This window comes from Pseudoroseomonas sp. WGS1072, from assembly GCF_049340465.1.
Taxonomy (GTDB): Bacteria; Pseudomonadota; Alphaproteobacteria; order Acetobacterales; family Acetobacteraceae; genus Pseudoroseomonas.
In genome coordinates this window covers 1,268,043-1,714,275 of the sequence record NZ_JBMPSU010000001.1, presented here as the reverse complement: position 1 = coordinate 1,714,275, position 446,233 = coordinate 1,268,043, and the positions used below count along the sequence as shown (strand labels likewise).

At 72.7% G+C, this 446,233-nt stretch carries 417 protein-coding genes, 2 tRNA genes, 1 other RNA gene and 1 pseudogene (2 of these 421 only partly in view); 238 read left to right on the top strand and 183 right to left on the bottom strand.

Annotated features, from left to right (window positions below; translation table 11 throughout):
* The 4 genes from ACF3NH_RS08150 to ACF3NH_RS08135 all read right to left on the bottom strand — a co-directional run.
* Window positions 1-251: the 5' portion of an argininosuccinate synthase gene (locus ACF3NH_RS08150; protein ID WP_422922482.1), read on the bottom strand. The gene continues 985 nt to the left of window position 1, outside the view; only the first 251 of its 1,236 coding nucleotides appear in the window; it begins with the start codon at window positions 249-251; the stop codon falls past the left edge of the window.
* A gap of 72 nt (window positions 252-323) precedes the next feature.
* Window positions 324-890 (bottom strand): transposase, encoded by a 567-nt coding sequence (locus tag ACF3NH_RS08145; RefSeq protein WP_422922481.1) that lies wholly within the window; start codon window positions 888-890, stop codon window positions 324-326.
* A 99-nt stretch (window positions 891-989) separates the two neighbouring features.
* Window positions 990-2,621: a P-loop ATPase, Sll1717 family gene (locus ACF3NH_RS08140; RefSeq protein ID WP_422924741.1), complete on the bottom strand. Its 1,632-nt coding sequence runs from the start codon at window positions 2,619-2,621 to the stop codon at window positions 990-992.
* Between the two features lie 154 nt (window positions 2,622-2,775).
* The gene (locus ACF3NH_RS08135) at window positions 2,776-3,096 is read right to left on the bottom strand and encodes an NfeD family protein (RefSeq protein WP_422922480.1); all 321 of its coding nucleotides are present in this window, start codon (window positions 3,094-3,096) and stop codon (window positions 2,776-2,778) included.
* Here ACF3NH_RS08135 and ACF3NH_RS08130 point away from each other — a divergent pair.
* Window positions 3,095-3,760 carry an MBL fold metallo-hydrolase gene (locus tag ACF3NH_RS08130; RefSeq protein WP_198365155.1) on the top strand — a complete coding sequence of 222 codons (666 nt, stop codon included), beginning with the start codon at window positions 3,095-3,097 and terminating at the stop codon, window positions 3,758-3,760. The genes ACF3NH_RS08135 and ACF3NH_RS08130 overlap by 2 nt on opposite strands.
* 44 nt (window positions 3,761-3,804) lie before the next feature.
* On the opposite strand, the gene ACF3NH_RS08125 is transcribed toward ACF3NH_RS08130, so the two are convergent.
* Together ACF3NH_RS08125 and ACF3NH_RS08120 are read right to left on the bottom strand one after the other, a co-directional pair.
* The gene (locus tag ACF3NH_RS08125; RefSeq protein WP_422922479.1) at window positions 3,805-4,170 is read right to left on the bottom strand and encodes a bleomycin resistance protein; all 366 of its coding nucleotides are present in this window, start codon (window positions 4,168-4,170) and stop codon (window positions 3,805-3,807) included.
* 86 nt (window positions 4,171-4,256) lie between these two features.
* Window positions 4,257-4,691, bottom strand: a complete 435-nt coding sequence (locus ACF3NH_RS08120) for a cupin domain-containing protein (RefSeq protein WP_422922478.1) — start codon at window positions 4,689-4,691, stop codon at window positions 4,257-4,259.
* Between the two features lie 54 nt (window positions 4,692-4,745).
* On the opposite strand from ACF3NH_RS08120, the gene ACF3NH_RS08115 reads away from it, so the two are divergent.
* On the top strand, window positions 4,746-5,186 hold the full coding sequence (locus ACF3NH_RS08115) for a MarR family winged helix-turn-helix transcriptional regulator (protein ID WP_422922477.1): 441 nt from the start codon (window positions 4,746-4,748) through the stop codon (window positions 5,184-5,186).
* A gap of 37 nt (window positions 5,187-5,223) precedes the next feature.
* On the opposite strand, the gene ACF3NH_RS08110 is transcribed toward ACF3NH_RS08115, so the two are convergent.
* Window positions 5,224-5,940, bottom strand: a complete 717-nt coding sequence (locus ACF3NH_RS08110; RefSeq protein ID WP_198365151.1) for a response regulator transcription factor — start codon at window positions 5,938-5,940, stop codon at window positions 5,224-5,226.
* 265 nt (window positions 5,941-6,205) lie between these two features.
* Here ACF3NH_RS08110 and ribA point away from each other — a divergent pair, with 265 nt between their 5' ends.
* Genes ribA through ACF3NH_RS08090 form a run of 4 tightly spaced genes read left to right on the top strand, consistent with a single transcriptional unit; the run spans window position 6,206 to window position 9,648 of the window.
* Window positions 6,206-7,477 (top strand): GTP cyclohydrolase II RibA, encoded by a 1,272-nt coding sequence (gene ribA, locus ACF3NH_RS08105; protein WP_422922476.1) that lies wholly within the window; start codon window positions 6,206-6,208, stop codon window positions 7,475-7,477.
* 1 nt (window position 7,478) lies between these two features.
* Complete coding sequence (locus tag ACF3NH_RS08100; RefSeq protein WP_422922475.1) at window positions 7,479-8,003, top strand: L,D-transpeptidase family protein; 525 nt, start codon at window positions 7,479-7,481, stop codon at window positions 8,001-8,003.
* Between the two features lie 6 nt (window positions 8,004-8,009).
* Window positions 8,010-8,867, top strand: a complete 858-nt coding sequence (gene mutM, locus ACF3NH_RS08095; RefSeq protein ID WP_198365149.1) for a bifunctional DNA-formamidopyrimidine glycosylase/DNA-(apurinic or apyrimidinic site) lyase — start codon at window positions 8,010-8,012, stop codon at window positions 8,865-8,867.
* 13 nt (window positions 8,868-8,880) lie between these two features.
* A complete protein-coding gene (locus ACF3NH_RS08090) occupies window positions 8,881-9,648 on the top strand; it encodes an enoyl-CoA hydratase (RefSeq protein WP_422922474.1) in 768 nt (255 codons plus the stop codon).
* A 79-nt stretch (window positions 9,649-9,727) separates the two neighbouring features.
* Here ACF3NH_RS08090 and mgtE read toward each other — a convergent pair whose 3' ends face one another.
* The 6 genes from mgtE to ACF3NH_RS08060 all read right to left on the bottom strand — a co-directional run bounded on the left by mgtE (window position 9,728) and on the right by ACF3NH_RS08060 (window position 16,784).
* A complete protein-coding gene (gene mgtE / locus ACF3NH_RS08085) occupies window positions 9,728-11,113 on the bottom strand; it encodes a magnesium transporter (protein WP_422922473.1) in 1,386 nt (461 codons plus the stop codon).
* 576 nt (window positions 11,114-11,689) lie between these two features.
* Window positions 11,690-12,529, bottom strand: coding sequence for a metallophosphoesterase family protein (locus tag ACF3NH_RS08080; protein ID WP_422922472.1), 840 nt, complete (start codon window positions 12,527-12,529; stop codon window positions 11,690-11,692).
* A 3-nt stretch (window positions 12,530-12,532) separates the two neighbouring features.
* Window positions 12,533-13,816: an ABC transporter substrate-binding protein gene (locus ACF3NH_RS08075; protein WP_422922471.1), complete on the bottom strand. Its 1,284-nt coding sequence runs from the start codon at window positions 13,814-13,816 to the stop codon at window positions 12,533-12,535.
* 32 nt (window positions 13,817-13,848) lie between these two features.
* On the bottom strand, window positions 13,849-14,673 hold the full coding sequence (locus ACF3NH_RS08070) for a carbohydrate ABC transporter permease (RefSeq protein WP_422922470.1): 825 nt from the start codon (window positions 14,671-14,673) through the stop codon (window positions 13,849-13,851).
* 19 nt (window positions 14,674-14,692) lie between these two features.
* Entirely contained in the window at window positions 14,693-15,640 is a 948-nt protein-coding gene (locus ACF3NH_RS08065; protein ID WP_422922469.1) for a carbohydrate ABC transporter permease, read from the bottom strand.
* Window positions 15,633-16,784 carry an ABC transporter ATP-binding protein gene (locus ACF3NH_RS08060; RefSeq protein WP_198365143.1) on the bottom strand — a complete coding sequence of 384 codons (1,152 nt, stop codon included), beginning with the start codon at window positions 16,782-16,784 and terminating at the stop codon, window positions 15,633-15,635. Before ACF3NH_RS08060 ends, ACF3NH_RS08065 begins: the two co-directional genes overlap by 8 nt.
* Window positions 16,785-17,078: 294 nt before the next feature.
* Here ACF3NH_RS08060 and rpsT point away from each other — a divergent pair, with 294 nt between their 5' ends.
* Complete coding sequence (gene rpsT / locus ACF3NH_RS08055) at window positions 17,079-17,354, top strand: 30S ribosomal protein S20 (protein ID WP_198365142.1); 276 nt, start codon at window positions 17,079-17,081, stop codon at window positions 17,352-17,354.
* Window positions 17,355-17,715: 361 nt separating this feature from the next.
* Complete coding sequence (gene dnaA, locus ACF3NH_RS08050) at window positions 17,716-19,215, top strand: chromosomal replication initiator protein DnaA (RefSeq protein ID WP_422922468.1); 1,500 nt, start codon at window positions 17,716-17,718, stop codon at window positions 19,213-19,215.
* Window positions 19,216-19,284: 69 nt separating this feature from the next.
* Here dnaA and ACF3NH_RS08045 read toward each other — a convergent pair whose 3' ends face one another.
* Window positions 19,285-20,364, bottom strand: coding sequence for an MBL fold metallo-hydrolase (locus tag ACF3NH_RS08045; RefSeq protein WP_422922467.1), 1,080 nt, complete (start codon window positions 20,362-20,364; stop codon window positions 19,285-19,287).
* A 143-nt stretch (window positions 20,365-20,507) separates the two neighbouring features.
* Between ACF3NH_RS08045 and coaA the strand changes: the two genes are divergently transcribed.
* The gene (coaA, locus tag ACF3NH_RS08040) at window positions 20,508-21,494 is read left to right on the top strand and encodes a type I pantothenate kinase (RefSeq protein WP_198365140.1); all 987 of its coding nucleotides are present in this window, start codon (window positions 20,508-20,510) and stop codon (window positions 21,492-21,494) included.
* A 50-nt stretch (window positions 21,495-21,544) separates the two neighbouring features.
* Here coaA and ACF3NH_RS08035 read toward each other — a convergent pair whose 3' ends face one another.
* From ACF3NH_RS08035 to ACF3NH_RS08005, 7 genes are all read right to left on the bottom strand, one after another.
* A complete protein-coding gene (locus ACF3NH_RS08035) occupies window positions 21,545-22,552 on the bottom strand; it encodes a Bug family tripartite tricarboxylate transporter substrate binding protein (protein ID WP_422922466.1) in 1,008 nt (335 codons plus the stop codon).
* 55 nt (window positions 22,553-22,607) lie between these two features.
* Window positions 22,608-23,408, bottom strand: a complete 801-nt coding sequence (locus ACF3NH_RS08030; RefSeq protein WP_198365138.1) for an SDR family NAD(P)-dependent oxidoreductase — start codon at window positions 23,406-23,408, stop codon at window positions 22,608-22,610.
* A gap of 14 nt (window positions 23,409-23,422) precedes the next feature.
* On the bottom strand, window positions 23,423-24,232 hold the full coding sequence (locus ACF3NH_RS08025) for an SDR family NAD(P)-dependent oxidoreductase (protein ID WP_198365137.1): 810 nt from the start codon (window positions 24,230-24,232) through the stop codon (window positions 23,423-23,425).
* The gene (locus ACF3NH_RS08020; protein ID WP_198365136.1) at window positions 24,219-24,758 is read right to left on the bottom strand and encodes a carboxymuconolactone decarboxylase family protein; all 540 of its coding nucleotides are present in this window, start codon (window positions 24,756-24,758) and stop codon (window positions 24,219-24,221) included. Before ACF3NH_RS08020 ends, ACF3NH_RS08025 begins: the two co-directional genes overlap by 14 nt.
* Before the next feature lie 74 nt (window positions 24,759-24,832).
* A complete protein-coding gene (locus ACF3NH_RS08015; protein WP_198365135.1) occupies window positions 24,833-25,894 on the bottom strand; it encodes a phosphotransferase family protein in 1,062 nt (353 codons plus the stop codon).
* Window positions 25,895-25,897: 3 nt separating this feature from the next.
* Window positions 25,898-26,698 (bottom strand): SDR family NAD(P)-dependent oxidoreductase, encoded by an 801-nt coding sequence (locus ACF3NH_RS08010; RefSeq protein WP_422922465.1) that lies wholly within the window; start codon window positions 26,696-26,698, stop codon window positions 25,898-25,900.
* Complete coding sequence (locus ACF3NH_RS08005) at window positions 26,695-27,933, bottom strand: acyl-CoA dehydrogenase family protein (protein ID WP_422922464.1); 1,239 nt, start codon at window positions 27,931-27,933, stop codon at window positions 26,695-26,697. The genes ACF3NH_RS08010 and ACF3NH_RS08005 overlap by 4 nt, the downstream gene beginning before the upstream one ends.
* 98 nt (window positions 27,934-28,031) lie before the next feature.
* On the opposite strand from ACF3NH_RS08005, the gene ACF3NH_RS08000 reads away from it, so the two are divergent.
* Window positions 28,032-29,024, top strand: a complete 993-nt coding sequence (locus ACF3NH_RS08000) for an NADPH:quinone oxidoreductase family protein (protein ID WP_422922463.1) — start codon at window positions 28,032-28,034, stop codon at window positions 29,022-29,024.
* Here the strand turns inward: ACF3NH_RS08000 and ACF3NH_RS07995 are convergent.
* The 10 genes from ACF3NH_RS07995 to ACF3NH_RS07950 form a co-directional block, all read right to left on the bottom strand.
* Window positions 28,999-31,152 (bottom strand): acetate--CoA ligase family protein, encoded by a 2,154-nt coding sequence (locus ACF3NH_RS07995; protein WP_422922462.1) that lies wholly within the window; start codon window positions 31,150-31,152, stop codon window positions 28,999-29,001. The genes ACF3NH_RS08000 and ACF3NH_RS07995 overlap by 26 nt on opposite strands.
* Window positions 31,153-31,208: 56 nt before the next feature.
* Window positions 31,209-32,246 (bottom strand): branched-chain amino acid ABC transporter permease, encoded by a 1,038-nt coding sequence (locus ACF3NH_RS07990; RefSeq protein WP_422922461.1) that lies wholly within the window; start codon window positions 32,244-32,246, stop codon window positions 31,209-31,211.
* 8 nt (window positions 32,247-32,254) lie between these two features.
* Window positions 32,255-33,127 (bottom strand): branched-chain amino acid ABC transporter permease, encoded by an 873-nt coding sequence (locus ACF3NH_RS07985; RefSeq protein WP_198365129.1) that lies wholly within the window; start codon window positions 33,125-33,127, stop codon window positions 32,255-32,257.
* Window positions 33,124-33,849: an ABC transporter ATP-binding protein gene (locus tag ACF3NH_RS07980; protein ID WP_422922460.1), complete on the bottom strand. Its 726-nt coding sequence runs from the start codon at window positions 33,847-33,849 to the stop codon at window positions 33,124-33,126. The genes ACF3NH_RS07985 and ACF3NH_RS07980 overlap by 4 nt, the downstream gene beginning before the upstream one ends.
* The gene (locus ACF3NH_RS07975; RefSeq protein WP_422922459.1) at window positions 33,846-34,610 is read right to left on the bottom strand and encodes an ABC transporter ATP-binding protein; all 765 of its coding nucleotides are present in this window, start codon (window positions 34,608-34,610) and stop codon (window positions 33,846-33,848) included. Before ACF3NH_RS07975 ends, ACF3NH_RS07980 begins: the two co-directional genes overlap by 4 nt.
* Complete coding sequence (locus tag ACF3NH_RS07970; protein WP_198365127.1) at window positions 34,607-35,767, bottom strand: ABC transporter substrate-binding protein; 1,161 nt, start codon at window positions 35,765-35,767, stop codon at window positions 34,607-34,609. Before ACF3NH_RS07970 ends, ACF3NH_RS07975 begins: the two co-directional genes overlap by 4 nt.
* Before the next feature lie 112 nt (window positions 35,768-35,879).
* Window positions 35,880-36,941, bottom strand: coding sequence for an SDR family oxidoreductase (locus tag ACF3NH_RS07965; RefSeq protein WP_422922458.1), 1,062 nt, complete (start codon window positions 36,939-36,941; stop codon window positions 35,880-35,882).
* 4 nt (window positions 36,942-36,945) lie between these two features.
* Window positions 36,946-37,920 carry a tripartite tricarboxylate transporter substrate binding protein gene (locus tag ACF3NH_RS07960; RefSeq protein ID WP_422922457.1) on the bottom strand — a complete coding sequence of 325 codons (975 nt, stop codon included), beginning with the start codon at window positions 37,918-37,920 and terminating at the stop codon, window positions 36,946-36,948.
* A gap of 60 nt (window positions 37,921-37,980) precedes the next feature.
* Window positions 37,981-38,739: a tyrosine-protein phosphatase gene (locus ACF3NH_RS07955; RefSeq protein ID WP_422922456.1), complete on the bottom strand. Its 759-nt coding sequence runs from the start codon at window positions 38,737-38,739 to the stop codon at window positions 37,981-37,983.
* The gene (locus tag ACF3NH_RS07950) at window positions 38,736-39,998 is read right to left on the bottom strand and encodes a CaiB/BaiF CoA transferase family protein (RefSeq protein WP_422922455.1); all 1,263 of its coding nucleotides are present in this window, start codon (window positions 39,996-39,998) and stop codon (window positions 38,736-38,738) included. The genes ACF3NH_RS07955 and ACF3NH_RS07950 overlap by 4 nt, the downstream gene beginning before the upstream one ends.
* Before the next feature lie 199 nt (window positions 39,999-40,197).
* Here ACF3NH_RS07950 and ACF3NH_RS07945 point away from each other — a divergent pair, with 199 nt between their 5' ends.
* On the top strand, window positions 40,198-41,022 hold the full coding sequence (locus ACF3NH_RS07945) for an IclR family transcriptional regulator domain-containing protein (RefSeq protein WP_198365123.1): 825 nt from the start codon (window positions 40,198-40,200) through the stop codon (window positions 41,020-41,022).
* 77 nt (window positions 41,023-41,099) lie between these two features.
* On the opposite strand, the gene ACF3NH_RS07940 is transcribed toward ACF3NH_RS07945, so the two are convergent.
* Window positions 41,100-41,175, bottom strand: a tRNA-Ala gene (locus ACF3NH_RS07940).
* Window positions 41,176-41,282: 107 nt separating this feature from the next.
* Between ACF3NH_RS07940 and ACF3NH_RS07935 the strand changes: the two genes are divergently transcribed.
* The 4 genes from ACF3NH_RS07935 to ACF3NH_RS07920 all read left to right on the top strand — a co-directional run bounded on the left by ACF3NH_RS07935 (window position 41,283) and on the right by ACF3NH_RS07920 (window position 43,681).
* Window positions 41,283-41,576: a YggT family protein gene (locus ACF3NH_RS07935; protein ID WP_198365107.1), complete on the top strand. Its 294-nt coding sequence runs from the start codon at window positions 41,283-41,285 to the stop codon at window positions 41,574-41,576.
* Between the two features lie 68 nt (window positions 41,577-41,644).
* Entirely contained in the window at window positions 41,645-41,917 is a 273-nt protein-coding gene (locus ACF3NH_RS07930; protein ID WP_370591929.1) for a DUF167 domain-containing protein, read from the top strand.
* Window positions 41,914-42,756 carry a bifunctional methylenetetrahydrofolate dehydrogenase/methenyltetrahydrofolate cyclohydrolase FolD gene (gene folD, locus ACF3NH_RS07925; protein ID WP_422922454.1) on the top strand — a complete coding sequence of 281 codons (843 nt, stop codon included), beginning with the start codon at window positions 41,914-41,916 and terminating at the stop codon, window positions 42,754-42,756. The genes ACF3NH_RS07930 and folD overlap by 4 nt, the downstream gene beginning before the upstream one ends.
* 100 nt (window positions 42,757-42,856) lie before the next feature.
* Window positions 42,857-43,681: a sugar phosphate isomerase/epimerase family protein gene (locus ACF3NH_RS07920; protein ID WP_198365104.1), complete on the top strand. Its 825-nt coding sequence runs from the start codon at window positions 42,857-42,859 to the stop codon at window positions 43,679-43,681.
* 116 nt (window positions 43,682-43,797) lie between these two features.
* On the opposite strand, the gene ACF3NH_RS07915 is transcribed toward ACF3NH_RS07920, so the two are convergent.
* Complete coding sequence (locus ACF3NH_RS07915; RefSeq protein WP_198365103.1) at window positions 43,798-46,095, bottom strand: NADP-dependent malic enzyme; 2,298 nt, start codon at window positions 46,093-46,095, stop codon at window positions 43,798-43,800.
* Window positions 46,096-46,303: 208 nt separating this feature from the next.
* Window positions 46,304-47,908, bottom strand: a complete 1,605-nt coding sequence (locus ACF3NH_RS07910; protein WP_422924739.1) for an ABC transporter substrate-binding protein — start codon at window positions 47,906-47,908, stop codon at window positions 46,304-46,306.
* Window positions 47,909-48,049: 141 nt separating this feature from the next.
* Between ACF3NH_RS07910 and mutS the strand changes: the two genes are divergently transcribed.
* The 6 genes from mutS (at window position 48,050) to ACF3NH_RS07880 (ending at window position 55,760) form a co-directional block, all read left to right on the top strand.
* Complete coding sequence (gene mutS, locus ACF3NH_RS07905; protein WP_422922453.1) at window positions 48,050-50,797, top strand: DNA mismatch repair protein MutS; 2,748 nt, start codon at window positions 48,050-48,052, stop codon at window positions 50,795-50,797.
* Window positions 50,794-53,616, top strand: coding sequence for a [protein-PII] uridylyltransferase (locus tag ACF3NH_RS07900; protein ID WP_422922452.1), 2,823 nt, complete (start codon window positions 50,794-50,796; stop codon window positions 53,614-53,616). Before mutS ends, ACF3NH_RS07900 begins: the two co-directional genes overlap by 4 nt.
* A 139-nt stretch (window positions 53,617-53,755) precedes the next feature.
* Window positions 53,756-54,151, top strand: coding sequence for a hypothetical protein (locus ACF3NH_RS07895; RefSeq protein WP_422922451.1), 396 nt, complete (start codon window positions 53,756-53,758; stop codon window positions 54,149-54,151).
* Window positions 54,152-54,398: 247 nt separating this feature from the next.
* Window positions 54,399-54,719: a hypothetical protein gene (locus tag ACF3NH_RS07890; protein WP_198365099.1), complete on the top strand. Its 321-nt coding sequence runs from the start codon at window positions 54,399-54,401 to the stop codon at window positions 54,717-54,719.
* 112 nt (window positions 54,720-54,831) lie between these two features.
* Window positions 54,832-55,365, top strand: coding sequence for a Smr/MutS family protein (locus ACF3NH_RS07885; protein WP_422922450.1), 534 nt, complete (start codon window positions 54,832-54,834; stop codon window positions 55,363-55,365).
* Window positions 55,362-55,760, top strand: coding sequence for a helix-turn-helix domain-containing protein (locus ACF3NH_RS07880; RefSeq protein ID WP_198365097.1), 399 nt, complete (start codon window positions 55,362-55,364; stop codon window positions 55,758-55,760). Before ACF3NH_RS07885 ends, ACF3NH_RS07880 begins: the two co-directional genes overlap by 4 nt.
* Here ACF3NH_RS07880 and mltA read toward each other — a convergent pair.
* Together mltA and ACF3NH_RS07870 are read right to left on the bottom strand one after the other, a co-directional pair.
* Complete coding sequence (mltA, locus tag ACF3NH_RS07875) at window positions 55,718-56,812, bottom strand: murein transglycosylase A (RefSeq protein WP_232476895.1); 1,095 nt, start codon at window positions 56,810-56,812, stop codon at window positions 55,718-55,720. The two genes, ACF3NH_RS07880 and mltA, sit on opposite strands and share 43 nt — an antisense overlap.
* 8 nt (window positions 56,813-56,820) lie before the next feature.
* Window positions 56,821-57,486 carry a Tim44/TimA family putative adaptor protein gene (locus ACF3NH_RS07870; protein ID WP_422922449.1) on the bottom strand — a complete coding sequence of 222 codons (666 nt, stop codon included), beginning with the start codon at window positions 57,484-57,486 and terminating at the stop codon, window positions 56,821-56,823.
* Between the two features lie 175 nt (window positions 57,487-57,661).
* On the opposite strand from ACF3NH_RS07870, the gene ACF3NH_RS07865 reads away from it, so the two are divergent.
* The 5 genes from ACF3NH_RS07865 (at window position 57,662) to ACF3NH_RS07845 (ending at window position 62,911) form a co-directional block, all read left to right on the top strand.
* Window positions 57,662-58,219 (top strand): histidine phosphatase family protein, encoded by a 558-nt coding sequence (locus tag ACF3NH_RS07865; RefSeq protein WP_198365095.1) that lies wholly within the window; start codon window positions 57,662-57,664, stop codon window positions 58,217-58,219.
* Between the two features lie 97 nt (window positions 58,220-58,316).
* Window positions 58,317-58,853, top strand: a complete 537-nt coding sequence (gene secB, locus ACF3NH_RS07860) for a protein-export chaperone SecB (protein WP_198365094.1) — start codon at window positions 58,317-58,319, stop codon at window positions 58,851-58,853.
* Window positions 58,854-58,929: 76 nt separating this feature from the next.
* Complete coding sequence (gene murJ / locus ACF3NH_RS07855) at window positions 58,930-60,465, top strand: murein biosynthesis integral membrane protein MurJ (RefSeq protein WP_198365093.1); 1,536 nt, start codon at window positions 58,930-58,932, stop codon at window positions 60,463-60,465.
* 86 nt (window positions 60,466-60,551) lie between these two features.
* Window positions 60,552-61,289, top strand: coding sequence for a class I SAM-dependent methyltransferase (locus ACF3NH_RS07850; RefSeq protein WP_422922448.1), 738 nt, complete (start codon window positions 60,552-60,554; stop codon window positions 61,287-61,289).
* Between the two features lie 14 nt (window positions 61,290-61,303).
* Complete coding sequence (locus tag ACF3NH_RS07845; RefSeq protein ID WP_422922447.1) at window positions 61,304-62,911, top strand: ABC transporter substrate-binding protein; 1,608 nt, start codon at window positions 61,304-61,306, stop codon at window positions 62,909-62,911.
* On the opposite strand, the gene ACF3NH_RS07840 is transcribed toward ACF3NH_RS07845, so the two are convergent.
* Both ACF3NH_RS07840 and ACF3NH_RS07835 read right to left on the bottom strand, forming a co-directional pair.
* The gene (locus ACF3NH_RS07840) at window positions 62,868-63,080 is read right to left on the bottom strand and encodes a pentapeptide repeat-containing protein (RefSeq protein WP_422922446.1); all 213 of its coding nucleotides are present in this window, start codon (window positions 63,078-63,080) and stop codon (window positions 62,868-62,870) included. The genes ACF3NH_RS07845 and ACF3NH_RS07840 overlap by 44 nt on opposite strands.
* The gene (locus ACF3NH_RS07835) at window positions 63,028-63,342 is read right to left on the bottom strand and encodes a hypothetical protein (RefSeq protein ID WP_198365090.1); all 315 of its coding nucleotides are present in this window, start codon (window positions 63,340-63,342) and stop codon (window positions 63,028-63,030) included. The genes ACF3NH_RS07840 and ACF3NH_RS07835 overlap by 53 nt, the downstream gene beginning before the upstream one ends.
* 209 nt (window positions 63,343-63,551) lie before the next feature.
* On the opposite strand from ACF3NH_RS07835, the gene coaBC reads away from it, so the two are divergent.
* The 6 genes from coaBC to ACF3NH_RS07805 all read left to right on the top strand — a co-directional run bounded on the left by coaBC (window position 63,552) and on the right by ACF3NH_RS07805 (window position 71,370).
* Window positions 63,552-64,781 (top strand): bifunctional phosphopantothenoylcysteine decarboxylase/phosphopantothenate--cysteine ligase CoaBC, encoded by a 1,230-nt coding sequence (coaBC, locus tag ACF3NH_RS07830; RefSeq protein WP_422922445.1) that lies wholly within the window; start codon window positions 63,552-63,554, stop codon window positions 64,779-64,781.
* Window positions 64,778-65,227 carry a dUTP diphosphatase gene (gene dut, locus ACF3NH_RS07825; RefSeq protein ID WP_422922444.1) on the top strand — a complete coding sequence of 150 codons (450 nt, stop codon included), beginning with the start codon at window positions 64,778-64,780 and terminating at the stop codon, window positions 65,225-65,227. The genes coaBC and dut overlap by 4 nt, the downstream gene beginning before the upstream one ends.
* Window positions 65,228-65,538: 311 nt before the next feature.
* Window positions 65,539-68,874, top strand: a complete 3,336-nt coding sequence (locus ACF3NH_RS07820; RefSeq protein WP_422922443.1) for an Ig-like domain-containing protein — start codon at window positions 65,539-65,541, stop codon at window positions 68,872-68,874.
* 217 nt (window positions 68,875-69,091) lie between these two features.
* Window positions 69,092-69,922, top strand: a complete 831-nt coding sequence (locus ACF3NH_RS07815; protein ID WP_422922442.1) for a HesA/MoeB/ThiF family protein — start codon at window positions 69,092-69,094, stop codon at window positions 69,920-69,922.
* Entirely contained in the window at window positions 69,919-70,296 is a 378-nt protein-coding gene (locus ACF3NH_RS07810) for a DsrE family protein (RefSeq protein ID WP_422922441.1), read from the top strand. The genes ACF3NH_RS07815 and ACF3NH_RS07810 overlap by 4 nt, the downstream gene beginning before the upstream one ends.
* Before the next feature lie 141 nt (window positions 70,297-70,437).
* On the top strand, window positions 70,438-71,370 hold the full coding sequence (locus tag ACF3NH_RS07805) for an SH3 domain-containing protein (RefSeq protein WP_422922440.1): 933 nt from the start codon (window positions 70,438-70,440) through the stop codon (window positions 71,368-71,370).
* Window positions 71,371-71,402: 32 nt separating this feature from the next.
* Here ACF3NH_RS07805 and ACF3NH_RS07800 read toward each other — a convergent pair whose 3' ends face one another.
* From ACF3NH_RS07800 to ACF3NH_RS07765, 8 genes are all read right to left on the bottom strand, one after another.
* A complete protein-coding gene (locus ACF3NH_RS07800; RefSeq protein WP_422922439.1) occupies window positions 71,403-72,257 on the bottom strand; it encodes a SirB1 family protein in 855 nt (284 codons plus the stop codon).
* A 41-nt stretch (window positions 72,258-72,298) separates the two neighbouring features.
* A complete protein-coding gene (locus tag ACF3NH_RS07795) occupies window positions 72,299-72,688 on the bottom strand; it encodes a histidine triad nucleotide-binding protein (RefSeq protein WP_422922438.1) in 390 nt (129 codons plus the stop codon).
* Window positions 72,689-72,723: 35 nt separating this feature from the next.
* Window positions 72,724-73,275 (bottom strand): phosphoribosyl-ATP diphosphatase, encoded by a 552-nt coding sequence (locus ACF3NH_RS07790; RefSeq protein ID WP_422922437.1) that lies wholly within the window; start codon window positions 73,273-73,275, stop codon window positions 72,724-72,726.
* Window positions 73,276-73,279: 4 nt separating this feature from the next.
* Complete coding sequence (gene hisF / locus ACF3NH_RS07785; protein ID WP_198365080.1) at window positions 73,280-74,056, bottom strand: imidazole glycerol phosphate synthase subunit HisF; 777 nt, start codon at window positions 74,054-74,056, stop codon at window positions 73,280-73,282.
* Window positions 74,057-74,154: 98 nt separating this feature from the next.
* Window positions 74,155-75,063, bottom strand: a complete 909-nt coding sequence (locus tag ACF3NH_RS07780; protein WP_198365079.1) for a 2-keto-4-pentenoate hydratase — start codon at window positions 75,061-75,063, stop codon at window positions 74,155-74,157.
* Window positions 75,064-75,152: 89 nt separating this feature from the next.
* Window positions 75,153-76,154, bottom strand: a complete 1,002-nt coding sequence (locus ACF3NH_RS07775; protein WP_198365078.1) for a Bug family tripartite tricarboxylate transporter substrate binding protein — start codon at window positions 76,152-76,154, stop codon at window positions 75,153-75,155.
* 79 nt (window positions 76,155-76,233) lie between these two features.
* Complete coding sequence (locus ACF3NH_RS07770; protein WP_422922436.1) at window positions 76,234-77,244, bottom strand: Bug family tripartite tricarboxylate transporter substrate binding protein; 1,011 nt, start codon at window positions 77,242-77,244, stop codon at window positions 76,234-76,236.
* Between the two features lie 96 nt (window positions 77,245-77,340).
* Entirely contained in the window at window positions 77,341-78,111 is a 771-nt protein-coding gene (locus ACF3NH_RS07765; protein WP_422922435.1) for a TrmH family RNA methyltransferase, read from the bottom strand.
* 110 nt (window positions 78,112-78,221) lie between these two features.
* Between ACF3NH_RS07765 and cuyA the strand changes: the two genes are divergently transcribed.
* The 4 genes from cuyA to ACF3NH_RS07745 all read left to right on the top strand — a co-directional run bounded on the left by cuyA (window position 78,222) and on the right by ACF3NH_RS07745 (window position 82,747).
* The gene (gene cuyA, locus ACF3NH_RS07760) at window positions 78,222-79,229 is read left to right on the top strand and encodes a D-cysteate sulfo-lyase (protein WP_422922434.1); all 1,008 of its coding nucleotides are present in this window, start codon (window positions 78,222-78,224) and stop codon (window positions 79,227-79,229) included.
* An 81-nt stretch (window positions 79,230-79,310) separates the two neighbouring features.
* Entirely contained in the window at window positions 79,311-80,180 is an 870-nt protein-coding gene (locus ACF3NH_RS07755) for a branched-chain amino acid aminotransferase (protein ID WP_198365075.1), read from the top strand.
* A 105-nt stretch (window positions 80,181-80,285) separates the two neighbouring features.
* Window positions 80,286-80,981, top strand: coding sequence for an RluA family pseudouridine synthase (locus ACF3NH_RS07750; protein WP_422922433.1), 696 nt, complete (start codon window positions 80,286-80,288; stop codon window positions 80,979-80,981).
* Window positions 80,978-82,747, top strand: a complete 1,770-nt coding sequence (locus ACF3NH_RS07745; protein WP_370591928.1) for a chloride channel protein — start codon at window positions 80,978-80,980, stop codon at window positions 82,745-82,747. The genes ACF3NH_RS07750 and ACF3NH_RS07745 overlap by 4 nt, the downstream gene beginning before the upstream one ends.
* A gap of 18 nt (window positions 82,748-82,765) precedes the next feature.
* On the opposite strand, the gene ACF3NH_RS07740 is transcribed toward ACF3NH_RS07745, so the two are convergent.
* Together ACF3NH_RS07740 and ACF3NH_RS07735 are read right to left on the bottom strand one after the other, a co-directional pair.
* Complete coding sequence (locus tag ACF3NH_RS07740; protein ID WP_198365073.1) at window positions 82,766-83,884, bottom strand: 2-aminoethylphosphonate--pyruvate transaminase; 1,119 nt, start codon at window positions 83,882-83,884, stop codon at window positions 82,766-82,768.
* A gap of 206 nt (window positions 83,885-84,090) precedes the next feature.
* Window positions 84,091-84,705 carry a DUF1194 domain-containing protein gene (locus tag ACF3NH_RS07735; protein WP_232476891.1) on the bottom strand — a complete coding sequence of 205 codons (615 nt, stop codon included), beginning with the start codon at window positions 84,703-84,705 and terminating at the stop codon, window positions 84,091-84,093.
* A 204-nt stretch (window positions 84,706-84,909) separates the two neighbouring features.
* Between ACF3NH_RS07735 and ACF3NH_RS07730 the strand changes: the two genes are divergently transcribed.
* The 3 genes from ACF3NH_RS07730 to ACF3NH_RS07720 all read left to right on the top strand — a co-directional run bounded on the left by ACF3NH_RS07730 (window position 84,910) and on the right by ACF3NH_RS07720 (window position 86,842).
* The gene (locus tag ACF3NH_RS07730) at window positions 84,910-85,428 is read left to right on the top strand and encodes a DUF421 domain-containing protein (RefSeq protein ID WP_422922432.1); all 519 of its coding nucleotides are present in this window, start codon (window positions 84,910-84,912) and stop codon (window positions 85,426-85,428) included.
* Between the two features lie 220 nt (window positions 85,429-85,648).
* Entirely contained in the window at window positions 85,649-86,341 is a 693-nt protein-coding gene (locus ACF3NH_RS07725) for an exopolysaccharide biosynthesis protein (RefSeq protein WP_422922431.1), read from the top strand.
* A gap of 102 nt (window positions 86,342-86,443) precedes the next feature.
* Window positions 86,444-86,842, top strand: a complete 399-nt coding sequence (locus ACF3NH_RS07720; RefSeq protein ID WP_422922430.1) for a TonB family protein — start codon at window positions 86,444-86,446, stop codon at window positions 86,840-86,842.
* 38 nt (window positions 86,843-86,880) lie between these two features.
* Here the strand turns inward: ACF3NH_RS07720 and ACF3NH_RS07715 are convergent, their stop codons facing one another.
* The 7 genes and pseudogenes from ACF3NH_RS07715 to ACF3NH_RS07685 all read right to left on the bottom strand — a co-directional run.
* Window positions 86,881-87,411, bottom strand: coding sequence for a chromate transporter (locus tag ACF3NH_RS07715; RefSeq protein WP_198365069.1), 531 nt, complete (start codon window positions 87,409-87,411; stop codon window positions 86,881-86,883).
* Complete coding sequence (locus tag ACF3NH_RS07710; protein ID WP_422922429.1) at window positions 87,408-87,965, bottom strand: chromate transporter; 558 nt, start codon at window positions 87,963-87,965, stop codon at window positions 87,408-87,410. The genes ACF3NH_RS07715 and ACF3NH_RS07710 overlap by 4 nt, the downstream gene beginning before the upstream one ends.
* A gap of 105 nt (window positions 87,966-88,070) precedes the next feature.
* Complete coding sequence (locus tag ACF3NH_RS07705; RefSeq protein WP_422922428.1) at window positions 88,071-88,670, bottom strand: cob(I)yrinic acid a,c-diamide adenosyltransferase; 600 nt, start codon at window positions 88,668-88,670, stop codon at window positions 88,071-88,073.
* Window positions 88,671-88,695: 25 nt separating this feature from the next.
* Complete coding sequence (locus ACF3NH_RS07700; protein WP_422922427.1) at window positions 88,696-89,583, bottom strand: cation diffusion facilitator family transporter; 888 nt, start codon at window positions 89,581-89,583, stop codon at window positions 88,696-88,698.
* A 210-nt stretch (window positions 89,584-89,793) separates the two neighbouring features.
* Entirely contained in the window at window positions 89,794-93,309 is a 3,516-nt protein-coding gene (gene metH, locus ACF3NH_RS07695; protein WP_422922426.1) for a methionine synthase, read from the bottom strand.
* Between the two features lie 15 nt (window positions 93,310-93,324).
* Window positions 93,325-94,326 (bottom strand): ArsR/SmtB family transcription factor, encoded by a 1,002-nt coding sequence (locus ACF3NH_RS07690; RefSeq protein ID WP_422922425.1) that lies wholly within the window; start codon window positions 94,324-94,326, stop codon window positions 93,325-93,327.
* A 68-nt stretch (window positions 94,327-94,394) separates the two neighbouring features.
* A pseudogene (locus tag ACF3NH_RS07685) lies at window positions 94,395-94,559 on the bottom strand (ABC transporter substrate-binding protein); the annotation flags it as partial.
* Window positions 94,560-95,113: 554 nt separating this feature from the next.
* Between ACF3NH_RS07685 and ACF3NH_RS07680 the strand changes: the two are divergent.
* The gene (locus ACF3NH_RS07680; protein ID WP_198365063.1) at window positions 95,114-95,479 is read left to right on the top strand and encodes a hypothetical protein; all 366 of its coding nucleotides are present in this window, start codon (window positions 95,114-95,116) and stop codon (window positions 95,477-95,479) included.
* A gap of 19 nt (window positions 95,480-95,498) precedes the next feature.
* Window positions 95,499-97,343, top strand: a complete 1,845-nt coding sequence (locus tag ACF3NH_RS07675) for an AsmA family protein (RefSeq protein ID WP_422922424.1) — start codon at window positions 95,499-95,501, stop codon at window positions 97,341-97,343.
* Between the two features lie 50 nt (window positions 97,344-97,393).
* Here the strand turns inward: ACF3NH_RS07675 and ACF3NH_RS07670 are convergent, their stop codons facing one another.
* The 6 genes from ACF3NH_RS07670 to ACF3NH_RS07645 form a co-directional block, all read right to left on the bottom strand.
* Window positions 97,394-98,365, bottom strand: coding sequence for an SMP-30/gluconolactonase/LRE family protein (locus ACF3NH_RS07670; RefSeq protein WP_422922423.1), 972 nt, complete (start codon window positions 98,363-98,365; stop codon window positions 97,394-97,396).
* Between the two features lie 263 nt (window positions 98,366-98,628).
* Window positions 98,629-99,762 (bottom strand): mechanosensitive ion channel family protein, encoded by a 1,134-nt coding sequence (locus tag ACF3NH_RS07665; RefSeq protein WP_422922422.1) that lies wholly within the window; start codon window positions 99,760-99,762, stop codon window positions 98,629-98,631.
* A 97-nt stretch (window positions 99,763-99,859) separates the two neighbouring features.
* A complete protein-coding gene (locus ACF3NH_RS07660; protein ID WP_198365059.1) occupies window positions 99,860-100,375 on the bottom strand; it encodes a GNAT family N-acetyltransferase in 516 nt (171 codons plus the stop codon).
* Between the two features lie 99 nt (window positions 100,376-100,474).
* Window positions 100,475-101,932, bottom strand: coding sequence for an esterase-like activity of phytase family protein (locus ACF3NH_RS07655; RefSeq protein WP_422922421.1), 1,458 nt, complete (start codon window positions 101,930-101,932; stop codon window positions 100,475-100,477).
* 123 nt (window positions 101,933-102,055) lie between these two features.
* A complete protein-coding gene (locus ACF3NH_RS07650; protein WP_198365057.1) occupies window positions 102,056-103,087 on the bottom strand; it encodes a YihY/virulence factor BrkB family protein in 1,032 nt (343 codons plus the stop codon).
* A 122-nt stretch (window positions 103,088-103,209) separates the two neighbouring features.
* Window positions 103,210-103,971 carry a GNAT family N-acetyltransferase gene (locus tag ACF3NH_RS07645; RefSeq protein ID WP_422922420.1) on the bottom strand — a complete coding sequence of 254 codons (762 nt, stop codon included), beginning with the start codon at window positions 103,969-103,971 and terminating at the stop codon, window positions 103,210-103,212.
* 123 nt (window positions 103,972-104,094) lie between these two features.
* Between ACF3NH_RS07645 and ACF3NH_RS07640 the strand changes: the two genes are divergently transcribed.
* Window positions 104,095-104,901 carry a ferredoxin--NADP reductase gene (locus ACF3NH_RS07640; RefSeq protein ID WP_422922419.1) on the top strand — a complete coding sequence of 269 codons (807 nt, stop codon included), beginning with the start codon at window positions 104,095-104,097 and terminating at the stop codon, window positions 104,899-104,901.
* Window positions 104,902-104,920: 19 nt separating this feature from the next.
* On the opposite strand, the gene ACF3NH_RS07635 is transcribed toward ACF3NH_RS07640, so the two are convergent.
* Window positions 104,921-105,889, bottom strand: coding sequence for a DMT family transporter (locus tag ACF3NH_RS07635; protein WP_422922418.1), 969 nt, complete (start codon window positions 105,887-105,889; stop codon window positions 104,921-104,923).
* Window positions 105,890-106,195: 306 nt separating this feature from the next.
* Here ACF3NH_RS07635 and ACF3NH_RS07630 point away from each other — a divergent pair, with 306 nt between their 5' ends.
* The 3 genes from ACF3NH_RS07630 to ACF3NH_RS07620 all read left to right on the top strand — a co-directional run bounded on the left by ACF3NH_RS07630 (window position 106,196) and on the right by ACF3NH_RS07620 (window position 108,293).
* A complete protein-coding gene (locus ACF3NH_RS07630) occupies window positions 106,196-106,579 on the top strand; it encodes a hypothetical protein (RefSeq protein ID WP_198365053.1) in 384 nt (127 codons plus the stop codon).
* Between the two features lie 118 nt (window positions 106,580-106,697).
* A complete protein-coding gene (locus tag ACF3NH_RS07625; RefSeq protein ID WP_198365052.1) occupies window positions 106,698-107,723 on the top strand; it encodes an NADP-dependent oxidoreductase in 1,026 nt (341 codons plus the stop codon).
* Between the two features lie 135 nt (window positions 107,724-107,858).
* Window positions 107,859-108,293, top strand: a complete 435-nt coding sequence (locus ACF3NH_RS07620; protein WP_422922417.1) for a pyridoxamine 5'-phosphate oxidase family protein — start codon at window positions 107,859-107,861, stop codon at window positions 108,291-108,293.
* A gap of 73 nt (window positions 108,294-108,366) precedes the next feature.
* Here ACF3NH_RS07620 and ACF3NH_RS07615 read toward each other — a convergent pair whose 3' ends face one another.
* A complete protein-coding gene (locus ACF3NH_RS07615) occupies window positions 108,367-109,800 on the bottom strand; it encodes a chlorohydrolase family protein (RefSeq protein ID WP_422922416.1) in 1,434 nt (477 codons plus the stop codon).
* A gap of 208 nt (window positions 109,801-110,008) precedes the next feature.
* Window positions 110,009-110,518: a nucleoside deaminase gene (locus tag ACF3NH_RS07610; protein ID WP_304621595.1), complete on the bottom strand. Its 510-nt coding sequence runs from the start codon at window positions 110,516-110,518 to the stop codon at window positions 110,009-110,011.
* 225 nt (window positions 110,519-110,743) lie between these two features.
* On the opposite strand from ACF3NH_RS07610, the gene ACF3NH_RS07605 reads away from it, so the two are divergent.
* The 3 genes from ACF3NH_RS07605 to purH all read left to right on the top strand — a co-directional run bounded on the left by ACF3NH_RS07605 (window position 110,744) and on the right by purH (window position 115,548).
* Complete coding sequence (locus tag ACF3NH_RS07605) at window positions 110,744-110,968, top strand: zinc-finger domain-containing protein (protein ID WP_198365049.1); 225 nt, start codon at window positions 110,744-110,746, stop codon at window positions 110,966-110,968.
* Complete coding sequence (gene polA / locus ACF3NH_RS07600; RefSeq protein ID WP_198365048.1) at window positions 110,968-113,838, top strand: DNA polymerase I; 2,871 nt, start codon at window positions 110,968-110,970, stop codon at window positions 113,836-113,838. The genes ACF3NH_RS07605 and polA overlap by 1 nt, the downstream gene beginning before the upstream one ends.
* Window positions 113,839-113,970: 132 nt before the next feature.
* A complete protein-coding gene (purH, locus tag ACF3NH_RS07595; RefSeq protein ID WP_198365047.1) occupies window positions 113,971-115,548 on the top strand; it encodes a bifunctional phosphoribosylaminoimidazolecarboxamide formyltransferase/IMP cyclohydrolase in 1,578 nt (525 codons plus the stop codon).
* Window positions 115,549-115,606: 58 nt separating this feature from the next.
* On the opposite strand, the gene ACF3NH_RS07590 is transcribed toward purH, so the two are convergent.
* From ACF3NH_RS07590 to ACF3NH_RS07580, 3 genes are all read right to left on the bottom strand, one after another.
* On the bottom strand, window positions 115,607-115,963 hold the full coding sequence (locus tag ACF3NH_RS07590; protein WP_198365046.1) for a PRC-barrel domain-containing protein: 357 nt from the start codon (window positions 115,961-115,963) through the stop codon (window positions 115,607-115,609).
* Window positions 115,964-116,030: 67 nt separating this feature from the next.
* Entirely contained in the window at window positions 116,031-116,579 is a 549-nt protein-coding gene (locus ACF3NH_RS07585) for a GNAT family N-acetyltransferase (protein WP_422922415.1), read from the bottom strand.
* Between the two features lie 13 nt (window positions 116,580-116,592).
* A complete protein-coding gene (locus tag ACF3NH_RS07580) occupies window positions 116,593-117,171 on the bottom strand; it encodes a helix-turn-helix domain-containing protein (protein WP_422922414.1) in 579 nt (192 codons plus the stop codon).
* Between the two features lie 153 nt (window positions 117,172-117,324).
* On the opposite strand from ACF3NH_RS07580, the gene ACF3NH_RS07575 reads away from it, so the two are divergent.
* The 4 genes from ACF3NH_RS07575 to ACF3NH_RS07560 all read left to right on the top strand — a co-directional run bounded on the left by ACF3NH_RS07575 (window position 117,325) and on the right by ACF3NH_RS07560 (window position 125,184).
* Window positions 117,325-118,536: a DNA recombination protein RmuC gene (locus ACF3NH_RS07575; protein ID WP_422922413.1), complete on the top strand. Its 1,212-nt coding sequence runs from the start codon at window positions 117,325-117,327 to the stop codon at window positions 118,534-118,536.
* Window positions 118,533-119,798, top strand: coding sequence for a NupC/NupG family nucleoside CNT transporter (locus ACF3NH_RS07570; protein WP_422922412.1), 1,266 nt, complete (start codon window positions 118,533-118,535; stop codon window positions 119,796-119,798). Before ACF3NH_RS07575 ends, ACF3NH_RS07570 begins: the two co-directional genes overlap by 4 nt.
* Window positions 119,799-120,004: 206 nt before the next feature.
* On the top strand, window positions 120,005-123,349 hold the full coding sequence (locus ACF3NH_RS07565) for a glycosyltransferase (protein ID WP_422922411.1): 3,345 nt from the start codon (window positions 120,005-120,007) through the stop codon (window positions 123,347-123,349).
* Complete coding sequence (locus ACF3NH_RS07560) at window positions 123,346-125,184, top strand: hydrolase (protein WP_422922410.1); 1,839 nt, start codon at window positions 123,346-123,348, stop codon at window positions 125,182-125,184. The genes ACF3NH_RS07565 and ACF3NH_RS07560 overlap by 4 nt, the downstream gene beginning before the upstream one ends.
* Window positions 125,185-125,266: 82 nt before the next feature.
* Here the strand turns inward: ACF3NH_RS07560 and ACF3NH_RS07555 are convergent, their stop codons facing one another.
* The 4 genes from ACF3NH_RS07555 to ACF3NH_RS07540 form a co-directional block, all read right to left on the bottom strand.
* Window positions 125,267-126,667, bottom strand: coding sequence for an NAD(P)H-dependent flavin oxidoreductase (locus tag ACF3NH_RS07555; protein WP_198365039.1), 1,401 nt, complete (start codon window positions 126,665-126,667; stop codon window positions 125,267-125,269).
* A 158-nt stretch (window positions 126,668-126,825) separates the two neighbouring features.
* Complete coding sequence (pnp, locus tag ACF3NH_RS07550) at window positions 126,826-129,048, bottom strand: polyribonucleotide nucleotidyltransferase (protein ID WP_422922409.1); 2,223 nt, start codon at window positions 129,046-129,048, stop codon at window positions 126,826-126,828.
* A 464-nt stretch (window positions 129,049-129,512) separates the two neighbouring features.
* Complete coding sequence (locus ACF3NH_RS07545) at window positions 129,513-131,123, bottom strand: phosphoenolpyruvate carboxykinase (RefSeq protein ID WP_422922408.1); 1,611 nt, start codon at window positions 131,121-131,123, stop codon at window positions 129,513-129,515.
* A 269-nt stretch (window positions 131,124-131,392) separates the two neighbouring features.
* Window positions 131,393-132,103, bottom strand: a complete 711-nt coding sequence (locus ACF3NH_RS07540; protein WP_422922407.1) for a HugZ family pyridoxamine 5'-phosphate oxidase — start codon at window positions 132,101-132,103, stop codon at window positions 131,393-131,395.
* A 175-nt stretch (window positions 132,104-132,278) separates the two neighbouring features.
* Here ACF3NH_RS07540 and ACF3NH_RS07535 point away from each other — a divergent pair, with 175 nt between their 5' ends.
* Together ACF3NH_RS07535 and ACF3NH_RS07530 are read left to right on the top strand one after the other, a co-directional pair.
* Window positions 132,279-132,980, top strand: coding sequence for a response regulator transcription factor (locus tag ACF3NH_RS07535; protein WP_198365035.1), 702 nt, complete (start codon window positions 132,279-132,281; stop codon window positions 132,978-132,980).
* Window positions 132,980-134,677 (top strand): stimulus-sensing domain-containing protein, encoded by a 1,698-nt coding sequence (locus ACF3NH_RS07530; RefSeq protein WP_422922406.1) that lies wholly within the window; start codon window positions 132,980-132,982, stop codon window positions 134,675-134,677. Before ACF3NH_RS07535 ends, ACF3NH_RS07530 begins: the two co-directional genes overlap by 1 nt.
* A 22-nt stretch (window positions 134,678-134,699) precedes the next feature.
* Here ACF3NH_RS07530 and ACF3NH_RS07525 read toward each other — a convergent pair whose 3' ends face one another.
* Entirely contained in the window at window positions 134,700-135,293 is a 594-nt protein-coding gene (locus ACF3NH_RS07525) for a DinB family protein (protein ID WP_422922405.1), read from the bottom strand.
* A 16-nt stretch (window positions 135,294-135,309) separates the two neighbouring features.
* Entirely contained in the window at window positions 135,310-136,311 is a 1,002-nt protein-coding gene (locus ACF3NH_RS07520; protein WP_422922404.1) for a threonine/serine dehydratase, read from the bottom strand.
* A gap of 121 nt (window positions 136,312-136,432) precedes the next feature.
* On the opposite strand from ACF3NH_RS07520, the gene ACF3NH_RS07515 reads away from it, so the two are divergent.
* The 10 genes from ACF3NH_RS07515 (at window position 136,433) to ACF3NH_RS07470 (ending at window position 146,921) form a co-directional block, all read left to right on the top strand.
* Complete coding sequence (locus ACF3NH_RS07515; RefSeq protein WP_422922403.1) at window positions 136,433-136,897, top strand: HPr kinase/phosphorylase; 465 nt, start codon at window positions 136,433-136,435, stop codon at window positions 136,895-136,897.
* On the top strand, window positions 136,894-137,928 hold the full coding sequence (gene rapZ, locus ACF3NH_RS07510; protein ID WP_422922402.1) for an RNase adapter RapZ: 1,035 nt from the start codon (window positions 136,894-136,896) through the stop codon (window positions 137,926-137,928). The genes ACF3NH_RS07515 and rapZ overlap by 4 nt, the downstream gene beginning before the upstream one ends.
* Window positions 137,929-137,941: 13 nt before the next feature.
* The gene (locus ACF3NH_RS07505) at window positions 137,942-138,418 is read left to right on the top strand and encodes a PTS sugar transporter subunit IIA (protein WP_198365031.1); all 477 of its coding nucleotides are present in this window, start codon (window positions 137,942-137,944) and stop codon (window positions 138,416-138,418) included.
* Between the two features lie 95 nt (window positions 138,419-138,513).
* A complete protein-coding gene (locus ACF3NH_RS07500) occupies window positions 138,514-138,783 on the top strand; it encodes an HPr family phosphocarrier protein (protein ID WP_422924737.1) in 270 nt (89 codons plus the stop codon).
* Entirely contained in the window at window positions 138,773-140,596 is a 1,824-nt protein-coding gene (ptsP, locus tag ACF3NH_RS07495) for a phosphoenolpyruvate--protein phosphotransferase (protein ID WP_422922401.1), read from the top strand. The genes ACF3NH_RS07500 and ptsP overlap by 11 nt, the downstream gene beginning before the upstream one ends.
* Window positions 140,597-140,713: 117 nt before the next feature.
* Entirely contained in the window at window positions 140,714-142,018 is a 1,305-nt protein-coding gene (ahcY, locus tag ACF3NH_RS07490; protein WP_422922400.1) for an adenosylhomocysteinase, read from the top strand.
* 167 nt (window positions 142,019-142,185) lie between these two features.
* Window positions 142,186-143,271 carry a TRAP transporter substrate-binding protein gene (locus tag ACF3NH_RS07485; RefSeq protein ID WP_422922399.1) on the top strand — a complete coding sequence of 362 codons (1,086 nt, stop codon included), beginning with the start codon at window positions 142,186-142,188 and terminating at the stop codon, window positions 143,269-143,271.
* Window positions 143,272-143,425: 154 nt separating this feature from the next.
* Window positions 143,426-144,232, top strand: coding sequence for an undecaprenyl-diphosphate phosphatase (locus ACF3NH_RS07480; RefSeq protein ID WP_198365027.1), 807 nt, complete (start codon window positions 143,426-143,428; stop codon window positions 144,230-144,232).
* A 94-nt stretch (window positions 144,233-144,326) separates the two neighbouring features.
* On the top strand, window positions 144,327-144,608 hold the full coding sequence (locus ACF3NH_RS07475; protein ID WP_198365026.1) for a hypothetical protein: 282 nt from the start codon (window positions 144,327-144,329) through the stop codon (window positions 144,606-144,608).
* A 135-nt stretch (window positions 144,609-144,743) separates the two neighbouring features.
* Window positions 144,744-146,921, top strand: coding sequence for a TonB-dependent siderophore receptor (locus tag ACF3NH_RS07470; RefSeq protein WP_198365025.1), 2,178 nt, complete (start codon window positions 144,744-144,746; stop codon window positions 146,919-146,921).
* A gap of 55 nt (window positions 146,922-146,976) precedes the next feature.
* Here ACF3NH_RS07470 and ACF3NH_RS07465 read toward each other — a convergent pair whose 3' ends face one another.
* Together ACF3NH_RS07465 and ACF3NH_RS07460 are read right to left on the bottom strand one after the other, a co-directional pair.
* Window positions 146,977-147,624, bottom strand: coding sequence for a CoA transferase subunit B (locus ACF3NH_RS07465; protein WP_422922398.1), 648 nt, complete (start codon window positions 147,622-147,624; stop codon window positions 146,977-146,979).
* A 12-nt stretch (window positions 147,625-147,636) separates the two neighbouring features.
* Entirely contained in the window at window positions 147,637-148,374 is a 738-nt protein-coding gene (locus ACF3NH_RS07460) for a CoA transferase subunit A (RefSeq protein ID WP_198368398.1), read from the bottom strand.
* A 164-nt stretch (window positions 148,375-148,538) separates the two neighbouring features.
* On the opposite strand from ACF3NH_RS07460, the gene ACF3NH_RS07455 reads away from it, so the two are divergent.
* The 3 genes from ACF3NH_RS07455 (at window position 148,539) to ACF3NH_RS07445 (ending at window position 150,854) form a co-directional block, all read left to right on the top strand.
* Window positions 148,539-148,614 (top strand) — tRNA-Ala (locus ACF3NH_RS07455).
* Window positions 148,615-148,777: 163 nt separating this feature from the next.
* Entirely contained in the window at window positions 148,778-148,987 is a 210-nt protein-coding gene (locus tag ACF3NH_RS07450; RefSeq protein WP_422922397.1) for a PsiF family protein, read from the top strand.
* Between the two features lie 79 nt (window positions 148,988-149,066).
* Window positions 149,067-150,854 (top strand): adenine deaminase, encoded by a 1,788-nt coding sequence (locus tag ACF3NH_RS07445; RefSeq protein ID WP_422922396.1) that lies wholly within the window; start codon window positions 149,067-149,069, stop codon window positions 150,852-150,854.
* 5 nt (window positions 150,855-150,859) lie between these two features.
* Here ACF3NH_RS07445 and ACF3NH_RS07440 read toward each other — a convergent pair whose 3' ends face one another.
* Window positions 150,860-151,492, bottom strand: a complete 633-nt coding sequence (locus tag ACF3NH_RS07440) for a glutathione S-transferase family protein (RefSeq protein WP_422922395.1) — start codon at window positions 151,490-151,492, stop codon at window positions 150,860-150,862.
* 49 nt (window positions 151,493-151,541) lie between these two features.
* Complete coding sequence (locus ACF3NH_RS07435; protein ID WP_422922394.1) at window positions 151,542-152,300, bottom strand: DUF899 domain-containing protein; 759 nt, start codon at window positions 152,298-152,300, stop codon at window positions 151,542-151,544.
* 85 nt (window positions 152,301-152,385) lie between these two features.
* Here ACF3NH_RS07435 and ACF3NH_RS07430 point away from each other — a divergent pair, with 85 nt between their 5' ends.
* Window positions 152,386-152,832 carry a MarR family winged helix-turn-helix transcriptional regulator gene (locus ACF3NH_RS07430; protein WP_422922393.1) on the top strand — a complete coding sequence of 149 codons (447 nt, stop codon included), beginning with the start codon at window positions 152,386-152,388 and terminating at the stop codon, window positions 152,830-152,832.
* 14 nt (window positions 152,833-152,846) lie between these two features.
* Here ACF3NH_RS07430 and ACF3NH_RS07425 read toward each other — a convergent pair whose 3' ends face one another.
* Window positions 152,847-153,599 (bottom strand): SDR family NAD(P)-dependent oxidoreductase, encoded by a 753-nt coding sequence (locus ACF3NH_RS07425; protein WP_422922392.1) that lies wholly within the window; start codon window positions 153,597-153,599, stop codon window positions 152,847-152,849.
* Window positions 153,600-153,714: 115 nt separating this feature from the next.
* Between ACF3NH_RS07425 and ACF3NH_RS07420 the strand changes: the two genes are divergently transcribed.
* From ACF3NH_RS07420 to ACF3NH_RS07365, 12 genes are all read left to right on the top strand, one after another.
* A complete protein-coding gene (locus ACF3NH_RS07420) occupies window positions 153,715-154,722 on the top strand; it encodes a C-terminal binding protein (protein WP_198366943.1) in 1,008 nt (335 codons plus the stop codon).
* Window positions 154,723-154,955: 233 nt separating this feature from the next.
* Window positions 154,956-156,314 carry a glycosyltransferase family 4 protein gene (locus ACF3NH_RS07415; RefSeq protein ID WP_232477198.1) on the top strand — a complete coding sequence of 453 codons (1,359 nt, stop codon included), beginning with the start codon at window positions 154,956-154,958 and terminating at the stop codon, window positions 156,312-156,314.
* 28 nt (window positions 156,315-156,342) lie between these two features.
* Window positions 156,343-163,767: an SDR family NAD(P)-dependent oxidoreductase gene (locus tag ACF3NH_RS07410; RefSeq protein WP_422922391.1), complete on the top strand. Its 7,425-nt coding sequence runs from the start codon at window positions 156,343-156,345 to the stop codon at window positions 163,765-163,767.
* 66 nt (window positions 163,768-163,833) lie between these two features.
* Complete coding sequence (locus tag ACF3NH_RS07405) at window positions 163,834-165,168, top strand: aminotransferase class I/II-fold pyridoxal phosphate-dependent enzyme (protein ID WP_198366945.1); 1,335 nt, start codon at window positions 163,834-163,836, stop codon at window positions 165,166-165,168.
* Window positions 165,165-166,379 (top strand): dATP pyrophosphohydrolase, encoded by a 1,215-nt coding sequence (locus ACF3NH_RS07400; protein ID WP_422922390.1) that lies wholly within the window; start codon window positions 165,165-165,167, stop codon window positions 166,377-166,379. The genes ACF3NH_RS07405 and ACF3NH_RS07400 overlap by 4 nt, the downstream gene beginning before the upstream one ends.
* 35 nt (window positions 166,380-166,414) lie before the next feature.
* Entirely contained in the window at window positions 166,415-167,746 is a 1,332-nt protein-coding gene (locus ACF3NH_RS07395; RefSeq protein WP_198366947.1) for a capsule biosynthesis protein, read from the top strand.
* An 81-nt stretch (window positions 167,747-167,827) separates the two neighbouring features.
* Window positions 167,828-168,802 (top strand): cytochrome c oxidase subunit II, encoded by a 975-nt coding sequence (coxB, locus tag ACF3NH_RS07390; RefSeq protein ID WP_422922389.1) that lies wholly within the window; start codon window positions 167,828-167,830, stop codon window positions 168,800-168,802.
* A complete protein-coding gene (ctaD, locus tag ACF3NH_RS07385; protein ID WP_422922388.1) occupies window positions 168,799-171,324 on the top strand; it encodes a cytochrome c oxidase subunit I in 2,526 nt (841 codons plus the stop codon). Before coxB ends, ctaD begins: the two co-directional genes overlap by 4 nt.
* A gap of 10 nt (window positions 171,325-171,334) precedes the next feature.
* On the top strand, window positions 171,335-171,712 hold the full coding sequence (locus ACF3NH_RS07380; RefSeq protein WP_422922387.1) for a hypothetical protein: 378 nt from the start codon (window positions 171,335-171,337) through the stop codon (window positions 171,710-171,712).
* Window positions 171,712-172,386 (top strand): cytochrome c oxidase assembly protein, encoded by a 675-nt coding sequence (locus ACF3NH_RS07375; protein WP_422922386.1) that lies wholly within the window; start codon window positions 171,712-171,714, stop codon window positions 172,384-172,386. The genes ACF3NH_RS07380 and ACF3NH_RS07375 overlap by 1 nt, the downstream gene beginning before the upstream one ends.
* Entirely contained in the window at window positions 172,383-173,513 is a 1,131-nt protein-coding gene (locus ACF3NH_RS07370; RefSeq protein ID WP_422922385.1) for a c-type cytochrome, read from the top strand. Before ACF3NH_RS07375 ends, ACF3NH_RS07370 begins: the two co-directional genes overlap by 4 nt.
* 77 nt (window positions 173,514-173,590) lie before the next feature.
* Entirely contained in the window at window positions 173,591-175,279 is a 1,689-nt protein-coding gene (locus tag ACF3NH_RS07365) for a methyl-accepting chemotaxis protein (RefSeq protein ID WP_422922384.1), read from the top strand.
* Between the two features lie 21 nt (window positions 175,280-175,300).
* Here ACF3NH_RS07365 and pepN read toward each other — a convergent pair whose 3' ends face one another.
* Window positions 175,301-177,925, bottom strand: coding sequence for an aminopeptidase N (pepN, locus tag ACF3NH_RS07360; protein WP_422922383.1), 2,625 nt, complete (start codon window positions 177,923-177,925; stop codon window positions 175,301-175,303).
* A gap of 186 nt (window positions 177,926-178,111) precedes the next feature.
* Between pepN and ACF3NH_RS07355 the strand changes: the two genes are divergently transcribed.
* The 5 genes from ACF3NH_RS07355 (at window position 178,112) to ACF3NH_RS07335 (ending at window position 183,890) form a co-directional block, all read left to right on the top strand.
* Window positions 178,112-178,843 carry a haloacid dehalogenase type II gene (locus ACF3NH_RS07355; RefSeq protein WP_198366954.1) on the top strand — a complete coding sequence of 244 codons (732 nt, stop codon included), beginning with the start codon at window positions 178,112-178,114 and terminating at the stop codon, window positions 178,841-178,843.
* A gap of 111 nt (window positions 178,844-178,954) precedes the next feature.
* The gene (locus ACF3NH_RS07350; RefSeq protein WP_198366955.1) at window positions 178,955-181,012 is read left to right on the top strand and encodes a hydantoinase/oxoprolinase family protein; all 2,058 of its coding nucleotides are present in this window, start codon (window positions 178,955-178,957) and stop codon (window positions 181,010-181,012) included.
* A 16-nt stretch (window positions 181,013-181,028) separates the two neighbouring features.
* On the top strand, window positions 181,029-182,804 hold the full coding sequence (locus tag ACF3NH_RS07345; RefSeq protein ID WP_198366956.1) for a hydantoinase B/oxoprolinase family protein: 1,776 nt from the start codon (window positions 181,029-181,031) through the stop codon (window positions 182,802-182,804).
* A 119-nt stretch (window positions 182,805-182,923) separates the two neighbouring features.
* Window positions 182,924-183,490, top strand: coding sequence for a helix-turn-helix domain-containing protein (locus tag ACF3NH_RS07340; RefSeq protein ID WP_198366957.1), 567 nt, complete (start codon window positions 182,924-182,926; stop codon window positions 183,488-183,490).
* A gap of 97 nt (window positions 183,491-183,587) precedes the next feature.
* Window positions 183,588-183,890, top strand: coding sequence for a putative quinol monooxygenase (locus ACF3NH_RS07335; protein ID WP_198366958.1), 303 nt, complete (start codon window positions 183,588-183,590; stop codon window positions 183,888-183,890).
* A gap of 53 nt (window positions 183,891-183,943) precedes the next feature.
* Here the strand turns inward: ACF3NH_RS07335 and ACF3NH_RS07330 are convergent, their stop codons facing one another.
* Both ACF3NH_RS07330 and ACF3NH_RS07325 read right to left on the bottom strand, forming a co-directional pair.
* On the bottom strand, window positions 183,944-185,290 hold the full coding sequence (locus tag ACF3NH_RS07330; RefSeq protein ID WP_198366959.1) for an LLM class flavin-dependent oxidoreductase: 1,347 nt from the start codon (window positions 185,288-185,290) through the stop codon (window positions 183,944-183,946).
* A gap of 64 nt (window positions 185,291-185,354) precedes the next feature.
* Window positions 185,355-186,023, bottom strand: coding sequence for a YggS family pyridoxal phosphate-dependent enzyme (locus ACF3NH_RS07325; RefSeq protein WP_198366960.1), 669 nt, complete (start codon window positions 186,021-186,023; stop codon window positions 185,355-185,357).
* A gap of 3 nt (window positions 186,024-186,026) precedes the next feature.
* Here ACF3NH_RS07325 and ACF3NH_RS07320 point away from each other — a divergent pair, with 3 nt between their 5' ends.
* From ACF3NH_RS07320 to holA, 6 genes are all read left to right on the top strand, one after another.
* Entirely contained in the window at window positions 186,027-186,695 is a 669-nt protein-coding gene (locus ACF3NH_RS07320) for a thiamine phosphate synthase (RefSeq protein WP_422922382.1), read from the top strand.
* Between the two features lie 116 nt (window positions 186,696-186,811).
* Entirely contained in the window at window positions 186,812-188,044 is a 1,233-nt protein-coding gene (locus ACF3NH_RS07315; protein ID WP_422922381.1) for a porin, read from the top strand.
* 126 nt (window positions 188,045-188,170) lie between these two features.
* Window positions 188,171-188,689 (top strand): DUF3576 domain-containing protein, encoded by a 519-nt coding sequence (locus ACF3NH_RS07310; protein ID WP_198366963.1) that lies wholly within the window; start codon window positions 188,171-188,173, stop codon window positions 188,687-188,689.
* 157 nt (window positions 188,690-188,846) lie between these two features.
* Window positions 188,847-191,438: a leucine--tRNA ligase gene (leuS, locus tag ACF3NH_RS07305; RefSeq protein WP_422922380.1), complete on the top strand. Its 2,592-nt coding sequence runs from the start codon at window positions 188,847-188,849 to the stop codon at window positions 191,436-191,438.
* 46 nt (window positions 191,439-191,484) lie between these two features.
* Window positions 191,485-192,003, top strand: coding sequence for an LPS assembly lipoprotein LptE (gene lptE / locus ACF3NH_RS07300; RefSeq protein ID WP_422922379.1), 519 nt, complete (start codon window positions 191,485-191,487; stop codon window positions 192,001-192,003).
* A gap of 12 nt (window positions 192,004-192,015) precedes the next feature.
* Window positions 192,016-193,056, top strand: coding sequence for a DNA polymerase III subunit delta (holA, locus tag ACF3NH_RS07295; protein ID WP_198366966.1), 1,041 nt, complete (start codon window positions 192,016-192,018; stop codon window positions 193,054-193,056).
* A gap of 12 nt (window positions 193,057-193,068) precedes the next feature.
* On the opposite strand, the gene ACF3NH_RS07290 is transcribed toward holA, so the two are convergent.
* The 6 genes from ACF3NH_RS07290 to ACF3NH_RS07265 are packed head-to-tail and all read right to left on the bottom strand — an operon-like array spanning window position 193,069 to window position 198,971.
* Window positions 193,069-193,929, bottom strand: coding sequence for a ParB/RepB/Spo0J family partition protein (locus ACF3NH_RS07290; protein WP_198366967.1), 861 nt, complete (start codon window positions 193,927-193,929; stop codon window positions 193,069-193,071).
* Window positions 193,926-194,735: a ParA family protein gene (locus ACF3NH_RS07285; protein ID WP_198366968.1), complete on the bottom strand. Its 810-nt coding sequence runs from the start codon at window positions 194,733-194,735 to the stop codon at window positions 193,926-193,928. The genes ACF3NH_RS07290 and ACF3NH_RS07285 overlap by 4 nt, the downstream gene beginning before the upstream one ends.
* Entirely contained in the window at window positions 194,722-195,360 is a 639-nt protein-coding gene (rsmG, locus tag ACF3NH_RS07280; protein ID WP_422922378.1) for a 16S rRNA (guanine(527)-N(7))-methyltransferase RsmG, read from the bottom strand. Before rsmG ends, ACF3NH_RS07285 begins: the two co-directional genes overlap by 14 nt.
* Window positions 195,357-197,222 carry a tRNA uridine-5-carboxymethylaminomethyl(34) synthesis enzyme MnmG gene (mnmG, locus tag ACF3NH_RS07275; RefSeq protein ID WP_422922377.1) on the bottom strand — a complete coding sequence of 622 codons (1,866 nt, stop codon included), beginning with the start codon at window positions 197,220-197,222 and terminating at the stop codon, window positions 195,357-195,359. Before mnmG ends, rsmG begins: the two co-directional genes overlap by 4 nt.
* A 25-nt stretch (window positions 197,223-197,247) precedes the next feature.
* Entirely contained in the window at window positions 197,248-198,561 is a 1,314-nt protein-coding gene (mnmE, locus tag ACF3NH_RS07270) for a tRNA uridine-5-carboxymethylaminomethyl(34) synthesis GTPase MnmE (RefSeq protein WP_422922376.1), read from the bottom strand.
* A gap of 56 nt (window positions 198,562-198,617) precedes the next feature.
* The gene (locus ACF3NH_RS07265; protein WP_422922375.1) at window positions 198,618-198,971 is read right to left on the bottom strand and encodes a (2Fe-2S) ferredoxin domain-containing protein; all 354 of its coding nucleotides are present in this window, start codon (window positions 198,969-198,971) and stop codon (window positions 198,618-198,620) included.
* Between the two features lie 160 nt (window positions 198,972-199,131).
* Here ACF3NH_RS07265 and ACF3NH_RS07260 point away from each other — a divergent pair, with 160 nt between their 5' ends.
* Together ACF3NH_RS07260 and ACF3NH_RS07255 are read left to right on the top strand one after the other, a co-directional pair.
* Window positions 199,132-199,602: a methylated-DNA--[protein]-cysteine S-methyltransferase gene (locus ACF3NH_RS07260; RefSeq protein WP_422922374.1), complete on the top strand. Its 471-nt coding sequence runs from the start codon at window positions 199,132-199,134 to the stop codon at window positions 199,600-199,602.
* Entirely contained in the window at window positions 199,599-200,576 is a 978-nt protein-coding gene (locus tag ACF3NH_RS07255) for a quinone oxidoreductase family protein (protein ID WP_198366974.1), read from the top strand. The genes ACF3NH_RS07260 and ACF3NH_RS07255 overlap by 4 nt, the downstream gene beginning before the upstream one ends.
* Window positions 200,577-200,610: 34 nt before the next feature.
* Here ACF3NH_RS07255 and ACF3NH_RS07250 read toward each other — a convergent pair whose 3' ends face one another.
* The 5 genes from ACF3NH_RS07250 to hemH all read right to left on the bottom strand — a co-directional run bounded on the left by ACF3NH_RS07250 (window position 200,611) and on the right by hemH (window position 205,246).
* Entirely contained in the window at window positions 200,611-201,357 is a 747-nt protein-coding gene (locus ACF3NH_RS07250) for a GNAT family N-acetyltransferase (protein WP_422922373.1), read from the bottom strand.
* Window positions 201,358-201,485: 128 nt separating this feature from the next.
* Complete coding sequence (gene rho / locus ACF3NH_RS07245) at window positions 201,486-202,760, bottom strand: transcription termination factor Rho (RefSeq protein ID WP_198366976.1); 1,275 nt, start codon at window positions 202,758-202,760, stop codon at window positions 201,486-201,488.
* 269 nt (window positions 202,761-203,029) lie between these two features.
* Entirely contained in the window at window positions 203,030-203,482 is a 453-nt protein-coding gene (hemJ, locus tag ACF3NH_RS07240; RefSeq protein WP_198366977.1) for a protoporphyrinogen oxidase HemJ, read from the bottom strand.
* An 18-nt stretch (window positions 203,483-203,500) separates the two neighbouring features.
* Window positions 203,501-204,151, bottom strand: a complete 651-nt coding sequence (locus ACF3NH_RS07235; RefSeq protein ID WP_198366978.1) for an HAD family hydrolase — start codon at window positions 204,149-204,151, stop codon at window positions 203,501-203,503.
* Window positions 204,152-205,246, bottom strand: coding sequence for a ferrochelatase (gene hemH / locus ACF3NH_RS07230; protein WP_422922372.1), 1,095 nt, complete (start codon window positions 205,244-205,246; stop codon window positions 204,152-204,154).
* A gap of 146 nt (window positions 205,247-205,392) precedes the next feature.
* On the opposite strand from hemH, the gene ACF3NH_RS07225 reads away from it, so the two are divergent.
* From ACF3NH_RS07225 to dapB, 5 genes are all read left to right on the top strand, one after another.
* Window positions 205,393-205,980, top strand: coding sequence for a nucleotide exchange factor GrpE (locus tag ACF3NH_RS07225; RefSeq protein WP_422922371.1), 588 nt, complete (start codon window positions 205,393-205,395; stop codon window positions 205,978-205,980).
* Between the two features lie 16 nt (window positions 205,981-205,996).
* Window positions 205,997-206,563: a GNAT family N-acetyltransferase gene (locus ACF3NH_RS07220; protein WP_422922370.1), complete on the top strand. Its 567-nt coding sequence runs from the start codon at window positions 205,997-205,999 to the stop codon at window positions 206,561-206,563.
* Between the two features lie 123 nt (window positions 206,564-206,686).
* Entirely contained in the window at window positions 206,687-208,621 is a 1,935-nt protein-coding gene (gene dnaK, locus ACF3NH_RS07215; protein WP_422922369.1) for a molecular chaperone DnaK, read from the top strand.
* A gap of 86 nt (window positions 208,622-208,707) precedes the next feature.
* Window positions 208,708-209,871 (top strand): molecular chaperone DnaJ, encoded by a 1,164-nt coding sequence (gene dnaJ, locus ACF3NH_RS07210; RefSeq protein ID WP_198366983.1) that lies wholly within the window; start codon window positions 208,708-208,710, stop codon window positions 209,869-209,871.
* A 114-nt stretch (window positions 209,872-209,985) separates the two neighbouring features.
* On the top strand, window positions 209,986-210,726 hold the full coding sequence (gene dapB, locus ACF3NH_RS07205) for a 4-hydroxy-tetrahydrodipicolinate reductase (protein WP_198366984.1): 741 nt from the start codon (window positions 209,986-209,988) through the stop codon (window positions 210,724-210,726).
* A 6-nt stretch (window positions 210,727-210,732) separates the two neighbouring features.
* Here the strand turns inward: dapB and ACF3NH_RS07200 are convergent, their stop codons facing one another.
* Window positions 210,733-211,434, bottom strand: coding sequence for a hypothetical protein (locus tag ACF3NH_RS07200; protein WP_422922368.1), 702 nt, complete (start codon window positions 211,432-211,434; stop codon window positions 210,733-210,735).
* A 227-nt stretch (window positions 211,435-211,661) separates the two neighbouring features.
* Between ACF3NH_RS07200 and metK the strand changes: the two genes are divergently transcribed.
* The 11 genes from metK to rpsO all read left to right on the top strand — a co-directional run bounded on the left by metK (window position 211,662) and on the right by rpsO (window position 222,480).
* Window positions 211,662-212,849 carry a methionine adenosyltransferase gene (metK, locus tag ACF3NH_RS07195; RefSeq protein ID WP_198366986.1) on the top strand — a complete coding sequence of 396 codons (1,188 nt, stop codon included), beginning with the start codon at window positions 211,662-211,664 and terminating at the stop codon, window positions 212,847-212,849.
* Window positions 212,850-212,975: 126 nt separating this feature from the next.
* The gene (trmB, locus tag ACF3NH_RS07190; protein WP_198366987.1) at window positions 212,976-213,665 is read left to right on the top strand and encodes a tRNA (guanine(46)-N(7))-methyltransferase TrmB; all 690 of its coding nucleotides are present in this window, start codon (window positions 212,976-212,978) and stop codon (window positions 213,663-213,665) included.
* A gap of 61 nt (window positions 213,666-213,726) precedes the next feature.
* Window positions 213,727-214,248: a hypothetical protein gene (locus ACF3NH_RS07185; protein ID WP_198366988.1), complete on the top strand. Its 522-nt coding sequence runs from the start codon at window positions 213,727-213,729 to the stop codon at window positions 214,246-214,248.
* A 155-nt stretch (window positions 214,249-214,403) separates the two neighbouring features.
* The gene (rimP, locus tag ACF3NH_RS07180; RefSeq protein WP_422922367.1) at window positions 214,404-214,988 is read left to right on the top strand and encodes a ribosome maturation factor RimP; all 585 of its coding nucleotides are present in this window, start codon (window positions 214,404-214,406) and stop codon (window positions 214,986-214,988) included.
* Between the two features lie 2 nt (window positions 214,989-214,990).
* Entirely contained in the window at window positions 214,991-216,601 is a 1,611-nt protein-coding gene (nusA, locus tag ACF3NH_RS07175; protein ID WP_422922366.1) for a transcription termination factor NusA, read from the top strand.
* Between the two features lie 19 nt (window positions 216,602-216,620).
* Window positions 216,621-217,247, top strand: a complete 627-nt coding sequence (locus ACF3NH_RS07170) for an RNA-binding protein (protein ID WP_422924735.1) — start codon at window positions 216,621-216,623, stop codon at window positions 217,245-217,247.
* A gap of 60 nt (window positions 217,248-217,307) precedes the next feature.
* The gene (infB, locus tag ACF3NH_RS07165; protein ID WP_422922365.1) at window positions 217,308-220,043 is read left to right on the top strand and encodes a translation initiation factor IF-2; all 2,736 of its coding nucleotides are present in this window, start codon (window positions 217,308-217,310) and stop codon (window positions 220,041-220,043) included.
* Window positions 220,044-220,173: 130 nt separating this feature from the next.
* Window positions 220,174-220,608 (top strand): 30S ribosome-binding factor RbfA, encoded by a 435-nt coding sequence (gene rbfA / locus ACF3NH_RS07160; protein ID WP_198366993.1) that lies wholly within the window; start codon window positions 220,174-220,176, stop codon window positions 220,606-220,608.
* Between the two features lie 13 nt (window positions 220,609-220,621).
* Window positions 220,622-221,014, top strand: coding sequence for an acyl-CoA thioesterase (locus ACF3NH_RS07155; RefSeq protein ID WP_422922363.1), 393 nt, complete (start codon window positions 220,622-220,624; stop codon window positions 221,012-221,014).
* A 178-nt stretch (window positions 221,015-221,192) separates the two neighbouring features.
* A complete protein-coding gene (gene truB / locus ACF3NH_RS07150; protein ID WP_198366994.1) occupies window positions 221,193-222,194 on the top strand; it encodes a tRNA pseudouridine(55) synthase TruB in 1,002 nt (333 codons plus the stop codon).
* A 13-nt stretch (window positions 222,195-222,207) separates the two neighbouring features.
* Window positions 222,208-222,480 carry a 30S ribosomal protein S15 gene (gene rpsO / locus ACF3NH_RS07145; protein WP_198366995.1) on the top strand — a complete coding sequence of 91 codons (273 nt, stop codon included), beginning with the start codon at window positions 222,208-222,210 and terminating at the stop codon, window positions 222,478-222,480.
* Window positions 222,481-222,541: 61 nt separating this feature from the next.
* On the opposite strand, the gene lhpI is transcribed toward rpsO, so the two are convergent.
* Window positions 222,542-223,507 carry a bifunctional Delta(1)-pyrroline-2-carboxylate/Delta(1)-piperideine-2-carboxylate reductase gene (lhpI, locus tag ACF3NH_RS07140; RefSeq protein WP_422922362.1) on the bottom strand — a complete coding sequence of 322 codons (966 nt, stop codon included), beginning with the start codon at window positions 223,505-223,507 and terminating at the stop codon, window positions 222,542-222,544.
* Between the two features lie 318 nt (window positions 223,508-223,825).
* Here lhpI and ACF3NH_RS07135 point away from each other — a divergent pair, with 318 nt between their 5' ends.
* The 5 genes from ACF3NH_RS07135 to ACF3NH_RS07115 all read left to right on the top strand — a co-directional run bounded on the left by ACF3NH_RS07135 (window position 223,826) and on the right by ACF3NH_RS07115 (window position 230,392).
* Entirely contained in the window at window positions 223,826-224,869 is a 1,044-nt protein-coding gene (locus ACF3NH_RS07135; protein ID WP_198366997.1) for an amino acid ABC transporter substrate-binding protein, read from the top strand.
* Window positions 224,870-225,009: 140 nt separating this feature from the next.
* A complete protein-coding gene (locus tag ACF3NH_RS07130) occupies window positions 225,010-226,212 on the top strand; it encodes an amino acid ABC transporter permease (RefSeq protein ID WP_422922361.1) in 1,203 nt (400 codons plus the stop codon).
* A gap of 186 nt (window positions 226,213-226,398) precedes the next feature.
* Entirely contained in the window at window positions 226,399-227,553 is a 1,155-nt protein-coding gene (locus ACF3NH_RS07125; protein WP_422922360.1) for an amino acid ABC transporter permease, read from the top strand.
* 49 nt (window positions 227,554-227,602) lie between these two features.
* Window positions 227,603-228,403 carry an amino acid ABC transporter ATP-binding protein gene (locus tag ACF3NH_RS07120; protein WP_422922359.1) on the top strand — a complete coding sequence of 267 codons (801 nt, stop codon included), beginning with the start codon at window positions 227,603-227,605 and terminating at the stop codon, window positions 228,401-228,403.
* Window positions 228,404-228,505: 102 nt separating this feature from the next.
* Window positions 228,506-230,392 (top strand): potassium transporter Kup, encoded by a 1,887-nt coding sequence (locus ACF3NH_RS07115; protein WP_422922358.1) that lies wholly within the window; start codon window positions 228,506-228,508, stop codon window positions 230,390-230,392.
* Between the two features lie 40 nt (window positions 230,393-230,432).
* Here ACF3NH_RS07115 and recR read toward each other — a convergent pair whose 3' ends face one another.
* From recR to ffs, 4 genes are all read right to left on the bottom strand, one after another.
* Window positions 230,433-231,035 carry a recombination mediator RecR gene (recR, locus tag ACF3NH_RS07110; protein WP_198367001.1) on the bottom strand — a complete coding sequence of 201 codons (603 nt, stop codon included), beginning with the start codon at window positions 231,033-231,035 and terminating at the stop codon, window positions 230,433-230,435.
* A 66-nt stretch (window positions 231,036-231,101) separates the two neighbouring features.
* Complete coding sequence (locus ACF3NH_RS07105; RefSeq protein WP_198367002.1) at window positions 231,102-231,443, bottom strand: YbaB/EbfC family nucleoid-associated protein; 342 nt, start codon at window positions 231,441-231,443, stop codon at window positions 231,102-231,104.
* Window positions 231,440-233,380: a DNA polymerase III subunit gamma/tau gene (locus ACF3NH_RS07100; RefSeq protein ID WP_422922357.1), complete on the bottom strand. Its 1,941-nt coding sequence runs from the start codon at window positions 233,378-233,380 to the stop codon at window positions 231,440-231,442. The genes ACF3NH_RS07105 and ACF3NH_RS07100 overlap by 4 nt, the downstream gene beginning before the upstream one ends.
* A gap of 49 nt (window positions 233,381-233,429) precedes the next feature.
* Window positions 233,430-233,521, bottom strand: an RNA gene (ffs, locus tag ACF3NH_RS07095) — signal recognition particle sRNA small type.
* Window positions 233,522-233,632: 111 nt separating this feature from the next.
* On the opposite strand from ffs, the gene nudC reads away from it, so the two are divergent.
* Window positions 233,633-234,562 (top strand): NAD(+) diphosphatase, encoded by a 930-nt coding sequence (gene nudC / locus ACF3NH_RS07090; RefSeq protein WP_198367004.1) that lies wholly within the window; start codon window positions 233,633-233,635, stop codon window positions 234,560-234,562.
* On the top strand, window positions 234,559-234,864 hold the full coding sequence (locus ACF3NH_RS07085) for a phosphoribosylamine--glycine ligase (protein ID WP_422922356.1): 306 nt from the start codon (window positions 234,559-234,561) through the stop codon (window positions 234,862-234,864). The genes nudC and ACF3NH_RS07085 overlap by 4 nt, the downstream gene beginning before the upstream one ends.
* 60 nt (window positions 234,865-234,924) lie before the next feature.
* Here ACF3NH_RS07085 and ACF3NH_RS07080 read toward each other — a convergent pair whose 3' ends face one another.
* From ACF3NH_RS07080 to ACF3NH_RS07070, 3 genes are all read right to left on the bottom strand, one after another.
* Window positions 234,925-235,881 carry an SMP-30/gluconolactonase/LRE family protein gene (locus ACF3NH_RS07080; RefSeq protein WP_422922355.1) on the bottom strand — a complete coding sequence of 319 codons (957 nt, stop codon included), beginning with the start codon at window positions 235,879-235,881 and terminating at the stop codon, window positions 234,925-234,927.
* Window positions 235,882-235,979: 98 nt separating this feature from the next.
* Window positions 235,980-236,501: a YdcF family protein gene (locus ACF3NH_RS07075; RefSeq protein WP_422922353.1), complete on the bottom strand. Its 522-nt coding sequence runs from the start codon at window positions 236,499-236,501 to the stop codon at window positions 235,980-235,982.
* Window positions 236,498-237,739 carry a class I SAM-dependent methyltransferase gene (locus ACF3NH_RS07070; RefSeq protein WP_422922352.1) on the bottom strand — a complete coding sequence of 414 codons (1,242 nt, stop codon included), beginning with the start codon at window positions 237,737-237,739 and terminating at the stop codon, window positions 236,498-236,500. Before ACF3NH_RS07070 ends, ACF3NH_RS07075 begins: the two co-directional genes overlap by 4 nt.
* Window positions 237,740-238,013: 274 nt before the next feature.
* Between ACF3NH_RS07070 and ACF3NH_RS07065 the strand changes: the two genes are divergently transcribed.
* From ACF3NH_RS07065 to ACF3NH_RS07055, 3 genes are all read left to right on the top strand, one after another.
* Window positions 238,014-239,378 (top strand): GDSL-type esterase/lipase family protein, encoded by a 1,365-nt coding sequence (locus ACF3NH_RS07065; protein ID WP_422922351.1) that lies wholly within the window; start codon window positions 238,014-238,016, stop codon window positions 239,376-239,378.
* Window positions 239,379-239,421: 43 nt separating this feature from the next.
* Window positions 239,422-240,363: an NAD(P)-dependent oxidoreductase gene (locus tag ACF3NH_RS07060; RefSeq protein ID WP_422922350.1), complete on the top strand. Its 942-nt coding sequence runs from the start codon at window positions 239,422-239,424 to the stop codon at window positions 240,361-240,363.
* A 100-nt stretch (window positions 240,364-240,463) separates the two neighbouring features.
* Complete coding sequence (locus ACF3NH_RS07055; protein ID WP_422922349.1) at window positions 240,464-241,714, top strand: ABC transporter substrate-binding protein; 1,251 nt, start codon at window positions 240,464-240,466, stop codon at window positions 241,712-241,714.
* A gap of 6 nt (window positions 241,715-241,720) precedes the next feature.
* Here the strand turns inward: ACF3NH_RS07055 and ACF3NH_RS07050 are convergent, their stop codons facing one another.
* The 6 genes from ACF3NH_RS07050 to hslV form a co-directional block, all read right to left on the bottom strand.
* Complete coding sequence (locus ACF3NH_RS07050; RefSeq protein WP_422922348.1) at window positions 241,721-242,347, bottom strand: NeuD/PglB/VioB family sugar acetyltransferase; 627 nt, start codon at window positions 242,345-242,347, stop codon at window positions 241,721-241,723.
* A 122-nt stretch (window positions 242,348-242,469) separates the two neighbouring features.
* Window positions 242,470-243,453 carry a cyclase family protein gene (locus ACF3NH_RS07045; RefSeq protein WP_422922347.1) on the bottom strand — a complete coding sequence of 328 codons (984 nt, stop codon included), beginning with the start codon at window positions 243,451-243,453 and terminating at the stop codon, window positions 242,470-242,472.
* A 164-nt stretch (window positions 243,454-243,617) separates the two neighbouring features.
* Entirely contained in the window at window positions 243,618-245,303 is a 1,686-nt protein-coding gene (locus ACF3NH_RS07040; RefSeq protein ID WP_422922346.1) for a glycerophosphodiester phosphodiesterase family protein, read from the bottom strand.
* A gap of 229 nt (window positions 245,304-245,532) precedes the next feature.
* On the bottom strand, window positions 245,533-246,342 hold the full coding sequence (locus ACF3NH_RS07035; protein WP_422922345.1) for an EcsC family protein: 810 nt from the start codon (window positions 246,340-246,342) through the stop codon (window positions 245,533-245,535).
* A 13-nt stretch (window positions 246,343-246,355) separates the two neighbouring features.
* Window positions 246,356-247,675 (bottom strand): ATP-dependent protease ATPase subunit HslU, encoded by a 1,320-nt coding sequence (hslU, locus tag ACF3NH_RS07030; RefSeq protein WP_198367015.1) that lies wholly within the window; start codon window positions 247,673-247,675, stop codon window positions 246,356-246,358.
* 3 nt (window positions 247,676-247,678) lie between these two features.
* On the bottom strand, window positions 247,679-248,233 hold the full coding sequence (gene hslV / locus ACF3NH_RS07025) for an ATP-dependent protease subunit HslV (RefSeq protein ID WP_198367016.1): 555 nt from the start codon (window positions 248,231-248,233) through the stop codon (window positions 247,679-247,681).
* Window positions 248,234-248,354: 121 nt separating this feature from the next.
* Here hslV and hisB point away from each other — a divergent pair, with 121 nt between their 5' ends.
* The 5 genes from hisB to hisA are packed head-to-tail and all read left to right on the top strand — an operon-like array spanning window position 248,355 to window position 251,386.
* Window positions 248,355-248,960 (top strand): imidazoleglycerol-phosphate dehydratase HisB, encoded by a 606-nt coding sequence (gene hisB / locus ACF3NH_RS07020; protein WP_198367017.1) that lies wholly within the window; start codon window positions 248,355-248,357, stop codon window positions 248,958-248,960.
* Window positions 248,960-249,394 carry a DUF2628 domain-containing protein gene (locus ACF3NH_RS07015; RefSeq protein WP_422922344.1) on the top strand — a complete coding sequence of 145 codons (435 nt, stop codon included), beginning with the start codon at window positions 248,960-248,962 and terminating at the stop codon, window positions 249,392-249,394. Before hisB ends, ACF3NH_RS07015 begins: the two co-directional genes overlap by 1 nt.
* Complete coding sequence (hisH, locus tag ACF3NH_RS07010; RefSeq protein WP_198367019.1) at window positions 249,391-250,044, top strand: imidazole glycerol phosphate synthase subunit HisH; 654 nt, start codon at window positions 249,391-249,393, stop codon at window positions 250,042-250,044. Before ACF3NH_RS07015 ends, hisH begins: the two co-directional genes overlap by 4 nt.
* Window positions 250,044-250,625, top strand: coding sequence for a GNAT family N-acetyltransferase (locus ACF3NH_RS07005; protein ID WP_198367020.1), 582 nt, complete (start codon window positions 250,044-250,046; stop codon window positions 250,623-250,625). The genes hisH and ACF3NH_RS07005 overlap by 1 nt, the downstream gene beginning before the upstream one ends.
* Before the next feature lie 38 nt (window positions 250,626-250,663).
* Window positions 250,664-251,386, top strand: coding sequence for a 1-(5-phosphoribosyl)-5-[(5-phosphoribosylamino)methylideneamino]imidazole-4-carboxamide isomerase (gene hisA, locus ACF3NH_RS07000; protein ID WP_422922343.1), 723 nt, complete (start codon window positions 250,664-250,666; stop codon window positions 251,384-251,386).
* Between the two features lie 42 nt (window positions 251,387-251,428).
* Here the strand turns inward: hisA and ACF3NH_RS06995 are convergent, their stop codons facing one another.
* The 5 genes from ACF3NH_RS06995 to ACF3NH_RS06975 form a co-directional block, all read right to left on the bottom strand.
* Window positions 251,429-252,019 (bottom strand): malonic semialdehyde reductase, encoded by a 591-nt coding sequence (locus ACF3NH_RS06995; protein ID WP_198367022.1) that lies wholly within the window; start codon window positions 252,017-252,019, stop codon window positions 251,429-251,431.
* 107 nt (window positions 252,020-252,126) lie between these two features.
* The gene (locus tag ACF3NH_RS06990; protein WP_198367023.1) at window positions 252,127-252,690 is read right to left on the bottom strand and encodes a NifU family protein; all 564 of its coding nucleotides are present in this window, start codon (window positions 252,688-252,690) and stop codon (window positions 252,127-252,129) included.
* A 149-nt stretch (window positions 252,691-252,839) separates the two neighbouring features.
* A complete protein-coding gene (locus ACF3NH_RS06985) occupies window positions 252,840-253,319 on the bottom strand; it encodes a universal stress protein (protein ID WP_198367024.1) in 480 nt (159 codons plus the stop codon).
* A complete protein-coding gene (locus ACF3NH_RS06980; protein WP_422922342.1) occupies window positions 253,320-254,108 on the bottom strand; it encodes a TIGR02186 family protein in 789 nt (262 codons plus the stop codon).
* A 14-nt stretch (window positions 254,109-254,122) separates the two neighbouring features.
* Window positions 254,123-255,040, bottom strand: coding sequence for a sulfite exporter TauE/SafE family protein (locus ACF3NH_RS06975; protein ID WP_198367026.1), 918 nt, complete (start codon window positions 255,038-255,040; stop codon window positions 254,123-254,125).
* A 145-nt stretch (window positions 255,041-255,185) separates the two neighbouring features.
* Between ACF3NH_RS06975 and ACF3NH_RS06970 the strand changes: the two genes are divergently transcribed.
* From ACF3NH_RS06970 to ACF3NH_RS06955, 4 genes are all read left to right on the top strand, one after another.
* Window positions 255,186-256,832: a bifunctional metallophosphatase/5'-nucleotidase gene (locus ACF3NH_RS06970; RefSeq protein ID WP_422922341.1), complete on the top strand. Its 1,647-nt coding sequence runs from the start codon at window positions 255,186-255,188 to the stop codon at window positions 256,830-256,832.
* 95 nt (window positions 256,833-256,927) lie between these two features.
* Entirely contained in the window at window positions 256,928-257,686 is a 759-nt protein-coding gene (locus ACF3NH_RS06965; RefSeq protein ID WP_422922340.1) for an amino acid ABC transporter ATP-binding protein, read from the top strand.
* Between the two features lie 9 nt (window positions 257,687-257,695).
* Window positions 257,696-258,376, top strand: coding sequence for an amino acid ABC transporter permease (locus ACF3NH_RS06960; protein ID WP_422922339.1), 681 nt, complete (start codon window positions 257,696-257,698; stop codon window positions 258,374-258,376).
* Window positions 258,377-258,440: 64 nt separating this feature from the next.
* Window positions 258,441-259,112: an amino acid ABC transporter permease gene (locus ACF3NH_RS06955; protein WP_198367029.1), complete on the top strand. Its 672-nt coding sequence runs from the start codon at window positions 258,441-258,443 to the stop codon at window positions 259,110-259,112.
* Between the two features lie 8 nt (window positions 259,113-259,120).
* On the opposite strand, the gene ACF3NH_RS06950 is transcribed toward ACF3NH_RS06955, so the two are convergent.
* The gene (locus ACF3NH_RS06950) at window positions 259,121-259,471 is read right to left on the bottom strand and encodes a Rieske (2Fe-2S) protein (RefSeq protein ID WP_422922338.1); all 351 of its coding nucleotides are present in this window, start codon (window positions 259,469-259,471) and stop codon (window positions 259,121-259,123) included.
* A 65-nt stretch (window positions 259,472-259,536) separates the two neighbouring features.
* Here ACF3NH_RS06950 and ACF3NH_RS06945 point away from each other — a divergent pair, with 65 nt between their 5' ends.
* Window positions 259,537-260,022, top strand: a complete 486-nt coding sequence (locus ACF3NH_RS06945; RefSeq protein WP_422922337.1) for a hypothetical protein — start codon at window positions 259,537-259,539, stop codon at window positions 260,020-260,022.
* Window positions 260,023-260,043: 21 nt separating this feature from the next.
* Here the strand turns inward: ACF3NH_RS06945 and ACF3NH_RS06940 are convergent, their stop codons facing one another.
* Both ACF3NH_RS06940 and ACF3NH_RS06935 read right to left on the bottom strand, forming a co-directional pair.
* On the bottom strand, window positions 260,044-260,472 hold the full coding sequence (locus tag ACF3NH_RS06940) for an EVE domain-containing protein (protein WP_422922336.1): 429 nt from the start codon (window positions 260,470-260,472) through the stop codon (window positions 260,044-260,046).
* A 12-nt stretch (window positions 260,473-260,484) separates the two neighbouring features.
* Window positions 260,485-260,778, bottom strand: coding sequence for a YciI family protein (locus ACF3NH_RS06935; RefSeq protein WP_198367033.1), 294 nt, complete (start codon window positions 260,776-260,778; stop codon window positions 260,485-260,487).
* Window positions 260,779-260,996: 218 nt separating this feature from the next.
* On the opposite strand from ACF3NH_RS06935, the gene ACF3NH_RS06930 reads away from it, so the two are divergent.
* The 8 genes from ACF3NH_RS06930 (at window position 260,997) to ACF3NH_RS06895 (ending at window position 267,199) form a co-directional block, all read left to right on the top strand.
* The gene (locus ACF3NH_RS06930; protein ID WP_422922335.1) at window positions 260,997-261,794 is read left to right on the top strand and encodes a heme ABC transporter permease; all 798 of its coding nucleotides are present in this window, start codon (window positions 260,997-260,999) and stop codon (window positions 261,792-261,794) included.
* Window positions 261,791-261,937 (top strand): hypothetical protein, encoded by a 147-nt coding sequence (locus ACF3NH_RS06925; protein WP_198367035.1) that lies wholly within the window; start codon window positions 261,791-261,793, stop codon window positions 261,935-261,937. The genes ACF3NH_RS06930 and ACF3NH_RS06925 overlap by 4 nt, the downstream gene beginning before the upstream one ends.
* 47 nt (window positions 261,938-261,984) lie before the next feature.
* The gene (gene ccmE / locus ACF3NH_RS06920) at window positions 261,985-262,554 is read left to right on the top strand and encodes a cytochrome c maturation protein CcmE (RefSeq protein WP_422924733.1); all 570 of its coding nucleotides are present in this window, start codon (window positions 261,985-261,987) and stop codon (window positions 262,552-262,554) included.
* On the top strand, window positions 262,551-264,509 hold the full coding sequence (locus ACF3NH_RS06915; RefSeq protein ID WP_422922334.1) for a heme lyase CcmF/NrfE family subunit: 1,959 nt from the start codon (window positions 262,551-262,553) through the stop codon (window positions 264,507-264,509). Before ccmE ends, ACF3NH_RS06915 begins: the two co-directional genes overlap by 4 nt.
* Before the next feature lie 25 nt (window positions 264,510-264,534).
* Window positions 264,535-265,086 (top strand): DsbE family thiol:disulfide interchange protein, encoded by a 552-nt coding sequence (locus ACF3NH_RS06910; RefSeq protein ID WP_198367037.1) that lies wholly within the window; start codon window positions 264,535-264,537, stop codon window positions 265,084-265,086.
* Window positions 265,086-265,565 carry a cytochrome c-type biogenesis protein gene (locus ACF3NH_RS06905; RefSeq protein ID WP_422922333.1) on the top strand — a complete coding sequence of 160 codons (480 nt, stop codon included), beginning with the start codon at window positions 265,086-265,088 and terminating at the stop codon, window positions 265,563-265,565. Before ACF3NH_RS06910 ends, ACF3NH_RS06905 begins: the two co-directional genes overlap by 1 nt.
* On the top strand, window positions 265,562-266,356 hold the full coding sequence (gene ccmI / locus ACF3NH_RS06900; protein ID WP_422922332.1) for a c-type cytochrome biogenesis protein CcmI: 795 nt from the start codon (window positions 265,562-265,564) through the stop codon (window positions 266,354-266,356). Before ACF3NH_RS06905 ends, ccmI begins: the two co-directional genes overlap by 4 nt.
* A 114-nt stretch (window positions 266,357-266,470) precedes the next feature.
* Window positions 266,471-267,199: a DUF1194 domain-containing protein gene (locus ACF3NH_RS06895; RefSeq protein ID WP_232477206.1), complete on the top strand. Its 729-nt coding sequence runs from the start codon at window positions 266,471-266,473 to the stop codon at window positions 267,197-267,199.
* Window positions 267,200-267,248: 49 nt separating this feature from the next.
* On the opposite strand, the gene ACF3NH_RS06890 is transcribed toward ACF3NH_RS06895, so the two are convergent.
* Window positions 267,249-267,665 carry a DUF3775 domain-containing protein gene (locus ACF3NH_RS06890; protein WP_198367041.1) on the bottom strand — a complete coding sequence of 139 codons (417 nt, stop codon included), beginning with the start codon at window positions 267,663-267,665 and terminating at the stop codon, window positions 267,249-267,251.
* Between the two features lie 293 nt (window positions 267,666-267,958).
* Between ACF3NH_RS06890 and ACF3NH_RS06885 the strand changes: the two genes are divergently transcribed.
* Complete coding sequence (locus tag ACF3NH_RS06885) at window positions 267,959-268,195, top strand: hypothetical protein (protein ID WP_422922331.1); 237 nt, start codon at window positions 267,959-267,961, stop codon at window positions 268,193-268,195.
* Window positions 268,196-268,399: 204 nt separating this feature from the next.
* Window positions 268,400-270,229, top strand: coding sequence for a translational GTPase TypA (typA, locus tag ACF3NH_RS06880; protein WP_198367043.1), 1,830 nt, complete (start codon window positions 268,400-268,402; stop codon window positions 270,227-270,229).
* Between the two features lie 57 nt (window positions 270,230-270,286).
* Here the strand turns inward: typA and ACF3NH_RS06875 are convergent, their stop codons facing one another.
* Complete coding sequence (locus ACF3NH_RS06875; RefSeq protein WP_198367044.1) at window positions 270,287-270,919, bottom strand: cupin domain-containing protein; 633 nt, start codon at window positions 270,917-270,919, stop codon at window positions 270,287-270,289.
* A gap of 190 nt (window positions 270,920-271,109) precedes the next feature.
* Between ACF3NH_RS06875 and ACF3NH_RS06870 the strand changes: the two genes are divergently transcribed.
* Both ACF3NH_RS06870 and ACF3NH_RS06865 read left to right on the top strand, forming a co-directional pair.
* On the top strand, window positions 271,110-272,777 hold the full coding sequence (locus ACF3NH_RS06870) for a peptide ABC transporter substrate-binding protein (protein WP_422922330.1): 1,668 nt from the start codon (window positions 271,110-271,112) through the stop codon (window positions 272,775-272,777).
* Window positions 272,778-272,837: 60 nt separating this feature from the next.
* A complete protein-coding gene (locus tag ACF3NH_RS06865; RefSeq protein WP_422922329.1) occupies window positions 272,838-274,166 on the top strand; it encodes an NAD(P)/FAD-dependent oxidoreductase in 1,329 nt (442 codons plus the stop codon).
* 10 nt (window positions 274,167-274,176) lie between these two features.
* On the opposite strand, the gene hrcA is transcribed toward ACF3NH_RS06865, so the two are convergent.
* On the bottom strand, window positions 274,177-275,277 hold the full coding sequence (hrcA, locus tag ACF3NH_RS06860; RefSeq protein WP_422922328.1) for a heat-inducible transcriptional repressor HrcA: 1,101 nt from the start codon (window positions 275,275-275,277) through the stop codon (window positions 274,177-274,179).
* A 160-nt stretch (window positions 275,278-275,437) separates the two neighbouring features.
* On the opposite strand from hrcA, the gene ACF3NH_RS06855 reads away from it, so the two are divergent.
* Window positions 275,438-275,653 (top strand): hypothetical protein, encoded by a 216-nt coding sequence (locus ACF3NH_RS06855; RefSeq protein WP_198367048.1) that lies wholly within the window; start codon window positions 275,438-275,440, stop codon window positions 275,651-275,653.
* A complete protein-coding gene (locus ACF3NH_RS06850; protein WP_422922327.1) occupies window positions 275,650-275,826 on the top strand; it encodes a hypothetical protein in 177 nt (58 codons plus the stop codon). The genes ACF3NH_RS06855 and ACF3NH_RS06850 overlap by 4 nt, the downstream gene beginning before the upstream one ends.
* Before the next feature lie 3 nt (window positions 275,827-275,829).
* Here the strand turns inward: ACF3NH_RS06850 and ACF3NH_RS06845 are convergent, their stop codons facing one another.
* From ACF3NH_RS06845 to ACF3NH_RS06825, 5 genes are read right to left on the bottom strand one after another with little or no spacing between them, the layout of a single operon-like run.
* A complete protein-coding gene (locus ACF3NH_RS06845) occupies window positions 275,830-277,371 on the bottom strand; it encodes a TrkH family potassium uptake protein (RefSeq protein ID WP_422922326.1) in 1,542 nt (513 codons plus the stop codon).
* On the bottom strand, window positions 277,368-278,750 hold the full coding sequence (gene trkA, locus ACF3NH_RS06840) for a Trk system potassium transporter TrkA (RefSeq protein ID WP_422922325.1): 1,383 nt from the start codon (window positions 278,748-278,750) through the stop codon (window positions 277,368-277,370). The genes ACF3NH_RS06845 and trkA overlap by 4 nt, the downstream gene beginning before the upstream one ends.
* A 31-nt stretch (window positions 278,751-278,781) precedes the next feature.
* Window positions 278,782-279,897: an AGE family epimerase/isomerase gene (locus ACF3NH_RS06835; RefSeq protein WP_422922324.1), complete on the bottom strand. Its 1,116-nt coding sequence runs from the start codon at window positions 279,895-279,897 to the stop codon at window positions 278,782-278,784.
* A gap of 31 nt (window positions 279,898-279,928) precedes the next feature.
* Entirely contained in the window at window positions 279,929-280,522 is a 594-nt protein-coding gene (locus tag ACF3NH_RS06830) for a Maf family protein (RefSeq protein ID WP_422924731.1), read from the bottom strand.
* Window positions 280,522-281,379 carry a pyruvate, water dikinase regulatory protein gene (locus ACF3NH_RS06825; RefSeq protein ID WP_422922323.1) on the bottom strand — a complete coding sequence of 286 codons (858 nt, stop codon included), beginning with the start codon at window positions 281,377-281,379 and terminating at the stop codon, window positions 280,522-280,524. The genes ACF3NH_RS06830 and ACF3NH_RS06825 overlap by 1 nt, the downstream gene beginning before the upstream one ends.
* 361 nt (window positions 281,380-281,740) lie before the next feature.
* Here ACF3NH_RS06825 and hemE point away from each other — a divergent pair, with 361 nt between their 5' ends.
* The 3 genes from hemE to ACF3NH_RS06810 all read left to right on the top strand — a co-directional run bounded on the left by hemE (window position 281,741) and on the right by ACF3NH_RS06810 (window position 284,968).
* Window positions 281,741-282,784, top strand: a complete 1,044-nt coding sequence (gene hemE, locus ACF3NH_RS06820) for a uroporphyrinogen decarboxylase (protein WP_422922322.1) — start codon at window positions 281,741-281,743, stop codon at window positions 282,782-282,784.
* A gap of 95 nt (window positions 282,785-282,879) precedes the next feature.
* Window positions 282,880-283,941 carry a catalase family protein gene (locus tag ACF3NH_RS06815; RefSeq protein ID WP_422922321.1) on the top strand — a complete coding sequence of 354 codons (1,062 nt, stop codon included), beginning with the start codon at window positions 282,880-282,882 and terminating at the stop codon, window positions 283,939-283,941.
* Window positions 283,942-284,308: 367 nt separating this feature from the next.
* A complete protein-coding gene (locus ACF3NH_RS06810; RefSeq protein ID WP_422922320.1) occupies window positions 284,309-284,968 on the top strand; it encodes a type 1 glutamine amidotransferase in 660 nt (219 codons plus the stop codon).
* Window positions 284,969-284,991: 23 nt separating this feature from the next.
* Here ACF3NH_RS06810 and ACF3NH_RS06805 read toward each other — a convergent pair whose 3' ends face one another.
* The 4 genes from ACF3NH_RS06805 to rph all read right to left on the bottom strand — a co-directional run bounded on the left by ACF3NH_RS06805 (window position 284,992) and on the right by rph (window position 288,531).
* Window positions 284,992-286,044, bottom strand: a complete 1,053-nt coding sequence (locus ACF3NH_RS06805; RefSeq protein ID WP_422922319.1) for a WD40 repeat domain-containing protein — start codon at window positions 286,042-286,044, stop codon at window positions 284,992-284,994.
* On the bottom strand, window positions 286,041-287,018 hold the full coding sequence (locus tag ACF3NH_RS06800) for a CobW family GTP-binding protein (RefSeq protein WP_422922318.1): 978 nt from the start codon (window positions 287,016-287,018) through the stop codon (window positions 286,041-286,043). The genes ACF3NH_RS06805 and ACF3NH_RS06800 overlap by 4 nt, the downstream gene beginning before the upstream one ends.
* Before the next feature lie 168 nt (window positions 287,019-287,186).
* Window positions 287,187-287,807: a non-canonical purine NTP pyrophosphatase gene (locus ACF3NH_RS06795; RefSeq protein ID WP_422922317.1), complete on the bottom strand. Its 621-nt coding sequence runs from the start codon at window positions 287,805-287,807 to the stop codon at window positions 287,187-287,189.
* Between the two features lie 4 nt (window positions 287,808-287,811).
* The gene (rph, locus tag ACF3NH_RS06790) at window positions 287,812-288,531 is read right to left on the bottom strand and encodes a ribonuclease PH (protein ID WP_198367059.1); all 720 of its coding nucleotides are present in this window, start codon (window positions 288,529-288,531) and stop codon (window positions 287,812-287,814) included.
* 189 nt (window positions 288,532-288,720) lie between these two features.
* On the opposite strand from rph, the gene ACF3NH_RS06785 reads away from it, so the two are divergent.
* Window positions 288,721-288,966: a hypothetical protein gene (locus ACF3NH_RS06785; RefSeq protein ID WP_198367060.1), complete on the top strand. Its 246-nt coding sequence runs from the start codon at window positions 288,721-288,723 to the stop codon at window positions 288,964-288,966.
* Window positions 288,967-289,006: 40 nt separating this feature from the next.
* Here ACF3NH_RS06785 and ACF3NH_RS06780 read toward each other — a convergent pair whose 3' ends face one another.
* Together ACF3NH_RS06780 and ACF3NH_RS06775 are read right to left on the bottom strand one after the other, a co-directional pair.
* Entirely contained in the window at window positions 289,007-289,444 is a 438-nt protein-coding gene (locus ACF3NH_RS06780) for a hypothetical protein (RefSeq protein ID WP_422922316.1), read from the bottom strand.
* A 47-nt stretch (window positions 289,445-289,491) separates the two neighbouring features.
* On the bottom strand, window positions 289,492-290,175 hold the full coding sequence (locus ACF3NH_RS06775) for a bactofilin family protein (protein ID WP_198367062.1): 684 nt from the start codon (window positions 290,173-290,175) through the stop codon (window positions 289,492-289,494).
* Window positions 290,176-290,456: 281 nt separating this feature from the next.
* On the opposite strand from ACF3NH_RS06775, the gene ACF3NH_RS06770 reads away from it, so the two are divergent.
* The 5 genes from ACF3NH_RS06770 (at window position 290,457) to ACF3NH_RS06750 (ending at window position 296,219) form a co-directional block, all read left to right on the top strand.
* Window positions 290,457-291,440, top strand: coding sequence for an adenosine kinase (locus tag ACF3NH_RS06770; RefSeq protein ID WP_198367063.1), 984 nt, complete (start codon window positions 290,457-290,459; stop codon window positions 291,438-291,440).
* A gap of 32 nt (window positions 291,441-291,472) precedes the next feature.
* Window positions 291,473-292,384, top strand: coding sequence for an AEC family transporter (locus ACF3NH_RS06765; protein WP_198367064.1), 912 nt, complete (start codon window positions 291,473-291,475; stop codon window positions 292,382-292,384).
* A gap of 93 nt (window positions 292,385-292,477) precedes the next feature.
* Window positions 292,478-293,422, top strand: a complete 945-nt coding sequence (locus ACF3NH_RS06760) for a Bug family tripartite tricarboxylate transporter substrate binding protein (protein WP_232477208.1) — start codon at window positions 292,478-292,480, stop codon at window positions 293,420-293,422.
* Window positions 293,423-293,481: 59 nt separating this feature from the next.
* Window positions 293,482-295,050 (top strand): rhamnosyltransferase WsaF family glycosyltransferase, encoded by a 1,569-nt coding sequence (locus ACF3NH_RS06755; protein WP_422922315.1) that lies wholly within the window; start codon window positions 293,482-293,484, stop codon window positions 295,048-295,050.
* On the top strand, window positions 295,050-296,219 hold the full coding sequence (locus ACF3NH_RS06750; RefSeq protein ID WP_422922314.1) for a glycosyltransferase family protein: 1,170 nt from the start codon (window positions 295,050-295,052) through the stop codon (window positions 296,217-296,219). The genes ACF3NH_RS06755 and ACF3NH_RS06750 overlap by 1 nt, the downstream gene beginning before the upstream one ends.
* An 8-nt stretch (window positions 296,220-296,227) precedes the next feature.
* On the opposite strand, the gene ACF3NH_RS06745 is transcribed toward ACF3NH_RS06750, so the two are convergent.
* The 12 genes from ACF3NH_RS06745 to aroA form a co-directional block, all read right to left on the bottom strand.
* Entirely contained in the window at window positions 296,228-297,508 is a 1,281-nt protein-coding gene (locus tag ACF3NH_RS06745; protein ID WP_422922313.1) for a DUF2254 domain-containing protein, read from the bottom strand.
* 76 nt (window positions 297,509-297,584) lie between these two features.
* Window positions 297,585-298,415, bottom strand: a complete 831-nt coding sequence (gene trpA, locus ACF3NH_RS06740; RefSeq protein ID WP_198367069.1) for a tryptophan synthase subunit alpha — start codon at window positions 298,413-298,415, stop codon at window positions 297,585-297,587.
* Complete coding sequence (gene trpB / locus ACF3NH_RS06735) at window positions 298,412-299,656, bottom strand: tryptophan synthase subunit beta (protein ID WP_198367070.1); 1,245 nt, start codon at window positions 299,654-299,656, stop codon at window positions 298,412-298,414. The genes trpA and trpB overlap by 4 nt, the downstream gene beginning before the upstream one ends.
* 26 nt (window positions 299,657-299,682) lie before the next feature.
* The gene (locus ACF3NH_RS06730) at window positions 299,683-300,360 is read right to left on the bottom strand and encodes a phosphoribosylanthranilate isomerase (protein WP_422922312.1); all 678 of its coding nucleotides are present in this window, start codon (window positions 300,358-300,360) and stop codon (window positions 299,683-299,685) included.
* 1 nt (window position 300,361) lies between these two features.
* Window positions 300,362-301,078, bottom strand: a complete 717-nt coding sequence (gene pyrF / locus ACF3NH_RS06725) for an orotidine-5'-phosphate decarboxylase (RefSeq protein WP_422922311.1) — start codon at window positions 301,076-301,078, stop codon at window positions 300,362-300,364.
* Between the two features lies 1 nt (window position 301,079).
* On the bottom strand, window positions 301,080-301,436 hold the full coding sequence (locus ACF3NH_RS06720; RefSeq protein WP_198367073.1) for a lipopolysaccharide assembly protein LapA domain-containing protein: 357 nt from the start codon (window positions 301,434-301,436) through the stop codon (window positions 301,080-301,082).
* A complete protein-coding gene (gene ihfB / locus ACF3NH_RS06715; RefSeq protein WP_198367074.1) occupies window positions 301,433-301,762 on the bottom strand; it encodes an integration host factor subunit beta in 330 nt (109 codons plus the stop codon). Before ihfB ends, ACF3NH_RS06720 begins: the two co-directional genes overlap by 4 nt.
* Window positions 301,763-301,802: 40 nt before the next feature.
* Window positions 301,803-302,720 (bottom strand): signal peptide peptidase SppA, encoded by a 918-nt coding sequence (gene sppA, locus ACF3NH_RS06710; RefSeq protein WP_422922310.1) that lies wholly within the window; start codon window positions 302,718-302,720, stop codon window positions 301,803-301,805.
* Window positions 302,721-302,841: 121 nt separating this feature from the next.
* Window positions 302,842-304,959 (bottom strand): catalase, encoded by a 2,118-nt coding sequence (gene katE, locus ACF3NH_RS06705; RefSeq protein WP_422922309.1) that lies wholly within the window; start codon window positions 304,957-304,959, stop codon window positions 302,842-302,844.
* A 195-nt stretch (window positions 304,960-305,154) separates the two neighbouring features.
* Window positions 305,155-306,876, bottom strand: coding sequence for a 30S ribosomal protein S1 (rpsA, locus tag ACF3NH_RS06700; RefSeq protein WP_198367077.1), 1,722 nt, complete (start codon window positions 306,874-306,876; stop codon window positions 305,155-305,157).
* A gap of 393 nt (window positions 306,877-307,269) precedes the next feature.
* Window positions 307,270-307,902: a (d)CMP kinase gene (cmk, locus tag ACF3NH_RS06695; RefSeq protein ID WP_198367078.1), complete on the bottom strand. Its 633-nt coding sequence runs from the start codon at window positions 307,900-307,902 to the stop codon at window positions 307,270-307,272.
* On the bottom strand, window positions 307,899-309,260 hold the full coding sequence (gene aroA, locus ACF3NH_RS06690; RefSeq protein WP_422922308.1) for a 3-phosphoshikimate 1-carboxyvinyltransferase: 1,362 nt from the start codon (window positions 309,258-309,260) through the stop codon (window positions 307,899-307,901). Before aroA ends, cmk begins: the two co-directional genes overlap by 4 nt.
* A gap of 112 nt (window positions 309,261-309,372) precedes the next feature.
* On the opposite strand from aroA, the gene ACF3NH_RS06685 reads away from it, so the two are divergent.
* Window positions 309,373-309,696, top strand: a complete 324-nt coding sequence (locus ACF3NH_RS06685) for a TIGR02300 family protein (protein ID WP_198367080.1) — start codon at window positions 309,373-309,375, stop codon at window positions 309,694-309,696.
* Window positions 309,697-309,789: 93 nt separating this feature from the next.
* Here ACF3NH_RS06685 and ACF3NH_RS06680 read toward each other — a convergent pair whose 3' ends face one another.
* Window positions 309,790-310,830: a patatin-like phospholipase family protein gene (locus ACF3NH_RS06680; RefSeq protein ID WP_198367081.1), complete on the bottom strand. Its 1,041-nt coding sequence runs from the start codon at window positions 310,828-310,830 to the stop codon at window positions 309,790-309,792.
* Between the two features lie 198 nt (window positions 310,831-311,028).
* On the opposite strand from ACF3NH_RS06680, the gene acs reads away from it, so the two are divergent.
* The 4 genes from acs (at window position 311,029) to ACF3NH_RS06660 (ending at window position 315,544) form a co-directional block, all read left to right on the top strand.
* Complete coding sequence (acs, locus tag ACF3NH_RS06675; RefSeq protein WP_422922307.1) at window positions 311,029-312,963, top strand: acetate--CoA ligase; 1,935 nt, start codon at window positions 311,029-311,031, stop codon at window positions 312,961-312,963.
* Window positions 312,964-313,081: 118 nt separating this feature from the next.
* Window positions 313,082-313,963 (top strand): aldose 1-epimerase family protein, encoded by an 882-nt coding sequence (locus ACF3NH_RS06670; RefSeq protein ID WP_422922306.1) that lies wholly within the window; start codon window positions 313,082-313,084, stop codon window positions 313,961-313,963.
* A gap of 32 nt (window positions 313,964-313,995) precedes the next feature.
* Window positions 313,996-314,814 (top strand): MBL fold metallo-hydrolase, encoded by an 819-nt coding sequence (locus tag ACF3NH_RS06665; RefSeq protein WP_232477211.1) that lies wholly within the window; start codon window positions 313,996-313,998, stop codon window positions 314,812-314,814.
* Between the two features lie 4 nt (window positions 314,815-314,818).
* Entirely contained in the window at window positions 314,819-315,544 is a 726-nt protein-coding gene (locus tag ACF3NH_RS06660; protein WP_422922305.1) for a glutathione S-transferase family protein, read from the top strand.
* Here the strand turns inward: ACF3NH_RS06660 and ACF3NH_RS06655 are convergent.
* Window positions 315,534-316,775, bottom strand: a complete 1,242-nt coding sequence (locus ACF3NH_RS06655) for an ABC transporter substrate-binding protein (protein ID WP_422922303.1) — start codon at window positions 316,773-316,775, stop codon at window positions 315,534-315,536. The genes ACF3NH_RS06660 and ACF3NH_RS06655 overlap by 11 nt on opposite strands.
* Window positions 316,776-316,981: 206 nt before the next feature.
* Here ACF3NH_RS06655 and ACF3NH_RS06650 point away from each other — a divergent pair, with 206 nt between their 5' ends.
* Complete coding sequence (locus ACF3NH_RS06650) at window positions 316,982-317,881, top strand: DMT family transporter (RefSeq protein WP_422922302.1); 900 nt, start codon at window positions 316,982-316,984, stop codon at window positions 317,879-317,881.
* Between the two features lie 4 nt (window positions 317,882-317,885).
* On the opposite strand, the gene ACF3NH_RS06645 is transcribed toward ACF3NH_RS06650, so the two are convergent.
* A complete protein-coding gene (locus tag ACF3NH_RS06645) occupies window positions 317,886-320,618 on the bottom strand; it encodes an SLBB domain-containing protein (protein ID WP_422922301.1) in 2,733 nt (910 codons plus the stop codon).
* A gap of 215 nt (window positions 320,619-320,833) precedes the next feature.
* Here ACF3NH_RS06645 and ACF3NH_RS06640 point away from each other — a divergent pair, with 215 nt between their 5' ends.
* The 11 genes from ACF3NH_RS06640 to ACF3NH_RS06590 all read left to right on the top strand — a co-directional run bounded on the left by ACF3NH_RS06640 (window position 320,834) and on the right by ACF3NH_RS06590 (window position 335,091).
* Window positions 320,834-322,552, top strand: a complete 1,719-nt coding sequence (locus tag ACF3NH_RS06640; RefSeq protein ID WP_232477212.1) for a heparinase II/III domain-containing protein — start codon at window positions 320,834-320,836, stop codon at window positions 322,550-322,552.
* Between the two features lie 102 nt (window positions 322,553-322,654).
* Window positions 322,655-323,548, top strand: coding sequence for a hypothetical protein (locus ACF3NH_RS06635; RefSeq protein ID WP_198367089.1), 894 nt, complete (start codon window positions 322,655-322,657; stop codon window positions 323,546-323,548).
* Window positions 323,545-324,768, top strand: a complete 1,224-nt coding sequence (locus tag ACF3NH_RS06630; RefSeq protein WP_422922300.1) for an O-antigen ligase family protein — start codon at window positions 323,545-323,547, stop codon at window positions 324,766-324,768. Before ACF3NH_RS06635 ends, ACF3NH_RS06630 begins: the two co-directional genes overlap by 4 nt.
* Window positions 324,761-325,384 (top strand): sugar transferase, encoded by a 624-nt coding sequence (locus ACF3NH_RS06625; RefSeq protein ID WP_422922299.1) that lies wholly within the window; start codon window positions 324,761-324,763, stop codon window positions 325,382-325,384. Before ACF3NH_RS06630 ends, ACF3NH_RS06625 begins: the two co-directional genes overlap by 8 nt.
* A 71-nt stretch (window positions 325,385-325,455) precedes the next feature.
* On the top strand, window positions 325,456-326,682 hold the full coding sequence (locus ACF3NH_RS06620) for a DegT/DnrJ/EryC1/StrS family aminotransferase (protein WP_232477213.1): 1,227 nt from the start codon (window positions 325,456-325,458) through the stop codon (window positions 326,680-326,682).
* 4 nt (window positions 326,683-326,686) lie between these two features.
* Window positions 326,687-327,931: a glycosyltransferase family 4 protein gene (locus ACF3NH_RS06615; protein ID WP_422922298.1), complete on the top strand. Its 1,245-nt coding sequence runs from the start codon at window positions 326,687-326,689 to the stop codon at window positions 327,929-327,931.
* Window positions 327,928-329,061, top strand: coding sequence for a non-hydrolyzing UDP-N-acetylglucosamine 2-epimerase (wecB, locus tag ACF3NH_RS06610; RefSeq protein WP_422922297.1), 1,134 nt, complete (start codon window positions 327,928-327,930; stop codon window positions 329,059-329,061). Before ACF3NH_RS06615 ends, wecB begins: the two co-directional genes overlap by 4 nt.
* Entirely contained in the window at window positions 329,061-330,272 is a 1,212-nt protein-coding gene (locus ACF3NH_RS06605; RefSeq protein WP_198367092.1) for a glycosyltransferase, read from the top strand. The genes wecB and ACF3NH_RS06605 overlap by 1 nt, the downstream gene beginning before the upstream one ends.
* A gap of 161 nt (window positions 330,273-330,433) precedes the next feature.
* Entirely contained in the window at window positions 330,434-332,431 is a 1,998-nt protein-coding gene (locus ACF3NH_RS06600; protein WP_198367093.1) for a polysaccharide biosynthesis protein, read from the top strand.
* Window positions 332,432-332,474: 43 nt separating this feature from the next.
* Window positions 332,475-333,890, top strand: coding sequence for a nucleotide sugar dehydrogenase (locus ACF3NH_RS06595; RefSeq protein WP_422922296.1), 1,416 nt, complete (start codon window positions 332,475-332,477; stop codon window positions 333,888-333,890).
* A gap of 49 nt (window positions 333,891-333,939) precedes the next feature.
* On the top strand, window positions 333,940-335,091 hold the full coding sequence (locus ACF3NH_RS06590; protein ID WP_422922295.1) for a DegT/DnrJ/EryC1/StrS family aminotransferase: 1,152 nt from the start codon (window positions 333,940-333,942) through the stop codon (window positions 335,089-335,091).
* A gap of 54 nt (window positions 335,092-335,145) precedes the next feature.
* Here the strand turns inward: ACF3NH_RS06590 and ACF3NH_RS06585 are convergent, their stop codons facing one another.
* Entirely contained in the window at window positions 335,146-336,000 is an 855-nt protein-coding gene (locus ACF3NH_RS06585; protein ID WP_422922294.1) for a prephenate dehydratase, read from the bottom strand.
* A 197-nt stretch (window positions 336,001-336,197) separates the two neighbouring features.
* On the opposite strand from ACF3NH_RS06585, the gene ACF3NH_RS06580 reads away from it, so the two are divergent.
* The 7 genes from ACF3NH_RS06580 to ACF3NH_RS06550 all read left to right on the top strand — a co-directional run bounded on the left by ACF3NH_RS06580 (window position 336,198) and on the right by ACF3NH_RS06550 (window position 343,798).
* Window positions 336,198-336,731, top strand: a complete 534-nt coding sequence (locus ACF3NH_RS06580) for a c-type cytochrome (protein ID WP_198367097.1) — start codon at window positions 336,198-336,200, stop codon at window positions 336,729-336,731.
* Window positions 336,728-337,519 (top strand): inositol monophosphatase family protein, encoded by a 792-nt coding sequence (locus ACF3NH_RS06575; RefSeq protein WP_422922293.1) that lies wholly within the window; start codon window positions 336,728-336,730, stop codon window positions 337,517-337,519. Before ACF3NH_RS06580 ends, ACF3NH_RS06575 begins: the two co-directional genes overlap by 4 nt.
* A gap of 91 nt (window positions 337,520-337,610) precedes the next feature.
* Window positions 337,611-339,485 (top strand): extracellular solute-binding protein, encoded by a 1,875-nt coding sequence (locus ACF3NH_RS06570; protein WP_422922292.1) that lies wholly within the window; start codon window positions 337,611-337,613, stop codon window positions 339,483-339,485.
* 99 nt (window positions 339,486-339,584) lie between these two features.
* A complete protein-coding gene (locus ACF3NH_RS06565; protein ID WP_422922291.1) occupies window positions 339,585-340,697 on the top strand; it encodes a microcin C ABC transporter permease YejB in 1,113 nt (370 codons plus the stop codon).
* Window positions 340,697-341,737, top strand: a complete 1,041-nt coding sequence (locus ACF3NH_RS06560) for an ABC transporter permease (protein ID WP_422922290.1) — start codon at window positions 340,697-340,699, stop codon at window positions 341,735-341,737. The genes ACF3NH_RS06565 and ACF3NH_RS06560 overlap by 1 nt, the downstream gene beginning before the upstream one ends.
* A gap of 11 nt (window positions 341,738-341,748) precedes the next feature.
* On the top strand, window positions 341,749-343,362 hold the full coding sequence (locus ACF3NH_RS06555; RefSeq protein WP_370592027.1) for an ABC transporter ATP-binding protein: 1,614 nt from the start codon (window positions 341,749-341,751) through the stop codon (window positions 343,360-343,362).
* 13 nt (window positions 343,363-343,375) lie between these two features.
* Entirely contained in the window at window positions 343,376-343,798 is a 423-nt protein-coding gene (locus ACF3NH_RS06550) for a hypothetical protein (protein WP_198367102.1), read from the top strand.
* Between the two features lie 9 nt (window positions 343,799-343,807).
* Here ACF3NH_RS06550 and ACF3NH_RS06545 read toward each other — a convergent pair whose 3' ends face one another.
* On the bottom strand, window positions 343,808-344,593 hold the full coding sequence (locus ACF3NH_RS06545; protein WP_422922289.1) for an alpha/beta fold hydrolase: 786 nt from the start codon (window positions 344,591-344,593) through the stop codon (window positions 343,808-343,810).
* Between the two features lie 205 nt (window positions 344,594-344,798).
* Here ACF3NH_RS06545 and ACF3NH_RS06540 point away from each other — a divergent pair, with 205 nt between their 5' ends.
* The 4 genes from ACF3NH_RS06540 (at window position 344,799) to ACF3NH_RS06525 (ending at window position 350,556) form a co-directional block, all read left to right on the top strand.
* Window positions 344,799-347,387, top strand: coding sequence for a penicillin-binding protein 1A (locus tag ACF3NH_RS06540; protein ID WP_422922288.1), 2,589 nt, complete (start codon window positions 344,799-344,801; stop codon window positions 347,385-347,387).
* Window positions 347,388-347,639: 252 nt separating this feature from the next.
* On the top strand, window positions 347,640-348,584 hold the full coding sequence (locus ACF3NH_RS06535) for a calcium-binding protein (protein WP_198367105.1): 945 nt from the start codon (window positions 347,640-347,642) through the stop codon (window positions 348,582-348,584).
* Window positions 348,585-348,833: 249 nt separating this feature from the next.
* A complete protein-coding gene (gene prfB, locus ACF3NH_RS06530; protein ID WP_422922287.1) occupies window positions 348,834-349,964 on the top strand; it encodes a peptide chain release factor 2 in 1,131 nt (376 codons plus the stop codon).
* A 10-nt stretch (window positions 349,965-349,974) separates the two neighbouring features.
* On the top strand, window positions 349,975-350,556 hold the full coding sequence (locus ACF3NH_RS06525; protein ID WP_422922286.1) for a DUF1643 domain-containing protein: 582 nt from the start codon (window positions 349,975-349,977) through the stop codon (window positions 350,554-350,556).
* 65 nt (window positions 350,557-350,621) lie between these two features.
* Here ACF3NH_RS06525 and ACF3NH_RS06520 read toward each other — a convergent pair whose 3' ends face one another.
* Both ACF3NH_RS06520 and ACF3NH_RS06515 read right to left on the bottom strand, forming a co-directional pair.
* Entirely contained in the window at window positions 350,622-350,783 is a 162-nt protein-coding gene (locus ACF3NH_RS06520; protein WP_198367108.1) for a DUF1328 domain-containing protein, read from the bottom strand.
* Window positions 350,784-350,867: 84 nt separating this feature from the next.
* Window positions 350,868-351,593, bottom strand: coding sequence for a PhyR family response regulator anti-anti-sigma factor (locus tag ACF3NH_RS06515; RefSeq protein ID WP_198367109.1), 726 nt, complete (start codon window positions 351,591-351,593; stop codon window positions 350,868-350,870).
* Here ACF3NH_RS06515 and ACF3NH_RS06510 point away from each other — a divergent pair.
* From ACF3NH_RS06510 to ACF3NH_RS06480, 7 genes are all read left to right on the top strand, one after another.
* Window positions 351,581-352,165, top strand: coding sequence for a sigma-70 family RNA polymerase sigma factor (locus tag ACF3NH_RS06510; RefSeq protein ID WP_422922285.1), 585 nt, complete (start codon window positions 351,581-351,583; stop codon window positions 352,163-352,165). The genes ACF3NH_RS06515 and ACF3NH_RS06510 overlap by 13 nt on opposite strands.
* 211 nt (window positions 352,166-352,376) lie before the next feature.
* Window positions 352,377-353,021 (top strand): sigma-70 family RNA polymerase sigma factor, encoded by a 645-nt coding sequence (locus tag ACF3NH_RS06505; RefSeq protein ID WP_232477215.1) that lies wholly within the window; start codon window positions 352,377-352,379, stop codon window positions 353,019-353,021.
* On the top strand, window positions 353,021-353,239 hold the full coding sequence (locus tag ACF3NH_RS06500) for a hypothetical protein (protein ID WP_198367110.1): 219 nt from the start codon (window positions 353,021-353,023) through the stop codon (window positions 353,237-353,239). The genes ACF3NH_RS06505 and ACF3NH_RS06500 overlap by 1 nt, the downstream gene beginning before the upstream one ends.
* Before the next feature lie 62 nt (window positions 353,240-353,301).
* Window positions 353,302-355,026: a histidine kinase dimerization/phosphoacceptor domain -containing protein gene (locus tag ACF3NH_RS06495; protein ID WP_422922284.1), complete on the top strand. Its 1,725-nt coding sequence runs from the start codon at window positions 353,302-353,304 to the stop codon at window positions 355,024-355,026.
* A 41-nt stretch (window positions 355,027-355,067) separates the two neighbouring features.
* Window positions 355,068-355,259: a hypothetical protein gene (locus ACF3NH_RS06490; RefSeq protein ID WP_198367112.1), complete on the top strand. Its 192-nt coding sequence runs from the start codon at window positions 355,068-355,070 to the stop codon at window positions 355,257-355,259.
* Window positions 355,260-355,360: 101 nt separating this feature from the next.
* On the top strand, window positions 355,361-355,633 hold the full coding sequence (locus ACF3NH_RS06485; protein ID WP_422922283.1) for a glycine zipper domain-containing protein: 273 nt from the start codon (window positions 355,361-355,363) through the stop codon (window positions 355,631-355,633).
* 5 nt (window positions 355,634-355,638) lie between these two features.
* Complete coding sequence (locus tag ACF3NH_RS06480; RefSeq protein WP_198367114.1) at window positions 355,639-356,049, top strand: hypothetical protein; 411 nt, start codon at window positions 355,639-355,641, stop codon at window positions 356,047-356,049.
* Between the two features lie 40 nt (window positions 356,050-356,089).
* Here the strand turns inward: ACF3NH_RS06480 and ACF3NH_RS06475 are convergent, their stop codons facing one another.
* Both ACF3NH_RS06475 and ACF3NH_RS06470 read right to left on the bottom strand, forming a co-directional pair.
* Entirely contained in the window at window positions 356,090-356,539 is a 450-nt protein-coding gene (locus tag ACF3NH_RS06475; protein ID WP_198367115.1) for a MarR family winged helix-turn-helix transcriptional regulator, read from the bottom strand.
* 146 nt (window positions 356,540-356,685) lie between these two features.
* Window positions 356,686-357,078 carry a hypothetical protein gene (locus ACF3NH_RS06470; protein ID WP_198367116.1) on the bottom strand — a complete coding sequence of 131 codons (393 nt, stop codon included), beginning with the start codon at window positions 357,076-357,078 and terminating at the stop codon, window positions 356,686-356,688.
* 475 nt (window positions 357,079-357,553) lie between these two features.
* On the opposite strand from ACF3NH_RS06470, the gene ACF3NH_RS06465 reads away from it, so the two are divergent.
* Window positions 357,554-359,221: an MFS transporter gene (locus ACF3NH_RS06465; protein ID WP_422922282.1), complete on the top strand. Its 1,668-nt coding sequence runs from the start codon at window positions 357,554-357,556 to the stop codon at window positions 359,219-359,221.
* A 118-nt stretch (window positions 359,222-359,339) separates the two neighbouring features.
* Entirely contained in the window at window positions 359,340-361,235 is a 1,896-nt protein-coding gene (locus tag ACF3NH_RS06460; protein ID WP_422922281.1) for an AMP-binding protein, read from the top strand.
* A 54-nt stretch (window positions 361,236-361,289) separates the two neighbouring features.
* Here the strand turns inward: ACF3NH_RS06460 and ACF3NH_RS06455 are convergent, their stop codons facing one another.
* Window positions 361,290-361,640: a hypothetical protein gene (locus ACF3NH_RS06455; protein WP_198367119.1), complete on the bottom strand. Its 351-nt coding sequence runs from the start codon at window positions 361,638-361,640 to the stop codon at window positions 361,290-361,292.
* Between the two features lie 241 nt (window positions 361,641-361,881).
* Here ACF3NH_RS06455 and ACF3NH_RS06450 point away from each other — a divergent pair, with 241 nt between their 5' ends.
* Window positions 361,882-362,007 carry a hypothetical protein gene (locus ACF3NH_RS06450; protein ID WP_422922280.1) on the top strand — a complete coding sequence of 42 codons (126 nt, stop codon included), beginning with the start codon at window positions 361,882-361,884 and terminating at the stop codon, window positions 362,005-362,007.
* Between the two features lie 77 nt (window positions 362,008-362,084).
* On the opposite strand, the gene ACF3NH_RS06445 is transcribed toward ACF3NH_RS06450, so the two are convergent.
* Window positions 362,085-362,690 carry a DedA family protein gene (locus ACF3NH_RS06445; protein WP_198367120.1) on the bottom strand — a complete coding sequence of 202 codons (606 nt, stop codon included), beginning with the start codon at window positions 362,688-362,690 and terminating at the stop codon, window positions 362,085-362,087.
* Window positions 362,687-364,399 carry an ArnT family glycosyltransferase gene (locus ACF3NH_RS06440; protein ID WP_422922279.1) on the bottom strand — a complete coding sequence of 571 codons (1,713 nt, stop codon included), beginning with the start codon at window positions 364,397-364,399 and terminating at the stop codon, window positions 362,687-362,689. Before ACF3NH_RS06440 ends, ACF3NH_RS06445 begins: the two co-directional genes overlap by 4 nt.
* 71 nt (window positions 364,400-364,470) lie before the next feature.
* Between ACF3NH_RS06440 and ACF3NH_RS06435 the strand changes: the two genes are divergently transcribed.
* The 8 genes from ACF3NH_RS06435 (at window position 364,471) to ACF3NH_RS06400 (ending at window position 373,049) form a co-directional block, all read left to right on the top strand.
* Entirely contained in the window at window positions 364,471-365,088 is a 618-nt protein-coding gene (locus ACF3NH_RS06435; RefSeq protein WP_422922278.1) for a chromate transporter, read from the top strand.
* A gap of 14 nt (window positions 365,089-365,102) precedes the next feature.
* Window positions 365,103-365,651, top strand: coding sequence for a chromate transporter (locus tag ACF3NH_RS06430; protein WP_422922276.1), 549 nt, complete (start codon window positions 365,103-365,105; stop codon window positions 365,649-365,651).
* Between the two features lie 83 nt (window positions 365,652-365,734).
* The gene (locus tag ACF3NH_RS06425) at window positions 365,735-367,015 is read left to right on the top strand and encodes an RsmB/NOP family class I SAM-dependent RNA methyltransferase (protein ID WP_198367124.1); all 1,281 of its coding nucleotides are present in this window, start codon (window positions 365,735-365,737) and stop codon (window positions 367,013-367,015) included.
* 160 nt (window positions 367,016-367,175) lie between these two features.
* On the top strand, window positions 367,176-367,868 hold the full coding sequence (gene rpe, locus ACF3NH_RS06420; protein WP_422922275.1) for a ribulose-phosphate 3-epimerase: 693 nt from the start codon (window positions 367,176-367,178) through the stop codon (window positions 367,866-367,868).
* Complete coding sequence (locus ACF3NH_RS06415; RefSeq protein ID WP_198367126.1) at window positions 367,868-369,520, top strand: heparinase II/III family protein; 1,653 nt, start codon at window positions 367,868-367,870, stop codon at window positions 369,518-369,520. The genes rpe and ACF3NH_RS06415 overlap by 1 nt, the downstream gene beginning before the upstream one ends.
* A 10-nt stretch (window positions 369,521-369,530) precedes the next feature.
* A complete protein-coding gene (locus tag ACF3NH_RS06410; protein WP_422922274.1) occupies window positions 369,531-370,640 on the top strand; it encodes a glycosyltransferase family 4 protein in 1,110 nt (369 codons plus the stop codon).
* A gap of 135 nt (window positions 370,641-370,775) precedes the next feature.
* Window positions 370,776-371,801 carry an amino acid ABC transporter substrate-binding protein gene (locus tag ACF3NH_RS06405; protein WP_422922273.1) on the top strand — a complete coding sequence of 342 codons (1,026 nt, stop codon included), beginning with the start codon at window positions 370,776-370,778 and terminating at the stop codon, window positions 371,799-371,801.
* Between the two features lie 123 nt (window positions 371,802-371,924).
* Entirely contained in the window at window positions 371,925-373,049 is a 1,125-nt protein-coding gene (locus ACF3NH_RS06400) for an aminotransferase class V-fold PLP-dependent enzyme (RefSeq protein WP_422922272.1), read from the top strand.
* A 42-nt stretch (window positions 373,050-373,091) separates the two neighbouring features.
* Here ACF3NH_RS06400 and ACF3NH_RS06395 read toward each other — a convergent pair whose 3' ends face one another.
* On the bottom strand, window positions 373,092-374,456 hold the full coding sequence (locus tag ACF3NH_RS06395) for an aminotransferase-like domain-containing protein (protein ID WP_422922271.1): 1,365 nt from the start codon (window positions 374,454-374,456) through the stop codon (window positions 373,092-373,094).
* A gap of 93 nt (window positions 374,457-374,549) precedes the next feature.
* Between ACF3NH_RS06395 and ACF3NH_RS06390 the strand changes: the two genes are divergently transcribed.
* Both ACF3NH_RS06390 and ACF3NH_RS06385 read left to right on the top strand, forming a co-directional pair.
* The gene (locus ACF3NH_RS06390; protein ID WP_422922270.1) at window positions 374,550-374,768 is read left to right on the top strand and encodes a DUF1127 domain-containing protein; all 219 of its coding nucleotides are present in this window, start codon (window positions 374,550-374,552) and stop codon (window positions 374,766-374,768) included.
* Window positions 374,765-375,676, top strand: coding sequence for a PhzF family phenazine biosynthesis protein (locus tag ACF3NH_RS06385; protein ID WP_422922269.1), 912 nt, complete (start codon window positions 374,765-374,767; stop codon window positions 375,674-375,676). The genes ACF3NH_RS06390 and ACF3NH_RS06385 overlap by 4 nt, the downstream gene beginning before the upstream one ends.
* A gap of 23 nt (window positions 375,677-375,699) precedes the next feature.
* Here ACF3NH_RS06385 and ACF3NH_RS06380 read toward each other — a convergent pair whose 3' ends face one another.
* A complete protein-coding gene (locus ACF3NH_RS06380; protein ID WP_422922268.1) occupies window positions 375,700-377,028 on the bottom strand; it encodes an aspartate aminotransferase family protein in 1,329 nt (442 codons plus the stop codon).
* Between the two features lie 114 nt (window positions 377,029-377,142).
* Here ACF3NH_RS06380 and ACF3NH_RS06375 point away from each other — a divergent pair, with 114 nt between their 5' ends.
* Both ACF3NH_RS06375 and ACF3NH_RS06370 read left to right on the top strand, forming a co-directional pair.
* Window positions 377,143-378,957 (top strand): transglycosylase domain-containing protein, encoded by a 1,815-nt coding sequence (locus tag ACF3NH_RS06375; protein WP_422922267.1) that lies wholly within the window; start codon window positions 377,143-377,145, stop codon window positions 378,955-378,957.
* Window positions 378,954-379,499, top strand: a complete 546-nt coding sequence (locus ACF3NH_RS06370) for a hypothetical protein (RefSeq protein WP_422922266.1) — start codon at window positions 378,954-378,956, stop codon at window positions 379,497-379,499. Before ACF3NH_RS06375 ends, ACF3NH_RS06370 begins: the two co-directional genes overlap by 4 nt.
* Window positions 379,500-379,509: 10 nt before the next feature.
* Here ACF3NH_RS06370 and ACF3NH_RS06365 read toward each other — a convergent pair whose 3' ends face one another.
* Genes ACF3NH_RS06365 through ACF3NH_RS06335 form a run of 7 tightly spaced genes read right to left on the bottom strand, consistent with a single transcriptional unit; the run spans window position 379,510 to window position 386,485 of the window.
* A complete protein-coding gene (locus tag ACF3NH_RS06365; RefSeq protein WP_422922265.1) occupies window positions 379,510-380,991 on the bottom strand; it encodes an alpha/beta fold hydrolase in 1,482 nt (493 codons plus the stop codon).
* Window positions 380,991-381,833: an alpha/beta hydrolase gene (locus tag ACF3NH_RS06360; RefSeq protein WP_198367137.1), complete on the bottom strand. Its 843-nt coding sequence runs from the start codon at window positions 381,831-381,833 to the stop codon at window positions 380,991-380,993. The genes ACF3NH_RS06365 and ACF3NH_RS06360 overlap by 1 nt, the downstream gene beginning before the upstream one ends.
* A gap of 41 nt (window positions 381,834-381,874) precedes the next feature.
* Complete coding sequence (locus ACF3NH_RS06355) at window positions 381,875-382,576, bottom strand: ABC transporter ATP-binding protein (protein WP_422922264.1); 702 nt, start codon at window positions 382,574-382,576, stop codon at window positions 381,875-381,877.
* The gene (locus tag ACF3NH_RS06350; protein WP_198367139.1) at window positions 382,576-383,334 is read right to left on the bottom strand and encodes an ABC transporter ATP-binding protein; all 759 of its coding nucleotides are present in this window, start codon (window positions 383,332-383,334) and stop codon (window positions 382,576-382,578) included. Before ACF3NH_RS06350 ends, ACF3NH_RS06355 begins: the two co-directional genes overlap by 1 nt.
* Window positions 383,331-384,296: a branched-chain amino acid ABC transporter permease gene (locus ACF3NH_RS06345; protein WP_422922263.1), complete on the bottom strand. Its 966-nt coding sequence runs from the start codon at window positions 384,294-384,296 to the stop codon at window positions 383,331-383,333. Before ACF3NH_RS06345 ends, ACF3NH_RS06350 begins: the two co-directional genes overlap by 4 nt.
* Complete coding sequence (locus ACF3NH_RS06340) at window positions 384,289-385,203, bottom strand: branched-chain amino acid ABC transporter permease (protein WP_198367141.1); 915 nt, start codon at window positions 385,201-385,203, stop codon at window positions 384,289-384,291. The genes ACF3NH_RS06345 and ACF3NH_RS06340 overlap by 8 nt, the downstream gene beginning before the upstream one ends.
* Before the next feature lie 46 nt (window positions 385,204-385,249).
* Window positions 385,250-386,485, bottom strand: coding sequence for an ABC transporter substrate-binding protein (locus tag ACF3NH_RS06335; protein ID WP_198367142.1), 1,236 nt, complete (start codon window positions 386,483-386,485; stop codon window positions 385,250-385,252).
* 162 nt (window positions 386,486-386,647) lie between these two features.
* On the opposite strand from ACF3NH_RS06335, the gene ACF3NH_RS06330 reads away from it, so the two are divergent.
* Window positions 386,648-387,544 carry a polysaccharide deacetylase family protein gene (locus ACF3NH_RS06330; protein ID WP_422922262.1) on the top strand — a complete coding sequence of 299 codons (897 nt, stop codon included), beginning with the start codon at window positions 386,648-386,650 and terminating at the stop codon, window positions 387,542-387,544.
* Here ACF3NH_RS06330 and ACF3NH_RS06325 read toward each other — a convergent pair.
* Window positions 387,432-388,223 (bottom strand): glycosyltransferase family 2 protein, encoded by a 792-nt coding sequence (locus ACF3NH_RS06325; protein WP_198367144.1) that lies wholly within the window; start codon window positions 388,221-388,223, stop codon window positions 387,432-387,434. The two genes, ACF3NH_RS06330 and ACF3NH_RS06325, sit on opposite strands and share 113 nt — an antisense overlap.
* An 8-nt stretch (window positions 388,224-388,231) precedes the next feature.
* The gene (locus ACF3NH_RS06320; protein ID WP_422924729.1) at window positions 388,232-389,029 is read right to left on the bottom strand and encodes a lysophospholipid acyltransferase family protein; all 798 of its coding nucleotides are present in this window, start codon (window positions 389,027-389,029) and stop codon (window positions 388,232-388,234) included.
* 255 nt (window positions 389,030-389,284) lie between these two features.
* Here ACF3NH_RS06320 and ACF3NH_RS06315 point away from each other — a divergent pair, with 255 nt between their 5' ends.
* Window positions 389,285-390,073: a class I SAM-dependent methyltransferase gene (locus ACF3NH_RS06315; RefSeq protein ID WP_422922261.1), complete on the top strand. Its 789-nt coding sequence runs from the start codon at window positions 389,285-389,287 to the stop codon at window positions 390,071-390,073.
* Between the two features lie 3 nt (window positions 390,074-390,076).
* On the opposite strand, the gene ACF3NH_RS06310 is transcribed toward ACF3NH_RS06315, so the two are convergent.
* Complete coding sequence (locus ACF3NH_RS06310; RefSeq protein WP_422922260.1) at window positions 390,077-391,075, bottom strand: calcium-binding protein; 999 nt, start codon at window positions 391,073-391,075, stop codon at window positions 390,077-390,079.
* Window positions 391,076-391,417: 342 nt separating this feature from the next.
* Between ACF3NH_RS06310 and ACF3NH_RS06305 the strand changes: the two genes are divergently transcribed.
* The 12 genes from ACF3NH_RS06305 to fabG all read left to right on the top strand — a co-directional run bounded on the left by ACF3NH_RS06305 (window position 391,418) and on the right by fabG (window position 402,315).
* The gene (locus tag ACF3NH_RS06305) at window positions 391,418-392,344 is read left to right on the top strand and encodes a MipA/OmpV family protein (RefSeq protein WP_422922259.1); all 927 of its coding nucleotides are present in this window, start codon (window positions 391,418-391,420) and stop codon (window positions 392,342-392,344) included.
* A gap of 186 nt (window positions 392,345-392,530) precedes the next feature.
* Complete coding sequence (locus tag ACF3NH_RS06300) at window positions 392,531-392,827, top strand: phosphopantetheine-binding protein (protein WP_370592032.1); 297 nt, start codon at window positions 392,531-392,533, stop codon at window positions 392,825-392,827.
* 19 nt (window positions 392,828-392,846) lie between these two features.
* Window positions 392,847-393,509: a hypothetical protein gene (locus ACF3NH_RS06295; RefSeq protein WP_422922258.1), complete on the top strand. Its 663-nt coding sequence runs from the start codon at window positions 392,847-392,849 to the stop codon at window positions 393,507-393,509.
* Window positions 393,502-394,899, top strand: a complete 1,398-nt coding sequence (locus ACF3NH_RS06290; RefSeq protein ID WP_422922257.1) for an AMP-binding protein — start codon at window positions 393,502-393,504, stop codon at window positions 394,897-394,899. Before ACF3NH_RS06295 ends, ACF3NH_RS06290 begins: the two co-directional genes overlap by 8 nt.
* Window positions 394,896-395,210, top strand: a complete 315-nt coding sequence (locus ACF3NH_RS06285) for a hypothetical protein (RefSeq protein WP_198367151.1) — start codon at window positions 394,896-394,898, stop codon at window positions 395,208-395,210. The genes ACF3NH_RS06290 and ACF3NH_RS06285 overlap by 4 nt, the downstream gene beginning before the upstream one ends.
* The gene (locus tag ACF3NH_RS06280; protein WP_198367152.1) at window positions 395,207-396,100 is read left to right on the top strand and encodes an LpxL/LpxP family acyltransferase; all 894 of its coding nucleotides are present in this window, start codon (window positions 395,207-395,209) and stop codon (window positions 396,098-396,100) included. Before ACF3NH_RS06285 ends, ACF3NH_RS06280 begins: the two co-directional genes overlap by 4 nt.
* Entirely contained in the window at window positions 396,097-396,687 is a 591-nt protein-coding gene (locus tag ACF3NH_RS06275; RefSeq protein ID WP_422922256.1) for an outer membrane lipoprotein carrier protein LolA, read from the top strand. Before ACF3NH_RS06280 ends, ACF3NH_RS06275 begins: the two co-directional genes overlap by 4 nt.
* Window positions 396,688-396,724: 37 nt before the next feature.
* Entirely contained in the window at window positions 396,725-399,088 is a 2,364-nt protein-coding gene (locus ACF3NH_RS06270) for an MMPL family transporter (RefSeq protein ID WP_422922254.1), read from the top strand.
* 48 nt (window positions 399,089-399,136) lie between these two features.
* Window positions 399,137-400,363 (top strand): beta-ketoacyl-ACP synthase, encoded by a 1,227-nt coding sequence (locus ACF3NH_RS06265; protein WP_422922253.1) that lies wholly within the window; start codon window positions 399,137-399,139, stop codon window positions 400,361-400,363.
* A complete protein-coding gene (locus tag ACF3NH_RS06260) occupies window positions 400,363-401,166 on the top strand; it encodes a beta-ketoacyl synthase chain length factor (RefSeq protein ID WP_422922252.1) in 804 nt (267 codons plus the stop codon). Before ACF3NH_RS06265 ends, ACF3NH_RS06260 begins: the two co-directional genes overlap by 1 nt.
* Window positions 401,156-401,599 (top strand): phosphotransferase, encoded by a 444-nt coding sequence (locus tag ACF3NH_RS06255; protein WP_422922251.1) that lies wholly within the window; start codon window positions 401,156-401,158, stop codon window positions 401,597-401,599. Before ACF3NH_RS06260 ends, ACF3NH_RS06255 begins: the two co-directional genes overlap by 11 nt.
* Window positions 401,596-402,315, top strand: coding sequence for a 3-oxoacyl-ACP reductase FabG (fabG, locus tag ACF3NH_RS06250; RefSeq protein WP_198367158.1), 720 nt, complete (start codon window positions 401,596-401,598; stop codon window positions 402,313-402,315). The genes ACF3NH_RS06255 and fabG overlap by 4 nt, the downstream gene beginning before the upstream one ends.
* Window positions 402,316-402,519: 204 nt before the next feature.
* Here the strand turns inward: fabG and ACF3NH_RS06245 are convergent, their stop codons facing one another.
* A complete protein-coding gene (locus ACF3NH_RS06245; RefSeq protein ID WP_422922250.1) occupies window positions 402,520-403,959 on the bottom strand; it encodes a YncE family protein in 1,440 nt (479 codons plus the stop codon).
* 442 nt (window positions 403,960-404,401) lie between these two features.
* The gene (locus ACF3NH_RS06240) at window positions 404,402-405,628 is read right to left on the bottom strand and encodes a LysR family transcriptional regulator (RefSeq protein WP_422922249.1); all 1,227 of its coding nucleotides are present in this window, start codon (window positions 405,626-405,628) and stop codon (window positions 404,402-404,404) included.
* Between the two features lie 198 nt (window positions 405,629-405,826).
* On the opposite strand from ACF3NH_RS06240, the gene ACF3NH_RS06235 reads away from it, so the two are divergent.
* The 13 genes from ACF3NH_RS06235 to ACF3NH_RS06175 are packed head-to-tail and all read left to right on the top strand — an operon-like array spanning window position 405,827 to window position 418,149.
* Window positions 405,827-407,029: a pyridoxal phosphate-dependent aminotransferase gene (locus tag ACF3NH_RS06235; RefSeq protein WP_198367161.1), complete on the top strand. Its 1,203-nt coding sequence runs from the start codon at window positions 405,827-405,829 to the stop codon at window positions 407,027-407,029.
* 10 nt (window positions 407,030-407,039) lie between these two features.
* Window positions 407,040-407,498: an acetyl-CoA carboxylase biotin carboxyl carrier protein gene (locus tag ACF3NH_RS06230; protein WP_422922248.1), complete on the top strand. Its 459-nt coding sequence runs from the start codon at window positions 407,040-407,042 to the stop codon at window positions 407,496-407,498.
* Entirely contained in the window at window positions 407,495-408,196 is a 702-nt protein-coding gene (locus ACF3NH_RS06225) for a 5-oxoprolinase subunit B family protein (protein ID WP_198367163.1), read from the top strand. Before ACF3NH_RS06230 ends, ACF3NH_RS06225 begins: the two co-directional genes overlap by 4 nt.
* Complete coding sequence (locus ACF3NH_RS06220; protein WP_422922247.1) at window positions 408,193-409,197, top strand: 5-oxoprolinase subunit C family protein; 1,005 nt, start codon at window positions 408,193-408,195, stop codon at window positions 409,195-409,197. Before ACF3NH_RS06225 ends, ACF3NH_RS06220 begins: the two co-directional genes overlap by 4 nt.
* Complete coding sequence (locus tag ACF3NH_RS06215; RefSeq protein WP_422922246.1) at window positions 409,197-409,619, top strand: hypothetical protein; 423 nt, start codon at window positions 409,197-409,199, stop codon at window positions 409,617-409,619. Before ACF3NH_RS06220 ends, ACF3NH_RS06215 begins: the two co-directional genes overlap by 1 nt.
* 2 nt (window positions 409,620-409,621) lie before the next feature.
* Window positions 409,622-410,389, top strand: a complete 768-nt coding sequence (locus ACF3NH_RS06210; RefSeq protein ID WP_422922245.1) for a LamB/YcsF family protein — start codon at window positions 409,622-409,624, stop codon at window positions 410,387-410,389.
* 15 nt (window positions 410,390-410,404) lie between these two features.
* Entirely contained in the window at window positions 410,405-411,772 is a 1,368-nt protein-coding gene (accC, locus tag ACF3NH_RS06205; RefSeq protein WP_422922244.1) for an acetyl-CoA carboxylase biotin carboxylase subunit, read from the top strand.
* A complete protein-coding gene (locus ACF3NH_RS06200; protein ID WP_198367168.1) occupies window positions 411,769-412,704 on the top strand; it encodes an ABC transporter permease in 936 nt (311 codons plus the stop codon). Before accC ends, ACF3NH_RS06200 begins: the two co-directional genes overlap by 4 nt.
* The gene (locus tag ACF3NH_RS06195; protein WP_422922243.1) at window positions 412,701-413,507 is read left to right on the top strand and encodes an ABC transporter permease; all 807 of its coding nucleotides are present in this window, start codon (window positions 412,701-412,703) and stop codon (window positions 413,505-413,507) included. Before ACF3NH_RS06200 ends, ACF3NH_RS06195 begins: the two co-directional genes overlap by 4 nt.
* Before the next feature lie 40 nt (window positions 413,508-413,547).
* Window positions 413,548-414,630 carry an ABC transporter substrate-binding protein gene (locus tag ACF3NH_RS06190; RefSeq protein WP_198367170.1) on the top strand — a complete coding sequence of 361 codons (1,083 nt, stop codon included), beginning with the start codon at window positions 413,548-413,550 and terminating at the stop codon, window positions 414,628-414,630.
* Between the two features lie 4 nt (window positions 414,631-414,634).
* Complete coding sequence (locus ACF3NH_RS06185) at window positions 414,635-415,729, top strand: ABC transporter ATP-binding protein (RefSeq protein WP_422922242.1); 1,095 nt, start codon at window positions 414,635-414,637, stop codon at window positions 415,727-415,729.
* Window positions 415,730-415,762: 33 nt separating this feature from the next.
* Window positions 415,763-417,202 carry an MFS transporter gene (locus tag ACF3NH_RS06180; RefSeq protein WP_198367172.1) on the top strand — a complete coding sequence of 480 codons (1,440 nt, stop codon included), beginning with the start codon at window positions 415,763-415,765 and terminating at the stop codon, window positions 417,200-417,202.
* Window positions 417,202-418,149 (top strand): 2-hydroxyacid dehydrogenase, encoded by a 948-nt coding sequence (locus tag ACF3NH_RS06175; protein WP_422922241.1) that lies wholly within the window; start codon window positions 417,202-417,204, stop codon window positions 418,147-418,149. Before ACF3NH_RS06180 ends, ACF3NH_RS06175 begins: the two co-directional genes overlap by 1 nt.
* 129 nt (window positions 418,150-418,278) lie before the next feature.
* Here ACF3NH_RS06175 and ACF3NH_RS06170 read toward each other — a convergent pair whose 3' ends face one another.
* Window positions 418,279-419,190 carry a LysR substrate-binding domain-containing protein gene (locus ACF3NH_RS06170; RefSeq protein ID WP_198367174.1) on the bottom strand — a complete coding sequence of 304 codons (912 nt, stop codon included), beginning with the start codon at window positions 419,188-419,190 and terminating at the stop codon, window positions 418,279-418,281.
* A gap of 203 nt (window positions 419,191-419,393) precedes the next feature.
* On the opposite strand from ACF3NH_RS06170, the gene ACF3NH_RS06165 reads away from it, so the two are divergent.
* The 3 genes from ACF3NH_RS06165 to ACF3NH_RS06155 are packed head-to-tail and all read left to right on the top strand — an operon-like array spanning window position 419,394 to window position 424,126.
* The gene (locus ACF3NH_RS06165) at window positions 419,394-420,377 is read left to right on the top strand and encodes a Bug family tripartite tricarboxylate transporter substrate binding protein (protein ID WP_422922240.1); all 984 of its coding nucleotides are present in this window, start codon (window positions 419,394-419,396) and stop codon (window positions 420,375-420,377) included.
* A 36-nt stretch (window positions 420,378-420,413) separates the two neighbouring features.
* Entirely contained in the window at window positions 420,414-422,501 is a 2,088-nt protein-coding gene (locus tag ACF3NH_RS06160; protein WP_422922239.1) for a hydantoinase/oxoprolinase family protein, read from the top strand.
* A gap of 11 nt (window positions 422,502-422,512) precedes the next feature.
* Entirely contained in the window at window positions 422,513-424,126 is a 1,614-nt protein-coding gene (locus tag ACF3NH_RS06155; protein WP_198367177.1) for a hydantoinase B/oxoprolinase family protein, read from the top strand.
* Between the two features lie 334 nt (window positions 424,127-424,460).
* Here the strand turns inward: ACF3NH_RS06155 and ACF3NH_RS06150 are convergent, their stop codons facing one another.
* From ACF3NH_RS06150 to ACF3NH_RS06140, 3 genes are all read right to left on the bottom strand, one after another.
* Window positions 424,461-425,429, bottom strand: coding sequence for a Bug family tripartite tricarboxylate transporter substrate binding protein (locus ACF3NH_RS06150; RefSeq protein ID WP_198367178.1), 969 nt, complete (start codon window positions 425,427-425,429; stop codon window positions 424,461-424,463).
* Between the two features lie 38 nt (window positions 425,430-425,467).
* Window positions 425,468-427,864, bottom strand: a complete 2,397-nt coding sequence (locus tag ACF3NH_RS06145; protein ID WP_422922238.1) for a CaiB/BaiF CoA-transferase family protein — start codon at window positions 427,862-427,864, stop codon at window positions 425,468-425,470.
* A 79-nt stretch (window positions 427,865-427,943) separates the two neighbouring features.
* A complete protein-coding gene (locus ACF3NH_RS06140; protein ID WP_198367180.1) occupies window positions 427,944-428,639 on the bottom strand; it encodes a GntR family transcriptional regulator in 696 nt (231 codons plus the stop codon).
* A 96-nt stretch (window positions 428,640-428,735) separates the two neighbouring features.
* On the opposite strand from ACF3NH_RS06140, the gene ACF3NH_RS06135 reads away from it, so the two are divergent.
* The 6 genes from ACF3NH_RS06135 to ACF3NH_RS06110 all read left to right on the top strand — a co-directional run bounded on the left by ACF3NH_RS06135 (window position 428,736) and on the right by ACF3NH_RS06110 (window position 434,627).
* On the top strand, window positions 428,736-428,957 hold the full coding sequence (locus ACF3NH_RS06135) for a biotin/lipoyl-binding carrier protein (RefSeq protein WP_198367235.1): 222 nt from the start codon (window positions 428,736-428,738) through the stop codon (window positions 428,955-428,957).
* 1 nt (window position 428,958) lies between these two features.
* Window positions 428,959-430,434, top strand: a complete 1,476-nt coding sequence (locus ACF3NH_RS06130; protein WP_422922237.1) for an acetyl-CoA carboxylase biotin carboxylase subunit — start codon at window positions 428,959-428,961, stop codon at window positions 430,432-430,434.
* A gap of 14 nt (window positions 430,435-430,448) precedes the next feature.
* Window positions 430,449-431,009, top strand: a complete 561-nt coding sequence (locus tag ACF3NH_RS06125) for a biotin transporter BioY (RefSeq protein ID WP_198367182.1) — start codon at window positions 430,449-430,451, stop codon at window positions 431,007-431,009.
* Window positions 431,006-432,574: an acyl-CoA carboxylase subunit beta gene (locus tag ACF3NH_RS06120; protein WP_198367183.1), complete on the top strand. Its 1,569-nt coding sequence runs from the start codon at window positions 431,006-431,008 to the stop codon at window positions 432,572-432,574. Before ACF3NH_RS06125 ends, ACF3NH_RS06120 begins: the two co-directional genes overlap by 4 nt.
* 74 nt (window positions 432,575-432,648) lie before the next feature.
* Entirely contained in the window at window positions 432,649-433,614 is a 966-nt protein-coding gene (locus ACF3NH_RS06115; RefSeq protein WP_422922236.1) for a Bug family tripartite tricarboxylate transporter substrate binding protein, read from the top strand.
* Window positions 433,615-433,655: 41 nt separating this feature from the next.
* Window positions 433,656-434,627, top strand: coding sequence for a Bug family tripartite tricarboxylate transporter substrate binding protein (locus ACF3NH_RS06110; protein ID WP_422922235.1), 972 nt, complete (start codon window positions 433,656-433,658; stop codon window positions 434,625-434,627).
* Window positions 434,628-434,670: 43 nt separating this feature from the next.
* Here the strand turns inward: ACF3NH_RS06110 and ilvD are convergent, their stop codons facing one another.
* The 12 genes from ilvD to ltnD all read right to left on the bottom strand — a co-directional run.
* Window positions 434,671-436,527, bottom strand: coding sequence for a dihydroxy-acid dehydratase (ilvD, locus tag ACF3NH_RS06105; protein ID WP_422922234.1), 1,857 nt, complete (start codon window positions 436,525-436,527; stop codon window positions 434,671-434,673).
* 115 nt (window positions 436,528-436,642) lie between these two features.
* Window positions 436,643-437,683, bottom strand: a complete 1,041-nt coding sequence (locus tag ACF3NH_RS06100) for an alpha/beta fold hydrolase (protein WP_422922233.1) — start codon at window positions 437,681-437,683, stop codon at window positions 436,643-436,645.
* A 56-nt stretch (window positions 437,684-437,739) separates the two neighbouring features.
* Complete coding sequence (locus ACF3NH_RS06095) at window positions 437,740-438,750, bottom strand: NAD-dependent epimerase/dehydratase family protein (protein WP_232477216.1); 1,011 nt, start codon at window positions 438,748-438,750, stop codon at window positions 437,740-437,742.
* Window positions 438,751-438,914: 164 nt separating this feature from the next.
* Window positions 438,915-439,274, bottom strand: coding sequence for a YqaA family protein (locus tag ACF3NH_RS06090; RefSeq protein WP_422922232.1), 360 nt, complete (start codon window positions 439,272-439,274; stop codon window positions 438,915-438,917).
* A 98-nt stretch (window positions 439,275-439,372) separates the two neighbouring features.
* Window positions 439,373-439,903 (bottom strand): TIGR00645 family protein, encoded by a 531-nt coding sequence (locus ACF3NH_RS06085; RefSeq protein WP_232477217.1) that lies wholly within the window; start codon window positions 439,901-439,903, stop codon window positions 439,373-439,375.
* A 108-nt stretch (window positions 439,904-440,011) separates the two neighbouring features.
* Window positions 440,012-440,644 (bottom strand): 3-oxo-tetronate 4-phosphate decarboxylase, encoded by a 633-nt coding sequence (gene otnC, locus ACF3NH_RS06080; RefSeq protein WP_422922231.1) that lies wholly within the window; start codon window positions 440,642-440,644, stop codon window positions 440,012-440,014.
* A gap of 73 nt (window positions 440,645-440,717) precedes the next feature.
* Window positions 440,718-442,022 (bottom strand): MFS transporter, encoded by a 1,305-nt coding sequence (locus ACF3NH_RS06075; protein WP_422922230.1) that lies wholly within the window; start codon window positions 442,020-442,022, stop codon window positions 440,718-440,720.
* Between the two features lie 142 nt (window positions 442,023-442,164).
* Window positions 442,165-443,121 carry a D-erythronate dehydrogenase gene (gene denD / locus ACF3NH_RS06070; protein WP_198367191.1) on the bottom strand — a complete coding sequence of 319 codons (957 nt, stop codon included), beginning with the start codon at window positions 443,119-443,121 and terminating at the stop codon, window positions 442,165-442,167.
* A complete protein-coding gene (locus tag ACF3NH_RS06065; RefSeq protein ID WP_198367192.1) occupies window positions 443,118-443,912 on the bottom strand; it encodes a DeoR/GlpR family DNA-binding transcription regulator in 795 nt (264 codons plus the stop codon). Before ACF3NH_RS06065 ends, denD begins: the two co-directional genes overlap by 4 nt.
* A 10-nt stretch (window positions 443,913-443,922) precedes the next feature.
* Entirely contained in the window at window positions 443,923-444,702 is a 780-nt protein-coding gene (otnI, locus tag ACF3NH_RS06060) for a 2-oxo-tetronate isomerase (protein ID WP_198367193.1), read from the bottom strand.
* Window positions 444,703-444,720: 18 nt separating this feature from the next.
* Complete coding sequence (gene otnK, locus ACF3NH_RS06055; protein ID WP_459077142.1) at window positions 444,721-445,983, bottom strand: 3-oxo-tetronate kinase; 1,263 nt, start codon at window positions 445,981-445,983, stop codon at window positions 444,721-444,723.
* On the bottom strand, window positions 445,980-446,233 hold the final stretch of the coding sequence (ltnD, locus tag ACF3NH_RS06050; RefSeq protein WP_422922229.1) for an L-threonate dehydrogenase. It continues 655 nt past the right edge of the window; 254 of the gene's 909 nt are visible here — the last part of the coding sequence; the start codon falls outside the window, past its right edge — the gene reads right to left on this strand; it ends in the stop codon at window positions 445,980-445,982. Before ltnD ends, otnK begins: the two co-directional genes overlap by 4 nt.

Below are 446,233 nucleotides of genomic sequence, written 5' to 3'. Positions count from 1 at the left end.
GCGCGGAACATGGGGAAGACGAAGTCCCGCGTGAATTCTTCGCGCAGGTCGTCGATGAAGATGTTCTCTTCCTTGATGCCGAGCATCAGGGCCTTGTCCCGGGCCGGGCCGAGTTCCTCGCCCTGGCCGAGATCGGCGGTGAAGGTCACCACCTCACACTGATAGGTGGTCTGCAGCCACTTCAGGATGACGGAAGTGTCCAGCCCGCCGGAATAGGCGAGCACCACCTTTTTCACGTCCTTGACCGCCATTGCGTGGGTCCCTTTTTCCGAACGAGCGAAGTCCCGGGGGTTTGCCGCAGCGGCGCGGCGCGGGCAAGGCGGTCATGGCCAGCCGAGGCGGACGGAGCGCGGGATGGAGCGCCGCCCGGCGGCATCGCGCAGCAGGCGGGCCAGGGCGCGCAGCATCTCGCGGGTGGGGCGCGGGCCGAGCGGCCAGGCGAGCAGGGTTTCGGACAAAAGCGGATCGGGCAGCAGCCAGGGCGGGCCATTCAGCGCCGAACGCAGGCCGAGGCGGCGGATGAGCAGGAGGAGCGGCAGGCCCCCGAGGCGCGCGGCGCGGCGGCAGGCGCGGCAGATGCTGTATTCGATGGCGCGCAGCGGGTGGGTGGGGGACGCGGCGGCGAGGGTTTTCAGCAGGCGGTGCCAGAAGCCGGCATGGGTGAGGCGGCGGAAGAAGCGGGCGACGGTGTCGGGGCGGCCGTGCTGTGGCGCGAGGTCCTTCCACGCGGCGCCGCGGGCGTGGGCGAGGTGGAAGATGGCATCGAGCCGGGCGCGAAGGTCCGGCGTGCGGCGGCCCTGGGGCGCGAGGGGCGGGAGGTGGGGGCGGAGGGCGGCCCGGGCGGCGTCGGAGAGCGGGGTCCAGGGGGTTGGGGTGGTGAGGCGGGGCATGGGGGGGCCGCTCCGGAGGTGGGGAGTGGTGGAGGGTAGTAGGAATTTAGTCCTTTTGTCAAGGCAGAGACGTTCTACACTGATGCACCGTCTCTTCAATTACCGGAGATTGTAAGCTGCGTGAAGCATAGGGTGTATGCGGATTTTTGAAACTAGCGAAATAACTGAGGGAGCGATTAATGGCTGGTCTGCTTGCGCCCAGAGGAAGCGGTCCTGTGCCGTAAGCTTGATTCCGATAGCGCCAGTCCGATAAAGCGCTGCTAAGATTTCTTCAAGAACATCTTCCGGGCTTTTTTTCTGGTTATCGAGATAAGCAGAGCAGATATCATGAATAGGGTCAAAACCCTGACGTGTAGAACCAACGATATTTAAGCTAAAATCATCGATCTTATCTAATAGCTCAAGCGCATCGAGGTTCGGCCTCCTCTTAGAAACTTCTAGAGAAAGCATCATTTCCAGCGTTGGGAATGCGCTCCTCCATTCTTGTATAAGAGCATCCCTCCGCTTGCGTGCAAATTCCATTTCTGCTTTCCGCAAAGCAGTAACTGAGATAGTGCTATGTCCATCAGCGGCATCAATAGCTTCGTTAACGAACGAAATCATATCGCGAGGACGCATCATTGTTCGTTCGAGCATCCAGTCAAATGTATTCTTTCCACTTATATTATTAGGAAACAGATCATCAAACCCTATCGATTCACTAGTGTACTGCCGTTTCAGCAGGTTATTTAGCCTTGTTTCAACCAGACGACGCATATCTCCTTTCGACCAGACCAACCTCACCATCGCATCTTCAAACTTTTCTCTTTGGAAAGTAATGTCAGCCGTCTCTTGAACAACTCGCTCCAGAACATCCGATCTAAGAGCAACTAGTATTTTGAGGTTCGGGATTTTTCGAAATGACCTAAGAGATTCCAGGAGTGCTTTGATGAGTCTGAAACGGATGCCATCATCAACCCACTTCTCATCTAGCTTATCGACCATTATGTAGAAGGTCTTCATGCCATCCCCGTCAGGCACGGACAATAAATCAATAACAGAATGAAGATCTGTGAGCAGATCAGCGCTAATTATCTTGCGTGTTCTTGCAACAATTTCACTTTTCTTTTCACGACTCATTCTTCGATCATATTGACCTCCTGCTTTGAATTTATCAATCTCTCCGCCAACTTCTATTCTAAGCTTTTTCTCAACTGATTCTGTCATTTCCTTAATATTTTGGTCCATTGTAATCCAAAATTTACCCTGCCACGTCCTTAGATACTCGATCGCCTTGTTTTTCCGCTGGTCTCGCGAAAATCTGTCAATAATTCTACTAAAGATCCCAACAGATTTTTCTGAGTTCTCCACACCCCATCGAAGACGAATGAATTCAAGGCAGAGAACATGCTTCCAAAGTACTTGAAATAGGAGATCAAGATCGGCACCAATCGCCTGCAAAAAACGTAATGCGTCAGAATTAGAAACGTAGCTCATTGACATTTCGAAAGGGTCTACGACTGAAGTGTGCTCTCCTTCATTTTCAAGATAGCGAAGGATGGCTGTCTTCCCAGCCCCAGTTCGTCCGGCAATGACCATCGCAGGGGAACTTGGCCTGCGGCAAGTATCGACAGCTGGGTAACTGATAAAACATTCAAACAGAAAATCGTCGTCAGTTTCAGCGTTTCCTGATCCGATCCCGCTTCCGCGTCTTAAAATTACCGGATTACTCGACCCACTTCGCTGAATCATGTTCACCTCTAATATGAGGATACCGATAGAGACAGCGCCATCAAGATGATTCTTACTGACGCAACAGGTTCTCTAGTAAATAGGGTCAAGTACATATCTGTTCTCTGCTAACCCATCACATCGCTGCACATGGATCGATGCAGGTCCAGGAGGCTCAGCCTCCTGGCGGATGGGGGTTCCGGGGGAAGGCAGAGCCTTCACCCGAGGCGGCGGGCCGCACCAGCAGCGTCATGCCTTCCACCGCCACCACCTCCACGGCCGTTCCGGCCGCAGCCTCCCCTGCCCCGCGTGAGGGCCAGTCGGAATCGCCCACGCGGACGCGGCCGTTCTCCAGCAGGATGCCGGTTCGGCCGATGAGGCCGGAGCCCGGGGTGTTCAGCGCGCCGCCCCGGCAAACCGGACGGAAGACGCACAGGCCGAGGACACCCCCCTCCCCGTTGACCCACCCCCGCCCCCTGTGGCACGCGGGCGTCATGTCCCAGTTCCAGGCCGCCCAGATCCCGGTCACGCCCTTCCAGCAGAACTGCACCCTGATCTGGGATGCGGAGAGCGGGCGCGGGGTGGTGGTCGATCCGGGCGGGGATGTGCCGCGCATCCTGGCGGGGCTGGACCGGGCGGGCTTCACGGTGGAGCGCATCCTGCTCACCCATGGCCATCTGGATCATGCCGGGGGCGCCGCCGCGTTAAAGCGCGCGCTGGAGGCGCGGCAGGGCGGGCCGGTGCCGATCGAGGGGCCGGACCGGCGCGACGGCTTCCTGCTGGAGGGGCTGGCCGAGCAGGGCGCGCGCTTCGGCATCACGGATCTGGAGAGCGTCACGCCGGACCGCTGGCTGGCCGAGGGCGAGACGGTGTCCATCGCCGGGCAGGATTTCGCGGTGCTGCACTGCCCCGGCCACACGCCGGGCCATGTCGTCTTCGTCTCCACCGCGCTCGGGGTGGCGGTGGTGGGGGATGTGATCTTCCGCGGTTCGGTCGGGCGGACGGACTTCCCCTATGGCGACGGCGCGGCGCTGATCGCCGCGATCGAGCGGAAGCTGCTGCCGCTCGGGGACGAGATCCGCTTCCTCTGCGGCCACGGGCCGGGCTCCAGCTTCGGCGAGGAGCGCCGCTCCAACCCCTTCCTGGGCGGCCGGGGCTGAGCCGCCGGGGCTGAGGCGCCGGGGCTGAGGCGCGGATCGGGGGCTCAGCCGGGCTCCTGCACCAGGCGGAACAGGGTTCCATCCGGATCGACCAGGGCGCCCACCGTGCCGCCCCAGGCCTCCCGCCGGGGGCGGTGCGCGCGCGGCCAGCCGGTGTCGGCCTCCGGCACGCCGGCGGCGCACGCGGCCTGAAAGAAGGCCTCGGCGTCCTGCAGCCGGAGGCAGCAGCCGAAGCCGCTGCGGGCCGGGTCGAGCTCGGGCTGGAGGAAGAATTCGAGAACAAGGCCGCCGCGCCGCAGGATCATCCAGCCCGCGTCGCGCCAGGTTTCCCGGAAGCCGAGGCGCGCGAAGAATCGCGCGGTCGCCGTGAAATCGCGCGAGGGGAGGTTGGGCGTGGCCATCTCGGTCAAGGCAGGGTCTCCGCTCCGGCCGGCGCAGGGTCGGCCGGGCGGCCCAGGGGCGTCAAGGCGGGAAGCGGCAGGACGGGGCGATGTCCTCAGGCCGGCACCAGCCCATGCCGCAGCATGATCTCCCTCACCCGCGCGGGATCGGGCCTGTCCGGCCCGGCCACGGCCGCCGCCATCTCCTCGAAATAGGCGCGGCCGATGGAGCCCGGCGTCAGGAGCACCAGAGCGCGGGCGATCTCCTCGTGGCGGTTCTCGTGGTGGTGGACAGCGCCGCGCGGGATGAAGGCGACATCGCCGACGCGGATCTCGCGGGGGATGCCGTCCACCGTCACGGTCAGGATGCCGGCGAGGCCATAGACCGCCTCGTCCACCGCCGCGTGGTGATGCGGCGCGGGGACGCGGGCCTCGGGCGGCACGGTGAATTCGAAGAGGATCATCTCGCCCGCGCCGTGGTGCTCATCGACCAGGAAGCGCAGGTCCAGCGCGCCGATCCGCACGGTCACCGGCTCCATCGAGGTTTCCATTCCCGGCCTCCCTTCGTAAAGTCTCTTTACGGAAATTCGTAAAGAGACTTTACAATGACGTCAAGCGAGAAGGGGGCGGAGGGGCCGCCCTTCGTGGGCGCGCTGGCCCGGTTGTGCTTCCAGAAGGCGCGGCGGCGGGTGGAGGCGACCATCCGCGCCGCCGGCGGCACGGACGTGCACGAGACGCATCTGGCCGTCTTCTCCTATCCGCTGCCGGACGGGGCGCGGCCTTCGGAGCTGGCGCGGCGGCTCAACATGTCCCGGCAGGCGGCGCACCATGCCATCGCGCAGCTGGTGCGCCAGGGCTATCTGGAGCGGCGGGGGGCGCGGGGGTTGATCCACCTGACGCCGAAGGGCCGGCATATCGCGGAGGCGATCTGGGCCAGCATGCGGGGGTTCCAGGCGGAGTGGGCGGCGCGGATCGGGGCCGAGCGGTTCGGCGTGTTCCTGGAGGTGCTGCGGGAGCTGGCCCTGGCGCCGGAGGAGGGCGCATGAGGAAAGCCGGGCCTTCCGGCCCGGCTTTCGTTCCGCCTCAGGCGGCGATGCGGCCGGCCTGGGGATCGAGGCGGTAGCCGCCGCCCTCGGTCAGCAGCAGGGCGGCATTGGCCGGGTCGGGCTCGATCTTCTGCCGCAGGCGGTAGATGTGCGTCTCCAGCGTGTGCGTGGTGACGGCGGCGTTGTAGCCCCAGACCTCGTTCAGCAGCACCTGCCGCCCCACCGGCCGGCCGCCGGCGCGGTAGAGGAACTTCAGGATCGCGGCCTCCTTCTCGGTCAGCCGGATCTTGCGGCCCTTCAGCGGCTCCAGCAGGAGCTTGGCGGAGGGGCGGAAGGTGTAGGGCCCGATGACGAAGACCGCGTCCTCGGAATTGTCGAAGACCCGGAGCTGGGCGCGGAGCCGTGCCAGCAGTTCCGCGATGCGGAAGGGCTTCGCGATGTAGTCGTTGGCGCCGGCATCGAGCCCGCGCACGATATCCTGCTCGGCGTCGGCGCCGGTCAGCATGATGATGGGGATCTTGATCCCGTCCTGCCGCAACCGGGCGCAGAGTTCGCGCCCGTCGCCGTCCGGCAGGCCGATGTCCAGCAGCACGGCATCGCAACGCGAGTCGGGCGACATCAGGTGCCCGGAGGCCTCCGAGGCTGTCGCCGCCTCGACGGGCGCGAATTCGCCGTCCAGTGCCAGTTGTTCGGACAACGTCGCCCGCAGGGCGTCATCGTCGTCCACGATGAGGATCGGCCTCGGGCCGGTCATGCGCTCTCCCGAATTCGCCAGTAGGCGGGCCCGGGGGCCCGCGGATGCTTCCGGGGCAAGCGATTCGCTCCCGGAAGCCACCAAGCGGCCATCGTGGCCTCAGCCGCGCCCGGGGGCAAGCCCTGGCATGCGACAAGAAAATTGGGATTCCCCGCCCCGGCGTCCCAATCTAGAGGCTGGTCAACGCCGCACCGCCCCCAACATTCCCGCCAAGGCGGCGGTTGCCGGCTTCGGGACGGACGAGGAAACGAGGACAGGCACGGGCATGACAGGCAGGCAAGGCATGGCGATGCGGGGCGGGCACGATGCCGAAATCGGGCCCCTCGTGCCGGACGCCGCGGCCCTGGCGCTGCGGGCGGTGCATCGCGCCGTGAGCGAGCTGCGCCGCGGCACGCCGGTGCTGCTGGTCCCCTCCGGGCCGGGGGGCGCGGGACCAGGGGGCGGCGAGCGGCCGCTGCTGGTGGCCGCAGCCGAGACGGTGGGCGCGCGGGGCCTGGCCGAGATCGCCGCCGCCGGGCTGCCGCCGCCGGTGCTGCTGCTCTCTCCCGCACGGGCGGCGGTGGTGCTGCAGCGGCCGGTGCTGGCGGAGGAGCCCCCGGCGGACCTGTCGGCGGGTCCTTCCCCCGAGCGGCGCATGGAGGAGGGGGTGGCCGCCCTGCGCCTGCCGGACGGGTTGCTGGACCCGGCCTCGTTGCGGCGGCTGGCCGACCCGGTGGCCGAGCAGTTGCTGCCGGAGCGGCCGGAGCAGGTGTCGCCCCCGGGGCTGGCGGCCGCCGGCCTGGCGCTGGCCAAGCTGGGCCGCCTGCTGCCGGCCCTGGTGGCGGCTCCTCTCGGCCTGGCGGGCGGCACGGGGTTGGCGGCGGCGGAGCGGCTCGGCCTGCTCAGCGTGCCGGCCGGGGATGTGCTCGCCTATCCGGGCCGGGTGGCGGCGAGCCTGACGCGGGTGGCGGAGGCGCGGGTGCCGCTGGAGGAGGCGCGGGACGCGCGGATCGTGGCCTTCCGCGCCGCCGATGGCGGGATCGAGCATCTGGCCATCCTGATCGGCGCGCCGGAGGCCTTGCCCGCCGGCGGGCCGGCGCCCCTGGTGCGGGCGCATTCCGAATGCTTCACCGGGGATCTGCTGGGCAGCCTGCGCTGCGATTGCGGGCCGCAGCTGCGCGGCGCCATCGCCCGCATGGCGCAGGAGGGGGCGGGGGTGCTGCTCTACCTGGCGCAGGAGGGGCGCGGCATCGGGCTGGTCAACAAGCTGCGCGCCTATACCCTGCAGGACCAGGGGCTGGACACGCTGGATGCCAACCGGGCGCTGGGCTACGGCGCCGACGAGCGGGGGTTCCTGGTGGCCGCCACCATGCTGCGCGCGCTCGGGCTGGAGCGCATCCGGCTGCTGACCAACAACCCGGACAAGGTGGCGGGGCTGGCCGCCTGCGGCATCGCGGTCGAGGGCCGGGTGGCGCATGAATTCGCCGCCAATGGCGTGAACGACCGCTATCTCGAGACCAAGGCCGAGCGGTTCGGCCATCTGCTGGGGCTGAAGTGACATGTCGGCCGCCCTGACCGCGCGGGTTCATCCCGAGGGCCGCCTCGCCTGCCGCGGCGCCGTCTGGCGCTGCGCCCTCGGCAAGGGCGGCATCCACCCGGCGCGCGAGAAGCGCGAGGGGGATGGCGCCACCCCCGCCGGCTTCCTGCCGCTGCGCCGGGTGCTCTATCGCGCCGACCGGCTGCGGGCGCCGGACTGCGCCGTGCCGGTGGAGCCGATCGCGCCCGCGGATGGCTGGTGCGACGATGTGGCGCACCCCGCCTACAACACCCGCATCCGCCTGCCGCACGAGGCGCGGCACGAGGTGCTCTGGCGGCAGGATCCGGTCTACGACATCATCGGCATCCTGGGCTGGAACGACGCGCCGGTGGAGCGCGGCCGGGGCAGCGCCATCTTCCTGCACCTGGCGCGGCCGGGCTACCCGCCGACGGAGGGCTGCATCGCCCTGGCCGAGCCGGACCTGCGCGCCCTCCTGGCCATGGGGGTGGCGGGCATCGAGGTGCCAGGTTTCGAGGGAACGGGCTGAGCCGGCATGCCTGAGCTGCCCGAGGTCGAGACCGTGATGCGCGGCCTCTCCGGCCTGCTGCTCGGCCGGCGCATCGTCTTCGCCGCGACGCACCGCGCCGGCATGCGCTGGCCCTTCCCGCCGGGCCTCGCCGCGCGGCTGACCGGCGCGCGCGTGGAGAGCTTCCGACGGCGCGGCAAGTACATCCTGATGCGGCTCTCGGGCGGCGATTCGGCGCTGATCCATCTCGGCATGTCGGGGCGGATGGTGGCCCGGCCGGTGGGCGCCAACACCCCGCCCGCCGCGCATGAGCACCTGCTGCTCCGCACGGAGGGGGATGGGCCGGGGGACGGGCAGGAGATCGGCTTCGTCGATCCGCGCCGCTTCGGCAGCGTCGACCTGGTGCCGACGGCGGCGGAGGAGGGCCACAGGCTGCTGGCCGGGATGGGGCCGGAGCCGCTGGCGCCCGACTTCACCCCCGGCGTGCTGGGCGCGGCCCTCGCCGGCAGGCGGACGCCCATCAAGGCGGCGCTGCTCGACCAGCGGGTGGTGGCCGGGCTCGGCAACATCTATGTCGCCGAGGCGCTGTTCCGCGCCGGCCTCTCGCCGCGCCGGCTGGCGCAGACCATCCCCGGCGCCCGCGCCGCGCGGCTGGTGCCGGCGATCAGGGCCGTGCTGACCGAGGCGATCGAGGCCGGCGGCTCCAGCCTGCGCGACTATGTGCAGGCGGATGGCGAGCTGGGCCGTTTCCAGGACCGCTTCCAGGTCTATGACCGCGAGGGCGCCCCCTGCCCGCTCTGCCCCGGCCCGCCGGCTTGCGCGGGCGTCTCGCGCATCGTGCAATCGGGGCGCAGCAGCTTCTTCTGCGCCCGCACCCAACGCTGAGAGGAAACCCGCCATGGCCGAGATGATCCAGACCGAGACGAGAGGCCGCGCCGGCCTGATCCGCCTGAACCGCCCCGCCGCGCTGAACGCCCTGTGCGACCAGCTCATGCGCGAGCTGGCCGCGGCGCTGCGCGATCTCGACGCCGATCCGGCCATCGCCGCCATCATCCTCACCGGCAACGAGAAGGCCTTCGCCGCCGGGGCCGACATCAAGGAGATGCAGGAGCGCCGCTTCCCCGACACCTACCTGCATGACTTCATCGGCGAGAGCTGGGAGGCGGTGCTGACGGTGAGGAAGCCCGTCATCGCCGCCGTCTCCGGCTTCGCGCTCGGCGGCGGCTGCGAACTGGCGATGATGTGCGACCTGATCCTCGCCGCCGACACCGCCCGCTTCGGCCAGCCCGAGATCAACCTCGGCATCATCCCCGGCGCCGGCGGCAGCCAGCGGCTGACGCGGGCCATCGGCAAGTCCAAGGCCATGGAGATGGTGCTGACGGGCCGCATGATGACCGCGGAGGAGGCCGAGCGGGCCGGGCTGGTGGCGCGGGTGGTGCCGGCGGCGGAGCTGCTGGCCGAGGCGGAGAAGATCGCGGAGAAGATCGGCACCCTCTCCGCCCCCGCCGTCGCCATGGCCAAGGAGGCGGTGAACGCCGCCTTCGAGCTGCCGCTGCGCGAAGGGGTGCGGCTGGAGCGCCGCCTGTTCCTCGGCCTGTTCGGCACCGAGGGGCAGAAGGAGGGCATGGCGGCCTTCGTGGAGAAGCGGAAGCCGGCGTTCCGCTAGGCCGGATCAAGGGCGGGGGGGGAAGTCAATTCCTCCCCCTTCCGCCCGGCCCGGTGTCATGCGGCGCGGCGGGCGCGCCTCACAGCAGCGTCCCGCTCAGCACCAGCGCGGCGACGCTGAAGTAGATGACGAGTCCCGTCACATCGACCAGCGTGGCGACGAAGGGCGCCGAGGCGCTGGCCGGATCGAAGCCCAGCCGCTTCAGGCCGAAGGGCAGCAGCGATCCCGCCATCGAGCCGAAGAGCACGATGCCGAGCAGGCCGAGCCCCACCGTCAGCGCCACCAGCGCCCAGTGCGGACCGTAATCGTAGAAGCCGAGCTGCTGCCAGGCGACGATCCGCGCCATCCCCAGCAGGCCGAGGATGCCGCCCAGCGTCAGCCCCGTCGGCACCTCGCGCAGCGCCACCCGCCACCAGTCGCCGAGCCGGACCTGCCCCAGCGCCAGCGCCCGGATCAGCAGCGAGGTCGCCTGGCTGCCGGAATTGCCGCCCGAGCTCATGATCAGCGGGATGAAGAGCGTCAGCACGATGGCCTTCTCCAGCTCGTGCTCGAAATGCTGCATGGCGCTCGCCGTCAGCATCTCGCCCAGGAAGAACACGCAGAGCCAGCCGGCGCGCTTGCGGATCATCTCCAGGAAGCCGATGCGCAGATAGGGCTTGCCCAGGCTCTCGCGGTCCAGCGCCTCCATGCCGCCGAAGCGCTGCGCCGCCGCGCTGTCATCCTCCATGATGGCGTCGATCACGTCATCGACCGTGACGATGCCGAGCACCTGCCGCGCCGCGTCCACCACCGGCACCGCCAGCAGATCGTGCCGCGCGAAGAGCCGCGCGATGTCGTCGCGCGGCGTGCCGGCCGCCACCGTGACCGGCGCGCGGTCCGGCACCAGCTCGATGGCGCGCTGCTCCGGCCGGCCGGTGATCAGGCGCCGCAGCGGCACCGTGCGCAGCAGCGCGCCGCTGCGCGGATCGAGCAGGTAGAGGGCGTAGATGGTCTCGCGCGTGCGCTCCACCTCGCGGATGTGGCGCAGCGCCTCCTCCACCGTGGCGGTGGCCGGCAGGCTGACGAACTCGGTCGTCATCAGGCTGCCGGCGCTGCCCTCGGGATAGGCCAGCAGGCGGCGCAGCGTGCCGGCCGGCTCGGGCTCCAGCGGCGCCAGCAGCCGCGCGCGCTCGCCCGGCCGCACCTCGCGCAGCAGGTCGGCGGCGCGATCGGCCGACATGTCGGTGAGCAGGGGCGCGCGCAGCGGCTCCGGCAGGGCGAGCAGCAGCCGGCCGGCGCGGTGCAGCTCGGGCCGGTCGAAGGCCTCGACGCGGCGCTCGGGCGGGGCGAGGCGCAGCAGCTCGGCCGCCGTCTCGGCCGGCAGCGCGTTCAGTTCCTCGACGGCATCGGCGACATGGCCGCGCGTGACGCGGTCGAGGGCCGCCGCCGCCTGCGCCCCATAGGGGTGGGAGAGGGTTTGCAGCATGGCTCACCTTTACGGTCCGCGAGACGGGCGGCACCGCGGCGAGCCGGAGGGGGCTCAGGACGCGGCGGCCGTCCGGGGCGCGGACAATCGACTGGGACTGTCGCTGGGACTGTCGCTCGGCATGGTCCGGTTTGTTCCTGATGCGCGCCGTGCCGGAGCTTCCCCCGCGCCGCGGCGCTGGCGGGCCAATGGACCCGCGCAGCGGTGGCGTCAAGCGGCTTTCGGGGATGGGAGGGCGCGGGCGGACCGTGCCGATCCCGCGCGCCGGGGGGCCGGGAATCTGCTATCGCGGAGCGCCGCCAGACAGGGACCACGCCATGCCCCTCTGGCCAAGCCCGGGCTCCGCGCCGAAGGCGTCCTCCGGGTTGGCCGGGCGGTGTGACCGGCTCGCCGGCGATCCCGCTCCGGTGGCGGGCACCGAGATCGACCCGTGTCCATCACCCCCAGGACGCGGATCAGCCGGCCATTCAGGGCGAGGCCGTGGCGTCCGCCGCGGGAACCGGGCCGGGCACCCCCCGAAGGGACCGCCGGAGGGGCCGCCGGGGGGGGGCCGCCGGCCCCTCCCCGCCCTTCGCCTCAGGCCGCCACCGGCTGCTGCGGCCCGTAGATCTCCGGCAGCAGGCCGATATCGTGCGGCACCAGCCCTTCCGGGTGGATCACGCGGCTCTCGAAGCGGCCATCCGCGTGCAGCGCGTGCTCGACATAGCCCGGCGTCTTGTCGCCGATGCGGCGCTGCCAGGTGTCGCCCACCAGGAAGGCCACGGCCGGCGCCCAGATCTGCCGGATGCCCTCCGACACGCCGCGGTCGCGCGCCTGGTGCACATGGCCGGAGGCGACGAAGGCCACCGGGTGCCGCGCCAGCAATTCGAGCATGCGGCGGCGCGGCGCCGGCAGCACCGGCCAGTAGGTCAGCGCCGTCTCGTCCATCCGCTCCTCGCAGAGCGGCTTGTGCTGGAAGAGCGCGATGGACCGCCCCCCGGCGGTCGCCAGCGCCGCCTCCAGGACATCGAACTGCGCCGCCGCCTCGGGCAGGTCGGTGGCCATGATCAGCGTGTCGAGGCCGATCAGCCGCCAGCCCGGCACGTCGCGCAGGAAGCGGTCGGGGCCGAAGGCCTCGCGCCAATGGGCCAGCCGGGTGGCGTCGGCCGCCGTGGCGCCGCCGAGCGCCGGGTCGTTGCCGACATCATGGTTGCCCGGCACGGCCAGCCAGTCGAGGCCGAGCCCGTCCATCCGCCCGCGCGCGTAGCGCAGATCCTCGGGCCCCGTCTCGCCATGCGCCGAGACATCGCCGGTGTGGATGACGAGGTCAGGCCGGGTGGCGCGCAGATGCGCCGCCAGCACCTCGAAATTGACGCTGAACTCCGGATGCGCGGCGGAGAGATGGGTGTCGCTGATCTGGGCGATGCGGAAGGCCATGGCTCAGGACCTCCGCGGCAGCAGGCGGCGCACCTCGGCGGCCATGTCCTGCTGCACCTGCTCGGGCGTCGCGCGCTGCTCGACGATGCGGGCCAGGTTGTCCACCATGGTCTGCGTCACGCGCACGCTGTTGCTGCCGGGGAAGGCGTACCAGGGGATCGAGATGGGGAGCTGGCGCACCGCCGGGGTGAAGAGCGGGTTCTCGCGGTAGAAGGCGCCGAGGTGCTGCGGGTCGTCGATGGCGATCTGGTTGCAGGGCAGGTAGCCGGTGTTGCGCACCATCAGCGCCTGGCCCTCCGGACCGGTCGAGAAGCGCAGGAACTTCCAGGCCGCCTCGCGCTTCGCCGGGTCCTTGGCGGTCAGCATGCCGGCGGCGCCGCCGGTCGGCAGGCGGCCCTTCTGCGGGTCGATCACCGGCATCCCGGTGGTGCGCAGCGTGAAGTTCTCGCCGATGCTGGCCAGCGTGCCGCGCACCAGGGCGGTGGTCTGGAACAGCATGCCGACCTTGCCGGCGGCGAAGGCCTGGCGCGCGGCGGGGGCGGTCATGTTCGCCATGCCGCCCTCCTTCACCATGCGGTCGAGCAGGCGCAGCGCGCCGAGCCCCTCGGGCCCCGCGAAGCCGACATCGCGCTCGTCCTCGGTCAGCATGCGGCCGCCATGGCCGAAGAGCAGCGCCGAATACATCCAGTCGTCGCCGCTCCAGGTGAACCACATGCCCTCGGTGCCGCCGCCCAGCCGGTCGATCCGGCCGGCCAGCTCCAGCACGCCGTTCCAGTCCTGCGGGAAGTTGTCCGGGTCGCCCCCGGCGCGCTTCACCAGCTCGGCGTTGTAATAGGTGATGGGGTTGGAGGCGGCGTAGGCGAGGCCGGCCTGCATGCCGCCGAAATGCGCCAGCGCCAGCAGGTTCGGCGTGTAGCCGGCCCCGGCCGGGTCGCCGTCGCGGGCGAGCAGCGGCGCCAGATCCTGGGCGATGCCCCGCTCGGCGAAGATGCGCAGCCGGTTGAAGCCCTGGTAGGAGAGGTCGGGGAGCTGGCTGGTCGCGGCCTGGCGCAGCAGCAGCTGCGCGCCCTCCTCGTAGTTCGGCGTGGTGATGAAGTTCACCTTGATGCCCGGCTCGCGCTTCGCGAACTCGGCCAGGATGGCGTCGTAGCTCTCCTTGTAGATGAAGGGCTGCGCGTAATGCACCGTGATCTCGGCCTGGCCCTGGGCGCGCGACAGGCGGGGGGCGGCGAGCGGCGCCAGGGCGGCGGGAAGCGCCAGGGCGGCGCGGCGGGAGAGGATCGGCATGACGGTGGCTCCGGTTGCGCGGAAGAAGGGGGTCAGCCCTTGAGGCCGGTGGTGGCGATGCCCTCGACGAAGCGGCGTTGCGCCAGCAGGAAGGCGGCGACGAGGGGTGCGGTCATGATCACGGCGGCGGCCATCAGCGCGCCGAAATCGTCGTCGCCCTCGGTGGTGCGGAAGAACAGCACGCCGAGGGCGGGCGTCGCGTGCTCGGCCGTGCTGACGACGATCAGCGGCCAGAACAGGTCGTTCCAGTGCGCGACGACGGAGAAGATCGCGAAGGCGGTGGCGGCGGGCCAGGCATTGGGCAGCACGACGTGCCAGACGATCGCCATCTCGCCCATGCCGTCGAGCCGCGCGGCGTGGATCAGGTCGTCCGGCAGCGACTTGAAGAACTGGCGGAACAGGAAGATGGCGAAGACCGAGATGGTCGAGGGCGCGATCAGCGCCGTGTAGGTGTCGAGCAGGCCGAGGCTGCTGAAGCCCAGATAGAGCGGCAGGGCGGGCACGTGCGGCGGCACCAGCAGGCCGAGCATGACGGCGCCGAAGACCAGCTCACGGCCGCGGAAGTTCAGCTTGGCCAGCGCGTAGCCGGCGGGGATGGCGAAGAGCAGCTGGAAGACCAGGATGCCGCCGCAGACGATGACGCCGTTCCAGAGGTACTGCGCGACGGGCAGCAGGGAGAAGACGCGGCCGTAGTTCTGCGCCGCCGCCAGCCGCTCGGGCAGCAGGGCGAGGCTGGCGCGGAAGATCTCGTCCGCCGGCTTCAGGCTGGCCGAGACCATCCAGATATAGGGCATCAGCAGCAGCAGGCCGAGCAGCGTCAGCACGGCGAGGCGCGGCAGGTCGCGCCAAAGGGACATGTCGTGGGGGGCTTCGCGCTCAGCCATAATGCACCCGCTTGTCGAGGACCCGCGTCTGAAGCCACATCAGCGCCAACACGATGGCCAGGAAGACCAGGGTGATGGCGGCCGAGTAGCCGAGGCGGAAATAGGTGAAGCCCTCCTGGTACATGGTGTGCAGCAGCACCTCGGAGGCGCGGTCGGGGCCGCCCTGGGTCAGCACCTTCACCGTGTCGAAGACGCGCACGGCGCGGATCATGGTGATGGTCAGCACGAAGAGCGTGGTCGGCCCCAGCATCGGCCAGGTGACGAGGCGGAAGCGCGACCAGGCCGAGCAGGCGCCATCCACCTCGGCGGCGGCGTAGAGGTCGCGCGGGATGGCGGTCAGCCCGGCCAGGAAGAGCACCAGGTTGAAGCCGAGATTCTCCCAGATGCCGATGCCGGCGAGCGCCCACATCACCGTGCCCGAGGAGGAGAGCCAGGCCGGCCCCTCCACCCCCACCTGCCGCAGCACCGCGTTGAGCGGGCCGATGGTCGGGTGCAGCAGGTATTGCCAGGCCGAGGCCATGGCGACGGTGAGCGAGACCACGGGCAGGAAGAAGACGGCGCGGAAGAAGGTGCGGCCGCGCGTGCCGCCCTCGATCAGCAAGGCGAGGCCGAGGGCGCCGAGGATCGAGCCCGGCGTCACCACCGCGACATAGAAGAGGGTGTTGCGGAAGGCCTGGAGGAAGCCGCGGTCGGTCATCAGCTCGGCGAAGTTGCCGAGGCCGATCCAGGCGAAGCCGTCCATCCCCAGCTCGTAGTCGGTGAAGGCGAGCGCCACGGCGGCCAGCGTCGGCAGCAGCAGCAGGACCCAGTAGGCCAGCACCGCCGGCAGGCTGAGCATCCAGGCGGTCAGCGTCTCGCCGGCCCGCCAGCGCGGGCGGGGCGGGGCCAGGCCGGGGGAAAGGCCCGGGGAAAGGCGCGGGGGGAGAACGGCGTCAGACAAGGGCCGGCTCCGGCACCACGGCGATGTCGCGCAGCCGCTTGCCGCGGGCGTCGAACAGCAGGGCCCGGGCCGGGTCGAAGCCCAGCCGCACCGGGCTGCCGGGCGGCAGGTCGGGCACGTAGCTGGGCGGCAGGCGGCAGACCAGCGGCGTGCCGCCGGCCAGGCGGGCGTGCAGCAGCAGGCTCTCGCCCAGGAACTCCAGCCCCGCCGCCTCGGCCGGCAGGCCCCCGGTCTCGGAGAGGTAGAGGTCCTCGGGCCGCACGGCGAGCGTCACCGGCGCCGGCCCCGCCGCGGCGCCGCAGAGGCGCAGCCCGCTCGGATAGCCGCCGAGCCGGACCAGGCCGTGGCTGTCCGCCACGCCCTCCAGCGTGTTGATGCGCGGCGAGCCGATGAAGCAGGCGACGCGCAGGTCCTCGGGGTCGGCGTAGATGGCGCGCGGGCCGGCGACCTGCAGGATCTCGCCCCCCTGCATGACGGCGACCCGGTCGGCCATGGTCAGGGCCTCGGTCTGGTCGTGCGTCACATAGAGGGTGGCGGCGCCGACGCGGCGGTGGATCTCGACGATCTCGCGCCGGGTGTGCACGCGCAGCGCGGCGTCCAGGTTGGACAGCGGCTCGTCCATCAGGAAGGCGGCGGGGTGGCGGACGATGGCGCGGGCCAGCGCCACGCGCTGCCGCTGGCCGCCGGAAAGCTGACCGGGGCGGCGGTCCAGCAGGCTGCCGAGGCCGAGCGCCAGCGCGGCGCTGCCGACCTCCTCGTGGATGGCGCGCCGGGCGGCGCGGCTGCCCGGCCACCAGCGGCCGAGCAGCGGCAGGCGCTGCGGGGCGCTCAGCCGCCGCATGGCCAGCGGCACGGCGATGTTCTCCTCCACCGTCAGGTGCGGGTAGAGGGCATAGGACTGGAAGACCATGGCGACGTCGCGGTCGGCCGGGCGCAGCGCGGTGACGTCGCGGCCCTGGATCAGGATGCGGCCGGCATCGGGGCGGTCGATGCCGGCGATCAGCCGCATCAGGGTGGATTTGCCGCAGCCGGAGGGGCCGAGCAGGGCGACGAACTCGCCCGCCGCCACCTCGAGCGAGACCCCTTTCAACACCGCCGTGCCGCCATAGCGGCGCGCCACGCCTTCGATCCGGATGCCAGACACCTCACGCCCCTTTGCTCGCGTCGGGGGGCGCTCTATCCAAGCGGGATGACAGGGGCGTTCCGCTTCCGTGAAGCTTGCGTTGCAACGCAGCGACTCGGGCCGGGCAGCCTCACGGACCCGGGAGGGGCCGGGGGTATGCCCGGAAGGCTGCCCGGGGATGCCCTGGGGATATCCTGGGGATCATTGACTCCCGGCCGCCGCGAGGGCTAGAAACCGCGCCTTCCCGCGCCGGTCCCGGGCTCCGCCCAGGGGCCGCGCGTTCCTGAGACACAGACGACTGGTTCAAGAATCGCCATGGCGAATACGGCTTCCGCGCGCAAGCGCATCCGGCAGACGGCCACTCGCAACGAGCGCAACCGCGCCCGTCGCTCCCGCGTCGGCACCTTCCTGACCAAGGTCGAGAAGGCCATCGCCGGCGGCGACAAGTCCGCCGCGCAGGCGGCCTTCAAGGACGCGCAGCCCGAGCTGCAGCGCGCCGGCACCAAGGGCGTGATGCACGCCAACACCATCGCCCGCAAGCTGTCCCGCCTCTCGGCGCGGATCAAGGCCCTGGCCACCGCCCAGGCCTGAGCCGGGCTCATGGCATGACGGCGGCTTGACCGCCGTGGTCCGTGTTCTCGCTAAGAACCCGTTGCGCGGCCCGCGCGACGGGGGATAGCCTTCCGAGAACAATCCGCCGGACCGTTATTTCTGAATACATTCTGGCGTAGCCGTTCGTCCTTGGCGATGGGGTTCAATACTTGAATCCCGATGCATCAGGACGGATCGGTGATGTGCGTCCTTATTCCGGCGCACGTAATTGACTTGTCTGTGTCATGGTTCCCTGCTCCCGTGGCGGGAGCCTCGCGGAAGCGCTGCCCGGCCTTCCGCTCCGCCCCGCGAGGGGCCTCGATCAGCTTGGCCTCGGGCCGAAAGGTGGCAGGTGCTTCGTATGGAGAATGAGCTCGGCACTCCTTCCTCCGCCGCGCCGGATCAGGTCAGGGAAGCGCCCGCGGCGGAAGCCTGGGCCCGCATCCGCGGCCGCCTGCGCGAGGAAGTGGGCGAGGTGGAGTACCGGAGCTGGCTGCGGCAGATGACGCTCTCGGCGATCGAGGGCGAGGAGGCCGTGATCCAGCTGCCCACGCGCTTCCTGCGCGACTGGGTGCGCAACCATTACGGAGACCGCCTGCGCGCCCTCTGGAGCGCCGAGAGCCTGGGCGTGCGCCGCGTCGATATCCGCGTGGCGCCCGATTCCCGCCCCCCGGCTTCCGAGGAAGCCACGGCCGCCACGGGACTCGCCGGCGCCGCGCCGGTGGCGCGGGCGCATCAGGGCGCGCTCGCCCTGGCCGAGCCCCTCTCCTCCCTGCCGCGCGCCGAGGCTCAGGCCTCCGCCCCCGCCTCCCAGCGGGCCGAGTCGCGCGGCAATGACTGGGCCGCGCCGCTCGACCCGCGCTTCACCTTCGACAGCTTCGTCGTCGGCAAGCCGAACGAGTTCGCCCATGCCTGCGCCCGCCGGGTGGCGGAGAAGCCGGCAAGCCCGGGCTTCAACCCGCTGTTCCTGTATGGCGGCGTCGGCCTCGGCAAGACGCATCTGATGCATGCCATCGCCTGGGCGATCAGCTTCGGCGGGCAGCGCAACGTCGCCTACATGTCGGCCGAGAAGTTCATGTACCGCTTCATTGCCGCACTTCGCTCGCAGAGCACGATGGAGTTCAAGGAAAGCCTGCGCTCGGTCGACGTGCTGATGATCGACGACCTGCAATTCCTGATCGGCAAGGACAACACGCAGGAGGAGTTCTTCCACACCTTCAACGCGCTGGTGGATGCCGGCAAGCAGATCGTGGTCTCGGCCGACAAGTCGCCCTCCGACCTGTCGGGGCTGGAGGACCGGCTGCGAACGCGCCTGGGCTGCGGCATGGTGGCCGATATCCACGCCACCACCTATGAGCTGCGCATCTCCATCCTGCAGGCCAAGGCGGCCGGCGCGGAGGTGGACGTGCCGGCCCGGGTGCTGGAGTTCCTGGCGCACAAGATCACCTCCAACGTCCGCGAGCTGGAAGGCGCGCTGAACCGGCTGATCGCGCATGCCAACCTGTTCGGCCGCCCCGTCACGCTGGAATCGGCGCAGGAGGTGCTGCACGACATCCTGCGCGCGCATGACCGGCGGGTGACGATCGAGGAGATCCAGCGCAAGGTCGCCGAACACTACAACATCCGCCTGACCGACATGTCCTCCGCCCGCCGCGCGCGCAACGTGGCGCGGCCGCGCCAGGTGGCGATGTACCTGGCGAAGCAGCTCACCTCCCGCTCGCTGCCCGAGATCGGCCGCCGCTTCGGCAACCGCGATCACACGACGGTGATGCACGCCGTCTCCCGCGTGGCCGAGCTCATGCAGGCCGACAGCACCTTCGCCGAGGATGTCGAGCTGCTGCGGCGCATGCTGGAGACCTGAGGGCCCGCCCTCCGCGCGCCGGAGGGCGGTTCCCGAGACCCCATCGGGCCCCTCCGGCCCGGCGGCCGGCTAAGGCTCCGCCGCCTCCCCCTCCGCCCGGGCCCGGCGCCGGTAGCGCGGCACCTCGTCCCCGATCCGCTCCGCCCGGCCGCTTTCCACCAGGCGGTTGAGGTGCGCCAGGGTCTCGCCCACGGCGAAGCCGATCTGCCGATCCTCCGTCACGCGCGGGAAGAGGATGCGCGCGGCCTCGAAGGTGGTCAGTGGCGCCGCGAGGCCGGCCGCCAGGGTCTCCAGCCGCTCGGCGTGGTGCGCCGCCAGGGCGTCGATGCGGGCATGGAGGCCGGTGAAGGGCTCGCCGTGCGAGGGCAGCACCAGCGTCTCCGCCGGCAGGGCGCGCAGGCGCTCGTTGGAGGCCAGGAAATCCTCCAGCGGGTCGGCCAGCGGCTCGGCCGCGCCGACGCCGACATAGGGGGTGATGCGCGGCAGGATCTGGTCGGCCGAGATCAGCACGCCGAGCTCGGGGCAGTGCAGCGCCGCCATCTCCGGCGCATGGCCGCCGCCGGTGTGGACATGCCAGGCCCGGCCGCCGATCGTCAGCACGTCGCCCTGGGCGATGCGCCGGTAGCAGCGCGGCAGGGCGGTGACGGCGCGGGCATAGAGCGGCCCGCGTCCGGCGAGGAAGTCGAGATGCGCGGGCGGGCAGCCGGCGGCGGCGGCGAAGGCGAGCTGCCGCGCCGTCATGCCCTCGTCCGTGTCGAGGCTGAGGAAGCGCGCCATCAGGTACTCGGTGCGCGGCATCAGCAGCGGCACGTCATGCCGCTCGCAGAGCCAGCCGGCGAAGCCCACATGATCGGGATGGAAGTGCGTCACCAGCAGCCGCGTCAGTGGCCGGCCCGCCAGCCCCTCGTCCAGGATCCGGGTCCAGAGCGGCACGGAGTCCTCCGTGCGCGCCCCCGCATCCACCGCCAGCACGCCCTCGCCATCGTCGATCAGCCAGAGATTAACGTGCCGCGGCGGGAAGGGCAGCGGCATGCGGGCCCAGGCCAGGCCGGGCAGGATCCGCCGCAGCTCGCCGGGGCCCGGTGGGACGGGAGTTGGCTCCAGGGCCGGTTCCAGGGGCGGCATTCCGTGGTCTGGCGTGACGATCATCGGACGGCTTTCCTCTTTTTCCGGCGGCCATCCTCGACCCGGATAGCGAAATCCGCCAGCACAGGCTTCGCAACGCAGCATGGCGGTGCCAGGATCGCCCCCGCCTCTTCCCCCCGGGGGTGGCGGCGCAGGGAAACGCGACCATGAATCACGCCACGCTCCCGGCCGACGGGCCGAGGACCCCCGACATGGCGAACCAGCGGCCGATCGCCGGCCCCTCCGCCTACCGGCACTTCCGCCGCGACGAATGGGCCAGGCTGCGCTCCAACACGCCGCTCTCCCTCTCGGACGCCGATATCCGCGGGCTGCGCGGCCTGAACGACCGGCTCTCGCTGACAGAGGTGGCGGATATCTTCCTGCCGCTCTCGCGCCTGCTGAACCTGCAGGTGGCGGCGGCGCGCGGGCTCGGCGTGGTGCAGGACACCTTCCTCGGCCGCCCCGTGGTGCCGCCGCCCTATATCATCGGCGTCGCCGGCAGCGTGGCCGTGGGCAAGAGCACCTTCGCCCGCGTGCTGCAGGCGATCCTGGCGCGCTGGCCGGACCATCCCAAGGTCGAGCTGGTGACGACCGACGGCTTCCTCTACCCGACGCGGGTGCTGGAGCAGCGCGGGCTGATGCAGCGCAAGGGCTTCCCCGAGAGCTACGACCTGCGCCGCATGATCGGCTTCCTCTCGGCGGTGAAGGCGGGCGAGCCGGCGGTGGCGGCGCCGGTCTATTCCCACATGACCTACGACATCCTGCCCGATCAGACGCAGATCGTGCGCCGGCCCGACATCCTGATCTTCGAGGGGCTGAACGTGCTGCAGGCGGCGGCGGGCGCGCCGCTGCTGGCCTCCGACTTCTTCGACTTCTCCGTCTATGTCGACGCCGACGAGGCCGATATCGCCGCCTGGTACCTCGAGCGCTTCCTGCTGCTGCAGCGCACCGCCTTCCAGAAGCCGGCCTCCTACTTCCACCGCTACAAGGACCTGCCGCGCGACGAGGCCGTGTCGGTGGCGCAGCGGATCTGGCGCGAGATCAACCTCGTCAACCTGCACGAGAACATCCAGCCGACGCGCGAGCGCGCGCGCTTGGTGCTGCGCAAGATGGCCGACCACAGCGTGGGCGAGATCTGGATGCGGCGGATGTGATGGGCGCGGAAGCGGGGCCCGCCCTCCCCGCGCCCGCCCCGGCCCGCCTCTCAATCGGCGCGGATATTCGCCGCCTCGGCGATCTGCCGCCAGCCGCCGATCTCGCGGCGCAGGCGCTCCGCCACCACCTCCGGCCCCTCGAAGCGGACCAGCGACCCCGCCTCGAAGGCGCGGCGCTTCAGATCCTCCTGCGCCAGGGCCGTCCGCATCGCCTCGGTCAGCGCCGCCCGGATCGGGGCCGGCACGTTCCTGGGCGCGTAGAGCGCGAACCAGACATTGAGCGGCAGGTCCCGCATGCCGTTCTCGGCCAGGGAGGGAATGTCCGGCAGGCCCGGATGCCGCTCGTTCGAGCTGACGCAGAGCGCGCGCACGCGCCCGTCCCGCACCAGGCTGACCAGCGGCGGCGGCGAGTTCATGTAGAACTGGATGCGGCCGGCCAGGAGGTCGCTGATGGTCTCGCCCGTGCCGCGGTAGGGCACGTGCAGCATGTCGATGCCGGCGCGCGACTTCAGCAGCTCGGTGCCCAGGTGGTGCATCGAGCCGTTGCCGGCCGAGGCATAGTTGACCTGGCCCGGATTCGCCTTCGCATAGGCAACGAACTCCTGCAGCGTCTTCGCCGGCACCGAGGGATGCACGACAAAGAGCTGCGGCGTGTCGGACACCTGGCCGATGGGGACGAAATCGGCGACCGTGTCGATGGCGCCGAGCCCGCCGATGGCCGCCCGCCCCGCCATGGTGCCGCAATAGCCCATCAGCAGCGTGTAGCCGTCCTGCGGCGCGCGCAGCACGGAGGTGACGCCGACCACGTCATTGCCGCCCGGCCGGTTCTCCACCACCACGGGCTGGCCGAGCAGCACGCCCATCGGCTCGGCGATCAGCCGCGCCGCGTAGTCGGTGCCGCCGCCGGCCGGAATCGGCACGACGATGGTGATCGGCCGCGACGGGAACTTCCCCTGCGCCAGCGCCGGACGCGCCAGGGCCGTCGCGCCGAGGCCCGCCGTCATGGCCAGCGCGCCGCCCATCAGAGCGCGGCGGCCGAGCTTCGTATCCTGTTCCATGAACACCTCTCCCTGTGGCCGCGCACCTGTGCCGTGCGCCGGCCCTTTGTTGTGCCTACGGCATCGCCGCGGAGATTCCTCCGTCAACGAGCAATTCAGTGCCGGTGATGTGCCGCGCCTCGTCGGAGGCCAGGAACAGCACGGCGTGGGCGATGTCCCAGGCGTCGCCCATCTTTCCCATCGGCACCTGCGCGTCGCGCTTCGCGATCAGCGCGGCCGCGTCATTGGCGCCAAGCTGGCGCACCAGACGGTGCTCGACCAGCGGCGTGTGCATCAGCCCGGGGATGACGGTGTTGCAGCGGATGCCGAGCCTCGCATGCTCCATCGCGACCGACTTGGTCAGCGCCAGGATGCCGTACTTCGACGCGCTGTAGGCGACATGCGGGCGGTCCGCGCTCATCCGCAGCGCGGCGATGGAGGAAAGGTTGACGATGGCGCCGCGGCCCTGCGCCTTCATCACCGGCAGGGCGTACTTGCAGCCGAGGAAGGCGCTGCGCAGATTGAAGTCGAGCTGCCGGTCCCAGTCCGCCTCGGCCATGCTCTCGGCGCCGCCGGGGAAGGAGCCGCCGACATTGTTGACCAGGATGTCGAGCCGCCCGAAGCGCGCGACGCAGGCGGCCACGGCGGCCTCGACCTCGGCGGCGAGAGTGACATCGGCGATATGCCCCTCGGCCTCATGGCCCTCGCCGCGGATCAGGCCGAGGGTTTCCTCCACCGCCTCGGCGCGGTTGTCGAGGGCGAGGACGCGCGCGCCCTGGCGCGCCATCAGCACCGCCGTCGCCTTGCCGTTGCCCCAGCCGGGGCCCGCCGAGCCGGCGCCCGTGACGAGCGCGACCTTGCCATCCAGACGCAGCATGCGGCGTCCCTCCTTCAGCTACGCACGGCGGCGCAGAGCCCGCCATCGACCAGAAGCTCCGTGCCGGTGACGTACTTCGCGGCGTCCGAGGCCAGGAACAGCGCCGCCTCGGCGACGTCGAAGGCCTCGCCCATATGGCCCATCGGCACCTGGGCGTGGCGGCGGTTGTAGAAGGCGTCGCGGTCCAGCCCGGTCTCGTCGCTGGCGAACTGCTCGGCCAGCTTCTCGACCAAGGGCGTCTCGATCAGCCCGGGCAGCACGCAGTTGAGCCGGACGCCCCGCCGCGCGTAATCCACGGCGACGACGCGGCTGAACTGCACGAGGCCGGCCTTGGCGGCGGCATAGGCGGCCTGCGGCTTGCCGGTGTAGCGGATGGCGGCGGTGGAGGCGACGGAGACGATGGCACCCTTCCCCTGCGCCACCATGCAGGGCAGCACGGCCTTCGTGCAGAGGAAGGCGCTTTTCAGGTTGATGTCGATCTGGCTGTCCCAGACCTCCTCGCTCATCGCCACCGGATCGCCGGGCAGCGACAGGCCGACATTGTTGACCAGCACGTCGACGCGCCCGAAGCGCGCCAGGCAGTCGGCGACCATCGCCTCGACCTGATCGCGCCGGGTGACATCGGCCTCGGCGGTGAGGCAGGTGCCGCCCTCGGCCTCGATCCGCCGGCGCGTGTCCGCCGCCGCCGCCGGATCGCGGTCGATTCCATAGACCGTGGCGCCCTCGCGCGCGAAGAGCACCGAGATGGCGCGGCCATTGCCCCAGCCCGGCCCCTGCGAGCCGCAGCCGGTGACGATGGCGACCCTGCCGTCAAGCCGCGGCATCGGGGAGCGGATCGCCGGAGTGGATCTGCATCGCTTCCAGGAAGCGCGAGACCATGTTGTAGGCACCGATGGTCGCCGTCAGCTCGACCAGCTCGCGCGCGTCGAGCTCGGCCCGCACCGCCTCGAAGACCGGCTTCGGCACATGGATCTCGCGCGTCATGCTGTCGCAATAGGCGAGCACGGCCTGCTGGCGGGCATCGTAGAGGTCCTGCGCGCGCCAGTCGGCCAGGCCATCGACCTGCGCCTGGGTGAGCCCTTCCTTCAGCGCGATGGGCGCGTGCTGCTCGGCCTCGTAGGGCGCGCCGTTGAGATGGGCGATGCGCATGATGACCATCTCGCGCAGGCTGCCGGCGAGGCCGCAGTGATGGCGGATGGCGGTCAGGTAGCCGAGCCAGCCCTCCGCGACCGGCGGGCTGTGCAGCAGCATGGCGTAGAGATGCAGCAGGCTGCCGCGCTCGCGGACGATGCGCTCGACCAGCGGGCGCGCCTCAGGCTCGTTCGGGTCGGCATAGGGGATGCGGGCCAAGTCGGTTTCCTCATCTGCGGCGCCGTCGGAGCGGTGCCTCTTGTCCGACAGAGAACACGGCGCCGGGTCCGCGATCAAGCCTCCATGCGCTGCGCGATCGCCCAGGCGCGCTCGGCCATGACGCGGTAGCGCTCGCGGTAGCCGATGGCGCGCGGATCGGAGGCGTTGCCATCCAGCGCGCGCTTCCAGACGCCGGCGACGATGGAGGCCAGGCGGAACATGGAGAAGACCAGGAAGACATCGAAGCCGCGCGGCGCCGCGCGTCCCGCCGCCGCGCAATAGGTGGCGACGAAGCTCTCCTGGTCCGGGATGCCGGTCGCGCCGAAATCGACGCCCAGCAGGCCGGTGACACCGCTGGGCCCTGGCGGCATGTGGTAGGTCAGGCAGGCATAGGCCAGATCGGCCATGGGATGGCCCAGCGTGGCGAGTTCCCAGTCCAGCACTGCGACGACGCGCGGCTCCTCGGGATGGAGGATGACATTGCCGAGGCGGAAGTCGCCATGCGCGATGGTGGTCTCCTCATCCTCCGGCAGGTGGCGCGGCAGCCATTCGGCCAGCCGCTCCATCTCCGGCATCTCCTCGACCTTCACCGCCGCCCACTGCTTCGTCCAGCGCGCGACCTGCCGCTGCATGTAGTGGTCCGGCCGGCCGAAATCGGCGAGGCCGGCGGCGCGCCAGTCCACCGCGTGCAGCCGCGCCAGCACGCGCGCCAGGTCGTCATAGACGGCGCGGCGCTCCGCCGGCGTGCCGGAGGTCATCACCCGGTCGGGGAAGACGCGGCCCGGCACATGGTCCATCAGGAAGAAGGGCGTGCCGACGACCGTGTCATCCTCGCAGAGCAGGCGCATGCGCGGCACCGGCACGCCGCTGTCCTGCAAGGCCTCCATGGCGCGGTACTCCCGCTCCACCGCATGCGCGCTGGGCAGCAGCCGGCCCGGCGGCTTCTTGCGAAGGACATAGCTCCCCGCCGCCGTCGCCACATGGAAGGTCGGGTTCGACTGGCCGCCCTGGAACTGGCGGATGGTCACCGGTCCGTCGAAGCCGGGCAGCCGGCCGCGGAGCGCCGCGGCGAGCGCGGCCTCGTCGAAGCGGTGGTTCTCCAGCACCGGCACCAGCGCCGGCTCGCCCGCGCCCATGGCTCACTCCTCCCCGACCATCGGCGGACCGGCGCAGATGCCGCCGTCGATGACGATGGTCTGCCCGGTCATGAAGCTGCCGCCGCGCGAGGCCAGGAACACCGCCGCGCCGGCGATCTCGTCCGGCTCGCCGATGCGCTGCAGGGGCGTGTCGCGCGTGCGCTTGCGGTAGATCTCGGGATTCTCCCAGAGCGCGCGGGCGAAGTCGGTGCGCACCAGGCCAGGGGCGATGCAGTTGGCGCGCACGTTGCGCGGGCCCCATTCCACCGCGATGTTCCGCGCGAGCTGCATGTCGGCGGCCTTGGAGATGGCATAGGCGCCGAGCACCGGCGAGCCGCGCAGCCCGCCGATCGAGGAGATGATGACCACCGATCCGCCGCCACGCTCGGCCATGCCCGGCATCACCATATGGGCCAGCCAGAGGTTGGAGCGGACGTTGGAGGCCATGATCTTGTCGAAGGCCTCGTCCGGCATCTCGATCGCCGGGCCGAAATAGGGGTTCACCGCCGCGTTGCAGACCAGCGTGTCGATGCGGCCCCAGCGCGCCAGCGTGGCGTCCACCAGCGCCTGCAGCTCCGGCTTGCGGCCGATGTTGCAGGCCTGCGCGAAGGCCTCGCCGCCGCGCGCGACGATGCCGTCCACCACCTCCTGGCAGGCGTCGATCTTGCGCGAGGAGACGACGACCTTCGCCCCCTGCTGCGCCATGCGCTCGGCGATGGCGCGGCCGATGCCGCGCGAGGCGCCGGTGACGACCACGACCTGCCCGGTCAGGTCGAAGAGGGAGGTCTCCATGGGGGCGCTCACGCGGCGCCTCCCGGCGGGGCGTTGCGCGGCGGGCGGTACTTGTTCAGCTCCATGCGGCCGAGCTGGAACTTGTGCACCTCGTCCGGCCCGTCCACGATGCGCAGCGTGCGCGCGATCTTGTACATGTAGGCCAGCGGGAAGTCCTCGGTGACACCGCCGCCGCCATGCGCCTGGATCGCCCAGTCGATCACCTGGCAGGCCATGTCCGGCGCCGCCACCTTGATCTCGGCGATCTCGCTGCGCGCCACCTTGTTGCCCACCGTGTCCATCCGCCAGGCGGCGTGCAGCGTCAGCAGACGGCACTGGTCGATCAGGATGCGCGACTGCGCGATGCGGTCGATGATCACGCCCTGGTCGGCCAGCGGCTTGCCGAAGGGGCGGCGCTCCAGCGAGCGGCGGCACATCATCTCCAGCGCCCGCTCGGCCAGGCCGATGGCGCGCATGCAGTGATGGATGCGCCCCGGCCCGAGCCGCCCCTGCGCGATCTCGAAGCCGCGCCCCTCGCCGAGCAGGATGTTGGAGGCTGGCACGCGGACGTTCTCGAACAGCAGCTCGGCATGGCCATGCGGCGCGTCGTCGAAGCCGAAGACCGGCAGCATGCGCTTGATGGTCAGCCCCGGCGTGCCGCGCGGCACCAGGATCATCGACTGCTGCCGGTGCTTCTCCGCCCCGGGATCGGTCTTGCCCATGACGATGAAGATGGCGCAGCGCGGATCGCCGGCGCCCGAGGACCACCACTTGCGGCCGTTGATGACGTAGTCGTCGCCATCGCGCGTAATGCGGGTCTGGATGTTGGTCGCGTCCGATGAGGCGACATCGGGCTCGGTCATGGCGAAGCAGGAGCGGATCTCGCCCGCCAGCAGCGGCTTCAGCCAGCGCTCCTTGTGCTCCTCCGTGCCGTAGCGCTCGATGGTCTCCATGTTGCCGGTGTCGGGCGCCGAGCAGTTGAAGATCTCGCTGGCCCAGGGATAGCGGCCCATGATCTCGGCCAGCGGCGCGTATTCCAGGTTCGTCAGCCCCGCGCCGTGCCGCGACTCCGGCAGGAACAGGTTCCACAGCCCTGCCTCGCGCGCCTTCGGCTTGAGCTGCTCGGTGATCGGCACCGGCTGCCAGCGGTCGGCGGCGGATTCGAGCTGCGCGTGATGCAGATGGTCGTTCGGCGCGACATGCTCGTCGATGAAGGCCTGCAGCCGCTCGCGCAGCGCCATGACCTTGGGTGAGTAGCTGAAGTCCACTCCCGTCTCCTCTCGTCGTTCCAGCGATCTTGCCATCGGTTGCGGGCTTGCGCGACCCATCCGACGATGCCCAGGCTGGCCACCGGAGGAGACCCGCCATGAAAGCCATGCTCTGCCACGCCTATGGCCCGCCATCCGCGCTGCGGCCGGGCGAGCTGCCCGATCCGGTGCCCGGCCCGGGCGAGGTGCTGCTGCGCGTCGAGGCCTGCGGCGTGAACTTTCCCGACCTGCTGCTGATCGAGGGGCGATACCAGCAGAAGCCGCCGCTGCCCTTCGCGCCCGGCGGCGAGGTCTCCGGCCGCGTGGCGGCGCTGGGCGAGGGCGTCGATGGCTTCCGCCCCGGCGACCGTGTCGCCGCGCTGATGACGCATGGCGGCTTCGCCGAGGCTGTCGCCCTGCCGGCGGAGGCCGTGGTGCCGGTGCCGGAGGGCGTGGCGCCGGAGGTCGCCGCGGCCGTCTGCCTCGCCTATGGCACGGCGCTGCACGCGCTCCGCGACCGCGGCGCGCTGCAACCCGGCGAGACGCTGCTGGTGCTGGGCGCGGCCGGCGGCACCGGCCTCGCCGCCGTGCAACTCGGCAAGCTCATGGGCGCGCGGGTGATCGCCGCCGCGGGCTCGGCGGCGCGGCTCGAGGCCTGCCGCGCCGAGGGCGCCGATGCCGTCCTCGACTACAGCGCGCCCGACTGGCGCGATCAGCTGAAGGCGCTGACCGGCGGGCGCGGCGCCGATGTCGTCTTCGATCCCGTCGGTGGCGCCTATACCGAGACGGCGCTGCGCGGCACCGCATGGCGCGGCCGCTACCTCGTCGTCGGCTTCGCGGCCGGCGAGATCCCGCGCCCGCCGCTGAACCTGGCGCTGCTGAAGGGCTGCGCCATCACCGGCGTCTTCTTCGGCGAGTTCGCCCGGCGGGAGCGCGCGGCCTATCGCGCCCTGCTGGCCGATCTCTTCGGTTGGATCGCCGAGGGGAAGCTGCGGCCGCATGTCTCGCGCACCCTGCCGCTGGAGCGCGCGCCGGAGGCGCTGGAGGCGCTCGCCGCGCGGCAGGCCACCGGCAAGCTGGTGCTGCTCACCCATGCGGCGCCAGCGCGATGAGCGCGTCCACCGCCACCTGACGGCCGCCGGCGCAGATCACCGGGTTCACGTCGATCTCGGCGATGCGCCCGGCCTGGTCGGCGGCCAGTTCCGAGACGCGCTGCACGATGCCGGCGAGGACATCGAGATCCACCGCCGGCAGGTTGCGGAAGCCGTGCAGCAGCTTCGCGCCCTTCAGCCGCTCCAGCATGGCGCGCGCCTCGCCCTGCCCGACCGGGGCGAGGGCGAGCGCGGTGTCGCGCAGCAGCTCCACCAGGATGCCGCCGAGCCCGACGACCACGGTGGGGCCGAAGAGCGGATCATGCCGCGCCCCCACCACCATCTCGATCCCGGCCGGCACCATGGGCTGCACCAGCACGCCGTTGATGCGGGCCTGGGGCGCGGCGCGCGCGGCATTGGCCATGACCTCGGCGAAGCCGGCGCGCACGGCGGCGGCATCGGCGAGGTTGAGGCGGATGACGCCGGCCTCGGTCTTGTGCGGCAGGTCGGGCGATTCGACCTTCAGAACCACGGGGTAGCCGGCGGCCTCCGCCGCCGCGACGGCGGCCTCGGCCTCGGCGGCCAGCGTCTCGGCCACCACCGGGACGCCATAGGCGGCGAGCACCGCCTTGGCCTCGCGCTCCGTCAGCACCGGACCCCGCGCCTGGTCAAGCAGCGCCGCCGCCCGGGCCCTGGCCTCCGGCGGCGAGAGGCGCGTGCCAGCGGGAGTGCCAGTGGGCGTGCCGGCGGCGCGACGCGCCCCACGCGCCTGCCAGGCGGCGATGGCGGCCATGCAGCGGTCCATCGAGCGGAACAGCGCCACGCGCGGCTCGGCCTCCGCCTCGCGCGCGCCGGGGCCTTCCAGGAACTGCGTGGTCCAGACGACGCAGGCGATCTTGCCGTGCTGCTCCGCCAGCTCGCCCACCATGGCGAAGCGCGGCGTCGCCACGTCATAGGCATAGCCGTTGGGCAGGATCAGCGCGCCATAGGCCGGGTCCTCCAGCAGCGCGCCGGCGCAGGCGCGGAGCGAGTCCGGATCGTTCAGCACCTGCGCCGTGACGTCGCAGGGATTGCGCGCCGAGCCGAATTCCGGGATGCGCGCCTCCAGCACCGCCCGCGCCGCCTCGCCCGGCTGCGGCAGCGCGACGCCGCGCACCTCGGCGCGGTCCGCCGCCATGATCGCCGAGCCGCCCGAGGTGGAGACCACGGCGACGCCCGCGCCGCGCGGCGGCGGCGCCTTGGCCAGGAAGCTGGCCAGCTCCAGCAGCCCCTCGAACTGCTCGGCCAGGACCGCGCCGCTGCGCTCGAAGGCGGCGCGATAGGCGGCGTCCGACCCCGCCAGCGAGCCGGTGTGCGAGAGCGCCGCCGCCGCCCCGCTCTCGCCGGTGGCCAGCTTGTGCACCACCAGCGGCTTGTCATGCGCCCAGGCGATCTCGGCCGCCTCCAGCAGCCGGCGTGGCGCCGCCATGCCCTCGAAGAGCAGGGCGATGGCGGAACAGGCCGGATCCTCCGCCAGCGCCGCGACATAGTCGGCGACATCGACATCGGCCGAGTTGCCGCAGGTCAGCACGCGGCCGATATTCGCCCCCGCCTCCACCGCCTGGGCAAGGGCGAAGCCGAGATTGCCCGACTGGCTGACGATGCCGATGGCGGGCCGCGTCGGGACCGCCAGGGGCTGCGGCACGGTGATGAAGCTGATCTTCGCGCCGCTGGCATAGTCCACGAGGCCGATGCAGTTCGGCCCGACCAGCCGGATGCCGGCCGCCCGCGCGCGCGCCGCCAGGCGCTCCTGCAGCGCGATGCGCTCGGGCCGGCCGGTCTCGGAGAAGCCGGCGGCGTAGAGCACCAGCGCGCCGGCGCCGACCGCCGCGCAATCCTCCAGCACGCCCTCGGCAGCCTCCATCGGCGTCGCGGCGACGACCAGCTCCGGCACCTCGGGCAGGGCGGCGAGCGCGGCGTGGCAGGGCCGCTCTCCCAGCCTGTCGTAGCGCGCGTTCACCAGGTGCAGCCGGCCCCGGAAGCCATCGAGGTTGCGGACCGTGCGCTCGCCGAAGGAGCCGGCGCGGGCCGAGGCGCCCACCACCGCGATGCTCTGCGGCGAGAGCAGCGCGCGGAGGTCGGCGGCGCGGTAGAGCGGACGTTCGGACATGGCATTCCCCATGGCATTCCCCTGCGTGGTTCCCGTTCGGGCGGTTCCGTGTGGCGTCATGGCTGCGGCACGGAGCGGCCCTCGGCGGGCGGCGCGGCGGCGTCCGGCGCCCGCGGGCGCAGCCGCTCCAGGAGGCCGGCCAGGCCGCCGGCCAGCCCGCCCGTCCCGCCGCTCGTCCCGCCGCTGGGCAGCACCGCCAGCGAGAGGATCAGCGCGCCGCCGAGCAGGATGGCGTTGATGTCGCCACCGAAGGAGAGGAAGCGCTCCTGGCCGATGATCAGCGCCGTGCCGAGCAGCGGCCCCAGCAGCAGGCGGCGGCCGACCAGCACCACGGCGGTCAGCATCAGCACCAGGAAGTAGGTCTCGAACAGGTCCGGCCCGACATAGGCGCGCTGATAGGCATAGAGCCAGCCCGCCGCGGCGCTGAACGGCGCGGAGAGCAGGAAGACCCGCAGCCGGACGCGGCGCACGTCGATCCCCGACATGTTGGCGAGGCGCGGGTTGAGATGCACCATCATCGCCATGGCGCCGAGGCGCGAGCGGCGGAACTGGCGCACCGCGTAGAGCGTGACCAGCAGCAGCGCCAGGGCGAAGGGCCAGAGCTCGGCATCGTTGCGCGCCGCGAGCCGCAGCGGGCCGATGGAGAGGTCCAGCGTCGGGATGCCGGAGACGCCGTCCGAGCCGCCCAGCACGTTCCAGTTGTGCGCCACGGCGGCGGCGACGACGGAGGCGGCATAGGTGACGAGGGAGAAGACGAACTCCCGCAGCGAGAGCGTGATCAGCCCGAGCAGCAGGGCGATGGCGAGGCCGGCCAGCAGCGCCGCCGGCAGCGTCACCCAGCTGCCCGCGCCGGCGCGGGTGGCGAGCAGGCCGGTGGCATAGGCGCCGGCGGCGAAGAACACCGTGTGCGCCAGACTGACCTCGCCGAGATCGGAGACGACGATGTCGAGCCCGTAGGCGGCGACGGCCAGGATGGCGATGACGGCGAAGGCGCCGTGCACGCCGCCGATCCAGCCCGGCAGCGGGAGCAGCAGCAGCGCGCCGGCCACTGCCAGGAAGAGACGGGGCAGGAGGAGACGGGGCGCGCCGCTCATGCCCGGCCTCATGCCCGGCCCCCCTTGGCGCCGAGGGCGAGGCCGCCGGGCCGCAGCACCAGCACCAGGATCAGCACGCCGAAGGCGGCCGAGGTCGCGTAGGCCGGCGAGACGAAGCCGCCGAAGAGGGCGGTGAAGAGACCGAGGCCGATCCCCGCCAGATAGCTGCCGCCGATCGAGCCGATGCCGCCCAGCACGACGACGACGAAGGTGATGATCACCTCCTCGAAGCCGATGCTGGTCAGGATCGGGGTGCGCGGCGCGACCAGCGCGGCGGCCAGCGCCACCGCCGCGCCCTCGAAGGCGAAGACCGCGAGATAGACGCGGCGCACGTCGATGCCGCCGAGCTGCGCCAGCTTCGGGTCCTCCGCCACCATGCGCGCGGTGCGGCCGAGCGCGCCGCGCTCCAGCACCAGGCGCAGCAGCAGGAAGACGGCGATGGCGGCGACGACGATCAGCAGGTCCTGCGCCGTGACCCAGGCACCGGCGATCTCGAAGTCGATCCAGGAGAGCGGCGTCTCCAGCACCTGCGGATTGCCGCCGAAGAGCAGGCCGGCCAGGCCGCGCATGACATGGCCGAAGCCCAGCGTCACGATCATGATCGAGACCAGGTCCTGCGCGAAGGTCAGCCGCAGCATGGTGAGCTGCATGACGAGGCCGAGCAGCACGCCGCCCGCCATGGCCAGCAGGATGGCCAGCGGATAGGGCAGGCCGAGCCCGGCGACCCCCCACCAGGTGACGAAGGCGGCCAGCATGTACATCTGGCCGTGGCCGAAGTTCACCAGCCGCGCCACGCCGAGCAGCACGGTCCAGCCGATGGCGATCAGCGCGTAGGCATGGCCGATGATCAGCCCGTTGATCAGTTGCTGCACCAGGTTCATGCCACCGCCTCGCCCAGATAGGCATGCAGGATGCGGGGGTCGTCGCGCATCGCGGCGACCGGCCCCTCGGCCAGGATGCGGCCGCGCTCCAGCAGTACCAGCCGGTCGACCACCTCGATGGCGGCGCGCACGTTCTGCTCGACCAGCAGCACCGAGAGCCCCGGCCCGACCAGGCCGCGCACGCTGCGCAGCACATCGGTGACGAGGCGCGGGGCGAGGCCGATGGAAGGCTCGTCGAGCAGCAGCACGGCGGGGCCGAGGCGCAGCGCGCGGGCGATGGCCAGCATCTGCCGCTCGCCGCCCGAGAGCATCGAGGCGAGGTGATGCAGCCGCTCGCGCAGGCGCGGGAAGAGGGCATAGACCTCCTCCAGCCCGTGGCCGCGCCGGCCGCCCTCGGGCACGGCGGCGGCGAGGTTCTCCTCCACCGTCAGCCGCATGAAGACCGCCCCGCCCTCGGGCACCAGGGCGAGGCCGCGCCGCACCCGCTGGTGCGGCGGCAGGGCCGAGACGTCCTGCCCGGCGAGCCGCACCCGCCCCTCGACGCGCGGCGCGCCGCGCGACCAGCCGAGCAGCGCGTTGACCAGGGTGGACTTGCCCGCGCCATTGGCGCCCACCACGCCGACCAGCTCGCCCGGCCGCAGCGCCAGGTGCGGGATGTCGAGGGCGAGGTTGCCGCCATGGACGACCCGCAGCCCGCTCGCCTCCAGGATGGGCGCGCTCATGCCGCGCGCCCCAGATAGGCTTCCAGCACCCGCGCATCCTGCTGGATCTCGCGCGGCGTGCCGCTGGCCAGGGGTCGCCCCTGCTCCAGCACCAGGATGCGGTCGGCCACCGACATGATGAGGTCCATGTGGTGCTCGATGACGACCAGCGCCGTGCCGCGCCCGCGCAGCCGCTGCAGCAGGTCGCGCAGCCGCGCCATGTCGGGGCCGCCGAGCCCCGCCGCCGGCTCGTCCAGCATCAGCACCCGCGCGCCACGCCCCCAGGCGAGCACGATGGAGAGCATGCGCTGGCTGCCGTAGGGGATGTGGCCGGGGCGCAGCTCGTGCATCTCGCGCGGCACGCCGAACTCCTCCAGCAGCGCCGCCGCCTCGGCCCGCAGCGCCCGGCGCAGCCGCGCCTCGCGCCAGGGCAGGGCGAGGCTGGCGGCGAGGCCCGCGCCGCCCTCCCGCTGCAGCACGGCGACCATGTTCTCCAGCACGCTGAGCTGGGCGAAGAAGGCGTTCTGCTGGAAGGCCCGCTTCAGGCCGAGCGTCGCCAGGCCGTGCGGCGGCACCGCCGTCACCTCCCGCCCGTCCAGCCAGACCCGGCCGGTGCGGCGCGTCATGTGCGTGGCCGCGTCGTAGCAGGAGCTCTTGCCGGCGCCGTTCGGGCCGATGATGCCGAGCACCTCGCCCGCCGCCACCTCCCAGGAGACGCCGTCGAGGGCGACGAGGGCGCCGTAGCGCACCCCGAGGCCCTCGACCCGCAGCACCGCTGTCATGCGCGGACCTCGATCCTGCCGTCCTTCACGGTGAAGAGGTGGTGGCTGGAGGCGAGCTGGCCGTCGGCGCCGAAGGTGATGTCGCCCAGCACCGTGCCCTGGAAGGCGCCGCCGCGGATGCGCTTCGCGATGGCCTCGCGCTCCAGCGACTTCAGCTCGTTCGCCGCCATGGCCCAGACCTGCAGCGCCGCGGCGCCGAGCGCCATGAACTTGTCCGGCGTGTAGCGGATGGTCTCCTCGGCGCGGCGCACGAAGGTCCGGTTCGCCGGGTTGGAGGCGAAGGGCTCGACATTGGGGAAATAGATGTCGGCGCCGACGATGCCATTGGCCGCCTCGCCCGCCACCGCGATGACGCTCGGCGCCACGGTGCCGACGGCGGTGACCAGCTCGCCCCTGAGGCGCATCTGCCGCGCCTGGCGGATCAGCGCCGGCAGGCCGGACCCCTCATTGGCGTTGATCGCCACGATGGCGTCCGCGTTGCTGCCGCGCACATTGGTCAGCGCGACGCGGAAATCCGCCTGGGCGAAGGGGAAGCGCTCCTCCGCCACCTTGTCATAGGCATGGCCGATGGCCTTCAGCTCGCCCTCGATCGCCGCCTGGGCGCCGTTGCCGTAGGCGTCGTTCTGCGTCAGGAAGGCCAGCCGCTTCGCCCCCGTGGCCTTCAGGTGCTCGGCGATGATGCGGCCGTCCTGGGCGTTGGAGGAGTTGAGCCGGATCGCCAGCGGATTGCCGCCGCCGGTCAGGATCTGGTCGGCCTTGGAGATGGCGGTGATGTCGAGCACGCCGGCGCGCGCGATCACTGTCTGCGTCGCCAGCGTCACCGGGCTGTTCCAGCCCTCGATGATGACGGCCACGCCCTCGCCGATCAGCTCGTTGGCGCGGCTGACGCCGACGGCGGGCGTGGATTCGTCGTCGCGCCGGAGGATCTGCACCGGGCGGCCGAGCACGCCGCCCTGCTCGTTGACCAGCGCGGCGGCGATCTCGATCGCCTGGCTGACATGCTGGCCCTGCGGCGCGGCGCCGCCGCTCAGCGGGAACAGCGCGCCGACCTTCACCGGATCGGCGGCGCGCGCCAGGCGGGGCGCCGCGAGCGGCGCGGCCAGCGCCGCCGCGCCGAGCGCCGAAAGGCGCAGCATCGTCCTGCGGGACATCGTCATCTTCGGGACCTCCTCCATGGCCGGCGGTTCTGTGGTGCCGGTCCTCAGTTCCTGTGCCCGGATGGCGGCCGCCCCGGGCTGACGTTTCATGCGGGCGGGCCGGCGTGGCCGGTCAGGCGGGCAGGATGCGCGCCTCCTGCAGATGGCGCAGCCACCATTCCAGCATGGCGGCGCTGTCGACGCAGTCGCCGAAGCCGGCCTGGCGGATCTTGATGGTGCTGACCAGCGAGGCGGTCTGCTCCTCGCGGCTGAAGGCGAAGTCGGCGAACTGCCAGGAGGCGCCGACCAGCTCCGCGAGGGTTCCGGGCCGCAGCCCGTGGCGCGCGACGATGCGCTGCCAGACCGGCTCCTTGTCGACCATCAGCGCCGTCAGCGGCATCGGGTGCGGCGCGCCGATCTCCATGCCGAAGACGCGCGCCACCACCGGCCAGAGGCCGCGCCAGGTCAGCACGTCGCCATTCGCCACGTTGAAGATCTGGTCCCGCGCCGCCTCCGCCCCGGCCGCCCAGAGCAGGGCCGAGGCCAGCAGCCGGGCATCCGTCGCCTCGGTGATGCGGTCGCCCCGGCCGGGATAGACCAGTGGCAGGCCAAGCTCGCGGCTGATCGCGGCATAGGCGCCGATCGCCGCCAGCAGGTTCATGGCGCTGCCGCGCGCATGGCCGATCACCGCCTGCGGGCGCAGCACGGTCCAGTGCCAGCCGCCGCGCGCGGCCCGCTCGCGCAGCAGATCCTCCTGCGCCCAGTAGAAGTTCGGGTGCATGTGGCGGGGCGCGTCCTCCCGGCCGGGGATCGGCATCTGGCCGAGATGCACGCCATAGGCCTTGGTGCCCTGCAGCACCGCGACATGCCGCAGCGGCCCGCCCTCCAGCCCGGCCAGGGTATGGGCCAGCATGGCGCGGTTGGTCTCGATCTGCTCCGCGTCCAGCCAGCCGGCCCGCAGCGCCGGCTTCTCCTGCAGCGCCGCATAGACCAGGTGCGTGACGCCGAGGCCGGGCAGCGTGGCGCGGCAGGCCGCCGCGTCCATCAGGTCGAGCGCCAGGAAGCGCGCGCGCGTCCCGAAGTCGGGCGGCCGGCGGGACAGGCCGATGACCTCCCATCCGGCGGCCTCGAAGCGTTGCAGCGCCGCGCGCCCGACCAGCCCCAGCGCGCCGGCGACGAGAAGGGTGCCCGGCATGGGCTCAGCCCGCCCCGGTCAGGCGCCGAACGAGCGGGCGCCAGCGGTCCATCTCGCTCCGCAGGAAGGTGGCGAATTCCTCCGGCGTGCCACCGGCGGCATACTGCCCCTCGGACAGCAGCCGCTCCTGCAGCGCCGGGTTCTCCAGCCCCTTCTGCGCCGCCGCGTTCAGCTTCGCCACCACGCCCGCGGGCGTCTTCGCCGGCGCGAGCAGGCCGAACCAGGTCTGCGCCACCATGTCCGGCCCGTGTTCCGAGACGTTCGGGATGTCGGGGGTCACGGCGAGGCGCCGGTCGCCGGTCCAGGCGACGATATGGCCGCGGCCCGAGCGATGCGCGGCGAGGCCCGAGCTGCCGCCGACGACGATGACGTCGAGCGTGCCGGCCATCAGGTCGGTGAGCTGCTGCGCGTCGCCGCGATAGGTGATCTCGGTCAGCCTGATGCCGAGCCCCTCGAAGGCGACGATGGCGGCGATGTTGTTGAAGCTGGTCGGACCGTTGGAGCCGTAGTTCAGCTTGCCGGGCTGGGACTTCGCCAGCCTGATGAAACCGTCGAGGTCGCGCGGCAGGCCGTCGCGCACCACGATGGCGAAGGGCAGCTTGCTGCACAGCACGATGGGCGCGAAGTCCTCGAACCGGTAGGGCAGCTTGTCGGGCAGCAGCGGGTTGAGCGTCAGCGTCGTGCCCGAGGACATCAGCAGGGTGTGGCCATCGGCCGGGGCGCGCGCCACGGCATCGGCGCCGATCACCGTCTGCGCGCCGGGCTTGTTGTCGATCATCACCGGCTGGCCGAGCGCCGGCGCCATGCGGTCGGCCAGCGTCCGCGCCATGACATCGGTGGCGCCGCCGGGCGGAAAGGGCACGACGATGCTCACCGGCCGGCCCGGAAAGGCCTCCGCCGCGCGGGCCGGGGCCGCCGGCAGCAGGGTCGGCGCCGCGAGCAGGCCGGGCAGGCCCGCCAGGATGGTTCGTCTCAGCATCGGTCTTCTCCCCTGGACACGGCCGCTTCTGCCGGCGGCGCGTTGTCGTTCAGCGTTCGGTCATTCGAGCAGGCTGTCGCGCAGCGCGGCGAGGCGGCGCGCATCCAGGCCCAGCGCCGCCTCCAGGAAGGCGGCGGTATCGGCATGACCGGCGAGCGCGGTGTCGAGCGCGGCGTCGAGCAGCGGCGCGTGGGCGCGCATCAGCGCCTCGGCCACCGCCGGCGGCGTGGTCGGCGGCAGCAGGCCGCTGCCGGTCCAGAAGCGGTTGGTGGCGAGGTAGTCCTCCCGGATCACCTCGCGCGGCACGCCGAGCGCGGTCAGCAGCAGCGCCGCGCCGAAGCCGGTGCGGTCCTTGCCGGCGGTGCAGTGGAAGGCCAGCGGCAGCCGCCCCGGCTCCGCCACCAGGGCGAGCAGGGCGCGGTATTGCGGCAGCTTGTCGGTGGCATAGGCGCGATAGGCCTCGGCCAGCAGCGACACGACATCCTCGCCCGTCGCCTGGCCATGCTCCAGGATGTCGCGCAGCGAGGCGCCGACGGTGGGCTCGATCGGCAGCGAGACCACGTCGGGCGCCGGATCGGGCAGGCGGGAGGGCATGCGGGCGCGCTCGCGCTCGCCGCGCAGGTCGCAGACGGTGCGCAGGCCGAGGCGGCCGAGCGCCAGCAGGTCGGCCTCCGTCAGGGCACCGAGGGCGGAGGCGCGGAACACCAGCCCGAAGCGGACCCGCCGCCCGTCGACGGCGCGGTAGCCGCCGAGGTCGCGGAGGTTGGTGCAGCCCTCCAGCGCCAGCCGGCGCGGCAGCTCGGGAACCGCCCCGCTCATGCCGCCGCCTCCTCCGCCATCTGCACGATGCCGGCGGCGCGCAGCCGCTCCAGCTCGGCGGCATCGAGGCCGAGCCGCTCCGCCAGCACCGCGGCCGTGTCCTGGCCGAGGCGCGGCGGCGCCAGATCGTAGCGCGGCGGGGTGCGGCCGAACCGCACCGGGTAGCCGATGACGGTGACCGGCGTGCCGTCCTGGCGCCGCATCTCGCGCAGCAGGCCGCGCGCCGCCACCTGCGGATCGGCCAGCACCTGGTCGATGGTGTTGATCGGCCCGCCCGGCACGCCGGCCGCGTCCATCGCGGCCAGCAGGTCGGCCGCCTTCCAGGGCGCGATGGCATGCGCCAGCGTCACCTCCAGCTCGCGGCGGTGGCGGGCGCGGCCGGCATTGGTGGCGAAGCGCGCGTCGGCCGCCAGCGCCTCGAGCCCGAGCAGGCGGCACAGCGCCCGGAACTGCCCGTCATTGCCGCAGGCGACGATGATGTAGTCGTCCGCCGCGGCGAAGTCGCGATAGGGCACGACGTTCGGGTGGTCGTTGCCCAGGCGCCGGGGCGTGACGCCGCCGACCAGGTAGTTCATCGCCTGGTTGACCAGCACCGAGAGCTGGCTGTCGAGCAGGGCGCAGTCGAGATGCTGGCCGAGGCTGCTGCGGCCCCGCTCGTTCAGCGCGGCGAGGATGGAGACGGTGGCGTAGAGGCCGGTGAACAGGTCGCTGACCGGGATGCCCACCTTCATCGGGCCGCCGCCCGGCACGCCGTCCGGGCGGCCGGTGATGCTCATCAGCCCGCTCAGCCCCTGCACCAGGAAGTCGTAGCCGCCGCGCGCGGCATAGGGGCCGGTCTGCCCGAAGCCGGTGATGGAGCAATAGATCAGGCGCGGGTTTCCGGCGCGCAGGCTGGCGGCGTCCAGCCCGTACTTCGCCAGCCCGCCGGTGCGGAAGTTCTCCACCAGCACATCGGCCTCCGCCGCCAGGCGGCGCACCAGCGCGGCGCCCTCCGGCTGCGCGAAGTCGATGGCGAGCGAGCGCTTGTTGCGGTTGGCGCAGAGATAATAGGCGGCGTCCGGCCGGGCCGAGCCATCCTCCAGGAAGGGCGGGCCCCAGCCGCGCGTGTCGTCGCCGCGCCCCGGCTGCTCGACCTTCAGCACCTCGGCGCCGAGATCGCCCAGGATCTGGGTGGCCCAGGGCGCGGCGAGCACGCGCGACAGGTCGAGCACCTTCAGGCCCGCCAGCGGCGCGGCGCCGCTGTCCTCCACCCCGCTCACGCGTCCTCTCCCCGTCCTGTCCGCCGCGCTCCGCCCATGCGGGCCCTCCCCTCGCCGCCTCGCACCAAGGCACAAGGCATGAATTTCATTCGTTGAAATTGAATTTCAGAACAGTATGGCATAGGGAATGTGGGCCGTGAACGGCGAATCCGCGGCCGCCCGCCGGCCCGCCCGCTGTCCCAGGGAGCCTCGAGGCGCCATGCCATCCTACGATCCCGTCACGGCGTTGCTGCGCGGCCTCGACGTGCTGCGCCTGGTCAACCGCCTGCCCCGCGCCACGGTGCGCGAGATCCACCAGGCCACCGGCCTCAGCCAGCCCACGGTGGTGCGGATGCTGGAGACGCTGATCCATGCCGGCTTCGTCACGCGCCAGCCGGGCCAGCCCTTCTATCTGCCGACCGGCCGCACTCTGGAGCTCTCGGCCGGCTACGAGATGCAGCGCGAGGTCGGGATCGCCGCCACGCCGACGATGACCGCGCTGCGCCAGCGCATCGGCTGGCCCTCCGACATCGCGGTCTTCGACGGTGACGCCATGGTGGTGGTGCATACCAGCCGCGACGAGGGCGGCCGCTTCCTGTTCCAGCGCCGGCCCGGCTTCCGCGCCCCGATCCTGGCGACCTCGCTCGGCCTCGCCTTCCTGGCGCATTGCGGCCCGGCGGAGCGGGAGCGGGCGCTCGACCTCGCCGCCCGCTCGCGCGAGCCCTGGGACGCGGTGGCACGGCAGCCGGAGGCGCTGGCGGCGCTGCTGCAGGACATCCGCCGGCGCGGCTACGCGGTGATGAACGAGGCCTATTCCCGCCGCGACTACGGCGGCCTGGCCTGCTCCATCGGCGTGCCCGTCCTGGTGCGGGAGGAGGCGGTGGCGGCGCTGAACCTGATGTATCTGCGCGAGGCGATCGACGAGACGACCGTGGTGGCGCGCTTGCTGCCGGCGCTGCGCCAGGCGGCGGGCGAACTCGGCGGGATGCTGGCCGGGCTGTGGCACCCGGAGGGCGCGGCGGCGGACGACCACCCGCGGGCCTGAGGGGCGGTTCAGCCTTGCCGCCCGACCGGCTGCTTACGGACCATCTGATTGGAAGACGGAGGGGGAAACCTGCGCGGTGGTGGAGCTGAGGGGAATCGAACCCCTGACCTCCTCATTGCGAACGAGGCGCTCTCCCATCTGAGCTACAGCCCCACACGCGCGGTGGCGGGCTTATCGCGGAGGTCGCAGAACAAGTCAAGCGGCGCTTGCCGCCGCCCCCCGGGCTTCGTAGATGGAGGCCTCACCACAAGGGGATGGCGATGTACGCGGTGTTCTGGTTCCTCGATCAGGCGATCGGTCTCTATGTCTGGGCTTTGATCATCGCGGCGGTGTTCAGCCTCCTGGTGGCCTTCAACGTGCTCGACACCCGCAACCGCTTCGTCTGGGCGGTGGGCGACTTCCTCTACAAGATCACCGAGCCGGCGCTGCGGCCGATCCGGAACTTCCTGCCCAATCTCGGCGGCATCGACATCTCGCCGATGATCCTGATCCTGCTGCTCTATGCCTTCCGCATCTTCCTCTGGACCACCCTCTGGCCGCTGGTGGCCGCCTGACGGCCGCGGTGCCAGGGGCGGAGGCAGGGGCGGAACCGCCGAAGGGCTGGCGCGGCCTCCCCGGCGGAGTGGAGCTGCGGGTCAAGGCCCAGCCCAGGGCCCGGCGGGAGGGCATCCAGGGCTGGATGGAGGCCCTGGGCGGACCGCGCCTGCGGGTGGCGGTCAATGCCGCGCCGGAGGATGGCCGCGCCAACCGGGCGATCTGCGCCCTGCTCGCCGCCGCCCTGCATGTCCCCCCTTCCGCCATCGCGGTGGTGCACGGCGCGGCATCGCGCGAGAAGACCTGCCGGATCGAGGGCGACCCCCTCCGACTGGCCGAGCAACTGGAGAGAATCGAATGACCGCGCGCATCATCGACGGCAAGGCCGTGGCCGCGGCGCTGCGGGCGCGGATCGCCGCCCGGGTCGCCGCCCTGCCCTATGCTCCCGGCCTGCGGGTGGTCCGCGTGGGCGACGACCCGGCCAGCGGCGTCTATGTCCGCAACAAGGACCGCGCGGCGCAGCAGGCGGGGCTCGACAGCGCCACGATCCAGCTCCCGGAGGACACCAGCGAGGCGGCGCTGCTCGATGTCGTGCGGCGGCTCAACGCCGATCCGGCCGTGGACGGCATCCTGGTCCAGCTCCCGCTGCCGGCGCAGATCCGCGCCGCCACCGTGCTGGAGACGATCAACCCGGCCAAGGACGTGGACGGGTTCCACGCCGTCAATGCCGGCCGGCTGGCCACCGGGCAGAAGGGGCTGGTGCCCTGCACGCCCAAGGGGGTGATGCACCTGCTGGCCGCCGCCGGCACGCCGCTCGCGGGGGCGCGGGCGGTGGTGCTGGGGCGGTCCAACATCGTCGGCAAGCCGATGGCGGCGCTGCTGCTCGCCGCCGATGCCACCGTGACGGTGGTGCATTCCCGCACCCTGGACCTGGCCGGCGAATGCCGCCGGGCGCAGATCCTGGTCGCCGCCGCCGGCCGGCCGGAGATGGTGAAGGGCGACTGGATCGCCGAGGGCGCCACGGTGATCGATGTCGGCATCAACCGCCTGCCCGACGGCCGGCTGGTGGGCGATGTCGATTTCGCCGCGGCGCGCGGGCGGGCGGGCGCCATCACCCCGGTGCCCGGCGGCGTCGGCCCGATGACCATCGCCTGCCTGCTGGAGAACACGGTGGACGCGGCCGAGGCGCGGCGGGGGTAGGACACCAGAATCGTCATCCTCCCGCCTCCGAAGCGTCACCGGGGCGTAGCACGGCCGTTCTAGGCCCGGCTGCGCACAGCGTGATGCCAGGAGACCGCCGATGACATCCCCCACCCGCCCCCTGCTGGGCGCCGCCCTCAGCCTGAAGGGCATCGCCCTGCACCGCGACTGGCTGCTGGAGCGCCAGCGCGACATCGAGATCCAGGACCTGCACAGGGCCGAGGTGCTGGACGGCGACTGGCTCGAGGTCGCCCGGCGGGTGCGCGCGGCGCTCGACGGGCATACCGGCCGGCGCGGCCTGCACGGCCCCTTCTGGGGCTTCAAGATCGATTCCCACGACCCCGAGATCCGCGCCGTGGTCACCCGCCGGCTGCTGCAGGGCCTCTCCGCCTGCGAGGCGGTGGGCGCCGACCAGATGGTGCTGCACTCGCCCTTCACCACCTGGGACCACAACAACCTCGACGCCTTCGAGGGCGCCCGGGAGCAGCTCCTGGAGCGGGTGCGGCTGACGCTGCGCGAGGTGATCGCCCGCGCCGAATCCCAGGGCTGCACCCTGGTCATCGAGAATATCGAGGACAAGGACCCGCGCGACCGCATCGCCCTGGCGGCGGCGCTGGACAGCACGGCGGTGCGCGTCTCGCTCGACACCGGCCACGCGCATTACGCCCATTGCAGCACCGGCGGCCCGCCGGCGGATGTGCATGTGCGCCTGGCCGGCCAGGCGCTGCACCATGTGCACCTGCAGGACACCGAAGGGTATGCCGACCGCCACTGGCCGCCCGGGCGCGGCACCATCCGCTGGGGCGCGCTGTTCGAGGCGCTGGCCCAGTCCGCCCCGGCGGCGCGGCTGATCCTGGAACTGCGCGACCCGGCGACGCTGCGCGAGGGCGCGGCCTATCTGACGGGGCTCGGCCTAGCCGAGTGAGTTGCGGCCGGGCCCCAGGGGGCGCTCCCTTTGGGGCCCGGCCCATCCGAGGCCGGCGCGCTTCCCGTTCGCGCCGGCTCGCCCGATCCGGTGATGCCACCGGATCGGGATCTGCTCTAGCGCGTCACCGCGCCATGCGCCGCGAAGCAGGCCATGTCGAGGATCTGTGCGACGCTGCTGCCCAGGTTGATGAGCTGCACCGGCTGCGACAGCCCGACCATCAGGGGCCCGATGGTCGTCGCGCTGGTCAGGTGCGGCACCGCCTTGGTCAGGATATGGGCGGCGTGCAGCCCGGGCATGACCAGCACATTGGCCGGCCCGGTCAGGCGGCAGAAGGGATAGAGCGCGCGCAGCTGCGGGTTCAGCGCCACATCCGCCGCCAGCTCGCCGTCATACTCGAAGTCCGCCCCCTGCTGGTCGAGCAGCCGGACCGCCTCGCGCACCGGGCCGGTGATGGTGCCGCCGGGATCGCCGAAGGTGGAGAAGGAGAGGAAGGCGACGCGCGGCTCCAGCCCCAGCTTGCGCGCCTCCGTCGCCGATTGCCGGGCGATGCAGGCGAGGGTCGCGGCGCTCGGCCGCTCATGGACGGCGGTATCGGCGATCAGCACCGTGCCGGAGCGCCGCGCCAGCATCAGCGTCAGGCCGAAGAGCACCGTCTCCGGCGCCGGATCGATCGCCAGCATGACGTTCTCCAGCGTCGCGCCGGTCGAGCGGGTGACGCCGGAGACCATGGCGTCCGCATCGCCCATCGCCACCATGCAGGCGGCGAAGGCATTGCGGTCCTGGTTCACCAGCCGCTGGCAGTCGCGGAACAGGAAGCCCTGGCGCTGCTTGCGGGCATAGAGGAACTCCGCGTAGCGCCGGTTGCTGCCCGAAAGCCGCGCGTTGTGGATCTCGATCCCCTCCGGCAGCGGGATGCCGAGCGCGGCCACGGTCGCCGTGATGCGGTCCTCGCGCCCGACCAGGACCGGCGTGCCGTAGCCCGCGTTGCGGTAGGCGATGGCGGCGCGGATGATCTTCTCCTCCTCGCCCTCGGCGAAGACCACGCGCTTCGGGTTGGCCTTGACCCGCTCCGTGATGGTCTCCAGCGCGTTGATCCCGGCATCGAAGCGCCCGGCCAGCTCGCGCGCATAGCGCTGCGGGTCGATCAGCGGCTTGCGCGCCACGCCCGATTCCATCGCCGCCCTCGCCACCGCCGGCGAGACGCGGGCGATCAGGCGCGGGTCGAAGGCATGCGGGATGATGTAGTCCGGCCCGAAGCGCAGCCCCTTGCCGCCGCCCGCGCCCGCCACCTCCTCCGGCACGTCCTCGCGCGCCAGCATGGCCAGCGCCTCGGCCGCGGCGATCTTCATCGGCTCGTTGATCGTGCTGGCGCGCACGTCGAGCGCGCCGCGGAAGATGAAGGGGAAGCCGAGGACGTTGTTGACCTGGTTCGGATAGTCCGAGCGGCCGGTGGCGATGATGACGTCGGGGCGCACGGCGCGCGCCTCGTCCGGGGTGATCTCGGGGTCCGGATTGGCCATGGCGAAGATGATCGGGTCCTTCGCCATCGACCGCACCATCTCGGGCGTCACCGCGCCCTTGACGGACAGGCCGAAGAAGGCGTCCGCGCCCTCCAGCGCCTGGGCCAGCGTGCGGCGGTCCGTGGCGACGGCATGGGCCGACTTCCACTGGTTCATGCCCTCCGTGCGGCCGCGCCACAGCACGCCCTTGGTGTCGCACATCAGGATGTGCTCGGGCCGCATGCCCATCGCCTTGACCAGCTCGGCGCAGGCGATGGCGGCCGAGCCGGCGCCGTTGATGACGAGCTTCGTCTCCGACAGCGCCCGCCCGGTGAGGTGGCAGGCATTGATCAGCCCGGCGGCGGCGACGATCGCCGTGCCGTGCTGGTCGTCATGGAAGACCGGAATGTCCATCAGCTCGCGCAGGCGCTGCTCGATGACGAAGCACTCGGGGGCCTTGATGTCCTCGAGGTTGATGCCGCCGAAGGAGGGCCCGAGGTAGCGCACGGCGTTGACGAACTGGTCGACATCCTCGGTGTCGATGCAGAGATCGATGGAATCGACGTCGGCAAAGCGCTTGAACAGCGCCGCCTTGCCCTCCATCACCGGCTTGCCGGCCAGCGCGCCGAGATTGCCGAGGCCGAGCACCGCCGTGCCGTTGGAGATGACCGCCACCATGTTGCCCTTGGCCGTGTAGTCATAGGCCAGCGCCGGGTCGCGGTGGATGTGCAGGCAGGGCTCGGCGACGCCGGGCGAATAGGCCAGGCTGAGGTCGCGCGCCGTGGCGAGCGACTTGGTGAGGCGGATCTCCAGCTTGCCAGGCTTGCCCTCGGCATGCAGGGCGAGCGCCTCCTCGGCGGTGATGCGCGCCGTGCGCGTATCCCCCGGTGCAATCGATTTCGCGTCGTCCATAACCATTCCCCGGCTACCGCAGTGATCGCCTCTTTATGAGCGGGGAAGCAGGAAGTGGAAAGCCGGCCGCTTCGCGACTGCGAGATAAGGTCGCGCAGCTCTCGTTCGGTGAAAGGAAATTTCACCCTGTGAGACATCCGGCCGCGGCGCCGGCGGATGGGGGGCGGCGCGCGGCCCGGTCAGGGGCCGGCCGCGCGCCGCCGCCCGATCAGCTCCGCCGCACGTTCCAGGGATAGGGCGCGGTGCCTTCCAGGATGCCGGTCAGGTCGCTGCGGAAGGCGGTGCGGAGCGTGAACTGGCCGAGCGGCATGGTGGAGACCTCCTCCAGCCCCAGCCGCCCGAGCTCCAGCGCGGCCTTGCGCTGCGCCGCCTCATCCGCGGCGAAGAGCCATTCCTGGGTCAGCGCCTCGGCGCGGTCGTTCTTCCACCAGCCGAACCAGCCGGCCTCGCCCTGGCCCCGGATCAGCGGCGACATCGCCGGGCTGCCGTAGAAGTTGGCCGGGCCAGTGGTGTGGAAGATGCTCCAGCCGCCCTTCTCCACCGGCTCGCGCGAGTTGCGCCGCTGGATCACCGTGCCCCAGTCGCTTTCCGCCAGCTCGACATTCATGCCGATGCGCTGCAGCGCATCCGCCGTCACCTGGCCGAGCGGGCCGATGTCGGGGAAGTCCGTCGGGTTGATGATGACCGCCTTCTGGCCCGTGTAGCCCGCCTCCTTCAGCATGGCGCGGGCGTGGTCCAGGTCGCCCGGCATCAGGTCCGGGTGGTCCTGGTAATAGGGAGTGTGCTTCGGCCAGATGCTGCGCGTCCCGGTCCAGACGGAGGTATCGTCCCCCTGGGAGGCGCGCATGTAGTTCTCCTGGATGACCGAGGCCAGCACGGCGCGGCGCAGCCTCACGTCGCTGAAGGGCGCGTGCAGGCAGTTCAGCCGCGCCAGCGCCAGCCGCCCGGCCTTGTCCGTCACCTCGCGGCGGATCTGGCGGTTGCGCGCCAGCATCGGCTGCAGGTCGGCCATCGGCCGCTCCCACCAGTCCACCTCGCCGTTCATCAGCGCGCCGGCGGCGGTGGCGGCATCGGGGATGATCAGCCATTCGATGCGCCGGAAATGCGCCACCTTGCCGCCCGTGGCCCGCTCCGGCGCCTCCTGGCGCGGCACGTAGCCGTCGAACTTCTCGTAGACCACGCGGCTGCCGGAATTGTACTCGCCGTCCAGGAAGCGATAGGGGCCGGAGCCGGTCATCTCCGTCACCGCCTTGCCCGGATCGGTCTGCGCTAGGCGCTCGGGCATGATGAAGGGCACCGAGGCCTCGGTCTTGCCCAGCGCGGTCAGCAGCAGCGGGAAGGCCCGGTCGAGCCGGATCTCGAAGCTGCGGTCATCCACCACGCGCCAGTCGCGGATGATCGCCGCCACGAGCTGGCCGAAGGCGTCGCGCGCCATCCAGCGCTTCAGGCTGGCCACGCAGTCGCGTGCCCGCACCGGCTCGCCGTCGTGGAACCGCAGCCCCTCGCGCAGGCGGAAGCGCCAGAGCCGGCCATCCTCCAGCACCTCGTGGCCCTCGGCCATCTGCGGCTTCGGCTGCAGGGTGGCATCGAGCGAATACAGCGTGTCGAAGACGTAGTAGCCGTGGTTGCTGGTGACGGTGGCGGTGGTCCAGACCGGGTCGAGCGCCGAGAGATTGGCCTGCGGCACGAAGCGCAGCGTGGCCGCGCGGGCATCCTGCGCCAGGGCGGGGCGCGCCAGGGGAGACGCGACGGCGCCACCCAGCAGGGCGGCGCCACCCAGGGCCCCGGTCTTCAACAGGCTGCGGCGGTGCATCGACAATGAAGGCCTCCTCGGATCTTTCGGGCGGCGGACGTTGCGCGAGGCCGGCCGTCCGGGCAACCCCCTGCCCCCCGGGCGGCGCATGGCGGGCTTTCGGCCATACCGCCGTGCCGGATCCTGTTCTAGGAAGGCCCGATGAGCCGCCGCCCCGCCGCCCCGCCGCCCGCCGGAACCCTGCCCTCGGCCGAGGGCGCCACCCCAGCCCTGGCGCAATGGTTCGCCGCCAAGGCCGCGCATCCCGACGCCCTGGTCTTCTTCCGCATGGGGGATTTCTTCGAGCTGTTCTTCGAGGACGCCGTCACCGCCGGGGCGGCGCTCGGCCTCGCCGTCTCGCATCGCGGCGAGCATCAGGGGCGGCCGGTGCCGATGGCCGGCGTCCCCGCCCATGCGCAGGAGAACTACCTGGCCCGGCTGATCCGCCAGGGCTTCCGCGTCGCCATCTGCGACCAGCGCGAGACGCCGGAGCAGGCCCGGGCGCGGAAGGCGCCCACCCTGCGGCGCGAGGTGGTGCGCCTCGTCACCCCCGGCACGGTGACGGAGGAGGCGCTGCTGGAGGGCGGCCGCTCCGCCTGGCTGCTGGCGCTCGCCCCCGTGGGCGGCGAATGGGGCGCGGCCTGGGCCGATCTCACCACCGGCGCCTTCGCCTGCGAGGCGCTGCCGGAGGCCGAGCTGCCGGCGCTGCTGGCGCGGCTCGACCCCGCCGAGGTCGTCCTGCCCGAGGAGCTGCCCGAGGACCCGGCGGAGAGCGTTCCGCTGGCGGCGCTGCCCGGGCGGCCGAGCAGGGCCGTGCCGCCGCGCGATCCGGCGGGGCTGCTCGCCGGCTTCTTCGGCACCGCCGGGCTGGATGGCTTCGGCCGCTTCAGCCCGGCCGAATGCGCCGCCGCCGCGCTGGCGGTGGACTACATCCGGCGCACCCAGGGCGAGGCGGCGCCGCGCCTGCGCCCGCCCGAGCCGCAGGGCGGGCGCGGGACGCTGCGCATGGACGCCGCCACCCGGCGCAGCCTGGAGATCCTGCGGAGCGAGCATGGCGAGACGCGGCACTGCCTGCTCGCCGCCGTGGACCGCGGCCTGACCGCCGCCGGCTGTCGCGAACTGGCCGCCCGCCTGGCCGCCCCGCTGACCGAGGCCGCCGCCATCGCCGCCCGGCACGACGCGGTGGCCGCGCTGCTGGCGGCGCCGGCGCTCCGCGCGGCGCTGCGCGGCCGGCTGCGCGGCGCGCCCGACATGGCCCGCGCCCTGGCCCGGCTGGCGCTGGACCGCTTCGCGCCGCGCGACCTCGCCGCGCTGCGCGAGGGGCTCGGCCGCGCCGAGGCCATGGCGGCGGCGCTGGAGGCGGGCCGGCCGCTCCCCGCGCTGCTGGAGGCCGCAGGCGCCGCGCTGCGCCCGGCCGGCTCGCCGCGCGCCGAGCTGGAGCGCGCCCTGGCCGCCGACCTGCCGGCGCGGCTGGAGGACGGCAACCTGATCGCCCCCGGCTATGATGGCGAGCTGGACGCGCTGAAGCGGCTGCGCGACGACACGCGCGGCGCCATCGCCGCCCTGCAGATGGAGCTGGCCCAGGCCTGGGGCGTCGCCGCCCTGAAGATCCGCCACCACCAGCAGTTCGGCTTCCTGGCGGAGATGCCGGCGGCGGCGGGCGAGAGGCTGCTGCGCGAGCCGCCCGGCGGCCTCGAGGGCACGCCGCGGGCGCCGGTGCACCGGCAGACCATGGCCAATGCGCACCGCTTCACCTGCCCCGCCCTGGCGGAGCTGGACCGGCGGCTCGCCGCGGCCGGGGAGCAGGCGGCGCGGCGCGAGGCCATGGTGGTGCGGCACCTGCGCGGCCTCTGCCTGGCGGCGGCCCGGCCGATCGACGAGGCGGCCGCCGCCCTGGCCGAGATCGACCTGCAGGCCGGCGCCGCCGAGCTGGCCGCCGAGGGCGGCTGGTGCCGCCCGGAGATGGTCGAGCGGCCCGACTTCGTCGTCCGCCAGGGCCGCCATCCGGTGGTCGAGGCGGCGCTCGCCCGCGCCCATGGCCCCGCCTTCGTGCCGAACGACGCCGACCTCTCGCCCGGCCGCCGGCTCTGCCTGCTGACCGGGCCGAACATGGCCGGCAAATCCACCTTCCTGCGGCAGAACGCGCTGATGGTGGTGCTGGCCCAGGCCGGACTCTTCGTCCCGGCCGAGGCCGCCCGGCTCGGCCTGGTGGACCGGCTGTTCTCCCGCGTCGGCGCGGCGGACGACATTGCCGGCGGCCGCTCCACCTTCATGGTGGAGATGACCGAGACGGCGGCGATCCTGAACCAGGCGACGCCGCGTTCGCTGGTGGTGCTGGACGAGGTCGGCCGCGGCACCGCCACCTGGGACGGGCTGGCCATCGCCTGGAGCGTGCTGGAGGCGCTGCACGACCGCATCCGGGCCCGCGCCATCTTCGCCACGCATTTCCACGAGCTGACGGCGCTGGAGCCCAGGCTGCCGGAGCTGCAGCTCGCCACCATGCGGGTGCGCGAGCACCGGGGCGCGGTGGTGTTCCAGCACCTGGTCGGGCCGGGCGCCGCGGAGAAGTCCTGGGGGCTGCACGTGGCCCGGCTGGCGGGCGTGCCGCGCGAGGTGGTGGCGCGGGCGCAGGCGGTGCTCGGCGCGCTGGAGGAGCGGGCGCGGGGCCTCGACCCGCTGGCCGGCGAGCTGCCGCTGTTCCGCCCTCCGCCGGCGCGCCCGGCCCAACCGGACATGGAGGATCGCCACATCCTCTCAACGCTCGATGCGTTGGACCCGGATCGACTCACGCCACGCGAGGCTCTGGAGGCGCTTTATCGCCTCAAGTCCCTGCGCGATCAAAATGATGTCAACAAAACCCATGACGGCGCTGTTGCTGCGGCGCAGTGCGGGATAACATCGGTCGAATGAGAAGCTCCGGCGATCTGCCAGATGCCCCCATGGATGAAGCGGAACAGGCCCCGGTGCCTCAGGCACCGCTGCGCCCCCTTCCCGATGTCGCCCTCGACCTGATCCCCCGCCCCGGCGAACCGGTGCCCCGCGAGGTCGCGCTGACGCTGCTGCGCCGGCAGCTCGGCCGCATCCAGTCGCGCGTGCAGGAGGTTTTCGAGGCGCATGCCCTCTCCGGCCTGACCGCCGCCCGCATGCTGGGCGAGCTGACCGACGGGCTGATCTCCGCCATCCATGCCTATACCCTGGCCCAGGTGGCGCCGGAACAGGCCGAGGGTGGCGGCAACGCCTTCGCCGCCACCACCGAGCCGCCCTTCGCCCTGGCCGCCACCGGCGGCTACGGCCGCGGCGTGCTCGGGCCCTATTCCGATATCGACCTGCTGTTCCTGTCCGACCGGCCGCTCGGCCCGCGCGGGCGGCGGGCGGTGGAGTTCATGCTCTACCTGCTCTGGGACCTCGGGCTGAAGGTCGGCCACGCGACGCGCAGCATCCGCGAATGCCTGGAGGATGCGCGTGGCGACGCCACCATCCAGACCGCGCTGCTCGACGGCCGCTTCATCGCCGGCGATCTCGCGGTCTTCACCCGCTTCGAGGAGGAGTTCGCCCGCGCGCGGCAGGAATGGGGCGTCGGCCAGTTCCTGGCCGCCAAGCGCGCCGAGCGCGCGGCGCGCCACAAGCGCTATGGCGACAGCCCCTACCTGGTCGAGCCGCACCTGAAGGAGGGACGCGGCGGCCTGCGCGACGTGCAGACCATGTACTGGCTGGCGCGCTACGCCTTCGGGGCGCGCCGCATGCCCGAGCTGGTCGGCCCCGACAGCCCCGGCGGCGGCCTGCTGACGGCGCGCGAGGCGCGCGCCTTCCGCCGCGCCTGGGACTTCCTCTGGACCGTCCGCTTCCACCTGCACTACGTCACCGGCCGCGCCGAGGAGCGGCTCACCTTCGACCTGCAGCCCGTGGTGGGCGCCCGCATGGGCTACACCCGGCACGGCAAGCAGGACGGGGTGGAGCGCTTCATGAAGCACCTCTTCCTGACGGCGCGCGACGTGGTGCGCCTGTCGCGCCTGCTGGAGCCGGCGATCGAGCGCGCGACGCTCGGCCTGCCGGCGCTGAGTCGCGCCGCCGACCCGACGCTGACCGCCGCCGGCATCGCGGTGGCCGACGGCAAGCTGCTCTTCGCGCCCGACCGGCCGGTGGAGCGCGATCCGGTGATCATGCTGCGGCTGATCCGCGCCGCGCGCGACCGCGGCATGGAGCTGCACCCGCTGGCGCACCGGGCGCTGATCCGCAGCGCGCATCTGGCCCAGGCGCTGCGGGGCCAGGACGAGGCGAACACCCTGTTCCTCGACATCCTGACCGGGCGCGATTCGGCGCGCTGGATCCGGGTGCTGAACGAGGTCGGCTTCCTCTCGCGCTTCATTCCCGACTGGGCCCGCATCGTCGGGCTGATGCAGTTCGACACCTACCATGTCTTCACCGTGGAGGAGCACACGATCGAGGCGATCGAGGTGCTGAACCAGCTGGAGCGGGGCGAGCTGGAGGAGGCCGTGCCGGTCGCCAGCGAGGTGGTGGGCCAGCTGCATTCCCGCCGGGCCCTCTATGTCGCCGTGCTGCTGCACGACATCGCCAAGGGCCGGGGCGGCGACCATTCCGAGCTCGGCGCCGGCATCGCCCAGGAGATCTGCCCGCGCCTCGGCCTCTCGCCCGAGGAGACCGAGACCGTCTCCTGGCTGGTGCTGAACCATCTGCTGGTCAGCCAGACCGCCTTCAAGCGCGACATCGACGACCCCAAGACCATCCTCGACATCGCCGAGGTGGTGCAATCGCCCGAGCGGCTGCGGCTGCTGCTGGTGCTGACCGTGGCCGATATGCGCGCCGTCGGCCCCAAGGTCTGGAACGCCTGGAAGGCGACGCTGCTGCGCGAGCTGTACTGGCGCGTGGCCGAGGTGCTGGCCGGCGGCCTCTCCGTGCCGGAGCGGGACGTGCGCGTGGCCCGCGCCAAGCAGGCCGCCGCCGCCATGCTGGCCGACCAGCCGAGGGCGAGCGTCGAGCATTTCCTCAGCCTTGGCTATCCGGGCTACTGGCTCTCCTTCGATCCCGAGAGCCACGCCCGCCACGCCGCGATGATCCGCGAGGCCGAGGCGACCGGCGCGCCGCTCACCATCTCCACCCGCGTGCTGGAGGCCCGCGCGGTGACCGAGGTGACGGTCTACTGCTCCGACCATCCGGGCGTGTTCAGCCGCATCGCCGGCGCGCTGGCGGTCGCGGGTGCCACCATCGTCGATGCGCGCATCCACACCATGACCAACGGCATGGCGCTCGACACCCTCTGGGTGCAGGACGCGCAGGCGCACAATGTCGGCGGCGCCTTCGAGGCCGGGCACAAGCTGGCGAAGCTCTCGGTGCTGATCGAGCAGGCGCTCTCCGGCCGGCTGAACCTGCCGCAGGAGATCCGCAAGGTGCGCCGCGAGCCGGCGCGGCTGCGCGCCGTGCAGGTGCCGGGGCGCGTGGTGATCGACAATTTCGCCAGCAACACCCACACCGTCATCGAGCTGAACGGGCGCGACCGGCCGGGCCTGCTGCACGATGTCACGGCGGCGATCAGCGAGCAGGGGCTGCAGATCGCCTCGGCCCACATCACCACCTACGGCGTGCGGGCGGTGGATGTCTTCTACGTCAAGGACGTGTTCGGGCTGAAGATCGAGAACGAGCGCAAGCTGGCGGGGCTTCGCGCGGCGCTTCTGGCCGCCCTCACCCCCCCCGGCGCCGAGGACGCGAACTGAGCCGCCGTCCGACGGCAACTTCCGCCATGAGCTGATGGCCGCAAACCGCTGGCAACCTTCGCCTTGTCCATGCTTTTGAAATAGGCAGGGCGTTCCTCCGGGCGTCTCCGGTCCGCCCGCGAAGGAAGGACGTCCAAAGATGCGTAAATCCGTGACCGCCGTTGCCATCACCGGTCTGACCCTCGCCCTGGCGGCCTGCGGAGGTCCCGGTCAACGTCCCGCGCCGGTTCCGCCGGAGGCCAGGACCGATCCGCCGACCACCACCAGCCAGACCATCCGGGAATCCTCCAGCCTTCCCGGCAACGCCCCCACCGTCGGCACCGGAACGCGCCAGCGGGGGACCACGGACGACCCGACCAGCGCCACCCTGGCACCGAATACGCTGGCCCGCATCCCGGGCGTCCCCACTGCCGGCAGCGGAGCGCGCGAGCGCGGCTCGACCGATGCGCCGACCAGCGCGACGACCCTGCCCAACGCCCTGAGCCAAATGCCTGGCCGGCCGACCGCCGGCACCGGGCCGATGCAGGGCCGCTGAAACCTCTCCGATCCTGACATCCGCCGTGGAACCTTGCCGGGAGGCTCGGCCCACGGCGGAAAACACGCGATCCGAGGTGATCGACGACGTCGTGCCCGACGTTCCGCCATATCATTCCGGCATCATAAATTCCCGGAAAGAAAGCTCTGGCAACCTTTGGCTTGTCCGTGCTTTGTCATCGGCACGGCGCCGATCGGCCTTCCTGCCTGGCCGGCTCACGAGCGCCCGACAAGGAAAGGCATCGCCGATGCGTAAACCCATGGCCGCCGTTGCCATCACCGGTCTGACCCTCGCCCTCGCAGCCTGCGGCGGCCCCGGCCAGCGCCCCGCGCCGGTTCCGCCGGACGCCAGGACCGATCCGCCGACCAGCACCAGCCAGACCATCCGGGAGTCGAACACCCTGCAGGGCGATGTGCCGGCCGCCGGCAGCGGAGCGCGCGAGCGCGGCTCGACCGATGCGCCGACCAGTGCCGGCCTGCTGCCCTCCGTCACCGCCCGTCCCGGCGCGCCGACCGCCGGCTCGGGGCCGATGCAGGGCCGCGACCAGCCCGTGCCGCCGACCCGCTGAGCCCAGCCAGGCCCGGTCTCACCGGAGGCCGGGCCGCCCGCTCCGATCCGATCGTGAGTTCCCCGACAGTTCACCCTGGCCTTCCCTTCCGGCCGATGCCATCAGAACGGCCATGCCATCCCGCCGCGGCCGTTCGCTCACCCCCGCCGACGCAGCCCTCTGGCGCGCCTATGCCGCCACGGTGACGCCGCTGCCCGGGCATGAGCTCGCCCCCACCGCATCGCCGCCGGCCGAGGTGCCGCCCGCGCCGCGCGGTCCGGACCCTTCCCCGCCCGCGCCACGGGCGCCCCGCGCCGCGGCCTCCCTGCATGTCGGCCACCAGCCCGGCGGTCTCGACCACCGCCGCTGGAAGGAGCTGCGCCGGGGCCTGACCAGGCCCGAGCGGACGCTCGACCTGCACGGCCGCCGCGCGCAGGAGGCGTGGCTGGCCGTGCGCCGCTTCCTCCTCTCCGCCCATGCCGATGGGGTGCGCTGCGTCGCGGTGGTGACCGGCAAGGGCCCGGCGCCGGAGGGGGGGGTGCTGCGGCGGGAGCTGCCGCACTGGCTGAACGCGCCGGAGCTGCGCCCGCTGCTGCTGGGCGCCGCCCATCCGGCCCCCAACCAGGGCGTGGTGCATCTGCTGCTGCGCCGCCGCCGCGCCGCGTGACACCCTTCGGTGCGCGGCTGCGGGCCCTCCGCCGGGCGCGGGGCGTGACGCTGCGGCAGATGGCCGAGGCGCTGCACGTGTCCGCCGCCTATCTCTCCGCGCTGGAGCATGGCCGGCGCGGCCGCCCGACGGCCGGTCTGGTGCATCAGGTGAACGAGTATTTCGGGCTGATCTGGGACGATGCGGAGGAGATGGTCCGGCTGGCGCGCCTCTCGCATCCCCGGGTGATCCTCGACACCTCGGGCCTGTCCCCCGCCGCGACGGAGCTGGCCAATCTGCTGGCCACGCGCATCCGCCAGCTCCCGCCCGAAGCCGTCGCCCGGCTGCGCGCCGTGCTGGAGGAGGAGTCGCCTCAGGACGGGCCGCCGGCCTCCCGCAAGGGTTCCAGCACGTAGAGGTCGGCGCTCTCCTTCATGCGGCCGGCGGCCTCGGCGGCCTCCTCGCCCCAGCCCCAGAAGAGGTCGGCCCGCGCCTCGCCGCGGATGGCGCCGCCGGTGTCCTGGGCCAGCACCAGCCGGCGCAGCGGCACCCCGCTCACCGGATGGCGCGTGACGATCCAGACCGGGCTGCCCAGCGGGATGTGCTCCCGGTCCACGGCGATCGAGCGCAGCGGCGTCAGCGGCACGCCCTGCGAGCCGGTCGGCCCCTGCTCCGGCCGGGCCGGGGTTTCACGGAAGAAGACGTAGGAGGGGTTCTCCTCCATCAGCGCCGCGGCCCGCTCGGGGCCGGCGCGCTGGAGCCAGGCCAGGATGCTCTGCATCGAAACCTGCTCGCGCGGGATCTCGCCGCGCTCGGCCAGCAGGCGGCCGATCGGCACATAGGCGCGGCCGTTCTGGGCCGCGTAGCCCATCCGCCGCACCGAGCCGTCCGGCAGCACGACCCGCCCGGAACCCTGGATCTGCAGGAAGAACTTGCCCGCCGGATCATCCACCCAGAGCAGCACCGGGGCATCGCTGGCGCCGCCCTCGATGGCGGCGCGGTCGGGATAGGGAAGCAGCCGGCCCTCGCGCACCCGCCCGGCGATGCGCCGCCCGCGCAGCTCCTCGGAGAAGCGGCCGAGATCCACCTCCACCAGGTCCGAGGGCCGGCCCCGCAGCGGCGTGGCGAAATCCGGCGAGGGGGTCGTGGCGCCACGCAGCTCGGGCTCGAAATAGCCGGTCATCAGCCCCTCGCCGGCATGGCGCAGGCCGAAGCGGCGCTCGAAGAAGGCCCGCGCCGCGACGTCGTCATCCTCGGGCAGCGCGGCGGCCTCGGCGCAGAGAGGCTCGGGGAAGGCCGGCGGGCGGCAGCCGGCGACGAAGGGCGGAATCGCCTGCGACAGCCGGTCCTCGCCCCAGCCGGGCAGCTCGGCCGGCCGTTGCGGCGGTCCGCCGCAGCCGGCCAGGAGGGTGAGGGCGAGCAACGCGGCGCGACCGGCGCCCCGCCGGGTCCTGGCGGTGGATGGCAAGGCGGTGGTCAGGCCGAGCGGGTGCCAACAAGCTTCCAGGCCGGGTCGCCGCTGCTGAGGTCGCGCTGGAAGGTCCAGATGTCGTTCAGCTCGGTGACGGCCTCGGCTCCGGCCACGATCTCGCCGCCCGCGCCGCTGGTCACGTTCACCTGATCGGAGACGATGCGCACCGTGATGTCGGCCACCGTGCCGCGCAGATCGGCGCTCTCGATCCGCATCTCGTGGATGGCGCGGATCTCGGTGCGCTGCCGCTCGCCGGCGGCCTCGCGCGCGGTGATCGCCTGCTCGAAGCCGACATAGGTCTCCTCGGCCAGCAGGTCGCGCAGCGTCTGGCGGTCGCCCCGGGCGAAGGCTTCGACGATCATGCGGAAGGCCCCTTCCGCCCCGGCCAGGAAGCCGCGCGGGTCGAAGGCGGGATCCGCCTGCCGCATCCGCTCCAGCACCTGGCCCGTCGGCGTGCGCGAATCCGGCACCACCGGGCGGGCATGCTCCGGCGCGGGCCCCGGCTGCGGCTCGGCCTCCACCGGCCCGTGCGACGGCGGGGCGGCAGCCTGGCGCTCCTGCGGCGGCCGCTCGTAGCCCTGGCGGCGGCCCAGGACGCTGCGCAGCCGCAGCACCAGGAAGGCCGCGACCATGGCGAACAGGATCAGATCGACCGGAAAGCCGCCGGACATTGCATTCTCCTCATGTGCAACACTTAGGGGCGGCAGCCCGTCACCGCAATGCCATCGGGGACCGTCCCGCGGGCGGGCGCGGAGGGGGCCGGCGCCGCGGCGCCCTTGCCGCGACGGCGCGGCCTGCCGCAAAAGGCGGGGAGCGCGGCGCCGCCGCCCCGCCACGGAGTCCCCGATGATCCTGCTGCGCCACGGCCAGAGCGAGTTCAACCTGCATTTCACCGCCACCCGGCGCGACCCCGGCATCCACGACCCGAAGCTGACCATCCTCGGGCAGCACCAGGCGGAGGCCGCCGCCCAGGCCCTGGCCGGGGAGGACATCCGCCGCATCATCGCCAGCCCCTATACGCGGGCGCTGCAGACCGCGGCGCCGCTGGCCCGCCGCCTCGGCCTGCCGGTGCTGGTGCACCCGCTGGTGCGCGAGCGCTATGCCTTCAGCTGCGACATCGGCTCGCCCTGCACGACGCTGAAGCTGGAATGGCCCGACCTCGACCTCGCCCATGTCGAGGAGGTCTGGTGGCCTGCGGTCGAGGAGCCGGCGGACCAGGTGGAGGGCCGGGCGAGGCTGTTCCGCGCCGAGATGGCGGCGCTGGCGGACTGGCGCCACACGGTGGTGGTCTCGCACTGGGGCTTCATCCTGTCGATGACCGGCGAGTCGGTGGCGAACGGACAGTGGCTGCGCTGCGACCTGGAGGCGGCGGCGCCGGAGCGGATCAGCTGGAAGCACCGCTGAGGCGGCGATCGCCGGCCCGCCGCCGCCGGCGCGCTGTGACAGGCCGGGCCGGGCGTGCTACCCCGCGCCCAAACCGGAACCGCATCCAGGGGCCCGCATGTCCGACACCCTTCCGCCCGACGCCCTCCCGCCGCAGAACGGCGCCCCCAACGGGGCCGCGCCCCAGGGCCCGCTGCTGCTGAACCTGCAATACACCAAGGACCTCTCCTTCGAGGTGCCCGGCGCGCCGGAGATCTTCGCCACGCTGCGCGAGCAGCCGCGCATCGACCTGGCGCTCGACGTCCAGGCGCGGCCGCTGCCGCAGGGGCAGAACGTCTTCGAGGTGTCGCTGCAGATCCGCGCCGACGCCCAGGCGCCGACGCAGGACGGCGCCACCCAGACGGCCTTCATCGCCGAGCTGGTCTATTGCGGCATCTTCACGGTGAACGTGGAGCCGAACCTGCTGGAGCCGCTGCTGCTGGTCGAGTGCCCGCGGCTGCTCTTCCCCTTCGCCCGCAACATCCTGGCCGATGTGACGCGCGACGGCGGCTTCCCGCCCGTGCTGCTCTCGCCGATCGACTTCGTGGCGCTGTGGCAGAGCCGGCGCGGCGCCCAGGCCGCCGGCCAGCCGCAGCCCCCCGTGGCCAATGCCTGACTGACCGGCGCGGGGCCCCGGAGCCTTCCGGCCGCCCCGCGCCGCCCCTCCCCGCCGCCGTGATCAGGCCCCGAGCATGCTGCGCAACATCCTGACCATCGGCAGCTGGACCTTCGCCAGCCGCATCCTGGGCTTCCTGCGCGACATGCTGATCGCCGCCATGATCGGCGCCGGCCCGCTGGCGGATGCCTTCTTCATCGCGCTCCGCCTGCCCAACCTGTTCCGCCGCCTGTTCGGCGAGGGCGCCTTCAACGCCGCCTTCGTCCCCGCCTTCGCCGGCACGCTGGCGCTGGAGGGGCCGAGGAAGGCGCGCGAGCTGGCCGAGCACATGTCCACCCTGCTCGGCCTCTGGCTCACGCTGCTGGTGGTGCTGGGCATGGTCTTCATGCCGCAGGTCATGTCGGTGCTGACGCCCGGGCTGATCGACGAGCCGCTGCGCTTCGACCTCGTCGTCGAGCTGTCGCGCATCACCTTCCCCTACCTGCTGTTCATCTGCCTCACGGCGCTGGTCTCGGGCGTGCTGAACGCCATCGACAAGTTCGCCCTCGCCGCCGGCGCGCCCCTGCTGTTCAACCTCTTCGCCATCGTCTCGCTCTTCGCGCTGACGCCCTTCGTCGCGACGCCGGCGCATGCGCTGGCCTGGGGCAGCATGGCCTCGGGCCTCGCCCAGCTCGCCATGGTCACCCTCGCCTGCCACCGGGCCGGGATGGGCTTCCGCCTGTTCACCTGGCCGCGCCTGACGCCGGAGACGCGGCGGGTGGTGCGGACCATGCTGCCGGGCATCCTGGGCGCCAGCATCTCGCAGCTCAGCCTGGCGATCGACATGTTCATCGCGACACTGCTGCCGGCGGGCGCGGTGAGCTACCTGAACTATGCCGACCGGGTCGCGCAGCTGCCGCTCGGCGTGGTGGGCGCCGCCATCGGCACGGCGCTGCTGCCGGTGCTGTCGCGCCAGTTGCGGAGCGGCAAGGCGCTCTCGGCCCATCGCAGCATGAACCGGGCGGCGGAGCTGTCCCTGGCGCTGGCCCTGCCGGCGGCGGCGGCGCTGATGGTGCTGGCCGAGCCGATCGTCCTGGTGCTGTTCCAGCGGGGCGCGCTGACGGTGGCGCAGGCGCATGCGGTGGCGGATGCGCTGGTCGCCTATGCCGCCGGCCTGCCGGCCTTCGTGCTGATCAAGGCCTTCGCTCCCGGCTTCTTCGCCCGCGGCGACACGGCGACGCCGGTCAAGATCGGCATCGCGGTGGTGGCGCTGAACCTCGCCGCCAGCCTGACGCTGGTGCTGGGCCTGGGCTTCGGCCATGTCGGCATCGCCATGGCGACCTCGACCGCGGCCTGGGCCAATGCCCTGCTGCTGCTGGGCATCCTGGCGCGGCGCGGCCACTGGATCGCCGACCGGCGGCTGCGGCGCAACCTCTGGCGCCTGGCGGCGGCGACCCTGCTGATGGCGGCGGTGCTGGCGGTGCTGGCGCCGCTGCTCTTCCCGGCGCGCGGGCTGTGGCAGCTGCTGGCGCTCGGCCTGCTGGTGGGGGCCGGGCTCGTGACCTATTTCGGCGCCACCCAGGCGCTCGGCGCGCTGCGGCTGCAGGATCTGCGGCGGATGCGCCGCGGCTGAGAGCCGGGCGGCGCCTCTTCCCAGGGGCTCTTCAAGGCCTCTTCAAGGCCTCTTCCCGGAGGGCCGCAAGCCGCTATCCTGCGCGCATGACCCAGACCACGGATTTCGGCTTCCGCGAAGTGCCCCGCGACGCCAAGGCGTCGATGGTGCGGGAGGTCTTCGACAGCGTCGCGCCCAAGTACGACGTGATGAACGACCTGATGTCGCTCGGCCTGCACCGGGCCTGGAAGCAGGCCTTCGTCGCCGCCATCGGCGCCGGCCCGCGCGAGACGCTGCTCGACCTCGCCGCCGGCACCGGCGACGTCGCCTTCCTGGCGAAGCGGCGCGGCGCCGGCCGGGTCATCCTGGCCGATATCAACGCCGCCATGCTGGGCGTCGGCCAGGGCCGGGCCCTGCAGAAGGGGCTGGCCGAGGGCCTCGCCTATGTCTGCTGCGACGCCGAGCGCCTGCCCTTCCCCGACCGCAGCGTGGAGAAGGTCTCGATGGCCTTCGGCCTGCGCAACTGCACCGACAAGGACGCGGTGCTGCGCGAGGGCTTCCGCGTGCTGCGCCCCGGCGGGCGGATGCATGTGCTGGAATTCTCGCGCCTCGAGATCGACGCGCTGCGGCCGCTCTACGATGCCTGGTCCTTCAAGGCGCTGCCGGCGATCGGCGCGCGCATCGCCAAGGATTCCGAGAGCTACCAGTACCTGGCCGAGAGCATCCGCATGTTCCCCGACCAGCCGACGCTGGCCGGCATGATGGAGCGGGCCGGCTTCGAGCGGGTGAAGTGGCAGAACCTCTCGGGCGGGGTGGTGGCGATCCACACCGGCTGGAAACTCTGAGAAGGGAACCGGGCATGGCCTCTCGCCGGACGCTCCTGAGAACGGCCGCGGCCGGCACCGCCGCGGCCCTGGCGGCGGGCCGGATGGCCGCGCCGGCCCTGGCGCAGGGCGGCGCGGCGCGCACCCTGCGCTTCGTGCCGCAGGGCAACCTCGCCAGCATGGACCCGATCTGGGGCACCTCGGTCCTGTCCCGCAATGCCGGGTTGATGGTCTATGACACGCTCTTCGGCATCGGCTCCGACTTCCAGGTCCGGCCGCAGATGGCGGCGGCGCACGCGGTGTCGGCGGACGGGCTGACCCACACCGTCACCCTGCGTCCGGGCCTGCGCTTCCATGACGGCGAGCCGGTCCGGGCCCGCGACTGCATCGCCTCGATCCGCCGCTGGTCGAAGCGGGACGTCCTGGGCCAGCGCCTCGACCTGCTGTTGAACGAGATGGTGGCGGTCTCGGACGAGCGCTTCACCATCGCCCTCAAGCGGCCCTGGAGCGGGCTCACCTGGGCGCTCGGCAAGGCGGGCGCGAATATCTGCGCCATCATGCCCGAGCGCATCGCGCAGACGGACCCCTTCACCCAGATCACCGAGATCGTCGGCAGCGGCCCCTACCGCTTCCTGCGCGACGAGTGGGTGGCGGGGAGCCTCGCCGCCTTCGCGTGCAACGCCGCCTACCAGCCGCGCGAGGAGGCGCCGGATCTGCTGGCCGGCGGCAAGCCGGTGCATTTCGACCGTGTCGAATGGCGCGTGATGCCGGACGCGGCCACCGCCGCCGCCGCGCTCCAGAACAACGAGGCCGACTGGTGGGAGGCGCCGCTGCCCGACCTGCTGCCGGTTCTGCGCGGCAACCGGCAGATCGTGGTCGAGACGATCAACACCTTCGGCGCCTTCGGCGTGCTGCGCTTCAACCACCTCAACCCGCCCTTCGACAATCCGGCGGTCCGGCGCGCCCTGTTCCCGGCGGTGGACCAGGAAGCCTTCATGCAGGCGGCCATGGGCACCGATCCGGCGCTGTACCAGATCCCCGCCGGCGCCTTCACCCCCGGCACGCCGCTGGCCAATGACGCCGGGCTGGAGATCCTGTCCGGCCCACGGGATGTGGAGAAGGCGCGGCAACTGCTCCGCGCCTCCGGCTACCGCAACGAGCGGGTGGTCCTGCTCTCGGCCACCGACCTCCCCAACCTCCAGGCCATGACGGAGGTCGCCGCGGACGTCATGCGGCGCGTCGGCTTCAACGTCGATCTGGTGGCGATGGACTGGGGCACGCAGATCCAGCGCCGCACCAATCGCGGCCCCGTCGAGCAGGGCGGCTTCAGCGCCTTCTGCACCACCTGGGAAGGGCTCGACACCTCGGTCCCCGGCAGCCACCAGCCGCTGCGGGGCAACGGCGCCGGCGCCTGGTCCGGCTGGCCCACCAGCCCGCGGCGCGAGGCGCTGCGCGACGCGTGGTTCGAGGCCACGGACCCGGCGGCCGAGAAGCGGATCGCCGAGGCGCTGCAACAGGCGGTGTGGGAGGAGGCGCCCTTCATCCCCCTGGGACTTCAGCGCCCGCAGCAGGCCTACCGCCGCGGCATCACCGGCGTCCTCAAGGGCGGGCCGTCCCTGTTCTGGAACGTGCGGCGCGGCTGAGGCGCGCCGCCCCGCCCCAGCCCGTATTAGCCCAGCCCGTATTAGCCCAGCCCGTATTAGCCCAGCCCGTATTAGCCCAGCCCGTATTAGCCCAGCCCGTATTAGCCCAGCCCGTATTAGCCCTGGGGATGCGGGTTGGTGGCCATGTCGGTGCCGGGGGCGGGCACATAGACGATGGCGCCGCTCTCGCCCTGGCCCTGGAACTCGGCGTACCAGCCGCGCTGGGCCGGCGCGTCGGGGGCGTGCAGGTAGCGCGCGGTCTGGCCCCGGCCGATCACCTGCACCGGGCCGCCGCCCAGGATGTTGCCGCCGTCGTTCGAATACTCGACGTGGAAGTTCTCGCCCTCGGACGTCACGGTCAGCGGCGCCGCCATGGCAGTACCGGCCATCCCGGCGATGAGCATGCTGGAGAGCAGGATCTTGCGAAGCATTGTTCTTGTCCTTGTTGTCGACTGGCGGCTGGAATGGCCGTCTTTCCGGAGAGAGAGATGGCGGCCGCGGACCGGTTTGGCCAATTGTCTGGCCTGATGGCGGGTATCGATGCGGATGATGACGCTTCGGTGACAGCGCACACCCCGCTTCCGACCCCCGCTTCCGACCCTGCTTCCGGCTGGGCCCCGGCCGGTCTAGCCTGTCACCCATGCTCGCCGACAAGCGTATCCTCCTCGTCGTCTCCGGCAGCGTCTCGGCCTACAAGGCGCTGGAGCTGATCCGGCTGCTGCGCAAGGCGGGGGCGCGGGTGACACCCGTGCTGACCGCGGGCGGCGCCCGCTTCGTCACGCCGCACGCCCTGCAGGCCATCGCCGGCGAGGCGGTGCACCAGGATCTCTGGTCGCTGCAGGCGGAGGCCGAGATCGGCCATATCCGCCTCGCCCGCCTGCCGGACCTGGTGGCGGTGGTGCCGGCCTCGGCCGACCTGCTGGCGAAGATGGCGCATGGCCTGGCCGACGACCTCGCCACCACCCTGCTGCTCGCCACCGACCGCCCGGTGCTGGTGGCGCCGGCGATGAACTGGGCGATGTGGGGGCATCCGGCGACGGTGGCCAACATGGCGGCGCTGGCGGCGCGCGGCGTCCGGGTGGTCGGCCCCGCCGTGGGCGCCATGGCGGAGGCGGAAAGCGGCCCCGGCCGCCTCTCCGAGCCGGCGGAGATCCTGGCGGCGATCGAGGCCGCGCTGACGGCCGCCGGCGAGGGGCTTCTTCTGGCCCCTCCCCTGGCCCTCCCCCTGACCGGACGGCACGCCCTGGTGACCAGCGGCCCGACGCACGAGCCGATCGACCCCGTGCGCTACATCGCCAACCGCAGCAGCGGGCAGCAGGGCCACGCCATCGCCGGCGCCCTGGCGGCGCTGGGCGCGCGGGTGACGCTGGTCTCCGGCCCGGTGACGATCGCCGACCCGGCGGGGGTGGCGGTGGTGCGCGTCCAGAGCGCGCGCGAGATGCTCGCCGCCTGCGAGGCCGCCCTGCCGGCCGAGATCGCGGTCTGCGCCGCCGCCGTGGCCGATTGGCGCACCGCGCGGGAGGCGGGGCAGAAGCTGAAGAAGGTGCCGGGCGAGCCGCCGCCGCCGCTCGAGCTGGCGCTGAACCCGGACATCCTGGCCACCTTGTCGCGCCACGCGCGGCGGCCGGCGCTGGTGGTGGGCTTCGCGGCGGAGACGGAGACGGTGGTGGAGAACGCGATGGCGAAGCGGCAGCGCAAGGGCTGCGACTGGATCGTGGCGAACGACGTCTCGGGGGATGTGATGGGCGGGGCCGAGAACACGGTGCATCTGGTCAGCGCGGAGGGGGTGGAGGACTGGCCCCGCCTGCCCAAGGCCGAGGTGGCCCGGCGCCTGGCGGCGCGCATCGCCCGCGCGGTGACGGCGCCATGAGCCGGGAGATCGCGGTGCGGCGCCTGCCGCATGCCGAGGGGCTGCCGCTGCCGGCCTATGCCACCGCCGGCGCCGCCGGCTTCGACCTGCTGGCGGCGGTGACGGCGCCGCTGGAAATCCCCCCCGGCGGCCGCGCCCTGGTGCCGACCGGCCTTTGCATGGCCTTGCCGGAAGGCCACGAGCTGCAGGTCCGGCCGCGCTCGGGTCTGGCGCTGAAGCATGGCATCGTGCTGCCGAACAGCCCGGGGACGATCGACGAGGACTACCGGGGGGAGGTCCAGGTCATCCTGTTCAACACCGGCACGGCGCCCTTCACGGTGGAACGCGGCATGCGCATCGCCCAGGGCGTGCTGGCCCCCGTCACGCGCGGGCATTGGCGCGAGGTCGAAACCCTGCCCGAGACCGGACGGGGCGCCGGCGGCTTCGGCAGCACGGGCCAGCGCTAGGGCAGATCCCGATCCGGTAGGATTCACCGGATCGGGTGAGGATACTCGCGAAAACAAGCGGCCAGAGCGTTTGCAGTGCGCCGCTGCGAACGGAAAACGCCCTGGACGCCCGGCTGCGGCGCGACAGACTCTTTCCGGAATTCGATACGCGCGGGGCGCGCGGCCTATCGCGTCGCACGCCCTGCGCGTGTTCCAGTAACGCTTTCTTTACGTGGCAATTGTCTCTAAAATAACTCATGACTCGTTGACTGAAACGTCCTATTCAGACTTTATGGAGACGTCTTCACAACCGATAAATGAGGCAGCGGCCCATGCCCGCGACCGACGCCACAAACGCGCCCGAGACCCTCGCGTCATCCGAGCAGACTGCGGGGAACGCTCCCGCTGACGAGTCCGGGCAGGCGCCAGCCAATCCGGTCACGCCAACCGAGCCGGAAACGCCCATCGGGCCCGAGACGCCCACTGATCCGGTCACGCCCACCGAGCCCGAGACGCCCACCGGGCCGGAAGTGCCCACCGAGCCCGAGACGCCGGCGGTGCCGGTTGCGCCCGTCAATGACGACATCGCCCAGGCCCAGGCCCTCACGCCGGGCGTCGCCGTCACCGGCAGCACCACGGGCGCCGATGCCGAGGCGGGCGAGGTCGGCTGGTTCGGCGCGCGCACCGTCTGGTACCGCTATGCGCCGGCGGCCGATGGCGTGGTCACGCTGAAGACCGGCGCGAACACGACGCTGATCGTGCAATGGGCCGAGGCCGCGATTCCGGCGGGCGAGATCACCCATGCCGATCTGCGCAACGTCACCAACAACCAGGTCAGCGGCGACTTCCTGCCGGCGGTCTCCTTCCGGGCGGAGGAGGGCCGGGTCTACTACATCCAGGCCGCGCTGATGGACGAGGCCGAGGGCAGCTTCCCGCTCGAGATCGTGGCCGATCCGGAGGCCGACCTGACGCCGCCGCCGCTCTCCGGCCTCGCGAGCCGCCAGTCCGGCAGCCAGGCCAGCATCTCGGGCGTCTCCGAGGAAGGCGCGCGCATCCGCATCCTGGACGCCGAGGGCCAGACCATCGCCACCGCCACGGCGGGCGCGGACGGCAGTTGGACCGCGCCGCTCGCGGCCGGCCTCGCGGCGGGCGAGCACGCGCTCAGCATCGTCGCCCTCGACGCCCTCGGCAACCAGGTCACGGAGCCCTTCACGCTGACCGTCGCGCCGGTCGAGGGCGCGCATCCGGGCGGCCAGCCGGTCAGCTACATCACGGTCGATGGCAGCAAGGCCGAGTGGACCGGCACCACCCTCAACGATCATTTCCTCGGCCACGACGCCGAGACCGTGCTGGCCGGCGGCCTGGGCGACGACACCTATTCGATCGGCACCGGCGACACCGTCGTCGAGAAGGCCGGCGAGGGCATCGACACCGTCCGCACCTGGCTGCAGGACTATGTGCTGCCGGAGAATGTCGAGAATCTCGTGCTGGAGGGCGAAGGCTGGCTGCGCGCCACCGGCAACGACCTCGACAACATGATCACCGGCAATATCCGGTCGAACGTGATCGACGGCGGCAAGGGCGACGACATCCTGACCGGCGGCGGCTCGGACTACCAGGCCGGCCACCTCGCCCCGGTCGGCGACACCTTCGTCATCCGCAAGGGCGACGGCAATGACGTCATCACCGACTTCCGGCCCGGCGCCAACCTGAACGCCACCGGGGCGAATGGCGGCGACGTGATCCGCCTGGTGGGCTTCGGCGACAGCTTCCGCCAGCTTTCCGACGTGCTGGCGCGCGCCGAGGTGATCGACGGCAAGATCCGCATCGACCTGGGCGACGGCCAGACCCTGGTGCTGCGCTCCGGCCTGCAGGACGCCGACGGCCGGACCATCCCGCTCAGCCTCGCCGATCTCGACCACCACGACTTCGACTACGGCGCCGCCATCACCGGCGCCCGCCTGGCCACCGAGGGCGGCGCCACCCGCGTCCTGCTCAGCGGCACCGGCGAGATCTATCCGGACGCGGTCGATACCGCCGCGCGGAAGGATCTGGTCTTCGTCGCCATCCGCGACCTCTCCATCCCCGATCCGGAGATGCAGGGCGCCAACATCATCGGCTATGCCGAGGTGAAGGCCGATGGCAGCTGGACCTACGAGGTCACCGGCGTCACCGGCGACGGGCCGCACCGCTACGCCGTCTCCTCCACGCAGTCCAAGTGGAACGTCGCGGGCGAGAGCACGAACGTCCCGGCGGAGGATATCTGGCACCATGTCGCCCTCTCCACCTCCGAGGCGGTGACCGCCACGGCGGAGGCGCCCGCCGCGCCGCTGATCGGCTTCGCCGAGGGCCAGGACAGCGGCGTCAGCGCGACCGACGGCATCACCAGCCATGCCGACCTGTCCCTGACCGGCACGGCGGCAGCCGGCAGCACCGTCTCGCTCTACCTGGACGGCACGCTGCTGGCGCAGGGGATCGCCGTCACCGACGGCCACTGGAGCTACACCGCCAGCGCGCTGGCCGAGGGCGAGCACCGCTTCACCGCCGAGGCGGTTGGCCCGCACGGCCTGGTCTCCGCCCGCTCCGGGGCGGCGGTGATGACGGTGGACACCGTCGCGCCGGAGATGACGCTGCGGCTCGACCCGTCGAGCGACGCGCCCTCCCCGGGCAATGGCGCCACGCGCGACACCACGCCGATGCTGAGCGGCACCGCCGAGGCCGGCAGCAGCATCACGCTGCACCTGGAGGGCGAGGCGCTTGGCACCGTGGCGGCGGATGCGGAGGGCCACTGGTCCTTCACGCTGCAGCAGGCGCTCGAGGCCCGCAGCCACACCGTCACGGCCCTGGCCACCGACCGCGCCGGCAATGTCTCGGAGGCGGTGGCGCTGGACTTCACCGTGACCGCGCCGCGCGACCTGGCGGACTTCGCCGCCGCCATGCCGCTGTTCGACAGCGCCTTCTACCTCAGCACCTACCAGGACGTGGCGCGGGCCGGGGTGGACGCCTTCACCCACTTCATGCAGTTCGGCCTGCAGGAACAGCGCGACCCGAACGCCTTCTTCCACACGACCTACTACCTGAACCAGAACACCGATGTGGCGGCGGCCGGCATCAATCCGCTCCTGCATTACCTGCAGAACGGCGGCGGTGAGGGCCGCGCCGCCAGCCTCGACTTCGACAGCAAGGCGTATCTGGCGCTCAACGGGGATGTGGCCGAGGTCGGCATGAACCCCCTGCTCCATTACCTGCTCTACGGACAGGGCGAGGACCGCGCCATCGCCGCCGCCACACCGCATGCGACAAGCACGGCGAATCCGCTGGTCGATGCCGGGTTCTACTACGCCGCCAATGCGGATGTGGCGCGGACCGGCATGGACGCCGGCCAGCATTATGCCGCCTCCGGCTGGCAGGAAGGGCGCGACCCCAACGCCTTCTTCGACGTCAGCTACTATCTCGCGCGGTATGACGACGTGAGGAAGGCCGACATCGACCCGCTGCTGCACTACATGGAGTTCGGCTGGCAGGAGGGCCGCGACCCGAGCGCCGCCTTCTCCACCGCCAAGTACCTGCAGGCCCATGCGGATGTCGCCGAGGCCGGCATCGACCCCCTGCTGCATTACCTGCAGTTCGGGCGCTTCGACGGGCACGACGCCTTCCCCGTCGGCTGACGAGACGCCGGGACTGGCCGGCCGCCGCCTCCTCCCCCGGGGCCGCGGCCGCCTCCTTCCCCCCAGGAGAAACCGGTCCCAGCCATGGGCCGTGGCAGTCCCCCGCCACGGCCCATTTTCCTGCCTGCCGCCAAGCCGCCATTGGACCGTCGTTGGGCCGCCGCCCGCCGCGCCGGGGCATTGCGCCGCCCCCCTCGCCGCGCCCATATGTCGGCCCATGGACCTCGACTTCACCGATGACGAGTTGCACCGCTACTCGCGCCACATCCTGCTGCAGGAGGTGGGGGCGGTGGGCCAGGCGAAGCTGCGCGCGGCGAAGGTGCTGCTGGTCGGCGCCGGCGGGCTGGGTTCGCCGCTGGCGCTCTACCTCGCCGGCGCCGGCATCGGCACCATCGGCCTGGTCGACGACGACCGGCTCGAGCTGTCCAACCTGCAGCGGCAGGTGGCGCACGACACGGCGCGCCTCGGCCGCAACAAGGCGGAGAGCGCGGCCGAGACCATCCGGCGCCTCAACCCGGAGGTGCGGGTGGAGGTCCATCCGCACCGGCTCGACGCCGGCAGCGCCGCCGCGCTGATCCCGCGCTACGACCTGGTCTGCGACGGCACCGACAATTTCCCGACGCGCTTCCTGCTCGGCGATGCCTGCCACCTGCTCGGCCGCCCCCTGGTCTCGGCCGCCGTGCTGCGCTTCGAGGGGCAGCTCGCGGTCTTCAAGTCGCATCTCGGCCCCCATTTCCCCTGCCATCGCTGCCTGCATCCGGAGCCGCCGCCGCCCGGCCTGGTGCCGAGCTGCTCGGAGGCGGGGGTGCTCGGCGCCATCACCGGCGTGATGGGCACCCTGCAGGCGACCGAGGTGCTGAAGGAGATCCTGGGCATCGGCGAGAGCATGGCCGGGCGCCTGCTGCTCTGGGACGCGCTGGACAGCCGCTTCCGCACCGTGCGGCTGAAACGCGACCCTGCCTGCGCGCTCTGCGGCGACGCGCCGCGCATCCATGACCTCGCGGCCCATGCCGCCGCCGCGCCCGCCCCCGCCTGCGCGCTGCCATGAGCGGAAGGCCCCTTGGTATCCTGCTGCGCTCCGGCGGGCATGAGGCGGCGCACTACGCGCTGGTGCTGGCGACCGGTGCCGCCGCCATCGGCCGCCCGGTGCTGCTCTTCGCCACCAATGCGGGCTGCGCCCTGCTGCTGCGCGACACGCCGCTCAGGGCCGACCCGCGCGAGGCGCTGCTGGACCGGCGCGGCGTCGCCGGCCTGGATTCGCTGCTGGCCGCGGCCGGCGATCTCGGCATCCGCCGCATGGCCTGCGAGGCCGGGCTCCGGGCCGAGGGCATCGCGCCGGAGGCCCTGGCGCCCGATGTCGAGGTGGCCGGGGTGGTCAGTTTCCTGTCCGCCGTGGCGGAGGGGCAGATGCTCGCCCTCTGAGGCCCGCTTCCGGCGCCGCTCCCCGCCCCGGCGGCGGAGGCCACCGCCATGACAACGCGCATGAGGACGACCGCAGGAGGCGATGCTGCGATGCAAAGCGGGTGCTTGACCAGGGGCAGGGAATACGGGCCAGATCGACGCATGATCCGGCTTCGCCCCGCTGCCTCCGCCCTGCTTCTTCTTCTCGTCTCGACACCCCTTGCCGCCCAGTCCAGCCTCGGCGGCGCCCAGGGTACGGGCGGCGGTTCCGGCGGGCAGGGCACGCTGCAGCCGCCGCGCCCGGCGCAGCCCGCGCCGCTCCGGCCGGCACCGGATCAGGTCCTGCGGCCGCCGGCCGGCGCGGCGCCCCAAGGGTCCGCCACACGGCCCGCCACGCCGCCGGCCACGCGGCCGGCGCCGGCCCGCCCCGTCCCGGAGGCCCGCCCGGCCCAGCCGAACCGTCCGCAGGCCACCCCGACCCCGCGACGCGCCCCGCCGACCCAGGCCGCGCCGCCGACCCCGGTGAAACGTCCGCCCGCCGCCCGGGCCGCCGGCGCGGCGGCGGGTGTCGCGGCCGGCGCCGCCGCCACGGGCGCGGCGGGAAGCGCGCCGCCGCCGCCCGCCTCCCCCGCTCCCAGCCCGCAGGAGCTGCAGCAGCCCAGCGTGGGCAGCGCCACCGGCCTGCCGATCCCGCGCTTCGTCTCGCTGCGCAGCGACGAGGTGAACCTGCGCATCGGCCCCGACACGCGCTTCCCGATCGAGTGGACCTACCAGCGCCGCGACCTGCCGGTGGAGATCCTGCGCGAATACAACCAGTGGCGCCGCATCCGCGACATGGACGGCACCGAGGGCTGGGTGCACCAGTCCACCCTGGCCGGCCGCCGCACCTTCCTGGTGCGCGGCGAGGAGCGCAGCCTCCACAGCGCCGAGGGCGAGGCGAGCGCGGTCGTGGCGCGGCTGATGCCGGGCGTGGTCGGGCGCATCCGCAGCTGCAAGGCGAGCAGCAGCTGGTGCGAGGTGCAGGTGGAAGGGCACCGCGGCTACATCCAGCGCAGCGCGATCTGGGGCCTCCAGGCGGGCGAGGACGTGAACTGAGCCGGCCGCTCCCGGCCCAGCCTCAGTTCAGCTCAGTTCAGCCGCTGACGCAGCTCCACCGCCAGGGCGCGGGCGCGCTGGGCGGCCTCGCCGCGTGGCACCAGGGCAAGGAAGCGGTCGATGCAGGCCAGGGCGGCGCCGATGCGGTCCAGCCGCTGGTTCATCACCGCCGCCTCGCGCCACAGGATGGCGGCCTCCGGCGCCATGCGCAGCATGTCCTCGGTGCAGGTCAGGGCGGCCGGCAGGTCGCCGGCCTGCAGCCGGCGCAGCTTGATGTTGTTCTGCAGCCGCAGCAACACGGCGCGGCGTGACACCGGCTCCAGCACGGCGGGGCGCAGCTCGGCGGCCTCGCCCTCCATCCGCTTCAGCAGAGCGCGCAACTCCGGCGCCTCCAGCAGCCGCCCGCCATGGAAGGGATCGACCACCGCCATGCCGCGGGCGCCCTCGAGGCCGATCAGGAAATGGCCGGGGAAGTCCAGCCCATGCGCCGGCCAGCCCGCCGCGCCTGCGGCATGCAGCCAGAGCAGGCCGAGCGCCACCGGCAAGCCCCGGCGGCGGCGGATCACCTCGATCAGATTGGCATTGGCGGGGGAATCGTAGGTCTCGCCGTCGCCCGCATAACCGAAGCGCTCATGCAGCAGCGCCGCGAGCAGGGCGACGCGGCGCGCCACCTCGCCGCCATCGGCCGCCGGATCGGCCGCGGCGGCGGCCACCGCGGCGCGGGCGAGCTCCGAGAGATGGCGCTCCGCGGCGCGCCAGTCGGCCGCCGGGGCGTCGATCCGGGCGAATTGCAGCGCCACCCCCGCGAGATCGAGCTCGGCATCCGGCAGGGCGCCGGCGGCCTCCAGGGCGGTGCGTGCCTCAGCGGCGGATGAGAGGTCCTCCATGGGATGAAGGCATGGCGAGCGGCTCCCGCCGGGTCAAGCGCTCACTGCGCGTCGGGCCGGGCCAGCATCGGGCCGAGGCGCCGCCCACCGAAGATGTGAACGTGGAAATGCGGCACTTCCTGCCCGGCATCGCCGCCCATGTTGGTCAGCACCCGGTAGCCCTGGTCCTCCAGCCCGAGCAGCCGGGCGGTCAGCCCGACGGCTCGCCAGAAGCCGGCCACCTCCTCCGGGCTGGCGGCGGCGGAGAAATCCGCCACCGAGACATAGGCCCCCTTCGGGATCACCAGCACATGCACCGGCGCCTGCGGCGCGATGTCGTGGAAGGCCAGGGCATGCTCGTCCTCATGCACCTTCTTGGCCGGGATCTCGCCCCGCAGGATGCGGGCGAAGATATTGCCGTTGTCGTAGGGCGGCATGCCGGACACGGGCATGGTGCTTCCTCTCCTGCTGCTGCGCGGCCCCGCTCTCAGGGCAGCTTGGTGGTCTCCGCGGCGCGGACGATGCCCTTCGGCCGGGACGCCTTCTCGACGATGCCGGAGATGCCCTCGCGGCGCTCCAGCTCGGCCCAGACCTCCTCCGGCGCGATGCCCGCATCCACCCAGACGACGATCAGGTGATAGAGCAGGTCGGCGCTTTCCAGGACGGTCGCGGCGCGGTTGCCCTGGATCGCCTCGATGACGCATTCCACCGCCTCCTCGCCGAGCTTCTGCGCCACCTTGGGCGTGCCGCGGGCGAGCAGGCGGGCCGAGTGCGACTGGGCGGCGTCGCCCGATTGCCGGCGCGCCTCCACCGTGTCCCACAACCGCCGCAGCACCGCCACATCGCCCTTGGCCGCGACATGCAGGGGCTCCAGGTGCCGGGCCTCCGCCTTCAGCGCCGCCTTGCGCGGCTTGGCGCCGGCCGGGATGCTGTCCGGCAGCGGCAGCGCCTTGCGCGGCGAGGCCTTCGCGGTCGGCTTCTTAGCGGCCACGGGCTTCGACTTGGCCTTCGCCGTTTTCTTCTTCACTTCCTTGGCCATACGCTCAGGCAACCTTCAGATCGGGGCAGGGACGAACCGGCAGGCCGGCGGCGGCGAGCGCCGCCTTGGCCTCGCCGATCCGCATCTCGCCGTAATGGAACACGCTCGCGGCCAGCAGCCCGGTCGCCCCGGCGCGCGCGCCCTCGACGAAGTGGCGCGCCTGGCCGACACCGCCCGAGGCGACCAGCGGCAGGCGCACGCGGGCGCGCAGCGCGCGCAGCAGGTCGAGATCGAAGCCGGACTTGGTGCCGTCCCGGTCCATCGAGGTGACGAGCAGCTCGCCGGCGCCGAGGCTCGCCATCCGCTCGGCCCAGGCGATGGCGTCGATGCCGGTGGCCTTGCGGCCGCCATGGGTGAAGATCTCCCACCGGCCGGGACCGACGGCGCGGGCGTCGATGGCGACGACGATGGCCTGGCTGCCGAAGGCCTGCGCGGCGCGGCGCACCAGATCGGGGTCGCTCACCGCGGCGCTGTTGATGCTGGCCTTGTCGGCGCCGGCCAGAAGCAGGCGGCGCACATCCTCGACCGAGCGCACGCCGCCGCCGACGGTGAGCGGGATGAAGACCTCCGCGGCGGTGCGCGAGACGACATCGTACATCGTATCGCGATTCTCGTGCGTGGCGCCGATGTCGAGGAAGGTGATCTCGTCCGCGCCCTCCGCGTCATAGGCGCGCGCCTGCTCCACCGGATCGCCGGCATCGCGCAGGGCGACGAAGTTCACGCCCTTGACGACGCGGCCTTCCTTGACGTCGAGGCAGGGGATGACGCGCAGGGCAAGCATCGGGGCATCACCTCAGGCTGCAATGGATACCGTTGTGCGATGCGCCGGGTCGCGGCCAGGGTCAAGGGCCAGGATCAGGCGTCGGAGCGGGGGCCCGGCTATTCCAGCGTCACGCTGACCGCGACCGGCTCGGCCAGCAGGCCGGTGTAGGTGGTCGCGTAGGTGGTGCCGGCCTCGGCCGGCAGGGCGGGGGAGAAGCCGCCCAGCGAGATCAGGTCGCCCGGCTTCAGCGCCGTGCCGCGCGCCGCGAGATCCTTCACCAGCCAGGGGATGACGTTCAGCGGATGGCCGAGCAGCGCGCTGCCGGGGGCCTTGGCCAGTTCCTTTTCCGCCTCGCCCTTCCGCGCCGTGAAGCGCACCTCCATGCTGCCCAGGCGGCGGGCGAAATCCTCGGTCGCCTCCGGCGCGATCGGCTCGCCCACCACGCCCAGCCGCGCGCCGACGCCGATGGCCAGCAGGTTCGGCCCGTTCATCCGGCCCATCTCGGCCAGGGCCAGGTCCGGCATCTCGATGAAGGGGATGACCTGGTCGAGATGCCTCAGGATCTCGACATGGTCCGCGCCGGCCTCGTTGATGCCGGCATCCCTGACCCGCACGATCAGATCGGCCTCGACCACGGGCACGGCGGCGAAGTCCGCCGGCAGGGTGGCGCCGGACTTCGCCCGCACCGTCGCCGCGTAGATCGGCCCGGCCAGGGGGTGGCTGACGCCGAAGCGCTTCTGCGCCGCCTCGTTGGTCAGTCCGACCTTCCAGCCGACGGTGGGTCCGAGCTGCCTGCTCAGCGCCGGCACCAGCTTGCCCTGGGCGCAGAGCCCGTCCTCCAGGCTCAGCTCGCGCCCGAAGGCCTGCACCGGCGCGCGGGCCAGCAGCGAGGAGGCCATGGCCTGCATCGCCGCGTCGTCCGGGCAGGTCAGCGCGGCGGGCGGGCTGGCGGCCGCGGCGGAGGCCGGCGGAGCGCCCTCGGCGAGCGGAGCCATCAGGGCGGCGGCGAACAGGGCGCGGCGCATCGGGCGAGTCCTCCGGCGGTTTCCGCCGATGCTAGAGCAGCGCCCGGCCGGATGGAACCGCTCCGGGATTTCCATCCGGTTGCGGCCGCTCAGTCCAGCTTCGCGCCCGAGATCTCCACCAGCCGCGCCCAGACCGGCGTCTCCCGCGCGATCAGGGCCGCCAGCGCCTCGGGGGATTCGCTGGAGACCGGGTCGTAGCCGAGGGGCGTCAGCCGCTCGGCGAAACCGGGCTGCGCGACGATGGCGCGGATCGCGGCGGCGAGCCGGGCCACGGCCTCCGCCGGCATGCCGGCCGGGCCGGCCACCGCGTTCCAGGTCACGATGTCGACCTGGTCCAGGCCCAGATCGGCGAAGTCGGCCATGCCGGGCACCTCCGGCAGCCCGCCGGCGCGCCGCGCCGAGGAGACGGCCAGGGCCTTGAAGGCGCCGGAGCGGACATGCGGCATCAGCGCCGGCATGACGTCGAACATCATGTCGATGGTGCCGGAGAGCAGGTCCTGGATGGCCGGGCCGCCGCCGCGGTAGGGCACGTGCAGGATGCGCGCGCCGGTCGCCTGGTTCACCGCGCTGATGCAGAGATGCGAGGAGGTGCCGGTGCCGGAGGAGCCCATCGTCACCTGCTCGGGATGCGCGCGGGCCCATTCGACCAGCGCGCGGAAGTCGGTCCAGCCGCGCCGCCGCGCCGTCTCGGCATTGACCACGCAGAGCAGCGCGCCGGCGGTCACCAGGCTGAGCGGCTGCAGGTCCCGCGCCGGCTCGAAGGGCAGGCTGCTGAACATCGAGGGCATGGCGGTCCAGGTGGTCAGCCCCAGCACGCCGATGGTCGAGCCGTCCGGCGGCGCCTTGGCCAGGGCGTCGACGCCGATGACGCCGCCGGCCCCGGCGCGGTTCTCCACCACCACCGTCTGTCCCAGCGCGGCGCCCAGGCGCTCGGCCAGCAGGCGGCCGAGGATGTCGATGGCGCCGCCCGGCGGGAAGGGCACGATCAGGCGGAGGGGACGGCCCTCCGCCACCGCCTGCGCCCTGGCGGCGGCCGGCAGCGCGGCCGCCGCCAGGAGGGGCAGGGAGAGGAGGGATCGTCGTGCGGTCATGGAGGCGTCTTTCCCGGCTGGATATCCGGGCGGCAGCCTGAGCGGGAAAGGGCGCCGGGGAAAGAGGGGCCCCGCGCCCTCAGTCCAGGCTGGCGCCGGATTCCGCGACCAGCGCCTTCCACACCGCCTCCTGCGACCGGGTGTAGGCACCATAGGCGGACGGCGAGGCATCGACGATGGTGGTGAAGCCGTTCGGCTCCATCTTCTCGCGGAACTCCGCCGTATCGACCACCGAGACGATGGCCTTGTGCAGCGCCGCGATACGGTTCTCCGGCGTGCCGGCGGGCACGTTGATGCCGTACCAGGACTGCATGTCGATGCCGGCGCCGGGCAGCAGCTCCTTCATCCCCGGCACGTCCCTGAGCTCCGGCACATAGGTCACGCGCTCGGCGCTGGCGGCGGCCAGCACCCGCAGCCGGCCTTCCCGCACATGCGCCATGGCCAGGGGGATGACGTCGAACATCATGTCGATATTGCCGGCCAGCAGGTCCTGCAGGGCCGGCGCGCCGCCGCGATAGGGCACGTGGGTGATATCGGCGCCGGTGGCGCGGCAGACCTTGGAAATGGTCAGATGGCTGATCGTGCCGGTGCCGGAGGAGCCCATGGTGAGCCCGCCCGGGTCCTTCTTCGCCGCCGCGATGACGTCCTGGAAGGTGCGGTAGGGGCTGTCGGCCTTCACCGTCATGAACACGGTGCCGGTGGTGACGCGGGTCACCGGGGCGAGGTCGGTCATCGGGTCGATCGGCATCGACTTGGTGTAGAGGAACTTGTTGGCCGCGAGGATCGAGGCGGAGGCGAGCAGCATGGTGTGGCCATCCGGCTCCGAGCGGGCGGCCTCGGCGGCGCCGAGATTGCCGCCGGCGCCGCCGCGATTGTCCACCACCAGGGTCTGGCCCAGCACCGGCTGCAGCATCTGCGCCATCAGCCGGCCCGTCATGTCCACCGAGCCGCCCGGCGCGAAGGGCACGACGAGCCGCAGGGTGCGGGAGGGGAAGATGTCCTGCGCCCGCGCATCCCGCGGCGCGACGAGGGCGGGAAGGGCGGGGAAGGTGGCGGCGGTGCCCAGCAGGGCGCGGCGGCGGATGGTCATGGTTTTGGGAGCCTCCGGTACGGTCCGCGGCGGGTTCTGGCGCGTGGCGGGCACGGCGGCAAGCGCGTTATGGCCCGGTCTCATTATGGCCCGGTCTCAGCCGCCCCGCGCCAGGCTGTGGATCAGCACCGCCGCCGCCACCGAAACGTTGAGGCTCTCGACCGCCCCCGAGCCCGGCAGCGTCACCCGCGCGGCGCAGGCGGCGAGGGTGGGCTGCGGCAGGCCCTGCTCCTCGTTGCCGAGCACCAGGGCCACGGGCCGCCCGGCGCGGCGCCGCAGCACCGCCTCCGGCGGCTCGCCGCCGCGCGCCACCGCCGCGACCGTCAGGCAGTGCGGCGCGAGGCGCGCCAGGGCGGCCGGCAGGTCCGGCGCGCGGACCAGGCCCAGCGCCTCGAGCCCGCCCTCGCTGGTGCGCCAGGCAGCGTCCGAAAGCCCCGCCTGGCGCGGATCGCCCGAGAGCATCAGCGCGCCGCAGCCGAGGAAGGCGGCCGAGCGGGCGATGGCGCCCAGGTTGTGCGGATTGCCGATGCCATCCAGCACCGGCAGCAGCCCGCCGCGGAACATCGGCTCCGGCAGGGTCGCGGGCAGCGGGTCGGGCAGCACCGGCACGCGGCGCGGCGTGGCGATGGCGACGATGCCGCCGTGATGGGTGGTGCCGGCGATGCGCGCCAGCTCCTCCGGCGGCACCTCGCGGTAGGGCTTGCGCTCGCGCGCCAGCCGGGCGCAGAAGCCGCCCGCCTCGGCGCGGCGCGAGGCGGTGTGGAACAGGCGCAGGATCGCGTCCGGGCGGTGCGCGAAGGCGGCGGCGACGGCCGCGGGACCGCAGAGGCGGTCCGGCTCGGGCGGGGACGGGCGGGGCGGCTGCATGCGCCGCCCGATAGCACCGCCGGCGGCGGCGCGCATCCGCGCGGCGGTTGCCAATCCGCCGCCCGGCCCGGACAATCGCCGCAAGGGCACCGCCCGCACGGAGGAAAGTCATGAATCTCGGCCGCTTCCCGCGCATCCGCCTCGGCCACCTGCCGACGCCGCTCGAGCCCATGGAACGCCTCACGCGCCACCTCGGCGGGCCGAGGCTCTGGATCAAGCGCGACGACTGCACCGGCCTCTCCACCGGCGGCAACAAGACCCGCAAGCTGGAATTCCTGATGGCCGAGGCGCTCGCCCAGGGCGCCGACACCGTCATCACCCAGGGCGCGACGCAGTCCAACCACGCCCGGCAGACGGCGGCGGCGGCGGCCAGGCTCGGCCTCGCCTGCCACATCCTGCTGGAGGACCGCACCGGCTCGACCGACCCGGCCTACACGCGGTCGGGCAATGTGCTGCTCGACCGGCTGCATGGCGCCGGGATCTCCCACCGCGCCGGCGGCGCCGACATGCAGGCGGAGATGGAGGCCCTGGCCGCCGAGCTGCGCGCGGCCGGGCGCCGGCCCTATGTCATCCCCGGCGGCGGCTCCAACCCGGTGGGCGCGCTGGGCTATGTCAACGCCGCGCTGGAGCTGGTGAACCAGGCCGCCGAGGCCGGGCTGCGCATCGACCACGTGGTGCATGCCACCGGCAGCGCCGGCACCCAGGCCGGGCTGGTCACGGGGCTGGTGGCGCTGAACAGCGGCATCCCGGTGCTGGGCATCGGCGTCCGCGCCCCGCGCGAGCGGCAGGAGGCCAATGTGCTGGCCCTGGCGCGGCGCACCGCGGCCCATCTCGGCCTGCCGGAGGAGACGCTGCGCGCGGAGCATGTGGTGGCCAACTGCGACTATGTCGGCCAGGGCTACGGCGTGCCGACGGAGGGCATGGTCGAGGCGGTGCGGCTGCTGGCCGAGCAGGAGGGCATCCTGCTCGACCCGGTCTATTCCGGAAAGGGCATGGCCGGGCTGATCGACCTGATCGGCAAGGGCCATTTCGGCCGGGACGAGAACGTGGTCTTCCTGCACACCGGCGGCGCCGTCGGGCTGTTCGGCTATCCGGCGACCTTCGGCGCGGCGGGCTGAGGCGCCCGCCCTTCAAAGCCGGCGGCGCCCGTGCCAGTCTGGCGCCGCGTTCCCTCCCGCGACCGACGAAGGATCATCCCCATGGCAGGCATCTTCTGGCACGACGGCAAGTGGCTGACCGAGGAGCCGAAGGTGCTTGGCCCGATGGACCACGCCTTCTGGCTCGGCTCGGTGATCTTCGACGGCGCCCGCGCCATCCGCGGCCTGGTGCCCGACCTCGACCTGCACTGCCAGCGCGCCGTGCGCAGCGCCGAGGCGATGATGATGAAGCCGACGCTCCCCGCCGACGCGATCGAGGCGCTGTGCCGCGAGGGCGTGGCGCGCCTGCCGGCCGATGCCGAGCTCTACATCCGGCCGATGTTCTTCGTCCGCCGCGGCATCGGCGCCGCCTTCCCCGACCCGGAAAGCACCGAGTTCATCCTCTCGATCTACGAGGCGCCGCTGCCCGATCCCGCCAAGGGCTTCACCGCCTGCCTGGTGCCGCTGCGCCGCCCGGCGCCCGACATGGCGCCGACCAACGCCAAGGCCTCCTGCCTCTACCCGAACTCCTCCCGCGCCGCCGCCGCCGCGCGCGACAAGGGCTTCGACATGGCGGTGATGCGCGACTTCGAGGGCAATGTCGCCGAGTTCGCCACCTCCAACCTGATGCTGGCGAAGGACGGGGTGGTCCTGACGCCGAAGGCCAACGGCACCTTCCTGGCCGGCGTCACCCGCCACCGCGTCCTGACCCTGCTGCGCGAGGCCGGGATCGAGGCGCGCGAGGCGGTGGTGACGCCGCAGATGCTGCACGAGGCGGACGAGATCTTCTCGACCGGCAATTTCGGCAAGGTGCAGTACTGCACCAATTTCGAGGGGCGCGCCCTGCCGGCCGGGCCGCTCGGCCAGAAGGCGCGGCAGCTCTACTTCGACTGGGCCGAGCGCACCAGCCGGCTGCTGCCCCGGGCCGCCTGACGCGGCATGGCCAGGGGCGGCCGCCCGGCCTTCCATCCTGCCCCCCGCCGGGTGTCCCGCGAGGCCGCCCCCGGCGGGGCCCGCCCCGCCGCCGCGTCCCCTCCCTTGGCCCCTCCCCTGGTCCCTCCCCTGGCCCTCCCCCCCATCCTGCTGTGCCGCGACGATGTGCTGGTCATCGACAAGCCGGCCGGACTGCCGGTGCATGCCGGGCCACGCGGCGGCCCGAGCCTGGAGGACCTGCTGCCGTTTCTCGCGCCGGGCCGGAAGCGCCCGCCGCAGCCCGCCCACCGCCTGGACACCGACACCGCCGGCTGCCTGGTGCTGGGCCGCACCCGGCCGGCCCTGGCCGGCTTAGGGGCGATCTTCGCCCAGGGGCGGGCGCGCAAGACCTACTGGGCCATCGTCGCCGGCGGCCCGGCGGCCCGGTCCGGGCGCATCGACGCGCCGCTGCGCAAGGTCAGCTCCGCCGCCGCCGGCTGGCGGATGGAGGCGCACCCCGAGGGCCAGCCGGCCCTGACCCGCTGGCGCGTGAGAGGCCGCGGGACGGGCGCCGGCGGGGATCTCGCCTGGCTGGAACTGCGGCCGGAGACCGGGCGCACCCACCAGCTCCGCGTCCATTGCGCCAGCCAGGGCTGGCCGATCCTGGGCGATCCCGTCTACGGCAGGCCGCATCCGGCGGGGCTGCACCTGCTGGCCCGCGCCATCGCCCTGCCGCTCGACCCGCCGCTGGAGGTCACCGCCCCGGTCCCCGCCGCGCTGCGTCCCGCCTTCGCCGCCTGCGGCTGGACGGAGGCGGCGTGAGGCTGCTGCCCCGCAGGCTGCTGGAGCGCCGGGGCCCGCGCTCCTTCCGCGAGCGGGTGCGGCAGAGCGAGATCGGCATCATCCTGCTCGGCGTGCTGGCCGGGCTGGTCAGCGGCCTGCTGGCCGCCGGGCTCGGCCATGCCGCGCGGCTGCTGCACACCGCCTTCTTCGGCCCCGAGGGGCGGCACGGCCTCAGCGCGCTGCGCGAGGCCGCGCCGCTGGCCCTGCTGCTGGTCCCCGCCGGGGGCGGACTGCTGCTCGGCCTGCTCGGCCTCGCCCTGGCGCGCTGGCGGCCGCGCGCGCCGATCGACCCGATCGAGGCCAATGCGCTGCATGGCGGCCGCATGTCGATGAACGACGCCGCCGTGGTGGCCGGGCAGACCCTGCTCTCCAACGGCTTCGGCGCCTCGGTCGGGCTGGAGGCGGCCTATACGCAGATGGGCGGCGGCCTCGCCTCGCATCTCGGGCGGGAGTTCCGCCTGCGGCGCGGCGACCTGCGGCTGATGGTCGGCTGCGGCGCCGCGGGCGCCATCGCCGCCGCCTTCAGCGCGCCGCTGACCGGCGCCTTCTACGCCTTCGAGCTGGTGATCGGCAGCTATGCCATCGCCCATCTGGCGCCGGTGCTGGGCGCCGCCGTGGCCGGGGCGCTGGTGGCGGAGCTGCTCGGCGGCGGCACGCCGGTGCTGAACGCCGCCGGCCTGTCGCCGCTCGACTGGAACAACGGCCTGCTCTCCCTGGCGATCGGCCTGCTCTGCGGCCTGGCCGGCATCGCGCTGATGCGCGGCGTGACCTATGCCGAGGCCGGGATGCGCCGCCTGATGCCCTGGGCGCCGCTGCGCCCGGCGGTGGGCGGCCTGCTGGTCGGCGCCCTGGCGCTGATCACCCCGGCCGTGCTCTCCGCCGGCCATGGCGCGCTGCACCTGACGCTGGTGGTGGAGGGCGACGCCCTGCCGCTGCTGGGGCTGCTGCTGCTGAAGGCCACGGCCTCGGCCATCTCGATCGGCGCCGGCTTCCGCGGCGGCCTGTTCTTCGCCTCGCTGCTGCTCGGCGCGCTGCTCGGCAAGCTGGCGGCGGTGCCGATGGCGATGGCGGGCATCGTCACGGACCCGCTGCTCGCCGCCCTGGTCGGCATGAGCGCCTTCGGCGCCGCGGTGATCGGCGCCCCGCTGGCCATGAGCTTCATGGCGCTGGAGACCACGCGCGATTTCAACATCACCGGGGTGGTGCTGATGGCGGTCATCGTCTCCGCCGTCACGGTGCGGCGTCTCTTCGGCTATTCCTTCGCCACCTGGCGCTTCCACCTGCGTGGCGAGGCGATCCGCAGCGCGCACGACATCGGCTGGCTGCGCGATCTCTCGGTGGGCCGGCTGATGCGGCGCGATGTCCGCACCGTGCGCGACGACACCCGCCTCTCCGCCTTCCGCCGCGACTTCCCGCTCGGCGCCACGACGCATGTCGTGGCCCTCGACGCCGCCGGGCGCTACGCCGGGCTGATCCTGGTGGCCGAGGCGCATGGCAGCGAGCTGGCGCCGGAGGAGCCGGTGGCGCGGCTGCTGCACTTCCGCGACCAGGTGCTGCTGCCCGCCTGGAACGCCAAGGAGGCGATGGCGGTGTTCGACGCGGCCGATGCCGAGGCGCTCGCCGTCGTCGACCAGCGCGACACCTCGCGCGTCGTCGGCCTGCTCACGGTCGCCTTCCTGCTCCGCCGGTACAGCGAGGAGCTGGACAAGCGGCGGCAGGACGAGACCGGGATGCCGGCGGTCTGAGGCCGGAGCGGCGCCGCCTCAGGCGGCGTCGCGGCGCAGCGCGCCCATCTCCTCCAGGGCGCCGCGCATGGCGCCGAGGGCGAAGCGCATCTCGTCCGGCCCGACATGGCCGATGCAGCCGATGCGCATGGTGGGCGCGCCGGTGTTGAAGAAGTTGCTGATCAGCACGCCGCGCCGCTTCAGCGCGTCGACGAAGCCCTGCAGCGTGAAGCCCGGTGCCTCCGGCTGGTGGAACAGGGCGATGATCGGGCCCTGGTCCTTCCAGTCGAGATAGGGCCGCAGCCCCAGGGCGCGCGCGCCCTCGTGGAGGATGCGGCAGTTCTCGCGGTAGCGGGCGAGGCGCGCCGGCTGGCCGCCCTCGGCCAGGAAGATGTCGAGCGCGACACCGAAGGCGTGCAGCGCCTGCACCGGCGGCGTGAAGCGGAAGCTGCCCCAGCCGCTGCGCAGCGCGTGGGCATAGATGTCGGCGAGGTCGAAGGACCAGGAGCCGGCCTGGCCGGCCGCCGCCTCCACCCGGTCGATCGGGCAGATGGCGAAGCCGATGCCCGGCAGCCCCTCGATGCACTTGTTCGAGGTGAAGACCACCGCATCCACCTCGGGCTGCGCCTTCAGGTCGAAGGGCAGCGCGCCGAAGGCCGAGACGGCGTCCACCAGCATCCGCCGCCCGGCCGCGCGCACCACGGCGCCGATCGCCGGCACGTCGTTGACGATGCCGCTGCCGGTCTCGGAATAGACCACGCCGACATGGGTGATGGCGGGATCGGCCGCCAGGGCCGCGGCCACCGCCGCCGGCGGCACGCCCTGGGTGTCGGGCGCCGGCAGCGTCACCACCTGACGCCCGGCCTCGCGCGCCAGCCGCGCCATGCGCTCGGCATAGGCGCCGTTCATCGGGATCAGGATCCGGCCGGTTCCGGGCGGGACGAAGGTGCGCAGCGCCGCCTCGGTGATGAAATGGCCGGCGCCCTGCAGCGGCAGGCAGGCGTGGCGCCCGGCCTCGCCGCCCGCCAGGTCCCGGACCTTGTCGCGGATGGCGGCGTATTCGGGCGCGAAGTCACGGTCCCAGGGGGCGATGTCGACCGCCATGGCGGCCCGCACTTCGGGGCGGGTCTGCACGGGGCCGGGGATCAACAGCAGCATGTGGACGGTTCCTGACGCACTCTTCGGTAAAGGCCGCCCGGAAGCCGCCCGGGCTTCCCTTCTCCCGGTCCGCGCCTCTGCACAAACAGCCGACCGCAGGCTGCACCGCCGCCCGGGGAAAGGAAACCCCCGCCGGGGGCGCCACAGCCCTGCGCGGGCCGCAAAAATTCTGACGGCGCCATCAACGGGATTGATGCCTCCCGGCCTCAGGCGATCAGCCCGCCGCCGATCTCGCGCCGCAGCTTGCGGCGGATCGCCTCGGCGAAGTCGGCATAGTCGGCGCAGCTCATGGCGAAGGCGCCGGGGCCGCCGATCACCTCGGCCTCGTAATGCGCCAGCAGGTCGGGCTCCTCGTTCAGCACCGCCAGCGCGTTGAAGGTGACGCCCGCCGCCACGCCGAGATCGCGCACCGGGCCGGGCGCGCGGCCCAGATTGTGCCGCCCGTCGCCCGAGACATCGAGCACCAGCCGCGCCGCCTCGGCCGGGCAGCGCCCGAGCAGCGCCAGCCCCGCCGCCATGCCCGGGCCGAGGCCGGTGGCGCCGGGCTGCGGCAGGCGCGGCGCGTTCTCGATCGCCGCCGCCAGCGCCGCCGCGGCCTCGCCGCCGTCGATCCGCCGCCAGGACACGGCCACGTCCTGCGCGGCCGACCAGAACAGCACCGCCACCGCCACCGCGCCGCGCGGCCCGGCGGCGCAGGCGGCGGCGATGTCGGGCTCGCGAAAGGCGCCCGCCAGGCCGCCGATCATCAGGCCGAACTCGTCGAAATCGACGCTGGCCGAGACATCGACGGCGAGGCCAAGGGCCAGGTCCACGGGCTGCATGAGCTCCTCCCTCTTCATCGGGGGCGCCCCATCGGGGACGCCATCAGGCCCGGAGACCGGCCAGGGCGCAAGGCGGGCAAAATCGGGTCCGGACCTGAACCATCCGCGGCGAGGCCCGTTCTGCCCGCAACGGCGAGGCGTCGCGCTTTCCCCGCCGGGGAGGACGCCATCCCCGTCCTGCCCACAACCCGCGGGAGTTGACCGGTGTTCTTCGATTCCTGGACCGGACTGGCCCGCGTGCTGGTCGTCGGCACCCTGGCCTACGCGGCCCTGGTGCTGTTGCTGCGCACCTCCGGCAAGCGCACCCTGGCGAAGCTCAACGCCTTCGACCTGGTCGTCACCGTGGCGCTGGGCTCCATCCTGGCCACGGTCCTGCTGACCAAGTCGGTGGCGCTGCTGGAGGGCATCCTGGCCATCATCCTCCTGGCGGGGCTGCAGTTCGGGGTGGCCTGGCTCTCGGTGCGCTCGCCGCGATTCGATGCGCTGGTCAAGTCCGAGCCGGTCCTGTTGCTGCACCAGGGCCGCTTCCTCGACAGGGCGCTGCGGGCCCAGCGGGTGACACGGAAGGATGTCCTGGCCGCCCTGCGCGGGCAGGGCCTGGCGCGGGCGGAGCAGGCCGCCGCCGTGGTGCTGGAGACGGAGGGCACGCTGAGCGTCGTGCCCGCCGAGCGCCTGCCGGAGGCGGAGCCCCTGCCCGGCGTGAAGCGGCCTCCGGCCAGCTGAGCGGCGGCCGGTCCGGCGCCGCCCATTGATCCCGCCCGCCGCGTCCTCATCTCGAAGGCCGTGCCGTGCCGCTTCCGGGCCCGGTCCTTCCGCGCCCCGTGGCTTTCCTTTGCCTCGGTGCCGGAAAGCTGCTCCCTTGCCCCGTGCCGCCCCGGACGGCGCGCGGGGGCGGCGCGTGGGGAATGGGCGGCGGGCGGCACGTGCGTGACAGCGAGGCTGAATGATGGATGGAACTGCCGGTGCTTCCGCGCCACACGTCGCACCGGGCGAGGCCAGGCTGAATCCCGCCCCGGACCACACGCCCCCCCTGCCGGGGGATGTCCACGCCCCGATCACGCGCATCATCGCCGAGGTGGCGGCGACCTTCCCGGGCGAGCGCATCAGCCTGGGCGAGATGGCCGAGGCCTTCGGCGACCGCGCCTTCGGCCTGCTGATCCTGCTGCTCTGCCTGCCCAGCCTGCTGCCCGGCATGGCCAGCGTCTTCGGCCTGCCGATGCTGATCCTGGGCGTGCAGATGGGGCTCGGGCGGCATGTGCCGGTGCTGCCCCGCTTCCTGGCCGACCGCACGGTGAAGCGGACCGACCTGCTGCGCCTCGCCTCGGCCTCGGGCAAGGGGCTGCGGCTGATCGAGAAGGTGGTGCGGCCGCGGCCGGGCTGGTTCACCGGCCCGGCGGGAGACCGGCTGGTCGGCTGGTCCACCGCGCTCGCCGCCCTGATGCTGATCCTGCCCGGCCCCGGCACCAACGGGCCGCCCGCCTTCGGCACCATCGTCATGGCGCTGGGCGTGGTGGAGCAGGACAACCGGGTGGTCGGGCTGGGGCTGGGGCTGACCCTGGCGGGCTGCCTCTTCGCCCTCTGCGTGCTGGGCGCGCTCGCCTGGTTCGGCGTTCGCGCGCTGGGGCTGATGCTCTGAGGCTCCGAGGGACCGGCCCCGGGAACGGTCCGGGGCCACCGGGCATGGCTTTGCGGCAGGCCTGGGCCTGGCTATCATCGCCTTCTCAACCGGGAGCTGATGATGCGCCGAGGATTGATCGCCTTCTCCCTGTTGATCCTGGCCGGCTGCGCGGCATCAGGGCCGTTGACCCCGGCACAGCGCGCCGAACTCGCCACCTGGCATGGTGCGGTGGTGCGCAAGCTGAACGAGAAGCGCTACTACCCACGGGACCCGGACCGGAACCCGATGCTGGTGCCGGAGGGGCGGGTGCTGGTGAAATTCAGCGTCCACCGTGACGGGCGCCTCTATACGCCGAGGGTGGTGGAGGGGTCCGGCAGCCCGCTGCTCGATGCCGCCGCCCTCACCACCGTCCTGAACACCAGCCCGCTGCCGCCGCCGCCGGGCTTCGCGCTGGAGGGCGGGGACCACCTCTCCCTGCAGGTGCCGATCGTCTACAGGACGCCCCGCTTCGGCGGCTGAGGCCACCTCCCGTTCCACCCCCGGCCCTACCCCTGGCCTTACCCCTGGCCGATGCCGCTCAGCCCGAACAGCGCGCCGCCCGCCAGCAGCCAGAGCGGATGCAGCCGCGTGGTCAGCGCCGCCAGGGCCACCGCGCCGGTCACGGCGCCCAGCGCCCAGTCCCGCACCGAGGCCTCGGTGATCAGCACGGCGCTGGCCGCCACGAGCCCCGCCGTCATCGGCGCCAGACCGGCCTGCGCGACCTTGCGCCAGGGGCGGTCGCGGAAGCGGTCCCACACCCCCAGCACCAGGGCGGTGACCAGGGAGGAAGGGCCGAACTTGGCCAGGGTGGCGACCAGCAGGCCGGGCCAGCCCGCCACCTGCCAGCCGACCAGCGTCACCACCATCATGTTCGGCCCCGGCGCCGCCTGGGCCAGGGCGAAGAGGGCGGTGAAGTCGCGCGCCGACATCCAGCCGTGCACCTCCACCACCTGCCGCTGCATCTCGGGCAGGATGGTGTTGCCGCCGCCGAAGGCCAGCAGCGAGAGCTGGGTGAAGATCAGGGCCAGGGCGAGGAGCGTGCCGGTCATGCCGCGCGCCCCGCTTCCTTCCGGCGCCCCGCCCACCAGGTGGCCAGGATGCCGAGCGGCGCCAGCACCAGGATGGTCGGCAGCAGCGGCAGGCGCAGCACCGCGATGGCCAGGAAGAACAGCCCCGCGATGAGCATGGGCAGCGCCCGGCCCCAGATCGGCCGGGCGATCTTCACCGCCGTGGCGATCAGCAGCCCCGCCGCGGCGGCGGCCAGGCCGGCGAAGAGATGGCGCAGCGTCGGGTGGTCCTGGAAGCGGGCATAGAGGCTGCCCAGGCCGATGACGATGGCGCTGGGCGCCAGGATCAGCCCCAGCAGCGCCACCACCGCCCCCCGCGCGCCCTGGAAGCGGAGCCCCACGGCGACCGACATGTTGATGATGTTGCCGCCGGGCAGGAACTGGCAGAGGCCGAGGAGATCGGTGAACTCGGCCTCGCTGAGCCAGCGCCGCCGCTCCACCATCATGGCCCGCGCCATGGGCAGGACGCCGCCGAAGCCGGTCAGCCCGAGCATCAGGAAGCCCGTGAACAACTCCGACAGGCCCGGCCGGCGCAATCCGCCCTCCTGCATCGCCTATCCCCCCCCCTCTCGCCTCGCCGTGGCCAGGATCGCCGTGACAGCGCGGCGCGCCAAGGGGTGAAGCGCGGCGAAGCGCGCGGGTCAGGCCTCCGCGCCCGGCGTGGCCCCGCCGGGCACCCAGAGCACGTCGCGCCCCGCATTCAGGGCGCGCGACAGCACGAAGAGATGATCCGACAGGCGGTTGAGGTAGCGGATGGCGACGGGGTTCACCGCCTCGGCGGCGGCCAGCGCGACGGTGGCGCGCTCGGCCCGGCGGGCCAGCGTCCGCGCCAGATGCGCATGCGCCGCGGCCGGGGTGCCGCCGGGCAGCACGAAGGAGCGCAGCGGCGGCAGCCCGGCGTTCATCGCCGCCAGCTCGGCCTCCAGCCGGGCGCACTGCGCGTCCGTCACCCGCAGCCGCGGCCGCGCCGCCGCCTCGCCGCCGTCATCGTCCCCGCCACCGTCCCCGCCGGGCACGCAGAGATCGGCGCCGAGATCGAAGAGATCGTTCTGGATGCGGGCCAGCATGGCGTCCGGCCCGCCCTCGGTGTGCAGGCGAAGCAGGCCGATCGCCGCATTGGCCTCGTCCACCGCGCCGATCGCCTCGATTCGCGCCGAATCCTTGGCCACGCGGCTGCCGTCGCCGAGCGAGGTCTGGCCGCCATCGCCGCCGCGCGTGGTGATCACATCCAGCCGCACCATCCCCGCCTCCCTCGCCGCCGCGCGCTCAGAGGACCAGCACCCCCTGGTGCTTGGCCTTCATCTCCGGCTCCACATGGATGGTGATGACGGCGGCGCCAAGCTCGGATTTCAGCGCCGCCTCCACCCGGTCGCAGATCTCGTGCGCCTCGGCCACCCGCATCTCGCCGGGGACGACGAGATGGAACTCGACGAAGGTGGTGCGGCCGGAATGGCGGGTGCGCAGGTCATGCGCCTCGATCGCCCCCATCGCCTCGCGCGAGACCAGCTCGCGGATCCGGTTCAGCAGGCCCGGCTCCACCGCCTCGTCCATCAGCCCGCCGACGCTCTCGCGCAGCAGGCGGAAGCCCGAGACGAGGATGTTCAGCGCCGTCAGCGCCGCCAGCAGCGGGTCCAGCCAGAGCAGGCCGGTGGCGGCCACCGCGCCGACGCCGAGGATCACCCCGCCCGAGGTCACGACATCGGCCAGCAGGTGCCGCGCATCGGCCAGCAGGGCGGGCGAGCGCATCTCGCGCCCGGCGCGGAACAGCACCCGCGACCAGACGGCGTTGATCACCGTGGCCAGGGCGGAGATCGCCAGGCCGATCCCGACCGCCTCCGGCGGGTGGGGGTTCCGCCAGGCACCCCAGGCCTCGTTCAGGATCAGCAGGGCGGCGACGACGATCAGCACCCCCTCCAGCACGGCGGAGAAATACTCCGCCTTGGCATGGCCGTAGGGGTGGTTGGCATCGGGCGGCTGGGCGGAGAGGGTGACGGCGACCAGCGCCGCGCCCGCCGCCGCCACGTTGACGATGGATTCCAGCGCATCGGCCAGCAGGGCGACGCTGCCCGTCAGCCACCAGGCGAGGCCCTTCAGGCCCAGGACGCCCAGGCCCACGACCACACTGCCCGCCGCGAGCCTCACCGCCCGGTTCATGCCATCCTTCTCCCGCCGCGCTCCGGCGCCTTCCGACGCAAATCTCCCCGGCCCGGGCGATCCCCTGACCGGCGTCCGCTCTAGGCCACGGGGGCGCCGGAGAGGCAACCGGGAATTCGGAGATTCCTGCGCCGCGCCAGGGAGATGGCCGCAACCGCGCCGACAGGATCAAGCCCCGGCTTCATTCTGAAGAAGCCGGGTCTTTGGGCCTCAGACCGAGAAGTATTTCGCGCGCGGATGGTGCAGCACGATGGCGCTGGTCGACTGCTCCGGGTGCAACTGCCACTCGTCGCTGACCGAGACGCCGATGCGCTCCGCCTGCAGCAGCCGCAGCAGCGGCGCCTGGTCCTCGAGCCGCGGGCAGGCCGGGTAGCCGAAGGAATAGCGCCCGCCGCGATAGGACTGCGCCAGCATCTTCTCCATGTCGCGGTCGTCCTCCCCGGCATAGCCGAGCTCGGCGCGGATGCGCTTGTGGACGTACTCGGCCATGGCCTCCGCCATCTCCACCGACAGGCCGTGCAGGTAGAGATAGTCCTGGTAGCGATTGCCCTCGAACCAGTCGCGGGCGATGTCGCTGGCCTTCTGGCCGACGGTGACGACCTGCAGGCCGATCACGTCGCGCGCCTCCGGCCCGTCGCCGATGTCGCGGATGAAGTCGGCGATGCACTCGCCATCCTGCTTCGGCTGGCGCGGCAGGGTGAAGCGGCAGGCCTCGGTGACGCCGTCCTCCTCGAACAGGATGACGTCATTGCCCTGCCCGGCGCATTTCCAGTAGCCGTAGATGGCCTGGGGGGCGAGGATCCTCTCCTGCTCCGCCAGCGCCAGCATGCGCTTCAGCACCGGCCGCAATTCCTGCTTCGCCCAGCCGATGAAGTCGTCGAGCGAGCGGCCCTGCTTCCGGAAGCCCCACTGGAACTGGTACAGGCTGCGCTCGTTGATGAAGGGCACGATGGCGCGGGGGTCGGCCTGCAGGACGCGGCTGCCCCAGAAGGGCGGCCGGGGCACCGCCTCGTCGGCGGTCATGCGGCGGCGGCGCTCCTCGGCATAGGCGAGATCGACGGGGGCGAAGCCGCGCGGGTCGGCCTGCCCCAGCACCCGCGCCGTGTTCCTCGACTTGCCGGCCCGCTTCTGCTGCAGCGAGGCGAGATAGGCGTCGAAGTCGCTGCCCATCACGCGGTCCATCAGGTGCAGCCCGTCGAAGGCGTCGCGCGCATAGGCGACGCGGCCGCCGGGGCTCTCGCCCACCGCATAGGCGCGCACGCAGTCATCCTCGACGAAGTTGCGGGTCAGCGCGGCGCCGCCCAGCAGAACGGGCAGGTCGAGCCCCTGCCGCGCCATCTCCTCGAGGTTCTCCTTCATCACCACGGTGGACTTCACCAGCAGGCCGGACATGCCGATGGCATGCGCCCGGTGCGCGCGCACCGCGGCGACCATGTCGTTCAGCGGCACCTTGATGCCGAGGTTGACCACCTTGTAGCCGTTGTTGGTCAGGATGATGTCGACCAGGTTCTTGCCGATGTCGTGCACGTCGCCCTTCACCGTGGCGAGGACGATGGTGCCCTTCTCCTGCCCCTCGATCTTCTCCATGTGCGGCTCGAGGTAGGCGACAGCCGCCTTCATGGTTTCCGCGCTCTGCAGCACGAAGGGCAGCTGCATCTTGCCGGAGCCGAACAGCTCGCCCACCACCTTCATGCCGTCGAGCAGGATGGTGTTGATGATGTCGAGCGGCTTGATGCCGCGGGCCAGGGCGTCGGCCAGCTCCTCGTCCAGCCCCTTGCGGTCGCCGTCGATGATGCGGTCCTTCAGCCGGCCCTCGACCGTCTCGGCCTTCACCTTCTTGGCGGCATCCGCCGCCTTGCGGCCGGCGAAGATCTCGAGCAGCTTCTGCAGCGGGTCGTAGCCCTCGGCGCGGCGGTCGAAGATCAGGTCCTCGGCGACCTTCACCTCCTCCGGCGGGATGCCGTGCAGCGGCTTGATCTTGCTGACATGCACGATGGCGCCCGTCATGCCCGCCTTCACCGCGTGGTCGAGGAAGACGCTGTTCAGCACATGCCGCGCCGCCGGGTTCAGGCCGAAGGAGATGTTCGACAGGCCGAGGATGATCTGGATGTCGGGGAACTTCTCGCGGATCAGGCGGATGCCCTCCAGCGTCCATTGCCCGAGCTTGCGGTCGTCCTCGTTGCCGGTCGCGATGGTGAAGGTCAGCGGATCGATCAGCAGGTCGCTCTGCGGCAGGCCGTGCCTGTTGCAGGCGAAATCCACCAGGCGCTCGGCGATGCGCAGCTTGTCCTCCGGCGTCTTCGCCATGCCCACCTCGTCGATGGTGAGCGCGATGACGGCGGCGCCGAACTTCCTGGCCAGCACCAGCCGGTCGGTGGCATGGCCCTCGCCATCCTCGAAGTTGATCGAGTTGATGATCGGCTTGCCGCCATGCAGCTTCAGCGCGCTCTCGATCACCGGCGTCTCGGTGCTGTCGATCACCAGCGGCGCGTTGACGCTGCCGGTGAAGCGGCGCACCACCTCGTCCATCTCGGCGCGCTCGTCGCGGCCGACGAAGGCGGTGCAGATGTCGAGCGAGTTGGAGCCCTCGGCCACCTGCTCGCGGCCGATCGAGACGCAGGCATCCCAGTCATGCGCCGCCTGCCGCTCGCGCCACGCCTTCGAGCCATTGGCGTTGCAGCGCTCGCCGATGGAGAAATAGGCGTTCTCCTGGCGCAGCGTCGTCGCGCCGTAGAGGCTGGCGACGGCGGGCACCCAGTGGACGCTGCGCCGCACCGGCGCGGGGCGGAAGCGGCCGCCATCGACCCGCCGCAGCATGGCGTCCAGCGCCTGGATATGCGGGATGGAGGTGCCGCAGCAGCCGCCCACCAGGTTGACGCCGTCCTCGCTGACGAAACGCTCCATCCACACCGCCATCTCCTCGGCGGCGAGCGGGTAGTGCGTCCGGCCATCGACCAGTTCGGGCAGGCCGGCATTGGGCTGCACCGAGATCAGGCCGGGCCAGTTCTGCGACAGGTAGCGGACGTGCTCGGCCATCTCCTGCGGCCCGGTCGCGCAGTTCAGCCCGATCAGCGGCACGTCGAGCGCCTGCACCACCGTGGTCGCGGCGGCGATGTCGCTGCCCACCAGCAGCGTGCCGGTGGTCTCGACCGTCACCTGCACGAAGACGGGGATCTCGCTGCCCGCCTCGCGCCTGGCGATCTTCGCGGCGTTGACGGCGGCCTTGATGAACAGCGTGTCCTGGTTGGTCTCGGTCAGCAGCGCGTCGGCGCCGCCGGCGATCAGGCCGCGGCACTGCTCGGTGAGCGCCGCCTCCAGCGTGTCGTAGTCGATATGGCCGAGGGAGGGCAGCTTGGTGCCCGGGCCGATGTCGCCGATCACCCAGCGGTCGCGGCCATCGGCGAAGCTCTCCGCCGCCTCGCGCGCCAGCTCGACCGAGAGCCTGTTGATCTCGAAGGCGCGGGCGCCGAGCTCGAACTCCTCCAGCGTGATGGGCGAGCCGCCGAAGGAGTTGGTCAGCACCATGTCGGAGCCGGCCTCGTAGTAGCCGCGATGGATGTCGCGCACGAGGTCGGGGCGCGAGAGGTTCAGCACCTCGGTGCAGTTCTCCTTGCCCCAGTAGTCCTTCTCGACATCGAGGGTCAGCGCCTGCACGCGCGAGCCCATGCCGCCGTCACACAGCAGGACGCGGTCGCGCAGGGCTTGGAGCAGGGGCGGACGGGCCATGGGCAGGGCCTTCCTTCAGAGTGTCAGGGTGGATTCGGAGAGGGCGGCGAGCGGAACGGCGAGGCGGCGCGCCGGCCAGATGCGGACCTGGAGGCCGTCCGGCCCCGGCAGGGTGGTGGCCGGCAGGGGCGCGCAGCCGGCAGCGCCGAGCCAGCCCGCCATGCCGGCATCGTCGAAGCCGGGCCAGAGATGCGCCATGCCGGCGAGCAGCTCGCCCCGGCCGTGCGGCGCCAGGTCGATGACCAGCAGCAGGCCGCCGGGGCGCAGCAGCCGCGCCGCCTCGGCCAGCGCCGCCGCCGGGTCCTCGGCATAGTGCAGCACCATCTGCAGCGTGGCGGCGTCGAAGCCGGCATCGGGCAGCGGCAGGCGGTACATATCGGCCAGCCGGACGGAGGCATTGCCGATGCCGCGCTCGGCCAGGCGGGCGCGGGCCAGCGCCAGCATGTCGCGGCTGGCATCGAGGCCGAGCACCGCCCGGGCGCGCGGCGCCGTCACCTCCAGCAGGCGTCCCGTGCCGGTGCCGATATCGGCCAGCCGGTCGAGCCGCTCCGGCAGCAGCCGCAGCAGCGCCGCCTCGATCGCCGCGGCGGGCAGGCCGAGCGCGCGCATCTCGTCCCAGTCGGCGCCATCGCGGCGGAAGGCCTCCGAGGCCTCGCGGGCGCGCTCGGCGGCGATGCGGGCGCTGGCGCGGCGGTCGGCGGCGATGGTCGGGTCATCCTCCGGCAGCCGGGCCAGGATCTGCCGGGCAAGGTCGGCCTCGGGCGCCAGCTGGACATAGACATTGGCGCCCTCGGGCAGCCGCTCCAGCAGCCCGGCCTCGACCAGCAGCTTCAGGTGGCGGGACAGGCGGGGCTGGGACTGGCCGAGGATGGCGCACAGCTCGGACACGCAGAAGGCGCCGCGGGCGCAGAGGGCCAGCAGGCGCAGGCGGGTCGGTTCGGCGGCGGCGCGCAGTTGCGCCAGCAGGGGCTCCATGGGCTGCGGATGACATAAAGATATCCTTATGTCCAGCCTCATGGCGGACCGCCCTGCTGGCCCGAGGCCTGGAAAGCGGGGATTGGACACGCCCCCCGCCAGGCGCCGCATCACCCGCGCGCGAGGTTCCAGAAGACCGGGAAGCCGTCCAGCATGCCCGTCAGCTCCTTGCGGTGCGCGGTGGCGTAGAAATACTGGCCGAGCGGGATGTAGGGCACATCCTGGAAGGCGTGGAGCTGCAATTCGCCGGCGATGCGCTGCTGGCTGGCGAGGTCCGCCAGCGCACCGTCTCCCGCAGGCCCACCACGCGCGGGGAGGCGGCGAGCTGCCGCGACAGGATCTCGGCGGCGCCGGGCCGGCCGAGCGGAACAGAGGCGACGTAGCGCGCGGCGATGCCGGGCGGCAGGCCGACGGGCCGCGCCAGCTCCTCGAGCCAGCGGGTCTCCTCCACCGGGTCGCGCGCGCGGTCCCACAGCGCCTCGACATGCACGGAGCCGACCACGCCCTGCCCCTCCATGTCGGCGCGCAGCTCAGCGAGGCCGTAGTCGCGCCGCAGGTAGGCGACGTCGCCGAGCGCCGCGACGCCCGCGCCGGTGATCCAGGGATGCCGGCCGAGCGACAGATCCCAGAGATGGTGGTGGGCGTCGATGATCGGGCCGGAATAGGACATGGCTGGAAGGGAGCGGTGCCGGTTGCGGAGGGCATCATGGCACCGGGCCCCGGGCCTGTCTCCCCCGGGACGCCATGCGCCGGCCGGGCGTGGGGGGCCGATGAGGACGGTCACGCCCGGGCTTGCCGTGCGGTTCCCCGCATCCCCATCTTGCGCGCCATGGCCTGGTCCCTCGATGCCCGCATCCCCGTCCGCCTGCTGGACGTGCCCGACGCGCCGCCGGGCGCCGTGGTGCTGGCCGAGGATGGCGCCGGCCTGCCGCCGGCCCCCGCGCGGGTCGAGCCTTTCGCCGCGCCGGTGCTGGCCGCCGCCGCCCACCCTGCGGGTTGCCTGTGCTGCCAGCCGCGCAGCTCCGTGGCCCTGGCGCTCGACCGTCTCTTCCAGGCGCGGCTGCGCGGCCAGCTTCCCTGGTTCGACGGTGTCGTCGCCGTGACCCGCAGCGCCGCCGGGCGTGCCGCCATCCTGGCCGCGCTGGAACAGGACAGCGTGACCACCGCCCGCTTCCGGCTGGCGGCCGGGCCCTGATCGGGTCAGGCTGCGTGGCATGACACGCGCCCTCCGCTGGCTGGCCTGGAGCCTGTGCGGCCTCGCCCTGCTGCTGGCCGCCGCCATCCTGCTGCTCGGGCGGGTCGATCTCGCCCCGCTGGCCGCGCGCTGGGCCACGGCCCGGCTCGGCCGCCCGGTCAGCGTGGCGGCGCTGCATGTCAGCCCCGGCCGCTGGGTGACGCTGCGGCTGGAGGGGCTGCGGCTGGCCAATCTTCCCGGCGGCAGCCGCCCCGAGATGCTGGCGCTCGACGGGCTGACGGCCGAGGTCGAGGCGCTCTCCCTCCTTGGCGGCGCGCCGCGGCTGCGGCGGCTGGAGGCCGAGGGGCTGCGGCTGATCCTCGAGCGTGAGGCCGGCGGCCGCAAGAACTGGAAGTTCGGCGAGGCGGAAAACGCCACCGCCGCCGACGCCACCGATACGGGCCGCGCCGGCTTCCCGACGCTGCTCGATGCCCGGCTGCGCGATATCGCCATCACCTTCCGCACCAGCGGTGGCGCCCTGCTGCGCACCGAGCTGGACGCCGTGGCGCTCGCCGCCGCCGATGCCGCCGCGCCGGTCCGCCTCACCGCCCAGGGGCGCTACAACGACGTGCCGGTGGCGCTGGAGGGCGACCTCGCCTCCTTCGACGCCCTGCGCGACACGGCGGCCCCCTTCCCCGCGGCGCTGCGGCTGCGGGCGGAGGAGGAGACCTGGCTGCGCTTCCAGGGCGGCATGACCGACCCGCTGAACCTGGACGGCGCCGAGGGGGCGCTCAGCCTGGAGGCGCCGGCGCTGGACACGCTGCTCCGCATCGCCGGGCTGGAGGCGGCCGAGAAGGGCGCCCCGGCGCTTCGGCTGGCCGGCAACCTCCTGCACCAGGGCGCGCTCTGGCGGCTCGACGGCATCACCGGCGCGCTGGGCGAGGCGGCGATCGCGGGGCGCCGCCTGGTCCTGCGGGAAGGGGCCGACGGCCAGGCGGACGCCATCGAGGCGGCGCTGGATTTCGGCCATCTCGACCTCGACGCCCTGCTCGACCGCCGGCACAGCGGCGGCACGGCGGCGGACCTGACCCTGGCGGTGGACCAGGCACCTGATACCGTGCTGCGGGCCGAGCTGACGGCCGAGCGGCTCGATTTCGGCGCCCTCCGCGCCACCGAGGCGCGGCTCGCCGCCGCGCTGGCGCCGGGGCGGATCACGGTGGAGCAGCTCGCCCTCACCTATCTCGGCGGCCGCATCACCGCCGAGGGCGTGGTCGAGACCGGCCATATCCAGGCCGGCACCGAGGCCAGCGGCCTGCAGATCGAGGCGGTGCGCCGCGCCCTCGGCCTCGGCGCCCTGCCGCTCTCGGGCCGTGTGGACGGGCGCTTCGCCGTGCAGGCACGCGGCCGCACGCTGAAGGCGGCGGCGAGCACGGCCCACGCCTCGGCGGTGATCGCCATGCGGGGCGGGCAGGTGCAGCGGCGGCTGCTGGAGATCGCCTCGCTCGACCTGCGCAGCCTGTTCCGCGCCGCCGAGGGCGGCAGCCCGATCGCCTGCCTGATCGCCGTGGTGGACCTCCGTGGCGGCGAGGCCACGGTGGCGCCGCTGCGGCTCCGCGCCCGCGAGGGCACCATCGCCGGCAATGGCAGCATCGACCTGCGGCGGCGGCAGATGGACATGATCATCGGCAGCCAGCGCGACACCACCGGCAGCCTGGCGCTCGACATCCCGGTGCGGGTCAGCGGCAGCATCGACGATCCGCAGATCCGCCCCGCCCGCTGGTCCGCCGAGGGGCGCGCCCTGCTGGCGGCGCCCGACGTGGTGAACCGCCTGCTGCCGGAGCTGCGCCCCTTCGCACGGCGCAACCCCTGCCTGACGCCTGGGTGAGGCGCGCGCCCCGCCTCCCCTGGCGCCTTCCCCGGCCGGGCTCCGGCGCCTCAGCAGAAATGCGCGCCGCGCGTCTCCACCGGCACCATGTAGAGCGACTGGCCGGCGGTCATGAACAGCCGGTTGCGCCGGGTGCCGCCGAAGCAGAGGTTGGCGCAGATCTCGGGCAGCCTGATCAGCCCGATGCGCTGCCCGTCGGGGGCGAAGACATGCACCCCGTCATAGCCGTCCCCCACCCAGCCGGCGCCGACCCAGAGGTTGCCGCTCTCGTCGCAGCGGATGCCGTCCGCCATGCCGGTGCGGCCGTCCATCTCCATGGAGCAGAAGGTGCGGGGGTCGCGCAGGCCGGTGCCGTCCACCCCGAAGGCCCAGACGATGCTCTTCGCCTCCGGGTAGTGCGACATGCCGGTATCGGCCACGTAGAGGGTCCGGTAGTCCGGGCTGAAGCAGAGGCCGTTCGGCTTGTAGGGCGCGTCCGTGACCTTGGCGACCGCGCCGCTGGCGGGGTCGATGCGGTAGACCGCCTCCTTGATCAGCGGGCGCGGCGAGGTCGCCGCCTCGGGCAGGCGGTTGCCCTCGTAGTCCATCAGCGCGCCATAGCCGGGATCGGTGAACCAGATGCCGCCATCGGCCGGATGCACCACCACGTCGTTCGGCGCGTTGAACGGCCCGTCCGGCCCGCGCGCGGCGAGCACGGTGAGCCCGCCCTCGGGCTCGTAGCGCACCACGTCGCGGTGGAAATGCCGGCAGGCGATCTGCCGCCCCTCGCGGTCGAAGGTGTTGCCGTTGGAGTAGCCGGAGGGGCTGCGGAAGCGGCGGGAGACGTGCAGATCCTCCTCGGTCAGCCGCAGGCATTCGTCGTTCGGGATATCGGACCAGACCAGGAAGCGTCCGGTGGCGTGCCAGGCCGGACCCTCGGCCCAGCCCATGCCGGTCCAGACACGGCGGATGGCGCTGTTGCCGAGCCGCGCGGTGAAGCGCTTCGGGTCCAGCGCCACGATGTCGGCGTCGGGGTAGCGCACGGGGGGCGCGCCCCGCCCGTAGTCGCGCGGCGGAGCCTGCTGCGCGGCGGCCGGATGGATCAGGGCGGCGGCGGGGGCGGCGGCGGCGGGCCGAGCAGCAGGCGGCGGGACAGATCGCGGGACAGATGCGACATTCTTTCGGTTCTCCCTGCGGCCGGGCTCTTCCGGCCCGGCGCGGCGGGAGAATGGCACGGGCGCCGCGCCCTGCCTGCCCTCCCGGGCGGGCGACGCGGCGCCCGTCGGGAAAGTGATGGCGCGCCGGCCTATTGCGCCGGCACCGCCTCCTGCCGCGGCGCGATCCAGGAGGCATCCGCCGGCAGCCGGTCGATCTCGGCCCGCTGGCGCGGCAGGGCGCCGGGATGCTGCGCCTGCAGCCAGCCGATCATCTGCTCCCGCACCTCGCAGCGCAGATCGAAGGCGCGGCCGGCGGAGCTGGCGCTGGCCAGCATGCGCACCTCCATGGTGGCCGGCTTGAAGTCCGTCACCTGCAGCACGACCACCCGGCCGTCCCAGTTGCGCGAGGCGCGGACGATCTCCTCCAGCCGCCGCCGCATGGCCTCCAGCGGTGCCGTGTAGTCGGTGTAGAGGAAGACCGTGCCGATCAGCGAGGAATTCTCGCGCGTCCAGTTCTGGAACGGCTTCTCGATGAAGTAGCTGAGCGGCAGCACCATCCGCCGCCAGTCCCACAGCCGCACCACGACATAGGTGCTGGTGATCTCCTCGACATTGCCCCACTCGCCCTCGACGATTACCGCGTCCTCCAGCCGGATCGGCTGGGTGACGGCGAGTTGGATGCCGGCGATCAGGTTCTTCAGCAGCGGCTGCAGCGCCAGGCCGACCACCAGGCCGGCGGCGCCGGCGGAGGCGAGCAGCGAGACGCCATACTGCCGCACCCCGTCGAAGGTCATCAGCGCCGCCGCGGCGGTGACGGTGACGATCAGGATGGCAGCGACGCGCTGCAGGATGCGCGACTGCGTGGTGTGCTTGCGCGCCAGCAGGTTGTCCTCGGAATCGAGCTTGAAGCGGCGCAGATAGACGGTGGTCCAGATATGCAGCGCCGTCCGCGCCACCCAGCCCACCAGGCAGATGAAGCAGATCGCCAGGACGTGGCGCATGATGCTGGCCTGGGCCCCGTCGAGCGGCGCGATGCTGGCGCCGATGGACAGGGCGGGGATGATGAGCGCCAGGCGCGTCGGCCCCTCGGTGCGCGCCACCAGGGAACGCCAGAACAGGTCCCGCTCCCGCACCAGCCGGGTGATGAGGCGGTAGAGCACGCGGTGCGCCAGCAGCGCCAGCAGCACCGTGACGGCTAGGACGCCCAGGCTCACCAGCCAGTCGGGCGCCCAGCCTAGCGAGGCCACGACCTCGCGCGCGGTGGTGTCGATATCCTCGATCAACGGCCGCTCCTTCTCGATCTCCCCTTTGAATGCGCTGCAGCACGAGGCGTTTCCACCCCGGCTGACAGGTCTGTGAAGGCCGGAAGGTCAGTCTTTGTCAGGGAAGCGTCTTGTCGCCGGGGCCCAGGCTGCGCTGCATATGCAGCACGTCGAGCCAGCGGCCGAACTTCCAGCCCGCCCCCCGCAGCATGCCGACCTGGCGGAAGCCGAGCGAGAGATGCAGGCCGATGGAGCCGACATTCTCCGAATCGGCGATCACCGCCACCATCTGCCGGAAGCCGGCCCGCTCGGCCCGCTCCAGCAGGGCGGCGACCAGCGTCTTGCCGAGGCCCTGGCCGTGCACGTCGTGCCGCACATGGATCGAATCCTGCGCCGTGTAGCGGTAGGTGGGCGCCTCGCCGAGCGGGGTGAAGTGGCAATAGCCCAGCACCTCCCCCTGCTCCTCGGCCACCAGCCAGGCGCAGCCGCTCTCCTGCACCCGCGCCAGCCGCGCCGCCATCTCCTCCGGGGTGGGCGGCACCTCCTCGAAGGTGCCGGTGCCGGTCAGCACATGATGCGCGTAGATGGCGGTGATGGCCGGCAGATCGGCGGGGGTGGCGTCGCGCAAGGGCATCCCGGCTCTCCTATCGCGGGGCCGCGGGCCGGCCCTCTCCCCCTCAGGGGTTAGTCGGGCCCCGCCCCGCCCGCAAGGGCGGGGGAGGCGGGCCGCCCTTCAACGCGCGTTCAGCAGGGCCGGGACATGCAGCAGCACCACCTCATTGTCGTCGGCCCGCGCCAGGTGGCGGCCGGCGCTGAACGGCAGATTGTTGTCATTGGCCAGGATGATGTGCTCGGCATCCACCATCGCCACGTTCTCGATGGTGAAGAAGGGGAAGGCGAAGCGCTCCGCCGCCGCGTCGGCGGCGCGGTCGCCGCGCTGCCGGGCCAGCCCCTCGGGGTCGCGGATGTCGAGCAGGTCGATATGGGCCAGCTTCTTCACGAAACCTTCGGCATCCGGCGCGCCGAGATCGACCAGCGTGACGCGCTTGACCCGCGCCGGATCGGGGAAGCAGCGCGGCGGGGTGCCGGGATGGCCCGCCTGCCCTCCCGCCTGCCCTCCCGCCGGGGGACAGGCCAGCGAGGCATCGCCCTCGCCATTGTCGCGCTCGATGACCAGGGCGCGGCGCTCGTCGATGAAGTTGAAATCGCCGATCGCCGTGGCGCCCTCGGTCAGGCGCAGCTTCAGGCTGCGGCCGGTCCAGTCGCCCTTCGCCGTGTCGAATTCCATCATGCGCAGGAAGGCGCCCTCGGCCCGGTCGGTGCCGGCGACGAAGAGCGGCTGCTCCAGCAGCGCCCAGAGGCGGCCGCCATCCGGCGTCATCGCCATGCCCTCATAGCCGCCGGAGCGGCGGACGCGGAAGGCGGTGCCGGCCACCGGGGTGGCGCCGGTGGCCAGCGCCGGGTGGTCGGGGCTGCGCAGCACCTCGCCGTCCAGCCTCGTCTCGACCACGCGGCGGACGCGGCCGGCGGCATCGACCTGCAGCAGGAAGGGGCCGAACTCCTCGCCGATCCAGAAGCCGCTCCCGTCCGGGATGGGCTGGATGCTCTCCGGGTCGAAATCGGCGCCGGTCAGGTAGCGCGCCTCGGTGCCCTCATGGGCGATGCGGAAGGGCACGCGGCGGTCGGGGTCGGAGAGGAAGACGGTCCGCTCCACCGCCACCTGGCCGGTGGCGAAGTCCGGGCGGATCTTGCGGAAGGCCAGCAGCGCGTCGCCGCTGTTGCGCTTGTTGCCGAAGCCGTTGTCGGTCAGCACCCAGTAGGCGCCGGGCTCGCCGGCCACCGGCTTGATGCCGGAGAAGCCCTGCACCGGCTGGCCGATGAAGGGCAGGCTGATCCCGGTGGGGCGGCCGGTGGGCGCGGGGCCGGTGGTGCCGGGCAGGCTGCCCGGCCGGTCCTGCCGCGCGGCGGCGGTGAACTTGCCGGAGATCAGCGCGTCCCGCGGCGCGTCGGCCGGCGGCAGTTCCAGGGTGAGGGCCGGCAGGATGGCGTGGCCGGCGAGCCGGGCCTCGACCTTGCGGTCCGGGGCCTGAGGCTGGGCCTGAGTCTGGGCCTGAGTCTGGGCCTGGGCCTGGGCCTGGGCGGAGGTGGCGAGGCCGATCAGGGCCGTCGCGGCGAGCAGCAGCGCGCGCATGGGGCGAATCTCCAGCGGGGTCGATGGAGGCCGCTGTTAGGCGCGCGCGATTGCAGGCGTTTGACGCTTTCGTGACCAGCCAGTGACGGCGCGGGCCCGGCGCGATGCCCTGCCCGCCGCGGCTCAGCCGCGCGCCACGGTGTCGGCCATCCGCGCGCCGCGCCGGCCGAGGCGCTCGTCCGGCCCGGTCGTGGTGTCGCGCGCCGTCTGGTGCTCCATCTCGGCGTTCAGCTCGGCGCCCACCAGCACGACGATGGCGGAGAGCCAGATCCAGGTCATGAAGCCGATCACGGCGCCGAGGGAGCCGTAGGTCGCATCGTAGTTGCCGAAGCGGCTGACATAGAGCGAGAAGCCGGCGGAGATCGCCACCCAGCCGAGGGCCGCGAAGGCGCCGCCCCAGCTCACCCAGCGCCACCGCGCGCGCTCCCGGCTCGGCCCGAAGCGGTAGAGCACGGCCAGCAGACCGGTGATGACCAGCAGCAGGATCGGCCAGCGCGACAGGCGCAGGATCCACTCGGTGGTGCTCTCCAGCCCGACGAAGGCCAGCACGATGGGCAGCACCACCACGGCGGTCATGGCCAGCATGATGAAGAACAGCGCGCCCAGGGTGAAGCAGAGGGTCATCACCGTCAGCCGGACGAAGCTGCGCTTCTCCTTCTCCTCGTAGACCACGTTCAGCGCGTCGAACATCGCCTTGGTGCCCTGGTTCGAGCTCCAGAGCGCGATCAGCAGGCCGAGGATGGCGCTGAAGCCCAGCGAGGTGGCGCCCCCGGAGGTCAAGCGGCTCAGCTGCTCGTCCAGGATCCGCATGCCGCCCTCGGGGATCAGCCCGCTCAGCATGCTGAGGTGCTGCGAGACGGTCAGCGGGTCGGCGAAGAGGCCGTAGATCGAGACCAGGGCGGTCAGCGCCGGGAAGATCGAGAGCAGGGCGTAGAAGGTGATGCCCGCCGCCTCGGTCATCAGCCGGTCCTCGTTCGCCTGCAGGATCGTGCGCTTGAGGATGCTCCACCAGCCGCGCGCCGGAATCTCGGTCGGGCGGTTGGCCCGCACGCCGCCGCCGGGGGCCAGCCGCCGCGGCGCCTCGCGGGCGCTGCGGCCTTCCTTGATCGCTTCCAGCGCGGCGCGCATCTGGTCCGGATCGGTCGAGTTCAGCATCGGCGTTGGTCCTGGGGGCGGTTGGAACGCTCGGAGGGTTCACCTCAGCAACGATGCAGGCGGGCCAGGGTTCCGTTCAAGGTTGCGTTGCAGCGAAGGCGGCGCGCCCCGACCCCGGGGCCTCAGCCGGCCGCCCCGCTCAGGTCGACCCCGCCCAGGTCGACCCCGCTCAGGCCGCGCCGGGCCCGCCCGTGCTGGTCGAAATTCGACTCCTCCAGCCAGGCGGCGATGGCGTCGCGCCGGGCCGGCCACTCCTCCTCCAGGATGGAGAACCAGGCGGTGTCGCGCCGCCGCCCCTTGACCACCAGATGCGCCCGGTGCTCGCCCTCGGGCACGAAGCCGAGGCGCGCGGCGGCGCGGCGCGAGGGAGCGTTCAGCGCGTTGCATTTCCAGACCAGGCGGCGGTAGCCGAGGTCGTCCATGGCGTGGCGCATCAGCAGGAACATCGCCTCGGTGGCGGCCCGCGTCCGCTGCATGCGCGGCGAGAACCAGATGTTGCCCAGCTCGATGGCGGCATGGGCGGGCTGGATCTCCATCAGCGTCAGCCAGCCCTGGGCGCGGCCCGAGAGGTGCGGCCGCACCGCCCAGGCGATCGGGTCGTGCGTGGTGCAGAAGCCGCCCAGGAACGTCCGGAAGGGGCCGAAATCCGCGAAGGGGCCGTAGCCCAGATAGGCCCAGCTGTCGTCGGCGCCCCGCACCGCCTCCCACAGCTCCTCCGCGTGGCGCAGGCCGAGCGGCTCCAGCGTGACGCTGGCGCCGCGATGCGGCACGCGGGCGGGCAGGGGCCGGGGCGTGGGGTCCACCGCCGGCCCGAGCGGCGGCGGCCCGACCGCAGCCGATGGGGGGGTTGCGTCGCGAGGTGTGGCGTCCGGGGGCGTGCTCATGATAGGCGAAGGCTCACCGCAACCGCTTCCGCTTGCAAGCCGTGCTTTGGCCCTGCCCTCGCCTTCCGGCCCAAGGCTCCCCTGAGACTTGCCCGGCGCAACGAAAAGGCCATGTCTTCGCCGATGAACGCCGAAACCCGACCCGTCCTCAAATCCGCCCATGCCGCCTATTTCACCGAGACGGTGGAAAGCGTGCATCACTGGACCGAGCGCCTGTTCAGCTTCCGCTGCACGCGCAACCCGGCCCTGCGCTTCACCGCCGGGCAGTTCGTCATGATCGGGCTGGTGGTGGACGGCAAGCCGCTGGTGCGCGCCTATTCCGTGGCCTCGCCGCCCTATGACGAGGGGCTCGAATTCCTGTCGATCAAGGTGCAGGACGGCCCGCTGACCAGCCGGCTGCAGCACATCCGCCCGGGCGACGAGATCCTGGTCGGCCGGAAGTCGGTCGGCACGCTGGTCACCGACGCGCTGCTGCCGGGCCGGACGCTGTGGCTCTATGGCACCGGCACCGGCCTCGCGCCCTTCCTGTCGCTGATCCGCGAGCCGGAGGTCTATGACCGGTTCGAGCGGGTGGTGCTGCTGCACGGGGTGCGGCAGGCGAAGGAGCTGGCCTATGCGGCGATGATCGAGGCCCTGCCGCGGGACGAGGTGCTGGGCGAGCTGGTCGGGGACAAGCTGCTCTACTACCCGACCGTGACGCGGGAGCCCTTCCGCAACCAGGGCCGCGTCACCGACCTGATCCGCTCCGGCAAGCTGTTCAGCGACCTCGGCCTGCCGCGCTTCACGCCGGAGAGCGACCGCATCATGCTCTGCGGCAGCCCGGAGATGCTGGCCGAGACCAAGGATCTGCTGGAGGGCATGGGCTTCGAGGAAGGCGCCAACAGCCGTCCCGGCCATTACGTGATCGAGAAGGCCTTCGTGGAGAAGTAAGGGCGGGCGGGCGGCGCCGTCAGGGCCCCGCCCGCCGCAACCGGGGCTCGGCGGCCACCGGGTTGGCCACCGGGCCGGCCACCGGGCCCGGCCGCCGCCCGGCCGGCGCGCTCACGATGACGAGGCAGAGGACCACGAGGCCCACCCCCAGCCAGCCGAGGGGCGGCATCCGTTCGCCGACGACGAGCACGGCGAGCCCGGCGGCCACCACCGGCTCGAACAGCGTGATCGTCGTCGCCGTGCTGGCGGCGATCCGCGCGAGCCCGTAGCCGAAGCAGAGATAGCCGAGGAACATCGGCACCGTCGCCATGTAGGCGCCGACCGCGGCGTTGCTCCAGGAGGCGAGGAAGGGCGCGCCGGTCGCGAGCAGCACCGGCAGCAGAAGCAGGCCGCCGGCGCCGAAGGTCGCGCCCATGGCCGCCATCGAGGGCACGCCGTTCCGCATCAGCCGGCGCGCCGTCCAGGAGTACATCGCGTAGGTCAGCCCCGCGATAAGACCCAGCAGGATGCCCGCGACCGGGGAGGCGCCGCCCGGCATCGGGCGCCCGGTCGCCTCCGCCAGGCTCATCAGCAGCATGCCCGCGAGCCCGAGGGCCGCGCCGGTCAGCCAGCGCCTCGTGAGCCTGAGGCCCTCCATCCGGTATTCGATCAGGGCGGCGAGAAGCGGCGCCGAGCCGATGGAGATGACGGTACCGATCGTGACACCCGCCATGCGCATGGAGGCATAGAAGGCCAGCGGATAGACCGCCACGGAGGCGGCGCCCAGGGCGAGGTCGCGCCAGTGCCGCGCGAGGAGGGTCCGCGCCCTGGCGATGCCCGCGCCCGCGACCGCGGCCTGCAGAAGACCGCCGATGCCCATGGCCGCCGCCCCGATCGCGGCGGCGGAGACGCCCGGCGCGAAGGTCGCCGCCGTGCCCGTCGTTCCCCACAGGACCGCCGCGACGAGGATCGCGAGGGCGCCGGACAGGGGTTTTCCCGGGCCGCTCACAGGGCCTTCCCCGGTTCCGCCGCCATGGCTTTCGCCCCGGCGGGCAGGCATCCGTTCCCGTCGAGGCCGGCCCGCGCGCTGAGGTTCAGGGCCAATCCGTATTGCCTCCGTGGAGTGGGTGGACCGGACCACCTAAGGCCGGCGCCGGGGACGCCGCAAGCGCCCTGCTCCCCCCGCCGCCCTGGTTTCGCCGCCTTTGAGAGACATTTGGTTTCCCATCGTATGAGACGGGTCATGGCGCCTCCCCTATCCTCCGGACCGCAGGCAGGCCCTTGGCCTGCCGGGAAGCCAGGAAAGGAAGAGGCGATGCGTCGACTGTTGATGCTGGGTGTGGGCGTCCTCGGGCTGGGGCTTTCGGGCCTGGCTGCCGCCCAGCCCGCGCCGCCGGCCCCGCCGGCCGGTGGCCCCGCCGCCGAGGCGCCGCAGCGCCCGGATCGCGGCCCGATGGGCGGACCCATGGGTGGCCCCATGGGCGGATCGGGCGACCGGGCGGAAGGCCCGCGCCCGCCGCGCGGCCCGCACATGATGCACGGCATGCATCGCCCGCCGCCGCCCCCGCCGGGCTCCAGCTTCTCCTTCCGCCGCGGCGACACGGCGGTGCGCGTCCACTGCTCGGACAAGGAGCCGCTGCAGGCCTGTGTCAACGCGGCCAACACGCTCTTCGACAAGTTCAACGCGACCCCGCGTTGAGCCGGGCGGAGCCCGGCGCCGCCGCCGGGCTCCGGCCTTCCCGCCCGCCATCCGAGGGGGGTGCGCCACCGGCGCGGCGTCCCTACCTTTCCCCGGCAACCGCCAGGGATGACACGCCATGACCGCGCCGATGAACCGCCGCTACCTGCTCGCCAGCCGGCCCGAGGGGCGGCCGAAGGCCTCCGACCTCCGCCTCGACACCCAGCCCATCCCGGAGCCCGCCGAGGGCGAGGTCCTGCTGGAAACCCTCTACCTCTCGCTCGATCCCTATATGCGCGGCCGGATGAGCGCCGCGAAATCCTATGCCGCCCCGGTCGAGATCGGCGCCGTGATGGAAGGCGGCACCGTCTCCCGCGTGCTGCGCTCGCGCAACCCGGACTTCACCGAGGGGGAGGTCGTGCTGTCGCATTCCGGCTGGCAGAGCCACGCGCTCTCGGACGGGCGCGGGCTGCGCAGGCTGGACCCGGCCGAGGCCCCCGTCTCCACCGCGCTCGGCGTGCTGGGCATGCCGGGCTTCACCGCCTGGGCCGGGCTGCTGAACATCGGCCGGCCCAGGGCCGGGGAGACGGTGGTGGTGGCGGCGGCCAGCGGGCCGGTGGGCTCGGCGGTGGGGCAGATCGCCCGCCTCCAGGGCGCGCGCGCCGTCGGCATCGCCGGGGGCGCGGCGAAATGCGCCTTCATCCGGGAGGAGCTGGGCTTCGACGCGGCGATCGACCATCGCGCGCCCGATTTCCCGGCGCAGCTCGCCGCCGCCTGCCCGGAGGGCGTGGATGTCTATTTCGAGAATGTCGGCGGCGCCGTGTGGGACGCGGTCTTCCCGCTGTTCAACGAATTCGCCCGCATTCCGGTCTGTGGCCTGATCGCGCAGTACAACAGCACGGGCGAGTTCCCCGGCCCGGACCGGCTGCCGGTGCTGATGCGCCAGGTGCTGTCCCGCAGCCTCACCATCCGCGGCTTCATCCAGAGGGAATTCGCGAAGCAGATGCCGGAATTCCGCCAGCAGATGGCCGGCTGGATCCGCGAGGGGAAGGTGCGCTACCGCGAGGATGTGGTGGAGGGGCTGGAGGCGGCGCCGGAGGCCTTCATCGGCCTGCTGGAGGGGAAGAATTTCGGCAAGCTGCTGGTGCGCGTGGCACCGGAGTGAGGGCTGGCGCGGGCCGGCCTCGCCGGGCAGCGGGAACCGGCCCGCGCCCCGCGATCCGGCATCGATGGCCATCCCGGGTCAACCGGAAGCGGCGGCCATGCGTTCGGCATCCGGATACCCCCTGGGAGAATGCCGATGCGCCAGATGACCCTGTCCGAGCTGTCGAAGTCGATGCGCAGCATCGACTTCTGCATGCTTTCGACCCACGCCGCGAGCGGCGACATCGCCAGCCGGCCGATGAGCAACAACGGCGATGTCGAATACGAGGGCGATTCGTACTTCTTCACCCTGGAGACGACGCACACGGTCGAGGATATCGAGCGTGACCCGAAGGTCGCCCTCTCCTTCACCGGCAGCAAGGGCATGCTCGGGCAGCGGCCGCTCTTCATCGCGGTCGAGGGGAAGGCCGAGCTGATCCGGGACAAGGGCGCCTTCGAGGCCCATTGGACCAAGGAGCTGGACCGCTGGTTCGAGCAGGGTATCGAGACGCCGGGCCTCCTGATCGTCAAGGTCCATGCCACCCGCATCACCTACTGGGACGGCACGGAGGAGGGCGAGGTCACCCTTTGACGGCCAGGGCTTCTGACAGCCAGGCTTCCCAGGCGGGGGGCGGCGCGCGCGCCGTCCCCCGCCCGGCCCCGCCTCAGCCCTTGAAGGCGGGGAAGGAGGAGGGCGAGAGCTGCTCGATGTCGCGCCCGGCCCAGTCGCGCGACTTCATGCCCGCCCACATCGCCTCGGCGCCCTTCTGCACCGCGCGCCCGAGTTCCACCGGATCGTAGCCCGGCACCACCTGGTCCTGCATCACCACGCGGCCGTCGATGATGGAGGTCTCCAGATCCTCGGCGGTGGCCGAGAAGACGATGTTGCGGATCGGGTCGCGCAGCGGCGTCATGAACAGCGACTCGCCGCCCCAGATCAGCAGGTCGGCCTTGGCGCCGGGCGCGATGCGGCCGAGGTCGTCGCGGCCCAGCGCCTTCGCGCCGTTCAGGGTCGCGGCGTTGAACACGTCCGCCGCCGTGGCGACCTGGGTGCGCCGGTCGACGATCTTGCTGACCACCGAGGTCCAGCGCATCGCCTCGATCATGCTCTGCGGGCAGGTGTCGGTCGCGATGGTCATGTTGACGCCGCGCGCCTGGTAGCGGGCGAAGCTCTCCATGGCGATGCCGCGCCGCGCGAACACCCACACCGCATGCGCGACATTGGCGCCCGTGTCGGCCAGGATGCCGATATCGTCGGCCTGGTAGTTGGCCCAGCTGCTCTCGCCCGGAATGATGCAATGGCCGAGGATGCAGCGCTCGGACAGGAAGTCGATCCTCTGCAGCCACTCGATCGGCGTGCAGCCATGGCGGCGCGTCATCTCGTGGAATTCGGGCACCGACTGGCTGACATGCAGCGCCAGCGGCACGCCCATGGCCTTCGACGCCTCGGCCGAGCGGCGCAGCAGCGCCTCGGAGCAGGTGTCGATCTGCATCGGCGTCAGGAAGCCCTTGATGCGGCCGCCCTCGCGCCCGTCCACGCGCTCGATGAAGTCGATCGCGGCATCCATGGCGCCGACGCCGTCATCCTCGGTCCACTCGTAGTCCACGGTGCGGCCGTTGTCGGTGTACCACCGGCCGGAGCGGTAGCCCTGGCCGATATAGGCGCGGATGCCGCAGCGCGCTGCGTGCTCGGCCACCACGTCGCCATGCCGGCCGATCTCCATGATGGTCGTCGTGCCGGTGCGCAGCAGCTCGGGCATGGAATAGGCGATGCAGGCGCGGCGCGCCTCCTCGGTGATGGCGCCATCGCGCGCCGAGAGGAACTCGAACAGGCCGGAGAGGTAGAACTGCCGCGGGCCGCGATCCTCGACGAAGCTCTTGTCGAGCGGGCTCTCCGACAGATGCGCATGGGTGTTGATGAAGCCGGGCGTCACCACCTTGCCGGCGGCGTCGATGGTCTGGTCCACGGTCCCGTCGAAGTCGCGGCCGACATGCAGGATCTTGTCGTCCTCGACCACCACCACCCCGTCCTTCAGATGGCGGTGCCCGCCATCCTGGCAGGCGATGATGTGCGAGGCGCGGATCAGCGTGCGGGCCATCGGGCATTCTCCATCTGGGCGGAAAGGGAAGCCTTTCCCAGCCGCGGGGCAGGGTCAATCGGGGACGCCGCGTTTCACCGCTTTCCCGGGCCGCGGGATGCGGGCACGGCCTGAAACCGGGCGGAAGCACCGGTCCAGGAAACCCCCCATGCCCTTCGCCTGCCCGCAGGGCGATACCGGCCGGCCCGCCGCGCCGGCGCCGCCGGCGTCAGGCCGCGTCCCAGGGCGCCTCCCAGGGAAAGGCCCGGATGATGCGGACCGCCTCCTCGCGCCGCAGGTCCTGCACCACCTCGACCGCCGGCCAGTCCGGCTGCCGGTTCTGCCACGCCGCCACCCCCGGCAGGCCGAGGCCCAGCACCGGGCGGGAGCCCGGCACGTCGCTGGCGCGCGCCGCCACCACCACGCGCGGAATGCCGAACTGGGCGATCACGGTGCTGCACATCAGACAGGGCTCGCAATTGGTGTAGAGCGTGCAGCGCCGCAGGGCCGCCGCGCTGCCGAGCCGCCTCCAGGCGGCGCGGAGGGCCATCACCTCGCTATGCGCCGAGGGATCGCGGTCGGCGCGCACCTGGTTGTGGCCCTCGCCCACCACCAGGCCGCCCGGCGCGCCCTCCGGGTCCACCACCACCGCGCCGAAGGGCGTCTGGCCGCGCGCGGCGGCCCGTTCCGACTGCGCCAGGGCGAGGCCCATGAAGGCCGCGTCGCGATCCTGCTGCATCTTTCCCCTCCGCCCCTCTCCGCCTTGCCGGGATGCCGCCGCGTCCGGCCCGGACTATTCGTATCGAGTCCCGCCGCCAACCGCGAGGGTGCGATGCGGCCCCCCCGCCGCCGGCCGGCCTCGGAAGCGGTCTTCAGGGGACGGTCCCGCCCCCGCTGGCATGCCGCCGCCCGAGGCCCTATGGTCCGCCCACCTTGCCAGCCTTCCGGATGGAACCCCCTTGCCATGCGTGACGCGAACCTGACCGGCTATGCCCCGATGCTGCTGCCCGGCGTGACCCCCGAGGACCTGACCGAGGTGCAGTCCCGCGTCGTCGCCTGCAACAATGGCGGCGGGGCGCTTGGCCACCCGACCGTCTATCTCCGCATCGAGGACCGGCAGGTCACCTGCCCCTACTGCTCCCGGACCTATGTCCTGGCCGAGGGCGCGGGCGACGACGGGCACCACTGATGGCCGGCGCGGAAGGAACCGTCCCGTCCGGGATCCTGGCCGAGGCCCCGAAGGAGGCCGAGCCGCACCTGATCCTGGTCGACGGCTCGGGCTACATCTTCCGCGCCTTCCACGCCCTGCCGCCGATGACGCGGCCGGACGGGGTGCCGGTGAACGCCGTCTTCGGCTTCACCAACATGCTGGGCCAGTTCCTGACCCGCCATGCCAGCACGCATATCGCGGTGGTCTTCGACGCCTCCCGCGTCACCTTCCGCAACCAGATCTACGACCAGTACAAGGCGCACCGGCCCGAGGCGCCGCCGGAGCTGGTGCCGCAGTTCGCCCTGATCCGCGAGGCCACGGCGGCCTATGGCGTCGCCTGCATCGAGCTGGAGAACTACGAGGCGGATGACCTCATCGCCGCCTATGCCCGCGGCTTCGAGGCGCTGGGCGGGCAGGTGACGATCGTCTCCTCCGACAAGGACCTGATGCAGCTCGTCCGTCCCGGCGTGCAGCTGCTGGACCCGATCAAGCAGAAGCCGATCCGCGAGCCGGACGTGCTGGAGAAGTTCGGTGTCCCGCCGGAGAAGGTGGTGGACGTGCAGGCGCTGGCCGGCGACAGCACCGACAACGTGCCCGGCGTGCCCGGCATCGGCATCAAGACCGCCGCGGCGCTGATCACCGAGTATGGCGACCTGGAGGGGCTGCTGGCCGCGGCGCCGCAGATCAGGCAGCCGAAGCGGCGCGAGGCGCTGATCGCGCATGCCGAGCTGGCGCGGATCAGCCGCCGGCTGGTGCAGCTCGATGCCGCGGCGCCGCTGCCGCGCCCGATCGACGACCTGCTGGCCCGCCCGCCGGAGCCGGGCCGGCTGGCCGGCTTCCTGCGCGAGCAGGGCTTCCGCTCGCTGCTGCACCGCATGGGGCTGGACGGCGACGCGGCGCCGGAGAGCGCGCCGGTCAGCCGGCCGCGCTTCGTGCCGCAACTGCCGGAGCCGGCGCCGGGCGCCACCACCGAGATCACCCCCGCCGCCGATGCCGCGCCCTTCGGCCCCTACGAGACGGTGACCGACGCGGCGGGCCTCGCCCCCTACCTGGAAGCGGCGCGGGCCGGCGGCCTGCTGGCGATCGACACCGAGACCGATGCGCTGGACGCGCTGCGGGCCAATCTGGTGGGCCTCTCGCTGGCCGTGGCGCCGGGCCGCGCCTGCTACATCCCGTTGCGCCACGGCCCGCCGCCGGGCACCGGGGACATGCTCCAGGCCGCGCCCGAGGCGCCGGCGCAGATGACGCAGGAGGCGGTGGTCGAGGCGCTGCGGCCGCTGCTGGCCGATCCCGCCATCCTCAAGATCCTGCACAACGCCAAGTACGATCTGGAGGTGCTGGGCCGGCCCGAGCACGGCGCCCTCACCCTCGATCCGGTCGATGACACCATGCTGATCTCCTACAGCATGGATGCCGGCCGGCACGGGCACGGCATGGACGAGCTGTCGCTGCGCCATCTCGGCCACCGCCCGGTGTCCTTCGACGAGGTGACCGGCACGGGCCGCGCCCGGATTCCCTTCAGCCAGGTGGCGCTCGACAAGGCGACGGCCTATGCCGCCGAGGATGCCGATGTCACGCTCAGGCTCTGGCACGCGCTGCGGCCGCGCCTGCTGCCGAACCGGGCGCTGGCGCTCTATGAGCAGGTGGAGCGCCGCATGGTCGGCGTGCTGCGCGAGATGGAGGTCGCCGGCATCCGGGTGGACGGCGCCGAGCTGGCCCGCATCGGCGAGGATTTCGGCCAGCGCATGGTGACGCTGGAGCAGGAGATCCATGGCCTCGCCGGCAAGCCCTTCAATGTCGGCTCCCCGAAGCAGCTGGGCGAGATCCTGTTCGACGAGATGGGCCTGCCCGGCGGCAAGCGCGGCAAGGCCGGCGCCTGGGGGACGGATGCCGCCGTGCTGGAGGATCTCGCCGCGCGCGGCCATGAACTGCCGCGCCGGGTGCTGCACTGGCGCCAGCTCGCCAAGCTGAAATCCACCTATGTCGAGGGGCTGGCGGCGCAGATCGACAAGCGCGACGGCCGCGTCCACACCGATTTCTCCATGGCCGTCACCTCCACCGGCCGGCTCTCCTCGACCGAGCCCAACCTGCAGAACATCCCGATCCGCACCGAGGAGGGGGCGCGCATCCGCCGCGCCTTCGTCGCCGAGCCGGGGCATGTGCTGCTGGCCGCCGACTATTCGCAGATCGAGCTGCGGCTGCTGGCCCATCTGGCCGACGTGCCCTCGCTGCGCGAGGCCTTCGAGCGCGGCGAGGACATCCACAGCCGCACCGCCGCCGACATCTTCAACCTCGACCCCGCGAAGGTGGACCGGGAGGCGCGGCGCCGGGCCAAGACGATCAACTTCGGCATCATCTACGGCATGTCGGCCTTCGGCCTGGCGGCGCGGCTCGGCATCGGGCCGGGCGAGGCGCGCGGCATCATCGAGGCCTATTTCACCCGCTACCCCGGCATCCTGGAGGAGATGGAGCGGCTGAAATCCGAGGCGCGCGAGCGCGGCTATGTCGAGACGCCCTTCGGCCGCCGGCTCTGGATCGACGGCATCCAGGCGCGCGAGCAGGCGCGGCGCGGCAATGCCGAGCGCGCCGCCATCAACGCCCCCTTCCAGGGGGGCGCGGCCGAGATCATCAAGCGCGCCATGGTGCGCATGCCGCTGGCGCTGCGCGAGGCGGGCCTCGCCGCGCGGATGCTGCTGCAGGTGCATGACGAGCTGCTCTTCGAGGTGCCGGAGGCGGAGGTGGAGGCGACCTCCGCGGTGGTGCGGCAGGTGATGGAAGGCGTCGCCCAGCTGCGCGTGCCGTTGAAGGCCGAGATCGGGTTCGGGCCGAACTGGGGCGTGGCGCATTGAGGAAGGGCGCAGGGCGACGCCCTCACCGGCCCCGCTGACGCACCCCAGCCCCGCGCCGCTCCCGGTTGAGCCTTGCGCGCCAAGGGTCTATCCCGCGCCCGATGCTGTGACTGCCGGAAAGGTTCGCCCCCCATGGCCGATATCGTGACCATCCGCCGCGCCCTGATCTCGGTGCATGACAAGACCGGGCTGCTGGATTTCGCCCGCTTCCTCGCCGGCAAGGGCGTGGAGATCCTCTCGACCGGCGGCACCGCGCGCCTGCTGCGCGAGGCCGGACTGCCGGTGAAGGACGTCTCCGACCACACCGGCTTCCCCGAGATCCTGGACGGCCGGGTCAAGACCCTGGTGCCGCAGATCCATGGCGGCCTGCTTGGCCGCCGCGACGATGCGGGTCATGTGGCGCAGATGGCGCAGCACGGCATCGCGCCGATCGACCTGCTGGTCTCCAACCTCTACCCCTTCGAGGCCACCGTCGCGAAGGGCGCCTCCCATGGCGAGACGGTCGAGGAGATCGACATCGGCGGCCCGGCCCTGACCCGCGCGGCGGCCAAGAACCATGCCGATGTCACCGTCATCACGGCGCCGGAACAGATGGCCGAGGTGCAGGCCGAGATCGAGCGGCAGGGCGGCCCCGGCCTGGCCACCCGCCGCCGCCTCGCCGCCGCCGCCTTCGCCCGCACGGCGGCCTATGACGCCGCCATCTCCGCCTGGTTCGCCGAGGGGCTCGGCCAGGAGTTCCCGCCGCGCCTGGCCGCCGCCGGGGTGCTGCGGCAGACGCTGCGCTACGGCGAGAATCCGCACCAGCGCGCCGCCTTCTACACCGACGGCTCGAACCGCCCCGGCATCGCCACCGCCGAGCAGGTGCAGGGCAAGGAGTTGTCCTACAACAACCTGAACGACACGGACGCCGCCTTCGAATGCGTCGCCGAGTTCGAGCGGCCGGCCATCGTCATCGTCAAGCACGCCAATCCCTGCGGCGTGGCCGAGGGCGCCGATCTCGCCGGCGCCTGGGAGCTGGCGCTGCGCTGCGACCCGGTCTCGGCCTTCGGCGGCATCGTCGCCGCCAACCGCAGGCTCGACGCCGCGGCGGCAGAGCGCATCTCGGCCATCTTCACCGAGGTGGTGGTGGCGCCGGACGCGGATGAGGCGGCGCGGGCCATCTTCGCCCGCAAGAAGAACCTGCGCCTGCTGCTGACCGGCGGCCTGCCCGACCCGGCGGCGCCGGGCCGCCTGCTGCGCTCCGTCTCGGGCGGCTTCCTGGCGCAGTCGCGCGATGCCGGCCGCGTGGCGCCCGAAGGGCTGAAGGTGGTGACGAAGCGGGCGCCGACGGAGCAGGAGATGGCCGATCTGATCTTCGCGTTCCGCGTCTGCAAGCACGTGAAGTCGAACGCCATCGTCTATGCCCGCGGCGGCGCCACGGTGGGCGTCGGCGCCGGGCAGATGAGCCGGGTGGATTCGGCGCGCATCGCCGCCTGGAAATCGGCCGAGGCGGCCAAGGCGGCCGGGCTGGAGGCGCCGCTGGCGCATGGCTCGGTGGTCGCCTCCGACGCCTTCTTCCCCTTCGCGGACGGGCTGCAGGCGGCGGCGGCGGCCGGCGCCACGGCGGTGATCCAGCCGGGCGGCTCGATCCGCGACAACGAGGTGATCGCGGCGGCGGACGAGGCCGGCCTCGCCATGGTGCTGACCGGCATGCGCCACTTCCGCCACTGAGCGGCGGAACCGGACGAGTCGGCCGGGAGAGGAGTCCCCCCCCCTCCCGGCCGCGCCCTCAGTCGCGGTAGTCGATGCCCGGCAGGCTCTTCACCTGCTCCTCGGTCATGTCGATCGTCACGCGCCGCTCGCCGGGCTTGAGGCTGAGCCTGTTCAGCGGCACCGAGACATACTTGTCCGTCATGCCGAGCCGGCCCTCGACCTCCACCACGGTGGTGACGATGCGCCCGCTCGCGGTGTCGATCACCAGGTCCTCGACCTCGCCGATCTCCTTGTTGTCGGTGCTGTAGACGTCGCGGTCCATCAGCTGCTTGGCGCGGATCTGGCCTTCTTCGATCCGCATGCCGCCGCTCTGCGCGAAGGCCAGCCCGGGCAGGGCCATGGCGAAGCTGGCGGCGAGAATGATCTGGCGCATAAGCCCATGTTTCCTTTCAGGTTCTTATGGGCGGTCAACGTCGCCCCGGTGGCCGGGTTGCATATTTTTAACCCTTGCCAACCAGCCCCACGTCCGGCGGCGCTCCGCCGAGGGCGCGGTACATGAAGGTGGTGGTGCACCGCCCCCCGGGCTCCAGCGCATAGCCGGGCACCTCGCCGACGGCGATCCAGCCCAGCGCGCGATAGAGCCGTTCCGCCGCCTCGCCGCTCTTGGTGTCCAGCACCAGCAGGTCGCGCCCCTCCTCGCGGGCCAGCGCCTCCAGCCGCAGCATCAGCGCCCGGCCGACGCCCTGCCGCCGGGCCGCGGGATGCACCATCACCTTCGCCACCTCGGCGCGGTGCCGGCCGTTCGGCAGGCCGGCCAGGACCAGCGAGGCGGTGCCGGTCACGGCGCCCCGCCCATCCCGTGCCAGGAGCATCCGCCGCTCGCCCGTGGCGAGGGCGCCGGCGAGCCCATCCCAGTAGGCCGCCGCCTCGGCCGGCCGCATCGGCGGGAGGAAGCCGATACTGGCCCCGGCCTCGACGCAGGCGACCAGCAGCCCGGCGAGGCCGGGCAGGGCCGCGGGCAGGGTCCCGGCGGTCAGTTCCTCGATCATGGCGGCGGCTCCTTCAGGGCTGGCAGATGGCCAGGACGTAGCGCGCGGCGGCGCCTCCGGCCGGGCAGTGGAAGCGGTTCGGGCCGTGCAGGCGGTAGCGCAGGCAATCGCCGGGGGAGAGGCGGTGCGTCACCGGCCCGATCGTCAGCTCCAGCGCACCCTCCAGCAGCCAGAGGTGATGCTCCAGCCCCGCCAGGGGCGGGGCGGCATAGGCGATGGCGGCACCCGGCGGCAGCAGGCCTTCCAGCAACTCGCCGCGCAGGCCCGGCCCGGGCGGCGAGACGGCGCGGCGGCGGAAGCCGGTCTCGGGATCGGTCCAGCGCGGCTGCGCGGCGGCGGGGAGGAGGTCGGGCGCGGCCTCCTCCACCTCGGCCATCAGCCGCGACAGGGTCAGGCCATGGACGGCGCAGAGCCGGCCCAGCATGGCGGCGGTCGGGCTGGCCTCGCCCCGCTCCAGTCGTGACAGGGTGGCGCGGCTGATGCCGCTCCGCTCCGCCAGCTGGTCCAGCGACAGGCCGCGTACCGCGCGCAACTGCCCCAGCCGGGTGGCGATGCGGGCCTCAAAGGGATCGGGCGCCTCGACATCTCTCATGGATGAGAAAATCTCTCATCATAGAGATATCGTCAAGCCGGACCGCCCGTCCGGCCGCGGGTGGGAATCCTTGGGCGAAACAAGGCTATAGCCCGTTTCCCCCGTCCCCGGCGCGGCAAAGCGCTCTAGGATGGGCGCGTCACGGAGTCGCTCATGCCCGATTGGTTGCTGCCCCTGGCCTGTCTCGCCGTGCTGATCACCCTGGGTCTCCTGGCGGTGGCGCTGCGGCGCCCCACGGCGGCCCCGGCCGCGGAGGGCTTCATGCTGCTGGCCGGCAAGCTGGAGGCCCTGGCCGGCACGCAGGAACGGCTGGCCGGCATGACCGCCGAGCGCCTGGCGCAGCAGGACCGGATGCTGGGCGAGCGGCTGGAGGAGACCACGCACCGCCTGGCCCAGGCGCTGACGGCGCAGAACGAGAAGCTCGCCGCCGCCAACCTGGCCGTCCACCGCGCCCTGGCGGCGCAGAACGAGCGGATGGACGCGGCGCTGGCGGCGCAGAACGAGAAGCTGGCGCGCAACCTCTCGGAGCAGGCCCGTCAGGCGCAGGAGACGGCCGGGCAGATCCAGGAGCGGCTCGCCGTCATCGACGCGGCGCGGCAGAACATGGAGGCGCTGGGCGGGCAGGTGAACAGCCTGACCGCCATCCTGGGCAACAAGCAGTCGCGCGGGGCCTTCGGCGAGATGCAGCTGCGGCAGCTGATCGAGGACCGCCTGCCGCCGGATGGCTTCTCCTGGCAGCACACCCTCTCGACCGGCGCGCGATGCGACTGCCTGATCCGCCTGCCCTACCCGCCCGGCCCGGTCGCGGTGGACAGCAAGTTTCCGCTGGAGGCCTGGACCGCGCTGCGCGAGGCGGAGGACGCCCCGGGCCGCGCCGTCGCCGCCCGGCAGTTCAGCGCCGACATGCGCCGCCATGTGGACGACATCGCCCGCAAGTACCTGATCCCCGGCGAGACGGCGGAGGCGGCGATCCTCTTCGTCCCCTCCGAGGCGGTCTTCGCCGAGCTGCACACCGGCTTCGCGGCGCTGGTGGACGAGGCGCAGCGGCGCCGGGTCTATGTCGCCTCGCCCACCACGCTCTGGGCCATGCTCTCCGCCATGCGGGCGCTGATGCAGGATGTCCGGATGCGGGCCCAGGCGGGGCGCATTCAGGAGGAGGTGGCGAAGCTGATGGTTGACCTCACCCGGCTGAACGAGCGCGTCGGCCGTCTGAAGGCGCATTTCAACCAGGCGCAGGACGACATCCGCCAGATCGACATCACCACCGACAAGATCCTGCGCGCCGGGGCGCGGATCGAGGCCGTCGAGGTGGAGGAGGAGACCCCCCGGGGGGAGACGCTGCCGCAAGCGGCGCTCGGCGCGTGAGCGGGCTGCAGCTGCAGTCGGGCCTCGGGCTGCTCGGCCTCGCGGCCCTGGCCTGGGCCCTGGGCGGCTTCCGCCGCCCGGTCCCCTGGCGCATCCTGCTGGCCGGGCTGGCGCTGCAGGTGGCGCTGGCGGCGATGCTTCTGCACCTGCCGCCGCTGCGCGCCGCCTTCGCCGCGCTGGGCGAGGCGGTGACGGCGCTGAACCGGGCGACCCAGGCCGGCACCGCGCTGGTCTTCGGCTATCTCGGCGGCGCCCCCCTGCCCTATGCCGAGATCCGGCCGGGGGCCAGCTTCATCCTGTTCTTCCAGGCCCTGCCGCTGATCCTGGTGGTGGGCGCGCTCTCCGCCCTGCTCTACCACTGGCGCATCCTGCCCCTGCTGGTGCGGGGCATCTCGGCGGTGCTGCGCCGCGCCTTCGGCCTGTCCGGCGCCTGCGGCTTCTCGGTCGCCGCCAATGTCTTCGTCGGCATGGTCGAGGCACCGCTGCTGATCCGCCCCTGGCTGGCGCGGCTCTCCACCGCCGAGATGATGATCGTCATGACCGCGGGGCTCGCGACCATCGCCGGCAACATGATGGTGGTCTACGCGACGCTGCTCGCGCCGGTGGTGCCGGACGCGGCGGGTCAGCTCCTGGTGGCGAGCCTGATCAGCGCCCCCGCCAGCGTCCTGGCCGGCGCGCTGATGCGCCCGCCCCGGGCCAGCCCCGATTCCGGCTCCGGCCCGCCGCCCGTCGCGGAGGAGGCCCACGCGCCCCGCCTCTATGACAGTTCCATGGAGGCCCTGGTGCGCGGCACGGCGGACGGGCTCTCCCTGCTGCTCGGCGTGATGGCCAGCCTGATCGTCTTCGTCGCGCTGGTGACGCTGGCCGACATGATCCTGCAACCGCTGACCGGCTGGTCGTTGCAGGCGCTGTTCGGCCTGCTGTTCCGGCCGCTGGCCTGGCTGATGGGCATTCCCGGCGAGCATCTGGCGACCGTCGCCGGATCGCTCGGGCTCAAGGTCGTGCTGAACGAGTTCGTCGCCTATCTGCAGCTCGCCACCTCGGGCGGGCTGGGGCTGGACGATCGCAGCCGGCTGATCCTGACCTACGCGCTCTGCGGCTTCAGCAATTTCGCCTCCCTCGGCATCATGCTGGCCGGCATGACCGGGATGTGCCCCGAGCGGCGGGGCGACATCCTGGCGCTGGCCTGGCCCTCGCTGGTGGCGGCCAACCTCGCCTGCTGCATGACGGGGGCGGTGGTGGGGCTGTTGACGGTGCCGTGAGCGGCGGGAACGCTCCGCGACGGTAGCTTTCCCTTATGCGATCTGCCAATGACAGACGGGCTGGAGAGGACGTCCTGCCCTGTTGCGGAGCTGGCGCGGCGCGCTGGCCAGGGGCCTGTCCGGCCGGCCGCAGGTCAGTCGTCATCGCGATGCCCGCAATCGGATGATGGGCGTCGAGCCTGTTTCGTCCCGGTGAGAGGATAGGAATGTCGAGCACTGCTCTGCCACGCGTCCCGGCGCCCGGCGCCCTTCCGGCCGGTCCGGCCCCGACATCCCTGCCGCACTGCTTCAGCCCCGCCTCCTTCTGGTCGCCCCTGCATGTGGTGGAATCCGCCTGGCTCGAGCATGCCCCTTTCGCCTTCTGGCTCGTCGAGGCGCTGCAACCGCGCAGCCTGGTGGAGCTCGGCACGCACAATGGCTACTCCTTCCTGACCTTCTGCCAGGCGGTGCAACGGCTCGGCCTGCCCACCGCCTGCTACGCGGTGGACACCTGGGAGGGTGACGAGCATGCCGGCTTCTATGGTGGCGAGGTCCATGCCGAGCTTTCCGCCACGGTGGAGCGCCACTATGCAGGCTTCACCCGCCTGCTGCGCTGCCGCTTCGATCAGGCGCTGCCCTATTTCGCCGATGGCAGCATCGATCTGCTGCATATCGACGGCCGCCACACCTTCGAGGATGTGAGGGAGGACTTCGAGTCCTGGCGGCCGAAGCTGTCGCGTCGGGCGGTGGTGCTGTTCCACGACACCAATGTCCGCGAGCGCAACTTCGGCGTCTGGCGCTTCTGGGAAGGCCTGTCGCAGCAGCATCCGCACTTCGAGTTCCTGCACGGGCACGGCCTCGGCGTGCTGGCGGTCGGCCCCGAGGTTCCGGAAGGCCTGCGCGCCCTGCTGGACGCCTCGCCGGAAGAGGTGAGCACCATCCGCGCCGCCTATGCCCATCTGGGCCATGGCGCCACCCATCAGTACGAGCTGGAGGCCACGCGCCGGCGGCTCGGCCAGGCCCAGGCGGCGGAAGCGACCCAGGCCGCCGCGCACCAGGCCCACCGCCTGGCCGCCCAGGCCGAGGCTGAGCAGCTGCGGCGCAGCCTCGCGGCGCAGCAGGCCGAGGCGGAGCAGCTTCGCGGCGAGGCGGAGCGGCTGCGGGACAGCCTGGCCGCCGAGCAGGCCGCGCTGCGGGCGCAGGCCGAGCACTGGACGGCCACGGCCCAGGCCCAGGCCGAGCGCTGGGCCGCCGATCTCTCGGCGCAGCAGGCCGCCAGCCAGACCGAGATCGAGGCCCTGCGCGCCGCGAATCAGGACAGCGGAGCCGCGCTGGCCCTGGCGCGGGACGAGGCGTCCCGGCTGGAGCGCCAGGCCGCCGAGCTGCGCGAACAGGCCGAGGAGCAGCACCGGACCCTGCAGGAGCTGCGCCAGGCCCTGGCCGAGCGCGAGGCCATGCATGCCGATCTGCAATCGGCCTTCGCCGCCGTGATGGCGCAGGTCTCGCAATCCGAGCAGAGCCTCGAGCAGCTGCGGCAGAGCACCCTGTGGCGCCTGACCGGCCCGCTGCGCGAGGGGCTGACGCGGATGCCGCAGCCCCTGCGCCTGACGCTGCGGCGCTTCGCCAAGGCGACCTGGTGGGCGGCGACGCCGCACCGCATGCCGCAGCGCCTGGCCTTCCTGAAGGCGCGCCGCGAGCTCCTGGCGGCGAACCTGCTGTCCACGCCCGTGGCGCCGGCGGCGGCGCTGGAGATCCCCCCGGAAACCACGCAGGAGGCCGCGCCCGCGCCGCTCATGGCGCTGGCCCCGGCCGCCGCCGCGCCCGCCCACCTGGCCTTCCATCCCGCGCCGCCGGGCAGCGGCCCCGACCGCATGGCCGACCGCAACGGGCGCTATGCCCTGGAGGCACAGGATGGCGGCTATATCTACGTGCCGCCGGCCCCGCCGCCGGATCTCGACCGGCGCCTCGCCGCGCTGCCGCGCCGGCCGCACTTCTCGATCGTGGTGCCGACCTACAACACCACGACCGACCTGCTCTCGCGCCTGCTCGCCTCCGTGAAGGCGCAATGGTATCCAGACTGGACCCTCATCCTGGCCGATGACGCCAGCCCGAAGGCGGAGACGCGCGACTTCCTGCGCGGCCTCGACGATCCGCGCTACCACGTCATGCTGCTGGAGAAGAACAGCGGGATCTCCGGCGCCACCAACGCGGCGATCGAGCAGGCCAAGGGCGATTATGTCGTCTTCCTCGACCATGACGACGAGCTGACCGAGGACTGCCTCTGGGAGCTGGCGCTCCGCATCGCGCAGGACGATCCCGATTTCCTCTACAGCGACGAGGACAAGATCGACGAGCAGGGCCGCTTCTGCCAGCCCTTCTTCAAGCCGGACTGGTCGCCCGACACGATGATGAGCACCATGTTCACCTGCCATGTGAGCTGCGTGCGCCGCAGCCTGCTGCGCGAGGTGGGGCCGCTCAACTCCGAGTTCGACGGCAGCCAGGACTGGGACCTGATCCTGCGGGTGACGGAGCGCGCGCGGCGCATCGCCCACATTCCCAAGGTCCTCTATCACTGGCGCATCATCCCGAGCTCGGTCGCGGCGGACATCTCCGCCAAGCCCTATGCCGTCCTGGCGGGCCAGCGCTGCCGCGAGGCCGCCATGCAGCGCCGCGGCACGCCGGGCCGGATGGAGCCCGTCGAGCAGATGTTCGGCTATTTCCGCGCCCGCTACGACGTCCGCGGCAATCCGCTGATCTCGATCATCATCCCGAGCCGCAACAATGGCGCGGTGCTGCGCCGCTGCGTCGATTCCATCGACGCCACCAGCAGCTGGCGGAACTTCGAGTTCATCATTCTCGACAACGGCTCCGACCAGGCGGAGACCCTGGGCATCCTGAAGGCGCTGGAGCAGCGGGACGGGACGCGGGTGATCCGGCACGACGCGCCCTTCAATTACTCCGAGCTCAACAACATCGGCGCGCGCGCGGCGCGGGGCGAGATCCTGCTGTTCCTGAACGACGACACCGAGCTGCTGACGCCGGACGGTCTGGAGCGGATGGCGGGATACGCGCAGCAAAGCCACATCGCCGCGGTCGGCGCCAAGCTCCTCTACCCGGAGACCCGGCGGGTCCAGCATTCCGGCCTGATCAACCTCGCCTGCGGCCCCTGCCATGCCCTGCATGGCGAGACCGCCGATGCCTTCGGCAACTTCATGCGCAACCTGCTCGAGTACAACTGGGTCGCCGTGACGGGGGCCTGCATGATGATCGAGCGCGGCAAGTTCGAGGCGGCCGGCGGCTTCGACGAGACGTTTCCTGTCTCCTACAACGATGTCGATCTCTGCTTCCGCCTGCTGAAGCAGGGGCTTTATCACGTGGTCTGCCCGTCGGTGCACCTGCTGCACCATGAATCGCTGAGCCGCGGGCAGGATCACGAGGTGCCCGAGCGCCGTGCCCGCCTCGATGCCGACCGCTACCGCCTCTATGCCGCCCATCCGGACATGCTGATGCACGACCCCTTCCACAACCCGAACCTGCATCCCGAGAACGTGCATTTCGCGGTGCCGGCATGAGCGAGGCGCCTCTCGCGGCGCGCCCGCCCGCGCAGCAGGACCCCCTCCCCGCCGCCTGGCCCGACCATCTGCGGGCGCTGCCGGCGCTGATCGAGGCCGCTGGGCTGGTCTCCTTCGACTTCTTCGACACGCTCTTCATCCGGCCCCTGGCCGATGCCGAGGACGCCTTCGACATCCTGGGCGAAAGCCGGGGCATCGCCGATTTCCGCGCCCGCCGGCGGGCGGCGCAGGCGGGCGCCTTCCGGGTCATGCAGCAGGAGAAGCGCGGCGAGATCGACCTCGACGGCATCTACCGCTGCTTCGACGGCCTGCCCGACGCCGCCGCCGTCCGCGACGCCGAATATGCGCTGGAGCAGGAGATCACCCTGCCCAATCCGGAGATGATCGCGGTGTTCCGCGCGGCGCTGGCGCAGGGCAAGCCGGTCGTCGTCACCTCCGACATGTACCTGCGCGCGCCCTGGTTCACCGCCCTGATGCGTCGGCATGGGCTGCCCGAGGTGCCGCTTTTCATCTCCGCCGACCGCGACTGCACCAAGCGCGACTTCGGCGCCCTGTTCGACCTGCTCTCCGCCGAGACCGGCGTGCCGAAGGAGCGGATCCTGCACATCGGCGACAATGCCGCCTCGGATATCGGCAAGGCGCGGGAGCGGGGACTGGTCGCCTTCCACTACCGCGAGCCCCGGCTGCCGCCGCGGTGCAAGGGCATCTCGCCCGCCGCCTCCCTGGCCCGCGCGCTGATCCGCAACCACCAGCAGGAGGTGCCTCCCGGCAGCCTCCGGGAGCTGGGCTTCCAGAAGGGCGGGCCCGCCGCGCTCGGCTTCCTCGACTGGATCGCCGGCGCGGCGCGACGCGACGGCATCGAGCACATCCTTTTCGTCTCCCGCGACGGTCACATCCTGCGGCGGATGGCGGAGCAGGTGCGGCCAGAGGCGCTGCCGCCGTCCTCCTATCTGCTGGGCTCGCGGGTCGCCTTCACCCTGGCGGCCATGACCCCGGCCAATTTCGAGAGCCACCTGCCCTTCCTCCTCTCCGGCGCCGACGGCCTCTCGCCGGCCGAGCTGCTGGCGCGGATCGACGTGCCGGCGCCGGGCGCCAGCGTCCTGCGCGATCTCGGCCTGGGGCCGGAGACGCGGTTCCGGCACGACCAGCCGGAGCCGATGCGCGGCCTGCTCAAGGCCTGGCGCTGGGAGATCCTGAAGATCGCCCGCCGCAACCGGCGCGGCCTGCTGCGCCACCTCCTGGAGCTGGGCCTGCGGCCGGGGCAGCGTGTCGCGCTGGTCGATGTCGGCTGGAACGGCACCACGCAGGAGGCCTTCGTCGCGGCGCTGCGCGGCCTCATGCCGCTGGATGTGACCGGCTACTACTTCTGCCTGGCGGACAGCGAGGATGCCCGCCGGCGCCGCGCCCTCATGCCGATGGAGTCCCTGGTCGGCCCGGACAGCGTGTCGCCCGGGATGCTGGCGGCCATCCACGCCAACCGCGTCGCGGCGGAGTTCTTCTTCTCGGCGCCGCATGACCCGGTGATCGGCTACAGGGATGATGCCGGGGGCGTGGTGGCGGTGGAGGATCCCGGCCGCGCGCCCACCGACGGCATCCAGGCGATGGCGCGGGAGCTGGAGGAGGGCATGCTGGACTTCGCCCGGCACCACACCGGCTGGACGCGGCGCCTGGGGCTGCGCGCGGATCCGCTGGGCCTCGCCATGCCGCTCCTGGAGGAGATGGCGGACGGCAGCTGGGCCGACCATTCGGGGCTGCGCCTGGTGAGGAACTTCGATTCCTGGGCCAGCTCGGCCAACCACACCATGTGGCTGACGGATTACGCGGCGCGCCCCTGAGCCGGCATCAAGGAGCCGGCATGAAAAAGGGGGAAGGCCCGGCGGACCTTCCCCCTTTTCTGATTCTTTGGCCGGGGCCGCCTCAGCGCCCCGACATGATCCGCTCGACCAGCTGCCGCACCGTCGGGATGAAGCCGTTGGAGTAGAACGGGTCCTGGCCGAAGCGGTAGGCATTGTGGCCGGCGAACATCAGGTTGTGCTCCACCGCGCCATCATGCGCGATGTCCTGCAGCGTCTTCTGGATGCAGAAGCTGCGCGGGTCGGCGCGCTTGCCGTTGTTGTAGTCCGGGCCATGCTGCGTCCAGTTGGAGAAGCGGCAATGGGACAGGCAGCCCATGCAGTCCGTCTGGTCCTTCAGGATCTCGCGCGAGTTCTCGGGCGTGACGAAGACCAGCGTGTTGTCGGGCGTGCGCAGCGCCTCGGTATAGCCCTGGGCCTCCCAGTGATGCACGCGCTCCAGATCGCCCGGCGCCAGCCAGACCAGCCGCTTGCGCGGCCCGACGCCGTATTCGGCGGTGTGCTCGCCCACCGGCTCGGGGCTGATCGCCACCTGCCGCTCGTTGCGGGCCTCGAGATCCCGCAGGAAGTCGTTGCGCACCGCCGAGGAATAGAAGCCGGTCGGCGAGAAGGGCTGCAGCAGCACGTCGCCGGGCTTCAGGGTCAGCAGCCGCTGCTTCCAGGCCTCGCTGATCGGGGATTCGCGGGTGAGCAGCGGCCGGGTGCCGAACTGGAAGGCGACCGGCCCGAGCTCGGGATTGTCGATCCAGTCCTCCCACTCCTCCAGCCACCAGACGCCGCCGGCCATGATGATCGGCACATCGCCCAGGCCGAACTGGCGCATCTGCTCGCGCAGCTTGCGGACGCGCTCATAGGGCGCCTCGGGGCGGTTCGGGTCCTCGGAATTGGACAGGCCGTTGTGCCCGCCCGCCAGCCAGGGGTCCTCGTAGACCACGCCGCCCAGCAGCTCGGAGACCTTGCTGTAGCTGCGCTTCCACAGCGCCGTGAAGGCCCGGCCGGAGGAGACGATGGGGTAGTAGAAGGTGTTGAACTCGCGGGCGATCTCGGCCAGGCGATAGGGCATGCCGGCGCCGCAGGTGATGCCGTTGATCAGGCCGCGCGCGCCTTCCAGGACACCGCGCAGCACCCGCTCGGCGCCGCCCATCTCCCAGAGCACGTTGATATGGACCCGGCCCTGGCCGCCGGCCCGCTCATGGGCCTCGCGCGCCTGGGCGATGCCGCCGGCGATGCCGTAGGCGACCAGCTCCTCGTGACGGTCCCGCCGGGTACGGCCGTGATAGACCTGCCGGATGACATGGCCGTCCGCGTCATAGCTGTCGGCGTTGACGCCCGAGAAGGTGCCGACGCCGCCGGCGCCCGCCCATTCCCCGCAGGAGGCCCCGGTGGACACGGCCACGCCCTTGCCCCCCTCCACCAGCGGAAGCACGTCCACACCGCCCATACGGATCGCGTTGATTGCCTTCACCGCAGTTCTACCGTCCCAGAAACGAATTTCACGATAGCGTCATTTAAGGCCGGCCGCACGTATTCCGAGGGCCAGCCCGGTAATTTTTGGAAATGTGATGTGAGCGTGGCGGCCCCTCCCAAGGGAAGGCCGCCGCCACGTCCGGCCGGACCGAAGCCTCAGTCGGCCGCGTGATCGCGGCGCGGGCGCCGCTCGCGCCGCTCGCCACGGGGCTCGCGCTCGCCGCGCTCGCCGGCGTCGCCGCCCTCGCCACCCTCGCGGGGACGGCGGGCGCCGACCTGCTCGGTGATATCGGCACCGCTGGCCTGATCGACAACCCGCATGGACAGCTTCACCTTGCCGCGGTCGTCGAAGCCCAGCACCTTCACCTTCACCTTGTCGCCCTGCTTGACGATGTCGGTGGTCTTGCTGACGCGCTCGTTGGCCAGCTCGGAGATGTGCACCAGCCCGTCCTTGGCGCCGAGGAAGTTCACGAAGGCGCCGAAATCGGCGGTCTTCACCACGGTACCGTTGTAGATCTGCCCCACCTCGGGCTCGGCGGTGATGCCGCGGATGCGGTCGATCGCCGCCTGGGTCGCCTCGGGGCTGGTCGACGCGATCTTGATCGTGCCGTCATCCTCGATGTCGATCTTGGTGCCGGTGGTCTCGACGATGTCGCGGATCACCTTGCCGCCGGTGCCGATGACCTCACGGATCTTGTCCTTCGGCACGTTGATGATGGTGATCTTGGGCGCGTTGGAGGCGACATCGGTGCGGGCGCCGGTCAGGCCCTTCGCCATCTCGCCCAGGATGTGCAGCCGGCCGCCCTTGGCCTGCTCCAGCGCGATCCGCATGATCTCGGGCGTGATCGAGGTGATCTTGATGTCCATCTGGAGGGAGGTGATGCCCTCCTCCGTGCCGGCCACCTTGAAGTCCATGTCGCCGAGGTGGTCCTCGTCGCCCAGGATGTCGGAAAGGACGGCGAAGCCCTTCTCCTCCTTGATCAGGCCCATGGCGATGCCGGCGCAGGGGCGCTTCAGCGGCACGCCGGCATCCATCAGCGACAGCGAGGTGCCGCAGACGGTGGCCATCGAGGAGGAGCCGTTCGACTCCGTGATCTCCGACACGACGCGCATCGTGTAGGGGAAGGTCGACTTCTCCGGCAGCAGCCGGCGGATGGCGCGCCAGGCGAGCTTGCCATGGCCGATCTCGCGGCGGCCGGGGCTGCCCATCCGGCCCGTCTCGTTCACCGAGTAGGGCGGGAAGTTGTAGTGCAGCATGAAGTTCTCGCGGTACTCGCCCGCGAGCTGGTCGATGATCTGCTCATCCTGCCCGGTGCCCAGGGTCGCGACGCAGAGCGCCTGGGTCTCGCCACGGGTGAACAGCGCCGAGCCATGCGCGCGCGGCAGCACGCCGACCTCGGCCACGATCGGGCGCACGGTCCTGGTGTCGCGGCCGTCGATGCGGATGCCGGTGTCGAGGATGGCGTTGCGGACCACGTCCGCCTCCAGCTCCTTCAGCAGGCCCTTGGCCTGCGCGGCCTCGTCCTCGCTGAGCTGCGCCAGGATCGCCTTCTTGGCCTCGCCCACCTTGCCGTAGCGGACGAGCTTCTGGGTCTCCTTGTAGGCCTCGGCGATCGAGACGCGGCCCAGCTCGGCCAGCTTCGCCTTGAGCGCGACGGTCTCGGCGGATTCCTCCGGCAGGTCCCACGGCTCCTTGGCGGCGCGCTCGGCCAGCTCGATGATGCCCTCGATCACCGGCTGGAAGCCCTGGTGGCCGAAGTTCACGGCGCCTAGCATGTCGTCCTCGGACAGCTCCTGCGCCTCGGACTCGACCATCAGCACGCCCTCGGCGGTGCCGGCCAGCACCAGGTCGAGCTTGGAGGTCTTCATCTGCTCGAGCGTCGGGTTGAGGACATAGGCGCCCTCGATCAGCCCGACGCGGGCGGCGCCGACGGGGCCGAAGAACGGGATGCCCGACAGCGTCAGCGCGGCGGAGCAGCCGACCATGGCGACGATGTCGGGGTTGTTCTCCATGTCATGCGACAGCACCGTCGCGATGACCTGCACCTCGTTGCGGAAGCCCTCGGGGAAGAGCGGGCGGATCGGCCGGTCGATCAGGCGCGAGATCAGCGTCTCGCTCTCCGACGGGCGCCCCTCGCGCTTGAAGAAGCCGCCGGGGATCTTGCCGGCCGCGAAGGCCTTTTCCTGATAGTTCACGGTGAGCGGGAAGAAGTCCTGCCCCGGCTTCACGCTGCGGGCACCGACCACCGTGCACAGCACGATGGTGTCGCCGAGGCGCGCCATCACGGCGCCATCCGCCTGCCGCGCGACCTTGCCGGTCTCCAGCGTCAGGGTCTTGCCGCCCCAGGCGATGTCCTTGCGGAAGTAGTTTTCGAACATGGATCGTCCTTGCATCGCGGCCCGCCTTCACGATGGCGGGCCCTGCGTCGCGCCGCGCGGCGCGGTGGCCGGCGCGGCAATGCCGAAAGGGCGATGCGGGATGGCCAGTGCCGGACCGATCTCGCCCCCGGGACAGCGTCCCGGTGGCTTCCGGCGTCTCGGGCGGCATGGATGGCCGCGAGGGTTCCCGCGGAACGCACCATGTGGCCGGAAACGCCGCCACGCGGCCTGGCCGTTCATCCGGCAGGATCGCGCTCGGCGCAGCCTCAGTCATGCCCGCATGCCCGCGGGTCCGGGCGCCCGCCTCCGGGCGGCCCGGCGCGCCTTATGAACCGAATGGGCGCGGGATGCCACGGGAAAATATCCCGCCGCCAGGGCGGGGGCCGGTCCGGCCCGCCCCGCTCCCCGAAAAAAGGGCGGAGCCTCGCGGCCCCGCCCCCGTCATCCCGAAAAGCCCGGAAGGCTCAGGCCGCGCTCTTCAGCGCCGCGGCCTTCACCTCGTCGCTCACCGTGCCGGCGAAGGTCTCGAAGTTCTTCTCGAACAGCGAGACCAGATGCGCCGCCTGCCGGTCATAGGCCGCCTTGTCGGCCCAGGAGTCGCGCGGGTTCAGCACCTCGGAGGGCACGCCCGGCACGTTCTGCGGCACGGCGAGGCCGAAGAACGGGTCGGTCGCGAACTCGGCCTGGGCCAGGCTGCCATCCAGCGCGGCCCGCAGCAGGGCGCGGGTGTGCTTGATGGACATGCGCTGGCCGGTGCCATAGGCGCCGCCGGTCCAGCCGGTGTTCACCAGCCACACCTGGGCGCCGTGCCTGGCGATCAGCTCGGCCAGCATCTTGCCGTAGACCTCGGGGTGGCGCGGCAGGAAGGGGGCGCCGAAGCAGGTGGAGAAGGTGGCCTGCGGCTCCTTGCCCAGACCCTTCTCGGTGCCGGCGACCTTGGCGGTGTAGCCGGACATGAAGTGGTACATCGCCTGCGCCGGCGTCAGCTTCGCGATCGGCGGCAGCACGCCGAAGGCGTCGGCCGTCAGCATCACCACGTTCTTCGGCAGGCCCGCCATGCCGCCCGGCGCGGTGTTCGGGATGAACTCGATCGGGTAGCAGGAGCGGGTGTTCTCGGTCAGCGAGCCGTTGTCGAGGTCGAGATTGCCGCGCTCATCGCCGATGACGTTCTCGAGCACGGCGCCGAAGCGGTGCGAGGCGTTCCAGATCTGCGGCTCGGCCTCCTGGCTGAGCTTGATGACCTTGGCGTAGCAGCCACCCTCGAAGTTGAAGACGCCGCGCGGCGACCAGCCATGCTCGTCATCGCCGATCAGCGCCCGCTCGGGGTCGGAGGAGAGGGTGGTCTTGCCGGTGCCGGAGAGGCCGAAGAACAGCGCGGTGTCGCCGTCCTTGCCGACATTGGCCGAGCAATGCATCGGCAGCACGCCCTGGGCCGGCAGCAGCCAGTTCATCACGGTGAAGATCGACTTCTTGATCTCGCCCGCATAGCTGGTGCCGGCGATGGCGATGATCTTCCGGGCGAAGGACAGCGCGATCAGCGTGGTGGAATTGGCGCGGCCGCCATGCTCCGGCTTCGCCTCCATCTCGGGGGCGTGCAGGATGGTGAAGTCCGGCGTGAAGCCTTCCAGCTCCTCGACGGGCGGGCGGATGAACATGTTGCGGGCGAACAGCGCGTGCCACGCATTGGTCGTCACCAGCCGGACCTTGATGCGGTAGGCCGGGTCGGCGCCGGCGTAGAGGTCCTCGGTGAACAGCTCCTTGCGCTCGCCCAGCCACTGGCGGACATCGGCGGCGAAGGTCTCGAACTTGGCCGGGTCCAGCTTCTGGTTGACCTTGCCCCACCAGATCTCCTGCGAGACCTCGGGGTCCTCGGCCACGAACTTGTCGGCGACGGAGCGGCCGGTGTGCACGCCGGTCACCGCCATGAAGGCGCCATCGGCGGACAGGCGGCCCTCGCCGCGGCGCAGCGCATGGGCGTAGAGGCCAGATGCGGTCAGGTTGGCATGGACGGCGGAAGCGGTGGTCACACCGGTTCCGGCGAGGGCCGCAGCGGAAGCGGCGTTCGGCGCTGTCATCTGGCTTTAGTCTCCGATCAAGGCGCTGTTCCTCCGGCGGACAGATTCCGTCGGGGCAGTAGCCATTGAAATTCCCCGCGCTCAGAAGGCATCCCATACGGGAGTCGCGCCGCAGGACGGCGGACGACGAAGGTATCACATGCTTGCGGGCGCGGTTGCAGAAATCCTAGGGGGCCTCCCCGGTCGCGGTCAATGTTCGTGTTGTTGTCTTATTATACGATGAATATGCGGCCACTCGCCGCTTGCGCGTCGATCAGCGGCCCATCGTGTTACCCTGCGGAACAGGCCAGCTCGGCCAACTGCTGCCGCGCCATCTCCGGCCCGTCCACCGGTCGCGGAAAGGTCCATCGCCACCCCCGTTCGCCGGCGATGAAGTCCGCGCCATCCACATCGACCGCGACCAGCCGCCAGGAGCCGGCGGGCAGCGCCGGGCAGCGCCGCGCCAGCCCGCTGGACAGGCGCTCATCCGCTTGAAACTCCGCGACAATCTCTGCCTCGGCCGCAGCCAGGGCGGCCACCGCGGCGGGCGGCGGCGCGACCTCGGAGGCGCGCAGCCGGGCGGCGGCCGCGAAGCCGCCGACCAGCATCACCGCCTCGGGGCGAAGGCGCCACAGGCTGAAATCGGCGAAGCCGGCATAAAGGGCCGCGTAGGGGTGCAGGGCCAGCCAGCATGCTTTCAGCGCCACCGTCTCATCCGGTGGAACCGGGGCCGCAAATCCGGTCACAGTCACGCGAGGACGACGCTGCGGATTGATGAACTCGCCCTCCTCCTGCACCATCAGGGCGCATCGGCCATCGCCCTGCAATTGCCGCGTGTGAATCGCTAGGCGCGACAGCCAGAGCAGGGGTGCGAGGTCCGGCGCCATGGCCGGCGTCACCAGGCTGACGAAGGGCTGCCCCTGGTGCTGGGTGGCCAGGCTGCCCTGCCGCGCGCCGCGCAGCAGGGCGCGGGCCTGGCGTATCGCTTCGGCCTTGTCCATCGGTGATACCGCTCCTCTCTCGCGACCCGTGCCGCCATGCTGGCCCGGCTTCGCCACAATCCGGCGCCATTGGCGAGAGAAAAGGCTTTCCGGAGAGGCGCGCCCGCGAGACAAGCCTTTCCGGGCCGCCTATCTGTTCCGCGCCTCAACCAAGAGCCCCGAGGAGCCGCCCCGCATGCCCGCGACGATCGCCCTGGTCGATGACGACCGCAACATCCTGACCTCCGTCTCCATGACGCTGGAGCAGGAGGGCTTCCAGGTGCGGACCTACACCGACGGCGAGAGCGCGCTGCAGGGCCTGCTCTCCCGGCCCGTGGACCTCGCCGTGCTGGACATCAAGATGCCGCGCATGGACGGGATGGAACTGCTGCAACGGCTGCGCCAGCGCTCCTCCCTGCCGGTGATCTTCCTGACCTCGAAGGATGAGGAGCTGGACCAGCTCATGGGGCTGCGGCTCGGCGCCGACGACTACATCACCAAGCCCTTCAGCCAGCGCCTGCTGCTGGAGCGCATCCGCGCCCTGCTGCGCCGCAACGAGGCCAGCCGCGCCGAGGGCAGCGGCGCGCCGCCCACCGGCGTCATCACCCGCGGCGACCTGGTGCTGGACGAGACCAAGCACACCTGCAGCTGGAAGGGCCAGCCGGTGCAGCTCACCGTGACCGAGTTCCTGCTGGTCAAGACGCTGGCCCAGCGCCCGGGCATGGTGAAGAACCGCGACCAGCTGATCGATGCCGCCTATGGCGAGGCGATCTATGTGGACGACCGCACCATCGACAGCCACGTCAAGCGCGTGCGCAAGAAGTTCCGGGCGGTGGATGACGACTTCTCGATGATCGAGACGTTGTATGGCATCGGCTACCGCTACAAGGAGGCCTGATGCCCGACGCCAGCGGCCGCCCGGCGCCGGCCCCGCCGCCGGCCGTGAGCCTGCCGCGCGAGCGGCGGCGGCGCATGTCGCCGCTGCTCCGGCGCATCCTCTTCGTCAACGCGGTGGCGCCGGCGCTGCTGGCCGCCTCCCTGCTCTATCTTGACCAGTACCAGACCGGCCTGCTCTCGGCCGAGGTCGAGGCGCTGCGCACCCAGGCCCGCATCTACGCCGCCGGCATCGCCGAGGCCGCCGTGCGGGTGCAGGACGACCGCGCCGTGCTGGTGCCCGATACCGCACGCCCCCTGCTGCGCCGCCTGGTCGAGCCCAGCCCCAACACCCAGGCCAAGCTGTTCGACAACACCGGCCTGCTGGTGGCCGACAGCCGCGTGCGCGAGGGCCAGGGCGGTGCCATCGTCACCGAGCCGCTGACGCCGCCCGAGCACCGCAGCTGGCTGGCCGGCACCATCGGCGGGCTCTACGACCGCATCCTGGCGCTGCTGCCGCGCTCGATCCTCGGCCCGCGCAGCGCCGATGACGCGGTTTTCGTCGATGTCACCCCGGGCGCCCCGTCCTTCGACTGGCAGCCCGCCATCGGCCCCGACCGGCGCGAGGAGCTCCGGCTGGCGCTGGAAGGCGGGGTGCGGCCCTATATCCGCCGCACCAACGAGGGACGGCTGCTGGTGTCCGTGGCCGAGCCCGCCCGGCGCGGCAACCAGAGCGTCGGCATCGTGCTGCTGACGCGCGAGGCGCGGCAGGTGGACGAGCGGCTGCTGGAGATCCGCACCTCCGTCCTCGGCCTCTTCATCCTGGCGCTGCTGCTGACCGTGGTGGCCTCGCTCTACCTCTCGCGCACCATCGCCGCGCCGATCCTCTCGCTGGCCGGCGCCGCCGCCGCCATGCGCCAGGGCAAGGGCCGCGCCGGCTCGGTGCCGACGCCGCTGCTGGCCCGCACCGACGAGATCGGCGTGCTGGCGCGCGACCTGCAATCCTCCGCCACCTCGCTCTGGGCGCGGATCGACCAGAACGAGCGCTTCGCCGCCGATGTGGCGCACGAGCTGCGCAACCCGCTGACCAGCGTGCGCTCGGCGCTGGAGACCTTGCGGCGGATCGAGAATCCGGAGCACCAGAAGCGGCTGCTCGACATCATCGCCGATGACGCGGTGCGGATGGACCGGCTGATCGCCGACATCTCCGACAGTTCCCGCGTCGATGCCGAGCTCTCCCGCACCGCCTCCGAGCCGGTGGACGTCGCCCCCTTCCTCTCCGCCCTGGCCGAGCTGCACAACAGCACCCGCAAGGAGGACGGGCCGGTGGTCGAGCTGGAGCTGGCGAAGCCGCCGCTGGTGGTGCGCGGCGTCGAGGGGCGGCTGGTGCAGGTGTTCCGCAACCTGCTGGGCAACGCCATCTCCTTCTCGCCGCCGCGCGGCAAGGTCTGGATGAAGGCGCGGCCGACCGGCGCGATGATGGAGTTCATGGTCGAGGACGAGGGGCCGGGCATCCCCGAGGCCAAGCTCGAGGGCATCTTCGACCGCTTCTACAGCGAGCGGCCGCATGGCGAGCAGTTCGGCCAGCATTCCGGCCTCGGCCTGTCGATCAGCCGGCAGATCGTCGAGGGCCTGGGCGGGCGGATCAGCGCCGAGAACCGGCGCGACGAATCCGGCAAGGTGGCCGGCGCGCGCTTCGTGGTGCGGCTGCCGATCGGCTGAGGCCCCGGCGGGGATCGCGCACTCAGGGCCGGGGCGGCGGCTCCTCCTCCTCTGGCCCCTCCTTTGGCCAGACCTCCGCCTCGGTGAGGCCCAGCGCGGCGAGGTCTGCGGCGCGCAGGGGTGCCTCCTCGGCCGCGAAGAACTCGTCGAGCTGGGGCGGCGCCACCGCCGTCCCGCTCAGCATGGCATGCGCCTGCCCGCGATGATGGATCTGATGCTGGAACAGGTGCAGCAGCAGCCGGTCCATCCGGTCCCGCTGGTCCCGCGCACCGCGGTGCACGGTGACGATCCGCGCCAGATCCGCCTCGGCAAGCGCCCCGACCAGCGCGATCAGCCGGCGGTCCATCGCGGCCTGCGCCGCCCGCAGCGCCGGCAGGTCGGCGCAGGGCTCGGGATCGGCCCAGGCGGCGGGGCCGAGTCGGCCGCCTTCCAGGGCGTCGATATAGAAGCGGTCGATGACCAGGATGTGGTTCAGGGTGGCGCGCAGGCTGGGGAAGAAACCGGTGCGCGGCGCCGCGAACTCCTCCGGAGGCAGCCGCGCGCAGGCGGTCAGCAGGCGGTGGTTGGCCCAGGCGTTGTTGCAGGCCATGGCGCGGTAGGGGCGGAGCGCGGCCATGCCCATCTCCGCCGCCTCAGCCGGCGACCGAGGCCGGATCGGCATTGGCGCCGCAGACCACGACTCCGACCCGGGCGCCCGCGGGCGGCGAGAAGGCGCCGCTCAGCAGCGCCGCCAGGGCGGTGGCGCCGCCGGGCTCCGCCACCAGGCGGCAGCGGTCCCAGAGCAGCGCCTGGGCGGCACGGATCGCCGCGTCCGGCACCAGCAGCGCGGTGCCGATGTGCCGGCGCGCGACCTGGAAGGCGAGCCCGCCGATCTGTCGCGCGCCCAGGCTGTCGGCCGCCAGGCCGCCGACCGGAACCGGGACCGGCCGCCCCTCGCGCAGCGCGGCGTAGAGGGTGGCGCAGGACTCCGGCTCGACGCTGACCACCTCGACCCGCTCGTCATACCAGGCCGCCATGCCGCCGATCAGCCCGCCGCCGCCGGTTGCCACCAGCACATGCGTCAGCTCCGGCGCCTGCTCCTCCAGCTCCAGCGCCAGCGTGCCCTGGCCGGCCAGCACCTCGGGCTGGTCATAGGCATGCACGATCAGCGCCCCGGTGGCGGCGGCGCGCGCCTCGCTGGCCAGCCGGGCCTCGTCATAGGCGGCGCCCCCCTGCACCAGCTCGGCGCCATAGGCGCGGATGCGCGCCAGCTTGGCCGGGCCGGTGATCTCGGGGACGAAGATGGCGGCCGGCACGCCGAGCGCCTGCGCGGCATAGGCCACCGCCGCGCCATGGTTGCCGCCGGAGGCCGCCACCACGCCGGCGGCGGGGATCTCGGCCGAGAGCAGCCGGTTGAAGGCGCCGCGCGGCTTGAAGGAGCCGGTCGCCTGCAGCAGCTCCAGCTTCAGCGTGACATCGCAGGGCGCCCCGGTGTCATGGGCGGAGAGGCGCAGCAGGGGGGTGCGGCGGATATGCGGGGCGACGCGGGCGGCGGCCGCCCGGATAGCCGCCGCGTCCGGCGGCGCGGATCGCGCGGAGGATGCGGGAGAGGTCATGGCGGGGGCGAGCGTGGCACCGAAGCCCGGCGCGGGCAATCGCGCGCGCCGGTTCTGGTTTGTCCGACCAACGCAACCGCAGGTGCAGGATCACGGAAGGCTTTTACAGCCACCCCGATGCTGCCATATTTCGCCACATTACAGAGGAGCCACTTCCCCCATGTTGCTCCATGGCAGTTGCGCCGCCTCCGAGGGGCCTTCCGGCCTGGGCGGCGTCCTGGTGCTGGGCCCGCCCGGCTCCGGCAAGTCCGACCTGGTGCTGCGCCTGATGCAGCACGGCTGGCGACTCGTCGCCGACGACCAGGTGGAGCTGGAGCCCGGCGGCATGGCACGGGCGCCGGCGCCGCTGGCCGGGCTGCTGGAGGTCCGCGGTGTCGGCATCTTCCAGGGGCTGCCGCATGGTCCGGCGCCGCTGTGCCTGGCGGTGGAGCTGGCGCCGCAGGCCGCCGTGCCGCGCCTGCCCTCGCCGCGCCGGTACACCCCGCCGGAGGGCGCCCCGCCCGGCTTCTCGCTGCCCCTGCTGGCGCTGCATCCCTTCGAGGCCTCGGCCCCCGCCAAGATCGAGCTGGCCCTCGCCGCCGCCACGGCCGGCCTGTCCCAGCGCGCCGGGGCCTTCGCGGCGTGAGCGAGCCCTCACCGGATGCGCCGGGAGGGGCGCGGCCCCGCCCCGTGGTGCTGGTGACCGGCCTCTCCGGTGCCGGCCGCTCCTCGACCCTGCGCGTTCTGGAGGATCTGGGCTTCGAGAGCGTGGACAACCCGCCGCTCTCGGTCCTGGAGGAGGTGGTGCGCGAGGGCCGGAGCGCGCCACTCGCCGTCGGGGTCGATGTGCGGACGCGCGGCTTCGAGGCGGCGGAGATGCTGGCGCTGCTGGCGCGGCTGCGCGCCCTGCCGGACCTCGACCCGCAGCTGCTCTACGTGACCGCCGAGGAGACCGTGCTGCTGCGCCGCTTCTCCGAGACGCGGCGGCGCCATCCCCTGGCCCCCGGCGGCTCGCTGGGCGGCTCGGTCGCGGATGGCATCGCCCGCGAGCGGGAGCTGCTTGGCCCCCTGCGCGACGCGGCCGACCTGGTGATCGACACCACCGAACTGCCGCTGCCCGACCTGCGCCGGCTGATCGGCCGCCGCTTCGGCGCCGTCGAGGCCGAGGGCATGGGGATCAGCGTGCTGTCCTTCGCCTTCCCGCGGGGCCTGCCGCGCGAGGCCGACCTGGTCCTGGACCTGCGCTTCCTGCGCAACCCGCATTACGATCCGGCGCTGCGGCCGCTGACCGGGCGCGATCCGGCGGTCGCCGCCTTCATCCGGACGGATCCGCATTTCGCCCCATTCTGGCAGCGCATGACCGCGCTGCTCGACCCGCTGTTGCCCCGCTACGCCGCCGAGGGCAAGAAATACCTGACGGTCGCCCTCGGCTGCACCGGCGGCAAGCACCGCTCGGTGCTGCTGGCTGAAATGCTGTCCGCGCATCTTGCCGGACGGGGCTGGCGTGTCGATCTGAGTCACCGCGAACTGGCGGCCGCCCCGGATGCGAGCAGCGGCGGCGGAACCCTCGCCGCGCAGGAGCCGGCGGGAATGGACAGGACGCGGCCGGCAAGCCCGGCGAGCACGGGACCGTGGTCCCAAACGGGTCGGGAGGCCCCCTTTTCTTGCACACTGTGATGGCGTTTCGTCGATGATCGGCCTCGTACTGGTCAGCCATGGCCGTCTGGCCGAGGAGATGCGCCGGGCGATGGAGCATGTCGTCGGGCCGCAGCCGCAGGTCGAGACGGTCTGCATCGGCCCCGAGGACGGCATGGAGGACACCAAGCGCGACATCCTCGCGCGGGTGGCCGAGGTCGATCAGGGGGATGGCGTCATCATCCTGACCGACATGTTCGGCGGCACCCCCTCCAACCTCGCCACCGCCGTGGCCAAGGCCAAGGCGGGGGAGGGCGAGACGGTGGAGGTGATCGCCGGGGTCAACCTGCCGCTGCTGGTCAAGCTGGCGCGCATCCGCAGCGCCGAGACCCTCTCCCCCTGCGTCGAGCATGCCATGCGCGCCGGCCGGCATTATATTGCCTGTGCCACGCCGGCGCGTTGCACCCCGCCCGCCGAGATGGCACAGCAGACCGGCGGCCCGATGGCCGGCAGCGTGAGGAAAGTCTCGTGACCCTGCTCCCTCCCCGTCCGGCCGCCTGCCTCGCCCCGTCCGACGTCTTCCGCTCCAGCGCCGCGGCGCAGGCCTCGGCCGAGGCGGGCAACCCGCTGCTGCTGCGCCGCATCGTCCGGGTGCCGAACAGCCGCGGCCTGCACGCCCGCGCCGCCGCCAAGCTGGTCTCGCTGGCCGAGGGGTTCTCGGCCTGCGTCACGGTCTCGCATGATGGCCAGAAGGTGCCCGCCTGCTCCATCATGGGGCTGATGATGCTCGGCGCCGGGCAGGGCAGTGAAGTGGTGGTGGAGGCCGAGGGGTGGGATGCGCGGGAAGCGCTGGATGCGGTCGCCGGCCTGATCGAGGCCGGCTTCCATGAAGACTGACAGGACCGAGAAGAGCGAGGCGCCGAAGCGGGTCGGCCGACGGACCCGGGAAGCCACCCTGCACGGCATCCCCATCGCCCCCGGGGTCGCGATCGGCGCCGTCTATGACACCAGCGAGCCCCCGGCCGAGGCGCCGCGCCGCACCATCGCCCCCGGCGCCGCCGAGGAGGAGCGTGGCCGCCTGGCCGCCGCCGTGGCCCTCAGCCGCAAGCAGGTCACCAAGCTGAAGAACCGGCTCTCCATCCTGCCCGAGGAGGCGCAGGAGGAGCTGGAACCGCTGCTCGACGCCTATGGGCTGATGCTGCGGGACAGCCGGCTGCTGCGCGGCGCGCGCCGCCGCATCGCCGAGGAGCTGCTGGCCGCCGAGACGGCGGTGCAGGACGAGGCCGAGGCCATCGCCGCCACCATCCTGGCCGCGCGGGACGACGACAAGGCCGGCCTCCGCCGCCGCGCCGGCGAGGTGCGCGAGATCGCCCGCCGCCTGACCCGCAACCTCACCGCCACCCCTTTCCGCAGCCTGAAGGACGTGCCCCAGGGCGCCATCCTGGTGGCCGAGGAGCTGACCCCGGCCGATGCCGCGCTGCTCGATCCCACCCGGATCGCCGGCGTGGCGACCGACGAGGGCGGCGCCGACGGGCATACCGCGATCATGCTGCGGGCCCTCGGCATTCCGAGCGTGCTCGGCTGCCACGGCCTGAGCGAGGCGGCGCGGCGCGGCGACGAGGCGGTGCTGGACGGCGGCCTCGGCACCGTCGTGCTGCGCCCGGGCGCGGAGGCGCTGGAGACCGGCCGGGCGGCGCTCGCCGCCTATGCCAAGGAGAAGGCGCGGCTGGCCAAGCTGCGCCGCCTGCCCTCCATCACGCTCGATGGCGAGGAGGTGGAGCTGCAGGCCAATCTGGAGATCCCCGCCGAGCTGCCGCTGATCGCCCAGGCCGGGGCGCAGGGCATCGGCCTGCTGCGCACCGAGTTCCTCTTCATGAACCGTGAGGACCTGCCGGACGAGGATGCGCAGTTCGAGGCCTACAGCCAGATCGTCGGCCCCCTGGCGGGAGACGGCGTGACCATCCGCGTGCTGGACTGGGGCGGCGAGAAGGACATCCAGGCCCTGGCCGACGGGGTCGAGACCTATCACAGCGGCCCCAACCCGGCGCTCGGCCTGCGCGGCGTGCGCATGCTGCTGAAGCGCCCCGAGCTGCTGGAGGCGCAGTTCGCGGCCATCCTGCGGGTGGCGACGCAGGGTCCGGTGCGGGTGCTGCTGCCGATGGTGACGGTGCCCGAGGAGGTCGCCCAGGCGCGCGAGATCTACGAGCGGGTGGCCCGCCGCCTGCGCCGCAAGGGCACGCCCCTGCCCGAGCGCCTGCCGCCGCTCGGCGTCATGATCGAGACGCCGGGCGCCGCGCTGGCGGCGGACGCCATCGCGCTGGAGGCGGATTTCTTCGCCATCGGCACCAATGACCTGGCCATGTACACCCTGGCGGTGGACCGGGCCGAGACCGAGGTGGCGCATCTCTACGACCCGCTGCACCCCGCCGTGCTGCGCCTCGTGCAGTTCGCCACCGAGGCGGCGCTGCGGCTGCGGATGCCGGTCTCGGTCTGCGGCGAGATGGCGGGCAATCCCCGCCTGGTGCCGCTGCTGCTCGGGCTCGGGCTGCGGACCCTTTCGATGAATGCCAGCGCCATTCCGCGCGTGAAGCAGATGGTCCGCTCCCTCAAGATCGACGACTGCGCCCGCTTCGCCCGGCGCGTCATGGAGCAGAGCGACCCGAAGCGGATCCAGGAGCTGGTGATGGAGTTCGGCGAGGCGGCCGCCTGAAGCGGCGGGCGCTCCGGCGCCATCCGATCATATAAACACATTCTTATGTTTCGTCGTGCGGGCTGGCCATCCGCCGGCCGCCTGTGCTACCCGCCGGGGCAGATCCGGAGAAGCACCATGCCCGACGTGAACGCCCAGCATGACTACAAGGTCAAGGACATCTCCCTGGCGGCCTGGGGCCGCAAGGAGATCTCCATGGCCGAGGACGAGATGCCCGGCCTGATGGCCATCCGCGCCGAATACGGCCCGTCCCAGCCGCTGAAGGGCGCCCGCATCGCCGGCTGCCTGCACATGACCATCCAGACCGCCGTGCTGATCGAGACGCTGACCGCGCTCGGCGCCGAGGTCCGCTGGTCCTCCTGCAACATCTTCTCGACCCAGGACCACGCCGCCGCCGCCATCGCCGCCGCCGGCATCCCCGTCTTCGCCTGGAAGGGCATGAACGAGGAGGAGTTCTGGTGGTGCATCGAGCAGACCGTCCGGGGCCCGGATGGCTGGGAGATCAACATGATCCTCGATGACGGCGGGGATCTCACCGTGCTGATGCACGACAAGTATCCCGAGCTGCTGAAGAACGTCCGCGGCCTCTCCGAGGAGACCACGACGGGCGTCCACCGCCTGTGGGACATGGCGAAGAAGGGCACGCTGAAGGTTCCGGCCATCAACGTGAACGACAGCGTCACCAAGTCGAAGTTCGACAACCTCTATGGCTGCCGCGAGAGCCTGGTCGACGCCATCCGCCGCGGCACGGACGTGATGATGGCCGGCAAGATCGCCGTCGTCGCCGGCTACGGCGATGTCGGCAAGGGCTCGGCCGCCTCGCTGCGCAACGCCGGCTGCCGCGTGATGGTGACCGAGGCCGACCCGATCTGCGCCCTGCAGGCCGCCATGGAAGGCTATGAGGTGGTGACGATGGAGGATGCGGCGCCGAAGGGCGACATCTTCGTCACCGCGACCGGCAATGTGGACGTCATCACGCTCGACCACATGCGGGCGATGAAGCACCGCGCCATCGTCTGCAACATCGGGCACTTCGACAGCGAGATCCAGATCGGCGCCCTGCGGAACTTCCAGTGGGACAATGTCAAGCCGCAGGTGGACGAGGTGATCTTCCCCGACGGCAAGCGCCTGATCGTGCTGTCGGAAGGCCGCCTGGTGAACCTCGGCAACGCCACCGGGCACCCGAGCTTCGTGATGTCCGCCAGCTTCTCCAACCAGACGCTGGCGCAGATCGAGCTCTGGACCAACCACCAGAACTACGAGTGCAAGGTCTACACCCTGCCCAAGAAGCTGGACGAGAAGGTGGCGGCCCTGCACCTGGCCAAGGTCGGCGCCAAGCTGACCAGGCTGTCCCCCGCCCAGGCGGAGTATATCGGCGTGCCGGCGAGCGGCCCGTTCAAGCACGAGGCCTATCGCTACTGACCGACCGCGTGGCCGGCCCCGGGCGGGGCCGGCCCACCGGCTTCGCTCCCCCTGGTTCGCCGTCCATTGGTTCGCGCAGGATGGTTTCGCCCCGCATCGTTCCGGGATAAAGCAGGTGAATGCCGGGTCAACCGGCCGCCGCATCCCCTGGGGAGGAAGACACCGTCATGAACCGCCGCGCCCTGCTCGGCGCCGCCGCCACCGCGCCGGCCGCCCTCGCCGCACCCGCCCTGGCGCAATCCGCCCCCGAGGTGCGCTGGCGCCTGACCAGCGCCTTCCCGCGCAACCTGGACATCCTGTTCGGCGCCCCGGAGCTGATCGCCCGCCGCGTCGCCGCCATGACGGACAACAAGTTCCAGATCCGCGTCTTTCCGGCCGGCGAGATCGTCGGCGGGCTGCAGGCGCTGGACGCGGTGCAGGCCGGCACGGTCGAATGCGCCCACGCGCCGGCCTACTACTGGATCGGCAAGGACCCGACCTTCGCCTTCTTCACCACCATCCCCTTCGGCCTGAACACCCGGATGAACAAGGCCTGGTACAGCCACGGGGGCGGCGCCGCCCTGGCCCAGGAGTTCTTCGCCGACTACAACATCGTCTTCATCCCGGCCGGCGACACCGGCGCCCAGATGGGCGGCTGGTTCCGCAAGGAGGTGAAGACGCTGGCCGACCTGCAAGGGCTGAAGTTCCGCATCGCCGGCATCGCCGGGCAGGTCTTCGCCAAGCTTGGCGCGGTGCCGACCCAGGTGGCGGCGGCCGACATCTACCCGGCGCTGGAGCGGGGCACGCTGGACGCGGTCGAGTTCGTCGGCCCCTATGACGACGAGAAGCTGGGCTTCGCCCGGGTGGCGCCGAACTACTACTTCCCCGGCTTCTGGGAGCCCTCCGCCCGCACCGCGCTGCTGATCGGCAAGCAGGCGCACGACGCCCTGCCGCCCGCCTACAAGGCGGCGCTGGAGGCCGCCTGCTCCGAGGCCGACCAGGACATGACCGCGCGCTACGACGCCGCCAACCCGCAGGCCATGCGCCGCCTCATCGCCGCCGGCGCGCAGCTCCGCCCCTGGTCGCGCGAGATCCTCGCCGCCTCCTGGAAGGCGACGCATGAGCTGTATGACGAGATCTCGGCGAAGAACGAGCGCTTCAGGAAGCTCTGGGAGTCGCAGCGCCGCTTCCGCGACGACAGCTACGCCTGGTTCCGCGTCGCCGAGAACTCCTTCGACAACTTCGCCTTCACCGCCGGCCAGACCGTGCGCTGATCGCCCCCCGATTGGGCCCCCGATCGGGCCGCTGACGCGATCCTGACCGCCCCTGTCCTGGATTTCATCCCGGGCGGCGGCGGCCGGGGTCTCGCGCGGCGTGACAGTTCCGGCGGTGCGAGCTATCCGGGCCATCCCAGAGCAGGATGTCGCCATGGATTTCGCCTCGCTTCTCTCCGCACTGATGATGGGGATCGTGGAGGGGCTGACCGAGTTCCTCCCCATCTCCTCCACCGGCCACCTGATCCTTCTCGGCGAGGCCATCGGCTTCCAGGGGCCGCCCGGCAAAACCTTCGAGATCAGCATCCAGCTTGGCGCCGTGCTGGCGGTGATCTGGCTGTTCCGCGCGACGCTGCTGCGCATCGCCTTCGGCATGTGGAAGCGGGGCAGCACCGAATACTACTTCGCCCTCAACCTGCTGCTGGCCTTCCTGCCCGCCATGGTCTTCGGCGCCACGCTCTACAGGACGGTGACGGACCTGCTCTACACGCCCTTCGTCGTCGCGGTGGCGCTGATCCTGGGCGGCATCGTCATCATCGCCATCGAGAGGCTGCGCCCGGCGCCCAGCATCCATTCCGTGCCGGAGATCGGGCCGCTGGCCGCGCTGCTGATCGGCTTCGGCCAGGCGCTGGCGATGATCCCGGGCACCAGCCGCTCCGGCGCCACCATCATCAGCGCCCTGCTGGTCGGCGTGGATCGCCGCACCGCCGCCGAGTTCAGCTTCCTGCTCGCGGTGCCGACCATGATCGCCGCCACCACCTTCAGCCTGTGGAGGAACCGCGCGGTGCTGGACCTCTCGGCCAGCGGGCAGATCGCGGTGGGCTTCATCGCCGCCTTCATCGTTGCGCTGCTGGTGGTCCGCTGGCTGATGAACGTGATCAGCCGCATCGGCTTCACCCCCTTCGCGTGGTACCGCATCGCCCTCGGCCTGCTGATCCTCGCCTGGCTCGGCCTGCGCTGAGGCCCTTCCCGCGGGGCTGCGGCACGAAGGAGGCTTGAAATCCGTCCGGCCGTGACGCCAGGATACGACACCACCTGGAATGGATGTCGATCCCATGAGATTCGCGCCCGGATTGCTGCTCCTGGCGGCGGCCGCACTCGCCCCCGGTCTGGCCCAGGCACAAAGCTGGCCGAATGACACCGGCCCGCGCGGGGATCTGATGACCAGCACCAGCAGCCAGTTCGACCGCTTCTGGCAGGCCCCGGCGGCCGGCGGCTCGCCGGCCCTCGCGCCAATGCCGGCGCCGGTGCCGGTCCTGGACTGGCAGCCCCCGCCGTCGCCGGCGGCGCCCCCCGACCGCGCGGCCCAGCCCCGGCGGCAAACCGCCGTGCGATAGGGCTTTTCCCCGCTTCGTGGCGCCCGTGACACAGGCCGGCGGAAAGCCGTGGCCCGCGCGCGGAGCGTCCGTGATTGTCATTGCGAAGCGTTCTCAGGAATGCCATGGGCGGGATGCAGCCCTCCGGAGAACGCCATGCCCTCCTCGCCCACGGCCCCGCGCCGACTGCTTCTCCTGCTGGGCACTGCACTCGCCGCGCCGCTGGCCCTGCCGGTGGCCGGCGCCCTCGCCCAGGCGGCCGATGGCACGGTCCAGCTGCTGCCGGAGGTGGACGTCACCGGCCAGGCCGAGCGGGCCCTGGATCCGGTGCGGGGCTTCGTCGCCGAGCAGCAGATCACCGGCACCAAGACCGACACGCCGCTGATCGAGAATCCGCAATCCATCAGCGTCGTCCCGCGCGACCAGATCGACGCCCGCCAGGCGCAGACGCTCGGCGAGGCGCTGCGCTACACCGCCGGCATCCGCGGCGAGAACTACGGCACCGACAGCCGCACCGACTGGTTCCAGCTGCGCGGCTTCAACGCCCAGGACAACGGCCTCTTCCTCGACGGGCTGCGCTACAACACCGGCTATGCCGGCAGCGTCTTCGAGACCTACGGGCTGGAGCGCTACGAGGTGCTGCGCGGCCCGACCTCGGTGCTCTACGGGCAGATCGCGCCCGGCGGCCTCGTGAACATGGTGCAGCGCCGCCCGAGCGACTTCGCCACCGGGGAGGTGCGGCTCACCGCCGGGCTGCACAACCGCCTGCAGGCGCAGGGCCGATCGAGCGGCCCGCTGACCGCCGACGGCAAGTGGCTCTATGGCTTCACCGGGCTGGTGCGCGACGCCGACACGACGGTGGATTACGTCAAGGACGACCGCATCTTCCTGGCGCCCTCCCTCACCTTCCGTCCCGATGACAACACCAGCCTGACGCTGCTGACCTACTATCAGCGCGACCAGACCTCGGGGAACCAGTTCCTGCCCTATGACGGCACGGTCGTGCGCACGCCCTTCGGCCGCATCAGCCGCGACCGCTTCACCGGCGAGCCGGACTTCGACCATTTCAACCGCACGCAGTTCGGCGTCGGCTACGAGATCTCGCACCGCTTCAACAATGTCTGGTCGGTGCAGCAGAACCTGCGCTACGCCCAGACCGAGATCGACTGGGAGCAGGTCTATGGCGGCGGCCTGCAGGCCGACCGGCGGACGCTGAACCGCTTCGCCTACCGCGCCGATATCGATGTCGCCACCTTCCAGGTGGACAATCAGGTGAAGGCCGAGTTCACCACCGGGCCGGTGCGCCACACCCTGCTGGGCGGCTTCGACTACAGCCAGATCAACTACCGCAACGCGCAGTACTTCGCCTTCGCCAGCGGGCTCGATGTCTTCGCGCCGGTCTATGGCAGCCCCGTCCCGGCGCTGACCGCGCCCTATGACAATGTGCGGCAGGTGAACACGCAATACGGCCTCTACCTGCAGGACCAGATCCGCTTCGACCGCCTGGTCGTCACCGCCGGCATCCGCCAGGACTGGGCGCTGTCCGATGTGGACGACCGCGACGCGGGCATCACGCGCTACCAGAACGACGACGCCTTCACCTGGCGCCTCGGCGCGCTCTACCTGGCCGATAACGGCCTCGCCCCCTATGCCAGCTATGCCCGCTCCTTCCAGCCGCAGATCGGCACCGACGGCGCCGGCAATGCCTGGCAGCCGCTGGAAGGCGAGCAGTACGAGGTCGGCCTGAAGTACCAGCCGCGCGGCCTGCGCAGCTTCATGCAGGTCGCCGCCTTCCATCTGACGCAGAAGAACACCCTGACGCCGGACCCGAACAGCCCCTTCGATCAGGTGGCGGTGGGCGAGATCCGCGTGCGCGGCGTCGAGGTCGAGGGGGTGGCGGAGCTGGGCCAGGGCGTCAGCCTGGTCGCGTCCTACACCTATCTCGACCCGGAGATCACCCGCAGCAACACGGCGGCCGAGCTCGGCCACCGCCCGGCCGGCGTCGCCAAGAACAATGCCGGGCTCTATGCCGAGTACACCTTCGTGCAGGCCCGGGGCCCGCTCTCCGGCCTGACGCTCGGCGCCGGCATCCGCTATCTCGGCAATACCTCGGCGGTGAACACCGGTGGCGCGGTCGTGCCCTCCACCACCCTCTTCGACGCCGCGCTGCGCTACGACCTGTCGAAGCTGAGCGAACGGGCGAAGGGCTTCGAATTCGCCGTCGCCGCCAGCAACCTGGCGGATACGCGCTATGTCGGCCGCTGCTCGGGCGAGAACGGCTGCTTCTACGGCAACCGCCTGAACGTCCTGGGCAGCCTCACCTACAAGTGGTGAGGCAAACCGGCTGACGGGGGCCGGCCGGAGGGGCGCCCCTCCGGCCGGGGGTTCCTCAACCGATCCCGGGCGCCGTGGTGAAGGCCGCCTCGGTCTTCTCGCGCACCTCGTCGAGCGTCACGCCCGGCGCCAGCTCTACCAGCACCATGCCGCCGCCCTGGCGGTCGATGGTGAAGACGGCGAGCTCGGTGACGACCATGTCCACCACGCCCTTGCCGGTCAGCGGCAGGGTGCATTCGCGCAGCAGCTTGGGCTTGCCGCCGGCGGTGTGCTCCATCAGCACCACCACCTTCTTGACGCCGGCGACGAGGTCCATGGCCCCGCCCATGCCCTTCACCATCTTGCCCGGGATCATCCAGTTGGCGAGGTCGCCGTTCTGCGCCACCTGCAGCGCGCCCAGGATGGAGATGTCGATATGCCCGCCACGGATCATGGCGAAGCTGTCGGCGGAGGAGAAGAAGCTGGTGGTGGGCAGCGCCGTCACGGTCTGCTTGCCGGCGTTGATCAGGTCGGCGTCCTCGTCCCCCTCATAGGGGAAGGGGCCCATGCCGAGCATGCCGTTCTCGGATTGCAGCTGGACGTTGATGCCGTCCGGGATGTGGTTCGCCACCAGCGTCGGGATGCCGATGCCGAGGTTGACGTAGAAGCCGTCCTCCAGCTCGCGCGCGGCGCGGGCGGCCATGTCGTCGCGGGTCCAGGCCATGGCTGCTGCTCCTCAGGCGACGTTGCTGTTGGCGGGGTTGAGGTCGGTCACGCGCTTGCGGACCGTGCGCTGCTCGATTCGCTTCTCGTAGCCCTCCGGCAGCTTGACGATACGCTTCACGTAGATGCCGGGGGTGTGGATCTGGTCGGGGTCGATCTCGCCCGGCTGCACTAGGTGCTCGACCTGCACGACGGTGACCTTCGCCGCCGTCGCCATCATCGGGTTGAAGTTGCGCGCGGTCTTGCGGAAGACGAGGTTGCCCTCGGTATCGGCCTTCCAGGCGTGCACGATGGCGAGGTCGGCGAAGATCCCGCGCTCCATCACATAGGTCTCGCCGTCGAACTCGCGCGTCTCCTTGCCTTCCGCGACCTGCGTGCCGACGCCGGTCCTGGTGAAGAAGGCGGGGATGCCGGCGCCGCCGGCGCGGATACGCTCGGCCAGCGTGCCCTGCGGGTTGAACTCGATCTCCAGCTCGCCCGCCAGGTACTGCTCGGCGAAGGTTTTGTTCTCGCCGACATAGGAGGAGATCATCTTGCGGATCTGCCGCGTCTTCAGCAGCAGGCCGAGGCCCGCATCGTCGATGCCCGCGTTGTTGGAGACCACCGTCAGGTCCTTCACCCCGGAATCGCGGATCGCCTCGATCAGCAGGGCGGGGATGCCGCAGAGGCCGAAGCCGCCGGCATGGATCAACATGCCGTCGCGCAGCACGCCTTCCAGCGCGGCCTTGGCATCCGGGTAGACTTTCCGCATCGGGACGCTCCTCAGGTTCCGGGAGGATGGTTCTCGGCCCCGAGGCTACCGGCCAGGGCGGGGCTGCGGAAGGGGGCCGCGGCCGGAACGGAAAAAGCGAAAAAACCGCGCGGACCGCTCTTGCGCGCCCCGGGGGGCACGGTTATATCGCGCCACCTCACCGGGGGGCCATAGCTCAGTTGGGAGAGCGCTTGAATGGCATTCAAGAGGTCGTCGGTTCGATTCCGATTGGCTCCACCACGGTTTCAAGGGCCTGGCTTCGCAAGAAGCCGGGCCCTTTCGTTTTGGGCCACGTGCCGGCAGCCTCTCCGCGCTCGGCGGCCCATGCCGCGCGGCGAATAATTCCTCTTTTGGAGAAAAACTGCTCCCGTTAAGCTACCCTGGGTTTTGTGGAGCGCCTGCCTTGAAGATCGTCCTCGCCGCCCTGGCGGCCGCCGCCGTGCTGCTGCCGACCCTGTCCGAGGCGGCGCCCCGCAAGGCCGCGGCCGAGCCCTCGCCGGCGCGGCTCGCCCAGCAGGAGCGGATGCGCGGCTGCAACGCCACCGCGCGGGAGCAGTCGCTGCGCGGCCAGGGGCGCAAGGACTTCATGCGGACCTGCCTCTCCCACCGTTGAGCGCGTCCGCGCCCGGCCGCTTGCCTCCCCCCTCCGCGCGGGCCTATCCGGTCGGTTTCTTCCGACAGCAGGATCGGCCATGTCCCAGGACCCGCTTCCCGCCCTGAACGACGCGGCGCTGAACGACGCGGCGCTGCGGGACCGCGCCGTGCGCGCCGCGCAGGGGCTCGCGCCCTTCGATCGGCTGCTGACCGGCGCGCGGATCGCCGACATGGCGACCGGCGAGCTGCGCGCGGCGGATCTCGGCCTGGTCGGGCCGCTGATCGCCAGCGTCCACGCCCCCGGCACGCGCGCCGATGCCGCGATGGTCGAGGCGCTGCCGGGCCGGATCCTCGCGCCGGGGCTGATCGACACGCACATGCATGTCGAAAGCTCGATGGTGACGCCGCGCCGCTATGCCGAGACGGTGCTGCCCCAGGGCACCACGACGATCTGCTGGGACCCGCACGAGCTGGCCAATGTCGCGGGGCTGGAGGGGCTGCGCTGGGCCATCGCCGCGCTGCGCGGCCTGCCGCTCCGCGCCCTGTTGCTCGCCCCCTCCTGCGTGCCCTCGGCGCCGGGGCTGGAGCGCGCGGGGGCCAGCTTCGGGCCGGATGAGATGGCGGAGATGCTGTCCTGGCCCGAGGTCGCCGGCGTCGCCGAGGTGATGGACATGCGCGGCGTGCTGGAGCGGGCGCCGCGCATGCGCGGCATCCTGGCGGCGGGGCTGGAGAGCGGCAAGCTGGTCTGCGGCCATGCGCGCGGCCTCTCGGCGGGCGCGCTGCAGGGCTTTGCCGCCGCCGGCGTCACCTCCGACCACGAGATCACCTCCGGTGCCGATCTGCTGGAGAAGCTGCGCGCCGGCCTGGCCATCGAGCTGCGCGGCAGCCACGACTACATCCTGCCCGAGGCGGTCGCGGCGCTCGGCAGCCTGCCGCGCTATCCGCAGACCCTGACGCTCTGCACCGACGATGTCTTCCCGGACGACCTGGTGGCGCGCGGCGGCATGATCGACCTGATCCGGCGGCTGGTACGCCATGGCATGCCCGCGCTGGAGGCGCTGCGGGCGGCGACGCTGAACGCCGCGCAGCGCCTCGGCCGCGCCGATCTCGGCCTGCTCGCTCCCGGCCGCCGCGCCGACCTGATCGTGCTCTCCGACCTGGAGGGGATGACGGTGGAGCGGGTCTATGGCTCCGGCACCCTGCTGGCCGAGGGCGGCCGGCTGGCGGCGCCGCTGCCGGGCGGCGAACCGCCGGGCCTGCGCGACACCATGAGGCTCGCCCCGCTGGCCGCCGGCGATTTCCGCATCGCCGCCCCCGGCCCGACCGCGCGGCTGCGCAGCGTGGCCCAGCCGCGCTTCACCCGCTGGGGCGAGATCGCGGTGCCGGTGCGCGACGGCGCCGCCGTGCTGCCGCCCGAGGTCACGATGCTCGCCGTCATCCACCGCCACGGGCTCGCCCCGGCCCGGCCCTCGCTCGGCGTGCTGGAAGGCTGGGGGTCCTGGCGCGGCGCGCTGGCCACCACGGTCGCGCATGACAGCCACAATCTCTGCGTCTTCGGCCATGATCCGGACGACATGGCGGCGGCGGCGAACGCGCTGATCGCCGCCGGCGGCGGCATGGCGGTGGCCGCTGGCGGCGCGGTGCGGGCGGTGCTGCCGCTGCCCGTCTGCGGCCTGCTCTCCGACGCGCCGGCGGCGGAGGTGGCGGCACGGTTCGCCGCGCTCCGCGCCGCCGCCGACGGCATCGCCGAATGGCAGCCGCCCTACCGCGTCTTCAAGGCCGTGGTCGGCGCGACGCTGGCCTGCAACGCCGGGCCGCATGTGACGGATCTCGGCATCGCCGATGGCGGCACCGGGGCGGTGTTCACCTCGGCGCTGATCGCCTGAACCGCTCAGGCCGCGCCGCCGGGCGGCATCAGCGCGTCGTCCGTCTCCCGCGCGCGGATCGCCGCCGGGCGCGCCTCGATCCGCGCGACATAACGCTCCAGCGCCGGCCGCTTCTCCAGCACGCCGAAGGCCATGCCCCAGGACAGTTCCGAGCCGAGATAGACATCGGCGGCCGAGAAGCGCTCGCCCAGCAGGTAGTCGCCCTGGCCCACCGCCGCCTCCAGCACCGCCATCACCCGGTCCTTGCTGCCGTAGCCGACCATGGCCTCCTTGTCGGGCGGCACGGTGACGCCGAGGGCGGTGTCGCTGACCACCGCCTCCACCGGCCCGGCGCCGAAGAAGAGCCAGCGGTAATAGGCGCCGCGCAACGGGTCCCGCAGCGCCGGGGCGAGGCCGGCGGCGGGAAAGGCATCGGCCAGGTAGGCGCAGATCGCCGCCGCCTCGGTCACCACCGCCGCGCCATGGCGCAGGGCCGGCACCTTGCCCATGGGATTGACCGCCAGATAGGCCGGCGCCCTCATCGGCGGCCCATAGGCCAGGATCTCGGTCCGGTAGGGCTGCCCGATCTCCTCCAGCATCCAGCGCACGATCCGCCCGCGCGACATGGGGTTGGTGTAGAAGACGAGGTCGTCACTCATGCGGGAGTCCTCACGAAAGGATGCGGCAGGAAGGCGATGCCGCGCCGGATCAGCCGGCGCAGCAGGAGCGCGCCCCGTGCTCGTCGGCGTATTCGTCATGGCGCCGCACCCAGTCCATCGTGCCGCTTTCGTTGCGGCCGAGCGGCAGCCGGTCCATCAGCATGAAGGTGCCCATCATCTCCTCCACCCCGCGGGCATAGGTGGAATAGGTGTGGAACACCGCCCCGTCGGCGGTGCGGCCGAAGGCGCTCATCCCATGCAGTTCCTCGAAGGCGTCGGCGGCATCGAGGCGGGCATAGTTGTAGTCCACGCTGCCTTCCGCCAGGGCCTCGGGCGGGAAGGAGACGTGGAAGTCCCGGTTGAAGTCGCTGCCGAAGGAGGAGACCCAGGGGAAGCGCCAGCCCATGCGGCGGCGATAGGCCTCGATCTCCGGCAGCGGCGCGCGGGAGACGGCGACCAGGGTGACGTCCTGGTGGTTCAGATGCGGCAGCATGCCGTCGAAATGATCGGCGAGGAAGGAGCAGCCGGTGCAGCCCGCCTCCCAGCCCGGCGCCAGCATGAAGTGATAGAGGGCGAGCTGGCCGCGGCCCTCGAAGAGATCCCCGAGACCGCACGGCCCATGCGGCGTCGCGAAGCGGTAGGGCTTGTCCACCGGGGTCCAGGGCAGGGCGCGCCGCGCGGCGTTCAGCCGGTCGCGCGCCCGGGTATGGGCCTTCTCCTCGAGCAGAAGGGCCCGGCGGGCGGCGAGCCATTCCTGACGCGGCACCACGCGGTGCCCGGTCTGAACCTCGGTTTCTGTCTGGGACATGGTGGAACCTCCGGAGTGGCGGCCGTGGCATGGTGGCGCCGTAAGGGCCTTGACTTTTTGTGTTGATATCAACATTTAAAGCGGCGTGTCAAAGCCTTCCGAACTGCCCTTCGCGACCACGCTGCTGGTGCGCGACACCTGCCTCTGCCTGCATGCCCAGCGCGCCGCCCGCGCCCTCGCCCGCCGCTTCGACGAGGCGCTGCGGCCGCTCGGCCTGACCAATGGCCAGTTCTCCCTGCTGATGTCGCTGAACCGCCCGGAGCCGCCGTCGATGCGGCCGGTGGCGGAGCTGCTCGGCATGGATCGCACCACCCTGACCGCCAGCCTGAAACCGCTGGAACGGCGCGGCCTGGTGTGGGTGGAGCCCGATCCGGAGGACCGGCGCAGCCGCCGCCTGCACCTGACGCCGGCCGGCCGCGCCGTCCTGGCCGAGGCCTTCCCGGTGTGGCGGGACACCCACGCGGCGGCCGAGGCCGGCCTCGGCGAGGGCGAGGCCGACCGGCTCCGCGCCAACCTGGCGCGGCTCGGCTGAACCGCCCCCTTGCCTCAGATCACCATGCCGCCATCGACATGCAGGCACTGGCCGGTGACGTAGGAGGCCGCCGGCGAGGCCAGGAAGGCGATGGCCGCCGCCACCTCGGCCGGCTGGCCCAGGCGGCGCAGCGGGATATGGTCGCGCACCGCCGCCTCGCGCCCTTCGGCGTTCAGGGCCGCATGGGTGCCCGGATCCTTGGCGATATGGCCGGGCACCACGGCGTTCACCGTCACCGCGGGGGCCCATTCCACCGCCAGGCTCCGCACCAGCGCCTCCACCCCCGCCTTGGCCGCGGCGGAGGCGGGGAAGAGCGTGCCGCCGGGGTGGAAGTGGTGCGCGACGAAGGAGGAGACGGCGACCAGCCGCGGATCCCGGCCCGCCGCCAGCAGCGGCCCCGCCGCACGGGCCAGCCGCAGCAGGGCCCAGAGGATGGTGTCCTGGCTGCGCGCGAAGGCCGCGTCGGTCAGGTCGCGCAGCGCCGTGCGGTCGGCGAAGCCGGCATTGGAGACCAGCACGTCCAGCCCGCCCAGGCGGGCGGCCGCCTCGGCCACCAGCCGCTCGGGCGCCCCGGCCTCGGCCAGGTCGGCCAGCAGCACGCCGGCCTCGGCGCCCGCCGACCGCGCCTCGGCGGCGACACGCTCCGCCCCCTCGCGGTTGCCCCGCGCGTGCAGCACGAGCGCCACGCCGGGCGCGGCCAGCAGCCGTGCCGTCGCCGCGCCGATGCCGCTCGCCGCGCCGGTGATCAGGATCTTCCGTTCGGCCATGCGCCGCTTCCCCTCTCTTGCCCGGCCGGCAGGATAGGGGGAGGTGCCTTGCGGCCCCAAGGGGCTCCCCGCATCCTGGGCGCATGGCAAAGCCCAAGAAGGAGGAATCGCCGGCATGCTGACCGTCCTGGAGCCCGAAGGCCTCTATCCCGACACCCTTCTCGAGGAGGAGATCCTCGGCCCCGGCGTGCGGGTGGTCCGCGGCGGCGGCCCCGGCGGCGTGGAGGAACTGCCCGACGCGCTCTGCGCCGAGGCGGACGGACTGTTCATCTTCCGTCACTGGCTGCCGGGCAGCCAGCTGCACCGCTTCCCGAAGCTCAAGGTGGTGGTGCGGATGGGCGTCGGCTACGACCGGCTCGACCGTCCGGCCCTGGCGGAGCGGGGCATCGCCGTCTGCAACGTGCCCGACTACGGCACCACCGAGGTGGCCGACCACGCCGTCGCCCTGGCGCTGACGCTGCGGCGCGGCATCGCCCTGCACCACGACCTGCAGCGCGGCACGCCGCCCGCCGCGTGGCGCTACCTCGACAGCCCGCTGATCCAGCGGGCCAGCGAGCAGGATTTCGGCATCATCGGGCTCGGCCGCATCGGCACCGCCGTGGCGCTGCGCGCCAAGGCCTTCGGCTTCCGCGTGCGCTTCTACGACCCCTATCTGCCGAACGGGGTGGACCGGGCGCTGGGCATCCAGCGGGCGCGCAGCCTGGAGGCGCTGCTGGAGGAGACCGACACGCTCTCGCTGCATGCGCCACTGACCCGCACCACCGCCGGCCTGCTGGACGAATCGGCGCTGCGCCGCCTGCGCCCCGGCGCGGTGGTGGTGAACACGGCGCGCGGCCCCATGCTGGACCTGGACGGGCTGGAGGCCTGCCTGCGCGATGGCCATCTGGCCGGGGCGGGCCTCGACGTGCTGCCGCAGGAGCCGCCGGTGGCGCCGGAGCACCCGCTGCTGGCGGCCTATCGGGCGCGCGAGCCCTGGCTGGCCGGGCGGCTGATCGTCACGCCGCACAGCGCCTTCCACACGCCGCACGCTTTCCAGGACATCCGGGTGAAGAGCGCGGAGACGATGCGGGACGTGCTGGTGGAGGGCCTTGCCAGCAACGTGATCCCGCCCGGCGCCGACTGAATCGAAGGAGATCTGCACGCAAAGGTTGCGCTAAGGGTATGCAAAGGTTCTAGAACGCGATTCAGCAATAGATATACCACTCGAATAAATGTTCTTGTTTCCTTACACCCTCAAAGGTGTATATCACGGTTTAGTGAACCACTCCGGTTCGCGGATGCAGCATAACCCTTAACGCAAACTTGCCATGCGGACACAACCGCTAGGCATCATACCTTCCCCAAAGGGAACCCTTGATGCTTGCTGACCCTGCCGCCCACAGCCTGCATGTCGTGCTGGACGTCTCCAGGCTGCTGGGCTGCGGCCGCAAGCGCACCCCTTCGGGAATCGATCGGGTCGAGCTGGCCTATGCCCGCCACTGGCTCGGCCTGCCGCCCGGCGCCTGCACCTTCGTCGGCCAGGAACTGCAGGGCGGCTTCGCGGAACTGCCCCGGACCCTCGTCGCCGACCTCGTGGCGGCGCTCACCGAGGCCTGGGACAGCGGCCTCTCCAACAGCCCCGCGCTGCGCCGCGCCGCCCGCATCGGCACCCTGGCGCGCGGCCGGCTGCTGCTCGGCTTCGGCCGCGCCGACCTCGCCCGCCTCCTCGGCAGCGGCCGGCGGCTCGCCTTCCTGCTGGTCTCGCACCAGGCGCTCGACCGCGCCGGCCCGATCGAATCGCTGCGCCAGGGCGGCTGCGCCTTCGTGCCGCTGATCCACGACCTGATCCCGGTCTCGCACCCCGAATACGCCCGGCCCGGCCAGGCGGAGAAGCACCTGCGGCGCATCGGCGTCACCGCCAGCCTGGCCGATGGCGTGATCGTCAACTCCGCCGCCACGGCCGAGGCGCTGGCCCCCCACTTGGCCGGGCGGCCCCTGCCGCCGCCGGTGCTCATCGCGCCGCTCGGCATCGACACGCCGCGCCATGCCGGGCCCGCCTCCGGCGCGGACCCCTACTTCGTCGTCCTCGGCACCATCGAGCCGCGCAAGAACCACCTCCTGCTGCTGCACCTGTGGCGCGAGCTGGCGCGCCTCGGCAGCGCCACGCCGCGCCTGCTGATCATCGGCAAGCGTGGCTGGGAGAACGAGAACGTCGTCGACATCCTGGAGCGCTGCACGGCGCTGAACGGCATCGTGCAGGAGATCGGCCAGCTCCCGGACCGCAAGGTCTCCGAGCTGCTGCTGGGGGCCCGCGCGCTGCTCTTCCCCTCCTTCGCCGAGGGCTATGGCCTGCCGCTGGCCGAGGCCCTGGCCGCCGGCGTGCCCAGCATCTGCTCCGACCTGCCGGCGCTGCGCGAGGTCGGCGCCGAGGTGCCGGACTATCTCGACCCGCTGGACGGCAGCGCCTGGCGCCGGGCCGTCCTCGACTACGCGCGGCCGGACAGCCCCGCCCGCGCCGCCCAGCTCGCCCGCCTGCAGGGCTGGCGGGCGCCCGAGTGGCAGGACCACTTCGCCATGGTGGAGCGCCTGCTGGAGACCGTGACCGAACACCGCCTGGGCGCGCCGCAGGGCCGCCGCGCCGGCCGGCGCCTCCCCGCGCTGCGTCCCGCCGTCGCCCGCCCCGCCTGGTCCGCCACGCGGCCCGGGATGGTGGCCCGCGACGAGGCGGTGCCGTGAGCCTCCGCCGCCGCGCGGAACCCTCCTCATGAACGCCATGCCGCAGCGCCCGCCCAACCCGCCGCGCCCGGCGGGCGGCGCCATCGCCATCGTCGGCGCCGCCTGCCGCCTGCCCGGCGCGCCCGATCTCGACGCCTTCTGGCGGCTGCTGGAAAGCGGCTCCGACGCCGTCGGCACCCTGCCGGCCGATCGCTTCGCCCAGGCCGCCTTCCACCACCCGCGCAAGGGCGAGCCGGGCCGCAGCTACAGCTTCGCCGCCGGCCATCTGGGCGACATCGCCGGCTTCGACGCCCCCGCCTTCGGCCTCTCCCCGCGCGAGGCGGTGGAGATGGACCCGCAGCAGCGCCTGCTGCTGGAGGTGGCCTCGGAGGCGCTGGAGGATGCCGGCTGGCCGGCCAGCCGCCTGGCCGGCCGCGCCATCGGCGTCTGGATCGGCGGCTCCTCGACCGACCATGCCGAGCTGCGCCTGGGCGACGCGGCGGGCACCGACCGGTACTTCATGACCGGCAACACCCTGTCGATCCTGGCCAACCGCCTGACCAACGTCTTCGACCTGCGCGGCCCGGGCCAGACGGTGGACACAGCCTGCTCCTCCTCGCTCGTCGCGCTCGACGCCGCCGTGGCGGCGCTGCGCGCCGGCCGCGTCGAGGCGGCGCTGGTCGGCGGCGTGCAGCTGCTGCTCTCGCCCTTCGCCTTCATCGGCTTCTCGCGCGCCGGCATGCTCTCGGCCCGGGGCCGCTGCCAGGCCTTCGACGCGGCGGCGGACGGCTATGTGCGCGGCGAGGGCGCCGGCCTCGTCGTGCTGAAGCCGCTGGCCGCCGCGCTGGCGGCGGGCGACGCCATCCGCGGCGTCCTTCTCGGCACCGGCACCAATGCCGCCGGCCGCACCATCGGCCTCTCGCTCCCCGACCGCGAGGCGCAGGCGGCGCTGCTGGAGCGCGTCCTGGCCGAGAGCGGCGTGCGGCGCGAGGCCCTGGCCTATTTCGAGGCGCACGGAACCGGCACCCAGGCCGGCGACCCGGCGGAGAGCTGGGCCATCGGCACCGCCCTGGCCCAGGGCCGCGCCGCACCGCTGCCGGTCGGCTCGGTGAAGACCAATATCGGCCATCTGGAGCCGGCCTCCGGCATGGCCGGGCTGCTCAAGGCCCTGCTGGTGCTGGAGCATGGCGCGCTGCCGCCCAACCTGCACTTCCGCGAGCCCAATCCGAACATCGACTTCGCCGGGCTGAACATCCGCGTCCCCACCGCGCTGGAGCGGGTCGAGATCGGTCCGGACGCGGTGATCGGCGTCAACAGCTTCGGCTTCGGCGGCACCAACGCGACGCTGCTGCTGGGCGCGCCACCGGCTCCCGCCGGAGCCGGAGCCGGAGCGGGGGGCGGAACGGCGGCGGAGGGGCCACCGCCGCCGCTGCTGCTCAGCGCCCGCTCGGAGGCGGCGCTGCGCGGCCTGGCGGCCCGCTGGCGGGACCGGCTGGACACGGCCGCCGAGCCTGGCCTGCCCGCCCTGCTGCGCGGCGCCGCGCGCCACCGCGACCTGCATGCCCACCGGCTGGCGCTGCGCGGCACCGACCGCGCCGCGCTGCGCGCCGGGCTGGAGTCCTGGCTCGCCGGCGGGCGGCCGACCGCGGTCCGCCAGGGCGTGGCGCGGCGCCCCGCCACGGGCGGCATGGCCTTCGTCTTCTCCGGCAATGGCAGCCAGTTCCCCGGCATGGCGCGCGAGGCCATGGCGCACAACGCCGCCTTCCGTGCCGCCGTCGAGCAGGCCGACAGCCTCCTCGCCCCGCTCACCGGCTGGTCCGGCGCCGCGCTGCTGGCCGAGGGCGTCACCGCCGAGGCCCTGGCCGGGACCGACCATGCCCAGCCGCTGCTCTTCCTGGTGCAGCACGGCATGCTGGCCGCGCTGGCCGCCGAGGGGCTGCGGCCGGATCTCTGCCTCGGCCATTCGGTGGGCGAGGTGGCGGCGGCGCTGGCGGCGGGCATCCTGACGCTGGAGCAGGCGGTGCGGCTGGTGGTCGCCCGCTCCCGCGCGCAGCACGCCCGGCGCGGCTTCGGCCGCATGGCGGCGCTCGGCGCCGGGCCGGACGAGGCCGCCCCCCTGCTGGCCGCCCTGCCCGCGGACGAGGCCGGCTGGCGGGCGGAGATCGCCGCCTACAACGCGCCCGACGCCATCACCGTCGCCGGCCCCGAGGCGGCGATCGAGGCGCTGCTCGAGGCGGCGAAGGCGCGGCGCCTCTCGGCCGTGCGGCTCGACCTCGATTACGCCTTCCATTCCGCCGCCATGGAGCCGGCGCGCGCGGCGCTGTCCGCCGACCTCGCCGGGCTGCGCGGCGGCCCGGAGCGCATCGCCTTCCTCTCCTCCGTGACCGGCGGCAAGCTGCCCGGACCGGCGCTGGACGCGGAATACTGGTGGCGCAACCTGCGCGAGCCGGTGCGCTTCCGGGCCGCGGTGCAGGCCGCGGTGGACCATGGCGCGCGGCTCTTCCTCGAGATCGGGCCGCATCCGGTCCTGCAATCCTACCTGCGCGAGAGCCTGCGCGCCGCCGAGGCCGAGGCGCCGGTCCTGCCGGGCCTGTCGCGCCGCGACCCGCCGGGCGATCCGTTTCCCGCGCTGGCCGACCGCGCCATCACGCAGGGCGCCGATCCGCGCCGGGGCCCCTCCTGGCAGGGGCCGGCGCTGCGCCGCGGCCTGCCCCTCACCCCGTTCGACCGGCAGCGCCACTGGTTCACGCCCAGCGCCGAATCCGCCCGGCTGACCGACCCGCTGACCGATCATCCCCTGCTCGGCCAGCGCCACGGCACCGAGCCGGGCCGCTGGTCGCGCCTGCTCGACACCGCCCTCGAGCCCTGGCTGGCGGATCACCGCCTGGCCGGGGAGGCGGTGCTGCCGGCGGCCGCCATGCTGGACCTGGCGCTGGCCGCCGCCGCGCGCTTCTTCCCCGAGGCCCCGGCGCTGGAGCTGCGCGACACGCTGATCCTGCGCGCCCTGCCGGTCTCGGCCGCGACGCGGGAGCTGCGCTGCACGGTGGAGCCCGAGGCCGGGCTGTTCCTGATCGAGAGCCGGCCGCGCCTGTCCGCCGAAGGCTGGACGCTGCATGCGCGCGGCACGATCGGCCCGGCCCCGCTGGAGGCCCTGGCAGAAGCCCTCGCCGTGCCGCCGGCCGGGGAGGGTGAGGAGGCGCCGGGCGCCGCGCTGGTCGCCTCCGCCGCGCGCTTCCACCTCGACTACGGCCCGGCCTTCCGGCCGGTGACGCGGATGCGGCTGGCCGGGGATGGCGCCGCCCTCCGCCTCGCCCTCGCCCTGCCGCCCGAGGCCCCGCCGGACGAGGCCGGCTGGTTGATCCATCCGGTGCGCCTCGATGGCGCGCTGCAGGGCATGCTGGAGCTGCTGGCCCGCGCCGGCGAGGATGACGGCCGCGCCGCCGCGCCGGTCCGGCTGGGGCGCATGGTGCTGCGGCGCGGCGCGCCCGTGCCGGTCACCGCGGATCTCCGCCGCGGCCATCGCGGCACGCGATCGGACCAGTGCCACGTGGCGCTGCGCGACGGCAGCGGGCGGCTGGTGGCGCGGCTCGAGGACTGCTGGATGCAGCGCTTCCGGCTGGCGCCGCCGCCGCGCGTGGAGGAGGCGCTGTTCCGCGTCGAGGACGAGCCTTCGCCGCGGCCCGGGGCGCCGCCCGCCCTCGACCTGGATGCCGCCGTCGGCGCCGGCCTCGCCGAGGATGCCAGCCGCGACCTGGCCGAGACCGCCCTGCTGCTGGAGGGCCATGTGGTGGCCAGCGCCCATGCCGCGCTGCGCGCCCGCGCCCGGCCGGACGGGCTGCTGCCGGCCGCCGGCCTGTCGACCTATGCCCTGGCCCTGCTGCGCGCCCTCGCCGAGGACGGGCTGGCCGAGCCCGGCCCCGCCGGCTGGCACCTGCCCGAGGCGCCCGACCTGCCCGAGCCGGGCGCGATCTGGCAATCGGTGCTGGCCGAGCAGCCCGGCCTCGCGCACGAACTGGCCTGGCTGGCCCTGGCGGCCGAGCGGCTGCCGCGGGTGCTGGACGGCGGCCTGGCCCTGAGCGGCCCCCCGCCTGCCGGCCCCGCGCCTGCCGACCAGGCCCCGGACAGCCCGCCGCCGGAGGCCGCCGGCTTCGAGCGGCTGGCGGCCGTCCTGGCCCAGGCCGTGGCGCGGCTGGTGCAGGAATGGCCGGAGGACCGGCCGCTGCGCGTGCTCGAGGTGGGCGCGCAGGGCGGCCCGCTGACCCGCGCGCTGCTGGCGGTGCTGGGCGGCAGCGGCCGCGCCGTCCACTACACCGCCGCCGCGGCGCCGGAGGAGGCGCTGGCCGCCACCCTGCCGCCGCTGACCGGCCGGGTCGACTACACCCTGGCGCTCTGGCAGCCCGGGGCCGGGCCGCCGCCGGGGCCCGCCGATCTCGTGGTGGGGCTGGCCGCCGCCGCGCGCGGCCGCCTGGGCACCGCCCTGCTGCCCGCCCTCTCCGCCGCCCTGTCCGAAGGGGGCACCCTGCTGCTGGCCGAGCCGCAGCCCGGCCGCGCCTGGAGCTTCGCCTGCGGCCAGGACGCCGGCTGGTGGGAGAACGGCGCCCCGCCCCTGCCCGCCGCCGCCGCCTGGGAGACCGCCTGCGCGGCGCCGGAATGGCAGCGGGCCTGGGTCTCGGAGCTGGTCGCCGCCCCCTGGCCCGCTTTGCTGGTGGCCGCCCGCGCCCTGCCCCGCGCCGCGCGGACGGCCCCGGCTGCCGCCGACGCCCGGGGCTTCTTCCATCTGCAGGCCGATCCCCCCAGCGCCGCCCTGGCCCAGGCGCTCGGCGCCGCGCTGGAGACCGCCGGGGCGCGGGTCGAGCACCACGGGCTGGAGGAGGCCGCGCGGATCGCGCCGCGCCAGCTGCAGGACCGGCACGTGCTGCTGCTGGCGCGCCCGGACGCCGCGGCGCTCCCCGCCACCCTCGCCCGGGTGACGCGCCTGGCCGAGGCGGCGCAGGGCAGCGCCGCCAGCCTCACCCTGCTGCTCGGCGACACCGCGCGGGAGCCCGAGGCGGCGGCGCTGCTCGGCCTTGGCCGTGTGCTGGCCAACGAGATGCCGGGCCTGCGGCCGCGCCGAATCGGACTCGCCACCATGCCGGAGGAACGCGCCCTCGCCCGCCTGCTGCCGGAGTTGCTGCCCAATCCCTCGGCCGATCCCTCGGCCGATCCGTCCTCCGGGGCCGGCGCGGCGCGCGAGCCCGAGCTGCTGCTCTCGGCCCGCGCCTGTCTGCGGCCGCGCCTGCGCCCGGGCGCGGCCCCGCCGGCGGCGCCGCGCGGCCCGGCCCGCCTCGTCGTGCGCCAGCCCGGCCAGCTCGGCACGCTGGGCTGGGAGGCCTTCGACCTGCCCGAACCCGGCCCCGGCGAGGTCACGGTGCGCGTCTCCGCCGCCGGGCTGAACTTCCGCGACCTGATGTGGGCGCAGGGCTTGTTGCCGGAGGAGGCGCTGCTCTCGGGCTTCGCCGGGCCGACGCTGGGGATGGAGATGGCCGGGCTGGTCGAGCGGGCCGGGCCGGGCAGCGGCTTCCAGCCCGGCGAGGCGGTGTTCGGCTTCGCCCCCGCCGCCCTGGCCAGCCGGGTGCTGACGCGCGGCGCGGCCCTGGCCCGCCTGCCGGACGGGCTCGGCTTCGCCGCCGCCGCCGGCCTGCCGGTCGCCTTCATGACGGCGATCTACGCGCTGGAGCATTGCGCCAGGCTGCGGCGCGGCGAGACGGTGCTGATCCATGGCGGCGCCGGCGCCGTCGGCCTCGCCGCGCTGCAGGTGGCGCGCGCCGCCGGGGCCCGGGTCGCCGCCACCGCCGGCAGCGCCGCCAAGCGCGCCTTCCTGCGGGCCGCCGGGGCGGAGCTGGTGCTGGACAGCCGCGACCCCGGCTTCGCCGACCGGCTGCGTGCCGCCTGGCCGGGCGGCGTGGATGTCGTGCTGAACTCCCTGGCCGGCGAGGCGATGGAGCGCAGCCTCAGCCTCGTCGCGCCCTTCGGCCGCTTCGTCGAGCTGGGCAAGCGGGACTTCTTCGAGAACCGCCGCCTCGGCCTGCGCCCCTTCCGGCAGAACATCACCTATTTCGGCGTCGATGTGGATCAGCTGCCGAGCGCGCGGCCGGAGCTGGCCGGCGCCCTGCTGGGCGAGATCGCCGCCCGTATCGGGGCCGGCACCCTGTCGCCGCTGCCCCATGCCCTGCGCCCGGCGGCGGAGGCCGAGGCCGCCTTCCGCACGCTGCAGGCCAGCGCCCATATCGGCAAGCTGGTGCTGGCCCCGCCGCCGCTGCCCGAGCCCGCCCGCCCCGCCGGCGCCGGCTGGGCGCCGCCTGCCGGCACCATCCTGGTGGTCGGCGGCACGCAGGGCTTCGGCTTCGAATGCGCCAAGTGGCTGGCGGCGCGCGGCGCCACCGACCTCGCCCTGCTGTCGCGGCGCGGCGGCACGGCGCCCGGCGCCGACGCGGCGCTGCGCGCCCTGGCCGCGCTCGGCGCCCGCGCCAGCCTGCACGCCGCCGATGCCGCCGATCCGGCGGCGCTGGAGGGCGCGCTGGCCCGCATCCGCGCCGAGGGGCGGCCGCTGGTCGGCGTCGTCCAGGCCGCCGCCGTCTTCGATGATGCCGCGGCCACCGCGCTGGACGCGCGGCGCTTCGCCGCCGTGCTGGCGCCGAAGCTCGCCGCCGCCGAGGCGCTGGACCGGCTGACGCGCCAGGATCCGGTGAAGCTCTTCCTCCTGTTTTCCTCGGCCACCACGGCCATGGGCAATCCGGGACAGGCGAACTACGTGGCCGCCAACATGGCGCTGGAGGCGCTGGCGCGGCGCCGGCGGGCGGAGGGGCTGCCGGCGCTGGCGGTGGGCTGGGGCCCGATCGCCGATGCGGGCGTGCTGGCCGGCGATGCCGCCACCGCCGGGACCCTGGCGCGGCGCCTCGGCGTCGAGGCCATGACGGCCGCCGAGGCGCTCTCGGCCCTGCCGGCCATGCTGGCCAGCGGCGCGCCGGTCCTGGCCCTCGCCCGCGTCGGCTGGCGCGAGGCGCGCATGGCGCTGCCGATCCTGGAGGAGCCGCTGTTCTCGCGGGTGCGCGGCCGCGCCGAGCCCCTGCCCGAGGCCGGCGGGCTGCGCGCGCATCTGCAGTCCCTGCCGCCCGAGGCCGCCCGCGCCCTGCTGCGCCAGACGGTGCAGGAGGAGGTGGCGCGCATCCTGCGCCTGCCGCCCGAGGCGGTGCCGGTGGACGCGCCGGTCGCCGGCCTCGGCCTCGACAGCCTGGGGGGGCTGGAGCTGCGCGGCGCGCTGGAGCAGCGCCTGGCGATGCCGGTGCCGCTCGCCTCGGTGACGGAGGAGCTGACCATCGACAGCCTGGCGCGCAAGCTGGCCGAGGGCCTGGGCGGCGGCGATGACGGGCTGGCCGGGCTGGTCGAGCAGTTCGAGCCGAGCCGGGCGGCGACGCCGGAGGCGGCGGCGGAATGAGGTCTCTCTCCCGCAGGGGCGGCACCCCGTGGCGGAGGCGTCCATGAGGACCAGGGAAGCACGCGCATGACCGTCGGACTGTCCGCCACCGCCCGCATGGCGCTGCTCGCCCGCCTCTCGCGCCGCCGCGACAGCGCCGCCCCGCGCGCCGATGCCGGCAGCGCGCGCGACTTCACGACGCTCCCCGGCATGCGCGACTTCGCCCTGCTGAAGACCGCCATCGAATCGCTCGACCTGCGCCAGCCCTTCTTCCGCGCGCATGACGGGCTGGCCGGGGCGCACAGCCGCATCGGCGGGCGCGAGGTGGTGAACTTCGCCAGCTACAACTATCTCGGCCTGAACGACGATCCGCGCGTGCAGGCGGCGGCGAAGGCGGCGATCGAGCGCTACGGCGTCTCGCCGTCCGGCTCGCGCATCACCTCGGGCGAGCGCGACCTGCATCTCGCGCTGGAAGCGGCGCTGGCCGAATGGCACGGCGCCGAGGCGGCGCTGACCTTCGTCTCCGGCCATGCCACCAACGTCACCACCATCGGCCACCTGATGGGCCCGCGCGACATCGTGGTGCATGACGCCGCCATCCACAATTCCTGCACCGAGGGCATCCGCCTCTCGGGCGCGCGCCGCATCCCCTTCGCGCACAACGACATGGCGGCGGCCGAGCGCGAGATGGCGGCGGCGCGGCGCGGCGCCCAGGGGGCCTCGACCCGCGCCCTGCTGCTGGTCGAGGGCCATTACAGCATGGATGGCGACGCGCCGGATCTGGCGCGCTGCGTCGGCATCGCCCGCAGGCACGACGCCTGGCTGATGGTGGACGAGGCGCACAGCCTCGGCGTGCTCGGCGCCACCGGGCGCGGCGTGGCCGAGGCGCAGGGTGTCGACCCGGCCGGCGTCGATCTCTGGATGGGCACGCTGTCCAAGACCCTGTCGGCCTGCGGCGGCTATATCGCCGCGCGGGCCGACGTGATCGACTGGCTGCGCCACACCGCGCCGGGCTCGGTCTATTCCGTCGGGCTGGCGCCGCCGCTGGCCGCCGCCGCGCTGGAAGCGCTGCGCATCCTGCGCGCCGAGCCGGAGCGCGTGGCGCGGCTGCAGGCCAACGGCCGGGCGCTCCGCGAGCGCATCCGGGCGCGCGGCTTCGACACCGGAGCGGGCCAGGGCGGGGCCATCCTGCCGGTGGTCCTCGGCTCCTCGGTGCGCACGGTGAAGGTGGCGGCGGCGCTGCTAGAGCGCGGCGTCGCGGTGCAGACGGTGATCTTCCCGGCCGTGCCGGAGCAGTCGGCACGGCTGCGCTTCTTCCTCTCCGCCGACCACAGCGAGGCCGATCTCGACCACGCCGCCACCGCGCTGGCCGAGGCCGCCGCCGGCATCGGCCGGGTGGAATCCCTGCCGGGCCTGGCATGACCCGGCAGGGCGGCGCCTTCCCGGCCGGACCGGTCGGCCTCAGCGCCGCCGGGACGGAGATCCGCCGCGTCACCACCCCGGCCGAGGCCGAGCTCTTCATCCGCCTGCCGGCGCTGCTGGGCGGCGCCGCCGCCGGCTGGTCGGTGCCGCTCTTCGCCGACACAAGGCGCATCTTCGACGCTGGCTTCAACACCGCGCTCGCCGAATGGACGGTGCCGCGCTGGCTGGCCTGGCGCGACGGCCGCCCGGTGGGCCGCATCGCCGCCGCCTGGCCGCGCGACGGCGCCGCGACGGCGGGCCTCGGCAGCTTCGGCTTCCTGGCGCTGGAGCGCGACCCGGCGGTGCTGGCCGCGTTGCTCGACACGGCCGCCGGCTGGCTGGCGGAGCGGGGCGCGACGCGCCTGCGGGGTCCCTTCTCCTTCACGATCAACCACGAGATCGGCCTGCTGGTCGAGGGTGGCGCGCTGCCCATGCCGCGCATGCCGCGCAATCCCGCCTGGCTGCCGCCGATGCTCGACGCGCTCGGCCTGGCCCGGGAGAAGGACGTGCTGGCCTGCACCCTCGACACCGCCACCGAGTCGCACCGCGCGGCCTTCGCTCCGCGCCTCGCCGCCTGGTCCGGGCGCGGCGAACTGCGCATCCGGCCGCTGCGGCGCCGGGGCCTCGGGCGCGAGGTCGCGCTGATCCGCGACATGTTCAACGACGCCTGGGCGGAGAACTGGGGCGCGCTGCCGGTCTCCGCCGCCGAGGCCGGCACCATGAAGCGGCTGTTGCGCCCCATGCTGCTGGCCGGCGGCGGCTATTTCGCCGAATGGCGCGGCGAGCCGATCGGGCTCGCCATGCTGCTGCCGAATGTCGAGGCCGCCACCGCGCGGCTCGATGGCCGGCTGCTGCCGCTGGGCTGGGCGCGGATGCTGCGCGCCCTGATCGATGGCCAGGGCAGCGCACGGCTGCCGATGTTTGGCATCCGCCGTGCTTGGCGTGGCACCGAGGCCGGGCGCATGGCCGCCGGCGCGCTGCTGGCGGCCGCGATCGGCCATGCCGAGCGCCGCGGCTGGCGGCGGGTCGAGATCTCCTGGATCCTGGAGGACCATCGCGGCATGCTGCGGCTGATGGACAGCCTCCCCGCGCCCGTCACGGGCCGATGGCGGATCTGGGGCGCTCCACTGCCCCTGGCTGCCAATCGGGCCGTCATTGCATCCACAGATTGACAGGGTTCGCGCCACCCGCTTTCAAGGGTGCAACGATGTCGGCCGCGGCCCCTCCTCCTCCACCCAAGCGCTTCCTGTTCCTGCAGGGGCCGATCTCGCCCTTCTTCGATGAGGTCGGCGCCGGGCTGCGGGCGCTAGGCCATCAGGTCCATCGCATCAACCTCAATCTCGGCGACCGCTTCTTCTGGCGCGGCCCCGGCGCCGTCGATTTCCGGGGCCGCGCCGCCGAATGGCCGGACTTCATTGCCGCCTTCCTGGACCGGCACGGCATCACCGACATGGTGCTGATCGGCGAGCAGCGGCCCTACAACAAGGTCGCCATCGCCGCCGCCGAGGCGCGCGGCATCCGCGTGGCGGTGACCGATTTCGGCTATATCCGCCCCGACTGGATCGTCCTGGAGCGCGACGGCATGAACGCCGCCAGCCGCTTCACCCGCGACCCGGAGGCCATCGTGCGCGAGGGCGCGAAGCTGCCGCCGCCCGACCTCGCCGTGCGCCATCATGACGACTTCCGCAGCCAGGCGGCCTGGGACATGCTCTACCATCTGGCCAGCCTGATGCCCTGGCCCTTCCCGCATTACGACAGCCACCAGCTGCACCACCCGATCCCGGTCTATCTCGGCGTCGCCTGGCGGCTGCTGCGGCGCGGCGCCAGCAACCGGCGGGCGGACGCCATCCTGAAGCGCCTGACCGGGCGCGGGCCGCTCTTCCTGATGGCGATGCAGATGGAGACCGACTTCTCCATCCGCGCCTATTCCCGGTATCGCGACCTCGACACCGTGCTGCACGAGGTGGCCGCCAGCTTCGCGGCCCATGCGCCGGCGGACGCGCACCTGCTGGTGAAGGTGCATCCGCTTGATCCGGGCATGAAGAACTGGAAGCGGCGCAGCGCCCGCATCGCCCGGCAATACGGATTGCAGGAGCGGATGCATTATCTCGGCGGCGGCAACCTCGGCGCCATCGTGGAGCAGGTGCAGGGCGTGGTGACGGTGAACAGCACGGTGGGCCTGCGCGCCATCATCGACCACACGCCGACCTTCGCGCTCGGCGAGGCGATCTACCGCATCCCCGGCCTGGTCTTCTCCGGCCCGCTCGACCGCTTCTGGACCGAGGCGAAGCCGCCCGAGATCCCGCTGCGCGAGGGCTTCCTGCGCTGCATCGCGCACAGCCTGCATATCCGCGGCGTCTACTACAACCGGCCCGGCCTGGATGTCGCCGTGCGCGGCGCGGTGCACCGGCTGCACCACGGGCGGCTCAACCAGCCGGTGCCGGAGCTGATGGCGCCGGACGAGGATCCCGGCACGGCCGCGCCGGGCTGGTACATCCGGCCGGAGCGGCAGCAGGCCTATCCTCCCCAGCCGGCCTGAGGTCGCGCCGCCGCGCGGGCCGGTCCCGAAACCGGGCGCGGCTTCCGGCGTTGCACGGCGGGGCAGCGGGAGCTTGGGGATTTGCGCAACACCTCCGGCATGACAGGTCTCTGGCGTGCCGGCGGAGGCCTGCTGCTGCCCGGCTGCTCCGGCATCCAGTCCGCGCTGGACCCAGCGGGTTTCGAGGCGGCCGAGCTGGCGCGCCTGTTCTGGGTCATGCTGGCCGCCGGCACCGTCATCTGGCTGCTGATGCTGGCGCTCTCGCTGCATGCCGCCCGGCGCCGCGCCCGGCCCTGGAGCCCGCGCGCCGCGGGGCGCCTGATCCTCTGGGGCGGCGCGGTGGTGCCGACGCTGCTGCTCGCCGTGCTGCTGGTGTACGGCCTGGTGCTGATGCCGGCGCTGCGCGCCCCCGGCGGGCCGCTCCTCGTCGAGGTCGAGGCCGAGCAGTTCTGGTGGCGCGTCCGCTATCACCCGCCCGGCGGCGCCCCGGTGGTCAGCGCCAACGCGCTGCGCCTGCCGCGCGGCGAGCGGGTCGAGCTGCGCCTCTCCGCGCGCGACGTCATCCATTCCTTCTGGATACCGAACCTGGCCGGCAAGATGGACATGATCCCCGGCCGCACCAACCGCCTGGTGCTGGAGCCGCGGAAGGCGGGGCTCTACCGCGGGGCCTGCGCCGAGTTCTGCGGCGCCTCGCACGCGCTGATGGCCTTCGAGGTCGAGGTGATGGAGCCCGCGGACTTCGCCGCCTTCCTGGCGCGCGAGGCGGCGCCGGCCACCGCCGCGGGGCCGGGCCGCGAGGCCTTCCTGAAGCATGGCTGCGGCGCCTGCCACAGCGTGCGCGGCACCCCGGCGCGCGGCGTGATCGGGCCGGACCTGACGCATCTCGGCGGCCGGCGCGGCCTCGGCGCCGGCATCCTGGAGAACACCGCCGCGCAGCGCGCCGCCTTCATCGCGCGGGTCGGCCAGATCAAGCCGGCCGCGCGCATGCCGGACTACGCCATGCTGCCGCGCGGCGAGCTCGAGGCCATCGCCGGCTGGCTCGGAGACCTGCGATGAGCGCGGCGCCGGACGAGGCCCGCCGCGCGGCGCAGGAGGCGCGGCTGGAGCAGGCCTGGGAGACGCCCCGGGGTCTGCGCTACTGGTCGGCGGTGAACAACACCGAGGTGGGGCGATGGTACACCGCCACCGCCTTCCTGTTCTTCCTCTTCGCCGGCGCGCTGGCGCTGCTGGTGCGGGCGCAGCTCGCCGTGCCGGACAACGACCTGATCCCGGCCGGGCTCTACAACCAGGCCTTCACGCTGCACGGCACGGCGATGATGTTCCTGTTCGCCGTGCCGATCTTCGAGGCGGTGGCGATCCTCATCCTGCCCACCATGCTGGCGGCGCGCGACCTGCCCTTCCCCTGCCTGTCCGCCTATGGCTACTGGTGCTTCCTGATCGGCGGGATCTTCGTCTGCGGCTCGATCCTCTTCAACGCCGCCCCCGATGCCGGCTGGTTCATGTACCCGCCTCTGACCACCGACCCCGCGCTCACCGGCGTCGGCGCCGATATCTGGCTACTGGGCCTCTCCTTCATCGAGGTCGCCTCGATCGCCGCCGCCGTCGAGCTCATCGTCGGCGTGCTGAAGTGCCGGCCGCCGGGGATGCGCATCAACACCATGCCGCTCTATTGCTGGTACGTGCTGATCGTCGGCGGCATGATCCTCTTCGCCTTCCCGCCGCTGATCGCGGGCGACATCCTGTTCGAGCTGGAGCGGCTGGCCGGCTGGCCCTTCTTCGACGTCAGCCGCGGCGGCGACCCGGTGCTGTGGCAGCACCTGTTCTGGATCTTCGGCCACCCCGAGGTCTATATCGTCTTCCTGCCCTCGATCGCGCTGCTGGCGATGATCGTGCCGACCTTCGCGCGGCGGCCGATCATCGGCTATTCCTGGATCGTGCTCGCCGCCGTCGGCACCGGCTTCCTGAGCTTCGGTCTGTGGGTCCACCACATGTTCACCGTGGGCCTGCCGGCGATCTCGCTCGGCTTCTTCTCCGCCGCCTCCGAGGCGGTGGCGATCCCCACGGGCGTGCAGATCTTCGTCTTCCTCGCCACCATGCTGGCGGGGCGCATGACGCGCTCGGTGCCGATGCTCTTCGCCGCCGGCGCGCTCGCCATCTTCATCATCGGCGGGCTGACCGGCGTGATGGTGGCCATCGCCCCCTTCGACTGGCAGGCGCACGACAGCTATTTCGTCGTCGCGCACCTGCACTACGTGCTGATCGGCGGCATGGTGCTGCCGCTGATCGCCGGCGCCTACTACTACTTCCCGCTGGTGATGGCGCGGAAGCTCTCCGACCGGCTGGGCCGCTGGGTGTTCTGGCTGATGTTCCTGGGCTTCAACATCGCCTTCCTGCCGATGCACGTCACCGGGCTGCGCGGCATGCCGCGCCGCGTCTTCACCTATCCCGCCGGCATCGGCTGGGACACGCTGAACCTGGTCTCCTCGATCGGCGCCGCGGTCTTCGCCGCCGGCGTGCTGCTCTTCACCTGGGACGCCGTCTGGGGCTATCGCCGCCGCCCGCAGGCGCCGCGCAACCCGTGGAACGCCGGCACGCTGGAATGGCTGAACCCGCTGCCGGGGCCGGAATACGGCGTGCGCAGCGTGCCCGCCATCCGCTCGCGCTACCCGCTCTGGGACGATCCGGACCTGCCGCGCCGTGTCGACCAGGGCCTGGAGTTCCTGCCCGACGCGGAGGAGGGCCGGCGCGAGACGCTCGTCACCTCCGTGCTCGACGCGCGGCCGATCCAGTGCCTGCGCGTGCCCGGCAACAGCTTCCTGCCGATGATCGCGGCGGCGCTGACCGGCGCGGTCTTCATCCTGACCACCTTCCACCTCTACCGGGCGGGGCTGGTCCTTGGCCTCGCCGCCATGGCCGCCATCATCCTCTGGCTCTGGCGCGGCACGGCGGTGATCCCGGAGAAGCGCGAGAAGGACATCGGGCAGGGCGTCGCGCTGCCGCTCTACGCCTCGGGCATCCGCTCCGTCGGCTGGTGGGCGATGTTCATCACCATGACCGGCGACATGACCGCCTTCGCCAGCCTGGTCTTCAGCTACTTCTACTTCTGGACCATCCACCCGGTCTTCCCGCCGCCCGGGCCCGACGGCCTGCCCCTGGGGCCCGGCCTGCTCTGGCCCGGCCTCGCCGCGCTCGCCACCGCGGGCGCCTGGGGGCTGATGCTGGCGGCACGGCGCTGGAGCGGGCAGGGCGGCATCGCGGCGCCCCGCGCGGCGCTGGCCGGCGCGGCGCTGCTGGCGGCGGCGGGCGCCCTGGCCATGCTGGCCGGCCCCTGGGCGGAAGGGCTGGACCCGACCAGCCACGCCTATCCCGCCGCCGTCTGGGTGCTGCTGATCTGGGCGGCGCTGCACCTCGCGCTCGGCATCGTCATGAGCTTCTACGCCCTGGCCCGCAGCCTGGCCGGCCGGCTGACCCCCGAGCACGACATCGACCTGCACAATGTCGTCCTCTACTGGCATTTCGCGGCGCTGACCGGCTTCGTCACCCTGGCGACCGTCGCCCTCTTCCCGCTGGTCGGATGAGGCAAGCGGCATGCTGATCCACAACCGCCGCCACGCCGATCTCTGGACCCTGCTGGCGCCGCCCGCCATCTGGGCGCTGCACTTCCTGCTCTGCTATGTGCTGGGCGCCGTGGCCTGCGCCAAGGCGGGCGATCCCTTCGCCGCCATCCCGCTGCCGCGCCTCGGCGTCGGCCTCGCCACGCTGCTGGCCCTGGCGCTGATCCTGGTGGCCGGGCACCAGGCGCGGCGCCACTGGGGCTTCGGCACGGCGGATCCGCCGCACGACAACCCGACCGACGACGACCGGCAGCGCTTCCTCGGCTTCGCGACGCTGCTGCTCTGCGCGCTCAGCTTCGTGGCCGTGCTCTTCGTCGCGCTGCCGGCGCTGACTATCGCGGATTGCCGCTGATGCGCGGCCCCGCCCTGCCGCTCGGCCTCGGCGTGCTGGCGCTGGGCGTCCTGGCGCTGGCCTGGGGCGGGCCGCTGCGCTGGGCGCTCGGCGCCTCCTTCACCGGCCACATGGCGATGCACATGGCGGTGGTGGCGGTGGCGGCACCGCTGCTGGCGCTGGGCCTGGCGGCGCGGTGCCCGTCCGGCGGGGCGCTGGGCCGGCTGTCGGGCGCCCCGGTCCTGGCCTCGGCCATCGAGTTCGTCGTCATCTGGGGCTGGCACGCGCCCGGGCCGCACCGGGCGGCGCGCGAGAGCCTCGGGCTGATGGCGCTGGAGCAGGCGAGCTTCCTCGCCGCCGCGACCCTGGTCTGGCTGAGCTGCCTGGGCGCCGGGGCGGCGGAGAGCCGGCCGCGCCAGGCCGCCGGCATCCTGGGCCTGCTGCTGACCTCGATGCACATGACGCTGCTCGGCGCGCTGATCGGCCTCGCCCCGCGTCCGCTCTACCGCCATGAGGGGCATCCGGGCCATGCGGCCCCCGCCGGCGGCGAGGGCATCCCGGGCCTGACCGCGCTGGAGGACCAGGCCCTGGGCGGCGTGGTGATGCTGCTGGCCGGCGGCGGCGCCTATCTGGCCGGCGGCCTCTGGCTGGCGGCGCGGCTGCTGCGCGATCCCGCCCCGGAGGAAACGCGATGACCCTGCGCCTGACCTGGAAGCGCGTGCTGCTCGGCCTCGCCACCCTGCTGCTCGGCGGGATGCTGGTCGGCTGGTCCGGCGTCATCAACATCGGCGCCAGCGGCGGGCACTGGGCGGTGACGGAGTGGTTCCTGCACTGGGTGATGCGGAACTCGGTCCGCACCCACGCCCTTGGCATCGCGGCACCGCCGCTGGACGATCCCGCCCTGCTGCACCGGGGCGCCGGGCATTACGCCACCGGCTGCGCCCCCTGCCACGGCGCGCCGGGCGAGCGGCAGAACCCCATCGTCCAGGCCAGCCTGCCGCCGCCGCCGGATTTCGGCCGGGCGCTCGACGCCTGGACGCCGGAGCAGCTGTTCCGCATCGTCCAGCACGGCGTGCGCTACAGCGGCATGCCGGCCTGGGTGGAGCCCGGGCGGCATGACGAGATCTGGGCCATGGTCGCCTTTCTCCAGGCGCTGCCGCGGATGGAGGCCGAGCGCTACCGCGATCTGGCCTTCGGCGCGGCCGCCGGGCGGCAGCCGGGCTCCGGCGTCGCCGGCGGCGAGAGCCTGGCCGCGCCCCTGCAGGACATGCTGGCCGATTGCGCCCGCTGCCACGGTGTCGACGGGCGGGGGCGGGAGAACGAGGCCTTCCCGATCCTCGCCGGGCAGAGCGAGGCCTATCTCCACGACACGCTGCGCGCCTTCTCCGAGGGCCGCCGCCGCAGCGGCATGATGCAGCCTCCGGCGGCACGCGCGGACGAGGCGGCGCTGCGCGCCCTGGCGGCGCATTTCGCCGCCCAGGCACCCGCCGTTCCAGCAACGGCCGCCCCGTCGCGGGAGGCCGCGCCGGGCCTGCTGGCCGAGGGCGGGCGGATCGCGCGGGAAGGGCTGCCGGCGGAGGGCGTCCCGGCCTGCCTGTCCTGCCACGGCGCCGCCGCCCTGGCCCGCAACCCGGCCTGGCCGCGCCTGGATGGCCAGCACGCCGCCTATCTGGAGAACCAGCTCCGCCTCTGGCGGCAGGCGGCGCCGCGGGGTGGCGGCCCCCATGGCCCGGTGATGGAGACGATCGGCCGCCGCCTTCCGGCGGAGGCGGCCCGCGCCGTCTCCGCCTGGTTCGCCGCGCGGGCACCCGGCTCGCCCTGAAATCGCGGCGGCGCTGAGGGTTTGGTAATCTTCAGATGGGAGGCTGGAGGCAGGAAGACCGGAAAGGCCTGATCCGCATGCCCCTGCTTCAACGCCTCTCGATCAAGGCGAAGCTGACCTGCAGCTTCGGCCTGATGCTCCTGCTCCTGGCCGCGATGGGCGGCATGTCCCTGCATGGCCTGTCCCGGATGGACGAGGTCAGCAGCCGGATCGCCGACAGCCGCCTGCCCGCCCTGCGCGAGGCCGGGGGGTTGCGCGCGGCGCTGAACGAGGCGCGCGTCTCGGTGCTCTACCTGCTCCTGGTCAAGGACGCGCCGGCCCTGGAGGAGCAGGCCCGGCGGGTGGAGCGGCAGGCCACCGGCTTCGACACCGCGATACGGGATTTCCGGCGCCATATCACCACCCCGACCGGGCAGCAGATGGTCGACGAGCTGGCGCGGCACTGGGCGGCCTACAAGTCCGGCGCCGCCCGCGTGGCCGAGCTGGTGCGCGCGGGCCGCCTGGCCGAGGCCGAGGCGCTCAACCAGCAGGCCGTGCGCCAGGCGGCGGAGGGCGCCGCCGGCGTGATCGACTGGCTGATCGAGACCGCGGGCCAGCAGGCGGACGCCGCCCGCCGGCAGGGCGCCGAGACCACCGCCACCCTGGGCTCGCTGACCCTCGGCGTCCTGACGCTCGCCGTGGTGCTGGCCGTCGGCCTCGGCGTGCTGATGGTCCGGGGCATCGGCCAGGGCATCGCCGCCATCCTGCGGCCGATGGAGGCGCTGGCCGCGGGCCGGCTGGAGGCCGAGGTTCCGGATCTTGGCCGCGGCACCGAGCTGGGCGCCATCGCCACCGCCGTGCGGAGCTTCAAGGAGAGCCTGATCGAGGCCGACCGCCTGCGGGCCGCGCAGGAGGCCGACCGGCGGGGCAAGGAGCAGCGCGCCCTGGCGCTGGCCGAGCTGGTGCGCGGCTTCGAGGCCCGTGTCGGCGAGATGGTCGGCATCCTGTCCTCCGCCTCGACCGAGCTGGAGGCCACCGCGCGCGACATGAGCGGCACGGCCGAGCAGACCAACGGCCAGGCCAGCCAGGTCGCCACCGCCGCCGGCGAGGCGAGCGGCGGCGTGCAGACCGTGGCGGCGGCGACGGAGCAGCTGACCAGCGCCATCCAGGAGATCAGCCGGCAGGTCGCCCAGGCCACCGGCGTGGCCCGGCAGGCGGTGGAGAACGCGCAGCGCACCGACACGACGGTCTCCACCCTGGCCGAGGGCGCCGGCCGCATCGGCGACGTGGTCGGGCTGATCAGCGACATCGCCGGGCAGACCAACCTGCTGGCGCTGAACGCGACGATCGAGGCGGCGCGGGCGGGCGAGGCCGGCAAGGGCTTCGCGGTGGTGGCGAGCGAGGTGAAGTCGCTGGCCGCGCAGACCGCGAAGGCGACCGAGGAGATCGGCGGCCAGATCGGCCAGATCCAGCAGGCGACCCAGGAGGCGGTCGGCGAGATCCGCCGCATCGTCAGCACCATCAACGAGATGAGCCAGATCACCGTGGCCATCGCCGCGGCGGTGGAGGAGCAGAGCGCCGCCACCAGCGAGATCGCCCGCACGGTGCAGCAGACCGCGCAGGCGACGACGGCGGTCGGGCAGTCGATCGGCCTGGTGAGCCAGGGCGCCAGCAACACCGGGGCCGCCGCCTCGCAGGTGCTGGCGGCCGCCTCCGAGCTCTCGCGGCAGTCCGAGCGGCTGAACGGCGAGGTGCGCGACTTCACCACGCGGGTGCGCGCCGCCTGAACGGCGGCGCGCCCGGACGCCTCAGGCCAGGGCCTTCGAGACCTTCTCGTAAGTGCCCTTGCTGAGGCCGGGCCGGGCCAGGATGCGCTCCAGCTCCTGCCGCATCATCGCCCCGCGCGCGGCGTCCTGGCGCTTCCACTGGCCGAGCGGCCCGACCATGCGGGCCGCGACCTGGGTGTTCACCGCGTCGAGCCGCGCGACCATTCCCCCCAGGAAGCGGTAGCCCTCGCCGGAGGCATGGTGGAACCAGGCCGGATTGCCGCTGGCGAAGGCGCCGATCAGTGCGCGCACCCGGTTCGGGTTGCGCAGGTCGAAATCGGCATGCCGCGACAGGGCCTCGACCTGCGCCAGCAGGTCCGGGCGGTCGGCGGTGGCCTGGATCGCGAACCACTTGTCCAGCACCAGCTCGTCGTGCCGCCAGCGGGCGTGGAAATCCTCCAGCGCGGCCTCGCGCGCCGGGCCTTCCGCATCGGCCAGGACGCGCAGCGCCGCCAGCACGTCGGTCATGTTCTGCCGCGCCGCGTACTGCGCCTCGGCCCGCGCCAGCCCATCGCCGCCCTCGGCGGCGCCGAGATAGGACAGCGCGGCATTGCGCAGCGCCCGCCGCCCGATGGCGGCACCATCCGTCCGGTAGGGGCCAGAATCGGCCAGCCGGTCGTGCAGCGCGGCGAGGCGGGCGGCGAAGCGCGTGCCCAGCGCGCGGCGCAGGAAGCGGCGCACCGCGTGCACGGCCTCCGGATCGGCCACCGGCATCTGGTCGGCGACGAAATCCTCGGAGGGCAGCACCAGGGCCTCGGCGGCGAAGGCACGGTCCTCCTCCGCCCGGTCAAGCAGCGCGGCGGTGATGCCGGCCAGCCCCTCCGGCAGGACGAGCGGGCGCTGGGCGCGGACGTCGCCCACGAGGCGCAGCATCTCGGTCGTGGCGTATTGCTGGCCGGACTCCCAGCGGACGAAGGGGTCGCTGTCCTTCGCCGCCAGGAAGGCCAGGCTCTCCAGCGGCAGGCCGGACAGTTTCACCGGCGCCGAGAAGCCGCGCAGCAGCGAAGGCACGGGCCGTTCCCGCAGCCCCTCGAAGACGAAATCCCGCTCCGCCTCCTCCAGCAGCAGCACGCGCGGCGCTGCCGCCGGCCGCCCATCGGGGCCGATCAACCCCATGGCCACCGGGATCGGCACCGGCAGCTTCTCCGGCTGGCCCGGCGTCGGCGGCGTCGATTGCGCCAGCGTCAGGGTGTAGCGGCCCGCGGCGGCGTCGAAGGCCTCGCGCACCGCCACCTCCGGCGTGCCGGCCTGGGCGTACCAGCGGGTGAAGGCGGAGAGGTCGGTGCCGGAAGCCTCCTGCATGGCGGCGACGAAATCCTCGATCGTCACCGCCTGGTTGTCGTGCCGGGCGATGTAGAGGTCCATCCCCTTGCGGAAGTTCGCCTCGCCGATCAGGGCCCGCATCATCCGCACCACCTCGGCGCCCTTCTGGTAGACCGTGGCGGTGTAGAAGTTGTTGATCTCGACGTAGGAATCCGGCCGCACGGGATGCGCCATCGGCCCCGCATCCTCGGGGAACTGGGCGGCGCGCAGGCGGCGGACATCGGCGATGCGCCGGACCGCGGCGCTGCCTTGGTCGGCGCTGAAATGCTGGTCGCGGAAGACCGTCAGCCCTTCCTTCAGCGAAAGCTGGAACCAGTCGCGGCAGGTGACGCGGTTGCCGGTCCAGTTGTGGAAGTATTCATGCGCGACAACGGTCTCGATGCCCTCGTAATCCGCATCCGTCGCCGTCTCCGGCCGGGCCAGGATGTACTTGGTGTTGAAGATGTTGAGCCCCTTGTTCTCCATCGCCCCCATGTTGAAGTCCGAGACGGCGGCGATGTTGAACACGTCGAGGTCATATTCGAGGCCATAGGCCTCCTCGTCCCACCGCATCGAGCGTTTCAGCGCATCCATGGCGTGGTCGCAGGCGTCCTCGTCGCCGCGCCGCACCCAGATGGCGAGCGCGACCTCGCGGCCCGAGCGGGTGGTGAAACGGTCGCGCAGCGCCACCAGGTCGCCCGCCACCACGGCGAAGAGGTAGGAGGGCTTCGGATGCGGGTCGGTCCAGCGCGCCCAGTGCCGGCCCTCCGGCAGATCGCCCGCGCCGTCCGGGTTGCCGTTGGAGAGCAGCACGGGACAGCCAGCCCTGTCGGCCTCCAGCGTCACCGTGTAGCGCGCCATCACGTCCGGCCGGTCGGGGAAGTAGGTGATGCGGCGGAAGCCCTCCGCCTCGCACTGCGTGAAGTAGTTGCCGCCCGAGCGGTACAGGCCCGACAGCTCGCTGTTGGCCTCCGGGTCGATCTCCACCTCGGTCTCCAGGGTGAAGACATCGAGCACGCCGAGCACGGCCAGCCCGCCGCCCGGTTCGGCCCGCATCCGCGCGGGCGGCAGCACCTCGCCGTCCAGCCGCGCCGCGACGAGCCGCAGCGCCTCGCCGTCCAGCAGCAGATCCGCCGCCGCCGGCGCCGCCGGATTGCGCCGCAGCGCCAGCCGGGCGCGCACCCGCGTCGCCGCCGGGTGCAGGGCGAAGTGCAGATCGACCTCGTCGACCAGGAAGGCCGGCGGGCGATAATCCTCGCGGCGGATGGTCGGCGGGGGCGTGGTGGCGGATGGTTCGGCGGTCATGGCATCGCCCTCGGTCTGCGCGGCATTCGGGCCGGCAGTATGGACCCTGGGCGCCCCTTGACCATCCCCTTGACCGTCCCCTGGGCCACCCCCCCGACCGGGCGGCGGGCGGAGGCGGATTCCGCGCTTCCCCGCCGGGGCCCGGACATGCCACGCTGACCCCACCCGGCCGCCGGAGACGACGCGATGCGCCTGCAGGATTTCCGCGTACTGACCTTCGATTGCTACGGCACGCTCATCGACTGGGAAAGCGGCGTCCATGCCGGCCTGCGGCCCCTGCTGCGGCGTGGCGGGCTGGAGCTGGACCGCGACACGGTTCTCGAGGCCTTCGTCCGGCATGAATCTACCCTGCAGGCGGAATCCCCCGGCATGCTCTATTCCGGCCTGCTGGCGAATGTGCACCGCCAGCTGGCCGATGAATGGGGCATCGAGCCGGACGAGGCGGAACATCTGCGCTTCGGCGCCTCCGTGCCGGACTGGCCGGCCTTCCCCGACGCCGCCGGGGCGCTGGCCTACCTGAAGCGGCACTACCGGCTGGCCATCCTGTCCAATGTGGACCGCGCGAGCTTCGCCGGCAGCGCCCAGCGGTTCGGGACCGCCTTCGACATCGTCTGCACCGCCCAGGATATCGGCAGCTACAAGCCCAGCCTGCGCAATTTCGAACACCTGCTGGCGCGGCTGGCCGCCCTCGGCCATGGCCAGGGGGAGGTCCTGCATGTCGCGCAGAGCCTGTTCCACGACCATGCGCCGGCCAAGCGGATGGGCCTCGCCTCCGCCTGGATCGACCGGCGGCGCCATCCGGAAGGCTGGGGCGCCGCGTCGCCGCCCTCGTCCGGCGCCGGCTACGACTTCCGCTTCGCCTCGCTGGCCGGGCTGGCGGCGGCGCACCAGGCGGAGAAGGCGCGGCTCGGGGAATAGGGCGGCGCCCGATCCGTCGGCCTCGCGGAGCCGGGCCGCCCTGGCATGACGCTTGCTGGCCTCCGGGCGCGCGGCCCGCCGCCGCATGGCATGAGGGAGGCTGGGATCGTCATGAATCTGATCGGCGTCGATGTGGGCGGAACCTTCACGGATCTGGTGCTGGCCGAGACCGCCAGCGGCCGCGCCGTGATCCACAAGGTCTCCAGCACCCCGGCCGATCCCTCCCTCGGCGTCACGCGCGGCGTGGTCGAGCTGTGCGGCAAGGCCGGCCTCGCGCCGGGGGCGGTCGATCAGGTGCTACACGGCACCACCATCGCCACCAACGCCGTGCTGGAGCACCGCGGCGCGCTGACGGGGATGATCACCACGCGCGGCTACCGCGACGTTCTGCACATCGGCCGGCACCAGCGGCCGGAGCACTATTCCATCCAACAGCAGATCCCCTGGCAGGCGCGGCCGCTGGTGCGCCGCCGCCACCGCCATGTCGTGACCGAGCGGCTGGTGCCGCCGCGTGGCGAGGTGTTGGTGCCGCTGGACGAGGACGAGGTGCGCGCCGCCGCCCGGGAACTCCGGGCCGCGGGGGTCGAGGCCATCGCCATCTGCTTCCTCTTCTCCTACCTCAACCCGGCGCATGAGCTGCGGGCGCGGGACATCGTCCGGGAGGAGTATCCGGAGGCCTTCGTCACCACCTCGGCCGAGGTGGCGCCGCAGTTCCGCGAGTTCGAGCGCTTCACCACCGCCGCCATGAACGCCTTCGTCGGGCCGAAGGTGCGCGACTATGTCTCCCGCCTGGCCGCCCGGCTGCGCGAGGCCGGCGTCGGCGGCGACCTGCAGGTGATGGGCTCGACGGGCGGCGTCGCCTCGGTCGCCATGGTGGCGGAGCAGCCGGTGCTGACCATGCTCTCCGGCCCCGCCGCCGGGGTGCTGGGCGGCGCCTGGGCCGGCCGCCTTTCCGGCCGCGACGACCTGATCACCTTCGACATCGGCGGCACCTCGGCCGACATCGCCATCGTCAGTCGGGGCCGCTTCGGCGAGGCCTCGGCGCGCGACACCTGGATCGCCGGCTTCCCGCTGCTGGTGCCGATGATCGACATCCACACCATCGGCGCCGGCGGCGGCTCGATCGCCCGGCAGGATGCCGGCGGCGCCTTCCGGGTGGGGCCGCAATCGGCCGGCGCGCAGCCGGGCCCCGCCGGCTACGGGCGCGGCGGCACCGAGGCGACGGTGACGGACGCCAACATCGTCCTCGGCCGGCTCGACCCGGAGAACTTCCTCGGCGGCGGCATGACGCTCGATGCCGCCGCGGCGCGTGACGCGGTCGGCCGCTTCGCGCAGCGGATGGGCCTCGGTCTGGAGGCGGCGGCGCTCGGCATCCTCACGGTCGTCAACGCCAACATGGCGAACGCCATCCGCAGCCGCACGGTGCAGAAGGGCATCGACCCGCGCGACTACGCCCTGGTCGCCTTCGGCGGCGCCGGGCCGCTGCACGGGGCCGAGGTGGCGCGCCTGCTGGAGGGGCGCGCCGTGCTGGTGCCGCCGCATCCGGGCATCACCTCGGCCATGGGGCTGCTGACCACCGACCTCTCGGTCGATGCCGTGCGCACCTGCTTCCAGCTGTCGGACGCCATGGACCTGCCGCGCATCGCCGCCGACTTCACCGCCATGGAGGCGCAGATCGCCGCGCGCTTCGCCGCCGACGGCCTGCCCGCCGCCGCGGCGCGCTTCAGCCGCGCCGCCGACCTGCGCTACGCCGGCCAGGGCTACGAGCTGCGCGTCGCCTGGCCGGCGGAGGAGGCGGATGCGGCGGCCCTGCTCGCGCGCTTCCACGCCCAGCACAAGGCGGAATACGGCCACGCCTTCCCCGAGCGGGTGGTCGAGATCGTCAACCTGCGCGTCACCGGCGCCATCCCGCGGCCCCATCTCGGCGCGCCGCCGCCACGGGTGGGCGGATCGCTCACGGAGGCGCTGGTCCGGCGCGGCCCGGTGGTCTTCGGCAGCGCCGAGGCGCCGGAGGTGCACGACACGCCCTATCTGCGGCGCGAGCTGCTGCCGGTGGGCGCGGCGATCCCCGGCCCGGCCATCGTGCTGCAGACCGACAGCACCACGGTGGTGCCGCCCGGCTGCCGCCTGACCGCCGAGGCCGGCGGCAACCTGCTGATCGAACTCTGAGCCCGGAGACGGAGCCATGCGCGACACCACCCCGGATGCCGTCAACCCGGTCACCGTCAGCGTGCTGCAGGGCGCGCTGGAGACCATCGCCGTCGAGGTCGGCTACAAGCTGATGCGGATGGCCTATTCCTCGATCATCCGCGAATCGGAGGATTTCGGCGCCGCCCTGACCGACGAGACCGGGCAGGGCCTGGCGGAATCGGCGCAATCCACGCCGCTGCAATCCGGCCCCATCCCCGGCTACGTCAAGGCGGTGCTGGCGACGCTCGCCGCGCGGGGCGAGCCGGTCCGGCCCGGTGACGTCATCATGCACAACGACCCCTATGGCGGCGCCAGCCACGGGCCGGACGTCGCCTTCCTGGTGCCGGTGTTTCACGTGGATCAGGCGGGGGAGCACCTCGTCGGCTTCTCCGTCACCACGGCGCATCACCTCGACATCGGCGCGCTGACGCCCGGCTCCTGCGGCATCGTCGACGCCATCGACGCCTATGCCGAGGGGCTGCGCTTCCGGGCGATCAAGGTCCATGATCGCGGCGTCCGCAACGAGGCGGTCTGGCAGATGCTGCGCGACAACCTGCGCGCGCCGGAGCTGGTGGTGGGCGACATGGAGGCGCAGGTGGCGGCCAGCCGCATCGGCGCCGAGCGGATGGCGGCGCTGGTCGCGCAGCATGGCCTGGCCGGCTTCCGCGCCACCTGCGCCGCCATGCTGGACCAGGCCGAGCGGCTGATGCGCCGCGCCATCGCTGCCCTGCCCGAGGGGAGCTGGCGCGCCGAGACGCGGATCGACGGCTACCTGGACGACCCGGCGCGGCGCGACCTGCCGATCGTCGCCACCGTCACCAAGGTCGGCGACGGGCTGGTGGTGGACCTCGAGGGCACCGCGCCGCAGATCCCGGACCGGCCGATCAACATGCCCTTCCATGGCACGGTGGATGTCGCCGTCTGGCTCACCGTCCGCTCGGTGCTACTGGACACCGCCATCCTCGGCCATGTCCCGGTGAACGAGGGGCTGACGCGGCCGATCGAGATCCGCGCGCCGCGGGGCTGCCTCGCCAACCCGACCTTCCCGGCGCCCACCATCGCCCGCTTCTGCCCGGGCAACCAGCTGGCCGACACGGTGATGAAGGCGCTGGCCCAGGCGGTGCCGGGACAGGTCTCGGCCGGCATCGGCAACCTCAAGGTCATCGCCTTCTCCGGTCTGCGCGAGGAGGGGCACTGGGTGCACATGGAGATCTTCGAGGGCGCCTATGGCGGGCGGCCCGGGCAGGACGGCATGGACGCGGTGGACACGCTCTACGCCAACACCCGCAACAACCCGATCGAGGACATCGAGAGCCACCTGCCGCTGCGCGTGACCCGCTACGAGCTGCGCGAGGACGAGGCCGGCGCCGGCGAGTGGCGCGGCGGCCTCGGCTCGGTGCGCGAGATCCGCTTCCTGACCGATGCCGGCACCTCGGTCGAGGGCGAGGGCCACGCGCACCGGCCCTGGGGCTTCCTCGGCGGCGGCGCGGGCGCCACCGCCCGGCTCAGCCTGCTCGGCGCGGCGGGCGGCACGGCGGCGCTGCCCTCCAAGGTGCCGCACCGGGCGGTGAAGGCGGGCGACACCTTCCTCTGCGAGGGTCCGGCCGGCGGCGGCTATGGCGACCCCTTCCGGCGCGACCCGGCGCGGGTGCTGGAGGATGTGCTGGACGGGCTGATCTCCCCCGCCACCGCCCGGCGCGACTACGGCGTGGCGATCGCCGGGGAGGGCATCGACGAGGCCGCGACCCGCGCGCTCCGCACGGGCCGATAGCCCCCCGAGAGATGACCGAGGAGGGGGTGACCAGGGGAGGCGCCGGCCATTCCGCCCTGGCAGCCCCCCCGATTCCCCCCCTCTGGCCACCATCCGGCCGCCTGCCTATGCTCCGCGCCATGCCCGCCGATGCCGCATCCCTCCTCGCCCAGCGGCTGAAGGCCGAGCGCGAGGCCCGCGGCTGGTCGCTCGCCGAGCTGGCCGAGCGCTCTGGTGTCTCCAAGGCGATGATCAGCAAGATCGAACGGGACGAGGTCAGCCCCACCGCCGCCCTGCTCGGCCGGCTGTCCGGCGCCTTCGGCCTCAGCCTGTCGCAGTTGCTGGCGCGTGTGGAGCACGGCGCCGGCCAGCTCCTGCCCGCCGCCGCCCAGCCGCTCTGGAGCGATCCGGAAACCGGCTTCACCCGCCGCGCGGTGACGCCGGCCGGTGGCCCGCCGACACCGCTGGAGCTGGTGGAGGGCGTGCTGCCGCCAGGCCGTTCGGTGGACTACCCCGCCGCCGCCTTCGCCTTCATCCAGGACCAGCAGATCCTGCTGCTGGAAGGGCGGCTGGACTTCACGCAGGGCGCCTCGCGGCACGAGATGCATCCGGGCGACTGTCTCCGTCTCGGCCCGCCCGCGCCCTGCCGCTTCCACAATCCCGGCACGGCGGCGTGCCGCTACCTGGTGGCGCTGCTGCGGCGGTGAGGGGCGGCCGCCGGCCGGTTGGCAGGCCGCCCTCCGCCCCCTAGCATCCCGGCTGTCCGGGGCCGGCGACAGGCCCCGCCAAGGGAGCGTCCATCGCATGATCCATGTCATCGCCATCATCACCGCCAAGCCGGGCCAGCGCGAGGCCGTGCTGCGGGAGTTCCGCGCCAATATGCCGGCGGTGCTGGCCGAGGAGGGCTGCATCGAATACGGCCCGGCCATCGACGCCGAGCGCACGCCCGCCGCCTTCGGGCCGGACAGCTTCGTCGTCGTCGAGAAATGGGCCAGCCCGGAGGCGCTGAAGGCGCATGCCGCCTCGCCGCACATGCAGGCCTATGGCGAGCGCACGAAGGAGATGGTGGCGAGCCGGGCGATCCATATCCTGACGCCCGCATCCTGACGCCCGCATCCTGGCCCTGGCCGCCTGAGCCACGGCGCGCCCCGGGCCGGCCTTCACGCCAGGCGGAGGCCGGCCGCCGGATGCGGGGGCGCCAGCAGCGGCCCGGCGCCGAACAGCTTCTCGCGATAGGTGCCGGGCGCGTAGCCGGTCTTGTAGGCGCCCCGCTCCTGCAGAATCGGCACCACCAGGCGGACGAATCGCTCCAGCCCTTCCGGCATGACCGTGCGGGAGAGGTTGAAGCCGTCGACATCGGCCTCGGCGACCCAGGCCAGCAGCGCCTCCGCCACCTGCGTGGCGGACCCGACGATCGGCGGCTGCCGGCTGCCCAGGACGAACTGGTCGATCAGCCTCCGCTTGGTCAGCACCGCGCCCGCCGCCTGCCGCATCGCGGTGACATTGGACTGGATCGCCTGGCTGCCGCCGGCCTCGATCGGCTCGTCCATGCCGTAGCGGTCGAAGTCGATGCCCAGCGAGGCGGCGGCATGGGCGAGCGCCCCCTCGACGCTGGCGTGGCGGCGATACTCCTCCAGCAGGTCGCGCGCCTCGGCCTCGGTCGCCCCCACGATCACCGTGGCGCCGACCAGCACCTGGATGGGCCGTGGCGCGGCCCGGGCGCGCAGATCGGCCACCAGCGCCGCCACCTGCGGCTTCGGCCCGCCATTGAGGAAGACGCATTCGGCATGCCGCGCGGCGAAGGCGCGGCCCCGGTCCGAGGCGCCGGCCTGATAGAGCAGCGGCGTGCGCTGTGGCGAGGGCTCGCAGAGATGGATGGCGTCGAGCTGGTACTGCGGCCCGGCATGCCGCACCCGCCGGACCCGGGCGGGATCGGCATAGAGCCCGGCGGCCCGGTCCGCCCGCACGGCGTCCCCGGCCCAGCTGCCTTCCCAGAGGCGGTAGACCACCTCCATATACTCTTCAGCCAGGTCGTAGCGGTCGTCATGCGCCATCTGCCGCGCCAGGCCCATGGCGCGCGCCGCGCTGTCGAGATAGCCGGTGACGATGTTCCAGCCGACGCGCCCGCGCGTCAGGTGGTCCAGCGTGGACATCCGCCGGGCGAAGAGGAAGGGCGGCTCATAGGCCAGGTTGCAGGTGATGCCGAAGCCGAGATGCGTGGTCGCCGCCGCCATGGCCGGGACCAGCATCGCCGGGTCGAGCAGCGGCACCTGCACCGCCCCCCGCAGCGCGGCCTCCGGCCCGCCGCCCAGCACATCGTAGATGCCGAGCACATCGGCCAGGAAGAGGCCGTCGAACAGCCCGGCCTCCAGCGTCCGGGCCAGATCCACCCAGTGCTCCAGGCGGTTGTAGCCCAGGCTGTTGTCGCGCGGATGCGTCCAGAGCCCCTGCTGGATATGCCCGAGGCAGGCCATGTCGAAGGCGTTCAGGCGGATCTGGCGGGACATGACGGCGCTCCGGTGGGGTGCGCCGTCCACTATAATATCCTCTTCGTCTCGGATGGAAGCCGCCTCAGGCCTGGCGCTCGCCGAAGATCGCCGTGCCTACCCGGACATGCGTCGCACCGTGGCGGATCGCGGTCTCGAAATCGCCGCTCATCCCCATCGAAAGGGTGCGAAGGCCGAGTCGCGCGGCGCTTTCCGCCAGCGCCGCGAAATGCGGCGCCGGGTCCTCCGCGGCCGGGGGGATGCACATCAGCCCCTCGATGGCGAGGCCATGCGCCTCCCGGCATTCGGCGAGGAAGTCCGCCAGCCGGTCCGGATCGATCCCGGCCTTCTGCGGCTCCCGGCCGATATTGACCTGCGCCAGCAGGGCGGGCCGCCGCCCCTCGCGCCGCATGGCCTCGGCCAGGGCGGCGGCGAGCCGTGGCCGGTCGAGGCTCTCGATGACATCGGCCACCCGCACGGCGTCGCGCGCCTTGTTGGTCTGCAGGGCGCCGATCAGATGCAGGCGCAGCGCCGGATGGGCCGGGCGCAGGTCCGGGAACTTGCCCATCGCCTCCTGCACCCGGTTCTCCCCGAAGGTCGTCTGGCCGGCGGCCAGGGCGGCGGCCACCGAGTCGGCCGGATGGAACTTGGAGACGGCGACGAGCGTGACGCCGGCGGCATCGCGCCCGGCGCTTGCGCAGGCGGCGGCGATGCGGTCCTGGATGTGCTTCAGGTTGTCGGAGATGGAGGCCATGGCATGCGGACGGTAGAGGGCGCGGCATCCCGGCTCAAGCCGGGCCGCAGCCGGCGGGGCGCGGCGCTGCCCCGCCTCTGGCTGTTCAGCGATCCGGCGCGCCTGCCCGACCCCAGGCCCGCCGCCGCCGGCCTGCCCCGCGGCGGCGGGGTGGTGGCCCGCGGCCTGCCCCCGGCCCTGCTCGGAGAGATGGCGCGACTCGGGCGGCGGCGGAGGCTTGTCCTGCTCCTCGGCGCCGCGCCGCGCCCGGCCCTGGCCTGGCGGGCCGGGCTGCACTGGCCGGACCGGCCTGCCACCTCCGCCCTGCTGCCCTTCCTGCTGGCGCGCCGCGCGGGGCGGCCCGGGGCCTTCCTCTCGGTGGCGGCGCATGGCCCGGCCGGCCTGCGCCGGGCGCGGCGACTCGGGGCGGACCTTGTCTTCCTCTCGCCGATCTTCCCGACGCCCAGCCACCCCGGCGCCCCCGCCCTCGGCCCCTGGCGCTGGAGCGCACTGGCGCGCCGCGCCGGGCGGCCGGTCGCGGCGCTGGGTGGCGTGACCGCCGCCACCGCCCGCCAGGTGCCGCCGCCGGCCTGTGGCCTGGCCGCCATCACCGCCCTGTTGCCTCCGCGCCACAGTGTCTCAAGGAAGTCGCGCAGCGCTTTCACGGAGCATTGCCGCGCCTCGGCTGGCTGAACCATAGTCCGCCCCAGGCCTGAAACCCGCTTCATTCGGGGCGAGGGACCCTGCCGAGGGGGGCAGGCGGGCCGCGGGACCAGCCGGCACATTCCGGCGCGTGAGGAGGACTAGGGATGCGCAAGATTCTGTTGGCGACCACTGCGGTTGCCGCGGCCGCCGTGTTTGGGCCGGCCCCGGTTGCGGCTCAGGAAGCCCCGACGGTTCGGGTTGGCGGCTATTTCCGCTTCAACTACAGCTTCACCGACCAGGATCTGTCGAGCGGCGTCAACAACGGCGTCTCCACCGGCAAGTCCGACTTCGCCTCCGACACCGAGGTCCACGTGATCGTCGCCGGCAAGGCCGCCAACGGCCTGACCTACGGCGCGACCGTCGAGCTCCAGGTCGACATGTCCAACAACTCCAACTCGGCGTCGGACAACCTCGCCGCCCAGTCCAAGACGGGCGTCGACACCGACGAGATGTACATGTGGGTGGCCACGCCGCAGCTCGGCCAGCTCCGCATGGGTGACGAGGACGGCGTCCTCGGCGGCCTGATGAACTCCGGCCACATCACCAACTTCGGCACCGGCGGCATGGACGGCGACTGGTTCGACAGCGTGATCGGCGCCCCGCGCGCGACCACGATGCACCCCGGTGACATCGGCGACAACACCAAGATCATCTACATGTCGCCGCAGTTCTTCGGCTTCGACTTCGGCGGCAGCTTCGCCTTCAACACCGGCGAGGGCGAGGACGTCGGCTGCGCCGGCACCCTGCCGAACGCCAGCTGCGACCGCTTCACCTCGGGCCCCGGCGCGCTGCGCCGCCGCAACGAGTACCAGGTGGCGGCCCGCTACCGCGGTTCCTTCTCCGGCGTCGGCATGTCCATCACGGGCGGCTACATCGGCTCCGAGGTCGCCAAGAACACCACCGGCCTCTCCGGTGACAACATCAGCGTGGGCGTCGTCGGCGCGCAGTTCACCGCCTACGGCCTGCTGGTCGGCGGCTGGTACAACTGGGGCTCCTCGAACGGTGGCTGGAACCCGCTGGCCAAGGGCCAGGTCGACGGCCGCGACATGACCTCCTGGTTCGCCGGCGCCTCCTATACCTTCAGCGGCCTGACCGTCGGCGCCAACGCCTTCGATCTGCGCACCGCGGGCAGCCAGTCCGTGGCCGCCGGCCGCACCGATCGCGGCTGGTCGGTCGGCGCCTCCTACGCCCTGGCCCCGGGCCTGGCGCTGGTCGCCGAGTACAACCAGGTCCGCCGCAAGGAGAACGGCTTCAACTTCGCCACCGGCGCCGCCGGCACCGACAACAACGCCGTCGATGCCAACATCGTCATCGTGGGCACCCGCATCGCCTTCTGATCCTTCGGGATCGGGCATGCCGGGGCGGCGGGGAAACCCGCCGCCCTTTCCTGTTTTCGCCTCCGATCGCGCCGCTTCCGTTTTTGCGCTTGATCGCGCGCCCGGGCCGCCTATCGTGCCGCCGCCATGCGCAAGCTTTTCGCCTTAGGGCTGATCCTCCCCCTCCTCGCGGCCTGCAGCCAGGGCCGCCAGGTGCAGAACGACGAATACGGCGACGACAGCAAGCGGTCCCGCGTGCAGGGACGGCTCGGCGGATCGGACGGCATCCTGGTCTTCGGCACCGACCGCTCGCAGCCCGCCGGCGGCAGCCAGGAGGGCGGCGCCCTCGGCGTGAACGCCTATCTCTGGCGCGCCTCGCTGGATACGCTGTCCTTCCTGCCGCTGTCCTCCGCCGATCCCTTCGGCGGCGTCATCATCACCGACTGGTACTCGCCCCCCGCGACGCCGGGCGAGCGCTTCCGCGCCACCGCCTATGTTCTCGGCCGCCAGTTGCGCTCCGACGGCGTCCGCGTCTCGATCTTCCGCCAGGAACAGCGCAACGGCGCCTGGGTGGACGCGCCGGTGGCGCAGAGCACCAATGTGGACATGGAGAACCAGATCCTCGCCCGGGCGCGCGAGCTGCGCAGCCAGACGGCCTCCCGCTGAGGCCTGGCCGCATCCTGGCGCCGGGCGCGAAAGGCCCCGGCGCCAGGACGCGGGAGATCATTTCCCGCCCTTCCCTTTCCTTGGCGGCGACGAGGCCGTATCCCTCTCCCCCAGCCACCGCCCGCTTCCTTCCTTCGCCGCCGATCGCCCTGGTGCCATGACCGACGCCGCCACGCCTGCCCGCTACGACTTCGCCCGCGCCGAGCCGCGCTGGCAGCAAGAATGGGAGGCCCGCGCCTGCTTCGCGGTGCCGGACGTGCCCGATGCCGGGCGCGCGAAGTACTACGTGCTGGAGATGTTCCCCTACCCCTCCGGCAAGATCCATATGGGGCATGTGCGGAACTACACGCTGGGCGACGTGGTGGCGCGCTACAAGCGGGCGCGCGGCCATCAGGTGCTGCACCCGATGGGCTGGGACGCCTTCGGCCTGCCGGCGGAGAACGCGGCGCGCGAGCGCGGCGTGCATCCCGCCGCCTGGACCTACCAGAACATCGCCACCATGCGGGCCGAGCTGAAGCGCATGGGCCTGTCCATCGAGTGGGACCGCGAATTCGCCACCTGCGACCCGAGCTATTACGGCCAGCAGCAGAAGCTCTTCCTGGAGCTGCTGAAGGCCGGCCTCGCCGAGCGGAAGGAAAGCTGGGTCAACTGGGACCCGGTGGACAACACCGTGCTCGCCAACGAGCAGGTGATCGACGGGCGCGGCTGGCGCTCGGGCGCCCCGGTGGAGAAGAAGAAGCTCTCCCAGTGGTTCCTCTCCATCACCAGGTTCGCCCCCGAGCTGCTGGCCGGCCTGGACGGGCTGGACCGCTGGCCGGAGCGGGTGAAGCTGATGCAGTCCAACTGGATCGGCCGCTCCGAGGGCGCGCGGGTGCGCTTCGCGTTGGAGGCTCCCGTGGAGTCGCCCGTGGGCGGGCTGGACGAGGTCGAGGTCTTCACCACCCGGCCGGACACGCTGTTCGGCATGAGCTTCCTGGCCGTCGCCGCCGAGCACCCGCTCGCCGCCGCCGCCGCCGCGCGCGATCCGGCCATCGCCCGCTTCATCGCCGAGGTGCGCGCCCTCGGCACCTCCGAGGCCGCCATCGAGCAGGCCGAGAAGCGCGGCATCGACACCGGCTTCCGCGTCCGCCACCCGTTCAACGGCCAGAGCTACCCGGTCTGGATCGCCAATTTCGTGCTGATGGAATACGGCACGGGCGCCATCTTCGGCTGCCCCTCGGGCGACCAGCGCGACCTCGACTTCGCCCGCAAGTACGACCTGCCGGTGGTGCCGGTGGTGCTGCCGCCCGGCGAGGACGCCGCCGGCTTCGCCATCGGCGGCACCGCCTATGTCGAGGACGGGACGCTGATCAATTCCGGCTTCCTGGATGGCAAGTCCACCGCCGAGGGCAGGCGCGCCGCCATCGACGCGCTGGAGGCGCAGGGCGCCGGCCAGGGCGTGGTGAACTGGCGCCTGCGCGATTGGGGCGTCTCGCGCCAGCGCTACTGGGGCTGCCCGATCCCGGTGATCCATTGCGAGGCCTGCGGCGTCGTTCCGGTCCCGCAGGACCAGCTTCCGGTGACCCTGCCGGAGGATGTGGACTTCACCCTGCCCGGCAATCCGCTCGACAACCATCCGCGCTGGAAGCATGTCGCCTGCCCCGCCTGCGGCGCCGCGGCCCGGCGCGAGACCGACACCTTTGATACCTTCGTCGACAGCTCCTGGTACTTCGCCCGCTTCACCGCGCCGAAGGCGGAGACGCCGCTGGTGCCGGAGGCGGCGAACGGCTGGCTGCCGGTGGACCAGTATATCGGCGGCATCGAGCACGCGATCCTGCACCTGCTCTATTCCCGCTTCTTCACCCGCGCCCTGAACCAGGCCGGGCACCTCGCCATCTCCGAGCCCTTCGCCGGCCTCTTCACGCAGGGCATGGTCCAGCACGCCTCCTACAAGGCGCAGGACGGCCGCTGGCTGGCGCCGGACGAGGTGGAGGTCGCCGCCGATGGCAGCGCCACGGACAAGGCCACCGGCCTCGCCGTGACCGTCTCGCGCAACGACAAGATGTCGAAGTCGAAGCGCAACACCATCGACCCCGGCGCCATCATCGACAATTACGGCGCCGACACGGCGCGCTGGTTCATCCTCTCCGACAACCCGCCCGACCGGGACATGGAATGGACCGAGGCCGGTGTCTCCGGCGCCTCGCGCTTCACTCAGCGCCTGTGGCGGCTGGTGCAGGGCGCGGCGCCCAGCCTGCCTCCGCCGGGGCAGGAGCCCGGCCCCGGGGCCGCGCGCGACCTCCGCCGCGCCACGCACCGCACCATCGCCGCCGTGACCGAGGCGCTGGAAAGCTTCTCCTTCAACGTGGCCGTTGCCCGCATCCATGAATTCGCCAATGCCATCGAGGCGGCGGCGTCGGAGGATGGCGCCGCCCGGCGCGAGGCGCTGGAGGCGCTGGCCCGTCTGATCAGCCCGATGATGCCGCATCTGGCGGAGGAGCTGTGGTCCGTGCTGCGCCCCGGCACCGGCCTGGTGGCGGAGCTGCCCTGGCTCGAATCGGACGCCGAGCTCGCCCGGGCGGACAGCGTGACCCTCGCCGTTCAGGTGCTGGGCAAGCTGCGCGCCACCATCGCCGTGCCGGTGGGCGCCGACGAGGCCAGCGTCTTCGCCGCCGCGGAGGCGGACGAGAATGTCCAGCGCGCCATTGCCGGGCGCCCCATCAGGAAGCGCATCCATGTCCCGGGCCGCATCGTCAACTTCGTCGTCTGAGGCCATGGGCCTGACCGCCTCTCCGCGGCCGTCCAGGCGGCGCCTGATGGCGTTGGCGGCGGGTGGGGCGGTCACCCTGGCGGGCTGCGGCTTCCAGCCGCTCTACGGCCCCCAGGGCGCCACCAGCGCCGCCGGCGTGGCGGAGCCCGAGGTGCGCGAGGTGCTGGCCAGTACCGAGGTCGCGCTGATCCCCGAGCGCACCGGCCAGTTGCTGCGCCGCGCCCTGCTGGAACGCCTGGGCGGCGCGGGCACGGGCCACGGCGCCTATGAGCTGCGGGTGCAGCCGCAGCTCGGCATCGACTTCGAGGGCTTCCGGCGGGACGGCTCTCCCTCCCGCGTACGCAACACCATGACGGCGAGCTGGGCGCTGGTCTCCACCGGCACGCCGCCGGCGACGGTGCTGCAGGGGACCGAGCGCGCCTTCGACGCCTACAACATCCCGGACAACCAGTTCTTCGCCGGCGACTTCTCGCGCGACGCGACCTTCCAGCGGCTGATCGAGCAGGTGGCGGACGACATCATGGTGCGCCTGGCCGCCGGATTGCGGAACCGGCGCAGCACCTGAGGAGGGCGGCGGGTGGCGAAGCTCGACCCGCGCCGCCTGCCGGGCTTCCTGGCGGCGCCGGACCCGGCCTGCCGCGTCGTGCTGCTGCATGGCGAGGATGCCGGCCTGGTGCGCGAGCGCGCCGAGGCGCTGGTCGCGGCGGTGATCGGCCGGGACGATCCCTTCCGGCTCGCTGAGCTGCCGCGCGAGGCGGCCGCGCGGCCGGGTGTCCTGGCCGGCGAGATGGCCGCCCTGGCCCTGACCGGCGGGCGCCGGGTGGTTCGCGTGCGGGATGCCGTGGATGGCCTGGCGGGCGCGGTGAAGGAGGCCCTGGCCGGGCCGGGCGAGGCGCTTCTGGTGCTGGAGGCGGGGGAGCTGCCGGCCCGCGCCAAGCTGCGTGCCCTGCTGGAGCCCGCGCAGGGGGCGGCGGTGATTCCATGCTATCGCGAGCGCGGCGCCGAGCTGGCCGGCAGCATCGCCCGGCTGCTGCGGGAGGCCGGCGTCACCGCCGAGCCCGCGGCGCTGGACTGGCTGGCGGCACGGCTGGGCGAGGACCGCATGCTCCTGCGCCGGGAGGTCGAGAAGCTGGCGCTCTATGCCGGCCCCGGCGGGCAGCTGAACGAGGAGGATGTGCTGGCCTGCGCCGGCGAGGGATCGACGCTGGATCTGGACGAGGCGCTGATCGCCGCCACCGCGGGCGACATCCCGGCCGCCGACCGCGCGCTGGATGCCGCCTTCTCGGAAGGCGCCAGCCCGGTCATGGTGCTGCGCGCGGCGCTGCGGCATGTGCAGCGCCTGCATCTGGCCGCTCTCGCCATGTCTGCCGGACAGCCCGCTGGGCAGGCCATGGACGCCCTGCGGCCGCCGGTCTTCTTCCGGCTCAAGCCGGGTTTCGAGCGGGCGCTGCGGCTCTGGCCGCCGCATCAGCTGGCGGCGGCGGGGGATGCCCTGCTGGAGGCGGAGAAGCTCAGCAAGTCCGGCTCCGCCGCCCGCCCCATCCCCGATCGTGTCGTGGCGCAGACGGCGGTGCTGACCCTGGCCCGGCAGGCGCTGGCCCGGCAAAGGCGCGGCTGAGACCCGAACCGCTCAGCCCGGGTTGAGCAGGCGGATCAGGCCGTCCAGCTGGTCGAGGTCGCGGTAGTTGATGGTGATCCGCCCGCCCTTGCGGCCATGCTGGATCGCCACCTTGAGGCCCAGCCGCGCCGTCAGGTCGTGCTCCAGGGCCCGGGTCTCGGCCTGGGGGCTGACGGGGGCCGGAGCGGGCCTCGACCGCTCGGAAGCCGCCGCCAGCGCCTCGGTCTGCCGGACATTGAGGCCCCGGGTGATGACCAGCTCGGCGAGCTTCACCGGATCGGGCGCCGTCAGCAGGGCGCGGGCATGGCCGGCGGAGAGGCTGCCCCGCGCCAGCATCTCGCGGACCTTCTGCGGCAGAGCCAGCAGGCGCAGGGTATTGGCGACATGGCTGCGGCTCTTGCCGACCGCCTGGCCCAGCGCATCCTGCGTCAGGCCGAATTCCTCCGTGAGCCGCCGGTAGCCCTGGGCCTCTTCCAGGGCGTTCAGGTCCTCGCGCTGCAGGTTCTCCACCAGGGCCGCGGCCAGCGCTGCGCGGTCGTCCAGCTCGTGCACATAGACCGGAACCTCGTGCCGCTGCGCCAACTGCGCCGCGCGCCAGCGGCGTTCGCCGCCGATGATCTGGTAGCGCCCTGCCTGGCCGGGCTTGGGTCGGACCAGGATGGGCTGCAACACCCCGTGTTCCCGGATGGAGGCGGCCAGTTCCGCCAGGCCCGACTGGTCGATCGGGCCACGCGGCTGGAAGGGGCCGGGCTCCAGGGCCTCGATCGGCAGGGTGCGCGGCAGGGAAGGTGCCGCAACCTCCGGACCGGGAGCGGCCTCTCCGAGAAGGGCGGAGAGGCCCATGCCGAGACGGGCGGGCTTGCGGGCGGTCATGCGGCTTTGTCCCCACGCGAACGGTCACGGCGCAGCATCTCGGCGGCCAGCTTGATATAGGCCTGGGCGCCGGCGGATTTCGGGTCGTAGAGCAGGACCGGCAGGCCGTGCGAGGGCGCCTCGCTGACCCGGATGTTGCGGGGGATCACCGTCTCGAAGACCTTGTCGCGGAAGAAGGCGCGGACGTCGCTCGCCACCAGCTCCGAGAGGTTGTTCCGGCGGTCGAACATGGTCAGCACGATGCCGTCGAGAGTGAGGCCTGGGTTGAGGCCCCGCCGGACCAGCTCGATGGTGCGGGTGATCTGCGACACGCCTTCCAGCGCGAAGAACTCCGCCTGGAGCGGGATCAGCACCGCATCCACCGCGACCAGCGCGTTGACCGTCAGCAAGCCCAGGGAAGGCGGGCAGTCGATCAGGATGAGGTCGAAATCCTTCAGCGTCTCCGCCGCCGCCTCCAGCGCCAGCCGCAGCCGGTGCTCGCGATGCTCCATGCCGACCAGCTCGACCTCCGCCCCGGCCAGATCGGTATCGGCAGGGAGCACGAAGAGATCGGGCACGCGGGTGGGCCGCATCAGCTCGGCCAGGGGCTTGAGGCCCACCAGCAGGGCATAGCTCCCGGCGCCCCGTTCGGCGCGCGGCAGGCCCAGGCCGGTCGAGGCATTGCCCTGCGGGTCGAGGTCGATGACCAGGACCTTCTTCTTGGTCGCCAGGGCGGTGGCCAGATTGATGGCGGTGGTGGTCTTGCCCACCCCGCCCTTCTGGTTGGCGAGCGCGATACGGCGCAGAGGGGGCTTAGGCGCCGGCACGATGGATTCCAGACATGCGGAGAATGGTGGCCTTCGGATCGGTGTTGCTCATGAACCGCTCGACGGAGAATGTCCAGCCCGCCGCCTCGGCATCCGACAGCTCCTGATCGACCTGCCGCCCTTTCGGAAACAGGGCGACGCCCTCGGGCGCCAGGAGCGCGGCGGCCCAGGGCAGCAGCCGCTCCAGCGGCGCCAGGGCGCGGGCCGTCAATACGCCGACGGGCGGCAGGTCCAGGGTTTCGATCCGCACGGCATGCACCGTGACATGCGGAAGCCCCAACTCGGCGACGGCGGCCTGCAGGAAGGCCGCCTTGCGCCGGTCGGACTCCACCAGATGCACGGACCTCGCCACCGCCGCCGCCAGCACCAGACCCGGAAAGCCGCCGCCCGAACCGAGATCGGCGAGCGGCGTCAGGCCTTCCGGCAGGAGCGGCAGGAGTTGCAGGGAATCCTCGATATGACGCTGACGGATTTCCTCCGGCGCCTGCCGGGCCACGAGGTTGATCCGCGCGTTCCACCGCAGCAGCAGCACCAGCAGCGCGTCCAGGCGCTCCCGCGTTTCACGTGAAACCTGCGCCGCTCCGGGCAGAGGCCTCGCAAGGTCTTCAGCGGAGGACCGTTTCACGTGGAACGCTCCCGCCGCAGATGTGCCGCCAGTGCGGCCAGTGCCGCGGGGGTAACACCCGGAACCCGGCCCGCGCTCCCCAAAGTCGCCGGTTGCGCGGCCCCCAGCCGTTGCCGCATCTCGTTGGACAGGCCAGGGATGCGTCCGAAGTCGATGCCGCGTGGGATGGCGACCGCCTCTTCCCGCATCAGCAACCGCAGTTCCGCCTCCTGGCGCTGGAGATAGGGCGCGTAGAGCGCCTCCGCCTCCAACTGGGTTCCCACCCCTTCGGGAAGCTCCATGAGCCAGGGAAAGGCCTGGCGGATCATGGAGGGCTCGATCCCGGGAAGGGCCAGAAGATCCATCACGCTGCGCCAGCGGCCATCCTGATTCACCTCGAGGCCCTGGCGCCGCAGGGCGGCCGGAGAACCCCCTTCCAGGCGGGCCCGTTCCAAGGCCTCCGCCACGGCCTTGGCAAAAGCCCGGAAGCGGCCGGCCCGTTCGGGGCCGACGACGCCCCAGGCGATCCCCTTCTCCGTCAGGCGCAGGCCCGCATTGTCGGCCCGCAGCGTCAGCCGATGCTCCGCACGGGCCGTCAGCATGCGATAGGGCTCGCTGACGCCCTGCAGCACCAGATCGTCCACCATGACGCCGAGATAAGATTCGGTACGCTGAAGCAACAATTCTTCCGCGCCCCCGCCAGCCTGATGCGCGGCGTTGAGACCGGCCAGGAGCCCCTGGGCGGCCGCCTCCTCGTACCCGGTCGTGCCATTGATCTGCCCGGCCAGGAACAGGCCGGGCACGTCCCGGACCTCGAGGCTGGGTCGCAGGGCCCGCGGATCGACATGGTCATATTCGATGGCATAGCCCGGGCGCAGGATGACGGCCCGCTCGAGACCCGGGATGGTGGCCAGGAAGGCGCACTGGACATCCTCCGGCAGGCTGGTGGAAATGCCGTTCGGATAGATGGTGTGGTCGTCCAGACCCTCCGGCTCGAGGAAGATCTGGTGCCGCTCCCGCTCGGCGAAGCGCACGATCTTGTCCTCGATCGACGGGCAGTAGCGGGGGCCCACGCCCTGGATCTGGCCGGAATGGACCGGGGCCCGGTGCAGGTTGGCGCGGATCAGCGCGTGGCCCTCGGGTGTCGTCGTGGTGACGGCGCAATCGACCTGCGGATTGTCGATCCGTCCCGTCATCCAGGACAGGGGTTCCGGCACGGCGTCCCCGGGCTGCTTCTCCAACCCCGACCAATCGATGCTACGGCCGTCCAGCCGGGGCGGCGTTCCGGTCTTCAGCCGCCGCATCGGCAGATGCAGGGCCTCCAGGGCCAGGGCCAGGCCAAGGGAGGGCGCGTCGCCGACCCTCCCGGCCGGCTGCCGCCGCGTCCCGATATGGATCTCCCCGCGCAGAAAGGTGCCGGCGGTGATCACCAGGGCGCCGCAGGCGATGCGCTCGCCGGCCTCCGTCACCACGGCGGCGATCCGCCCCGACGCATCCCTCTCGATCCCTTCCGCCGCGCCGGCGCGGATGGTCAGGCCCGCCTGCGCCTCAAGCAGCGCGCGGATGGCCTGGCGGTAGAGACGGCGGTCGGCCTGGGCCCGCGGCCCTCGCACGGCTGGGCCCTTGCTGCGGTTGAGCAGCTTGAAATGGATGCCGGCGGCATCCGCGGCGCGGCCGATCAGGCCATCCAGAGCATCCACCTCCCGCACCAGATGCCCCTTCCCCACGCCGCCGACGGCCGGGTTGCAGGACATCTCGCCCAGGGTCTCCAGCCGATGGGTCAGCAGCAGGGTGCGCGCGCCATATCGGGCCGCCGCCGCCGCCGCCTCGGTGCCGGCGTGACCGCCGCCCACCACCACCACGTCGAAATCCGTCTTGCGCATAGGCCGGGGTATAGACCGGCTCGCCCTACTTTCCGATGCAGAAATCCCCGAACACCACGTCGAGCACCGCCTCCACCCCCACCCGGCCCGTCAGCCGCCCAAGGGCCCGCAGCGCCGCCCTCAGGGCCTCGGCGGTCAGTTCCGGCATGGGCGCGGCGGCCGCTTCGTCCAGCCAGGACACCGCCTCGTCCAGCGCGGCGCGATGGCGCGGCCGTGTCAGGCTGGCTTCATCGGTCAAGCCGGCCCGCTCGGCGGCCAGCTGGTCGAGCCGCCGCCGGAACTCCTCCAGCCCGGTGCCGTCCCGCACCGAGATGGCCAAGGGCTGCCGGCCGCCGGGCAGCCTGGCGGGGGGCGCGAGATCGACCTTGCTGGCCACGACCAGCGTCGCCTCATCGAGCAGGGCGAGGGTCGCGGCATCGGGTGGCTGGTCGGCGGCGAAGAGCGCGATGCGGAGATCCGCCTCGTCGGCGCGACGACGGGCGCGGCGGACCCCTTCGGCCTCGATCTCGTCCGGCGTCTCGCGCAGGCCCGCCGTATCCGCCAGCCAGACCGGCACGCCGCCCAGCTCGAGCCGCACCTCGACGATGTCGCGTGTCGTGCCGGCGCGGGCGGAGACGATGGCCGCCTCCCGCCCTGCCAGGGCGTTCAGCAGGGAGGACTTCCCGGCATTCGGGGCCCCCAGGATGACGACCCAGAGGCCCTCCCGCAGCCGCTCTCCCCGCCCGCCCTCGGCCAGATGCCCTTGCATCTCCGCGGCCAGGACCATGGCGGAGGAGCGCACCTCGGCCTCGAGATCATTCGGCAGGCCATCCTCGGCGAATTCGATCGCGGCCTCCTGATGGGCCAGAAGCCGCGTCAGCCGCGCGCTCCAGCCCTCGTAGCGCCGGGCCAGGGCACCGCCGGCCTGGCGCAGGGCCTGCCGCCGCTGCGCCGCCGTCTCGGCCGCGATCAGGTCGGCGATGCCTTCGGCGGCGGTGAGGTCCATGCGACCGCTCAGGAAGGCCCGGCGGGTGAACTCCCCGGCTTCGGCCGGGCGAAGGCCGAGGCCGAGCAGGGCCTCGCTCACCCCCTCCAGCACCGCGCGGCCGCCATGCAGATGCAGCTCGGCCGCATCCTCACCCGTATAGCTCGCGGGGCCGGGGAACCAGAGCACCAGCGCCTGATCCAACAGCTCCCCGCCCTCCGGATGGCGCAGGTGGCGCAGGCTGGCCTGCCTCGGCGCCGGAAGCCCACCCGCCAGGCGGCGCAGCGCGGGCCCGCTGCCGGCTCCGGAGAGACGGAGCACCGAGATGGCGGCGCGGCTGCCGCCGGAGGCCAAAGCGAAGATGGTGTCTGTCATCCCGACACCCTGTGCGGCGGCCATGGAGGACGTTCCACGTGAAACAGGAGGTGCCGCTAGGTCTTGGCGACCACGTCGTGCTCGGTCAGCATCAACCGGCGCACGCGGCCGCCCTCTTGCAGATGCGTCTGCAGGATCTCGTCGATATCCTCCCGCGTCTGCGCGCGATACCAGATCCCTTCGGGATAGATCACCATCACCGGCCCGAACTCGCAGCGGTCCAGGCAGCCGGCCTGATTGACCCGGATCGCGGGAATGCCAAGCTCCTTGGCGCGGGCCTTCATATAGTCCTTCAGCTTCTCGCTGCCGCCGGCGGCGCAGGAGCCGCGCCGGTGGCCGTCCGGGCGGCGGTTGCAGCAGACGAAGACATGCGCCTGGAAATAGGGCGGCGGATCGGCGGGTTGTGTCACGATATTCTTCCGGAAAGGGGCAGATCCCGAGAGGCGAAGGCTGGCCGTCCCTCGCCGTTCAGGCAGGGCGTGGCCGAGGGGTCAGATGTGGCACCCCCCTTCCCGCGCCGCAATGTCATGGCTCTTGACGCTGGCGACGGAGCGTGTCGAATCCTCGCAGATGCCCCAGCTTTCCTTCCTGACCCCCCTTGGCCCGTTGACCCTGTCCGAGGAGGAGGGGGCGATCGTGGCGCTCGACTGGGGCCGCGGCCGCGACCAGCAGGAGACCGATCTGCTGCGGACCGCGCGCGATCAGCTCCAGGCCTATTTCGACGGCGAGCGCAACCGGTTCGACCTGCCGCTGGCCCCGTTCGGAACCGCCTTCCAGCAGCGGGTCTGGGCCGCCCTGCAGGCGATCCCGCCGGGCGAGACCCGCAGCTACGGCGAGCTGGCCCGCGAGCTCGGCTCCGTCGCCCGCGCGGTGGGCCAGGCCAATGGGCGGAACCCGATCCCGATCATCATCCCGTGCCACCGCGTCGTCGGTGGCGGCGGCGCCCTCGGTGGCTATTCGGGGGGCGAAGGCGTCACCACGAAGCGCTATCTTCTCGATCTCGAACGCCGCAGCCTCCGGCAGCAAGGAACCCTTCTATGATCCACGCCATCCGCATCCACGAACATGGCGGCCCGGAGAAGATGATCTGGGAAGAGGTGCCGCTGCCGGCGCCGAAGCCGGATGAGGCGCTGGTGCGGCACAGCGCCATCGGGCTGAACTATATCGACGTGTATTTCCGCACCGGCCTCTACAAGCTGCCCTCCCTGCCCGCGACCCTGGGCATGGAGGCCGCCGGCGTCGTGGAGGCCGTGGGCAGCGAGGTGACGGAGGTCGCGGTGGGCGACCGCGTCGCCTATGCCATGGCCCCGATCGGCGCCTATGCCCAGGCCCGCACGGTGAAGGCCGACCGGCTGGTGAAGCTCCCGGACGGCATCGACGACCGCACCGCCGCGGGCATGATGCTGCAGGGCATGACGGCCCAGTACCTGCTGCGCCGGACCTTCCCGGTGAAGGCGGGCCAGACCATCCTGGTGCATGCCGCCGCCGGCGGTGTGGGGCTGATCATGTGCCAGTGGGCGAAGCAGCTCGGCTGCACCGTGATCGGCACCGTCTCCACCGAGGAGAAGGCCGCCCTGGCCCTGGCGCATGGCGCCGACCATGTCCTGCTCTCCGGCCGGGACGACCTGCCGTCGCGGGTCAAGGAGATCACCCAGGGCGCCATGCTGCCGGTGGTCTATGACAGCGTCGGCAAGGACACCTTCGCCGCCTCGCTCGACTGCTTGGCGCCGCTCGGCATGATGGTCTCCTACGGCAATGCCTCCGGGGCGGTGCCGCCGGTCGATATCGGCATCCTGGCCGCGAAGGGGTCGCTCTTCCTGACCCGCCCGACGCTGGCCACCTACACCGCCCGGCACGACGACCTGGTGGCGACCGCCAACGACCTGTTCTCGGTCGTGCTGTCCGGCGCGGTGAAGATCGAGGTCAACCAGACCTATGCGCTGAAGGATGCCGCCGAGGCCCACCGGGCGCTGGAGGCCCGCAGGACCACCGGCAGCACCATCTTCCTGCCCTGAGCCTCCCTGCCTCCGGGGCGATCGACTCCGGCCGCTATCCGGCGCGCAGGAAGTAGCGGTAGCGATAGACCTCGCGAAAGCCCAAGGCTTCATAGAGGTTCATGGCGGCCGCATTGGTGGCGGAGACCTGGAGCCAGCCGGTCACGGCGCCCCGGCTCTGCCCCCAGTCGGCGGCGGCGGCCAGGAGGCGTCGGCCGAGGCCACGGCGGCGGAAGGCCGGATCGGTGGCGATGTCGAAGAAGCCCAGCAGCGGACCATCCGCCGCCACCTGCCCGCTGGCCGCCGGCCGTCCCTCGATGCGGAGCAGCAGCCAGGCCGCCGGCACCATCATCATCGCGGCGGCCTCCTGCTTCTCCGCGCGGCGCTGTGGCGTCTGGTACTCGGCGGTGGCGAGGATGGCGAGCCAGTCCGGGTCCGGCGCGGGCAGGATCTCGAGCGCGGCATCGGGCGCCGCGAAGCCCTCCAGCGGGCCCGCCATGACCGCCGTCTCGCTGTCCGGCCGGTAGCCCCGCCGCAGCAGCGCCGCTTCCAGGCCGGGCGGATCGAGCGGCGTCGAGCGGAAGCGGGCCGGCAGGCCGAGCCGGGCATAGGCCGCCTCGATGCGCGGCAGGCGGGTCTCCAGGGCCGGGTCGGGCGCGGGGTCGAGCGCGCTCACCGCATTGGCGCGGCCGGTGCCGCCCAGGAAGCCACGCAGCAGGAAGGGGCCGTCGAAGGCCGTGCGCGCCGCCGGCACCGCCGTGTGCGAGGCCCGCTCCAGGGTGGCGATCCATTCCAGGTCCATGGAAGCTCTCCATCGCGCGGCCGGCCCAGCTTACGCCGCCGGTCAGGGAGGAAAAGCCCCGCGCGAGGGTGAGCAGGCCGCGCCCATACAGAAAGGGCGGTCTCCTTCCGGGGGCCGCCCTGTCGCTGTCAGGTGTTCATCGCGTCGAAGAAGTCCTGGTTGGTCTTGCTGTATTTCAGCTTGTCCAACAGGAATTCCATCGAGTCCTGCGTGCCCATCGGGTTCAGGATGCGGCGCAGCACCCACATCTTGGTCAGGGTCGCGCGGTCGATCAGCACCTCCTCGCGGCGGGTGCCGGACTTGGTGATGTCGATCGCCGGGAAGACGCGCTTGTCCGAGAGCTTGCGGTCGAGGATCAGCTCGGAGTTGCCGGTGCCCTTGAACTCCTCGAAGATCACCTCGTCCATGCGGCTGCCGGTGTCGATCAGGGCGGTCGCGATGATGGTGAGGCTGCCGCCTTCCTCGATGTTGCGGGCGGCGCCGAAGAAGCGCTTCGGCCGCTGCAGGGCGTTGGCGTCCACGCCGCCGGTCAGCACCTTGCCGGAGGACGGCACGACCGAGTTGTAGGCGCGGCCGAGGCGGGTGATGGAGTCGAGCAGGATGACGACATCCCGCTTGTGCTCGACCAGGCGCTTCGCCTTCTCCAGCACCATCTCGGTGACCTGGACGTGGCGGGTCGCCGGCTCGTCGAAGGTGGAGGCCACGACCTCGCCGCGCACGGTGCGGGCCATGTCGGTGACTTCCTCCGGCCGCTCGTCGATCAGCAGCACCAGCAGGAAGACCTCGGGGTGGTTGGCCGAGATCGACTTGGCGATGTTCTGCAGCATCACGGTCTTGCCGGTGCGCGGCGGCGCCACCACCAGGGCGCGCTGCCCCATGCCGATCGGCGCCACCAGGTCGATGACGCGGGGCGTGTAGTCCTTCTGCTGCCCCTTGGCGACGCTCTCGAAGTTGGGGTTCTCCATCTTCAGCTGGCGCGTCGGATAGAGCGGCGTCAGGTTGTCGAAGTTGATGCGGTGCCGCAGCGCCTCAGGCGGCTCGAAATTGACGGTGTTGACCTTGAGCAGCGCGAAGTAGCGCTCGCCGTCCTTGGGCGCCCGGATCTGCCCCTCCACCGTGTCGCCCGTGCGCAGGCCGAAGCGGCGCACCTGGGCGGGGGAGACGTAGATGTCGTCGGGGCCGGGCAGGTAGTTCGACTGCGGGCTGCGCAGGAAGCCGAAGCCATCCGGCAGGATCTCCAGCGTCCCGTCGCCATGGATCGCCTGGTCGTTCTCCGCCAGCTGCTTCAGGATCGCGAACATCATGTCCTGCTTGCGCAGGATGGAGGCGTTCTCGATCTGCAGGGATTCGGCGAAGGCCAGCAGGTCCGAGGGACTCTTGGCCTTGAGTTCAGAAAGATGCATGGGTCGGACGCATTCCGTTCCGGCGGGAGCAGCGGGACACTTCCGAAGGGCGGCGGCAAGGCCTGCCTGCGAGCCGGTGCCGCGTGTGGCGCGGCCGGCATGTCCCGAATAAGGAGGAGGGAGTCACGGTGTCAGATCGGGCTGGTGGCCTGATATGGCGCCATTGACGGGAAGCGTGGGGAGGCTAAGGGCGCCGGGGGCTTCGCGTCAATGGGGGAAATGGCGGTTTCCCCCTCGCTTTCAAGGTTTTCCGCAGGATTTCTGCGCCCTCAGAACGGCTTCACGATGACCATGACGACGATCAGGATCAGCAGCACCGTCGGCACCTCGTTCACCGCCCGCCAGTAGCGCTCGCTGTGCCGCCGCCGATCGGCGGCGAAGTCCTTGCGGGCGTAGCCCAGGTGGTGGTGGAACAGCGTCATGCCGAGCAGGCCGGCGAGCTTGCCGTGCCACCAGCCCGCGCCCCAGTCCACCACGCCCGGCGTCAGCACCAGGGTCAGGCCGAAGATCCAGGCGGCGATCATGGCGGGGTTCATGATGCCGCGCAGCAGCCGCCGCTCCATCACCTGGAACAACGCGCTCTGCTCCGAGCCCGGCGCCGCGGCGGTGTGGTAGACATAGAGGCGCGGCAGGTAGAACAGCCCCGCCATCCAGGCGAAGACCGAGATCAGGTGCAGGGCCTTGGTCCAGGGATACCATTCCGCCAGGATGCCGAGATCCATCCGCTCATCCCTCCCCGCTCAGCCGAGGCCCAGCAGTCCGGGCAGATCCGCCATCCGGGCGAAGGGCTCCGCCCCCTCGGCCGCCAGCGGCCCCGGCGGCAGCTCGCCGGCATGCGCCAGGACGCGGCATCCGGCGGCCCGGCCGGCGCGGATGCCCGGGATGCTGTCCTCCACCACCACGCAGTCGCGCGGATCGGCGCCGCAGGCCCGCGCGGCCGCCTGATAGATGTCGGGGTGGGGCTTCGGCCGGGCCACATCCTCGAAGGAGAAGACCCGGCCGCCGAAGACGCCGGCGATGCCGAGCCGGTCCAGCTTGGCCGCCAGCTCGGCGCGGGAGGAGTTCGAGGCGCAGGCCACCGGCCAGGCGGCGGCGATGCGCGCCAGCGCCTCCAGCGCGCCGGGAACCGGGACGACATCGCGCGCCATGCGCTCCGTCAGGAGGTGGGACATCCGTGCCGGCCAGTCCGCCGGCAGGGGGCCGAACTCCGCCTCGATGACCGGCTTCATGTCCGGCACCGCGCGGCCGAGGAAGATCGCCCGGCACCGCGCCGGATCGACCCGCCAGCCGCGCCCGGCGAGATCCTCCGCCACCACCAGCGCGGCCAGCGCCTCGCTGTCGGCCAGGACACCGTCGCAGTCGAAGAGGATGGCGGCGGGACGAGGGGTCATTCAGGCGGTCTCCAGGGTGGCGCGGGCGCGGGCATGCGGGCAGTCGCCGTGGACCTTGGGGCATTGCCGGGCGCCGGCGAAGGAGCAGAGCGCGCGCTGGCCGTCGCGCACCCGCCGCACCAGCCCGGCCAGGGCGGCGATGAAGCCGGGGTCGCTGTTCTGCGCCGGGACGCGGAAATAGCCCGGCAGCCCCAACTTGTGGGCCAGCTCCCGGTACTCCACGTCAAGCTCGACCAGGGTCTCGGAATGCTCGGAGACGAAGGCGATCGGGCTGACCAGCACCGCGGCCCCGTCCCGCGCCGCCGCCTCCAGCGCCTGCTCCAGCGAGGGGCCGATCCATTTCTGCGGCGTGACCCGGGACTGGTAGCAGATGCCGTGCTCCAGGGGGGGCGCCCCCGCGGACCGCTCCAGCGCCGCCGTCACCGCGGCCACCGTCCGCTCCACCTGCCACTGATAGGGGTCACCGTGCCGGACGATGCTCTCCGGCAGGCCATGGGCGGAGAACAGCAGGCGCAGCCGCGCCCCCGCCGGCAGGGCCGCCCGCGCCGCCGCCTCGGCCTCGCGGATCAGGGCCGCGGTGGCGGCGGCGAAGGCCGGGTCGGAGTGCCAGCAGCAGAGGGTCCGGCCGGGCAGCTCCAGCCCGACCCGCTCGCAGGCCGCCCGCCAGTCGTCGAGGGAGGAACCGGTGGTGGTGGTGGAATACTGCGGATAGAGCGGCAGCAGCACCGCCTCCTCCGCGCCCCAGGCCTTCACCTGCCGCGCCGCCTCCTCGGCGAAGGGGTGCCAGTAGCGCATGGCGACGAAGCAGCGCGCCTCGATCTCGGGCGCCAGCGCGGCCGCCAGCGCCTCGCCCTGGGCCTCGGTCAGCTCCCGCAAGGGCGAACGGCCGCCCAGGATGGCGTAGTTCTCGCTGGCCGCCCGGGTGCGCCGCGCGGCGATCAGGCGGCCGAGCCAGGGGCGGATGAAGGCCGGCACGCGCAGGATGGCGGGATCGGTGAAGAGGTTCTCCAGGAAGGGCCGAACCGCCGCCGGGCCGTCCGGGCCGCCGAGGTTGAAGAGGATGACGGCGACGCGCGGGCGGGAGGGTGCGGACATGCTTGGCAGATGCCACGGAAACCGCCCGGGTCAAGGGGCGGCCCAAGGGGTGGCGGGCATTCCCGCCCCCCGGAGGCGCGGCGCGGCTTGTGACGGAGGCTCGGCTTCCTTAGGTGAAGGCATGAACGACCCTTGTGGGCACCGCCATGACTGAAAAGAATGATTCCGTGATGAACGACCAGACCCCGCCGGCGGAAACGCCGGCCGACGCCACCCAGCCCACCCCCGAGCAGCCCGCCGACGCCATGGCCCGGATCGCCGAGCTGGAGAGCGAGCTGGCGCAGACCAAGGACCGCTGGCTGCGCTCCGAGGCGGAGATGCAGAACCTCCGCGCCCGCACCAAGCGCGAGGTGGAGGATGCCCGCGCCTATGCAGTGCAGCGCTTCGCCCGCGACGTGGTGGAGGCGGCCGAGAACCTGCGCCGCGGCCTGGATTCCCTGCCCCCCCCGGCCGAGGGCGAGCCGGAGTTGCTGGCCAAGCTGCGCGGCGGCTTCGAGGGGGTCGAGCGCGCCTTCATCGGCATCCTCGAGCGCAACGGGGTGACCAAGCAGGACGCCGCCGGCAAGCCCTTCGATCCCGAGATGCACCAGGCGATGGCGCAGCAGCAGCCGCCGCCCGGCGTGGCCCCCGGCACCGTGCTGCAGGCCTGGACGCCGGCCTGGCTGCTGAACGGGCGCCTGCTCAAGCCCGCCATGGTGGTGGTGGCCGGCGAGGGCGTGTCCGAAACCGCCTGATGACCCCAACCGCCTGATGACCCGGGTTCGCCCCGTCGCGCCGCAGGACTGGGCGTCGCTCCTGGCCCTCAACAACCGCCATGTGCCGGCGGTGAACGCGCTGGAGCCGGCGGCGCTGTCCCGTCTGCTGGAGGCCGCGCTGCTGGCGCTGGCGGCGGGGCCGGTCGGAGCGCCCACGGGCCTGCTGATCCTGCTCGGCCCGGCGGGGCCGGCGGAGGGACCCAACCACGCCTGGGTCCGCGAGCACCATCCCGAGGCGGCCTATATCGACCGCGTGGTGGTCTCCGCCACCGCCCGGGGCCAGGGTCTCGGGCGGCGGTTCTACGCCGCGGCGGCCGGGGCGGCGGCACAGGCGGGATTCGCGGCGCTGGGCTGCGAGGTCAATCTCGACCCGCCCAATCCGGAGAGCCTCGCCTTCCACCACCGCCTCGGCTTCCGCCCCGTGGGCGAGGCCACCGATCCGCGCAACGGCAAGCGGGTGGTCTATCTCCTGTCTCCCGCGGACCCCGCCCCGGACGGGACATTGGACGGCACATTTCTTGCGCGCTGCGGCAATGCCCCTTGTCCGGTGGCGCCGGGCTGAATACATCGCACTCACAACCGCCCGGTTCGGGCGGCAACCCCTTTTTCCTCGCCTGAAGAGCATATGGGGATGGGCGCGGCGCCAAGCCTGGGCCGCCCCCATCCGCCGCAAAGGAGACCTCGGATGAGCAAAGTCATCGGCATCGATCTGGGCACCACGAATTCCTGCGTCGCCATCATGGAAGGCGGCGATGTGAAGGTGCTCGAGAACGCCGAGGGCGCGCGGACCACCCCCTCGATGGTGGCTTTCGCCAAGAACGGCGAGCGGCTGGTCGGCCAGGCCGCGAAGCGCCAGGCGGTGACCAACCCGACCGACACCCTCTACGCCGTCAAGCGCCTGATCGGCCGCCGCTTCGAGGACGCGACGGTCAAGAAGGACATCGATCTCGTCCCCTACAAGATCGTGCGCGCCGAGAATGGCGACGCCTGGGTCGAGGCGGCGGGCCAGAAGATGGCGCCGCAGCAGATCAGCGCCTATGTCCTCGGCAAGATGAAGGACACCGCCGAGGCCTATCTCGGCGAGAAGGTGACGCAGGCCGTCATCACCGTCCCCGCCTACTTCAACGACAGCCAGCGCCAGGCGACCAAGGAGGCCGGGCAGATCGCCGGGCTCGAGGTGCTGCGCATCATCAACGAGCCGACGGCGGCCGCCCTGGCCTATGGCCTGGACAAGAAGACCACCGGCACCATCGCGGTCTATGACCTCGGCGGCGGCACCTTCGACGTCTCCGTGCTCGAGATCGGCGACGGCGTCTTCGAGGTGAAGTCCACCAACGGCGACACTTTCCTGGGCGGCGAGGACTTCGACCAGCGGGTGATCGACTACCTGGCCGACGAGTTCAAGAAGGAGAACGGCATCGATCTGCGCGGCGACAAGCTCGCCCTGCAGCGCCTCAAGGAGGCCGCCGAGAAGGCGAAGATCGAGCTGTCCTCGGCCAAGCAGACCGAGATCAACCTGCCCTTCATCACCGCCGACGCCTCGGGCCCGAAGCACCTGGTGCTGCAGCTCACCCGCGCCAAGCTGGAGGCGCTGGTCGATGACCTCGTGCAGCGGACGCTGGAGCCCTGCAAGAAGGCCCTGAAGGATGCCGGCATGAATGCCGGCGAGATCGACGAGGTGATCCTGGTCGGCGGCATGACCCGCATGCCCAAGGTCGTCGAGGCGGTGAAGACCTTCTTCGGCAAGGAGCCGGCCCGCAACGTCAACCCGGATGAGGTCGTCGCCATCGGCGCCGCGATCCAGGGCGGCGTGCTGAAGGGCGAGGTGAAGGACGTCCTGCTGCTCGACGTGACGCCGCTGTCGCTCGGCATCGAGACGCTGGGCGGCGTGTTCACCCGGCTGATCGACCGCAACACGACGATCCCGACCAAGAAGAGCCAGACCTTCTCCACCGCCGACGACAACCAGACCGCGGTCACCATCAAGGTGTTCCAGGGCGAGCGCGAGATGGCGGCGGACAACAAGCTGCTGGGCAACTTCGACCTGCAGGGCATCCCGCCCGCGCCGCGCGGCGTGCCGCAGATCGAGGTGACCTTCGACATCGACGCCAACGGCATCGTCTCGGTCTCGGCCAAGGACAAGGCCACCGGCAAGGAGCAGCAGATCAAGATCCAGGCCAAGTCCGGCCTGTCGGATGCCGATATCGAGCGGATGGTGAAGGAGGCCGAGGCCAATGCTGAGGCCGACAAGAAGCGCCGCGAGGCGGTGGAGGCGCGCAACCAGCTGGATGCGCTGATCCACACCACCGAGAAGACGCTGAAGGACAATGCCGCCAAGGTCCCCGAGGCGGAGAAGGCCGAGGCCGAGGCCGCCCTGGCCGCGGCGCGCAGCGCCAAGGAGGGCGAGGACGCCGAGGCCATCCGCAGCGCCACCGAGCGCCTCTCCGCCGCCGCGATGAAGGTGGGCGAGGCGGTCTACAAGTCCGGCCCCGCCGAGGGCGAGGCCCAGGCCGCGCAGGGGGCCGCGCAGGGTGCGGCCGAGGGCGAGCCGAAGGCGGGCGAGAAGGTGGTCGATGCCGAGTTCGAGGATGTCGACCCGGGCAAGAAGAAGCCCGAGTGACCGGCCTCCCGCCGCGCTGACCCGACAGGCGCCCGGCCCAAAAGCCGGGCGCATCCTCGTTCCGGAGCTTGGGGGACAGGCCAAGGATGGCCAAGAAGGACTATTACGACACCCTGGGCGCGTCCCGGGATGCCAGCGACGAGGACCTGAAGAAGGCCTATCGCAAGCTGGCCATGAAGTATCACCCGGACCGCAATCCGGGCGACAGGAAGGCCGAGGCCGCGTTCAAGGACGTGAACGAGGCCTATGAGGTCCTGAAGGACCCGGAGAAGCGCGCCGCCTATGACCGCTACGGCCACGCCGCCTTCGAGGGCGGCATGGGCGGCGGGGCCGGCGGGCCCTTCGGCGGCGGCGGCGGACCTTTCGGCGCCGGCGGCTTCGAGGACATCTTCGCCGAGATGTTCGGCCAGTTCGGCGCCCGGTCCGGGCGGGGCGCCGGCGCGACCGGCCGTGGCGCCGATCTGCGCACCCAGGCGGACATCACGCTGGAGGAGGCCTTCGCGGGGGCCAAGAAGACCATCCGCGTCACCACCAGCGTGCAGTGCGAGGCCTGCGATGGCAGCGGCGCCGAGGGCAAGGGCGGCGGCGGCGGCCAGCAGACCTGCCCGACCTGCGGCGGCGCCGGCAAGGTGCGCGCCCAGCAGGGCTTCTTCCTGATCGAGCGGAGCTGCCCGACCTGCGGCGGCACTGGACGCATCATCAAGAACCCCTGCAAGGTCTGCCAGGGCGCGGGCCGCGTGCAGCGCGAGCGCAGCCTGAACGTCACCATCCCGCCCGGCGTGGAGGATGGCACCCGCATCCGCCTCTCCGGCGAGGGAGAGGCCGGACTCCGGGGCGCGCCGGCGGGCGATCTCTATGTCGATGTCGCGGTGCGGCCGCACCCGCTGTTCCAGCGGGATGGCGCCAGCATCTTCGTCCGCGTGCCGCTGCGCATGACGCAGGCGGCGCTGGGCGGGGCCGTGGAGGTGCCGACCATCGATGGCGGCCGCACGCGCGTCACCATTCCCTCCGGCACCCAGACGGGCGACCAGTTCCGCCTCCGCGGCAAGGGCTTCTCCGTGCTGCGCTCGGCGGCGCGGGGCGACATGTACGTGCAGGTGGCTGTGGAGACGCCGCAGAACCTCACCCCCCGCCAGCGCGAGTTGCTGGAGCAGTTCGAGGGCGAGACCGGGGAGGACGGCAACAGCAGCCCGGAAAGCGAGGGCTTCTTCGCCAAGGTGAAGGAGTTCTGGGAGGGGCTCGGCCGCTAGGCCGCCCCAGGCTTCCCTTTCGCGCGCCGGCGCGGCAGAGAAAGGCCCGGGAGAGGCATCCTCTCCCGGGCCTTCCGTCCTTCGGCTTCCTTCGTCCTGCTGGGATCGCGCCACATGACCCTCCGCATCGGCATCGCCGGCCTGTCCGGCCGCATGGGCAAGCTGCTTTCCGAGGAGGTGGCCGCCGCCGGCGCCACCCTGGCGGGCGGCATCGGCCGCGATGGTGACGCCGCGGCCCTCTTCGCGGCCAGCGATGTGGTGATCGACTTCACCATCGCCGCCGCCGCCGAGCGGCATGCCGCCCTGGCGGCCGCGCAGGGCAGGCCGCTGATCCTGGGCTCCTCCGGCCTCTCGGCGGCGCAGGAGGCGGCGGTGGCGGCCGCGGCGGAGCGGGTGCCGGTGGTCTATGCGGCGAACTTCGCCCCGGGCGCCAATGTCCTCTTCGCCCTGGCCGAGCGCATGGGCGCCGCCCTGCCGCCGGCGCAGTACGATGCCGAGATCGTCGAGATGCACCACCGGCAGAAGGTGGACGCCCCCTCGGGCACCGCCATCGAGATGGGCCGGGCGGTGGCCCGCGGCCGCGGCGCGACGCTTGAGGAGGTCGGCATGGAGAGCGGGCGGGATGGCCACACCGGGCCGCGCGCCACCGGCCCGATCGGCTTCTCCGCCCTGCGCGGGGGGCAGGTGGTGGGCGAGCACACCCTGCTTTTCGCCGGGGCCAGCGAGCACATCGCCCTCACCCACCGCTCCTTCGACCGCCGCGTCTATGCCACCGGCGCGGTGCAGGCGGCGCACTGGGTGGTGCGGCAGCCGCCCGGCCTCTACGGCATGCGGCAGGTGCTGGGAATGGGCTGAGCCGGCTCAGCCGTTCAGCAGGGCGTCGATATCCTCCTGGCTGAGCACGGCCGCCTTCTCGGGCGCGGCGCCGTTCAGCAGGGCATCGATGGCCTCCTGGCCCAGATCCGGGGTCAGGGCCGCCTCGGTGCTGACCGTCCGGTACGGCGTGCCGATTCGCATCGGCCGGGGCAGGGCCTCGCCGCTCGCCTGCGTCACGCCGGGGACGATCTGTTCCAGCATGGTCTCCACCTGCTGCAGGTGCTGGATGGCGCGGCGGATGCGCTGGCCGGTGATGTCCTGGAAGCTGCAGGCCTCGAAGATCGAGTTCACCCGGGCCGAGAGCGCCTCGATCGAGGCCTGGTCCTTCTGGCCGCCGGCGATCCAGGCCTGGATCGCCTCCGTCGCCTCCATGATGGTGTTGGCGGCCGCCTCGGTGGCCTGCACCACCGCTTCCAGTTCCAGCCCGCTGTTGCGCGTGCTGGCGACCGGGATGGCGACCAGCTGGGCGATCTGCTCATGCACCTGGCTCAGCTGCCGGGACAGCTTCTCCTCCGCCATGTCCGCCATGTCGGAGGTGGCGCTGAGCTCGGCGCTGAGCTCGGCGATGCGGCGGTCGACGAAGCCGCGCAGATCCTTCAGCAGGGGGGCCACCTCGGCCTGAACGGCGGCGCGGAGCGCGGCTTCGGATCCGGCGCCGGCATCGGGAAGGCGGGCCTCTGCGGTCATGGTCGGCTCCAGGCGGGACAGATCGGCGCGAGCCTAGGGCGGGACCGGTGAAGGCTTCCTTGCCATGCGCGCCGCATGGCCGCCCTGCGCCCGGCGCCCTCGCCTCGCCTTCTCTTCGCTTGACCCCCTGTGCCGCGCTTGCGAAACAGCCCCCCGCCCGGAACCCCCGGGGGACTGCCAGGCCGGGGCGAACCGGTCGCCGCCGCGACAAGAGGACGAATGAGGCCATGCGCGACAAGGGCGAATATCTGTTCACCTCGGAATCCGTCTCCGAGGGCCATCCCGACAAGGTGGCCGACCGCATCAGCGACACCGTGCTGGACGCCTTCCTGGAGGCCGATCCCTATGCCCGCGTCGCCTGCGAGACGCTGGTCACCACCAACCGCATCATCCTGGCCGGCGAGACCCGCGGCCCGGCGAGCGTGACGCCCGAGCTGCTGATGCATCTGGCGCGCATGGCGGTGCACGACATCGGCTACGACCAGGAAGGCTTCTCCTGGAAGAACGCCGAGATCGCCTGCCATCTGCATGCCCAGTCGGCGCATATCGCCCAGGGCGTGGACGCCGCCGGCAACAAGGACGAGGGCGCCGGCGACCAGGGCATCATGTTCGGCTATGCCTGCACCGAGACGCCCGACCTCATGCCGGCGCCGCTCTACTACGCCCATCTGGTCCTGCGCCGCATCAGCGAGCTGCGCCGCAACAAGGACAAGCTGGTGGCCGGCCTGCTGCCCGACGCCAAGTCCCAGGTGACGCTGCGCTACGTGGACGGCAAGCCGGTCGGCGTCTCCTCCGTCGTCGTCTCCACCCAGCACGAGGAGGGGATGACGCAGGAGCAGGTGCGCGAGCTGGTGCGCCCGATCGTGGTCAGCAGCCTGCCCGACGGCTGGAGCGTGCCCGAGGACGAGTTCTACGTGAACCCGACCGGCACCTTCGTCATCGGCGGCCCGGACGGCGACTGCGGCCTGACCGGGCGCAAGATCATCGTCGACACCTACGGCGGCGCGGCGCCGCATGGCGGCGGCGCCTTCTCGGGCAAGGACCCGACCAAGGTGGACCGCTCGGCGGCCTATGCCTGCCGCTACCTGGCCAAGAACGTGGTCGCCGCCGGCCTGGCCGAGAAGTGCACCATCCAGGTCTCCTACGCCATCGGCGTCTCGAAGCCGCTCTCGGTCTATTTCGACCTGCACGGCACCGGCCGCGACGTGGATGAGACCAAGCTGGCCCGCGTGGTGAACGAGATGGTCAACCTCTCGCCCCGCGGCATCCGCGAGCATCTCCACCTGAACCGCCCGATCTACGCGCCGACCAGCGCCTACGGCCATTTCGGCCGCGCGCCGGATGCCGAGAAGGGCACCTTCACCTGGGAGAAGACCGACCTCGCCGCCGAGCTGAAGCGCGCCTTCGGCCGGTGACGCGGCGGCCCCGGCGCGCTTCGGCGCCGCCGGGGCCGGCCTTCCCGCGACGACGGGAGGGGCCAGGGGGAATTTCCAGGGGGGGTTTCCCTCTCCCCTGCCCCTCCTTTTCATTTGGTTTGACCGATGACCGAGACCCCCGCCGTCCCCGATCGCCTCTACGGCCGCCGCCGGGGCCATCCGCTGCGCGCCCGGCAGCAGGCCCTGCTGGAGACGACCCTGCCGCGCCTCGCCCTCGACCCGCTGGACCCGCTGGGCAGCTTTCCCGGACGGCCGGAGGAGCTCTGGCTGGAGGTGGGCTTCGGCGGCGGCGAGCACGCCCTGGCGCAGATCGCGGCGCATCCGCGCGCCGGGCTGATCGCCGCCGAGGTCTTCGAGAACGGCATCTGTTCGCTGCTCGGCCGGCTGGTGCCCGAGGGCGGCGAGGCGACGGCCCCGCTGCCGCCCAACCTGCGCCTCTGGACCGAGGATGCGCGCCGCCTCCTGCGCGCCTTGCCCGAGGGCAGCCTCTCGCGCCTGTTCCTGATGTTCCCCGACCCCTGGCCCAAGGCGCGCCACGCCAAGCGGCGCTTCGTGCATCCGGCTATTCTGCCGGTGCTCGGCCGCGCCATCCGGCCCGGCGGCGAATGGCGCATCGCCACCGACGACCCGACCTACCAGGACTGGGTGCGCGAGGTGATGGGCGCGCAGGACGTCTTCGAGCCGGTCTCGCTGGCCGAGTCGCGCCCCGAGGGCTGGCCCGGCACGCGTTACGAGGCCAAGGCGCTGCGCGAGGGGCGCCGGCCGCTGTACTGGATCTGGCGCCGCCGCGGCTGAGCCGATTCGTGGCCGGCGAGCAACACTGCGGTTTCTTTGCATCGGGTGTGATGCAAATCCATTGACCCCCTTCGCCCCGCCCCACACCGTGCGCCGCATGGACAGGCGCTTCTTCAATCCTCTGGATCGCGACGAGGCCGGGCGGCGCGGCGCGGAGGCCCTGGCGGCGGAGCGGGGCGGCTATGCCGCCTGGTGCGGGCCGGCGGCGGTGGCGCTGGCGGCGGACTGCTCCTACCACGCCGCCTGCGGCCTGCTGCGCCAGGCGGCTCCGGAGCGCTATGCCCATGGCGAGATCGACATCGCCTACTGGCGCGACGTGGTGGCGGCGCTCGACCTGGGGGGCGTGACCGTCGAGTCCCTGGAGGTCGCGGGCCGGCCCACGCTGCTCGGGCTGGCGCGGCGCGGCGGACTTGCCCCCGGGCTGCATCTGGTCCGCGTGACCGGCCACTTCCTGCTGCTGCGGCTGCACGGCTTCGGCCTCGCCCAGGTCTATGACAACCGTCTCTCGGGGGAGGTGCTGTCCCGCCGCAGCCACGGCCTCTGCCGGGTGACGCATCTGGCGCGGCTCTCCCTGGTCCGATAGGCCAGGGCGCGACAGGCCGGCGCGCCGGGTAGTCCCCTCCCCGCCCTAACCCGTGGTTTTCCTTGTGCCGCCTCCGGCCTGGGACTATATGGCTGGCAGAACATCTTCGCTGCACAGTCAGGGGGGTGGCCTTCGCGGGCCGCCTTTTTTGTTTTTTGGAAGACGATCTGCCTCTCAACGAGGGCCTCGAGGCCCGCATCACCGCCGCCATCGCGCCGACCCTGGCGTCGATGGGCTACGAGATCGTGCGCGTGCAGATCCAGGGCAAGCAGACGCCCACCGTCCAGATCATGGCCGACCGCGCCGATGGTCGGCTGATCGGCGTCGAGGATTGCGAGGCGATCAGCCACGCCGTCGGCGCCGTGCTGGACGTGGACGATCCCTTCACCGGCGAATGGAACCTCGAGGTCTCCTCCGCCGGCATCGACCGTCCGTTGACCCGCACCAAGGACTGGCAGCGCTTCGCCGGCCAGCTGGCGACGGTGGAGATGAGCATCCCCTTCGAGGGCCGGCGCCGCTTCCGCGGCATCGCTCTCGGCGCCGATGCCGAGGTGGTGCGGCTGCGGCTGGAGGATGGCGGCGAGGTGGCCCTGCCACGGGCCGACATGCGCCGCGCCAAGCTGGTGCTGACCGACGAGCTGATCGCCGCCACGGCGGCCGAGGCCGCGCGCCTGAGGGTCGCGGCGGGTGAGGACGAGGACGAAGACGGGGCCGAGACGCCCCGCGACGAGAGGAACTGACCATGGCCGCCGATGTCGCCATTGCCCGCCCCGAGCTGCTGCAGGTCGCCGAGGCCGTCGCCCGCGAGAAGATGATCGAGCGCGACGAGGTCCTGGAGGCGATGGAGCAGGCCATCCAGAAGGCCGGCCGCGCCAAGTACGGGCACGAGAAGGATATCCGCGCCGTCATCGACCGCCGCTCGGGCGAGGTGAAGCTCTCGCGCTGGACCGAGGTGGTCGAGCAGGAGCCGGTGGAGAACGAGGCGACGCAGATCCCGCTGCGCATCGCGCAGAAGATCCAGCCGGGCATCGAGGTCGGCCAGTTCATCGTCGATCCGCTGCCGCCGATCGACTTCGGCCGCATCGCCGCGCAGACCGCCAAGCAGGTGATCGTGCAGCGGGTGCGCGAGGTGGAGCGCGGCAAGCAGTTCAACGAGTACAAGGACCGCGTGGGCGAGGTCGTCAACGGCGTCGTCAAGCGCACCGAGTACGGCAACCTGATGGTCGATCTCGGCCGCGCCGAGGCGCTGCTGCGCCGCGACGAGACCATCCCGCGTGAGGCCTTCCGCAACGGCGACCGCGTGCGCGCCTATATCTACGACGTGCGCGAGGAGCCGCGCGGGCCGCAGATCTTCCTCTCCCGCACGCATCCCGGCTTCCTGGCCAAGCTCTTCGCGCAGGAGGTGCCGGAGATCTACGACGGCATCATCGAGATCAAGGCGGTGGCGCGCGACCCCGGCAGCCGCGCCAAGATGGCGGTGATCAGCCGCGATAGCTCGATCGACCCGGTCGGCGCCTGCGTCGGCATGCGCGGCAGCCGCGTGCAGGCTGTCGTCGCCGAGCTGCAGGGCGAGAAGATCGACATCATCCCCTGGTCGGCCGACAACCCCACCTTCGTCGTGAACGCCCTGGCCCCGGCCGAGGTCTCCAAGGTGGTGATGGACGACGACAGCAAGCGGGTTGAAGTCGTCGTTCCGGATGACCAATTGTCGCTGGCGATCGGGCGGCGCGGCCAGAATGTGCGGCTCGCCTCGCAGCTGACGCGCTGGGACATCGACATCCTGACGGAGGCCGAGGCCAGCGAGCGCCGGCAGGAGGAGTTCCGCAAGCGGACCGGCCTCTTCGTCGAGGCGCTCGACGTGGACGACGTCATCGCCGGCCTGCTGGTCAGCGAGGACTTCTCCTCGATCGAGGAGCTGGTCGAGGTGCCCGAGGAGGATCTCGCCGAGATCGAGGGCTTCGACGAGAATGTCGCCGCCGAGCTGAAGCGGCGCGCCCAGGCCTTCCTGGACCGCCGCGATCAGGAACTCGACGAGAAGCGCCAGGCGCTCGGGGTCGAGGACGCGGTGGCCGAGGCCGGCGGCTTCAGCCCCGCCATGCTGGTGACGCTCGGCGAGAAGGGCGTGAAGACGCTGGACGATCTGGCCGATCTCGCCGCCGACGAGCTGATCGAGATCCTCGGCCCCGAGGCGGTGGACGAGGAAACTGCGAACGCCATCATCATGGCCGCCCGCGAGCACTGGTTCGCCCAGGAAGGCCAGCAGGACGGCGGGACGGGTGATGAGGGCCCCGTGGAGGATCCGGCGGCGGAGACGCCGCAGGCCGAGGCCGGGGAGACGGGCGACGAGCGGTAAGGCGGAGTTCCCGCCGGGCCTGCCCCCCGAGGGGGAAGGCCCGGAGCCGGAGCCGAAGGGTCCGCTGCGCCGCTGCATCGTCACGCGGGAGAGTGGGCCGAAGGAAGCGATGATCCGCTTCGTCATCGGTCCCGGCGGGACGCATGCGCGGGAGATCGTGCCCGACCTCGGCGGGAAGCTGCCCGGACGGGGAATGTGGTTGAGCGCGAGGGCCGATGTGCTAGAACGCGCCGTGAGCCGGGGCGCCTTTCCGAGGGCGGCCCGCGGCCAGGTGCATGTGCCCCCCGATCTTCGCGCGCGGATTGAAAAAGGCCTGAGGGATCGCTTGCGCGATCAGGTGGGCCTGGCGCGCAGGGCCGGACAGGCGGTGTGCGGTTTCCAGCAGGTGCGCGAATGGCTTCAGGCCGGACGGGTCGGCGTGCTGGTCGAGGCGAGTGACGGAAGCCCCTCGGAGCGGGCAAGGCTGGCCGGCCGGCGCGATGTCGCGTTGGTGCTGGCCTTGACGGCGGAGGAGTTGGGCGCGGTGTTCGGAAGGGATCATGCAGTGCACGTGGCGATAGCACCCGGACGCATCGCGGACATTTTGGTGCAGGAGGCGGGCCGTCTGGCCGCTGTCTCCTCAAACGCGAGCGGAGCGGGGACGTGAGCCCGGCAACGGCTCGCGACAGGATTGATGGCACAAGACGGATCGGGTTCAGGCGAACGAATGAGCGACCAGAATGAACAGGATGCTGCGAAGAGCAGGCTGAGCCTCCGGCCCGGCGGACGACTCGAGCTGGGCAAGACGGAGGCCGCCGGTACGGTGCGGCAGTCGTTCAGCCACGGTCGCGGCAAGACCGTGCAGGTCGAGGTGGTGAAGAAGCGGGCCGGTGGCCCGGCGGGCCCTGGCGCCAAGCCGGCCGCGGGCCCGCAGGCGGGTGGCCCCCGCATGGCCGGTGGCCCGCAGCGCGGCGCCTCCGGTCCCGGCACGCGCGGCGGCAGCGGCTCCGCGCCCGGCCGTCCGCTCAATCAGGCCGAGCAGGCCACCCGCCTGCGCGTGCTGGAGGAGCACCGGCGCGCCGAGGCGCAGCGCCAGCGCGAGGAGCGCGAGCGCCAGGCCCTGATGGTGCGCAGCGCCGCCGAGGAGGCCGCGCGCAAGGCCGAGGAGGAGCGCCGCGCCGCCGAGGAGGCCGCCGCCCGCGCCGAGGAAGAGGCGCGCCAGAAGATTGAGGACGAGGCCCGCCGTAAGGCCGAGGAGGAAGCGCGCAAGCTGGCGCCGCCCCCGGCCGCCGCGCGCCAGGCGCCGTCCGGCGCCGCGCCCGGCCCGCGCCCCGTGGGTGCGCGTCCCGCCACCGGCACCGCCGCGCCGCTGCGCCGTCCCGGTGCCGCGGCCGCGCCGGCCGCCGCGCCTGGTGCGGCCCCGCCGCGCCTGACCCTGCGCGGCCGCGAGGGGGAGGAGGAGGAGCGGCGCAGCCCGGTCCGCCGCCCCGGCATGCCGGCCGCCGCCGCGAAGAAGCCCGCCGCCGCCCCCGCCAAGAAGCCGGTCATCGGCGGCGATCGCCGCCGCGACGGCCGCATCGACGTGGCCGCCGCCATCGAGGGCGAGGACGAGCGCAGCCGCTCCATGGCCTCCGTCCGCCGCGCCCGCGAGCGCGAGCGGCGGCAGCAGGAGCTGCAGCGTCTCCGCAGCGATGGCGTGAAGGTGGTGCGCGACGTGGTGGTGCCGGAAGCCATCACGGTGCAGGAGCTCGCCAACCGCATGGCCGCACGTGGCGGCGAGGTGGTGAAGGCGCTGTTCCGCATGGGCGTGATGGCGACGCTGACCCAGACCATCGACGCCGACACGGCGGAGCTGGTGGTCAACGAGTTCGGCCACCGCGTGAAGCGCGTTTCCGAATCCGACGTCGAGCTGGGCCTGGAGGGCATGGTCGACGCCGAGGCGGACTTGGTGACGCGGCCGCCGGTCGTGACCATCATGGGCCATGTCGACCACGGCAAGACCAGCCTGCTGGACGCGCTGCGCAAGACCGACGTGGCGGCGCGCGAGGCCGGCGGCATCACCCAGCACATCGGCGCCTATCAGGTGACGGTGGCGGGGGGCCAGAAGGTCACCTTCATCGACACGCCGGGCCATGCCGCCTTCACCGCCATGCGCGCCCGCGGCGCCAGCGTCACCGACATGGTGGTGCTGGTCGTCGCGGCCGATGACGGCGTGATGCCGCAGACGATCGAGGCCATCCACCACGCCAAGGCGGCGAACGCGCCGATGATCGTGGCGGTCAACAAGATCGACAAGCCGGGCGTCAACCTGGACCGTGTCCGCAACGAGCTGCTGCAGCACGAGGTGGTCGTGGAATCCCTGGGTGGCGACACCCAGGAGATCCAGGTCTCGGCGCTGAAGGGCACCAACCTCGACAAGCTGCTGGAGGCGATCCTGCTGCAGGCCGAGGTGCTGGACCTGAAGGCCAATCCGGACCGCGCCGCCGAGGGCACGGTCATCGAATCCAAGCTCGACAAGGGCCGGGGTCCGGTGGCCACCGTGCTGGTGCAGAAGGGCACGCTGCGGCAGGGCGACATGGTGGTGGCCGGCGCCGAGTGGGGCCGCGTGCGCGCCATGCTCGACGACAAGGGCCGCCAGCTGAAGGAGGCCGGACCCAGCCTGCCGGTCGAGATCCTGGGCCTCTCCGGGGTGCCCTCCGCCGGTGAGCCGCTGGCCGTCGTCGAGAACGAGGGCCGGGCGCGCGAGATCAGCGAGTTCCGTCAGCGCAAGCTGCGGGAGAAGCAGGCCGCCGCCGCCGGTGCCGCCCGCGGCACGCTGGCCGACATGATGGCGCGTGTCGCCGCCGGCCAGCAGAAGGAGGTCGCGGTCGTCGTCAAGGCCGATGTGCAGGGTTCCGCCGAGGCGCTCGGCGTGACGCTGAACAAGCTGTCGCGCGACGAGGTGAAGGTCCGGGTGCTGCACAGCGCCGTCGGCCAGATCACCGAGAGCGACATCCAGCTGGCCAAGGCGTCCAACGCCATCGTCGTCGCCTTCAACGTCCGCGCGACGGCGCAGGCGCGGGAGCTGGCGCAGCGGGACGGCGTCGACATCCGCTACTACTCGATCATCTACGAGGTGGCGGATGACGTGGAGCAGCTGGTGCGCGGCAAGCTCGCCCCCATCCAGCGCGAGAAGTTCCTGGGCTACGCGCAGATCCTCGAGGTCTTCGAGGTCAAGCGGCTGGGCAATATCGCCGGCTGCCGCGTCACCGAGGGCGTGGTCCGGCGCGGCTGCGGCGTCCGCCTGCTGCGGGATGGCATCGTCATCCACCAGGGCGAGCTGGCGACGCTCCGCCGCTTCAAGGACGACGTCAAGGAAGTCACCAACGGATATGAGTGCGGCATGAGCTTCGCCAATTACGACGACATCAAGATTGGCGATCAGATCGAGTGCTACGAGACCGAGACGGTCGCCGCCACCTGAGCCGGGGCGGGGGCGCGGGGCGGCCGTTCCGCGCCCCGCGCCGCCTCTCCGGCTTCCGGCCGGAAGCAAGGCCGGGGGTCCGCCCCCGGCCTTTTCCATTGCCGCCCGCTTCTGTTGTTCGTGAGGCCCCATGCCCAAGAAGACCGCCACCCCCGGCGCCCCCAGCCAGCGCATGCTCCGCGTCGCGGAGGAGGTGCGGCATGCCCTCTCCGCCGTCTTCCTGCGCGGCGAGCTGCACGATCCCGACCTGGACGGCCGCCATATCACCGTGACCGAGGTGCGCGCCTCGCCCGATCTCAAGCACATGACCTGCTTCGTCGCCGCGCTCGGCCGGGCGGTGACGCCCGAGGAGCTGAAGGCGCTGAAGCGCGTGCAGCCCTTCCTGCGCACCCAGGTCGCCCGCGCCGTGCGGCTGAAGTTCGCGCCCGAGATGCATTTTCAGCCCGACACGGCGCTGGATTATGCGATGAAGATCGACGCGGTGATGCGCCGCCCCGAGGTGCAGCAGGACCTCCAGCCCCGCCCGGCGGGAGAGCAGGCTCCGCCGCGGGAGGACGAGCGGTAAGGACGCGACCCTCTTGAACACCCCTGAGACGGCGCCGCCCGAGGGCGCGCCGATGATCCGCACCATCGCCATGCCGGCGGACACCAACCCCGCCGGGGATATCTTCGGCGGCTGGCTGATGGCGCAGATGGATCTCGCCGCCGGCAATGCCGCCGCGCGCCGGGCCCGCGGCCGCTGCGCCACCGTGGCGGTGGAGGCCATCACCTTCCATTCCCCGGTGCGGGTCGGCGACGAGGTCAGTCTCTATGCCGAGATTCTCTCGACCGGGCGCAGCTCGATGAAGATCCGCGTCGAGGCCTGGCGCCGCGAGCGCGAGGGCGAGCACGCCAACCGCGTCACCGAAGCGGTCTTCACCTTCGTGGCGCTGGACGCGACGGGGCGGCCGCGGCCCCTGCCGCCGGCCTGAGCGCGGGCCGGGCGGCCCGCGTCAGGGGCGCCGGGGGATGCCACGCCCCGTGCGATGATTGCATCGGCCCGGCGGGAGGTGTATCCCCCCGCACCTTCGCGCCCGGGACCGGGTTTCCGGCACGCCGCGCATCCCGATCCGGCGCGGGCGCTTTCCCCCTTCCGCAGTGAAAAGAGCCATGTCCCGCCCCTACCGCAAGCCGAACAGCCGCCCGCGCGGCCGCCCGATGGATGGCTGGCTGATCGTCGACAAGCCCTCCGGCATCGGCTCGACGGATGTGGTGAACAAGCTGAAGCGGGCCTTCCAGGCGCAGAAGGTCGGGCATGGCGGCACGCTGGACCCGCTGGCGACCGGCGTGCTGCCCATCGCCTTCGGCGCCGCCACGAAGATGGTGCCCTACGTCATGGACGGCACCAAGACCTACCGCTTCACGCTGCGCTTCGGCGAGGCGCGCGACACCGACGACGCCGAGGGCCAGGTCATCGAGACGAGCGAGGCCCGGCCGACGGACGAGCAGATCCGCGCCGCCCTGCCCGCCTTCATCGGCGAGATCATGCAGGTGCCGCCGATCTTCTCGGCGCTGAAGATCAACGGCGTGCGCGCCTACGACCTGGCGCGCGACGGGCAGGTGCCGGAGATGGCCGCGCGGCCTGCGCGGGTGGATCGCTTCGAGCTGGAATCCCGCCCCGACGCCGACACGGCGGTGTTCACCGTGCAGTCGGGCAAGGGTGTCTACATGCGCAGCCTGGCGCGCGACATCGCCCGCGCGGCGGGCAGCGTCGGGCATATCGCGACGCTGCGCCGGATGCGGGTCGGGCCCTTCCTCGAGGAGGATGCGATTCCGCTGGACAAACTCTGCGGCGCGGAGGATACCCCGCCTCCTTCCCCGGATCTGCTGCTCCCCGTGACGACCGCGCTGGCCGACATCCCGGCTCTGGCCCTCACGGAAGCGGAGATCGCACGCCTCTCCTTCGGTCAGGCCATTTCACTGGTCGAGCTGATGGGGCGGATACCCGAGGACGCCAGCCCCGATGGGGGCCTCGCGCGGGCCATGGCGGGGGAGCGCCTGAAGGGACTCGTGCGCCTGGACTCCGGCCTCGCCAAGCCGGAGCGGTGGCTCGGCCCGGGCGAGAAGACCCTCCTGCCGGTCGCGCCCGAAGCGGACGAGCCGGCGAACTGAAAGGCAAGAGCCGATGTCGACTGTGACCGCCGAGCGTCGCGCCGAGATCATCAAGCAGTACGCCACCAAGGAAGGCGATACGGGCAGCCCCGAGGTGCAGGTCGCCCTGCTCTCCGAGCGGATCTCCTCGCTGACCGAGCACCTGAAGACCCACCCGAAGGATTTCCACAGCCGCCGTGGCCTGCTGGTGCTGGTCGGCCAGCGCCGTGGCCTGCTGGACTACGTGAAGCGCAAGAACCAGGCGCGCTACCAGAGCCTGATCGAGCGCCTGAACCTGCGCCGCTGACCGCGGCCGGCCCGATGGGTCCGAAGCGCCGGCCTCCGCGAGGGGGCCGGCGCTTTCGCGTTCAGGGCGCCGGGGTTCCCGGCGCGGCGCCTTCATAGGCGAGGATCGCCGCCGCCAGGTCCTCTCCCGCCCAGCCCACCGATTTGAACAGCGTGATCTCCCCCGCCGCGCGGCGGCCCGGATGCTCCCCCCGGCAGAGTTCGAACAGATCGGCGGCGATGTGCTCCGGGCCGATCGCCCCCTCGGCGATCGCCTGCACCACGTCGCCCGCCTCGGCCAGGGCGCCGGGGCGCGTGTCCACGAAGAGGCTGGCCCTGGCCACCAGCGCGGCATCGCTCTCCCGCATGTCGGGGCGGAAGGCGCCAACCAGATCGACATGGGTGCCGGGCGCGATCTCGGCGCCGCGCAGCAGCGGCGCGGCGGAGAGCGTGGCGGCGGAGACGATGTCGGCGCCGGCCGGATCGGGCCGTTCCGCCACCCTCGCCGGCAGCCCCTCCCCCGCCAGATGCCGCGCCAGCCGCGCCGCGCTCTCCGGCCGGCGCGACCAGATGCGGATCTCGCGCAGCGGGAAGCGCGCGGCATAGGCCTCCGCCAGGGCCTGCGCCACCTTGCCGCTGCCGAGCAGCAGCAGGCTGCGGCTGTCCGGCCGCGCTAGGAAGCCGGCGGCGAGGACGCTGGCGGCGGCGGTGCGGCGGTCGGTCAGTGTGCCGCCATCCAGGATGGCGAGCGGCTGGCCGGTCTCGCCATGCGACAGCAGGTAGACCGAGTGCACCGCCTGCAGCGCCGGCCGCTCCCCCTGCTGGCGCGCATTGCCCGGATTGACGTGGACGATCTTCACGCCGGTATAGCGGTGGGCCTGCCAGGCCGGCATCAGCAGAAGGGAGCCTTCCGTTGCCTCTTTTTGCGGCAGGGCGTGGCGGTGCCGCAGGGGCGCGTCGCATCCCGTCTCGAACATTCTCCGCAAGGCCTCGTCCAGGCGGTCCCAGGGGAGGTGGCGCGCGGTCTCGGCGGCATCGGTCAACAGCATGGGGTGGTCGGTTCTCCTCTGCGGCCGAAGGGGCGGGCGCCGCCGCCTCCGGTGGCACGGGCATTGCTAAGTCCCGGACATGCCACGTGCGGGCATGCCGGATGGACGTCGCCGGCGGCGGTCTGCGATATCCTCCGGTCCTGGCCAGGATGGCGATATCGTTCGGGATGATTGCACCATCCGCCCCGCAAGGCTAACGGGCGAGAGGGGGTGCCGCCGCGGCGGCCCGACCACCGCCTGGCCTGGCGGTCCGGAAGCAGGCCTAACGGGAGGCATCGCCGGCAAGAGCCGGCGGGCGAATAAACTGGGAGAGTCTGAATGAAGCCCTTGCGGCTCGGTACCCTTCGCGCCCTGAGCGCGGCGGCCATGACCACCATCCTGGCGCTGCCCGCCCTGGCGCAGCAGCCGGCGCAGAACGCCGCCACGCTGGACGCGATCAGGTCGCGCGGCAGCCTGACCTGCGGCGTCAACACCGGCCTCGCCGGCTTCGCCCAGCCCGACAGCCAGGGCCGCTGGCAGGGCTTCGACGTGGAATACTGCCGCGCCCTCGCCGTGGCGCTGTTCAACGACGCCAACAAGGTCCGCTACGTGCCGACCACGGCGCAGAACCGCTTCACCGCGCTGCAGTCCGGCGAGATCGACGTGCTGCCGCGCAACACCACCGCGACGCTCTCGCGCGACACCTCGCTCGGCCTCGATTTCCCGGCGACCAACTTCTACGACGGCCAGGGCTTCATGGTGAAGGCCAGCCTGGGCGTGAGCTCGGCGAAGGAGCTGGACGGCGCCACCGTCTGCGTGCAGCCCGGCACCACCACCGAGCAGAACCTGACCGACTGGGCGCGGGCCAGCAACATCAAGTTCACCCCGGTCATCATCGAGCGGCTGGAGGAGCTGGTCAGCGCCTATGTCGCCGGCCGCTGCGACGCCTACACCACCGATGTCTCCGGCCTCGCCGCCACGCGCTCCGCCCAGCCCAACCCGGGCGAGCACGTGATCCTGCCGGAGGTGATCAGCAAGGAGCCGCTGGCCGTCGGCGTGCGCCATGGCGACCAGCGCTGGGCCGACCTGGTCCGCTGGACGCATTACGCGCTGCTGGCCGCGGAGGAGCTCGGCATCACCGCCGCCAATGTCGAGCAGGTGGCCGCCAGCGACCAGCGCCCGGAGGTCCAGCGCATGCTGGGCAAGACCGGCGGCCTCGGCCAGATGCTGGGCGTGGACAACCTCTGGGCCGTGAACATCATCAAGGCCGTCGGCAACTACGGCGAGGTCTTCGAGCGGCATCTGAAGCCGCTCGGCATCCAGCGCGGTCCGAACGCGCAGTGGACCCAGGGCGGCCTGCAATACGCCCAGCCCTTCCGCTAAGGGCCGACCGGCGGGGCGCGTCCTGAGGGCGCCCCCGCCAAGCTTCCGTGCCGGCCCGAAACAACTGGCGCGAAGACGCCTCGGCGGGTCAGGATCGTCGAGAGAAGCGGGCAAGACGAACAAAAACGAGGCTTTCACGCATGTCAGACACCGCTGCCGATCCCCGGCTGCTTCGCGCCCCGCCCAGGAAGGGAATCCGTCTCTCCTGGGCCGATGAAAGGCTGCGCGCCATCATCTGGCAGGTGCTGGTCGTCGGGATCGTCGTCGCCATCGTCTGGTGGTTGGTGCGCAACACCAACCACAATCTGGAGGTGCGGCGCATCGCCACCGGCTGGGGCTTCCTTGGCCGCGAGGCCGGCCTGCCCGTGGCCGAGAGCCTCGTCTCCTACAGCCCCACCAACACCTATGCGCGCGCGCTTCTCGTCGGCGTGCTGAACACGCTGAAGGTCGCGGTGGTCGGCATCGTCCTGGCCACCATCCTCGGCACGCTGATCGGCATCGCACGGCTCTCGAAGAACTGGCTGCTGGCCCGCCTGGCGGGCGTCTACATCGAGGTGGTGCGCGACCTGCCGCTGCTGCTGCAGCTCCTGTTCTGGTACGCCATCCTGCAGGGCCTGCCGTCGCCGCGGCAGGCGCTGCATCCGGCCGAGGGCGTGTTCCTCTCCAACCGCGGCCTGAAGCTGCCCTGGATCCAGTGGCAGGACGCGCACAGCTTCGCGCTGCTGGGCCTGGTGATCGGCGTCGTGCTGGCCGTCTTCTACGCCCGCTCGGCCCGGGCCAAGCAGATGCGGGACGGGCAGCCGCGCCGGGTATGGCCGGCCGCCCTCGGCCTGATCCTGGGCCTGCCGATTCTGATCTGGGCGGTGCTCGGCGCTCCGTGGCAGGGCGACATCCCGGCGCTGCGCGGCTTCAACTTCACCGGCGGCCTGACCGTCACGCCGGAATACTTCGCCCTGCTGATCGGCCTGGTCATGTACACGGCGGCCTTCATCGCCGAGATCGTGCGCGCCGGCATCCAGTCGGTGGCCCGGGGGCAGTGGGAGGCGGCGGAGGCGCTGGGCTTCCAGCGCGGGCGCATCATGCGGCTGATCGTTCTGCCGCAGGCGCTGCGCGTCATCATCCCGCCGATGACCAGCCAGTACCTGAACCTGACGAAGAACTCCTCCCTGGCCGTCGCCATCGGCTACCAGGACATCGTCTCGATCGCCAACACGACGCTGAACCAGACCGGCCAGGCGATCGAGGGCATCGCCATCATCATGCTGGTCTTCCTGACCATCAGCCTGTCGATCAGCCTGTTCATGAACTGGTACAATGCGCGCATCGCGCTGGTGGAGCGCTGAGCCATGGATAAGCCGAAGCTCGCAGGCCATGGCCCGCGCATTGCCTTTCCCTCCGGCTTCGCTGGCCCGAGAACCAGCTACGCGGGGTCCTGCTTCGCTGGCCGGAGGACCAGCTACGCGGGGACTTGCTTCGCTGGCCCGAGGGCCAGCTACGCGGCGCGCATCGCGCTGGTGGAGCGCTGAGCCATGGCCGATATCGCCGCCGAAGCCACCGCGCCCCGCCCCGTGGAGGATGCCGCCGTCGGGCCGCGCCGCGCGCCGATCACGGTGGTGGGCCCCGTCGCCTGGGCCCGGGCCAACCTCTTCTCCTCCTGGATCTCGACCGCCGTCACCCTGGCCCTGGCCTATCTGATCGTCCGCTGGACGCTGGGCTTCATCGACTGGGCCTTCGTCAACGCCATCTGGTCCGTGCCCGTCACCAACGGACAGGCGCAGACCCAGGCCTGCCGCGCGCTCAACGGCGCCGGCGCCTGCTGGGCGGTGGTGACCGAGAAGCACCGCTTCATGCTCTTCGGCACCTATCCCTACGAGGAGCACTGGCGGCCGGCCATCTGTGTGCTGCTCTTCATCGGCCTCTACATCGTCTCCGCCATGCGCCGCTTCTGGCGGCCGGCGCTGGCGCTGGTCTGGCTGGTGACGCTGGCGGCCATCGGCGTGCTGATGTGGGGCGGGGTGTTCGGCCTGTCCTATGTGCCGCAGGAGCGCTGGGGCGGCCTGCCGATCACCCTGATCCTGGCCACCTTCGGCATCGCGCTGGCCTTCCCGCTCTCGATCCTGGTGGCGCTCGGCCGCCGCTCGCGCATGCCGGCGATCAAGATGCTCTGCGTGCTCTATGTCGAGCTGATCCGCGGCGTGCCGCTGATCTCGCTGCTGTTCATGGCCAGCGTGATGTTCCCGCTCTTCCTGCCGGAGGGGATGAACATCGACAAGCTGCTGCGGGCGCAGATCGCCATCATCCTCTTCGCCGCCGCCTATCTGGCGGAGGTGGTGCGCGGCGGGCTGCAGGCCCTGCCACGGGGCCAGTACGAGGCGGCCGACGCGCTCGGCCTCTCCTACTGGCAGAAGACCGGCTTCATCATCCTGCCCCAGGCGCTGCGCCTGGTGATCCCGCCGCTGGTGAACACCTTCATCGGCTTCTTCAAGGACACCTCGCTGGTGCTGATCATCGGCATCTTCGACCTGCTGACCGCCGGCAAGACGGCGATCGTCGAGCCCGCCTGGCAGGGCTTCGGCATCGAGGTCTATGTCACCGTCGGCCTGATCTACTTCATCTTCTGCTTCGCCATGTCCCGCTACAGCCAGAACCTGGAGGCGGAGCTGAACCGCCACCGGGTCCGCTGAGGGAGGGCCTGATGCAGGACAACCACCCGAACCTGGGAGCGAACGCCGCATGAGCGCCACCATGGACCCTGCCGACGGCGCCTATGTCGCCTCCGCCGCGCGCGTCGACGGGCCGCCCGCCATCCTGCTCGACAAGGTCAACAAGTGGTACGGCGCCATGCACGTGCTGCGCGACATCAACCTCTCCGTGGCCCAGGGCGAGAGGGTCGTGGTCTGCGGCCCCTCGGGCTCCGGCAAGTCCACCATGATCCGCTGCATCAACCGGCTGGAGCAGCACCAGGAGGGGCGCATCGTCGTCGACGGCATCGAGCTGTCCGACGACCTCCGCTCGCTCGATGCCATTCGCCGCGAGGTCGGCATGGTGTTCCAGAGCTTCAACCTGTTCCCGCACCTGACCATCCTGGAGAACTGCACCCTGGCGCCCATCTGGGTGCGCCGGATGCCGAAGAAGGAGGCGGAGGCGCTGGCCATGGAGTACCTGACCCGGGTGAAGATCCCGGAGCAGGCCGGCAAGTATCCCGGGCAGCTGTCCGGCGGCCAGCAGCAGCGCGTGGCGATCGCGCGCGCCCTCTGCATGAAGCCCAAGATCATGCTGTTCGACGAGCCGACCTCGGCGCTCGATCCGGAGATGATCAAGGAGGTGCTCGACACCATGGTCATGCTGGCCGACACCGGCATGACCATGATCTGCGTCACCCACGAGATGGGCTTCGCCCGCCAGGTGGCGGACCGCGTGGTGTTCATGGACCGGGGCGAGATCGTCGAGTCGGGCGTGCCGGAGCAGATGTTCAACGATCCCAAGACCGACCGGCTGAGGACCTTCCTGAGCCAGGTGCTGCGCGGGCACTGAGCCCGCCGCCCCGCTCAGGCCCCGCCGCGCCGGGAGCCTGAGCGGCGGCGCTTGCGCCGCCACGGGCGCCCAGCCTATGCCTTGCGCCCGACATCGGCGCAGATGGCAGTGTCCCAGCAAGAATCCTCCCCTACCCCCCGCCCCATGACCCCGGCGTTGCTGCTCGGCGTGCTGGGTGTGGTCTATGGCGACATCGGCACCAGCCCGCTCTACGCGCTGCGCGCCTCCCTGCTCCACTTCGCCGCCGACGGGCTGGAGGAGTGGGAGATCCTCGGCGTGCTGAGCCTGATCTTCTGGTCCCTGGTGCTGATCGTCACGCTCAAGTACGTGCTGCTGATCCTGCGCGCCGACAACCGGGGCGAGGGCGGCATCCTGGCGCTGATGGCGCTGGCCCAGCGGGTGGCGCGCGGCGAGCGGGGCCGCAAGCTGGTGGCGATGGTCGGCATCGCCGGCGCGGCGCTGTTCTTCGGCGACGGTATCATCACCCCGGCCATTTCCGTCCTCTCGGCGGTGGAGGGGCTCAAGGTCATCTCCCCCGCCTTCACCGACGCGGTGATCCCGATCTCGCTCGGCGTGCTGCTGGCCCTGTTCCTGGTCCAGTACAAGGGCACGCACAGCATCGGGAAGGTCTTCGGCCCGGTCACCGCCCTGTGGTTCGGCAGCCTCGGCCTGCTCGGCCTGATCGAGGTGGCGCAGCAGCCGCACGTGCTGATCGCCCTCTCGCCGCACTACGCCATCAGCTTCTGCCTGGAATACCGGCTGGCGGCCTTCATCGCCCTGGGCTCCGTGGTGCTGGCGGTGACCGGGGCGGAGGCGCTCTATGCCGATATGGGCCATTTCGGCAAGCGGCCGATCCGCTGGGTCTGGCTGGCGGTCGTGCTGCCGAGCCTGACGCTGAACTACTTCGGCCAGGGCGCGCTGCTGCTGACCGACCGCGCGGCGCTGGAGAACCCCTTCTTCCTGCTGGCGCCGGAATGGTTCCGCCTGCCGCTGGTGGTGCTGGCGACGCTCGCCACCATCATCGCCAGCCAGGCCATGATCTCCGGCGCCTTCTCCATCGCCCGGCAATGCGTGCAGATGGGCTTCCTGCCGCGGCTCGTGGTCTGCCACACCTCGGAGACCGAGGAGGGCCAGATCTACGTCCCGCAGATCAACTTCGCCCTGCTGGTCGGCGTCGTCATCCTGGTGCTGTCCTTCCACGATTCCGACAGCCTCGCGGCCGCCTACGGCATCGCCGTCACCGGCACCTTCCTCTGCACCTCCTGCCTGGCCGGACTGGTCTTCCGGCGGCAGTTCGGCTGGTCGCGCGCCCTGGTCACGGCGGTCATCGTGCCGATGCTGCTGCTCGACGGCAGCTACTTCATCGCCAACCTGCTGAAGGTGCCGGCCGGCGGCTGGGTGCCGCTGGTGCTCGGCGTCGCGCTCTTCACGCTGATGATGACCTGGCGGCGCGGGCGCGAGCTGCTCTTCGCCCGCTTCCGCCAGGACAGCCTGCCGCTGAAATCCTTCCTGGCGCGGCTGCCGCAGTCGCGCACCCTCCGCGTGCCCGGGATCGCCGTCTTCATGACGGGCCAGGCCGACTACGTGCCCAATGCGCTGCTGCACAACCTCAAGCACAACAAGGTGCTGCACGAGCGGGTGCTGTTCGTCACGGTGGAGAATCTCGACGTGCCGCAGGCGCCGCAGCGGCGCGAGGTGGCGGAGCTGGCGCCCGGCATCCACCGCGTCATCCTGCGCTACGGCTTCCAGGAGAGCCCGAACATCCCGAAGGAGCTGGAGGCGCTCGGCGAATACGGCGTGCGCTTCGAGCCGATGCAGGCCAGCTACTTCCTGGGCCGCGAGACGCTGGTGGCCGCCTCGGCGCCGCGGATGGCGACCTGGCAGCAGTGGCTGTTCTCGTTGATGAGCCGCAACGCCATGCCGGCGACCGAGTTCTTCCGCATCCCGAGCGACCGGGTGGTCGAGCTCGGCGTGCGCGTGGCGATCTGAACGGGCGGGCCCCTCGTCAGGCCCCCCGCCAAGCCCCTCGTCAGGCCGGGCGGCGGGCCTTCAGCGCGGCGGCCAGGGTGCCGTCATCCATCACGTCCAGCGCGCCGCCCATGGGCACGCCCTGGGCCAGGCGGGTGACGGCGATGCCGCAGGGGTGCAGCCGGTCGGCCAGGTAATGCGCGGTGGTGGCGCCGTCCACCGTGGCCGGCAGGGCCAGGATCACCTCGCGGATCGCCCCCGCCCCGACCCGCTCCAGCAGGGCGGCGACGCGCAGGTCCTCCGGCCCCACGCCGGAGAGCGCCGAGAGGACGCCGCCCAGCACATGGTAGAGGCCGCGATGCACATGGGCGCGCTCCAGCGCCCAGAGATCGGCCACGCCCTCGACCACGCAGAGCACCTCCTGTTCCCGCGCCGGATCGGCGCAGATGCGGCAGGGGTCGCGGGTGTCGAGGTTGCCGCAGATGCGGCAGGGCCGCACGGCCTCGGCCGTCTCGCGCAGGGACTGGGCCAGCGGCAGCATCAGCCCGCCCGGATCCTGCAGCAGCTTCAGCGCGGCGCGGCGGGCGCTGCGGCGGCCCATGCCGGGCAGCCGGGCAAGCAGCGCCACCAGGCGCTCGACCTGATCCGGCCCGCGCGTCTCCACCTCAGCCCCTGCCCGAGCGGGAACCCGGGCCGGGCGCCCGGCCCGGCGTCCTGGCGCCGGTCATGCTCAGAACGGCAGCTTGAGACCGCCGAGGCCGCCGCCCATGCCGGGGATGTTCATCCCCGCCGTCGCCTTCTGCATCTCCTCGGCCATCATCGCCTCGACCTTCTGCTTGGCATCGGCATGGGCGGCGACGATCAGGTCCTCCAGCACCTCCTTCTCCGCCGGATCGACCAGGGAGGGGTCGATGGCCAGGCGCTTCAGGTCGCCCTTGCCGCTCAGCGTGACCGTGACCATGCCGCCGCCGGCGGCGCCGTCCACCGTCATGCTGTCCAGCCGGGCCTGCATCTCCTGCATCTTGGCCTGCATCTGCTGGGCCTGCTTCATCATCGAGGCGAGGTTCTTCATGGGTCCTCCGAAGGGATGTCGTCGAGATCGGCCGGCTCGGCATCGGGCGGCGCGAAGTCCGGCCCGTCCATGGATCCGTCCATCGGCCCCTCATCGGGCGCCTCCGGGATCGGCGGCAGGCCGTAGGCGTCGAGGCTGTCGTCGCGCACCGCATCGACCTCGGCGCCGGGAAAGGCGAGCAGGATGGACTGCACCAGGGGATGCGCGCGGGCCATCTCCAGCCGCTCGCCGGCCAGGTGGCTGCGCTGCTCGGCGATGGTCGGTTCGCCCTCGGCATTGGAGAGGGCGATGGTCCAGCGGCTGCCGGTGCGCTCCTGCAGCAGGGCGGCGAGCTGTGCGGCGAGGTCGCGCGGCGCCTGCGCGGTCTGCCGCAGCTCGATGCGGCCGGGTGCGAAGCTCACCGGATGCACGTCGAACAGCAGGTGGCCGTGCAGGAGCGGCCGGACGCCGGAGGCCAGCGCCACCACCTCGCGGAAGTTGCGCGGCTGGGCCAGGGGCGCGCTGGCCGGCGCGGGGGCGGCATCGAGGCGGGCACCGCCACCGGCCATGGCGCGCAGGCCGCCAGCCGGCCCACCGGCCGACCCGCCGGCCAGGGCGGAGGAGGGGGTGGCGGCGGGGGAGGGGGCGCCCGCCGCGCCGCCCTCGCTCAGGCGGCGGACAAGGTCGCCCGGCGTCGGCAGCTCGGCCAGATGGGCGAGGCGGATCAGCACCATCTCGGCCGCCATGCGCCGGTCCGGCGCCTCGGCCACCTCGGTGATGCCCTTCAGCAGCACCTGCCAGGCGCGGCCCAGCAGCGGGATCGACAGCCGCTCGGCCATGGCGACGCCGCGCACCCGCTCGGCCTCCGGCAGCGCGGGATCGGCCCGCAGCGCCGGCACGGCGCGCAGGCGCGTCAGGGTATGGGTCAGTTCCAGCAGGTCGGCCAGGATGACGCCGGGATCGGCGCCCCGCTCATGGCCGCGGTCCATCGCCGCCAGCACCGCCGGCAGATCGCCGCGGAAGCAGCCTTCCAGCAGGTCGAAGAGCAGGGAGCGGTCGGCCAGGCCCAGCATGTCCCGCACCAGCCCGGCCTCGATGCCGCCGGGCGCGCCGGCCACCTGGGCGATCGCCTGGTCGAGCAGGGAGAGGCCGTCGCGCACCGAGCCGTCCGCCGCGCGGGCGATCATCGCCAGCGCCTCCCCCGAGGCCGCCACCCCCTCCTTCGCCGCGATGGCGGCGAAATGCGCGCGCAGCGTCTCCTGCGGCACCCGCCGCAGGTCGAAGCGCTGGCAGCGGGAGAGGATGGTGGCCGGGACCTTGCGGATCTCGGTGGTGGCGAACAGGAACTTCACCTGCGGCGGCGGTTCCTCCAGCGTCTTCAGCAGCGCGTTGAACGCCGCCGTCGACAGCATGTGGACCTCGTCCAGGATATAGACCTTGAAGCGGGCGCGGGCCGGGCGGTAGCGCACCGCCTCGCGCAGCTCGCGGATATTGTCGACGCCGTTGTTGGAGGCGGCGTCCAGCTCCAGCACGTCGGGGTGGCGGTCGGCCAGGATCGCCTGGCACTCGGCGCAGACGCCGCAGGGGTCGGCGGTGGGGCCGCCCGTCCCGTCCGGCCCGACGCAGTTCAGCGCACGGGCGATGATGCGCGCCGTGGTCGTCTTGCCGACGCCGCGCACCCCGGTGAGCATGAAGGCATGCGCCACCCGGTTCTGCGCGAAGGCGTTGCGCAGGGTGCGCACCAGCGCCTCCTGCCCGATCAGGTCGGCGAAGCTGGTGGGGCGATACTTGCGGGCCAGGACGCGGTAGGGCGCGGCCTCCGGCTCGGCCATGGCGGGCGCAGCAATGGTGGGCGCGGCCATGACGGGCGCGGGAGAGGAGGCCTCGCCGAACAGGCCCGGCCCCTCGGGGAGGGGCGGCAGGTCCTGATCGTCGGCGGGAGGCGTGTCGCTGGGCATGGCGCGCGGCTGTCCGGTGCTGGCCGCGGCGGGCCGTCAGGGCGAGGTGGAAGACCGGTGGAGCGACCCAGGCGGGAACTCGCTGCGGCTGCTTCCTTCCGGACCTGACCGGGTTGGCAAGGCGCCTGTCCGCCACCGACCTTCCGAGGATGCCATATCATGCCGCCCCCCCTCCGAGGCAAGGGGGGCGGGGCGAGGATCGCGCCCGGTCGGTTGCCGGCGGGCGCGTCCGGTGGCAGGGTCGCGGCCAAGATGCTGTCCATTCCGGCTTCCCGCCCCAATGCCTATACCGGCAGCCCCCTCGACCGAGCCTCCGGCCGGCGGGAGGACGCCGCCTTCGTCGCCGAGGCCATGGCCTCGCCCGAGGCCCTGTTCATCCCCGTCTGGCGCAGCCGCAGCCTGATGCGCGGCCTGGCCGACGGCCACCCCGAGGCGGTTCTGCTCTCCACCGAGGCGGCCGAGGCGGTGCGCATGGCCGGCGGGCCCTGGGCATTGCTCGGCCTCTGGGAGGGCCGCCCGGTCTTCGCGGTGGACTGTTCCGCGGCCGACGACCCGCTGCCGCTCCTGCCACCCGAATTCGGCGAGTTCGCCGATCTGCGCAGCGTCGCCGGGCTGCTGCCGGCGGGCGAGGCCAGCGTGCTGGCGCATGCCCGCGGCCTGATGCACTGGCGCGTCCGGCACCGCTTCTGCGGCGTCTGCGGCGGCGCCTGCGAGTCGCGCAGCGCCGGCAACGCCATGGCCTGCACCGCCTGCGGCGCGCAGCACTTCCCGCGCACCGACCCGGCGGTGATCATGCTGGTGACGGACGGCAACCGCGCCCTGCTCGGCCATTCCACCCGCTTCCCCTCCACCACCATGTATTCGACCCTGGCCGGCTTCGTGGAGCCGGGCGAGAGCCTGGAGGAGGCGGTGCGGCGCGAGGTGCTGGAGGAGACCGGCATCCGGGTGGGCGAGGTGCATTACCACTCCTCCCAGCCCTGGCCTTTCCCGGCCTCGATCATGCTCGGCTTCCACGCCGAGGCGCTCTCGGAAGCGATCACCATCGACCCGGAGGAGCTGCGCGACGCCCGCTGGTTCAGCCGCGAGGAGATCCGCGACCACGCCGCGCTCGGCTTCGGCCTGCCGCGCCTGGACTCGATCGCCCGCCGCCTGATCGAGGACTGGCTGGAGTGGCGGGCATGAGGCGCCTTCCTGTTCTGGGCCTGGGCCTGGGCCTGCTGCTCGCCGCCTGCGCCCGGGAGCGCGCGCCCGACCCGCGCGACGAGGCGCCGCTCAGCCCGGCCCATGCCGCCTGCCGCGCCGAGGCGCGCGACGATCCGGCCCTGCAGAACGTCTCCCAGCAGCTCAACGCGACCAATCTGGAGAACCGGGAGCGCGTCGCCTACGACATGCGGGTGGCGGAACTGCGCGCCTATCGCGACTGCCTGCGCCGCAACGGCCTGGCCGCGCCCGGCGGCGTGGAATCGCCGCGCCCGCCGCGCTGAGGCCCCTCGGCGCGGGCGTGCCGGCGGTGGGGCCGGAAGCTGGTTCCGGCCCTCCCCGGCTCACCCTCCCGGGGCGCCCTGCACGTTCAGCAGCACGCTGTAGATGGACCGCGAGGCGGCCATGAACAGCCGGTTGCGGTGCCGTCCGCCGAAGCAGACATTGGCGCAGCGTTCCGGCAGGTCGATATGGCCGAGCGCCGTGCCGCCCGGGCTGAACACCCGCACGCCGTCCAGCTCCGCGCTGCCCATGCCCCAGCCGCACCAGAGATTGCCCTGCATGTCGAGGCGGAAGCCGTCCGGCGTCTCACCCGGCGCGCATTGCACGGCGACCCGGCGGTTGGCGATGCCGCCTTCCGCGGTGACGTCGAAGGCCAGGATGCGGCGCGGCTCGGCGCGGCTCTCGACGATGTAGAGGGTCTTCTCGTCCGGCGAGAAGGCCAGGCCGTTCGGCCCCTCCATCTCGTCGGTCAGCAGCGTCACCGCGCCGCTCTGCCCGTCGATGCGGTAGACGCCGTGCGGCAGCTCCGCCTCGGCCTTCTCGCCCTCGATATAGCCGCCGAGGCCGAAGCTCGGATCGGTGAACCAGATGCTGCCGTCGGACCGCACCACCACGTCGTTGGGCGAGTTCAGCCGCCGGCCCTGGTAGCGGTCGGCCAGGACGGTGATGCCGCCGTCATATTCGGTGCGCGTGACGCGCCGGCCGAGATGCTCGCAGGTGACGAGCCGGCCCTGGCGGTCGCGCGTGTTGCCGTTGGCGAAGTTGGCCGGGCGGCGGAAGGGCGTGACCTGCCCCGTCTCCTCGTCCCAGCGCAGGATGCGGTTGTTCGGGATGTCGGACCAGAGCAGGGCGCGCTGGTCGCCGAGCCAGACCGGCCCCTCGGCCCAGCGGCAGCCCCCGGCCAGCTTCTCCACCGTGCCGTTCATGGCCCGGAAGCCGTGAAAGACCGGCTCGAAGGCGCGGAAGCGCGGGTCGGGATAGCGCTGGCTGGGCGCCCAGGGCGTCTCGTTGTCGAACATCGGCGGCGGTTCTCCCCGTTGCGGCGGGAAGCCTGCCATGGAAGCACGCCGGTCGGGAATGCGTCGTCTCCCTTCCGCCGGGGCCGGGCGCCGCGGCATCAGTCCCGGGGCCGCCCCTCCGGCGCATGGCCGGTGGCGCGTTCCCACAGCACCAGCGCCAGGTCATAGGGCAGGGCGGCACCCTCCCGGGCCCGCCACCACCAGCGGTCGAGAAAGCCATGCGCCGCCTCGGGCGCGGGGGCGGCGCGGGCCGGCAGGCCGAAGGCGCGCAGCAGGGCGACGCAGCGCGGCAGGTGATAGCCGCTGCTGGCCGCCCAGACCGGCCCCTCATGCCCGCGCAGCAGCCGGGCGCAGGCGCGGGCGGAGCTCAGCGTGTCGGTGCCGCTCGGCTCCTGGCGGATCGCCTCGCCCGGCACGCCGAGGTCCTGCAGCAGCCGCGCCATCACCTCCGCCTCGGGCGGGCCGTGCTGCCCCTGCGCGCCGGTGGGGATGTAGAGCGGATCGGCCAGGGTGGCGCCGAAGGCGGCGGCGGCCTTCACCCGCCGGCGCAGCGTCAGGCTCGGCCCGCCATCCGGCCGCACCGCCGCGCCGAAGATGATGATGGCCGGGCGGACCGTCACGGCGCTCCGGCATCCGGCGCGGCCAGCAGCAGGCGGTTCAGCGGCTCCAGCGCGGCGCGCAGCGCGGCGAGGTCGCGGCGGAAGGCCTCGGGCGCGACGCCGTTGGCCGCCAGCTCCGCGCCGATGGCGCCGATGCTGCGCCGCCCGTCGACCCGCGCCAGGATGGCGGCGGCCAGGCGGGGCAGGGGCAGGCCGACCGTCAGCCCGTCGAAGGTCACGCGCAGCACGCCATCCTTCGGCAGGCCGCGCGCCAGGGCCGGGCCGTCCAGCTCGCGCAGCAGCGGCACGGCGGCGGGGTTCTCCCAGTCGGGCTCCGGCGCCGGGTCGCGCGTCGCATAGGCGATGTGGATGCCCATGTTGCCGCAGATCGCCTCCGCCAGGGCGGCGCGCCCGATCGGGTCCAGCCCGGCGGTGCGGGCGCGGAGCTTCGGGTCGTTCAGGTAGCGGTCGGGGTCGTAGCGCAGCGGCTCGACGAAGCAGCGCAGCCGCAGCCCCGCCTGGCCGATCAGCGCCGCCAGCCGCGGCACGGTGAAGGCCACGTCGCGCGGGTTCAGCAGCAGGTCGTAGAGCCCGGCATCGCCGCCTTCGATGTGGTCGGTGATCCAGGGGTTGCGGCGCAGCCAGGCGGTCTGCGGCGCCTGCTTCCACAGCCGCCTGGCGATCTCGACGCGGGCGGGCGGCGCCTCGCTGTCGGGCGCGATCAGGCGCAGCGCCTCCTGCAGCATGTAGACCCCGGTGCGGCCATGCGGCGCATAGACCATCAGCCCGATCCCGCCGCCCGGCGCCAGGGCGGCGGCCAGGGCCCCGAGACCGGCGGCGGGGTCGGGGAGGTGGTGCAGCACGCCGCAGCAGTCGATGTAGTCGAAGCGGCCGTGATCCGCGGCCTCCAGCAGCGAGCCGGTGACGAAGCGGATATTGCCGAGCCCGCGGGCGGCCGCCCGCGCCTCGGCCACCTTGCGCGCGGCGGCCGAGCGGTCGAGCCAGACCACCTCGCCCGGCCGGCCGGCCGTGGCCATCTGCTGCGCCAGCATGATCGTCGCGTCGCCGCTGCCGCCGCCGGCCATCAGGGCGCGCAGCGGCTGCCCGGCGGGGCGGCGCGCGCCGAAGATCCAGTGGTCGATCTCACGCAGATGGCTCGGGCTGCCGACGATCAGCCGCCGCGCCTCCTCGCGCGGGTCACGCTCGGGATAGGGATAGGCTTCGTACTGCGCGGCGAGGCGGGCATCGGTGGCGTCCATGGCGGTCCGGGATAGGCGATGGCGCGGCGCGGCGCCAGCGGAAGGGAGAGGGGAGCCGGGGCTTTGCGCCGGGGCGGGGCGGGGCCATCTCCGTGCCATGCCGTCGATCTCCACCCTCTCGCGCATCGTCCTGGTCCTGCTGGTGGTCAGCGCCCTGGTCCGCATCGCCGTCCACATGGCGGGGCCGTAACCTCCGCCCCGTCTTTGCGCCGCGCCGCTTTCATGGAAAGCTGAGGCGCAGCGGCCGGAAGCGTCGCGCGGGGAGGACGAAGGAATGGACCGCAGGATGTGGCTGCACGCGACCCTGGCCTCGGCGACGCTCGGCGTCCTGCCGGCGGCGGCGCAGACCGCCGCCGGGCCGTCCACGCCAGGGAGCGGCGGCGCTGGAAGCTGGGCGACGGCCTGGACCGGCTCCGCCCAGGGGCCCTATCCGGTCGGCAATCCCTCCGCCCAACCCGACCAGCGCTTCGCCTTTCCCGACCCGGCCGAGGGCGCGCGGGACCAGACCTTCCGCCTGGTGCTGCGCCCCGATCTCTGGGGCCCGCGGGCGCGCCTGCGCTTCAGCAACGCCTTCGGCACCCGGCCGCTGCGGCTCGACGGCGTCTTCGCCGGGCTGCACTGGGGCGGCGCGGCGGTGATGCCCGGCAGCAACCGCCCGGTGCTGTTCGGCGGCCAGCCCGGCGTCACCGTGGCGCCCGGCGGCGAGGTCTGGTCCGACCCGGTCGGGCTGCCCTTCGCCGCCGAGTCGGGCCATCCGCTGCTGGCCGGCCGCAAGCTCGCCGTCTCCTTCCATGTCGCGGGGCCGAGCGGGCCGATGACCTGGCACGCCAAGGCGCTGCAGACCTCCTACGTCACGCCGCCCGGCGCCGGCGCGCGCGGCGCCGAGGAGGGCGAGGCGGCCTTCCCCCTCTCCACCGCCTCGTGGTTCTTCCTCGACGCGGTGGACATGGCCGCCCCCGCTGGCACGCCGGTCGTGGTCTGCCTGGGCGATTCGATCACCGACGGCACCGCCTCGACCATGAACGGCGATGACCGCTGGCCCGACGTGCTGTCCCGCAGGCTGCACGCGGCGCTGGACCACCGCGTCGCCGTCGTCAATGCCGGGATCGGCGGCAACCAGGTGGTCGGGCCAAGGGAATACGGGCCGGACAAGCCCTTCCCCGGCGGCCCCTCGGCGCTGGCCCGGCTGCAGCGCGACGTGATCGGCCTCTCGGGCGTCGCCACCGTCGTCTGGCTGGAGGGCACCAACGACTTCAGCCGCAACGGCAATGCCACGCTGGACGCGGTGCGGGAGGGCATGACGGAGGGGGTGCGGCGCCTCCGCGCGGCCATCCCCGGCGTCCGCATCGTCGGCGCCACCGTGACCAGCGCGCTGGGCAGCACCAGCGCGGCGCATGGCCATGCCGAGCAGGACGAGAAGCGGCGCGGGCTGAACGACTTCATCCGCCAGAGCGGGCTGTTCGACGCCGTCGCCGAATTCGACCGCGCGACCCTCGATCCGGCGACGGGTGGACTGCGGGAGGAAATGATCCCGGACTCCACCACCGGCGGCAAGGGCGACAGGCTGCATCCGAACCGCGCCGGCTACCTGGCCATGGGCATGGCGGTGGAGCCGCCCTCGGTGGTGCCGGCCCGCTGAGGCGAGGCGCGGCGACGCGGCCCGCGCCATTTGTGGCGCGTCCGTGCGACAAACCAGCGTAACATACAGGCAATCCAGGGAGGACAGCATTATGGATGTCGGCTTCATCGGGCTCGGACGCATGGGCCGCCCCATGGCCTCGAACCTGTGCCGCAGGGGCTTCCGGTTGATCGTCAACGACATCAACGCCGATGCGGTGAGCGAGCTGGAGGCGCTGCAGGCGCGCGCGGCGCGAACCGTCGCCGAGGTCGCCGGCGCGGGCGATGTCATCGTCACCATGCTGCCGAATTCGGCGGTGGTGCAGGCGGTGGTGGGGGGCGCCGAGGGCGTCATCGCCCAGGCCCGGCCGGGTGCCGTGGTGATGGACATGAGCACCGTCGATCCCGAGACCACCGACCGCCTGGCGCGCCAGGCGCGCGAGCGCGGCATCGGCTTCGTCGACGCGCCGGTCGGGCGCCTGGCCAGCCATGCCGACCGGGGCGAGTCGCTCTTCATGGTCGGCGCCGAGGCGGAGGATTTCGCGCGGGTGAAGCCGCTGCTGGAGGCGATGGGCAGCACCATCTACCACTGCGGCGGTCCCGGCAGCGGCACCCGCACCAAGCTGGTGAACAACCTCCTCGCCGTCGCCTCCTGCCAGATGAACGCCGAGGCCCTGGCCCTGTCGCAGCGCTTCGGCCTGCAGCTGGAGAGGACGCTCGACGTGCTCTACGGCACCACGGCGGTGAACGGGCAGCTGAAGGTCGCCTGGCCGTCCAAGGTGCTGGCCGGCGACACCGCGCCGGGCTTCACCATCGACCTGGCGCACAAGGACCTGACGCTGATCGTCGAGGCCGCCAGCGCGGCGAAGGTGCCCCTGCCCATGGTCGCGGCGGCGCGCGAGGCCTTCAGCGCCGCCCGGGCCCGCGGCTTCGGCGGCCAGGACTTCTCGGCCATGGTCGACGCGCATTGCGACATGGCCGGGATCGACAAGCCCCGGCTGGGCTGAGCCCGGCCGGGCACCTCATCGCCATCACCGCCCGGCACGGGTGTGAACCGTCACGCAGAGGACGGCCGTGCCAGTGGGCGCAGTTCCAGGGGAAGCTTCCATGACCGTATCGCGCCGCGTGTTCCTCCAGGGGGCCGCCGGCCTCGCCACCGCGCTGGCGGCACCGCCGCTCGCCGCCCCGGCCCTGGCGCAGGGGCCGGTGATCCGGATCGGCGTGCTCGCCGATTTCTCCGGCATCTACACGGACCTGCTGGGCCGCGGCGGCGTCGGCTGCGCGCGCCAGGCCGCCACGGAATTCCTGGCCGGGGCCTCGGGCCCGGCGAAGGGCCTCGAGGTCGAGGTGCTCTTCGGCGACCACCAGAACAAGGCCGACACCGGCGCCAGCCTGGTGCGGCGCTGGATCGACCAGCAGGGGGTGGACATGGTGATCGCCGGGCCGAACTCCGCCGTCGGCCTGGCGGTCTCGACCATCGCGCGCGAGAAGGACAAGGCCTGCCTCGGCGTCGCCGTCACCGCGACGGAGTTCACCAACAAGCTCTGCACGCCGAACACCGTCAACTGGACCTATGACGGCTACATGCTGTCCAAGGCGGTGGCGGCCGAGACCGTGCGCGGCGGCGGGAAGAAATGGTACTTCATCGCCACCGACAACGCCTTCGGCCATTCCCTGCAGGCGGAGACGACCACCTTCGTGCAGCAGGCGGGCGGCGAGGTGGTGGGCAGCGCGCGGGCGCCGCTCGGCACCGGCGACTTCTCGGCCATGCTGATCGCCGCGCGCGGCAGCGGCGCCGATGTGATCGGCCTGGCGCTGGGCGGCAACGACCTGCCCAACTGCATCAAGCAGGCGCATGAGTTCGGCGTGACGCGCAGCATGAAGATGGCCGCGCTGGTGATGTTCCTGAACGACATCCGCGCCGCCGGGCTCGACACCATGCAGAAGCTGCTCTTCACCAACAGCTTCTACTGGGACACCAATGACCGCACCCGCGCCTTCACCCGGCGCGTGCTGCCGGCGATGGGCGGCGCCTATCCGGGCATGGTGCATGCCGGCTGCTACGCGGTGACGCTGCATTACCTGAAGGCCGTGGCGGCGCTCGGCGTCGAGGCCGCGAAGGCCAGCGGCGCCGCCACCGTCGCGCGCATGAAGGCCATGCCGACGGAGGACGACGCCTTCGGCGCCGGCTCCATCCGCGCCGATGGCCGGGCGGTGCTGCCGGCCTATCTCCTGCAGGTGAAGACGCCGGCCGAAAGCACGGGCGGATGGGACTACTGCAAGCTGGTCTCGACCATGGCGCCGGAGGAGACGGTGAAGCCGCTCGCGCAGTCGGAGTGCCCGCTGATCCGCAGCTGAGGCAGCTCAGCCCTCCCCCAGCGGCCGGGCGGGCACGCCGCCCACCCGGGCCGCCGGCGGAACATCCTCCAGCACCGCGGCACCCATGCCGACCACCGCCCCGGCGCCGATCCGGCGGCCGGGGCGGATGCCGGCGAGGATGCCCACCATCGCCCCCGCGCCCAGCGCCACCCCGCCCCCCAGCACGGCGCCGGGCGCGACATGGCAGCCCGCCTCCACCACGCAGTCATGCTCGACGATGCAGCCGGTGTTGAGGATGACATGGGCGCCGACGCGCGCCATCGCGCCCAGGACGACGCGCGGCATGGCGACGCTGCCGGGGCCGAGGGCGGCATTGCGCGCGATCACGGCGGAGGGGTGGCGGAAGGCGGGCAGGGTGAAGCCGAGGCGGCCCAGCTCCTCGCCCAGCCGGCGCCGGCGGGCATTGTCGCCGAGCGCCACATGCGCGCCCTCCACCCCCCCGGCGCGCAGGGCGGCGGCGCGGGCGAGGGGGCCGAGATGCGGCACGCCCGGCAGGCCGCGGCAGGCCGGGTCGTCATCCAGCACGCCGACCGGATCGGGCCAGCCGGCATCGCGCAGCACCTCCAGCACGGCCCGCCCATGGCCGCCCGCCCCGATCATCACCAGCCGCATCTCAATCCCCTTGCCTCGCCCACGCCCTCTTTACCGCGGGCGCGGCGGATCGGCAGGCGGGCTGACACGAAGGCGGATGTCAAGGTCGCGGGAAGGGAGGGCGGCCGGCCCTCCCGGCCGCCTCAGAACAGCGCCGAGGGCGCGACGGTCGATCCCGTGCCGCCCTGCACCTTCAGCGGCTGCACGGCGAAGGCGAATTCATGCTGCCCGCGGCTCGCCAGCACGTCGAGCTTCATGTTCTCCAGCAGGTGCACGCCATGCACGGCCAGCGCCAGCTGGTGCACCGGCAGGCTGGCATCCGGCATGGTCTTGGAGGGCGCGCATTCCACCGGCCAGTTGTCCGACCCCATCAGCATCGGGTTCCGCCGCAGGACCCACTCCGCCGCGGCGACGCCGAGGCCGGGGCAGGAGCGGACGTAGCGCGCGTTGTCGCGACCCCAGAGCAGGCCCCAGCCGGTGTGGACGATCACCGCGTCGCCTTCCTCGATGCGCGTGTTCTGCCGGCGCAGCGCCGCCTCCAGATCCTCCGGCGTGATCTCGTAGGTGTCGGGCAGGGTGGCGACGCCCTTCAGCGCCGCCACGTCGATCAGCACGCCGCGGGTGAAGATGGTGCCCACCGTGTCCACGCCCATCTCGGTGAAGCCGTTGCGGCTCGAGATGCGCGGGATGTTGACGCAGTTGTAGCCCTCGTCGCCGATGGTCTGGTGCGGGAAGGCATCGAGCTGCGTGCCGACCTGGCCGATCTCGGCGACCACCAGCTCCTCGTTCGAGCCGCGCCGGTTGCCCTCGGGGTTCATGAAGGTGCGCTTGAGATGCACGTCGAAGCGGCGCGTGCCGAAGAAGGGCATGGTCTGGTTCAGCGTCTGCCCGCATTCGACGATCTCGCCGGTGCGGATCAGCTGCGCCGCGCGCTTCGCCCGCTCCGGCGTCATCAGGTTCATCGCGCCGCGCCGGTCGGCGGCGCCCCAGCGGGAGGGGCAGCGCTGCGCGGCGCCGGGCGGGCTCCAGCCCTGGGCGCGGGCGCTGCTGGCCATCAGGCCATGCGCCCCGGCGCAGGCCATGCAGAGGGAGCCGAAGACCGCCTTGCGGCGGGACAGCTTGGACATGAGCATCTCTCCCGGCTGGCTCTCCCGCCACGACAGCGTGGCCTCGGGCCAACTGGGCACAGCTTGAGCGCAGGCCGGCGGCGCTGGCCACCCTATTTCATCACCGGATTCGCCTGCTCCGGCGCCGAAAGGCCGGGGCGGCGCCGCCGTCCCGGCCCGCCTCCTCAGCCGAGCAGGCTGTCGGCGCCCAGGCCGCGGCCCTCGGCCAGGCCATAGGTCAGGTAATGCTCCAGCGGGTTCATGCCGGCTTCCGCGACATCGGCATGCGCCGCCAGATAGGCGCCGGTGCTGAAGGCGGCGGAGGGATCGCGGCCCTCGGTCCAGCCATACTCCCGGTAATGGTCCAGCGGGTTCATGCCGACCGCCGCGACATCGGCATGGGCCGCCAGATAGGCATCGGTGTCGAAGAAGGCGTTGGGATCGCGCCCCTCGGTGCGGCCGAACGTGTCGTAATGCGCCTTCGGATCGACCCCGGCCTCCCAGACGTCCGGGTTGGACCGCGCGTAGAAGGCGGCGTCGAAGAGCGGATCGTCGCCCAGGGTCAGGGTGCCGTCGGCGAAGCGGATCTGCTCGATGTCGGTCAGCCTGTCGGTCCCCTCCGGGCCGCTGACCGTCAGCACCCGCCCCGCGCGCTGGAAGGCGTGGCCGGCCAGTTCGCCCAGGTAGACGGCGGTGTCGGTGCCGGTGCCGCCGTTCAGCCAGTCATCGCCCGCGCCGCCGGTCAGCTCGTCATCCCCGGCGCCACCGTTCAGGACGTCATCCCCGGCGCCGCCATCGAGGAAGTCGGCGCCGCCGCCGCCGGTCAGCCAATCGGCGCCGTCCGTGCCGTCGCCGGCGAGGAGGTCCGCCAGCGCCTGCAGGCCGATGTCGGGCTGGTCGATGAAGAAGCCGTCCACGCCGAGCTGAAGCAGCTTCAGGGCCTCCTGCGCCGCCGTCTGCGGCGTGCCGTCCGGGTTCAGCGCCTGATAGTTCTCCTCGGCGCGGATGGTGTAGGGGATGACCTTCAGCCCGACGGCATGCGCGTTCCCGACCAGCGGGCTGATCTCGCCGCTCAGCTCGAAGCGCAGCGTGGCCGTGCCGTCCCCATCCGCGTCCACCGGCTCGGCCAGGCGCGTGCGCAGCAGGATGGCATCCTTGCTGGGTCCGACGATATCGGCGTAGCGGGCGATCTCCCGCAGCGCCTCGAGGGAGGAGGCGTTGCCGAGCTGCACCAGCGGCAGATCCACCCCCGCCGCCGGCATGATGCTGTCGTGCAGACGGATCAGATTGCCCGATTCGAAGGACTGGATGTAGACGCGGTCAGGATCGGTGAAGTCGTTCGCCACCAGCGTGTCGATCAGCATCTGGCTGAGATCGAGGCCGATCGACTCCGAATAGGTCGGGTGCTTGGTCTCAGGCGCGATGGCGATCTCGCGGCCCGTCTCGGCCTCGACCTGCCGCACCAGGGCCAGGATCTCCTCCAGCGTGGCGATCTCGAACTGCCCGTCATAGGACTGGCTTTCCGGCCGCAGCTCGCCCAGCCGCTCCTTGGTGCGCAGGGTCTTCAGCTCGGCCAGCGTGAAGTCCTCGATGAACCAGTCCGTGACGCTGCGGCCGTCGATCACCTTGGTGACGTGGCGGTCGGCGAATTCGGGAAGGTCCGACACGTTCGTGGTGTCGGAGAGGGTGTTCTCGTGCCGCGCGACCAGATGGCCATCACGGGTCGCGACCAGATCGGGCTCGATCACGCTGACGCCCATCTCGATCGCCAGCTTATAGGCTTCCAGCGTGTGCTCCGGGCGGTAGCCGCTGGCGCCGCGGTGAGCAATGACGAGCGGCGGCTGACCATCGAGCGTGGCAAAACTGACCATGTCCGGGCTTTTCCCTCAGTGGTGGTCGCGTCGCGACGAGGGGAGCGGCGCCATCGCGGATGCCGCAGGCCGCCTTCCCCGCCGGTCGGCATGGCCGCGCCATTAGGATGGGGGGATGACGCCCGAATGACCGAAAGATTGCCGGAAGATTAAGTAGCCAGGCGGGATGCCGGGAAAACAATCCGGAAAAGCAACAGCTTGGCGGATTGGGCGCCCCCGGGCGCGGCCGTCAGGCGGCGCGGTGCCGAGCCCGCGCGGCCAGCACCTCATAGGCCGCGCGCACCGCCTCGGCGCCGTGCTCGCGCTCCAGCCGGCGGACGGTGAAATGCGCCCGCGCCAGCTCGCGGAAATGCTGCAGGAAGGCGAGGTTCACCGCCGCCCCCGCCGCCGCGCCCACCACGGGCGCCGCCTGGGCGCCGAGCTTGATCATCAGCGGGCCGGTGAAGCGGGCGGCGATGGCGCCGATGAAACCCGGCAGCAGCGCCGCGCTCATGTTCGGCAGGAACTGCGCCAGGGCGAGGCGGGTGGCGAAGTAGCCGGTCTCGGTGGCATCGTCCGCCAGGCCCGGCCCGCTGAGCGCGAAGACCTTCAGGCATTCCGCGCCGGTCTCGGGCAGGCGGGTGTCCTCGCCGGCGGCCGCGGCCTCGGCGCCGATCTGGCGCAGCAGGATGGTGGTCGAGACCGGCAGCTCCAGCAGGGTGCCCGGCAGGCCGAAGGCGCCGCCCGCGGCACCGCTCGCCGCCGCCAGGCCGCGGTGCAGCCAGTCGGAGGAGATGCCGGGCGGCGCGCGGCCCGGTCCGGAGCGCATGGCGGTGTTCAGCGCGGTGGAGAGCGCGCGGCGCACGGCGCCGTCCACCATGCCCTGGGCAAAGCCGGGCAGGCGGCGGCGCAGCGCCTCGACCGGCGTGCCGGCGAGCTGGGCGAGCCGCGCCGCCAGCGAGGTCTCGTCCAGCACCCGCCGCGCCTCGGCCAGCTCCGCCTCGGCCTCGGCGGGCAGGGGGAGGGGCACGGGCAGGGACGCGGGGAGGGTCTCGGTCATCAGGGCCTTCGGGTCACAGGATGAAGCGGCTGAGATCGGCGCTGGCGGCCAGCGGCGCGACCTTCTCCTTCACATACGCGGCGTCGACCCGGACGGTTTCGCCCTGCCGGTCGCTGGCGGTGAAGGAGACCTCCTCCAGCAGCTTCTCCAGCACCGTCGCCAGCCGCCGGGCGCCGATGTTCTCGACCCGCGCGTTGATCTCGGCGGCGAGATCGGCGATCGCGTCGACCGCGTCGGCCGTCAGGTCCAGCGTCACGCCCTCGGTGCCGAGCAGCGCCACGTACTGCTTCGCCAGGGAATGCTCCGGCTCGGTCAGGATGCGGCGGAAGTCGTCCCGCGTCAGCGCGCCGAGCTCGACGCGGATCGGCAGGCGGCCCTGCAGCTCCGGCAGCAGGTCGGAAGGCTTGGCGATGTGGAAGGCGCCGGAGGCGATGAACAGGATATGGTCGGTCTTCACCGGGCCGTGCTTGGTGGCGACGGTGGTGCCCTCGATCAGCGGCAGCAGGTCGCGCTGCACGCCCTCGCGGCTGACGTCGCCGCCGCGGAAGCCCTCGCCGGTGCGGGCGCAGACCTTGTCGATCTCGTCGACGAAGACGATGCCGTTGTTCTCGACATGGGCGACCGCGTCGCGGGTCAGCTTCTCCTGGTCGAGCAGCCGGTCGGCCTCGTCCTGGATCAGCGCCGCGCGGGCCTCGGCGACGCGCAGCTTGCGCGCCTTCGCCTGGCGGCCGAACATCTTGCCCATCATCTCCTGGATGTTGGCCATCTGCCCCGGCGGCATGCCCGGCATGTCCATCATCCCGATCGGCGTCGAGCCGGTCTCGGCGACCTGCACCTCGACCTCCTTCTCCTCCAGCTGGCCCTCGCGCAGCATGCGGCGGAACTTCATCCGCGTCTCGCCCGAGGCGCCCTCGCCGACCAGGGCGGTGATCAGCCGCTCCTCGGCGGAGAGTTCCGCCTTGGCCTGCACCTCCTTGCGGCTGGCCTCGCGCGTGCGGGTGAGGGAGACCTCGACGAGGTCGCGGATGATGCTGTCCACGTCGCGGCCGACATAGCCGACCTCGGTGAACTTGGTGGCCTCGACCTTGACGAAGGGGGCGTCCGCCAGCTTGGCGAGCCGCCGGGCGATCTCGGTCTTGCCGCAGCCGGTCGGCCCGATCATCAGGATGTTCTTCGGCACCACTTCCTCGCGGATGCCCTCGGGAAGCTGCTGCCGGCGCCAGCGGTTGCGCAGCGCGATGGCAACGGCGCGCTTGGCCTCATGCTGGCCGATGATGAAGCGGTCCAGCTCCGAGACGATCTCGCGCGGGGAGAGGTTGACGGTGTCGTTCATGGCTCAGAGCGTCTCCACGACCATGCGGCCATTGGTGTAGACGCAGATCTCGGCGGCGATGCCCATCGCCTTGCGGGCGATCTGCTCGGCCGTCATGCCGTCCACGTCGATCAGGGCGCGGGCGGCGGCCAGCGCGTAGTTGCCACCGGAGCCGATGCCGATGATGGAATCCTCGGGCTCCAGCACGTCGCCATTGCCGGTGATCAGCAGGGAGCGGTCCTTGTCGGCCACCGCCAGCAGCGCCTCGAGCCGGCGCAGGTAGCGGTCGGTGCGCCAGTCCTTGGCCAGCTCCACCGCCGCGCGCTCCAGCTGGTCGGGGAAGCGTTCCAGCTTGGCCTCCAGGCGCTCCAGCAGGGTGAAGGCATCGGCGGTGGCGCCGGCGAAACCGGTCACCACCTTGCCGCCGGCGATGCGGCGGACCTTGCGGGCGTTGTTCTTGACCACAGTCTGGCCCATGGAGACCTGACCGTCGCCGGCCATGGCCACCTGTCCGTCCTTGCGGACGCAGAGGATGGTGGTGCCATGCCAGCCCAGGGGATCGTGAGTCGTCGCGTTCATGCGCAGCAGATGGCATCGCGGTGGCGGCGCAACAAGCGGCCGGCCCCGGACCCGCCCACCCCGCCGCTGCCCCCCGCTCTCCCCCCTGGGCAATCTCCCGCCCCCGGTCTAGGAAGCCCCCATGTCGCCCGCGCCCCGCACCGCCGAGATCACCCGCCAGACCAGCGAGACCGAGATCCGCCTCCGCCTCGACCTGGACGGGACCGGGCAGGGACGCATCGCCACCGGGATCGGCTTCCTCGACCACATGCTGACGGCGCTCAGCCGCCACAGCCTGATCGACCTCGAGGTGGCGGCGAAGGGTGACCTGCACATCGACTTCCACCACACCACGGAGGATGTCGGCATCGTGCTCGGCCAGGCGTTGCGGCGGGCGCTCGGCGAGAAGCGCGGCATCCGCCGCTACGGCCACGCCGTGGTGCCGATGGACGAGGCGCTGGCCGAGGCCGCCATCGACATCTCCGGCCGCCCCTTCCTGGCCTGGAGCGTGCGCTTCCCGCGCGACAAGGTGGGCGAGATGGACACCGAGCTGTTCGAGGAGTTCTTCCGCGCCTTCGCCATGCAGTCCGGCCTGACGCTGCACATCGTGCAGCGCGCCGGGACCAACGCGCACCACATCGCCGAGGGCGTGTTCAAGGCGGTGGCGCGGGCGCTGCGGCAGGCGGTGGAGCCGGACCCGCGCATGGCCGGCGCGATTCCCTCCACCAAGGGCGTGCTGGAGGGCTGATGCGCGCCTGGACCGTCCACGCCCCGTTGCCGCCCGCCCCCGCGCCGCGCGCCTCGGTGCCGCCGGTGGGGGCCATGCCGGAGGCGCCGCCCCGCCGCGGCCGGCTGGTGCTGGTGCCGGAAGGCTTCTCCTGGCTCGCGGCGCTGCTGCCGCCGCTGTGGTTCCTGATGCACCGGCTCTGGCTGGTGCTGCTGCTCTGGCTGGCCCTCGCCGTGCTGGCGGCGGTGCTGTTGCCGGCCGCCGTCACGCCCTATGTCCTGATCGCGGCGCAGATCCTGATCGGCCTGCAGGCACAGGATCTGCGGCGCTGGAGCCTGGCGCGGCGCGGCCTGCCGGTCGCCGCCGTGGTGCTGGGCGGCGATGAGGAAGCGGCGCTGCTGCGCGCGCTGGACCGCCGGCCGGAGCTGGCGGCGGTGGAAGGAGGCCGGGCATGAGGGTTGCGGTGGTCGATCCGGGTTCGGGCAACCTGGCCTCGGTGCTGCGCGCCCTGCACCGCGCCGCGCGCGATGGCGGGATCGCGGCCGAAATCGCCGTGGAGGACAGGGCCGAGGCGGTGGCGCGGGCCGACCGCGTCGTCCTGCCGGGGCAGGGTGCCTTCGCCGCCTGCCGCCGGGGCCTGGACGCCATGCCGGGCATGGTCGAGGCGGTCGAGGCGGCGGTGCTGCGGCGCGGCGTGCCCTTCCTCGGCATCTGCGTCGGCATGCAGCTGATGGCCGAGCACGGGCTGGAGCATGGCGTGACGCCGGGCCTCGGCTGGATCGGCGGCGATGTGGCGCCGATCGACCCGCGCGATGCCGCGGGCGCGCCCCTGCCCCTGCCGCAGATGGGCTGGAACGCGCTCCGCTTCGCGCCGGGGGCCCATCCGGTCCTGGCCGGGCTGGCGCCGGGCGACCACGCCTATTTCGTGCATTCCTACGCCCTGGCCGGCGGCCGGCCGGAGGAGATCCTGGCCACCGCCGATTACGGCGGGCCCGTGGTCGCCGTCGCCGGGCGCGACAACATGGTCGGCACCCAGTTCCATGTCGAGAAGAGCCAGTTCACCGGCCTGCGCATGCTGGCCAACTTCCTGGCCTGGTCCCCGTGATGTCGCGGCGTGAGCATGCCCTGGAGGTCGAGCGGGCCGAGGCGCTGGACGAGGCGGAGCTGGCCGATCTCTGCGAGGCGACGGATGCCGCCATCATCGAGGGCGGCGGCTTCGGCTGGATCGAGCCGCAGGGGCGCGAGGCGCTGACGCGGCATTTCCGCGGCGTGCTGCTGGTGCCGGCCATCTCCCTCTTCGTCGCCCGGCTGGACGGCGTGCCGGTGGGCTCGGCGCAGCTCATCCGTCCGCCGCGCAACAACGAGGCGCAGGCCTTCAGCGCGCATCTGACCCATGCCTATATCGCCCCCTATGCGCGCGGCCACGGCCTGGCGCGGCTGCTGGTGCGGCGGGTGGAGGAGCATGCGGCGGCCCTCGGCCACCGGGTGCTGAACCTCGACGTGCGCGAGACCCAGGCCACCGCCATCGCCCTCTTCGAGGGGCTGGGCTATATCCGCTGGGGCACCCATCCGGCCTATGCCCGGGTGCGGGGCCAGACGGTGGCGGGGCACTATTACCACAAGCTGCTGGAAGCGCCCCGCGGCCGGCCGCTCGACATCCGCAGCGAGCGGGACCGCGGCGAGTGACGCGCCCCGCCGCCTCCGGCCCGCCACCAGGAGCCAGCATGGCCTTCACCCTCTACCCCGCGATCGACCTCAAGGCCGGCCAGGTGGTACGCCTGAAGCGCGGCGACATGGCCCAGGCCACGATCTACGGCGATCCGGGCGGGCAGGCGCGGGCCTTCGACGAGGCCGGCTTCGAATGGCTGCATGTCGTCGACCTGGACGGCGCCTTCGCCGGCCGCCCGGCCAATGCCGAGGCGGTGGCCAATATCCTGGCGCACACCTCCCGCCCCGTGCAGCTCGGCGGCGGCATCCGCGACATGACGACGGTCGAGGCCTGGCTGGCGCGTGGCATCAGCCGCGTCATCCTCGGCTCGGCGGCGGTCAAGGATCCGGACTTCGCCCGCGCCGCCTGCCAGGCCTTCCCCGGCCGGGTCGCCGTCGGTATCGACGCGCGGGACGGGATGGTGGCCACCGAGGGCTGGGCCGAGGTGAGCAGCGTCTCCGCCCTCGATCTCGCCCTGTCCTTCGAGGATGCCGGGGCGGCCGCCATCATCCATACGGACATCGAACGGGACGGCATGCTGGGCGGGGTGAACGTGACGGCGACGGCGGAGCTGGCGCGCCGCCTCTCCACCCCGGTCATCGCCTCCGGCGGCGTGGCGGGGCTCGCCGATATCGCGGCGCTGAAGGCGACGGGCTGTGTCGCCGGCACCATCATCGGGCGGGCGCTGTATGACGGGCGGCTGGACGCCGCCGAGGCCCTGGCGGCGGCGCGCGGCTGAAACCGCCTGCCGGGCCAGGGCGCCTGCCCGAGGGGACGGCCGTCAGGCCAGGTCCGCCACCTCGTCGAAGGCCAGGCGCGGCAGGCGGTCGAACAGGCCGCTCTCGTCGCCATAGCCCAGATTGACCAGGAAGTTCGACTTCCAGCCGGTGCCGGCCAGGAAGGCCTCGTCCACCTTGGCGTTGTCGAAGCCGCTCATCGCGCCCGCATCCAGGCCGAGCGCGCGCGCCGCCAGGATCAGGTAGGCGCCTTGCAGGGAGGCGTTGCGGAAGGCGGTGGCCTCCGCGAAGGCCTCGCTGCCGGTGAACCACGACTTGGCGTCGGCATGCGGGAAGAGCACCGGAAGCTTGTCGTAGAAGCGGCTGTCCCAGGCGACGATCACCGTCACCGGCGCGGTCATGGTCTTCTCGAGGTTGCCGGCGGAGAGGGCGGGGCGCAGCTTCTCCTTGCCCTCCCGCGTGCGGATGAAGACGAAGCGCGCAGGGCTGGAGTTGGCGCTGGTGGGGCCCATCTTCAGCAGATCGTAGAGCTCGCGCAGCGTCTCGTCGGACACCGCGCGCTCCTGCCACCTGTTGTGGGTGCGGGCGGTACGGAACAGCTGGTCCAGGGCGTGGGAGTCAAGTTTCTCGGCCATCGGGCAGTCACTCCTGTTGCATCGCAGCAGGATGCCCGCCGCCGGCCGGCGCGCAAGCCCCGCCGGCCAGGGTCAGCCTGGCGAAAAACGCCGGGCGGGGCGGCGCCTCAGCCCTCGACCTGCTCCACCGCGACCACCTCGGGCACGTAGTGGCGCAGCATGTTCTCGACACCGTGCTTCAGCGTGGCGCGGGAGGAGGGGCAGCCGGAGCAGGCGCCCTGCAGGTGCAGCCGGACGATGCCGTCCCGGAAGCCGCGGAAGACGATGTCGCCGCCATCGCCGGCCACCGCCGGGCGCACCCGCGTGTCCAGCAGCTCCTTGATCTGCGCGACGATCTCGGCATCGGCCGGGTCGCTGTCCTCCAGCGCCGCCTCGCCCTCGGCCTCCAGCACCACCGGCCGGCCGGCCATGTAGTGCTCCATGACGGCGCCCAGAACCTGCGGCTTCAGCGCCTGCCAGTCGATCGCATCGGTCTTGGTGACGGTGACGAAATCGGCGCCCAGGAAGACGCGCGCGACGCCCTCAAGGCTGAAGAGCCGCTCGGCCAGCGGGCTGCGCGCCGCGCCGTCGGGGCTGATGAAATCCGCCGTGCCGCGCGCGCCCATCACGTCCTGCCCGGGCAGGAACTTCAGCGTGGCGGGATTCGGGGTGGCTTCGGTCTCGATGAACATCGGTCTCGGCTTTTCCGTGCTGCGGCGTCGGGGTTCCTCGCCCGGATGTGGGCGATGGCGCGGGATTGCGCAAGCGGCGAGCCATTCCGCCGCCTCATGCCAGGCACGGAATGCCCAGGCGCACGGGAGGCCAGGTCAAGGGCGCGCGCTCAGGTCACGCGGCTGAGCTCGGCCTCGTCGAGATTGCCGGGAACGATGGTCAGCGGCACCCGCAGGCGCGGCGCGTAGCGGCCGATCAGGGCGCTGATCAGCGGGCCGGGCCCGCCGCCCGAGGTGGCGCTGGCCAGCACCAGGATGGAGATGCGCGGATCCTCCTCCAGCAGGGCCAGCAGCTCGTCGCGCGGATCGCCCTCGCGGATCAGCAGGATCGGCAGGCCGCCGGTGATCTCCTGCACCTCGGCGGCCAGCGCCGAGAGCAGCTTCTCGGCCTCGTCACGCCGCTCCTCCTGCAGCATGGCCCCGACGCCGGCCCATTCGACCGTCCCCTCCTCCTCGATCACCCGCAGCAGGGCGACGCGGCCGCCGCCGTTGCGGGCACGCAGGCAGGCATAGCGCAGGGCGATCTGGCGCTCCGGGCTGTCATCGACGACGACCAGGAAAACGCGGTCCCGGCGTGCGGCTTCGGGCATTCATCCCCTCCGGAAGAGCACGCTTCCCAGCCATCCGGCGAGGGCCGCGAGCAGGATGCAGGCCAGCCCGTATATCACCGGATCCTGCTCCGCGACATCGGCGATGCGCGCGGCGGCGCCGACCCGCTCGACCCGGAAGCCGAGCTCCTGCCGCGCCATCACGCGGCCATCCCGCACCAGCAGCACCTCGACGCGGAAATCGCCGGTGGCGACGGTGGCCGGCAGGGGCAGGCGGGCGCGGAACAGGCGGGCGCCCGAGATCTGGATCGCCTCGTCCTCCTCGTGCCACAGCATGGCGTCCTGCTTCAGCCGCAGCAGCGCCTGATGATAGGCGGGGTCCTGCACGCCGGTCGAGGCGAGCGGCAGGTTGTCGAGGCCGAGTCGCTTGGTGGCGCGCTCCTCCTCGCTCAGCAACTCGCGCAGCGGGCGGGTGCCGGTCAGCAGGTAGAAGCCCGGCACCTGGCGGAAGCGGGCCGAGGGGCCGTTGATCCAGAAGCCCAGCACATTGACGCGCCGGCGCACCACCATGGGCTCCGGCGGGCTTTGCGCCACCACCAGGATGTCGTCGCCGCCCGGGCCGAGCAGCCGCTCTGTGGCGCCGAAGACCAGCACGTCGGTGCCGCTGAAGCCGGTGGAGATCTCGACCCGCGTCTGCGACAGCTCCGCCACCAGGGGCGGGCGCGCCTGCGCCGGCTGCTGCGGCGGGGCGGGCGGCGGCGGGGGCAGGGGCAGGGGCTGCGCCGGGGCCGGCCCGTCCGGCAGGAGGAGGGCCGCGAGCAGCAGGGTCATGGCCCGCCAGCGCCTCATGACGGGATCGGCCCGATGGCGAAGAGGCTGTCCGGCGTCGCCACCAGGCCCCAGAGCAGGCTGAGCGCCACGCCCAGCACCAGCAGGCCGAGCAGGAAGCGCGTCTCCTCGCCGCGCAGCCGCGTGCCCATCGAGGCGCCGAACTGCGCCCCGGCCACGCCGCCCACCAGCAGCAGCAGGGTCAGCACGATGTCGACGCTGCCGGTCGAGACGGCCTGCAGCAGCGTGACATTGGCGGCCACGAAGACGACCTGGAACAGCGAGGTGCCGATCACCACCGCCGTCGGCATGCCGAGCAGGTAGATCATCGCGGGGACCAGCATGAAGCCGCCGCCGACCCCCATCACGGCCGAGAGCACGCCGATCATCAGGCCGATCAGCAGGGGCGGGATGACCGAGATGTAGAGGCGCGACTTGCGGAAGCGCAGCTTGAAGGGAAGGCCGTGCATCCAGAGATGCGCGTGCAGCCGGGCCGGCGCGGTGCCGCGCCGGCGGCGGCGCAGGATGGCGCGCACGCTCTCCCGCACCATCAGCCCGCCGACGCTGCCGAGCACGACCACGTAGAAGACGGCGACGGCGAGATCCACCTGCCCCTGGCGCCGCAACCAGGCGAAGAGCTGCACGCCGAGCGCCGAGCCGACGAAGCCGCCGGCCAGCAGCACCAGCCCCATGCGCGGATCGACATTGCCGCGGCGCCACTGCGCGATCAGGCCGGAGACCGAGGCGCCAAGGGTCTGGTTGGCGCCCGAGGCGACCGCAACCGGCGCCGGGATGCCGATGAGGATCAGCAGCGGCGTCAGCAGGAAGCCGCCGCCGACGCCGAACAGGCCGGAAAGCCAGCCCACGCCGAAGCCGATGCCGAGCAGCAGCAGGGCATCGACCGACATCTCGGCGATGGGCAGGTAGACCTGCATCGCAATTCCAGTCTCACGTCAGGCGCAGGGCGGCGGCCATGCCGGATCGACGCGGCCGCCGTCATGCAAGGGACATTCGGAATAAGGCAAGTCTTGGGCTAAAGCTGAGGCGAAGGACGGCAAAGCGACCCCAACCGGAAATTTTATGGCCATGCGTCATTTCCGCACCACCCGCCGGGCCCTGCTGGCCGGCGGTCTGGCCCTGCCCGCTTTCGGCCTGCCCCCTCTCGGCCTCCCCCCTCTCGGCCTCCCCGGCCTGCGCCGCGCCGCGGCGGAAACCGCCGGGCGCCTCACCCTGCTGCATCTGAACGACGTCCATGCCCGGCATGACGGGCAGCAGGCCTCGGGCGCCGCCTGCCAGGAGGGCCGCCCCTGCCTCGGCGGCAGCGCGCGGATGGCCACCGCCCTGGCCGTGGCGCGGCGCGCGACGGAAGCCGACGGCCGGGCCGTGCTGCATCTCGATGCCGGGGACCAGTTCACCGGCAGCCTCTATCACACCGCGCATCGCGGCCTGGCCGAGGCGGCGGTGCAGCGTGCCACCGGCTGCCAGGCCATGGCGCTCGGCAACCACGAGTTCGACCACGGCCCGCTGACGCTCGCCGCCTATGCCGCGGCGGTGGACTTCCCCCTGCTCTCGGCCAATCTGGACATGGCGCGCGAGCCGGCCCTGGCGGCCCGCATCCGCGGCCATGTGGCCTTCCGGCGCGGCGGCCTGCGGATCGGCGTCATCGGCCTCACCACCGAGACCACGCCGCAGGCCTCCAGCCCGGGCCCGGGCCTGCGCTTCACCGAGGCGGCGGAGGCCGCCCTGCGCGAGATCGCCGCCATCCGCGCCGGCGGGCCGGCGACGATCCTGGTGCTGTCGCATCTCGGCCTCGCCGCCGACCGCGCGCTCGCCGCCGCCGTGCCCGGCATCGACGCCATCATCGGCGGCCATTCCCATACGCTGCTGGCCGATGGCCTGCCCGGCGCCGAGGGGCCGCATCCGCTGGTGGTGGAGGGGCGCGACCGCGCCGTGCGCATCGTCCAGGCCGGCGCCTATGGCCGCTGGCTCGGCCGGCTCGACCTGGACCTGGGCGCCGATGGCCGGGTCGCCGGACATGGCGGCATGGTGCGGGCGGTGGACGAGTCGCTGGCGCCGGACCCGGCCGTGGCCGCGCTGGTCGCGGAATACGGCGCGCCGCTGGCGGCGCTGCGCGCGCGCGCCGTGGGGCCGGGCGCGCCGGGCCTCTCACCCGCGGGGTGCCGCCAGGGCGAATGCCGCCTCGGCAACCTGCTGGCCGACGCCATGCTGGCGGCGGCGCCGGGGGCGGACGCCGCCCTGACCAATGGCGGCGGGCTGCGCGCCGGCCTGCCGGAGGGGGTGGTGAGCTGGGGCGCGCTGCTCGAGATGCTGCCCTTCGGCAACACGCTCTCGGTCGTCACCCTGCGCGGCGCCGACCTGTGGGCGGCACTGGAGGCGGGGCTGGCGCGCGCGCAGGAGAATGGCGGCGGCTTTCCGCAGGTGGCGGGGATGCGGCTGCGCTGGCGGCCCGGCGCGCCACCGGGGGAGCGACTGGCCTCGGTCGAGGTCGGCGGCGCGCCGTGGCGGCCGGAGGCTGCCTACCGCATCGTCACCAACGACTTCCTGCGGCGCGGCGGCGATGGCTACGCGGCGCTGCGCGACGCCCCGCTGGCCGTGCTCGACAACGGCCGGCCGCTGGAGGAGGCGCTGGCGGACTGGCTGCGGCGGCAGGGCGCCGCCCGTACCCGGCTGGAGGGGCGCATCACGGAGGCCGGCCCGCCGCCCTGACCGGAATCCTGGCGCGGAAATTGCATACCGATACTTTTGCCAGCCTGCCCAGCCTGCCCTATAGGCGCCCAGCCGAGAAGCCGAGGAATGCGCCGATGTCTTCATCCCCCCCCGCGCCGCGCCCGATCGTCGATGCGCGCGGCCTCTGGAAGCGGTTCGGCTCGCTCACGGTGCTCAAGGGCGTCGACCTCGCGGTGGCGGAGCGCGAGCTGGTCTTCATCATCGGCCCCTCGGGCTCCGGCAAGTCCACCCTGCTGCGCTGCCTGAACCGGCTGGAGGAGCCGAGCGACGGCTCGATCCATATCGACGGCATCGAGTTGCTGAACCCCAGGACGGACATCAACGCCGCCCGGCGCCGCATCGGCATGGTCTTCCAGAGCTTCAACCTCTACCCGCACATGACGGCGCGGCAGAACGTCATGCTGGCGCTGCGCAAGGTGCTGGGGAAGAGCAGGGCGGAGGCGGCGGAGCTCGCCGGCCGCGCGCTGGAGCGCGTCGGCCTCGGCGAGCGGACGGACCATTATCCGGCGCAGCTCTCGGGCGGGCAGCAGCAGCGGGTCGCCATCGCCCGGGCCATCGCGCTGGAGCCGCGCGTCATGCTGTTCGACGAGCCGACCAGCGCGCTCGACCCCGAGCTGGTGGGCGGCGTGCTGGCGGTGATGCGCGAGCTGCGCGAGAGCGGCATGACCATGGTGGTGGTCAGCCACGAGATGGCCTTCGCCCGCGCCGCCGCCGACCGCGTGGTGTTCATGGCCGATGGCCAGAAGCTGGAGGAGGGGCCGCCGGCGCAGATCTTCGGCGACCCGCAGCACGAGCGCACCCGTGCCTTCATCCGCCAGATCGACCGGCACTGAGACGCGGCGATGGGCGGGCTCGACAACTTCCTTTTCTCCTTCTTCAACCTCAAGGTCATGGCGACCTACCTGCCGCAGATCGCGCAGGGGCTCGGCCTGACCGTCCTGCTGGCGCTGCTGATCGTCGTCTCGGGCCTGGCGCTGGGGCTGCTGCTCGCCCTGCTGCGCAGCCTGGCCATCCGTCCGCTGAACTGGCTGATCATCTTCACGGTGGACCTGTTCCGCGCCCTGCCGCCGCTGGTCATCATCGTGCTGCTCTTCTTCGGCCTGCCGGCGGCGGGGCTGTCCATCTCGGGCTTCGCCGCCACATGGCTGTCGCTGACCCTGGTGCTGGCCGCCTTCGCCGAGGAGATCTTCTGGGCCGGCATCACCGCCGTGCCGAGGGGGCAGTGGGAGGCGGCGCGCTCCACCGGCCTCGGCTTCGCGCAGACGCTCGGCCATGTCGTGCTGCCGCAGGCGCTGCGCATCACCATCCCGCCGCTGACCAACCGCACCATCGCCATCACCAAGGGCACGGCGCTCGCCTCGGTGGTCGGCGTCTCCGAGATCCTCGGCGCGGCGCAGAGCGCGATGTCCTTCTCGGCCAATCCCTCGCCGCTGACCCTCGGCGCCATCGCCTACCTGATCCTGTTCATCCCCGTCGTCGCGCTCGGCCGCTGGATCGAGACGCGCTTCGCCTGGAAGCGCTAGCCATGCGATCGCGGGCCGCGCGGCGCGGCGTGAACCTCATGAAAGAAGAAGGCTGAGCGTCGCCGTGGAAAACTTCGTCTTCGCCTTCCTGAACGCCGACATCGTCCGCGAGGCCTGGCCGATCCTGTGGCAGGGCTTCCTCTACACCCTGGCGCTCTCGGCCATCACCGTGCCGCTCGGCCTCGCGGGCGGCGTCCTGCTGGCCCTGCTGGCCACCTCCGGCCCGCGCGCGGTGCGGCTGGCGGCGGCCGGCTGGACCGACCTGTTCCGCGCCATCCCGCCGCTGGTGCTGCTGGTCTTCCTCTATGCCGGGCTGCCCTTCGCCGGCATCGACACCGGCGCCTGGGGGGCGGTGGCCATCGGCTTCTTCCTCAACACCGGCGCCTATTACGGCGAGGTGCTGCGTGCCGGCATCGAGAGCGTGCCGCGCGGCCAGATGGAGGCGGCGCGCAGCACCGGCCTCTCGCGGGGGCAGGCGCTGGCGCACGTGGTGCTGCCGCAGGCGGTGCGCAACGTGCTGCCGGATTTGGTGAGCAACACGCTGGAGGTGGTGAAGCTCACCTCCATCGCCAGCGTCGTCGCCCTGCCGGAACTGCTGTTCCAGGCGCGGCAGGCGCAGAACGCGACCTACAACGCGACGCCGATCGTGGCGGCGGCGGTGGCCTACTTCCTGCTGCTCTGGCCGCTGGTGCGGGTGATCTCGCGGCTGGAGAACAAGGCCCTGGCGGGGCGCTGAGCGGCGCCTCAGGCCCCCGCCTCGGCCGGCACCCAGATCGTCCCCTCCGCGTCGATCCGCGCCGGCACCGCCTCCAGGCTGTCCCCCGCGCAGGGGCCGGTGAGGCAGAAGCCGTCCTCGATGCGGAAGGTCGCGCCATGCACGGCGCAGACGATGCGCCGCCCGGCGCCGTCGAGGAAGCGGTCCGGCATGATCTCCAGCGGCACGCCGATATGCGGGCAGGCATTCACATAGACCCGGACCCGCCCGCCCTGGCGCGCCGCGAGCAGCCCCATGAAGCCGCCGGAGACGCCGGGAAACCCCCTGGCCTTGCCGTCGGCGATCTCCTCCAGGCGGCACAGCGCGCGTTCCTCGGTCATTCTCCCTCCTCCGTCGCCGGGCACGGCCGCTTCATCCCCTGTTCATCCCGGTCGCGCAAACTGGCATGGCCGAGACGGGAGATGCCGCGATGCGATGCCGGACCCACTGCGCCCTGCTGCTCGCCGGGCTGGCCCTGGCCACGCCCCGGGCCGCCGAGGCCCAGCTCCGTCTGGGCCATGAAGGCCAGGGCCATGTCCCCGGCCCGACCGGACACCAGACCGGACGCCAGGGAGGCACGCCGTGGCAATTCGAGTCCCGGGGCCTCTACGGAGGCCGCCCGGAGCACCCGGCCGGGGGCGGCGCCCTGTGGCATGACGGCGCCGATGGCCGTCATCGGAGATGGCGGGAGATGCCGCGCGACCTCCGCCGCCGGCCGCCCGGCCAGGACGCCTGGGGCCCGGGCGGGCCAGGCACAGGCCAGACCGGGTCGGGGGTGCAGGTCTATGTCGATCCCGGCCCCCTGGTCCCGCCGCCGGTGCCGCCGCCGGAATTTCCGCCCAGCCAGGGCACGCCCTGGTTCGGCGACCGCGAACCGCGCCCGCGGCGCTGAGCGCCCCTCGGCCCCGCCCCCCTAGCTCCGCCAGTCGCCCATCCGGCAGAGCACCGCCCAGTGCTCCGCCGAGACCGGCATGACCGAGAGACGCGACTGCCGCACCAGGGCGATGCCCTCCAGCGCGGGCGTCGCCTTGATAGTCGCGAGGCCCACCGGCCGCGGCAGCGCGCCCACCGCGCGCATGTCGACGCAGACCCAGCGTGGCGCCTTGCCCTCCGGCACCGTCTCCGTGGGGTCGGGATAGGCCTCGCGGGCCACCTCGACCACGCCGACGATCTCCTTGCCGATATTGGAATGGTAGAAGAAGGCCAGGTCGCCGCGGCGCATGGCCTTCAGATGATTGGCGGCCTGGGCGTTGCGCACGCCGGTCCAGGGTTCCACCCCGTTCGCCACCTGCTCCTGCCAGGAGAAGGCGTCGGGCTCGCTCTTGACCAGCCAGTGCCGCACCGCCCCGCCGCCTCAGCCGACGCGCTGGCCGCCGGCATAGACCTGCCGGAAGGGGCGGATGACGGTGCGCGCGAAGAGGCCGGCCCTGGCATAGGGATCGCCGGCGGCCAGCGCCTCGGCCTCGGCCTGGTCGGCCACCTCGACCACCAGCAGGCTGCCGCAGGGCTTGCCCTCGGCGTCGAGCAGCGGCCCGACCTGGACCAGCTTCTCGACCTGGCTGTCGAGGTACTCCAGATGCGTCGGCCGGGTGGCGAGGCGCAGCTCCAGCGCGCCCGGCTTGTCCTCGGCGAAGATGGCGAATAGCATGGTCGGATTCCCCTCCTGGGGCGCCCCCCGTCCGGCGGCGCCGCTGTATCCCTCACGTAACCGGGTGCGGCCATGGCTTCAATCCGGCGACGCCAGCGCCTAAGTCTGCCGCATCCGCCCCCCGCACCCCCCCCTGGCTCATGGATCAGGCTTATCGTGTTGTTCGAGCGTGCGATCGGCGTTTCCGCCTCCGGCGAGGGCAGGCTAGGTTGCGCGCCGTGAGCACCCCCCTGCCCGGCCCCACCGCGGGCCCCCCCCCACCCCCCGCCGCGCCGCCCGGACGGGGCGCGGCGCTGCACCGCCTCGCCAATCCCGGCCGCTTCCTGCGCCTGACCGACCGCTGGCTGCCCTGGCTCTGGGCGCTCGCCGGGTTGGTGCTGGGAGCCGGCGCCGCCTGGGCGCTGGTCTTCTCGCCGCCCGACTGGCAGCAGGGCGAGACGGTGCGGATCATGTACGTGCATGTCCCCATGGCCTGGCTGGCCATGGGCGGCTATGCCGGGCTGGCCGTGCTGTCGGTGCTGTCGCTGGTCTGGCGCCATCCGCTGGCGGATCTGGTGGCGCGGGAGCTGTCGCCGGCCGGCGCCATGGTCACCGCCCTCTGCCTCGCCACCGGCAGCCTCTGGGGCCGGCCGATGTGGGGCACCTGGTGGGCCTGGGATGCGCGGATGACCTCGGTGCTGGTGCTGTTCTTCCTCTGGGTCGGCCATGCCGCCCTGGTCCGCGCCTTCGACGACGAGGAGCGCGGCGCCCGGGCCGGCGCCATCCTGGCGCTGATCGGGGCCCTGAACCTGCCGGTCATCAAGTGGAGCGTGGACTGGTTCAACACCCTTCATCAGACGGCCTCGGTCACCCGCATCGGCGCCCCGGGCCTGCATGTCGCGCTGCTCTATCCCCTGCTCACCTGCGCCCTGGGCTTCAGCCTGGCCTTCGCCGCGCTGGTGCTGGCGCGCAGCCGGGCGGCGGTGATGGAACGGCGCCTGCGGCAGGCGCAACTGGCCCGGGCGCGGCGCGCATGAGCCTGCACTGGTGGCACGTGACCCTCGCCTGGGCCCTGGCGGCGATGGGCTTCGGCGGCATGGCGGCGATGGCGGCCTGGCGCCACGCCCTGGCACGGCGGCGCCTGCGGCAGATCGAGCCGCGCCGGGAGGGGCGGGCATGAGCGGGGAGTCTTCCGGGATGTCCCCTGGAGCCTCCCCGGGCCGCGGCATGGGCGCGGCGCGGAAGAAGCGGCGGCTCTGGGTGCTGCTGCTGGCCGGCCTCGGTCTCGGCACCGCCACGGCCCTGACCCTGACCGCCTTCCAGGACAATCTGGTGTTCTTCCTGGCGCCGAGCGACATCGCCACGCGGCAGCCCGGCCCCGACCGCGCCTTCCGCCTCGGCGGCCTAGTCGAAACCGGCAGTCTGCAGCGCGGCCGGACGCCGGACGGCCGCCCCGAGGCCCGCTTCCGCGTCACCGACGGGCCGGCGACGATTCCCGTCGCCTATGTCGGCGTGTTGCCCGACCTGTTCCGCGAGGGGCAGGGCGTGGTGACGCTCGGCCGCCTCGGCCCCGACGGGCTGTTCCGCGCCAGCGAGGTTCTGGCCCGGCATGACGAGACCTACATGCCGCCGGAGGTGGCGGACGCGCTGAAGCGCAGCGGGCACTGGGACCCGGCCCGGGGCGCCCCGCCCCCCGCCGCCTCCTGGAACACGCTCAGTCCCACTGCCAGTCCCATTGGCAGCCCCATTGGCAGCCCCATTGGCAGCCCCGCCGCGGAGGCGAAGAGCGGCGGATGATCGCGGAGATCGGCCATTTCGCCCTGGCCCTGGCGCTCGCCCTGGCCCTGGCACAGGCGGTGCTGCCGTTGCTCGGCGCGCAGCGCGGCGAGGCGCGGCTGATCGCCGCCGCCGGCCCGCTGGCGGCGGGGCACCTGCTGGCGGTCGCGGCCGCCTTCGCCGCCCTGCTCTGGGCCTTCGTCACCAACGACACCAGCGTCATCAACGTGGTGCAGAACAGCCACTCGGCCAAGCCGCTGCTCTACAAGCTCTCCGGCGCCTGGGGGAACCACGAGGGCTCGATGGTGCTCTGGGTGCTGATCCTGGCGCTCTGCGGCGGGGCGGTGGCCGGCTTCGGGCGCGACCTGCCGGGGGTGCTGCGCGCCCGCGTGCTCGGCGTGCTGGGACTGGTCGCGGTGGGCTTCCTGGCCTTCATCCTGGCCACGTCCAATCCCTTCGGCCGGGTCTGGCCGCCGCCGCCGGACGGGCAGGGGCTGAACCCGATCCTGCAGGACCCCGGCCTCGCCTTCCATCCGCCGCTGCTTTACCTCGGCTATGTCGGCTATGCCGTGACCTTCGCCTTCGCCGTCGCGGCGCTGATCGAGGGGCGGGTGGATGCCGCCTGGGGGCGCTGGGTGCGGCCCTGGGCGCTGGCCGCCTGGGCCTTCCTCACCCTCGGCATCGCGCTCGGCTCCTGGTGGGCCTATTACGAGCTGGGCTGGGGCGGCTGGTGGTTCTGGGACCCGGTGGAGAACGCCTCGCTGCTGCCCTGGCTGGCCGGCACGGCGCTGCTGCACTCGGCCATCGTGGTCGAGAAGCGCGAGGCGCTGAAGGTCTGGACCGTGCTGCTGGCGCTGCTGGCCTTCGGCTTCTCGCTGCTCGGCACCTTCCTGGTGCGCTCGGGCGTGCTGAACTCGGTGCACGCCTTCGCCAACGACCCGGAGCGCGGCGTCTTCATCCTCGGCCTGCTGGTCTTCTACCTGGGCGGCGGGCTGGCGCTCTTCGCCTGGCGGGCGCCGGCCATGGCGCCGGCCGGCCTCTTCGCCCCGCTCTCGCGCGAGGGCGGGCTGGTGCTGAACAACCTGCTGCTCTGCTCGATGGCGGCGGTAGTGCTGACCGGCACGCTGTGGCCGATGTTCGCCGACCTGCTGCTCGGGCAGAAGATCTCGGTCGGGCCGCCCTTCTTCAACACCGCCATCCTGCCGCTGGCCGTGCCGCTGGTGCTGGCCATGGCGGCCGGGCCGCTGCTGCCCTGGAAGCGGGCGCAGCTCTGGCCGGTGCTGCAGCGGCTCTGGTGGGCGGCGCTGCTGGCGGCGCTGGCGGCGGCGGCCTGCCTCGCCCTCGCCGGCGCGCGGATCGGCCCGGCGCTGGGCTTCGCCGCCGCCGCCTGGCTGATCGGCGGCGCGCTGGCCGATGTTCTCGACCGCATCGCCCTGTTCCGCCGCCCCGCCGCCGCCTGGAGCCGGGCGCGGGGCCTGCCGCGCGCGGCCTGGGGCGCGGCCATCGCGCATGCCGGGCTCGGCGTCTCGATCCTGGGCATGGCGGGCATGGGCCTGGCCACCGACCGGCTGGCCGGCTTGCAGCCCGGGGAGAGCGTGGCGCTGGCGGGCTATGAATGGCGCCTCGACCGGGTCGAGGATGCCGTGGGGTCCAACTGGTCCGCCCGGCGCGCCACCGTGACGGTGACACGGAACGGCGCCACCGTCGCCGTGCTGGCGCCGGAGCGGCGCTTCTTCCCCGTGGCGCGGATGACCACCACCGAGGCCGCCATCCACACCACCTGGCTCGTCGACCTCTACGCCGTGCTGGGCGAGGAGCAGGAGGGCGCGGCGGTGCTGCGCCTGCACCACAACCCGCTGGCGCCCTGGATCTGGCTGGGCGCCGCCATCATGGCGCTGGGCGGCGGGCTCTCCCTCTCCGACCGGCGGATGCGTGTCGCGGCGCCGGCGGCGAAGCGGCGGGCGGTGCCGGCATGAGGCCGAGAGGAACGGACGACCACCCATGAATCGCCGCCTGCTGATGCTCGCCCCGCTCGGCCTCGTCGCTGCCGGGGGCGCCGGCTTCTACGCCATGCTGCGCGGCCTGGGCGATGGCAGCTACGACCCGCGCGGCGTGCCCTCCGCGCTGCTCGGCCGCGCGACGCCGGCCTTCAGCCTGCCGGCGCTGGAGGAGGGCGCCCCGCCGCTGACCGAGGCGGCGCTGCGCGGCCTGCCCGCGCCGGTGCTGGTGAACTTCTGGGCCAGCTGGTGCGTGCCCTGCATCGTCGAGCATCCGCAGCTGATGCGGCTGGCGCGGGAGGGGGTGACGATCCTCGGCATCAACTACAAGGACCGGCCGGCCGATGCGCGGGCCTTCCTGCAGCGCCATGGCAACCCCTTCCGCCAGCTGGCGCAGGACGCGCCGGGCCGCGTCGCCATCGACTGGGGGGTCTATGGCGTGCCGGAGAGCTACCTCATTGACCGCCAGGGCATCGTCCGCTGGCGCTGGCCGGGGCCGGTGACGCCCGAGGTGCTGGAGCAGGACATCCGCCCGCTGCTGCGGCGCCACGCCTGATGCGCCGCACCCTGTCCGCCCTGGCGCTCGCGCTCGTGCTGGCGTCCGGCCTGTCCGGCGCGGCGCGCGCCGTCGGCCTGCCCTCGGAGATGCTGCGCGACCCGGCGCAGGAGGCGCGGGCGCGGGAGATCGGGCGCGAGCTGCGCTGCCTCGTCTGCCAGAACCAGTCGATCGAGGACAGCGAGGCCGACTTGGCGCGCGACCTGCGCCGCATCGTGCGCGAGCGGGTGGCGATGGGCGAGAGCGACCGCCAGGTGATGGACTATGTCCATGACCGCTACGGCGACTTCGTGCTGCTGCGCCCGCCCGTCACCTGGGCCACGGCGCTGCTCTGGGGCATGCCGGTGCTGGCGGTCGGCGGCGGCGCGCTGGCCATCCTGCTGGTCCGCCGCCGGCGCGGCGCGGTGCCCGAGGCGCCGCCGCTGAGCGAGGCCGAGCGCGTCCGCCTCGCCGCGCTGGAGGACGAGGCGGGGCGATGATCTGGCTGCTCTTCCTGGCCGTGGCGGCGCTGGCGGTGGCGCCGCTGGCCTTCGCCCTGCTCCGCCCGCCGCGCCTGACCGGCCGGCTGGAGGCCGACCGCGCCCTCTACCGCGCGCAGCTCGCCGAGCTGGAGCGCGAGCGGGAGAGCGGGCGGATGGACGAGGCCGCGCACCGCGCCGCCGTGACCGAGGTGCAGCGCCGCCTGCTGGCCTCGCCCGCCGCCGCGGCGGCGCCGGGCGCCGGGCGGGGCGGGGCGCTGCTGGCCGCCATGCTGTTCCTGGTGCCCGCCCTCGGCTTCGGCCTCTACCTCTGGCGCGGGCATCCCGAGATCCCGGCCGCGCCCTATCGCGAGCGCGCCGAGGCGGCGGCGCAGGACGAGGCGCTGCTGGCCATGCTGCGGCAACGGCTGGAGGCGGCGCCGCAGGAGGGCGAGGCGGCGCGCCAGGGCTGGATCCTGCTCGCCAATGCCGAGCGCGGGCGGGGCCGGACGGAGGCCGCCATCGACGCCTTCGCGCGCGCCCTGTCCATCCGCTTCGACGGGCCGCTGGCCGCCGAGCTGGCGGAGCTGCGCATCGGGCAGGGCGAGCTCGACGCCGCCGCCGCCCTGCTGGCGCGGGCGCTTTCCGCCGAGCCGGAGGCGCCGCGCCTGCGCTACCTCTCGGGCCTGCTGGAGGCCCGTGCCGGCCGGTCGGAGAATGCCCGCGCCACTTGGCGCGCCCTGCTCGACCAGGCGCCACCCGACGCGCCCTGGCGCGCCCTTGTGGAGCGGCGGCTGCAGGAGTTGCCCTAAGTACACGCCCCTGGGCACACGCGGGTGTGCACATGAAAGAATTGCGCCACCCCCCCGCCTCTCGGCTTTGCTGTGCGGGAACAGGTGGGAGGCGGAAGGATGTGGCGGCGTTCCTTGCTGACGGCTGGGCTGACGGCGGGCGGCGTCGCGGCGGCCTCGACCCTCTGGCCGGGACATCCGCGCGCCGCGGAGGCGGTGGATGTGCTGCTGGTGCTGGCGGTCGATGTCTCCCGCTCGGTCGATGAGGACGAGGCCAAGCTGCAGCGCGAGGGCTATCGCGCGGCGATGACCGATCCGCGCCTGCTGGAGGCGATCCAGGGCGGTGCCATCGGGGCCATCGCCCTGACCTACGTGGAATGGGCCGGCATCGAATACCAGCGGCAGCTCCTGCCCTGGATGCGCGTCGGCTCCCAGGCCGAGGCCTGGCGCTGGGGCGAGGCGCTGGCCGAGGCGCCGCGCACCTCGCTGTCCTGGACCTCGATCTCGGGCGCCATTGGCTTCGGCGCCCGGCTGCTCGCCGAGGCCCCCTTCGAGGCCACGCGCCGGGTGATCGACGTCTCGGGGGACGGGGTGAACAATTCCGGCCCGCCGGTGGAGCAGGCGCGCGATGCCGCCGTCGCCCAGGGCATCGTCGTCAACGGCCTGCCGATCATCAACGACCGGCCGAGCTTCGGACGGCGCCCGCTGGTGCCGCTCGACCAGTACTATGCCGAGGCGGTGATCGGCGGGGAGGGCGCCTTCCTGGTGGCGGCGGAGGATTTCGACAGCTTCGGCCTGGCGGTGCGCCGCAAGCTGATCCGCGAGATCGCCGGGCATGGCGGGCCGCGCCGGGACTACGCCTGAGGAAACTGCCTCGGGATGGGGCCGGAAGCCGGCCGGCCCCGCTCCCGCCTCAGCGCTCGACCTCCTCGACCGAGATGCCGAAGGCGGCCAGCCCCTCGGAGATCAGGTCGCCGGCCATGTCCATGCCGAGCAGATAGGCGGCGGTGTCGGTACCCGCGCCCCGCTCCTTCGCCATGCGAAGCGCCTCCTCCCACTCCTCCGGCTCGTAGTCGCCCCGCCCGGTCCAGGCCAGCGCCACCAGGGCCGCCTGCTCATCCTCGTTCAGTTCCTCGATGAAGGCGGTGAGGGTGTCCTCGTCGAAATCCTCCTCACCCTCCTCGGGCTCCTCATCCTCCGGGTCGATGGCGTCCTCGCCTTCCTCCTCCTCCTGGATGGCGCGGATATGATCCACCACCGTGGCGACGGTCTCCAGGCTGATGCCCAGATCGAACTCCGCCTCGTCGTCATCGCGGGGGGTGTCGCTCATCGAGTCCTCCTCTGCGTTCGCCCTCGGTGCGGTCCGGCGCATCCCTGGCGCATCCCGGGCATCAGGCTAACGGCAACGCGAAAGCCCAGGGAGAACCCTCCGGTTGCCAAAAAATTTTTGTGTTGCTTCAGCGCCACAATTGCGGCGCAACGAGCGAAATGAGCCGGCGTTGATACCGCATGTCCAGAACCTTGCTTATCCCCCTCATGGCAGCGGTTCTTCTCGGAGCAGGATCCCAGGCTCTGGAGGCCCCCGCCTCGCCTGATACCGCAGTGCCGAAGGCATCCTTGCGCATGGTTTCCGTGCAGGGTGGCCTGGCCCATTCACCTGGCTGCGCGGAGGATTCGCCCCTCTTCCGCTCCATGATGCCGCAGCAGATCGCCGACCGCCCCGCCGGAGCGCAGGGTCCGGAGGACGAGGCCGCGCCGCCGGAGCCGGCCATGCGGCAGGCGCTGCATCTCTGCGTCGTCGAGCGGTTCGATCCGCTGAAGCCCTTCGGCGGCGCCCGCCGGGCCCTGCACCGCACCTGAGCGGCCAGAGCGCGGCCGTGGAGGCAGGAATGCGCCCGTCGCGGGTGAAGGATGCGCGAAAAGCTCGCTTTTTTCCGCCGGGCATCCTATCTGTGCGCCGCAACAAGCCGCCAGGCCCGCCCTGCCCGACCCCGCCACATTGATGCTGGCCGAGGGGATTCGGGCCGCGTGCGCAGGCGGCGCAGCCTCGGGACTGCCCGCCTTATGGAACTGCGCAACGTCGCCATCATCGCCCACGTCGACCATGGCAAGACCACTCTTGTCGACAATCTGCTGAAGCAGGCCGGCGCCTTCCGCGCCAACCAGGCCGTCGCCGAACGCGCCATGGATCGCAACGACCTGGAGCGTGAGCGCGGCATCACCATTCTCGCCAAGTCCACCGCCGTCGAGTGGAAGGGCGTCAAGATCAACATCGTCGACACGCCCGGCCACGCCGATTTCGGCGGCGAGGTGGAGCGCATCCTCTCCATGGTCGATGGCGCCATCGTGCTCTGCGACGCGGCCGAGGGCCCGCTGCCGCAGACCAAGTTCGTGCTGACCAAGGCGCTGGCCCGCGGCCTGAAGCCGATCGTCGTCATCAACAAGGTCGACCGCCAGGACGCCCGCGCGGACGAGGTGCTGAACGAGGTGTTCGACCTCTTCGCGGCCCTTGGCGCCAATGACGAGCAGCTCGACTTCCACACCCTCTTCGCCTCCGGCCGCCAGGGCTGGGCCGACACGACGCTCGACGGTCCGCGCAAGGACCTGTCGCCGATGTTCGACCTGATCCTGAGCCACGTGCCGGCGCCGACGGTCGATCTCGACGCGCCCTTCGCGATGAACGCGACCATCCTGGAGGCCGACAACTTCCTCGGCCGCGTGCTGACCGGCCGCATCGAGCAGGGCGTGGCGCGCACCAACATGCCGGTGCGCGTGCTGCGCCAGGACGGCACGGTGGTCGAGACCGGCCGCCTGACCAAGCTGATGACCTTCTCCGGCCTCGACCGCGTTCCGGTCGACGAGGTGCAGGCGGGCGACATCTGCGCCATCGCCGGCCTGTCGGACGCGACCATCCCCGACACCATCGCCTCGCCCGAGGTGGCGGCCCCGCTGCCGGCCATCCCGATCGATCCGCCGACCCTGTCCATGACCTTCCGCATCAATGACGGCCCGCTCGGCGGCCGCGAGGGCAAGAAGGTCACCTCCCGCCAGATCCGCGACCGTCTCTTCAAGGAGACCGAGGGCAATGTCGCGATCCGCGTGAAGGACAGCGAGGAGGCCGACAGCTTCGAGGTCTCCGGCCGTGGCGAGCTGCAGCTCGGCGTGCTGATCGAGCAGATGCGCCGCGAGGGCTTCGAGCTGACCATCGGCCGCCCGCGCGTGCTGACGCGCGAGAACCCCGAGACCGGCGAGCGCGAGGAGCCCTTCGAGGAAGCCGTCATCGACGTGGACGAGGAGTTCTCCGGCGTCGTCGTCGAGAAGATGTCGCTGCGCAAGGGCATGATGCAGGACATGCGGCCCTCCGGCGGCGGCAAGGTGCGGCTGGTGTTCCACATCCCGTCCCGCGGCCTGATCGGCTACCACGGCGAGTTCATGACCGACACGCGCGGCACCGGCATGATGAACCGCCTGTTCCTGGGCTACCAGCCCTGGGCCGGGCCGATCGAGGGCCGAATCAAGGGCAGCCTGATCTCCAACTCCGACGGCGAGGCGGTGCAGTACGCGCTGTTCTCCCTGCAGGAGCGCGGCACCCTGTTCGTGGACCCCGGCGCCAAGGTCTATACCGGCCTGATCCTCGGTGAGCATTCGCGCGAGAACGACCTCGACGTGAATCCCATCAAGGAAAAGAAGCTGACCAATGTCCGCGCCGCCGGCAAGGACGAGGCCCTGCTGCTGACGCCGCCGCGCCGGATGAGCCTGGAGCAGGCCATCGCCTATATCGAGGATGACGAGCTGGTGGAGGTGACGCCCTCGGCCATCCGGCTCCGCAAGCGCTACCTCGACCCGCATGAGCGCAAGAAGAACGCCCGCCGCGCCGAGAGCGAGGCGGCCTGAGACCAGGGGGCGGACCCATAGGGGGCGGACCGGGACACCGGCCCGCCCCTTTCGCCGTCAGGGGGGCGGATCGGCCGGCGGGTCGCTCCGCAGCGTGATCCAGACCACCCGCGCCGGCACCTCCCCCGGATTGTCGAACATGTGCGGCACGGCGCTCGGGAAGCGGAAGGTGTCGCCCGCCTCCAGCAGATGCGCCTCCTGCTCCAGCCACAGGCGGAGCGTGCCGGAGAGGACGTAGCCGGCCTTCTCGCCCTGGTGGCGGAAGAAGTCGGCGCCCGAGGAGCCGCCCGGGCTCAGCGTCAGCTCGTAGATCTCCATCTGCCCCGGCCCGCTCGGCGCCAGCGCCTCCTTCAGCACGCCGCTCGGCGTCAGGCGCAGCACGCGGCGCTGGCCCCGGCGCACGATGTAGCGGCCGGGCGCCGCCGCCGCCGGGCGCTCCTCGAAGAAGAAGGACACCGGCACCTGCAGCGCCAGGCTCAGCATCCTGAGGCTGCGCACCGAGGGCGTGGCCAGGCCGCGCTCGAGCTGGCTGATCATCCCGGCTGAAAGCCCGGTACGCCGCCCCAGTTCCTGGATCGACAGCCCGCGGCGCTGGCGCAGCAGCCGCACCGCCTCGCCGAGGCGGCGGTCGCTGGCCGCCTCCTCCTCCGGCTGGTGAAGGGGAACGGGCGCTTCGGGTCCGGCTTTCACGGGGCCTGTCCTCCCTGCCGCGGATCGGGGGCGATTGACAGCCAGCTTCGATGAGGCTGAACATCGGCGCAACAATTATGACCACGGTGAACAGGCCGGGGCCGCCGGGAGACACCGGCACGGGGATGCAGTTGCGGCGTGACGACCCCTCCGGGCAGGAGCCACGGTCGGTCGAACGGGAGACGTGGCCATGAGCGACTTCGATGCCGGCGCGCGCTGGCGGCAGATCCTGGGCCCGAGCCGTCGGGGCCTCTTCGCCATCGGGGCCACGGCGGCGGCCGGGCTCGTGGCGCGGCCGGGAAGGGCACAGCCGAAGCCGCCCGCCAAGCCCAGGGGGCAGGTGGTGGTCGGCCTGTCGCAGGAGCCCACCGTCTTCCACCCGCTGATGCCGGGCATCGAGGTGGACCAGGGCGTCTGGTGGAACCTGTTCAGCACGCTCTGGTTCATCGACCCGGACGGCACCTTCGTCCCCGACCTCGCCGCCGAGATCCCGACCCAGCGGAACGGCGGCATCTCCGCCGACGGCCTGCTCTGGACCATCAAGCTGCGGCGCGACGCCAAATGGCATGACGGCACGCCCTTCACCGCCGAGGACGTGAAGTTCACGCTGGAGCTGATCAACAACCCCGATTTCCGCGTCCGCAATCGCGTCGGCCACAGCCTGGTCAAGGACATCCGCGTGGAGGCGCCGGACCGCATCCAGTGGCGGATGGAGACGGCCTACGCGCCCTATCTCTCCATTCTCTCGCTGACCTTCATGGTGCCGAAGCACCTTCTGGCCGGAGTCGCGGATCCCAACCTCTCGCCCTTCAACCACGCCCCGGTCGGCACCGGCCCGTTCCGCTGGGGCAGCCGCGCGGCGGGCGACAACGTCACGCTGCTGGCCAACCCGGCCTATCACGGCAGCGGCCCGCATCTCGAGCGGGCGGTCTTCAAGTACATCCCCGACCTGACGGTGCTGTACACGCAGTTCCGCACCGGCCAGGTGGACTATACCGGCATCGCCGGCATCAGCCCGAACTTCGCCGATGAGGCGAAGGGGCTGCGCGGGCGGAAGGTCCACGTCAATCCGACGGCCTCGGTCGAGAGCATCGCGCCCAATCTCGAATCCGGCCCCTGGGCGGACAAGGCGGTGCGCGAGGCGCTCTACCTCGGCATGAACAAGCAGGCGCTGATCGAGGCGCTGTACTACGGCCTGCCGACGCCCACGGAGTCCTTCCTGCCCAACCAATCCTGGGCGATCGAGAAGGACCTGCCGAAGCACGAGTACAATCCCGGCAAGGCCAACGCGCTGCTCGACGCCGCCGGCTGGAAGCGGGGCGCGCGCGGCATCCGCGAGAAGGGCGGGCAGCGGCTGGAGATCGCCAATTCCACCACCACCGGCAATCCGATCCGCGAGCAGGCGCAGCAGTTGCTGATGCAGGACTGGCAGGCGGTCGGCGCCTCGATGAAGATCCAGAACATGCCCGCCGCCGTCATCTGGGGCGAGTTCTGGCAGCAGTCGAAGTTCAGCTCGGTGATGGTCGCCGTGAACTACCAGCTGGGCGGCGATCCGGATGTGACGCCGCGCTTCAGCAGCAAGGCGATCGGCGCCAAGGGCGGGCGCGGGCAGAACAACATCCAGTTCCAGAACGCCGAGGTGGACCGCCTGCTGGCAGAGGGCGCGACGGAGTTCGACCAGGACCGGCGCAAGGCGATCTACGGCCGCATCCAGCGGATCATCCGCGAGGAGCTGGCGATCCTGCCGATCTTCCAGCAGGCCCTGGTCGAGGGCACGAAGGAAGGGCTGAACGGCTTCCGGCCGAACATCAACACCTCCTCCAACTGCTGGAACATCCGCGACTGGTACTGGTCCTGACGACCACGCGCCGCGCCGCCCACCGACCTTCCACCACGACCAGCCTCCAGGAGCCCGTCCATGTCGCCTCCCGTTGATCGCATCGCCGGCGATGAACGCCTGCCCGCGCAGGCCGATGTCGTCGTCATCGGCGGCGGCATCATCGGTGTCTCCGCCGCCTACGCCCTGGCGCAGAAGGGGCATTCGGTGGCGCTGATCGAGAAGGGCCATGTCGGCGGCGAGCAGTCGAGCCGGAACTGGGGCTGGTGCCGCCAGCAGGGCCGCGACCGCCACGAGATCCCGCTGGCGCGCGAGAGCCTCGCCATCTGGGGCCGCCTGCACGAGGAGATCAACGCCGATCTCGGCTTCCGCCGCCGCGGCGTCATGTGGGTGACGAAGGACCCGGCCGAACTCGCCTCCTGGGAGCGCTGGGCGAACATGGCGCGCGAGATGCAGGTGCACAGCCACATGCTGAGCGCGGCGGAGGTGAAGGAGCGCCTGCCGGACAGCCAGGCGGGCTGGGTCGGTGGCATGGAGACGCCGAGCGACGGCCGCGCCGAGCCCTCCATGGCGGCACCGGCGCTGGCCGCCGGGGCGCGGCGGCTCGGCGTGCGGCTGTTCCAGAACTGCGCGGCGCGGGGCCTCGAGACCCAGGGCGGGGCGGTGAGCGGGGTGGTGACGGAGAAGGGCACCATCCGCACGAGCGCCGTGCTGCTGGCCGGCGGCGCCTGGTCCACCCTGTTCTGCCGCCGCCACGGCATCGCCCTGCCGCAGCTGATGGTGAACGGCACCGCCTTCCGCACCACCACGGGCGAGATGCTGCTGGCCGGGGCGCTCGGCACGCCGGGGCACTGCATGCGGCGGCGGGAGGATGGCGGCTACACCGTCGCCTTCCGGGGGCGCGGCACGGTGCACATCACGCCGGACAGCCTGCGCTATGGCCGGCAGTTCTGGCCCACCTTCGTGCAGCGGCGGGCCAAGCTGAAGCTGACGCTGGGCCGGCCCTTCTTCCAGGCCCTCCTCGCCGGCGCCCGCTGGTCGATGAACGAGGTGACGCCCTTCGAGAAGACCCGCGTGCTCGATCCGGCGCCGGACATGACGCTGGTGGAGCAGGCGCTGGCCTCGCTGAAGGCCGACCTGCCGAGCCTCGGCGAGCTGGACTGCGCCGAGGCCTGGGGCGGCACCATCGATTCGACCCCCGACGCGGTGCCGGTGATCTCGGCGGTGGACGGGCTGCGCGGCTTCTTCCTGGCCACCGGCTTCAGCGGCCACGGCTTCGGCATCGGCCCGGCGGCGGGGCGGCTGGCGGCGGACCTGGTGGCCGGGGACGCGCCGATCGTCGATCCCACGCCCTATCGCTACAGCCGGCTGGTGGACGGCACCCCTCTGGCGCCGGCCGGAGCACTCTGAGTCGGGGCGGTCAGCCCAGCAGCTGCCCGATCACCCGCGCGGTATAGTCCACCACCGGGATCACCCGGCGGTAGTTGATCCGCGTCGGGCCGATGACGCCGATGGCGCCGACGATCTGCTCCTTGCCGTCGCGGAAGGGCGCCACGACCATCGACAGCCCGGCGCTGCTGAACAGCCCCGATTCGGCGCCGATGAAGATCTGCACGCCCTCGCCGCGCTGCGCCAGCTCGAGCAGGCGCAGCATGGTCTCCTGCGCCTCCAGCCGCTCGAACAGCGCCTGGATCTCCTGCACGCGGGCGATCTGGTCGAGGTTCTCCAGCAGCTTCGCCTGGCCCCGCAGGATCAGCGAGCCGCCGCCGCCGCCGGCCCAGGTGGCCAGCCCGGACTCGATCATCTGCTGCGTCAGCGCGTCGAGCGCCGTGCGGTTGGCCTGGATCTCGTCCGCCACCGTGGCGCGCGTCTCCTCCAGCGTGCGGCCGGAGAGGCGGGCATTGATGAAGTTGCTGGCCTCGCTGAAGGCGCTGGGGGGCAGACCGGGCGGCACCTCGATGACGCGGTTCTCCACCTGGCCATGCGCGTTCACCAGCACCACCAGAGCCCGCCCGGGCGAGAGGGCGACGAACTCGATATGCTTGACCACCGCCTCGGTCTTGGGCGCCACCACCAGCCCGGCGGCGCCGGCGAGGCCCGAGAGCATCTGCCCGGCCTCGGACAGCGTCTCCTCCATGCTGCGGCCCGAAGCGGCGCAGCGCGCGGCGATGGCGTCGCGGTCCTCCTCCGAAAGGTCGCCGAATTCCAGCAGGCCGTCCACGAAGAGGCGCAAGCCACGCTCGGTGGGCAGGCGGCCGGCGGAGGTGTGCGGCGCGAAGAGCAGCCCGGCCTCCTCCAGATCCGCCATGGCGTTGCGGATGGTCGCCGGCGAGAGGGTCAGCGGCAGCCGGCGCGAGAGGGTGCGCGAGCCCACCGGCTCTCCCGTCTCCACATAGAGCTCGACGATCTGGCGCAGGATCGCCGCGCCGCGGCTGTCGAGTCCCGCCGCGCCGGCGGCCTTGCGGCCGGACGAGAAGAACGACGAAGCGGATCCCCTGGCCAAGTTCCTCGTATCCTTCATCGGGACAGCTCTTTTTGCCTCCCTCTCAAGCAGGCGTGAAGCCCCGTGGCGCCGACGCGGCGCCATCCTGTCATGCGCCGACACATCATGGCCACGAAGCCGTTGCATCCTCCCTGTAATTCGGAGTGCCGCAGGGCGCGGACAAGCGCAGGAGGGCATCATGACGGATATGACCGGTTCCCGGATCTGGCCCCTGGCCCTGCTCGGCTGGCTCGCCGCCGTCCCCGCCGCCACACGCTCCGGCGAGGCGGCCGGCGCCGCGCCGCAGGAGACCCGGACCGCCCCGAGGATGGAACAGAACCGCGCCGCGCCGCTGTCGCGCTACAGCGATTCGGGCACCGGCCCGGCCGCGCCGCGCCGGGAGCGGAAGGGATGAACAACCCGGTGATGAACGGCTTCCTGGCCGCGCTGCTGCTGTTCGGCCTGGGCGCCGGTGTCGCCGGCCTGCTGCTCGACCGCGCCTCGCGCCACCCGGCGGCGGCCACGGCGCTGCTGGCCCTGCTGCTGATCGGCCTGTCCTGGGGCGGCACGGTGATGCTCGGCGAATGAGCCTCAGCCGCGCCAGAAGCGCGGCATGAACAGGATCAGCACGGTGAAGAGCTCGAGCCGGCCCAGCAGCATGGCGAAGCAGAGCAGCCACTTGGCGCCGTCCGGCAGGTTGCCGAAATGCCCGGCCGGCCCGATCACCGGACCAAGCCCCGCGCCGACATTGGAGAGCATGCTGACGGCCGCGCTGGCGCTGGTCAGGAAATCCAGCTCCATCGCCATCAGCAGGATGGTCAGCACGCCGTAGCAGATGAAGTAGAGGGTGAAGAACACCACCACCGAGCCGATCACGTCATCCGGCAGCGGCTTGCCGTCATAGAGGCGGGGAAAGACGCCGCGGGGATAGAGCAGGCGCAGGAACTGGCCGCGCAGCATCACCGCCATCACCTGCAGGCGGAAGATCTTCATGCCGCCGGTGGTGGAGCCGGTGCAGCCGCCGACGAACATCAGGCCGAACACCAGCCCTACCACCCCGCCGCCCCATTGCGTGTAATCGGCCGAGGCGAAGCCGGTGGTGGTGACGATGGAGACCGTGGCGAGGGCCGCGTGCTGCAGCGCTTCCCAGACCCCGTAGGTGCCGCGCAGCACCAGCCAGAGCGTCAGCCCGGCGGTGACCGTTGCGACCAGCCCGAGCAGCGCGCGCACCTGGCTGTCGCGCAGGATGGCCCAGTCCCGCCGCACGAGGCGGACATAGAGGACGAAGGGCAGCGCGCCGGCCAGCATGCCGGCGATGGCGATCCAGTGCACCGCGGGATTGTCCCAGCGGGCGAGCGACTGGTCGGAGGTGGAGAAGCCGGCGGTCGAGATGGTGGTGAGCGCATGCGCGGCGGCGTCCAGCGCGTCCATCCCGGCCAGCGCGTAGGCGAGGCCGCAGAGCACGGTCAGCGCCAGATAGGTCAGGACGATGGCCAATGCGATCTGCCGCACGCGCGGCATGACCTTCTCCGAGCGGTCGGAGCTTTCGGTGCGGAAGAGCTGCATGCCGCCGACGCCGAGGGTCGGCAGGATGGCCAGCGCGGTGGCGATGATGCCGATGCCACCCAGCCATTGCAGCAGGGCGCGCCAGAGCAAGATGCCCGGTGGCGCCTCGTCCAGCCTGCTGACCGCCGTGGAGCCTGTGGTGGTCAGGCCGGAGACGGATTCGAAGACCGCGTTTGTCAGGTTGCCGCCAAGGCCCGGATGCTGCGACAGCAGGAAGGGCACGGCGGCGAAGGCGCAGATGGCGAGCCAGCTCAGCGGCGTCAGCACGAAGGCCTGGCGCAGGTTCAGCCCGGCCTGCAGCTCGCAGCGGGTCAGGCGTTGCAGCAGCCCGCCGGCCAGCGCGGTGCCGAGGGCCGAGGCGGCGAAGGGCCGCCAGTCGGGATGGCCCTGCGACAGGTCGAGCAGGGCCGGCAGCAGCATGAAGCCGCCCAGCACCAGCAGCATGCGCGCGATGAGCTGCAGCACCGGGCGCAGCGGAGGCGGCGCCCAGTGGCCACCCGCCGCAGGGGTCGCCACCGGGCCGGATCGGGCGCCACCGGGCGGCGGACGCGTCGTGGCGTCGCTCACGCGCCCTGGCCCGGGGCGCTGCCCGGCAGGGCGATCAGCGCCTCCGCCGCCTCGCGCGCCGTATAGGCCATGACGGCGATGATGTCGTCGCCGGGCGCCACGGTGGTGGCCGCGTCCGGGATGAAGGCCCTGCCGTCCCGCACCACGGCGCCGATCAGCATGCCCGCGGGCACGCCCACCTCCCCCAGCGGCGCCGAGACGAGACGCGAGCCGGCCAGCGCGCGCGCCTCGATCACCTCGCCGAAATCGCCGCGCAGCTGGTAGATCTGCGCCACGGCGCCGCGCCGCACATGGCGCAGGATGGAGGAGATGGTGATGCTGCTCGGGCTCACCACGGCGTCGATGCCGAGGGAATCCACCACCGGGGCGTAGGAGGCCTTGTTCACCAGGGTGATCACCCGGCCGCAGCCGGCCCGCTTGGCCAGGACGGACACGAAGATGTTCGTCTCGTCGTCGTTGGTGACGGCGACCAGGGTATCGACCTCGGCGATATTGGCCTCCTCGAGCAGTTCGCGGTCCAGCGCATCGCCCTGCAGCACCACGGTCCCGCTGCCGAGCGTCTCGGCGATGTGGGCGGCGCGTTCCGCCCCGTGCTCGATCACCTTGAGCGAGACCAGCGCGTCGCGCTTCAGCATCCGCGCCAGATGCAGGCCGACATTGCCGCCGCCGACAATGACGACCCGGCGCGCCGCCTGCTCCCGGTGGCCGAACACCGCCATCACGCTGTCGACATGCTCGGGCTGGGCGATGACATAGACATCGTCGCCGCAGGCCACCTGATCCTCGGGGCCCGGCACGAAGGCCCGGCCCTCCCGGACCAGGGCGACGACGACATAGCCCCGGCCCTCCGCCGCCTGCCGCAGCTGGCCCAGCCGGGCGCCGGCGATGCCGCAGCTGGCATCGTCGCAATGGATGCCGAGCAGCTGCACCTTCCCGTCGGCGAGCGGCACCATGTCGAAGGCGCCCGGCGTGCGCAGGCGGCGGGCGACGCCGCGCGCCACCTCCACCTCCGGCGAGATCACCACATCGACCGGCGGCGGCCTGGCCTCGCGCCAGATCGGCTCCAGATAGCCATGATGGCGCAGCCGGGCGATGCGACGTTTCACATGGAACAGTGCATGAGCGACCTGGCAGGCCACCATGTTCACCTCGTCCGAGCGGGTGACGGCGATCAGCAGGTCGGCCTCCCGCGCCCCGGCGCGGCGCAGCGCCTCGGGATGCGAGGCGAAGCCCACCATCCCCCGCACGTCATAGCTCTCGTCCGCCCGCCGCGCCGCCTCGGCCGAGGCATCGATGACGGTGACGTCATTGCCCTCCATCGCCAGATGCCGGGCGATGGTGGTGCCGACCTGCCCGGCGCCGCAGATGATGACCTTCATGACCACCGCGCTCCCGCCTGCGCTTCTGCTCTCAAGGCCGCGCGTCGCCGTCGGGTTGCGCGATGAAGGCGATGCCGCAGCTCAGATGGTAGAGGCTGCTGGCCGGGGCGGGCTCCGGACTCATGCCGCCTTCCGCCAGCCGGCGTTCATGCCAGAGCCCGTCGGGCCGCAGATAGGTGGCGAGCACGCGCCGTGCCTCCGCCTGCTCGGCCGGGTCGCCGCCCAGCGCGGCGGATTTCAGCCGCTCGGTCTGCGGCCAGAGGCGGGCGCCGCCGGCGATCACCCGCCCATCGCTCCAGACCGCGTCGCGCAGGGCGCCGGTGGCCGGGTCGCGGCCATGCGCGGCCAGGAAGCGGCGCAGCGCCGCGACCGCGCCGGCGGGAGCGGGCCGGCCGGACAGCCGTGCCTGCCAGTCGAGCAGCCAGAGCCATTCGCTGTGGTGCCCCGGCTCCGCGCGGTGCGGCGATTCCAGCGGGCGGAGGTCGTCGTCGTAGAACTCCGCCAGGCAGCCATCCGGCAGGAAGCGGGCCAGGAAGAGGTTCAGCAGCGCCTCCGCGCCGCGCAGGAAGCGGACCTCGCCGAAGGCCTCGGCGGCGGCGAGGCGCGCCTCCAGCAGATGCATGTGCGGATTCTGCCGCCGGGGCAGGGCGGGAGGGAGGGATTCCAGATAGCCGCCCGAGGCATGCGCCAGCCGCTGCTCGATGAAGTCGTCCAGCGCCAGCGCCTCGCGCCGGAGCGGCTCCGGCGGCGCCACGCGGCTGGCGGCTGCCAGCGCCAACAGCACGAAGGCGTGGTCGTAGAGGTCGCGCCGGCTATCGATGACGCGGCCATCCAGCGCGAAGCGCCAGGCATAGCCGCCGTCCGGATGGGCGGCGGTGCGGCGCAGGAAGTCGAGGCCGAGTTCCACGGCCTCGTCCGCACGTGGCAGGCCATGCCGCCGCGCCAGGGCGAAGCTGTAGACTTGGCGCGCCGCCACCCGCAGGCGGCGGAAGGTGGCCGTGCAGGCATGGTCGTCCAGGGTGAGGCTCTCGTGGAAGGCACGCGCGCGCCAGTCGATGCCGCGCTCCAGCCAGAGCGGCCATGCCCGTCGGCTCAGCCAGAGCCAGAGATCCTCCCCTTCCACAGGCCCGGCCGTTAACCCGGCCACCCGGCCGGCGTCCAGGGGCCGCCGGGGCGCCTCATTCAGGCAGCGCGCCGTGCTGCCGCAGGAAGCCCAGCAGGGGCAGCAGCGGCAGGCCGAGGATGGCGCTGTGCTCGCCCTCGACCCTGTCGAAGAGTTGGATGCCCGGCCCCTCCAGCCGGTAGGCGCCCACCGAATGCAGCACCGCCTCGCCCTCCAGCGCCAAGTAGCGGTCGAGGAAGGCCTCGGTGAAGGGGCGCATGGCGAGCCGCGGCGCCGCCACATGCTGCCAGACGCGCCGGCCGTGCCGCCAGGCCACCAGCGCCGTGTGCAGCACATGGGTCCGGCCCCGCAGCGCCAGGAGCTGGGCGCGCGCCGCGGCCATGTCCGCCGGCTTGTCGTACCAGTCGTCGCCGCAGACCAGGAGCTGGTCCGCGCCCAGCACCAGCGCCTCCGGCTCGCGCCGGGCGATGCGCCCGGCCTTGGCCTCGGCCAGCAGGAGCGCGGCCTCCGCCGGCGGGATGCCCTCGGCCCGCGCGGCCTCCTTCAGCGCCGCCTCGTCCACCCGGGCGGGGTGCGCCTCGAAGGCCAGACCGGCCCCGCGCAGCAACGCCGCGCGGGTGGCGGAGGAGGAGGCCAGCAGCAGGCGGATCACGCGCCGATATCCGCCGGCTTCGGGGGCGGCGCCTGGTTGCGGCGGGTGTGCCACGCCTCCATGAGCTGCAGCACGGTCGCCGCCGTCTCCTCGATGGAGCGGCGCGTCACGTCGATGACCGGCCAGCCATGCGTGGTGCAGAGCCGGCGCGCCGCCTGGATCTCGGCCTTCACCGCCTCGAAGTCCACATAGTCGTTGGTGTCCTGCCGCACGCCGCCGCTGCCGATCAGCTTCAGCCGGTGCCGGCGGATGTCGATCAGCGCCGTCGTGTCGATGGTCAGCCCGATCACCGGGCAGGGCGGGTCGAGCAGCTGGTCCGGCAGCGGCGCGCCGGGCACGATCGGCACATTCGCCGCCTTGATGCCGCGATTGGCGAGGTAGAAGCAGGTCGGCGTCTTGCTGGAGCGGGAGACGCCCACCAGCACGCAATCGGCCTCGGCGATGCCGGCCACGCCCTGGCCATCATCATGCGCCAGCACGTAATGCATGGCGTCGATGCGGCGGAAATAGTCGGCGTCCAGCACGTATTGCGCGGCGCGCTTCTCCCGCGCCTGCTGGCCGATCTGCGCCTGCAGCAGGTCCATCACCGGGTCCAGCACCGAGAGGCAGGGGATGCGGAGCTGCTGGCACACCTCCTCCAGCGCATGCCGCAGCGAGCGGTCCACCAGGGTGAACATCACCGGCCCGGGCTCGGCCTTGATCCCCTCCAGCACCTGCTCGAGCTGCAGATGCGAACGCACCAGGGACCAGCGGTGATGCACCACATGCGGGTCGGCGAAGCGCGACAGGGTGGCGCGGGCGATGGAATTCAGGGTCTCGCCGGTGCTGTCGGAGACGAGATGCAGGTTGATCATGCGGGGCGGGCGTTTCCGTGGTTCAGGCTGTGGTCTTGCCGGGGAGGTTTGTCGGGGGATCGGTCAGGGGAGAATAGCGGGGATTGCTGTGGACATTGGGGAAAACCGAGCGGCAGCGGAAGGCCCCTGGGTGAATCGGGGATGAAATCCGCATTTTCAGGGAGTTGGGGGCAACTGGGCACATCTGTCCGCAGGACTCTGTGGAAAAGCCCGAAAACCGGCCTTTAAGCTGGGTTTCCGCTCGAGTCGGGCCTGTGGAGAAGCTTGTGGACAGACACCGGCGATATTGTGTCCCCCTTATCCACAGGCCCTACAGACCCCCCATCTTTCTTAAAGACTCTTTTTCAGAGAAAGGGGCGCCATGGAACACGCATCGAAGCCACTGCTGCGCGCCCTTGCCGGGGAGGCGATCTGGCCTCCGCCCTTCTGGCTGATGCGCCAGGCCGGGCGCTACCTGCCGGAGTACCGGCAGCTGCGGGCCCAGGCGGGCGACTTCATCCGCCTGTGCACGACGCCGGAACTGGCCGCGGAAGTGACGCTGCAGCCGCTGCGCCGCTACGGCATGGACGGGGCGATCCTGTTCAGCGACATCCTGATGCTGCCCTGGGCCATGGGGCAGGGGCTGCGCTATGCCGAAGGGGAAGGCCCGCTGCTCGAGCCGCTGCGCGACGCGGCGGCGATCGCGGCGCTGGACCCCGAGGGCGCGCGGGCGCGGATCGCGCCCATCCTGGAGACGGTGGCGCGGGTGCGGGCCGGGCTGGCTCAGGAAGCGCCGCGCGCCGCCCTGATCGGCTTCGCCGGAAGCCCCTTCACCGTGGCCTGCTACATGGTGGAAGGGCGGGGTGGCGGTGAGTTCGCCCAGGCCAGGCGGATGGCCTATGGCGACCCGCTCCTGTTCGGAAAATTGATCCGTATCCTCGTCGATTCAACCGTGGATTACCTCCTGGCCCAGGCTGAGGCCGGTGCGGAGGCGCTGATGCTGTTCGACAGCTGGGCGGGCCTGCTGCCGCCGGCGCAGTTCCGCCGCTGGTCGATCGAGCCGGCGGCCGCGATCGTGCGCGGCATCCGCAAGGTGCGGCCGGACATCCCGCTGATCGGCTTCCCGCGCCTGGCCGGGCCGCTGCTGGTGGAATACGCCCAGCGGGTGGGGGCGGAGGCCGTGGCGATGGACACCGGGATGGACCCGCGCTGGGCGGCGGCGCAGGTGCCCGCGCAGGTCACGCTGCAGGGCAATCTCGACCCCCAGGCGCTGGTCGCCGGCGGGGCGGCGCTGGAGGCGGAGGCGCGCGCGATCCTGGCGGCGATGCGGGGAAGGCCCTTCGTCTTCAACCTGGGCCACGGCATCGTGCCGCCCACGCCGCCCGAGCATGTGGCGGCGCTGGCGCGGCTGATCCGCATCGGCTGAGGCGGCCGGCGCCGCAACAGCGCACGGGCCATGGGCGTTCCCTCCTGGATGCTCTTCAGGGGGCCCCCTCCCCTGGGGCCCCCGTGGAGCCGCGCATGACCCCTGTCCGTTACGATTCCGCCCTGGAGCGACCCGCCGAGGACGAGGCCGAGACCGTGTCGCGTCTGGCGGCGGCGCTCAGAACCATCGGTGAGACCACGCTGGCCGATGAAGGCCATGCCCTGCGCGGCGTGCACGCCAAGAGCCACGGCCTGGTCAAGGGGGAGATGACGGTGTCGGAGGGCCTGCCGGCCGAGCTGGCGCAGGGCCTCTTCGCCACGCCCGGGCGTTACGCGGTGGTGATGCGCTTCTCCACCAATCCGGGCGACCTGCTGGACGACAGCATCACCGTGCCGCGCGGCCTCGCGCTCAAGGTGCTGGACGTGCCGGGCGCCCGCCTGCCGGGCGCCGAATCCGGCCGCAACCAGGATTTCGTCATGGCCAACGCGCCGGCCTTCGCCGCCGCCGATCCGAAGGCCTTCGCCGGCAGCCTCAGCCTGCTGGCGCGCACCACGGATCAGCCGCAGGGCCTCAAGAAGGTGGCCTCGGCGGTGCTGCGCGGGGCGGAGAAGGTGGTCGAGGCTGTGGGCGGGGAAAGCGCCCTCCTCAAGAGCCTGGGCGGCCACCCCGGCACCTCGATCCTGGGAGAGACCTTCTGGACGCAGGTGCCGCTGCGTCACGGCGCGTATGTCGCCAAGCTTTCGGTCGCGCCGGTGGCGCCGGAGCTGCTGGCGCTCGCCGGCAGCAAGGTCCCCACCTCCGGCCACCCTGATGCCCTGCGCGACCAGGTGCGGGCGCATCTGAGCGCGCATGGCGGCGCCTGGGAGGTGCGCGTGCAACTGATGACCAATCCCGAGACCATGCCGGTGGAGGATGCCTCGGTGGCCTGGCCGGAGGAGGAGAGCCCCTATGTCGCGGTGGCGCGCATCACCGCGTCCCCGCAGCCCGGCTGGGATGCGGCGCTGAGCCGCGAGATCGACGATGGCATGGCCTTCAGCCCCTGGAACGGGCTGGAGGCGCATCGCCCGCTGGGCGGCATCATGCGGTCCCGGCGGCCGACCTACGAGCAGTCCGCCCGCTTCCGCGCGGCGCACAATGGCTGCCCCGCGATGCGCTGAGGGATGCGCCGGGGCGGCCGCGGCCCGCTTCCCCCGGCCGTCCCGGAAGCGCAGCGCCATGGTGCCATAGAGCGGCCGGCGGCAGACCTGGCGGAGACCAGGAAGGCCAGCGGCGAGGTCGCCATCAGGGGCACGGCGAGGGCGTGGTTGCTGGTCATCTCCATGACGATGACGGCGGGGACGGTCGAGGGAGCCGGGCGGGGCAGCGTGTCCGGCAGGTGGCGCGGCCCATGGATCAGCGCGCTGGTGGGGCTGGTGGCGACAGGCTCCGGCCTGCTTAGACCCCCTCCGGGTCCTGTCCCTGACGCCGGGCGGGCCTTGTCGCGGGGCGGGCTTCGCCGGTATCCCGCGGGGGTGAGGTGAAGCGATGCGCGTGCTGGTCCTGGAGAATTCACCCCTGGCGCCGATCGGCCATTTCGGTGACTGGCTGCGGCGGCGGGGCGCCCGGCTGGAGGTGCGGCCGGGGTCGGAGGTGGCGGAGGGCCCGCTGCCCGGGGCCGATCTGATCGTCAGCCTGGGCTCGCCGCGCGCGGCCTATGAGACAGAGGACTGGATCGCCCGGCAGCGCGCGCTGCTGGCGGCCTGGATCGCGGCGGAGCGGCCGGTCATCGGCCTGTGCTTCGGGGCCCAGATGATCGCCGCCGCCATCGGCGGCACGGTCGCACCCAGCGGCACCTTCCACGAGGGCTGGATGGAGACGCGGGACTGCAGCGGGCCGCTCTGGCGCGGCCCCTGGATCCGCTGGCACGGCGACCATGTCACCCTGCCACCCGAGGCCGAGGTGATGGCGCGCTCCGAGGGCACCATCCAGGCCTTCCGCCATCGCCGGGCCCTGGGGTTGCAGTTCCACCCCGAGGCGAACGCCGGCTGCATCGCCGACTGGATCGGCTTCACCCCGCCGGAGCGCCTCGCCGCCAGGGGCATCGATACGGCGGCGCTGCTGGCCCTGACGCGCGAGCGCGACACGGCCTTCGCGGCGCGGCGGGAGGCGCTGTTCGGGGAGATGCTGCGGCTGGTGGGCCTCTGAGGGCGGCGCCCCGATCGCGCCCCCTACCGCTTCGACAGATCGACCAGCCCGGCGAAGCCGGTCTCGGTGCCGAAGCCCAGATGCGTGCCGGTGGCGTTCCAGGCGAGCGCCGAGACCGGTCCGCGCCCGGGTGCCGCGACCGGGACGATCTTGCCCGAGCCGATCTCGGCCATCAGCACCAGCCCGTCCTGGAAGCCCGCCGCCACCACCTCGTGCTGCGGGTGGCAGGCGACCTGGGTGCAGAGCACGCCGTCGCCGCCCGCGAGTTCGAGCGGCGGCTTGCCCATCGGCCCGCCGGCGAAGAAGGGCCAGAGCACGATGCAATCCGCCCCGGCGGTCGCCAGCCAGCGGCCCTTGGCGGTGAAGGAGAAGGACTTGATCTTGGAGGGGTAGCCGGACATCCGCATGTCCTGCTGGTCGGTCAGGCGCCAGCCATGCAGGGCGTTCTCCTGCATCGTCGTCACGACATGCGTGCCGTCCGGGCTGAAGGCGACGCGCTGGTGACTGCCCTTCCAGGGCAGGACGCGCGGCTTGTCCTCCTTGCTGTTTACGAACCAGAGGCTGGCGCCGTTGTAGTGCCCGGCGGCGATGCGCTTGCCCTTGGCATCGAAGGCGACGCCGCCGACGGTGGAGGGATGCGCCAGCGTCTTGAGCCGCGCCCCCGCCCCGTCCAGCAGGTGCACCTGCTTGCCGACCGAGGCGGCGCGCAGGCCGGAGGGGTGGCTGGCGAGATGCTCCACCCATTTCATGGCGCCGAAATCGGCCAGTTCCGTGACCGTGCCGTCGCCCGCCACGGTGATGAGCCGGCCGTCGTCGCCGCCCGAGAGGAAGCCGCCGGCCACGTCCGGCACCAGGTCGAGGCAGGCCCCGTCATGCGCCTCGATCCGCCGCCAGCCGGCCGCGGCCTCCGCCGCGTCGGCCAGGCGCAGCGTGCCGTCGCCGAGCGCGAAGGCGGCGCTGCTCCCCTCCCGCCCGAAGGCGACGGCGACGATCCAGGCGCCGAACTCGGCGGAGGTGCCGCGCTCGCGCAGCAGGAAATCGGCCTCGGCGAGGCCCGCCTGCGCCGCGTCGCTCATGCCGCCTCCACGGCGCAGCCCTCGAAGCCGCGACGCAGCTGGGGGCGGTTCAGGTTGCGGCCGATGAAGACGATCTTGGAGTGGCGCGGCTCGCCCTCCTTCCAGGGGCCGATGAAGTCGCCATCGGCGATCATGTGCACGGCCTGGAAGGCGAAGCGGCGGTCCTCGCCCTGGTAGGCCAGCACGCCCTTGGTGCGCAGCAGATCCTGCCCCTTCACCTGCAGGAGCTGGCCGATCCAGGCGTTGAACTTCTCGGGGTCGATCGCCTTGTCGGTCTCGAAGGAGACGCTCATCACCTCGTCGTTGTGCTCGTGCTCGTCCGAGGTCAGGAAGTCCGGCGCGTGCTGCAGGATGCGCTCGAGGCTGAAGGCCTCGCGGCCGATGACGCTGTCGATCGGCACGTCGGACTTGGTGGCGCGGCGGATCTCGGCATAGGGGTTGATCGACTTGATGCGGCGCTCGACCTCGGCGGCCTCCTCCTCGCTCACCAGGTCCATCTTGTTCAGCACGATGAGGTCGGCGAAGGCGATCTGCTCCTCCGCCTCGGCGCTGTCCGCCAGCCGGGCCAGCAGGTTCTTGGCGTCCGCGACGGTGACGATGGCGTCGAGCCGCGTGGCGCGCTTGACGTCCTCGTCCATGAAGAAGGTCTGCGCCACGGGGGCGGGGTTGGCGAGGCCCGTGGTCTCGACGATGATGCCGTCCAGCTTGCCGCGCCGCTTCATCAGCCCGCCCAGGATGCGGACGAGGTCGCCGCGCACGGTGCAGCAGATGCAGCCGTTGTTCATCTCGAAGACTTCCTCGTCGGCGTCGATGACGAGGTCGTTGTCCACGCCCAGCTCGCCATACTCGTTGATGACCACGGCGTACTTGCGGCCGTGGTTCTCGCTGAGGATGCGGTTCAGCAGGGTGGTCTTGCCGGCTCCCAGATAGCCGGTCAGCACGGTGACGGGGACGGTGTCGGCGGTCTCGCTCATGGATGACGGCTCCTGCCTGAGGGGGCGCGGTTCGAAGTCCTTGGGGCTGCTATATGATACGCTTCGCCCCGGCGGTCACGGGGGCGCATGGCTGCTGCCCTGAAGGGCCGTGCCAGGGGGCTCCGGCCACCGAGGGCCCCAAGGCCCCGGCGCGCGGAGACGGCGAAACTACGGCGCCTTCCCCAGGCAGCCCTCCGCCAGCAGGCGGAAGGCCGCCGCGCGGTGGCTGATGCGGTGCTTCTCCGCCGGGTCCATCTCGGCGAAGGTCTGGCTATGGCCCTCGGGGACGAACATCGGGTCGTAGCCGAAGCCCTTCGCGCCACGCGGCGGCCAGATCCACTGTCCCGGCGCGTGGCCCTCGAAGCCTTCCGTGTGGCCGTCCGGCCAGGCCAGCACCAGCGCGCAGGTGAACCAGGCGGCGCGGTCCGGGGCATGGCGCGCCAGCCTCTCCACCTTGGCCATGGCGGCGGCGTAGTCGCGCGTGCCGTCGGGCCGCTCGGCCCAGTCGGCGGTGTGGACGCCCGGCGCGCCCTCGAGCGCGGCGACGGAGAAGCCGCTGTCGTCGGCCAGCGCGACCAGGCCCGAGGCGCGCGCCGCGGCCAGCGCCTTCAGCGTGGCATTGCCCAGGAAGCTGGTCTCGGTTTCCTCCGGCACCGGCAGGCCGAGATCCTTCGCGCTGACGATCTCGATGCCGTGTTCGGCCAGCAGGGCGGCGTTCTCCCGCACCTTGCCGGCGTTGTGGCTGGCCATGACGATGCGGCGCTCGGCGAGGCGGCGGCGGGTGGTCATGGCGTCAGGCCTTGCCGACCGCGCGGCGCTGCGCGGCGAACAGCTCCGCCATGCCCTTGCGGGCCAGCGCCTGGAGCGACTGGAGCTCCGCCTCGGCGAAGGGCGCGCCCTCGGCGGTGGCCTGGACCTCCACGATGCCGCCCGCCCCGGTCAGCACGAAGTTGGCGTCCGCCTGGGCGGCGCTGTCCTCGGCATAGTCGAGGTCGAGCACCGGCTCGCCCTTCCACAGCCCGCACGAGACCGCCGCCACCTGATCGCGCAGCGGGTTGCGCGCGATGACGTTCTTCAGCACCGCGTGCTCGAAGGCCTGGTGCAGCGCCACCCAGGCGCCGGTGATGGCGGCGCAGCGGGTGCCGCCATCGGCGGTCAGCACGTCGCAGTCGAGGATGATCGCCATCTCGCCCATCGCCTTGCGGTCCACCACGGCGCGGAGCGCGCGGCCGATCAGGCGCTGGATCTCCTGGGTGCGGCCGGACTGCTTGCCGCGCGCCGCCTCCCGCTCGCCCCGGCTGTGCGTGGCGCGCGGCAGCATGCCGTATTCCGCCGTCACCCAGCCCTCGCCCTTGCCGCGCAGGAAGGGCGGCACGCGCGGCTCGATGCTGGCGGTGCAGAGCACCTCGGTCAGCCCCATGCGGATGCGGCAGGAGCCCTCGGCATGGCGCGCCGCGCCAGGCTCCAGGAGGACGGGGCGGAGGGCGTCGGCGGCACGGCCGGAAGGGCGCATCGGCGGGGTCTTTCCATGAACGTCTGGGCGCCAGGGAATGCGGCGCCGGGCGCGGCGCTGTCAAATGGCGGCCGCGCCCCGGCGCCCCCAGGCTGGAACCGTGAGCTGGAACCGTGAGCTGGAACCGTGAGCTGGAACCACCGGCGGGGCCGGTCGTTGAGGAAACGCACAGCAAGGGATTTGCGGATCATGGAGCAGAATGACCTCACCGGACGCGACTATCCCGTCGCCGAGCGGCCGGAGCCCGGGGTGCTGAGCACGGCCGAGCGCACGCTCTACGTCCTGGGCGGCCTGATCATGGCCGCGGCCGCCGCCAAGCCGCGGCCCAACGTCATGCTGAACATCCTGGCGCTGGGGGCCGGCTCCTATCTGGCCTGGCGCGGCGCCGAGGGCACCTGCCCGCTCAAGGCCGAGCTGGACAAGCATATCGCCTGACGCGCCGTCTGGCCGGCCGTCCGACTGGGCCCCCGCTCGTTCAGGAGGCGGGCGTGGCGTCCTGGCGGAGCGCCTGCAGGCAGGCCGCCTCGGTGCGCCGCTCGGTGCCTGAGGCCCGGGCATTGGCGTAGCTGACCCGCAGCGGCGAGCCCGGCGCCTCCTCACGGTCCAGCACCACATCGAGGTGGCAGAAGCTGCTCTGATAGAGCCAGATCTGCGCCACCCCCTCCTCGCGCCGCAGTCGGGGCTCACCCAGCCAGCGGCGCAACGCCTCCGGCGACTGGCCCAGCAGGGCGGAGGCGCGGTCCGGCGCCGTGGCGAGGCGGGGCAGGGCGGGCGCCGCCGTGGGCTGCATGCCGGCCAGATTGGCGCGGTAGCTTTCCAGCACCTCCCGCAGCACGGCCTGCCGGTCGGGGGAGGCGGGCTGCGCGGCGCAGGCGCCGAGCAGCAGCAGCGGAACCACGCGACGCAGGATCATGGCGGGGGAAGGCCGGGCGCCGCCATGGTGCCGCCGCGCGAGCCGACTCAGGCCTCGCCGTGGCTCGTGGCCATCGGCTGCGCCGTGTAGGACGGCGCCGGGTTCTCGCCCAGCATCTCCATCCGGCCGGAGAGCTGGCCGCCTTCCTCGACCTGCAGGCGGCGGCAGCGCGCCACGCCCAGCACCCGGCCGCTGGCGCGGATCACCAGATTGCCGCGCGCCGTCAGCGTGCCGTCGAAGGTGCCGGCGATCTCGGCATCCTCCACCTCGACCTCGCCCTTGAAGACGCCGGTCTGGCTGATGTTGAGCTCGGCCGCGTGCAGCATCTGGCTCTCCACCATGCCCTCGACCACGAGGCGCTCGGCATCGGTCACCGTGCCCTGCAGGCTGATGCCGCGGCCGACCACCATGGTGCGCCGGTCCGGCACCGCGGCCGGCGCCGGGACGGGCGCCGCGGCGGGCCGGGTGGTCAGGCCATTGGCGACGGGCGCCCCGCCGGCGCTCACCGGCGGCCGCGGCGGCACGCCGACGGGAGCATGGCTGGGCTTCGGCGGCATGGTCATGGAAGGCTCCTGGCTGCTGATCGGGCTGGTCGCGGGCCGGAAGGGCGGAACGGCCAGATCGGGATCGCGCGCCACCGGCAGGGTGGTCGGCACGGCATCGGAATCCGGCGCGCCGCCGGCTCCGGGCGCGGACGGGTTGGGCTCTTCGCGGCGGCGGAAGATGGACATCAGGTCCCCCTGCGACGGTGTCTCGGGCATTGGCGACACGGAAAAGGACAATCGGCGGTCGGCCCGCCCCGCGCGCGGGGCAGGGGCGGGCCATGACGGGCTATCACGCACCCGCCCCGGCGGACAACGGGGGTCGGGCGAGAAAGCCGGACCCCGCGCGGGGTTTTACCGCCGCCCCGTCCTCCGGCCCCACGGAGCCCATGGCGCGGCGGGCCCGCCCTATCCGCCCGCCGCCCCGGCTGCTATCGCGGGCGGCGGACATCAGCGGGGCCTTGCGATCCATGACAGCGGCGACCTTCGACATCCTCGGCATCGGCAATGCCATCCTCGACGTGCTGGCGCGGGCGGAGGACGGCTTCCTGACGGATCAGGGAATGCGGAAGGGCTCGATGGCGCTGATCGACACCGCCCGTGCCGAGGCGATCTACGCCGCCATGGGGCCGGGAGTGGAGAGCAGCGGCGGCTCGGCCGGCAACACCTGCGCCGTGGCGGCGGCGCTCGGCGCCCGTGTCGGCTTCCTGGGCAAGGTGGCGGAGGACGCGCTGGGCGAGGTCTTCGCGCATGACATCCGCGCCGCCGGCGTCACCTTCCCCACCGCGCCCCTGGCTGGCGGTGACCCCACGGCGCGCTGCCTGATCCTGGTCACGCCCGACGGGCAGCGGACGATGAACACCTATCTCGGCGCCTGCGTCGCCTTCGGCGAGGCGGACGTGGACGAGGCCATGGTCGCCTCCGCCGCCGTCACCTACCTCGAGGGCTATCTCTTCGACCCGCCGGCGGCGCAGGCCGCCTTCCGCCGCGCCGCCGCCCTGGCGCGCCAGGCCGGGCGGCAGGTGGCGATCAGCCTGTCCGACCCCTTCTGCGTCGGCCGCCACCGCGAGGCCTTCCGCGCCTTCGTCGCCCGCCACACCGACATCCTCTTCGCCAATGAGGACGAGGTGATGTCGCTCTACGAGGCCGACAGCTTCGAGGCGGCGATGGAGGCGGCGCGGCGCGACGTGAAGCTCGCCGCCCTGACCCGCAGCGAGCGGGGCAGCGTCATCCTCGCCGGCGACGAGACGCACCACATCCCCGCGGCACCGGCCCGGGTGGTGGACACCACCGGCGCCGGCGATGCCTACGCGGCCGGCTTCCTCGCCGCCCTGACCCGCGGCCACGCGCTGCCGGAATGCGGCCGCTGGGGCTCGCTCGCCGCCGCCGAGTGCATCGGCCATTTCGGCGCCCGCCCGCAATCCGACCTGAAGGCGCTGGTCGGCGCCGCCTGAGGGGGGTTGCCCGAGGGAGACCGGCCGCCGCCATGGGCCCCTGGCTCGACGCCTTCGTCGCCACCTTCGGCATGATCGCGCTGGGCGCGCTGCTGCGCCGGCGCCTGCTGCCGGAGGCGGCGCTCTGGGCGGGCATGGAGCGGCTGGTCTTCCTGGTGCTGTTGCCGGCGCTGCTGGTCTCCTCGATCGGCGCCGTGGATCTCGCCGCCCTGCCGCTCGGTGGCCTGGCCTTCACCATCTGGGGCAGCCTGCTGGCCGGCACGCTGCTCTCCCTGCTGCTGGCGCGGGCGCTGGGCCTGGCGCATCCGGCCACGACCTCGGTGCTGCAGGGCGGCATCCGTTACAACAACCTGCTGGCCTTCGCCGTGGCCGGGGCGGTGCACGGTCCGGCCGGCATCGCCTTCGGCGGCATCGCCACCGGGCTGATCGTGCCTTGCGTGCAGGTCATCATCACCATCGTCTTCGCGCTCGGCGGCGAGCGGCGGCCTTCACCGCTGCGGGTGGCGCGGCAGATCGCCACCAACCCGCTGCTGCTCGCCTGCGCCGCCGGCATGGTGCTGGCCCTGCTGGGCGGTCCGCCGCCCGGGCTGAACGGGCTGCTGCGCGGGCTGGCCCAGGGTTCGCTCGCCGTGGGTCTTCTCTGCGTCGGCGCGGCGCTGGCGCCCGGGGCGCTGGCCGACCGGCCGCGCATCCAGGTGCCGACGGCGGTGCTGAAGCTGCTGGTGATGCCGGCCATCGCCAGCCTGCTGGCCTGGATGGCCGGGCTGGAGCCGGCGGTCGCGGCCATCGCCATCCTGTTCATGGCCCAGCCCACCGCCACCACCGCCTATGTCCAGGCCCGGGCCATGGGCGGCGACGCGCCGCTGATGGCGGCCATGATCACCACCCAGCACATCCTGGCCATGGTCTCGCTGCCCCTCTGGGTGGCGCTGCTGGCGCGATGAGGGAGGAGGCCGCATGATGCGGCGCACACCGGCGGGGACGGGACGAAGAGGACGGCGATGAGGGTGAGGCGGCGCGGGTTCCTGGGTGTTTCCATGGGCATGGTCCCGGCGGTGGCGGGTGGCGCGCGGGCGCAGCCGGCGGACTGGCCGGAGCGGCCGCTGCGCTGGGTGGTGGGCTATCCGGCGGGCGGCCCCAGCGACACCTTCGCCCGGCTGGTCGCGGGCTTCATCGGCCCGCGCCTGGGGCAGACCATGGTGGTCGACAACCGCCCCGGCGGCGGCGCCGTGCTGGCCAGCGAGACCGTCGCCCGCAGCGCCCCGGACGGCTACACCCTGCTGCACGCCGACAACGGCAACCTGGTCTACAATCCCGCGCTCTACAGCCGCCTGCCCTATGACCCCGACCACGATCTCACCGGCGTCGGCTTCATCGGCCGCTTCCCCCTCTTCCTGGTGGTGCGGCCGGACAGCCCGTGGCGGAGCCTGGCCGACTACATCGCCGCCGCGCGGCGGCAGGCGCCGAACTACGGCACGCCCGCCGTGGCCTCGCCGCACCACCTGGCGATGGAGATGCTGAAGCGCCGCGCCGGCTTCGACGCGACGCACATCCCCTATCGCGGCGGGCCGGCGGCGATGCAGGACCTGCTGGCCGGTGTGGTGGACAGCGTGCTGATCGACTGCGCGACGGGAATCCCCTTCCTGCGCGAGGGCAAGGCGCACGGCCTCGTCGTGCTCTCCGAGGCGCGCTCGGCCCAAGCGCCCCAGGTGCCGACGGCGCGGGAGCTTGGCATCCCGGATGCCGTGGCCTTCGGCTGGCAGGCGATGCATGCGCCCGGCGCCACGCCCGGCCCGGTCATCGCCCGGCTGAACGCCGAGCTGCGCGCCGCCGTCGCCGAGGCGGGGATGCAGGAGCGGATGCGCGGCCTCGGCATCGAGAGCGCGCCCTGGTCCCCGCGCCAGCTGAACGAGTTCGTCGCGGCCGAGAGCGCGATCTGGCGGCCGCTGATCCGCGAACTCGGCATCCGGCTCGACGCCTGACCCCGCCGGGGCGCGGCGGCGTGTTGTAAGCGGGCCAACACCAGGGCTACAGGACCGGAATGAATAACCCGCCGAAGCGGAACTCTCCCCTGCCTTCATCTCCGAACGAGCACGCCGCGCCGCGGCCAGGCCAGTGGGTCCATCGGCTGTCGGCCCTGTTCCGGCACCTGCGGAAGGAGGGCGGTGGCCGTTATGACGGGCTGCCGGGGCGGTTGCGGCTCTGGCTCGATGCCCGCCGCCTGCGCGCCTCGCCGCTGTTCGACACGCCCTGGTACCGCGACACCTATCCCGACGTGGCCATGAGTGGCGGCGATCCGGCCCGGCACTATCTCCGCCACGGCGTGGCCGACGGGCGCGATCCCGGCCCCGAGTTCGGCACCCTCGCCTATCTGGAGCGCTACCCGGACGTCGCGGCGGCGGGACAGAACCCGCTCCTGCACTACCTCCGCCGGGGTGCGAGCGAAGGGCGCGAGGCGGTCCGGCGGCAGGCATCGCGGCAGGCCCGGCGCGACCTGCTGCCGCTCCCGGTCTTCACCACGCCGGACCGCGACGGCCCCGGCCGCGTCACCCTGGTGACCGACAGCGTCAGCGCCGGCAGCCTGTTCGGCGGTGTCGGCACGGCACTGATCCTGGGGGCCCTGCTGGCCGAGCGCCGGTCGCAGGGCCTGCGCGTCGTCACCCGCCTGGAGGCGGCGGAGGTCGGCGGGGTGCGCCGCCTTCTGCGGATGCTGGCGCTTCCGGACACGCTGGAGATCGAGTTCCTCCACCTGCCGCCGGAGGGCCCGCGGCATCTGGAGCTGCGGCCGGCGGACCTGCTGCTCACCACCTCCTGGTGGACCACCCACGCCACCGCCGCCAGCGTCGCCCGGGAGCGCATCCTCTACCTGCTGCAGGAGGATGAGCGGATGTTCTATCCGCATGGCGACCAGCATCTGCTCTGCGCCGAGACCCTGGCGCGGGGCGCCGGGCGCGTGGTGATCAACACCGAGCTGCTGCGGCGGCACCTGGTGGAGACCGGGCTGGCCGGGATGGCCGGGCAGGCCCTGGTCTTCGAGCCGGCCTTCCCCGAGGCGAGCTATCGCTACGAGCCGCGCCCGGCGGAGGACAGGCTGAACTTCTTCTTCTATGCCCGGCCGGGGCATCCGCGGAACCTCTACCAGCGTGGCGTGGAGGCGCTGACGCGGGCGCTGGAGGAGGGCCGGATCGATCCGGCGCGCTGGCTGTTCCACGGCGTCGGCACCGGCACGCCGCTGGCGCTGCCGGCCGGCGCCGAGGTCCGCATGATCGACGGGCTGGGCTGGGACGAATACGCGGCCCTGGTGCGGCGGATGGATGCCGCGCTGAGCCTGATGTACACGCCGCATCCGAGCTACCCGCCGCTCGATCTCGCCGCCAGCGGCGCAGTGGTGGTGACCAACCGCTATGGCGTGAAGCAGTCGCTCGCGGCCTATGGCGGCAACATCCTCTGCGTCGAGCCGGATGTGGACAGCCTGGCTCGGGCGATCGGCGAGGCGGCGGCGCTGGCCGAGGACGGCGCGGCGCGCCGGCGCGGCTACGCCACGCTGCGCGTGAACCGCGACTGGCGCATGGCCATGGAGCCGGTCCTGCGCGCGCTGGATGGCGGCTGATGTTCCTGCATGGCGTGCCGCGGCTGGACTATGCCGATCCCTGGGCGCTCGGGGCGGATGCGCGGCTGGCGCAGCTCTGCCGGCCGGGGCGGATCCGCATCGCCTACTACTACGACCATCCGGATGGCAGCACCTTCCGCTACCGCTGCTACAACATGGCGCAGGTGATCAACGCCCGGATGCCGGAGGCCACGGCCTCCTGGTTCTTCCAGGCCGATGAGGCGGCGGTGCTCGACCGCATGGCCGAGGCGGCGGATGTGCTGGTCATCGCCCGGGCGCGCTATTCGGAGCGGCTGAACCGGATGATCACCCGCGCGCGGCAGCTCGGGCGGCGCGTGATCTATGACGTGGACGATCTGGTCTTCAGCATCGACCACGTGCACCTGCTGATGAACAGCCTCGACCAGGAACTGACCGAGGCCAACTGGATGTACTGGTTCGGCTATGTGGGGCGCCTGGCGGCGGTGCTGCACCTGTGCCAGCGCGCCATCACCACCAACGACTTCCTGGCCGCGCGCCTGCGCGAGCTCGGGCCGGTGGCCGATGCGCGCGTGGTGCCGAACTTCCTGAACCGCGAGCAGATGGCGGTCTCCGGACGCGTCATGGCGGCGAAGCGGGCGAGCAGCTTCGCGCGGGACGGGCGGCTGCACCTCGGCTATTTCAGCGGCTCGCCCTCGCATGCGCGGGATTTCGAGATCGTCGCCGGCAGCCTGGCCGCGCTGCTGCGGCGCCATCCGCATCTGGTGCTGCGCCTGGCCGGCTACCTGCAGGTGCCGGCGGTGCTGGAGCCCTATCCGGACCGCATCGAGCGCCTGCCGATGCAGGATTTCTGCAACCTGCAGCGGGCGATCGGCGAGAGCGAGATCAACCTCGTGCCCCTGCAGGAGAATGTCTTCACGCACTGCAAGTCGGAGCTGAAGTTCTTCGAGGCCGGTATCGTCGGCACCCTCACCCTGGCCTCGCCCTGTCACGCCTTCCGCCAGGCCATCCGCGACGGCGAGAACGGGTATCTGGTGCGGGCGATGGACTGGGAGGAGCGGCTGGAGTCGGTGATCGGGAGGATGGACGCCTACCCCGCTTTGGCCGAAGCCGCCTTCCTCTCCTCCCGCGAGCACTATTCCTGGGAGCATCAGGTCGCCGCCATCCGGCGGGCGGTGCTGGAGGACTGAAGCCCTCCTCAGGCGGGCAGGGGGCGTTCCGGCCCGGCGGCCAGCGCCTCGGCGGCCAGCGCCCCGGCGGCGCGGCGCAGGATCTCCATCTCGGCCGGCAGCAGCCCCGCCGCCTCCGCCCGTTCGAGCGCTTCCGCCGACAGCCGCCGGGCCGGCGCGGCCAGCCGCCCCTGGCCGCAGCGCGCCAGCATGGCCAGCGTCTTCTGCAGCCGGATGCCCACCTCCACCTCGCCGGCGCCATCCCGCGCGATGGGGCGGAAGACATCGTTGAAGAAGACATCCGGCGCGATATCGGGCACGCGCAGACGCGGAAACGCGGCCTCCTCGTCCTCCGCCTTGGTCTCGGCCCAGCGCCCGAGCAGTCGCCCCAGCGCCGCCAGCACGCCGATCGCCGTTCCGGTGTCGTTGGTGGCGGCGGAGAGGGCGCGGCAGGCGATCTCGGTCAGCACGATCATGCCGTAGCGCGGGTCCTGCTCGAAGCCGCGCTGGTCGCCCAGGGTGAAGGCCTGGCGCAGCCGCTCCTCCGACTCCGGCGAGGCGGCACGCGGCAGGTGCAGCAGCGGCCGGTAGGGGTCCAGGGCGGCGCCGGGCAGCACCGCCAGATGGATGTCCTGCTCCATCTCCTCGGCCAGGCGGGACAGGGCCTGGACATCGATATGCTGCAGATAGCCGAAATCCGCCGCCATGACCGGCACCGCCCCGGCGGGAAGCGGCAGGCTCCGCGCGCCGCCCAGGCGGGGCCGTTTGGCCCAGTCCCCGAGCGAGGCCGCGGCCGTGGCCTCCACCCGCGAGACCGTCTCGCCCAGGCGGCCGAAGCGCGACAGATGGTCGATCCAGCGCAGCAGGGTAACGACGATCCAGAGGATGACGCCGATGGTGACGATGAAGAGGACCACCCGCCCGCTCTCGCCATAGAAGCCGGTGCTGAGGGCGATGATGCCGACGATGCTGAAGAGGAAGCAGCCCAGGAAGGTGGAGATGGCGTTCTGCGCCTGCTGGTCCTCGATCAGCAGCAGGCTGGCGCGCGGCGTGGCGGCGTTGCTGGCGGCGGAGAAGGCCGAGACCATGGTGGTGAGCGAGAAGGTCGTCACCGCCAGCATGCTGGAGGCCAGGATGCTGAGGATGTTGTCCACCGCCGAGGCGCCGATCTGGGCGGTGAACTCATAGGGGATGAAGGGTGCCGCGACCGCCGAGACCAGGGCCGTCGCCACGGCCAGGACGGAGAAGAGGGCGGCGCGGAACCACAGGCGGCGCGTCAGCCTCCGCAGCATCCAGCGCCAGCGGCTCATCGCCCCTTCCTTCCGTGACAGGCCTGCCGCGGCGAAACGCCAGGCCCAGGGCGGGGTTGCCGCCCCCAGCGCCTTCTCAGGCCGGGACGCGCGCCCCGCGCACCGCCTCGGCCAGGTCGCGCACCTGGTCGAGCACCTTGCGGACCGTGTCGGGGCGGGCGCGGCCCTTCTCGTCCAGGCTGGCGGCCAGGGTGTCGATCAGCGCCGAGGCGACCACCGCTCCGTCGGCGACCTGCACCGCCTCCGCCGCCTGCTGCGGCGTGCGCACGCCGAAGCCGATGGCGATCGGCAGCTCGGTGAAGCGGCGGACGCGCGGGATGGCCTCGGCCAGCGCGTCGCGCGTGGCGCTGCGCGTGCCGGTGATGCCGGCGATGGCGACGTAGTAGATGAAGCCGCTGGTGCCGGCGAGCACCTTGGGCAGCCGTGTCTCGTCGGTCGTCGGCGCGATCAGCCGGATCAGGTCGAGCCCCTGCTGCCGCGCCGGATCGGCCAGCTCCTCCGCCTCCTCCGGCGGCAGGTCGACGACGATCAGCCCGTCGACGCCGGAGGCGGCGGCATCGCGGCAGAAGCGCTCCGTGTCATAGGCGAGGATCGGGTTGAGATAGCCCATCAGCACGATGGGCGTCTCGTCGTCCTCGCGGCGGAAATCGCGCACCATGGCCAGCGCGCCGGCCAGCGTTCCGCCCGCCTTCAGCGCGCGCTGCCCCGCCCGCTGCACGGTCGGGCCATCCGCCATGGGGTCGGTGAAGGGCACGCCGACCTCGATCAGGTCGGCCCCGGCCCCGGGCAGGCCGCGCAGCAGCGCCATGCTGGTCGCCGGATCGGGGTCGTAGGCCTCCAGGAAGGGCATCAGCGCGCCGCGGCCCTCGGCCCGGAGCTGCGCGAAACGGGCGGCGATGCGGCTCACAGCGTCTCTCCCAGATGCTTGGCCACGGTGAAGATGTCCTTGTCGCCCCGGCCGGACAGGTTGAGCAGGATGATGCTCTCCTCCGGCATCTCCGGCGCCAGCTTCATCACCTGCGCCAGGCCATGCGCCGATTCCAGCGCCGGGATGATGCCTTCCAGCCGCGAGCAGAGCAGGAAGGCATCGAGCGCCTCCTGGTCGTTGATGCCGACATAGGTGACGCGGCCGATCTCGTGCAGCCAGGCGTGCTCCGGCCCGATGCCGGGATAGTCGAGCCCGGCCGAGATGGAATGCGCCTCGATGATCTGGCCGTGCGGGTCCTGCAGCAGATAGGTGCGGTTGCCGTGCAGCACGCCGGGCCGGCCCTTGTTGAGCGAGGCCGCGTGCTGTTCCGTCTCCATGCCGTGCCCGGCCGCCTCGACGCCCCAGATGGCGACGTCCGGATCGTCCAGGAAGGGATGGAACAGGCCCATGGCGGAGGAGCCGCCGCCGACGGCGCAGACCAGCGCGTCCGGCAGGCGGCCCTCGGCGGCCAGGATCTGGCTCCGCGCCTCCTCGCCGATCACGCACTGGAAGTCGCGCACCATCTGCGGGAAGGGGGCGGGGCCGGCCACGGTGCCGATGCAGTAGTAGGTGTCGGCGACATTGGCGACCCAGTCGCGCATCGCCTCGTTCATCGCATCCTTCAGCGTGCCGGCGCCGGAGGTGACGGGGATCACCTCGGCGCCCAGCAGCTTCATGCGGAAGACATTGGGCTGCTGCCGCTCGACATCGGTGGCGCCCATGTAGACGACGCATTTCAGGCCGAAGAGGGCGCAGGCCGTGGCGGTGGCGACGCCGTGCTGCCCCGCGCCCGTCTCGGCGATGATGCGCGGCTTGCCCATGCGTTTGGCCAGCAGGATCTGGCCCAGCACGGCGTTGATCTTGTGCGCGCCGGTGTGGTTCAGCTCCTCGCGCTTGAAATAGATCTTCGCGCCCTTGCCGGAACCGGCGCCGGCCTCGGCCCGCGCGTGCTGCGTCAGCCGCTCACAGAACCAGAGCGGGCTCGGGCGGCCGACGTAATCCTTCAGCAGCCGCCGCCACTCCGCCATGAAGGCCGGGTCCTGGCGCGCGGCGAGATAGGCCTGCTCGACCTCCTGGATGACCGGCATCAGGGTCTCGGCGACATAGCGGCCACCGAACTGACCGAAGCGGCCCCGGCCATCGGGGCCCTGGCGAAGCGAATTGGGCAGAGGCTGGTTCACGGGTTCCTCCGGGCTGAGGAACAGTGTTAGCCCGTGACGGGCCTGGGGGGTAGGGGGACCGCGGCCTGGCGGACAGCGGCCGCGAAGGCGGCGATCCGCGCCGCGTCCTTGACGCCCCGGGCGCGCTCCACGCCGGAGGAGACATCCACGGCCGGCGCCCCGCTGATCCGCAGCGCGGTGGCGACATTGGCGGGGTCGAGGCCGCCGGCCAGCATCCAGGGGCGCGGGATCGGCCGGCCGGACAGCAGGCGCCAGTCGAAGCTGACGGCATTGCCGCCGGGCAGGTTGGCCCCCGCCGGCGGCTTGGCGTCGAGCAGGAAGCGGTCCACCGCCGGGGCGTAATCCTCCAGCCGCCGCAGATCCGCCGCGCCGGAGACGCCCAGCGCCTTCATCACCGGAAGGCCGAAACGGGCGCGGATCGCGGCGCAACGCTCCGGGGTCTCGGACCCGTGGAGCTGCAACAGGCCCAGCGGCGCCTCGGCCAGGATGGCGGCGATCTCGTCGTCGGCCGCATCGACGACCAGGCCGACCGGCACGGGCGCCGCCGCCCCGCCACGCGCGATCAGCGCCGCCGCCCGGGAAGGGGTCACGGCGCGCGGCGAGGCCGGATAGAAAACGAAGCCGGCCCAGTCGGCGCCGGCCCGCAGCGTGGCGTCATAGCCCTCGGCGTCGTTCAGCCCGCAGATCTTGATCCGCGCGGCCATCTCAGCGGGGCAGGCTGGCCGCGATGGCGGCGGCCGCGGCGCCGGGCTCGGCCGCGCCGGTGATCGGCCGGCCGACCACCAGCCAGTCCGCCCCGGCGGCGACCGCCTCCTCCGGCGTCGCCACGCGCGCCTGGTCGCCGACGGCGCTGCCGGCGGGGCGGATGCCCGGCACCACCAGCAGGGGCGCGGCGCCGAAGGCATCGCGCAGCCGGCCGACCTCCTGCGGGCTGCAGACCAGCCCGTCCGCGCCGGCCTCCAGCGCCAGCCGGGCGAGGCGCAGCACCTGCTGCGTCGGGCCGCCGGAGACACCGGTCTCGGCCAGGGCGGCGGCGGTGAAGCTGGTCAGCACCGTCACGGCCAGGATGGCAGGCCGGGCCGGGCCGGCGGCTTCCTCGGCGGCGCGCCGGGCGGCCTCGATCATCGCCGCGCCGCCGCCGCCGTGCAGCGTCAGCATGGCGGGCGGGGCGCCGCCGGCACAGACCGAGCGCACGGCGCCGGCCGCGGTGTTCGGGATGTCGTGGAACTTCAGGTCGAGGAACACCGGCCGGTGCGCGGCGAGGCGGCGCACCACCGCGGGCCCGGCGGCGCAGAACAGCTCCAGCCCGACCTTCACCAGCCCGACATGCGGCGCGACGGCGCGCGCCCAGGCCTCGGCGCGGTCGGCCTCGGCGGTGTCGAGGGCGGCGATGATCCCGGCGCCGTTCGGCCTCGGCAGCATCTCAGCGGGCCAGGAGGGCGGCGCGGGGCGGCGCGCCGGGGCGGGGCGGCACCAGCGCGGCCTCGGGCGGCGGCGGCTCGTAGCGCGCGCGCATCTCGGCCAGCTCCGCCTCCAGCAACTGCGCCGCGCGCTGCATCCGCCGCGCCCGGCGCCTGTAGGCCAGCGAGGCGCCCCAGGCGAGCAGCGCGCCCAGCAGGAAGGCGAGCGCCGCCGCGCCGAGCACGGCGCCGGCGAGCGGCACCTGCCAGACCAGGTCGAAGGGCCAGAAGCGCAGCGACACCGGCTCTGTGTTGGAGATGGCGAAGAGCACCAGCACCAGCAGCAGGAGAAGGGTGAGGAGGGAGCCGATCAGTCTCATGATGCACTCGCTGGGCTGCGCGGGCCTCGCTTCGGGTCCTGCAGGGGCCCGCCATTGACGCGCTCGCGCAGTTCCTTGCCGGGCTTGAAATAGGGAACGGACTTGCCTTCCACCTCAACCGCCTCGCCGGTGCGCGGGTTGCGCCCGGTGCGCGGATCGCGGCGCTTGGCGGTGAAGGCGCCGAAGCCGCGCAGCTCGACACGGTCGCCGCGCGCCAGGGCGTTGGTGATCTCGTCGAAGATGGTGCCGACGATCAGCTCGACATCGGGCTGGCGCAGGTGCGGATTCGCCGCGGCGAGCTGGGCGATCAACTCGGACTTGGTCATGGCGCCGCTGTCTCCTGCTGTCGCCCTGCGTCAGGGCCGATCACCGGGGAAGCTGCCAAACGGCCCGGGCTCCGTCAATCGCAAGCCATTCTGAAACCAGGGCTTTCATCGCGGCGCGCAGGGAGAGGCCCAGCATCCGCTCGGCGGTGCCGCGCGGGTCCATCTCGCGCAGCGCGGTCCCGGCGGGGATGCCATGCGCCTCGGCCAGCCAGGCGCGCGCCTCGGCCTCGCCGCCGATGGCATCGACCAGCTTCAGTTCCAGCGCCTGCCGTCCGGTATAGACGCGGCCATCGGCCAGCGCGGCGACCTGCTCCCGTGGCAGCCCGCGGCCGGTGGCGACCAGGCCGACGAACTGGGCATGCATGTCGGCGATCACCGCCTGCAGCGCCTGCCGTGCCTCGGGTGTCATCGGGCGGAAGGGATTGGGCTGACCCTTCAGCGCGCCGGAGGTCAGCATCTCGGCGCGGATGCCGAGCATCTCCATGAGTTCGCTGGCCTCGAAGGATTGCAGGATGACGCCGATCGAGCCGGTCAGGGTCGATTCCCGGGCGAAGACGCGCTCCGCCGGCAGGGCGATCATGTAGCCGGCCGAGGCCGCCGTGCCGCCCATCACCGCCGTGAGTGGCTTGCCGGCGGCGCGGAAGCGCGCCAGCGCGTGGTGCAGCCCCTCGCCCCCGGCCACGGTGCCGCCCGGACTGTCGATGGCCAGGATCATGCCCCGCACGGCGGGGTTCCTGGCCGCCTCGTCGATCGCCTCGATCACCTTGCGGTCGTCGGTGATGGTGCCCTCGACCGCGAGCCGCACCAGGTGCCCGCCGGCGACATCGCCGATGCCCCGGCCGAGGATGGCGAAGAGGGCGGCGGCGGCCAGCAGCACGGCGGCGACCCGCCAGGCCAGCAGCCGGCGCTTGAGCCTGCGGCGGTCGACCAGCAGGTCGTGTTCCAGGGATGCGGTCATGCTGCGCGCATCCATGGCGGGGGAAGGGGGGGAGGGTCAAGCGGCGGCGCGCGCCCCCGGGGAGGGATGCGGCCGGCGGATGCCGCCGGGAGGAGCGGCGGGGGCTCCTCCCGGCGGTGTCTCAGACGGCGTGGACCTTCGCCTCGCGGTCCCAGAAGCGCAGCGTCCGGCATGCCGCGACGAAGGCCTTGGCATCCGCCGCGCTGGCCAGCGGGATGAAGCCGTCATCCGGATCGGTCAGCCCGGCCTTGTCGAACAGCGGCTGCGCCGTCTCGGTATGGGCGATGAACTTGGCATGGGCATAGGCGTCGGTGACGAAGTCCCGCGCCGTCGCCTCGCCGGCCAGCAGGTCAGCGCCCTCGGCCGAGGGCAGCACGGCCACCGCGTCATAGAGCACCGAGGGGCCGCCATTGACCTTCTGCTTCGCCGGGACCGTGCTGCCATCGCTCAGCGTCACGCCGCCGACCTTCGGCGCCACCAGCTCCAGCAGGGCGCCCTCCGCCTCCAGCGCGGCTTTGAGCGCCTTGAGCACCGCGGCGTCGGTGCCGTCGGTCACCAGGGCGCCGACCTTGCGGCCGCCGAAGTCCTGCGGCCCGTTCTTCAGGATGCTGAGCGCCGGGGAGGGCGGCAGCCCCGTCACCACCGGGCGGGCCGGCGGCGCCGCGGGCGGCAGCGGGGAGAGGCCCAGGCCGTCGGCCACCATCGTCGCCAGCCCCTCGTCCACGTTCAGCAGGTGCGACACCACCCGGGCGCGGATCGCGGGGGTCTCCACCTTGCTCAGCTCGAAGACGAAGGCGTTCTTGATATGCGTCTGCTCGACCGGCGTCTGGCTGAGGAAGAACTGCCGCGCCTGGCTGTAGTGGTCGGCGAAGAGCTCGGCGCGGACGCGGCGCTTCTCGCCGCTCTCGGGCGCCGGCCAGGAGCGGAAGCCGCGCTCGGGGCATTCGCGCGGGCCGCCGGCCGATCCCCAGGAATTGGGCTCGTAATTGGCGCGCCCCTTCGGGTTGCGCATGGCCATGTGACCGTCCTGCTGGAAATTGCAGACGGCGGTCTTGGGCGCGTTGACCGGGATATGCGTGAAGTTGGGGCTGCCGAGGCGCTTCAGCTGCGTGTCGAGATAGGAGAAGTTGCGGCCCTGCAACAGCGGGTCGTTGGTGAAGTCGATGCCGGGGACGATGTTCTGGGTGCAGAAGGCGACCTGCTCCGTCTCGGCGAAGAAATTGTCCACGCAGCGGTCGAGCACCAGCCGGCCGACGCGCTGCACCGGCACCAGCTCCTCGGGGATGATCTTGGTGGAGTCGAGGATGTCGAAGTCGAAGCTGTCGGCGAAGGCCTCGTCGAAGAGCTGCAGCCCCAGCTCCCATTCCGGGAAATCGCCCATCTGGATGGCGTCCCAGAGGTCGCGGCGGTGGAAGTCCGGATCGGCGCCGTTCAGCTTCACCGCCTCGTTCCAGACCACCGACTGCAGGCCGAGCTTCGGCTTCCAGTGGAACTTCACGAAGGTGGAGCGGCCCTCGGCATTGACCAGGCGGAAGGTGTGCACGCCGAAGCCTTCCATGAAGCGGAAGGAGCGCGGGATGGTGCGGTCGGACATGATCCAGAGCGCCATGTTGACGGCCTCCGGGCTCAGCGAGATGAAGTCCCAGAAGTTGTCATGCGCCGTCTGGGCCTGCGGGAAGCCACGGTCCGGCTCCTGCTTGGCGGCGTGGATCAGGTCGGGGAACTTGATCGCGTCCTGGATGAAGAAGACCGGGATGTTGTTGCCGACGAGGTCCCAGTTGCCTTCCTTCGTGTAGAGCTTGACCGCGAAGCCGCGCACGTCGCGCGCCACGTCCGGCGAGCCCTTGTTGCCGGCGACGGTGGAGAAGCGCACGAAGGCCGGGGTCTTCTCGCCCTTGCGCTGGAACAGGTCGGCGCGGGTGAGGTCCGAGAGGGAGTCGTAGAGCTCGAAATAGCCATGCGCGCCGAAGCCGCGCGCATGCACGACCCGCTCCGGGATCCGCTCATGGTCGAAGTGGAAGATCTTCTCGCGAAAGTGGAAGTCCTCCAGCAGGCTCGGGCCGCGCGGGCCGACCCGCAGGGTGTTCTGGTCGTCGGCCACGGGAATGCCCTGCTGCGTGGTCAGCACGGGCACCTCGCCCTCCGCCAGCTGATGCGTCTCGCCGCCCTGACCCCGCAGGATCTGGGCATCGGCGATCTCCGCCGGGGTCAGGGGGTCGCGCGTCGGATCGGCCGTCATGGGCAGGGTCTCCGGTTCTCGTGAAGCCGCTCACGCGTCGGGGAACGCGGGGCGGGGAGCGGGCAGGGTGAGAACGCGGCAGGGCGGCGGGCGTTGAGCCACGAAACGTCCGAAACGCGAACGCCCCGGGTGGAGGACCACCCGGGGCGCCGCGAAAGCCCGTCCCGGCACGGGGCCGGGACAGCGGTTCGAGGATCAGTCCTCGGTCGCCATCTGGTTGCGGCGGCGGATGGCCGCGCCCAGGATGTCGCCCAGGGAGGCCCCGGAGTCGGCGGTGCCGTACTCCTTCATCGCCTCGCGCTCCTCCTCCACTTCCTTGCCCTTGATGGTCAGGGCCAGGCGGCGGGCGGCGCGATCCACGGCCGTCACCTTCGCATCGACCTTCTCGCCGATGGCGAACTTGTCGGGGCGCTGGTCGCCACGGTCGCGCGCCAGCTCGGCGCGGCGGATGAAGCCGGTCAGCACGTCATCGACCTTCACCTCGATGCCGTTCTGCTCGACCTTCGTCACCACGCAGGTGACGATGTCGCCCTTGCGGACGCGGTCCAGCACCTCGGCGGCCGGATCGGCCTCGAGCTGCTTGATGCCGAGGGAGATGCGCTCCTTCTCCACATCGACATCGAGCACCTTGGCCTTGACGATCTGGCCCTTCTGGTACTGCGCCATGGCCTGCTCGCCGGCCACGTCCCAGGACAGGTCGGACATGTGGACCATGCCGTCGATCTCGGGCGCCAGACCCACGAACAGACCGAACTCGGTGATGTTGCGGATCTCGCCCTCGACGATCGAGCCCGGGCCGTGGCTCTCCAGGAACAGCTCCCAGGGATTGCCCTGGGCCTGCTTCAGGCCGAGCGAGATGCGGCGCTTCGGCTCGTCCACGTCCAGGATCATCACGTCGACTTCCTGCGAAGTGGCGACGATCTTGCCCGGATGGACGTTCTTCTTGGTCCAGCTCATCTCGGAGACGTGGACCAGGCCCTCGACGCCCGGCTCCAGCTCCACGAAGGCGCCGTAGTCGGTGATGTTGGTCACGCGGCCCGAGAAGCGGGCGCCGACCGGGTACTTGATGGACACGCCCTCCCACGGGTCGGACATCAGCTGCTTCATGCCGAGGCTGATACGCTGCGTCTCGGAGTTGAAGCGGATGACCTGCACGCGGACCTGCTGACCGATGGTCAGGGCCTCGGAGGGGTGGTTGATGCGGCGCCAGGCGATGTCGGTGACATGCAGCAGGCCGTCCACGCCGCCGAGGTCCACGAACGCACCGTAGTCGGTGATGTTCTTGACCACGCCGTCAAGGATCATGCCCTCCTTCAGGCCCTGGATCAGCTCCGAGCGCTGCTCGGCGCGGGTCTCTTCCAGCACGGCGCGGCGGGAGACCACGATGTTGCCGCGGGCGCGGTCCATCTTCAGGATCTGGAAGGGCTGCGGGCTGCCCATCAGCGGGCCGACGTCGCGCACCGGGCGGATATCGACCTGGGAGCCGGGCAGGAAGGCCACGGCGCCGCCGAGGTCGACGGTGAAGCCACCCTTGACGCGGCCGAAGATCACGCCGTTGACGCGCTGCTGCGCGTTGAAGGCCTTCTCCAGATTGGTCCAGGCCTCCTCGCGGCGGGCCTTCTCGCGGGACAGGACGATCGAGCCGTCACGGTCCTCGTAGCGCTCGACGAAGAGCTCGATCACGTCGCCGGGCTGCACCTCGGCCTTCTGGCCCTGGGGCGCGAATTCCTTGAGGGGCACGCGCCCCTCGCTCTTCAGCCCGACATCCACGACCGCGAAGTCATCGTCGACCCGGATCACCTTGCCGGTGACGACGGAGCCGGCGAAGCCGGTGTCAGCGCCGAGCGTCGCATCGAGCAGCGCGGCGAAATCCTCGGTGCCGGCGGAGGTCGTGGACAGGCTGTTGGCATTTGCCATGAAGCGGAGTGTTCCTAACATCGCCCGGGAGAGGATCCCCGGGCCGATTCCTGCGCCCCCGCGGAACGGGAACGACTTGGCCGGGCGCATCCCTCGGGACCTGCGCCAACCGACCCTGTGACGATAGGCGGTGTGTCGGCCCGCCTGTTCCCGGCCCGGCGGGCTGGATGCGCTTCACGAGGGAAGGAGCATCGCCGGGCCGGACACTCCGGGGCCCTGCGGCCTCGAAGTCCAGCGTTCGCCTAGGCCAGAGTCAGGCCGGGCGTCAAGCCGAATCCGACAGGACTGTAACGTTCCGGGAAAATCCAGCCGGATTCGGGACTTGGCGGCACCGCGGCGGTGGCCCGCGGGCCGTTCCCGCGATCCGAACTCACCCCCGATCCGCTTGGCCGGCTAGAGGCCCAGGCGCTCCCGCACCAGGGTGCGGGCGGCGGCGAAGGCGGCCTCGGCATCCAGCGCCGTGGTGTCCAGCAGGACCGCGTCCCGCGCCGGCTTCAGGGGGGCCACCGCGCGGCCGGCATCCTGGGCGTCGCGCGCCTGCAGCTCCGCCAGCACCACCGCCGGGTCGGCGGCGACGCCGCGATCGCGCAATTCCAGCCAGCGGCGCCGCGCCCTCTGCTCGGCACTCGCGGTGACGAAGAGCTTCAGCGGCGCCTCGGGGAAGACGACGGTGCCGATGTCGCGCCCGTCCATCACCGCGCCATGGGTCCGGCCGAAGTCGCGCTGCCAGTCGAGCAGGGCGGCGCGCACGGCGGGCAGGGCGGCGACGGCGCTGGCGGCCCGGTCCGCCTCCGGGCCGCGCAGATCGGCACGGTTGAGGTCGGCCGGGGTGAGGCCGCGCGCCGCGGCCTCGGCGGCGGCGGCGTCGCGCGGGTCGCGCCCGGCCTCCAGCACGCGGCGCCCGGTGGCGCGGTAGAGCAGGCCGGTGTCGAGATAGGGCAGGCCGAGCGCGGCGGCGAGGCGCCGGGCCAGGGTGCCCTTGCCGGCCGCCGCCGGCCCGTCCACGGCGATGACGGTCGCGCTCATGCCGCCGTGTTCAGCCGCCGCAGGGCATCCGTTCCGGCGGCCCGGTTGATGAGGTCGGCGAAGCCGGGGAAGGAGGTGTCGATGAAGCTGGCATCGTCCACCGTGACCGGCGCCCCGGCCGCCAGGCCGAGGACCAGCGCGCTCATGGCGATGCGGTGGTCCATATGGGTCACGACGGTGCCGCCGCCGGCGGGGGGGTGGCCGGTGCCGTGCACCAGCATGTCGTCACCCTCGATCTCCACCCGGACGCCGTTGGCCGCGAGCAGGGCGGCGGTGGCGGCGACGCGGTCGCTCTCCTTGACCCGCAGTTCCGCGAGCCCGCGGAAGCGGCTGACCCCCTCGGCGCAGGCGGCGGCGACGGCCAGGATCGGGTATTCGTCGACCATCGAGGGCACGCGCTCCGGCGGCACGTCCACGGCGCGGAGCGCGCCGGCGCGGGCGGTCAGGTCGCCCGCCGGCTCGCCGCCCTCGGTGCGCGCATTCCCGACCTCGAGGTCGGCGCCCATCTCGCGCAGCGTGGTGAACAGCCCGGTGCGCAGCGGGTTCAGCCCGACATTCTCCACCGTCAGCGCCGAGCCCGGCACCAGCAGCGCGGCGACCAGCGGGAAGGCGGCGGAGGAGGGGTCGCCCGGCACGGCGATGGGGGCGGCCGTCAGTTCCGGCTGGCCTTCCAGCTCGATGACGCGGCGGTGGCCCTCGGCCTCGACCCGCACCGTGGCGCCGAAGTGGCGCAGCATGTTCTCGGTGTGGTCGCGCGTCGCCTCCGGCTCCACCACGCGCGTCACGCCGCGGGCGCAGAGCCCGGCCAGCAGCACGGCGGATTTCACCTGCGCCGAGGCCATGGGCAGGGTGTAGTCGAGCGGCAGCGGCGCGGCGGCGCCCTCGATGGCCAGCGGCAGGCGGCCGCCGGCCCGGCCGGAGAAGCGCGCGCCCGAGGCGGAGAGCGGATCGGTCACGCGCTTCATCGGCCGCTGGCGGAGGCTCGCGTCGCCGGTCAGCACGGCGAAGATGGGATGGCCCGCGAGCAGCCCGCAGATCAGCCGCGCGGCGGTGCCGGAATTGCCCATGTCGAGCACGTCGCCCGGCTCGACCAGCCCGCCGACGCCGCGCCCGGCGACGCGCCAGTGCCCCTCGCCCAGCCGCTCGACCGTTGCGCCGAGCGCGCGCATGGCCGCGGCGGTGCGCAGCACGTCCTCGCCTTCCAGCAGGCCGGTGATCCCGGTCTGGCCGACGGCCAGCGCGCCGAACATCAGCGCCCGGTGGCTGATCGACTTGTCGCCGGCGACGGTGAGACGCCCGGACAGGCCGCGCATCGGCCGGCTCGACCGGAGCGGGCGGGGAGGGTTGTCATGGCCCATGGTGGCCGGGGTTTGACATGGGGCGGGGTGCGTGGCAATGCGCGCCGGATTTTCTCGGCCGGCCCGTCTTCCGACCCTCCCTGGCCCGCCTTTCCCGGGATACACAACGCTGATGGCCAAGCCTGAACTGGGACTGAAACGCACCTGCGTCGCCTGCGGCGCCAAGTTCTACGACATGGCGCGCCAGCCCGCCGTCTGTCCGAAATGCGGCACCGAGCAGCCCGCCGAGCAGCCCCGCCTGCGCCGCGCCGCCGCGCCGGTGGAGGAGAAGGTGAAGAAGCGGGTCGTCCCCGCCGAGGGCGATGTCGAGGACGATGTCGAGCTGGAGGACGTCGATTCCGACGACGCGCTGGACGACACCGAGGAGCTGGACGACAGCGAGGACGACCTGGACGCCGAGATCGAGGTCGAGACCGACCGCGAGGAAGAGAACTGAGAGGCCGGGGCGGGCGCCGCCCCGTCCCGTCATGAGGGCCCGGGCGCGTGCAGCGTCCGGGCCTTTTTCTTGGGGTGCCGCGCCGGCGGGGCCTCAGCCCGGCTCGGTCAGCGCGTCCAGGTCGAGCGTGGAGCGCCGGCCGAGATCGGCGCCATGCTCGCGCAGGAACCGGTCCGCCGCCTCCCGCCCGGTGTCGCGCAGCAGCGTCAGGAAGGCCCATTCGGCGTTCAGCTTGGAGCCCTGTCCGAGCTCCGCCAGCGCCGTGCTGGCGATGCGGTGGATGCGCATCCGGGCCCAGAGCGCCCCCTCGCACTGGCCGGGCTGCGCCACCTGGCGCAACACCGCGATCATGCGCAGCTCCTTCAGCAGCGGCGCGTTGAAGGAGATCTCGTTCAGCCGGCTGGCGATCTCGCTGGCCGTGCGCGGCGTCTCCGCCCGCTCCACGGGGTTGATCTGCACCAGGATGGTGTCGTGCGAGTCGCATTCCCGCACCAGGGGCATGATGGTTGGGTTGCCGGAATAGCCGCCGTCCCAATAGGGCTCGCCCTCGATCTCCACCGCCTGGAACAGCGTCGGCAGGCAGGCCGAGGCAAGCAGGACCGGGGGCGTGATCTCGGCATTGCGGAAGATGCGCGGCTGGCCGGTGCGGACCCGCGTGGCGGTGACGAAGAGGCGGATGGGCGCCCGGGCCAGGGCGCCGAAGTCGATGGCCTCGTCGAGGATGCGCGACAGCGGATTGGTGCCGCGGGGATTGAGGTCATAGGGCGAGAAGACCCGCGCCAGCATCTCCAGCCCCTGATAGACGGGCGAGTTGTCGAGCGACCAGTTACCGAGCAGCACATCGAGCGGGCCGCGCCGCAGCGGGCTGAGCAGGGCGGCCTCGGAGACGCGGCGCCAGAAGGCCTCCAGCGCGGCGCGGGCGGCCTCGCGGCCGCCCCGCGCATGGGCGGCGACCAGCACGGCGGCGTTCATCGCCCCGGCCGAGGTGCCCGAGATGCCGTCGGGCAGCAGCCACTCCTCCTCCAGCAGGCGGTCCAGCACGCCCCAGGTGAAGGCGCCATGGGCGCCGCCGCCCTGCAGGGCGAGGTCGATCGGGAGGGCATTGCGGGGATCGGGGCGGGGACCGGGCTGCATGGCGGCAGTCTGGCCCCGCCCGCCGGAGGACGGAAGCCCGTTCGGACCGCCCCGACTGGGCCTCGCCCCGCTCCCCGCCCGCCGGTGTTTTCACCCGCGCGCCGCCCCTTCACCTTGACGGCGCCCCCGCCCACTTGCCCCAATGGACGGCAATCGCGGCCCCGCTTCCTGCCCAAGGCCGCCCGAGCGGAGGAACCCATGACGGATCACAGCGTGATTCCGGTGCAGCCCGAACTGGCGAAGCGCTCGCATGCCGATGCCGCCCGGCGCCAGGCCATGGTCGAGGAGGCGGCGCGCGATCCCGAGTCCTTCTGGCGGAAGGAGGCGCGGCGCATTCCCTGGATGACCCCGCCCACCAAGATCAAGAACACCAGCTTCGAGGGCGAGGTCTCGATCCGCTGGTTCGAGGACGGCGTGCTGAACGCCTCGGCCGCCTGCCTGGACCAGCACCTCGAGGCGCGCGGCGATCAGGTGGCGATCATCTGGGAGGGCGACGACCCGGACTCCGACGCCAGGGTCACCTATCGCGAGCTGCACGAGCGGGTCTGCCGCCTGTCCAATGCGATGAAGGATCTCGGCGTCAGGAAGGGCGACCGCGTCACCCTCTACCTGCCGATGATCGTCGAGGCGGCGGTGGCCATGCTGGCCTGCGCGCGCATCGGCGCGGTGCATTCCATCGTCTTCGGCGGCTTCTCCCCCGACAGCCTGGCGACCCGCATCCAGGAGAGCGAGAGCACGCTGCTCATCACCGCCGACGAGGGCCGGCGCGGCGGCCGCAAGGTGCCGCTCAAGACCAATGCCGACGAGGCGCTGCGCAACTGCCCGACGATCCGCGACGTGATCGTGGTGCGCAACACCGGCGGCGAGGTGCCGATGCAGGAGGGGCGCGACCACTGGTTCCACACCCTCTGCGAGGCCGCCTCGCCCGATTGCGCGCCGGAGCCGATGAACGCCGAGGACCCGCTGTTCATCCTCTATACCTCCGGCTCCACCGGCAAGCCCAAGGGCGTGCTGCACACCACCGGCGGCTACATGGTCTGGGCCAGCTTCACGCACGAGCTGGTCTTCGACTACCGGCCCGGCGAGGTCTACTGGTGCACCGCCGATGTCGGCTGGGTCACCGGGCACAGCTACATCGTCTACGGCCCGCTGGCGAACGGCGCGACCACGCTGATGTTCGAGGGCGTGCCGAACTGGCCGGGCGTCGACCGCTGCTGGCAGGTGGTGGACAAGCACAAGGTCAACATCTTCTACACGGCGCCGACCGCCATCCGGGCGCTGATGCGCGAGGGCGAGGCGCCGGTGAAGAAGTGGTCGCGCCAGTCGCTGCGCGTCCTCGGCAGCGTGGGCGAGCCGATCAACCCCGAGGCCTGGCTCTGGTACTACCGCGTGGTGGGCGACGAGCGCTGCCCGGTGGTGGACACCTGGTGGCAGACCGAGACCGGCGGCATCCTGATCGCGCCGCTGCCGGGCGCGGTGGACCTGAAGCCCGGCTCCGCCACCCTGCCGCTGCCGGGCGTGCAGCCGGCGCTGGTGGACAATGACGGCGCGCTGCTCGAGGGCACGACCGAGGGCAACCTCGTGATCCTCGATTCCTGGCCCGGGCAGATGCGCACCGTCTATGGCGACCATGAGCGCTTCAAGCAGACCTATTTCGCGACCTTCCCCGGCAAGTACTTCTCCGGCGACGGGGCGCGGCGCGACGAGGACGGCTACTACTGGATCACCGGCCGGGTGGATGACGTGCTGAACGTCTCTGGCCACCGCATGGGCACGGCCGAGATCGAGAGCGCGCTGGTCGCCCATCCCAAGGTGGCCGAGGCCGCCGTGGTCGGCATGCCGCATGAGCTGAAGGGGCAGGGCATCTACGCCTATGTCACGCTGGTCTCCGGCGAGGAGCCGACGGAGGCCCTGCGCAAGGAGCTGGTGGTCTGGGTGCGCAAGGAGATCGGCCCGATCGCCTCGCCGGATGCCATCCAGTGGGCACCGGGCCTGCCGAAGACGCGCTCGGGCAAGATCATGCGCCGCATCCTGCGCAAGATCGCGGCGAACGAGACGGACAGCCTGGGCGACATCTCCACCCTGGCCGATCCGACGGTGGTCGAGGAGCTGGTCGGCAACCGGGTGGGATGAGGCGGCGCGGGGACCGGAAGGGCGTGATGGAGCAGGATCGCCCCCCGGTCCGCTGCCGGGGATGGCCGGCCGGGCGGGGAAGCGCCCGCAGGCCCCTGTCGCCGCGCCGGGCCGGCGCGTGACGGAGCACCATGTCATCGCCTCGGGCGGCTTCTCGGCCGGCATCCGCGCGCTGGGCGCCGAGCTGACCAGCCTGCGCGACGACCGCGGCGCCGAATGGCTCTGGCAGGCGGGGCCGGAATGGCGCCGCCATGCCCCGGTGCTGTTCCCGATCGTCGGCCGGCTGGCGGGGGACCGGCTGCGCCATGCCGGGCGCGAGCACCGGCTGACGCAGCACGGCTTCGCCCGTGACCGCCGCTTCGCCTGGGTGCGGCGCGACGCGGACCGCTGCCGCCTGCGCCTGACCGACGACGCCGCGAGCCGCGACGCCTTTCCCTTCGGCTTCGTGCTGGAGCTGGACTACGCCCTGGCGGGGCCCCGGCTGACCGTCACCGCCATCCTCTCCAATCCCGGGGCCGAGCCGCTGCCCTGCGCCCTTGGCGCGCATCCGGCCTTCCGCTGGCCGCTGCCGCACGGCCCCGCGGAGAAGCCGGCGGAGAAGGCGGCGCACCGGCTGGTGCTGGAGCGGGCGGAGGCCGGGCCGTTGCGCCGCCTGCGCGACGGCCTGCTGCGGCCGGAGCCGGAGCCGCCGCCCTTCGCGGAGCGGGTCTGGCCGCTCTCGCCGGACCTTTTCGCCGGGGATGCGCTGATCCTTCCCCGCCTCGCCAGCCGCGCCATCCGGTTCGAGGCGCCGGGCCGCGGGCTGACCCTGTCCTGGGAGGGCTATCGCGACCTGGGCCTCTGGTCGAAGCCGGAGGGTGCCGATTTCCTCTGCATCGAGCCCTGGTACGGCATGGCCAGCCCGGAGGGATGGCAGGGCGATTTCGTGGACAAGCCCGGGCTGATGCTGCTGGCGCCCGGCGAGAGCCGGCGGCTGGCCTGGAGCGTGGCGCTCGACTGAGCGGCGAGGCAGACCCGAGGGGAGAAGCGAGGATGGCGACCGCCTTCATCTGTACCGCCTGCGGCACGCAGTATCCGCCCGGCGAGGCGCCGCCCCTGACCTGCCCGGTCTGCCAGGACGAGCGGCAGTTCATCCCCGAGACCGGCCAGGGCTGGACCGACCCCGAGACGCTGGCGCGGCACCACCGGCCGGTGCTGAAGCTGGAGCACGGGCTGCTCGGCCTCGGCTGCACGCCGGACTTCGCCATCGGCCAGCGGGCGCTGCTGCTGCGCGCGGCGGGCGGCAACATCCTCTGGGATTGCGTGGCCTTCCTGGACGAGACGCTGGTGGCGCTGATCCGCGCCTTCGGCGGCCTCTCGGCCATCGCCATCTCCCATCCGCATTACTACACCACCATGCTGGAATGGAGCCGCGCCTTCGGCGGCATCCCGATCCACCTGCACGCCGCCGACCGTGAATGGGTGATGCGCCCGGGCCCGGAGATCCTGTTCTGGGAGGGCGAGACGCGGCGCATCGCCCCCGGCATCACGCTGATCCGCGCCGGCGGGCATTTTCCCGGCGGCACGGTGCTGCACGCCGCCGAGGCCAATGAGGGGCGTGGCGCCCTGCTGGCCGGCGACATCCTGCAGGTGGTGGCCGACCGGCGGCATCTCGGCTTCATGCGCAGCTACCCGAACCTTGTCCCGCTCGGGGAGGCGGCGGTGCGCGGCATCGGCACGGCGCTGGAGCCCTGGTCCTTCGAATCGGTGCATGGCGCCTTCTGGGGCCGTGTCATCCCCACCGGTGGCAAGCAGGCGGTGAGGGCCTCGATCGGACGGCACATCGCCGCCCTTCAGCGCCCCTGGCCCTGACCCCTTGGCCCTGATCCGCACGCAGGCGTGCATCGCGCCCGGCCGGGGCGGCTGGCAGGCTGGCGGCATGGAATACGTCCTCTACACCGACCGCCGCTCGGGCGGCGCGATCGTCGAGATCGCCCTGGCGGAGATGGGCCGGGAGGCCGAGCTCCGCCCCGTGCCGATCGAGCGGGACGGGCAGCTCGATGCCGCCTACCGGCGGATCAACCCGATGGGCCGGGTGCCCAGCCTGATCCTGCCCGATGGCACCGTCGTCACCGAGTCGCTGGCCATCCTGCTGGCGCTGGAGGCGCGGCACCCCGAGGCAGGGCTGCTGCCGGCGGCCACCGACCCCGCCCGCGCCACGGCGCTGCGCTGGATGACGCTGGCCGCCGCCGAGATCTATCCCTGCGTCACCCGCGCCGATTATCCGGAGCGCTTCAGCGACGATCCGGCGCATGCGCCGGCGATCCGCGCGCGCGCCGTGAGCATGGCGCAGGAGCTGTGGCGGCTGATCGCGCGCGAGGCACGGCCGGACCCCTTCATCCTGGGGGAGCGCTTCTCCCTGGCCGACATCCCGCTCGCCGTGATGTCGCGCTGGATGGGGGCCGAGGCCTGGATGCCGCGCGAGGCGCCGGCGATCCAGGCCCTGGCCCGCGCCGTGGCGCTGCGGCCCCGGGCGGGGGCGGCCTGGGCCCGGCACTTCGACGTGCCGGCGGCGCCCGGACAGGGCGGCCCTATGCCCTGATCAGCGGGCAGCCGCCCTGGTCCATCGGGCGGAAGGCCTCCTCCGCCGCCACGGTGCCGACCAGCTTGTAGTAGTCCCAGGGCCCCTTGCTCTCCTCCGGCCGCTTCACCTGGAAGAGATAGGCCGGGTGGATCTTGCGGCCATCGGCGCGCAGCGTGCCGGGACCGAAGCAGTCGTCATCGGTCGGCATCGCCTTCATCCGCGCGATGGCGGCGCGGCCCGAGGCCCTGGTCTGCGCCACGCCGAGATCCGAGGCCGCCTTCAGGTAGTGCAGCACGGCGGAATAGGTGCCGGCATGCTCCTGGTTGGGCCAGTTGGTCGGCACCTTGTCCTTCACCCGGTTCAGGAAGGCGCGGGTGCGGTCGTTCAGGTCCCAGTAGAAGGCCTCGTTCAGCAGCAGGCCCTGGGCGGCGGGCAGGCCCATGGCGTGGATGTCGCAGAGGAAGGCGATCAGGGCGAGCATCTTCTGCCGCCGCGTCAGGCCGAATTCCTGTGCCTGCTTGACGCAGTTCACGGTGTCCGCCCCCGCCGTCGCCAGCGCCACGACCTTGGCGCGGGAGGACTGCGCCTGCACCAGGTAGGAGGAGAAGTCGGTGGTGCCGGGGAAGGGGAAGCGCACGCTGCCCGCCACCTTGCCACCGGCCGATTGCAGCGCCGCCGCCGTGTCGCGCTCGAGCTGATGGCCGAAGCTGTAATCGGCGGTCAGGAAGAAGAAGCTGTCGTCGCCGGCGCGGGCGGCCGCCTTGCCGACCACGTTGGCGCACATCCAGGTGTCGTAGGTCCAGTGCACCAGGTTGGTGGTGCATTGCGGGCCGGTCAGCACCGCGCTGGCCGGCCCGGAGGCCAGCACGACCTTGTCCTTCTCCTGCGCCAGGTTGGCGACGGCCAGCGCGACGGCGCTGTTGTTCACCTCCGTCACCGCGTCGACGCCGTCCTGGTCGAACCAGCGACGGGCGATGCCGAGGCCGACATCGGCCTTGTTCTGATGATCGGCCTGCAGGATCTCGACGGTGATGCCGCGCGCCTCCAGGCCGAGATCGGCCACCGCCTGCCGGGCGCAGGCGACGGAGGTGGGGCCGGAGGTGTCGCGATAGGGGCCGGAGAAATCCGCCAGCACGCCGATCTTCAGGATCCGCCCCGCGCCCTGCGCGCGCGGGCGCCCCGGCAGGGCCGCCAATGCGGGCAGCGCGGCGCCCGCGACCATCAGGTCGCGGCGGCTGAACTTCCTCATCCGTTCTCTCCAAGAATGCCATGCCGGCCCGTCTCGCCGGGGCCGCTTCGCCGCATGATGCAAAGGTCTCGCCTGGCGACGCAAGCCCGCACCGGATGGGGCGGATGTCGATCCGGCCTAGGCCGCGCCGCCCCGCCCGGCTAGTGCTGCGGCCTGGCTCCGCTCCCGCTGCGGGACAAGAAGGGCCGGAAGGGTGGAGCCTCGCCATGACCGCAATCCCGCGCCCGGGCCTGCTGCCCGCCGGCGCGCCCGGCGGCATCGCCATGATGCTGCTCGGCGTGCTGCTCTTCGCGGTGAACGACACGCTCGGCAAATGGCTGGTCGGCGGCTACGCGGTGGGCCAGCTTCTGCTGGTGCGCAGCATCTCCGGCCTGTGCTGCATGGCGCCGCAGATCCATCGCATCGGCCTGTTCGGCCTGCTCTCGGCGCCGCGGCCGGGTCTGCAACTGCTCCGCGTCCTGTTCTCGACCCTGGAGACGTCGCTCTTCTTCTGGGCCATCGGCAGCCTGCCGCTCGCCGAGGTGATCACCTACTACATGGCCGGCCCGATCTACGTCACCGCCCTCTCGCCCTTCCTTCTGGGCGAGAGGGTGGGATGGCGGCGCTGGACGGCGGTGGCGGTGGGCTTCGGCGGCGTGGTGCTGGCGCTGCATCCCTCGCCCGGCTCGCTCTCCCTCGGCGCCGTCTGTGCGCTGGCCGGAAGCTTCAGCTATGCCTGCTTCCTGGTCATGACCCGCAAGCTCGCCGGCACGCCGGGCACGGTGCTGATCACGGCGCAGCTCCTCGCCGCCCTCGCCTTCGGCGCCGCGCTGACGCTGGCGCAGGGCTGGACCACGCCGGGCCCGCTCGACCTGGCGCTGATGCTGTTCCTCGGCCTCGGCTCGCTCTGCGGCAATCTCTGCGTCAACCAGGCGCTGCGGCTGGCGCCGGCCTCGGTGGTGGTCCCCTACCAGTACACGCTGATCCTCTGGGGCATGCTCTTCGGCTACCTGTTCTTCGACGAGGTGATCGGCCCGCTGACCCTGGCCGGTGCCGCCGTCATCGTCGGCGCCGGGCTGTTCATCTTCCTGCGCGAGCAGCGGTTGCGACACCAGGAGAGGGCGTAAGGGCCTACTTCGACGAGCGTGCGATCACCGAGAGCGCCGCGGCGCTGATCGAGATCTGGCCCAGGGTCTGCGTCAGGTCGCGGATGAAGCCCCAGGTCTCGTAGGGCGAGGGATCCTGCGGCACGACGACCAGGCTGCCCGGCGGGATCGGCGGCCCGCCGCCCTGCCAGGAGCCGATCCCCGACGGCACGCTCTGGCCGTTCGGCAGCACGACGAAGGCGCGCCCGCCATCGGCGAAGCGCTGCGCCCCGCCGGAGGCGCGGACATAATCGGCCGCCTTCCAGCCGGTGGAGAACTGCAGGCTGCCCGGGTTTAGCACCGCGCCCACCACCGTCACCTCGTTCGGCCGCTTCGGGATGGCGATCAGGTCCCCCGGCTCCAGCAGGACGTCGAGATCGGGCCGCGCGGCGAGGATGACGGGATTGGCCTCGACCACCATGCGCCCGGCCGCCCGCGCCTCGCGCAGCGAGCCCGCCAGCTCCCGCCCCGCCGTGATGGCGCCGCCGAGGTCGAGCCCGCCCGCCTTGCTGCCGGCCACCGCCTGCCCCGCCGCCACCTGGATCAGGCTCTGCTCCAGCTCCCGCGCGGTGCGGGCGAAGCCGTCCTGCTGCCGCTGCCGGACGCTCTCGCGGGTGAAGACGGCGCCGTAGGGATAGGCCTGGGGCGAGAGGCCGCCGGCGCGGGCGATGAGCTCGGAGAAGCGCTCGCCCCGGCGGATGTCGTAGGTGCCGGGCCGCATGAACTCGCCGACCAGCGTCACCGGCCCGCTGTCGCGGTCGCCGAAGCCGCGCGGCAGGCGGATGGCGTCGCGTGGGGAGAGGCGGATGGCGGCGAAATTGCCGCTGCGCAGATCGAGCAGCAGGCGGTTGAGCGGGATCGCCCCGGCCTGTTCCAGCGGCTCGCGTGAGAGCTCGACCGCCGAGAGGTCCGCCGTGTCGGTGGCGCCGCCGGCGGCGGCCAGCACCTGGTCGAGGCCGGTATCGTCCAGGATGGGATAGAGGCCGGGCAGCCGCGCCTCGCCCGAGATCAGCACCGACTGGTCGAGCAGGAAGGGCAGCAGCGCCGGATAGTCGAGAAAGAGCTGCGGGCAGGGCGGCGCGCCGAGGTCGGGGAAGCCGGCGCCGCGCGCATGGGCGAAGCGCGCCGGCGAGGAGCGCGCCGCGACGGAGAGGGTCTGCAGCGCCGGGCAGGCGGTGTCGGGCGGCGCGCCCTGGCCGGTAGTGCCAGGGAAGGCCCCGGCGGCGGCGGGCAGGGCCACCGGCAGCGCCGAGGCCGGGGCCTCGCCGCGCAGGGCGCGCTGCACCGGCGGGCTGGCCAGCCAGAGCACGTCGGCCTGGGAGAGCAGGATGACCTCGTCGCTCTCCTCCAGCTTGAGGTCGGCCTGGCGCCGCAGCACGCGGCCGAGATCGAAGCCGAGGAAGCGCCGCACCCGCGTCGCCGCGTCCACCCGCCAGACCACGCCGAGCCGCACATAGGGATCGGGCTTCACCAGGCGCGGATCGGCGAGCAGGCGGGAGAGGGCGGCGCCGGTGGCGGCGCGGGTCAGCGGCGTGGCGACATGGCCGGCGAGGCGGATCTGCCCGGCGGCGACATCGGCCCCCGGCTGCACCAGCAGCGTGTCGCCGCGCCGCAGCCGGGTGGCGGCGCCGGCCTCGGCGTAGCTGCGTCGGCCGGCGCTGTCGGTGCCCTGCAGCAGGAAGCGGTTGCCGGCGGGCCGCAGCGGCTGGCCGGCGAGGCGCAACAGGGCCTCGAGCGGCGCGCTGGCGGCGCCGGCCGGCAGCTCGTAGATGCCCGGCCGCGTCACCTCGCCCCCCACGGCGACCGTGGCGCCGAGCGGCGGCACCACCACGCGCTCGCCCTCGCGCAGCGCCAGGTCCGGCATGCCCGGCTCGGTGCCGATGACGGCGTAGAGGTCGATGACGCGGCTGCCGCGCGGCCCGTCGACCCGGATGGCGCGCAGCGAGCCGGTGCGCTTCACGCCCCCCGCCTGCGCCAGCGCATCGAGCACCGAGGTCATGGCGGGCAGGGATTGCAGGCCCGGCCGCACCACCTCGCCGGCGACGAGGACGCCGATCTGCCGCACCTGCCCGACCGAGACATAGGCCTCCGACCCGCCCAGCTCGCGCGCCACCCGCGCCTCGATGTCGGCGCGCAACTCGCGGAGCGTGCGCCCGGCGGCGGCGAAGGGCGGCAGGTCGGGCAGTAGCAGCGTGCCGTCGCGCGTGACGCGCAGCGCCTGGCTCTGCCGGGTGCGACCGCGGATGCTGATCAGCACCTCGTCGTCGCGGCCGAGGACATAGTCGTCCGGCAGGCCGCCGACCGCGGCCGGCGACGGCGGGGCGGCCGCGATCTCGCGGAAGGTGTCGTAGCCGAACTGCCGCAGCGGCGCCTCCAGCCGCGCGGCGTAGAAGGCCTCGGTGTGCGACAGCGACTCGGCGGCCGGCGGCGGCGAGAAGGCGGCGTGCGGGACGGGGGAGGCGACAGCGGACGCGGCGGGGGACGCCGGGGGCGGGGCGGCGGGCGGCGGGGCGCGCCCCCCGCCCGAGGCCTCCAGGATGCGCTGCAGGATGTCCTGCTGCATCGCCGGCGGCAGGCTCGGCAGCGGCATGCCGCCGGGCAGCACGCTGGGCAGGCTGGGGGGCGAGAGCAGCGGACTCGGGACCTGCCCGCCCGGCGGCCCGTTCGGAGGCGCCGCGAACCCGGGCGCCTGCGCCCCCGCCCCGCCCGCCTGCAGCATCAGGATCCCGGCGAGAATCAGGCGGCCGCCCCGCCGGAGGACGGTGGCGGAGGAAGGCGGGTGCGCGGCGGGGGAAAGGAAAGGCGGCAAGTCCTGGAGCACCGTGGCGGTAGCGGTGGAGGTTAAAAGCTCGCTCGCAAAATCGTGACCAATGGTTTATCAGCATGACGATGGCGATCCAAGCGCGCAATTCGCCCAGATTAAGCAACCTCGCGTTGTTCGATGCCGCCCTCCGGCTCGGCCCGCATGCGCTCGCCCATTACGCCCTGTACCGCCTGGGCCGGCTGCACGGCGGCCCGGCCCGCGCCCTGGCCGATCGGCCGGCCGTGACCGGCGCCTTCCTGCCGGAGACCTGCCTGCGCCCGGCACCGGAGCTGGCTGAAGGACCGATGCCGGGCTGGCCCGCCCGCCTGCGCGCCGCCCTCGCGGCCCTGCCCTCCGCCGGCCCGCACGGCCCCTTCGACGGCGCCACGCCGGCACTGGCGCTGGACCTGTTCGGCGCGGGCGATATCCGCCCCGTCTGGGAGGCCAACCGGCTGGCCTGGGCGCCACTGCTGGTGCAGGCGGCGCGGCTCTGGCCGGAGGAGGGGCATCTGGCGCGGCTGGAGCAGCGCCTGGCCGCCTGGCAGGCGGCCAACCCGGCCTATCGCGGCCCCAACTGGGCCTGCGGCCAGGAGGCGGCGCTGCGCGCGCTGCACCTCGCCCTGGCCCTGCTGCTGGCCGGGGCGGAGGCCGATCCTTCCCCGGCGGCGCGCGGGCTGCTCGCGCTGCACGCCCACCGCATCCGGGCGACCGCGGCCTATGCCCGCGCGCAGGACAACAACCACAGCATCAGCGAACCCGCGGGCCTGCTGGCCTGCGGCTGGCTGCTGGGCGAGGCCGAGCTGGCGCGGCGGGGCGAGGCCGCCCTGGCCCGCGCGGTGGCGCGGCTGGTGGCGCCGGATGGCGGCTTCGCGCAGCATTCCACCGGCTATCACCGCCTGTTGCTGGACACGCTCTCCGTGCTGGAGGTGCTGCGCCTCCGGCTGGGCCGGCCGCCGCTGCCCGCGCCGGTGCCGGCCCGCGCCGCCGCCGCCGCCCACTGGCTGGCGCGGCTGGTCGCGGCGGGGGGCGCGCTGCCGGCGCTCGGCCATCAGGACGGCTCCGCCTTCGCCGATCTGGCGCTGGGCGGCGCCGCCGATGCGCGCGGGAGCGTCGAGCGGGCGATGCGCCTCTTCGCCGGAGCCTCGGCCGGCTTCGCCGCCGAGCCGGGCTGCCGCTGGCTCGACCTGCCGGAAGGCGCGCCCATGCCGCCGGTCCCGCGCTGGACCGCCAGCGGCAGCATGGGCTGGGCCGAGGCCGGGGCGCGCGGCCTGCTGCGCACCGGGCCGCTGCACTTCCGCCCCGGACAGTCGGACCTGCTGCATTTCGAGCTGTGGCACGGCGACCGCCCGCTGCTCACCGATGCGGGAACCGGCGCCTACAACCCGCCCCCCGGCCAGGAATGGTGGCTCGACCACTTCCCCTCCGCCCGCGCCCATAACAGCATCCTGTTCGACGGGCAGGAGCCGATGCCGCGCGCCGGCCGCTTCCTCTACGCCCATTGGCCCTGGCTGCGGCCGCTGCCGGACGGCGCCCTGTCACGCGACCGGCGCGGCCGGCGCCATGCCCGGCGTGTCGCCGTCATGGGGCGGGAATGGCGCATCATCGACGAGGTGGGGGGACGGTTCCGCAGCCTGACGCTGCGCTGGCGGCTGGGGCCCGGCGCGTGGCGGCTGATGCCCGAGGGCGTGACCGGCCCCGCGCTGCTGCGCGTCACCGCCGATGCCCCGCTCCACTTCGTGGAGGAGGAGGGCTGGGAAAGCCCGGCCTATGGGGTGGTGCGCCCCTGCCGGGTCCTGGCGGTGCATGCCGCGGCGCCGGTCTCGCGCATCGTCACGCGGGTGACGTTGTGAGCCATCGCACGGGCAGGGTTGTGAGCCATCGCACGGGCAGGGTTGTGGGCCATCGCACGGGCAGGGTTGTGGGCCATCGCACGGGCAGGGTTATGAGCCGCGATGCCGCTTGACCAGCTCCTGCGTGGCATCGGCCGGCTGTGGCGCTGGCTCGCCCTGGCCATGCTGCTGACCATCGCGGCGGGCGTCGCGACGATCCTGGCCTGGCCCCGCGCCTATGTGGCCGAGGCGGTGGTGGCGCCGGCGGAGACCACCGGCATCGCCACCTCCAGCCTGATCTCGGCCAATGCGCTGGCGCCCGGCAGCCTGCTCGACACCCGGCCGGGCGGCAATTTCGCCGTCTACCTCGCCGCGCTGCGCAGTCCCGAGGCCGCCGCCATGCTGGCGCGCGACACTGGCCTGCTGGCCGATCTGGCGGCGGCGCGGGAGGGCGGCGCGCTCGCCCCGCTGCGCCAGGCGCTCGGCCTCGACCGGCCGCCGGACGCGGATGACGCGTTGCGCTGGCTGGAGCGGGGCCTGTCCGTCACCCAGTCGCTCGCCTCCGTCACCTGGACGCTGGAACTCGCCCACCCCCGGCGCGAGGCGGCGCTGGAGGCGCTGGCGCGGCTGCACGACTTCGCCGAGGCGCGGGTGCGCGAGGACCTGCTCGCCCTGGCCCGCCGCCGGGTCGCGGCGCTGGAGTCGCGGCTGGCGGAGGAGCGCGACATCTATCTCCGCACGCCGCTCTTCGAGCTCCTGGCGCAGCACCAGCGCGCCGCCCTGGTGCTGGCGGCGGATCGCTCGGTGGCGGCGCGGCTGGTCTCCGGCCCGCTGGTCGAGCTGCGCCCCTCGCAGCCGAACCGGCCGCTGCTGCTGCTGCTGCTGCTGCTGACCGCCCCGATGGCCTGGCTCTTCCTCGGCGCCTGCCTGGTGCTGCTGCGCGGCGGCCCGGCGGAGCGCCGGATGGGGCCCCGGAGGGAGGCACGGCGCGGCTGGCGGCCGGACCCGGCGGAGTGACGCCGCCCCGCATCGACAGCGCCGCGCTCGGCAGCCTTGCCGGGGCGGCGGCGGCGGCGCTGCATTTCGCCGGGGCGCTGAAGGGCACGCCGCTGGCGGCCGCCCTGCCGCTCGACCTGACGCTGCTCGCCGCCGCGCTGCTGCTGCCGGCGCTCGCCCTGCTGCTGCTGACGCGGCGCTGGCGGCTGCATCCCCTGCTCGGGCCGCCGCTGGCGGCGGTCGGGATGCTCTGGCTCTGGCTGGTGCTGGCCGGGCTGTGGAGCGCCAGCGGCGCCGTCCTGGCGGCGAAGCTGCCGGACATCGTGCTGGTCGGGCCGGTGATGCTGCTGGCCGGCCTGGCGGTGGGGGCGGACGCGCCGGCGCGCCGCCTCTTCACCGGGGCGACGCTGATGATCGGCCCCCTGGTGGCCGCCTCGGTCGCCTTCGGACTGGCCACCGGGCAGGTGGTGCTGGGCGGCGTGGCCGGCGCCAATCCCGACCTGCTGCGGGTGCAGTACCAGCTGGCCGGCCAGGCCATCGCCTGCGCCGCCGGCCTCGGCGCGGTGCGGCTGGTCGAGTCGCCGGGCTGGGGCGGGCGGCTGTTCTGGGCCGGCTTCACCCTGGCGCTGGCCGGGGCGGCGCTGCTGCCGGGGGGGCGCATGGCGCTGCTCTCGCTCGGCCTCTCCGTGCTGTTGACCCCCGCGCTGCGCTGCTGGTCCGCCGGCCGCGCCCGCGCCGCCCTGGCCTGGACCGCGGCCGCCGGGCTGGCCGGCGCGCTCGGCCTCGCCGTCCTGCTGCTGGACGGCGCGGCGATGGAAGGGCTGCGCACGCTGGAGCGCTTCACCGAGGGCGGCATGGAGGCCTCGGCCCGCCCCGCCCTGTGGCGCGCGGCGCTGGACTGGGGCGGGGCGACGCTGCCGCTCGGCCTCGGCACCGGCGGCTTCACCATCGCCGCCGGACATGGCGAGCGGCGGGGCCTCTACCCGCACAACCATGCGCTGGAGGCGCTGGCCGAGGGCGGCCTGCCGGGGCTGCTGCTCTGGCTGCTCTGCTTCGGCGGCGCCGGGCTGCTGCTGCTGGTGCGCAGCCGCCACGCCGCGCCGCAGCGTGTCGCCCGCGTCACCGCGCTGGTGCTGCCGGTGGCGATGGCGGCGATGGTCTCGACCGATCTCGGCAACCGGATGGTCTGGTTCGCCCTCGGCCTCACGCTTTCCCTCGGGATGGTGGCACGACGTGTATGAAGCCTGGATCAAGCGCCCGGTCGACCTGCTGGCGGCGGCGCTGCTGCTGCTGCTGCTCTCGCCCTTCCTGCTCGGCACCGCGCTGGCGGTGCGGCTGGCGCTCGGCCGGCCGGTGCTGTTCCGGCAGGAGCGGGCCGGGCGCGGCGGCCGGCCCTTCACCCTGCTGAAGTTCCGCAGCATGCGCGAGGGCCCGGGCGAGGACGCCGAACGCCTGACCTCCTTCGGCCGCCGGCTGCGCGCCACGGCGCTGGACGAGCTGCCGCAACTGGTCAACGTGCTGCGCGGCGAGATGAGCCTGGTCGGGCCGCGCCCGCTGCCGCCGGCCTATACGCCGCTCTATTCCGCGCGGCAGCGCCTGCGCCTGGGAGTGCGGCCGGGCCTGGCCGGAGCGGCGCAGGCGGCCGGGCGCAACGCCGTGCCCTGGCCGGAGCGGCTGGAGCGCGATGCGCGCTATGCCGCCCGGGTGACTGCCCTGGGCGATCTGCGCGCCCTGCTCGGCACGCTGGGCGTGCTGCTGCGTGGCCGCGGCGTGACCGCGCCGGGCCATGCCAGCATGCCGCGGTTCGAAACGGTGGCCGAGGCGGAAGCGAAACAAAGGTTACAAACCTCAGGTTGATTATCCATTGCTGAATCTCACAGGATTTGATTGGTTAGGGTTGCGTTCACAAAAGGGTGAGCCTGCCCCCCATGGCCTCCGCCAAAGCCGCCAATGACAGCACGGATGCCGCACCGGCGGGCCCCCCGGGCGTGCTCTTCTTCCCGCGCCGCACGGCCATGCTGGCGGCCCCGCGGGAGCGGCTGCTGCTGTCGCCGCCCAGTCTGGTGGGCGGCGAGCTGGCGGTGCTCAGCCGCACCCTGACGGATGGCTGGATCGCGCCCGCCGGCCCGGTGCCCGAGGCCTTCGAGCAGGCGGTGGCCGAGGCGGCGGGCTTCGCCCATGCCGCGGCCCTCGCCTCCGGCACCGCGGCGCTGCACCTCGGCTACCGCGTGCTCGGCGTCGAGCGCGGCGACGAGGTCTGGACCCAGAGCCTCACCTTCGTCGCCACCATCGCCCCGGCGGTGCAGATGGGCGCCCGGCCGCGCTTCCTCGATGTCTCGCCGGACAGCTGGACGATGGACCCCGAGGTGCTGGAGGAGCAGCTGATCCAGGCGGCGCGGCGCGGCCGGCTGCCGCGCGCCGTGGTGCCGGTCGATCTCTACGGCCAGCCCTGCGACCTCGATGCCATCCTGGCGATCTGCGGCCGCTGGGGCGTGCCGGTGCTCTGCGACAGCGCCGAGGCGCTGGGCGCGCGCTACCGCGACCGGCCGGTGGGCAAGGGCGCGGCGCTCGCCGCCTTCTCCTTCAACGGCAACAAGATCATCACCGCCGGCGGCGGCGGCGCCCTGGTCTCGGACCAGCCGGCGCTGATCGCCCGCGCCCGCCACCTCGCCGCCCAGGCCAAGGAGGCGACGCCGCACTACCAGCACGAGACCACCGGCTATTCCTACGGCATGTCCTCGGTGCTGGCCTCGGTCGGGCTGGCGCAGATCGGCGCGCTGGAAGCGCGGGTGGCGGAGCGCCGCCAGGTCTTCGCCCGCTACGCCGGGGCGCTGGCGGACCTGCCGGGCGTCGGCTTCATGCCGGAGCCGGACTGGGCGCGCTCCAGCCGATGGCTCTCGGTCATGCTGATCGATCCGCTGCGCTCCGGCACCTCGCGCGAGGCGGTGCGGCGGGCGCTGGAGGCGGCGAACATCGAGAGCCGCCCGGTCTGGAAGCCGCTGCACATGCAGCCCGCCTTCCGCGGCGCGCGCTGCCACGGCGCCGGCGTCTCCGGCCGCCTCTTCGAGCGCGGCCTCTGCCTGCCGAGCGGCGCGATGACCGCCGCCGAGCAGGACCGTGTCATCGCCGTCATCCGCGGCTGCTTCCGGACCTGAGCCGATGCGAATTCTCTACCTGCACCAGCACTATTCCTCGCCGGCCGGCGCCACGGCCACGCGCAGCCACGCCATGGCCCGGGCGCTGCAGGCGCGCGGCCACGCGGTGACGATCGCCTGCGGCCGCTATGCCGGCGCCGAGACCGGCCTCGAGGGCGCCTTCCGCCATGGCCGGCGGGAGGGCGAGGTGAAGGGGCTGCGGCTGGTCGAGTACGACATTCCCTGCGGCAACGCGCAGGGGCTCGGCGCCCGCGGCGGCGCCTTCCTGCGCTATGCCGCCGAGGCCGGCCGGCTCGCTGTGGCCGGGCGGTGGGACCTGGTGATCGCCAGCTCGACGCCGCTCACCGTGACCCTGCCGGCGCTGCTGGCGCGGCGGCTGCGCGGCACGCCCTTCGTCTACGAGATGCGCGACCCCTGGCCGGAGCTGCCGCGCGCCCTCGGCGGCGTGCCCGGCTGGGCCCTGGCCGGGATGGAGCACCTGGCGAATGCCGCCTGCCGGCAGGCGGCCGCCGTGGTGGCGCTGAGCGAGGGCATGGCAGAGACGGCGCGCGCCCGCGGCACGCCGCCGGATCGGCTGCACGTGGTGCCGAACGGCTGCGACCTCGACCTGTTCGGCCCGCATGTCCCCGCCTGGCGGCCGGACGAGGCGGCGCCCTGGGAGATGCTGGCGGTCTATGCCGGGGCGCATGGCCGCGCCAACGGGCTGGAGCAGCTGCTGGAGGCGGCGGCGATCCTGCGCGCCCGGGGAGAGCTGCGCATCCGCCTGCTGCTGGTCGGGGACGGATCGGAGAAGGCGCGGCTGCAGGAGGAGGTGATGAACCGGGGGCTGTACAATGTCAGCTTCCTGCCACCGCTGCCCAAGCGGCAGCTGGCCAGCCTGCTCGCCGGCTGCCAGGTCGGGTTGCACTGCCTGGCGCCGGTGCCGGAATTCGCCGAGCTGACCGCGCCGAACAAGCTGATGGACTATCTGGCCGCCGGCCTGCCCGTCGTCTCCAACCTGCCCGGCCGCGCCGCGCGCCTGCTGGCCGACGGGCCCTGCGGCATCGCCATGCCGCCGGGCGAGGCCGGCGGCCTGGCCGATGCCCTGCTCTGGATGGTGACCAATCCCGGGCTGCGCGGGCAGATGGGGCGGGCGGCGCGCTCCCAGGCGGTCTGGCGATGGGACCGGCGCCTGCTGGCGGCGCGCTTCGTCGAGGCGGTGGAGGGCGCGGTGCGGGCGGAGCCGGCCGGCGCGCTGGTGCCGGCATGAACGGGCCCGCTGCCACCTCCCTGGCCGGGATGGCCGAGATCCACCTGGTCGCCGCCGCGCGGCCCAACCTGCCGAAGCTGGCGGCGCTCTGGCACGCCCTGGCCGCCCGCCCGGCCTTCTGCCGCCCGGTCCTGCTGCACACCGGCCAGCACCGGGACGCGGCGATGTTCGGCGCGCATCTGGCCGATCTCGGGCTGCCCGAGCCGGAGATCGACCTGGGTGTCGCGGCCGGGGGCGGCCATGCCGGAACCACCGGCCGCACCCTGATGGCCTGCGCCGCCTTTTGGGAATCGCGCCGGCCGGCCCTGGTGGTGGTGGCCGGCGATGTCGACGGCACGCTGGCCGCCGCGCTGGCCGCCCGCAAGCTGGGCATCCCCGTCGCGCATCTCGAGGCCGGGCTGCGCTGCGGCGACCGCGACATGCCGGAGGAGATCAACCGCCGCGCCGTCGATGCCGTCAGTGACCTGCTCTGGGCGCCCGATCACGCCACGGCGGAGCGCCTGCTCGCCGAGGGCCACGCGCCGGGCGCGGTGCGGGCGGTCGGCAACGCGATGATCGACACGCTGCTCGCCCGCCTGCCCGCCGCCCGCGCGCGGCCCCTGCCGGGCGGACTGGCGCCGGGATTCTACGGCGTCGTCACCCTGCACCGCCCGGCCAATGTGGACGATCCGGCGGCGCTGGCGGCGCTGCTGGCGGCGCTGGGCGCGGCGGCGGCGCGCCTGCCGCTGGCCTGGCCGGTGCATCCGCGCACGCGCGGGCGGATGCGGGCCTTCGGCCTCGCCTGGCCGCCGGGCGTGCTGGACCTGCCGCCGCTCGGCTATCTCGACTTCCTCGGCCTGCTGGCCCGCGCCCGGCTCGCCGCCACCGACAGCGGCGGGGTGCAGGAGGAGGCGGCGGGGCTCGACCTGCCCTGCCTGACCCTGCGTCCCTCCACCGAGCGGCCGGTGACGCTGGAGCGCGGCGGCAACCGCCTGGTGACGCCGCGGGACCTGCCGGAGGCGGTGGCGGCGGTGCTGGCCGGCGCCTGGCCGCGCGCCCGGCCGATCCCGCTCTGGGATGGCCGGGCGGGCGGGCGCATGGCCGCGCATCTCGCCGAGGTCCTGCCCACCCCGCTGGGGAGGGCCGCCTGATGCCCGATGGAGCCGCCCCGGCGGCACGGCCCGCGGCCTCCGCCGCCGTGACGATGATGCCCCCCGGCCTGCCGCCACCCCTGGTCTGCATGCTCTCGGCGGCGCATCCGCCGGCCGATGTGCGCGTCGTCGGCAAGGAGGGCGCCACCCTGGTCTCGGCCGGCTGGCGGGTGCGCCATATCTGCCCGGCCGCCGCCGGCGCGGTCGGTGGCGAGGCACGGCATGGCGTCGCCATCGCGCCCTATCGCCGCGCCGCCGGCTGGCTCGGGCGGCTGCGCAACATCCCGGCCCTGGCCCGCCGCGCCGCCGACAGCGGCGCCGCCGTGCTGCATGCCAGCGAGCCCGATGCCTGGCTGGCGGCGATCCTGGCGGCGCGGCGCAACGGCGCGCGCGTGGTGCTGGACGTGCATGAGCACTATCCTTCCCGGCTCGACCACCGCCTGCCGCGCCTGCTCCGCCCGCTGCTGGCGCCCCTGGCGCGCGCCGCCATCCGGGGCGCCTGCCGCGCCATGGCGCGCCGGGCCGACGCGGTGGTCGTGGCCAAGGACGGGCTCGACGGCGACTTCGCCGCGCCGGAGCGGATCGTGCCGGTGCGCAACTACGCCCGCGCCAGCCAGGTGACGCCGCGCCGGCATCGCGCCGGGCCGCTCACCCTGGTGCATCTCGGCGCGCTGGGCCGCGCCCGGGGCGCCATGGAGATGCTGGACTGCCTGGCCTTCTGCCCGGCCTCCACGCGGCTGACCCTGGTCGGGCGCTTCACCGACGGCTCCGAATCCGCCTTCGCCGGCCGCGCCGAGCGGCTCGAGCTCGCCGCCCGCGTCACCCGCCGGGGCTGGCTGCCGCATGGCGAGGCGCTGGCCGAGGCGGCGCGTTGCGACATCGGCCTGGTGCTGTTCCAGCCGGGTGTGGAGAACCACCGCCTGGCCCTGCCGCACAAGCTGTTCGACTGCATGCTGGCCGGCCTGCCGGTGATCGCCCCGGCCTTCGCCACCGAGGTGGCCCAGGTGGTGCGCGAGGCGGAATGCGGCCTGCTGGTGGACACCGCCGACCCCGAGGCCATCGCCGCCGCCGTGCGCCGGCTGGCCGATCCCGGGCTGCGCGCCGGCATGGGCGCGCGCGGCCGCGAGGCGGCGCTCGGCCGCTTCGGCTGGGCCGGCGAGGCGGAACGGCTGGTCCGCCTGTACCACCGCCTGGCGCCGCTGCCGCGCTGATGGCGCGCGCCACCCCCTGGTCCGCCGGCGCGCCCCTCGCGCCGCGTCCCGCGGCGCGGCTCGCGGGGGCCGTTTCGCGGCGCCGCGGCGTCCCGGCGGGCCGGTGGGGGGGCCGCGGCAAAGCTTCACCCCGGCGCGCCGCACGCCTATACGCCCGCTCCATGGCCCTCACCCGAATTCTGCTGAATCTCGGCCTGGACTCGCTTCTGGCGGCCCTGGCGCTCCCGCTCGCCGTCTGGGCGGCCTCGCCCGGCGACTGGCCGCCCGGCGGCTGGTGGCTCGGCGCCATTCCCGGCACGGTCGCGGCCCTGGTCCTGGCCGGGCTGCCGGTGCGCCTGCCGCAGCAGTACTGGCGCTTCGCGGCGCTGAAGGATCTGGTGGCCGTGGTCGGCGCCGGGATCGGCGCGGCGCTGCTCTTCAGCCTCGGCCTGCGGCTGGCGGGGGCCTGGATGCCGGGCAACGTGGCCTTTCCGCTGATCCATGCGGGCGCGCTCTCCGCCGTCCTGCTGGCGCCGCGCATCCTGGCGCCGCTGAAACAGGCGCACCGCGTCGGCCCGCCGTCCGAGGCGCCGGCCCTGCCGGTCCTGCTGGTCGGCACCGGGGATGCCGCGGACCTGTTCATCCGCGCCCTGCTGCAGCAGCGCACGCCGCGCTACCGCGTCATCGGCATCCTGGCGCGCAGCCCGCGCGGGGCGGGGCGGCGCATCCATGGCCACCCCATCCTCGGCGGCTTCGAGGAGGCGGGCGAGGTGCTGGACCGCCTGCGCGCCGAGCAGCGCCTGCCGGGCGCCATCGTGCTCGCCGATCCCGACCTGCAGGGCCATGCGCTGGAGGAGATGCTGGATGCCGCCGACCGCCACGGCGTTCCGGTCAACCGCGCGCCGCGCCTGACCAGCCTCGGCCCGGCACGGCGCGAGGGGGCGGGGGCGCGGCGCTTCGAGCTGCGCCCGGTGGCGATCGAGGAGCTGCTCGACCGGCCGCAGGTGCCGCTCGACCGCGAGGGCATGGCGCGGCTGGTGCAGGGGCGGCGGGTGCTGGTCACCGGCGCCGGCGGCACCATCGGCGGCGAGCTGGCGCGGCAGGTGGCGGCGCTCGGCCCGGCCCAGCTCACCCTGCTCGACCATGGCGAGTTCGCCCTCTACAGCATCGACCTGGAGCTGGCGGAGACGCATCCGGCGGTGCCGCGCCGCGCCGTGCTGGCCGATGTGCGCGATGCCGGGCGCATCGCCCGGCTGATGCGCGACGTGCGGCCGGAGCTGGTGTTCCATGCCGCGGCGCTGAAGCACGTGCCGATGGTCGAGAACGACCCCCTGGAGGGGCTGCTGACCAACGCCCTCGGCACCCGCGTCATCGCCGACGCGGCGCGCGCGGAGGGCTGCCGCGCCATGGTCTTCATCTCGACCGACAAGGCGGTGAACCCGACCAGCGTCATGGGGGCCTCCAAGCGCCTGGCCGAGATGTACTGCCAGGCGGTGGACAAGGACGCGCGGCATCGCGGCGGCGGCGAGGCGGGCGACATGCGCTGCATCACCGTGCGCTTCGGCAATGTGCTGGGCTCGACCGGCTCGGTGGTGCCGCTGTTCCGGCGCCAGCTCGAGCGCGGCGGTCCGCTCACCGTGACGCATCCCGACATGCGCCGCTACTTCATGACGGTGCGCGAGGCGGTCGGGCTGGTGCTGCAGGCGAGCGTCGTCGGCATGGCCGATGCGGAGGGGTTCCGCGCCGCCGGCGACGGGCGCGGCCTGCCGCCCGAACTGTCCGATGGCGGCATCTTCGTGCTCGACATGGGCAAGCCGGTGAAGATCGTGGACATGGCGCGGCGCATGATCCGCCTCGCCGGGCTGCGGCCGGACGAGGACATCGAGATCCGCTTCACCGGCCTGCGCCCGGGGGAGAAGCTCTACGAGGAGCTGTTCCACGGCCAGGAGCCGCCGCGCCCGACGCAGTATCCCGGCCTGCTGATGGCGACGCCGCGCACCACCGACGCGGCCGAGGTCGGCGCCGCGATCGACGCCATGGCCGCCGCGGCGCGGGCCGGCCAGGGCGGCGCGGCGCTGGCCGAGCTGGCCCGGCGGGTCCCCGAATTCGACCACAATGCCGGCGCCCCCCCTGGTCCGCCCGCCGGCGCCACCCCCACCACCCCCGACGCGCGCGCCTGAGCATGGGCCGGGCCGCGCCATCCGTTCCGCGAGAGGACGCACGATGGAAGGTCCGGCCTATCCGGTCTCGTGGTGGGGCCGCGCCCGCGCGCTGGACCCCGCCGCGCCGCTCGCCCCGGCGCTGAGCGAGCGCATCGCGGCGCGGACGGCGCGCATCGGTGTGGTCGGCCTCGGCTATGCCGGGCTGCCGCTGGCGCTGCGCTTCGCCGAATCGGGCTTTCCCGTCACCGGCTTCGATATCGACGCGGCCAAGCTCGCGACGCTGCGCGCGGGGCGCAGCCCGGTGCATGGCATCCCCGACGGCCGGGTCGCCGCCGCCGGCATCCGGCCCGCCGCCGGCGCCGAGGAGGCGCGCGACTGCGACGCCCTGCTGATCTGCGTGCCGACGCCGATCGGGCCGCACAAGGAGCCCGACCTCGGCGCCGTGCGCGCCGCCGTCGCGGCGATCGCGCCCTTCCTGCGACCCGGCCAGGCGATCGGGCTGGAGAGCACCACCTATCCCGGCACCACGGAGGAGGTGGTGCTGCCGGCGCTGGCGGAGGCCGGGCTGCGGCCGGGGCTCGACGCCTTCGTGCTCTACAGCCCGGAGCGCGAGGACCCCGGCAACCCCGAGGGCACGGTCGGCCGGGTGCCGAAGCTGATCGCCGGCGCGACGCCCGCCTGCCTCGCCATCGGCCAGGCGCTCTACGGACCGGCGGCCGCCGGGCGGCTGGTGGCGGTCTCGTCGCTGCGCGCGGCCGAGCTGGTGAAGCTCTACGAGAACGTGTTCCGCGCCGTGAACATCGGGCTGGTGAACGAGCTGAAGCGGATCAGCCACGCCCTCGGCCTCGACGTGCACGAGGTGATCGACGCCGCCGCCACCAAGCCCTTCGGCTTCATGCCCTTCCGCCCCGGCCCCGGCCTCGGCGGGCACTGCATCCCGGTCGATCCCTACTACCTCGCCTGGAAGGCGCGGGAGCTGGGCGTGCCGAGCGACTTCGTCGAACTGGCCGGGCGGGTGAACGACGCCATGCCGGGCTATGTCGTCGGCCGGCTGCGCGACGCGCTGGACGCGCGCGGCAAGGCGTTGCGCGACGCCCGTATCCTGCTGCTCGGCCTGGCCTACAAGCCGGGCGTCCCCGACATGCGCGAGAGCCCGGCGTGCGAGCTGCTGCACCTGCTGGCCCGGCGCGGCGCCCGCGTCGCCTATCATGACCCGCTGGTGCCGGCCTGGCCCGAGGCCGGGCTGGAGAGCGCGCCGCTGACGCCCGGGCTGCTGGCGGCGCAGGATGCCGTGCTGGTGGTGACGCCGCAGCCGGGGATGGATTTCGCCGCCGTGCGCGCCCACGCGGCGCTGGTGGTGGACACGCGCGGCGTCTACCGCGACGCGGCGGTGGAGACCGATGCGTTGCCGGGTGAAACGCGCGGTGATTTCCCATCCGGTGGCGAACGGGCCTATCACGCCGTCATCCAGGCCTGACCGGGCGCCGCCCGGCGGGCCTGCACCGCTGCACGGAGCCTTTCCGCCGATGACCGAGACGCGCCCCATCACCCTCTTCGACATGAAGGCGCAGCAGGCGCTGATCCGCGACGGGATCGACCGCCGCATCGCGGCCATCCTGGACAGCGGCGCCTTCATCAACGGCCCGGATGTGCGCGAGCTGGAGGAGAAGCTGGCGGCCTTCGCCGGCACCGCCCACGCCGTCGGCGTCTCCTCCGGCACGGATGCGCTGCAGATCGCCATGATGGCCGAGGGTATCGGACAGGGCGATGCCGTCTTCCTGCCCGCCTTCACCTATACCGCGACCGCCGAGGTGCCCCTGGTGCTCGGCGCCACGCCGGTCTTCGTCGATGTCGAGGAAGGCAGCTTCAACATCGACATCGCCGACCTGAAGCGGCGCATCGCGCTGGTGAAGGCGGAGGGGCGGTTGCGGCCGCGCGCCGTGGTCGGCGTCGATCTCTTCGGCCGCCCGGCGGACTGGGTGGCGATCCAGGAGATCTGCCGCGAGGAAGGGCTGTTCGCCCTCGACGACGCGGCCCAGGCCTTCGGCGCCGCGCTGGACGGGAAGCGCCTGGGCCGCTGGGGCGACGCGGCGGCGCTCAGCTTCTATCCGACCAAGACGCTCGGCTGCTACGGCGATGGCGGCGCCATCCTGACCGACAGCGCCGAGCGCGCCGAGCTCTACCGCTCGCTCCGCACCCATGGCGAGGGCCGGACGCGCTACGAGGTGGAGCGCACCGGCATGAACGGCCGGCTGGACACGCTCCAGGCCGCCATCCTGCTCTGCAAGCTGCCGCTGCTGGAAGACGAGCTGGCCGCCCGCGCGCGGATCGCGGCGCAGTACGGCGCCCGGCTGGCCGGCCATGTGGCGGTGCCGGGCGAGCAGGCGGGCGCCACCAGCGCCTGGGGACTCTACTCGATCCTGCTGCCGGACGCGGCGGCGCGGGCGCGGGTGCAGAAGGCGATGCAGGAGCACGGCGTGCCGTCGGCCATCTACTACCCGAAGCCGCTGCACCGGCAGCCCGCCTATGCCCGCGCCCATGCCGAGGGGCTGCGCCAGGCGCCGCCCCTGCCGATGAGCGAGGCGCTGTGCGAGCGCATCCTCTCGCTGCCGATGCATCCCTATCTGGACGAGGGGCAGGTGGAGCGCGTGGCCGCGGCGGTGATCGCGGGGCTCTGACGCCGCGCGGGGCGGGGCCGCCCTTACCGGCGGCTTCCCCCTCCGCCGGACGGATCAGTCCGCCTGGGCCGCCTGCCCCATGCGGTAGGGATGCGCCGGGTAGCTGCCGAGGACGCGCAGCTCGCGCGAGAAGAAGGCCAGCTCCTCCAGGGCGCGCTTCAGGGGGGGGTGGTCCGGGTGGCCATCCACGTCGCAGAGGAACTGCGTGGCGGTGAAATGGCCGTCGAGCATGTAGCTCTCGAGCTTGGTCATGTTCACGCCGTTGGTGGCGAAGCCGCCCAGCGCCTTGTACAGCGCCGCCGGGATGTTGCGGACGCGGAAGACGAAGGTGGTGACGGTGTTCATCGCCTCCACCGCCGGCATCCGCGGCGCGCGCGCCATGACATAGAAGCGCGTGGTGTTGTGCGCCTCGTCCTCGACATTGTGCAGCAGGATCTCGAGGCCATAGGTCTCGGCCGCCAGCGAGGAGGCGATGGCGGCGTCCTCCAGGCTGGGCCGCTCGGCCAGCAGCTTGGCGGCGCCGGCCGTGTCGGCCTCGATCACCGGCTCCAGCCCGCGCTCGCGCAGCAGTTTGAGCACCTGGCCGAGCGCCACCGGGTGGCTGTGGGCGCGCTTCAGCCCGGCGAGCGTCGCGCCCTTGTGCGCCAGCAGGCAGTGCTCGACGCGCTGGTAGTGCTCGCCCACGGCGAAAAGGCCCGAATCGGGCAACAGGCGGTGGATGTCCGGCACCCGGCCGGCCAGCGAGTTCTCGCAAGGAAGCATGGCGAGGTCGGCCCGCGCCTCCCGCACCGCCTCCATCGCCGCCTCGAAGCTGGGGCAGGGCAGGGTGGTCCAGCCGGGATAGGCGCTGCGGCAGGCCAGGTCGGAATAGGCTCCAGGGACACCCTGGAAGGCGATCACACCGCTCACGCTTGATTCTCCGGCCCGGGCAGAAGGGGGAAGGTCCGCGCCGGGGCTTGACGCTCGGAATGGGGCGACGGGTTGAAGCGCCGCCGTTGTCCCACTATGGTCCGGACGCTTCTAGTCGAGGCCAAGGCCGTGCGCAAACAGCGGCCGGGTCCGATGCGGGGTCCCCTGCACTTCGTCTGAGAAATGGATCTGGCAGAATGAGCTTGGAGGTCAACAAGGCGTTCGCCGCCGTCCTCACCGCCGGGATCGCCTTCATGGTGGCCGGGTTCATCGGTCAGCAGGTCGTGCATCCGAAGCGGCTTGAGAAGACGGCGATCGCCATCGACGTGCCCGAGACCTCCGGCGCCCCGGCCGCCGCGGAACCGCAGATCGACCCGATCGCGCCGCTGCTGGCCAATGCCAATGTCGACAACGGCCGCCAGATCGCCGCCCGCCTCTGCGCCGCCTGCCACACCTTCGAGGAGGGCGGCGCCAACAAGGTCGGCCCCAACCTCTACGGCGTGGTCGGCAACCACCATGCGCATCTCGACAGCTTCAACTATTCCCCGGCGATGAAGGGCCTGGCCGACAAGCCCTGGGACTACGAGGCGCTGAACCACTTCCTGGCCAGCCCGGCCCGCACCATCCGCGGCACCCGCATGGCCTTCGCCGGGCTGCGCAGCACCGAGCAGCGGGCCGATGTCATCGCCTATCTGCGGACCCTGGCGGCCTCGCCGCAGCCGCTGCCGTGACACCGGACCTCATCGCGGCCGCCGAGGCGGCCGCCGGGGCGGCGGGGGCGGTCATCCGCCCCCTTTTCCGTTCCGGCCTGCTGGTCGAGGCCAAGGGCGACGCCAGCCCCGTGACCGAGGCCGACAAGGCGGCGGAGCGGGCCATCCGGGCGCTGCTGGCCGAGCGCTTCCCGCAGCATGGCGTGATCGGCGAGGAATACGGCGCCGAGCGCGCCGGCGCCGAGTATGTCTGGGTGATCGACCCGATCGACGGCACGCGCGCCTTCGTCACCGGCCGGCCGCTCTTCGGCAGCCTGATCGGCCTGCTGCACCGGGGGCGCCCCGTCCTCGGGCTGATCGACCAGCCGGCGACCGGCGAGCGCTGGCTGGGCATGGCCGGGGCGCCGCTGCGCTTCACCGGCCCGATGGGCGGCACGCCCGGCACCCGGCCCTGTTCCCGCCTGGCCGAGGCGGAACTGTCCTGCACCAGCCATGAGATGTTCACCGCGGCGGAGGCGCCGCGCTTCACCCGCCTCCGGGCGGCGGCGCGCCGCGTGACCTGGGGCGGCGATTGCTACGCCTATGGCCTGCTGGCGCTCGGCCTGGTCGATCTCGTCGTGGAATCCGACCTCCGGCCCTGGGACTGGGCGGCGCTGGTGCCGGTGGTCGAGGCGGCCGGCGGCCGCATGACCGACTGGCAGGGGCGGCCGCTGCAGCTCGGCGCCGGGGAGGAGGCCGGCCCGCAACAGGTGCTGGCGGTGGGCGACGCCGCCCTGCTGCCGGAGGCGACAGGGCTGCTGGCCGGCTGAGGCGGCGGCGCGCCCCTCGCCCGCGTTTCAAAAAGCAAGCCGGGCGACGCCGCGGTTGTCCTGCGGGGGAGGAACCCTCATCCTAGGGGGCATGCGCCGACGTCCCCTGTTCGCTTCCGGCCTCGCCCTCGCCCTGGGCCCTGTCCTGCCTCGCGCGCGGGCGCAGCAGGCTCCCGCCGCTCCGCCGCCGGCGGAGGCGCCGCCCGGGCCCCGCCGCACCCATGCCCTGTCGCTGCTGGGCGAGCCGGCCCTGCCGGAGAACTTCCCCCACTGGCCCTGGGTGAACCCGGCGGCGCCCCGGGGCGGGACCATGGTGCGCCACGCCATCGGCAGCTTCGATTCCTTCAATCCCTTCATCCTGCGCGGCACGCCGGCCGCCGCCGTCGCGGCGATCTACGACACGCTGATGACGCCGAGCTTCGATGAGGCCAGCACGGAATATCCGTTGCTGGCCAAACTCGTGGAGGTCCCGCGCGACGGGCGCGGCGTCGCCTTCGAGCTGGACGAGCGGGCCCGCTGGCACGACGGCCGGCCGGTCACCGCGGCCGACGTGGTCTGGAGCTTCGACACGCTGCGCCGGCATGGGCGGCCCAATTTCAGCGGCTATTACGGCGATGTCGCGGAGGCCGTGGCGGAGGGGGAGCGCCGCATCGTCTTCCGCTTCAGCACGGCCGACAACCGGGAGCTGCCGCAGATCCTCGGCCAGCTTCCGGTGCTTCCCCGGCACTGGTGGGAGGGCAAGGACTTCGCCCAGCCCGGCCTGGAGGTCCCGCTCGGCTCGGGCCCCTACCGGATCGAGGCCTTCGAGCCGGGCCGCAGCGTCACCCTGCGCCGCGTCGCCGACTACTGGGGCCGCGACCTGCCGGTGCGCCGGGGCACCAACAACATCGAGACGCTGCGCTTCGACTACTACCGCGACAGCACCGTGGCGCTGGAGGCCTTCAAGGCCGGGCAGGTCGATTTCCGGCTGGAGAACGTCGCCAAGGACTGGGCCACCGCCTACGACTTTCCCGCCGTGCGCCAGGGGCTGGTGAAGCGCGAGGAGATCCCGCACGAGCTGCCGACCGGCATGCAGGGCTTCGCGATGAACATCCGGCGCCCGCTCTTCCAGGACCGCCGCGTGCGCCAGGCGCTGGGGCTGGTCTTCGACTTCGAGTGGATGAACGCCAACCTGTTCTACGGCAGCTACACGCGCACCACCTCGTACTTCTCCAATTCCGAGCTGGCCTCGCGCGGCCTGCCCTCCGAGGGCGAGCTGATGGTGCTCTCCGCCTTCCGCGGGCGTCTGCCGGAGGAGATCTTCACCACCGAGTTCCGCGTGCCGTCCTCGGATGGCAGCAATGCCAGCCGCGAGAACGCCCGCCAGGCGCTGGCCCTGTTGCGGGAGGCGGGCTGGGGCGTGAAGGATCGCCGGCTGGTCAACGAGAAGGGCGAGCCCTTCAGCTTCGAGATCCTGCTCGACGGACCGACCTTCGAGCGCATGGCCCTGCCCTATATCCAGGCGTTGCAGCGCCTCGGCATCGAGGCGCGGGCGCGCACCGTCGATCCCGCCCAGTATCAGGTGCGGATGGACAATTTCGACTATGACATGACGGTCGAGCTGTTCGGCCAGAGCCTGTCTCCCGGCAACGAGCAGCGCGACTACTGGTCCTCCGCCAAGGCCAAGGAGCCGGGCAGCCGCAACACCATCGGGATCGCCGATCCGGTGGTGGACGCGCTGATCGAGCTGGTCATCAGCGCGCCGGACCGCCAGGCGCTGATCGACCGCACCCGCGCGCTGGACCGCGTGCTGCTCTGGGGGTTCTATGTCGTGCCGCACTGGCACAGCCGCAGCTTCCGCATCGCCTGGTGGGACAAGTTCGGCCGGCCGGAGCGCAACCCGCGCTACAACTTCGACCTGTCGGCCTGGTGGGTGGACGCGGCGCGCGACCGTGCCCTGCCGGCGGACCGCAGGGCGGTTCCCTGACCCGTGCCGCGCGGTCCGGGGATGGCCCCACCCCCGCCTCCCGCCGCCGGTCTTCCTGCCATTGGCTTTCCTGCCATTGGTCTTCCTGAAGGATAGCGCATGGGCGCCTACCTCCTGCGGCGTCTCCTCCTGCTGGTGCCGACGCTCTTCGGCATCATCCTGATCAATTTCGCCGTGGTGCAGTTCGCACCCGGCGGGCCTGTGGAGCAGATGCTGGCCGAGCTGCGCGGGCAGGGTGGCAGCGGCATCGGGCGCCTCTCGGGCGAGGGGCAGGGCGAGCTGCGGATGCCCCAGGGGATGCCTCAGGGCGGCGGAGGGGGCGGGCCTGTCGGCCAGTATCGCGGCGCGCAGGGCATGGACCCGGCGCTGGTGGCGCGGATCGAGACCATGTTCGGCTTCGACAAGCCGGCGCATGAGCGCTTCCTCGACATGGTCGGCGGCTATCTGCGCTTCGATTTCGGCCGCAGCCTGTTCCAGGGCCGGCCGGTGATCGACATCCTGCTGGAGAAGCTGCCGGTCTCGATCAGCCTCGGCCTGTGGTCGACGCTGATCATCTACCTCGTCTCCATCCCGCTCGGTATCCGCAAGGCGGTGCGCGACGGCACCGCCTTCGATGCCTGGACCTCGGGCGTGGTGCTGGTCGGCTACGCGATCCCCGGCTTCCTCTTCGCCATCCTGCTGGCGGTGCTCTTCGCCGGCGGCTCCTTCGTGCAATGGTTCCCGCTGCGCGGCCTCGCCTCGTCCGGCAGCGCCGAATGGCCCTTCTGGCAGCGCGCGCTGGACTATGCCTGGCACATGGCGCTGCCGACCCTCTCGCTGGTGGTGGGCGGCTTCGCCGGGCTGGTGATGCTGACCAAGAACAGCTTCCTCGACGAGATCGGCAAGCAATACGTGCTGACGGCGCGGGCCAAGGGGGCGGATGAGCGGCGGGTGCTCTACCGCCATGTCTTCCGCAACGCCATGCTGCTGATCATCGCCGGCTTCCCGGCCGCCTTCATCGGCATCCTCTTCACCGGGGCGCTGCTGGTCGAGATCGTCTTCTCGCTGGACGGGCTCGGCCTGCTCGGCTTCGAGGCGGCGATCCGCCGCGACTATCCGATCATGTTCGGCACGCTCTACCTCTTCACCCTGCTCGGACTGCTCATGCAGCTCATCGGCGACATCGCCTATACCCTGATCGATCCCCGCATCGACTTCGAGGCCCGCCGCTGATGACGCTGCGCCCGATCACGCGCCGGCGGCTGGCCAATTTCCGCGCCAACCGGCGCGGCTGGTGGTCGCTCTGGATCTTCCTCGCCCTCTTTCTCGTCACGCTCTGCGCCGAGCTGGTCGCCAATGACCGGCCCCTGCTGGCCCGTGTCGGGGACCGCTGGTTCTTCCCCGTCGCCGTCGAGTACGCCGAGAGCGACATCATCCCCGACGGTTTTCCCACCGCCGCCGTCTGGCGCGACCCGGTGCTGCGGCAGGAGGTGGCCGAGCGCGGCGGCTGGATGCTCTGGCCCCCCTTGCCCTACCGCCACGACACCATCATCCGCGATCTCGGCCGGCCCGCGCCCTCGCCCCCCTCCTGGCGCAATCCGCTGGGCACCGACGACCAGGCGCGCGACGTGCTGGCGCGGGTGATCTACGGCTTCCGCACCTCGGTGCTCTTCGGCTTCACGCTGACGATCCTGAGCGCCGTCATCGGCATCGCGGCCGGGGCGGTGCAGGGCTATTACGGCGGCTGGGTGGATCTCGGCTTCCAGCGCTTCATCGAGATCTGGTCGGGCATGCCGCAACTCTTCCTGCTGATCATCCTCTCCAGCGTCATCGCGCCGGGCTTCTGGGTGCTGCTGTTCTTCCTGCTGCTCTTCTCCTGGATGGCGCTGACCGGCGTGGTGCGCGCCGAGTTCCTGCGCGGCCGCAACCTCGACTATGTGCGCGCGGCCAAGGCGCTCGGCGTCGCCGACACCCGGCTGATGATCCGCCACATCCTGCCCAATGCCATGGTGGCCACGCTGACCTTCCTGCCCTTCCTGCTCTCCGGCTCGGTCACCATCCTGGCCAGCCTGGACTTCCTCGGCTTCGGCCTGCCGCCGGGCTCTCCCTCGCTCGGCGAGCTGGTGACACAGGGCAAGAACAACCTGCAGGCGCCCTGGCTCGGCATGACGGCCTTCGCCGTGCTGGGCGGGGTGCTGACCCTGCTGATCTTCGTGGGCGAGGCGGTGCGCGACGCTTTCGATCCGCGCAAGCTTCCGGGCGGCGGGCGGTGAGGGCGGCGGGCGTGGACGACATCCTGCGCGTCGAGGATCTTTCCGTCGCCTTTCGCGGCCAGACCGTGGTCCAGGAGGTCTCCTTCGCCGTGAAGCCGGGGGAGACGGTTGCCCTGGTCGGCGAATCCGGCAGCGGCAAGAGCGTCACCGCGCTGTCCTGCCTGAGGCTGCTGCCGGCCGCCGGCGCCAATCCGCGCGGTCGCGTCCTGCTGGACGGCACCGACGTGCTGCGGGCCGGCCCGGCCGAGCTGCGGCGGCTGCGCGGCGGCGTGGCCGGCATGGTCTTCCAGGAGCCGATGACCAGCCTCAACCCGCTGCACAGCATCGGCCGGCAGGTGGCCGAGGCGGTGCGGCTGCATCAGCCGCTGCGGGGCGCCGCGCTGCGCGAGCGGGTGATCGCCCTGTTGCGGCGCGCCGGCCTGCCCAATGCCGCCGAGCGGCTGGACGCCTTCCCGCACCAGCTCTCGGGCGGGCAGCGGCAGCGGGTGATGATCGCCGCCGCTCTGGCCAACGACCCGAAGCTGCTGATCGCCGATGAGCCGACCACGGCGCTCGACGTCACCATCCAGGCGCAGATCCTCGATCTGCTGGACGAGCTGAAGCGGCGCCTCGGCATGGCGATGCTGCTGATCACGCACGATCTCTCCATCGTCCGCGCCCATGCCGATGCGGTGGTGGTGATGCGCCATGGCCGCGTGGTGGAGCAGGGCAGGGCGGCCGAGGTGCTGGCGGCGCCGCGCGCCGACTACACGCGGATGCTGCTGGCCACCGAGCCGCGGGGGGCGCCGGCGCCGGTGCCGCCCGATGCGCCCGTCCTGCTCGAGGCCGAGGCGGTGCGGGTGCGCTTCCCGATCCGCCGCGGCCTGCTGCGCCGCCAGGTGGGCGAGGTGCGCGCGGTGGACGGCGTCTCGCTGGCGCTGCGGGAGGGCGAGACGCTCGGCCTGGTGGGGGAGAGCGGCAGCGGCAAGACGACGCTCGGCTTCGCGTTGCTGCAGCTCGAATCCAGCGAGGGCGCCATCCGCTTCGAGGGGACGCCGATCCAGGGCCTGTCGCGCGCCGCGCTGCGGCCGCTGCGGGCGCGGATGCAGATCGTCTTCCAGGACCCCTACGGCTCGCTCTCGCCGCGCATGAGCATCGCCGAGATCGTCGGCGAGGGCCTGGCGGTGCACGAGCCCTCGCTCTCCGCCGCCGCGCGGCAGGCGCGCGTGCTGGCGGCGCTGGAGGAGGTCGGGCTCGATCCCGCCACGGCGCAGCGCTATCCGCACGAGTTCAGCGGCGGGCAGCGGCAGCGCGTCGCCATCGCCCGCGCCCTGGTGCTGCAGCCGCGCCTGCTGGTGCTGGACGAGCCGACCAGCGCGCTCGACGTGTCGGTGCAGGCGCAGGTGGTGGAGCTGCTGCGCGGCCTGCAGGCCAGGCACCGCCTGGCCTATCTCTTCATCAGCCACGACCTGCGCGTGGTGCGCGCCATGGCGCACCGGATCATGGTGCTGAAGGGGGGCCAGGTGGTGGAGACGGGCGAGGCGGAGGAGGTGATGCGCGCGCCCCGGGCGGAGTATACGAGGGCCCTGATGCGCGCCGCCTTCCCGGAGGGCGCGGCAGCTCGGGAGGTCTCGGCCAGCGAATGAACGAAACAGGCGAATGAACGAACTAGAGGTGTTGCGGGAGCAGATCCGGGAGGACCGGGTCCAGCTCGGCATCCATATCCGCAAGATGAATTCCCCCGGCTCCCCCGTCTATCGCTACGGCGAGAACCTGGTCTGGCCGGTCGGCCTGCTGGTGGTGGCGATCATCGGCATGAAGCTGGTGAACGTCCATGTCGGCATGCTGCTGCTGGTGGCCGGCATGGGGTGGTGGCTGTGGAAGGTGCAGCCCCGGGTGAAGGCCGGCGTCTTCGAGCGGTCGGCCGCCCTGGCGCTGTCGGACGAGCGGCTGTTCGACGGGCTCTGGGCCAAGGGCGTGCTGACGCTCTATGCCAAGGCGCCGGACGGCACGCCGCGCGCGGCGGCGCGCAAGGATGACTGGCGGGCCTTCGTGCGCGCCATGGAAGCCCTGCGGGGCTGAAAGCTGCTCTCAGCCGGCGTCCCGCAGCGCCATGGTCCATTCGGCGATGCGGCGCGCGAGGCCCTCGGCGCCCGGCTCGAGCATCATCACATGCCCGCATCCCGGCAGGAATTCCACCGGCACGCCGTGCCAGAGCGCGCAGCGGCGCACCGCGTCGGGCGGGATCAGCCGGTCCTGCCCGGCGCCCAGCACCAGCACCGGCCGCCGGTGCAGCCAGCCGGGCGGCACCGGCTGCGGCCATTGCGCCTCCAGCAGCGCGCGGGAGGATTCGCCGCCCATCCGCGCCAGGGCGGCACGGGCCGCGGGCATCGGCATCGCGGCGCTGAAGAGGGCGGCCGCCAGTTCCGCCGGGGCCTGGCCCGGCGGCAGGTCCATCCGTGCCGCCTCGGCCCAGAGAACGGCATCGGCCAGGGCCAGCCGGGCGCTCGACCACCACAGTCCCTCGGGCGGCACCGGCGCCAGCAGCACGGCGCCGCGCACCTGCGGCTCCAGCAGCAGCCGCTGCGCCACCAGCGCGCCCAGCGAATGCCCGACGAGCACGACCGGCCCGGCCTGGGCCCGCAACAGGGCCCGCGTCTGCTCGACATAGTCGGACAGCCCGGCCCGTTGCGCGGCCCCGCGGTCGAACTGCTGCGCCCGCACCGTGAGGCCGGCCTCCGCGCAGCTGGCCTCGAAGCCGTGGCGCCAGACCCAGGCGCCACAGCCGGCGCCGTGCAGCAGCAGCAGGGAAGGCGGGCCGGGATGACCGGCGTCATGGGGGCCCGGGGGCCGGAAGGTCGGCAGGCTGTCGGGCATCGCGGGGGCGGGATCCAGCAGGAGAAAGGGCAGAGTAGGGGCGGCATGACGCCACGGCCAGGGCGGCGGTGCCGCAACCCGTTGCTTTGCGTTACGAACGGATGCGCTTCTCACCCTGGTGTGAAGGCGCGCGGGCGCCCATCTGCCTCCCGACGCCACACTGTGCTTCGCGCACCGAGGCCCGGCGGTGTATGGGAGGCCGGCCATGTCACCCAATGATCTTCGTGCCGACCGCCCCCTGGTCGGCGAGCGCGCCCAGCCTCACCAGCCCGCTCCCGCTCCCGCGCCGCCCGGCGTCCCGCCACGCCCGCCGCGCCGCGGCCAAGGGCGCGGCCAGGGGCGCGGCGGCAGTGGCCGTGGCTTCGGCCGCTGGGTTGTCCGCCTCGCCGGCTATGGCCTGGTGCTGGGCATGGCGGGCGTCGTGGTGGCCGGCGTGGCGGGCTATGGCTTCTATCGCCAGACGGCGGGCGACCTGCCGCCGCACGAATGGCTCGCGGATTACCAGCCGCCGCAGATGAGCCGCATCTACGCCGCGGATTCCAAGCTGATGGCCGAGCTGGCGCTGGAGCGCCGTGTCTTCGTGCCGATCGGCGCCATCCCGAAGCGGGTGCAGGCGGCCTTCGTCTCGGCCGAGGACCAGAACTTCTGGAGCCACCACGGCGTCGATCCCCTGGCCCTGACGCGCGCCGTGGTGATGAATGTCGAGGGCATGGCGACCGGGCGGCGCGCCGTCGGCGCCTCGACCATCACCCAGCAGGTCGCCAAGAACATGCTGGTCGGCAACGACCGCACGGTGATGCGCAAGGTGCGCGAGGCGATCCTCGCCTTCCGCCTGGAAAGCGCCATGCCGAAGGATCGCATCCTCGAGATCTACCTGAACGAGATCTTCCTCGGGCAGCAGGCCTATGGCGTGGCCGCGGCGGCCATGAACTACTTCAACAAGGGCCTGGACGAGCTCAGCCTGGGCGAGACCGCCTTCCTGGCCGCGCTGCCCAAGGCGCCGAACAACTACAATCCGAGCCGCTACCCCGAGGCCGCCAAGGCGCGCCGCGACTGGGTGCTGGACCGCATGGCGGAGGATGGTGCGGTGACCCGCGCCGAGGCCGAGGCGGCGAAGCAGGAGCCGATCATCGCGCGTGGCCGGGTGCGGCCCGAGACCGTGGCCACCGGCCCGTATTTCACGGAGGAGGTGCGGCGCGAGCTGGTGGCCCGCTTCGGCCAGGACCAGACGACGATGGGCGGGCTGGTGGTCCGCACCAGCATGGAGCCCGAGCTGCAGGCGGCGACGGAGCAGGCCCTGCGCGACGGGCTCACGGCCTATGACCGCCGGCGTGGCGGCTGGCGCGGCCCGGTGGCGAAGATCAGCACCGCCGCCACCGAATGGATGCCGGCGCTGGAGGCGGTGTCGCGGCCGGGTGGCGCGCAGCCCGGCTGGCGGCTCGCCGTGGCGCTGTCCGTGGAGGCGCGCGAGGCCCGGCTGTCCTGGCTGGAGCGGCCCGACGGGCGCGCCCAGGCGCAGCCGCGCCAGGGCACGCTGTCGCTCGACGATGTCGCCTCCTGGGCACGGCCGGTGAATGCCCAGGGCCGCCTGGGCGGCCAGCCCCGGCGGATGCAGGAGGTGCTGAGCCCGGGCGACGTGGTGCTGGTGGAGGAGGTTCCGGCGCGCGGCAATGCGCGCGGCTCCCGGCTGTCGCTGCGGCAGATCCCGCTGATCCAGGGCGCCGCGGTGGCGCTGGATCCGGCCACCGGGCGCGTGCTGGCGATGACCGGCGGCTATGCCTTCGAGCAATCCTGGTTCAACCGCGCCACCCAGGCGCTGCGCCAGCCCGGCTCGGCCTTCAAGCCCTTCGTCTATCTGCCGGCGCTGGAGATGGGCATCCCGCCCAACCAGAAGCTGCTCGACGGGCCGATCGAGATCATGACGCCGCAGGGCCTCTGGAAGCCCGGCAACTACAGCGGTCAGCCGCGCGGCTGGGTGACCATGCGCAGTGCCCTGCAGCAATCGCTCAACCTCGTCACCATCCGGTTGGCGCAGGAGGTCGGCATCGAGCGGGTCGCCGACGCGGCAGCGCGCTTCCACGTCATTCCCAACATGCCGCGCGTGCTCTCCATGGCGCTCGGCGCCGGCGAGACCACGGTGATGCGCATGGCCGCCGGCTATGCCTCCTTCGTCAATGGCGGCAAGGAAGTGACGCCGACCCTGATCGACACGGTGCAGGACCGCTTCGGCAAGGTGGTCTGGCGGGCCGACAACCGCCGCTGCGAGGGCTGCGAGGGCGGACCGCAGGGCGAGCCGCCCCGGCTGGTCGACGAGCGCAAGCAGGTGACCGATCCGATCTCCGCCTATCAGATGGTCTCGCTGCTGCAGGGCGTGGTGCAGTACGGCACCGGCAAGCGCGCGGCGGAGGGGCTGAACCGGCCGGTCGCCGGCAAGACCGGCACCACCAACGACTACATGGACAACTGGTTCGTCGGCTTCACGCCGGACATCGTCGTCGCCGTCTGGATGGGCTTCGACGAGCCGCGCAGCCTGGGCTCGGGCGAGACAGGCGGCGGCGGCCCGGCCGGCATCTTCCACGACGTGCTGGCCTCGGCGCTGAAGGACAGCCCGCCGGTGCCCTTCCGCGCGCCGCCGGGCGTGGCGCTGGTCCGCACCCAACTGGAGAACGGCCAGACCATTCTCGAGGCCTTCAAGCCGGGAACCGAGAATGCCGCCCGCCCGCCGATCGACAACGGCGTCCTCTCCTCCAGCACGCCGGCCGGCGTCGATAACAGCCTGGGCGGCCTGTACTGACGGGCTGAAGCCTCCCGGAGTTCGCGGCGACAGGGTCGGCCCAGGGGGCCGGCCCTTTTTCGTGCCCGATGTCGGGCCTCAGCCCAGGCTCTCGGGCTGAAATCCATCCTCCATTACCCGTGATGCGCGATATCACCACAACTTGACGTGGCGAACGGTCCCTTTATGCGCGGAAAGTCTGTTTAATGATACTAACCGGGTGGTAATGATCCTCAGCCCGGCATTGGCGCAATTTTGGAAGAAACGCACATCATGGCTCGCCCTTATGTTCATCCCGAGAATGTCCTGGTCGGTCTCGCGTGGAACGAGACGCTGGTCGGCGGCGATGGCGCCGACTACATCTTCGGCGGCGACGGCAATGATCGGCTGATCGGCGGCGGCGGCACCAACTTCCTGGACGGCGGCCCCGGCCTCGACACGGCCGTCTATTCCGGCTCCGCCGCGAGCTATGCCATCAGCACCTTCGGCGGCGTCGTGCTGGTCGAGAACCTGCTGGACGGCGCACTCGACTATGCCGTCAACGTCACCCGCTTCGAGTTTTCCGACAGCCTGCTGACGCTGGATGTGCCGGCCTTCAGCCCGCAGCGCTACGTCGCCTCCAACCCCGACCTGATCGGCATCTTCGGTACCAATGCCGTGGAGGCCACCTGGCATTACGTGGAGGCCGGCCACGCCGAGGGCCGCGCGACGGACAGCTTCAACGGCCTGAACTACCTCGCCGCCTATGACGACCTGGTGCAGGCCTTCGGGGCCAATGCCCAGCTCGGCTACAACCACTTCATCACCTATGGCCATGCCGAGGGGCGCAGCGACCAGGGCTTCGACGGCCTGACCTACATCGCCTCCTATGACGACCTGATCGCCGCCTTCGGCGCCAATGTCGAGGCCGGCGCCGCGCACTACATCAACTACGGCGTCAAGGAAGGCCGCGAGCGCAGCGACTTCAACGCGCTGGAGTACATCGCCTCGCATGAGGACCTGATCGAGGCCTTCGGTCCCGATTATGCCGCCGGCACGCTGCACTTCATCAATCACGGCTTCGCCGAGGGCCGCTCGCGCGACAGCTTCGATGCCGAGACCTACCTGGCGAAGTACACTGACCTGCAGGCGGCCTTCGGCCACGATCTCGACGCCGCCACGGCGCACTACATCACCTATGGCCACGGCGAGGGCCGCACGGATCACCTCATCGCCTGATCCGCATCCTTCGATCGGGGGGGGCGCCGGGTGGCTCCGCCATCCAGGCGCCTCCCGCCATGCTTCCGGCCTCTTCCGGCCGCCGCCCCCTGGACACCCTGGGCGGCGGGATAGTAATCCCCCCTGCCTCCGCCCAGCCTCGTCGCCGCCGGCCCTCCGCCGGACGATCGGGAAGCCCGGCCCGTCCGGGTGGGCGCCCGCGGTGTTTCCCGTCTTCCGGGCACCACCGCAGACCGAAAGGGTGACAGGATGCGAGCCGATGCCGAGGCCCTGCGCGGCCAGATCCAGGACTCCATCGACCTGCTGCGGCGCCATCTCGACTGGGACGTGGCGCTGCGCCGCCTCGATGAGGTGAATGCCCGCGCCGAGGATCCGACCCTCTGGGAGAAGCCCGACGAGGCGCAGGCGGTGATGCGCGAGCGCAACCGGCTGGCCGACCAGATCGAGGGCGTAAAGGCGCTCGAGCAGAACGTCGCCGATGCTCTGGAGCTGATCGAGCTGGCCGAGGCGGAGGGCGACGCCGCGACCGCCGACGCCGCCGTGGCCGACCTGAAGGCCTTCGCCGCCGAGGCCAAGCGCCGCGAGATCGAGAGCCTGCTCTCCGGCGAGGCCGACATGCGCGACTGCTTCGTGGAGGTGAATGCCGGCGCCGGCGGCACCGAGGCGCAGGACTGGGCGCAGATGCTGCTGCGGATGTATCAGCGCTGGGCCGAGAAGCGCGGCTACAAGGTGCAGCTCACCGAGGAGAGCGAGGGCGAGCAGGCCGGCATCAAGTCCGCCACCATCCAGGTGACGGGCCCCAACGCCTATGGCTGGCTCAAGACCGAGAGTGGCGTGCACCGGCTGGTGCGCATCAGCCCCTTCGACGCCGCCGCGCGCCGCCAGACCAGCTTCGCGAGCGTCTACGTCTTCCCGGTGATCGACGACAAGATCGAGATCGAGATCAACCCGGCCGACCTCAAGACCGACACCTTCCGCGCCTCCGGCGCCGGCGGCCAGCACGTCAACAAGACCGAGTCGGGCGTCCGCTTCACCCATATCCCGACCGGCATCGTCGCCGCCTCGACCCAGGACCGTTCGCAGCACCGCAACCGCGCCATCGCCATGGACATGCTGAAGGCGCGTCTCTACGAGCTGGAGCTGCGCAAGCGCGAGGAGGTCAACGCCGCCACCGAGGCCGGCAAGACCGACATCGGCTGGGGCCACCAGATCCGCTCCTACGTGCTGGCGCCCTACCAGTTGGTGAAGGACCTCCGCACCAACGTCGAGAAGGGCAATCCGGACGCGGTGCTGGATGGCGAGCTGGACGACTTCATGGCCGCCGCCCTGGCCTCCCGTGTCGGGGCGCACCGTTCGGATGCCAGCGCCGCCGCGCGGTGAGGGTGCCGGCATGACCGACCTGTTCCCCGGGGCCCTCCGCCCGCAGGACCGCCACGACCCCGGCGGCAAGGTGCGGCTGGCAGTCTCGGGCGATGTGGTCAGCCGCGCGGTCTTCTCCGATTGCGGCCGCTACCGCACCGTCCTGGAGCGGCGCTGGGACGGGAAGCCCTTCGGCACGCCGGGCTGCGTCGCCTGGATCATGATGAACCCCTCCACCGCCGATGAGCAGGTGGACGACCCCACCGTGCGCCGCTGCCGCGATTTCACCCGCCGCTGGGGATATGGCGCCATGCTGGTGCTGAACATCTTCGCCCTGCGTGCCACCAGCCCGGCCATGCTGCTCCGGGCGGAGGATCCGGTCGGGCCGGGGAACGACGCCGCGATCGGCGAGGGGGCGGCGCGAGCCGAGACGGTGATCGCCGCCTGGGGATTGCCGCCGCGGCCGCTGCGCGGGCGGGGCCCGGAGGTGGCGGCCCTGTTGCGGGCCGCCGGGATCGCGCCGCTGGCGCTCCGGGTCACGCAATCGGGCCAGCCGGGACATCCGCTCTATATCGCCGGCGACACCCGGCCGGTGCCCTGGAACATGGGCTGAGGGCCGGGTCGGACTGAAGGCGCCGGAGAACGGCTTCGCGACGCCTTCGCCGGCGAGGCCTCGTGTCAGGCCCAGCCGCGTCCCGCCACCAGCGAGATCAGGAACAGGACCAGGAAGATCACGAAGAGGATCTTCGCGATGCCGCTGGCCGCCGAGGCCACGCCGGAAAAGCCCAGCACGCCGGCGACCAGGGCAATGACGAGAAAGATCAGTGTCCAGTAAAGCACGGTGACGTCTCCTTCGGTCCTGTCGCCCTCGCCGGAGTTGCGGGGCATGACGACCGGAGGAACGCCGTGCTTCGGATCACGGTTTCAGCCGATGGGAACCGTCGCGGAAACCGCCTGGTAGGTCGCGATGGCAAGAGCCAGCGGCTCGAAAGGCTTGCTGATGACGAAGGCGGGCTCGACCTGCTCCGCCGTCAGCAGCCGCTCCGGATAGGCCGTGACGAAGACCACCGGCACCTTCAGCTCCTGCTGGATGCGGTTGACGGCGTTGATCCCGTCCCCGCCCATGCCGAGGTTCACGTCGGCCAGGATCAGCCCGGGGTGCCGCTCCTGCGCCAGCCGGACCGCCTGCGCCTCGCTGGCCGCGACGCCGATCACCCGGTGGCCGCAGGCCTCGACCAGCTGGCGCACATCCATGGCGATGATCGGCTCGTCCTCGATCACCAGGATGTCGGTGGCGGCGGCGTCGCGCAGGGATTGCCGCGCCTCCGACAGCTCGGTCTCCGCCACGTCCAGCGGCACGCCGACGACGCGGGCGGCCTCCTGGGCGGTCAGCTCCTCCAGCGCGGTCAACAGCAGGAGCTGCCGGTGCCGCAGAGTGAGGCTGCCGCCCGCCGCGCCTTCCCGCACGGGCGTCATCTGCGTCACGCCGGCGTACAGCGACAGCCGGGGGGGAAGGTCCGGCGGCAGGCCCTCGCGCAGGGCGCTGGCGACCAGCGCATCGCCCTCCGCCTGGCTGCCGGTCAGGGCGCGGGCATAGCGCCGCGCGGGGGGCAGGGCCCGCAGAAGCTCGGCGTGGTGTGCGGCGTTCATATCGTGGCCCTCGTATCGGTCCTAAGCTGCAGCAGAACTTTGAACAGGAAAGAATGTCCAATCAAACAGACCCGATCCGGACGCGGCTTCCCGCCGTGTTGCCGGATCTGAGGGCCTTTGCCCGCTTCCTGGCGCGCGACGCCTTCCTGGCCGACGATCTGGTCCAGGAAGCCGTGTTGCGCGGATTGCGGTCCGAAACGCAATGGGATCCTGCAACCAGCCTGCGGGCCTGGATGTTCCGGATTCTGCGCAACGTCTTCCTGGAGCAGGCGCGTCGGCGGGGCACGGAGAAGCGGGTGCTGGAGCAGTTGCCGGAACCGGGCCAGGCGCCTCCCGGTCAGGAGATGCATGGTGAGATGTCGGATCTGGCGCGCGCTCTGCAAGGGCTGCCGCTGCCCCAGCGCGAGGCGCTGATCCTGGTCGGCGCGCATGGCCTCTCTCACGAGGAGGCGGCTGCGGTCTGCGGGGTGCCGGTGGGCACGGTCAAGGCCAGGGTGTCGCGTGCGCGACTGGCGCTTGCGCGGCGGTTCCAGTCCGCGCCGGCCGCCGGAGAAGGGCCCGTGGAGGATTGATGCGGAAAGGCGCCGGGCCGGGCGATGCCGGATCGGTGGGCCGATGAGGCGGAAGTGGGGCGTGGCAGGCATGGATTGCCGCGACAAGCGCGCACCGGCCAAAAGGTTTCCGGAAGAAAACGCATGCCTGATATGCGTTTTTCGGCCATGTCGGAAGCAACCCTCTCCTTCGGCCGTTCATTGGTGGGTCATGCAAGGCGAGAAGACAATCATGACCCATGAGATGGCCACCCTCGAAGCCGATCGCACCTCCGCCACCGCGACGGCGAGCTTTCATGACCAGCTCGTGGCCATCCTGCCGCGTCTGCGGGTGCAGGCCGTCTCCATGACCCGCAACCGGGCCGATGCCGACGATCTGGTCCAGGCGGCGGTCAGCAACGCCCTGGCCGCGCAGGCGAGCTTCACCCCTGGCACGAATTTCGGCGCCTGGATGTTCCGCATCCTGCGCAACCGCTTCCTCTCCGACATCCGCCGCAAGCGCGACACCTGCGACATGGACAGCGCCCCGGCGGAGGCGCTGGCCCGGCCGGCGGCCCAGGAGGACAGCCTGGCGCTCCGCGAACTGCGCCGCCGCCTGGCGGATCTGCCCGCGGATCACCGCACCGCCCTGCTGCTGGTGACGGTGCAGGGCATGTCCTACGAGGAGGCCGCCGCGGTGATGGAATGCGCGGTCGGCACCGCCAAGTGCCGCGTCTTCCGGGCCCGGCGTCAGCTCGAGGCCTGGCTGACCGGCGAGCCGCAGGTCGCGCGCCGCAAGGCGGCACCGGCCGAGGCTGGCGAGACGCGCCGCCGGGATGCTAGCCTTCGCACCGCCGGCCGTGCAACCGGAACGCAGGCCCTGCATTTGGGAAGCTGATGGATCAGAGAGCGGACAAGCGTGTTTTGGCGGAGCCCGGGAAATCATCGCAGCGCCCGTCCGGCGGGCGTGCGCGCAAGGGCACGCCGGATGCGGCGTTCGACATCTGGCTACAGCGGGGGCTCCACGCCATGTTCGACGGCGTGGCTAAGGAGCCCATCCCTGAGGAACTGCTTCGGTTGATCGAGGACGATCGGACGGGGAAGAAAACGACGTGAGTTCTTCGGCGCCCCCGAAAGGGTGGGCGCTGCACCGATTGCTCCGCGGCGTCCGCGGACGAATGCTGCTGCTGCTCATGGTCGCCAGCGTGCCTGTCATCGGCATCGCTGGCGCCAATGCCGTTCTGAGCTACGAAGCGGAACTGGCAGCGGGCCGGCGCAACGCCACGATCCTGGTCGATATCGCGGCGGCCCGGCACGGCTCCACCATCGCGAGCCTGCGCCAGACGCTGCAGGGCATCGCCACCGACACGCGCCTGCTGCGCGACACGGCGGAAAGCTGCAGCACGCTTCTCTCCACCTTCAGCGCCGCCAATCCGGGCCGCTACTCCAACATCTGGGTCATGGACCGCGACGGGCAGACCCGGTGCAGCAGCATCGCGCTCCTGACCACGCCCCAGAAGGATTCCGCGACAGCGCACCGCGCCATGATGGGTCGGGACTTTATTCTCGGTCCTTTCCAGCAGGGCGCCGTCACCGGCCGCCCCGTCATCATCGGCGCGGTGCCCATCCTTGCCGAGGGCGAGGCGCAGGGGGTCATCGCCGCCGGCCTGCTGCTCGAGTATTTCGTTCGCAGCGAAGGCCGGGACCAGGGTCGCCAGGGGCAGCGCATCTGGCTCGTCGACGCGGAGGGCAGCGCGCTGCCGCTGACCCAGGCGGGCGCGATCGAACTGCCGGAACCCGGGATGCTCCGGCAATTGCAGGACGCCTCGGGCATCGCCGCGCTGGAGGCGCGCTCCCAGGCCGGGGCGGACTACGCCTATGCCAGCGCCCGTCTCGCGCCGGGGCTGAGCGTGCTGGTCGGCCTGCCGATCGGCGAGATCCGCAGCGCCGCCATGGCGGTGCTGCTGCGGCGGGTGGCCGAGCTGGCGGCCTTCCTGCTGGCCTGCCTCGTGGTCATCGTCGTCGGCGCCGACATCGCCATCGCCCGGCCGCTGCGGCGCCTGGCGGCGCGGGTGCGCGGCTGGCAGCCCGGGGCGCCCTTCGGCCGCGCCGCCCAGCGTGGCGAGCCGGAGGAGGTGCAGGCGCTGGAGCAGGCCTTCGATGATGCCGCCCGCGCCATCGCGGGGCGCGAGGAGGAGTTGCAGGCCGCGCTGCGCCAGCGGGACCTGTTGATGGCCGAGATCCATCACCGGGTGAAGAACAACCTGCAGATCGTCGCCTCGCTGCTGAACCTGCAGGCCGGCCGCCTGCGCGATCCGCGCGCCCGGGCGGAGTTCGCCACCGCGCGCGACCGTGTCCAGGCGCTGGCGACGCTGCACCGCCACCTCTACACCAACCGCACCTTCGAGGTCATCGCGCTCCGCCCCTTCCTCGAGGAGCTGGGGCATCAGCTCTTCGCCGCCATGGGCGAACGGCCGGGGCAGCGGATCAAGCTGGCGGTGGAGGCGGACGAGCTGGAGATCCTCACCGACCAGGCCGTCTCCCTCGCCCTGCTGATCACCGAGACCGTGACCAACGCCATCAAGCACGGCTTCCCGGACGCGCGCAGCGGCACCGTGACCATCGCCGTGCATGCCGAGGGGGACGAGGTGACGCTGACCGTGCGGGATGACGGGCTGGGCCTGCGCCTGGAGGACAATGCGCAGGACCGGGGTATCGGCCTGACGCTGATCCGTGGCTTCGCCCAGCATCTCGGCGGCGAGGTCGAGATCCGGCAGGCGGGGGGCACCGAGCTTCGCCTGCGCTTCACCCTGCGGCGCCGCGAGGCCGAGCCCGAGCCGCCGCTCCGCAGGGAAAGGGCCGAGGGGGGGAACGAGCAGGTGGCGGCGCAACCAGAAGCTTGAGCGTGCGTTCTCCGATCAAACCGAGAAGGATCCGGATTTCCATGCGCAAACTGATGAGCCTGACGCTTCCCGTCCTGGCCCTGGCCCTGCCGATGATGGCCTGCAGCGAGGGGCCCGGCGAGCGGGCCGGGCGCGGCCTGGACCGTGCCGGTGAGAACATCCGCGACACCATCGACCCGCCGAAGGGGCCGGGCGAGCGCATGGGCCGTAGCATCGACCGCGCCCTCGACTGAGTCCGCCGCGCCGGGGCGGCTCCGCCCCCCGGCCGGCAACTGGTCGCCCGGAGGTCACGTTAGGTCCAGGCAGACCGCCTCGCAGAACAGGAGCACCATTCATGGCCCGCAGCTCGTCCTCCTCCTTCGACACCTCCTCCGTCGAGGATCGCATCGCCGATCTTCGCCGCAAGGTGGAGGATCTGATGGAGGAGCAAATCACCCCGGCCGTCTCCCGCGCGGCCGGCAAGGCGCAGCATCTGGCGCAGCGTGCCAAGAGCACCGCCCGCCACGAGGCCGATCACGCCGTGGACTTCATGCGTGAGCGGCCGCTGGCCACCGTGGCCGTGGCGGTCGGCGTCGGCTTCCTAATCGCCCAGCTTCTGCGCCGCTGACGCCGATGCGCCCCTTCCGGCTTGCCGCCGTCTCCCTGGAGGCCGAGCGCGTGGTGCTCGGCCTCCAGGCCAAGCGCTACGTGTGGCGGGCCCTTTTCGGCATGATCGCGGCGGTCTTCGCCTGCGCCGCCCTGGTCATGCTGCATGTGGTCGCCTGGCTGGCGCTGCCGCTCGAATGGACGCCGCTGGCCCGTGCCGGGACGCTGCTGGGGGCCGATCTGGTGCTGGTGCTGGTCCTCGGGTTGCTGGCGATGCGGGACGCGCCGAGCCGGGCGGAGATCGAGGCGCGCATCCTGCGGGACAATGCCATCGCGCAGACCCGCGCCAGCCTCGGCGTGGTGCCCCTGCTGGGCGGTATCGCCCGCTCTTCCGGAATGATGGGGCTGCTGTTCGGGCTGTTCCGCCGGCGCCGCTAGCACGGGAAGGGCGGCAACCGCCGCCCGGCCCGGTGGGGCCTCAGTCCAGCAGGCGCCGCAGCAGGTGCATCAGCATCTGCCGCTCCGCGGGGTCCAGCGCCGTGAGCAATTGCTCATTGGCGCGGCGCCCCTGTTCGGTCGCCTCCTCCAGCACCGCCTTTCCCTCGGGCGCGAGGGAGAGCACCACGGTCCGGCGGTCGAGCGGGTCGCGCCGGACCTCCAGCAGTCCCCTTCCGCGCAACCGGGCCACCACGCCCTGGATCGTCGCCGGATCGAGCGCCACGGCGCGGCCCAGGGCGTTCTGCGTCGCCTGTCCGATCTCGCCCAGCTTCAGGAGCGTGGCGAACTGGGTGGAGGTCAGCCCGCCGACGGCACCGCGATCCTGGAACAGCGAGGCATGCCGCTGGTGGGCGCGGCGGAGCAGGTGCCCCACCGATTCCTCAAGCCGGTAGCCTGGCGCCCCGGTCCGGGCGGCGCCGGCCTCGCGCACGGCGTCGATCAGCAGGGTGATGTCCTGGTCGGCGATGGCGGCGCACCTCGTCAGCGGTGAATGAGCGCACGCAGCATTGGCCTCGTGCCCGCATCCGTCAACCGGGTCACGCCCCGGGCGGGGACACCTCGGACCAGGGGCGGCGGCTACCCGCGCAGGACGCGATAGCCCTGCAGGGCGAAGGTGGCGCCGGCCAGGCCCAGCGCGGCGAGGCCGGCGCGGTCGGCGTGCCACATCAGCCGCTCCGCCAGGACGGCGGCGAGCTGGCGATGACCGTCCGGGCCGCGCAGGCGCCGCCCGCCCTCGCCGGCCAGGGCGGAAAGCTGCCGCCAGAGGCCGGTGCGGCGCAGATCGATGCGGGGGATCTGCAGGGCGGCGCCCCACAGGCCGAGCCAGACCGCGGCGGTCATGAGGGCGCCGCTTTGCAGGGCGAGGACAGGATCCTCCCCCAGCCCGAACATGACGGCGAGAATGGCGAGAGCCGCGGCACACAGCACGCGACGGATCGAGTGGTCAGCCAGACTGCGCAGCATATCCATCCGGGCCTCTTCCTTCCTCCTCCGCATGCTGACGCCGCCGCCAGGAAGATGCTAGCCGCATTATCGCCTCATGCGGGACCGGGAGGCCCATCGGCCCTGCGTCCCGGCCATGCCTCGGGGCCTGCCGTCATGTCCCGAGGCGCATGCTTCGCCGGACAAACGACCGAGGCGATGCCAGCGTTGCAGCGTGCCCGGCCGGGAGCGGACGGTCCTGAAGAAGATGAATAATATGTCATAAAACGGCCCGGCTGACGATCCTGATTCCCTTGCCCTTCTCCACCACGCCACAATCCGGGCAGCATGCCCGACCGCCCCTCGCAGGCGGCGGAAAGGCTGACCGCGTGACCAAGAGCGCGGGACCATCAACAATAAGGAGACCCGGCCGCGGCCCCGCCGCAGCCAGCCGGGAAGGGTAGGGAAAATGGGCTCGACGCTTCGCTCCACGTCTCCTCAGACGGGCGATGCGAACCGGCCGATGACGCGTGAGGAGAGACGCGTCATCCTGGCCTCTTCGCTTGGCACCGTCTTTGAATGGTACGATTTCTACCTCTACGGCTCCCTGGCGGTCATTATCGGGGCCAAGTTCTTCAGCCAGTTCCCGGAGGGGACGCGCAATATCTTCGCGCTGCTGGCCTTCGCCGCCGGCTTCCTGGTGCGGCCCTTCGGCGCCCTGGTCTTCGGCCGGCTGGGCGACCTGGTGGGGCGGAAGTACACCTTCCTCGTCACCATCCTGATCATGGGCGCCTCGACCTTCATCGTCGGCATCCTGCCCACCTCAGACCAGATCGGCATCGCCGCGGCCATCATCCTGATCGTGCTGCGCTGCCTGCAGGGCCTGGCGCTGGGCGGCGAGTATGGCGGCGCAGCGACCTATGTGGCGGAACACGCGCCGCACGGCCGCCGTGGCTTCTACACCAGCTTCATCCAGATCACCGCCACGGGCGGCCTGTTCCTCTCGCTGCTGGTCATCCTCTTCACCCGCGGCGTGCTGGGCGAGGCCGCCTTCAACGACTGGGGCTGGCGCATTCCCTTCCTGGTCTCGATCCTGCTTCTCGGCATCTCCGTCTGGATCCGCATGCAGCTCCAGGAGAGCCCGGCCTTCAAGAAGATGAAGGAGGAGGGCACCCATTCCAAGGCGCCGCTGACCGAGGCCTTCGGCCAGTGGAAGAACGCCAAGGTGGCCATTCTCGCCCTGTTCGGCCTCGTCGCCGGCCAGGCGGTGGTCTGGTACACCGGGCAGTTCTACGCGCTGTTCTTCCTCGGCTCCGTGCTGAAGGTCGATGGCTATACCTCGAACCTGCTCATCGCCTGGGCCCTGCTGCTCGGCTCCGGCGGCTTCGTCCTGTTCGGCTGGCTCTCCGACAAGATCGGCCGCAAGCCGATCATCCTGGGCGGCTGCCTGATCGCGGCGCTGACCTATTTCCCGCTCTTCAAGCTGATGAGCGCCGAGGCCAATCCGGCGCTGCACGCCGCGCATCAGAACATCCATGTGGTGGTGCAGGCCGACCCCGCCGACTGCTCCTTCCAGTTCAACCCGGTGGGCACGGCGCGCTTCACCAATTCCTGCGACATCGCCAAGGCCGCGCTGGCGCGACTTTCGGTCAACTACACCGTCGAGCGCGCGCCGCCCGGCACGGCGGCGAGCGTGCGGATCGGCGATGTCACCGTCGACTCCACCGCGCCGAACTTCACCCAGACCCTGGGCGCGGCGATCACCGCCGCCGGCTACCCCGCGGCCTCGAACCCGACCGTGGTGAAGATGGCGCATCCCTTCGACCTGTTCCGCGAACAGCCGGCGGTGCTGATCCTGGTGCTGACGGTTCTGGTCATCTACGTGACCATGGTCTACGGCCCGATCGCGGCGGCGCTGGTCGAGCTCTTCCCCACCCGCATCCGCTACACCTCCATGTCGCTGCCCTACCACATCGGCAATGGCTGGTTCGGCGGGCTGTTGCCGGCCACCTCCTTCGCCATGATCGCGCAGACCGGCGACGTCTATTACGGCCTCTGGTACCCGGTGGTGATCGCACTGGCGACCGTGGTGATCGGGACCTTCTTCCTGCCCGAGACCAAGGATCGCGATATCTTCGCCGAGGACATGGCGGAGGTGCCGCGGGCGAAGGCGGCGCGCGCGCGCGTCTGATCGCGCGGCTGAGCCGGCGCGGGAGGGGCCTTCCCTCCCGCCACCCCGTTCACCAGGGACAGGACCGGCCGCCTCGGGCTCCGCCCCGGCGCGGGTCCGGCAACAGGGAGGGCGCGACATGCCCGACGCGCAGGATGCCGGCTATCAGGCCCTTTACGAGGCCTGGCGGGCCGATCCGGAAGGATACTGGGCGGCCGCGGCGCGCGGCATCGACTGGGAGGTGCCGCCGGAGCGCATCTTCGATGCCGGCCAGGGGCCCTATGGCCGCTGGTTCCCCGATGCGCGGCTGAACATCTGCCACAACGCCCTCGACCGCCACGTCGCCGAGGGGCGTGGCGCGCAGGCCGCGCTGATCTGGGACAGCCCGGTGACGGGAGGCCAGGCGCGGCTGAGCTATGCCGAGCTGCTGGACCGCACGGCGCGGCTGGCCGGCGCCCTGGCCTTGCGCGGTGTCGGCCGGGGGGACCGCGTGGTCCTCTACATGCCGATGGTGCCGGAGGCGGTGATCGCCATGCTGGCTTGCGCCCGCCTCGGCGCGGTGCACTCCGTGGTCTTCGGCGGTTTCGCGGCGGCGGAGCTGGCGGCGCGCATCGCCGATGCCGAGCCCAAGGCCGTCATCGCCGCCTCCTGCGGGATCGAGCCCGGGCGGCTGGTGAAGTACAAGCCGCTGCTGGACGCCGCCCTGGCCATGTCGCCGCACCGGCCGGCCTGTTGCCTGATCCTGCGGCGCGAGGCCTGGCCCGGCGCGCTGGAGCCGGGGCGCGACGAGGATCTGCTGGAGGCCATGGCGGCCGCGGCACCGCACCCTTGCGTCAGCGTCGCCGCCACCGACCCGCTCTACATCCTCTACACCAGCGGCACGACGGGAAAGCCCAAGGGCGTGCTGCGCGACTGCGGCGGCTATGCCGTGGCGCTGCACAATTCGATGGCGATGCTCTACGGCCTGAAGGCGGGAGATGTCTCCTGGACCGCCAGCGACGTGGGCTGGGTGGTCGGGCATTCCTACATCGTCTACGGGCCGCTGCTCGCCGGCTGCACCTCCGTCGTCTATGAGGGCAAGCCGGTCGGCACGCCGGATGCCGGCGCCTTCTGGCGGGTCTGCGCCGAGCATGGCGTGAAGGTGCTGTTCACCGCGCCGACCGCCTTGCGCGCCATCAAGAAGGAAGACCCCGAGGGCCGTCTGCTCGGCCGCCACGACCTGTCGCGGCTGGAGGCGCTGTTCCTGGCCGGCGAGCGCTGCGACCCGGACACGGCGGTCTGGGCCGCGCGGCTGCTGGGCCGCCCGGTGATCGACCACTGGTGGCAGACGGAGACGGGCTGGTGCATCACCGGCAACTTCCGCGGCGCCGGCCTCTTCCCGATGCGGCCGGGCTCCGGCGGCAAGCCGGCGCCCGGCTATACGCTGGTGTCGCTCGACGAGGCCGGCCAGCCGGTCGCGCCGGGACAGATCGGCACCCTCGCCCTGCGCCTGCCCCTGCCGCCCGGCTGCGCGCCCAGCCTCTACCGCGCCGATGCGCGCTTCCGCGAGGCCTATCTCGACGCCTTCCCGGGCCACTACAACACCAGCGATGCCGGCATGCTCGACGAGGACGGCTATGTCTGGGTGATGTCGCGCACCGATGACATCATCAACGTCGCCGGCCACCGGCTCTCGACGGGCGCCATCGAGGAGGTCCTGGCTTCCCATCCGGATGTCGCGGAATGCGCGGTGGTGGGGGCGCGGGATGCGTTGAAGGGTCAGGTACCGCTGGGTCTCGTCGTGCTGAAATCCGGCGCGACGCGGGCGGAGGCGGAGGTCGCGGCCGAGCTGATCGCCCTGGTGCGGGAGCGCATCGGGCCGGTCGCCGCCTTCCGCGAGGCGCGGGTGGTGGAGCGCCTGCCGAAGACGCGCAGCGGCAAGATCCTGCGCGCCACGCTGCGCAAACTGGCCGATGGCGAGGATGTCGCCGTGCCGCCCACCATCGACGATCCGCTCATCCTGGAGGAGATCGGCGCGGTGCTGCGGCGCCCTTAGAGGCATGACGCGCCAGGGCGGCGCCGGCCCCGCGGGAGGGGGCCGGCGGCCGGATCAGCGGCGCAACTCGTTCGTCGGATAGGCGCCCGAGGTGTTCGACTGCGTCGCGCGGTCATAGGTGCGGGTCGCTGCCGTGCCCGGCGGGTTGCCCGGCATGCCGTCGGACTGGGTCGGATAGGCACCGGAGGTGTTGGTGCCGGCGGCGCGGTCGAGCGCGCGGGTGGCCTCGGTGCCGGAGGGATTGGCGCGGGTGCCGTCGGACTGGCTCGGATAGGCGCCCGAGGTGTTGGTCCCGACGTTGCGGTCGATGGCCCGGGTCGCCTGGTTGTTGGTGGAATCGCAGGCCGCCAGACCCAGCAGGGCGGCGGAAACCACGACGGCAGACAGAATCTCGCGGTGGCGCATCGTCCTCAACTCCTCTTCTCGGGATCCGGGCCGCTTGGCCGGTCCGCCGGTGCAACGCGAACGGGCGCCTCCGGTTCCACGGGAATTTCACGCGAGCCGGAGGAAGACTCCCGGGGGAAGGTGAGCCCGGATCGACAACCTGGAGTGTTGCGGCAACCGCCGGCCCAGTGGCGACGTTGGCGTTTCGTGGGCGGGCCGGAGGGTCGCCGCCCTGTGCCGGCCTTCAAGGCGGGCTGGCCTAATGACCAAAGCCGGCGCGCCTGGGGCCGCCGCGGCAAGGAGAGCATGGATGAAGTCGATTCTGCTGTGGTTCCTGGGGATCCCGATCCCGATCATCATCCTCCTCTGGATCTTTGGCGTGCTCTAGGCCGCGCACGAGCCCAGTCCCCCGATCGGTGCCGGCGGCATCGGTCGGGCTGACCCTCCCTCGCAGCCGTCCGGGCGCTAGCGCCGCGCGGCGCGGCGGCTTCGCCAGAGGTGCCAGAGATAGGCCCCGATGACGCCGGCCAGCACGACATAGCTGAGCGGCTCGATCGCCGTCTCGACCCGCTTGTACTGCTCGCGCAGCAGATACCCGGCCCCGGCGAGCAGGCTGACCCAGATCAGGCTTCCCACCAGCGTCCAGAGATAGAAGACCGGCCGCCGGATATGGGCGAGGCCAGCCGGGATCGAGATCAGGGTGCGGATGGCCGGCAGCATGCGGCCGAAGAAGAGCGCCACCGGGCCGTGGCGCCGCAGCGTGGCCTCCGCCTTGTCCATGTCCTCCGCCGAGACGCCGAACCACCGGCCATGGCGCGCCACCAGCGGCCGGATGCGCCGGCTGCCGATCGCATGGGCGATCTCGTACCAGAGGCCGTTACCGACGAGCGAGCCCAGCGTGCCGGCCAGGATGGCGGTGACGATCGACATCTGCCCCTCGGCGGCGGCGAACCCTGCCAGGGGCATGATGAATTCCGAGGGGATGGGCGGGAACAGGTTCTCCAGGAACATCAGCAGGAAGACGCCCACCGGCCCGGCCTCGCCGACGGTCTGGGTGATCCACTCGATCATGGCGTGGCTCCGGAGGCGGGCGTCGGAAGGGAGGCGGTCGAGACCCGCTGGAAGAGATGCAGCCGCAGCCGCCGCCCGCGGGTATAGTTGTAGCCCTCCACGATGGCGGCCTCGCGCAGCGGGAGGTCCCGCGCCGCCACGGCGGCGCGGAAGGCGCCGAGGTCGCGGTCCCCCACCGCGACGCTGCGCCCGTCGCCCGCCGCCAGGAAGGCCGCCGCCGCCTCGCCGTCGCGCAGCAGGGCGGTGTCGGTGCCTGTGGCGAAGACCAGGGAGGGCTCATGGTATCCGACGATGCCGAACTCCCCCTGCACCTCGCCCGAGGGCGCCGCCGCCGCCAGCGCCGCGGCGATGCGCGGCCCGATCCAGGGCGCCTGCAACCGCGGCAGCACCCCGCCGAGGATGGCGGCGTAGAGCGGCACCGAAAGCATCACCGCGGCCAGCATGGCGCGGGCCGGCGAGCCCGCCCGCCATTCCCGGCGCGCCACCCCGAGCAGGAGCAGGGCGAAGGGCAGGACCAGCAGCGCCACCGGATCGACGCGCCGGTCGGCCAGCCAGGGCAGCAGCCCGGCGGCGATGCCCAGGGCCAGTGCCACCAGGGCGAGCAGGGCGGCGCCGAGCCAGGAGAGCCAGCGCGGCGCCGGGCGCCGCAGCGGGTCCATCGCCCAGGCGGCGCCCAGCAGCATCAGCGCCGGGAAGACCGGCAGGGTATAGTGCGGCAGCTTGGTCGCCACTGCCTCGAACATCAGCCAGGAAGGCGCGATCCAGGCCAGCAGGAAGCGCGTCGCCGGGTTCATGCGGTCCCGCCAGGCCGCCGGCAGGGCGCGCAGCACCAGGAAGGCGGCGGGGAAGCCGGTCAGCGCGAAGGTCAGCAGATAGTAGCCCGGCGGCCCGCCATGCGCCTCCTCGCCGGAGGAGACCTTGGAGAGCATGTCGCCGCCCAGCGCCTCGGTGAAGAACCGGCCCTCGGTGGCGATGCCGATGGCGATCATCCAGGGCGCCGCCAGGGCCAGCATCAGCGGGATGCCCCAGAGCGGCCGCAGCACCCGCAGCCAGCCTCCGGCGCGGTCGGCGACGGCCAGGGTGAGGATGGCGAGCAGGGCGATGAGCGGCCCGATCGGTCCCTTGAGCAGGATGGCGATGCCGAGGGCCGCCCAGAGGCCCGCGGCCTGCCGCGCGGAGAAGACCTCCGGCGCCAGGTAGGCGCGGCCGAGCAGGCCCATCGCCACCGTCACCGCGCCGAGCAGGGCGGCGTCGGTCTTGGCGATATGCGTCTCCACCACCAGGACCATGCTGGCGGCCAGCATGGCGGCGCCGAGGAAGGCGGCACGCCGCCCGACCAGCGCCCGGCCCCAGTGGAAGGTCGCCAGCACCGCCACCCAGGCGCCGAGCAGGGAGGGAATCCGGTAGGGCCAGATCTCGCCGCGATGGCCCAGGCCCAGCGCCTCGGCGGCATGCACCGAGGCGGCCTGGGCCCAGTGGATGCCGACCGGCTTCTTGTTGCGCTCCTCCTCGCCGAAGCGGATGCGGACATAGTCGCCGCTGTCCACCATCTGCCGGCTGGCCTGGGCGAAGCGGCTTTCGTCGCGGTCGCCGGGCGGCAGGGCGGCGAGGCCGGGCAGCCACAGCGCCAGGCAGAGCAGGCTGAGCCAGAGGCGCGGCCGCCGCGTCTCGGGCAGCCGGTCGAGAAGGTCGCGCAGGGCAGGAAGCATGATGCCGGGGCTGTAGAGCGTTTCGGCGCGCGGTGTATAGCATCAAACGAAACGGGTGAGGGGAGGCGGGGATGTCGGCAGTGGGGTCCGGGACGCCCGGAACAGGCCCCGGGACGGACCCCGGGGCGGCGGCCGTCCCGCCGCCGGGCTGCGGCGAGATCTTCCTGGCCTTCGGCAAGGTCGGGCTGACCAGCTTCGGCGGCGGCCTCTCCGGCTGGATGATGCGGGAATTCGTGCAGCGCCGCCACTGGCTGGGCGAGGGCGAGTTCCTCGACGGGCTCTCGCTCTGCCAGGCCCTGCCCGGCGTGAACGTGGTCAACCTCTCGCTCTGGATCGGCTACCGGCTGCGCGGCGGGCCGGGCGCCCTGGCCGGGGCGCTGGGGATGATCCTGCCGGCGCTGGTGCTGGCCCTCGCCACCACGGCGCTGGCCGGGCCGTTGCTGGCGCGCCAGGGGGTGCACTGGGCGATGGCCGGCGTCGCCGCGGCGGCGCTGGGCCTGTCGCTGCAGATGGGGCTGCGCGCGGCGCGGCGGGTGGTGGCGCGGGGCGTGGCGCCGGCGGCGATCCTGGCGGCCACCTTCCTGGCGATCTTCTGGCTCCGCCTGCCCCTGCTCTGGGTGGTGCTGGCCATGGCGCCCCTCGGCATCGCCCAGGCGGCCTGGGCGCTCCGGCCGGCCCGGCCGGGCTGAAGCGGCCGGCCCCCATGGAGCATCCCCTGGAACATCCCCTGGAACATCCCCTCTGGCGCATCCTGCTGGTCTTTCTGCCGCTCTCCTTCCTGACGGTGGGCGGCGGGCAGAGCATCGTGGCCGATGTGCACCGCCAGGCGGTCGAGGTGCAGGGCTGGATGGGCGACGCCCGCTTCCTGGAGCTCTTCGCGCTGTCCCGCCTGCTGCCCGGCCCCGGCGCGCTGCTCTCGCCCATGGTCGCCTGGCAGGCCGCCGGCATGGCCGGCGCGCTGGTCGCGACGGTCGCGCTCTTCCTGCCCTCCTCCCTGCTGGTCTATGCCCTGGCCGGGCTGTGGCGGCGCAGCCGGGGCGCGGCCTGGACGCGGGTGGTCGAGCAGGGGCTGGCGCCGGTCGCCGCCGGCATGATCCTGGCCGCCGGCGCCACCCTGCTGCGCGCCGCCGAGGGCGGGCCGCTGGCCTGGGCGGTGGCGGGACTGTCCACCCTGCTGCTGATGACCACCCGGATCAGCCCCTTCCTGCTGCTGCCGGCGGCGGGCCTGCTGTTCTGGATGGTCTTCGCCTGATGGGGGGGCGGTCGCGGGCCTCGCGGCGGCGATTCGCGCTTCCGGTGCTTCCGCCGTCCGCCCGCGCGCGCTAGCACGGCGCGATGAAGCCGCCCGCCCGCCCCCGCCCGCGAACCCGCCTCGCGGCCAAGCCGCGCAATCCGACCCGCAGCGCCGCCCTGGCCCTGCTGACGGCGGTGCTGGAACGGCATCGCGGGCTGGAGGAGGCGCTGGACGCCCTGCCGCCCTCCGATGCGCGGGACCGCGCCGCCGCCCACCGCATCGCCGCCGCCGTGCTGCGCCGCATGGGCAGCCTGGACGCGGTGCTGGAGCCGCTGCTGCGCCGCGAGCCGCCGCCCGAGGTGCGCAACGCGCTGCGCATCGGCGCCGCCGAGCTGCTGCTGCTGGAGACGCCGCCGCATGCCGCGGTGGCGAGCTGCGTCGACCTGGTGCCGCGCCCCTTCGCCGGGCTGGTGAACGCCGTGCTGCGCCGCGTGGCGGAGGCCGGGCCGGGCGCCGTGGCCGAGCTGGACGGCGAGCGGCTGGACACGCCGGGCTGGCTCTGGACCGCGTGGCACAAGGCCTATGGCCCGGCGGTCCGCGCCATCGCCCGGGCGCACCGGCTGCCGGCGCCGCTCGACCTCTCGCTGAAGCCCGGCACGCCGATGCCGGACGGCGCGGAGGCCCTGCCCACCGGCACGGCGCGCTTCCCCGCCGGCACCCGCATCACCGAGCTGCCCGCCTTCGCCGAGGGCGCGGCCTGGGCGCAGGACGCCGCCGCCGCCCTGCCCGCGCGGCTGCTCGACGTCCGGCCGGGCATGGCGGTGGCCGATCTCTGCGCCGCGCCCGGCGGCAAGACGGCGCAGCTCGCCGCCGCCGGCGCCCGGGTCACGGCGGTGGAGCGGGACGCGACCCGCATCCTGCGCCTGCGCGAGAACCTGTCGCGGCTCGGGCTGGAGGCGGAGGTGGTGCAGGCCGACGCCGCCGCCTGGGCGCCGGCGGCGAGGTTCGACGCCGTCCTGCTCGATGCGCCCTGCAGCGCCACCGGCACCATCCGCCGCCACCCCGACGTGCCGCACCTGAAGCGACCGGGTGACATCGCCACCCTGGCCGGGCTGCAGCGGCAGCTGCTGGAGGCGGCGGCGCGGCTGCTCGCCCCCGGGGGGCGACTGGTCTACGCCACCTGCTCGCTGCAGCCGGAGGAGGGAGAGGTCCAGGCCCGCCAGGGCGCCCCCGGCCTGGCGCCCGACCCGATCCGGCCGGACGAGGTGCCCGGGCTCGAGGCGGCGCTCTCGCCCGAGGGCTGGCTGCGCACCCGGCCGGATCTCTGGTCGGAGCGGGGCGGCATGGATGGCTTCTTCGTGGCGCGGTTCCGGGCGGCATGAGGCGCGGGGCTCACGGAGCCGTCATTTGCCTTTTCCGCCCCCGGCGGATGGAAGCGTCAGGCTTTGTCAGCCGCCCGGCGTGCCGAATCTCCTGGATTCCCTGGTGCGGCCGGGTCCGGCCGCCTTGTCCCGCTCCAGGCCTGAAGGCATAACTTTCCCCGTGTCACGCCCGGTCAAAATCGCCCCGTCCCTGCTCGCCGCCGATTTCGCGCGGCTGGGCGAGGAAGTCGCCGCCATCGAAGCCGCCGGCGCCGATTGGCTCCATCTCGACATCATGGACGGGCATTTCGTCCCGAACATCAGCTATGGCCCGGCCATCCTGAAGGCCCTGCGGGCGAAGTCCCGCCTGCCCTTCGACACGCATCTGATGATCGCGCCCGTCGATCCCTTCCTGGGCGACTACGCCGCCGCCGGGGCCGACCGGATCAGCGTCCATGCCGAGGCCGGGCCGCATCTGCACCGCACGCTGCAGAGCATCCGGGCGCTCGGCAAGTCGCCGGGCGTGGTGCTGAACCCCGCCACGCCCGCCGCCGCCGTGGCGCCGGTGCTGGACATGGTGGAGCTGATCCTGGTGATGACGGTCAATCCCGGCTTCGGCGGGCAGAAGTTCATCCCCGGCCAGCTGCCGAAGATCGCCGAGCTGCGGCGCATGATCGATGCCACCGGCCGCGACATCGCGCTGGAGGTGGATGGCGGCGTGACGGCGGAGACGGCGCCGGCCTGCATCGAGGCCGGGGCGGATGTGCTGGTCGCCGGCACCGCCGTCTTCGGCGCCCCGGATTATGCCGCGGCGATCGCCGCCCTGCGGGGGCCCGGCCTGCGGGACTCTGGCCTGGCCGGAGGGCGCGCCTGATGTCGGACTGGCTGCGCGGCGCCCGCCGGGTGGTGGCCGGGCTGAAGCCGGTCCGGGTGCCGGACGCGCCGGCCCGCTCCTTCCGCGACCTCTGGCCCGGCGATGCCGCGCGCGGCCACCGGCTGCTGCGCGGCGAATGCGAGATCGCCGGCACCATCCGCCCGCTCGCCCTCTCCACCGAGGTCGGCCAGGGTCAGGCGTTGGGGTGGGAGGAAGGCGGCGGCTCGGCGATCTGGCGCGCCGCCGTGCACGGCTTCGCCTGGCTGCGCGACCTGCGCGCGCTCGGCACCGACGCCGCCCGGCTGCGCGCCCGCGACCTGACGGCCGATTGGCTGGCCCGGGGCGGGGTGGAGGCCATCGCCGCCGTGCCCGAGGTGGCCGGCGCCCGGCTCTCGGCCTGGCTCGGCCACTGGGACTTCCTGGCCGCCACCGCCGAGGATGGCTTCCGGCGGCAGCTCATGGTTCGGCTGGCGCAGGATGCGCGCGGGCTGGTCGCCTCGCTGCCCGCCGAGGCGCGGCATCGCGGCGCGCTGGTGGCGCTCAAGGGCGGCCTCGCCGCCTCGGTGGCGCTGAACGAGGAGGCCTGGGTGGCGCGCTGCCTGCGCGTGCTGCCGCAGGAGATCGAGCGGCAGATCCTGCAGGACGGGGCGCATGTCGAGCGGAGCCCGGGCCAGCTGCTGCTGGCGGTGCAGGACCTGATCGAGATCCGCAACCTGCTGCATGGCGCCGGGCTGGAGGCGCCGCCGCACCTGGCCCTGGCGCTGGACCGCGCCGCCCCGGCGCTGCGCCTGTTCCGCCATGGCGATGGCGGCCTGGCGCTGTTCAACGGCACGCGCGACGAGGGCGCGGCGCTGGTCGACCTGGTTCTCACCCAGGGCCAGGCGCGCGGCCGGGCGCCGCTGATCCTGACCGAGGGCGGCTTCCAGCGGCTGCAGGCCGGGCGCACCCTGGTGATCGCCGATTGCGGCGCGCCGCCGGAAGGGCGTGGCGCGCTCAGCCCCGCCGGCCTGCCGCGCCATCCGGACCGCTTCCACCATGCCGGCACGCTCTCCTTCGAGATGTCGGTGGGGCGGGACCGGCTGATCGTCAACTGCGGCTCCGCCATCGCCGCCGAGGGGCCCTGGCGCGACGCACTGCGCGCCACCGCCGCCCATTCCACCCTGGTGCTCGCCGACACCAACAGTAGCGAGTTGCGCGAGGAGGGCCTCGGCCGCCGGCCGGAGGCGGTGGAGGCCGAGCGGCAGGAGGCGAATGGCGCGCAGTGGCTCGATGCCAGCCATGACGGCTACCGCCGCGGCCATGGCGCCATCCATCGCCGCCGCCTCTACCTCTCCGAGAATGGCGACGACCTCAGGGGCGAGGATCTGCTGGAGGGCGAGAACCTGCCGGCCTGCGTGGTGCGCTTCCACCTGCATCCGGGCGTCGTCGCCAGCCTGCAGGAGGAGGAGAACGCGGTGCTGCTGCGCCTGCCCTCCGGCGGCAGCTGGCGGCTGCGCGCCAGCCGCGCCCGCCTCGGCGTCGAGGAAAGCGTCTTCATGGCCGGTGAGCCGCGCCGCACCTCGCAGGTGGTGCTCACGGCCGAGGCCGGCTCGCCCTCGGTGCAGTGGGCGCTGAGCCGCGTCGGTCAGGCGGGGCGGGCGCCGGGCGAGTAGAGGCCCCCACTTGAAGATCGCCGAGGTCTGCAACGTCGATTTCTCGCTGCGGCACTTCGTGCTGCCGGTGATGCGCGGCGCGCGCGCGCGCGGGCACGAGGTGGTGGGGATCTGCGCCGAGGGGCCGCTGCTCGACCAGCCGCGTGCCGAGGGCTTCCGCATCCTGCCCGTGCCGATGGCGCGCAGCCTGAACCCGCTGGCCCAGGCGCGGGCCTTCGCCGCGCTGCTGCGGATCTTCCGCGCGGAACGCTTCGATCTGGTGCACGCGCACATGCCGATCTCGGGCCTGCTGGCGCGCGCGGCGGCCCGGGCGGCGGGGGTGCCGCGCATCGCCTATACCGGGCATGGCTTCCTGTTCAACCAGCCCGGGCCGCCCTGGCGGCGCGGCCTCTCCTTCGGCCTGGAATGGCTGGGCGGGCGGATGACCGACGTCTTCATGACGGTGAGCGAGGAGGAGGCGGCCGATGCGCGCCGCCTCGGCATCGCGCGGCGGGCGGTGGGCATCCGCAACGGCCGCGACCCGGCGCGCTTCCACCCCGACCCGGCGGCGCGCGCCGCGCTGCGCGCCGAACTCGGCGCGGCGGAGGATGACTGCGTCATCGTCATCGTCTCCCGGCTGGTGCGCCACAAGGGGCATGTCGAGCTGCTGCGGGCGATGGAATCCGTGCCCCGGGCCACGCTCTGGGTGGTGGGCGAGCGGCTGCCGACCGACCACGGCCCCGACATGACGGAGGATTTCGCCCGCGCCGCGCGGCTGCTCGGGCCACGCCTGAAGCGCCTCGGCTACCGCGAGGATGTTGCGCGGATCCTGGCGGCGGCGGATGTCTTCTGCCTGCCGAGCCATTTCGAGGGCCTGCCGATGTCGGTGATCGAGGCGATGATGACCGGCCTGCCGGTCGTCGCCACCGACATCCGTGGCCCGCGCGAGCAGGTGGTGGAGGGCGGGACCGGCCTGCTGGTGCCGCCGATGCGGGTCGCGCCGCTGGCCGCCGCGCTGGCGCGCCTGGCGGCCGATCCCGCCCTGCGCGCGCGGCTGGGCGCGGCGGGACGGGCGCGCGCGCTGGAGCGCTTCGACGAGGGCAAGGTGATCGGCCGGACGCTGGACCTGATGGGGCTCTGACGGCGCGGCCCCCGCCCGCCCCGCGGGGCCAAGACGGCGATTGCCAGCCGCGCCCGCGGGTTGTTAGCCTCGGCGCCGCCGCCGAGAGAAGCCGGTCGGGAGAAAGCCAGTCACGCAAGTCGAGAAGGAAACGCGATGTTCCGCTCACTGCGTGCGCTCACCATGCTCGCCTGCGCCTGGCTCGGGTCGTACGGCGCGGCTTCGGCCCAGCCGGCCTCCGATATGCTCGGCGCCATCCGCGCCCGCGGCTATCTGCTCTGCGGCGTCGCCGGCGGCACGGTGGGCTTCAGCCTGCCGGACAGCCAGGGCGTGATGCGCGGCCTCGACGCCGATGGCTGCCGCGCCGTCGCCGCCGCTGTCCTCGGCGATGCCGAGAAGGTCCGGTTCGTGCCGACCACGGCGCAGAACCGCTTCACCGCGCTGCAATCGGGCGAGGTGGACATGCTGGTGCGCAACACCACCTGGACGCTGGGCCGCGAGGCGGCGCTCGGCCTCGAATTCGCCTCCGTCAACTTCTACGACGGCACCGGCTTCATGGTGAAGACCGAGAGCGGCGTGCGCGAGATGAGGCAGCTCAACGGCGCCTCGGTCTGCGTGCAGCCGGGCTCGACCACCGAGCTGAACCTGGCCGACTACTTCCGCAGCCACGGCATGAGCTTCTCGCCGCTCGTCATCGCCGATCTCGAGGAACTGCGCGCCGCCTTCATCAACGGCCGCTGCGATGCCTTCACCACCGACGCCTCCTCGCTCGCCGCCTTCCGCTACGCGCAGGGTCCGAACGCGGACAAGTACTTCCTGATCCCCGGCGTGATCTCGAAGGAGCCGCTCGGCAGCGTCGTCCGCAAGGGCGACTTCAAGTTCTTCGACGTGGTGCGCTGGACCCATTTCGCGCAGCTGACGGCGGAGGAGCTGGGCATCACCAGCAAGAACCTCGACAGCTTCGCCGACAGCAACAGCCCGGAGGTGCAGCGCTTCCTGGGCCGGACCGGCGATCTCGGCAAGATGCTCGGCCTGCAGCCGGACTGGGCGGTGCAGATCGTCCGGCAGGTCGGCAATTTCGGCGAGATGTGGGACCGCAACATCGGCCCGCTCGGCGTCGACCGGGGCATCAACAATCTCTGGAACAAGGGCGGCATCCAGTACGCGCCGCCGATGCGCTGAAGACGGGCCCGGTCGGGGGAATCCGCGGGCGGTTCCATTCGACCGGAGGCTGCCCCAGAGTGGCCGCGGCCGCCGCGCGCCGGGCGGCCGCGGCTCTCCGCACCGGGCGCCAGGGAAGTCCGCATGTCCGGCGATCCGCTCTTCGACCCCGCCGATTTCCGCATCCCCGAGGGCGTCGCGCATCTCTGCGCCGGCGGCGAGCCGCCCTTCCTGCTGCGGCATGACGAGGCCTTCCGCCGCTACGCCGTGAACAAGAGCAACGGGCCCGCCGGGCGCGAGGCGCAGGAGGCGGAGGTGGAGCGGGTGCGCGGCCTCGTCGCACGGCGCTTCGGCATCCCGCACGATTCCACCGGCTTCGTCTCCAGTGTCGCCGAAGGGATGTCGATGCTGGTGGAAAGCCTCGACTGGCAGCCCGGCGACAATGTCTGCCTCGATCCGGACGAGTATCCCTCCCTGGCCGCGCCCGCCCTGCTGGGCCTGCCGGACGGGGTGGAGATCCGCCCCGTGCCGGTGCGCGACCCGGAGGCGGTGGCGGCGCGGATGGATGCGCGGACGCGGCTGCTCGCGGTCAGCCATGTCTCCTACCTGAACGGCGCGCGGCACGACCTCGCGGCCCTGCGCGCCGCGACCGACCGCCGGGGCGCGATGCTGGTGGTGGACCACACCCAGGCGGCGGGATACCTGCCGCTCGACGATGCCGCCGCCGCCGACTTCGCCTTCTGCGCCTGCTACAAGTGGCTGCTCGGCACCACCGGCACGGCCGTGGCCTACTGGAACCGCGAACGCCAGCCGGGTTGGCGGCCGCGCACGGCGGGGTGGTACTCGCTCGCCTCGCAGGCGCGCCCGGACTATGGCGCCCGCCCGGCCCTGCGCCCGGACGCCATGCGCTTCAGCCGCGGCAATCCCTCCTACGTCTCGCTCTATGTCCTGGGATCGGCGCTCGACTACCTGGACGGCTTCGGGACCGCGTCGGTGCGGGCGCATGTGCAGGGCCTGACCACGGCCTTGCTTGGCCGGCTGGCGGCGGCGGGGATCGCCAGCACCACGCCGGCGGATCCGGCGCGGCACGGCGCCAGCGTCTGCGTCGAGACGCCGCGCGCCGCCGCGATCGTGCGGCGGCTGGAGGCCGAGGGGATCTATGCCTGGAACGGGCGCGGCCGCATCCGCGTCAGCTTCCACGGCTACAACGGCGCGGCGGAGATGGAACGCGTGGCGGCGGCGCTGATCCGGCACGCGGCCGCCGGCTGAGGCTTTTCCGGGGAAGCGCGGCGGCGGGCGGAGGCTTCGGCCTCAGCCCACGCTGCCGGAGTCCGGCCCGGCCAGGGCCAGGTCGCGCAGGGTTTCCAAGGCCGGCCGCAGGCTGGACTCCGGCGGCGCGGCCAGGGCCAGCCGTACCGCGTCCGGCGCATGCCCGGCGCCGACGGCGAATTCGGCGGCGGGGGAGACGGCGATGCGCCGCCGGGCCGCCGCCGCGACGAAGGTCTCGGCCCGCCAGCCCTCCGGCAGTTCCAGCCAGAGGTGATAGGCGCGCGGGTCACCGCGCAGCCGCAGCCCGGCGTCGCCGAGGATCCCGCGTGCCAGCGCGTTGCGCGCCAGGGCATCGGCGCGTTTGCGTCGGACCAGGGTGGCCACGCTGCCATCCTCCATCCACGCGGTGCCGGCGGCCAGGGTGAAGCCCTGGGCGGACCAGCCGCCCAGCCGCAGCGCGGCGGCCAGGCGGTGACGCAGCGCGGCGGGCGCCGCCATCATGCCCAGGGTCAGCCCCGGCGCGACCCGCTTCGACAGGCTGTCCACCACCACGACGTGATCCGGCGCATGGGCGGCGAGCGGCGCGACGGCCTCGTCGGCGAGGAAGGCATAGACGACATCCTCCACCGCCAGGATGCCCAGCTCGCGCAGCAGGGCGCCGAGCGCCGCCCGCCGCGCCGGCGGCATGGTGACGCCGAGCGGGTTGTGCAGATCCGGCTGGAGGTAGATCAGCCGCAGCGGATGCGCACGGTGCGCGGCCGCCACCGCCTCCGGCCGCAGCCCCTCGGCGTCCATGGCCAGGGGCACGGACTGCAGGCCGAGGCGCAGGGCCATGCCCTTGGCCATGGGATAGGTCATGGCCTCGAAGCCGATCCGTTCGCCCGGCGCGACCAGGGCCGTGAACAGCGCGGCGATCGCCTGCTGCCCGCGCCCGGCGAAGAGCAACCCCTCGGTATCCGGACGCCAGCCGCCGCGGGCCATCAGCGCCGATGTGGCGGCGCGGGCCTCGGCCGTGCCACGCACCGCGCCGCGCCCGAGCGCATCCATCAGCGCCTCTGGCCCGGTCAGGCCGACAAGGCCGGGGGCCAGCAACGCCGCCTGATCCGGCAGCACCGAGAAATTCACCTCGAGATCCGTCACCTCCGCCCCTCCCGCCTCGCGGGCGGGCGGCCTGGGCAGTGGCGTGCCGGCGGCGCGCAGGAAGGTGCCGCGCCCGACCTCGCCCACCGTCACGCCCCGGCGGGTCAGCTCGGCATAGACACGGCTGGCGGTTGAGGCGGCGATGCCGCGCCGGTGCGCGAAGTCCCGGCTGGTCGGCAGCCGGTCGCCGGCCCGGCGGCGCCTGGCGGCGAGATCGGCGGCGAGTTCCTGGCTCAGGGCGTCGGCGATGGCGCGAAAGTCGGTCATCGGGCGATTGTACCGAGAACAATTCCGCTATTGAAGCGGTAATTTGCCCCATGCCATGAATTGATTCGGGTCAATTTGAAGGAGCCCACCGTCGTGATCGGATCAATAGGGCAGTCATATCGGTACAATCCGCAAGGCATCGTCGGGAGCGTCCGCTTCCTCCTCGCCGCCTGCGAGGCGAGGCTGCGCCTCTGGCGCCGGCGCGCCGCCACCCGGGCCGAACTCCGCGATCTACCCCCGGAGCGGCTGCGTGACCTCGGCATGACCGGGGCGGAAGCGGCCCGTGAGGCCGCCCGGCCCTTCTGGTCATGAGCGCCGCGGCCACGTGTGCCGGGCCCGGACGGCCTGCGGAGCACCGCTACGCTGTTCTGGACGTCTTCACGGACCGGCCGCTGAGCGGCAATCCGCTGGCCGTGCTGCCGGAAGCCGGGGGGCTGGACGGGGCCACGATGCAGGCCCTCGCGCGCGAGTTCAACCACTCCGAGACCAGCTTCCTGATGCCGCCCGAGAACCCGGCGAACACCGCGCGGCTGCGGATCTTCACCCCGGCGCACGAACTGCCCTTCGCCGGCCATCCGACGCTGGGCGGTGCCTGCGCCCTGGCCTGGGATCTGGCCGCGCGGGGCCTCGCGGTGCCGGAGGAGATCCGCTTCGAGGTGCCGGCCGGCCTGACGGTGGTGGTGCCGCGTCGGCGGGACGGCGTGGTCGTCGGTGGCGAGCTTCGCGCGCCGCAGCCGCTTCGCCGCCTCGGCGCGGTATCGCGGGCGGCGGTGGCGGCCAGCCTCTCCCTGCCGGAGGCGGCGCTGGCCTCGGCCGAGATCGCCAGCGTCGGCACGCCCTTCCTGCTGGTGGAGCTGGCGGAGGCGGAGGCGATGGCGCGACTCGTCCCCGATCCCGCCGCCTGGGACCGGCTGCCGAAGGAGGAGGGGGCCGGGCGGCTCTACGTCTTCCGGCGCGATGGCCCGGGCGCGCTGCGCGCCCGCATGTTCACCCGCCGGCTCCAGGAGGATCCGGCGACCGGCAGCGCCACCGCCGCGGCCGTGGCGCTGCTGCTCGACCGCGAGGGCGGCGCGGTGCTGGAGCTCGACGTCCGCCAGGGGGTGGAGATGGGGCGGCCCAGCCGGCTCACGGCCCGCGCCTGGCGCACGGCGGAGGGCATCCTCGCCGCGGTAGGCGGGAATTGCGTGCCGGTGATGGAAGGGCGCCTCCGGCTCCCGTGACGGGGCCCGGCCGCGGCAGGTGCTCAGCCCGCCACCGCCCGCTCCACGGCGCGGGCGAACTTCGCGGCGATCTCGTCCACCTGCGCCGCCGTCACCGTGTAGGGCGGCGCCAGGATGGCATGGTCGCCGAGGCGGCCGTCGATCGTGCCGTTCATCGGATAGCAGGCCAGCCCCTCCTCATAGGCGAGGTCGCGCACCCGCTCGTGCACGGCCAGCGCCGGGTCGAAGGGGGTCTTGGTGGCGCGGTCCCGCACCAGCTCCACCGCCCAGAACAGGCCGCGCCCGCGGATCTCGCCGACATGCGCGTGGTTGCCGAGGCGCTCGGTCAGGGCCTGTTCCAGCCGCGCGCCCTGGCGCGTGACATTGGCCAGCAGGTCCTCCTCGGCGATCACCCGCTGCACCGCCAGCGCGGCGGCACAGGCCATGGGATGCGCCTGGTAGGTATGGCCGTGCTTGAAGGCGCCGGAGCCGTCGCGCAGCGCCGCCACCACCTTCTCCGCCACCAGGATGCCGCCGATCGGCTGGTAGCCGCCGCCCAGCCCCTTGGCGATGACCTGGATATCCGGCGCCACGCCCTCCTGCTCCCAGGCGTGCAGCGTGCCGGTGCGACCCATGCCGCACATCACCTCGTCCAGGATCAGCAGCGCGCCGTGCCGGTCGCAGACCGCGCGCATGGCCTGGAAATAGCCGGGCAGGGCGGTGACGCAGCCGAGCGTGGCGCCCACCATGGTCTCGGCCAGGAAGGCGATGACGGTCCCGGGGCCGAGGCGCCGGAACTCCGCCTCCAGCTCGGCGGCGAGGCGGGCGACATAGTCCGCGTCGCTCTCGCCCTCGGCGCGGCCGCGATAGGGATAGCAGGCCGAGACATGGCTGAAGGCGTCGGAGAGCAGCGGGGCGTAGGGCGCGCGGCGCATGGCGTTGCCGCCGGCGGCCAGCGCGCCGAGCGTGTTGCCGTGATAGCTCTGCCGGCGGGCGATGACGTGGCGCCGCTCCGGCTGGCCGATCTCCAGGAAGTACTGCCGGGCGATCTTGAGCGCCGCCTCGTTGCCCTCGCTGCCGGAGGAGACGAAATAGGCGTGGCTGAGCCCGCCCGGCCGATGGCCGACCAGCACATCGGCCAGGGCCTCGGCGCTCTCGCAGCCGAACAGCGCGGTATGCGCGTAGCAGAGCGTCTCCATCTGCGCCCGCATGGCCTCCAGCACCCGGGGGTGGCCGTGGCCGAGGCAGGCGACGGCGGCGCCGCCGGACCCGTCGATGATGGCGCGGCCGTCCTGGTCGCGCAGGTGGATGCCCTGGCCGGAGAGCGCGAGAGGGGGGTCGCTGCGCAGGCTGCGATGGATCAGGTGGCTCATGCGGCCTCTCTCCCGGGCGTGGCGGGGAGAGCCTAGGTCGGATCGGGAGCCGGCGACAGGGCGACGCGGCGGGGGATGTTTTCATCCCCCCGCGATCTGCTCTAAGCCTTTGCCATGGCTCGCTCCACAGCCCGCGCCGCCGCCCTGCCGCCCCGCCCCGCGCCGCAGGCCCGGCCGCGCCGGCGTGGCCTGCCGGCCCGGCTGCTGCGGCTGCTCCTGCTGCTGCTCATCTGGGGCGGGCTGGCGCTGGCGGCATTGCTGCTCGCCTTCGCCTGGGACCTGCCCCGCCCGGAGGAGGCGCTGGCCACGACCCGCCGCCCTTCCGTGACGCTGGAGGCCGCCGACGGGCGCCTGCTCGCCACCAGCGGCGACCTCTATGGCGAGGCGGTGCGGCTGGCCGACCTGCCGCCCTACCTGCCGGGCGCGCTGATGGCGGTGGAGGACCGCCGCTTCCGGGCCCATTTCGGCCTCGACCCTCTCGGACTGGCGCGCGCCGCCATCGCCAACCTGCGCGCCGGGCGGGTGGTGCAGGGCGGCTCGACCCTGACCCAGCAGCTCGCCAAGAACCTGTTCCTGACGCCCGAGCGCAGCCTGCGCCGCAAGGTGCAGGAGGCGATGCTGGCGCTCTGGCTGGAGCGCCGCTTCACCAAGGACCAGCTGCTGGAGATCTACCTGAACCGCGTCTACCTCGGCAGCGGCGCCTATGGGATGGATGCGGCCGCGCGGCTCTATTTCGGCGTGCCGGCGCGGCGCGTGACGCTCTGGCAGGCGGCGATCCTGGCCGGGCTGCCCAAGGCGCCCTCCCGGCTGAACCCGCGCGTCGCCCCGGCGGCGGCCATGCACCGGGGCGCCGACGTGCTGCGGGACATGGCCGAGGTCGGGCTGATCACCGCCGCGCGCTCCACCCAGGAGGCCGAGCGCATGGCGCTGCCGCGCCGGCCCTCCGGCGATGCCGGCTGGTTCGCCGATTGGGTCCAGGAGGATCTGGCCGAGGCCTATCCCGGCGCCGGCGACCTCATCCTCCGCACCACGCTCGATCTGCGGCTGCAGGCGGTGGTGGAGGCACGGCTGGAGGCGCTGCTGGCCGGGCCCGGCGCCGCCGCGCGGGCCGGCCAGGGGGCGGTGGTGGTGCTCGACGCGCGGGACGGTGCGGTGCGCGCCCTGGCGGGCGGGCGCAGCTACCGGCAAAGCCCCTTCAACCGCGCCACGGCGGCGCGGCGGCAGCCCGGCTCGGCCTTCAAGCCTTTCGTCTTCCTCGCGGCACTGGAGGCCGGGGCCACCCCGGAGGAGATGGTGTCGGATGCGCCGCTGAGCCTCGGCCGCTGGTCGCCGGGCAATGGCCACTGGCGGGCACGCGGCGCGATCACGCTGGAGGAGGCGCTGGCGCAGAGCGTCAACACCGCCGCCGTGCGGGTGATGCAGCGCGGCGGCGGGCCGCGCGCGGTGGCGGCGGTGGCGCGGCGCCTCGGCATCCAGGGCCGCTTTCCCGATGCGCCCTCTTTGGCCCTGGGCACGGCGGAGGTGACGCTGCTCGACCTGGTGGCGGGCTACGCCCCCTTCGCCAATGGCGGCTACAGCGTCACGCCCTATGGCGTCAGCCGCGCCGAATCCGCCGAGCGCCTGCTGGCCGTGCCGCGCACCGCGCCGCAGCGGGCCGTCGCGCCCGAGCATGCGGCGATGATGCGCCGCATGCTGGGCGCGGTGGTGCGGGAGGGCACCGGCCGCGCCGCCGCCGTGCCGGGCCTGGCCTCCGGCGGCAAGACCGGCACGACGCAGGACTCGCGCGATGCCTGGTTCATCGGCCTGGCGGGGCCGCTGGTGATCGGTGTCTGGCTGGGCAATGACGATGCCGGCCCGATGGCCGATGTGCGCGGCGGCAGCCTGCCGGCGCAGCTGTTCCGAAGCATCGTCGAGGAGGGATTGCGATGAGCGAGGCGGAGGGCGAGGCGGGCCGCCGCATGGCCGGGCTGGCGCGGCCGATGCAGCACGCGGTGAACAACCTGTTCATGGTGCTGGTCATGAACCTGGAGGCGATCCAGGGGAGCCTGCCGCCGGAGGACCGCAACGCCGTGCGCCTCGGCCGGGCCCTGCAGGGGGCGCGGCAGGCGGAGGCCCTGCTGCGCTCCTACCTGCGCCTCGGCCGGCCGGAGGAGCAGGGCGAGATCGATTCCGCGCGCTTCCTGGAGGCGGTGCTGCCGGTGCTGAACCTCGCCGCCGGCAAGCCGCTGACCCTGGAGGTGGCGGCGGCGGCGGCGGTCCGCCCGGCCCGTCCCCGGGCCGACATCGCCCTGCTGGCCCTGGCGGAGGGCGTGCGCGGGCTGCCCGCCTCGGCGCCGCGCCGGCTGCGGCTGGAGGGCCGGCTGCTGACGGCGAGCTGGCCGGCGCCGGAGGCGGCGCTGCCGCTGCTGGCCGCGGCCGGGATGCCGGCCGAGGTGGCGGGGGAGGAGACCCGGCTGCGCCTGGGCGCCTGAGCCGCCGCCTTCAGCGGGCCGGCGGGGCGGGCGCGATGCCCTCCTCCACCCGGCCGATCAGATAGGGGAAAAAGGGGTTGGAGGAGACGCGCAGCAGGCTGTCGAGGTCGACGACCAGGGTGTTGCGCTCGCCACGCGGCGCGATGTCGCCCAGCCGGATGCCGAAATCCTCCTCCGGATCCGGCTTCAGCCCGTAGAGCGCGTCGGTCACCGGGAAGGGCAGGGCGATGTGGGAGAGGGAGTAGATGTCGGGCGGATAGTCCAGCTCCAGGGGCTGGCGGCGGAGGGCGGTCTCCCCGGCGGCGAGGCTCTCCTCGGCCATGCCGGCCTCATCGGGCGAGCGGTTGCTGAGGACGGTGACGCGGTAGCGGCGCGGCGGAGGCGGCAGCAGCCGCTCCAGCGCCGTCTCGGAGGCGGGGCGGAAGAGCGGGCCGAGCCGCGTCGCGCGGTTGATGTCGAACAGCACCAGCTCGCTGCCATTGGCGGGGAGCCGGGCGTAAAGCCCATCCAGCACGGCGGCGGTGCTGACGGTGGCGTCCATCACCGACTGGAAGGTGAGCACCGGCGGCAGGGGGCCGAGCCGGCCCTCGCGCGCCAGCCGCGCCAGGCGCTGCCGCAGGACATCGGTGAGCAGCCAGGACTGGCGCGCGCCGTTCACCGGGAAGGAGTTGTACTTGAACGGGTTGAACTCGGGCGAGATGCTGAGCCAGGCGGCCTTGGCGAAGGCGGGGAAGACCGCCGGCAGTCCGGCCAGCCGGGCGAAGCGCGCAAAGGCCGTGACGCCGACCATGGGCGAGACCAGCACGATGCGGGCCACCGGCTCCGGGTCGCCGGCCTCCAGCATGTCGAGCGCCTGCATCAGCGCCAGCGCGGCGCCGTTCGAGAAGCCGACCAGATGCACCGGCGCCCCCGGCCCGGCGCGGCGGCGCGCCTCGCGCAGCGCCATCCGCGTCGCCGCCATCCAGTCCTCCCATTCCACCGCCGTCAGCGCGCCGGGGACGGTGCCATGGGCGGGCAGGCGCGGCGCGATGGCGACGAAGCCCCGCGCGGCGTAGCGGCGCGCCAGATGCCGCAGGCTGTAGGGCGAATCCGTCAGCCCATGCAGGAAGACGGCCGCGCCTTGTGCCGGTCCCTCGGGCTCCAGGACGTAGGAGCGGTTCCAGTCCCGCGGCAGGTGCGCCGGATAGGCCGGGCTGCCCTCGAAATAGCGGTTGAGGGGAATGCGGTCTTTGGGGTCGAGGCGGCGGCTGACCGTCTCGCGCATCTCGCGCAGAAGCCGCTCCTCGGCGGCGAGGTAGCCGTTCCAGCCGGCCTCCTCGATGGCCTCGCGCGGCAGCTCGCGGGGCACCAGGATGTGCCAGGCCTCCAGCGGCGCGCCGCGCTGCGAATCCCAGGCGCGCACGACGAGCAGGGTGAGCAGGCAGGCGCCCACCAGGATCAGCGCGCGCCGGACCTGCCGGCCGCCCCAGCCGAACAGCCGCCGCACCGGCATCAGCCGAGCCCCATGGCGGCGCGCACCGCGCGCGACAGCGGCGTGTCGGCGCAGAGCTGCAGCGGCAGGTCGAAATGGTTCGAGCCGGGCGGCGGCGCGACGGTCGTGACGGCGCAGCCGGCGGCGGCGCAGCGCGCCGCGTGCCCGGCGGTCTGGCGCAGGAACTCGCCGGTCTCGGTGGCGGCGGCGCTGAAGACCAGCGGCAGGCCGGCGCGCGGCGGCGGCAGCAGGGCGGGGGAGTTCCGCGCGGCGGCCGCGGCATCGAGGCGGAGCCAGTCATGGACGTGGCAGTGCCGCAGCGGCTCCAGGTCATAAAGGCCGGAGAGCAGGGTGGCGCCGGCGACGCAAGGCTCGGCCGAGGCCAGCATCGCCGCCAGATGCCCGCCCGCCGAGGCGCCCGCGACATGGATGCGCGCGGGATCGCCGCCATGCGCCGCGACATTCGCCCGCAGCCAGGCCAGGGCGGCGCGGCACTGCCGGACGATCTCGTCCAGCGTCACGGCGGGGGCGAGCGCGTAGTTCAGCACCGCGACGCAGGCCCCGGCGCGGGTCAGGAAGGGCGCCATGAAGCCGGAATCGGCGGCATCCAGCAGGCGCCAGTAGCCGCCATGGATGTAGAGGAAGACGGGCGCCGGGCCGGGCCGGGCGGCGAGGTAGAGATCCAGCCGCTCCGGCTCCGTCGGCCCGTAGGCGAGGCCGATGCGGCAGGGCAGGTCGCGCCGCGCCGCCGCGGTGCCCGAGCGATAGGCGGCGAGGAAGGGCGCGATGTCCGGCACGGTGGCGCGGGCATCGTATTCCCGGTCGAGCGCCGCGCGGTCCATGCCCCGGTAGAGCTGTGTCATGCCGAATGGTGGCTCGAATGCGCGGCGCGGGGAAGCCCGTGCTACAGCCCGATCCAGCCCCTGATCCGCTCCGCCTCGGCGATCATCGCGGCACCGCTGCCGGACCAGACGGTGCGGCCCTTCTCCAGCACGTGGTGCCGGTCGGCCAGGCGGCCGAGCGCGGCGAGGTTCTTGTCCACCACCAGGATCGACTGGCCGCGCGCCTTGAGCGCGGCGAGCGTCGCCCAGATCTCGGCGCGGATCACCGGGGCCAGCCCCTCCGTCGCCTCGTCCAGGATCAGGAGGTGCGGATTGGTCATCAGCGCCCGGCCGATGGCCAGCATCTGCTGCTCGCCGCCGGAGAGGGTGCGGGCGGATTGCCCGGCGCGCTCGCCCAGGCGCGGAAAGAGGCCGTAGACCCGCTCCAGCGTCCAGGGCTGCGCATGGCCGACGCGGTTGGCGGCGGTGGCGACGAGGTTCTCCCGCACCGAGAGCGTCGGGAAGACCTGCCGCCCCTCGGGCACCAGCCCGATGCCGCGCCGCGCGATGGCCTCGGGCGGCAGGCCCGCCAGGGATTCCCCGCGGAAGCGGATCTCGCCGCCGCGCGGCGGGGTGAGGCCCAGGATGGCGCGGATCGTCGTCGTCTTGCCCATGCCGTTGCGGCCGAGCAGGGTCGCCACCTCGCCCTCGCCCAGGGCGAGGGAGACGTCGAACAGCGCCGTGCTGGCGCCATAGCCGGCGGTGAGGCCGCGCACCTCCAGCATCACGCCTCCTCTCCCTCGCCGAGATAGGCCGCACGCACGGCCGGATCGGCGCGGATCGCCTCCGGGGCGCCGCTGGCGATGCAGCGGCCCCGCACCAGCACGGAGACACGGTCGGCCAGCGCGAAGACCGCCTCCATGTCGTGCTCCACCAGCAGGATCGCGACCTCGCCCTTCAGCCGGCGCAGCGTTTCCGTCATGGCCTGGGATTCGCCGGCGCCGAGCCCGGCCATCGGCTCGTCCAGCAGCAGCAGGCGCGGCCGCAGCGCCAGCGCCAGCGCCAGCTCGACCTGCTTGCGCTCCCCGGCCGAAAGCGCGGAGGCCGGCAGGCCGCGCCGCGCCGGGTCGAGGCCGAAGCGGTCGAGCAGGGCACGGGCCGGCTCGCGGAGCCCGCGGTCGCGCCGCGCCGCGCGCCAGAAGCGGAAGGAATGGCCCTGCCGCGCCTGCACGGCGAGCGCCAGGTGGTCCTCGGCGCTGGCCTCCTCCAGCAGCTGCACCACCTGGAAGCTGCGCACCATCCCGCGCCGGGCGCGGCGCGCGGCGGAGAGATGCGTGATCTCCGCGCCATCGAAGCGGATGCGGCCGGAATCGGGGCGGATCTCGCCGGTGATCTGGCCGATGGCGGTGGACTTGCCGGCGCCGTTCGGGCCGATCAGCGCGTGCAGCTCGCCGGGGCGCACGTCGAGGCTGAGCCCGTCGGTGGCGCGCAGCCCGCCGAAACTCTTGCGGAGGTCGTCGAGGACCAGCAGCGGCGCGCTCACGCGAGGTGCAGCCGGCGCAGCGCCGCCATCAGCCCGCCGCGCGCGAAGATCACGACCAGGACCAGCAGCGGGCCGAGGATGAACTGCCAGTGCTCGGTGAGCCCGGCCAGCCCGTATTCCAGCCCGACCAGCGCGACGGCGCCGAGCACCGGGCCCATCAGCGTGCCGGCGCCGCCCAGGATGACCATGACCATCAGCTCCCCCGACTTGGTCCAGTGCAGCATGTCGGTGCTGACGAAGCGCGTGGCATTGGCCATCAGCGCGCCGGCCAGCGCCGTGCCCATGCCGGAGAGGATGAAGGCCACCAGCCGGTAGGGATAGGGCGAGATGCCCAGCGCCACCACGCGCCGCTCGTTCTGCCGCGCGGCGGAGAGCACCTGGCCGAAGCGCGCGCGCGTCACCCGCCGCAGCAGGAGGAGCCAGGCGAGCAGCAGGCCGAGGCAGAGCCAGTAGAGCTGCGCCGGGTCGCGCAGGTCGAGGCCCGGCAGCTCGCCGCGGCGGCGGATGCTGAGCCCGTCATCGCCGCCATAGGCCTTCAGCGAGACGAAGAGGAAGAAGACCATCTGCGCGAAGGCCAGGGTGATCATGATGAAGGACACGCCGCCGGTGCGCAGCGACAGCGCGCCGATCGCCGCCGCCGCCACGCCCCCCGCCGCCATGGCCGCCAGCAGGGTGGCGGCGAGCGAGACGCTGCCGGGGATCAGGCCGAGCAGCGGCTCCTGCCACGACCAGTGGGCATAGAGGATGCCGACCGCGTAGCCGCCGATGCCGTAGAAGGCGGCGTGGCCGAAGCTCACCATGCCGCCGAAGCCGAGCGCCAGGTTGAGCGAGGCGGCGGCGAGCGCGTAGATCGCCATGCGGGTGGCGAGGCCGATGCTCGCCGGGCTGCCGGCCGCCTCGGCGATCCAGGGCAGGGCGAGGGCGGCGAGCAGCGCGGCGAGCGCGACGAGACGCTCACGCATGGGCGGGGAAGAGGCCGCGCGGGCGCCAGAGCAGGATGACGGCCATCAGCGCGTAGACGCTCATCGCCGCGAGGCCGGCGGCCAGCGCGTCGGCGTCGGGGCCCTGCATCCAGCCGCGCAGCAGGGCGGGGAGATAGGCGCGCGCCAGGGTATCGGCCAGGCCGACCAGCAGCGCGCCCGCCAGCGCGCCGCGCACCGAGCCGACGCCGCCGATGACGGTGACGACGAAGGTCAGGATCAGGATCTGCTCGCCCATGCCGATCTGCACCGAGAACAGCGGCCCGGCCATCAGCCCGGCGAGCCCGGCGAGCAGCGCGCCGAGGCCGAAGACCAGCGTGTAGAGCAGCCGCACATCGACGCCGAGGGCGCGCACCATCTCGCGGTGCGTGGCGCCGGCGCGCACCAGCATGCCGGTGCGGGTGTGGCGGATCAGCACGTAGAGGCCGAGGGCGACGGCCAGCCCGACGAGGATGATGGCGAGCCTGTAGACCGGATAGGGCAGGCCGGGCAGCAGTTCCACCGTGCCGCGCAGGGCGGGCGGGATCTCCACCAGGAGCGGCTGCCGCCCGAAGAGCAGCACCATGCCCTGGTTGAAGAACAGGATCAGCCCGAAGGTGGCCAGCACCTGGTCGAGATGGTCGCGGCCATAGAGGCGGCGCAGCACCAGCGCCTCCATCGCCATGCCGGCCAGCCCCGCCGCCGCCAGCCCGGCGGGCAGCGCCAGCAGCGCCGAGCCGGTCTCGGCCGCCACCCAGGCGGCGGCGAAGGCGCCGGTCATGTAGAGCGAGCCGTGCGCCAGGTTGATGATGCCCATGATGCCGAAGACCAGCGTCAGCCCCGCCGCCAGCAGGAAGAGGGTGACGCCGAGCTGCAGCCCGTTGAGCACCTGCTCCAGGAACAGCGCCATCAGCGCGCCGCCGCGGCGGGCGTCCCAGCGGGCGTCCCAGGGGGCATCACAGCCGGCATTGCGCCGCGTAGGCGTCGCCGTGGTTCTCGAGCACCTTGCCCTGCGTCACCAGCGCGGGCCGGCCATCCGCGCCGCGCGCCACCTTGATGAGGTACCAGTCCTGCACCGGGTGCTGGTTGGGGCCGAAGGCGAAGCGGCCGCGCGGGCTCTCGAACTTCGCCGGGTTCATGGCGCGGCGGAAGGCCTCGGTGTCGTCGATCCGGCCGCCGGTGCCCTCCAGCGCGGCGCCGATGGCCAGCGCCGTGTCGTAGCCCTGCTGCGCGTAATAGGTCGGCATGCGCGCGTACTTCGCCGTGAAGGCCTGCATGAAGCGCCGGTTGGCGGCGTTGTCGAGGTCGCTGTTCCACTGCGCCGTGACATGCACGCCAAGCGCCGCCTCGCCCACCGCCGCGAGGGTGTTGGAATCCATCGAGGGCGAGGCCAGCACCATCGGCACGCGCTCCAGCAGCCCGGCCTGCACATACTGCTTGAGGAAGGCGATGCCGAGCCCGCCGGGATGGAACTGGTAGACGGCATCCGGCGCGGCGGCGCGGATCTGCGCCATCTCGGCGGCGTAGTCGGTCTGGTCGAGCCGGGTGTAGACCTCGCCGGCGATCTCGCCCCTGTACTGCCGCTTGAAGCCGGTGATGGCATCCTTCCCGGCCTGGTAGTTCGGCGCCAGGATGAACATCCGCCTGTAGCCGAGGTTGACCGCCGCCTGGCCGGCGCTCTCGTGCAGCCCGTCATTCTGCCAGGCGACGGACCAGAAGTTGCGGTGGCACTCGCGCCCGGCGAGGTTGGAGGGCGAGGCGTTGGGGCTGACATAGAGGCAGCCGGCATCCAGCACGTCCGGCGCCACGGCGTTCAGCACGTTGGAGAAGACGATGCCGGTGAGCAGCCGGATCTTCTCGTTCTGCACGAAGCGCTCGGCGATCTGCTTGCCCTGGCCGGGCTTCAGCGCGTCGTCCTCGACCAGCAGCGTGACCGGCGTGCCGCCGAGCCTGCCCTCCCGCATCGCCATGGCGAGCGCGAAGCCATCGCGGATGTCCTGGCCGAGATAGCCGCCCGGGCCGGAGAGGGTCGTCACCATGCCGATCTTCAGCGGCGCGTCACCGGCTGTTCCCTGGGCCCCTCTCCCCTGGGCCCCTCTCCCCTGGGCCAGCGCCGGCCGCGCCAGCCCCGCCGCCAGCGGCAGGGACGCCAGACCGGCGCCGCCCCGCAACACATCCCGCCTGCCGATCATGCGCCCTCTCCCCGATCTGCGCCGGCAACCCGTGCCGGACCATTCTGTCGCCGGTCCATCCTGTGGCGGAATTGTTCACCGGGCGGAAGAGGTGGTCAAACGCCCGGCCGCCGCCGAGGCTGCTTTCCCGCCGGCGGGAAACCCGGCACAAGCGGCGGCAGGATGTCCCCCGCCCCCCCCTTCTCCTGGCGCCGCTGGTCGCCGGCGCCCCTGGTGGGCGCCTCGCTCGGCCTGCATGCCGGCGGCCTCGCCGCGCTGGCGGCGCAGCCCGGCCTCTGGCCCTGGCTGGCGGGCGGCCTGCTGGCCAACCACGCGCTGCTGACCGCCGCCGGCATGGCGCCGCGCAACGGCTGGCTGGGCGCCAATCTGCGCCGCCTGCCGCCGGCCGGCGCGGCGCGCCGCCAGATCGCCCTGACCTTCGATGACGGGCCGGACCCGGCGGTGACCCCGGCGGTGCTCGACCTGCTGGAGCGCCACGGCGCGCGGGCCAGCTTCTTCGTCATCGGCGAGCGCGCCGCGCGGCATCCGGCGCTGCTGCGCGAGATGCGGCGGCGCGGCCACAGCATCGAGAACCACACCCACACCCATCCCCGCCATTTCGCGGCGCTCGGCCCCTTCGGCATGCGGCGCGAGGTGCTCTCGGCGCAGGCGGCGATCGGCGCGGCGCTCGGCGAGGCGCCGCGCCTGTTCCGCGCGCCGATGGGCCTGCGCAGCCCGCTGCTCGACCCGGTGCTGGCCGGGGCGGGGCTCGGCCTGGTCTCCTGGAGCCGGCGGGGGCTGGATGGCGCCAGCGGCGATGCCGGGCGCGTCGCCGCCCGGCTGGCCGCGCCGCGCGCCGGCGAGATCCTGCTGCTGCATGACGGCAATGCCCGGCGGGACGCGGCGGGGCGGCCCGTGGTGCTCGCCGTGCTGCCGGGTCTGCTGGGCGCCGTGGCCGCGGCCGGCCTCAGCGCCGTGCCGCTGCCCGAGACGCTGGTTCCCTCGCCAGGGCCCGCCGTGCCAGCAGCCGCGGCAGGCGGCCGAGGAAGCCCAGCATCAGGCGCAGGTGCATCCAGCTGAGCAGGGCATTGTCGCGCAGGTAGCGGAAATGCGAGACGCCGCCCTCCTCGGCGCTCAGGTAGCGCACGGGGACGGGAATGTTCACCGGCGGCACGCCGCGCCAGCAGAGCCGCACCGCCGCCTCGGCGTCGAAATCGTAGCGCCGCATCCAGATCTGCCGCCGCATCACCGCGCGCAGCGGCGCGATGGGATAGACTCGGAAGCCGAAGAGGGAATCCCCCACCCCCGCCCAGAGCGTCTCCAGATTGGTCCAGAAGTTGGAGATGCGCCGGCCGCGGACCCGCAGCATCGGCGCTTCCGGTCCGAAGAGGGGCAGGCCCAGCACCATCGCCTCCGGCCGCGCGGCGGAGGCGGCCATGAAGCCCGCGATGGCCCCGGCCGGATGCTGGCCGTCGGCATCCATCGCCAGCGCATGGGTGAAGCCGGCCGCGGCGGCCTGGTCCATCCCGTGCAGCAGCGCCGCGCCCTTGCCGCGGTTGCGCGGCAGGTGCAGCACGCGCAGCCCGGTGTCGTCGCGCGCCAGGGCGTCGAGCGCGGCGCCGGTGCCGTCGGTGCTGCCGTCCACCACCACCCAGACCGGGTTCCAGGCGGCGCGGGCGGCGCGCACCGTGCGCAGCACCAGCGGGCCGGTGTTGTAGCTCGGGATCAGCACCAGGTGGCTGCGCGAGGGGTGCGGCACGGCCCGCCTCAGGCCGGGTGCCGCACGGCGGAGCGGCGGCTGACCGCGGGCGGCGGCCCTGCCTGCGGCTGGGGGCCGGCCCCGGCCCCGGTGCCGGCTCCGGCCGGTTGCAGGGCCTGGCGCAGATGCGCCTCGACCCGCGCGCTCAGCGCCTCGCTCCCCTCCTGGGGGGCGAAGCGCGCGCCCAGCCGCAGCCGGTAGCGCAGCGGCAGCGGCGGCCGGCGCCAGGGCGACCAGCCCTTGCGCAGATAGGGGTTGTCGCTCTCGATCACCACGATCTGCACCGGCGCCCCGGCGCGGCGCGCGATGACCGCGAAGGAGCGCGAGAAGGGTCCGGGCGGCGGTGTCGGCTCCACCGCGCCGGGCCGGCGGGGCTCGCTCCGCGTGCCTTCCGGGAACACCAGGAGCTGGCGGCCCTCGCGCAGCTGTCCGGCGGCCTCGCGGATCATCCGCCCGCTGGCATCGTTGCGCACATAGCCGGCCAGGCGGACGCCGCCGCCGAGCAGCGGATTGCCCCAGAGCGAGGCCTTGGTGATGCAGGCGGCACGCGGCAGGCGGGAGAGCATCAGCACGGCATCCATCATCGAGGGGTGGTTGCAGGCGATGATCAGCCCGGCCTCGTCGCGCAGCGGATCGAGCGCCGAGGTGTCGACCCGCAGCAGCCCCGTGCCGCGCAGCAGGGCGAGATAAAGGCGGAAGCCGCCGGAGATGCCGGCCTGCCCCAGGCGCCGGCCGAAGCCCCGGCGGTGGCGCTCGGGCAGCAGCCAGTGCGCCACGCCCGCCGGCAGGCTCCAGGCCAGGCACATCCCCACGAAGAGGATGAGAAGGACCGGGAAGAGCAGCGGCGCGGCGAGGGGGCGCCCGGCCTCGTCCGGGGAGTCCCCCGGGGGTCCGCCGGGCGCGCGGGGATCGGGGCTGGCCAGGATTGACGTTCCTCTTGTCTTTGGGCCTGCTGGCGGCGCGGCCCAGCCTAGCCGAGGCGGTGCCAGGCGGTCCATCAGCCAACCGGGCAGCCAACCGGGCAGCCAACCAGGCCGCCGTGACCGCGCAGGAGGATGCCCGTGCCGCAGACCACGATCCCCCCGGAGGCCTCCTCGGAGGCCCCCCCGGATCTCGCCCCGCATGCCGTGCTGCCGCAGTATTACGGCATGGCGGAAGCCCGCGCCGGCTTCGTCCGCCGCCTCTTCGACGACACCGCCGCGCATTACGACCGCATCAACCGCGTCTTCTCGCTCGGCACCGGCGCCTGGTACCGGCGGCAGGCGCTGCGCCGCGCCGGCCTGCGCCCCGGGGACCGGGTGCTGGACGTGGCCACCGGCACCGGGCTGGTGGCGCGCGAGGCGGCGCGGCTGGCCGGCGCCGGCGGCCGTGTCACCGGCCTCGACCCCAGCGCCGGCATGCTGGCGGCGGCGCGGCGGGAGCTGCCGATCGGCCTCGTGCAGGGCCGCGCCGAGGCCCTTCCGCTGGCCGATGCCAGCGCCGACTTCCTCAGCATGGGCTATGCGTTGCGCCATGTGGCCGATCTCGGCATCGCCTTCGCCGAGTACCGCCGCGTGCTGCGCCCGGGCGGGCGGCTGCTGCTGCTGGAGATCGGCCGGCCGGAGGGGCGCCTGGGCCGGGCCCTGGCGCGCGCCTATCTGGGGCGGGTGGTGCCAGCACTCTGCCGCCTGACCGCCCCGCGGGGCCGTGACGACCTGCTGATGCGCTACTACTGGGACACGATCGAGGCCTGCGTCCCGGCGGAGACCATCCTGGCGCGGTTGCGCGCGGCCGGCTTCGAGGCGGTCGCCTGCGAGACCTCGCTCGGCCTGTTCAAGGCCTATACGGCGCGCCGGCCGGAGGCCGGGTGAGTCTCAGCCGATGACGGGCGCCTCCCCCGGCCAGGACCGCAGGACCAGGAGGCCACGGGCGATCGACTCGTCCAGCCCGTAGAAGCCGTCCGGGCCGCCGCCATGCAGCAGCAGGAGGTCCGGCCCGCCCGCCCGCACGAAAAAGCCCTCCCTCTCGTCCAGCCGGCCGCGGAAGACGGCATGCTGCCCCGGCTCCAGCAGGGCGGGATGAGCGCCGGCCCAGGTCGGCTCGGCCTGGGAAAGGCGCACCGTTTCCACCCGCTCCGCCGCCGCCTCCAGCGAGAGCCGCTCGCCCGCCTCGTAGTCGGTGATGATGTCGATGATACCGGTAAGCCGGTCGCCCTCGGAAACGAGGCCGTCATGGCCGCCATCGACCAGCACCATATTGCCGGGCCGCGCGGAGAAGCTGTCGCGGCCGCTGCCGCCGGTCATCACGGCGCCGATGTCGTCGGTGTAGAACAGGCTGTCGCCGGGGCTGTTCGCCTCCAGCACGTCGTCGCCGTCACCGCCATCCATCCGCGCCTGCCGCGTCCAGGCGATCAGGAGGTCGTCGCCGGCCTCGCCGAACAGGTCATTGCCATGCGTGCGGAAGCCATCCACGAAGAGCAGGTCGTTGCCGTCGCCGCCGCGGAGAAGGTTGCCGGAGCCGGAGATGGCGATCACGTCATTGCCGCTGTCGCCGAAGACGCGGTTGTTGAAGCTCGGGGCGGTGAAGAAGCCCATCTGGATCTCGTCGTCGCCCGTGCCGCCCGCGACATAGTTGCCGCCGCCCTGGACCTGGATGACGTCATTGCCGCCGCCGCCGAAGATGCTGCTGGCGCCCTCGAACAGGCCGGAGCCGGTCACCTCGATCCGGTCGTCGCCGCCGCGGCCCAGCACCAGCCAGCCGTCGCCCTCCAGCGTGATCCCGTCGGCGCAGTGGCTGCCGATCGCGACCGGCCCTTCCCAGCCCGCCCACCAGGCTTTCGGGCAACTCTCGGCGCCATCCTTCGCTCGTTGCATGCTGACTGTCCGGTTCGTTGGAGAAGGCGAACAATTCCTGACGGAAGCGCCCGTGTCGTCCCACGTTCGCGCGAGGCGCCGGTCCGTGCGAGGCAGTCTGGGCGCTTGCTTCGGCCGCGCCAGCCCTTACTGATGTCCTGTATGCCAACCACGGGGGAGAGGCGCCCTGTCCGCATCCGCATCCGCCGCCCGGAACCCGGGCGCGCCGCCGGCCCGGGACACCGACCCGCTGCCGCTGGAGCGGCGGGCTGTGCCGCCGGCGTCGGGCTTCAGCACCCGCGTCACCCCCTGCCGGGCCGGCACGCCTCTGCCCAGCCTGCTTCCGCTGGCGGAGCGCCCCGCATGATCCGGGCCGGCTGTAACCTGCCGGGCCTGGTCCTGGCCTGGGCGCTCGCCCTGGCCGTCGGCCGCGCCTCCGCCCAGGAGGCGGAACCGGGGATGGTCCCGGAGGCCGTTACCGGCGCGGCCATGCAAGCGGCGCGCGAGGTCAGGCTGCCGAAGTTCGAGGCCGGGCTGGCCGCCGGCGCCGGCTGGCTGCCGGACTATCCGGCCGCCGGGCAGAACCATTTCCAGGGTCTGGCCTTCCCCTACCTGATCTATCGCGGCGAGATCCTGCGCAGCGACGGCCAGGGGGTGCGCGGCCGCTTCTACAATGACGAGGCGATCGGCCTCGACCTCAGCTTCTCCGGCGCCTTCCCCTCCTCGTCGAGGGACAACCGGGCGCGCGAGGGCATGCCGGATCTCGACTGGCAGGGCGAGGTCGGCCCCTCGCTGCGCATCACCCTCTGGCGCGACCCGGCGCGGCCGCAGCGGCTGAACCTGGAACTGCCGCTGCGCGCGGTCTTCTCCACCGACCTGTCCTCGGTCCGCTACCGCGGGCTGACCTTCTCGCCCGAGCTGGCCTATGAGCGCCGCGCCCTGGCGCGCGAGGGCGACCGTTTCCGGATCGGCCTCGGCCCGGTCTTCGCCACCGACCGGATGATGGACTACTTCTATCGCGTCGAGCCGCGCTACGTCCGGGCCGACCGCCCGGCCTATGACGCGGAGGGCGGCTATCTCGGCACGCGGATGCAGTTCTCCTACCGCTTCCCGCTGACCGGGCGGCTCTCGGCGGTGGCCGGCGGGCGGGTGGAATCCTTCCACGGCGCCCGCAACGAGGACAGCCCGCTGTTCCGCCGCGACTGGAACCTGAGCGCGGCGCTGGGCCTCTCCTGGTCGCTCTACCGCTCCGAGGCCAGCGTCGCCTCCAGCGCCAGTCCGTTCGACTGAGGGCTGCTGGCCACCGGCCGATTGCGGCGCGGAACGGCATCAGCGGAGCCATTTTCTTGCCGGGAAGGCGAAGGAATCCTGTTTCGGAGACAAAGCCGCGGCGGTATTTCGCCCCTTGCGGCAAGGCCGCCCTGCTGGGATGCAGGCGGATGGCATCTGGCCTGGGCACCGGCAGGGAGGCACCCCGTGACGTCCACGATCGAGAATTCCGGTGAGGGCCAGGCGGCGCGGGCGCTGGAGCCCGAGGTGGCGGCGCTGATCGTCGAGGCGCTGCACCTGGAGATGGAGCCCGGCGAGATCGACCCCGAGGCCCCCCTCTTCGGCGAGGGCCTGGGCCTCGATTCCATCGACGCGCTGGAGATCGCGCTCGCCATCTCGCGGCGCTACGGCTTCCAGCTCCGCTCGGACGATGAGCGCAATGGCCAGATCTTCGCCTCGCTCCGCAATCTCTGCGCGCATGTCCAGAGGAACCGCCAGGCTTGACGCCCGGCGGGGCCGGACCATGCCGGGCGCGCTGATCCCCGCCCTGCTCCTGGCCGCCGCCGCGCTCGGCGCGCGGCTCCTGGGCTGGCACGGGGCGACGCTGCTCCTCGGCCTCGGGGCGCTGGGGATGGCCATGGGCCGGCGCTGGCCGGCACGGTTGGCCGGCGCCGGCGCCCTGGCGCTGACGGGCCTCGGGCTGCTCGCGGCGGGCGCGGCGCGCGGCGTGGCGCCGGCGGCGCTGCTGCCCCTGCTGCCGGCGCTCGGGCTGCTGATGCTCTCGGCGCGCTTCGCCGCCACCCTGCTGCCCGGGCGTGAGCCGCTGATCACCCACTACACCCGCTTCGACTTCGGCCGCCTGCCGCCGGAATGCGCCGGCTACACCCGTCGGCTGACCGGCTTCTGGGCCGCGCTGCTGGCGCTGGCCGCGCCGCTTCAGGCCGCGGCGCCGCTCGCCGGGCTGGCGCCGGGCGCGGTGGCGGCGGCGGGCTCGGCGCTGATGCTCGGCCTGTTCCTCGCGGAGCACGCGCTGCGCGACCGCTGCTTCCCGCATCTCGGCCCGGCCACGCCGGCCCGCACGCTGCGGGCCATCATCGCCGCCCACCGGGACACCGCCCACCGGGACACCGCCCACCGGGACATCGCTGCGGAGGCGAGCGCCGCCGGGAGCATCCGCCATGTCTGACATCGCCCTCCCGCTGACCGACCGGGCGCCGGAGGCCATCCTGTTCCGCCGCGGCGCCGAGGCCATCACCGTCCGCCGCTTCCTGGCCGAGGTCGCTGTGCTGGCGGCGCGGCTGCCCGACCGGCCGCATGTGCTGAACCTCTGCGCCGATCGCTACAACGCGCTGCTCGGCCTCGCCGCCGCGCTCAGCCGGGGGCAGGTGATGCTGCTCTCCGCCGACCGCACGGAGCGCCGCCAGCGCGAGATCGCCGCCCTCTACCCCGGCCTCTACCCGATGGCCGACGCGGTGCAGGACGACCCGGCCTGGGCGGTGCCCGAGGGCGCCATCCGCGTCGGCGGCGAGGCCGGCGCCGGCCTCGCGGTTCTGCCCAATCCGCTGATCCCGGCCGGGCGCGTCGCCATCATCGGCTTCACCTCCGGCAGCACCGGCCAGCCGGGGGCGCATCCGAAGCCCTGGGGCGCGCTGGTCGCCGCCAGCCGCGCCGCCGCCGCGCGCTTCGGGCTGGAGCGGCCGGCGGGGGAGAGCGGCGCGGCCACGCTGGTCGCCACCGTGCCGGCGCAGCACATGTACGGCTTCGAGACCACCCTCGCCCTGCCGCTGCACGCGGCGACGGCCAGCCATGCCGGGCCCTTCTTCTACCCCGTGGAGGTGGCCGAGGCGCTGCACGCCGCGCCCACCCCCCGCCTGCTGGTCACCACGCCCCTGCAGATGCGCGCCCTGCTGCGCTCCGGCGCCGCCCTGCCGCCGCTGCGCGCCGTGATCTCCGCAACCGCCCCGCTCGACCCCGACCTCGCGCGCGAGGCCGAGGCCGCCTGGTCCACCGAGGTGCTGGAGATCTACGGCGCCACCGAGATGGGCTCGATCGCCAGCCGCCGCACCGTGGAGGGCGAGGCCTGGCACCTCTACGACAGCGTCGCGCTGCGGCCCGTGGAGGCGCCGGCCGATGCGGCGGACGGGGCGGGCGGGCGGATGGAGGCGCTGGTCGCCGGGATGCCCGGCCCGGTGCCGCTGGCCGATGCCGTGACCCTGGCGGCGGGCGGCCGTGCCTTCCGCCTGCTCGGCCGCCATGCCGATATCGTCAAGCTGGGCGGCAAGCGCGTCTCGCTCGCCAGCCTGAACCGGCTGCTGCAGGCGGTGCCGGGGGTGGAGGACGGCGTCTTCCTCGTGCCCGAGGATCTCGACCGCAATCCGGCGGCGCGGCTGCTGGCCTTCGCCGTGGCGCCGGGGATGAGCGGCGCGGCCGTGCTGGCGGCGCTGCGCGGGCAGGTCGATCCGGTGTTCCTGCCGCGCGGCGTGACCCTGCTGCCCGCCCTGCCGCGCGACCGGGTGGGCAAGCTGCCGGCCGCGGCCCTGGCGGCGCTGCGCCGGCGCCAGGCGGAACAGGCATGAGCGCGGAGATCCGCTTCCTCTTCCGGCTGCCTGCCGGGCATCCCTGCCTGCCGGGGCATTTTCCCGGCCGCCCCCTGGTGCCGGGCGTGGTGTTGCTGGACGCCGTGCTGGAGCGGCTCGGGGCGGCGGCGGGGGGCCGTGTGGCGCGGCTGCTGCGCGCCAAGTTCAGCGCGCCGGTGGCGCCGGAGGAGGCGGTCGAGGTGGTGCTGTGGCCCGCCGCGCCCGGCCGCTTCGCCTTCCGCTGCCACAGCGGCGCGGCGCTGGTGCTGGCCGGCGAGGCGGCGGTGGCGCCCCTGGCCGGGCCGGCATGAGCTGGCGCGAGCAGCGCGAGCGCGGCAGTGCTGCGGCGCTGCGGCTGATGGGCTGGATCATCACCCGCCTCGGCTGGCGCGTCGCCTATGCGCTGCTCTACCCCATCACCGCCTATTTCTTCCTCTCGGCCCCGCGGCAGCGCGCCGCCGGCCGCGCCTTCCTGCGCCGCGCGCTGGGGCGCGAGCCGCGCCTGACGGAACGGTTCCGCCAGTTCCTCACCTTCTCCGCCACCCTGCTCGACCGGGTCTTCCTGCTCGACGGGCGCCGCGCCGGCTATACCATCGAGGTCACCGGCCTCGACCTGCTGAACCGGCACATCGCCGAGGGGCGCGGCTGCATCCTGCTCGGCGCGCATATCGGCAGCTTCGACGCCATGCGCGCGGTGGCCGATACCGGCTGCCCGGTGGAGGTGATGGCGCTGATGCATGGCGACCATGCCGCGATCAGCGCCGACTTCTTCTCCCGCTGGGGCCGCGGCACGGCGAGCGACGTCGTCTCCCTCGGCCGGCCCGATGCCATGCTGCGGGCCAAGGAGTGCCTGGAGCGCGGCGGGCTGGTCGGCATCCTGGCCGACCGCAACCCGACGCGCAGCAGGGTCACGCGCGTGCCCTTCCTCGGCCGCGAGGCCGCCTTCCCCGAGGGGCCGCATATCCTGGCCGGGGTGCTGGACGCGCCGGTGATGATCGCCTTCGCGGTCTGGACCGGGCCGCGCCGCTACGAGGTGCATTTCCAGCCCTTCGCCGAGCGCATCGCGCTCGACCGCCGCGACCGCCGGGCGGCACTGGCCCTGGCGGCGCGGCGCTACGCCGAACGGATCGAGGCGGTGGCCCGCGCCTTCCCCTACAACTGGTTCAACTTCTACGACTTCTGGGAGGAGATGGAGGCATGAGCTCGCCGCGCCGCCGCGCTCTCCTGGCCTTGGCCCTGGCCCTGGTGCTGCCCGCTCCCCCCGCCCTGGCCGCGCCGCTGACGCTGGAGGGGGCCATGGCCGCGCTGGCGGCCGAGCCCGGCGGCACCGCCTCGTTCACCGAGGAGAAGGCGATCCCGCAGCTCGACATCCCGCTCCCGAGCAGCGGCACCCTGTCCTGGACCCCGCCCGACCGGCTGGAGAAGCACACCACCTTCCCGGAGGAGGAGATCCTGCGCGCCGATGGCGACCGGCTGCTCTTCGCGCAGCCCGGCCGCGGCATCCGGCGCGAGCTGAGCCTCGACCAGTCGCCCGAGATCCGACCCCTGGTGGAATCCGTCCGCGCCACCCTGGCGGGCGACCTGCCGGTGCTGCGGCGGTACTTCGAGATCGATTTCCGGCCGGAGGGCGAGGCGGGGCGGTGGCGCATGGTGCTGACGCCGCTCTCGGCCCGGCTGCGCGTCGCGGTGCAGGGGATCGAGATCACCGGCCAGGGCGGCGGCCTGCGCCACGTCGTGACCCGGGCCAGCGAGGGCGTGACGCGGCTCGCCATTACGCCGCGCCCATGAGCCGGCAGGCTCCGCCGCCGCGGCGCCCGGCGGCGTCGTGAGGCGGCTTCTCCTCGTCCTGCTGGCGCTGGCGCTGCTCGGCCTCGGCCTGTCGCGGCTGGTCGCCTTCCGGGCGGAGCTGACCGATCTGCTGCCTCCGGCCCGTGGCCCGGCCACCACCTTCCTGCTCGGCGAGCTGCGGAATGGCGCCGCCACCACGCTGATGCTGGCGGCCATCGAGGGCGCGCCGGAGCCGGAGCTGGCCCGGCTCAGCCGCGACCTGGGCGAGGCGCTGCGCCAATCCGGCCGGTTCTCCTTCGTCGGCAACGGCGCGCAGGATTTCAGCGAGGCGGAGCGGGATCTGCTCTTCCGCTACCGCTACCTGCTCTCGGCGGCGACGGCACCGCCGCTCTTCGAGGCGCCCGCGCTGCGCGCCGGGATGGAGCGGCTGCTGGCCGGGCTGCGCTCGGCGGCCGCGCCGCTCGTGGCGCGCTTCGGCTTCGCCGACCCGGCCGGCGTCTTCCTCGACACCATGCGCGGCTGGCTCGGCGAGAGCCGGGTGGAGCTGCGGCACGGCGTCTGGTTCGCCGGGACCGGGCAGGAGGGAGCCGGACAGGACGGGGCCGGTCCGCCGCGCGCCCTGCTGCTGGCCCGCCTGGCGGGGACGGGCAGCGACACCGAGGCGCAGGCCGCCGCCATGGCGGTGTTCCACGAGGCTTTCACCAGGGCCGGCCGTGGGGCCGGACCGGGCGAGGCGCGGCTGCTGCTGAGCGGGCCGGGCGTCTTCGCCGCCGAGGCGGCGGCGGCGGTGCGCGCCGATGTCGAGATGATCGCGCTGCTCTCCGGCCTGCTGATCCTGGGCTTCCTGCTCTGGCGCTTCCGCTCGGCGCTGGTGCTGGCGGCGGTAGCCGTGCCGCTGCTGGCCGGCATGCTGGCCGGCCTCGCCGCCGTGGCCGCCTGGCACGGCGCCGTGCATGGCGCCGCCTTCGGCTTCGGCATGACGATGCTGGGGGTGGTGGTGGACTACCCGCTGCTGCTGCTCGGCCAGCGCCGGCCGAAGGGGGAGGGCGAGGAGGAGGCGGTGGCGGGCGCGGCGCGGCGCATCGCCCCGAGCCTGCTGCTGGCGGCGGGCAGCGCGGCGCTGGGCTTGACCGCCATGCTGGCCTCCGACGTCCCGCTGCTGCGCCAGCTCGGGCTGTTCGGCGCCGCCGGCCTGCTGGCCGGTGTGGCGGTGACGCGCTGGCTCCTGCCAAGCCTGCTGCCCGCCACGCCGCCGCCGCTGCGGCCCCTGCCGGGACCGGTCCTGGCGGCGCTGGCGCCGCTGCGCGGCCGGCGCCGCCTGCTGCTGGCCGCGCCCCTGGCCGGCCTGGCGCTGCTGGCGACGGGCGGCCCGCGCTGGGAGGACGATCTCGCCCGCCTCAGCCCGGTGCCGGAGGCGCAGCGGGCGCTGGATGCGGAGCTGCGCGGCCAGCTCGGCGCGCCGGACGTGAATCTCCTGGTGGCCTTCACGGCGCCGGACGCCGAGGCCGTGCTGCGCCTGTCCGAGCGGATCGACGCCGCCCTGGCGCCGCTGGTCGCACGCGGCGCCCTGGCCGGCTTCGATTCGCCCAGCCGCTACCTGCCCAGCGCCGCGACCCAGCGCGCGCGCCAGGCGGCGCTGCCCGCGCCGGAGAGCCTGCGGGCCAGGCTGGCCGAGGCGGCGGCCGGGCTGCCCTTCCGGCCCGACGCCTTCCGCCCCTTCCTGGACGGGCTGGCCGAGAGCCGCGCCCTGCCGCCGCTGACGGTCGCGGATCTGGCGGCGGCGCCGGTGCTCGCCGCCCGCCTCAGCCCGATGCTGGCGCCGCGCGGCGCGGCCTGGCAGGGCCTGGTCATCCCGGCCGGGGTGCGCGATCCGGCGGCGCTGCGCCAGGCGCTGACGGCGCTCGGCGAACCGGCGATCCTGTTCATCGACGTCAAGGCGGAGACCACGGGGCTGGTGCTGGCCGCCAGCCGCGAGGCGCTGTTCTGGGCGGCGGCCGGCGCGCTCGGCGTGCTGGCCCTGCTGGCCCTCGGGTTGCGCGGCGGCGGGCCGCTCGCGGCGCTGCGCCGTGGCGCCCCGATCCTGGCCGCCCTGCTGGTGACCCTGGCGGCCCTCGCCCTGCTGGACCAGCGGCTGACACCCTTCCATCTCGCGGCGCTGCTGTTGTCGGCGGGGGTGGGGATCGACTATGCGCTGTTCCTGGCCCGGCCGGCACGGGACCCGGCGGAGGCGCGGCGCGGCCTGGAGGCGGTGCTGACCTGCGCCGTCACCACGCTGCTCACCTTCGGCCTGCTGGCCCTCTGCGCCACGCCGGTGCTGCGCGGCATCGGGCTGACGGTGGCGATCGGCGTGACCGCCGCCTTCCTGCTCTCCCTGGCCCTGGCGCCTCGCCCGGCGCGCTGAACTGCCCGCGATCCCATATCTGCCCGCAATCCCATATCTGACGGTGTGATGCTGGACCGAACGACCACCTCCCGCCCCGATCCGGGCTTCGCGCCCCTGGCCATCACCGCCTTCTCGGCGGTCAGCGCCATGGGCCATGGCCTCGCCGCCACCCGGGCGGCCCTGCTGGAGCGGCAGGGGGGACTGCGGCCGGCGCAGGACCCGGAGGATGCCGGCCTGCCGGACGGGATCTGGGTCGGCCGGGTGCCGGGCCTCGATCTGGTCGCCCTGCCGGCCGACCTCGCCCGCTACGACTGCCGCAACAACCGCCTGGCCGAGATGGCGCTGCAGGCGGACGGCTTCGCCGCGGCCGTGGCGGCGGCACGGGCGCGGCACGGGGCGGCGCGTGTCGCCGTGGTGCTCGGCACCAGCACCGCCGGCATCGCCCAGACCGAGGCGGCCTACCGCCGCCGCGCCGGCGGCGCCCTGCCGGCGGATTTCGACTTCGGCGGCACGCACGACCTCTACGCCCTGCCGCGCTACCTCCGCGCCCGGCTCGGCCTGCGGGGCCCGGCGCTCACCGTCTCCACCGCCTGCACCTCGGGCGCGCGCAGCCTGCTGGAGGCGGCGGCCCTGCTGCGCGCGGACGTGGCCGACGCGGTGGTGGCGGGTGGCGTCGACACCCTCTGCCGCATGACGCTGCAGGGCTTCAACGCCCTCTCCCTGCTGGCGCGCGGCCCTTGCCGCCCCTGCGCCGCCGACCGCGACGGCATCACCATCGGCGAGGCCGCGGGGCTGCTGCTGCTGGAACGCGCCCCGGCGCCCGGTACCCTGGCCCTGCTCGGTGCCGGGGCCAGCAGCGACGGCCACCACATGTCCTCGCCGCAGCCCGAGGGGCTGGGTGCCCAGGCCGCCATGCACGCCGCGCTGGCCACCGCCGGCCTGCCACCGGCGGCGGTGGACTACATCAACCTGCACGGCACCGGCACCCGCGCCAACGACGCTATGGAGGACCGCGCGGTGGCCGCCCTGTTCGGCTCCACCGTGCCCTGCTCCTCCACCAAGGGCTGGAGCGGCCATACCCTCGGCGCCTCGGGCGCGCTGGAGGCGGTGGTATCCCTGCTCTGCATCGAGGAGGGGCTGATCCCCGGCTGTCTCGGCGTGGCGGCGGTGGACCCCGGCTTCCGCGCCGATGTCGCGTCGGACAACCGGCGGCGGCCGGTCGGGCGCGTTCTCAGCAACTCCTTCGGCTTCGGCGGCAGCAATTGCAGCCTGCTGCTCGGGCTGGCCGCCTGATGCCGCGCTGCTGGATCGAGGGGGCGGCCGTGCTCGGCCCCGGCCTGCCGGGATGGCCGGCGAGCCGGGCCATCCTGACGGGCGAGGCGCCCTGGCTGGAGGCGCCGACCCTGGTGCCGCCGCCCGCCCTGCTGGCCGCCACCGAGCGGCGGCGCGCCAGCCTGGTGGTGCGGCTCGCCCTGGCGGCGGCGGCGGAGGCGATCGCCGCGGCCGGGCGGGAGGCGGCGGCGCTGGACAGCCTCTTCGCCAGCTCGAACGGCGATGGCGGTGTGGTGGGCGCCATCCTGGAGGCGCTCGCCACGCCGGGCGGCGATGTCTCGCCGACGCAGTTCCACAACTCCGTGCACAATGCGGCGGCCGGCTACTGGAGCATCGGCGCCGGGGCGCGGCTCGGCTCGGTCAGCATCGGCTGCCATGACGACACCTGGCCGGCCGGGCTGCTGCAGGGGGTGGCGCAGGTCGCCGCCTGGGGCCGGCCGCTGCTTCTCTGCGGCTATGACGCGCCGCTGCCGGAGCCCCTGGCCGCCGTCCGCCCCACCGCCATCCCCTTCGCCACCGCCCTGGTCCTGGCGCCGGAGCCTGGGCCGCGCAGCCTGGCCGCCATCGAGGTGGCGCATGGCGGGCCGCTGCCGCCGGAGGTCCAGCCCGGGCCGTTGCGCCGCGCGCTGGAAGGCGCCAACCCGATCGCGCGCGCGCTGCCCCTGCTGGAGGCGCTGGCGGCGGGCCGCCCGGCGCGGATCGGCTGGCCGCTGCTGGACGGGCTGGCCATCACCCTGCGCCTGGAGCCCTGCCATGCGGCGTGACGCCATCCTGGCCCTGGTGCCGCACCAGGGCGCCATGTGCCTGCTCGACCGCGTGGAGAGCTGGACGGCGGACCGCATCCTCTGCCGCGCCGCCTCGCACCGCGCGGCGGACCATCCGCTGCGGCGGGGCGGCCTGCTGCCGGCGGTGTGCGGTGTCGAATACGCGCTGCAGGCCATGGCCCTGCACGGCGCGCTGAGCGGGGATTCGGAAGGCGGGGCACGGGCCAGCCGGCCGGGCTACCTGGCCAGCCTGCGCGGCCTCGACCTGGCGGTGGACCGGCTGGACGACATCGCCGGCGACCTCGCCATCGAGGCGGTCGCCCTGGCGCGCGAGGCACGCGGCTTCACCTATGCCTTCAGCATCGCCGAAGGGGGCCGGACCCTGCTCGCCGGCCAGGCCACGGTCATCCTGCCGCCGGAGGCCGGGGCGTGAGGCGGGCTCTTGTCACCGGGGCGGGCAGCCCGCTCGGCGCCGCCATTGCCCGCCGCCTCGCCGGGGAGGGGCTGCATCTGCTGCTGCATGCCCATGCGAACCGGGCCGGCGTGGCGGCGCTGGCGGCGGAGATCACGGCCTCGGGCGGCGCGGCCGAGGCGCTGGCCTTCGACCTCACCGATGCCGCCGCGACGGCCGGCGCCCTGGCGGCGGTGCTGGAGGGCGGGCCGGTGCAGGTGCTGGTGCACAATGCCGGCACCCATGCCGACGCGCCCATGGCCGGGATGAGCGCGGCGCAGTGGCACGGTGTCATCGACGTCTCGCTGAACGGCTTCTTCCATGCGGCGCAGCCGCTGCTGCTGCCGATGATCGGCACGCGCTGGGGCAGGATCGTGGCCATCAGCTCGGTCTCGGCGATCATGGGCAACCGGGGGCAGGCGAACTACGCGGCGGCCAAGGCGGGGCTCGGCGGCGCCGTCCGGTCGCTGGCGCTGGAATGCGCGCCGCGCGGCGTCACGGTGAACGCGGTGGCGCCGGGCGTGATCGAGAGCCCGGCGGTGGCGGCGGCGATGACGCCCGAGCAGGTGCGCGCCCTGGTGCCGGCCCGGCGCGCCGGCAGGCCGGAGGAGGTGGCCGAGCTGGTCGCCTTCCTGGCCTCCGACCGCGCCGCCTACATCACCGGCCAGACCATCTCGATCAATGGCGGGCTGGCCTAGGGAGAGATCCCCTGCAACTTGTTGGTTGTGCCGGATTGATACCGCGTCGCTGCATCGCCCGGGCGTATAGCCCTGGCTTCGGCACGCGGATCTTCCCTCGGTGATCGCGCTCGTGGCCACCATCGTTCCGGGCAGCCTGCCGGGATCGTTCCGAATCAGGCGGGCGCCTGCCTCGCTGGCAGGCACCCGGCGCAATTCAGGCGCTCAGGAGCGCGGGCGGATCCGCAGGATGGTGTCGCCTTCCTCATTGCGGGCGGCAGCGGACTTGTCGACGGCGAAGACGGTGCCGTTGCGGTCGACGGCCACGTGGTTGGCCAGCGGCGCGGGGCCGAGATTGGCGATGATCTTGCCGTCGGCGTCAGTCACGGTGACCGTGCCCGCGGCGCGGCTGGCGACATAGGCGCGGCGCCGCACCGGATCGAACACCACGTTCAACGCGCCCGCGCCGACCAGCGTATCGGCGACGACGGCACCGGTTTCGCCGTTGAGCACCACCAGGTTGTCGCTGCCCTGGGAGGCCACGAAGATGCGGTTGGTGCGCGGGTCATGGGACACGCCGATGGCGGAGCGGGCGCCCGGAACCGGGATAATCTTCTCCACCTGATCGGTCTCGGTGTTGATGACCGCCACTTCATTGGTGGTGTTGCTGACGACGTAGAGGCGATGCGCCTCGGCGTTCAGCGAGAGGCTGGCGGCCGAGAAGGTGCCGCCCCGCACGCGCGACGCGATCCCGATCCGCGATGCCACTTCTGGGTTCCGCGTGTTGAAGACCACGACTTCCGGCTTGAAGGTGGCGCTGGAATAGGCCTTGCCGAGTGTCGCGTCGATGACGACGTCACGCGCGTGGTTCACCGTGCCGGGCTCGAACTGCCGGACAAGCGAGAGATCCGCCTGGCGATAGACGGCGACGGTGTTCTGGCGCGTGTTGGTCACCCAGACGGTGTCGTTCACATCGTCCACGCCCACGCCATAGACGGCATAGACGCCACCATCGGCCGGCGCGGAGGCGCCGGGGCGCGGGGCCGGTGCGGGAGCGGCCTGTGGCGTGACGCGGGCGACGACGGCCAGCGTTTCCAGGTTCACCCGCAGCAGCTCCGACTGCCGCACCGGCGGGCGGCCGATGGCGGCGGTAACGAACAGCGCGTTGTTGCGGGGGCTGAAAGCCGACTGGTACAGGCCGCGCGCCACGCGGACCTCGGTGATCTCGAAGCGCTCCTGCCCGGAGAGCGGGATCTGGGGCGAGACCTTGAGCGGGGCGACCGTGGCGCTGTAGGGCCCCTGGGCCACCACGACGATGGGATGGTTGCCGGGCACGGCCTGGGCCGGGACGGTGATCCGCCCGGAGATCTTCCCTTCCCCGTCCGCCACCAGCGCACTGCCCAGAAGGGGCGTCGTTCCGTAGAGCAGGGTCACCTGCTGACCGGGCCGGAAGCCCTGGCCGGCCACCACCACTTCGCCGCCCGCGAGGATAGGGCGGTTCTGCTCGGCGGCCGAGAAGCGGAGCTGGACGTCGGACGTCTGGTCCAGGGCGCCGAAGGTGGACTGGCCCAGCGCGGTGCCCGGCATGCCGGCGCTGAAGATGAGCGAGCCGGCGAGCAGGAGGCCGGAGAAGGTCCGGCGGATTTTCGGGTCGAAGCGTGTCATGCTTGCTTCCTGGGCTGAAGTGGTGAAAGGCGGCCTTGCGGCATCCTTGCAGGGAGGCGGGGCCACAGACGAAGGCAGCCCACCGCGCCTGGGCGCACGTTATTGCGAAGCGTTCGCATCTATGGCGAAGGCATGACAATCCGTCAATGCGCAAGCGGGGCTGTTACCCGGTGAAACCTGCCCCTTGACGCGCGTGGCCGCTGGCCCCCGAGGGCAGCGGTGTTGTCAACCGATCAGCGGCGGGTTCATCGCTCCAACGGGCGCAGGGCGCGGGCGGCATCATCGTGATGTCCCGGTTCAGCCACGCGAGGCCTGCCTGGCCTGTCGCGCGGCAGGTGTGGCTCGATGGCGGTCCACGCCTCGTCCGACAAGCGGACATCCACACCGGCGCATCCGGGATCATCCCGCTGCTCGTCGCAGTCGCTCTGGCGCCAAGGCGCTCCTATGCCTGCCGGCAGGCCTTCTGGATGGTGGCGCGAAACTGCTGCTGCAGACGGGTCGGGCTCCAGTTCTTACGCCACAGGAGGTAGACCGGCCGCCGGTCGTTGGGGATCGCCTTGCTCAGGACGTGCAGGTCGCTGACACCAAAGTCCGTGGCGGAGCCGCCTTCGACAATCAGCGCCAGGAACTCGCCGCCCAGAAGCAGGCTTCGTGTCAGATCGAAGGAGGCGGATGTGACATGCGCATTCGGTGGTGGGACCCCTTCGGCTTCGAAGATGGTTCTGAACCGTGCCGCGGCTCCCGTTCCGGCGGCCGGTACAACCCAGGGCCAACGCGCCAGTTCCCGCGCGGGTGGATCGACCGACCCGGCTATGGGATGAGCCTTGTGACAGGCGATCCGGATGGCGCTGCTGAAGATGATCTCCGCCTCGACGCCATCGGGGATGTCTGCCCGCAAGGTCGTGCAGAGGTAGTCGATACGCCCGGTCCTGATGCCGTGCACCATGTCCTCGTAATCTCCGGTCACCACGGCAAAACGGGCGCCCGGCCATTGGCGGTACATCTCCTGAATGACCTGCGGGATGATGCCTGAAGCGGTGAGGCGCACCGCGCCCACGACGACACGGCCAGAGGTCTCTCCATCGAGTTCCCGCAATTCCGCCCGCGCCGCACGCAATTCGCTCAGGGCCAGGCTGCAGCCGCGCGCCATGTCCAGCCCCGCAGCGTTGAGGCGGGCTCCACCCTGGCCGCGGAGCACCAGCTCCAGACCCAAAGCATCCTCCAGCTCGCCCATGGCCCGGTGAATGGAGGGTGGGCGCAGGCCAAGCCGTCTGGCGGCCGCGGTGAAGCCGCCCGCCTCCTCCATCGCGACCAGGGCGAGAAGCTGCGGCATCCGGAGGAGGGAGAGCCGCTGCGCCGGCACGCCGACACCCTGGCTTCGTCCGCCCAGGCGCTGAAGCGCCGCGCCGAGATAGGCCAGGCAACGCTCCGTCCTGGCCGCCAGAGCCACTCCGTGCTTGGTCGGCACCAGGCCAGATGGGCGTCTTTCGAACAGCGTCACCCGGTAACGCGCCTCGAGGGCTGTCAGGCTGAGGGTCGCTGCGGATTGCGAGATGTGCAGCTCCGACGCGGCCCGGCGCAGGCTCATGCCCGCGGCCACAGCCGCCAGGAGGCGGAGGTGCCTGAGGTTCGGCACGTCGCGGTCATCGGCGTCGAGGAAGTAGGGCATATTAGCCAAATCTAATCACATGATCGCCTTTTTCCATCGCGCATGCGCATCGGCGGTGTGTAAAGTATCGAATACATCGAGTGGCACGAAGCAACCGATGGTCCGGCAATGTCCGGTCAGGAATTCCAGAACTGACGCGACCTCGCGTCCCACACGGCCAGCATTCCGAAGAGCTTTAGCGGAAGGTGTTGGCCCATCATGCAGCTCACGGCCGAGCGTCTGGCCTTTGTGAAGCCATCGGCATCCGAGCGCGCCTCCAGCCGCGCGCGCGAACTCGCCGAGCAGGGGATCGATGTCATCAGCCTGGCCACGGGCGAGCCGGATTTCGAGACCCCGCCGCACGTCATCGAGGCCGCCATTGCCGCCATGCGGGCCGGCCAGACGCGCTATACCCCGGTCGGCGGCACGCCCGCGCTGCGCCGCGCCATTGTCGAGAAGTTCCGCCGCGACAATGGGATCGAGTATGACCTGGCCGAGGTTCTGGCCAGCGCGGGCGCCAAGAACGTCATCTTCCTGGCGCTGACCGCCAGCCTGAATCCAGGCGACGAGGTTATCGTCCCGGCGCCGCACTGGGTCTCCTACACCGACATGACACGGCTGGCGGGCGGCACCCCGGTCGTCGTCTCCTGCGGCGGCAACAGCGGCTACAGGCTCGATGCCGCCACCCTGGAGGCGGCGATCACGCCACGCACCCGCTGGGTGATGCTGAACACCCCGAACAATCCCACCGGCGCCGTCTATACCCGCGCCGAGCTGGAGGCGCTTGCCGCGGTGTTCCGCCGCCATCCGCATATCATGATGATGTCGGACGAGATCTACGAGCATCTGCTGTTCGACGGGACCCGCTTCCACAGCTTCGCCGCCGTGGCGCCCGATCTCAAGGACCGCACGCTGACCGTCAACGGCGTCTCCAAGGCCTATGCCATGACCGGATGGCGCATCGGTTTCGCCGGCGGTCCGGCCGAATTGATCGCCTCGATGCGCAAGGTGCAGTCGCAGTCGCTCGGCGGCATCTCCTCGATCAGCCAGGCCGCGGCGGTGGCCGCGCTGACCGGGCCGCAGGACTTCCTGGCAACTCGCGCCGCCGACTTCCAGGCCCGGCGCGACCGGGTGATGCCGCTGCTCGATGGCATCCCAGGGCTGCGCTGCCACCGGCCGGAGGGCGCCTTCTATCTCTTTGTCGATTGCGGAGGGCTGTTCGGCAGGCGGACGCCGGAAGGCGTTGTGCTGGCGAGCGATGCCGACGTGGCGACCTATCTCGTCGATGCGGCGCGGGTGGTGACGGTGGCTGGCGCGGCCTATGGCCTCTCGCCCTGCATCCGGCTGTCCATCGCCACGGCGATCGGCCGGCTGGAGGAGGCCTGCGCCCGGATCGCCGATGCCGTCGCCCGGCTGCGATAGCCGCATTCCCGTGAACCAGTCTCATTTCGACACGATCCGCGCCTTGATGCAGCTTGTCGCCGAGGCAGGCGGCGGCGAGGTGGAGGTCACCGACGGCCCGCTGCGCATTCGCGTGGCGATGCCGCGCGGCGAGGCGTCCCGGCCGGCGCCGGAACCATCGCCATCGGCGCCCCGGCGCCACCCCGCGCCGCCTCCGGCGGAGGCACCGGCCACCCCCGGCCGGGAAATCCTGGCGACGATGCACGGCGTCTTCCACCGGGCGCCGGCCCCGGGCGCGGCCCCCTTCGTCACGCCGGGCGCGAAGGTTCAGGCCGGGCAGCAAATCTGCATCCTGGAGGCGATGAAGGTCTTCACCGCGCTGCGCGCGGATGCGGATGGCATCATCGGCGAGATTCATGCCGAGGACGGACAGGACGTGGCGGCCGGCCAGCGTCTGTTCACCCTGCTTCCGGAGGGGCTGGAGGCATGAATTCCGGCGTCATGGAACTGGCGGCGCCACGGGTCACGCCTTGCGGCAGCGCCGCCCTGCTGCTGGATGCAGAGGGGCCACTGGCGCTGGCGACGCAGCAGCGCATCTGGAGCCTCAGCGATGCGGTGCGCGGCTGGGATGGCGTGGTCGACCTGCAGCCAGGCATGAACAGCCTGCTGGTGGTGATCAATCCCCTGACCGCCGATGCCGAGGCGATGGCGGCGCGTCTGCTCGCCGCCTGGTCGCGCGCCGAGCCGCGCCACGGCACCGGGCGGCTGCTCGAGGTCGGCGTCGTCTATGGTGGCGAGGGGGGCGGCGACCTGCCTGCCGTCGCGGCGCATCACGGGGTGGAGATCGACACCATCGTCGCCATGCACGCGGCCGGCGAGTACGTCGTCTTCGCGCCGAGCGTCATGCCGGGCTTCGGCTATCTCTTCGGGCTGGACCCCCGCCTGTTCACCCCACGACGCCCGGTGCCGGTGATGCGCGAGGCCGGCGGCATCGTCTCGATCGGCGGCGCGCAGGCCAATCTCGGCGGCCCGCGCCGCAGCGACCGCCCGACCGCCTCGCCGACCGGCTGGCATGTGATCGGCCGGGCGCCGGAGGTGCCGGAGCCCTTCGACCTCGGGCGCGACCCGCCCAATCTGCTGGAACTCGGCGACCGGATCCGCTTCCGGGTGGAGCGCGTCATCCGATGATCGAGGTCCTGCTCACCCCGCCGCTGAACATGGTTCAGGACCTGGGCCGCACCGGCTTCCGGTGCCACGGCATCGCCCGCACCGGCGCGATGGATCGCCTGGCGCTGGCCGCCGGCAATGCCCTGCTCGGTAACCCGCCGGACGCGGCCGGTATCGAGTTCCAGCTCTTCCCCGTGAGGCTGCGTTTCACGCGGGACACGGCCATCGCGCTCACCGGCGCCGATACCATGCCGCGGCTGGACGGGCGCCTGATGCCGCCGTGGTGGGCGGTCTCCGTCCGCGCCGGTCAAGAACTGGTGCTGCGCGCGCCACGGCGCGGAATGCGCGGCTACCTCACCGTTGCCGGCGGCATCGACGTGCCCCTCGTCTTCGGCTCGCGGACGACGCATCTGCGCGCCGGATTCGGCGGGTTGGACGGGCGTGCCCTGGCAGAAGGCGACAGGCTGCCGCTCGGCGACGCCCCGGCCTTCACGCCACGCGACCCGGCCGGCCTCGGCGCGCGGCCGCCGGGTGACGTGCTGCCTGGCGGCGAGGCGCCGGACGCCGGGCCGGGCGATGTCGTGCTGCGGGTCATCCCCGCGGCCGAATACGACCAGTTCGACGCGGCCTCGCAGGCGCTGCTCTGGTCGCAGGGCTGGGCGGTCACCAGCCAGAGCAACCGGATGGGCTACCGGCTGCAAGGCGCGGTGCCGCTACGGCGCACCGAACTGGTGGAGATGCGCTCGCACGGCATCGTCCCCGGCGTGATCCAGGTGCCGCCCTCGGGCCAGTCGATCATCCAGCTCGAGGACGGCAACTCGGCCGGCGGCTATCCCAAGATCGGCGCCGTGATCGAGGCGGATCTCTGGCGCATCGCTCAGGCCGCGCCGGGCGCCACGCTGCGCTTCGCGCCCTGCGATGCCGCCGCGGCGCGGGCGGCGGAGCGCGCCGCGGCGGCCTATCTGGGCGAGCTCCGGCACCTGGCCGGGCTTGGTAGGCGCGAGCTGGGGAGCGCGGCGTGATGCGTGACCTGACCGGCAGCCTCGCCGGGCTCCTGGCCCTGATGCGCGCCACAGGCGTGACCGAGCTGGAACTGGCCGAGGGCGACACGGCGCTCCGGCTTTCGCTACCGTCGCGCCCCCTGGCTGGCGCGGTTCCGGAGGCGACGCCGCGCGCGGCCCCTGCCGTGGAGACCGTCCATGCGGTGGCCTTCGGCATCCTGCTGCTGCGGCATCCGGCGGAGACGCGCGATCCGCCGGCGGCGGGCGACACCGTCGCCCGCGGCGACATTCTCGCCTACCTGGCCGTGGGTCCGCTGCTGCAACCGGTCGTCGCGCCCTGCGACGGCGCCATCGAGGCCGTGCGCGGCCGGGATGGCGAAATCGCGGGCTTCGGCGCGCCGCTTTTCGACATCCTCCCGCTGGCCGCGGACACAAAGGAATGAGCATGAAGATCGACCTGAACTCGGATCTCGGCGAGGGCTTCGGCCGCTGGAAGATGGGCGATGACGAGGCCCTGATGAAGATCATCTCCTCGGCCAATATCGCCTGCGGCTACCATGCCGGCGACGCAGTGATCATGACCCGCATGGTCGAGGCGGCGAAGGAGAACGGCGTCGCGGTGGGCGCGCATATCGGCCTGCCGGACCTGCTGGGCTTCGGCCGCGTGCCGATGAACATCGATCCGCGCGACATGCAGAAGCACGCGCTCTACCAGCTTGGCGCGCTGGCGGCGATCGCGCAGGTCGGCGGCTGGAAAGTGACGCATGCCGGCTCGCATGGCGCCTTCGGTGAGATGTCGCGCGCCAACCCAGTCTATACCGAGCTGATGATGGACATCTACAAGGCCTTCGACAGAGACATGATTGTCGCTGTCTCGGTCAAGACGCATGGCGAGAAGTACGCCAAGTCCATCGGGCTGCGCACCGTCGGCAAGATCTTCGCGGACCGGGCCTATGACGACGAGGCGCAGCTGGTGAGCCGCAAGCTGCCGAACTCGGTGATCACCGACCTCAAGGTGGTGCGCGCCCGCATCCTGCAGTTCATGGACGATGGCACCGTCACGGCGCAGTCCGGCAAGCGCATCAAGGTCGATGCCCAGTGCGTGCTGGTGCACAGCGACACGGCCGGCTCGGTGGAGATCGCCCGCACGGTGCGCGAGACGGTCGAGAAGGGCGGGGGGCAGATCGTCCCGCTGACCGAACTGGCCTCCTGACGGGCGCGCCGGCACATGACGTTTCGCACCGTCCTGGTGGCCAATCGCGGGGAAATCGCCCTGCGCGTGATCCGTGCCTGCCGCAGCCTGGGACTGCGAAGCGTCGTCGTGCATTCGGCCGCCGATGCGGGCGCCGCCTATCTGGCGCTGGCCGACGAGGCGCTGTGCATCGGACCCGGCCCGGCGGCCGCCAGCTATCTCGATCCCGGGCTGATCCTGCTTGCCGCCAATGCCACCGGCGCCGAGGCCATCCATCCCGGCTACGGCTTCCTGTCGGAGAATGCCGGCTTCGCCGAGGCGGTGGAGCGGGCGGGGCTGGTCTTCATCGGCCCCACCGCGCCGGTGATCCGCATGATGGGCGACAAGATCGAGGCCAAGGCGGCCATGCGCCGGTCCGGCGTCCCCTGCGTGCCCGGCAGCGAGGGCGCCCTGCCGGAAGACCACGCCGCCTGCGCCGCCATCGCTGAGGCGACGGGCTATCCGCTCATCGTCAAGGCGGCGGGAGGTGGCGGCGGGCGCGGCATGCGGGTGGTGCGTGAGCCCGCGGCGCTCCGCGAGGCCATCAAGATGACGCGGGAGGAGGCCCGACGCGCCTTCGGCAATCCCGAGCTCTACCTCGAGAAATTTCTGGAGCATCCCCGCCATATCGAGATCCAGGTGCTCTGTGACCAGCACGGGGCCGCCCTGTGGCTCGGCGAGCGGGACTGCTCGCTGCAGCGGCGCCATCAGAAGGTGGTCGAGGAGGCGCCGGCGCCAGGCCTGCCGCGCGCTGAGATCGCAGCACTCGGGGAGCGCTGCGCCGCGGCCTGCCGCGCCATTGGCTATCGCGGCGCCGGTACCTTCGAGTTCCTCTATGAGGACGGCCTCTTCGCCTTTATCGAGATGAACACCCGCATCCAGGTGGAGCATCCGGTCACCGAGGCGATCACCGGGATCGACATCCTGCGCGAGCAGATCCGCGTCGCCATGGGCGAGCGCCTTGCCTTTGATCAGGACGACATCGCCATCCAGGGCCACGCGCTGGAATGCCGCATCAATGCGGAGGATGCGTTCAGCGGGTTGCCCTCGCCGGGACGCGTGACGGAATGGCACGCGCCCGGCGGGCCGGGCATTCGCGTCGACAGCCACATGGCGCCGGGCAGCGAGGTGCCGCCGCACTACGACTCCCTGATCGCCAAGGTCATCGCCCATGGCAAGGATCGCGAGGAGAGTCTGCGCCGCATGTCCGCCGCGCTGAATGAGATCCGCATCGAGGGCGTCGCGACCAATATCGGCCTGCATCGCCTCATCCTGGACGATCCCGACTTCCGGCGCGGCAAGACGACGATCCACCACCTGGAAAGGCGCCTCGCCCACCGCCTCACGACGGAGGAGGGCGCATGATGGCCTCCGGCTCCTCCGCGACGCTGGACGCCCCTGTGGCGGCGCGACCGATCCGGCTGCCACGCTGGAGCGTGGGGCTGTTCCTCCTGCTGCCGGCGGTGGCCTTCCTGGTGGTCTTCCTGGTCATCCCCTCGCTGACGTTGCTCAGCTACTCGGTGCTGACGCAGTCGGCCGCCGGCGATGTCGGCCTGCCCTTCAGCGTCTCGGGCTATGGCCGCCTGCTGCTGACACCCGCCTATCAGCGGGTGACGGTGCTCACCCTGAAGATCGCGCTGCTGACATCGCTGTTCACGGCGCTGCTGGCCTATCCGCTGGCCATGGTGATCGCCTATGGGCATTCGGCGCTCAGCCGGTTGACCATGATGCTGGTGGTGGCACCGCTGGTGGTCAGCGTGGTGGTGCGGACCTATGGCTGGCAGTTGCTGCTCGGCAGCGGACCGAACGGCGTGGTGAACTGGGCGCTCGGCCTGTTCGGCCTGGGCCAGGTCTCGTTGCAGATCCTCTACACCGAATGGGCGGTGGTCGTTGCTTCGGTGCATGTCTTCCTGCCGCTGATGGTGCTGCCCATCGCCACCTCGCTGTCGCGCATCAGCCCGTCGCTGAACGAGGCGGCGCGGATGCTCGGCGCCTCGGCCTTCCGCGCCTTCCTGCGCGTCACGCTGCCACTCAGCGTGCCGGGCCTGGCGGTGGGTCTGACCATCGTCTTCTCGCTGACCGCCGCCTCCTATGTCACGCCGCAGATGCTGGGCGGGCCGCGCGGGCTGATGCTGGGCATCCTGCTGGAGCAGCAGGTGACCACGGTCTTCGACTGGCCCATGGGCTCGGCCATCGCCACGCTCATGGTGGTGATCGCCCTCGGAGCGCATATCGGCGTGACCTGGATGTTGAACCGGCGCCGGGCTGCGGTCCCGGCCGCGCAGGGAGAGGCATGATGCGGGGACGTCTGTCCGGGCTGGGCGGGTTCGTGACCTACACGATGGCCGTGCTGATCCTGCTCTTTGTGCTGGCGCCGCTGGTGGTCGTGGTCGCGCTGTCCTTCTCCGAGGCGGCCTTCGCGGTCTTCCCGCCCGTCGGCTTCACCTTCTCCTGGTACGAGACGGTGCTGAACGATCCCGAGTTCCAGCACTCCTTCCTGGTCAGCACCCTCCTGGCGCTGGCCGCGGCGCTCACCGCCTTCGCGCTCGGCATGCCGGCGGCCTATGCGCTGGATCGCTGGCGCGTGCCGGGCGGCGGCGCCATCGAGGCGATGCTGCTCTCGCCGCTGATCCTGCCGATCCTGATCACCGGCCTGGCGCTGCTGCAGTTCATGTCGATGATGAGGATGATGGAGGCCTCGGTGAACCTCTTCATCGGCCATGTGCTGATCACGCTGCCCTATCTGATCCGCACCATCACCGCCAGCCTGAAGCAGGTCGACCGCTCCCTGGAGGAGGCGGCGCTGACCCTCGGCGCCAGCCCCTTCACCGTCTTCTGGCGCGTCACCGTGCCGCAGATCCTGCCGGGCATCGCCGCCGGCTGCCTCTTCGCCTTCATGATCTCCTTCGACGACTTCCCGATCTCCTTCTGGCTGGCGGATGTCGAGACCATGCCGCTGCCGATCTACCTGCACAGCCTGATGGAGCGCGTCTTCGATCCCTCCGTCGCCGCCACATCGAGCCTGATGATCGTGACCGGCGTTCTCGCCGTCCTCGCCCTGGAGAAGCTCGTCGGCCTGCGCAAGGCGATGGGCGTGTGACCGGGAGCCGGACACCGCAACGCAAAGGACAATGACCGCCATGGACGACACCGCCCCCCCGGCCGCATCCCGCCGCAGCGTCCTGCTCGGCGCCCCCGGGCTGGCCGCTCCGCTCTTCTTCGTCCGCAATGCCTGGGCCGCCGGAAAGACGGTGCAGCTCGGCACCTATCGCGGCGTGCAGGGCGAATACGTGCGGAAGCAGATCGTGCCCAAGTTCCAGCGCGACTTCGATTGCCGCGTGCTGCAGACGGAGAACGTCACGCTCGGCAATATCGCCATCCTGCGCACGCAGAAGGCGAGCCCGGCCTATTCCGTCATGATGATGGACGACGTCGGCATCCCTATCGCCAAGGCCGAGGGGCTGATCGAGAAGCTTCCGGCCGATCGCATCCCGAACCTGGCGAAGGTCTTCCCCAACTTCCTCTACAACGACAGTCACGGCGCCGCCTTCGCGATCTCCTCGGTGGCACCCTGGTTCAACGCGCAGATGGCGCATCCGCCGGCCAGCTTCGCTGACCTCTGGCACGAACGCTACCGCGGCCGCTACATGATGATCACGCCGAAGCAGACGCAGAGCGTGCAGCTTCTGGTGATGGCCGCCTCGCTGGCCACCGGCAAGCCGGTGCTGGAGGCGCAGTACGAGCTGGAGAAGGGCTGGGACAAGATGGCCGAGCTCAGGCCCAACGTGCAGACCATCTACGAGATCGTCGGTGCCGTCGCCCTGCAGATCCAGCAGGGCCAGGGCGACATCGCCGGCCCCGACTTCTCCAAATCGGTGCTTCCCTATGTCGCCCGCCGCGCGCCGCTGCGCCTGATGGAGCCGGCCGAGGGCTCCTTCGCCGGGGTCAACTGCCTGACCCTGGTGAAGGATGCGCCGGAGCCCGATCTGGGTGCCGCGCTGATCGACCGCATCCTCTCGCCCGAGGCGCAGAAAGGGTTGGCGGAGGCAACCTATGCCGCCCCTGCCGTCACCGGCATCGAACTGAACAGGGATGTCGCGGCCGTGGCGCCCTATCCGGAAAGCCGCATGCGTGACCTGAAGCTCTATGTGCTGGACTGGGATCACATCAATCCGCAGCGCAGCGCGATTGTCGACCGCTTCAATCAGATCTTCGGAGGCTGAGACCGTGACCGCCAATCCGACCGACCTGGCGCTGTCCGGCCTGACCAAGTCCTTCGGCGGCACGCTGGCGGTGGACAATGTGACGCTGCGCATCTCCGCCGGCGAGATGGTGGCGCTGCTTGGACCCAGCGGCTGCGGCAAGACGACAACGCTGCGCATGGTGGCCGGCCTGGTCCAGCCGACATCGGGCGACGTGCTGATCGACGGCTACCGCGTCACGCATATCCCGGTGCATCGCCGGAACATCGGCATGCTGTTCCAGAACTACGCGCTGTTCCCACATCTGACGGTGGCGCAGAACGTCGCCTTCGGTCTGCAGATGCGGCGGGTGTCACGGGCCGAAGTGGCCTCGCGTGTTACCACGGCCCTGCGCCTGGTGCAGCTCGACCCCTTCGCCGAGCGCCTGCCCTCGGCGCTTTCGGGCGGGCAGCAGCAGCGCGTGGCGCTGGCGCGCGCCATCGTCATCGAACCCTCCCTGCTGCTGCTCGACGAGCCGCTCGGGGCCCTCGACAAGAGCCTGCGCGAGGCCATGCAGGGCGAGATCCGTGCCATCCAGAAGCGCCTGGGCATCACCGCCGTCATGGTGACGCATGACCAGGAAGAGGCCATGACCATGGCCGACCGCATCGTGGTGATGCGTGGCGGTGTGCTGGAGCAGGTCGGCACGCCGGAGGAGGTCTACAGCCACCCGGCAAACCGCTTCGTCGCAGGCTTTCTCGGCGCCTCCAACTTCCTGCGCGGCAGCGCGCTGGGCCGGGAGGGCGGCGAAGTCGTGATGCGGCTCGACGGCGGCGGGCTGGCGCGGGTGCGCGCCGGCGCGGGCCCCGGCGGACCGCTGATCGCCATCCGTCCGGAGGCCGTTCGCCTGCAGCCGGCTTCCGCCGAGGCGCCGGTCGAGAACGGCATCCCGGGGACCGTCGAGCAGGTTCGCTATCGTGGCCAGTCCACGCATATCCACCTGCGGCTCGACGATGGCGAATCTTTCCTGGCCTATCTCTCCAATGGCGACGAGGCGGTGTCGCGGCAGGGGTTCCGCCCCGGTGACCGCATACTCGCCAGCTGGTCCAGCGCCAGTGCCACCATGATCGCCGACGCCTGAACCGGACCGCTCCGGGAAGCGCCCAGAACAATCATGATCCCCCTTGTGAACGGGGAGGACGGGCTGCCACTCCCGCGCCGCCTCCTCGCCATTCTCACCATGGCCTGCGCCGTGACCCTGAGCGGCCTCGGCACCAGCATCGTCAACCTGGCGCTGCCGGAGATCGCCCGGGACCTCGGCGCCAGCCCCAGCGGCTCGACTTGGCTGGTCAGCGGCTACCAGCTCGCCATGGCGGTCTGCCTGCTGCCCTTCGCCGCGCTGGGCGAGATCCATGGCTATCGCCGAGTCTATCTCGCCGGACTCGTGGTCTTCCTGATCGCCTCGACCGGCGCGGCGCTGTCCGGCTCGCTGGCGGCGCTCGTGGTCTGGCGCATCGCCCAGGGCGTGGGCGCGGCGGGTATCCTCAGCGTCAACATCGCCATCCTGCGTTTCGTTTATCCCGCCGCGCACCTCGGCCGGGGCATCGGCGTCAATGCGGTGATCGCCGGCGTGTCGATGACGGCAGGCCCGCCGGTCGGCGCCCTGTTGCTGGAACTCGGCGGCTGGCCGCTGCTCTTCGTGGTCAATGTGCCGCTGGGCAGCGCGGCGCTTTTGCTGGCGCTGCGCTCGGTGCCGCGCACGCCTCTGGCCGCGCATCGCTTCGACCTCGGCGGCGGCGCCTGCAGCGCGGGCATGCTCGGCCTGTTCCTGACGGCGGCGAACGGACTGGCGCATGGCTATCCGGCCTGGCTGACGGTCGGTGCCCTGGCGTTGAGCGCGGCCGCCGGCGCCAGGCTGCTGTTGCGCCGCCAGGGCGTGGCGCCGCCCGTCATGCCGCTCGACCTGCTGCGGATTCCGTTGTTCCGCCTCTCGGTGCTGACCTCTGTCCTATCCTTCGCGGCGCAGATGCTGGCCCTTGTCGTGCTGCCCTTCCACCTGGAGCGGCTGACCGGCATGAACGCCGCCCGATTGGGTATCGAACTGGCCATCTGGCCGGCCTGCACCATGGCCATCGCCGTGGTGGCGGGCCACCTCGCGGACCGCTTTTCCGCCGCCATCCTGGGCACGGCGGGTCTGGCGGTGCTCGCCGCCGGGCTGCTGGCCCTCGCCGGCATGACGGCGGAGACGGGGACGGTCGGCATCGCGTGGCGCATGGCGCTCTGCGGCCTGGGCTTCGGCCTGTTCCAGTCGCCCAACAACCGCGTCCTGATGGCGACCGCGCCCCGGGCACGCAGCGGGGCGGCGAGCGGCATGCTCGGCACCGCCCGGCTGGTGGGGCAGTCCTTGGGCGGCACGCTGGCGGCGGTCGCGCTGGCCGCCCCCGTCGCGCTCGCGCTGGAGATCTCGCTGGCCCTCGGCGCCGCCATCGCGCTGTGCGCGGCCCTGGCGAGTGCCTCCCGGCTCACCATGCGCCACGCCGCGCCGAAGCAGGCCTCCGCGGCGGCGGTGACCGAAGCCGGAATCGGCGGTGCTGAACAGAGGAGCAGTCCGTGATGACGATCGACATCCTGTTGCGATCGACCTCGCCGGTCATCCAGGCGGCGCTCGAGGCGGAAGGTTTCCGCCTGCATCGCATGGCGCCCGGCGAGGCGCCGCCACCCGCCCCGGTGCGCGAGGAGGTTCGCGTCGCCGTGACGACCGGCTTCATCGGCCTCGGCCGCGAGGTCATCGCCAGCCTGCCACGCCTGGAACTGATCTGCTGCAGCGGCACGGGCTACGAGAATGTCGATGTGCGGGCGGCGCTGGAGCGCGGCGTGACGGTGACGCACGGCTCCGGCCTGAATGCTTCGGCCGTCGCCGATCATGCCATGGCCATGCTGCTCGCCCTGATGCGCGATCTCGGCGGCTTCGACCGCGCCCTGCGCGAGGGGCGCTGGCGCGAGGCGCTGCAGGCCCGGCCGATTCCCGGCGGCAAGCGCCTGGGGCTGGTCGGCCTCGGCGCGATCGGGGAGCGGATCGCGCGGCGGGCGGAGGCGTTCGAGATGACGATCGCCTATCATAAGCGCCAGCCGCGGGCGGATGTCCCCTGGCGCTTCGTGCCCACCCTGCTGGACCTGGCGCGGGAGGCCGACATCCTCGTCATCGCCGCGCCCGGCGGCGCGGCCACCTGGCACATCGTCGGCCGCGAGGTGCTGCAGGCCCTGGGGCCGCGGGGCTTCCTGGTGAATGTCGGCCGCGGCAGCGTGGTCGATACCGCGGCGCTGGTCGAGGCGCTGGCGGCCCGGACCATCCAGGGCGCCGCGCTCGACGTCTTCGAGGATGAACCGCATGTGCCGCGGGCCCTTCTGGATGCGCCCAACCTGCTGCTGTCGCCGCATGTCGCCTCCTGGGCGCCCGAGATCCTGGAGGCCTCGGCCGATCTCGTGCGGCGGAACATCCTGCGCTTCCTCGCCGGTGAGCCCGTTCTGACGCCCGTGCCGGAGATGACGGCGGGACGCTGAACGGTCGCGCGGGGGCCTGACGCCCGCTTCGGACGCGAAGATCCGATGCCCGCAGGGATCGCTGTCCGCGAACCTTCCCGGCGTGGCAGCGGCGCCGACCTAGACCGGATCAGGCCCCGCCAGCGCCAACTATGCCGAGGGGCGCCGCGCCGCCGCCATGGCCTGTCCCATCACCCAGTCGCGGAAGGCGCGCAGCGTAGGGATGTCTTCCGCCGCCTCGGGATAGGCCAGGCAATAGGCCGCCTCGCCGCCGAGCGTCTGCCGGAACGGCGTCGCCAGCCGCCCGGCGCCGATCTCCTGCTGCACCAGGAAGCGCGGCAGCAGGGCGACGCCGAGGCCGGCGGCGCAGGCCTCGGCCACCATGGCCGTGTGCTGCATCAGCGGGCCGCGCAGCCCGTCCATGCCTTTCACCCCCGCCTGGTCCAGCCATTCCACCCATCCGCGCGGGCGCGTGGTCTGCTGGATCAGGATCTCCCGCCCCAGATCGGCCGGCGCGCGCAACCGCGCCGCGATGGCCGGCGTGCAGACGGGCAGGCGGGCATCCGGCATCAGAGGGTGCCGCCGGATGCCAGGAACGGCCTCCTCGGACATCATGATGGCGGCATCCACATCCTCCGCCGCGAAGTCCATCGGCGCCAGGCGCGTGGTGTAGTTCATGAAGTTCAGCAGCACGCCTGGATAGGCGGTGCGGAAGGCGGGCAGGCGCGGCGTCAGCCAGCGCGTGCCGAAGGTGGGCGAGACGGCGAGGTTCAGCGTGCCGCCCGTGCCGCGATGCGCCAGCAGGTCGCGCGTCGCGCCTTCCAGCCGGGCGAGGCTGACGCGCACGCGCGGGGCATAGGCGTTGCCGGCCGGGGTCAGCACCAGGCGCTGGCGGACCCGCTGGAAGAGCCGCAATCCCAGCAGCGCCTCGAGCCCCGCGAGCTGTCGGCTGACCGCGCTTTGCGTCAGCCGCAGTTCCTCGGCGGCGCGGGAGACGCTGAGATGGCGGGCGCAGGCCTCGAAGGCCTGCAGCGCGGCGGTCGGCGGGACATGGCGTCGCATCGCCGGAGTTTATTCCATTCCGTCATGAGCGCATGCCGGAGTTTCAGTTGCCGGAGAGCCCGATCCTGTCGAACCTGCGAGGCGACCGGATGCGCGGCGCCAGAACGGCACCGCCGCGACGGGAAGCGGACCGCTCGGACACTGGACCGCGCGGCCGGGGAAGATCCCGCCAGCTCGCTCGCCATGCCCATGGAGTGAGGTCGATGCCGTTCGTCTACCTTCCGCGCCGCGCCCTCGCCGGCGCCGCCGCGGCCACCGCGCTGTCTCCGCCGCTCGCCAGGGCCTCCTGGGCGCCACCCCGCCCCATCCAGGTGCTGGTGGGCTATCCCCCTGGCGGCGCGGTGGACATCCTGATCCGCGTGGTGGCGGAGGGGGCCCAGCGCCTGCGCGGCGTGCAGATCGTGCCGGAGACCCGCAGTGGCGCCTATGGCTTCATCGCGGCGCAGACGACCGCCCGCGCGGCGCCGGATGGCGCCACGCTCTGCAGCGCCATCATGGGCATGATGAGCGTGCTGCCCGCCATCCCCGGCATTCCCGTGCCGCTCGACCTCGACCGCGAGCTGACGCCGGTGGTGGCGCTCGCCGGCACGCCGATGGCGCTGGTGGCGCGGCCGGACGCGCCCTTCGCCGATATCGACGGGTTGATCGAGTATGCGCGGTCGCGCAAGGGCGCGGCGACCTATGCCTCCTCCGGCAACGGCTCCATCAACCATCTTGGCGGTGCCCTGTTCTGCGGCGCGACCGGCGTGGAGATGACGCATGTGCCCTATCGGGGCGGCGCGCCGGCGACGCTCGATGTCTCCGCCGGCCGGATCGACATGATGGTCGCCAATGTCGCCGAGGTGGCGCAGCAGATCGCCGCCGACCAGCTCAAGGGCCTGGGCGTGACGGCCAGGGAGCCGACGCCGCTGGCGCCGCAGCTCGCCCCGCTGGCCGGCCGCATCCCGGCGATGGAGATCAACAACTGGTTCGGACTGGCCGGTCCGGCGAACCTGCCGGCCGAGATCCGCGGCGGGCTCGGCCAGATGTTCCGCGACGTCGTCCATGACCCGCAGACAGCCAGGATCCTCGTCGAGCGCGGCCTGCTCCCGCTCGGCGAATTCGGCGAAGCCTTCAGCCAGCGCATCCTGCAGGACCGAGAGCGCTGGAAGAAGGTCGTGCAGGCCAACAACATCCGCGGGGACTGACCTCCGCCCCGGCTCCGCACGTATCCAGGAAAGACCATGACAGCGCCATCCTCATCCTCGCCCCTTTCCCTGGGCATCGACATCGGCGGCACCTTCACCGATCTCGTCATCCTCGATCCCGCCGACGGTCGGGCCAGCATCTGGAAGGAGAGCACGACGCCGGACGACCCGTCGCGCGGCGCGATCACCGGGCTGCAGCGGCTTCTGGCGCGCGACAGGATCGCGGCCAGCACGATCGGGCGGGTGGTTCATGCCACCACGCTTTTCACCAATGCGCTGATCGAGCGCAAGGGCGCGCCCACCGGGCTGCTGACCACCGCCGGCTTCGCCGACGTGCTGGAGATCGGGCGCGAGCGGAAGTACGAGCTCTACGACCTGTTCCTGGAAATGCCGAGGCCACTCGTTCCGCGCCCCTGGCGGCGCGAGGCGAAGGAGCGGCTGGCGCCCGATGGCAGCATCGAGCGGCCGCTGGATGTCGAGGCGACGCTCGCCGAGGTAGCCGATCTCGTGGCGCAGGGCGTCACCAGCCTCGCCATCTGCTTCCTGCATTCCTACGCCAATCCCGTGCATGAGCGGATGGCGGCGGAGGCCATCGCAGCGCGCTTCCCGCGGCTCTCGCTGTCGCTCTCCTGTGACATCGCGCCGGAGATCCGTGAATATCCTCGCACGGCCACCACCGCCGCCAATGCCTATGTCCGCCCCATCGCCGAAACCTATCTCGACACGCTGGAGGCGGCGCTCAAGCAGACAGGCATTCCGGGCGGCCTCTTCCTCATGCTCTCCAACGGCGGCCTGACGCATGTGGCCGAGGCCAAGCGCGCGCCGGTGCAACTGCTGGAAAGCGGCCCGGCGGCGGGTGCTCTGGCGGGCGCGTGGTTCGGGCGCCATGCGGGGCTCGAGCGTGTGCTGGCCTTCGACATGGGTGGAACCACCGCCAAGCTCGCCCTGGTCGACGATGGCGAGCCCCTGGTGGCCTGGGGCTTCGAGGCGGCGCGCACCAAGCGCTTCCTGCGCGGCTCCGGCCTGCCGATCCAGATCGCGACGGTGGAGCTGATCGAGATCGGCGCCGGCGGCGGCTCCATCGCGCGCCGCTCCGAACTCGGCACGCTCAATGTCGGGCCGGAGAGCGCGGGCGCGCAGCCCGGCCCCGTCTGCTACGGCCGTGGCGGCACCGAGCCCACCGTGACCGACAGCGATCTGGCGCTGGGCTACCTGAATCCCGATTTCTTCCTCGGCGGCACGATGCGCATCGATCCCGGCCCGGCAGTCGCCGCGCTGCGAGGCCTGTCCTCCCAACTGGGTCTGGAGGCCGGGCGCGCCGCGCCGGGAATCCATGACCTGGTGAACGAGAACATGGCCGGCGCCGCGCGCGTCGCCATCGCCGAGCGCGGGCGCATCCCGAGTGACTACGCGCTCCTGGCCACCGGCGGCGCGGCGCCGGTTCATGCCTGGAACGTCGCCACGAAGCTCGGCGTCTCCCGCGTCGTCTGCCCGCCCGGCGCGGGAGCGGGCAGCACCATCGGCATGCTTATGGCCCCGGCCCGGATCGACCGCGTCACCTCCCGTAACGAAGCGCTGGCGGCGGCGGACTGGGCGGAGATCACCGCCGCCTTCGAGGCGCTGGAGCGGGAGGCGCTGGAGGTCGTCGGCGACACCGGCGCCGATCTGGCCCGTTGCACGGTGCGGCGCCTCGCCGACATGCGCTATGTCGGCCAGGGTTCGGAGATCACCGTGGCCCTGCCGGAGCGGCTCGATGCGGGAGGCGTGCTGGCTGCCTTCGAACGCGCCTACCGGCAGCTGTTCGGGCGCACGCCACCGGGCGCCAATGTGCAGTTCGTGGCGCTGCGCCTGTCCGCCTCCGCGCCGATGCCGGGCGCGGGCGCGACGCTGCGGATCGGCGGCGGCGAGGCTGGCGGGGAGGCGCTGAAGGGACATCGCCGTGTCCACTTCCCCGACGCGGGAGAGATCGAGACGCCGGTCTACAACCGTTACGGCCTGGCGCCGGGCGTCGTGCTCGAGGGGCCAGCGGTCTTCGAGGAGAATGAGAGCACCTTCGTCGTCGGCCCCCGCGCGCGCATCGGCGTGCTGCCCGACGGCTCCATCCTGGCGGAGCGCGTGGCATGAACGAAACGGGCATGAACGAAACGCAGGCTGTGCGGCGCTTCGACGCCGTGGAGATCGAGTTGCTCTGGCGGCGGCTGATCTCGCTAGTGGACGAGGCGGCGGCGGCGCTGGTCCGCACCAGCTTCTCCACCCTCGTGCGGGAGAGCTACGACTTCTCCTGCGTGGTGACGGATGCCCGGGGCCAGTCCCTGGTGCAGGCGACGGAAAGCATCCCGAGCTTCATCGGCACCCTGCCCGAGACGGTCAAGCACTTCATCCGCCACTTCCCGGAGGAGACGCTGCAGCCTGGTGACGTGCTGATCACCAACGACATCTGGCTCGGCACCGGGCACCTGCCCGACATCACCGTGGCCAAGCCGATCTTCCGCCAGGGTCGGCTGGTCGCCTTCAGCGCCTCGACCGCGCATGCTCCGGATATTGGCGGCAAGATCCGCAGCCCCGAGCCGCGCGAGGTGTTCGAGGAGGGCCTGCAGATCCCGCCGATGAAGCTGCTGCGCGCCGGGCAGCAGGACGACACGCTGATCGCGATCATCCGCAAGAACGTCCGCACGCCCGACCAGACCATGGGCGACCTATGGGCGCAGGTGGTGGCGCTCGACCTGATGGAGGAGCGGCTTCTGGTGTTGATGGAGCAGGCCGGGCTGCCGCATCTGCGTGACCTGGCGGGCGAGATCCATTCGCGCTGTGACGCCGCCATGCGCACCGCCATCGCGGCGCTTCCGGATGGCACCTATACCAGCTCGCTGCAGACCGACGGGCTGATGGACCGGCCGATCACCCTGCGGCTGGCCATGACCGTCGCGGGCGACACGATCACGGCGGACTTCACCGGGACGGACCCGCAGGTGGACCGGGCCATCAACTGCGCGCTCTGCTACACCTATGCGATGACGATGTATGGGGTGAAGGTCTGCACCAGCCCCAACCTGCCGAACAACGAGGGCGCCTGGCGGCCTATCCGCATCGAGGCGCCGGCGGGCTGCATCGTCAACCCGGTCTTCCCCGCCTCGGGCGGATCGCGCATGTTGATCGGGCACTACATCCCGATGCTCGTCTTCGGCTGCCTCGGGCAGATCGTGCCGGATCGGGTCATGGCCGCCTGCGGCTCGCCGATGTGGGGCATGAACCAATCCGGCGTCACGGCGGCCGGCAAGCCCTACGCCAACATGTTCTTCTTCAACGGCGGCATGGGCGCCAACATGCGCGGCGACGGGATCTCATGCCTCTCCTGGCCGTCCAACGTGTCCTCCACGCCGGTCGAGATCACCGAGCACATCGCGCCACTCCGGGTGCACCATAAGCGCCTGCGCCCCGGCAGTGGCGGACGCGGCCGGCATCGCGGCGGACTGGGGCAGGAGGTGCTGATGGAAAGCCGCTCCGACAGCCCCATCGCCGTGTCCTTCCTGGCGGAGCGGACGCTCTTCCCGGCCTTCGGCATCGAAGGCGGCGAGGCCGGCGCGCCGGGCGTGTTGCACATCAACGGGAAGGCCGTGGATCCCAAGCGGCAATATGTGCTCCAGACGGGCGACACGGTCATGATGGCGACGCCCGGCGGCGGCGGCCATGGATCCGCGGGAGAACGGGATAGGACGTTGGAGGAGGCCGACGCCAGGCACGGGTACTGAGAAGTAGGCCTGCTCGACGCTCGAGGGAGGGTGCCGCTCCATCCGCGGGTCCGCTCGGCATTGTGCTGGAGGATGCGGGCATGGCGGGGCGTTTGCAAACGGAAGGGAAGGTGCTGGCCCGTGCTGTTAGCAACAGGCAGGGCCAGCGGGCCGGCCCTGCAACGGAGCGTGCAGCGACCTGCTGGGCGTTTTCTGCCGCCTCGGGAACTGGCGGCGCGTCGCCACCCGCCACGACCGCCCGGCTCAGGGCTTCCTCGCCCCGCTCGCCTTCATCGCCGCCGTCACGCAGCCGATCTGAATGCGTCCCCGACCTGGGCCGGACCGGCCTCGCCCTTCACAACACGATGCCGCGCGCCTTGATCAACCGGCCATAGACCTCCTGCTCCCGCCGCACCAGCGCGGCGAAGTCGTCGAGCGGCAGCGGGTCGAGGGTGACGTCGGGCGTGGCGCGGCTGCGCACCGCCTCGCTGTTCACCGCCGCCTCCAGCGCCGTGGCGAGCTTCTGCAGGATCGGCGCCGGCACGCCGGCGGGCGCCACCAACCCGTGCCAGAACTCGAAGACGACGTCGGGATGCACCGTCTCGCGCAGGGTCGGCACATCGGGCAGCGCGGCGTTGCGCTCGGCGGAGGTGACGGCGAGGACGCGGAACCGGCCGCTCTCCAGATGCGGCAGCAGGGAGAAGACCGAGCCGGCATAGAAGGGGATGCGCCCCTCGCCCATGTCGGTGACGATCGGCACCTCGCCGCGATAGGCGACGTTCTGCATGCGGACCTTCGCCTGCGCCATCATCAGCTCCATGGCGATATGCGGCGAACTGCCGTTGCCCACGCTGCCGAAGCCGATGTCGGGGTTCTTTCTGATGTGGTCGAGCGCCTGGGCGACGGTGTGGATCGGCAGCTTCGCCGTGACGGCGAAGGCGAGCGGCGCGCGATAGACGCGCAGCAGCGGGGCGAAATCCTCCAGCCGGTAGGGGATTTTTGGATAGAGGTTCGGGTTGAGCGAGAGCGTGCTCGTCGCCACCCAGCCGATGGTGTAGCCGTCCGCCGGGGCGCGGGCGACGGATTCGGCGGCGATCATGGTGTTGGCGCCCGCCTTGTTCTCCAGCACCACGCTCTGGCCGAGCGACTGGTGAAGCTGCTCGGCGATCAGCCGCGCCAGCACGTCGCCGGCGCCGGGGGCGAAGGGATAGACGAGGCGGATCGGCCGGTCCGGCCAGGCCTCCGCCGCGGCCCGGGCGCGGGGCAGGAGGGGGAGGGCGGCCAGGGCCGCGCCGAGGCCGGCGCGCCGCGTGAACATGGACATGGTCGGGGACTCCTCATCCTGTTGCGGGCGCGCCCTTCTCATGCGGCGGGGGCGCGCTTCCTTCGCTCCGAGACCGGCACCGCCCGCCGGCCGATCACCCCGGCCTCGGCCAGCCGGGCCCGCGCCCCGGCATCCAGGCCCAGCCCGGCCAGGACGGTGTCGTTGTCCTCGCCCAGCGTCGGCGCCGGGCGGCGCACCGCGAAGGGTTCGCCGCCGGCCGGCCGGAAGGGCGCGGAGGGCTGCTCGTGCGGGCCGAGGAAGGCGCGCGTGGTGGCCTGCCAGAAGCGGCGCGCCACCAGATGGGGGTTCCGCCGCAGCCGGGTCGGCCAGGCCACGACCCCGGCGGCGACCCCGGCGGCCTGCAGGGCGTGCATGGCGGCCTCGGCGCCGTGCCGGCGCGTCCAGCCGGCCAGCGCCGCCTCCAGCTCCGCCTCGCGCGCACGGCGGCCGGGCAGCCGCGCCAGGGCGGGATCGGCGCCGAGATCGGGCCGCCCGATGGCCGCGCAGAGCCGCGCCCAGGCGGGGTCGTCGGTGACGGCGACGGCCAGCCATTCGTCATCGGCGCAGGGGAAGCAGCCATGCGGCACCTGGCCGGGATGGCGGTTGCCCCGGCGCGGGCCGGGCGAGCCGGTGGCCGATTGCGCGATGATCCAGGGCGCGACCAGCGGGAACATGCATTCCACCTGCGCCAGGTCGATGTGCTGGCCCTCGCCGGTGGCCTGCCGGTGCAGCAGCGCGGTGAGCAGGGCGGCGGCGGCGTTCAGCCCGCCGATCGGGTCGCCATAGGCGAGCTGGTTGGTGATCGGCGGCCAGTCGGCCTCGCCGGAGACGGTGGGCAGGCCGGAGGCGTGCTCCAGCGTCGAGCCATAGGCGCGGGCGTCGCGCCAGGGGCCCTCGGCGCCGAAGGCCGGCATCGACAGCATCACGAGGTCCGGCCGCTCCGCCGCCAGCACCGGATAGTCGAGGCCGAGCTTCGGCAGGACCTCGCGCGCATAGTTCTCGACCACCGCATCGGCCCCGCGCACCAGCCGCTTCAGCAGATCGGCGCCCTCGGGCGTGGTCAGGTCGAGGGTGATGCCGCTCTTGTTGCGGTTCTGCACGCAGAAGCGCAGGTCGTGCTCATAGCGCCGCCCGGTGAAGAAGGCCGGCCGCGGATCGACGCCGCGCCACCAGTCCGGATACTGGCAGGCCTCGACCTTGATGACCTCGGCGCCGAGATCGGCCAGCTGCCGCGTGCAGAGCGGCCCGGCCCAGCCCATCGACAGGTCGATGATCCGCAGCCCCGCGAGCGGCAGGCCCTGTTCCCGGAAGGGACGGGGCGGGCGGGGCGGCGGTGGCGGCAGGGCATCGTCCTCGCCGGCCAGGGGCGCCCGGCCGGCGGCCAGCGGGGGCGTGCGCTCCAGGCGCTGCGGCAGGGTCGGGCCCTCGAAGCGCACCGCGCCCAGGGTGATCGCCGCGAAGGCGTCGCGGGCGCGGTGGGTCGGCGTCTCCAGCAGCCTCGCCATCTCCGGCACCACGGCGAAGGGCAGGCGGCGGCGCAGCGCCTCCTCGAACCATTCCTGCGCCGTGCGCTGCAGCAGGCGCGGCGCGAAGACCGCCTCCAGCCGGTCGGCATGGCGCAGCCGGTCGAGGGCGACGATGTGCTCCGGGTCGTCGGCCAGGCCGGGCAGGTCCAGCATCTCGCAGAAGGCACGGAACTGCTGCGGCGTGACCACGGTGACCCCGAGCCAGCCCTCCTTGCAGCGATAGACGCCGAGCGGGCTGGTGGGGGCGAAGCGGTTGACGCCGTAGCGCCGCTCGACCTCCGGATTGGTCACGCCCTGCGTCGCCTGATATTCGGCGACGCTGATATTGGCCTCGTGGATGCTCACCTCGAGCCGCGCCGCGCCGCCGCCCAGCAGATGCGCGGCCGTGGCGTTGAAGGCGGCGATGCCGCCGACCACCTCGCCGGCAATGCCCCCCAGCATGGCGGGCGGGCCCTCGGCCGGGCCGGTGCAGGCGAAGACGCCGGCCAGGGCGCGGGCGGTGATGTCGGTGGCCGCGAAGTCGCGATAGGGGCCGCTGTCGCCGAACCAGGAGATGGCGGTCCGCACCGCGCCGGGGGCGCCGAGGGGCGCGGCCTCGCGCTCGGCGCGGGGGCGGGCGTCGAGCACCACGTCGCAGGCGGCGGCCAGGGCGGCCTGTCGCTCCGGCGTCGCCGTCTGGCCGCGCTTGTTGCTGTTGAGCCAGGCGAAAAGGGCGGAGTCCCGCCCGGCGCCGGTCTCGACCAGCGGCGGCTCGCGGCGCAGCGGATCGCCGCCGGGCGGCTCCAGCTTGAACACCTCGGCGCCGAAGTCCGCGAAGAGCTTGCCGGCATAGGCCAGGGCGACGCCGCCGCCGATCTCCAGGACGCGGAAGGGTGCGAGGGGCAGGGCGCGCGGGGGCTCGGCGGGCATGGTCGGCGTTTCCTCCCCGGACGGCGGCGCGGCCGTCCATTTGTGATTTGTTATATAAGATCGGCCGCCCGGCCCGGCGTCAAGCCGGCGCCTCGGCGGAGAGCGGGCCGTTGAGCTGCGGCAGGCGGCGCAGCAACTCATCGCCATAGAGGCTGACATCGCGCTGCACGGCGAGGCGCGCCAGGCTCGGATCGCCCTCGCGCAGGCCGCGGATCACCTCCAGATGCGGATGCTGGTCGCGCGGGTGCTTCATGCGGATCTGCGTCAGCCCGGCCTGCAACGGGCCGCATTGCAGCCACAGCCCCTCGATGATCCGCAGCAGCACCGGCTGCCGCGCCAGGCCGCAGAGCGTCATGTGGAAGCGCTCGTTCTCGGCCAGCAGGTCGTCCAGCCGGCGCTCGCGCACCGCCGCCATCATCCGCTCATGGATGGCGAGCAGCATCTCCGCCCCGGCCGGCCCGCTGTGCTCGGCGGCGCGGGCGGCGGCGCGGCCCTCCAGCTCGGCGCGCAGCTCCAGGATCTCGCGGCAGCGCGCCTCGGTCAGCACCGGCACGCGGACGGAGCGGTGATCGAGCTGCTGCAGCCCGTTCTCGCTCACCAGCCGCGCCAGCGCCTCGCGCACCGGCGTCGGGCTCACGCCGAGGCCGGCGGCGAGGTCGCGCAGCTTCAGCTTCTCGCCCGGGCGGAAGCGGCTGCGCATCAGGTCCAGCCGCAGCCGCTGATAGACCTTGGCGCCGACATTCTCCGCCTGGATCACCCCCTGTTCCTCGTCCATCGCCGCTCTCCCACCTCCGATGCGGCAAGAAGGGTTGACGCCCCCGGCCCCTGGGTGGATTTTGTGATAACAAATATGACGAGGGAGCGCCAGGGCATGGCCGAGGTGAGCGTGACATCCGAAATCGCGGCGTCCGTCTGGAAGATCCAGGCCGGGCCGGGGGACCGGGTGGAGGAGGGCGACGTGCTGATGATCCTGGAGTCCATGAAGATGGAGATCCCGGTCACGGCGCCCTCGGCCGGCCGCGTCACCGCCATCCTGGTGCAGGAGGGGCAGGCGGTGGAGGAGGAGCAGGCCGTCGCGACGCTGGAGGCCTGAGATGGCCTCCCCCTCCCTAGAGGCTCCCCTGGAGGCTCCCCTGGAGGCGTCCCTGGCGGCATCCCTGGCCCCCGTGCTGATCGCCAATCGCGGCGAGATCGCCTGCCGCGTCGCGGCCACCTGCCGCCGCCTCGGCCTGCCCAGCGTGGCGGTGTATTCGGATGCCGATGCCGGGGCCCTGCATGTCGCCGCCGCCGACCGGGCGGAGCGCATCGGGCCGGCCGCGCCGCGCGAGTCCTACCTGAACATCGAGGCCATCCTGGCGGCGGCGCGGCGCTCCGGCGCCCGGTCGGTGCATCCGGGCTATGGCTTCCTCAGCGAGAACGCCGACTTCGCCGCCGCCTGCGAGGCCGCCGGCCTGGTCTTCATCGGGCCCCCGGCCGAAGCGATCCGCGCCATGGGCGGCAAGGCGGCGGCCAAGGCGGTGGCGCGCCGGGCCGGCGTGCCCGCCGTGCCGGGCTATGACGGCGAGGATCAGTCGGACGAGCGCCTCGCCGCGGAGGCGGAGGCCATCGGCTATCCCGTGATGATCAAGGCGGTGGCCGGAGGCGGCGGACGCGGCATGCGGCGCGTGGCGCGACCCGGCGATTTCGCCGCCGCGCTGGAGGGCGCCCGGCGCGAGGCCGCCGCCTTCGGCGACACGCGGCTGCTGCTGGAGAAGCTCGTCTCCCGCGCGCGGCACATCGAGGTGCAGGTCTTCGCCGATGCCCACGGCCATGTGGTGCATCTGGGCGAGCGGGACTGTAGCCTGCAGCGGCGCAACCAGAAGCTGGTGGAGGAATCCCCCGCGCCGGGGATGACGGCGGCGCTGCGCGAGGAGCTTGGCCGGCGTGCCGTGGCGCTGGCGCGCGCCGTCGGGTATCGCGGCGCCGGCACGGTGGAGTTCGTCGCCGATGCCGGCGCGGAGGATGGTGCCGATGCCGGCGCGGGGCATGCCGGGGCGCTGGCCGCCGACCGCGTCTGGTTCATCGAGATGAACACGCGGCTGCAGGTCGAGCATCCGGTGACGGAGATGGTCACCGGCCTCGATCTGGTGGAGTGGCAGCTCCGCGTCGCCGCCGGCGCGCCGCTGCCGCTGCGGCAGGAGGAGATCCGCCTCGAGGGCCATGCCGTGGAGGCGCGGCTCTGCGCCGAGGACCCGGCGCGCAACTTCCTGCCCTCGCCCGGCACCCTGGCGGCGCTCGCCCTGCCGGAGCCGGGGGGAGGGCTGCGCGTCGATGCCGGCATCCGCGCCGGCGACAAGGTGACGCCCTTCTACGATCCGATGCTGGCCAAGGTGATCGTGCACGCGCCGGACCGCGCCGCGGCGCTGGCCGGCCTCGCCGCCGCGCTGCGCCGGGCGCGGGTCGAGGGCATCCGCTGGAATGCCGGCTTCCTGGCCGATCTGCTCGACACGCCGGAGATGGGGGAGGCGGCCATCGACACCGGCCTCGCCGAGCGCCTCCGCCCCCGCCTGACGCCGCCGCGCGCGGCCTGACCGAAAGGCTCCCGATGCTGAACGCCATTTCCCTCTCCCGCCCCGCGGCCCGGCCGTTGCGCGCCGCGCTGCTGGCGCTGGGCGGCAGCCTGGCCATCGCCGCCTCGGCCCAGGTGCAGGTGCCGCTGCAGCCCGTGCCGATGACGCTGCAGAGCCTCGTCGTGCTGCTGGTCGGCATGGCCTACGGGCCGCGCCTCGGCGCCGCCACCCTGGCGCTCTACCTGGCCGAGGGGCTGGTCGGCCTGCCGGTCTTCGCCGGCTTCAAGGCCGGGCCGGCGGCGCTGCTGGGCCCGACCGGAGGCTACCTGCTGGGCTTCCTGCCCGCCGCCGCCCTGGCCGGCGCGCTGGCCGCGCGCGGGTGGGGCCAGGGCTGGGCGCGTGGCGCCGCCACCCTGGCGCTGGGCCATGCGGTGATCCTGGCCGCCGGCGTCTCCTGGCTGGCGGTGCTGGCGGGGCCGGCGGTGGCCGTCAGCGCCGGGCTGCTGCCCTTCCTGCCGGGCACGGCGGTGAAGGTGGCGCTGGGCGCGACGCTGCTCGCCGCGTTGCGGCGGCGTGGCGCGGAGGCCGGCCGATGAGCTGGCAGCCCGAACTGGACGAGCTGCGCGCCCGCGAGGCGATGGCGCGCGAGCTGGGCGGCGCCGACAAGGTGCGCCGCCAGCACGATGCCGGGCGGCTGACCGTGCGCGAGCGGGTGGAGGGGCTGGTCGATGCCGGCAGCTTCCGCGAGACCGGGGCCATCGCCGGCAAGGCGCAGTACGACGAGGCGGGCCGACTCAGCGGCTTCCAGCCCTCCAACTGCGTCTTCGGCCGCGCCGAGCTGAACGGCCGCCCGGTCGTCGTGGTCGGCGACGACTTCACGGTGCGCGGCGGCTCGGCCGATGCCACGATCCGCGAGAAGCCGATCATGGCCGAGCGGCTGGCGCACGACTTCCGTCTGCCGCTGATCCGCATGATCGAGGGCTCGGGTGGCGGCGGCTCGGTGCGCACCATCGAGACCACCGGGCGCGCCAACCTGCCGGGCGGCATCGGCGGCGGCTGGCTCTACCACTACACCACGGAGAATCTCAGCGTCGTGCCGGTGGTGGGGCTGGGGCTCGGCTCGGTCGCCGGTCTCGGCGCCGCGCGGCTGGCCTCGACCCATTTCTCGGTCATGACCAAGGAGACCGCCTCGATGTTCGTGGCCGGCCCGCCCGTGGTGGCGCGGCTGGGCCAGACGCTGGAGAAGAAGGCGCTGGGCGGCTGGGAGATCCAGACGCGCAGCGGCGCCATCGACCATGCCGTCGATACCGAGGCGGAGGCCTTCGCCTGCGCCCGGCGCTTCCTCTCCTACCTGCCCTCCTCGGTCCATGAGCTGCCGCCGCTGGCGGCGCCCGGGGATCCGAAGGACGATCCGGCGCGGCGTGACGAGAAGCTCTTCACCGCCATCCCGCGCGACCGCCGGCAGGTCTACAAGATCCGCCCGATCATCGAATCCGTCGTGGACCAGGGCAGCTTCTTCGAGATGGGGAAGATGTTCGGCCGCTCCATCGTCACCGGCCTGGCGCGGCTCGACGGGCATCCGGTGGCGGTGATGGCGAGCGATCCCTTCTTCTACGGCGGCTCCTGGACCGCCGACACCTGCCAGAAGGTGATCCGCTTCCTCGACCTCGCCGAGACCTTCCACCTGCCCGTGGTCTATCTGATGGACTGCCCGGGCTTCATGATCGGGCTGGAGGCGGAGAAGGCGGCGACCATCCGCCTCGGCGTGCGTGCCATGGCGGCGCTGAACCAGACGACGGTGCCCTTCTGCACCATGATCCTGCGCAACGCCTTCGGCGTCGCGGGGGTGGCGCACCAGCCGGCCGGGCGGCTCTCGCTGCGCTATGCCTGGCTCTCGGCGCGCTGGGGCTCGCTGCCGCTGGAAGGCGGCATCGAGGCGGCCTACCGCGCCGAGCTGGACGAGGCGGCGGACCCGAAGGCGAAGCTCGCCGAGATCGAGCAGCGGCTGGAGCAGCTCCGCTCGCCCTTCCGCACCGCCGAGGCCTTCTGGGTCGAGGAGATCATCGACCCGCGCGACACCCGCCGCCTGCTCTGCGAGTTCGCGCATCTGGCCCGGCCGCTGCTGGAGCCGCGCCCCTCGGGGCTGCGCATGCGGCCGTGAGGCAACCCCGCCGGGCGCGGGCCGCCCGGCGGCGCGACCATGGGGAAGCAATGGGAAGGGGACGGATCATGGCGATGCGGCGGCTCCATGGCATGGCGGCGGGTCTGGCGGCCCTGCTGTTCTGCTCCGCGCCACAGGCCCAGGGCTTCCCGGAGCATCCGCCCCGCATCCTGGGCGGCTTCGCGGCGGGCGGCACCAGCGACATCGTCAACCGGCTGATCGCCGAGGCGGTGGCGCCGGACTTCGGCCAGCGCCCGGTCGTGGAGGTGCGGACCGGCGCCAACGGCTTCATCGCGGCCGCCGAGGCGGCACGTGGCGCGCCGGACGGGCTGACCGTCGTGCAGTGCTCCACCGGCCTGCTCACCATCAGCCCGCAACTGCCGGGCGCGCAGATCCCGATCGATCCGGCGCGGGACCTCGTGCCGATCGCCAATGTCGCGCATTCCAGCCAGGTGATGGTGGTCTCGGCCCGCTCGCCCTATCGCAGCGTGGCCGAATTCGTCGCCGCGGCGCGCGAGCGGCCCGGCCGCCTGACCTTCGCCAGCGCCGGCATCGGCTCGGTCTCCCATCTCTCCGGCGCCCGCCTCGCGCGGGTCGCGGCGCTGGAGCTGGTTCATGTCCCCTATCGTGGGGCGGCGCCGGGCGTGCTGGACGTGGCGGCCGGGCGCGCCGACACCATCATCACCAATCTTGGCGACGTGGTGGCGCAACTGGGCGAGGGGCTGCGCCTGCTCGCCTTCGCCGATGGCATTGGCTCGCCGCGCTTCGCCGGCGTGCCGCAGGTCTCGGACACCCTGCCGGGCTATGCGGTGAGCGGCTGGTTCGGCCTGTGTGGTCCGCGCGGCCTGCCGCCGGCGCTGGCCGCGCGCTGGTTCGAGGCGCTGCGCAGCGGCTTCGACGATCCCGCGCTGCGGCGGCGCCTGGAGGAGAACGGGCTGGTGCTGCGGCTGGAGGACAGCGCGGCCTTCGCCCGCACCGTCGCGGCGGACCGGCAGGGCTGGGGCGAGGTGATCCGCGCCGCCGGCATCCGGGCCGAATGAGTACAGGCCGAACAAGATCCGCCTGGGGAAGGAAACACGGAATGAGAAGGCTTCTGGGACTGGCGCTGCTGGGCGCCGGATTGCTGCCGGGCATGGCCCTGGGGCAGGCCGCCCCGCCCGCCGGGGAGACGCTCCGCATCATCGCCGGCTTCTCGCCCGGCGGCACCAGCGACATCATGGCGCGGCTGATGGCGGAAGCCATGGCGCCCGTCCTCGGCCAGCGGGTGCTGGTCGAGAACCGCACCGGCGCCAATGGCTTCATCGCCGCCGAGGCGGTGGCGCGCGGCCCGGTGGATGGCAGCGTGGTCTTCCAGTGCCCGATGGGCACCATGACCATCAGCCCCGAGCTGCCCGGTCTGACGCTGCCGGTCGATCCGGGCCAGGACCTGATCCCGGTCGCCAATGCCACCCTCTCCCGCTACGGCGTGGCGGTGGGCGCGCGCAGCCCCTACCGCAGCCTGCAGGACGTCCTGGCCGAGGGGCGGAAGCGGCCGGGGGCGCTGAGCTATGCCTCGGCCGGCGGCGGCTCGGCGCAGCACCTCTCGGGCGAGCGGCTGAGCCGGATGGCCGGGCTGCAGCTGCTGCACGTGCCCTATCGCGGCGCGGCGCCCGCCATGCTGGACGTGATCGCCGGCCGGGCGGACCTCATCATCAGCAATCTCGGCGACATGATCCGCCAGGTGGAGGGCGGCGAGCTGCGCCTGCTGGCGGTGGGCGACAGTGGCGAGCTGGAAGGCTATCCGGGCCTTGCCAAGCTGCCGGAGGTCGTGCCGGGGCTGGAGGTGGTCGGCTGGTTCGGCTTCTGCGGGCCGCGTGGCATGGCGCCGGAGGCGGTGGCGCGCTGGTCCGGCGCGGTGAGGACAGCGCTGGAGAATCCGGAGCTGTGGAAGAAGCTGCTGGGCAACGGGCTGACGCCGCTCTTCGAGGACCAGGCGGCCTTCGGCGCGCGCATGGCGCGCGACCGCAGGCTCTGGGGCGAGACGATCCGCGCGGCGGGCATCCGGGCGGATTGAGGTCCGTGCCGGGCGGGGCCCGCCGCCCCGCCCGGAAGGGCTCTCAGCGCCGCCGCAGCTGGCTGACGTCGCGCACCGCGCCGCGCGCCGCGCTGGTGGTCAGCGCGCCATAGGCCTGCAGCGCCATCGACACCTTGCGCTGGCGGTCCGGCTGCCAGGCCGCCTCGCCCTTCGCCTCCATGGCGGCGCGGCGCGCGGCGAGCTCTTCGTCGGAGAGGTCGACGCGCAGCACGCGGTTCGGGATGTCGATGACGATGGTATCGCCGCTCTCGACCAGGCCGATGGCGCCGCCTTCCGCCGCCTCGGGCGAGATATGGCCGATGGAGAGGCCGGAACTGCCGCCGGAGAAGCGGCCGTCGGTGATGAGCGCGCAGGAGGAGGCGAGGCCCTTCGACTTCAGGTAGCTCGTCGGGTAGAGCATCTCCTGCATGCCGGGCCCGCCCTTCGGCCCCTCGTAGCGGATCAGCACCACGTCGCCCCGCTTCACCCTGTTGCCGAGGATGGCCGAGACCGCCGCCTCCTGGCTCTCGAAGATCACCGCGGGGCCGGAGAAGGTCAGCAGCTTCGCGTCCACCCCGGCGGTCTTCACGATGGCGCCGTCCAGCGCGATGTTGCCGTAGAGCACGGCCAGCCCGCCGTCGCGGCTGAAGGCGTGCCCGATGTCGCGCACCACGCCGCCGGCGCGGTCGGCGTCGAGCGTCCGGTAGCGCTCGGCCTGGCTGAAGGCCTCGGTGGTGCGGACGCCGCCGGGCGCGGCGCCATAGAGGGTGGTGGCGTCATCGCCCTGCTGCCGGCCGGGGGCCTTGATGTCCCACTTCTCCAGCGCGGCGGCGAGGCTCGGCGCGTGCACCATCGGCAGTTCGCGGTGCAGCAGCCCGGCGCGGTCCAGCTCGCCCAGGATGCCCATGATGCCGCCGGCGCGGTGCACGTCCTCCATGTAGACATCGGCGATGTTGGGCGCGACCTTGCAGAGGTTCGGCACGCGGCGCGACAGCCGGTCGATGTCGGCCATGCGGAAGGGGATGCCGCCCTCCTCCGCCGCCGCCAGCAGGTGCAGCACCGTGTTGGTCGAGCCGCCCATGGCGATGTCGAGCGACATGGCGTTCTCGAAGGCCTCGAAGGTGGCGATGCCGCGCGGCAGGGCGGTGGCGTCCTCCTGCTCGTACCAGCGGCGCGCCAGGTCGACGATCAGCCAGCCGGCCTCGACGAAGAGCTTGCGGCGGTCGGCATGGGTCGCGACGATGCTGCCGTTGCCGGGCAGGGCGAGGCCCAGCGCCTCGGTCAGGCAGTTCATCGAATTGGCGGTGAACATGCCGGAGCAGGAGCCGCAGGTCGGGCAGGCCGAGCGCTCCAGCCGCTCCGCCTCGGCGTCGCTGACATTCGGGTTGGCGGCGGAGACCATGGCGGTGATCAGGTCGGATCGCTGGGTGGCGCCGCCGCTCGGCCGCCCCGCCTCCATCGGCCCGCCCGAGACGAAGACGGTCGGGATGTTCAGCCGCATCGCCGCCATCAGCATGCCGGGCGTGATCTTGTCGCAGTTGCTGATGCAGACCAGCGCGTCGGCGCAATGGGCGTTGACCATGTACTCGACCGCGTCGGCGATCAGCTCGCGCGAGGGGAGGCTGTAGAGCATCCCGTCATGGCCCATGGCGATGCCGTCATCGACGGCGATGGTGTTGAACTCCTTGGCCACGCCGCCCGCCGCCTCGACCTCGCGCGCGACCAGCTGGCCGAGGTCCTTCAGGTGCACATGGCCGGGCACGAACTGGGTGAAGGAATTCGCGATGGCGATGATCGGCTTGCCGAAATCGCCGTCCTTCATGCCGGTGGCGCGCCAGAGGCTGCGCGCGCCGGCCATGTTGCGGCCATGGGTGGTGGTGCGGGAGCGGTAAGCGGGCATCGGCAGGGTCCTGGACGGCGTTCTTGTCCCCATCGGGGCGCGGGGGGGTGTTGGAGGTATCGCAGCCGGCCGGGCGAGTCCATCGGCGGCGGCGCCGAGGCCTGGAGGGGGCGGGTCAGCGGTCCCGGCCCATCCAGGCCTCGGCCGCGCGGTCGGCGCCGGAGGGCAGGGGCGCGGCGGGATCGGCCATCCAGGCCAGCACATCGGCGGCGACGGCATCCCGCCCCTTGTCGCGCAGCAGCATGTGGTAGCCGGTGGCGTAATAGCCCGCGCGGTGCCTGGCGGCGCCCTCGGGGGCGCCCTCCGGGGCGGGCGGCAGGGCGCGCAGCAGCCCGCGCACCGGGCCGGGGGAGATGATGCGGTCCCTGGCGCCGTAGAGCACCAGCAGCGGGGCCCCGAGCCGCGGGGCCGCCGCCTTGGCCGCGTCCATCAGCCCGATCAGGCCATAGAGCGTGTCCACCCGCACCTCCTTGTAGGTCAGCGGGTCGCGGCTCCAGCCCCGCATCGCCTCCTCGTTGTCGGTGGGCGCGAAGCCGGGGGCCGCGTTGCGGAACTCGAGCAGCGGCACGGTGTGCGCCGCCAGCTCGAGCACCTGCCGGGTCAGCCAGGACATGTCGGCGCGCCCTTCCAGGGCCGGGGCGACGAGGATCAGCCCATCGACCGGCAGGGGTTCCGCGCCGCTCGCCGCCAGCATCGCCACGGCGCCGCCCATGCTCTCGCCGAGCAGGAAGAAGGGCAGGCCGGGATGGCGCTGCCGCAGCAGCCGCGCCGCCGCCGCCGCATCGGCGGCCAGGGCTTCGGCGCCGGCCCAGACGCCGCGATGCGGGGCGGCGCCGAAGCCGCGCTGGTCATAGGCATAGACGATGAGGCCGGCGGCCAGGAAGGGCTCGGCGGCGCGCCGGAAGGCGTTGCCGGCGGTGTCGCCGAAGCCGTGCAGGCCGAGCAGCACGGCGCGCGGCGGTCCCTCCGGCCGCCAGACATGCAGCGGCAGGCGGGCGCCGTCGGGCATGACCAGCGCCTCCTCCCGCAGGGCCGGCGCCGCCAGGGGCGGGCCGGCCGGAATCGTGCGCGGCGCGCAGGCGGCGAGGCCGGACAGCACGGCCAGGAGCAGGGGGAGGACCCAGGGGAGGACCCAGGGGAGGACCAGACGGATCATCGGTGCGGCGCAGCATGGCCCGCGCGCCGCGTCAGGGCCAGCGAAAGGCGGCCTCCTCAGCCGCAGCGATGATAGGCCCTGTACCAGTCCACGAAGCGCGCCAGCCCCTCCTCGATGGGCGTGCGCGGCGTGAAGCCCACCGCCTCGCGCAGGGCCGTGACGTCGGCATAGGTCCGCTCGACGTCGCCCGGCTGCATTGGCAGCAGGCGGCAGCGGACCTTGCGGCCCGTCAGCTGCGCCAGCACCTCCACCATGTGACGCAGCGGCACCGGCGTGTGGTTGCCGATGTTGAACAGCCGGTGCGGCACGCCGGGGTCGATCCGCCCGGGCTCCTCGTCCGACGCCGCGGTGTCGGCGGGCGGGCGGGCCACCAGTCGCTGGATCGCCTCCACCACCTCGTCGACATAGGTGAAGTCGCGGGCCATGTCGCCCTGGTTGTAGATGTCGATCGGCTGGCCCGCGTAGATGGCGTCGGTGAACTTGTAATAGGCCATGTCGGGGCGGCCCCAGGGTCCGTAGACGGTGAAGAAGCGCAGTCCCGAGGCGGGGATGCGGTAGAGGTGGCTGTAGCTCTGGGCCATCAGCTCATTGGCGCGCTTGGTCGCGGCATAGAGCGAGACCGGGCGGTTCACCGGATCGGATTCGGCGAAGGGCAGCTTGGTGTTGGCGCCGTAGACCGAGGAGGAGGAGGCATAGACCAGGTGCTGCACCGGATGGGCGCGGCAGGCCTCCAGCACCGAGAGGAAGCCGTCGATGTTGGAGGAGGTGTAGGCCGCCGGGTTCTCCAGCGAGTAGCGCACCCCGGCCTGGGCGGCGAGATGCACCACCGCCTCCGGCCGGAAGGCGGCGAAGGCGGCGCGGGTCGCGGCCGCATGCGACAGGTCCAGGCGCTGGAAGGCGAAATGCGGCTGGTCGTGCAGCGTCTCGAGGCGGGCCTGCTTCAGGCGGACGTCGTAGTAGGAGGTGAGGCTGTCGAGGCCAAGAACGGCGCAGCCGCTGCGCAGCAGCTGGTGGGCGACGGCATGGCCGATGAAGCCGGCCGCGCCGGTCACGAGAATGCGCTTCATCCCGGCGCGTCGTTTTTCTTGGCTCGAAACATTCGCCTTCCCTGACATGACGGGTGGCGCCGCGGCAAGGGGCAGCGTTCCATCGCCGGATCGTCACATAGCGTCTTCCGCGGTTCCGGCAACCGGGCAGGGCGGGAAAGCCGCCCTTCTCCCCGGGTTTCCGCTCAGCCGCTCCAGCCCCGCAGCGCCGCCGCCAGGGCGATGTACCGGCCGGCCTTGCCGATGCTGACCAGGAGGAGGAACCAGGCCAGCGGGACCCGCAGCACCCCGGCGACGAAGGTGAGCGGGTCGCCGACCACCGGCAGCCAGCTCAGCAGCAGCGACCAGTGGCCGAGGCGGCCATACCAGCGCTCCGCCCGGGCCAGCGCCGCCGGTTTCACGGGAAACCAGCGGCGGTCGCGGAACCGCGCGGCCCAGCGGCCGAGCAGCCAGTTGACCACCGATCCGCCGATATTGCCCGCGCTGGCGACCAGGAGCAGCAGCGGCACCGCGTGCTCGCCCGAGAGCAGCAGGCCGGCCAGCACCGCCTCGGACTGCGCCGGCAGCAGGGTGGCGGCCAGGAAGGCGGCGGCGAAGAGGCCGCCATAGGCCAGGAGAGGCTCCAGGGCGGCCCCCTGCGGCCTCAGTGCCCCTCGCCCGAGAGCCGGTCCATCCAGGCCAGCAGCACGCCGGTCAGGCAGAAGCCGAGATGCACGGCCAGTTGCAGCAGGACGTCCTGCATCGGCTGGTTGTGGATGTCGAGGAAGGTCTTGAGCAGATGGATGCCGGAGATGGCGACGATGGAGGCGATCAGCTTCAGCTTGAGCGCCGAGAAGTCGACATGGCCGAGCCATTGCGGCCGGTCCTCGTGCTCCGCCACCTCCAGCCGCGAGACGAAGTTCTCATAGCCCGCCATGACGACGATGACGAGCAGGTTGGCGGCCAGCGTCAGGTCGATCAGGGTGAGCACCAGCATCACCAGGTCGTCGGTCTTCATGCCGCCGATGGCGGTGAGGCCGGTCCAGAACTCGACGGCGAAGCGGGCCGCGATCAGCACCAGCACCGCCATCAGCGCCAGGTAGACCGGCGCCATGATCCAGCGCATGCCGAAGAGGGCGGCCTCGATCCGCCGCTCCACCGCCCTGCCCAGCGACATCCTTCTGTCCAGAGACATCCCGCGCCAAACTCCTTCCCGACAGGGCCCGGCCACTCCGGGCCCACCGGCTTCTGCCCTGACCGCGCCGTCTCGCGCAATCGCCGTCGTGCCGGGCCCGGCTGCGGCTCAGCCGTAGGTGGCCAGGAGGTCGTCGATCTGCGCGGCGGTCAGCGCGCGGGGGGCGTGGCCGTGCAGCAGCAGCGCCAGCCGGGCGGATTCCTCCAGCTCCTCGGCGGCGTAGACGGCATCGGTCAGGGTCGCGCCGGAGACGACGGGGCCGTGATTGGCCAGCAGCATGGCGCGGGCGCCCCTGGCGGCCTCGTGGATGTCCCGCTCCATCGCCGCGTCGCCCGGGCGGTAGTAGCGGATCACCGGCAGGCTGCGGCCGACGCGCATGACGAAATAGGGCGTGAGCGGCGGGATCGGCATGGCATCGCCGGGCCCGGCCAGGCAGCCGATGGCGGTGGCGTGGGTGGAATGCAGGTGCACCACCGCCCCCGCCTCGGGCCGCGCCGTCAGCACCGCGCGATGCATGAAGACCTCCTTCGACGGCCTGTCGCCGCCGACATGGTTCCAGGCGAGGTCCAGCTTGCTGATGCGCCCGGCGCTGAGGCGGCCGAGCGAGGAATTGGTCGGCGTCATCAGGTAGCCGTCCGGCAGGCGGACGCTGATATTGCCGGCGCTGCCGACGGAATAGCCGCGCGCGAAGAGGCTGGCGCCGAGTTCGACGAGCAGGTCGCGCAGTTCGGGCTCGGTCATGGGCGTTGTCCTTGCAGGGAGGAGGGCGGCGGAGCGGCGCCGGCGGGGACGAGCCGCCGGCGCCGTGTCATGGTCAGCGGTTGACCATCTTCGCCGGCACCATCAGGACCAGGATGGCGCCGAGCACCAGGAAGCCCGCCAGCACGTACATGCCGATCTCGGAGGACTGCGTCATGTCGCGCAGCACGCCGATCATGTAGGGGCTGGCGAAGCCCGCCAGGTTGGCCACCGAGTTGATGATGGCGATGCCGGAGGCGGCGGCGGCGCCGGTCAAGAAGGCGGTGGGCAGCGACCAGAAGAGGGGGGCGCAGGCCAGCACGCCGGCGGCGGCCATCGAGAGGAAGATGATGGCGACGGTGGTGTTGGTGGCCGTGGCGGCGACGATGAAGCCCACCGTGCCCAGCATGGCCGGCGCCACCAGGTGCCAGCGGCGCTCGCGGTGCCGGTCGGCGCTGCGGCTGAACAGCACCATGGCGACAATGGCGCAGATGAAGGGAACGGCGCTCAGCAGGCCGATGTTGAAGTTGCCGGTGACGCCGGAGGCGCGCACCAGGGTCGGCATCCAGAGCGTCAGCCCGTACTGGCCCATGACGAAGGAGAAGTAGATCAGGCACATCATCCAGACGCGCCAGTCGGAGAAGACCGCGCGGATGGAGTGCGAGCCGGTCTTGCCGCCGGCATCGGCCTCGATGTTGCGGGCCAGCACATCCTTCTCGCCCTGGCTCAGCCACTTGGCGTCCTGCACCCGGTTGTCCAGCATGGCGATGACGACGAGGCCGAGGAGCACGGCGGGGATCGCCTCGATCAGGAACATCCACTGCCAGCCGGCCCAGCCGTGATGGCCGTCGAAATACTGCATGATCCAGCCGGAGAGCGGATTGCCGAAGATGCCGGCCGCCGGGCTGCCGGCCTGGAAGATGGCGAACATCTTGGCGCGGCGGTTCGAGGGGAACCAGTAGGTCAGGTACAGGATGACGCCGGGATAGAAGCCGGCCTCGGCGGCGCCGAGCAGGAAGCGCAGCACGTAGAACTGCCACGGCGTCTGCACGAACATGAACAGCGCCGAGAGGATGCCCCAGGTGATCATGATGCGGGCGATCCAGAGCCGCGCGCCGACCCGGTGCAGCACCACGTTGCTCGGCACCTCGAAGAAGAAGTAGCCCAGGAAGAAGATGCCGGCGCCGAGGCCGAAGACGGTCTCGCTGAAGCCGAGGTCGGCCGACATCTGCAGCTTGGCGAAGCCGACATTGACGCGATCGAGATAGGCGATCACGTAGCAGAGGACCAGCAAGGGCATGATGCGGAAGGCGACCTTGCGGTAGAGCCCATCCTCGGCGGACGACGGCGCGCGGATGGCGCCGTCCGTGGTGACACTCATGGTTCTTCCTCGAATCGGAGGCATGGCGGATGCCGCCGTGCCGAGGGGCGCGGCGGCTGCTGTGCGGGAAGGCCGCGAGGGCGTGGCCTTCCGGATGTCGGAGAGCCCGGCGGGCCGGGCTCCCTCTGGGCTCCCCTTGGCCTCAGCGGACGAATTCGTCCTTGTACTGCCGCACCACGGCGTCGAAGTCGCCATCGCGGGTGAAGCCGAGGGCCAGCGGCCGGCTGACGTCGAAATCGCCCGGCCAGGAGCAGACGATGTCGATGACGCGCTGCTCCGGACGCTGGGTGACGAGCGCGCGCGGCGCGGCGCCGCCGACCCGCTCCAGGCTCGCCAGCATCTCGGCCACGGTGACGCAGATGCCCGGCAGGTTCAGCACCCGCCAGGGCCCGATCGCGGCACCATCGACGGCCAGGGCATGCACCAGGTTGCTCACCACCGTATCGGGCGAGGAGAGCCACATCCGCGTCTCCGGCGGCACCGGGCAGTTCGAGGCGACGCCGTTCAGCGGTTCGCGGATGATGCCGCTGGCGAAGGAGGAGGCAGCGGAGTTGGGTTTGCCCGGCCGCACCACGATGGTCGGCAGGCGGCAGACGCGGCCATCGACGAAGCCCTTGCGGGAATAGTCGTTGACCAGGATCTCGCCGATCGCCTTCTGCGCGCCGTAGGAGGAGGCGGGCATCAGCGCCATGGTCTCCGGCACCACCTCCGGCATGGCGCCGCCGAAGACGGCGAGCGAGCTGGCGAAGACGAAGCGCGGGCGCCGCCCGGTGGCGCGCGCGGCCTCCAGCAGGGCGCGCGTGCCGTCCACGTTGACGCGCAGGCTGAGGTCGAAATCCTCTTCCGACTGCCCGCTCAGCACCGCCGCGAGATGATAGATGCCGACGGTCTCGGCGTCGACCAGCGAGCGGATGAAAGCGGGATCGGCGATGTCGCCGGTGACGGAGCGGACGCGCGCATCCTCGACCGGACAGGGCGCGAGGTCCACGGAGACGATGCTGTCGAAGGCCGGAACGCCGCGCGCCGCGCCATCCGACAGCAGCGCGCGGATGACCCGGCTGCCGAGGAAACCGGCGCCGCCGGTGACGATGATCTTCATGCGGGTGAAACTCCCTGTTGGTCCGGCGCCGGCGCGGCGATGTGCAGCGCGATGCCCCGCTTGCCGATCTCGGCGCGCACGCTCTCCGGCAGGCCGGCATCGGTGACGATCGCGGAGAGCGCCTCCAGCGGCACGGCGTTGAAGGTGCCGACGAGGCCGTACTTGCTGCTGTCGGTGACGAGGATGCTGCGCGTCGCGCTCTGCGCGATGGCGCGCTTCACCGCCACCTTGTTCTCGGACGGCGTGGAGACGCCGCGCAGCCCGAAGGAGGAGGTGGAGATGAAGGCGATGTCGAAGTTGAAGCGGCGGATCGCCTCCGCCGCCGGCTCGCCGACGCAGGACTGGTTCTCCCGCTCCACCTGGCCCCCGGTATGGTACAGGCGGCAGCGCGACTCCCGCGTCAGCAGCGCGCCGATGACGAAATCGTTCGTGACCACGGCGATGTCGTCGCGGGGCGCGATGTGCTGCGCGATCTCCAGAGTCGTCGTGCCGGCATCGAGGTAGACCACCGCGCCCTCGGGCACCATCGCCGCCGCCACCCGCCCGATCGCCGCCTTCTCGGCATGCGCCACGGTGGCCTTGACGGCATGCGAGGGCTCGAAGGAGATCCGCTCCGGCAGGCAGATGCCGCCGGCGACCGACATGACCCGCCCCGCCCGCTCGAGCTGCTGGATATCGCGCCGCACCGTCATGTGCGAGACGCCCAGCAGCCCGGTCAGCTCGGCGATGCTGAGCACCCCGCGGCCGGTGAGCCGCGCGAGGATCAGGTTCTGCCGCTCGGCGGGGATCATGCGGCCCGGCTCAGCCCGCCTTGTAGGGCTGGAACCAGCCGAGGCCCGCGGTGGTCTCGCCGCGCGGATTGTACTCGCAGCCGATCCAGCCGGTGTATCCGGCGCGGTCCAGGACGGCGTAGAGATGCGGATAGTTCAGCTCGCCCTCGTCCGGCTCATGCCGCTCGGGCACGGAGGCGATCTGCACATGCGCGAACCGGCCGGCCATCTTCTCGATGAGCTTGGTCAGGTCGCCGTCCATGATCTGCGCGTGGTAGAGGTCGAGCTGCACGGCGACATTCGGCCGCGCCACGCGCTCGACGAGCTTCACCGCCTCCATCTGGTGCGCGATGAAGTAGCCGGGCATGTTGCGGCTGTTGATCGGCTCGACCAGCAGGGTGATGCCCTCGGGCGCCAGCGCATCGGCGGCATAGCGGAAGTTCTCGACGAAGGTGGCCTCGCAGGCGGCGCGGTCCAGCCCCTCGGTGAGGCCGGACATGGCGTGCAGCGTCCTGCAGCCGAGCGCCTTCGCATAGCGCAGCGCCGTCGCGACATTGTCGCGGAACTCCTGCTCGCGCCCCGGAATGGCGGCCATGCCGCGCTCGCCCGCCGCCCAGTCGCCCGGCGGCATGTTGAACAGCGCCTGGGTCAGCCCCGCCTCCCGCAGCTTCGCCGCGACGACCTCGGGCGGATGCTCGTAGGGGAAGAGGAACTCGACTGCCTGGAAGCCGGCCTTCGCGGCGGCGGCGAAGCGGTCGAGGAACGGGACCTCGGTGAACATCATCGAGAGATTGGCGGCGAAGCGCGGCATGTCGGTGTCCTCCTGTTGTCAGCCGGCCGGGTTCTGCGCGTCGAAGAAGAAGCGCTCCTGGCCGAAATTGCCCGACTTCAGGGCCAGCGAGAGCGGCTTCTCCACGGCGCGCACCCAGGGCACGCCGGGGGCGATCTGCGGCCCAATGTGGAAGCCCCGGATGCCGAGCGACTGCGTCACCGTCCCCGAGGTCTCGCCGCCGGCGACGATGAAGCGGTCGAAGCCCGCCGCCTCGAGCCGCCGCGCCAGGCCGCCGAAGACGCGCTCGACGGCGGCGCTCGCCGCCTCGCCACCCAGGCGTTGCTGGATCTCGCGCAGCTGCTCCGGCCCGACCGTGGCATAGACCAGCGGCGCCGGCCCATCCGGCGTCTGCGCCAGCACCCAGTCCGCCAGTTCGGCGGCATAGCCCTCGGCATCGGCCAGGGCGCGCTCCGCCTCGACGAAGACGGCGGGCGCCGCGTCGCGATAGGCGGCGACCTGGGCATTGGTCATCTGCGAACACGAGCCGGAGAGCACGATGGCGCGCGCCCCGCGCGGCCGGCCGGCCTCAGCGGCGGTGGCCGCCGCGCCGGTGTCGCTCCAGGCGCGCGCCATGCCATCGGCCAGGCCCGAGCCACCGGTGACGAGCCTCATGCCCGCCACGGCCTCGCCCATGACGACGAGATGCGCGTCGTTCAGCGCGTCCAGCACGGCGTAGCGGAAGCCGTCCCGCCGCAGCGTCTCCAGCGCCGCGCGCATCGCCCCGGGGCCCTGGTCGAGCACGGTGTGCGGGACGTTGCCGGTCCGGCCGCGCGCCTGCGCGTCCATCAGCCGCATCAGGTTGCTGTCGGTCATCGGCGTCACCGGGTGGTGGCGCATGCCGGATTCCGCCAGCGGGATGCCGTTCACGAAGAGATAGCCGTGGTAGATGGTGCGGCCGTTCACGGGCAGCACCGGGCAGATCACGGTGAAGTCCTCGCCCAGGGCATCCAGCAGCGCATCCGTCACCGGGCCGATATTGCCGCGCGGCGTGCTGTCGAAGGTGGAGCAGTACTTGAAGAAGAACTGCGGGCAATCGCGCGCCTGCAGCCAGCGCAGCGCGTCGAGGCTCTGCGCCACCGCCTCGGCCACCGGGCAGGAGCGGGTCTTGAGGCTGATGACGACGGCGTCCGCCTCCACCTGGAGGTCGGCCGCCGGCACGTCGTTGAGCTGCACGGTGCGCAGGCCGTTGGCGACCAGGAAGCCGGCGATGTCGGTGGCGCCGGTGAAGTCGTCCGCGATGACGCCGAGGCGCATGGTCATTCCCCCTTCCTGCCGGGCAGGGCGATGCCGGCGAAGGTCTTGATCACCGCCGCGTCGTCCTCCTTGCCGAAGCCCGCGTTCGAGGCGTTGGCGAACATGGTGTAGGCGGTGCTGGCCAGCGGCAGCGGGAAGTTCAGCGACAGCGCCGTCTCGGTCACCAGCCGGAGATCCTTGACGAAGATGTCGACCGCCGATTTCGGCGTGTAATCGCCATCCACCACATGCTTCATGCGGTTCTCGAACATCCAGC

Coding starts and splice junctions, on each gene's coding strand:
- ACF3NH_RS08145 (WP_422922481.1), bottom strand. CDS start 890: ATGCCCCGCCTCACCACCCCAACCCCCTGGACCCCGCTCTCCGACGCC.
- ACF3NH_RS08140 (WP_422924741.1), bottom strand. CDS start 2,621: ATGATTCAGCGAAGTGGGTCGAGTAATCCGGTAATTTTAAGACGCGGA.
- ACF3NH_RS08130 (WP_198365155.1), top strand. CDS start 3,095: ATGTCCCAGTTCCAGGCCGCCCAGATCCCGGTCACGCCCTTCCAGCAG.
- ACF3NH_RS08135 (WP_422922480.1), bottom strand. CDS start 3,096: ATGACGCCCGCGTGCCACAGGGGGCGGGGGTGGGTCAACGGGGAGGGG.
- ACF3NH_RS08120 (WP_422922478.1), bottom strand. CDS start 4,691: ATGGAAACCTCGATGGAGCCGGTGACCGTGCGGATCGGCGCGCTGGAC.
- ACF3NH_RS08115 (WP_422922477.1), top strand. CDS start 4,746: ATGACGTCAAGCGAGAAGGGGGCGGAGGGGCCGCCCTTCGTGGGCGCG.
- ACF3NH_RS08110 (WP_198365151.1), bottom strand. CDS start 5,940: ATGACCGGCCCGAGGCCGATCCTCATCGTGGACGACGATGACGCCCTG.
- ribA (WP_422922476.1), top strand. CDS start 6,206: ATGACAGGCAGGCAAGGCATGGCGATGCGGGGCGGGCACGATGCCGAA.
- ACF3NH_RS08100 (WP_422922475.1), top strand. CDS start 7,479: ATGTCGGCCGCCCTGACCGCGCGGGTTCATCCCGAGGGCCGCCTCGCC.
- mutM (WP_198365149.1), top strand. CDS start 8,010: ATGCCTGAGCTGCCCGAGGTCGAGACCGTGATGCGCGGCCTCTCCGGC.
- ACF3NH_RS08090 (WP_422922474.1), top strand. CDS start 8,881: ATGGCCGAGATGATCCAGACCGAGACGAGAGGCCGCGCCGGCCTGATC.
- mgtE (WP_422922473.1), bottom strand. CDS start 11,113: ATGCTGCAAACCCTCTCCCACCCCTATGGGGCGCAGGCGGCGGCGGCC.
- ACF3NH_RS08080 (WP_422922472.1), bottom strand. CDS start 12,529: ATGGCCTTCCGCATCGCCCAGATCAGCGACACCCATCTCTCCGCCGCG.
- ACF3NH_RS08075 (WP_422922471.1), bottom strand. CDS start 13,816: ATGCCGATCCTCTCCCGCCGCGCCGCCCTGGCGCTTCCCGCCGCCCTG.
- ACF3NH_RS08070 (WP_422922470.1), bottom strand. CDS start 14,673: ATGTCCCTTTGGCGCGACCTGCCGCGCCTCGCCGTGCTGACGCTGCTC.
- rpsT (WP_198365142.1), top strand. CDS start 17,079: ATGGCGAATACGGCTTCCGCGCGCAAGCGCATCCGGCAGACGGCCACT.
- dnaA (WP_422922468.1), top strand. CDS start 17,716: ATGGAGAATGAGCTCGGCACTCCTTCCTCCGCCGCGCCGGATCAGGTC.
- ACF3NH_RS08045 (WP_422922467.1), bottom strand. CDS start 20,364: ATGATCGTCACGCCAGACCACGGAATGCCGCCCCTGGAACCGGCCCTG.
- coaA (WP_198365140.1), top strand. CDS start 20,508: ATGAATCACGCCACGCTCCCGGCCGACGGGCCGAGGACCCCCGACATG.
- ACF3NH_RS08035 (WP_422922466.1), bottom strand. CDS start 22,552: ATGGAACAGGATACGAAGCTCGGCCGCCGCGCTCTGATGGGCGGCGCG.
- ACF3NH_RS08030 (WP_198365138.1), bottom strand. CDS start 23,408: ATGCTGCGTCTGGATGGCAAGGTCGCGCTCGTCACGGGCGCCGGCTCG.
- ACF3NH_RS08025 (WP_198365137.1), bottom strand. CDS start 24,232: ATGCCGCGGCTTGACGGCAGGGTCGCCATCGTCACCGGCTGCGGCTCG.
- ACF3NH_RS08015 (WP_198365135.1), bottom strand. CDS start 25,894: ATGGGCGCGGGCGAGCCGGCGCTGGTGCCGGTGCTGGAGAACCACCGC.
- ACF3NH_RS08000 (WP_422922463.1), top strand. CDS start 28,032: ATGAAAGCCATGCTCTGCCACGCCTATGGCCCGCCATCCGCGCTGCGG.
- ACF3NH_RS07995 (WP_422922462.1), bottom strand. CDS start 31,152: ATGTCCGAACGTCCGCTCTACCGCGCCGCCGACCTCCGCGCGCTGCTC.
- ACF3NH_RS07990 (WP_422922461.1), bottom strand. CDS start 32,246: ATGAGCGGCGCGCCCCGTCTCCTCCTGCCCCGTCTCTTCCTGGCAGTG.
- ACF3NH_RS07985 (WP_198365129.1), bottom strand. CDS start 33,127: ATGAACCTGGTGCAGCAACTGATCAACGGGCTGATCATCGGCCATGCC.
- ACF3NH_RS07980 (WP_422922460.1), bottom strand. CDS start 33,849: ATGAGCGCGCCCATCCTGGAGGCGAGCGGGCTGCGGGTCGTCCATGGC.
- ACF3NH_RS07975 (WP_422922459.1), bottom strand. CDS start 34,610: ATGACAGCGGTGCTGCGGGTCGAGGGCCTCGGGGTGCGCTACGGCGCC.
- ACF3NH_RS07970 (WP_198365127.1), bottom strand. CDS start 35,767: ATGACGATGTCCCGCAGGACGATGCTGCGCCTTTCGGCGCTCGGCGCG.
- ACF3NH_RS07965 (WP_422922458.1), bottom strand. CDS start 36,941: ATGCCGGGCACCCTTCTCGTCGCCGGCGCGCTGGGGCTGGTCGGGCGC.
- ACF3NH_RS07960 (WP_422922457.1), bottom strand. CDS start 37,920: ATGCTGAGACGAACCATCCTGGCGGGCCTGCCCGGCCTGCTCGCGGCG.
- ACF3NH_RS07955 (WP_422922456.1), bottom strand. CDS start 38,739: ATGAGCGGGGCGGTTCCCGAGCTGCCGCGCCGGCTGGCGCTGGAGGGC.
- ACF3NH_RS07945 (WP_198365123.1), top strand. CDS start 40,198: ATGCCATCCTACGATCCCGTCACGGCGTTGCTGCGCGGCCTCGACGTG.
- ACF3NH_RS07935 (WP_198365107.1), top strand. CDS start 41,283: ATGTACGCGGTGTTCTGGTTCCTCGATCAGGCGATCGGTCTCTATGTC.
- folD (WP_422922454.1), top strand. CDS start 41,914: ATGACCGCGCGCATCATCGACGGCAAGGCCGTGGCCGCGGCGCTGCGG.
- ACF3NH_RS07920 (WP_198365104.1), top strand. CDS start 42,857: ATGACATCCCCCACCCGCCCCCTGCTGGGCGCCGCCCTCAGCCTGAAG.
- ACF3NH_RS07915 (WP_198365103.1), bottom strand. CDS start 46,095: ATGGACGACGCGAAATCGATTGCACCGGGGGATACGCGCACGGCGCGC.
- ACF3NH_RS07910 (WP_422924739.1), bottom strand. CDS start 47,908: ATGCACCGCCGCAGCCTGTTGAAGACCGGGGCCCTGGGTGGCGCCGCC.
- mutS (WP_422922453.1), top strand. CDS start 48,050: ATGAGCCGCCGCCCCGCCGCCCCGCCGCCCGCCGGAACCCTGCCCTCG.
- ACF3NH_RS07900 (WP_422922452.1), top strand. CDS start 50,794: ATGAGAAGCTCCGGCGATCTGCCAGATGCCCCCATGGATGAAGCGGAA.
- ACF3NH_RS07895 (WP_422922451.1), top strand. CDS start 53,756: ATGCGTAAATCCGTGACCGCCGTTGCCATCACCGGTCTGACCCTCGCC.
- ACF3NH_RS07890 (WP_198365099.1), top strand. CDS start 54,399: ATGCGTAAACCCATGGCCGCCGTTGCCATCACCGGTCTGACCCTCGCC.
- ACF3NH_RS07885 (WP_422922450.1), top strand. CDS start 54,832: ATGCCATCCCGCCGCGGCCGTTCGCTCACCCCCGCCGACGCAGCCCTC.
- ACF3NH_RS07870 (WP_422922449.1), bottom strand. CDS start 57,486: ATGTCCGGCGGCTTTCCGGTCGATCTGATCCTGTTCGCCATGGTCGCG.
- ACF3NH_RS07865 (WP_198365095.1), top strand. CDS start 57,662: ATGATCCTGCTGCGCCACGGCCAGAGCGAGTTCAACCTGCATTTCACC.
- secB (WP_198365094.1), top strand. CDS start 58,317: ATGTCCGACACCCTTCCGCCCGACGCCCTCCCGCCGCAGAACGGCGCC.
- murJ (WP_198365093.1), top strand. CDS start 58,930: ATGCTGCGCAACATCCTGACCATCGGCAGCTGGACCTTCGCCAGCCGC.
- ACF3NH_RS07850 (WP_422922448.1), top strand. CDS start 60,552: ATGACCCAGACCACGGATTTCGGCTTCCGCGAAGTGCCCCGCGACGCC.
- ACF3NH_RS07845 (WP_422922447.1), top strand. CDS start 61,304: ATGGCCTCTCGCCGGACGCTCCTGAGAACGGCCGCGGCCGGCACCGCC.
- ACF3NH_RS07840 (WP_422922446.1), bottom strand. CDS start 63,080: ATGTGCCCGCCCCCGGCACCGACATGGCCACCAACCCGCATCCCCAGG.
- ACF3NH_RS07835 (WP_198365090.1), bottom strand. CDS start 63,342: ATGCTTCGCAAGATCCTGCTCTCCAGCATGCTCATCGCCGGGATGGCC.
- coaBC (WP_422922445.1), top strand. CDS start 63,552: ATGCTCGCCGACAAGCGTATCCTCCTCGTCGTCTCCGGCAGCGTCTCG.
- dut (WP_422922444.1), top strand. CDS start 64,778: ATGAGCCGGGAGATCGCGGTGCGGCGCCTGCCGCATGCCGAGGGGCTG.
- ACF3NH_RS07820 (WP_422922443.1), top strand. CDS start 65,539: ATGCCCGCGACCGACGCCACAAACGCGCCCGAGACCCTCGCGTCATCC.
- ACF3NH_RS07815 (WP_422922442.1), top strand. CDS start 69,092: ATGGACCTCGACTTCACCGATGACGAGTTGCACCGCTACTCGCGCCAC.
- ACF3NH_RS07810 (WP_422922441.1), top strand. CDS start 69,919: ATGAGCGGAAGGCCCCTTGGTATCCTGCTGCGCTCCGGCGGGCATGAG.
- ACF3NH_RS07805 (WP_422922440.1), top strand. CDS start 70,438: ATGATCCGGCTTCGCCCCGCTGCCTCCGCCCTGCTTCTTCTTCTCGTC.
- ACF3NH_RS07800 (WP_422922439.1), bottom strand. CDS start 72,257: ATGGAGGACCTCTCATCCGCCGCTGAGGCACGCACCGCCCTGGAGGCC.
- ACF3NH_RS07795 (WP_422922438.1), bottom strand. CDS start 72,688: ATGCCCGTGTCCGGCATGCCGCCCTACGACAACGGCAATATCTTCGCC.
- ACF3NH_RS07790 (WP_422922437.1), bottom strand. CDS start 73,275: ATGGCCAAGGAAGTGAAGAAGAAAACGGCGAAGGCCAAGTCGAAGCCC.
- hisF (WP_198365080.1), bottom strand. CDS start 74,056: ATGCTTGCCCTGCGCGTCATCCCCTGCCTCGACGTCAAGGAAGGCCGC.
- ACF3NH_RS07780 (WP_198365079.1), bottom strand. CDS start 75,063: ATGCGCCGCGCCCTGTTCGCCGCCGCCCTGATGGCTCCGCTCGCCGAG.
- ACF3NH_RS07775 (WP_198365078.1), bottom strand. CDS start 76,154: ATGACCGCACGACGATCCCTCCTCTCCCTGCCCCTCCTGGCGGCGGCC.
- ACF3NH_RS07770 (WP_422922436.1), bottom strand. CDS start 77,244: ATGACCATCCGCCGCCGCGCCCTGCTGGGCACCGCCGCCACCTTCCCC.
- ACF3NH_RS07765 (WP_422922435.1), bottom strand. CDS start 78,111: ATGCAGCCGCCCCGCCCGTCCCCGCCCGAGCCGGACCGCCTCTGCGGT.
- cuyA (WP_422922434.1), top strand. CDS start 78,222: ATGAATCTCGGCCGCTTCCCGCGCATCCGCCTCGGCCACCTGCCGACG.
- ACF3NH_RS07755 (WP_198365075.1), top strand. CDS start 79,311: ATGGCAGGCATCTTCTGGCACGACGGCAAGTGGCTGACCGAGGAGCCG.
- ACF3NH_RS07740 (WP_198365073.1), bottom strand. CDS start 83,884: ATGCTGCTGTTGATCCCCGGCCCCGTGCAGACCCGCCCCGAAGTGCGG.
- ACF3NH_RS07735 (WP_232476891.1), bottom strand. CDS start 84,705: ATGCAGCCCGTGGACCTGGCCCTTGGCCTCGCCGTCGATGTCTCGGCC.
- ACF3NH_RS07725 (WP_422922431.1), top strand. CDS start 85,649: ATGATGGATGGAACTGCCGGTGCTTCCGCGCCACACGTCGCACCGGGC.
- ACF3NH_RS07720 (WP_422922430.1), top strand. CDS start 86,444: ATGCGCCGAGGATTGATCGCCTTCTCCCTGTTGATCCTGGCCGGCTGC.
- ACF3NH_RS07715 (WP_198365069.1), bottom strand. CDS start 87,411: ATGACCGGCACGCTCCTCGCCCTGGCCCTGATCTTCACCCAGCTCTCG.
- ACF3NH_RS07705 (WP_422922428.1), bottom strand. CDS start 88,670: ATGGTGCGGCTGGATGTGATCACCACGCGCGGCGGCGATGGCGGCCAG.
- ACF3NH_RS07700 (WP_422922427.1), bottom strand. CDS start 89,583: ATGAACCGGGCGGTGAGGCTCGCGGCGGGCAGTGTGGTCGTGGGCCTG.
- metH (WP_422922426.1), bottom strand. CDS start 93,309: ATGGCCCGTCCGCCCCTGCTCCAAGCCCTGCGCGACCGCGTCCTGCTG.
- ACF3NH_RS07690 (WP_422922425.1), bottom strand. CDS start 94,326: ATGAGGCTGGACATAAGGATATCTTTATGTCATCCGCAGCCCATGGAG.
- ACF3NH_RS07680 (WP_198365063.1), top strand. CDS start 95,114: ATGGCCTGGTCCCTCGATGCCCGCATCCCCGTCCGCCTGCTGGACGTG.
- ACF3NH_RS07675 (WP_422922424.1), top strand. CDS start 95,499: ATGACACGCGCCCTCCGCTGGCTGGCCTGGAGCCTGTGCGGCCTCGCC.
- ACF3NH_RS07660 (WP_198365059.1), bottom strand. CDS start 100,375: ATGCCCTTGCGCGACGCCACCCCCGCCGATCTGCCGGCCATCACCGCC.
- ACF3NH_RS07655 (WP_422922421.1), bottom strand. CDS start 101,932: ATGCGCGCGCTGCTGCTCGCCGCGACGGCCCTGATCGGCCTCGCCACC.
- ACF3NH_RS07650 (WP_198365057.1), bottom strand. CDS start 103,087: ATGCTGAACTCGACCGATCCGGACCAGATGCGCGCCGCGCTGGAAGCG.
- ACF3NH_RS07645 (WP_422922420.1), bottom strand. CDS start 103,971: ATGAGCACGCCCCCGGACGCCACACCTCGCGACGCAACCCCCCCATCG.
- ACF3NH_RS07640 (WP_422922419.1), top strand. CDS start 104,095: ATGAACGCCGAAACCCGACCCGTCCTCAAATCCGCCCATGCCGCCTAT.
- ACF3NH_RS07630 (WP_198365053.1), top strand. CDS start 106,196: ATGCGTCGACTGTTGATGCTGGGTGTGGGCGTCCTCGGGCTGGGGCTT.
- ACF3NH_RS07625 (WP_198365052.1), top strand. CDS start 106,698: ATGACCGCGCCGATGAACCGCCGCTACCTGCTCGCCAGCCGGCCCGAG.
- ACF3NH_RS07620 (WP_422922417.1), top strand. CDS start 107,859: ATGCGCCAGATGACCCTGTCCGAGCTGTCGAAGTCGATGCGCAGCATC.
- ACF3NH_RS07615 (WP_422922416.1), bottom strand. CDS start 109,800: ATGGCCCGCACGCTGATCCGCGCCTCGCACATCATCGCCTGCCAGGAT.
- ACF3NH_RS07610 (WP_304621595.1), bottom strand. CDS start 110,518: ATGCAGCAGGATCGCGACGCGGCCTTCATGGGCCTCGCCCTGGCGCAG.
- ACF3NH_RS07605 (WP_198365049.1), top strand. CDS start 110,744: ATGCGTGACGCGAACCTGACCGGCTATGCCCCGATGCTGCTGCCCGGC.
- polA (WP_198365048.1), top strand. CDS start 110,968: ATGGCCGGCGCGGAAGGAACCGTCCCGTCCGGGATCCTGGCCGAGGCC.
- purH (WP_198365047.1), top strand. CDS start 113,971: ATGGCCGATATCGTGACCATCCGCCGCGCCCTGATCTCGGTGCATGAC.
- ACF3NH_RS07590 (WP_198365046.1), bottom strand. CDS start 115,963: ATGCGCCAGATCATTCTCGCCGCCAGCTTCGCCATGGCCCTGCCCGGG.
- ACF3NH_RS07585 (WP_422922415.1), bottom strand. CDS start 116,579: ATGATCGAGGAACTGACCGCCGGGACCCTGCCCGCGGCCCTGCCCGGC.
- ACF3NH_RS07580 (WP_422922414.1), bottom strand. CDS start 117,171: ATGAGAGATGTCGAGGCGCCCGATCCCTTTGAGGCCCGCATCGCCACC.
- ACF3NH_RS07575 (WP_422922413.1), top strand. CDS start 117,325: ATGCCCGATTGGTTGCTGCCCCTGGCCTGTCTCGCCGTGCTGATCACC.
- ACF3NH_RS07565 (WP_422922411.1), top strand. CDS start 120,005: ATGTCGAGCACTGCTCTGCCACGCGTCCCGGCGCCCGGCGCCCTTCCG.
- ACF3NH_RS07560 (WP_422922410.1), top strand. CDS start 123,346: ATGAGCGAGGCGCCTCTCGCGGCGCGCCCGCCCGCGCAGCAGGACCCC.
- pnp (WP_422922409.1), bottom strand. CDS start 129,048: ATGTTCGAAAACTACTTCCGCAAGGACATCGCCTGGGGCGGCAAGACC.
- ACF3NH_RS07545 (WP_422922408.1), bottom strand. CDS start 131,123: ATGACAGCGCCGAACGCCGCTTCCGCTGCGGCCCTCGCCGGAACCGGT.
- ACF3NH_RS07540 (WP_422922407.1), bottom strand. CDS start 132,103: ATGGACAAGGCCGAAGCGATACGCCAGGCCCGCGCCCTGCTGCGCGGC.
- ACF3NH_RS07535 (WP_198365035.1), top strand. CDS start 132,279: ATGCCCGCGACGATCGCCCTGGTCGATGACGACCGCAACATCCTGACC.
- ACF3NH_RS07530 (WP_422922406.1), top strand. CDS start 132,980: ATGCCCGACGCCAGCGGCCGCCCGGCGCCGGCCCCGCCGCCGGCCGTG.
- ACF3NH_RS07525 (WP_422922405.1), bottom strand. CDS start 135,293: ATGGCCGCGCTCCGCCCCTACCGCGCCATGGCCTGCAACAACGCCTGG.
- ACF3NH_RS07515 (WP_422922403.1), top strand. CDS start 136,433: ATGTTGCTCCATGGCAGTTGCGCCGCCTCCGAGGGGCCTTCCGGCCTG.
- ACF3NH_RS07505 (WP_198365031.1), top strand. CDS start 137,942: ATGATCGGCCTCGTACTGGTCAGCCATGGCCGTCTGGCCGAGGAGATG.
- ptsP (WP_422922401.1), top strand. CDS start 138,773: ATGAAGACTGACAGGACCGAGAAGAGCGAGGCGCCGAAGCGGGTCGGC.
- ahcY (WP_422922400.1), top strand. CDS start 140,714: ATGCCCGACGTGAACGCCCAGCATGACTACAAGGTCAAGGACATCTCC.
- ACF3NH_RS07485 (WP_422922399.1), top strand. CDS start 142,186: ATGAACCGCCGCGCCCTGCTCGGCGCCGCCGCCACCGCGCCGGCCGCC.
- ACF3NH_RS07480 (WP_198365027.1), top strand. CDS start 143,426: ATGGATTTCGCCTCGCTTCTCTCCGCACTGATGATGGGGATCGTGGAG.
- ACF3NH_RS07475 (WP_198365026.1), top strand. CDS start 144,327: ATGAGATTCGCGCCCGGATTGCTGCTCCTGGCGGCGGCCGCACTCGCC.
- ACF3NH_RS07470 (WP_198365025.1), top strand. CDS start 144,744: ATGCCCTCCTCGCCCACGGCCCCGCGCCGACTGCTTCTCCTGCTGGGC.
- ACF3NH_RS07465 (WP_422922398.1), bottom strand. CDS start 147,624: ATGGCCTGGACCCGCGACGACATGGCCGCCCGCGCCGCGCGCGAGCTG.
- ACF3NH_RS07460 (WP_198368398.1), bottom strand. CDS start 148,374: ATGCGGAAAGTCTACCCGGATGCCAAGGCCGCGCTGGAAGGCGTGCTG.
- ACF3NH_RS07445 (WP_422922396.1), top strand. CDS start 149,067: ATGTCCCAGGACCCGCTTCCCGCCCTGAACGACGCGGCGCTGAACGAC.
- ACF3NH_RS07440 (WP_422922395.1), bottom strand. CDS start 151,492: ATGAGTGACGACCTCGTCTTCTACACCAACCCCATGTCGCGCGGGCGG.
- ACF3NH_RS07435 (WP_422922394.1), bottom strand. CDS start 152,300: ATGTCCCAGACAGAAACCGAGGTTCAGACCGGGCACCGCGTGGTGCCG.
- ACF3NH_RS07425 (WP_422922392.1), bottom strand. CDS start 153,599: ATGGCCGAACGGAAGATCCTGATCACCGGCGCGGCGAGCGGCATCGGC.
- ACF3NH_RS07420 (WP_198366943.1), top strand. CDS start 153,715: ATGCTGACCGTCCTGGAGCCCGAAGGCCTCTATCCCGACACCCTTCTC.
- ACF3NH_RS07415 (WP_232477198.1), top strand. CDS start 154,956: ATGCTTGCTGACCCTGCCGCCCACAGCCTGCATGTCGTGCTGGACGTC.
- ACF3NH_RS07410 (WP_422922391.1), top strand. CDS start 156,343: ATGAACGCCATGCCGCAGCGCCCGCCCAACCCGCCGCGCCCGGCGGGC.
- ACF3NH_RS07405 (WP_198366945.1), top strand. CDS start 163,834: ATGACCGTCGGACTGTCCGCCACCGCCCGCATGGCGCTGCTCGCCCGC.
- ACF3NH_RS07400 (WP_422922390.1), top strand. CDS start 165,165: ATGACCCGGCAGGGCGGCGCCTTCCCGGCCGGACCGGTCGGCCTCAGC.
- ACF3NH_RS07395 (WP_198366947.1), top strand. CDS start 166,415: ATGTCGGCCGCGGCCCCTCCTCCTCCACCCAAGCGCTTCCTGTTCCTG.
- ctaD (WP_422922388.1), top strand. CDS start 168,799: ATGAGCGCGGCGCCGGACGAGGCCCGCCGCGCGGCGCAGGAGGCGCGG.
- ACF3NH_RS07380 (WP_422922387.1), top strand. CDS start 171,335: ATGCTGATCCACAACCGCCGCCACGCCGATCTCTGGACCCTGCTGGCG.
- ACF3NH_RS07375 (WP_422922386.1), top strand. CDS start 171,712: ATGCGCGGCCCCGCCCTGCCGCTCGGCCTCGGCGTGCTGGCGCTGGGC.
- ACF3NH_RS07370 (WP_422922385.1), top strand. CDS start 172,383: ATGACCCTGCGCCTGACCTGGAAGCGCGTGCTGCTCGGCCTCGCCACC.
- ACF3NH_RS07365 (WP_422922384.1), top strand. CDS start 173,591: ATGCCCCTGCTTCAACGCCTCTCGATCAAGGCGAAGCTGACCTGCAGC.
- pepN (WP_422922383.1), bottom strand. CDS start 177,925: ATGACCGCCGAACCATCCGCCACCACGCCCCCGCCGACCATCCGCCGC.
- ACF3NH_RS07355 (WP_198366954.1), top strand. CDS start 178,112: ATGCGCCTGCAGGATTTCCGCGTACTGACCTTCGATTGCTACGGCACG.
- ACF3NH_RS07350 (WP_198366955.1), top strand. CDS start 178,955: ATGAATCTGATCGGCGTCGATGTGGGCGGAACCTTCACGGATCTGGTG.
- ACF3NH_RS07345 (WP_198366956.1), top strand. CDS start 181,029: ATGCGCGACACCACCCCGGATGCCGTCAACCCGGTCACCGTCAGCGTG.
- ACF3NH_RS07340 (WP_198366957.1), top strand. CDS start 182,924: ATGCCCGCCGATGCCGCATCCCTCCTCGCCCAGCGGCTGAAGGCCGAG.
- ACF3NH_RS07335 (WP_198366958.1), top strand. CDS start 183,588: ATGATCCATGTCATCGCCATCATCACCGCCAAGCCGGGCCAGCGCGAG.
- ACF3NH_RS07330 (WP_198366959.1), bottom strand. CDS start 185,290: ATGTCCCGCCAGATCCGCCTGAACGCCTTCGACATGGCCTGCCTCGGG.
- ACF3NH_RS07325 (WP_198366960.1), bottom strand. CDS start 186,023: ATGGCCTCCATCTCCGACAACCTGAAGCACATCCAGGACCGCATCGCC.
- ACF3NH_RS07320 (WP_422922382.1), top strand. CDS start 186,027: ATGCGGACGGTAGAGGGCGCGGCATCCCGGCTCAAGCCGGGCCGCAGC.
- ACF3NH_RS07315 (WP_422922381.1), top strand. CDS start 186,812: ATGCGCAAGATTCTGTTGGCGACCACTGCGGTTGCCGCGGCCGCCGTG.
- ACF3NH_RS07310 (WP_198366963.1), top strand. CDS start 188,171: ATGCGCAAGCTTTTCGCCTTAGGGCTGATCCTCCCCCTCCTCGCGGCC.
- leuS (WP_422922380.1), top strand. CDS start 188,847: ATGACCGACGCCGCCACGCCTGCCCGCTACGACTTCGCCCGCGCCGAG.
- lptE (WP_422922379.1), top strand. CDS start 191,485: ATGGCGTTGGCGGCGGGTGGGGCGGTCACCCTGGCGGGCTGCGGCTTC.
- ACF3NH_RS07290 (WP_198366967.1), bottom strand. CDS start 193,929: ATGACCGCCCGCAAGCCCGCCCGTCTCGGCATGGGCCTCTCCGCCCTT.
- mnmG (WP_422922377.1), bottom strand. CDS start 197,222: ATGCGCAAGACGGATTTCGACGTGGTGGTGGTGGGCGGCGGTCACGCC.
- mnmE (WP_422922376.1), bottom strand. CDS start 198,561: ATGACAGACACCATCTTCGCTTTGGCCTCCGGCGGCAGCCGCGCCGCC.
- ACF3NH_RS07260 (WP_422922374.1), top strand. CDS start 199,132: ATGCCCCAGCTTTCCTTCCTGACCCCCCTTGGCCCGTTGACCCTGTCC.
- ACF3NH_RS07255 (WP_198366974.1), top strand. CDS start 199,599: ATGATCCACGCCATCCGCATCCACGAACATGGCGGCCCGGAGAAGATG.
- ACF3NH_RS07250 (WP_422922373.1), bottom strand. CDS start 201,357: ATGGACCTGGAATGGATCGCCACCCTGGAGCGGGCCTCGCACACGGCG.
- rho (WP_198366976.1), bottom strand. CDS start 202,760: ATGCATCTTTCTGAACTCAAGGCCAAGAGTCCCTCGGACCTGCTGGCC.
- hemJ (WP_198366977.1), bottom strand. CDS start 203,482: ATGGATCTCGGCATCCTGGCGGAATGGTATCCCTGGACCAAGGCCCTG.
- ACF3NH_RS07235 (WP_198366978.1), bottom strand. CDS start 204,151: ATGACCCCTCGTCCCGCCGCCATCCTCTTCGACTGCGACGGTGTCCTG.
- hemH (WP_422922372.1), bottom strand. CDS start 205,246: ATGTCCGCACCCTCCCGCCCGCGCGTCGCCGTCATCCTCTTCAACCTC.
- ACF3NH_RS07225 (WP_422922371.1), top strand. CDS start 205,393: ATGACTGAAAAGAATGATTCCGTGATGAACGACCAGACCCCGCCGGCG.
- ACF3NH_RS07220 (WP_422922370.1), top strand. CDS start 205,997: ATGACCCGGGTTCGCCCCGTCGCGCCGCAGGACTGGGCGTCGCTCCTG.
- dnaK (WP_422922369.1), top strand. CDS start 206,687: ATGAGCAAAGTCATCGGCATCGATCTGGGCACCACGAATTCCTGCGTC.
- dnaJ (WP_198366983.1), top strand. CDS start 208,708: ATGGCCAAGAAGGACTATTACGACACCCTGGGCGCGTCCCGGGATGCC.
- dapB (WP_198366984.1), top strand. CDS start 209,986: ATGACCCTCCGCATCGGCATCGCCGGCCTGTCCGGCCGCATGGGCAAG.
- ACF3NH_RS07200 (WP_422922368.1), bottom strand. CDS start 211,434: ATGACCGCAGAGGCCCGCCTTCCCGATGCCGGCGCCGGATCCGAAGCC.
- metK (WP_198366986.1), top strand. CDS start 211,662: ATGCGCGACAAGGGCGAATATCTGTTCACCTCGGAATCCGTCTCCGAG.
- trmB (WP_198366987.1), top strand. CDS start 212,976: ATGACCGAGACCCCCGCCGTCCCCGATCGCCTCTACGGCCGCCGCCGG.
- nusA (WP_422922366.1), top strand. CDS start 214,991: ATGGCCGCCGATGTCGCCATTGCCCGCCCCGAGCTGCTGCAGGTCGCC.
- infB (WP_422922365.1), top strand. CDS start 217,308: ATGAGCGACCAGAATGAACAGGATGCTGCGAAGAGCAGGCTGAGCCTC.
- rbfA (WP_198366993.1), top strand. CDS start 220,174: ATGCCCAAGAAGACCGCCACCCCCGGCGCCCCCAGCCAGCGCATGCTC.
- truB (WP_198366994.1), top strand. CDS start 221,193: ATGTCCCGCCCCTACCGCAAGCCGAACAGCCGCCCGCGCGGCCGCCCG.
- rpsO (WP_198366995.1), top strand. CDS start 222,208: ATGTCGACTGTGACCGCCGAGCGTCGCGCCGAGATCATCAAGCAGTAC.
- lhpI (WP_422922362.1), bottom strand. CDS start 223,507: ATGCTGTTGACCGATGCCGCCGAGACCGCGCGCCACCTCCCCTGGGAC.
- ACF3NH_RS07135 (WP_198366997.1), top strand. CDS start 223,826: ATGAAGCCCTTGCGGCTCGGTACCCTTCGCGCCCTGAGCGCGGCGGCC.
- ACF3NH_RS07130 (WP_422922361.1), top strand. CDS start 225,010: ATGTCAGACACCGCTGCCGATCCCCGGCTGCTTCGCGCCCCGCCCAGG.
- ACF3NH_RS07125 (WP_422922360.1), top strand. CDS start 226,399: ATGGCCGATATCGCCGCCGAAGCCACCGCGCCCCGCCCCGTGGAGGAT.
- ACF3NH_RS07120 (WP_422922359.1), top strand. CDS start 227,603: ATGAGCGCCACCATGGACCCTGCCGACGGCGCCTATGTCGCCTCCGCC.
- ACF3NH_RS07115 (WP_422922358.1), top strand. CDS start 228,506: ATGGCAGTGTCCCAGCAAGAATCCTCCCCTACCCCCCGCCCCATGACC.
- ACF3NH_RS07105 (WP_198367002.1), bottom strand. CDS start 231,443: ATGAAGAACCTCGCCTCGATGATGAAGCAGGCCCAGCAGATGCAGGCC.
- ACF3NH_RS07100 (WP_422922357.1), bottom strand. CDS start 233,380: ATGCCCAGCGACACGCCTCCCGCCGACGATCAGGACCTGCCGCCCCTC.
- nudC (WP_198367004.1), top strand. CDS start 233,633: ATGCTGTCCATTCCGGCTTCCCGCCCCAATGCCTATACCGGCAGCCCC.
- ACF3NH_RS07085 (WP_422922356.1), top strand. CDS start 234,559: ATGAGGCGCCTTCCTGTTCTGGGCCTGGGCCTGGGCCTGCTGCTCGCC.
- ACF3NH_RS07080 (WP_422922355.1), bottom strand. CDS start 235,881: ATGTTCGACAACGAGACGCCCTGGGCGCCCAGCCAGCGCTATCCCGAC.
- ACF3NH_RS07070 (WP_422922352.1), bottom strand. CDS start 237,739: ATGGACGCCACCGATGCCCGCCTCGCCGCGCAGTACGAAGCCTATCCC.
- ACF3NH_RS07065 (WP_422922351.1), top strand. CDS start 238,014: ATGGACCGCAGGATGTGGCTGCACGCGACCCTGGCCTCGGCGACGCTC.
- ACF3NH_RS07055 (WP_422922349.1), top strand. CDS start 240,464: ATGACCGTATCGCGCCGCGTGTTCCTCCAGGGGGCCGCCGGCCTCGCC.
- ACF3NH_RS07050 (WP_422922348.1), bottom strand. CDS start 242,347: ATGCGGCTGGTGATGATCGGGGCGGGCGGCCATGGGCGGGCCGTGCTG.
- ACF3NH_RS07045 (WP_422922347.1), bottom strand. CDS start 243,453: ATGTCCAAGCTGTCCCGCCGCAAGGCGGTCTTCGGCTCCCTCTGCATG.
- ACF3NH_RS07040 (WP_422922346.1), bottom strand. CDS start 245,303: ATGGTCAGTTTTGCCACGCTCGATGGTCAGCCGCCGCTCGTCATTGCT.
- ACF3NH_RS07035 (WP_422922345.1), bottom strand. CDS start 246,342: ATGACCGAGACCCTCCCCGCGTCCCTGCCCGTGCCCCTCCCCCTGCCC.
- hslU (WP_198367015.1), bottom strand. CDS start 247,675: ATGAACGACACCGTCAACCTCTCCCCGCGCGAGATCGTCTCGGAGCTG.
- hslV (WP_198367016.1), bottom strand. CDS start 248,233: ATGAACGCGACGACTCACGATCCCCTGGGCTGGCATGGCACCACCATC.
- hisB (WP_198367017.1), top strand. CDS start 248,355: ATGTCGCCCGCGCCCCGCACCGCCGAGATCACCCGCCAGACCAGCGAG.
- ACF3NH_RS07015 (WP_422922344.1), top strand. CDS start 248,960: ATGCGCGCCTGGACCGTCCACGCCCCGTTGCCGCCCGCCCCCGCGCCG.
- hisH (WP_198367019.1), top strand. CDS start 249,391: ATGAGGGTTGCGGTGGTCGATCCGGGTTCGGGCAACCTGGCCTCGGTG.
- ACF3NH_RS07005 (WP_198367020.1), top strand. CDS start 250,044: ATGTCGCGGCGTGAGCATGCCCTGGAGGTCGAGCGGGCCGAGGCGCTG.
- hisA (WP_422922343.1), top strand. CDS start 250,664: ATGGCCTTCACCCTCTACCCCGCGATCGACCTCAAGGCCGGCCAGGTG.
- ACF3NH_RS06995 (WP_198367022.1), bottom strand. CDS start 252,019: ATGGCCGAGAAACTTGACTCCCACGCCCTGGACCAGCTGTTCCGTACC.
- ACF3NH_RS06990 (WP_198367023.1), bottom strand. CDS start 252,690: ATGTTCATCGAGACCGAAGCCACCCCGAATCCCGCCACGCTGAAGTTC.
- ACF3NH_RS06985 (WP_198367024.1), bottom strand. CDS start 253,319: ATGCCCGAAGCCGCACGCCGGGACCGCGTTTTCCTGGTCGTCGTCGAT.
- ACF3NH_RS06980 (WP_422922342.1), bottom strand. CDS start 254,108: ATGACCCTGCTGCTCGCGGCCCTCCTCCTGCCGGACGGGCCGGCCCCG.
- ACF3NH_RS06975 (WP_198367026.1), bottom strand. CDS start 255,040: ATGCAGGTCTACCTGCCCATCGCCGAGATGTCGGTCGATGCCCTGCTG.
- ACF3NH_RS06970 (WP_422922341.1), top strand. CDS start 255,186: ATGGCCATGCGTCATTTCCGCACCACCCGCCGGGCCCTGCTGGCCGGC.
- ACF3NH_RS06965 (WP_422922340.1), top strand. CDS start 256,928: ATGTCTTCATCCCCCCCCGCGCCGCGCCCGATCGTCGATGCGCGCGGC.
- ACF3NH_RS06960 (WP_422922339.1), top strand. CDS start 257,696: ATGGGCGGGCTCGACAACTTCCTTTTCTCCTTCTTCAACCTCAAGGTC.
- ACF3NH_RS06950 (WP_422922338.1), bottom strand. CDS start 259,471: ATGACCGAGGAACGCGCGCTGTGCCGCCTGGAGGAGATCGCCGACGGC.
- ACF3NH_RS06945 (WP_422922337.1), top strand. CDS start 259,537: ATGGCCGAGACGGGAGATGCCGCGATGCGATGCCGGACCCACTGCGCC.
- ACF3NH_RS06935 (WP_198367033.1), bottom strand. CDS start 260,778: ATGCTATTCGCCATCTTCGCCGAGGACAAGCCGGGCGCGCTGGAGCTG.
- ACF3NH_RS06925 (WP_198367035.1), top strand. CDS start 261,791: ATGAGCCTGCACTGGTGGCACGTGACCCTCGCCTGGGCCCTGGCGGCG.
- ccmE (WP_422924733.1), top strand. CDS start 261,985: ATGGGCGCGGCGCGGAAGAAGCGGCGGCTCTGGGTGCTGCTGCTGGCC.
- ACF3NH_RS06915 (WP_422922334.1), top strand. CDS start 262,551: ATGATCGCGGAGATCGGCCATTTCGCCCTGGCCCTGGCGCTCGCCCTG.
- ACF3NH_RS06910 (WP_198367037.1), top strand. CDS start 264,535: ATGAATCGCCGCCTGCTGATGCTCGCCCCGCTCGGCCTCGTCGCTGCC.
- ACF3NH_RS06905 (WP_422922333.1), top strand. CDS start 265,086: ATGCGCCGCACCCTGTCCGCCCTGGCGCTCGCGCTCGTGCTGGCGTCC.
- ccmI (WP_422922332.1), top strand. CDS start 265,562: ATGATCTGGCTGCTCTTCCTGGCCGTGGCGGCGCTGGCGGTGGCGCCG.
- ACF3NH_RS06890 (WP_198367041.1), bottom strand. CDS start 267,665: ATGAGCGACACCCCCCGCGATGACGACGAGGCGGAGTTCGATCTGGGC.
- ACF3NH_RS06885 (WP_422922331.1), top strand. CDS start 267,959: ATGGTTTCCGTGCAGGGTGGCCTGGCCCATTCACCTGGCTGCGCGGAG.
- typA (WP_198367043.1), top strand. CDS start 268,400: ATGGAACTGCGCAACGTCGCCATCATCGCCCACGTCGACCATGGCAAG.
- ACF3NH_RS06870 (WP_422922330.1), top strand. CDS start 271,110: ATGAGCGACTTCGATGCCGGCGCGCGCTGGCGGCAGATCCTGGGCCCG.
- ACF3NH_RS06865 (WP_422922329.1), top strand. CDS start 272,838: ATGTCGCCTCCCGTTGATCGCATCGCCGGCGATGAACGCCTGCCCGCG.
- hrcA (WP_422922328.1), bottom strand. CDS start 275,277: ATGAAGGATACGAGGAACTTGGCCAGGGGATCCGCTTCGTCGTTCTTC.
- ACF3NH_RS06855 (WP_198367048.1), top strand. CDS start 275,438: ATGACGGATATGACCGGTTCCCGGATCTGGCCCCTGGCCCTGCTCGGC.
- ACF3NH_RS06850 (WP_422922327.1), top strand. CDS start 275,650: ATGAACAACCCGGTGATGAACGGCTTCCTGGCCGCGCTGCTGCTGTTC.
- trkA (WP_422922325.1), bottom strand. CDS start 278,750: ATGAAGGTCATCATCTGCGGCGCCGGGCAGGTCGGCACCACCATCGCC.
- ACF3NH_RS06825 (WP_422922323.1), bottom strand. CDS start 281,379: ATGATCAACCTGCATCTCGTCTCCGACAGCACCGGCGAGACCCTGAAT.
- hemE (WP_422922322.1), top strand. CDS start 281,741: ATGGAACACGCATCGAAGCCACTGCTGCGCGCCCTTGCCGGGGAGGCG.
- ACF3NH_RS06815 (WP_422922321.1), top strand. CDS start 282,880: ATGACCCCTGTCCGTTACGATTCCGCCCTGGAGCGACCCGCCGAGGAC.
- ACF3NH_RS06810 (WP_422922320.1), top strand. CDS start 284,309: ATGCGCGTGCTGGTCCTGGAGAATTCACCCCTGGCGCCGATCGGCCAT.
- ACF3NH_RS06805 (WP_422922319.1), bottom strand. CDS start 286,044: ATGAGCGACGCGGCGCAGGCGGGCCTCGCCGAGGCCGATTTCCTGCTG.
- ACF3NH_RS06800 (WP_422922318.1), bottom strand. CDS start 287,018: ATGAGCGAGACCGCCGACACCGTCCCCGTCACCGTGCTGACCGGCTAT.
- ACF3NH_RS06795 (WP_422922317.1), bottom strand. CDS start 287,807: ATGACCACCCGCCGCCGCCTCGCCGAGCGCCGCATCGTCATGGCCAGC.
- rph (WP_198367059.1), bottom strand. CDS start 288,531: ATGCGCCCTTCCGGCCGTGCCGCCGACGCCCTCCGCCCCGTCCTCCTG.
- ACF3NH_RS06785 (WP_198367060.1), top strand. CDS start 288,721: ATGGAGCAGAATGACCTCACCGGACGCGACTATCCCGTCGCCGAGCGG.
- ACF3NH_RS06780 (WP_422922316.1), bottom strand. CDS start 289,444: ATGATCCTGCGTCGCGTGGTTCCGCTGCTGCTGCTCGGCGCCTGCGCC.
- ACF3NH_RS06775 (WP_198367062.1), bottom strand. CDS start 290,175: ATGTCCATCTTCCGCCGCCGCGAAGAGCCCAACCCGTCCGCGCCCGGA.
- ACF3NH_RS06770 (WP_198367063.1), top strand. CDS start 290,457: ATGACAGCGGCGACCTTCGACATCCTCGGCATCGGCAATGCCATCCTC.
- ACF3NH_RS06765 (WP_198367064.1), top strand. CDS start 291,473: ATGGGCCCCTGGCTCGACGCCTTCGTCGCCACCTTCGGCATGATCGCG.
- ACF3NH_RS06760 (WP_232477208.1), top strand. CDS start 292,478: ATGGGCATGGTCCCGGCGGTGGCGGGTGGCGCGCGGGCGCAGCCGGCG.
- ACF3NH_RS06755 (WP_422922315.1), top strand. CDS start 293,482: ATGAATAACCCGCCGAAGCGGAACTCTCCCCTGCCTTCATCTCCGAAC.
- ACF3NH_RS06750 (WP_422922314.1), top strand. CDS start 295,050: ATGTTCCTGCATGGCGTGCCGCGGCTGGACTATGCCGATCCCTGGGCG.
- ACF3NH_RS06745 (WP_422922313.1), bottom strand. CDS start 297,508: ATGAGCCGCTGGCGCTGGATGCTGCGGAGGCTGACGCGCCGCCTGTGG.
- ACF3NH_RS06730 (WP_422922312.1), bottom strand. CDS start 300,360: ATGGCCGCGCGGATCAAGATCTGCGGGCTGAACGACGCCGAGGGCTAT.
- pyrF (WP_422922311.1), bottom strand. CDS start 301,078: ATGCTGCCGAGGCCGAACGGCGCCGGGATCATCGCCGCCCTCGACACC.
- ACF3NH_RS06720 (WP_198367073.1), bottom strand. CDS start 301,436: ATGAGACTGATCGGCTCCCTCCTCACCCTTCTCCTGCTGCTGGTGCTG.
- ihfB (WP_198367074.1), bottom strand. CDS start 301,762: ATGACCAAGTCCGAGTTGATCGCCCAGCTCGCCGCGGCGAATCCGCAC.
- sppA (WP_422922310.1), bottom strand. CDS start 302,720: ATGACCGCATCCCTGGAACACGACCTGCTGGTCGACCGCCGCAGGCTC.
- katE (WP_422922309.1), bottom strand. CDS start 304,959: ATGACGGCCGATCCGACGCGCGACCCCCTGACCCCGGCGGAGATCGCC.
- rpsA (WP_198367077.1), bottom strand. CDS start 306,876: ATGGCAAATGCCAACAGCCTGTCCACGACCTCCGCCGGCACCGAGGAT.
- cmk (WP_198367078.1), bottom strand. CDS start 307,902: ATGAGCGCGACCGTCATCGCCGTGGACGGGCCGGCGGCGGCCGGCAAG.
- aroA (WP_422922308.1), bottom strand. CDS start 309,260: ATGGGCCATGACAACCCTCCCCGCCCGCTCCGGTCGAGCCGGCCGATG.
- ACF3NH_RS06685 (WP_198367080.1), top strand. CDS start 309,373: ATGGCCAAGCCTGAACTGGGACTGAAACGCACCTGCGTCGCCTGCGGC.
- ACF3NH_RS06680 (WP_198367081.1), bottom strand. CDS start 310,830: ATGCAGCCCGGTCCCCGCCCCGATCCCCGCAATGCCCTCCCGATCGAC.
- acs (WP_422922307.1), top strand. CDS start 311,029: ATGACGGATCACAGCGTGATTCCGGTGCAGCCCGAACTGGCGAAGCGC.
- ACF3NH_RS06665 (WP_232477211.1), top strand. CDS start 313,996: ATGGCGACCGCCTTCATCTGTACCGCCTGCGGCACGCAGTATCCGCCC.
- ACF3NH_RS06655 (WP_422922303.1), bottom strand. CDS start 316,775: ATGAGGAAGTTCAGCCGCCGCGACCTGATGGTCGCGGGCGCCGCGCTG.
- ACF3NH_RS06650 (WP_422922302.1), top strand. CDS start 316,982: ATGACCGCAATCCCGCGCCCGGGCCTGCTGCCCGCCGGCGCGCCCGGC.
- ACF3NH_RS06645 (WP_422922301.1), bottom strand. CDS start 320,618: ATGCTGCAGGCGGGCGGGGCGGGGGCGCAGGCGCCCGGGTTCGCGGCG.
- ACF3NH_RS06635 (WP_198367089.1), top strand. CDS start 322,655: ATGCCGCTTGACCAGCTCCTGCGTGGCATCGGCCGGCTGTGGCGCTGG.
- ACF3NH_RS06620 (WP_232477213.1), top strand. CDS start 325,456: ATGGCCTCCGCCAAAGCCGCCAATGACAGCACGGATGCCGCACCGGCG.
- ACF3NH_RS06615 (WP_422922298.1), top strand. CDS start 326,687: ATGCGAATTCTCTACCTGCACCAGCACTATTCCTCGCCGGCCGGCGCC.
- wecB (WP_422922297.1), top strand. CDS start 327,928: ATGAACGGGCCCGCTGCCACCTCCCTGGCCGGGATGGCCGAGATCCAC.
- ACF3NH_RS06605 (WP_198367092.1), top strand. CDS start 329,061: ATGCCCGATGGAGCCGCCCCGGCGGCACGGCCCGCGGCCTCCGCCGCC.
- ACF3NH_RS06600 (WP_198367093.1), top strand. CDS start 330,434: ATGGCCCTCACCCGAATTCTGCTGAATCTCGGCCTGGACTCGCTTCTG.
- ACF3NH_RS06595 (WP_422922296.1), top strand. CDS start 332,475: ATGGAAGGTCCGGCCTATCCGGTCTCGTGGTGGGGCCGCGCCCGCGCG.
- ACF3NH_RS06590 (WP_422922295.1), top strand. CDS start 333,940: ATGACCGAGACGCGCCCCATCACCCTCTTCGACATGAAGGCGCAGCAG.
- ACF3NH_RS06580 (WP_198367097.1), top strand. CDS start 336,198: ATGAGCTTGGAGGTCAACAAGGCGTTCGCCGCCGTCCTCACCGCCGGG.
- ACF3NH_RS06570 (WP_422922292.1), top strand. CDS start 337,611: ATGCGCCGACGTCCCCTGTTCGCTTCCGGCCTCGCCCTCGCCCTGGGC.
- ACF3NH_RS06565 (WP_422922291.1), top strand. CDS start 339,585: ATGGGCGCCTACCTCCTGCGGCGTCTCCTCCTGCTGGTGCCGACGCTC.
- ACF3NH_RS06560 (WP_422922290.1), top strand. CDS start 340,697: ATGACGCTGCGCCCGATCACGCGCCGGCGGCTGGCCAATTTCCGCGCC.
- ACF3NH_RS06550 (WP_198367102.1), top strand. CDS start 343,376: ATGAACGAACTAGAGGTGTTGCGGGAGCAGATCCGGGAGGACCGGGTC.
- ACF3NH_RS06545 (WP_422922289.1), bottom strand. CDS start 344,593: ATGCCCGACAGCCTGCCGACCTTCCGGCCCCCGGGCCCCCATGACGCC.
- ACF3NH_RS06540 (WP_422922288.1), top strand. CDS start 344,799: ATGTCACCCAATGATCTTCGTGCCGACCGCCCCCTGGTCGGCGAGCGC.
- ACF3NH_RS06535 (WP_198367105.1), top strand. CDS start 347,640: ATGGCTCGCCCTTATGTTCATCCCGAGAATGTCCTGGTCGGTCTCGCG.
- prfB (WP_422922287.1), top strand. CDS start 348,834: ATGCGAGCCGATGCCGAGGCCCTGCGCGGCCAGATCCAGGACTCCATC.
- ACF3NH_RS06525 (WP_422922286.1), top strand. CDS start 349,975: ATGACCGACCTGTTCCCCGGGGCCCTCCGCCCGCAGGACCGCCACGAC.
- ACF3NH_RS06515 (WP_198367109.1), bottom strand. CDS start 351,593: ATGAACGCCGCACACCACGCCGAGCTTCTGCGGGCCCTGCCCCCCGCG.
- ACF3NH_RS06505 (WP_232477215.1), top strand. CDS start 352,377: ATGACCCATGAGATGGCCACCCTCGAAGCCGATCGCACCTCCGCCACC.
- ACF3NH_RS06500 (WP_198367110.1), top strand. CDS start 353,021: ATGGATCAGAGAGCGGACAAGCGTGTTTTGGCGGAGCCCGGGAAATCA.
- ACF3NH_RS06495 (WP_422922284.1), top strand. CDS start 353,302: ATGCTGCTGCTGCTCATGGTCGCCAGCGTGCCTGTCATCGGCATCGCT.
- ACF3NH_RS06490 (WP_198367112.1), top strand. CDS start 355,068: ATGCGCAAACTGATGAGCCTGACGCTTCCCGTCCTGGCCCTGGCCCTG.
- ACF3NH_RS06485 (WP_422922283.1), top strand. CDS start 355,361: ATGGCCCGCAGCTCGTCCTCCTCCTTCGACACCTCCTCCGTCGAGGAT.
- ACF3NH_RS06480 (WP_198367114.1), top strand. CDS start 355,639: ATGCGCCCCTTCCGGCTTGCCGCCGTCTCCCTGGAGGCCGAGCGCGTG.
- ACF3NH_RS06470 (WP_198367116.1), bottom strand. CDS start 357,078: ATGGATATGCTGCGCAGTCTGGCTGACCACTCGATCCGTCGCGTGCTG.
- ACF3NH_RS06465 (WP_422922282.1), top strand. CDS start 357,554: ATGACGCGTGAGGAGAGACGCGTCATCCTGGCCTCTTCGCTTGGCACC.
- ACF3NH_RS06460 (WP_422922281.1), top strand. CDS start 359,340: ATGCCCGACGCGCAGGATGCCGGCTATCAGGCCCTTTACGAGGCCTGG.
- ACF3NH_RS06455 (WP_198367119.1), bottom strand. CDS start 361,640: ATGCGCCACCGCGAGATTCTGTCTGCCGTCGTGGTTTCCGCCGCCCTG.
- ACF3NH_RS06450 (WP_422922280.1), top strand. CDS start 361,882: ATGACCAAAGCCGGCGCGCCTGGGGCCGCCGCGGCAAGGAGAGCATGG.
- ACF3NH_RS06445 (WP_198367120.1), bottom strand. CDS start 362,690: ATGATCGAGTGGATCACCCAGACCGTCGGCGAGGCCGGGCCGGTGGGC.
- ACF3NH_RS06440 (WP_422922279.1), bottom strand. CDS start 364,399: ATGCTTCCTGCCCTGCGCGACCTTCTCGACCGGCTGCCCGAGACGCGG.
- ACF3NH_RS06435 (WP_422922278.1), top strand. CDS start 364,471: ATGTCGGCAGTGGGGTCCGGGACGCCCGGAACAGGCCCCGGGACGGAC.
- ACF3NH_RS06430 (WP_422922276.1), top strand. CDS start 365,103: ATGGAGCATCCCCTGGAACATCCCCTGGAACATCCCCTCTGGCGCATC.
- ACF3NH_RS06425 (WP_198367124.1), top strand. CDS start 365,735: ATGAAGCCGCCCGCCCGCCCCCGCCCGCGAACCCGCCTCGCGGCCAAG.
- ACF3NH_RS06415 (WP_198367126.1), top strand. CDS start 367,868: ATGTCGGACTGGCTGCGCGGCGCCCGCCGGGTGGTGGCCGGGCTGAAG.
- ACF3NH_RS06405 (WP_422922273.1), top strand. CDS start 370,776: ATGTTCCGCTCACTGCGTGCGCTCACCATGCTCGCCTGCGCCTGGCTC.
- ACF3NH_RS06400 (WP_422922272.1), top strand. CDS start 371,925: ATGTCCGGCGATCCGCTCTTCGACCCCGCCGATTTCCGCATCCCCGAG.
- ACF3NH_RS06395 (WP_422922271.1), bottom strand. CDS start 374,456: ATGACCGACTTTCGCGCCATCGCCGACGCCCTGAGCCAGGAACTCGCC.
- ACF3NH_RS06385 (WP_422922269.1), top strand. CDS start 374,765: ATGAGCGCCGCGGCCACGTGTGCCGGGCCCGGACGGCCTGCGGAGCAC.
- ACF3NH_RS06380 (WP_422922268.1), bottom strand. CDS start 377,028: ATGAGCCACCTGATCCATCGCAGCCTGCGCAGCGACCCCCCTCTCGCG.
- ACF3NH_RS06375 (WP_422922267.1), top strand. CDS start 377,143: ATGGCTCGCTCCACAGCCCGCGCCGCCGCCCTGCCGCCCCGCCCCGCG.
- ACF3NH_RS06370 (WP_422922266.1), top strand. CDS start 378,954: ATGAGCGAGGCGGAGGGCGAGGCGGGCCGCCGCATGGCCGGGCTGGCG.
- ACF3NH_RS06365 (WP_422922265.1), bottom strand. CDS start 380,991: ATGCCGGTGCGGCGGCTGTTCGGCTGGGGCGGCCGGCAGGTCCGGCGC.
- ACF3NH_RS06360 (WP_198367137.1), bottom strand. CDS start 381,833: ATGACACAGCTCTACCGGGGCATGGACCGCGCGGCGCTCGACCGGGAA.
- ACF3NH_RS06355 (WP_422922264.1), bottom strand. CDS start 382,576: ATGCTGGAGGTGCGCGGCCTCACCGCCGGCTATGGCGCCAGCACGGCG.
- ACF3NH_RS06345 (WP_422922263.1), bottom strand. CDS start 384,296: ATGCGTGAGCGTCTCGTCGCGCTCGCCGCGCTGCTCGCCGCCCTCGCC.
- ACF3NH_RS06340 (WP_198367141.1), bottom strand. CDS start 385,203: ATGGCGCTGTTCCTGGAGCAGGTGCTCAACGGGCTGCAGCTCGGCGTC.
- ACF3NH_RS06335 (WP_198367142.1), bottom strand. CDS start 386,485: ATGATCGGCAGGCGGGATGTGTTGCGGGGCGGCGCCGGTCTGGCGTCC.
- ACF3NH_RS06330 (WP_422922262.1), top strand. CDS start 386,648: ATGTCCCCCGCCCCCCCCTTCTCCTGGCGCCGCTGGTCGCCGGCGCCC.
- ACF3NH_RS06320 (WP_422924729.1), bottom strand. CDS start 389,029: ATGTGCCTGGCCTGGAGCCTGCCGGCGGGCGTGGCGCACTGGCTGCTG.
- ACF3NH_RS06310 (WP_422922260.1), bottom strand. CDS start 391,075: ATGCAACGAGCGAAGGATGGCGCCGAGAGTTGCCCGAAAGCCTGGTGG.
- ACF3NH_RS06305 (WP_422922259.1), top strand. CDS start 391,418: ATGATCCGGGCCGGCTGTAACCTGCCGGGCCTGGTCCTGGCCTGGGCG.
- ACF3NH_RS06295 (WP_422922258.1), top strand. CDS start 392,847: ATGCCGGGCGCGCTGATCCCCGCCCTGCTCCTGGCCGCCGCCGCGCTC.
- ACF3NH_RS06290 (WP_422922257.1), top strand. CDS start 393,502: ATGTCTGACATCGCCCTCCCGCTGACCGACCGGGCGCCGGAGGCCATC.
- ACF3NH_RS06285 (WP_198367151.1), top strand. CDS start 394,896: ATGAGCGCGGAGATCCGCTTCCTCTTCCGGCTGCCTGCCGGGCATCCC.
- ACF3NH_RS06280 (WP_198367152.1), top strand. CDS start 395,207: ATGAGCTGGCGCGAGCAGCGCGAGCGCGGCAGTGCTGCGGCGCTGCGG.
- ACF3NH_RS06275 (WP_422922256.1), top strand. CDS start 396,097: ATGAGCTCGCCGCGCCGCCGCGCTCTCCTGGCCTTGGCCCTGGCCCTG.
- ACF3NH_RS06265 (WP_422922253.1), top strand. CDS start 399,137: ATGCTGGACCGAACGACCACCTCCCGCCCCGATCCGGGCTTCGCGCCC.
- ACF3NH_RS06260 (WP_422922252.1), top strand. CDS start 400,363: ATGCCGCGCTGCTGGATCGAGGGGGCGGCCGTGCTCGGCCCCGGCCTG.
- ACF3NH_RS06255 (WP_422922251.1), top strand. CDS start 401,156: ATGCGGCGTGACGCCATCCTGGCCCTGGTGCCGCACCAGGGCGCCATG.
- ACF3NH_RS06245 (WP_422922250.1), bottom strand. CDS start 403,959: ATGACACGCTTCGACCCGAAAATCCGCCGGACCTTCTCCGGCCTCCTG.
- ACF3NH_RS06240 (WP_422922249.1), bottom strand. CDS start 405,628: ATGCCCTACTTCCTCGACGCCGATGACCGCGACGTGCCGAACCTCAGG.
- ACF3NH_RS06235 (WP_198367161.1), top strand. CDS start 405,827: ATGCAGCTCACGGCCGAGCGTCTGGCCTTTGTGAAGCCATCGGCATCC.
- ACF3NH_RS06225 (WP_198367163.1), top strand. CDS start 407,495: ATGAATTCCGGCGTCATGGAACTGGCGGCGCCACGGGTCACGCCTTGC.
- ACF3NH_RS06220 (WP_422922247.1), top strand. CDS start 408,193: ATGATCGAGGTCCTGCTCACCCCGCCGCTGAACATGGTTCAGGACCTG.
- ACF3NH_RS06215 (WP_422922246.1), top strand. CDS start 409,197: ATGCGTGACCTGACCGGCAGCCTCGCCGGGCTCCTGGCCCTGATGCGC.
- ACF3NH_RS06210 (WP_422922245.1), top strand. CDS start 409,622: ATGAAGATCGACCTGAACTCGGATCTCGGCGAGGGCTTCGGCCGCTGG.
- accC (WP_422922244.1), top strand. CDS start 410,405: ATGACGTTTCGCACCGTCCTGGTGGCCAATCGCGGGGAAATCGCCCTG.
- ACF3NH_RS06200 (WP_198367168.1), top strand. CDS start 411,769: ATGATGGCCTCCGGCTCCTCCGCGACGCTGGACGCCCCTGTGGCGGCG.
- ACF3NH_RS06195 (WP_422922243.1), top strand. CDS start 412,701: ATGATGCGGGGACGTCTGTCCGGGCTGGGCGGGTTCGTGACCTACACG.
- ACF3NH_RS06190 (WP_198367170.1), top strand. CDS start 413,548: ATGGACGACACCGCCCCCCCGGCCGCATCCCGCCGCAGCGTCCTGCTC.
- ACF3NH_RS06180 (WP_198367172.1), top strand. CDS start 415,763: ATGATCCCCCTTGTGAACGGGGAGGACGGGCTGCCACTCCCGCGCCGC.
- ACF3NH_RS06175 (WP_422922241.1), top strand. CDS start 417,202: ATGACGATCGACATCCTGTTGCGATCGACCTCGCCGGTCATCCAGGCG.
- ACF3NH_RS06170 (WP_198367174.1), bottom strand. CDS start 419,190: ATGCGACGCCATGTCCCGCCGACCGCCGCGCTGCAGGCCTTCGAGGCC.
- ACF3NH_RS06165 (WP_422922240.1), top strand. CDS start 419,394: ATGCCGTTCGTCTACCTTCCGCGCCGCGCCCTCGCCGGCGCCGCCGCG.
- ACF3NH_RS06160 (WP_422922239.1), top strand. CDS start 420,414: ATGACAGCGCCATCCTCATCCTCGCCCCTTTCCCTGGGCATCGACATC.
- ACF3NH_RS06155 (WP_198367177.1), top strand. CDS start 422,513: ATGAACGAAACGCAGGCTGTGCGGCGCTTCGACGCCGTGGAGATCGAG.
- ACF3NH_RS06150 (WP_198367178.1), bottom strand. CDS start 425,429: ATGTCCATGTTCACGCGGCGCGCCGGCCTCGGCGCGGCCCTGGCCGCC.
- ACF3NH_RS06145 (WP_422922238.1), bottom strand. CDS start 427,864: ATGCCCGCCGAGCCCCCGCGCGCCCTGCCCCTCGCACCCTTCCGCGTC.
- ACF3NH_RS06140 (WP_198367180.1), bottom strand. CDS start 428,639: ATGGACGAGGAACAGGGGGTGATCCAGGCGGAGAATGTCGGCGCCAAG.
- ACF3NH_RS06135 (WP_198367235.1), top strand. CDS start 428,736: ATGGCCGAGGTGAGCGTGACATCCGAAATCGCGGCGTCCGTCTGGAAG.
- ACF3NH_RS06130 (WP_422922237.1), top strand. CDS start 428,959: ATGGCCTCCCCCTCCCTAGAGGCTCCCCTGGAGGCTCCCCTGGAGGCG.
- ACF3NH_RS06125 (WP_198367182.1), top strand. CDS start 430,449: ATGCTGAACGCCATTTCCCTCTCCCGCCCCGCGGCCCGGCCGTTGCGC.
- ACF3NH_RS06120 (WP_198367183.1), top strand. CDS start 431,006: ATGAGCTGGCAGCCCGAACTGGACGAGCTGCGCGCCCGCGAGGCGATG.
- ACF3NH_RS06115 (WP_422922236.1), top strand. CDS start 432,649: ATGCGGCGGCTCCATGGCATGGCGGCGGGTCTGGCGGCCCTGCTGTTC.
- ACF3NH_RS06110 (WP_422922235.1), top strand. CDS start 433,656: ATGAGAAGGCTTCTGGGACTGGCGCTGCTGGGCGCCGGATTGCTGCCG.
- ilvD (WP_422922234.1), bottom strand. CDS start 436,527: ATGCCCGCTTACCGCTCCCGCACCACCACCCATGGCCGCAACATGGCC.
- ACF3NH_RS06100 (WP_422922233.1), bottom strand. CDS start 437,683: ATGATCCGTCTGGTCCTCCCCTGGGTCCTCCCCTGGGTCCTCCCCCTG.
- ACF3NH_RS06095 (WP_232477216.1), bottom strand. CDS start 438,750: ATGAAGCGCATTCTCGTGACCGGCGCGGCCGGCTTCATCGGCCATGCC.
- ACF3NH_RS06085 (WP_232477217.1), bottom strand. CDS start 439,903: ATGTCTCTGGACAGAAGGATGTCGCTGGGCAGGGCGGTGGAGCGGCGG.
- otnC (WP_422922231.1), bottom strand. CDS start 440,644: ATGACCGAGCCCGAACTGCGCGACCTGCTCGTCGAACTCGGCGCCAGC.
- ACF3NH_RS06075 (WP_422922230.1), bottom strand. CDS start 442,022: ATGAGTGTCACCACGGACGGCGCCATCCGCGCGCCGTCGTCCGCCGAG.
- denD (WP_198367191.1), bottom strand. CDS start 443,121: ATGAAGATCATCGTCACCGGCGGCGCCGGTTTCCTCGGCAGCCGGGTC.
- ACF3NH_RS06065 (WP_198367192.1), bottom strand. CDS start 443,912: ATGATCCCCGCCGAGCGGCAGAACCTGATCCTCGCGCGGCTCACCGGC.
- otnI (WP_198367193.1), bottom strand. CDS start 444,702: ATGCCGCGCTTCGCCGCCAATCTCTCGATGATGTTCACCGAGGTCCCG.
- otnK (WP_459077142.1), bottom strand. CDS start 445,983: ATGACCATGCGCCTCGGCGTCATCGCGGACGACTTCACCGGCGCCACC.